Origin of the sequence: Phenylobacterium deserti (assembly GCF_003254705.1) — a bacterium.
Lineage (GTDB): Bacteria > Pseudomonadota > Alphaproteobacteria > Caulobacterales > Caulobacteraceae > Phenylobacterium > Phenylobacterium deserti.
Map to the genome: position 1 here is coordinate 51753 of NZ_QFYR01000003.1, position 435698 is coordinate 487450.

General features: G+C 67.8%; 409 protein-coding genes, 8 tRNA genes and 1 pseudogene (1 of these 418 only partly in view). 224 read left to right on the plus strand and 194 right to left on the minus strand.

The window, feature by feature from the left end; translation table 11 throughout:
- The 3 genes from argC to DJ018_RS12845 all read left to right on the plus strand — a co-directional run.
- On the plus strand, window positions 1–327 hold the 3' end of the coding sequence (argC, locus tag DJ018_RS12835; protein ID WP_111515364.1) for an N-acetyl-gamma-glutamyl-phosphate reductase. 651 nt of this gene lie to the left of the window's left edge; the window shows 327 of its 978 coding nt (coding positions 652–978); its start codon lies beyond the left edge, outside the window; it ends in the stop codon at window positions 325–327.
- 48 nt (window positions 328–375) lie between these two features.
- Window positions 376–873: a peptide-methionine (R)-S-oxide reductase MsrB gene (gene msrB, locus DJ018_RS12840; protein ID WP_111515365.1), complete on the plus strand. Its 498-nt coding sequence runs from the start codon at window positions 376–378 to the stop codon at window positions 871–873.
- 105 nt (window positions 874–978) lie between these two features.
- Window positions 979–2232, plus strand: coding sequence for a CAP domain-containing protein (locus DJ018_RS12845; RefSeq protein ID WP_111515366.1), 1254 nt, complete (start codon window positions 979–981; stop codon window positions 2230–2232).
- 3 nt (window positions 2233–2235) lie between these two features.
- Here DJ018_RS12845 and DJ018_RS12850 read toward each other — a convergent pair whose 3' ends face one another.
- The 5 genes from DJ018_RS12850 to DJ018_RS12870 all read right to left on the minus strand — a co-directional run bounded on the left by DJ018_RS12850 (window position 2236) and on the right by DJ018_RS12870 (window position 4705).
- Window positions 2236–3027, minus strand: coding sequence for a GIN domain-containing protein (locus DJ018_RS12850; protein WP_111515367.1), 792 nt, complete (start codon window positions 3025–3027; stop codon window positions 2236–2238).
- Between the two features lie 11 nt (window positions 3028–3038).
- Window positions 3039–3605 carry a DUF1700 domain-containing protein gene (locus DJ018_RS12855; RefSeq protein ID WP_111515368.1) on the minus strand — a complete coding sequence of 189 codons (567 nt, stop codon included), beginning with the start codon at window positions 3603–3605 and terminating at the stop codon, window positions 3039–3041.
- Window positions 3602–3928, minus strand: a complete 327-nt coding sequence (locus DJ018_RS12860) for a PadR family transcriptional regulator (protein WP_111515369.1) — start codon at window positions 3926–3928, stop codon at window positions 3602–3604. The genes DJ018_RS12855 and DJ018_RS12860 overlap by 4 nt, the downstream gene beginning before the upstream one ends.
- 115 nt (window positions 3929–4043) lie before the next feature.
- Window positions 4044–4394, minus strand: coding sequence for an antibiotic biosynthesis monooxygenase family protein (locus tag DJ018_RS12865; protein ID WP_111515370.1), 351 nt, complete (start codon window positions 4392–4394; stop codon window positions 4044–4046).
- Window positions 4391–4705 (minus strand): NIPSNAP family protein, encoded by a 315-nt coding sequence (locus tag DJ018_RS12870; RefSeq protein ID WP_111515371.1) that lies wholly within the window; start codon window positions 4703–4705, stop codon window positions 4391–4393. The genes DJ018_RS12865 and DJ018_RS12870 overlap by 4 nt, the downstream gene beginning before the upstream one ends.
- A gap of 100 nt (window positions 4706–4805) precedes the next feature.
- Between DJ018_RS12870 and DJ018_RS12875 the strand changes: the two genes are divergently transcribed.
- On the plus strand, window positions 4806–5498 hold the full coding sequence (locus DJ018_RS12875; protein ID WP_111515372.1) for an ArsR/SmtB family transcription factor: 693 nt from the start codon (window positions 4806–4808) through the stop codon (window positions 5496–5498).
- A gap of 11 nt (window positions 5499–5509) precedes the next feature.
- Here the strand turns inward: DJ018_RS12875 and DJ018_RS12880 are convergent, their stop codons facing one another.
- Window positions 5510–6238: an SDR family NAD(P)-dependent oxidoreductase gene (locus DJ018_RS12880; RefSeq protein WP_111515373.1), complete on the minus strand. Its 729-nt coding sequence runs from the start codon at window positions 6236–6238 to the stop codon at window positions 5510–5512.
- Between the two features lie 6 nt (window positions 6239–6244).
- Entirely contained in the window at window positions 6245–8248 is a 2004-nt protein-coding gene (gene phaC, locus DJ018_RS12885; protein ID WP_240609544.1) for a class I poly(R)-hydroxyalkanoic acid synthase, read from the minus strand.
- Between the two features lie 76 nt (window positions 8249–8324).
- On the opposite strand from phaC, the gene DJ018_RS12890 reads away from it, so the two are divergent.
- The 15 genes from DJ018_RS12890 to DJ018_RS12955 all read left to right on the plus strand — a co-directional run bounded on the left by DJ018_RS12890 (window position 8325) and on the right by DJ018_RS12955 (window position 18517).
- Window positions 8325–8783, plus strand: coding sequence for a hypothetical protein (locus tag DJ018_RS12890; RefSeq protein WP_111515374.1), 459 nt, complete (start codon window positions 8325–8327; stop codon window positions 8781–8783).
- Window positions 8784–8907: 124 nt separating this feature from the next.
- A complete protein-coding gene (locus DJ018_RS12895) occupies window positions 8908–10128 on the plus strand; it encodes an LL-diaminopimelate aminotransferase (RefSeq protein ID WP_111515375.1) in 1221 nt (406 codons plus the stop codon).
- Complete coding sequence (locus DJ018_RS12900) at window positions 10125–11414, plus strand: homoserine dehydrogenase (protein ID WP_111515376.1); 1290 nt, start codon at window positions 10125–10127, stop codon at window positions 11412–11414. The genes DJ018_RS12895 and DJ018_RS12900 overlap by 4 nt, the downstream gene beginning before the upstream one ends.
- Window positions 11415–11463: 49 nt before the next feature.
- A complete protein-coding gene (gene glpX / locus DJ018_RS12905; protein WP_111515377.1) occupies window positions 11464–12417 on the plus strand; it encodes a class II fructose-bisphosphatase in 954 nt (317 codons plus the stop codon).
- Between the two features lie 124 nt (window positions 12418–12541).
- Window positions 12542–14341, plus strand: coding sequence for a single-stranded-DNA-specific exonuclease RecJ (recJ, locus tag DJ018_RS12910; RefSeq protein ID WP_111515378.1), 1800 nt, complete (start codon window positions 12542–12544; stop codon window positions 14339–14341).
- A 62-nt stretch (window positions 14342–14403) separates the two neighbouring features.
- Window positions 14404–14478, plus strand: a tRNA-Glu gene (locus tag DJ018_RS12915).
- A 149-nt stretch (window positions 14479–14627) separates the two neighbouring features.
- Window positions 14628–15218, plus strand: a complete 591-nt coding sequence (locus tag DJ018_RS12920; RefSeq protein WP_111515379.1) for a cold-shock protein — start codon at window positions 14628–14630, stop codon at window positions 15216–15218.
- A gap of 26 nt (window positions 15219–15244) precedes the next feature.
- Window positions 15245–16078 carry a glutaminyl-peptide cyclotransferase gene (locus DJ018_RS12925; protein WP_240609545.1) on the plus strand — a complete coding sequence of 278 codons (834 nt, stop codon included), beginning with the start codon at window positions 15245–15247 and terminating at the stop codon, window positions 16076–16078.
- Complete coding sequence (locus DJ018_RS12930) at window positions 16075–16506, plus strand: PaaI family thioesterase (RefSeq protein ID WP_111515381.1); 432 nt, start codon at window positions 16075–16077, stop codon at window positions 16504–16506. Before DJ018_RS12925 ends, DJ018_RS12930 begins: the two co-directional genes overlap by 4 nt.
- Before the next feature lie 61 nt (window positions 16507–16567).
- A tRNA-Pro gene (locus DJ018_RS12935) sits at window positions 16568–16644 on the plus strand.
- A 29-nt stretch (window positions 16645–16673) separates the two neighbouring features.
- Window positions 16674–16982 carry an ETC complex I subunit gene (locus tag DJ018_RS12940; RefSeq protein ID WP_111515382.1) on the plus strand — a complete coding sequence of 103 codons (309 nt, stop codon included), beginning with the start codon at window positions 16674–16676 and terminating at the stop codon, window positions 16980–16982.
- A 10-nt stretch (window positions 16983–16992) separates the two neighbouring features.
- Window positions 16993–17069 (plus strand) — tRNA-Arg (locus tag DJ018_RS12945).
- Between the two features lie 223 nt (window positions 17070–17292).
- Window positions 17293–17538, plus strand: coding sequence for a hypothetical protein (locus tag DJ018_RS18975; RefSeq protein ID WP_133254284.1), 246 nt, complete (start codon window positions 17293–17295; stop codon window positions 17536–17538).
- A gap of 158 nt (window positions 17539–17696) precedes the next feature.
- Window positions 17697–17918, plus strand: coding sequence for a hypothetical protein (locus tag DJ018_RS12950; protein ID WP_133254285.1), 222 nt, complete (start codon window positions 17697–17699; stop codon window positions 17916–17918).
- Complete coding sequence (locus DJ018_RS12955) at window positions 17915–18517, plus strand: hypothetical protein (RefSeq protein ID WP_111515384.1); 603 nt, start codon at window positions 17915–17917, stop codon at window positions 18515–18517. The genes DJ018_RS12950 and DJ018_RS12955 overlap by 4 nt, the downstream gene beginning before the upstream one ends.
- 2 nt (window positions 18518–18519) lie before the next feature.
- Here DJ018_RS12955 and DJ018_RS12960 read toward each other — a convergent pair whose 3' ends face one another.
- Genes DJ018_RS12960 through metC form a run of 3 tightly spaced genes read right to left on the minus strand, consistent with a single transcriptional unit; the run spans window position 18520 to window position 21625 of the window.
- A complete protein-coding gene (locus tag DJ018_RS12960) occupies window positions 18520–19374 on the minus strand; it encodes a kinase (RefSeq protein ID WP_240609546.1) in 855 nt (284 codons plus the stop codon).
- Window positions 19375–19401: 27 nt separating this feature from the next.
- Complete coding sequence (locus tag DJ018_RS12965) at window positions 19402–20394, minus strand: SDR family oxidoreductase (RefSeq protein WP_111515385.1); 993 nt, start codon at window positions 20392–20394, stop codon at window positions 19402–19404.
- 58 nt (window positions 20395–20452) lie between these two features.
- Window positions 20453–21625, minus strand: coding sequence for a cystathionine beta-lyase (metC, locus tag DJ018_RS12970; protein WP_111515386.1), 1173 nt, complete (start codon window positions 21623–21625; stop codon window positions 20453–20455).
- An 83-nt stretch (window positions 21626–21708) separates the two neighbouring features.
- Between metC and DJ018_RS12975 the strand changes: the two genes are divergently transcribed.
- On the plus strand, window positions 21709–22809 hold the full coding sequence (locus tag DJ018_RS12975) for an amino acid ABC transporter substrate-binding protein (protein WP_111515387.1): 1101 nt from the start codon (window positions 21709–21711) through the stop codon (window positions 22807–22809).
- Here DJ018_RS12975 and sseA read toward each other — a convergent pair.
- Window positions 22806–23651 (minus strand): 3-mercaptopyruvate sulfurtransferase, encoded by an 846-nt coding sequence (gene sseA / locus DJ018_RS12980; protein ID WP_111515388.1) that lies wholly within the window; start codon window positions 23649–23651, stop codon window positions 22806–22808. The genes DJ018_RS12975 and sseA overlap by 4 nt on opposite strands.
- Window positions 23648–24652: a cysteine synthase A gene (locus tag DJ018_RS12985; protein ID WP_111515389.1), complete on the minus strand. Its 1005-nt coding sequence runs from the start codon at window positions 24650–24652 to the stop codon at window positions 23648–23650. The genes sseA and DJ018_RS12985 overlap by 4 nt, the downstream gene beginning before the upstream one ends.
- A 120-nt stretch (window positions 24653–24772) precedes the next feature.
- Between DJ018_RS12985 and kdsA the strand changes: the two genes are divergently transcribed.
- The 5 genes from kdsA to DJ018_RS19215 all read left to right on the plus strand — a co-directional run bounded on the left by kdsA (window position 24773) and on the right by DJ018_RS19215 (window position 29499).
- Complete coding sequence (kdsA, locus tag DJ018_RS12990; protein ID WP_111515390.1) at window positions 24773–25642, plus strand: 3-deoxy-8-phosphooctulonate synthase; 870 nt, start codon at window positions 24773–24775, stop codon at window positions 25640–25642.
- 33 nt (window positions 25643–25675) lie between these two features.
- The gene (gene rfaE2, locus DJ018_RS12995) at window positions 25676–27145 is read left to right on the plus strand and encodes a D-glycero-beta-D-manno-heptose 1-phosphate adenylyltransferase (protein WP_111515391.1); all 1470 of its coding nucleotides are present in this window, start codon (window positions 25676–25678) and stop codon (window positions 27143–27145) included.
- Window positions 27142–28143, plus strand: coding sequence for an ADP-glyceromanno-heptose 6-epimerase (gene rfaD, locus DJ018_RS13000; protein ID WP_111515392.1), 1002 nt, complete (start codon window positions 27142–27144; stop codon window positions 28141–28143). Before rfaE2 ends, rfaD begins: the two co-directional genes overlap by 4 nt.
- Before the next feature lie 3 nt (window positions 28144–28146).
- Window positions 28147–29256 (plus strand): DUF3089 domain-containing protein, encoded by a 1110-nt coding sequence (locus DJ018_RS13005; RefSeq protein ID WP_111515393.1) that lies wholly within the window; start codon window positions 28147–28149, stop codon window positions 29254–29256.
- 75 nt (window positions 29257–29331) lie between these two features.
- A complete protein-coding gene (locus tag DJ018_RS19215) occupies window positions 29332–29499 on the plus strand; it encodes a hypothetical protein (protein WP_165842916.1) in 168 nt (55 codons plus the stop codon).
- A gap of 47 nt (window positions 29500–29546) precedes the next feature.
- On the opposite strand, the gene recG is transcribed toward DJ018_RS19215, so the two are convergent.
- On the minus strand, window positions 29547–31625 hold the full coding sequence (recG, locus tag DJ018_RS13010; RefSeq protein ID WP_111515394.1) for an ATP-dependent DNA helicase RecG: 2079 nt from the start codon (window positions 31623–31625) through the stop codon (window positions 29547–29549).
- Window positions 31626–31699: 74 nt separating this feature from the next.
- Here recG and DJ018_RS13015 point away from each other — a divergent pair, with 74 nt between their 5' ends.
- Both DJ018_RS13015 and mfd read left to right on the plus strand, forming a co-directional pair.
- On the plus strand, window positions 31700–31990 hold the full coding sequence (locus DJ018_RS13015; protein WP_111515395.1) for an FAD assembly factor SdhE: 291 nt from the start codon (window positions 31700–31702) through the stop codon (window positions 31988–31990).
- Between the two features lie 28 nt (window positions 31991–32018).
- Window positions 32019–35468, plus strand: coding sequence for a transcription-repair coupling factor (gene mfd / locus DJ018_RS13020; protein WP_111515740.1), 3450 nt, complete (start codon window positions 32019–32021; stop codon window positions 35466–35468).
- Here mfd and DJ018_RS13025 read toward each other — a convergent pair.
- The 3 genes from DJ018_RS13025 to DJ018_RS13035 all read right to left on the minus strand — a co-directional run bounded on the left by DJ018_RS13025 (window position 35465) and on the right by DJ018_RS13035 (window position 38584).
- Complete coding sequence (locus DJ018_RS13025; protein WP_111515396.1) at window positions 35465–35989, minus strand: CcdC protein domain-containing protein; 525 nt, start codon at window positions 35987–35989, stop codon at window positions 35465–35467. The two genes, mfd and DJ018_RS13025, sit on opposite strands and share 4 nt — an antisense overlap.
- A complete protein-coding gene (locus DJ018_RS13030; protein WP_111515397.1) occupies window positions 35989–37317 on the minus strand; it encodes a diguanylate cyclase domain-containing protein in 1329 nt (442 codons plus the stop codon). Before DJ018_RS13030 ends, DJ018_RS13025 begins: the two co-directional genes overlap by 1 nt.
- A 124-nt stretch (window positions 37318–37441) precedes the next feature.
- Window positions 37442–38584 carry a hypothetical protein gene (locus tag DJ018_RS13035; protein WP_133254286.1) on the minus strand — a complete coding sequence of 381 codons (1143 nt, stop codon included), beginning with the start codon at window positions 38582–38584 and terminating at the stop codon, window positions 37442–37444.
- Between the two features lie 256 nt (window positions 38585–38840).
- Between DJ018_RS13035 and DJ018_RS13040 the strand changes: the two genes are divergently transcribed.
- Window positions 38841–39776, plus strand: coding sequence for a YihY/virulence factor BrkB family protein (locus tag DJ018_RS13040; RefSeq protein ID WP_240609547.1), 936 nt, complete (start codon window positions 38841–38843; stop codon window positions 39774–39776).
- Here the strand turns inward: DJ018_RS13040 and DJ018_RS13045 are convergent.
- Entirely contained in the window at window positions 39751–39981 is a 231-nt protein-coding gene (locus DJ018_RS13045; protein ID WP_111515399.1) for a sulfurtransferase TusA family protein, read from the minus strand. The genes DJ018_RS13040 and DJ018_RS13045 overlap by 26 nt on opposite strands.
- A 79-nt stretch (window positions 39982–40060) precedes the next feature.
- Here DJ018_RS13045 and DJ018_RS13050 point away from each other — a divergent pair, with 79 nt between their 5' ends.
- On the plus strand, window positions 40061–41500 hold the full coding sequence (locus DJ018_RS13050; protein WP_111515400.1) for an MFS transporter: 1440 nt from the start codon (window positions 40061–40063) through the stop codon (window positions 41498–41500).
- 63 nt (window positions 41501–41563) lie between these two features.
- Here the strand turns inward: DJ018_RS13050 and DJ018_RS13055 are convergent, their stop codons facing one another.
- The gene (locus DJ018_RS13055) at window positions 41564–42004 is read right to left on the minus strand and encodes a hypothetical protein (protein WP_111515401.1); all 441 of its coding nucleotides are present in this window, start codon (window positions 42002–42004) and stop codon (window positions 41564–41566) included.
- Between the two features lie 145 nt (window positions 42005–42149).
- Window positions 42150–42407, minus strand: coding sequence for a hypothetical protein (locus DJ018_RS13060; RefSeq protein ID WP_111515402.1), 258 nt, complete (start codon window positions 42405–42407; stop codon window positions 42150–42152).
- A 106-nt stretch (window positions 42408–42513) separates the two neighbouring features.
- On the opposite strand from DJ018_RS13060, the gene DJ018_RS13065 reads away from it, so the two are divergent.
- Both DJ018_RS13065 and fghA read left to right on the plus strand, forming a co-directional pair.
- The gene (locus tag DJ018_RS13065) at window positions 42514–43623 is read left to right on the plus strand and encodes an S-(hydroxymethyl)glutathione dehydrogenase/class III alcohol dehydrogenase (protein ID WP_111515403.1); all 1110 of its coding nucleotides are present in this window, start codon (window positions 42514–42516) and stop codon (window positions 43621–43623) included.
- The gene (gene fghA, locus DJ018_RS13070) at window positions 43623–44459 is read left to right on the plus strand and encodes an S-formylglutathione hydrolase (protein WP_111515404.1); all 837 of its coding nucleotides are present in this window, start codon (window positions 43623–43625) and stop codon (window positions 44457–44459) included. Before DJ018_RS13065 ends, fghA begins: the two co-directional genes overlap by 1 nt.
- On the opposite strand, the gene DJ018_RS13075 is transcribed toward fghA, so the two are convergent.
- A complete protein-coding gene (locus DJ018_RS13075) occupies window positions 44456–44863 on the minus strand; it encodes a group III truncated hemoglobin (RefSeq protein ID WP_111515405.1) in 408 nt (135 codons plus the stop codon). The genes fghA and DJ018_RS13075 overlap by 4 nt on opposite strands.
- Before the next feature lie 17 nt (window positions 44864–44880).
- Window positions 44881–46260, minus strand: a complete 1380-nt coding sequence (locus DJ018_RS13080) for a TonB-dependent receptor (protein WP_111515406.1) — start codon at window positions 46258–46260, stop codon at window positions 44881–44883.
- Window positions 46261–46529: 269 nt separating this feature from the next.
- Between DJ018_RS13080 and DJ018_RS13085 the strand changes: the two genes are divergently transcribed.
- From DJ018_RS13085 to DJ018_RS13095, 3 genes are all read left to right on the plus strand, one after another.
- Window positions 46530–47540, plus strand: a complete 1011-nt coding sequence (locus tag DJ018_RS13085; RefSeq protein WP_111515407.1) for a TIM44-like domain-containing protein — start codon at window positions 46530–46532, stop codon at window positions 47538–47540.
- Window positions 47541–47658: 118 nt separating this feature from the next.
- A complete protein-coding gene (locus tag DJ018_RS13090) occupies window positions 47659–49386 on the plus strand; it encodes a DEAD/DEAH box helicase (protein ID WP_111515408.1) in 1728 nt (575 codons plus the stop codon).
- 113 nt (window positions 49387–49499) lie between these two features.
- Entirely contained in the window at window positions 49500–50429 is a 930-nt protein-coding gene (locus tag DJ018_RS13095; protein WP_111515409.1) for a hypothetical protein, read from the plus strand.
- 4 nt (window positions 50430–50433) lie between these two features.
- On the opposite strand, the gene DJ018_RS19660 is transcribed toward DJ018_RS13095, so the two are convergent.
- Complete coding sequence (locus DJ018_RS19660) at window positions 50434–52245, minus strand: Ca2+-dependent phosphoinositide-specific phospholipase C (RefSeq protein WP_420849516.1); 1812 nt, start codon at window positions 52243–52245, stop codon at window positions 50434–50436.
- A gap of 198 nt (window positions 52246–52443) precedes the next feature.
- Between DJ018_RS19660 and DJ018_RS13105 the strand changes: the two genes are divergently transcribed.
- On the plus strand, window positions 52444–55131 hold the full coding sequence (locus tag DJ018_RS13105; RefSeq protein WP_111515411.1) for a TonB-dependent receptor: 2688 nt from the start codon (window positions 52444–52446) through the stop codon (window positions 55129–55131).
- A 64-nt stretch (window positions 55132–55195) separates the two neighbouring features.
- Here DJ018_RS13105 and DJ018_RS13110 read toward each other — a convergent pair whose 3' ends face one another.
- On the minus strand, window positions 55196–55420 hold the full coding sequence (locus DJ018_RS13110; protein WP_133254287.1) for a hypothetical protein: 225 nt from the start codon (window positions 55418–55420) through the stop codon (window positions 55196–55198).
- Window positions 55421–55570: 150 nt separating this feature from the next.
- On the opposite strand from DJ018_RS13110, the gene DJ018_RS13115 reads away from it, so the two are divergent.
- Both DJ018_RS13115 and DJ018_RS13120 read left to right on the plus strand, forming a co-directional pair.
- The gene (locus DJ018_RS13115; RefSeq protein ID WP_111515413.1) at window positions 55571–55903 is read left to right on the plus strand and encodes a hypothetical protein; all 333 of its coding nucleotides are present in this window, start codon (window positions 55571–55573) and stop codon (window positions 55901–55903) included.
- 169 nt (window positions 55904–56072) lie between these two features.
- On the plus strand, window positions 56073–57269 hold the full coding sequence (locus tag DJ018_RS13120; protein ID WP_111515414.1) for a tyrosine-type recombinase/integrase: 1197 nt from the start codon (window positions 56073–56075) through the stop codon (window positions 57267–57269).
- Here the strand turns inward: DJ018_RS13120 and DJ018_RS13125 are convergent.
- From DJ018_RS13125 to DJ018_RS19665, 16 genes and pseudogenes are all read right to left on the minus strand, one after another.
- On the minus strand, window positions 57252–57449 hold the full coding sequence (locus tag DJ018_RS13125; RefSeq protein WP_111515415.1) for a hypothetical protein: 198 nt from the start codon (window positions 57447–57449) through the stop codon (window positions 57252–57254). The two genes, DJ018_RS13120 and DJ018_RS13125, sit on opposite strands and share 18 nt — an antisense overlap.
- Window positions 57450–57838: 389 nt before the next feature.
- On the minus strand, window positions 57839–58825 hold the full coding sequence (locus DJ018_RS13135; RefSeq protein WP_111515417.1) for a DNA methyltransferase: 987 nt from the start codon (window positions 58823–58825) through the stop codon (window positions 57839–57841).
- Window positions 58822–59475: a hypothetical protein gene (locus DJ018_RS13140; RefSeq protein WP_111515418.1), complete on the minus strand. Its 654-nt coding sequence runs from the start codon at window positions 59473–59475 to the stop codon at window positions 58822–58824. The genes DJ018_RS13135 and DJ018_RS13140 overlap by 4 nt, the downstream gene beginning before the upstream one ends.
- 2 nt (window positions 59476–59477) lie before the next feature.
- Window positions 59478–59891 carry a hypothetical protein gene (locus DJ018_RS18980; protein ID WP_133254288.1) on the minus strand — a complete coding sequence of 138 codons (414 nt, stop codon included), beginning with the start codon at window positions 59889–59891 and terminating at the stop codon, window positions 59478–59480.
- A 220-nt stretch (window positions 59892–60111) separates the two neighbouring features.
- Entirely contained in the window at window positions 60112–60306 is a 195-nt protein-coding gene (locus DJ018_RS13150) for a hypothetical protein (protein ID WP_111515420.1), read from the minus strand.
- Window positions 60303–60701 (minus strand): HNH endonuclease, encoded by a 399-nt coding sequence (locus tag DJ018_RS13155; RefSeq protein ID WP_111515421.1) that lies wholly within the window; start codon window positions 60699–60701, stop codon window positions 60303–60305. The genes DJ018_RS13150 and DJ018_RS13155 overlap by 4 nt, the downstream gene beginning before the upstream one ends.
- Window positions 60701–61126, minus strand: a complete 426-nt coding sequence (locus tag DJ018_RS13160) for a recombination protein NinB (protein ID WP_111515422.1) — start codon at window positions 61124–61126, stop codon at window positions 60701–60703. Before DJ018_RS13160 ends, DJ018_RS13155 begins: the two co-directional genes overlap by 1 nt.
- Before the next feature lie 2 nt (window positions 61127–61128).
- Window positions 61129–62031, minus strand: coding sequence for a hypothetical protein (locus DJ018_RS13165; protein WP_111515423.1), 903 nt, complete (start codon window positions 62029–62031; stop codon window positions 61129–61131).
- Complete coding sequence (locus tag DJ018_RS13170) at window positions 62028–62276, minus strand: hypothetical protein (protein ID WP_111515424.1); 249 nt, start codon at window positions 62274–62276, stop codon at window positions 62028–62030. Before DJ018_RS13170 ends, DJ018_RS13165 begins: the two co-directional genes overlap by 4 nt.
- Entirely contained in the window at window positions 62273–62452 is a 180-nt protein-coding gene (locus tag DJ018_RS13175; RefSeq protein ID WP_111515425.1) for a hypothetical protein, read from the minus strand. Before DJ018_RS13175 ends, DJ018_RS13170 begins: the two co-directional genes overlap by 4 nt.
- Window positions 62449–62646 (minus strand): hypothetical protein, encoded by a 198-nt coding sequence (locus tag DJ018_RS13180; RefSeq protein ID WP_111515426.1) that lies wholly within the window; start codon window positions 62644–62646, stop codon window positions 62449–62451. Before DJ018_RS13180 ends, DJ018_RS13175 begins: the two co-directional genes overlap by 4 nt.
- Window positions 62643–62807: a hypothetical protein gene (locus tag DJ018_RS19220; RefSeq protein ID WP_165842917.1), complete on the minus strand. Its 165-nt coding sequence runs from the start codon at window positions 62805–62807 to the stop codon at window positions 62643–62645. The genes DJ018_RS13180 and DJ018_RS19220 overlap by 4 nt, the downstream gene beginning before the upstream one ends.
- Window positions 62807–63136, minus strand: a complete 330-nt coding sequence (locus DJ018_RS13185; RefSeq protein WP_111515427.1) for a hypothetical protein — start codon at window positions 63134–63136, stop codon at window positions 62807–62809. The genes DJ018_RS19220 and DJ018_RS13185 overlap by 1 nt, the downstream gene beginning before the upstream one ends.
- A complete protein-coding gene (locus DJ018_RS13190; protein WP_111515428.1) occupies window positions 63136–63423 on the minus strand; it encodes a hypothetical protein in 288 nt (95 codons plus the stop codon). The genes DJ018_RS13185 and DJ018_RS13190 overlap by 1 nt, the downstream gene beginning before the upstream one ends.
- A gap of 143 nt (window positions 63424–63566) precedes the next feature.
- Window positions 63567–64088: a LexA family protein gene (locus DJ018_RS13195; RefSeq protein ID WP_240609548.1), complete on the minus strand. Its 522-nt coding sequence runs from the start codon at window positions 64086–64088 to the stop codon at window positions 63567–63569.
- Window positions 64089–64136: 48 nt separating this feature from the next.
- Window positions 64137–64310 (minus strand): annotated as a pseudogene (locus DJ018_RS19665) (helix-turn-helix domain-containing protein); the annotation flags it as partial.
- Window positions 64311–64369: 59 nt separating this feature from the next.
- On the opposite strand from DJ018_RS19665, the gene DJ018_RS13200 reads away from it, so the two are divergent.
- From DJ018_RS13200 to DJ018_RS13385, 40 genes are all read left to right on the plus strand, one after another.
- Window positions 64370–64612 carry a hypothetical protein gene (locus DJ018_RS13200; RefSeq protein WP_111515430.1) on the plus strand — a complete coding sequence of 81 codons (243 nt, stop codon included), beginning with the start codon at window positions 64370–64372 and terminating at the stop codon, window positions 64610–64612.
- 2 nt (window positions 64613–64614) lie between these two features.
- On the plus strand, window positions 64615–65103 hold the full coding sequence (locus DJ018_RS13205) for an AP2/ERF family transcription factor (RefSeq protein WP_111515431.1): 489 nt from the start codon (window positions 64615–64617) through the stop codon (window positions 65101–65103).
- Between the two features lie 370 nt (window positions 65104–65473).
- Window positions 65474–65929 carry a hypothetical protein gene (locus tag DJ018_RS18985; protein WP_133254289.1) on the plus strand — a complete coding sequence of 152 codons (456 nt, stop codon included), beginning with the start codon at window positions 65474–65476 and terminating at the stop codon, window positions 65927–65929.
- 48 nt (window positions 65930–65977) lie between these two features.
- The gene (locus tag DJ018_RS13220) at window positions 65978–66169 is read left to right on the plus strand and encodes a hypothetical protein (RefSeq protein WP_111515434.1); all 192 of its coding nucleotides are present in this window, start codon (window positions 65978–65980) and stop codon (window positions 66167–66169) included.
- Window positions 66169–66519 (plus strand): RusA family crossover junction endodeoxyribonuclease, encoded by a 351-nt coding sequence (locus DJ018_RS13225; protein WP_111515435.1) that lies wholly within the window; start codon window positions 66169–66171, stop codon window positions 66517–66519. The genes DJ018_RS13220 and DJ018_RS13225 overlap by 1 nt, the downstream gene beginning before the upstream one ends.
- Window positions 66519–66914: a hypothetical protein gene (locus DJ018_RS13230; protein WP_111515436.1), complete on the plus strand. Its 396-nt coding sequence runs from the start codon at window positions 66519–66521 to the stop codon at window positions 66912–66914. The genes DJ018_RS13225 and DJ018_RS13230 overlap by 1 nt, the downstream gene beginning before the upstream one ends.
- Window positions 66911–67411 (plus strand): GcrA family cell cycle regulator, encoded by a 501-nt coding sequence (locus DJ018_RS13235; RefSeq protein ID WP_111515437.1) that lies wholly within the window; start codon window positions 66911–66913, stop codon window positions 67409–67411. Before DJ018_RS13230 ends, DJ018_RS13235 begins: the two co-directional genes overlap by 4 nt.
- Window positions 67408–67671, plus strand: coding sequence for a hypothetical protein (locus tag DJ018_RS18990; protein ID WP_133254290.1), 264 nt, complete (start codon window positions 67408–67410; stop codon window positions 67669–67671). The genes DJ018_RS13235 and DJ018_RS18990 overlap by 4 nt, the downstream gene beginning before the upstream one ends.
- The gene (locus tag DJ018_RS13240) at window positions 67668–69056 is read left to right on the plus strand and encodes a replicative DNA helicase (RefSeq protein WP_133254291.1); all 1389 of its coding nucleotides are present in this window, start codon (window positions 67668–67670) and stop codon (window positions 69054–69056) included. The genes DJ018_RS18990 and DJ018_RS13240 overlap by 4 nt, the downstream gene beginning before the upstream one ends.
- Before the next feature lie 329 nt (window positions 69057–69385).
- Entirely contained in the window at window positions 69386–69820 is a 435-nt protein-coding gene (locus tag DJ018_RS18995; protein ID WP_133254292.1) for a hypothetical protein, read from the plus strand.
- On the plus strand, window positions 69817–70098 hold the full coding sequence (locus DJ018_RS19000; RefSeq protein WP_133254293.1) for a hypothetical protein: 282 nt from the start codon (window positions 69817–69819) through the stop codon (window positions 70096–70098). The genes DJ018_RS18995 and DJ018_RS19000 overlap by 4 nt, the downstream gene beginning before the upstream one ends.
- Window positions 70091–70612, plus strand: a complete 522-nt coding sequence (nusG, locus tag DJ018_RS13250; RefSeq protein WP_165842919.1) for a transcription termination/antitermination protein NusG — start codon at window positions 70091–70093, stop codon at window positions 70610–70612. Before DJ018_RS19000 ends, nusG begins: the two co-directional genes overlap by 8 nt.
- Window positions 70613–71102: 490 nt before the next feature.
- Complete coding sequence (locus DJ018_RS13255) at window positions 71103–71297, plus strand: hypothetical protein (RefSeq protein WP_111515441.1); 195 nt, start codon at window positions 71103–71105, stop codon at window positions 71295–71297.
- A gap of 27 nt (window positions 71298–71324) precedes the next feature.
- Window positions 71325–71600 carry a hypothetical protein gene (locus tag DJ018_RS13260; protein ID WP_111515442.1) on the plus strand — a complete coding sequence of 92 codons (276 nt, stop codon included), beginning with the start codon at window positions 71325–71327 and terminating at the stop codon, window positions 71598–71600.
- Window positions 71601–71640: 40 nt separating this feature from the next.
- Entirely contained in the window at window positions 71641–71853 is a 213-nt protein-coding gene (locus DJ018_RS13265; protein WP_111515443.1) for a hypothetical protein, read from the plus strand.
- A gap of 230 nt (window positions 71854–72083) precedes the next feature.
- Window positions 72084–72434: a DUF5681 domain-containing protein gene (locus DJ018_RS19005; RefSeq protein ID WP_133254294.1), complete on the plus strand. Its 351-nt coding sequence runs from the start codon at window positions 72084–72086 to the stop codon at window positions 72432–72434.
- Window positions 72340–73083: a terminase large subunit domain-containing protein gene (locus tag DJ018_RS13270; protein WP_111515444.1), complete on the plus strand. Its 744-nt coding sequence runs from the start codon at window positions 72340–72342 to the stop codon at window positions 73081–73083. The genes DJ018_RS19005 and DJ018_RS13270 overlap by 95 nt, the downstream gene beginning before the upstream one ends.
- Complete coding sequence (locus DJ018_RS13275; protein ID WP_111515445.1) at window positions 73080–73805, plus strand: phage terminase large subunit family protein; 726 nt, start codon at window positions 73080–73082, stop codon at window positions 73803–73805. The genes DJ018_RS13270 and DJ018_RS13275 overlap by 4 nt, the downstream gene beginning before the upstream one ends.
- Window positions 73806–73818: 13 nt before the next feature.
- Window positions 73819–75852 (plus strand): hypothetical protein, encoded by a 2034-nt coding sequence (locus tag DJ018_RS13280; RefSeq protein ID WP_111515446.1) that lies wholly within the window; start codon window positions 73819–73821, stop codon window positions 75850–75852.
- 104 nt (window positions 75853–75956) lie between these two features.
- Window positions 75957–76310, plus strand: a complete 354-nt coding sequence (locus tag DJ018_RS13285; RefSeq protein WP_165842920.1) for a co-chaperone GroES — start codon at window positions 75957–75959, stop codon at window positions 76308–76310.
- Entirely contained in the window at window positions 76307–76573 is a 267-nt protein-coding gene (locus DJ018_RS13290) for a DUF2829 domain-containing protein (protein ID WP_111515448.1), read from the plus strand. The genes DJ018_RS13285 and DJ018_RS13290 overlap by 4 nt, the downstream gene beginning before the upstream one ends.
- Window positions 76574–76611: 38 nt before the next feature.
- Window positions 76612–77439: a hypothetical protein gene (locus DJ018_RS13295; protein ID WP_111515449.1), complete on the plus strand. Its 828-nt coding sequence runs from the start codon at window positions 76612–76614 to the stop codon at window positions 77437–77439.
- Window positions 77439–77891, plus strand: coding sequence for a hypothetical protein (locus tag DJ018_RS13300; RefSeq protein ID WP_111515450.1), 453 nt, complete (start codon window positions 77439–77441; stop codon window positions 77889–77891). Before DJ018_RS13295 ends, DJ018_RS13300 begins: the two co-directional genes overlap by 1 nt.
- A 12-nt stretch (window positions 77892–77903) precedes the next feature.
- Window positions 77904–78485 (plus strand): hypothetical protein, encoded by a 582-nt coding sequence (locus DJ018_RS13305; RefSeq protein WP_111515451.1) that lies wholly within the window; start codon window positions 77904–77906, stop codon window positions 78483–78485.
- A gap of 14 nt (window positions 78486–78499) precedes the next feature.
- Window positions 78500–79396, plus strand: a complete 897-nt coding sequence (locus tag DJ018_RS13310) for a hypothetical protein (protein ID WP_111515452.1) — start codon at window positions 78500–78502, stop codon at window positions 79394–79396.
- 70 nt (window positions 79397–79466) lie between these two features.
- Window positions 79467–79697 (plus strand): hypothetical protein, encoded by a 231-nt coding sequence (locus DJ018_RS13315; protein WP_111515453.1) that lies wholly within the window; start codon window positions 79467–79469, stop codon window positions 79695–79697.
- The gene (locus DJ018_RS13320) at window positions 79698–80375 is read left to right on the plus strand and encodes a phage adaptor protein (protein WP_111515454.1); all 678 of its coding nucleotides are present in this window, start codon (window positions 79698–79700) and stop codon (window positions 80373–80375) included.
- Between the two features lie 11 nt (window positions 80376–80386).
- Entirely contained in the window at window positions 80387–80695 is a 309-nt protein-coding gene (locus DJ018_RS13325) for a hypothetical protein (protein ID WP_133254295.1), read from the plus strand.
- On the plus strand, window positions 80692–81453 hold the full coding sequence (locus DJ018_RS13330; protein WP_111515456.1) for a hypothetical protein: 762 nt from the start codon (window positions 80692–80694) through the stop codon (window positions 81451–81453). The genes DJ018_RS13325 and DJ018_RS13330 overlap by 4 nt, the downstream gene beginning before the upstream one ends.
- Complete coding sequence (locus DJ018_RS13335) at window positions 81453–83162, plus strand: right-handed parallel beta-helix repeat-containing protein (protein WP_111515457.1); 1710 nt, start codon at window positions 81453–81455, stop codon at window positions 83160–83162. Before DJ018_RS13330 ends, DJ018_RS13335 begins: the two co-directional genes overlap by 1 nt.
- A 4-nt stretch (window positions 83163–83166) precedes the next feature.
- Window positions 83167–84279 carry an acyltransferase family protein gene (locus DJ018_RS13340; RefSeq protein WP_111515458.1) on the plus strand — a complete coding sequence of 371 codons (1113 nt, stop codon included), beginning with the start codon at window positions 83167–83169 and terminating at the stop codon, window positions 84277–84279.
- 201 nt (window positions 84280–84480) lie between these two features.
- Window positions 84481–84924 (plus strand): hypothetical protein, encoded by a 444-nt coding sequence (locus tag DJ018_RS13345; protein WP_111515459.1) that lies wholly within the window; start codon window positions 84481–84483, stop codon window positions 84922–84924.
- Window positions 84925–84960: 36 nt separating this feature from the next.
- The gene (locus DJ018_RS13350) at window positions 84961–85458 is read left to right on the plus strand and encodes a hypothetical protein (RefSeq protein WP_133254296.1); all 498 of its coding nucleotides are present in this window, start codon (window positions 84961–84963) and stop codon (window positions 85456–85458) included.
- Entirely contained in the window at window positions 85458–86864 is a 1407-nt protein-coding gene (locus DJ018_RS13355) for a hypothetical protein (protein WP_133254297.1), read from the plus strand. Before DJ018_RS13350 ends, DJ018_RS13355 begins: the two co-directional genes overlap by 1 nt.
- Window positions 86861–87112 (plus strand): hypothetical protein, encoded by a 252-nt coding sequence (locus DJ018_RS13360; protein ID WP_111515462.1) that lies wholly within the window; start codon window positions 86861–86863, stop codon window positions 87110–87112. The genes DJ018_RS13355 and DJ018_RS13360 overlap by 4 nt, the downstream gene beginning before the upstream one ends.
- A gap of 29 nt (window positions 87113–87141) precedes the next feature.
- Window positions 87142–88245, plus strand: coding sequence for a hypothetical protein (locus DJ018_RS13365; protein ID WP_111515463.1), 1104 nt, complete (start codon window positions 87142–87144; stop codon window positions 88243–88245).
- Window positions 88245–89057, plus strand: a complete 813-nt coding sequence (locus tag DJ018_RS13370) for a hypothetical protein (protein ID WP_111515464.1) — start codon at window positions 88245–88247, stop codon at window positions 89055–89057. The genes DJ018_RS13365 and DJ018_RS13370 overlap by 1 nt, the downstream gene beginning before the upstream one ends.
- Entirely contained in the window at window positions 89057–89722 is a 666-nt protein-coding gene (locus tag DJ018_RS13375; RefSeq protein WP_111515465.1) for a hypothetical protein, read from the plus strand. The genes DJ018_RS13370 and DJ018_RS13375 overlap by 1 nt, the downstream gene beginning before the upstream one ends.
- A complete protein-coding gene (locus DJ018_RS13380) occupies window positions 89723–91252 on the plus strand; it encodes a hypothetical protein (RefSeq protein WP_111515466.1) in 1530 nt (509 codons plus the stop codon).
- A gap of 120 nt (window positions 91253–91372) precedes the next feature.
- The gene (locus tag DJ018_RS13385) at window positions 91373–92440 is read left to right on the plus strand and encodes a hypothetical protein (protein WP_111515467.1); all 1068 of its coding nucleotides are present in this window, start codon (window positions 91373–91375) and stop codon (window positions 92438–92440) included.
- Here the strand turns inward: DJ018_RS13385 and DJ018_RS13390 are convergent.
- Complete coding sequence (locus tag DJ018_RS13390; protein ID WP_111515468.1) at window positions 92428–93171, minus strand: O-methyltransferase; 744 nt, start codon at window positions 93169–93171, stop codon at window positions 92428–92430. The two genes, DJ018_RS13385 and DJ018_RS13390, sit on opposite strands and share 13 nt — an antisense overlap.
- 54 nt (window positions 93172–93225) lie before the next feature.
- Between DJ018_RS13390 and DJ018_RS13395 the strand changes: the two genes are divergently transcribed.
- From DJ018_RS13395 to DJ018_RS13425, 8 genes are all read left to right on the plus strand, one after another.
- A complete protein-coding gene (locus tag DJ018_RS13395) occupies window positions 93226–93588 on the plus strand; it encodes a hypothetical protein (RefSeq protein WP_111515469.1) in 363 nt (120 codons plus the stop codon).
- Window positions 93585–93731 (plus strand): hypothetical protein, encoded by a 147-nt coding sequence (locus DJ018_RS19225; RefSeq protein WP_165842921.1) that lies wholly within the window; start codon window positions 93585–93587, stop codon window positions 93729–93731. The genes DJ018_RS13395 and DJ018_RS19225 overlap by 4 nt, the downstream gene beginning before the upstream one ends.
- The gene (locus tag DJ018_RS13400) at window positions 93731–94834 is read left to right on the plus strand and encodes a hypothetical protein (protein ID WP_111515470.1); all 1104 of its coding nucleotides are present in this window, start codon (window positions 93731–93733) and stop codon (window positions 94832–94834) included. Before DJ018_RS19225 ends, DJ018_RS13400 begins: the two co-directional genes overlap by 1 nt.
- Before the next feature lie 23 nt (window positions 94835–94857).
- Window positions 94858–95388, plus strand: coding sequence for a glycoside hydrolase family 108 protein (locus tag DJ018_RS13405; RefSeq protein ID WP_111515471.1), 531 nt, complete (start codon window positions 94858–94860; stop codon window positions 95386–95388).
- 94 nt (window positions 95389–95482) lie between these two features.
- The gene (locus tag DJ018_RS19010; RefSeq protein WP_133254298.1) at window positions 95483–95707 is read left to right on the plus strand and encodes a hypothetical protein; all 225 of its coding nucleotides are present in this window, start codon (window positions 95483–95485) and stop codon (window positions 95705–95707) included.
- Entirely contained in the window at window positions 95704–96222 is a 519-nt protein-coding gene (locus tag DJ018_RS13410) for a DUF1353 domain-containing protein (RefSeq protein ID WP_111515472.1), read from the plus strand. The genes DJ018_RS19010 and DJ018_RS13410 overlap by 4 nt, the downstream gene beginning before the upstream one ends.
- Before the next feature lie 80 nt (window positions 96223–96302).
- Window positions 96303–96554 carry a hypothetical protein gene (locus tag DJ018_RS13415; protein WP_133254299.1) on the plus strand — a complete coding sequence of 84 codons (252 nt, stop codon included), beginning with the start codon at window positions 96303–96305 and terminating at the stop codon, window positions 96552–96554.
- 677 nt (window positions 96555–97231) lie between these two features.
- Window positions 97232–97429 (plus strand): hypothetical protein, encoded by a 198-nt coding sequence (locus DJ018_RS13425; protein WP_111515475.1) that lies wholly within the window; start codon window positions 97232–97234, stop codon window positions 97427–97429.
- Between the two features lie 457 nt (window positions 97430–97886).
- On the opposite strand, the gene DJ018_RS19230 is transcribed toward DJ018_RS13425, so the two are convergent.
- The 3 genes from DJ018_RS19230 to DJ018_RS13435 all read right to left on the minus strand — a co-directional run bounded on the left by DJ018_RS19230 (window position 97887) and on the right by DJ018_RS13435 (window position 98480).
- Complete coding sequence (locus DJ018_RS19230; protein ID WP_165842922.1) at window positions 97887–98051, minus strand: hypothetical protein; 165 nt, start codon at window positions 98049–98051, stop codon at window positions 97887–97889.
- Window positions 98051–98299 (minus strand): hypothetical protein, encoded by a 249-nt coding sequence (locus DJ018_RS13430; RefSeq protein WP_133254300.1) that lies wholly within the window; start codon window positions 98297–98299, stop codon window positions 98051–98053. The genes DJ018_RS19230 and DJ018_RS13430 overlap by 1 nt, the downstream gene beginning before the upstream one ends.
- Window positions 98300–98390: 91 nt before the next feature.
- A tRNA-Ser gene (locus tag DJ018_RS13435) sits at window positions 98391–98480 on the minus strand.
- Between the two features lie 116 nt (window positions 98481–98596).
- On the opposite strand from DJ018_RS13435, the gene DJ018_RS19565 reads away from it, so the two are divergent.
- The 8 genes from DJ018_RS19565 to DJ018_RS13475 all read left to right on the plus strand — a co-directional run bounded on the left by DJ018_RS19565 (window position 98597) and on the right by DJ018_RS13475 (window position 105223).
- Window positions 98597–99718, plus strand: a complete 1122-nt coding sequence (locus tag DJ018_RS19565) for a septal ring lytic transglycosylase RlpA family protein (RefSeq protein ID WP_111515477.1) — start codon at window positions 98597–98599, stop codon at window positions 99716–99718.
- A 46-nt stretch (window positions 99719–99764) separates the two neighbouring features.
- Window positions 99765–100400 (plus strand): dTMP kinase, encoded by a 636-nt coding sequence (tmk, locus tag DJ018_RS13445; RefSeq protein ID WP_111515478.1) that lies wholly within the window; start codon window positions 99765–99767, stop codon window positions 100398–100400.
- Window positions 100393–101394, plus strand: coding sequence for a DNA polymerase III subunit delta' (locus tag DJ018_RS13450; RefSeq protein ID WP_111515479.1), 1002 nt, complete (start codon window positions 100393–100395; stop codon window positions 101392–101394). Before tmk ends, DJ018_RS13450 begins: the two co-directional genes overlap by 8 nt.
- A 23-nt stretch (window positions 101395–101417) precedes the next feature.
- Complete coding sequence (locus tag DJ018_RS13455; RefSeq protein ID WP_111515480.1) at window positions 101418–102194, plus strand: TatD family hydrolase; 777 nt, start codon at window positions 101418–101420, stop codon at window positions 102192–102194.
- Window positions 102191–103015, plus strand: a complete 825-nt coding sequence (locus DJ018_RS13460) for an MBL fold metallo-hydrolase (RefSeq protein ID WP_111515481.1) — start codon at window positions 102191–102193, stop codon at window positions 103013–103015. The genes DJ018_RS13455 and DJ018_RS13460 overlap by 4 nt, the downstream gene beginning before the upstream one ends.
- Window positions 103012–103629, plus strand: a complete 618-nt coding sequence (gene purN / locus DJ018_RS13465; protein WP_111515482.1) for a phosphoribosylglycinamide formyltransferase — start codon at window positions 103012–103014, stop codon at window positions 103627–103629. The genes DJ018_RS13460 and purN overlap by 4 nt, the downstream gene beginning before the upstream one ends.
- A 32-nt stretch (window positions 103630–103661) precedes the next feature.
- Entirely contained in the window at window positions 103662–104801 is a 1140-nt protein-coding gene (locus DJ018_RS13470; protein ID WP_111515483.1) for a patatin-like phospholipase family protein, read from the plus strand.
- 80 nt (window positions 104802–104881) lie between these two features.
- Window positions 104882–105223: a hypothetical protein gene (locus DJ018_RS13475; protein ID WP_111515484.1), complete on the plus strand. Its 342-nt coding sequence runs from the start codon at window positions 104882–104884 to the stop codon at window positions 105221–105223.
- Here the strand turns inward: DJ018_RS13475 and DJ018_RS13480 are convergent.
- Window positions 105220–106239: a cupin-like domain-containing protein gene (locus tag DJ018_RS13480; protein ID WP_111515485.1), complete on the minus strand. Its 1020-nt coding sequence runs from the start codon at window positions 106237–106239 to the stop codon at window positions 105220–105222. The two genes, DJ018_RS13475 and DJ018_RS13480, sit on opposite strands and share 4 nt — an antisense overlap.
- A 120-nt stretch (window positions 106240–106359) precedes the next feature.
- Here DJ018_RS13480 and DJ018_RS13485 point away from each other — a divergent pair, with 120 nt between their 5' ends.
- Complete coding sequence (locus DJ018_RS13485; protein WP_111515486.1) at window positions 106360–107082, plus strand: DUF6445 family protein; 723 nt, start codon at window positions 106360–106362, stop codon at window positions 107080–107082.
- Window positions 107083–107151: 69 nt separating this feature from the next.
- Here DJ018_RS13485 and DJ018_RS13490 read toward each other — a convergent pair whose 3' ends face one another.
- Entirely contained in the window at window positions 107152–110400 is a 3249-nt protein-coding gene (locus DJ018_RS13490) for a TonB-dependent receptor (protein ID WP_240609549.1), read from the minus strand.
- A 308-nt stretch (window positions 110401–110708) separates the two neighbouring features.
- Between DJ018_RS13490 and DJ018_RS13495 the strand changes: the two genes are divergently transcribed.
- The 4 genes from DJ018_RS13495 to DJ018_RS13510 are packed head-to-tail and all read left to right on the plus strand — an operon-like array spanning window position 110709 to window position 116762.
- The gene (locus DJ018_RS13495) at window positions 110709–112211 is read left to right on the plus strand and encodes a tryptophan halogenase family protein (RefSeq protein ID WP_111515487.1); all 1503 of its coding nucleotides are present in this window, start codon (window positions 110709–110711) and stop codon (window positions 112209–112211) included.
- A 2-nt stretch (window positions 112212–112213) separates the two neighbouring features.
- Window positions 112214–113713, plus strand: coding sequence for a tryptophan halogenase family protein (locus DJ018_RS13500; RefSeq protein ID WP_165842923.1), 1500 nt, complete (start codon window positions 112214–112216; stop codon window positions 113711–113713).
- The gene (locus DJ018_RS13505) at window positions 113710–115242 is read left to right on the plus strand and encodes a tryptophan halogenase family protein (RefSeq protein WP_111515489.1); all 1533 of its coding nucleotides are present in this window, start codon (window positions 113710–113712) and stop codon (window positions 115240–115242) included. Before DJ018_RS13500 ends, DJ018_RS13505 begins: the two co-directional genes overlap by 4 nt.
- An 8-nt stretch (window positions 115243–115250) precedes the next feature.
- Entirely contained in the window at window positions 115251–116762 is a 1512-nt protein-coding gene (locus DJ018_RS13510; protein ID WP_111515490.1) for a tryptophan halogenase family protein, read from the plus strand.
- Window positions 116763–116777: 15 nt separating this feature from the next.
- On the opposite strand, the gene DJ018_RS13515 is transcribed toward DJ018_RS13510, so the two are convergent.
- Both DJ018_RS13515 and DJ018_RS13520 read right to left on the minus strand, forming a co-directional pair.
- Complete coding sequence (locus DJ018_RS13515; RefSeq protein WP_111515491.1) at window positions 116778–117761, minus strand: poly(ethylene terephthalate) hydrolase family protein; 984 nt, start codon at window positions 117759–117761, stop codon at window positions 116778–116780.
- Window positions 117758–120460, minus strand: coding sequence for a glycoside hydrolase family 3 protein (locus DJ018_RS13520; RefSeq protein ID WP_205853770.1), 2703 nt, complete (start codon window positions 120458–120460; stop codon window positions 117758–117760). The genes DJ018_RS13515 and DJ018_RS13520 overlap by 4 nt, the downstream gene beginning before the upstream one ends.
- A gap of 229 nt (window positions 120461–120689) precedes the next feature.
- Here DJ018_RS13520 and DJ018_RS13525 point away from each other — a divergent pair, with 229 nt between their 5' ends.
- Complete coding sequence (locus DJ018_RS13525; protein ID WP_111515492.1) at window positions 120690–121661, plus strand: alpha/beta hydrolase; 972 nt, start codon at window positions 120690–120692, stop codon at window positions 121659–121661.
- A 133-nt stretch (window positions 121662–121794) separates the two neighbouring features.
- On the opposite strand, the gene DJ018_RS13530 is transcribed toward DJ018_RS13525, so the two are convergent.
- Window positions 121795–123342, minus strand: a complete 1548-nt coding sequence (locus DJ018_RS13530; protein ID WP_111515493.1) for a tryptophan halogenase family protein — start codon at window positions 123340–123342, stop codon at window positions 121795–121797.
- 63 nt (window positions 123343–123405) lie between these two features.
- Window positions 123406–126264 carry a TonB-dependent receptor gene (locus DJ018_RS13535; RefSeq protein ID WP_240609550.1) on the minus strand — a complete coding sequence of 953 codons (2859 nt, stop codon included), beginning with the start codon at window positions 126262–126264 and terminating at the stop codon, window positions 123406–123408.
- Between the two features lie 348 nt (window positions 126265–126612).
- Between DJ018_RS13535 and DJ018_RS13540 the strand changes: the two genes are divergently transcribed.
- From DJ018_RS13540 to virB11, 18 genes are all read left to right on the plus strand, one after another.
- Window positions 126613–127281 (plus strand): SapC family protein, encoded by a 669-nt coding sequence (locus DJ018_RS13540; RefSeq protein WP_111515495.1) that lies wholly within the window; start codon window positions 126613–126615, stop codon window positions 127279–127281.
- A 10-nt stretch (window positions 127282–127291) separates the two neighbouring features.
- Entirely contained in the window at window positions 127292–128299 is a 1008-nt protein-coding gene (locus DJ018_RS13545; protein ID WP_111515496.1) for a cupin-like domain-containing protein, read from the plus strand.
- Window positions 128300–128375: 76 nt separating this feature from the next.
- Complete coding sequence (locus DJ018_RS13550) at window positions 128376–129938, plus strand: alpha-N-arabinofuranosidase (protein ID WP_276309829.1); 1563 nt, start codon at window positions 128376–128378, stop codon at window positions 129936–129938.
- Window positions 129939–130032: 94 nt separating this feature from the next.
- Window positions 130033–132381: a glycoside hydrolase family 95 protein gene (locus DJ018_RS13555; RefSeq protein ID WP_111515498.1), complete on the plus strand. Its 2349-nt coding sequence runs from the start codon at window positions 130033–130035 to the stop codon at window positions 132379–132381.
- 85 nt (window positions 132382–132466) lie between these two features.
- Window positions 132467–133540 carry an alpha/beta hydrolase gene (locus tag DJ018_RS13560; RefSeq protein ID WP_111515499.1) on the plus strand — a complete coding sequence of 358 codons (1074 nt, stop codon included), beginning with the start codon at window positions 132467–132469 and terminating at the stop codon, window positions 133538–133540.
- A 14-nt stretch (window positions 133541–133554) separates the two neighbouring features.
- A complete protein-coding gene (locus DJ018_RS13565) occupies window positions 133555–135450 on the plus strand; it encodes an NPCBM/NEW2 domain-containing protein (RefSeq protein WP_111515500.1) in 1896 nt (631 codons plus the stop codon).
- Between the two features lie 252 nt (window positions 135451–135702).
- Complete coding sequence (locus DJ018_RS13570; RefSeq protein WP_111515501.1) at window positions 135703–137379, plus strand: carboxylesterase/lipase family protein; 1677 nt, start codon at window positions 135703–135705, stop codon at window positions 137377–137379.
- 42 nt (window positions 137380–137421) lie between these two features.
- On the plus strand, window positions 137422–138357 hold the full coding sequence (locus DJ018_RS13575) for an alpha/beta hydrolase (RefSeq protein ID WP_111515502.1): 936 nt from the start codon (window positions 137422–137424) through the stop codon (window positions 138355–138357).
- A 195-nt stretch (window positions 138358–138552) separates the two neighbouring features.
- Window positions 138553–140097 carry a hypothetical protein gene (locus DJ018_RS13580; RefSeq protein ID WP_111515503.1) on the plus strand — a complete coding sequence of 515 codons (1545 nt, stop codon included), beginning with the start codon at window positions 138553–138555 and terminating at the stop codon, window positions 140095–140097.
- Between the two features lie 83 nt (window positions 140098–140180).
- Complete coding sequence (locus DJ018_RS13585; protein WP_111515504.1) at window positions 140181–142868, plus strand: TonB-dependent receptor domain-containing protein; 2688 nt, start codon at window positions 140181–140183, stop codon at window positions 142866–142868.
- Between the two features lie 356 nt (window positions 142869–143224).
- Window positions 143225–143590, plus strand: coding sequence for a lytic transglycosylase domain-containing protein (locus tag DJ018_RS19330; RefSeq protein ID WP_205853771.1), 366 nt, complete (start codon window positions 143225–143227; stop codon window positions 143588–143590).
- 3 nt (window positions 143591–143593) lie between these two features.
- Window positions 143594–143905: a TrbC/VirB2 family protein gene (locus tag DJ018_RS13595; RefSeq protein ID WP_111515506.1), complete on the plus strand. Its 312-nt coding sequence runs from the start codon at window positions 143594–143596 to the stop codon at window positions 143903–143905.
- Window positions 143906–143912: 7 nt separating this feature from the next.
- Window positions 143913–144194, plus strand: a complete 282-nt coding sequence (locus tag DJ018_RS13600) for a VirB3 family type IV secretion system protein (protein WP_111515507.1) — start codon at window positions 143913–143915, stop codon at window positions 144192–144194.
- A 13-nt stretch (window positions 144195–144207) separates the two neighbouring features.
- Window positions 144208–146625, plus strand: a complete 2418-nt coding sequence (locus DJ018_RS13605; RefSeq protein WP_111515744.1) for a VirB4 family type IV secretion/conjugal transfer ATPase — start codon at window positions 144208–144210, stop codon at window positions 146623–146625.
- Window positions 146622–147788, plus strand: a complete 1167-nt coding sequence (locus DJ018_RS13610; protein ID WP_111515745.1) for a TrbL/VirB6 family protein — start codon at window positions 146622–146624, stop codon at window positions 147786–147788. The genes DJ018_RS13605 and DJ018_RS13610 overlap by 4 nt, the downstream gene beginning before the upstream one ends.
- Window positions 147785–148615, plus strand: a complete 831-nt coding sequence (locus tag DJ018_RS13615; protein ID WP_111515508.1) for a TrbG/VirB9 family P-type conjugative transfer protein — start codon at window positions 147785–147787, stop codon at window positions 148613–148615. Before DJ018_RS13610 ends, DJ018_RS13615 begins: the two co-directional genes overlap by 4 nt.
- A 1-nt stretch (window position 148616) precedes the next feature.
- Window positions 148617–149723, plus strand: coding sequence for a TrbI/VirB10 family protein (locus tag DJ018_RS13620; protein ID WP_111515509.1), 1107 nt, complete (start codon window positions 148617–148619; stop codon window positions 149721–149723).
- Complete coding sequence (gene virB11 / locus DJ018_RS13625; protein ID WP_111515510.1) at window positions 149720–150733, plus strand: P-type DNA transfer ATPase VirB11; 1014 nt, start codon at window positions 149720–149722, stop codon at window positions 150731–150733. The genes DJ018_RS13620 and virB11 overlap by 4 nt, the downstream gene beginning before the upstream one ends.
- 50 nt (window positions 150734–150783) lie before the next feature.
- Here the strand turns inward: virB11 and DJ018_RS13630 are convergent, their stop codons facing one another.
- Genes DJ018_RS13630 through DJ018_RS13645 form a run of 4 tightly spaced genes read right to left on the minus strand, consistent with a single transcriptional unit; the run spans window position 150784 to window position 154927 of the window.
- Window positions 150784–151092 (minus strand): hypothetical protein, encoded by a 309-nt coding sequence (locus DJ018_RS13630; protein ID WP_111515511.1) that lies wholly within the window; start codon window positions 151090–151092, stop codon window positions 150784–150786.
- 1 nt (window position 151093) lies between these two features.
- Window positions 151094–153631 carry a cytochrome c oxidase subunit I gene (locus DJ018_RS13635; RefSeq protein ID WP_111515512.1) on the minus strand — a complete coding sequence of 846 codons (2538 nt, stop codon included), beginning with the start codon at window positions 153629–153631 and terminating at the stop codon, window positions 151094–151096.
- Entirely contained in the window at window positions 153628–154608 is a 981-nt protein-coding gene (coxB, locus tag DJ018_RS13640) for a cytochrome c oxidase subunit II (protein ID WP_111515513.1), read from the minus strand. Before coxB ends, DJ018_RS13635 begins: the two co-directional genes overlap by 4 nt.
- On the minus strand, window positions 154571–154927 hold the full coding sequence (locus DJ018_RS13645; RefSeq protein ID WP_111515514.1) for a c-type cytochrome: 357 nt from the start codon (window positions 154925–154927) through the stop codon (window positions 154571–154573). Before DJ018_RS13645 ends, coxB begins: the two co-directional genes overlap by 38 nt.
- A gap of 166 nt (window positions 154928–155093) precedes the next feature.
- On the opposite strand from DJ018_RS13645, the gene DJ018_RS19670 reads away from it, so the two are divergent.
- Window positions 155094–155756, plus strand: a complete 663-nt coding sequence (locus tag DJ018_RS19670) for a c-type cytochrome (protein WP_420849519.1) — start codon at window positions 155094–155096, stop codon at window positions 155754–155756.
- Here the strand turns inward: DJ018_RS19670 and DJ018_RS13655 are convergent.
- From DJ018_RS13655 to DJ018_RS13675, 5 genes are all read right to left on the minus strand, one after another.
- On the minus strand, window positions 155650–156324 hold the full coding sequence (locus DJ018_RS13655) for a cytochrome b (protein WP_111515747.1): 675 nt from the start codon (window positions 156322–156324) through the stop codon (window positions 155650–155652). The two genes, DJ018_RS19670 and DJ018_RS13655, sit on opposite strands and share 107 nt — an antisense overlap.
- Before the next feature lie 357 nt (window positions 156325–156681).
- Window positions 156682–157407: an ABC transporter ATP-binding protein gene (locus tag DJ018_RS13660; RefSeq protein WP_111515515.1), complete on the minus strand. Its 726-nt coding sequence runs from the start codon at window positions 157405–157407 to the stop codon at window positions 156682–156684.
- Window positions 157408–157415: 8 nt separating this feature from the next.
- Window positions 157416–158783, minus strand: a complete 1368-nt coding sequence (locus DJ018_RS13665; protein ID WP_111515516.1) for a DUF3526 domain-containing protein — start codon at window positions 158781–158783, stop codon at window positions 157416–157418.
- Window positions 158784–158788: 5 nt separating this feature from the next.
- A complete protein-coding gene (locus DJ018_RS13670) occupies window positions 158789–160216 on the minus strand; it encodes a DUF3526 domain-containing protein (protein WP_111515517.1) in 1428 nt (475 codons plus the stop codon).
- Window positions 160216–162381 carry a TonB-dependent siderophore receptor gene (locus DJ018_RS13675; RefSeq protein WP_165842925.1) on the minus strand — a complete coding sequence of 722 codons (2166 nt, stop codon included), beginning with the start codon at window positions 162379–162381 and terminating at the stop codon, window positions 160216–160218. The genes DJ018_RS13670 and DJ018_RS13675 overlap by 1 nt, the downstream gene beginning before the upstream one ends.
- Window positions 162382–162669: 288 nt before the next feature.
- Here DJ018_RS13675 and DJ018_RS13680 point away from each other — a divergent pair, with 288 nt between their 5' ends.
- On the plus strand, window positions 162670–165174 hold the full coding sequence (locus tag DJ018_RS13680; RefSeq protein ID WP_111515519.1) for a TonB-dependent receptor: 2505 nt from the start codon (window positions 162670–162672) through the stop codon (window positions 165172–165174).
- Entirely contained in the window at window positions 165174–166691 is a 1518-nt protein-coding gene (locus DJ018_RS13685; protein WP_111515520.1) for a CehA/McbA family metallohydrolase, read from the plus strand. Before DJ018_RS13680 ends, DJ018_RS13685 begins: the two co-directional genes overlap by 1 nt.
- Before the next feature lie 513 nt (window positions 166692–167204).
- On the opposite strand, the gene DJ018_RS13690 is transcribed toward DJ018_RS13685, so the two are convergent.
- A complete protein-coding gene (locus DJ018_RS13690; protein ID WP_111515521.1) occupies window positions 167205–168371 on the minus strand; it encodes an MFS transporter in 1167 nt (388 codons plus the stop codon).
- A gap of 94 nt (window positions 168372–168465) precedes the next feature.
- Here DJ018_RS13690 and DJ018_RS13695 point away from each other — a divergent pair, with 94 nt between their 5' ends.
- Entirely contained in the window at window positions 168466–169401 is a 936-nt protein-coding gene (locus DJ018_RS13695) for a LysR family transcriptional regulator (RefSeq protein ID WP_111515522.1), read from the plus strand.
- 128 nt (window positions 169402–169529) lie between these two features.
- Here DJ018_RS13695 and DJ018_RS13700 read toward each other — a convergent pair whose 3' ends face one another.
- The 3 genes from DJ018_RS13700 to DJ018_RS13710 form a co-directional block, all read right to left on the minus strand.
- On the minus strand, window positions 169530–169940 hold the full coding sequence (locus tag DJ018_RS13700) for a CBS domain-containing protein (protein WP_111515523.1): 411 nt from the start codon (window positions 169938–169940) through the stop codon (window positions 169530–169532).
- A gap of 106 nt (window positions 169941–170046) precedes the next feature.
- The gene (locus tag DJ018_RS13705) at window positions 170047–170418 is read right to left on the minus strand and encodes a cupin domain-containing protein (RefSeq protein WP_111515524.1); all 372 of its coding nucleotides are present in this window, start codon (window positions 170416–170418) and stop codon (window positions 170047–170049) included.
- Between the two features lie 445 nt (window positions 170419–170863).
- Window positions 170864–171133 (minus strand): hypothetical protein, encoded by a 270-nt coding sequence (locus DJ018_RS13710; protein ID WP_111515525.1) that lies wholly within the window; start codon window positions 171131–171133, stop codon window positions 170864–170866.
- Window positions 171134–171546: 413 nt separating this feature from the next.
- On the opposite strand from DJ018_RS13710, the gene corA reads away from it, so the two are divergent.
- Together corA and DJ018_RS13720 are read left to right on the plus strand one after the other, a co-directional pair.
- Window positions 171547–172512 (plus strand): magnesium/cobalt transporter CorA, encoded by a 966-nt coding sequence (gene corA, locus DJ018_RS13715; protein ID WP_111515526.1) that lies wholly within the window; start codon window positions 171547–171549, stop codon window positions 172510–172512.
- 593 nt (window positions 172513–173105) lie between these two features.
- The gene (locus tag DJ018_RS13720; RefSeq protein WP_111515527.1) at window positions 173106–173966 is read left to right on the plus strand and encodes a dienelactone hydrolase family protein; all 861 of its coding nucleotides are present in this window, start codon (window positions 173106–173108) and stop codon (window positions 173964–173966) included.
- 395 nt (window positions 173967–174361) lie between these two features.
- Here DJ018_RS13720 and DJ018_RS13725 read toward each other — a convergent pair whose 3' ends face one another.
- The 4 genes from DJ018_RS13725 to DJ018_RS13740 all read right to left on the minus strand — a co-directional run bounded on the left by DJ018_RS13725 (window position 174362) and on the right by DJ018_RS13740 (window position 177889).
- Window positions 174362–175057 (minus strand): type 1 glutamine amidotransferase domain-containing protein, encoded by a 696-nt coding sequence (locus DJ018_RS13725; protein ID WP_111515528.1) that lies wholly within the window; start codon window positions 175055–175057, stop codon window positions 174362–174364.
- 78 nt (window positions 175058–175135) lie between these two features.
- Window positions 175136–175888 carry an SDR family NAD(P)-dependent oxidoreductase gene (locus tag DJ018_RS13730; protein WP_111515529.1) on the minus strand — a complete coding sequence of 251 codons (753 nt, stop codon included), beginning with the start codon at window positions 175886–175888 and terminating at the stop codon, window positions 175136–175138.
- Between the two features lie 30 nt (window positions 175889–175918).
- Window positions 175919–176422 (minus strand): DUF2721 domain-containing protein, encoded by a 504-nt coding sequence (locus DJ018_RS13735; protein ID WP_111515530.1) that lies wholly within the window; start codon window positions 176420–176422, stop codon window positions 175919–175921.
- Between the two features lie 39 nt (window positions 176423–176461).
- Complete coding sequence (locus tag DJ018_RS13740; protein WP_111515531.1) at window positions 176462–177889, minus strand: NAD-dependent succinate-semialdehyde dehydrogenase; 1428 nt, start codon at window positions 177887–177889, stop codon at window positions 176462–176464.
- A gap of 226 nt (window positions 177890–178115) precedes the next feature.
- On the opposite strand from DJ018_RS13740, the gene DJ018_RS13745 reads away from it, so the two are divergent.
- Entirely contained in the window at window positions 178116–179018 is a 903-nt protein-coding gene (locus DJ018_RS13745) for a LysR substrate-binding domain-containing protein (protein WP_111515532.1), read from the plus strand.
- Between the two features lie 357 nt (window positions 179019–179375).
- On the opposite strand, the gene DJ018_RS13750 is transcribed toward DJ018_RS13745, so the two are convergent.
- The 4 genes from DJ018_RS13750 to DJ018_RS13765 form a co-directional block, all read right to left on the minus strand.
- On the minus strand, window positions 179376–180128 hold the full coding sequence (locus DJ018_RS13750; protein WP_111515533.1) for an SDR family oxidoreductase: 753 nt from the start codon (window positions 180126–180128) through the stop codon (window positions 179376–179378).
- A gap of 98 nt (window positions 180129–180226) precedes the next feature.
- Complete coding sequence (locus tag DJ018_RS13755) at window positions 180227–180811, minus strand: DUF308 domain-containing protein (protein ID WP_111515534.1); 585 nt, start codon at window positions 180809–180811, stop codon at window positions 180227–180229.
- Window positions 180812–180938: 127 nt separating this feature from the next.
- Window positions 180939–181514, minus strand: coding sequence for a TetR/AcrR family transcriptional regulator (locus tag DJ018_RS13760; RefSeq protein ID WP_111515535.1), 576 nt, complete (start codon window positions 181512–181514; stop codon window positions 180939–180941).
- A 118-nt stretch (window positions 181515–181632) separates the two neighbouring features.
- The gene (locus DJ018_RS13765; RefSeq protein WP_111515536.1) at window positions 181633–182493 is read right to left on the minus strand and encodes a LysR family transcriptional regulator; all 861 of its coding nucleotides are present in this window, start codon (window positions 182491–182493) and stop codon (window positions 181633–181635) included.
- Between the two features lie 154 nt (window positions 182494–182647).
- Here DJ018_RS13765 and DJ018_RS13770 point away from each other — a divergent pair, with 154 nt between their 5' ends.
- The 4 genes from DJ018_RS13770 (at window position 182648) to DJ018_RS13785 (ending at window position 190965) form a co-directional block, all read left to right on the plus strand.
- Window positions 182648–183487, plus strand: coding sequence for an oxidoreductase (locus DJ018_RS13770; protein ID WP_111515537.1), 840 nt, complete (start codon window positions 182648–182650; stop codon window positions 183485–183487).
- 567 nt (window positions 183488–184054) lie between these two features.
- The gene (locus DJ018_RS13775) at window positions 184055–186397 is read left to right on the plus strand and encodes a TonB-dependent receptor plug domain-containing protein (RefSeq protein WP_240609551.1); all 2343 of its coding nucleotides are present in this window, start codon (window positions 184055–184057) and stop codon (window positions 186395–186397) included.
- A gap of 29 nt (window positions 186398–186426) precedes the next feature.
- On the plus strand, window positions 186427–189591 hold the full coding sequence (locus DJ018_RS13780) for an LpqB family beta-propeller domain-containing protein (protein ID WP_111515539.1): 3165 nt from the start codon (window positions 186427–186429) through the stop codon (window positions 189589–189591).
- A 1170-nt stretch (window positions 189592–190761) separates the two neighbouring features.
- Window positions 190762–190965 carry a hypothetical protein gene (locus tag DJ018_RS13785; RefSeq protein WP_111515540.1) on the plus strand — a complete coding sequence of 68 codons (204 nt, stop codon included), beginning with the start codon at window positions 190762–190764 and terminating at the stop codon, window positions 190963–190965.
- A gap of 30 nt (window positions 190966–190995) precedes the next feature.
- Here the strand turns inward: DJ018_RS13785 and DJ018_RS19465 are convergent, their stop codons facing one another.
- Complete coding sequence (locus DJ018_RS19465) at window positions 190996–191196, minus strand: SURF1 family cytochrome oxidase biogenesis protein (RefSeq protein WP_338066142.1); 201 nt, start codon at window positions 191194–191196, stop codon at window positions 190996–190998.
- 151 nt (window positions 191197–191347) lie between these two features.
- Here DJ018_RS19465 and DJ018_RS13795 point away from each other — a divergent pair, with 151 nt between their 5' ends.
- Window positions 191348–191626, plus strand: coding sequence for a hypothetical protein (locus DJ018_RS13795; RefSeq protein ID WP_111515541.1), 279 nt, complete (start codon window positions 191348–191350; stop codon window positions 191624–191626).
- A gap of 37 nt (window positions 191627–191663) precedes the next feature.
- On the opposite strand, the gene DJ018_RS13800 is transcribed toward DJ018_RS13795, so the two are convergent.
- The 3 genes from DJ018_RS13800 to araD1 form a co-directional block, all read right to left on the minus strand.
- Window positions 191664–192833 (minus strand): aldose epimerase family protein, encoded by a 1170-nt coding sequence (locus DJ018_RS13800; protein ID WP_240609552.1) that lies wholly within the window; start codon window positions 192831–192833, stop codon window positions 191664–191666.
- 11 nt (window positions 192834–192844) lie between these two features.
- Window positions 192845–194425 carry an alpha-N-arabinofuranosidase gene (locus tag DJ018_RS13805; RefSeq protein ID WP_338066143.1) on the minus strand — a complete coding sequence of 527 codons (1581 nt, stop codon included), beginning with the start codon at window positions 194423–194425 and terminating at the stop codon, window positions 192845–192847.
- Between the two features lie 103 nt (window positions 194426–194528).
- Entirely contained in the window at window positions 194529–195521 is a 993-nt protein-coding gene (araD1, locus tag DJ018_RS13810; RefSeq protein WP_111515544.1) for an AraD1 family protein, read from the minus strand.
- A 177-nt stretch (window positions 195522–195698) separates the two neighbouring features.
- Here araD1 and DJ018_RS13815 point away from each other — a divergent pair, with 177 nt between their 5' ends.
- The gene (locus tag DJ018_RS13815) at window positions 195699–196472 is read left to right on the plus strand and encodes a FadR/GntR family transcriptional regulator (RefSeq protein WP_111515545.1); all 774 of its coding nucleotides are present in this window, start codon (window positions 195699–195701) and stop codon (window positions 196470–196472) included.
- Here DJ018_RS13815 and DJ018_RS13820 read toward each other — a convergent pair.
- Window positions 196469–197788 carry a sugar MFS transporter gene (locus tag DJ018_RS13820; protein WP_111515546.1) on the minus strand — a complete coding sequence of 440 codons (1320 nt, stop codon included), beginning with the start codon at window positions 197786–197788 and terminating at the stop codon, window positions 196469–196471. The genes DJ018_RS13815 and DJ018_RS13820 overlap by 4 nt on opposite strands.
- Before the next feature lie 208 nt (window positions 197789–197996).
- Here DJ018_RS13820 and DJ018_RS13825 point away from each other — a divergent pair, with 208 nt between their 5' ends.
- Entirely contained in the window at window positions 197997–199799 is a 1803-nt protein-coding gene (locus DJ018_RS13825) for an IlvD/Edd family dehydratase (protein ID WP_111515547.1), read from the plus strand.
- A gap of 138 nt (window positions 199800–199937) precedes the next feature.
- Window positions 199938–201239 (plus strand): pyridoxal phosphate-dependent aminotransferase, encoded by a 1302-nt coding sequence (locus DJ018_RS13830; RefSeq protein ID WP_111515548.1) that lies wholly within the window; start codon window positions 199938–199940, stop codon window positions 201237–201239.
- Window positions 201240–201246: 7 nt separating this feature from the next.
- Here the strand turns inward: DJ018_RS13830 and DJ018_RS13835 are convergent, their stop codons facing one another.
- Entirely contained in the window at window positions 201247–201615 is a 369-nt protein-coding gene (locus tag DJ018_RS13835; protein ID WP_205853772.1) for a GIY-YIG nuclease family protein, read from the minus strand.
- 144 nt (window positions 201616–201759) lie between these two features.
- Complete coding sequence (gene glgA, locus DJ018_RS13840; protein ID WP_111515549.1) at window positions 201760–203412, minus strand: glycogen synthase GlgA; 1653 nt, start codon at window positions 203410–203412, stop codon at window positions 201760–201762.
- A 211-nt stretch (window positions 203413–203623) separates the two neighbouring features.
- On the opposite strand from glgA, the gene glgB reads away from it, so the two are divergent.
- The 9 genes from glgB to DJ018_RS13885 all read left to right on the plus strand — a co-directional run bounded on the left by glgB (window position 203624) and on the right by DJ018_RS13885 (window position 221178).
- A complete protein-coding gene (glgB, locus tag DJ018_RS13845) occupies window positions 203624–205777 on the plus strand; it encodes a 1,4-alpha-glucan branching protein GlgB (protein WP_205853773.1) in 2154 nt (717 codons plus the stop codon).
- Window positions 205774–207876: a glycogen debranching protein GlgX gene (gene glgX / locus DJ018_RS13850; RefSeq protein ID WP_111515551.1), complete on the plus strand. Its 2103-nt coding sequence runs from the start codon at window positions 205774–205776 to the stop codon at window positions 207874–207876. Before glgB ends, glgX begins: the two co-directional genes overlap by 4 nt.
- Window positions 207873–209615 (plus strand): malto-oligosyltrehalose trehalohydrolase, encoded by a 1743-nt coding sequence (gene treZ / locus DJ018_RS13855; protein WP_111515552.1) that lies wholly within the window; start codon window positions 207873–207875, stop codon window positions 209613–209615. The genes glgX and treZ overlap by 4 nt, the downstream gene beginning before the upstream one ends.
- Window positions 209612–211576 carry a 4-alpha-glucanotransferase gene (gene malQ, locus DJ018_RS13860; protein ID WP_111515553.1) on the plus strand — a complete coding sequence of 655 codons (1965 nt, stop codon included), beginning with the start codon at window positions 209612–209614 and terminating at the stop codon, window positions 211574–211576. Before treZ ends, malQ begins: the two co-directional genes overlap by 4 nt.
- A complete protein-coding gene (gene treY / locus DJ018_RS13865) occupies window positions 211573–214134 on the plus strand; it encodes a malto-oligosyltrehalose synthase (protein WP_111515554.1) in 2562 nt (853 codons plus the stop codon). The genes malQ and treY overlap by 4 nt, the downstream gene beginning before the upstream one ends.
- Window positions 214135–214675: 541 nt before the next feature.
- Window positions 214676–217777: a TonB-dependent receptor gene (locus DJ018_RS13870; RefSeq protein ID WP_111515555.1), complete on the plus strand. Its 3102-nt coding sequence runs from the start codon at window positions 214676–214678 to the stop codon at window positions 217775–217777.
- Window positions 217778–217882: 105 nt separating this feature from the next.
- Entirely contained in the window at window positions 217883–218602 is a 720-nt protein-coding gene (locus DJ018_RS13875; RefSeq protein ID WP_111515556.1) for a SapC family protein, read from the plus strand.
- Window positions 218603–218633: 31 nt separating this feature from the next.
- Window positions 218634–219665 carry a cupin-like domain-containing protein gene (locus tag DJ018_RS13880; protein ID WP_111515557.1) on the plus strand — a complete coding sequence of 344 codons (1032 nt, stop codon included), beginning with the start codon at window positions 218634–218636 and terminating at the stop codon, window positions 219663–219665.
- Between the two features lie 22 nt (window positions 219666–219687).
- Window positions 219688–221178 (plus strand): tryptophan halogenase family protein, encoded by a 1491-nt coding sequence (locus DJ018_RS13885; RefSeq protein WP_111515558.1) that lies wholly within the window; start codon window positions 219688–219690, stop codon window positions 221176–221178.
- On the opposite strand, the gene DJ018_RS13890 is transcribed toward DJ018_RS13885, so the two are convergent.
- On the minus strand, window positions 221175–222098 hold the full coding sequence (locus DJ018_RS13890) for a Gfo/Idh/MocA family protein (protein WP_111515559.1): 924 nt from the start codon (window positions 222096–222098) through the stop codon (window positions 221175–221177). The genes DJ018_RS13885 and DJ018_RS13890 overlap by 4 nt on opposite strands.
- Before the next feature lie 119 nt (window positions 222099–222217).
- On the opposite strand from DJ018_RS13890, the gene DJ018_RS13895 reads away from it, so the two are divergent.
- The 4 genes from DJ018_RS13895 to alr all read left to right on the plus strand — a co-directional run bounded on the left by DJ018_RS13895 (window position 222218) and on the right by alr (window position 228919).
- Complete coding sequence (locus tag DJ018_RS13895; RefSeq protein WP_111515749.1) at window positions 222218–223543, plus strand: NCS2 family permease; 1326 nt, start codon at window positions 222218–222220, stop codon at window positions 223541–223543.
- Window positions 223544–223676: 133 nt separating this feature from the next.
- Window positions 223677–226082 carry a TonB-dependent receptor plug domain-containing protein gene (locus tag DJ018_RS13900; RefSeq protein WP_111515560.1) on the plus strand — a complete coding sequence of 802 codons (2406 nt, stop codon included), beginning with the start codon at window positions 223677–223679 and terminating at the stop codon, window positions 226080–226082.
- A 173-nt stretch (window positions 226083–226255) separates the two neighbouring features.
- Complete coding sequence (locus tag DJ018_RS13905; RefSeq protein ID WP_111515561.1) at window positions 226256–227755, plus strand: replicative DNA helicase; 1500 nt, start codon at window positions 226256–226258, stop codon at window positions 227753–227755.
- Window positions 227756–227824: 69 nt separating this feature from the next.
- Window positions 227825–228919 carry an alanine racemase gene (gene alr / locus DJ018_RS13910; protein WP_111515562.1) on the plus strand — a complete coding sequence of 365 codons (1095 nt, stop codon included), beginning with the start codon at window positions 227825–227827 and terminating at the stop codon, window positions 228917–228919.
- Here the strand turns inward: alr and DJ018_RS13915 are convergent.
- On the minus strand, window positions 228901–229545 hold the full coding sequence (locus DJ018_RS13915; RefSeq protein WP_111515563.1) for a Yip1 family protein: 645 nt from the start codon (window positions 229543–229545) through the stop codon (window positions 228901–228903). The genes alr and DJ018_RS13915 overlap by 19 nt on opposite strands.
- A gap of 129 nt (window positions 229546–229674) precedes the next feature.
- Between DJ018_RS13915 and radA the strand changes: the two genes are divergently transcribed.
- The 5 genes from radA to DJ018_RS13940 are packed head-to-tail and all read left to right on the plus strand — an operon-like array spanning window position 229675 to window position 234912.
- On the plus strand, window positions 229675–231045 hold the full coding sequence (gene radA, locus DJ018_RS13920) for a DNA repair protein RadA (RefSeq protein WP_111515564.1): 1371 nt from the start codon (window positions 229675–229677) through the stop codon (window positions 231043–231045).
- 3 nt (window positions 231046–231048) lie between these two features.
- Complete coding sequence (locus DJ018_RS13925; protein ID WP_111515565.1) at window positions 231049–231657, plus strand: CvpA family protein; 609 nt, start codon at window positions 231049–231051, stop codon at window positions 231655–231657.
- Window positions 231654–233144 (plus strand): amidophosphoribosyltransferase, encoded by a 1491-nt coding sequence (purF, locus tag DJ018_RS13930; RefSeq protein ID WP_111515566.1) that lies wholly within the window; start codon window positions 231654–231656, stop codon window positions 233142–233144. The genes DJ018_RS13925 and purF overlap by 4 nt, the downstream gene beginning before the upstream one ends.
- Window positions 233141–234127 carry a bile acid:sodium symporter family protein gene (locus tag DJ018_RS13935; protein WP_111515567.1) on the plus strand — a complete coding sequence of 329 codons (987 nt, stop codon included), beginning with the start codon at window positions 233141–233143 and terminating at the stop codon, window positions 234125–234127. The genes purF and DJ018_RS13935 overlap by 4 nt, the downstream gene beginning before the upstream one ends.
- 32 nt (window positions 234128–234159) lie before the next feature.
- Complete coding sequence (locus DJ018_RS13940) at window positions 234160–234912, plus strand: SDR family NAD(P)-dependent oxidoreductase (RefSeq protein ID WP_111515568.1); 753 nt, start codon at window positions 234160–234162, stop codon at window positions 234910–234912.
- Here DJ018_RS13940 and der read toward each other — a convergent pair.
- The 8 genes from der to DJ018_RS13980 form a co-directional block, all read right to left on the minus strand.
- A complete protein-coding gene (der, locus tag DJ018_RS13945) occupies window positions 234857–236395 on the minus strand; it encodes a ribosome biogenesis GTPase Der (protein WP_111515569.1) in 1539 nt (512 codons plus the stop codon). The genes DJ018_RS13940 and der overlap by 56 nt on opposite strands.
- A 21-nt stretch (window positions 236396–236416) precedes the next feature.
- Window positions 236417–237805 (minus strand): PQQ-like beta-propeller repeat protein, encoded by a 1389-nt coding sequence (locus DJ018_RS13950; RefSeq protein WP_111515570.1) that lies wholly within the window; start codon window positions 237803–237805, stop codon window positions 236417–236419.
- Window positions 237802–238560 carry a tetratricopeptide repeat protein gene (locus tag DJ018_RS13955; protein ID WP_111515571.1) on the minus strand — a complete coding sequence of 253 codons (759 nt, stop codon included), beginning with the start codon at window positions 238558–238560 and terminating at the stop codon, window positions 237802–237804. Before DJ018_RS13955 ends, DJ018_RS13950 begins: the two co-directional genes overlap by 4 nt.
- A 94-nt stretch (window positions 238561–238654) precedes the next feature.
- Window positions 238655–239482, minus strand: a complete 828-nt coding sequence (panB, locus tag DJ018_RS13960; RefSeq protein ID WP_111515572.1) for a 3-methyl-2-oxobutanoate hydroxymethyltransferase — start codon at window positions 239480–239482, stop codon at window positions 238655–238657.
- A 5-nt stretch (window positions 239483–239487) separates the two neighbouring features.
- Window positions 239488–239865 carry a hypothetical protein gene (locus DJ018_RS13965; RefSeq protein ID WP_111515573.1) on the minus strand — a complete coding sequence of 126 codons (378 nt, stop codon included), beginning with the start codon at window positions 239863–239865 and terminating at the stop codon, window positions 239488–239490.
- A complete protein-coding gene (locus tag DJ018_RS13970; RefSeq protein WP_111515574.1) occupies window positions 239858–240439 on the minus strand; it encodes an RNA polymerase sigma factor in 582 nt (193 codons plus the stop codon). The genes DJ018_RS13965 and DJ018_RS13970 overlap by 8 nt, the downstream gene beginning before the upstream one ends.
- Window positions 240440–240469: 30 nt before the next feature.
- Window positions 240470–240844 carry a DUF6249 domain-containing protein gene (locus DJ018_RS13975; RefSeq protein WP_111515575.1) on the minus strand — a complete coding sequence of 125 codons (375 nt, stop codon included), beginning with the start codon at window positions 240842–240844 and terminating at the stop codon, window positions 240470–240472.
- A gap of 133 nt (window positions 240845–240977) precedes the next feature.
- On the minus strand, window positions 240978–241325 hold the full coding sequence (locus DJ018_RS13980) for an ArsC family reductase (RefSeq protein ID WP_111515576.1): 348 nt from the start codon (window positions 241323–241325) through the stop codon (window positions 240978–240980).
- 27 nt (window positions 241326–241352) lie between these two features.
- Here DJ018_RS13980 and DJ018_RS13985 point away from each other — a divergent pair, with 27 nt between their 5' ends.
- The gene (locus DJ018_RS13985) at window positions 241353–241601 is read left to right on the plus strand and encodes a DUF2164 domain-containing protein (protein ID WP_240609554.1); all 249 of its coding nucleotides are present in this window, start codon (window positions 241353–241355) and stop codon (window positions 241599–241601) included.
- On the opposite strand, the gene guaA is transcribed toward DJ018_RS13985, so the two are convergent.
- The 3 genes from guaA to guaB form a co-directional block, all read right to left on the minus strand.
- Window positions 241602–243173 (minus strand): glutamine-hydrolyzing GMP synthase, encoded by a 1572-nt coding sequence (guaA, locus tag DJ018_RS13990; RefSeq protein ID WP_111515578.1) that lies wholly within the window; start codon window positions 243171–243173, stop codon window positions 241602–241604. It abuts the gene before it with no gap.
- A 13-nt stretch (window positions 243174–243186) separates the two neighbouring features.
- Complete coding sequence (locus tag DJ018_RS13995) at window positions 243187–244470, minus strand: RsmB/NOP family class I SAM-dependent RNA methyltransferase (RefSeq protein ID WP_111515579.1); 1284 nt, start codon at window positions 244468–244470, stop codon at window positions 243187–243189.
- A gap of 94 nt (window positions 244471–244564) precedes the next feature.
- On the minus strand, window positions 244565–246022 hold the full coding sequence (gene guaB / locus DJ018_RS14000; RefSeq protein WP_111515580.1) for an IMP dehydrogenase: 1458 nt from the start codon (window positions 246020–246022) through the stop codon (window positions 244565–244567).
- Between the two features lie 195 nt (window positions 246023–246217).
- On the opposite strand from guaB, the gene DJ018_RS14005 reads away from it, so the two are divergent.
- Window positions 246218–246541 carry a hypothetical protein gene (locus DJ018_RS14005; RefSeq protein ID WP_111515581.1) on the plus strand — a complete coding sequence of 108 codons (324 nt, stop codon included), beginning with the start codon at window positions 246218–246220 and terminating at the stop codon, window positions 246539–246541.
- Window positions 246538–247497 (plus strand): surface-adhesin E family protein, encoded by a 960-nt coding sequence (locus DJ018_RS19335; protein ID WP_205853774.1) that lies wholly within the window; start codon window positions 246538–246540, stop codon window positions 247495–247497. The genes DJ018_RS14005 and DJ018_RS19335 overlap by 4 nt, the downstream gene beginning before the upstream one ends.
- A gap of 3 nt (window positions 247498–247500) precedes the next feature.
- On the opposite strand, the gene DJ018_RS14015 is transcribed toward DJ018_RS19335, so the two are convergent.
- Both DJ018_RS14015 and DJ018_RS14020 read right to left on the minus strand, forming a co-directional pair.
- Window positions 247501–248205 carry an RlmE family RNA methyltransferase gene (locus DJ018_RS14015; protein WP_240609555.1) on the minus strand — a complete coding sequence of 235 codons (705 nt, stop codon included), beginning with the start codon at window positions 248203–248205 and terminating at the stop codon, window positions 247501–247503.
- Window positions 248202–249287 carry a Ppx/GppA phosphatase family protein gene (locus DJ018_RS14020; RefSeq protein WP_111515582.1) on the minus strand — a complete coding sequence of 362 codons (1086 nt, stop codon included), beginning with the start codon at window positions 249285–249287 and terminating at the stop codon, window positions 248202–248204. The genes DJ018_RS14015 and DJ018_RS14020 overlap by 4 nt, the downstream gene beginning before the upstream one ends.
- A gap of 162 nt (window positions 249288–249449) precedes the next feature.
- Between DJ018_RS14020 and hspQ the strand changes: the two genes are divergently transcribed.
- Together hspQ and phhA are read left to right on the plus strand one after the other, a co-directional pair.
- A complete protein-coding gene (gene hspQ, locus DJ018_RS14025) occupies window positions 249450–249779 on the plus strand; it encodes a heat shock protein HspQ (RefSeq protein ID WP_111515583.1) in 330 nt (109 codons plus the stop codon).
- A gap of 112 nt (window positions 249780–249891) precedes the next feature.
- Window positions 249892–250770 carry a phenylalanine 4-monooxygenase gene (gene phhA, locus DJ018_RS14030; protein WP_111515584.1) on the plus strand — a complete coding sequence of 293 codons (879 nt, stop codon included), beginning with the start codon at window positions 249892–249894 and terminating at the stop codon, window positions 250768–250770.
- On the opposite strand, the gene DJ018_RS14035 is transcribed toward phhA, so the two are convergent.
- The 3 genes from DJ018_RS14035 to DJ018_RS14045 form a co-directional block, all read right to left on the minus strand.
- A complete protein-coding gene (locus DJ018_RS14035) occupies window positions 250764–254942 on the minus strand; it encodes a translocation/assembly module TamB domain-containing protein (RefSeq protein WP_240609556.1) in 4179 nt (1392 codons plus the stop codon). The two genes, phhA and DJ018_RS14035, sit on opposite strands and share 7 nt — an antisense overlap.
- The gene (locus tag DJ018_RS14040) at window positions 254939–256744 is read right to left on the minus strand and encodes an autotransporter assembly complex protein TamA (RefSeq protein WP_338066145.1); all 1806 of its coding nucleotides are present in this window, start codon (window positions 256742–256744) and stop codon (window positions 254939–254941) included. The genes DJ018_RS14035 and DJ018_RS14040 overlap by 4 nt, the downstream gene beginning before the upstream one ends.
- Window positions 256745–256910: 166 nt before the next feature.
- Window positions 256911–256985, minus strand: a tRNA-Lys gene (locus DJ018_RS14045).
- 126 nt (window positions 256986–257111) lie between these two features.
- On the opposite strand from DJ018_RS14045, the gene DJ018_RS14050 reads away from it, so the two are divergent.
- Complete coding sequence (locus DJ018_RS14050) at window positions 257112–257705, plus strand: hypothetical protein (protein WP_240609557.1); 594 nt, start codon at window positions 257112–257114, stop codon at window positions 257703–257705.
- Here DJ018_RS14050 and tgt read toward each other — a convergent pair.
- Both tgt and queA read right to left on the minus strand, forming a co-directional pair.
- The gene (gene tgt, locus DJ018_RS14055) at window positions 257687–258805 is read right to left on the minus strand and encodes a tRNA guanosine(34) transglycosylase Tgt (RefSeq protein WP_111515754.1); all 1119 of its coding nucleotides are present in this window, start codon (window positions 258803–258805) and stop codon (window positions 257687–257689) included. The genes DJ018_RS14050 and tgt overlap by 19 nt on opposite strands.
- Window positions 258805–259878, minus strand: coding sequence for a tRNA preQ1(34) S-adenosylmethionine ribosyltransferase-isomerase QueA (gene queA / locus DJ018_RS14060; protein ID WP_111515586.1), 1074 nt, complete (start codon window positions 259876–259878; stop codon window positions 258805–258807). Before queA ends, tgt begins: the two co-directional genes overlap by 1 nt.
- Before the next feature lie 65 nt (window positions 259879–259943).
- On the opposite strand from queA, the gene DJ018_RS14065 reads away from it, so the two are divergent.
- Complete coding sequence (locus DJ018_RS14065; protein ID WP_133254302.1) at window positions 259944–260903, plus strand: endonuclease/exonuclease/phosphatase family protein; 960 nt, start codon at window positions 259944–259946, stop codon at window positions 260901–260903.
- Here the strand turns inward: DJ018_RS14065 and DJ018_RS14070 are convergent.
- The 6 genes from DJ018_RS14070 to gyrA all read right to left on the minus strand — a co-directional run bounded on the left by DJ018_RS14070 (window position 260872) and on the right by gyrA (window position 266381).
- Window positions 260872–261336, minus strand: a complete 465-nt coding sequence (locus tag DJ018_RS14070; RefSeq protein ID WP_111515588.1) for a hypothetical protein — start codon at window positions 261334–261336, stop codon at window positions 260872–260874. The two genes, DJ018_RS14065 and DJ018_RS14070, sit on opposite strands and share 32 nt — an antisense overlap.
- 8 nt (window positions 261337–261344) lie before the next feature.
- Window positions 261345–261812, minus strand: coding sequence for a peptidylprolyl isomerase (locus DJ018_RS14075; RefSeq protein WP_111515589.1), 468 nt, complete (start codon window positions 261810–261812; stop codon window positions 261345–261347).
- The gene (locus DJ018_RS14080; protein ID WP_111515590.1) at window positions 261812–262687 is read right to left on the minus strand and encodes a peptidylprolyl isomerase; all 876 of its coding nucleotides are present in this window, start codon (window positions 262685–262687) and stop codon (window positions 261812–261814) included. The genes DJ018_RS14075 and DJ018_RS14080 overlap by 1 nt, the downstream gene beginning before the upstream one ends.
- A 4-nt stretch (window positions 262688–262691) precedes the next feature.
- The gene (locus tag DJ018_RS14085) at window positions 262692–263042 is read right to left on the minus strand and encodes a nuclear transport factor 2 family protein (RefSeq protein WP_111515591.1); all 351 of its coding nucleotides are present in this window, start codon (window positions 263040–263042) and stop codon (window positions 262692–262694) included.
- Window positions 263032–263532: a pantetheine-phosphate adenylyltransferase gene (gene coaD, locus DJ018_RS14090; protein WP_111515592.1), complete on the minus strand. Its 501-nt coding sequence runs from the start codon at window positions 263530–263532 to the stop codon at window positions 263032–263034. Before coaD ends, DJ018_RS14085 begins: the two co-directional genes overlap by 11 nt.
- A gap of 71 nt (window positions 263533–263603) precedes the next feature.
- Window positions 263604–266381, minus strand: coding sequence for a DNA gyrase subunit A (gene gyrA, locus DJ018_RS14095; protein WP_111515593.1), 2778 nt, complete (start codon window positions 266379–266381; stop codon window positions 263604–263606).
- Window positions 266382–266487: 106 nt separating this feature from the next.
- Here gyrA and DJ018_RS14100 point away from each other — a divergent pair, with 106 nt between their 5' ends.
- Window positions 266488–267549, plus strand: a complete 1062-nt coding sequence (locus DJ018_RS14100; protein ID WP_111515594.1) for a 2OG-Fe(II) oxygenase — start codon at window positions 266488–266490, stop codon at window positions 267547–267549.
- 78 nt (window positions 267550–267627) lie between these two features.
- Window positions 267628–268077, plus strand: coding sequence for a DUF3617 domain-containing protein (locus tag DJ018_RS14105; RefSeq protein WP_165842927.1), 450 nt, complete (start codon window positions 267628–267630; stop codon window positions 268075–268077).
- Window positions 268078–268084: 7 nt separating this feature from the next.
- Here the strand turns inward: DJ018_RS14105 and DJ018_RS14110 are convergent, their stop codons facing one another.
- Complete coding sequence (locus tag DJ018_RS14110; protein ID WP_111515596.1) at window positions 268085–268657, minus strand: TetR/AcrR family transcriptional regulator; 573 nt, start codon at window positions 268655–268657, stop codon at window positions 268085–268087.
- A 120-nt stretch (window positions 268658–268777) separates the two neighbouring features.
- Here DJ018_RS14110 and DJ018_RS14115 point away from each other — a divergent pair, with 120 nt between their 5' ends.
- Genes DJ018_RS14115 through DJ018_RS14130 form a run of 4 tightly spaced genes read left to right on the plus strand, consistent with a single transcriptional unit; the run spans window position 268778 to window position 275114 of the window.
- Window positions 268778–269920 (plus strand): efflux RND transporter periplasmic adaptor subunit, encoded by a 1143-nt coding sequence (locus DJ018_RS14115; protein ID WP_111515597.1) that lies wholly within the window; start codon window positions 268778–268780, stop codon window positions 269918–269920.
- Between the two features lie 7 nt (window positions 269921–269927).
- On the plus strand, window positions 269928–273143 hold the full coding sequence (locus DJ018_RS14120) for an efflux RND transporter permease subunit (RefSeq protein ID WP_111515598.1): 3216 nt from the start codon (window positions 269928–269930) through the stop codon (window positions 273141–273143).
- Window positions 273140–274570, plus strand: coding sequence for an efflux transporter outer membrane subunit (locus DJ018_RS14125; protein WP_240609558.1), 1431 nt, complete (start codon window positions 273140–273142; stop codon window positions 274568–274570). Before DJ018_RS14120 ends, DJ018_RS14125 begins: the two co-directional genes overlap by 4 nt.
- Window positions 274571–274628: 58 nt before the next feature.
- On the plus strand, window positions 274629–275114 hold the full coding sequence (locus tag DJ018_RS14130) for a hypothetical protein (RefSeq protein ID WP_111515599.1): 486 nt from the start codon (window positions 274629–274631) through the stop codon (window positions 275112–275114).
- A gap of 3 nt (window positions 275115–275117) precedes the next feature.
- Here DJ018_RS14130 and fdhD read toward each other — a convergent pair whose 3' ends face one another.
- Window positions 275118–275918 (minus strand): formate dehydrogenase accessory sulfurtransferase FdhD, encoded by an 801-nt coding sequence (gene fdhD / locus DJ018_RS14135; RefSeq protein ID WP_111515600.1) that lies wholly within the window; start codon window positions 275916–275918, stop codon window positions 275118–275120.
- 100 nt (window positions 275919–276018) lie between these two features.
- On the opposite strand from fdhD, the gene DJ018_RS14140 reads away from it, so the two are divergent.
- Entirely contained in the window at window positions 276019–278436 is a 2418-nt protein-coding gene (locus DJ018_RS14140) for an FdhF/YdeP family oxidoreductase (RefSeq protein ID WP_111515601.1), read from the plus strand.
- Window positions 278437–278439: 3 nt separating this feature from the next.
- Here the strand turns inward: DJ018_RS14140 and DJ018_RS14145 are convergent, their stop codons facing one another.
- The 10 genes from DJ018_RS14145 to flbT all read right to left on the minus strand — a co-directional run bounded on the left by DJ018_RS14145 (window position 278440) and on the right by flbT (window position 287524).
- Entirely contained in the window at window positions 278440–278931 is a 492-nt protein-coding gene (locus DJ018_RS14145; RefSeq protein WP_111515602.1) for a single-stranded DNA-binding protein, read from the minus strand.
- Between the two features lie 124 nt (window positions 278932–279055).
- Entirely contained in the window at window positions 279056–279433 is a 378-nt protein-coding gene (locus DJ018_RS14150) for a hypothetical protein (protein ID WP_111515603.1), read from the minus strand.
- A 32-nt stretch (window positions 279434–279465) separates the two neighbouring features.
- Window positions 279466–280128: a hypothetical protein gene (locus DJ018_RS14155; RefSeq protein WP_111515604.1), complete on the minus strand. Its 663-nt coding sequence runs from the start codon at window positions 280126–280128 to the stop codon at window positions 279466–279468.
- A gap of 51 nt (window positions 280129–280179) precedes the next feature.
- Entirely contained in the window at window positions 280180–282966 is a 2787-nt protein-coding gene (locus DJ018_RS14160; protein WP_111515605.1) for a PQQ-binding-like beta-propeller repeat protein, read from the minus strand.
- 122 nt (window positions 282967–283088) lie between these two features.
- On the minus strand, window positions 283089–283922 hold the full coding sequence (locus DJ018_RS14165) for a flagellin N-terminal helical domain-containing protein (protein ID WP_111515606.1): 834 nt from the start codon (window positions 283920–283922) through the stop codon (window positions 283089–283091).
- Window positions 283923–284101: 179 nt separating this feature from the next.
- Window positions 284102–284260 (minus strand): hypothetical protein, encoded by a 159-nt coding sequence (locus tag DJ018_RS19235; protein WP_165842909.1) that lies wholly within the window; start codon window positions 284258–284260, stop codon window positions 284102–284104.
- Between the two features lie 249 nt (window positions 284261–284509).
- Window positions 284510–285346 (minus strand): flagellin, encoded by an 837-nt coding sequence (locus tag DJ018_RS14175; protein ID WP_111515608.1) that lies wholly within the window; start codon window positions 285344–285346, stop codon window positions 284510–284512.
- Between the two features lie 288 nt (window positions 285347–285634).
- Window positions 285635–286474, minus strand: a complete 840-nt coding sequence (locus DJ018_RS14180) for a flagellin N-terminal helical domain-containing protein (protein WP_111515609.1) — start codon at window positions 286472–286474, stop codon at window positions 285635–285637.
- A gap of 296 nt (window positions 286475–286770) precedes the next feature.
- Window positions 286771–287139 carry a flagellar biosynthesis regulator FlaF gene (flaF, locus tag DJ018_RS14185; protein ID WP_111515610.1) on the minus strand — a complete coding sequence of 123 codons (369 nt, stop codon included), beginning with the start codon at window positions 287137–287139 and terminating at the stop codon, window positions 286771–286773.
- On the minus strand, window positions 287099–287524 hold the full coding sequence (flbT, locus tag DJ018_RS14190; RefSeq protein WP_111515611.1) for a flagellar biosynthesis repressor FlbT: 426 nt from the start codon (window positions 287522–287524) through the stop codon (window positions 287099–287101). The genes flaF and flbT overlap by 41 nt, the downstream gene beginning before the upstream one ends.
- 219 nt (window positions 287525–287743) lie before the next feature.
- On the opposite strand from flbT, the gene DJ018_RS14195 reads away from it, so the two are divergent.
- The 4 genes from DJ018_RS14195 (at window position 287744) to DJ018_RS14210 (ending at window position 291992) form a co-directional block, all read left to right on the plus strand.
- Window positions 287744–289534 (plus strand): tetratricopeptide repeat protein, encoded by a 1791-nt coding sequence (locus DJ018_RS14195; RefSeq protein WP_240609559.1) that lies wholly within the window; start codon window positions 287744–287746, stop codon window positions 289532–289534.
- A 47-nt stretch (window positions 289535–289581) separates the two neighbouring features.
- A complete protein-coding gene (locus DJ018_RS19340; protein WP_205853775.1) occupies window positions 289582–290127 on the plus strand; it encodes a hypothetical protein in 546 nt (181 codons plus the stop codon).
- Between the two features lie 100 nt (window positions 290128–290227).
- Window positions 290228–291097: an AAA family ATPase gene (locus DJ018_RS14205; RefSeq protein WP_111515613.1), complete on the plus strand. Its 870-nt coding sequence runs from the start codon at window positions 290228–290230 to the stop codon at window positions 291095–291097.
- 85 nt (window positions 291098–291182) lie between these two features.
- Window positions 291183–291992, plus strand: a complete 810-nt coding sequence (locus tag DJ018_RS14210; protein WP_111515614.1) for a hypothetical protein — start codon at window positions 291183–291185, stop codon at window positions 291990–291992.
- 4 nt (window positions 291993–291996) lie between these two features.
- Here DJ018_RS14210 and DJ018_RS14215 read toward each other — a convergent pair whose 3' ends face one another.
- Together DJ018_RS14215 and DJ018_RS14220 are read right to left on the minus strand one after the other, a co-directional pair.
- Window positions 291997–292371 carry a hypothetical protein gene (locus DJ018_RS14215; protein WP_111515615.1) on the minus strand — a complete coding sequence of 125 codons (375 nt, stop codon included), beginning with the start codon at window positions 292369–292371 and terminating at the stop codon, window positions 291997–291999.
- 18 nt (window positions 292372–292389) lie between these two features.
- Window positions 292390–293202: a universal stress protein gene (locus DJ018_RS14220; protein WP_111515616.1), complete on the minus strand. Its 813-nt coding sequence runs from the start codon at window positions 293200–293202 to the stop codon at window positions 292390–292392.
- A 165-nt stretch (window positions 293203–293367) separates the two neighbouring features.
- Between DJ018_RS14220 and DJ018_RS14225 the strand changes: the two genes are divergently transcribed.
- Both DJ018_RS14225 and DJ018_RS14230 read left to right on the plus strand, forming a co-directional pair.
- Window positions 293368–293961: an HD domain-containing protein gene (locus DJ018_RS14225; RefSeq protein ID WP_111515617.1), complete on the plus strand. Its 594-nt coding sequence runs from the start codon at window positions 293368–293370 to the stop codon at window positions 293959–293961.
- Window positions 293962–293966: 5 nt separating this feature from the next.
- The gene (locus tag DJ018_RS14230) at window positions 293967–294923 is read left to right on the plus strand and encodes an NUDIX hydrolase (RefSeq protein WP_111515618.1); all 957 of its coding nucleotides are present in this window, start codon (window positions 293967–293969) and stop codon (window positions 294921–294923) included.
- Here DJ018_RS14230 and DJ018_RS14235 read toward each other — a convergent pair.
- Window positions 294920–295324 (minus strand): hypothetical protein, encoded by a 405-nt coding sequence (locus DJ018_RS14235; protein ID WP_111515619.1) that lies wholly within the window; start codon window positions 295322–295324, stop codon window positions 294920–294922. The genes DJ018_RS14230 and DJ018_RS14235 overlap by 4 nt on opposite strands.
- Before the next feature lie 135 nt (window positions 295325–295459).
- Window positions 295460–296035, minus strand: a complete 576-nt coding sequence (locus tag DJ018_RS14240; RefSeq protein ID WP_111515620.1) for a porin family protein — start codon at window positions 296033–296035, stop codon at window positions 295460–295462.
- Window positions 296036–296223: 188 nt separating this feature from the next.
- On the opposite strand from DJ018_RS14240, the gene DJ018_RS14245 reads away from it, so the two are divergent.
- Window positions 296224–296820: an exopolysaccharide biosynthesis protein gene (locus DJ018_RS14245; RefSeq protein ID WP_111515621.1), complete on the plus strand. Its 597-nt coding sequence runs from the start codon at window positions 296224–296226 to the stop codon at window positions 296818–296820.
- Between the two features lie 41 nt (window positions 296821–296861).
- On the opposite strand, the gene ppdK is transcribed toward DJ018_RS14245, so the two are convergent.
- From ppdK to DJ018_RS14270, 5 genes are all read right to left on the minus strand, one after another.
- Entirely contained in the window at window positions 296862–299558 is a 2697-nt protein-coding gene (gene ppdK, locus DJ018_RS14250; protein ID WP_111515622.1) for a pyruvate, phosphate dikinase, read from the minus strand.
- A gap of 15 nt (window positions 299559–299573) precedes the next feature.
- Entirely contained in the window at window positions 299574–301583 is a 2010-nt protein-coding gene (gene glyS, locus DJ018_RS14255; RefSeq protein ID WP_111515623.1) for a glycine--tRNA ligase subunit beta, read from the minus strand.
- Window positions 301584–301588: 5 nt separating this feature from the next.
- Window positions 301589–302473 carry a glycine--tRNA ligase subunit alpha gene (locus DJ018_RS14260; protein WP_111515624.1) on the minus strand — a complete coding sequence of 295 codons (885 nt, stop codon included), beginning with the start codon at window positions 302471–302473 and terminating at the stop codon, window positions 301589–301591.
- Between the two features lie 97 nt (window positions 302474–302570).
- Window positions 302571–303026: a hypothetical protein gene (locus DJ018_RS14265; protein WP_111515625.1), complete on the minus strand. Its 456-nt coding sequence runs from the start codon at window positions 303024–303026 to the stop codon at window positions 302571–302573.
- Window positions 303027–303086: 60 nt separating this feature from the next.
- A complete protein-coding gene (locus tag DJ018_RS14270; protein WP_111515626.1) occupies window positions 303087–303794 on the minus strand; it encodes a fasciclin domain-containing protein in 708 nt (235 codons plus the stop codon).
- Window positions 303795–304162: 368 nt separating this feature from the next.
- Between DJ018_RS14270 and DJ018_RS14275 the strand changes: the two genes are divergently transcribed.
- The gene (locus DJ018_RS14275; protein ID WP_111515627.1) at window positions 304163–304501 is read left to right on the plus strand and encodes a P-II family nitrogen regulator; all 339 of its coding nucleotides are present in this window, start codon (window positions 304163–304165) and stop codon (window positions 304499–304501) included.
- A gap of 25 nt (window positions 304502–304526) precedes the next feature.
- A complete protein-coding gene (locus DJ018_RS14280; protein ID WP_111515628.1) occupies window positions 304527–306083 on the plus strand; it encodes an ammonium transporter in 1557 nt (518 codons plus the stop codon).
- A gap of 84 nt (window positions 306084–306167) precedes the next feature.
- On the opposite strand, the gene DJ018_RS14285 is transcribed toward DJ018_RS14280, so the two are convergent.
- The 3 genes from DJ018_RS14285 to DJ018_RS14295 form a co-directional block, all read right to left on the minus strand.
- Window positions 306168–307064 carry a 4-(cytidine 5'-diphospho)-2-C-methyl-D-erythritol kinase gene (locus DJ018_RS14285; protein ID WP_111515629.1) on the minus strand — a complete coding sequence of 299 codons (897 nt, stop codon included), beginning with the start codon at window positions 307062–307064 and terminating at the stop codon, window positions 306168–306170.
- A gap of 3 nt (window positions 307065–307067) precedes the next feature.
- Entirely contained in the window at window positions 307068–308765 is a 1698-nt protein-coding gene (locus DJ018_RS14290; protein ID WP_111515630.1) for a tetratricopeptide repeat protein, read from the minus strand.
- Window positions 308766–308942: 177 nt separating this feature from the next.
- Window positions 308943–310616, minus strand: coding sequence for an electron transfer flavoprotein-ubiquinone oxidoreductase (locus tag DJ018_RS14295; protein ID WP_111515631.1), 1674 nt, complete (start codon window positions 310614–310616; stop codon window positions 308943–308945).
- Window positions 310617–310923: 307 nt separating this feature from the next.
- On the opposite strand from DJ018_RS14295, the gene DJ018_RS14300 reads away from it, so the two are divergent.
- From DJ018_RS14300 to DJ018_RS14320, 5 genes are all read left to right on the plus strand, one after another.
- Window positions 310924–312516, plus strand: a complete 1593-nt coding sequence (locus tag DJ018_RS14300) for a flavin monoamine oxidase family protein (protein WP_111515632.1) — start codon at window positions 310924–310926, stop codon at window positions 312514–312516.
- A 22-nt stretch (window positions 312517–312538) separates the two neighbouring features.
- Window positions 312539–312943: a c-type cytochrome gene (locus DJ018_RS14305; RefSeq protein WP_420849525.1), complete on the plus strand. Its 405-nt coding sequence runs from the start codon at window positions 312539–312541 to the stop codon at window positions 312941–312943.
- 51 nt (window positions 312944–312994) lie between these two features.
- Complete coding sequence (locus tag DJ018_RS14310; RefSeq protein ID WP_111515634.1) at window positions 312995–313828, plus strand: uracil-DNA glycosylase; 834 nt, start codon at window positions 312995–312997, stop codon at window positions 313826–313828.
- 75 nt (window positions 313829–313903) lie between these two features.
- Window positions 313904–315517, plus strand: coding sequence for a lytic transglycosylase domain-containing protein (locus DJ018_RS14315; RefSeq protein WP_111515635.1), 1614 nt, complete (start codon window positions 313904–313906; stop codon window positions 315515–315517).
- Between the two features lie 450 nt (window positions 315518–315967).
- Entirely contained in the window at window positions 315968–317044 is a 1077-nt protein-coding gene (locus tag DJ018_RS14320; RefSeq protein WP_111515636.1) for a PA0069 family radical SAM protein, read from the plus strand.
- Here DJ018_RS14320 and DJ018_RS14325 read toward each other — a convergent pair.
- Both DJ018_RS14325 and DJ018_RS14330 read right to left on the minus strand, forming a co-directional pair.
- Entirely contained in the window at window positions 317041–318045 is a 1005-nt protein-coding gene (locus DJ018_RS14325) for an LLM class flavin-dependent oxidoreductase (RefSeq protein ID WP_111515756.1), read from the minus strand. The genes DJ018_RS14320 and DJ018_RS14325 overlap by 4 nt on opposite strands.
- A 19-nt stretch (window positions 318046–318064) precedes the next feature.
- Window positions 318065–319345 (minus strand): class I SAM-dependent RNA methyltransferase, encoded by a 1281-nt coding sequence (locus DJ018_RS14330; protein WP_111515757.1) that lies wholly within the window; start codon window positions 319343–319345, stop codon window positions 318065–318067.
- Window positions 319346–319509: 164 nt separating this feature from the next.
- On the opposite strand from DJ018_RS14330, the gene DJ018_RS14335 reads away from it, so the two are divergent.
- Complete coding sequence (locus DJ018_RS14335) at window positions 319510–320121, plus strand: hypothetical protein (RefSeq protein ID WP_240609560.1); 612 nt, start codon at window positions 319510–319512, stop codon at window positions 320119–320121.
- Window positions 320122–320229: 108 nt separating this feature from the next.
- On the opposite strand, the gene DJ018_RS14340 is transcribed toward DJ018_RS14335, so the two are convergent.
- The 6 genes from DJ018_RS14340 to DJ018_RS14365 form a co-directional block, all read right to left on the minus strand.
- Window positions 320230–320961, minus strand: a complete 732-nt coding sequence (locus DJ018_RS14340; protein ID WP_111515637.1) for a TlyA family RNA methyltransferase — start codon at window positions 320959–320961, stop codon at window positions 320230–320232.
- A 9-nt stretch (window positions 320962–320970) separates the two neighbouring features.
- A complete protein-coding gene (locus tag DJ018_RS14345; RefSeq protein WP_111515638.1) occupies window positions 320971–322731 on the minus strand; it encodes a class I adenylate-forming enzyme family protein in 1761 nt (586 codons plus the stop codon).
- 173 nt (window positions 322732–322904) lie between these two features.
- Complete coding sequence (locus DJ018_RS14350) at window positions 322905–325571, minus strand: valine--tRNA ligase (RefSeq protein WP_111515639.1); 2667 nt, start codon at window positions 325569–325571, stop codon at window positions 322905–322907.
- Window positions 325572–325671: 100 nt separating this feature from the next.
- Window positions 325672–326226, minus strand: coding sequence for a DUF2497 domain-containing protein (locus DJ018_RS14355; RefSeq protein ID WP_111515640.1), 555 nt, complete (start codon window positions 326224–326226; stop codon window positions 325672–325674).
- Between the two features lie 113 nt (window positions 326227–326339).
- The gene (locus DJ018_RS14360) at window positions 326340–327896 is read right to left on the minus strand and encodes a TolC family outer membrane protein (protein ID WP_111515641.1); all 1557 of its coding nucleotides are present in this window, start codon (window positions 327894–327896) and stop codon (window positions 326340–326342) included.
- A 119-nt stretch (window positions 327897–328015) separates the two neighbouring features.
- The gene (locus DJ018_RS14365; protein WP_111515642.1) at window positions 328016–328579 is read right to left on the minus strand and encodes a protein-L-isoaspartate O-methyltransferase family protein; all 564 of its coding nucleotides are present in this window, start codon (window positions 328577–328579) and stop codon (window positions 328016–328018) included.
- Window positions 328580–328712: 133 nt separating this feature from the next.
- Between DJ018_RS14365 and DJ018_RS14370 the strand changes: the two genes are divergently transcribed.
- The 4 genes from DJ018_RS14370 (at window position 328713) to DJ018_RS14385 (ending at window position 331529) form a co-directional block, all read left to right on the plus strand.
- Window positions 328713–328786: transfer RNA gene (locus DJ018_RS14370), tRNA-Cys, on the plus strand.
- Between the two features lie 162 nt (window positions 328787–328948).
- Window positions 328949–329935 carry an MDR/zinc-dependent alcohol dehydrogenase-like family protein gene (locus tag DJ018_RS14375; RefSeq protein ID WP_240609561.1) on the plus strand — a complete coding sequence of 329 codons (987 nt, stop codon included), beginning with the start codon at window positions 328949–328951 and terminating at the stop codon, window positions 329933–329935.
- On the plus strand, window positions 329932–330960 hold the full coding sequence (locus tag DJ018_RS14380; protein WP_165842928.1) for a Gfo/Idh/MocA family protein: 1029 nt from the start codon (window positions 329932–329934) through the stop codon (window positions 330958–330960). The genes DJ018_RS14375 and DJ018_RS14380 overlap by 4 nt, the downstream gene beginning before the upstream one ends.
- Window positions 330961–331097: 137 nt before the next feature.
- Window positions 331098–331529 carry a hypothetical protein gene (locus DJ018_RS14385; protein WP_111515643.1) on the plus strand — a complete coding sequence of 144 codons (432 nt, stop codon included), beginning with the start codon at window positions 331098–331100 and terminating at the stop codon, window positions 331527–331529.
- Window positions 331530–331592: 63 nt separating this feature from the next.
- On the opposite strand, the gene DJ018_RS14390 is transcribed toward DJ018_RS14385, so the two are convergent.
- The 3 genes from DJ018_RS14390 to DJ018_RS14395 form a co-directional block, all read right to left on the minus strand.
- Window positions 331593–333644, minus strand: a complete 2052-nt coding sequence (locus DJ018_RS14390) for a prolyl oligopeptidase family serine peptidase (RefSeq protein ID WP_240609562.1) — start codon at window positions 333642–333644, stop codon at window positions 331593–331595.
- Window positions 333645–333775: 131 nt separating this feature from the next.
- Window positions 333776–333937, minus strand: coding sequence for a hypothetical protein (locus tag DJ018_RS19240; RefSeq protein WP_165842929.1), 162 nt, complete (start codon window positions 333935–333937; stop codon window positions 333776–333778).
- A 41-nt stretch (window positions 333938–333978) separates the two neighbouring features.
- Window positions 333979–334968 (minus strand): helix-turn-helix transcriptional regulator, encoded by a 990-nt coding sequence (locus tag DJ018_RS14395; RefSeq protein WP_111515645.1) that lies wholly within the window; start codon window positions 334966–334968, stop codon window positions 333979–333981.
- 73 nt (window positions 334969–335041) lie between these two features.
- Between DJ018_RS14395 and DJ018_RS14400 the strand changes: the two genes are divergently transcribed.
- Together DJ018_RS14400 and DJ018_RS14405 are read left to right on the plus strand one after the other, a co-directional pair.
- Entirely contained in the window at window positions 335042–335374 is a 333-nt protein-coding gene (locus DJ018_RS14400; protein WP_111515646.1) for a hypothetical protein, read from the plus strand.
- Between the two features lie 35 nt (window positions 335375–335409).
- Window positions 335410–335808: a GFA family protein gene (locus DJ018_RS14405; protein ID WP_111515647.1), complete on the plus strand. Its 399-nt coding sequence runs from the start codon at window positions 335410–335412 to the stop codon at window positions 335806–335808.
- On the opposite strand, the gene DJ018_RS14410 is transcribed toward DJ018_RS14405, so the two are convergent.
- Complete coding sequence (locus DJ018_RS14410; protein ID WP_111515648.1) at window positions 335805–337217, minus strand: Mur ligase family protein; 1413 nt, start codon at window positions 337215–337217, stop codon at window positions 335805–335807. The genes DJ018_RS14405 and DJ018_RS14410 overlap by 4 nt on opposite strands.
- A gap of 303 nt (window positions 337218–337520) precedes the next feature.
- On the opposite strand from DJ018_RS14410, the gene DJ018_RS14415 reads away from it, so the two are divergent.
- Window positions 337521–337596 (plus strand) — tRNA-Asn (locus DJ018_RS14415).
- Window positions 337597–337698: 102 nt separating this feature from the next.
- The gene (locus DJ018_RS14420; RefSeq protein ID WP_111515649.1) at window positions 337699–338559 is read left to right on the plus strand and encodes a hypothetical protein; all 861 of its coding nucleotides are present in this window, start codon (window positions 337699–337701) and stop codon (window positions 338557–338559) included.
- On the opposite strand, the gene DJ018_RS14425 is transcribed toward DJ018_RS14420, so the two are convergent.
- Together DJ018_RS14425 and DJ018_RS14430 are read right to left on the minus strand one after the other, a co-directional pair.
- Window positions 338556–339380: an aldo/keto reductase gene (locus DJ018_RS14425; protein ID WP_205853776.1), complete on the minus strand. Its 825-nt coding sequence runs from the start codon at window positions 339378–339380 to the stop codon at window positions 338556–338558. The genes DJ018_RS14420 and DJ018_RS14425 overlap by 4 nt on opposite strands.
- Entirely contained in the window at window positions 339380–339820 is a 441-nt protein-coding gene (locus tag DJ018_RS14430) for a VOC family protein (RefSeq protein ID WP_111515650.1), read from the minus strand. Before DJ018_RS14430 ends, DJ018_RS14425 begins: the two co-directional genes overlap by 1 nt.
- A 154-nt stretch (window positions 339821–339974) precedes the next feature.
- Here DJ018_RS14430 and DJ018_RS14435 point away from each other — a divergent pair, with 154 nt between their 5' ends.
- A complete protein-coding gene (locus tag DJ018_RS14435) occupies window positions 339975–340541 on the plus strand; it encodes a GNAT family N-acetyltransferase (protein ID WP_420849522.1) in 567 nt (188 codons plus the stop codon).
- Here DJ018_RS14435 and DJ018_RS14440 read toward each other — a convergent pair.
- Window positions 340532–342370, minus strand: a complete 1839-nt coding sequence (locus tag DJ018_RS14440; protein WP_111515763.1) for an ABCB family ABC transporter ATP-binding protein/permease — start codon at window positions 342368–342370, stop codon at window positions 340532–340534. The genes DJ018_RS14435 and DJ018_RS14440 overlap by 10 nt on opposite strands.
- A gap of 20 nt (window positions 342371–342390) precedes the next feature.
- Entirely contained in the window at window positions 342391–343137 is a 747-nt protein-coding gene (locus tag DJ018_RS14445) for a hypothetical protein (protein WP_111515651.1), read from the minus strand.
- A gap of 90 nt (window positions 343138–343227) precedes the next feature.
- Between DJ018_RS14445 and DJ018_RS14450 the strand changes: the two genes are divergently transcribed.
- Window positions 343228–343827 carry an LOG family protein gene (locus tag DJ018_RS14450; protein ID WP_111515652.1) on the plus strand — a complete coding sequence of 200 codons (600 nt, stop codon included), beginning with the start codon at window positions 343228–343230 and terminating at the stop codon, window positions 343825–343827.
- Here the strand turns inward: DJ018_RS14450 and DJ018_RS14455 are convergent.
- Window positions 343824–344756: a LysR substrate-binding domain-containing protein gene (locus DJ018_RS14455; protein WP_111515653.1), complete on the minus strand. Its 933-nt coding sequence runs from the start codon at window positions 344754–344756 to the stop codon at window positions 343824–343826. The two genes, DJ018_RS14450 and DJ018_RS14455, sit on opposite strands and share 4 nt — an antisense overlap.
- 94 nt (window positions 344757–344850) lie before the next feature.
- On the opposite strand from DJ018_RS14455, the gene DJ018_RS19245 reads away from it, so the two are divergent.
- Window positions 344851–344994 (plus strand): hypothetical protein, encoded by a 144-nt coding sequence (locus DJ018_RS19245; RefSeq protein ID WP_165842930.1) that lies wholly within the window; start codon window positions 344851–344853, stop codon window positions 344992–344994.
- Here the strand turns inward: DJ018_RS19245 and DJ018_RS14460 are convergent.
- Window positions 344991–347039 carry an NAD(+) synthase gene (locus DJ018_RS14460; RefSeq protein ID WP_111515654.1) on the minus strand — a complete coding sequence of 683 codons (2049 nt, stop codon included), beginning with the start codon at window positions 347037–347039 and terminating at the stop codon, window positions 344991–344993. The two genes, DJ018_RS19245 and DJ018_RS14460, sit on opposite strands and share 4 nt — an antisense overlap.
- 165 nt (window positions 347040–347204) lie before the next feature.
- On the minus strand, window positions 347205–347756 hold the full coding sequence (locus tag DJ018_RS14465) for a hypothetical protein (RefSeq protein ID WP_165842931.1): 552 nt from the start codon (window positions 347754–347756) through the stop codon (window positions 347205–347207).
- Between the two features lie 128 nt (window positions 347757–347884).
- Here DJ018_RS14465 and DJ018_RS14470 point away from each other — a divergent pair, with 128 nt between their 5' ends.
- The 5 genes from DJ018_RS14470 (at window position 347885) to DJ018_RS14490 (ending at window position 352353) form a co-directional block, all read left to right on the plus strand.
- Window positions 347885–348298 carry a DoxX family protein gene (locus DJ018_RS14470; RefSeq protein ID WP_111515656.1) on the plus strand — a complete coding sequence of 138 codons (414 nt, stop codon included), beginning with the start codon at window positions 347885–347887 and terminating at the stop codon, window positions 348296–348298.
- Between the two features lie 144 nt (window positions 348299–348442).
- Window positions 348443–348859, plus strand: a complete 417-nt coding sequence (locus tag DJ018_RS14475) for a DUF2231 domain-containing protein (protein ID WP_205853777.1) — start codon at window positions 348443–348445, stop codon at window positions 348857–348859.
- Entirely contained in the window at window positions 348856–350157 is a 1302-nt protein-coding gene (locus DJ018_RS14480) for a PQQ-dependent sugar dehydrogenase (protein ID WP_111515658.1), read from the plus strand. The genes DJ018_RS14475 and DJ018_RS14480 overlap by 4 nt, the downstream gene beginning before the upstream one ends.
- A gap of 192 nt (window positions 350158–350349) precedes the next feature.
- A complete protein-coding gene (locus DJ018_RS14485) occupies window positions 350350–352071 on the plus strand; it encodes an alpha/beta fold hydrolase (RefSeq protein ID WP_165842932.1) in 1722 nt (573 codons plus the stop codon).
- A 99-nt stretch (window positions 352072–352170) separates the two neighbouring features.
- Window positions 352171–352353, plus strand: coding sequence for a hypothetical protein (locus DJ018_RS14490; protein WP_111515660.1), 183 nt, complete (start codon window positions 352171–352173; stop codon window positions 352351–352353).
- A gap of 36 nt (window positions 352354–352389) precedes the next feature.
- Here DJ018_RS14490 and dksA read toward each other — a convergent pair whose 3' ends face one another.
- Together dksA and fliX are read right to left on the minus strand one after the other, a co-directional pair.
- Window positions 352390–352818, minus strand: coding sequence for an RNA polymerase-binding protein DksA (gene dksA, locus DJ018_RS14495; RefSeq protein WP_111515661.1), 429 nt, complete (start codon window positions 352816–352818; stop codon window positions 352390–352392).
- Between the two features lie 92 nt (window positions 352819–352910).
- Window positions 352911–353345, minus strand: coding sequence for a flagellar assembly regulator FliX (gene fliX / locus DJ018_RS14500; protein ID WP_111515662.1), 435 nt, complete (start codon window positions 353343–353345; stop codon window positions 352911–352913).
- Window positions 353346–353553: 208 nt separating this feature from the next.
- Between fliX and DJ018_RS14505 the strand changes: the two genes are divergently transcribed.
- From DJ018_RS14505 to DJ018_RS14535, 7 genes are all read left to right on the plus strand, one after another.
- On the plus strand, window positions 353554–354663 hold the full coding sequence (locus tag DJ018_RS14505; RefSeq protein WP_111515663.1) for a flagellar basal body P-ring protein FlgI: 1110 nt from the start codon (window positions 353554–353556) through the stop codon (window positions 354661–354663).
- Window positions 354663–354980: a rod-binding protein gene (locus tag DJ018_RS14510; protein ID WP_111515664.1), complete on the plus strand. Its 318-nt coding sequence runs from the start codon at window positions 354663–354665 to the stop codon at window positions 354978–354980. Before DJ018_RS14505 ends, DJ018_RS14510 begins: the two co-directional genes overlap by 1 nt.
- A 1-nt stretch (window position 354981) precedes the next feature.
- Entirely contained in the window at window positions 354982–355431 is a 450-nt protein-coding gene (locus DJ018_RS14515; protein WP_111515665.1) for a flagellar basal body protein, read from the plus strand.
- A gap of 68 nt (window positions 355432–355499) precedes the next feature.
- Entirely contained in the window at window positions 355500–356165 is a 666-nt protein-coding gene (locus tag DJ018_RS14520) for a hypothetical protein (RefSeq protein WP_111515666.1), read from the plus strand.
- Window positions 356166–356248: 83 nt separating this feature from the next.
- On the plus strand, window positions 356249–358234 hold the full coding sequence (locus DJ018_RS14525; RefSeq protein ID WP_111515667.1) for an OPT family oligopeptide transporter: 1986 nt from the start codon (window positions 356249–356251) through the stop codon (window positions 358232–358234).
- Window positions 358235–358401: 167 nt separating this feature from the next.
- Window positions 358402–361302, plus strand: a complete 2901-nt coding sequence (uvrA, locus tag DJ018_RS14530; RefSeq protein WP_111515668.1) for an excinuclease ABC subunit UvrA — start codon at window positions 358402–358404, stop codon at window positions 361300–361302.
- 179 nt (window positions 361303–361481) lie between these two features.
- Window positions 361482–362687 carry a sensor histidine kinase gene (locus DJ018_RS14535; RefSeq protein WP_165842933.1) on the plus strand — a complete coding sequence of 402 codons (1206 nt, stop codon included), beginning with the start codon at window positions 361482–361484 and terminating at the stop codon, window positions 362685–362687.
- On the opposite strand, the gene DJ018_RS14540 is transcribed toward DJ018_RS14535, so the two are convergent.
- Together DJ018_RS14540 and DJ018_RS14545 are read right to left on the minus strand one after the other, a co-directional pair.
- Complete coding sequence (locus DJ018_RS14540; RefSeq protein ID WP_111515670.1) at window positions 362684–363523, minus strand: hypothetical protein; 840 nt, start codon at window positions 363521–363523, stop codon at window positions 362684–362686. The two genes, DJ018_RS14535 and DJ018_RS14540, sit on opposite strands and share 4 nt — an antisense overlap.
- A 39-nt stretch (window positions 363524–363562) precedes the next feature.
- Window positions 363563–364489 (minus strand): hypothetical protein, encoded by a 927-nt coding sequence (locus DJ018_RS14545; RefSeq protein ID WP_111515671.1) that lies wholly within the window; start codon window positions 364487–364489, stop codon window positions 363563–363565.
- A gap of 127 nt (window positions 364490–364616) precedes the next feature.
- Between DJ018_RS14545 and trmFO the strand changes: the two genes are divergently transcribed.
- On the plus strand, window positions 364617–366029 hold the full coding sequence (gene trmFO / locus DJ018_RS14550; RefSeq protein ID WP_111515672.1) for a methylenetetrahydrofolate--tRNA-(uracil(54)-C(5))-methyltransferase (FADH(2)-oxidizing) TrmFO: 1413 nt from the start codon (window positions 364617–364619) through the stop codon (window positions 366027–366029).
- A gap of 3 nt (window positions 366030–366032) precedes the next feature.
- On the opposite strand, the gene DJ018_RS14555 is transcribed toward trmFO, so the two are convergent.
- The 6 genes from DJ018_RS14555 to yajC all read right to left on the minus strand — a co-directional run bounded on the left by DJ018_RS14555 (window position 366033) and on the right by yajC (window position 370799).
- Complete coding sequence (locus DJ018_RS14555; RefSeq protein WP_111515673.1) at window positions 366033–366719, minus strand: squalene/phytoene synthase family protein; 687 nt, start codon at window positions 366717–366719, stop codon at window positions 366033–366035.
- A 67-nt stretch (window positions 366720–366786) separates the two neighbouring features.
- A complete protein-coding gene (locus DJ018_RS14560) occupies window positions 366787–367395 on the minus strand; it encodes a urate hydroxylase PuuD (RefSeq protein ID WP_111515764.1) in 609 nt (202 codons plus the stop codon).
- An 80-nt stretch (window positions 367396–367475) separates the two neighbouring features.
- Window positions 367476–367835 carry an Mth938-like domain-containing protein gene (locus tag DJ018_RS14565; RefSeq protein WP_111515674.1) on the minus strand — a complete coding sequence of 120 codons (360 nt, stop codon included), beginning with the start codon at window positions 367833–367835 and terminating at the stop codon, window positions 367476–367478.
- 23 nt (window positions 367836–367858) lie between these two features.
- Complete coding sequence (secF, locus tag DJ018_RS14570; RefSeq protein ID WP_111515675.1) at window positions 367859–368827, minus strand: protein translocase subunit SecF; 969 nt, start codon at window positions 368825–368827, stop codon at window positions 367859–367861.
- A 10-nt stretch (window positions 368828–368837) separates the two neighbouring features.
- On the minus strand, window positions 368838–370436 hold the full coding sequence (gene secD, locus DJ018_RS14575; RefSeq protein ID WP_111515676.1) for a protein translocase subunit SecD: 1599 nt from the start codon (window positions 370434–370436) through the stop codon (window positions 368838–368840).
- A gap of 15 nt (window positions 370437–370451) precedes the next feature.
- Window positions 370452–370799 (minus strand): preprotein translocase subunit YajC, encoded by a 348-nt coding sequence (gene yajC / locus DJ018_RS14580; protein WP_111515677.1) that lies wholly within the window; start codon window positions 370797–370799, stop codon window positions 370452–370454.
- Window positions 370800–370913: 114 nt separating this feature from the next.
- On the opposite strand from yajC, the gene DJ018_RS14585 reads away from it, so the two are divergent.
- Window positions 370914–371753: an ATP-binding protein gene (locus tag DJ018_RS14585; RefSeq protein ID WP_111515678.1), complete on the plus strand. Its 840-nt coding sequence runs from the start codon at window positions 370914–370916 to the stop codon at window positions 371751–371753.
- 39 nt (window positions 371754–371792) lie between these two features.
- Here the strand turns inward: DJ018_RS14585 and DJ018_RS14590 are convergent, their stop codons facing one another.
- The 13 genes from DJ018_RS14590 to DJ018_RS14650 all read right to left on the minus strand — a co-directional run bounded on the left by DJ018_RS14590 (window position 371793) and on the right by DJ018_RS14650 (window position 382954).
- Complete coding sequence (locus DJ018_RS14590) at window positions 371793–373760, minus strand: LysM peptidoglycan-binding domain-containing protein (protein ID WP_111515679.1); 1968 nt, start codon at window positions 373758–373760, stop codon at window positions 371793–371795.
- Between the two features lie 96 nt (window positions 373761–373856).
- Window positions 373857–374513, minus strand: coding sequence for a protein-L-isoaspartate(D-aspartate) O-methyltransferase (locus DJ018_RS14595; protein ID WP_111515680.1), 657 nt, complete (start codon window positions 374511–374513; stop codon window positions 373857–373859).
- Window position 374514: 1 nt separating this feature from the next.
- Window positions 374515–375291 (minus strand): 5'/3'-nucleotidase SurE, encoded by a 777-nt coding sequence (gene surE, locus DJ018_RS14600; protein WP_111515681.1) that lies wholly within the window; start codon window positions 375289–375291, stop codon window positions 374515–374517.
- Complete coding sequence (serS, locus tag DJ018_RS14605) at window positions 375291–376568, minus strand: serine--tRNA ligase (RefSeq protein ID WP_111515682.1); 1278 nt, start codon at window positions 376566–376568, stop codon at window positions 375291–375293. Before serS ends, surE begins: the two co-directional genes overlap by 1 nt.
- 81 nt (window positions 376569–376649) lie before the next feature.
- Complete coding sequence (gene tatC, locus DJ018_RS14610) at window positions 376650–377567, minus strand: twin-arginine translocase subunit TatC (protein WP_111515683.1); 918 nt, start codon at window positions 377565–377567, stop codon at window positions 376650–376652.
- Window positions 377568–377570: 3 nt separating this feature from the next.
- Window positions 377571–378128 carry a Sec-independent protein translocase protein TatB gene (gene tatB, locus DJ018_RS19610; protein WP_111515684.1) on the minus strand — a complete coding sequence of 186 codons (558 nt, stop codon included), beginning with the start codon at window positions 378126–378128 and terminating at the stop codon, window positions 377571–377573.
- A 72-nt stretch (window positions 378129–378200) separates the two neighbouring features.
- Window positions 378201–378410 (minus strand): twin-arginine translocase TatA/TatE family subunit, encoded by a 210-nt coding sequence (locus DJ018_RS14620; protein WP_111515685.1) that lies wholly within the window; start codon window positions 378408–378410, stop codon window positions 378201–378203.
- Window positions 378411–378519: 109 nt separating this feature from the next.
- Complete coding sequence (gene scpB / locus DJ018_RS14625) at window positions 378520–379173, minus strand: SMC-Scp complex subunit ScpB (protein WP_111515686.1); 654 nt, start codon at window positions 379171–379173, stop codon at window positions 378520–378522.
- Window positions 379170–379985 carry a segregation and condensation protein A gene (locus DJ018_RS14630; RefSeq protein WP_111515687.1) on the minus strand — a complete coding sequence of 272 codons (816 nt, stop codon included), beginning with the start codon at window positions 379983–379985 and terminating at the stop codon, window positions 379170–379172. The genes scpB and DJ018_RS14630 overlap by 4 nt, the downstream gene beginning before the upstream one ends.
- Window positions 379982–381019 (minus strand): beta-N-acetylhexosaminidase, encoded by a 1038-nt coding sequence (nagZ, locus tag DJ018_RS14635; RefSeq protein WP_476742286.1) that lies wholly within the window; start codon window positions 381017–381019, stop codon window positions 379982–379984. Before nagZ ends, DJ018_RS14630 begins: the two co-directional genes overlap by 4 nt.
- Window positions 381004–381807, minus strand: coding sequence for a cell division protein FtsN (gene ftsN, locus DJ018_RS14640; RefSeq protein ID WP_111515689.1), 804 nt, complete (start codon window positions 381805–381807; stop codon window positions 381004–381006). Before ftsN ends, nagZ begins: the two co-directional genes overlap by 16 nt.
- Before the next feature lie 128 nt (window positions 381808–381935).
- Window positions 381936–382460: a TadE/TadG family type IV pilus assembly protein gene (locus DJ018_RS14645; protein WP_111515690.1), complete on the minus strand. Its 525-nt coding sequence runs from the start codon at window positions 382458–382460 to the stop codon at window positions 381936–381938.
- Window positions 382457–382954: a TadE/TadG family type IV pilus assembly protein gene (locus DJ018_RS14650; protein WP_111515691.1), complete on the minus strand. Its 498-nt coding sequence runs from the start codon at window positions 382952–382954 to the stop codon at window positions 382457–382459. The genes DJ018_RS14645 and DJ018_RS14650 overlap by 4 nt, the downstream gene beginning before the upstream one ends.
- Before the next feature lie 116 nt (window positions 382955–383070).
- On the opposite strand from DJ018_RS14650, the gene DJ018_RS14655 reads away from it, so the two are divergent.
- A complete protein-coding gene (locus DJ018_RS14655; protein WP_111515692.1) occupies window positions 383071–384426 on the plus strand; it encodes a pilus assembly protein in 1356 nt (451 codons plus the stop codon).
- A gap of 3 nt (window positions 384427–384429) precedes the next feature.
- Here DJ018_RS14655 and DJ018_RS14660 read toward each other — a convergent pair whose 3' ends face one another.
- On the minus strand, window positions 384430–385608 hold the full coding sequence (locus DJ018_RS14660; RefSeq protein ID WP_111515693.1) for a deoxyguanosinetriphosphate triphosphohydrolase: 1179 nt from the start codon (window positions 385606–385608) through the stop codon (window positions 384430–384432).
- An 87-nt stretch (window positions 385609–385695) separates the two neighbouring features.
- Between DJ018_RS14660 and erpA the strand changes: the two genes are divergently transcribed.
- From erpA to DJ018_RS14680, 4 genes are all read left to right on the plus strand, one after another.
- Window positions 385696–386028 (plus strand): iron-sulfur cluster insertion protein ErpA, encoded by a 333-nt coding sequence (gene erpA / locus DJ018_RS14665; protein ID WP_111515694.1) that lies wholly within the window; start codon window positions 385696–385698, stop codon window positions 386026–386028.
- Window positions 386029–386107: 79 nt separating this feature from the next.
- Window positions 386108–386887 carry an exodeoxyribonuclease III gene (gene xth, locus DJ018_RS14670; RefSeq protein ID WP_111515695.1) on the plus strand — a complete coding sequence of 260 codons (780 nt, stop codon included), beginning with the start codon at window positions 386108–386110 and terminating at the stop codon, window positions 386885–386887.
- 43 nt (window positions 386888–386930) lie between these two features.
- Complete coding sequence (locus DJ018_RS14675; protein ID WP_111515696.1) at window positions 386931–387815, plus strand: hypothetical protein; 885 nt, start codon at window positions 386931–386933, stop codon at window positions 387813–387815.
- Window positions 387816–387870: 55 nt separating this feature from the next.
- On the plus strand, window positions 387871–388557 hold the full coding sequence (locus DJ018_RS14680; protein WP_111515697.1) for an NnrU family protein: 687 nt from the start codon (window positions 387871–387873) through the stop codon (window positions 388555–388557).
- On the opposite strand, the gene DJ018_RS14685 is transcribed toward DJ018_RS14680, so the two are convergent.
- Together DJ018_RS14685 and ilvD are read right to left on the minus strand one after the other, a co-directional pair.
- Window positions 388554–389243 carry an aspartate/glutamate racemase family protein gene (locus tag DJ018_RS14685; protein WP_111515698.1) on the minus strand — a complete coding sequence of 230 codons (690 nt, stop codon included), beginning with the start codon at window positions 389241–389243 and terminating at the stop codon, window positions 388554–388556. The genes DJ018_RS14680 and DJ018_RS14685 overlap by 4 nt on opposite strands.
- Entirely contained in the window at window positions 389243–390982 is a 1740-nt protein-coding gene (ilvD, locus tag DJ018_RS14690) for a dihydroxy-acid dehydratase (RefSeq protein WP_111515699.1), read from the minus strand. Before ilvD ends, DJ018_RS14685 begins: the two co-directional genes overlap by 1 nt.
- A gap of 200 nt (window positions 390983–391182) precedes the next feature.
- On the opposite strand from ilvD, the gene DJ018_RS14695 reads away from it, so the two are divergent.
- A complete protein-coding gene (locus DJ018_RS14695) occupies window positions 391183–393021 on the plus strand; it encodes a glycoside hydrolase family 9 protein (RefSeq protein WP_111515765.1) in 1839 nt (612 codons plus the stop codon).
- 3 nt (window positions 393022–393024) lie between these two features.
- Here DJ018_RS14695 and DJ018_RS14700 read toward each other — a convergent pair whose 3' ends face one another.
- Window positions 393025–393945, minus strand: a complete 921-nt coding sequence (locus DJ018_RS14700) for a Gfo/Idh/MocA family protein (RefSeq protein WP_111515700.1) — start codon at window positions 393943–393945, stop codon at window positions 393025–393027.
- Between the two features lie 108 nt (window positions 393946–394053).
- On the opposite strand from DJ018_RS14700, the gene DJ018_RS14705 reads away from it, so the two are divergent.
- Together DJ018_RS14705 and DJ018_RS14710 are read left to right on the plus strand one after the other, a co-directional pair.
- Entirely contained in the window at window positions 394054–395055 is a 1002-nt protein-coding gene (locus tag DJ018_RS14705; RefSeq protein WP_111515701.1) for an NADP-dependent oxidoreductase, read from the plus strand.
- Window positions 395056–395138: 83 nt separating this feature from the next.
- Window positions 395139–396041 (plus strand): cobalamin biosynthesis protein CbiG, encoded by a 903-nt coding sequence (locus DJ018_RS14710; RefSeq protein ID WP_111515702.1) that lies wholly within the window; start codon window positions 395139–395141, stop codon window positions 396039–396041.
- On the opposite strand, the gene DJ018_RS14715 is transcribed toward DJ018_RS14710, so the two are convergent.
- The 6 genes from DJ018_RS14715 to glmU form a co-directional block, all read right to left on the minus strand.
- On the minus strand, window positions 396038–397414 hold the full coding sequence (locus tag DJ018_RS14715) for an MATE family efflux transporter (RefSeq protein ID WP_111515703.1): 1377 nt from the start codon (window positions 397412–397414) through the stop codon (window positions 396038–396040). The genes DJ018_RS14710 and DJ018_RS14715 overlap by 4 nt on opposite strands.
- Before the next feature lie 125 nt (window positions 397415–397539).
- Window positions 397540–398919 carry a class II 3-deoxy-7-phosphoheptulonate synthase gene (locus DJ018_RS14720; RefSeq protein ID WP_111515704.1) on the minus strand — a complete coding sequence of 460 codons (1380 nt, stop codon included), beginning with the start codon at window positions 398917–398919 and terminating at the stop codon, window positions 397540–397542.
- 67 nt (window positions 398920–398986) lie between these two features.
- Window positions 398987–400201 carry an O-antigen ligase family protein gene (locus DJ018_RS14725; protein ID WP_111515705.1) on the minus strand — a complete coding sequence of 405 codons (1215 nt, stop codon included), beginning with the start codon at window positions 400199–400201 and terminating at the stop codon, window positions 398987–398989.
- Window positions 400198–401583, minus strand: a complete 1386-nt coding sequence (gene gor / locus DJ018_RS14730; RefSeq protein ID WP_111515766.1) for a glutathione-disulfide reductase — start codon at window positions 401581–401583, stop codon at window positions 400198–400200. The genes DJ018_RS14725 and gor overlap by 4 nt, the downstream gene beginning before the upstream one ends.
- 14 nt (window positions 401584–401597) lie before the next feature.
- A complete protein-coding gene (gene rpiA, locus DJ018_RS14735; protein WP_111515706.1) occupies window positions 401598–402284 on the minus strand; it encodes a ribose-5-phosphate isomerase RpiA in 687 nt (228 codons plus the stop codon).
- On the minus strand, window positions 402284–403642 hold the full coding sequence (gene glmU, locus DJ018_RS14740; protein ID WP_111515707.1) for a bifunctional UDP-N-acetylglucosamine diphosphorylase/glucosamine-1-phosphate N-acetyltransferase GlmU: 1359 nt from the start codon (window positions 403640–403642) through the stop codon (window positions 402284–402286). The genes rpiA and glmU overlap by 1 nt, the downstream gene beginning before the upstream one ends.
- 109 nt (window positions 403643–403751) lie before the next feature.
- Here glmU and gph point away from each other — a divergent pair, with 109 nt between their 5' ends.
- The 3 genes from gph (at window position 403752) to DJ018_RS14755 (ending at window position 405787) form a co-directional block, all read left to right on the plus strand.
- Complete coding sequence (gph, locus tag DJ018_RS14745; protein WP_111515708.1) at window positions 403752–404459, plus strand: phosphoglycolate phosphatase; 708 nt, start codon at window positions 403752–403754, stop codon at window positions 404457–404459.
- 55 nt (window positions 404460–404514) lie between these two features.
- Window positions 404515–404589 (plus strand) — tRNA-Val (locus tag DJ018_RS14750).
- A gap of 100 nt (window positions 404590–404689) precedes the next feature.
- Complete coding sequence (locus tag DJ018_RS14755; RefSeq protein WP_111515709.1) at window positions 404690–405787, plus strand: glycoside hydrolase family 43 protein; 1098 nt, start codon at window positions 404690–404692, stop codon at window positions 405785–405787.
- Between the two features lie 52 nt (window positions 405788–405839).
- On the opposite strand, the gene DJ018_RS14760 is transcribed toward DJ018_RS14755, so the two are convergent.
- Window positions 405840–407573: an alpha/beta fold hydrolase gene (locus DJ018_RS14760; protein ID WP_111515710.1), complete on the minus strand. Its 1734-nt coding sequence runs from the start codon at window positions 407571–407573 to the stop codon at window positions 405840–405842.
- 284 nt (window positions 407574–407857) lie between these two features.
- Between DJ018_RS14760 and DJ018_RS14765 the strand changes: the two genes are divergently transcribed.
- The 5 genes from DJ018_RS14765 to DJ018_RS14785 all read left to right on the plus strand — a co-directional run bounded on the left by DJ018_RS14765 (window position 407858) and on the right by DJ018_RS14785 (window position 412896).
- Window positions 407858–408550: a hypothetical protein gene (locus tag DJ018_RS14765; RefSeq protein WP_111515711.1), complete on the plus strand. Its 693-nt coding sequence runs from the start codon at window positions 407858–407860 to the stop codon at window positions 408548–408550.
- Window positions 408551–408613: 63 nt separating this feature from the next.
- The gene (locus tag DJ018_RS14770) at window positions 408614–408859 is read left to right on the plus strand and encodes an acyl carrier protein (RefSeq protein ID WP_165842935.1); all 246 of its coding nucleotides are present in this window, start codon (window positions 408614–408616) and stop codon (window positions 408857–408859) included.
- 32 nt (window positions 408860–408891) lie between these two features.
- Window positions 408892–410160 (plus strand): type III PLP-dependent enzyme domain-containing protein, encoded by a 1269-nt coding sequence (locus tag DJ018_RS14775; protein WP_111515713.1) that lies wholly within the window; start codon window positions 408892–408894, stop codon window positions 410158–410160.
- A gap of 1 nt (window position 410161) precedes the next feature.
- Window positions 410162–411685, plus strand: a complete 1524-nt coding sequence (locus DJ018_RS14780) for a class I adenylate-forming enzyme family protein (RefSeq protein WP_111515714.1) — start codon at window positions 410162–410164, stop codon at window positions 411683–411685.
- A complete protein-coding gene (locus tag DJ018_RS14785; RefSeq protein ID WP_111515715.1) occupies window positions 411682–412896 on the plus strand; it encodes an acyl-CoA dehydrogenase family protein in 1215 nt (404 codons plus the stop codon). The genes DJ018_RS14780 and DJ018_RS14785 overlap by 4 nt, the downstream gene beginning before the upstream one ends.
- Here DJ018_RS14785 and DJ018_RS14790 read toward each other — a convergent pair.
- Both DJ018_RS14790 and DJ018_RS14795 read right to left on the minus strand, forming a co-directional pair.
- A complete protein-coding gene (locus tag DJ018_RS14790; RefSeq protein ID WP_111515716.1) occupies window positions 412893–413411 on the minus strand; it encodes a GNAT family N-acetyltransferase in 519 nt (172 codons plus the stop codon). The genes DJ018_RS14785 and DJ018_RS14790 overlap by 4 nt on opposite strands.
- Window positions 413412–413425: 14 nt before the next feature.
- On the minus strand, window positions 413426–415114 hold the full coding sequence (locus tag DJ018_RS14795; protein WP_338066146.1) for a Na+/H+ antiporter: 1689 nt from the start codon (window positions 415112–415114) through the stop codon (window positions 413426–413428).
- A gap of 101 nt (window positions 415115–415215) precedes the next feature.
- On the opposite strand from DJ018_RS14795, the gene DJ018_RS14800 reads away from it, so the two are divergent.
- Together DJ018_RS14800 and DJ018_RS14805 are read left to right on the plus strand one after the other, a co-directional pair.
- A complete protein-coding gene (locus DJ018_RS14800; protein WP_111515717.1) occupies window positions 415216–416034 on the plus strand; it encodes a hypothetical protein in 819 nt (272 codons plus the stop codon).
- An 84-nt stretch (window positions 416035–416118) separates the two neighbouring features.
- On the plus strand, window positions 416119–416976 hold the full coding sequence (locus DJ018_RS14805) for a fumarylacetoacetate hydrolase family protein (RefSeq protein WP_111515718.1): 858 nt from the start codon (window positions 416119–416121) through the stop codon (window positions 416974–416976).
- A gap of 11 nt (window positions 416977–416987) precedes the next feature.
- Here the strand turns inward: DJ018_RS14805 and DJ018_RS14810 are convergent, their stop codons facing one another.
- The 7 genes from DJ018_RS14810 to DJ018_RS14840 form a co-directional block, all read right to left on the minus strand.
- Window positions 416988–417881, minus strand: a complete 894-nt coding sequence (locus tag DJ018_RS14810) for an SDR family NAD(P)-dependent oxidoreductase (RefSeq protein ID WP_111515719.1) — start codon at window positions 417879–417881, stop codon at window positions 416988–416990.
- 109 nt (window positions 417882–417990) lie between these two features.
- Window positions 417991–418677 (minus strand): TetR/AcrR family transcriptional regulator, encoded by a 687-nt coding sequence (locus tag DJ018_RS14815; RefSeq protein ID WP_111515720.1) that lies wholly within the window; start codon window positions 418675–418677, stop codon window positions 417991–417993.
- Window positions 418678–418709: 32 nt separating this feature from the next.
- Window positions 418710–420311: a long-chain-fatty-acid--CoA ligase gene (locus tag DJ018_RS14820; protein ID WP_111515721.1), complete on the minus strand. Its 1602-nt coding sequence runs from the start codon at window positions 420309–420311 to the stop codon at window positions 418710–418712.
- The gene (locus DJ018_RS14825; protein WP_111515722.1) at window positions 420308–421939 is read right to left on the minus strand and encodes a carboxylesterase/lipase family protein; all 1632 of its coding nucleotides are present in this window, start codon (window positions 421937–421939) and stop codon (window positions 420308–420310) included. The genes DJ018_RS14820 and DJ018_RS14825 overlap by 4 nt, the downstream gene beginning before the upstream one ends.
- On the minus strand, window positions 421936–423246 hold the full coding sequence (locus DJ018_RS14830) for a spinster family MFS transporter (protein ID WP_111515723.1): 1311 nt from the start codon (window positions 423244–423246) through the stop codon (window positions 421936–421938). Before DJ018_RS14830 ends, DJ018_RS14825 begins: the two co-directional genes overlap by 4 nt.
- Before the next feature lie 284 nt (window positions 423247–423530).
- On the minus strand, window positions 423531–426569 hold the full coding sequence (locus DJ018_RS14835; RefSeq protein WP_111515724.1) for a glycosyl hydrolase family 28-related protein: 3039 nt from the start codon (window positions 426567–426569) through the stop codon (window positions 423531–423533).
- 101 nt (window positions 426570–426670) lie between these two features.
- Complete coding sequence (locus tag DJ018_RS14840) at window positions 426671–429628, minus strand: TonB-dependent receptor plug domain-containing protein (protein ID WP_111515725.1); 2958 nt, start codon at window positions 429626–429628, stop codon at window positions 426671–426673.
- Window positions 429629–429866: 238 nt separating this feature from the next.
- Between DJ018_RS14840 and DJ018_RS14845 the strand changes: the two genes are divergently transcribed.
- The gene (locus tag DJ018_RS14845) at window positions 429867–430421 is read left to right on the plus strand and encodes a gluconokinase (RefSeq protein ID WP_240609564.1); all 555 of its coding nucleotides are present in this window, start codon (window positions 429867–429869) and stop codon (window positions 430419–430421) included.
- A gap of 1 nt (window position 430422) precedes the next feature.
- Here the strand turns inward: DJ018_RS14845 and DJ018_RS14850 are convergent, their stop codons facing one another.
- Window positions 430423–431109, minus strand: coding sequence for a FadR/GntR family transcriptional regulator (locus tag DJ018_RS14850; RefSeq protein WP_111515726.1), 687 nt, complete (start codon window positions 431107–431109; stop codon window positions 430423–430425).
- Window positions 431110–431435: 326 nt separating this feature from the next.
- Between DJ018_RS14850 and DJ018_RS19570 the strand changes: the two genes are divergently transcribed.
- Window positions 431436–431696, plus strand: coding sequence for a helix-turn-helix domain-containing protein (locus DJ018_RS19570; RefSeq protein ID WP_111515727.1), 261 nt, complete (start codon window positions 431436–431438; stop codon window positions 431694–431696).
- 23 nt (window positions 431697–431719) lie between these two features.
- On the opposite strand, the gene DJ018_RS14860 is transcribed toward DJ018_RS19570, so the two are convergent.
- From DJ018_RS14860 to DJ018_RS14875, 4 genes are all read right to left on the minus strand, one after another.
- The gene (locus DJ018_RS14860) at window positions 431720–432025 is read right to left on the minus strand and encodes a hypothetical protein (RefSeq protein WP_111515728.1); all 306 of its coding nucleotides are present in this window, start codon (window positions 432023–432025) and stop codon (window positions 431720–431722) included.
- Window positions 432026–432105: 80 nt separating this feature from the next.
- Window positions 432106–432930 carry a Nif3-like dinuclear metal center hexameric protein gene (locus tag DJ018_RS14865; protein WP_111515729.1) on the minus strand — a complete coding sequence of 275 codons (825 nt, stop codon included), beginning with the start codon at window positions 432928–432930 and terminating at the stop codon, window positions 432106–432108.
- Window positions 432927–433832 carry a Nif3-like dinuclear metal center hexameric protein gene (locus tag DJ018_RS14870; RefSeq protein WP_165842936.1) on the minus strand — a complete coding sequence of 302 codons (906 nt, stop codon included), beginning with the start codon at window positions 433830–433832 and terminating at the stop codon, window positions 432927–432929. The genes DJ018_RS14865 and DJ018_RS14870 overlap by 4 nt, the downstream gene beginning before the upstream one ends.
- A 197-nt stretch (window positions 433833–434029) precedes the next feature.
- On the minus strand, window positions 434030–435121 hold the full coding sequence (locus DJ018_RS14875; RefSeq protein WP_111515731.1) for a branched-chain amino acid aminotransferase: 1092 nt from the start codon (window positions 435119–435121) through the stop codon (window positions 434030–434032).
- Window positions 435122–435698: the final 577 nt, after the last annotated feature.

Here is a 435698-nt window from a genome sequence, read left to right on the forward strand (position 1 = left end):
TGGGCGCTGCCGGGCAAGCCCGGACCCGGCGACCTGCACGTGGCGCTGCAGGCGGCCTACGCGGGCGAGCGCTTCGTCGAGGTGGCCAGCGGCGCCGAGTGCGCCGAGTTGCAGACGGTGCGAGCTGGAGCCGCCGGCTATGTGGCGGGCCTTGATCCCGAAGCGCTGAACGGCACCAACCGCATGCGGCTGTTCGTGTTCGGCAATGCCGCCGGCACTCAGGCGCGCCTGGTGGCGCAGCTGGACAACCTGGGCAAAGGCGCCTCGGGCGCGGCGGTGCAGAACCTGAACCTGATGCTGGGGCTGGATGAAGCCGCCGGGCTCTGACGCCGCAGCGCGTTGCATCCGGCGAGGCGAGGGCCACGTATCTGGGACATGACCCAGCCCTCCCTCGATCGACGCCGTCTGCTGGCGCTTTCCGCTTTGGCTCTGGCTGCGCCCGTCCCGGCGCTAGCCGCAGTCGCCAAGGATCCTTACGCCGGCTCAGGCTGGCGCAAGCTGCCGGACCGGCAGTGGAAGCAGCGGCTGTCCCCCGGCGCCTACATCATCCTGCGAAAGGAAGGCACCGAGATCGCCGGCACGAGCCCGCTCCTGAACGAGCATCGCAAGGGCACCTTCCATTGCGCCGGCTGCAACCTGCCGCTGTTCAAGTCCGACTGGAAATTCGAGAGCGGCACCGGCTGGCCTAGCTTCTACACCGCGATCCCCGGCGCCTTGGGAAAGAAGACCGACTTCAAGATCGGCGTGCCCCGCACCGAGTACCATTGCGCCCAGTGCCTGGGCCACCAGGGCCACGTCTTCGATGACGGGCCACGGCCCACCGGGCTGCGCTATTGCAACAATGGGCAGGCGCTGAAGTTCATCCCCGCCTGACCACGGCGAGGTTGCGTCGGAACGCCGCTGCCAGGCCGACGCAATTTCGCCTCAGGCTCTCCCGATCCGTCGAGTTCACAACGACTTGGGACTTGAGGGACCGACATGGCCGCAGCCAGCGCCGAAGAGCAGTATCTGCTGGAACTGATCAACGCCGACCGCGCCAAGGCCGGCGTCCAGCCTCTGGCCGGCGACAGCCGCCTGAATGACGCCGCCGACCTCCACAGCCAGTGGATGATCGACACCGACACCTTCTCGCACACGGGGGCGAACGGCTCGACAGCGACCCAGCGCATGCAGGCGGCCGGCTTCCAGTTCACCGGCTCGTGGTCCAACGGCGAAAACATCGGGTGGGCCAGCCTGCGTGGGGCGCCAGGGTTCGCCGACGAAGTCGAACTCCTGCACACCAACCTGATGAACTCGCCCGGCCACCGCGCGAACCTGCTGAACGGTACGTTCCAGCAGGTGGGGCTGGGGTTCAAGACAGGGGAATATCAGGGCTGGCAGGCGGCCTTCGTGACGGAGGACTTCGCCAAGGTCGGAACCAACAAGTTCATCACCGGGGTGGCCTACAACGATCTCAGCCTCGATCGGAGCTATGACCTCGGCGAGGGACTGGGCGGGGTCACAGTCACGGCCACCAGTGCGTCGGGCGCGGTCTACTCGGCGACCACGGCGGCGGGCGGCGGCTATGATCTGGCGCTGCCCACGGGGACCTATAGCCTGAGCTTCTCCGGCGCCGGACTGACCGGCTCCACCCAGACGGTGTCGGTGGGCGCTTCCAACGTTAAGGTCGACCTGGTGGATCCGCAGGCCGGGGCCACGCCGGTCCCAACGCCCACACCGACCCCTGTCCCGCCGACCGGTCTCAGCCTCACCGGCACGAGCCGGGCGGACGTGCTCCAGGGCGGCGCAGGCGCGGACACCCTTCTGGGCGGCGGGGGATCGGACCGCCTGTTCGGGCTGGACGGCTCGGACAAACTCGACGGCGGCGCGGGCGCGGACACCCTGTTCGGAGGAGCTGGCGTCGACACCCTGACGGGCGGGGCCGGCAACGATCACTTCGCCTTCGACACCCTCGGCGGCGGCGCGGACGAGATCACCGACTTCAACGTCTACTACGACACGATCGACCTGGCGCAGGCGGCGTTCGGGGCCGCAGGCGCCAAGGGCGCTCTGGCTTCGACGGCGTTCTGGAAAGGGGCGGCCGCGCACGATGCGTCCGACCGGATCATCTACAACAGCCAGACCGGCGACCTGATCTACGATCCCGACGGGACCGGCGCGGCGCAGGGCCAGGTGTTCGCACACCTGACCCCGGGCCTGTCGCTGACCAGCAGCGACTTCCTGGTCTACTGAGTCTTAGGAGGCGCGCGGCGCGTTCGGCGCTCTCGGCGGAGCCGGGGGCTGGGGCGCGCCGCCCCCTTCGTGGTTGACGCTGCCCGAGCCCGACACGTTCGTCTCCAGGCGGCGCGGATTGGTGACGAGGTCGATCTCGCCCGAGCCTGAGATATCGAGTCTGGCGGACTCGCTGGGCGCGATGCGCGCTTCGCCCGATCCGGAGATCTGCACGGTGGCGTCCTGCACCACCAAGCCGCCCAGGTCGGCTTCGGCGGAGCCCGCGATGTCGAGATCCAGGGTCTTGGCCGCGCCACGCACCTCAGCTTCGCCGCTGCCGGACAGCTCCACGGAAATGCGGTCCTGGTTGTAGCCGTCGACGTAGAGCTCGCCCGCTCCGGACACGGCGAAGGCGTTGACGCCCGGAGCCGTCAGCGTGACCTGCAGGCTGCGCCGCATGGGCGGATGGCCCTGGCGGAAGCGGATCTCGCCGTCCACGACTTCGACGTTGTCCAGGGCGTTCGCGGGGTCTGAGATGGTCAGGCGCGGGGTTCCGTCAGCCTGCACGTAGCGGACCTCGGCGGGGATGGAGACCGCCAGGCGTTGGCCGTTCGTCCACGTGAAGTCGCGGGTTTCGGAGTTGCGGCCCGAATGGCCGGACTGCTCCCAAGGGGACTGGCCATCGTGGCGGTCCCAGTCCCAGCCCCAGGCGCCGCGCGCCACGGCGTCGGGGCCTGCGATTGCGATCGCTGCGGAGATGCAGACCACCGAGAGCAGGAAGCCGGTGACGGCGATCATGGAAAGAACGCGGATCATGTGAGCCTCCCTCACGCTTGCGGTTCAAGAGCCGGCTTGAGCAGCCGGTAGTGCAGGCGCCCGTACCAGACGAGGGCGTTGACGAGGCCGATGCAGATCAGGGTCAGCACCGCGCCGACCGAAGCCGCGCCGGCCATCATGCCGAGGCCGCCGAGCATGGCCGCGGCGATACCGCCCGGAAAGTCGGTGAAAGGTCCGGCGACGAAGACAGCGCCGCCGCCGAAGAAGACCGCAATGCAGCCGATGGCGATGCCGAACAGGGCGCCGCCGATGCCCATGAGGATCGGCAGCAGGATCAGGACGTCGATGGCGCCCAGGCCGAGCACCGCAAAGACAGCCCCAACGGCGCCCGACGGGCTGCGTTGCTCTTCCCAGCGCTTGAGGCTGTTCTCGGCGCGGATCTCGCGGGCCAGGCGGCTCGGATCACCAAGGGCGGTGGCGACTTCCGCCTCGCTGCGCCCAGCGGCTTCACCCTCGGCGAAGTGGGCCTCATAGTCCGCGCAGATGTCGTTGATGGTCTGCTGCGGCAGGCCGCGCAGGCCTTCCCGCAACCTGGCCATGAAAGCCTGACGGGTCATTTCGCCCCTCCGAGAATGTCCTGCACCGCGCCGGAGAACGAGCTCCAGGCGGCCTTCTGATTGGTGAAGCTGCTGCGGCCGGCCTCAGTGAGCCGGTAGTACTTGCGCGGCGGGCCGGCGCTGGATTCAACCAGATAGGTCTCTACCAGGCCGTCGTTCTGCAGGCGCCGCATCAGCGGATAGATGGTGCCTTCGCCCATTCCGATCGCGTCCGACAGGCGGCTGGCGATCTCGTAGGCGTAGCTGTCATGCTGGGAAAGCAGGGCCAGAACGCAGAGTTCGAGCGCCCCTTTCTTCAGCTGGATCTCAATGGACTCGGGCATGCGCCGATCTCCCTTCCTGACCAGCAGAGTGCCGCAAGGTAGTGAGTGGTGCAAGGTACCGTGCATTAAACCTTAGTAAGGTATCGCAAGGGAGCTGTGGCGCGCGCGAGGGGGGCTAGTCCGAGTGCGCCGATCGGCTGTCGACCGGCGCCTCGTCGCGGGCAGTCAGGCCGTAATCACGGATCACCTGGGCCACCCGCAGCCGGTAGCCGGCGAATACCCCGCTGCGACCGGCCGCCTGCGCAGTGCGGTGAGCGGGCAGGTTGCGCCAGGCCGCCACGGCCGCTTCGTCGCGGAAGAAGGAGAGCGAGAGGAGCTTGTCGGGGGCGCTGAGGCTCTGGAACCGCTCGACTCCCATGAAGCCGTCCACCTGCGCCAGCTGCTGCACTAGCTGACCTGCGATGTGCAGGTAGCGGGCCTTGGTGTCAGCCCCTGCCGGCTCAACTTCGAAGATGACGGCGATCACGGCGTCACCGGGGTGAGGGGCTTCAGAAAGAGGCGGTCCTCGTACCGGATGAAGCGGTGTTCGCGTGCAAAGGCGAAGGCTTCCCGTCCAACCGGATCATCCCGCAGGCGCATGCGGTAGGCCTGGTACGCGGCGAGGTCGGGAAGGCTGTAGACGCCGTAGGCGGTGCTGGCTGATCCCTCGTGCGGCCCGAAGTAGCCGACGAGGTTGGCGCCGGCCCGCGGGATCGCCTCGCCCCACATGCGGGCGTACTCGGCGAACAGGTCCGCGTCCGCGGGGGCGATGTCGTAGCGGATGAAGCAGGTGATCATGTGGGCCTTCCTGTTGAGAGCCCGGCCTAGCAGCGGGGGCGAGCCAGATGCTTCGACCGAGGTCGAACCATCGACGCCGGGCGCGTGCTATTGCACCAGCATGAGCAGTGTCGCCCGCTTGGCCGAGATCGGCGCCCTGATTGGCGATCCCACGCGTTGCGCCATGCTGGTCGCGCTGATGGACGGGCGGGCTCTGACCGCCTCCGAGTTGGCGCGGGCTGCCGGCGTGACGCCGCCGACCGCGAGCTCGCACCTGGCCCAACTCACCCAGGCCGATCTGCTGTCGGTGATCCGGCAGGGTCGCCATCGCTATCATCAGATCGCGTCGGCGGAAGTCGCGCGCATGCTGGAAGGGCTGATGGCTGTGGCGTCGCGAACGGCGGCGCCGCAACGCGTTGTCGCGACGGGGCCTCGCGACCAGAGCATGCGCGACTTGCGGACCTGCTATGACCATCTCGCCGGCCGGCACGCGGTGGCGATCGCCGATGGCATGGCGGCGCGCGGTCAGATCGTGCTGAGCCCTGACGGGGGACGGTTGACCGAAGCGGGGGAGGCTTTGCTGCGGACGCTGTCGATCGACGTGCCCGCCGAGCCGGGTCTACTCGTGCGCCCCTGCCTGGACTGGAGCGAACGGCGCTTCCACCTGGGCGGCGGACTGGGGGCGGCGCTGCAGCAGGCGTTTCTCACCCGGGGCTGGATCCGCCGGTCGGAAGGCTCGCGCGCGGTCTCGCTTTCGCCGGATGGGCGACGCGCCCTGGCGGATCTGTTCGATCTGGAGGCGCTGAGGGCCTAGGGCGCGAGGCCTTACCAGGCGATCGGCTGGCCATCCCAGGCGAAGAACCCCCCGCTGTCGGCAGGGCCAATGCGGTCGAGCACCGCAAGGAGGTGCGCGGCTGCCGTCTCCGGCGTGAAGATGCGTTCGTCAGCCTGGCGAGACACGAAAGGCGCGCTGAGCCCTGTGCGCACCGTTCCGGGGTGCAGCGCCACGACCGCAGCTTGCGGGTGCGTGCGGGCATGTTCGATCGCCGCGGTGCGGATCAGCATGTTCAGGGCGGCTTTCGAGGCGCGGTAGCCGTACCAGCCGCCGAGCCGGTTATCTCCAATGCTGCCCACCCGAGCCGAGAGGACGGCGAAGACGCTGGGGCGATCTCGAGGCGTGAGGGGCAGCAGGTGCTTGGCGCAGAGCGCCGGACCTATGGCGTTGATCCGGAACAGGGCCTCGAGCCCTTCAGGGGTCAGCGCCTTGAGGCTCTTCTCGGGCGTGAGGCCGTCCTGGTGCAATAGACCAGTGGCCACGATCACTCGGGTGAGATCGCCCGCGGCTCGCAGCTGCTCCGCGGCCGCTGAGAGGCTGACCTCATCAGCGATATCAGCGGCGATCCAGGTGAGCCGCGAATCGCCGCTCAGGCCGGCAGGCGGACGCCGGGATAGGGCCGCCACCCGATCGAAGCGCTCGTCGGCGAGCGAGGCGGCGAGCAGGGCGGCGCCCACGCCTCCGCTTGCGCCGACGATGACGGCGACGTCAGCGGCCATCGCGCCTCAGGATCGGACGCGCACGTACTCGCCGGGCGCATCGCCGAGCGGCTTCAAGGGACCTTTGGCGGGATCGCGCGCCGGGACCATCTTGCCCGACTTCGCCTTCAGCCAGGCGGCCCAGTGCGGCCACCAGGAGCCGGGGCTTTCCTTGGCCATCGCCTGCCACTCCTCGAGCGTGGCGGGCAGCTCGTCAGCGGTCCAGTGCTGGTACTTGTTGGCCGACGGAGCGTTGATGACGCCGGCGATATGGCCGGAGCCCGCCATGGTGAAGGTCACAGGGCCGCCGAACAGCTTGGCCCCCTTGTAGACCGAGCGGGCGGGGGCGATGTGGTCCTCCTTGGACGACTGGACGTAGATGGGGACCTTCACTTTCGCGAGGTCCAGCTTCAGGCCGTCCATCTCCAGCTCGCCCTTGGCCAGGGCGTTGTCGCCGTAGAAGCGCCGTAGATAGAAGAGGTGGAGGGTCTTGGGCATCCGCGTCTGGTCGGAGTTCCAGAACAGCAGATCGAAAGGCTTGGGCTCGCGCCCGAGCAGATAGTTGTTCACGAAGAACGACCAGATCAGGTCGTTGGAGCGCAGGGAGTTGAAGGTGTCCGCCATCGCCTGGCCGGACAGCACCCCGCCGCCTTCATCCATCCGGCGCTCCAGCTCCTTGAGCCAGTGCGGGTTGGTGAATAGGAGCAGGTCGCCCGCCTCGGAGAAGTCCTGCTGGGCGGCGAAGAAGGTGGCCGAGCCGATCGGGTTCACGCCCTTGGCCGCCATGTGCGCAAGGCTGGCCGACAGCAAGGTGCCGCCGATGCAGTAGCCGACGGCGTTCACGTGGTTGACCCCGCACTGCTCCATAGCCGCCGCGGAGCCGGCGTAGATGCCTTCGCGCATGTAGTCTTCGAAGGTCTTGGTGGAGAGGCTGGCGTCCGGGTTGACCCAGGAGGCGACGAACACCGTCAGGCCCTGGCTGGTGAGCCAGCGGATCATCGAGTTCTCGGCCCGCAGGTCGAGGATGTAGAACTTGTTGATCCACGGCGGGAAGATCACCAGCGGGATCTCGTGCACCTCGTCCGTGGTGGGGTCGAACTGCAGAAGCTCGATGATCTCGTTGCGGAAGACGACCTTGCCCGGGGCGGTGGCGACGTTCTCGCCGATCCTGAACTGCTCGAAGTCGGTCTGGGCGATGGCCAACTGGCCGCCGCCGCGCTGCAGGTCGGCGGCGAAGTTCTCCATGCCCCGCACCAGGCTTTCACCGCCGGTCGCCATGGCCTCCTTCAAGGCCGCCGGGTTGGAGGCCAGGAAGTTGGAGGGCGAGAAGGCGTCGGTGAGCATCTTGGTGAAGAACTCGACCCGGCGCTTGTCCATGGGATCGACGCCCTGCACCTCGGACACCAGGCCGTTCAGCCAGTTGGAGGTGAGCAGGTAAGACTGCTTGATCACGTCGAAGACGGGGTTCTCGCTCCAGTCGGGATCGTTGAAGCGCTTGTCGCCCTTGGCGGGGGCAGCCACCGGCTCGGCGCTTTCGCCGGCCGCGCGGCGGGCCGCCGACTGCCAAAGGTCCAGGTACTTGGAAAACAGCTCGGCCTGGGCGCGCATCATGCGGTCCGGCTGAGCGGCCAGGCGGCCCATGACCTCGGTCAAGGCGGGGGCCACGTTCATCGGATCGGGGTTCAGGGCGGCCGGGCGATCGGCCTGGCGCAGGGCCATCTCCGCGAAGACGCCCTGGGCGGTCATGGCCGCGCGGGCGAGGTTCAGCGACAGCTTCTCGATCTGCGCCCGCTGCTCGGCGGACATCAGGGCGGGATCGAAGGGCAGGGGCGGGGCCGCGGCGGCGCTTTGCGTGGCGGCTGCTTCAGCTTCGGCTTGGGGAGGGGCGGGCGCCGGCTCCGGCGTGGCCAGCTCCACCAACGGATCTTCGGGCAAGGGCGGCTTGGGCAGCTTGCCTGACATCTTCTTCTTCCGCGGCTCGGCCTCGGGCGTGGCGCTCGCGGCGGCCTGGTCGGAAGTTTGCTCGCTCATCAGACGCTTCCTCTCGCCCGGCATGCACGCGCGGGCCTTCCACCTTTTACGATCATCGCATAAGACCGTTGCGCAAATGAATGCGCCGCACCGCCTTTTTGTGAACGCCCGAGCCGCCCGCAAAGCGGTGCTCGTCTCGTTCTGCGCGGGCGCGGCCAGCCTGCTGGGCGGCTGCGTGGGCAATCCGTTGGCCGAGGCGCCGGTGGATCCGGCCTCGCCCATCGCGGCCGAAGTGACCCGAGCGGCGCGGATGAAGGCGCCGTACCCCAAGTTCACGGATATTCCGAAGGTCCCGACGGACGTGCGGCCGCTGCGCCAGTACGGCCAGGCCGCCGACGAGCTGGAGCGGGCGCGCAGCCAGATCGAACAGGCCACGGCGCCGCAGACCTGGACGCTGGAGAACACCGAGGGCTTCGCCAGCCAGGCGCGCCGCGCGGCCGGTCCTGAACTCGCCGCCCCCAATCAGGCGGACAGCGAAGCCTACGCAAACGAACTCCGGAGACGAGCTACACCGCCTCCGCCGCCCGCCAGATAGGGCTCGCGGAGGCCAAAAAAGTCTCGTCGCACGGCTTGGCGGACCCCTGCCCGGAGTCTATCCAAGCCCTGGCTTCAGCTCCCAATGGCCGCAACTGGGCAAGACGCGGCGCAAGAGCTCACAGATGACACCGGAATTCCACCGCATCCGCCGCCTCCCACCTTACGTGTTCGAGGAGGTGAATCGCATCAAGGCCCGCCTGCGCGGCCAAGGCGTGGACATCATCGATTTCGGCATGGGCAACCCCGACATGCCGACCCCCAAGCACATCGTCGACAAGCTGGTCGAAACCGCCACCGATCCCAAGGCCGGGCGCTATTCGGCCTCCAAGGGGATCGCCGGCCTGCGCAAGGCCATGGCGGGCTACTACGATCGCCGCTTCGGCGTGAAGCTGAACCCCGACACCGAGGTGATCGCGACCCTGGGCTCCAAGGAAGGGTTCGCCAATCTTGCGCAGGCCTTGACGGCGCCTGGCGACGTCATCGTCTGCCCGAACCCGGCCTATCCGATCCACGCCTACGGCTTCATCATGGCCGGCGGGGTGATCAAGCACGTGCCGGCGCCGTCCCCGGAAGAGTACCTGGCGGGCGTCAGCCGGGCGATCAAGCACTCGGCCCCGCCGCCATGCGTGCTGATCGTCAGCTACCCCTCCAACCCGACGGCCCAGTGGGTCGACGTGGACTTCTACAAGGACGTAGTGGCGCTGGCGAAGAAGCACGACATGCTGGTGCTGTCGGACATCGCCTATTCGGAAATCTACTTCGACGACAACCCGCCGCCGTCGATCCTGCAGGTCGATGGCGCCAAGGACATTGCGGTCGAGGTCAATTCGCTGTCCAAGACCTACGCCATGGCGGGCTGGCGCGTCGGCATGGTGGTCGGCAATGCGCGCATGTGCGCGGCGCTGGCCCGTGTTAAGTCGTACCTGGACTATGGCGCCTACACGCCGATCCAGGTGGCGGCGACGGCGGCGCTGAACGGGCCGCAGGACTGCGTCGGGGAGATCCGCGGCGTCTACAAGTCGCGCCGTGACTGCCTGGTGGCGTCCATGAAGCGGGCAGGCTGGGACATCCCGGCCCCGCCTGCGTCCATGTTCGCGTGGGCGCCGCTGCCCGAGCAGTACAAGGAGGCCGGCTCGATGCTGTTCTCCAAGCTGCTCATCGAGGAAGCCGGGGTGGCGGTCGCCCCGGGCATCGCGTTTGGCGAGTACGGAGAGGGTTACGTGCGCATCGGGCTTGTGGAGAACGAACACCGGATCCGCCAGGCGGCGCGCAACGTGAAGCGCTTCCTCGCGAACGCCGATGAGATCCTGGGCCGCGCCCACAACGCGATGGCCGCCCAATGAGCGGCCGGACCTATCGCATCGGCGTCGCGGGGCTTGGCACCGTCGGGGCCGGCCTTCTGAAGTTCCTCGGCGAGCGGCCGGACTTCGCGCCGGCCGGCGGCCGCGCCGTGGTGACGGGCGTCTCGGCGCGTTCGCGCTCGCGCAAGCGGCCTGTGGACATCTCGAACCTGCCCTGGTTCGACGATCCGGTGGCGCTGGCCACTTCGCCGGAAACCGACATCTTCGTCGAGCTGGTGGGCGGCTCGGACGGGCCGGCGAAGGCTGCGGTCGAGGCGGCGCTGAACGCCGGCAAGCCGGTGGTCACGGCCAACAAGGCGCTGATCGCCGAGCATGGCGCGGAGCTTGCCGCCTTGGCGGAGGCCAAGGGCGTGCCGCTGCTGTTCGAAGCCGCTGTCATGGGCGGGGTGCCGGCCGTGAAGATGGTCCGCGAGGCCCTGGTCGGCGACGACATCCGCTCCATCGCCGGGATCCTGAACGGCACCTGCAACTACATCCTGACGGAGATGGAGGCCACGGGCCGGGCCTTCTCCGAGGTGCTGTCGGATGCCCAGCGGCTGGGCTACGCCGAGGCGGACCCGACCATGGATGTCGGCGGCTTCGACGCGGCGCATAAGATCACCATTCTGGCGGCCCTGGCCTTCGGTTGCGCCCCCAGCTACGCGGCGGCGGAGATCGAGGGCATCGACCAGATCGAGCTGCTGGACATCAAGCTGGCGCGCGACCTGGGCTACCGGATCAAGCTGGTGGCCTCGGCGGACCGGTCGGAAGACGGCGTGCTGGTGCGCGTGCACCCCTCGCTGGCGCCCATGAGCCACCCGCTGGCGCAAGCGGGCGGGGCGCTCAACGCCCTGTTCATCGAGGGCGAGCGGATCGGCCGGATCTTCGTGCAGGGGCCGGGCGCGGGCGCAGGTCCCACCGCCGCGGCCGTGGCGGCGGACATCGCAGACGTGATGACCAACACGGTGCGCCCGGTGTTCCAGAAGCCGGCCGGGGCGCTTGCGCCGTTCACGCCGGTGGACCCGTCGCGCAGCATGGGTCGGGCCTATCTTCGGTTCCTGGTGAAGGACGAGCCGGGCGTGATCGCCGCGGTGTCCGAGACCCTGGCCGAAGCGGGCGTCTCTATCGAAAGCTTCCTTCAGAAGCCGGTGGAGAACGCAGACGGCGTTCCGATCGTTCTAACAACCCATGCTGTAGCGGAGTCGGTGCTGAACGCCGCTGTGGAGCGCATCGCGGGCTTGCCCGCCGTGCTCGACCGGCCGCGGCTGCTGCGCATCGCGCGCATTTAAGAGCAAACACAACGGCGCCGCCCGGCGTCGCTAGGGGAGACGCTGAGAGATGAGTTCCGAAGTTCTGGACCGCGGCCTGGTGCTCGACGCGGTCCGCGTCACCGAAGAAGCCGCTGTGGCCTCCTGGACCATGGTCGGCCGGGGCGACGAGAAGGCCGCCGACCAAGCGGCCGTGGACGCCATGCGGAACGCGCTCAACGAGCTCGAGATCGACGGCGAGATCGTGATCGGCGAGGGCGAGCGGGATGAAGCCCCGATGCTCTACATCGGCGAAAAGGTCGGCAAGGGCGGCAAGTCGGCCATCGACATCGCCCTGGACCCGCTGGAAGGCACAACCCTGACGGCCAAGGCCATGGCCAACGCCCTGGCGGTGATGGCCTGGGCGCCCAAGGGCACGCTGCTGAACGCGCCTGACACCTACATGGACAAGATCGCCTGTGGTCCGGGCTTCCCGGCCGGCGTGATCGACCTCGACAAGAGCCCGGCCGAGAACGTTCAGGCGCTGGCCCAGGCCAAGGGCGTCGACCCGTCCGAGATCACCGTCTGCGTTCTGGACCGTCCGCGTCACGCCGACATCATCGCCAGCGTCCGCTCGGTGGGCGCGCGCATCTACCTGATCACCGACGGCGACGTGGCCGGCGTGATCAACACCGCCGATCCGGAAACCGGCGTCGACCTCTACGTCGGCCAAGGCGGCGCGCCCGAGGGCGTGCTGGCCTGCGCGGGCCTGAAGTGCGTCGGCGGCCAGTTCCAGGGTCGCCTGGTGTTCCGCAACGCCGATGAGAAGGCCCGCGCCGAGCGCGTCGGCATCACCGACTTCGACAAGAAGTACGACCTGCACGAGATCGTCCGCGCCGACGCCATCTTCGCCGCGACCGGCGTGACCAGCGGCGCACTGCTGGACGGCGTGAAGGTGAAGGACGGCTTCGTCGAGACCCACAGCCTGGTCATGAACTCCGCCACCCGGACGGTGCGCCAGGTGCGGATGCGCCGACCGGTCTGACTTACGTCCGCAGCTGACGCAGGCTGCGGCTATTCGACTCGCGACGGCCCCGGGTGGCGACTCAGCGCTCCGGGGCCGATAGTCCAAGGTCGTAAGCTGCGACCTTGAGGAGGCGAGCCCCAGCATGGCGGACGGCGATTTCCCCATCGGCTATCTCGGTGTCACCCGCTCGTTGTCCGGGCGGCTGTGGCGCGAGCGGGCGGCCGATGCGGACCTGGTGCGCCGCCACCAACTGAGCCTGGGCCTTTCCGAGCCTCTCGCCCGCGCCCTGGCGGCGCGCGGCGTGGCCCACGAGCACGGGCCCCACTACCTCAATCCGACCCTAAAGGCGCTGTTTCCCGACCCGTCCACCTTCACGGATATGGACCGGGCCGCGCAGGTGCTGGTGGACGCCCTAGAGCGCAAGCGGCCGATGGTCGTGTTCGCCGACTATGACGTCGACGGCGCCTCTTCCGCGGCCCAGTTGGTGCGCTGGTTCCGGGCTATGGGCCACGAGCTGCCGATCTATGTGCCCGACCGCATCGTGGAGGGTTATGGACCATCGCCCGCCGCCTTTCGCCGCCTTCGCGAAGAGGGCGCCGAGCTCGTCATTACAGTCGACTGCGGGGCGGCGGCGCACGACGCGCTGAGCTGCGCCGCCGAAATCGGGCTGGATGTGGTCGTTGTGGACCATCACCTGATGCGCGGAGATGAGATCCCCAGGGTCGCCGCCCTGGTCAATCCTAACCGTCCGGACTGCGTGTCCGGCCAAGGGCACCTGGCGGCGGCCGGCGTCGCCTTCGTGCTGCTGGCGGCCCTGAACCGCGAAGCGCGCCGGCGGGGGCTGTTCGGCGAGTGCGCCGAGCCGGACCTGCGCCAGTGGCTGGATCTGGCCGCCATGGGCGCCATCTGCGACGTCACCCAACTGACCGGCTTCAACCGCGCCCTGGCCGCTCAGGGGCTGAAGGTGATGTCGAGCTGGAAGAATCCGGGCCTGAAGGCGCTGATGGAAATCGCCAAGGGGCAGGGGCCGGCTTCGGTCTTCCATGTGGGCTTCCTGCTGGGGCCGCGAATCAACGCCGGAGGCCGGATCGGTCGCTCGGACCTGGGCGCGCGCCTGCTCTCCACGGACGATCCTGAGGAGGCGAGGGCCCTTGCGGAGGAGCTCGACGCCCTGAACGCCTCCCGCAAGGAGGTGGAGAAGGAAGTCACGGACGCGGCCATCCTTCAGATCGAGCGGCAGAGCAACTTCGGCGACGATCCCATGCTTCTAGCGGCGGCTGACGGCTGGCACCCGGGCGTCATCGGGATCGTTGCGGGCCGACTGCGTGAACGTTACCGCAAGCCGGTGATCGTGGTCGGGATCGACCGGGCCGCCAACGTGGGCAAAGGGTCTGGCCGCTCGCAGCCGGGCGTAAACCTTGGGCGAGCCGTGCAGGCGGCGTACGAGGAGGGCCTGCTGCTGGCCGGCGGCGGCCATGCCATGGCGGCTGGACTTTCGGTGCGGCCCGACACCCTTCCGGAACTGCGCGCCTTCCTTTGCGAGCGCCTGGCGGCCGAAGCCGAGATCGCGGCCGCAGAGGATGGGCTGGAGATCGACGCTCTGGTGACCACCCGCGGGTGCGACCGGGCCCTGTGGCAGGAGTTTCAGCGCCTGTCGCCGTTCGGTCCTGGCAATCCGGAGCCGGTGTTCGCCGCCGCCAACGTTCGGGTCGAGCGGCCCATGGCCCTGAAGGGCGGCCACGTGCGCTGCACCCTGGTGGACAGCTCGGGCGGCAAGCTGAAGGCGGTGGCCTGGCGCAGCGCAGAAACTGAGGCTGGGCGGCGGCTGCTGGCCGAGGGCTCCTCCGTGCACGTCGTCGGGCGTCTTAAGCCGGACGACTGGCAGGGCCGCGAAAGCGTGGAATTCGAGATCGAAGACGTGGCGGACCCCCGCCGCGTGTAAGATTGAAAGAGGGGGCTTGCACCCCCACATCAGTCTGGCTATAGAGCCGCCCTCCGCGACGCGGTCCCTTCGTCTATCGGTTAGGACGTCAGGTTTTCAACCTGAAGAGAGGGGTTCGACTCCCCTAGGGACTGCCACGCGATCTCCCCCGAAATTATGGTTTCATTTCGCGCAAGCGCGCGACTGGAAACGACATTTTCCCCATTGACGCGCGGCGGCTTCCGCGAACAGTGTTATAGTCGGCTCGCATCCAGAAGTAGCTCAGGGGTGCGGCGCCGAGGGGCAAATGGCTGGTTTGGATTTCGAACAGGTGGACGCGCAGGAAGCTCTGCGGATCACCGGCCGCGTGAAGTGGTTCGACGCGGGTAAGGGCTATGGCTTCATCGTCCCGGACGATCCCAGCCAGACAGATCTGAAGGACGTGCTGCTTCACGTCACCTCCCTCCGAAGTTCCGGGCGTGAAAGCTGCCTCGAAGGCTCGCAAATCACCTGCGAGGTGGTTCGCCGCCCCAAGGGCTGGCAGGTCGCCGAGGTGCTGGACCTGGACGAAAGCTCGGCGCCTCCGCCGGCCGAGCGCCGCACGCGCGACGACGGCTTGCGCCGTGACCGACCTGACGGCGGCCTTGGGCTGCGCCAGAAGCGTCCGTTGCACGCCACCGGTCCCCTCGAGCGGGCCAAGGTGAAGTGGTTCAACCGCACCAAGGGCTATGGCTTCGTGGTGCGCGACAGCGAGCCCGGCGACATCTTCATTCATATCGAAACCCTGCGGCGAGCGGGTATGGAAGACCTGCAGCCGGGCGACGACGTGATGGTCCGGTTCGCCGAAGGGCCGAAGGGCCTTGTGGTCGCCGAGATCGCGTCGTCTGCTATGGCCTGAGAGTTCGGCCTCCCGGAGCAGCGTCCTTGTTTGCGAGTCTGACCGTCCGGCGTGCGATGCGCGCGCCGGACCTGCGGCGCGTCCGCCAAGCCCTTGCCGCCACCTGGATGGCGGTCACCAGCCTGGCGCTGGCCGCCTGCAGCCAGCCAGCGGCGGCGCTGCCGTTCTATGGCTACGAGGTGAAGGCCAGCTATCCCCATGACAGCCGCGCCTACACCCAGGGCCTGCTTTATCTGAACGGCGACCTCTACGAGAGCACCGGGCAGGTCGGTCGATCCAGCATCCGACGCGTGCGCCTGAAGGACGGGGCCGTGTTGCAGATGCAGCCGCTGCCGCCCGGCGTGTTCGGCGAAGGGCTGGTGAACTGGGGCGACGAGCTGATCAGCTTCACCTGGCGTGACCAGGTCGGTTACCGCTGGGACCTGAAGACCCTCAAGCAGCGGTCCACCTTCACCTACCCGGGCGAGGGCTGGGGCCTGACCCAGAACGGCAAGGAGCTCATCATGAGCGACGGCACGCCGTTCCTGCGGGTGCTGGAGCCGAAGACATTCAAGGAGCTCCGCCGCATTCCGGTGACCGCCAACGGCAAGCCGGTGTTCAATCTGAACGAGATCGAGTGGGTGAAAGGCGAGGTCTGGGCCAACGTCTGGCAGACGCCGCTGATCGTCCGGATCAATCCGGCCGACGGAAAGGTCACGGGGGTGATCGACCTGTCCGGTCTGCCCGAGGCGAAGGCGCAGGACCACGACTCGGTGCTGAACGGCATCGCCTATGACGCCAAGGGCGACCGGCTGTTCGTGACAGGCAAGAACTGGCCGCGGCTCTACGAGATCAAGCTGACGGGCCCCGTCGCCCGATGAACGAGGCCGAATCGGAGATCTCAACGCCGCCCGACGGCTTCGAGCCGCTTATCCGCAAGGGCGCGTTCTCGGTCCACAACGGGCCGTTTTTCTTTCGGCCGGGCGATGGCGAGGTGGTCGAGCAAGCCTTTTACGCCTTGCCGCGGCACGCCAACGGGCTTGGGCTGGTTCACGGCGGAATGCTGTCGGCCTTCATGGACGGTCTTCTCGCCGCCGCCGTGATCCGCCAAGCGCGCCGGCCCGCCGTCACCATTCATCTTTCGGTGGATTATCTGCACATGGCCCGCCTTGGCGAATGGGTTATGGGCGAGGCGCGCCTGACGCGGGCCGGCAAGGATGTGGCGTTCGCTGAAGGACGCGCTCACGTGGGCGGGCGCGACGTGGTTCGGGCTTCGGCCATCTTCAAACTGATGAACCGGGAGCGCTAGCGCCGCCTTTGCGTTGCTCCGCAGCGAAAACCCTTATATCGCAGAGGCCTTCCGGCGCTTTCGGGGTGTAGCGCAGTCTGGTAGCGCATCTGCTTTGGGAGCAGAGGGTCGCAGGTTCGAATCCTGCCGCCCCGACCAGGCGCCGGGTGATTATTCGAGGTTCGTCCATGCTCGCGCGTATCTACCGCCCGTCCAAGACCGCCATGCAGTCCGGCAAGGCCAAGACCCGCGACTGGGTCCTGGATTTCGAACCCAAGGCGGCGCGTCGTCCGGACCCTCTGATGGGCTGGACGCATACGAGCGACACCGAATCGAGCCAGGTGCGCCTGACCTTCGACACCAAGGAAGACGCGATCCGCTACGCCGAACAGCACGGGATTGCGTTCCAGCTGATCGACGACAAGCCGCAAAAGCACATCATCAAGGCCTACGCGGACAACTTCGCCTGGGGCCGCAAGGTGCCCTGGACCCACTGACCCCTGACGGGCGCCCTTAGCTCAGTTGGATAGAGCATCCGCCTTCTAAGCGGACGGTCGCAGGTTCGAATCCTGCAGGGCGCGCCAGGTGGGGGTTGGTGTCGTGGACCCTCGTCGCACTCCTCGAACGCGCGCGCACCATCGAGACCCGGTGAGGGGCGACGGACACACCGCATGTCGCGTCTTCGGCATGGCTGCCCCGCGACGTCTTAGAAACGCATGCGAGATCTCGGAACCACCGTCAGGAGCGCCGGTTAGCCAGAGCGGTCCGGCGCAGACCCTCGGCGCCGGCCAGTTCGAGGAGACTTCCATGACCTGCCAGATCGCGCCTTCGGGCAAGGCTGCTGCAGCCCTAGCGCTAGCCGCGGCTGCTCTGCTCGCCGCCTGTAGTCCGGGCGGCGGCGGTGTCAGCGCTGGAGCAGGCGATACGGCGGCCACCAACGCTGCAGCCAACGAAACGACGACGACGGGCCCTGGTCCTGGCGGCGGCACCAACACACCGGCGTCGACGGCCTCCGCGAACGGATCCGGGGCGACGGGCGGCGCCGCCCACTAGGCCGTCGAGCTCCCGTAGCGGCTGTCTGTCCGACACGAGCGAAAACTGTGGGGCAACAATTGTTTGCTTCGCAGCGCCTCCAGCCGGACGCTCCGGGCCCGGAGGGAACCCCGCAGGTTTGTTGCTGTTGATCAGCGACCTGAACCGGAGTGATCTTAGTGCGGATCGAAGTGGACGGCGCCACGCCGCGTCGTCGAGCGTCTCTTGGTGCGAAGGTCGGCCTCGCGCTCTTGGCGGCGGTTGTGGTGATCGTGGGCGCAGCCTTGTTCTTCAACTCACCCCGCTCAGGTCCAGAAGATAAGGCCAAGGACGCAGCCACCAATGCGGTGGAAGCGGTCGTCGACGGGATGGACACTCGAGCGGACGTGGTCCGCAAGTGAGCGAGTCTGCTCTGGAGCAGGAGCGCTCCGTCGGTCCGACCGAGACTGAAAAGGCGCTCGGGCCGATCCGCGTCTCCTTGCACAGCTCAACCCAGCTCTTCAGCTCGATCGACCCGTCGCCGTTTGTGGAGAGGAACCTGGACCACGCGGCAGAGCGGTTCATCGTCAATTGGGCCAGGACACTGCCCCGCCGGAGCCCTTTCGAGCTCGAGCTCCGATTGTTCGAGGCGCCGACGTCGCACGATGCCTGCGAACGCGAGATCCACGAAGCGGTGCACCTGCATTTCACGCGGCGAGCCGACTACATGACGCGCGAGTTGCACGAGCTGCTGCGGCGTGGACGGCGCAGCCTGGTGATCGGTGTCGTCTTCATCACGGCCTGCCTGCTCTCATCGAACGCCGCAACGCGCCTGTTTCCGGGCGCGGTCGGTGCGGTGATCAGCGAAGGGCTGAAGGTGGCCGGCTGGGTGGCCATGTGGCAGCCCGTGAACGTCTTCCTCTATGGATGGTGGCCGATCACGGGCGAGCGACGCCTTTTCCGGCGGCTGAGCAAGATGAAGGTCCACGTCCGCGCACCTGGCCAGGGCGCTGCCCGCTGAGGTCAGTCGTCGGGGTGCGGGTTGCGGTCGGCGTCGAGGCGGACGGTCCAGTTGGCGCGACCGGGCATCTCGGTCAGGATCCAGCGGGTCAGGCGCTCATAATGGGCGATGAAGCGGGCGAGCTCGGCGTCGCTCATGCCGCCGCCGGTCCGTTCGCGCAGCTTGCGCTCCTGCTCGGTGCGCCAGGCCAGCACCACCTCGAAGCTCGGCGCTTCCAGGAGCACCAGCTCGTGCAGGCGCTCGAACAAGGTCTGGTAGGGACCGTCCAGCTGGGCGTTGACGTAAGCCCGCCAGCGGCCCTGCGCGTCCTCGTCGCGTTCTAGGTCGTTCACCGGCTCGGCGAGGGCGCTGCCGCCCTGGGCGCGGGCGCCCACGCACCAGCCTTCGAAGATGACGACGTCGACGGGGGTGGCGACCGTCTCCCACTGAGCGCGCGGCTTGCGGTTGTCGGCAGCCTTGTCGAAGGCGGGCAGGGCGATGCGGCCGGCGCTGCGCAGCTGGTCTAGGCTGGCGCCGGCCAGCGCCACGTCGTGGGTGCCGGGCGGGCCACGGGTGGCGAGCAGGGGGTGAACCTTGGCGGCCAGGGTCTCGCGCGCCGCCTTGGGCAGGTAGAAGTCGTCCAGCGAAAGGGCGACCGCCGAAAGCCCGCGATCTCGCAGCAGGCGCACGGTGGCGGCCGCAATCGTCGATTTTCCCGAGCCTTGCGCGCCGCACAGGCCGATCAGCACCGTCTTGCGCTTGACCTGCCGAAGCCGGGCGGCGCGGGACGCCAGGGGCTCGCAAACCCGATCCAGCGTGGTGCGGAAGCTCTCGGGGAGGGCTTCCGCCGCCAGGAATTCGCCAAGCCAGTCCGACACGCAACGCCTCCGTCAGGAGGCTGGACGTCAGCCCCCGCTGTAGCCGCCCAGGATGGGCAGAATCTCGCCCGTGATGAAGCTCGACATCTGCGGCGAGGCCAGGAACACGTAGGCCGGCGCGCATTCCTCCGGCTGGGCCGGGCGCTTCATCTGGGTGCCGGCGCCGAACTGGGAGGTCTTCTCCGCGTCCTTGTCGGCCGGGTTGAGGGGCGTCCACACCGGACCGGGCGCCACCACGTTCACCCGGATGCCCTTGGGGATCAGGCTGGTGGACAGCGACCGGGCGAAGGCATGGATGCCGCCCTTGGTCATGGAATAGTCCAACAGGTCCTTGTTGCCCATGATCCCGGTGACGGAACCGGTCATGATGATCGCCGAACCCGGCGCCATGTGCGGCACCGCCGCCTTGGCCATGTGGAAGTAGCCGTAGAGGTTGGTCTTCAGCGTCCGGTCGAAGTGCTCTTCGGTGAGCTCCTCCAGATCGTTCACATGCTCCTGGAACGCGGCGTTGTTGACCAGGATGTCGAGCTTGCCGAGTTCGCGGACGGTGCGCTGGACGGCGTCTTTGGCGAAGGCGGGGTCGGCCACGTCGCCGGGCAGCAGGATGGCCCGCCGGCCCTCCTTCTCAACCGCCTGCTTGGTGACCTCGGCGTCCTCGTGCTCGTTGAGATAGGCGATGGCGACGTCCGCGCCTTCGCGGGCGAACAGAGCGGCCACGGAGCGGCCGATGCCGGAGTCGGCGCCGGTGATCAGCGCGACCTTGCCTTCGAGCTTGCCTGAGCCCTTGTAGAAGGGCGCGTCCCACATGGGCTGCAGCTCCAGGTCCTTCTCGTCGCCGGGCTTCAGCAGGTGCTGCTTGGGGAACGGCGGGGCGGGGTATTCGCGCGCGCCCGCCTGCATCGGCTTGTCTTCATCTTCCTGAGGCTGGAACGAGCGCTGCTCAGCCGCGTCGATTTCGCTCTGGATCTTGCGTTCCTGCTCGGCGGCGCGCTCGGCGCCGGCTTCGAAGTTCTCGCTCATGGCCGTCCTCATGGCTGTTGTCGGCCAGCCAATCCGCAGCGGCGATGCAGGTTCCCACCTAGAATAGAATACCGACGTAGGCGTCGAGGCCGCGCTTGAGGTCAGCGATCAGGTCCTCCGGATCCTCCAGCCCCACGTGAAGGCGGATCAGCGGGCCCGCGTAGGTCTTGCGGAACTTGCGGTCCTTCAACTGCGGATCGCACGAGATGGCCAGGCTCTCGAACCCCCCCCAGGAGAAGCCAAGGCCGAAGAGCTTCAGGCTGTTCAGAAAGGCGTGCACGGCCCGCTCGGAGCCGGGCGGCGCCAGGGCGAAGGTGAACAGACCGCAGGCGCCGGTGAAATCGCGAGCCCAAAGCTCGTGTCCCGGGCAGCCGGGCAGGGCCGGGTGGTAGATCTGCGCCACTTCCGGCTGCGCCTGGAGCCAGCGCGCCACGCGGAGGGCGTTTTCGTCGTGGGCGGCGAGCCGGGTCGGCAGCGTCCGCAGCCCGCGCAGCATCTGGTAGGCGTCCTCGGGCGAGACGGCCCAGCCCAGGTGGAGGATGCCGTCGTTCAGGGCGCGCACAACTTTCGGGTCACGGGCCGCGACGCTGCCCATGAAGACGTCGGAGTGGCCGCCCACGTACTTGGTGAGAGCCTGGATCGAGACATCGACGCCGTGTTCCAGCGGCTTGAACAGCAGGCCTGCCCCCCAGGTGTTGTCGGCGGCGGTCAGGATGCCTCGCGCGCGGGCCAGGTGCGCCACCCGGGCCATGTCCTGCATCTCGAAGGTCAGGGAGCCAGGCGACTCCATGAGGATCAGCCGCACCTTGTCCGATGCGCCGGCCACAAGGTCCTCGGGCGAGGTCGCCGGGTCGAAGTAGGTGGTGGCGACGCCGTAGCGCGCCAGGACCTTGTCGCAGAAGCGCCGGGTCGGCTTGTAGATGGTGTCGGTGACCAGCACCTCGTCGCCCGTCTTCAGCAGGGCCAGAAGGGCCCCGGTGATGGCCGCCAGGCCGGAGGGATAAAGGGTGACGCCACCCGGCCCTTCCGCGCCCTCCATCTCGGCCAGGGCGGTGCAGAGCGCCTGATGGGCGGCCAGGCCCTGGCGGCCGTAGGTGACGTTGCGCTCGTCATAGAGCGACTCGGCGTCCGGCAGCAGGACGGTGGAGCCCTTCTGGATGGGTGGTCCCACCGTCTTGACCAGCGACTTGGGTGCGCCGCCGGCGCGGATCAGGCGGGTACGGTCGTCCATGCGGGGTTGCGGCCTCGTCCGAGGTGGGGCGAAAGTGCGGGGGCACTTAGAGCCTCACCGTTGGGCCCAATCAAGGAGCAGGGATGATCTGGCGCCTCGCGGCGGCGATTGTGGTCATTGGCCTCGCAGGCTGCAGCCGGGGCGCGCCTGCCGCAAAAGCCCCCGAGCCCAGCGCCCCCGTGGCCCAGGCGCCGACCACGCCCACCGCCTACAGCCCGGCGGTCAGCCCGACCCTGAAGGCGGTGCGCCAGCGAGGCTATGTGGCCTGCGGGGTTCACCCGGGACTGCCCGGCTTCGCCTTTCCTGACGCGCGAGGCCGCTGGCGTGGGTTCGACGTGGACATCTGCCGGGCCATCGCGGCGGCGGTGCTGGGTGATGCGGAGAAGGTGCGGTTCACGACAACGGACGCCCAGGACCGGTTCAGCGCGCTTCGGGATGGTCGGATCGACGTGCTGTCGCGCAACACCTCCTGGACCTTCGCCAGAGACGCAGGCCTGGGGCTCGACTTCGCGGCGGTGACCTATTTCGACGGCCAGGGGTTCCTGGCGCCCAAGTCATTGCAGCTGACCAGCGCCGAGGAGCTGTCGGGCGCGCGGATCTGCGTCCAGAGCGGCACCAGCAGCGAGGAGAACCTGGCCGAGTTCTTCCGGGCCCGCGGCCTGCGCTACCGTGCCGTGGTCGCGCCGACCGAGGACGAGGTTCGCCAGCTCTATGAAAGCCAGGCCTGCGACGCCTTCACCGCCGACATATCGGCCCTGGCCGCGGCGCGCTCCACCATGGGCAGCCCGAACGCGCAGGTGATCCTGCCGGACGTGATCTCCAAGGAGCCGCTCGGCCCGGTCGTGCGCCAGGGCGACCCGACCTGGACCGACATCGTGCGTTGGACGGTCTACGCCACCATCCTGGCGGAGGAGCTGGGGCTGAACGCCAAGACCGTTGAGCAGGCGAGGGAGACCGCCTCCGATCCCGAAACCCGCCGGTTCCTGGGCCTGGAGGGCGAGCTTGGGCCGTTGCTAGGGCTGTCCAACGACTGGGCGTACCAGGTCGTTCGTCAGGTGGGCGCGTATCACGAGATCTTCCAGCGCGGCGTCGGCCAGGACTCGCCGCTGAAGCTGGAGCGCGGGCTGAACGCGCTGTGGACCGCGCCCAAGCCCGGGCTGATGTACGCCCCGCCGATGCGCTAGGCCGGGCCGGTGACCACGGGCGTGTCGGCGCGACCGCCCCATTCTGTCCACGAGCCGTCGTAGACCGCCACGTCGAAGCGGCCGAGCCGCGCCAGACCCAGCGCCAGCGTGCCCGCGCTGACGCCCGAGCCGCAGGTGGTGACGATCGCCGCGCCGAGATCAACGCCGGCGGTTTCGAAAGCCGTCTTGAGCGCGTCGGCCGGCAGCAGGGTGCCGTCCGCTCTCACCAGATTCGACCACGGCACGTTGCGGGCGCCGGGCATGTGACCGCTCCGAAGGCCGGCGCGAGGTTCGGGAACCTCGCCGGTGAAGCGTCCGGCGGCCCGGGCGTCCACGAGCTGCGTGCCGCCTTCGTCGATCGCGGCGCGAACATCGTCGACGCTGCGGACCAGCGACGGCTCGAAGCGTGGCTCCAGCCGGCTGGCGGCGGGCTGAACGTCCCCGGTCTCGACCGGCCGGCCCTCTTCGCGCCACTTCTTGAGCCCGCCATCGAGGACGTAGACCTCGGGCCAGCCCATGACGCGCAGGTTCCACCACACGCGGGGCGCGGAGAAGATGCCTCGCGCGTCGTACACGACCGTAACCTGGTCCCGCCGGAGACCCAGCGCGCCCGCGGCTTCGGCGAAGGCCTCCGCGCTGAGCAGCATGTGCGGCAGGTCGGAGCGCTGGTCGGCGATCTTGTCGATGTCGAAGAACAGCGCGCCGGGGATGTGGCCCGCCAGGTGCTCGGCGCGGCCGTCGCCGTCCTCGTTCGGCATGTACCAGGTGGCGTCGACCACCTGCACCGCACCTGCTTCGATGCGCTGGGCCAGCCAGTGCGTGGAAACCAGAGGATCGGTCATGCGGCCATCCAGGGCGGGGCGGGCAGGCCCTTTTCGGCCAGGAACGCCGGATTGAAGATCTTCGACTGATAGCGCGCGCCGTGGTCGCACAGCACCGTCACGATGGTGTGGCCGGGGCCGAGCTCCTTGGCCATGCGGATGGCGCCGGCGACGTTCACGCCGGTGGAGCCGCCCATCACCAGGCCGTCGTGCTCCAGCAGGTCGTAGATGGTCAGCAGCATCTCCTCGTCGGAGATCCGATAGGCGTGGTCGACCTTGAGGCCTTCCAGGTTCGCCGTGATCCGGCCCTGGCCGATGCCTTCGCTGATCGAGCTGCCTTCGCTCTTCAGCTCGCCGTCCGTGTAGTAGGAGAACAGCGCTGCGCCGTGCGGGTCGGCCAAGCCGATGCGGACGTCGGACTTACGTTCACGCAAAGCCTGGGCGACCCCCGCCAGCGTTCCGCCAGAGCCCACGGCGCAGATGAAGCCGTCCACCTTACCGCCGGTCTGCTCCCAGATCTCCGGACCCGTGCCGTGCACGTGGGCTTCACGGTTGGCGACGTTGTCGAACTGGTTGGCCCAGACCACGCCTTTGGGCTCCGTCTTGGCAAGTTCCTCGGCCAAGCGCCCGGAATATCTCACATAGTTGTTGGGATTGGCGTAGGGGACCGCGTCCACTTCCACCAACTCGGCCCCGTAGAGCCGGATGGCGTCCTTCTTCTCCTGGCTCTGAGTGCGCGGGATGACGATGGTTGCGTTGTAGCCGAGCGCCTTGCCGACCATGGCGAGGCCGATGCCGGTGTTGCCGGCGGTGCCCTCGACGATGCGCCCCCCGTCCCGGAGCAGGCCCTTCTGCACCGCATCGCGGATGATGTAGAGCGCAGCCCGGTCCTTCACGGACTGACCGGGATTCATGAACTCGGCCTTGCCGAGGATTTCGCAGCCGGTGAGCTCGCTGGCCCGGCGCAGACGAAGGAGCGGCGTATTGCCGATGGCGTCGATGACGCTGCTGGCGATGGTCATGACTGGCTACTTAAGCCTAGCGCGGGGCTAGGAACAGGGGCGCCCGCGCTGACTTGCCGCTTGTGAAGCGGCCCGGCGCAGGTCACTTACGCGCGCAAAGTCAGACAGCAGAGGTCCGCCATGGCCGCCTTGAAGCTCGATCGCTGGAACGTCGCCATCGGCGAGGGCCAGCCGCTGGCCGTGATCGCCGGCCTAAACGTCCTGGAGGACGCCGATCTTGCGCTGCGCGTCGGCCGCGAGCTGAAGACGATCTGCGCCGACCTGGGCCTGCCCTATGTGTTCAAGGCCAGCTTCGACAAGGCGAACCGCTCGTCCATCAAGAGCTATCGTGGGCCCGGCCTTGAAGTCGGGCTGGAGATCCTGCGGCAGGTGAAGACCGAACTGAACGTGCCGATCTGCAGCGACATCCACGAGGTGGAGCAGGCCGCGCCGCTCGCCACCGTGGTCGACGTCCTCCAGATTCCCGCCTTCCTGTGCCGCCAGACGGACCTGGTAGTGGCCTCTGCTCGCGCGATCCACAAGGCGGGCGGCTGGCTGCACGTGAAGAAGGGCCAGTTCCTGGCGCCTTGGGACGCCAAGAACATCGTCTCCAAGATCAAGGAAGCCACCGACGACGCCGAGTTCACCATCCTGTGCGAGCGCGGGGTGTCTTTCGGCTACAACAACCTGATCGTCGACATGCTGGGCTTCGCCGAGATGAAGAAGCTGGGCGTGCCGGTGACGATCGACGCCACCCACGCCGTCCAGCTGCCGGGCGCCGACCCGCGCACCGGCGGCGCCTCCACGGGCGGTCGGCGCGAAGGCGTGGCTGTGATCGCCAAATCGGCCGTGGCCGCCGGGGCGGACGGCGTGTTCCTGGAGTTCCACCCCGATCCGGACAAGGCGCTGTGCGATGCACCCAGCTGTCTGCCCCTGGACGGCGCGCGTGAGCTGCTGACCACGCTGAAAGCGCTGCATCAGGTGGTGAACGGCCAGACGGCCGCGGCTTGACCTCGCATCCAGCGCGCCGCAGAGGCTAGGGCCATGGATCTGAACGCCCTCCAGCACATCCTTGGCCTGGTTCCTGGCCGACGGGTGGCCTGCGTCGGCGACCTGATGGTCGACCGGTTCGTCTACGGCGACGTGACCCGCGTCTCGCCCGAAGCGCCCATTCCGGTGCTGGCGCGCTCGCGCGAGCTGCAGATGCTGGGCGCTGCGGGCAACGTGGCCCGCAACGTCGCGGCCCTGGGCGGCTCGGTGGCGCTGGTCGGGCTGATCGGCGGGGACGCCGAAGGCAAGGAAGCTTTGAGGCTCGTCGGCGAGGAGCCCGGCGTCGAGGGCTATCTGGTCACCGACACCCAGCGCCCGACGACGCTGAAGACGCGCTTCGTGTCCGGCGGCCAGCAACTGCTGCGCGTCGACACCGAGATGTCCCGTCCGGTCGGCGGCGACGTCGAGCAGCGCCTGGTGCGTACGATCCTGGACGCGGCCCAGGGCGCAGGCACGATCCTGTTGTCCGACTACGGCAAGGGCGTCGTGACCGAGGCGGTGATCGCCGCCTGTCGCCAGGCGGCGGAAGCGGCCGGCGCCAAGCTGGTGGTGGACTCAAAGGCCCGCTCCTTCGGCCGCTACGGCGCGGTGGACCTGATCAAGCCGAACGCCGCCGAGCTGGCCAACGCCACCGACATGCCCACGTCCACCGACCCCGAGATCGAGGCGGCGCTGGCCCGGGCCATGGAGCTTTGGCAGGCCAAGGCGATCCTGGTGACCCGCGCCGCCAAAGGCATGAGCCTGGCCGTGCGAGGGGAAGCCGTGCGGCATTTCCCGACCGCGCCCGTCGAAGTGTTCGACGTTTCCGGAGCCGGGGACACGACTCTGGCCGCCCTCGGGCTGGCGCTCGCCGCCGAGGCCGACTTCGAGAGCGCCATCGGCTTCTCCCAGCTCGCGGCGCACGTCGCGGTCGGCAAGGTGGGCACCGCCACGGTGAGCCCTGAAGAGCTGATCGAAGCGGCCATCACCGCCCACATGGCGCCTGCCGAAGCCAAGGTGGCGACGGCCCAGCGCATGGCGGACGAAGTCGCGCGGTGGCGCGCCAAGGGCCTGCGGGTCGGCTTCACCAACGGTTGCTTCGACATCCTGCACAAGGGCCACGTGGCCTACCTGACCCAGGCCCGCGCCTGGTGCGATCGGCTCATCGTCGGGCTGAACTCCGACGAAAGCGTCCGCGCGCTGAAAGGCGAGGGGCGGCCGGTGAACGACCTGGAAAGCCGCGCCCTGGTGCTGGCTGGGCTGGGCTGCGTCGATCTCGTGGTGCCGTTCGAAGACAGCACGCCCATCAAGCTGATTGAGGGTGCGCGACCCGACGTGCTTGTAAAGGGCGCCGACTATTCCGAGGAGCAGGTGGTCGGCGGCGATCTGGTGAAGTCCTGGGGCGGCGAGGTGAAGCTCGCCGAGCTGGTCAACGGCTACTCGACCACGGCGGCCATCGCCCGCATGCAAAAGGAACAGGCATGACCCGGCGTATCGCCTTCGTCACCGGCGGAGCCGGCTTCATTGGTTCCAACATCGTCGCCAAGCTGGCGGAGGACCGCAGCCTCGACGTGGTGGTCTGCGACCGGCTGCGTGAGGCCGATCGGGGCAAGTGGCGCAACATCGCCAAGCATCCGATCGGCGACTTCGTAGCGCCGGACGACATGCTCGAGTGGCTGGAGAAGCGCTGGCGTGACGTGGACGTGGTGATTCACATGGCCGCGGTCTCCTCGACCACCGAGCCCGACGCCGACAAGATCATCCACTCCAACTTTACGCTCAGCCGGGACCTGTTCCGCTGGTGCACCGACCGGCAGCGGCGCTTCATCTACGCCTCGTCCGCCGCCACCTACGGTGCGGGCGACCACGGCTTCGTGGATGACAATGACTACGAAGCCTTGGCGGCCCTGCGGCCTCTGAACACCTACGGCTGGTCCAAGGCGCTGTTCGACGTGTTCGCGGTGCGTCAGGCCAACCGGGGCTACGCGCCGCCGCAATGGGCGGGCCTGAAGTTCTTCAACGTCTACGGGCCGAATGAAGAGCACAAGAACTCGATGAAGTCGGTCGCCGCCCAGATCTGGCCGAAGGTGGCGGCGGGGCAGTCGGTGCAGCTGTTCAAGAGCTACCGCGACGGCGTGCCGGACGGCGGCCAACAGCGCGACTTCGTCTATGTGCGTGACGCGGCCGACGTGGTCGAGTGGCTGACCCACACGCCCACCGTCAACGGCGTCTTCAACCTGGGGAGCGGCAAGGCCCGTTCGTTCGCCGACATGGCGCAGGCGGTGTTCCGCGCTGCTGGCCGCGAGCCGCAGATCGAGTACACGCCCATGCCGCCAGCGATCCGGGACAAGTACCAGTACTTCACCGAGGCCAAGATGGACCGGCTGTTCGACGCCGGTTACCCCAAGCCCATGACGGCGCTGGAAGACGGCATCGCCGATTACGTCGGCCGCTACCTGTCCCAGTCCGACCCCTACCGCTGACGTATGGCCAAGGTCGCGCCGCGCTCCCGCCGTTGGCTGGCCGTGGCCGCGATCGGCGTGCTCCTGCTGCTGGGTGTCGGCACGGGGCTCTACTGGGGCGATCTGGTGCGCAATGCGCTGGATCCCAAGGAGCCGTTCCAGACCTACGAGCCGCCGCCCGCGCCGGACTATGACGCGCGGGCCGGCTGGGCGCTGCTGCCCACCGAGCCTGCGACCATTACGGAAGCGACGCCGCGCGCGGACGTCTTCTTCATCGCGCCCACCATGTACGACGGCGGCGACGAGTGGAATGCGCCGGCGGGCGATCCCAAGACCGAGCGTCTGTTCCGCGAGGTGATGGCGCCCAACTACGCCGGGCCTTTCGTGCGCGTCGGCCGGATCTTCACGCCGCGCTATCGGCAGGCCAGCCTCTACAGCCTTCTGACCCTGCGCGAGGACGCCCGTGAAGCGCGCAAGTTCGCCTACGGGGACGTCCAGCGGTCATTCCGCGAATATGTCGGCCGCTACAACATGGGCCGGCCTTTCATCCTGGTGGGGGTGGAGCAGGGCGGCACGCTGGGCGCCCGGCTGCTGGAAGAGATCGCCGCCGATCCCCAGCTTCGCAGCCGCCTGGTGGCCGCCTATCTGATCGAGACGGTGACGCCGGCTGACAGCCTTCCGCTGCCGCCCTGTGTGCGTAAGGGCCAGGCGGGCTGTGTGGCTGCGTGGGCCAGCGTCTTCGACGGCCAGATCGAGGGCGCAAGCGCCCTGCTCAACCGCGCCCTGGTCTGGTCGCCGGCAGGAGACCTGGTGAACCTCAACGGACGGTCGGCCCTTTGCTTCAACCCGATCCTGGGCGCCGTCACTGACGCGCCCGCGCCGGCTCGCCTGCACATGGGCGCCGCCAACGCCACGGGCCTCGAGTGGGACGCGCGGCCGGCGTTCATGGCTCGCCAGGTCTCCGCCCGCTGCCAGCGAGGGCTTCTGCATGTGACCGCGCCCAAATCGGCCTCATTGAAGCGGACCGGCGGCTGGGCCGATCGCCGAAAAGTCCCTGGCTACAACCTGTTCTACGCCGACCTTGAGGCGGACGCCCGGGCCCGGCTGGCGAGCCTAGCGACCCCTGCGCCCTGACAGCGCACGCGAGCGGCGCTGGATTGTGGAATAGTGGGGCCGTCGCGGGGAGTCGCGACGCCTGGAGAGATCCACATGAAGCCGCCCCCCAAGAGGCTCTCGGACCTGAAGCCCGCCGCCGAGCCTGGAGTCTACGCCCGCCCGACGCCCAAGGTGGCGCGGCGCAAGACGGCAAAGGTGCTCAGCCCCGCTGAACGCGCCGCCTTTCTGGCCTCGCGGCCCGACCTGAACGGTAAGACCTGAACGGGGCGGGCGCGAAGCCCGCCAGGAGCTAAGCTCCACCTCGATAGTCAGCCGGCGTCCTTGAGCGCCATGCCGGCTTTCCAGTCGAACAGCTCCTGAAGCACGCGCAGCGCCAGGCCGCGTTCCGAGGCGAGTTCGGGGTCCCTTCCGATGATCAGCCGCGCGTCATCGCCCGCCGCCGCGATGAGGTCCCGGTGCGCGATCGGATCGGTGAAGACGTAGTCTGGGAAGCCGGACTGGCGCAGGCCCAGGGCGTCGCCGCCGCCACGCAGTTCCAGGTCCGTCTCGGCGATCAGGAAGCCGTCGTCCGTGCGGCGGAGGATGTCGAGACGCTTCTGGGCCGTTTCCGATAGCGGCGGATCGTAGAGAAGAACGCAGGCGCTCTCCCGGCGCCCGCGCCCAACGCGTCCGCGCAGCTGGTGCAGTTGGGCCAGCCCGAAACGCTCCGCCTGCTCGATGACCATGATGGTGGCGTTGGGGACATTGACGCCGACTTCCACGACCGTGGTGGCGACCAGCACGGACAGACGGCCTTCGGCGAACTCGGCCATCACCGCGTCCTTCGCGGCAGGCGTCATCTTGCCGTGCACCAGCCCGACGCTGGGGCCGATGGTGCTCTTCAGCTCCCCGGCGCGCTTCTCGGCCGCCTTCAGGTCGCTGACCTCGGACTCCGAAACCAGCGGGCAGATCCAGAAGGCCTGGGCGCCGCTGGCCACCGCTTCGCGCAGACGCGTCTCCACTTCGGCGACCCTGGGCATGGGCATGGCGCGCGTGGCGACAGGCGTGCGGCCCGGCGGCTTTTCGTCGATGCGGCTGACGTCGAGATCGCCGTAGACCGTCAGCTCCAGCGTGCGCGGGATCGGGGTGGCCGACATGGCCAGGAAGTGCACGGCCTCGCCCTTGGCCTGCAGCCGCTGGCGCTCGGCGACGCCGAAGCGATGCTGCTCGTCCACCACGGCCATCTCCAGGCGGTGGAAGGCCACGTCGTCCTGGAACAGGGCATGGGTGCCCACCGCGACCTGCACGGCGCCTGACGCCAGCGCCCGCAGCTTCTCAGCTCGCGCCGCCCCCTTGTCACGGCCGGTGAGCAGGATCACGCCGACGCCATGAGCGGCGAGTGGGGCTGCGATCGTCTCGTAGTGTTGCCGCGCCAGGATCTCCGTGGGGGCCATCAGGGCCGTTTGGCCGCCTGCCGCTGCGACGTCGGCCATGGCGCACATCGCGACCACCGTCTTGCCGGAGCCGACATCGCCCTGCACCAGGCGGCTCATCCGCTCGCCAGCGCCTAGGTCGCGGCGGATGTCCGTCAGCGCGCGCTCCTGCGCCCCGGTGAAGGCGAAGGGCAGGTCGGCGCGAATCTTCTCGGCGAGCTCGCTTGGTCCGATACGCGCGGCCGGCTCGCGCCGACGTTCCGCCTTGCGCTGCGCCATGGCGAGCTGGTGGGCCAGCAGCTCATCGAAGGCCAGCCGCCGCGCGTGCGGCGACTGCAGCCCCAGGTCCGCCTCACCCTGCGGTCCATGAAGGCGCTCCAGGGCTTCGCGCCAACTCGGGAAGCGCTCGCGCTCCAACCAGGCGCGGTCCTGCCATTCCGGCATCTCCGGCGCGCGGGACAGGGCCTCAACGACGAACTTGCGCACGGTGCGCGGCGGCAGGCCGGCGGTCGCCGGATAGACGGGCTCCACCTCGGGGATGTCGCCGGCCTTGCCGGGCTCGACCATGTAGTCCGGGTGGACCATCTGCCAGCCGAACGAGCCCTGGTTCTCGACCTTTCCCGAGATGATGCGCTGGCTGTTCACCGGATGGCGCTGCTCCAGCTGCGAGCCGAAGCTTCCGAAGAACACCAGGGTCATGAAGCCGGTCTGGTCGAACACCCGCATCCGCCAGGGCTGGGTGTGGACGCGGGGCTTCTGGAAACTCTCCACGGTGACTTCGAAGGTCATCACCTCGCCGTCGAGTGCGGTGGAGATGGTGGCGGGCGTGCGCCGGATCACCGTGTGCGGCTTCAGGAACAGCACGTCGCGCACGACGGGGCCCGCCAGTTTCTCCAGCAGGGGCGCCACACGCGGTCCCACCCCCTTCAGCGAGGTCACCGGCGCGAAGAGCGGGAATAGAATCTCGGGCCGCATGGCCGGAACATAGCAAGATCGCGCGGGAGCTCACTGGCGCATCGCAGCCCCGCGCTCTATATCCGCGCCTCTCCATGAGCACCAACGACGCACGGCTAAAGAAGCTGAAGTTCCGCGCCTGGCGCCGGGGCTTCCGGGAAGCGGACCTGATCCTCGGGCCGTTCGCGGATCAACATGTGGCGAGTTTCAGCGAAGAGGAGCTCGACACCTTCGAGCACCTGCTGGAGGTCCCCGACCAGGATCTCTACGCCTGGATCATCGGCCGCGAGCCGACCCCGCCCGAGCACGATCATGAGATCATGAACCGCATCAAGCAGTTCCGCTGGGATGCTCATGAAGCCCGGGGCGACAACAATGGCGGCTGACGGCTCGCGTCCGGTCACGCCCGCCCAGATGCGGCGGGTGGCCGAAGATCCCGGCCGGCTGGATCTGGTTGGCGCGCCGGAGGGGTTCGACGCCCTGGTCATGGCCGACATCGTCCGCGCCCGCAAAGGCGTGTCGGTGTTTGTGGCCCGTGACGGGACGCGCCTTTCGGCCTTCGCCGACGCCTTCCGCTTCTTCGCGAGCCAGGTCGAGGTGGTGGTGTTCCCGGCCTGGGACTGCCTGCCGTACGACCGCATCGGGCCGTCGGCGGGGGTCGCCGCTCAGCGGATGACCACCCTGTCGCGCCTGTGCCAAGGCTTCGATCCGAAAAAGCCGGTGCTGATCGTGACCTCGGTGCCGGCGATGCTCCAGCGCGTGCCGCCCAAGAGCGCCATCGCCGACGCCACCTATTCGGCGCGCGTGGGCAACGTGGTCGAGATCGCCGACCTCGAGCGCTACTTCGCGGTCAACGGCTATCAGCGGGCGTCGACCGTGTCGGAGCGCGGCGAATTCGCGATCCGCGGCGGCGTCATCGACGTCTTCCCGCCCAGCGCCGACGAGCCAGTCCGCCTGGACCTCTTCGGCGACACCTTGGAGTCCATTCGCGCCTTTGATCCCGAGACACAGCGCTCCACCAAGCAGCTGAAGGACGTGACCCTGCTGCCGGTCAGCGAGGCGCTGCTGGACAAGGACGCCATCTCGCGCTTCCGCACCGGGTATCTGGAGACCTTCGGCGCTCCGGGCGACGATCCGCTCTATGCCACGGTGTCCGAAGGCGGCCGCCGGGCGGGCATGGAGCACTGGCTGCCGCTGTTTTACCCGCAGATGGCGACCTTGTTCGACTACCTGCCGGCCGACGCCCTGGTGGCGCTCGACCACCTGGCGCCGAAAGCGCGGGAAGAGCGCCTGGCGATGATCGAAGACGCCTTCGACAGCCGCGACCAGGCGGATCGCAAGGCCCAGTACCGGCCGCTTCCCCCCGAGCGCCTCTATCTCACCCCCGCGGAGCAGGACCGCCTGCTCGCCAGTCGTCCGACCCGCTGGTTCTCAGGCTTCAAGGAGGCGGAGACCGGCGTCTCTATCGACATGGGCGCCAGCCAGGGCCGCAACTTCGCGCCGGAGCGCCAGCGCGACAGCATCAACCTGTTTGAGGCCACTGCCGACCATGCCAAGGCGCTGGCGGCGAGCGGCAAACGCGTGCTGTTCGCCTCCTGGTCGGAGGGCTCGTCCGACCGCCTGGGCTCGATGCTGGCCGATCACGGCCTCAAGAACATCCCGTTCGCCCCCTACTGGGACGCCGCCAAGGCCGCGGACCCGAAGGTCCCGCAGCGGGTGGTCCTGCCGCTCGACAACGGGTTCGAGACCGAGAACCTGGCGGTCATTTCCGAGACCGACATCCTGGGCGATCGCCTGGCGCGCCCGAAGAAGCGCCGCCGCGCGTCCAACTTCCTGGCCGAGGCGTCCTCGCTGACCCCTGGCGACCTGGTGGTCCACATCGATCACGGCATCGGTCGCTACGACGGCCTCAAGACGCTTGAGGTCCAGGGCGCCCCGCACGACACGCTCGAGCTGCAGTACGGCGGCGAGGCCAAGCTCTACCTGCCGGTCGAGAACATCGACCTTTTGACCCGCTACGGCGCGGACAACGAGGGCGTTCAGCTCGACAAGCTCGGCGGGGCCGCTTGGCAGTCGCGCAAGGCCCGGGCCAAGCAGCGCCTGCGCGAGATGGCCGAAGGCCTAATCCGCATCGCGGCCGAGCGGATGATGAAGTCCACGGACTCCGTCACGCCGCCGCATGGGGTGTTCGAAGAGTTCTGCGCCCGCTTCCCGTACGAGGAGACGGACGACCAGCTCAACGCCATCGGCGACGTGCTGGAGGACCTGGGCGCCGGCAAGCCGATGGACCGCCTGATCTGCGGCGACGTCGGCTTCGGCAAGACCGAAGTCGCCCTGCGCGCAGCCTTCGTGGTCGCCATGAGCGGTCAGCAGGTGGTGGTGGCCGCCCCGACCACCTTGCTCGCCCGTCAGCACTACAAGACCTTCAAGGAGCGCTTCGAGGGCTGGCCGGTGAAGGTCCGCCGTCTGTCGCGCCTGGTGCCCGCCAAGGAAGCCGCCGAGACCCGCGAGGGGCTCAAGAAGGGCGAGTTCGAGATCGTGGTCGGCACTCACGCGGTGCTTTCCAGCCAGGTGCAGTTCAGCAACCTTGGCCTCGTCATCGTCGACGAGGAGCAGCACTTCGGGGTCAAGCACAAGGAGAAGCTCAAGGAGCTTCGCGCCGACGTGCACATGCTGACCCTGACTGCGACGCCGATCCCGCGCACCCTGCAGATGTCGCTGTCGGGCATCCGCGAGATGTCGATCATCGCCACCCCGCCGGTCGATCGCCTGGCGGTGCGGACCTACATCACGCCGTACGATCCGGTAGTCATCCGCGAGGCCCTGCTGCGCGAAAAGTACCGCGGCGGTCAGGCCTACTACGTGGCGCCGCGCCTCAGCGACCTGCCGGACTTGGAGCGTTTCCTTAGGGAGCAGGTGCCGGAGATCAAGTTCGTGGTCGGCCACGGCCAGATGTCGGCGACCCAGCTCGAGGAGGTCATGACGGCCTTCTACGACGGCCAGTACGACGTGCTTCTATCGACCACGATCGTGGAGAGCGGCCTCGATATCCCAAGCGCCAACACCATGATCATCCACCGCGCCGACATGTTCGGCCTGGCCCAGCTCTATCAGCTGCGCGGGCGGGTGGGGCGCTCCAAGGCGCGCGCCTACGCCTACCTGACCACGCCGGCCGAGAAGCAGATCACCCTGTCGGCCGAAAAGCGCCTGAAGGTGCTGCAGTCCCTCGACAGCCTGGGCGCCGGCTTCCAGCTGGCCAGCCACGACCTGGACATCCGCGGCGGCGGCAACCTGCTTGGGGACGAGCAGTCCGGCCACATCAAGGAGATCGGGGTCGAGCTTTACCAGCAGATGCTGGAGGACGCGGTCAACGAGCTGAAGACCCGCACCGGCGGCTCGGCCTTCGACGACCGCGGCTGGTCTCCGCAGATCAACACCGGCGCCGCCGTGCTGATCCCCGAAGAGTACGTGCCGGACCTCAACGTGCGCCTGGCGCTCTATCGCCGCCTGTCGGAAGCCGAGAAGGTGCAGGACCGCGAAGCCCTGGCCGCCGAACTGATCGACCGGTTCGGGCCGCTGCCGCCGGAGGCGGGCCAGCTGCTGAAGGTCGTCGCCATCAAGGGCCTGTGCCGCCAGGCGAACGTCGCCAAGATCGACGTGGGGCCCAAGGGCGCCGTCGTCACCTTCCGGGGCGACGAGTTCAAGAATCCGATGGGGCTCGTCCAGTTCGTGGGCAAGAACCAGGTGGCCTGGAAACTGCGGCCCGACCACAAGGTCGTGGTAAAGGGCGAGTGGGACACACCGGAACAGCGTCTCAACGCCGCCGAGAAGGTCCTGAACGAGCTGGCGAAGCTGGCGGCTTAGGCGGCGCTGCGGGCGGCGCGCGCTTCCTTCAGGAGACGCGTGGCCCGCAGGGCGATCTCCAGCCGATGGGTGCAGACCACCCCCACGGCGAACAGCAGGAACCCGTCGGAGATTTCCGCGAGGCTGACGTGCAGGCTGGCGGCGTTGTCTGCCAGGGCGCCGCGAAGCAGCGCGCGGATCGCGAACACCGCGAGGATCAGCAGCAATCCGAGCGGCGAGGTTCGGCTCGTCAGGGCGTGCGTTTCGGCGTCGACGGTGATGTGCGTAAAGCGTCCGCGCCACCAGCCGAGCGCCGAGCCTGCGATGAACGCCAGGCTCCAGGCGGTGAAGGTGACGAACCCGGGCGAAGGCGTGTGGGTGATCGCCAGCGCGGCGGCCAGCAGGATCAGCACCGGACCGACCCACAGCCGCTCTACCCGCAGGCGCCGGGACCGGGCGTTCCGCAGGAGGGCCAGGGCGATGATGACCAGTGGGATCAGGTAGGGCCAAGGCCCCGCGGCCGAACCGTAGGTCTGGTCCATCAGCTGGCCTTCTTCCTCTGCGCCTCCGAAGCGGCGGCTTCCAGCGCGCGGCCCGCCGCCTCCGCGGAAGGCACTTCCGCCACGCCGATGTCGAACTCCACAACGAAGGGTGTCTTGCCTTCGCCGGCGTCGAACGCCGTGCAGCCGATCACCGCCGCGATCCGCTCGCCGGCCGCGCGGGCGGCGCCCACGGGCGTGGCAGGCAGGGCGAGGGCGAACACTTCCGGACCCAAGCGTGCGGCGGTGTCTTCCACTCGCACCAGACGCCCGATCATCGATCCGATCTGCGGGATCGCTCGGTCGAGCCATCCGCCGGCCCGCGCCGCCGTCACCGCCGGACGTTCCGAGACCTTGAGGACGCACACGGACAGCGGCCGATTGCGGACGCGGGAAGCCTGGGCCAGCCGCGCCAGATGCAACGCGAAGAGATCCCGTGTGAAGAGGCCGGTGGCCGCGTCCATCAGGCCCGAACTGCGCGCCTTCTCCAGCGCCTGGCGCACGGCGCTCTGGCGGCGGAAGTTGCGGGCCAGCTCCAGAACCCGGCCGGCCGTCTCGGTCTCCGGCACGTCCAGCGACGCCACGTCCGACACGCCCCGGTTATAGGCTTCCGCCGTCGTCACGTAGGAGCCCTGCGCCATGTAGAGCAGCGCAGGCGTATGGTAGAGGCGCGTGTTGCGCCGCAGGCCGGATGCGATCGACAGCGCTTCCTGCGGGTTCTCGCCAGCCCACAGCACAACGGCGTCGAACGTCCGCTCGTGCAGGTAGTCGAAAGCGGTGTAGGCGGTGAAGGCGCCCACCACCTCGGCGCCATTCCGCGCCAGAGCGTTGGAGAAGGCCAGGAACTGGGGCGCGGGCTCGCCGATCGCCAGAACGCGCAGCGGGCTGGTGTCCGCCTCCGGCAGATCGAGTCGGCGACCGCGATCCGCGAAGGTCTCAAGCCGAAGTTCGAACTCTTCCTCGGAGACGGCGAGACGAACCAGGCTTTCCAGCCGCATCACCGCCTGGGACGGATGCAGCGGCGGCGCCATCGTCAGATCGAAGTCCTGCGCACCGGCGGAGGCGTCGGGCTGGCCGATCGCGACCACAGGCAGACGACGCGGCGCGCAGGCTTCCTTCAGCCGGCGCGCTAGAGCGGCCATCTCCTCGCCGCCCGACAGGTCGACGATAGCCGCTTCGATCCCAAGGTCCGCAAGAGCCGCCATAGCGGCGTAGGGGCCGCGCGCCGTCACGGTGCGCCAGCCGAGCCGGTCGAGCCCTTCGGCGAGCGGACCCGCGAGGACGTCGTCGCGCGCAACGATCAAGACCCGCGCCTGGACGCCTGCCGCCATCAACCCCATCCCAAAAGCCCCGAAGTCCTAAGCACGGAATCACGCGCGGGCGAAGGGTGAGATTAGCTGGGCCGCCTTGTGGTTGCGACAGAGACGCAGCGCCGCGGCAGAGTTTGCCCAGCTGTCAGCGATCCTGTTCGAAGAGCGGGAAGGCGGATGCGGGGATCTCCACCGTATGCAGGCCATTGGTGATCCACGCGGACTGCATGCCGGTGTCCTCCGCAAAGCGGCTGTTGAATTGGGCGTCAGGCAGACTGGGCGCCAGCGGGCCGTTCAAGGCCGGGCGGCCCGGATGGAACGCATGGTTATGTAACCCGGCCAACACCTCCCAACCTTCTTTGCGGGCGGCAATCACTGGGTCGGTCAGCGGGTCCATCCGGCCGATGCCGTCCTGGTTCACCGTATAGGCGTAGATCCGCAGCTGGCCCTTGTCCGGCGAGCGGAGGATGAACGCCGCGAATTCCGTCGGGGCGGTGAAGGTGTCGATGCGCTCGTGCTGAGAGAGCTGCAGCAGCTTCTGAAGGCAGCGGGCGGGGCGGATCCACTCGACCGCCGAGGCCGCGACCCTGGCGTTGTTCGCCCTGTGCTGCGCATCACCGCCCGCTTCCGCCAGGCGGCGCAGAGGGTCAGGGTCATCCACGTGGCGCGCCACGGCCGCCCGGAACGCCTGGTATCCGTCAGGATCGGCTTGCGACCAGAGCACTGGCGTGTCGGGGACCTCCCAAACCTGAAGCCATCGGCTGCCCGGCTGGTGTGGATCTCCCTCCTCGAGCAGGACCATAGGCGGGCGGCTGAAGGCGCAACGCTCCGAAGGTCTCGCCAGGAGTTCCGCCGACAGCTGCGCAACCGCAGGCCCAGCTTCGTAGCCAGCCGGCTGCTTCACGATGCGAGCGAAAATGGGATCGGCGGCGGCGGCGCTGCAAAGCTCGCCCTGGCTGGCGAGCAGCGCCGCGAGCGCGGCAGAAGACTCGGCCTGCGCCTGCGCCAACCGGCGGGGCAGGGCGTCTGCATGCCGCTGGACGGCTTTGTCGAACCCCCGCTCGGCCGTGGCGAAGTACATGCCGCTGCGGACGGCTTCGCGCTTGAAGCCGCTGTCGAACAGCGGCTCTGGATGAGGCTCGACCTGGAAACCCAAGCGCGCGCAGAATGGGGTCTCGACCGCGTAGCGAGCCAGTTGATCCAACCGCGCAGCTTGGGCCGCGGTCTGCGCCTGAGCGGCTCCGGACACGGCTGCCGCCAAGGCTGCAAGGCCGCTCAGGACAGCCATGACTTTCCTGAAAGCCTTGTTCAGCATCGGTTCAGCCGCAGAATCCCAAATTGCATCGAGGTTGGACGTCGCGCTCTCCCGTCCCTCGAAGCGGCGGCCAATCTGATGGAACGACACGCCCATCGGCGGCGCGCCACCCTCCCAGGTGGCGCGCCGTTTCCATTTGGGCCTGCGCCATTGGCCCTTGCAAGGGCGGTTCGCCTTCCGCACCTTCCGCCCGATGAGATTCCGGCCACGCACGGAGCGGCTGCGCGAGGTGGATTGGGATCCCCTCCACTGGCTGCGCATCGGTCTGCAGATCCTCGGGCGCTCGCTGACGCGCCTGTGGGGACGGGACGTGATGCTCTACACCGGCGGGGCGTCCTTCTTCGTGATGCTCGCCATCTTCCCCGCGCTGGCGATCCTGATCGCCGTCTACAGCCTGGTGGCTGATCCCGCTCGCGCGACCCTGGAAGGCGAGGCGCTCGCCCGCCTGATGCCGGTGGGTGCGCGTGAGATCTTCCGCAACGAACTGCTGCGGCTGGCCGAGACGCCTTACCGGGCCCTGTCGACCCAGAGTGGCCTTGCCGCCGTGATTGGGATGTACGCCGCCCATCGCGGGTTCAAGGCGCTGCTCGCGGGCCTGTCCTTCATCCACGACGAGGACGAGCCCCGAGGCTTCCTCGGCTTCAACCTGATGGCGCTGGGCGTGCTGATCGCCACCTTCGCAGGACTGGCCCTGGTTTCGACAGCCTTCTTCAGCCTGCGGGTCATGGGCGAAGCGTTCAACCTGCGCCCGCTGCGGGGCGCATCCTGGCTCTACAGTGAATGGACCTGGGCCAGCGCGAGCATGGTCCTGGGCTTGGCCTGCATCTACCGCTTCGCCATGTCGAGCCGGCCGGTGATCTGGCGCGCTTCGTTGATTGGCGGCATGGCCGGGGCGCTCCTGTGCCTGTCAGCCTCCTGGGCGATCGCCTTCTACGTCCAGCAGATCGCGCACTTGGGCGCCACCTACGGCTCCATCGCCACGGTCGTGATCTTTTTGATCTGGCTGTCTTGGAACGTGAACGCCATCTTCTTCGGCGGCGCCCTGGCGACGGAAGTCGAGCTCGCACTGGGCTATCTGCCGGTCCGCAGCAGCTTCCGCCGGACCTCGCGCGCCGGGCCCAGGTCCGCCGGTCGGCGGCCTAGGGTTTCCTCACCACGAAGGTGAGCGCGCCGTCCGCTTCATGCCGCTCGACGATCTCCGCCCCGACGCTGGCGGCGAAGTGGGGCACGTCGATCCGAGCCAGCGGATCGTCCGCCATCAGCCGCACGCACGCGCCGGCCGGAGCGTCCTCCAGCGCACGGCGCAGGCGCAGGGTTGGGACGGGGCAGCGGTGCCCGCGGGCGTCGACCAGGATCTCTTCAGCGGCCATGCGGCGCCATACGACAGGCAGGCTGGGAACCCAAGCTTGGCATTGCAGGTTCTGGCCCAGCTAGGGAAGGGAAGGGTGCATGGCTCAGCCGGGGGAGGCTTTCACGACCGATGTTCCGGCCAGGCTCGATCGCCTGCCGTTCAGCCGCTTCCACTGGCTCGTCGTCGCCGCCCTCGGCGTGACCTGGATCCTCGACGGACTGGAAGTCACCCTTGTCGGCAGCCTCGCGCCGGCGATCTCCGGCACGGCGGGCTTGCGGCTCACTGAGGCGCAGATCGGCCTTGCCGGCAGCGCCTATGTGCTGGGCGCCGTGGTGGGCGCGCTGCTGTTCGGGCGGCTGACAGACCGGTTCGGTCGGCGCAAGCTCTTCACCATCACCGTGCTGGTCTATGGCGCCGCCACGGTGGCGTCCGGCTTCTCCTGGGATCTTTGGTCCTTTCTGCTGTTCCGCTTCCTGACGGGCGCCGGAATCGGCGGCGAGTACGGGGCGATCAACTCGGCGATCCAGGAGCTCGTGCCGGCGCGCCGGCGCGGCTACACGGACCTGGCGGTCAACGGCACCTTCTGGGTGGGCGCGGCGCTCGGCGCTCTGGGCTCCGTGGTGGTGCTCGATCCTAACATCATTCCACAGGCCTGGGGCTGGCGGCTGGCTTTCGTAGTCGGCGGCCTGCTGGCCATCATCGTGGTGTTCCTGCGCCGCTTCGTTCCGGAGAGCCCCCGCTGGCTGATGACCCACGGGCGGCCGGAGGAAGCCGAGCGCGTGGTGCGCGAAATCGAACGCGGCATCGAACGTCACTGCGCCTTGCCTGCCCTGTTCGAACCCTTGCCGAAGGTGAAGCTGATCAGCCGCCGCGGCGCGTCGTGGTCGGAGGTGTTCGTCAGCCTGGCCCTGACGCATCCAAAGCGGACGACGCTGGGACTGGTCCTGATGGCGGCGCAGGCTTTCTGCTACAACGCCATCTTCTTCACCTACGCCCTGATGCTGACGCGCTTCTACGGGATCGCGCCGCAGAACGTCGGCTGGTTCATCCTGCCGTTCGCCCTTGGCAACTTCGCCGGCCCGCTCGTGCTTGGCCGCTTCTTCGACAGCATCGGCCGCAAGCGGATGATCGCCGCCACCTATGCGGCCTCCGGCATTCTGCTCTGCCTGACGGGCTGGCTGTTCGCCCAGAACCTGCTGACCGCCCAGACCCAGACGCTGGCCTGGACCGTGATCTTCTTCTTCGCCTCGGCGGCGGCCAGCGCGGCCTACCTGACCGTCGGGGAGCTCTTCCCGCTGGAGACGCGGGCGGTGACCATCTCGCTGTTCTACGCCATCGGTACCCTGCTGGGCGGGGTGGCCGGTCCGGCGCTTTTCGGAGCCCTGGTGCAATCGGGAGAGCGGAGCCAGATCTTCGCCGGCTACCTGCTGGGGGGCGGCCTGATGCTGGCCGCTGCGGGGGTGGCGCTTGTGTTTGGCGTCAAGGCCGAGCGGCGCCCGCTGGAGATGGTGGCCCGGCCGCTGTCCATGGCTGACTAGCCAGAAACGAAAACGGGCCGGTCTTGCGACCGGCCCGCCATTCCTGTCAGCGTCTGAGACGGCTTAGCCGCCCGCGCCACCGCCCGCGCCGCCAGCTCCGCCCGAGGTGCCTGCGCCGCCGGTCGTGCCGGTCGCGCCCGTAGAGCCGGTGGTGCCAGTCGTGCCGGTGGTCCCCGTCGAGCCCGTGGTTCCGGTCGTACCGCCCGTGCCCATGGTGCCGGTGGAGCCGCCGGTGCCGGCCGCGCCGGTGCCGGACATGTCGCCGGTGGTGCCGGTCGCGCCCGTGGAGCCCATGGTGCCGGCCGCGCCGGTGCCCGTGGCGTCAGCGCCGGTGCCGGTCATGGCGCCGCCCGCGGTGCCCGTGGTGTCGGTCGCCGCGCCCGTGGTGGCCGCGGTGTCGGTGGCGGTCGTGTCAGCGCCGCGGTTGCAGGCGACGAGCAGGCTGGATGCAGCCAGGGCGGATGCGCTGACGAGCAGCGCAGAGCGCCAGGTCTTGGTGATCATGAAGGTCTCCCTCGAGGTCTGTCTTCGCGCCTGCGTTGCGTCAGGCGTCGGATCGCTAACCGGTGCGGGAGATCGCGGTTCCGAAAATGTGATCGGCTGAAACAGAGCAGCCGCCAGACCGATCAAAGGATCGGATTTCGGCCGCTTAGCCGGCGCGCCGGACCGGCGCGTGCCGCCGCTCGGCCTTCAGGTACGCCCAACCTTCGCGGGTCAGCACGAAGGCGTGCGGCGAACCATGCCAGCCATTGGCCTGCGCGGCCATGCCGGCCCGCTGCAGAAGCCTTCGTCCGCAGAGCCGCAGGCACAGGGCGACAGTTGTGGGATCGCGATCCACGAGCGGGGCTTCCAGCGCCGCCTGCAGGATGCTGCGTTCTTCGGGGCCGATGTCGTGTGGATCGTACATGTCATCTCAACGCCGGACCCGGCCGCCCGTTGCGGATGTCAAGCCCTTTCTTTCAGGCCGCGCATGGGGAATGGTCCGCGACTCGTAAATCCCCAAGGAGCGTCCCATGAAGACCCGCGCCGCCGTCGCCTTCGAGGCCAAGAAGCCGCTGGAGATTGTCGAGGTGGACCTTGAGGGACCCCGCGCCGGCGAGGTGCTCGTGGAGATCAAGGCGACGGGGATCTGCCACACCGACGCCTACACCCTGGAAGGCTTCGACAGCGAAGGGATCTTCCCTTCGATCCTCGGGCACGAAGGCGCGGGCGTGGTGGTGGAAGTGGGGCCGGGCGTGACCAGCGTCGCCGTGGGCGATCACGTCATCCCGCTCTACACGCCCGAGTGCCGGCAGTGCAAAAGCTGCCTTTCGCGCAAGACCAACCTCTGCACGGCGATCCGGGCCACCCAGGGCAAGGGCCTGATGCCGGACGGCACCAGCCGCTTCAGCTACAAGGGCCAGCCCATCTACCACTACATGGGCTGCTCGACCTTTTCGAACTACACGGTTCTGCCCGAGATTGCGGTGGCCAAGATCCGAAAGGACGCGCCCTTCGACACCGCCTGCTACGTGGGTTGCGGCGTCACCACGGGCGTCGGCGCCGTGGTCAACACGGCGCATGTGGAGCCGGGCGCCAACTGCATTGTCTTCGGCCTGGGCGGGATCGGCCTGAACGTCATCCAAGGCCTGAAGCTTGTGGGCGCGAACATGATCGTCGGCGTCGACATTAACCCGGACCGCGAAGAGTGGGGCCGCCGCTTCGGCATGACTCACTTCGTCAACCCCAAGGCCATCGATGGCGACATCGTCCAGCACCTGGTCGCCCTGACGGACGGCGGCGCGGACTACACCTTCGACGCCACCGGCAACACGACGGTGATGCGCCAAGCGCTGGAGGCCTGCCATCGGGGCTGGGGCGAAAGCGTCATCATTGGGGTGGCCGAGGCGGGCAAGGAGATCGCCACGCGGCCCTTCCAGCTGGTCACCGGTCGAGTGTGGCGCGGCACGGCTTTCGGCGGCGCCCGCGGACGCACCGACACGCCCAAGATCGTCGACTGGTACATGGACGGGAAGATCGAGATCGACCCGATGATCACCCACCGCCTGCCTCTGGAGCGCATCAACGAAGCGTTCGACCTGATGCACAAGGGCGAGAGCATCCGCTCAGTGGTCATCTACTGATGGAGACCCTCTCCACCACCAAGGCCTTCGGCGGGACGCAAGGCGTCTATCGCCACGCCAGCCGCGAGACCGGCACGGACATGGTCTTCAGCGTGTTCGTGCCGCCGCAGGCGGAGCAGGGGCCTCGTCCCGTGATCTGGTACCTGTCCGGGCTGACCTGCACCCATGCCAATGTCACGGAAAAAGGACAGTTCCAGCGCGTCTGCGCAGAGCTCGGCCTGATCTTTGTCGCCCCCGACACCAGCCCGCGTGGCCCTGGCGTGCCGGACGATCCCGAGGGCGCCTATGACTTTGGCCTGGGCGCTGGCTTCTACTTGGACGCCACCCAGCCCCCCTTCGCCGCCAACTACCGGATGGAGAGCTATGTCACCGAGGAGCTGCCGGCGCTGGTTGCCGAGCAATTTCCCGCCGACATGACGCGCCAGGCGATCACCGGGCACTCCATGGGCGGACATGGCGCTCTTACTCTGGCGCTCAAGAACCCTGGCCGCTGGAGCAGCGTGTCGGCCTTTGCGCCTATCGCCTCCGCCACCCGTTGCGTGTGGGGGGAGAAGGCGCTGTCGGGCTATCTAGGCGCCGACTATCAGGCGTGGCGCCGCCACGACGCCACCACCCTCCTGGAAGACGGGGCGCGGGTGGATGAGATCTTGGTGGACCAGGGCGACGCCGACCAGTTCATGGCGGGCCAGCTGAAGCCGGAGCTGCTCCGAGAGGCGTGCGAGAAGGCGGGCGTGCCGCTCACCTTGCGCCTGCAGCCGGGCTACGATCACAGCTACTACTTCGTCTCGACCTTCATGGAAGATCACCTGCGCTGGCACGCCGAGCGTCTGGGCTAAGGCTGGGGCGCCTCGTCCTCCGGGCGGAAGAACAGGCCGAGCTTGAAGCTCTCGGCGATCCGTTCCGCCCGGCGGATGAACTCGTCGGCGACGGCGGGCGCGAACACCTCGCGCGCGCTCTGCCGCCAAAGGCCCAGCCAGGTGTCGAACATCTCCGGCCGGATCGGCTGGCGCGCGTGGGCGGCCATGGGACTGCCGCGAAAGCGGCCGTCACGCAGCACCACCATGCTCCAGAAGTCGGTCAGATGTTCGAGGTGGTGCTCCCAGTCGTCCACCGCCGCCTCGAACACCGGGCCGATGTGCGGATCCAACCGCGCCTTCCCGTAGAAGGTGCGGACCAGCTGCCCGATGCTTTCACGGCTTAAGCCTTCGGCGGGCTGGGCGATCAGGTTCGCGGAGCGCATGACCGCAATATAGGCGATCAGAGCCGGCGCTTTAGAGCGATCCGCACCGCGCGCGCTTCGTCCTTGCGCCGGTTCACGCCCGTGGGCGCGCCGTCCGCCCGAGAGCCGGCGAACTGCACCTCGGTGACCGTGCGAGCGCCGCCCAACATGTTGTCCAGCTCCAGGCTCACCCGCACGGGGCCTGCGCCATAGGTGAGGGCGCCGCCCAGGCCCGCCGTCGAGGACAAGGTGGTCACCTGAGCCATCTGGAAGATGCTCTGCGGGCCGCTCGCCTGGGCAGTCAGCCGCCAGCTGAGATCCCGCCCATAGACGTCTCCCGCCAGCTTCAGCTGCGCCTGGTAGGGCGACTCGCCAGAAACTGACCGCTGAAGGCCAGTGAAGGGATCGGCCACCTCGCTCCATTGCCAGACGAACTGGCCCGACAGGCTCGCGCCTTGCAGGCCCATCGGCTCCAGGGGCGTGGAAAGATTGATGTCGAGCTTGCGCTTCTCGGCTTCGCCAGCGCTCACCGGCGCCTCGCCGCCGCCGACCGGCCCGAGCTCGGTGATGCTGTTCAGGCGCCAGTTCAGGAGCCCAGCCGCCACGCTCATGCCTAGAGGCAGCTTCTGCTCGTAGCGCACCGCGTACCGCCAGCCTTGATCTGGCTCAAGCGTCGGCCCGGCGGCCGAGCCGCCCAACTGCGCATAGCTGGCGAACTGGGACGGGTTCAGCGGCGAGACGGCTTCCTCGGCGGCCAGCCGCCACTTGCCGTTGGTCCAGGGCGTGATGGTGACCGCCACCTGCGGCGTCACATAGGCGTTCTCCGCCTCGGCCTCGCCGGCGCCCCGCCACGCCACCCCCAGGCTCTGAACCGATTGGCCGGCTTCCACCGTCACTTTCGGTGCGGGCTTCCAGGTGAAGCCGGCGAACAGCCGGCGAACCTCGGTCCAGAGCGCCGTCGCCGGGGCGTCCGAAGCGTCGACGCTCTGGCTTTCCAGCAAGGTCTTGGTCGCTTCGCCGCCGACGCGAACTTCCAAGTTCTGGGCCGGCTTGGTCGCCGCATTCAAACGGACGAACTGAGCCTGGTCGGTGACCATCCGGTCGTCGGCGCCGTTAGCCAGCGGGCTTCCATAATGCAGGGTCTGGCGGGCACGATCGCCCGCATCCAGAGTGACCTTCGCGTCCGGCCTGGGCGCCCAGACCGCGCCCAGCTCAACCTCGTCGCCAGTCCACTCCGCCGGGCGGTTCACCGCCGACCACGCTTCAGCGGCCGGGACCAGTCCGCCGCCGCCGCGCTCCATGGCCGCCTTGAGCGAGGCATCCACGGGGCCGAGCTTCAGGCCTACCTGAGCCCGACCACCCAGGGTCGCCGGCGCCGTGTAGGCGTCCACGGCCACCTGGGCGAGCTCGTTGTGCATGAGAACCTGCTGGGCGTCGGCAGCGCTCGACGCGAGCGCCAGCGCCCCGCCCCAGCCTAAAGCCGCGGCGGTCAGTCCAGATCGCGATGATCCGCGGCTGATCCCCATCGTCCCCAACTGTCGCCGGCTCGAAAGCCCGCTTTGTCCTAGCACAGTTCACCCGGAGGGCGAGGGCATTGGCCCGTCGAGGGTTACCGAAAGATGAAGTTGCCACATGGGGGAGCAATCCGGACGGCGGCGCACTACATGGTGGGGCAGGGAGTGACTCGATGAACCAACCTTTCAAGAAAGCCGCCTTGCTGACCGCCGCCATGGCGGTGTTTTCCTTTGGCGCTCTGGACGCGGCCGATGCGCGTCCGCGCGGCGGTTTCGGCAGCCGCGGCGCGCGCACCTGGCAGGCTCCGCCGGCGACCCGAACGGCGCCGACGCAAGCTGCGCCGATCGAACGGTCCATGGCCGCGCGGCCTCCCGGCGCGCAGCAGCCTGGCGCGCAACAGCCCGGCGCACGGGCGCAGACCGCCGGCCAGCCCGGCGCGGTTCAGCCTCAGCGCCGCGGCGGCATGATGGGCGGCATCCTGGGCGGCCTGCTTGTGGGCGGCCTCCTGGGCGCGATGCTCGGGAACGGTTTCGGCGCAGGCGCAGGCGCCTTGTTCGCCACCCTGATCCAGATCGGCGTCGTGGTGCTGGGCGTGATGTTGCTGATGCGGCTGTTCCGTCGCCGCCAGCAGCAGCAGCCCGCCATGGCCGGTCAGGGCGCGTCTCCCTTCGCCAATCGCTTTGAGGCTCCCGACAGCCACTCGGGTGCGCGCCCCGCCAGCACCGGCGGCTTCGGCGGATTTGGCGGCGCGAGCACGGCCGTGCCCCCCAGCCCGGTGGAGATCGCCGTCACCAACACCGACCGCGACGCCTTCGAGCGCCTGTTGAACGAGGTGCAGACCGCCTACGGCCGGGCCGACTTCGGCGCCCTGCGCGAACGGACCACGCCTGAAGTCATGGGCTACTTGGCCGAACAGCTGAGCGAGAACGCCACCAAAGGGCGTCGCAACGAGCTCTCCGGCATCCGTCTGGTGCAGGCCGACGTGGCCGAAGCCTGGCGCGAAGGCGAGGTGGAGTACGCCAGCGCGGCCCTTCAGTATGAGATTATCGACGTGACCCGCGACATCCAGACGGGCACGGTGGTCGAAGGCGACGCCTATAACCCGCAGCTGGTCACCGAGATCTGGACCTTCACCCGTCGCCCGGGCGAGGACTGGAAGCTCTCGGCGCTGCAGGACGCTTGAGGCTTTTTCTGTTAGGATCAGTGATCGATGAGCCCGGCCGCGAGGCCGGGCTCGCTTTTATGGGGCGGCCTTAGATCCAAGGCGCCCCGCCCGCGTTTCGGGCGAACAAGGACCTTTGATGCCGTTTCCGACGACCCACCCCGCGCTGGCCCGCGCTCTCGAGACCCAGGGCTATCGCGAACCTACCCCCGTTCAGGCCGCCGTTCTCGAGGCGGGCGACGGGCACGACCTGCTTGTTTCCGCCCAGACTGGGTCGGGCAAGACTGTTGCCTTCGGCCTAGCTGCGGCCGGCGCCTTGCTGGGCGAGGCCGAACGGTTCGGCCACGCTGAAACTCCGCTGGCCTTGGTGATCGCGCCGACACGCGAACTGGCCCTGCAGGTCGCCCGCGAGTTCGGCTGGCTCTATGCCGACTCCGGCGCACGTATCGTCACCTGCGTGGGCGGCATGGACGCCCGCCGCGAGCAGCGGGCTCTGGCCTCCGGCGCCCACATCGTGGTCGGCACCCCCGGCCGCCTGCGTGACCACCTGGAGCGCGGCAACCTCGATCTGTCCGCCCTGCGCGTTGTCGTTCTGGACGAGGCGGACGAGATGCTCGACCTCGGCTTCCGTGAGGACCTCGAGGGGATCCTCGACACCACGCCTGACAGCCGCCGCACCTTCCTGTTCTCGGCCACTATCGCCAAGGACATCGCGACCCTGGCGAAGCGCTACCAGCGTGACGCCGTGCGCATCGACACCATCCGGCGCGACACCCCGCACGGCGACATCGAATATCGCGCCGTTCGGGTCGCCCCGAACGAGATCGAGAACGCCGTCGTCAACATCCTGCGCTACTTCGAAGCGCCGGGCGCCCTGATCTTCTGCTCGACCCGTGAAAGCGTGCGCCACCTTTACGGCGCGCTGCGTGAGCGCGGCTTCTCGGCCGTCCAGCTCTCAGGCGAGTTGTCCCAGAAGGAACGCTCGGACGCCCTTCAGGCCCTGCGCGATGGTCATGCCCGCGCCTGCGTGGCCACGGACGTCGCCGCCCGCGGCATCGACCTGCCTGACCTGGGCCTCGTCATCCACGCCGAGCTGCCCGTGAACAAGGCGACCTTGCTTCACCGATCCGGCCGGACCGGCCGTGCGGGCAAGAAGGGGGTCTCCTGCCTGCTGGTGCCGTACACGCGTCGCCGTAAGGCTGAGCAGCTGCTGGCTTCAGCCGGCGTGCAGGCCGAATGGTCGGGTCCGCCCACCGCCGACGAGATCCGGCAGCAGGACCAGCAGCGCATGCTCGCCGACCCGCTGTTCGCCGAAACGCCGACGCCCGAGGATCTCGTGCTGGCTGAGCGGCTACTGGAAGGCCGCACGCCCGAGCAGGTCGCCGCCGCCCTGGTCCGCCTCTACCGCGCCCGGCTGCCCGAGCCGGAAGAGCTGCTGGACGACGGTCGCGGCGCGCGTCCCGAACGGCCGGAACGTCGCGAGCGCACGCGTGAGGCGTACCAGCGTCCCGAAGGTGAAGCTGAAGGCATCTGGTTCCGGCTGCCCGTCGGCCGCGGCCAGAACGCCGATCCCAAGTGGCTGGTCCCGCTTATTTGCCGCCTGGGCCACGTGACCAAGAAGGACATCGGCGAAATCCGAATCTTCGACCGCGAGACCAAGTTCGAGATCCATCCGGACGTCGAGCCGCGCTTCCGCAAGGCGATCGCCTCCGCGAGCGAAGGCGATGTGCGGATCGAAGCGGCCGGCGCGCCCGGTCCTCGTCCCGCGGCCGCCCCGCGTGGGCGTCCGGGCGGGCGTCCTAGCGGTCCGCCGCGTCGTGGTCCGCCGAAGGGCGCCAAGCCGCGAGGGCCGCGCGCTCCACGTTAAGGTGAGGGGCTCGTTGTGAGCCGCGCCAGGGTTGCGGCCGGCTCATCTCGCCTATAAGCCGCGGTTCTCGTGCCGAGTGCAACCGGCGCGAGAGTCGATGAGTAGGCGTACCCGTGTCCCCGAACCAGCCATCAGCCACGCCGGAGGCGCGCGGCCCACATCCGTCCGGCGACCTGCGCCTGGACGGCCTCGTGCCCCCAGAGACCCGCGGCATCGGGCGCCGTCAGCCGTCCGGCCATGGCGCCGCCTCGCGGCGGGCGCTTCCGGCTGCGCGCGAGCGCACGGTCTGGGTGCTGAGCTACAGCAATGTCGGCAATTTCGGCGATCGGCTGGGCATGCACGTGCTCAGCCACGTCCTGCCGCCCAATGCCCGCATCACCCGCATCTACCATCGCCCCTGGACTTTGCCTGAGGGCGAGCCCGACCTGCTGGTCCTCGGTATCGGCAACAGCCTGTTTCGGCCGCTGCTGACCGACGACCTGCTGTCCCTGCTGGACCGCGTTCCGGCCGCCGTCGGGATCTTCGGCACTCAGTATCGCGAGACCATCGACTCCGACCGCTTCGGTGCGGTGTTGGATCGCCTCGACACCTGGTGGGCGCGCTACGAGACCGACCAGCAGCTCTATGGCCAGGGACGCGCCAACGTCCGCCATCTCGGCGACTGGCTTATCGACGCCTTTCCGTTGGCGACCCCGCACAAGGACAAGCGGCTTGTTGTGGGCGCCGAGGTCCAGAAGGAGCTGCCGTTGGACCGCGTGATCGAGCGCATCCAATCCTACACCACGGTTCTGTCGAGCCGCCTGCATCCGCTGCTGTGCGCGCTCACCTCCGCCCGTCAGGTCGCCTATCGCGAGCAGCGCGAGATGCCGAACCTGGACATCGCGTCCGGCAAGTTCGGCTCCATGCTGCGCGACGTGTTCGGCCGCACCTATCCGGAGAACACCCTGTTCGACGTCGATCCGGACGCTGTCGCGGCCTACAAGGCTCGCGTGCGAGGCAACGTCGCAGCCCTTCGCGAGGACTTGCGTCGCCTGCTGGCCTGAGCCCTCAGGGCAAGGTGGCCTTCAACGCCGCTTCCACCTCGGCGCGCGCCATATCCATGTCGCGCCGGAACGTCTCCGAGAGATGCTCCGCCGCGTAGATCACCGCCCCGGCCTGCAATCCACCCTCAGCCGCGCTGAGACTGTGCGAGCCGCAGATCCAGCGGCTGTCGGCGTACTCGCGGCCTCGCTCGTACAGCGCCGTGGCGCGGCTGGGAGCCAGCTCGGCCAGGATCATCGCCACATGCTCACCATGCGCCGCATGGCCTGAGGGATAGTCGCCATTGCCCGCCAGATGGTCCGTCTTGGCCTCGCAGATGGGCGCATCCTTGCCCAGGTACGGCCGGCGGCTCTGCCAATGACGCTTCGCGTCGCTCACCACGCTGCGATCCTCGCCGGCGCGCTCCAGCAGCGCGTTCAGCACCGGCGCACTCTGCGGCGTGAGGCGGACACCCAGCGCCCCGCCGAAGTGATCGAACATGTGACCGCGAACGTCGCTGGTCGCCAGGCTCCAGCGCGGGGAGCCTTGCAGATGGCGTGAGCCGTCGAACACACCCGCGTCCGCCACGGACCGCGGCGAGCCAGGGGCGGGCGGCCCGGGGAGGATCTTGGTCAGGTCCGGCCGCGCCTCGGGCGTCAGGTAGCCGCGGGCAGGAGCTCCGGCCACCGCGTCGATCGACATCCCGCTGCAGCGCTCAGGTGAACGCAGAGGGTTGCAGGCGGCCGCTTCGCCACCCGTCAGCCGCACCGTGTATCCACCCCCGAACCGCGCGTCCGGCCACAGGTAGTCGGTGGAGATGTACTGCGCGCCGCTGCTGAGGGCGGCTGTGCGGGCTGTGACGTCGTTGCGGCGCGCCGGCCAGGTTTCCGCGTCGGCCCGCGTGCGGACGATGAAGCCGGCCTTCACGGCCGCGGCGATCCGATCACGCTGGCGGATCGGATCGTTCAGCGTCAGGTAGGCGGCCGCGGGCGACGCCTCGTCGGTGTTCACGAACATCGCACGCCCCTCCAGCGAGCGGCGCGCCCCCCGATAGACCGCCACCTTCTGCGGCCCTTCGTCGAGCGCGAAGAACACCTTGCCTCGCGCAGCGCCCAGGGTCGGCCAACCGCCCGCCAGCACAGCTTCGCGCAAGGTCGCCCGCCGGCCCTGAACCTTATCAGGCGTGATCAGCTGGTCGTCGCCGAACACCGAGCGGATCTCCGCGTCGAGGGCGTCGAAGGCCGCGGCGTCGTAGGGCAGGGGCGTGACCCCGCCCGGCACGTTGGCGGAGCCCTCCTTGGCGTTGATCAGGATGAGGATCGGCGCGTGGTCGGGGTGAGCCTTGGACCAGGCTTTCACCTGCTCCAGGCAGGCTAGGAAGGTCGTGCAGGACGAGCGGAAGTCCACGTCCGACATGTGGATCACCTTGAAGCCGGGCTTGCTCAGCGCTTCGGCCGTTTCCGGCGAAAGGACAGCCCCGCGGCCAAGCGCGGTCAGCGGCTTGGCGTAGAGCCCGCCCTGCGGATCGTAGTGGACGTCAATCTCCAGCTGGCGCGCCCCGGCGTCCAACTGCTCGGCCAAAGGGCGATGGGCATAGTCGACGCCCAGAGCAGCTTCGCCACGGGCGGCGACCATCGCGGCCAGCTCGTCCGCTGGGATGGCCAGCTTGTAGCTGTTGTGCGTCCCGACCGCGGTCAGGTCGTTCATCCGCAGCCGGCTGTCCATCCAAGCCTGCGCGCAGCCGCCCGGTCCCGCCGCGCCGGCGTCAGGCGCCCTCAGGTCGCACGCGCCCGTCGCCGCGGCGGCCGACAACATCAGTGACAGCAGGATACTGGCCATAGCGCTCCCCATCGCGAAGCGGCGCTACTAGCTGCGTCGCATGACGGTTCCGCGTCGGCCATGCGCAGCCACCCGCCAACAAGCTTCACAAAGCCGTCGTTGAAGCTTCAAGCACGGGTCACCGAGCCGCCCTAACGCCGCGCCGCATGCGCCGGGACGCCCAATCTGGGGCGGCATCCGGGGCAGGGGATAAGAAACATGTCGTCATCGAGAACTCGGCTCGTCGCCAGCGCGGCGGGCGGCATCATCGCTTTTGCACTGCTCACCGGCGCCGCCCGCGCAGAAGAGGCCATCGTCACCGCCGACGCGCCCGCGGAAGTCGACGAGGTCGTCGTCCAGGGCTTCCGTCAGTCGCTCGCCGCCGCGCGCGAGCAGAAGAAGACCGCCAACATCACCTCGGACGTCATCGTCGCCGAGGACATGGCGAAGTTCCCCGACCTGAACCTGGCTGAATCGCTCCAGCGCCTCCCCGGGCTGGCGATCAACCGGGAAGGCGGCGAAGGGCGCCGGGTCAGCCTGCGCGGCCTGGGCCCCGACTTCACCCGCGTTCAGCTGAACGGAATGGAAGTGCTGGGCAACGTCGACTCGCCGATGGACAGCCGCGGCCAGACCTCGCGCGACCGGGCTTTCGACTTCAACATCTTCGCCTCGGAGCTCTTCAACAAGGTCGAGGTCCGCAAGTCCTTCTCCGCCGAGCAGGACGAAGGCGGCATGGCCGGCACAGTCGGCCTCTATACCGCCAAGCCCTTCGCCTACGACGGCCGCCGGGCGGCCCTGTCGCTGCAGGCCGGCACCAATTCGGCCACGGACGACTTCCAGCCTCGCCTGGCCGGCATGTTCAGCCAGAACTGGAACGACACCTTCGGCGTCCTGGTCTCAGCCGCCTACTCCAAGCGCAAGACGCAGGAGCAGGGCTACAACACCTACGCGCCCAGCCGCGTGGTCTCCGGCGGCACGAACATCTCAAAGCTCTCGCCGACCGACCAGGCGTTGATCAACGCCGGTACCCTGGTGTTCCAGCGCGGCAACCGCTTGTCGGTGTGGAACTCGGACCAGGAGCGTCTCGGCCTTACCGCCGCCGTCCAGTGGCGGCCGATGGAGAACCTGACCTTCACCCTCGATGCGCTGCACGGGGAGTTCACCAACGATCGCAGCGAGCTCCACCTCGCCACCCGCGCCTCGCAGGCGTCGACCGTCCTGGGCGGCACTGTGCGCCACTCGGGCATCACCCAGGCGGCGCCGACGCTGAACGCCATCCAGTATGACCGCTTCAACTCGGTCATCTACGCCGACGTCGACAACACGGTGTTCGCCACCGAGACCCGTCGTCAGAACACCGAGAACAAGTTTGACCAGCTCGTCCTCACCGGCGAATGGCAGCTCACCGACCGCCTGAAGATCGACGGGCACATCGGCAAGGAGACCTCGGACTACGACATCCCGATCTCCGACAAGTTCTACACCGAGGCGTTCGGCGGCCTGATCACCGACTACACCATGGGCGGAAACAGCGCCCGCAACACCTACAAGTGGGACACCACGGACCCGAACAACTACCGCGCCCACGAGATCGACTTCTCGGCCACCTACCAGTCGACGGAACTGGAGAACGCCGAGCTGAACGGCGCCTTCACTTTCAGCGACGCCCTGACATTCAAGGCCGGCGTGTCGTTCCGCGGCTTCAAGAACTCCGGGTACCAACAAGCCACCGACGACCTGCTGCGCACGCAGTGGGAAAACGGCACGGTCGACGACCGGGTGAACAACTATGCCAAGGTGTTCGACGAGCACGACGATCAGTCCTGGATCATCGTCGACTGGGACAAGGCCCTGGCCAACTACGGCGTGACCCGCACCCTGGGCGCCCCGCGCTCGATCTACGAGGTGCAGGAAGACACCACGGCGGGCTACGTCCAGCTCGACTGGAACACCGGCTTCCTGGGGCGCACACTGCGCGGCAACGTCGGCCTTCGCGCCTATGAGACGGAGCTCACCTCCAACGGGGTGGCCAATGTGGGGCCCATCTCGGTAAGCAACACCTACTCGGGCGTCCTGCCGGCGTTCAACGCAGTGCTCGAACTGACGCCGAGCCTGCAGATCCGCGCTGCCGCGGCTCAGAACATCAACCGCCCGGCCCTGGCCTCCTACGCCATGAACGGCACGGTCAGCTTCGACAACGCCACCGGCTTCGTCACCGTGAACGTCGGCAATCCGAACCTCGAGCCCTACACCTCGGACGAGTTCGACCTGGCCGCCGAATGGTACTTCGGCGAGGTCGGCATGCTGGCCGCCGGCGTCTTCCACAAGAAGATCGACGGCTTCGTGGTCAGCCAGCGGGTCACCAACGTGCCCTATTCGACAACCGGCCTGCCGGACAATCTGATCGCCGGCGTCGGCGGCTCGCGCAATGTCAACGAGTTCACCCGCCCCGTGAACCTCAACGACGCCGAGTTGACCGGCCTGGAGCTCAGCGCCCAGACCGACTTCTTCTTCCTGCCGGGCCTGCTGAAGAACGCCGGCGTGGTCGCCAACGCCACCTTCATCGACTCCAAGACGACCTACCCCAACGGGCAGACCGGCGAAATCTGGGGGATGAGCGACCTCAACTACAACGTGACGGTCTACTACGAGACCGCCCGCTACGGCGCGCGGGTATCGGCGAACTACCGCTCCGACTATCCGATCGACCTCGGCGGCTTCAACGAGACGACCTACGTCGACGCGGCGGCCTTCTATCAGCTGACGCCGGCCATCCGTCTGACGCTGGATGCGGTGAACCTCACCGACGAGCGTGAAGAGCAGTACAACGATCCGCAGGCTCGCCGCCTGTGGAACACCACGCAGAGCGGCCGCACGATCTTCGTCGGCGCAAACCTGCAATTCTAGACGGAAAGCGGGGTCGCCCCGGCGGCCCCGCACACCGGCCGGTTTGAGCTTTCAGGACACAGGCTCAGTTACGAAGGGCCGCGCTTACGCCAACCCAGATCAGCGCCCAGAACCCCGCCGCGCTTCCGAGGATGATCAGAATACGCAGCAGCGCCGGGAAGCGTTTGACGCTGGAGAGGACCTCATCGGTGTTGGCCGGGGCGGTCTCGACAAGACCGCCTGCAAGCCGGGACTCCTTCTTACGCCAAGCTCGTGATCGACGAGGCGCATCCAATACTCTGGTGCCCATCGGGGTTGTTCCCATCCACTACACAACTCAACAAAAGCGTGTACCTGTAGGCGAGTTCCCCTCTTAACGGCTCAGTCTGGGTGGGGGGATTTCGCCCGTGAGATGAGTTTAGCCGCCAGACGGGGCGGTTTGTTGCGCGAGGTGCAACTCATGGCTGAAGCGTCGATCGCCGTTATTGGCGTCCTTCTGCTGACGCTCGCCTCCTTCTGGGCGGACCGGCGCTTCCGTGGCTACGACCGTCTTCCAATGCAATGGTCGATGACCGGCGCGGTGAACTGGACCGCGCCCCGCAGGCTCGCCCTTGCCTTCACGCCAGCCCTGGGAGCTCTTGTTCTGGGAGCAACGGCGGGGGCTGCCCTGCTCGGCGTACCGCCGCGTCCGGGTCAGGAGGCGCTGGTGGTGCCGGTCTTGATCATGATGGCTGCCGGGCTGCTCGCTGCCCACGGCCTGCACCTGTGGCTCATCCAGCGGAGCCTGCGCTAGGCGCGTCGAGGGCTTTTGGCGGATGGGGTGTCTATCGAACTCCCTTCCGCTTGCGACCGCTCGCGACCGTTTTTCCCCTTGAGAAGCCTACCCATTTCGACGCAGTGTTTCCGTGCGTGGCCGCTCGTTTCCGCCCGCTACCGTGTCGAAATGTGGGGTAACTTTTAGGATGGCGCGCCGGCCGATCAACCGACTGACCGACCGGATGGTCCGATCCATCAAGCAGCCCGGCCGGCACGCGGACGGAAACGGCCTCTACCTTCAGGTCGATGACAGCCTCGCCAAGCGCTGGGTCTTCGTCTTCCAGTGGGAGGGCAAGCGCAAGGAGATGGGCCTAGGGCCGATCGACTTGGTGGGCTTGGGCGAAGCCCGCGAGGCGAGGGACCGGGCGCGCAAGCTGGTCTTCAAGGGCGTGAACCCCATCGAAGAGCGCAAGCGGACCAAGGGCGTTGCACCGACCTTCGGCGAGCTGGCGGACGAAGTCGTGGCCGCGCTCACCTCCAAGAACCCCAAGCACAAAGACCAGTGGAAGATGACCCTCACCGAGTACGCGGGGAGTCTTCGCCCGCTGCCGGTGGACGCGATCACCACGGACCACATCCTCGAGGCGCTTAAGCCGATCTGGAACACCAAGCACGAGACGGCCTCCAGAACCCGGGGGCGCATTGAGCGGGTGCTGGACGCGGCCAAGGCGCGGGGCTTCCGCGAGGGCGAGAACCCGGCCCGCTGGAAGGGACACCTTGCCCTGCTGCTCACCCGCCCGCGGCAGGCGGTGAAGCACCACGCCGCTCTGCCTTACCGGGATCTGCCGGCCTTCATGGTGCAGCTGCGGGAGCGGGTCGGCATCAGCGCGCGGGCGCTGGAGTTCACGATCCTGACCGCGGCGCGGACCGGGGAGACAATCGGCTCCACCGCGCAGGAGTTCGACCGCGAGCGGCGCCTATGGATCGTGCCGGCCGATCGGATGAAGGGAGGTCGGGAGCACCGCGTGCCGCTGACCGACGCCGCGATGGCGGTTCTGGAGGCGATGAACGTCTGGGACCTGAAGCCCGGCGCGTTTCTCTTCCCAGGAGCCAAGGCCGGAAAGCCCATATCCAACATGAGCATGGACAAGGTTCTTCGCACGATGGAGCTGGACGTGACGGTCCATGGCTTCCGGTCGGCGTTCAAGGACTGGGCGGAGGATACGACCAACTTCCCGAGCGGGATCATCGAAGCGGCTCTCGCTCACCTGGTCGGGGATGAAACGGAGCGGGCCTACCGGCGGGGCGATGCCTTGGAGAAGCGGCGGGCCCTGATGGAGGCGTGGGCCGGCTACTGCGCCAAGCCCACCGCCCAGGTGGTTTCTCTAAGCCGCCCGGTTTGACTCCACGCCGACAGGGGCGCGGAGGAGGGCGGCCATCAGGTCGTCATGCATCACGTAGCGGTGGCCGTGCTGCGAGCGCCAGGGCAGCTCGCCAGAGGCCATCATCTCGTAGATCTTGGTCTTCTTCCAAGGTGTGCGGGCGACCACTTCGGCGACCGTGTACGCTAGCTTGTCACTCATCCACGGTCCTCCTCATCTGAGCCTTGGTGACGGCGGGCTTGTTCATTTTGGTCTCCCGCACGAGTCGTGCGCGGACGTGGGGCCCTGCCCACGCTCGCTCGTCTCGCTCTGCCCTGTGGCCCGGAGCGCGCGCAGCATCGCCCTGGCGTGAAGGTGGGCGCTGTCTATGGATGCGATACCGTTGAAGTGGGCATTGTCATGCCAGTCGCCAAACGGCTCAGCCAGTGCGTAGAGCGCTACGGTGCTGTCATGAAAAAGCCAGTGGGTGAGCTGGCGCGCGTAGGCAGGGTCTCCATCAGCTCGTTCAAGCATACGCCCGAACAGCACTCGACCGCGCGTACCTAGCGTCTGGTAGAAGGCCGCTTCTGCCGACCTGCTTCGCTTGGTGGTCACGCGGCCTCTCCATCGAAGATGGACGCTTGAACCGGCTTAGGTGGGGGATCCTCGAAGAGCCGGGGCTGGCGGTGCGCCTCTTCGAGCCACCGGCAGGCCATCTCGAAGTAGGTCGGGTTGCGCTCGATGCCGATGTAACGGCGCCCTGACTGGATGCAGGCGACGCCGGTCGTTCCGGATCCATTGAACGGATCAAGGATCATGTTGCCGCGCTCACTTACGACGTCCAAAAGGGCAGCCATCAGTGAGACAGGTTTTTCGGTTGGGTGCCGCCCAGGGCCGCCCGCTGTGGGCGCAACCGGGAACACGTCAAGGCGTCGTGCCGCGTTCCGTGACGCTTGTTCGCGCGCCAAGCTGACCGTCTGGTCTTTGGCCTTAACAGCCGCGGCGTAGCTCGCCAGAAACTCCTGATCTGGCTGGAGCACTACCTGCAGAACAGCCATCTGCTCGGGCGTGGGCAGGCAAGCAGCCTCCTCCCAGCGGTAGCAGAGGCCGGTTTTCTTACCGCGCACGGCGATATCCACGGCTCCCTTAGACAGGCCAGCGGCCTCACGCAGGGATCGCAGCCGCGCGGCGAACGCCAGCGCCTTAGGCTCGCATACGCTCCAGATCTTCGTGGGGTGGCAGTAGTAAATTGGCTCGTACGAGTAGAACATGCCGTCTTCGGACACGCGCCCGCCGAGCTTGTTCCACACCAACTGCCGGACCTCATCGAAGAGCGCGCCGAGCAACGGGTCCAAGACCTGCCGTTTCTCTTGGGCGAAGAACGTGAGCAGAGTGTCCGATTTCTCTGCGACCAGAGGCAGCCAGGACATCGTGAACCGCGCAAGTTCCCGCGTAGTCATGTCGTCCCATTCCTCGCCGAGAACACCGTAGGGTGGGTCCGTCACGACGGCGTCGACCTTGCCGATCGTCGGCAGGATCTCCCGGCAGTCGCCCAGGTACAGCGTGGCGTCGCCGATCTTCTCAACGCGAGGGCTCATCGTCCGCCCTCCGCGTTGGAAGAGGTGGGGGCTCTTCCCTCTGCTGCCGATCCATTGACCGGTTGAGGTGGAAGAGCGGCGAGGGCGCAGTCCGCGAGTTGGTCGGCCTCCAGGCTGCTGAGAAAATACCCCATGTGTTCGAGCTGGTGGTAAAGCTCGTAAGCGAGCCCGTTCCTCAGCGCTTCCCTGGCTTGCGCCAGAACCGGGTCACTCGACGGGCGTGTGGGCGAGCGCTCTTGGGCGTCCGCGCACGGCTCGCTCCGGGAGGAACCCCCTCTTCCTTCCTCTCCCGATCCAGTGACGGGTTGGGGTAGAGAGGAGAGGTGTTTGTCGAGCGTCGTGCTGTTGGCCCACGCCTCGTTCGGATAGACGGGGTCGCACTTCGCCCAGACGTCTTCCTCTGGCCTCTGTCCCTGCGGATCTAGCGCGTCCACGAAGCCGCAGCGGTAGCCCTCGTGGAAAGATGCCTTCAGCGCTTCCCTGGCTTGCTCTACCCCAGCGTTCGTAGGGGCGGGGGAATGGAGGGCGGCGAGGACTTCGCGCAGAGCCGATTGCACAGCTGCTTGCCCTTGAGCGTCGAACCGCCACGGACGTTGCTGGAGCAGGTTCTGCTCAACGATGGCGACCGACAGGCTGAGGTTGCCCAGCATGCTCAACCCTCCCAGTAGTTGATGTCCGCGAGCGCGCAGGCCTCCGGGCCTTCCTCGCGTTGCCAGGGCTCTTCCCAGTAGGTCGGAGCGGCCTGGGCGGCGTACTCGCAGACGCTCTCGCCATCGGCGAACGTCTCGCCAGCGACCGCCACCATCTTCTCGATGAAGCGGCGCTCGAACTCTTCCCGCCCTACCGCTTCTCTCAGGGGTTGTGAGGGGGGAGGATTGTCTCTCCCAGGGTCGCATCCAGCGCCCTGCGGCGCGCGGGAGCCCATATCCCGCGCTGCCTCCAACGGCGTGACGACCTGTTGGGCTTGGCTTTCGACGGTCTGCGGCTGGTCGCCCCAGAAGAACTCACCGCTGCTTGCGATGTACGCCTCGATGGCTCCGCCCGCCGTTCGGTACTCGGTCTTCAAGCAGACCTCACCGCTGGCCGACATGAATAGGCCAACCGGGCACTCCGCCAGCGAGACACGGCGACGATAGCCAGGCGCAACCCTCAAGGCCGCAACCGGGTCAGGTGACGGGCCTTCGGGCGAGCGCGGGATATGGGTTCCCGCGTCCGCGCACGGCACGCTCTGGGCGCGCTCATTCTCTTCTCCCAAGCGCTCGCTGGAGGGGTTGGGGGTCATTGACTCAGCCATGCTCGGCTTCCTGTTGAGCTTCGCGGAACTGGCGTGCCGCTTCATGGGTGATCAGCAGATCGAGGCCTGAGCGGAGACGGATGCAGAGACCGTCAGGCGCAATCTGGACCTCATGGGGCGGGAGGCGCTTACGGACGGAGCTGTAGGCGCTCAGGAAGTCCGTGGCGGCTTGGGCGAGGGGGTTCATGCGCCCTCCTTGCGGACGACCTGCCCGCTCAGCTTCTTGCGGAGGTCGGTCGGGAATGGGCGACCCACCAGGCGGCTGTTGCTCTTGATCGGGCGCTTGGAAGCCACTGGCTCCTCGATGAGCTTCCGCTGCCGCTTCGCCTTGGAGATCTGCCAGATGTCCTGGCGGGTCTTATCCTTGTGGTGCGCGTAGCAAAGCACGATCAGATTGCCGTCTTCCTCCGAGCCACCGAGGGCCAGAGGGATGTCGTGGTCGATCTCTAGCCGCATGGTCTCAGTGCAGCCTTCGCGGGCGCACTGGTGGTCGTGTGCGTCTAGGATGCGCTTGCGACGGGCCGGGGTCATGGCCTTGCGGGGCGTGCCGTCCAGCAGCTCGCGGGCGATGAAGAGCTTCATCAGGCGGCCTCCGAGGAGACGTTGTTGGCGTCTCCCCGGCCCTGGTCGCTGTCGTGAAACTGTACGCCGTGCTGCGCGCCGAAAGCGGCGATCAGCTCCAGCAGGTCGGAAAGCTCCTCCTTGGTCATGTCGGAGGTGCGCATGCCGAGGGGCACGTAGGTGCCAGCGTCGAGGCCAGGGACCACGCGCGCCTTCCGCAGGCTCGCCGTGAACACGTCCTTCCAGTCCTCGGGCGTCAGCTTCGCTCCGTACCACTCGACCTGTTGAGCCACGTCCGTCAGGCGGGCCCAGAGCGCGGAGTTCTGCTCGGTCGTGCGCCGATCGCGCTTGAACTCCACCAGTGCGCCGTCAGGGGCGTGCGTCAGGAAGTGCATCGCCCTCTGACGCTCCCGCCGATTGATCAGCCTGAAGAGGACGCGGCTCATGGTCAGGCGGCCTTCGACGCTTGACGATCCGCAAGCTCGCGCCCGGAAATAAGCGAAGCGCCTGCCTCACCCAGGGAAGCGCGAAAGGCCTCGTCCAGGCCGGCTTCCTCCTCGGCTACAGCGGCAGCGCCAAGCAGCTCCTCGCGGCGCGAGTGGATCATGTCGCGAATGGCGTCGAGCCAGCTCAGCGGCAGGTGCGCCGTGCGCTGGTCGAACTCCGCCTCCCACTCAGTCAGGCGCGTGATGTCGAGGCTGTTCAGCTCCTTGCGGATCTGCTCGTCGTCGCCGTCGCGCTTGGCTTGGGCGGCCTTCTTGCGCTCCACGATGGGCGCGAACTCCAGGGCCGGGGCTTCGCTGAACTCGGCATCCTGCGCGGGCTCCTGCTGTTGCGGGGCGGCGCGCTGGGGCTGCTCCTGAACGATGTCGTGAACTTCCTCGGGCACGTACATGCCGGAGGTGGCGCCGGGGCACACCGTGCGGACGCCCTCGCTCACCGTGCGGGCGCGGAGCATCTGCCGCGGGTACTTGGTGTACATCGCGTTGTTGGAGAGACCGGCCTTTTTGGCGCGATCCAGCGTCCAGTCGATGCGGGCAGAGCCGCCGGCCGGGTGACTGAAGGTGGCGTCCGCCTTGGCGTCGCTCAGCTCGTGCCACTCGACCTTGCCGCCGCTGGCCAGGAAGTCGCGCAGCATGGCGTCGGCCTTCTTGGAGGGGCGGTTCTGGATGATCGAATAGTCCTGCGCCGCGGTCGCCGGGTGGCGGCCTTCAGCCTGGGCCACGAGGCACAGGGCCAGCGCCTGGTCGGCGTTCTTGACCCCGAAGAGCTGGGAGGCGGCGAAGGCCTTGGCCATGCGCTCAAGGTCGGAGACGGCGTAGGTCGCCGTGGTGGTGGTCAGAGCGTTCATTGCGGGTGCGCCTCGATGCAGGTGGGGCAGACGACCAGGCTCACGGCCTCGCAGAAGTCGTCTGCAGTCGCGGGCTGGCCGCACAGGTCGCAGAAGGGGGAACTGGACGGCTCGACACTACAAAGCTCGAACACCGCCGCTTCTGCGGGCGTGAAGGGAGGGGTGAGGGCCAGAGCGTGCTCGGGGAGCCGCTGACCTGACTGGTAGGCGGTCCACCAGTCGCCGGCCTTCGTGAGCGCGCTCATGACAGCACCGCCCGTTCGATGCCGATCAGCAGAGCCGCCGCAAGGACGCCCACAGCAGCCGCGATCATGTGAGGGATCACCACAGCCTTGCGCCGGGTCAGGGTCTGGACGCAGCGAGCGCCGAGCTTTTCAGCGGGGGAGAGGAAGGCCTCGCTGGTGAGGATGACGGTTTTCACGTGTCCCTCCCTTGGGTGCGGAGTTCGTTGGCGTGAAGGAAGGCCAGCACGGCGCTAGCGGCGCGGGTGGCGACCTCGACCTTCGTTTCCAGGGTCAGCGGGCTATCGGGGTGGCTGAGGCTGCCGATCAGCTCGATGGCCGATCGCATCGCCTTGTGCTCGCCAAGCAGCTCACTCAGCGTGAGTTCGCTCATTGCGCCCTCGTGTTCTGTTCAAGGATGGCTTCGATGTCGGCCGTAGAGAGGGAGGCGATCTCTTGCGCGAGGGCGAAGAAGCCTCCGTCTGGGCGGGCATCCGGCCAGGGTTCGCGGTTGTCGTTCGTCGCGCAGGGCGGCTGGGTGGTCACGGCGTCCATCACTCGCCCTCGGCTTGCTGACCGACCTCGGCCATCTCCAGCCGCGCCCGCTCCGTCAGCACGGCGATCTGAGCCCGCTGTTGCGCCACGTGCGCCTCAATGATCGGGATCGCGAGCGACCACGGCACGTCAAACAGCCGTTGTGAGTTGTGACCGCTCGGAACGCCGAGTTGCAGGCCAGCTTGCCGCCGCCCGAAGGCGTCCCGAACGTCGGGGGCTTCGCGCCGATCCTTCGCCTCGCGCAGCTCCTTCAGGAGCCCCTCGGCGGTCTCGACCTCGCGGTAAGCGAGAGCGATGTCCATTGCGGTCTGTTTGGTGATCGCAGCCATCACGCCGCCCTCGCTTGCTCAGCCGCCCGAGCCCAGGCCTCAGCCTTCAGGCAGGCGTTGGAGAGGGCGCGGATAGCGTCAGCCCCGGTGAACGAGACTTCGCCGTCAGAGCCGGTGATGGTGAGGACGGGCCAGGGGCCGCGGTCGTCGTAGGTGACCTGCAGGCCTTCGCTGTCCTCGCGGTAGTCGCGCGGACCCGGCAGGCCCAGGTCGTAGGCGTCGCCCTTGCAGGTGCTGTCGATCAGCGTGCGGGTGCGGGGGGCGATGTATCCGGTGCAGTCGGGCATGGATCAGCTCCGTCGTTCGATGGAGCTAGAATATCGGGCGGTCCGATAATGTCAATCGGGAAAGGCGATATTTTCCGATACGCCGATGCGCACGCCACCCTCAGGAGGGGCGCGTTCGATAAGGCTGAGCGATATTTTGGCGGTTAGCGGCGAGCGCGGGGCAGGCGTATCGGCGGCGCCGGCCGGTCAACGGGCTTGTACGCTCCGATCACCACGTAGGCGATCTCCGGAGCGTCTTGGTCGTCATCGTTCAGATAGATGGGCGCCTGGTGTTGTGGGTCAGTAGACCGGGGCCACAGCGCGATGCGGCCTTCTGCCTCAACCATGATCTGCTTGATGGTGGCCTCGCGCAGCTCGCCTTGTCGGGCGTAGACCACCACGAAGTCGCCGGAGCGCACGTCTGTGTCCGCCGCCGAAACGACGCACACATAGGTTCCGTCAGGAAACTCAAGGTTCACGGAGTCGCCGATCACCTTCAGGTAGCGGCGCGGCACTCGGTCGTATCCAGGCGTGGCGATAGCGGGCAGCACGTATCGGTCCTCCGGAGAGTACTCAACCGCCAGACGGAAGGTCCCGCCCTGAACCTCGCCGACGACCTCAAGCTCCTGCGCAAGTAAGGGGCCACGTTGAGCGCTTGTCCCTGCGGCAAAGTAACCGTGGGTCACGCTTAGCACCCTAGACAACTGGTCCGTGTAATCGCGCCAGCTCTCTAGCGCTCCGCGTTCCCAGTCTGAGACGACCGACTGCACCACGCCAAGGCGGTCAGCCAGTTCTTTCTGGGTGAGCCCCGCGCGCTTCCGCGCCTCGCGTATGCGCTGTCCGGTTTCCACGTGGGCGCTCTGAGTCGCTGCGTTCGCCATAGGGCGCGCAGTAAGCACAGCGCTCATCGACGCTCGCCCGATATTTCGGGGCTTGCGATAATCGATAGACGCGATATTATCGGATCATGTCCGATACAAACGTGGTCCTCCACCTGAAAGCGCGGTTCGGCACGCAAACGCGTGTGGCGGAGGCCGCTGGCATCAGACCGCACACCCTTTCGGAGCGCAAGGAGCGCAACACGCTCACTCATGAGCAGATGCGGCGCATCCTGCGCGCGGCTCCTGAGATGGGCGTGGAGATCTCGCCTGCGGACTTCTTCCCTGAGTTTGCGCAGGAACCGGCCAAGCCGAAGCGTTCGCGGGGCTGATCGTGGCCCGCGAGATCCCGCTCACCAAGGGCAAGGTCGCCATCGTTGATGATGCGGACTTCGACTGGCTCAGTCAGTGGAAGTGGATGTGCAGCAACGGCGGTCGCGCTGTTCGCGGCCCGCGCGGCGAAGAGCGATACCCCAAGCGGCATCGCCTGATCATGATGCACCGGCAGCTGCTGCAGGCGCCGGACGGTCTTGAGGTCGATCACATCGACGGCGACCCGCTCAACAATCAACGCAGCAATCTGCGCCTGTGTACGCACCAGCAGAACATGAAGAACCGGTCCGGCTATCGGTCCGATAAGCTCAAGGGCGCGTTCTTCAATCGGTCGATCGGCCGCTGGCAGGCTGTGATCGTCTGTGACGGGCGGCGCCATTACCTGGGAACCTTCGGCGCGGAGTTGGATGCCGCCCTGGCTTACGACAAGGCTGCTCGTGAGCTTCACGGCGCATTTGCCCGTTTGAACTTCCCGGACGAGGCCGCCTGATGCGCCTGGGTCCGCTCTTCATCTTCAGCTTCTGCACCAGCTTCTGGTCTGCAGTCGCTTTGGGGGTGCGCCATGTCCTTGGCTAGCACCTCACTCAGCATTCCCGGTCGCACGAGCCCAACCAGTCTGGCCGGGGCCGGCGAGAGCCTGCGCGTTTCCTCCCGCGTGCAGGCTCTCCCGGTGCTTTCGATTGAACCGCGCTGCCGCTCGCCAAAGCGACACGCGTTCAAAGACATCTTCGCTCTGGGACATCGCCGTCAGAAGCCGGTCCCGAGCAATCAACGCATCACACTGAGTTCCCACCTCCATCGCTGCCAACCCGTCCCTGTGACTCGTCGTCCTGCGGCCCTGCGCCGCAAGCGAGGCATTCATGGCTGACGGGATGGCGGATTTCATGGGGTACGACCCGCAACCTTTGCGGTTGACTGCAAGCCTAGGTGAAGCAGTCAGCCAGTGGCTGAAGCAGGAGCATCCGACGAACACGGCAAAGACCGTGGCGCGGATGATCGACTGCGACACCCGCACGGCCGAGAACATCGTGGCTGGGCACCTCTCATCGGTGACCCTGACCAAGCTCCTCAAGGCCTACGGGTGGTCTCTCCTTTCTGCGGCGGGGGCTGCAGTCATTGGCGAGACTTACGAAACAAGCATCGCCCGAGAAATTGAGGACATCGCCAATGAGAGGCGAAAACTGGATGCGCTCGAAACGCATCTTAGGGGCCGTTACGCGCGCCTGCGCGCTCGTCCCACTGTGGGCTCTGGTGGCCTTCGCGTGGCTTCTTCGGAAGACCCTGACGCCGGCCGCTCGGATCGCCGGTACGGTTGAGGACTTCGCCCTCACCCTGATCGAGCGGCTGCGGGGGGAGGGTTAACCATGTTGACCCGCTTTCCCAAGCTGCACGCCTTGCTGACCGGCGAGCCCAAGCCCCTGACGCTGGAAGATGATCCGATCGTCAAGCGCCTGCGCAAGCGCATGGCTGAAGCCCGCGCGGCTCACCGCTCCTGCAAGCCCTTCCAGGAAGAGCTGAGCGCCTACGTCCACTCCCTGCTGCGGCGGGGTGGCTGATGACGCTCACGCTTCCCTGGCCGCCTGCGGTCAACAACCTTTTCCTCAACGTGCGCGGCAAGGGCCGGGTGCAGTCGCCTCGCTATCGCGGCTGGCTCGCCGAAGCGCTTGCAGCTGTGCGAGCACAACAACCGACGCGCATCGTTGGTTCCTTCCACGTGCGCGTTTTGCTGGATCGCCCCGACCGTCGCCGCCGGGATCTGGATGGGCTTCTCAAAGCCCCGCTGGACTGCTTGGTGAAGGCCGGCGTGGTGGAAGACGATAGCCTCGCCCAGTCCATCGCCATCGCCTGGTCTGACGCTGAGCCCAAGAAGCCGGGCGCCGTCCGCATCTGCGTGGAGGGCGTCTGATGGCGAAGCCTTTCCGCAAGCCCGATCGCAACACGGTCGTCCAGATCATCAAGGAAGAGGCGCGGGCGCATCACGTCTCGCCGGCCGCGGTGACCAACGCCAGCACGCGCCGCAAGGCCGTCGCCGCTCGTCAGAGCGCTATCGCCCGCATCATCCAGGAGACCGGCTGCTCAGAGCGCGGCCTGTCCATGGTGTGGGGTCTCGATAAGTCGGTGATCCGGCGCGTGATGGAGGAGGTCGGGCGCACGACCCCGGCGTGCGACCAAGACACACTCTCCCGGCTGGCCTGGCAGTACGGCTGGGCTCGCGCCCGCCTGATCGCCGCCGGCCAAGATCCCAAAACCCAAACAGACCTGAGCGCCTGGGCGCGGCTCGGTCAGAGGAGCGCAGCATGAGCTGGACGCCTGAACGTTTTGACGAGATGGCCCGCCTGTGGGCGAACGGCTGGTCTGCCTCTCGGATCGCTAATGAGTTGGGCGGCGTCACCCGCAACGCGGTGATCGGCAAGCTTCATCGCGCGGGCATGAAGCGAGCGGCGCCATCCAAGCCTGCGAAGCCGAAGGCTCCGCGCCCGTCGCGTGCTGTGGCCCCGAGGCTGGTGATTGCTGGGCGTGGCGCCGTCGTGGTTGTCCCGCCGGCTGGTCCGCCGCGCAAAGAGCTTCTGGCCCACGCCTGGCAGCCGCTGAAGGTCTCCACGCCCAAGGTCTGGACCGAGCGCCAATTCGGCGAGTGCTGCTGGCCGGTCGGCGGGGAGGGCGCGGAGACGCTGTCCTGCTGCGCGCCGGTCCACAAGCAAGGCTGGTGCGCAGATCACTTCCGCCTGGGGACCAATCCCCAGCCGAAGAAGAAGGCCCGTTCCCTGGAGCGCATGGCTCTGCGAGCTGCGGCATGAAGCGGCCCACAAGATCGCAGATTGTTGTGGACGGTGAGGGCGTTAGCGACAAGTTAACGCTTCGTAAAACGAGCGAAGCAGTAAACAATGTTCGCATGATCTTCCCTCGCTTCATCTCCATTGCTTTGCGCAAATACAGCGCTCAGCCGGAGTCGCGAGACGCCGCTTGCCGCATGTTGCTGATGAACGCCGTGCGGCTGTGTGTGGCGCATCTCGGTCGCAAGAAAGCGGCTGAGCTTGTGCTGGAGGCGCTGAAGTGACTGTCGCCACCTTGCCGATGAGCGCGCCGACGCCGCTCGCCAACATTGACGCCGAACTGTCGCTCGTTGGCTCGCTGCTGTACGAGAACAAGCTTGGCGAGCAGCTGGCCTATGTTTCGGCTGAATACTTCTATGACGGCTTCCTGTCTCGCGTCTGGGAAGCCTCCATGGACCTCATCAGCCGCGGAGACGTGGCTGACCCGGTCTCCGTGGTGGAGGCTCTGGGCGAGGGCGGCGAGGAGCGGGGCATTCTGGCTCGCCTGGTGGCCGACGCTACGCCGGGCTCTGCCAAGACGCACGCCGACATCGTGGTCAACGCCGCGCGTCTGCGTCAGGTGGCCGGCATTGCCGACGATCTGCGCCAGGCGGCCCGCAGCGGGGCTGACGCCTTTAACCTGATCGCCAACGCTGAGCGCGACTTCGCCCGGCTCGTGCAAGAGGCCGCGCCGGCTTCCACCAACCTGATCGACGCCCGCTCGTCCGTCCACATGACGCTGGACGAGATCGACCGGGAAGCCGTCCAGGGGCGCGCTCGTGGCGCCATGACCGGTCTCCGGTGCTTTGACCGCCGCCTGCGTGGTCTGCGCCCCGGCTGGCTCGTGGTGGTCGCTGGTCGCCCTTCGATGGGGAAGACGGCCCTGGCCCGTGCAGCGGCCTTCGGCTGCGCCCAGCGGACCAAGCATCAGGTCGTGTTCTTCGCCCTGGAAATGGCTCGCCGGGAGCTGGACGAGCGGACGTTGTCCCAGATGAGCCACATGGCCGGGGACGGCATCGCCTACAAGGATATGAACGGCGACACGCTGGACGCGTCCGATCGGGCTCGCCTCCGGGATCTGGCCCACAAGGTCCCGACCAACTTCATCATCGACGACAGCCCGATCCTGTCGGTGGACTATGTCCGTCGCCGGGTGCTGGCCCTGAAGCAGCGCGGGCCGGTCGCCGCGGTCTTCATCGACTACCTGCAGATCATGGACCGGCCGGACGCCAAGGGCCGCAACGAGGCCTCCGTCATCGGTGAGATGACCAAGGGCCTCAAGCAGCTCGCCCGCGAGGCTGAGACCTGCGTGGTTCTGCTGAGCCAGATCAATCGGGGCGTCGAGAGCCGGGACGACAAGCGCCCGCAGCTGTCAGACCTGCGGGAGAGCGGCGCCATCGAGCAGGACGCCAACGCGGTGCTCTTCCCCTACCGCGAGGTCTACTACCTCGAACGTTCCGAGCCCACCGAGCGCGGCAAGCGTGCGGCTTGGGAGGAGCAATGCGCCCTCATGCATCGCCGCATGGACGTGCTCGCCGCCAAGGTCCGCCAGGGCTCGGTCGGCAAGGACGAGCAGGTCTACTACGCCGAGTACGACCACATCGAGGATGCGCCGGAGGACGGTCAATGACTCCGGTCGCCTTCCTGAAGCAGATGCTGGCGGCCGGCGTGGATCTGGATACGGCCATGGCTGCGGCCGAAGCGTTCGAGCGGAACGCCCAGGCTGAGCACGACAAGCTCGTGGCGAGCCTTCTGGACCGCCTGTCTGTGGACGTTCGGGCTGAGCAGCGCCGAGCCAAAGACCGTGCTCGGAAGGCGGCTGGAAAGTCTGGAATTCCGCGGAATTCCGCAGAAACCGTGGAAGCGGCGGAGCCCAAAGAAAGGTCCCCCGAACCCCCTAAAGAAAATACCCCCATCCCCCCCCTAAAGGGGGGTACTTCCCCCGCTGAAGCTGGGGATTTGGCCGGAGAGGTTGGTTCTAACCGACACCCCGAAAAGCAAATCACTGACTGGGCCTCGGAGATTTGGGACTTCTGTCCCTCAATCGCGCGCCGCCGCAGCAGCAAGGCCGACCTCGAGCGCGCCCTGCGATCGGCCCTGAAGCGGGGGCAAGACCTCGCTGCGGTCACCGAGGGGCTTCGGGCCTACTACGCCTCGCCGGACGCCCGGAAGGACAACTGCCAGTTCGCCAAGGGGCCGCACGTCATGGTCCGCAACGAGCGGTGGGAGGCCTACGAGGCTGAGCCCGACCCGGTGTCCCAGCTGGTCGAGGAAGATCCTTGGCCGCGCCGTCTGCTGCAGTGGGAGCGCGCCGCCTACTGGAACTCCGAGTGGGGCCCGAAGCCCGGCAAGCCCGGGTACCGCGGCCCGCCGCTTGCGGAGCTGGCCGCATGAGCCTCGCCCACGCCAACGACGCGGTGGGCGAAGCCGCCAGCAAAGCCGCCCTCTGGGCCATGTTCCTGCGGGACAACCTGTTGGTTGCCTCGGCGAGCAGCGCCAGCCGCGAAGCCCGGTTGGAGGCCATGGTCAAGGTCGCCACGGACTGGAACCGGATGGTTCGGGCAATGACCGATCTGCTGGATGCCGCGCCCAACTCGGCGCAAGCCGGCAACGAGTACGACGCCAAGCTTAGGGACTTCATCGAGACCAGACTGGGGGCTGAGCATGAGTGAAAGTGCCTGGTACGCCGTGAGGACTGCGACGCGGAGGGAGCGCAAGGCTCTCCAGTCGCTGAACGAGTTCGGCTTCACCGCCTTCCTGCCGTGCGAGACGCGCTGGACCCATGACCGGAACGGCAAGGACGTGGCCTATAGCCCGCTCTTCCCCGGCTATCTCTTCGTGCTGATCCGCCCCAGCGAGATCCACGACGTGCTGGAGATCGACGGCGTCCACGACTTCGTCCGCTGCATCGACGGAAGCGGGGAGGCGGCGCCCATGCCGATCCCGGCCAAAGCCATCCTCACCATCCAGGCGGAGGAACGGGCAGGGGCCTACGACCGCACGAAGAGCAAGCGCCGCGTCTACCGCCCCCGCAAGGGCGACCGCGTCATGGTTGAGGCGGGCACGTGGCTGGGCTTTATCGGCAAGGTGCTGGCGACGCCTAGGGGCGAGCGCGCGCATGTGATGCTTGAGGGGCCGTTCGGCCGGGGCGTGACACTCAACTCCGACCAGCTGAGGGCGGCGTGAGCCCGACGCTTCAGGAGGAGTACATTCGCGCAGCCATTGCGCTTCGTTTCGGCCGGAGCGGAACGTACCTGTGCATGATCCCGACTGGATCTGGAAGGGATGCCTGGTCCTTCATCCGCAAGGTGGCGCAGCTAGCCGAGCGACACACCACATCTAGCGCCGCGACAACCTGACTCACCCAATTAGTTGTTGCAAAGCTTGCGCGCGCGAGGCATAGTCCAGGCTAACTACCGAAGCAGGTAGCGGGACGCCGGCTGGACCGCAACGCGCGGAACGAAACACTCCCTCAGCGAGGGTGGCCGATCCCCGAGGTACCGGGCACGACGCCGGGCCTCATCTGCGAAGCGGTGACCAGACTCCAACCGCGAGTGGGATAGCTAGCGCTCCCTAGCCCAACAGGCCGCGGTTGGCCCAAGACGCCCGCCCGACACACACGCTTCAGCGCTTTGACCAAAGAGGTCGGAAGCGGGCTCCCTACAGTGAGGACGCAGTGAGCTTCCTGACCGATAACCCGGACATCATGATTGCAGCGCTCGCCATTCTCGTGCGCCGCGCGGGTGGGTCGGTGACCATCACGGAAAGCGAAGTCCCCGGCGAGTTCAACCTGATGAGCAAGTGGGGCGAGGGCGTCCTGCACCTGGCGCTCGATGAAGGCGCTGAACTCAATCAGATCGGCACCGCCTAGCGGGCGAACCCATACCGAGAGGCCAGCATGAGCCTAGAAGCCCACCTTCGCCGGATGAAGGTTGGCCCAGCGGTGGCTGAGCGAGTGCTAAGGCTCAACCCGGACCCGCAGGAAGGCGAGCGCCTCCGGGGGCTGCACTACAAGCGAGCAGACGACCCGCGCTTCTGGTTCTTCATGATCTCAAAGGGGCAGTTCATCCGAGAGCGCGGAAGGGCGGCCTACGCGGCGTTACCACGGCAAGCGATTTACAAGCAGGGCCGGCGCGAGTTCGTCCGCAGCGTCTACGCCTACCAGCCAGCTTAGCGCCTAACCCGGAGCGTCCCATGACAGACGCCCAAGCCTGATGGCTCTCCGCGACTTTCACGGATTGATCCAGAAGGCCTTCCTAGACGCCTCATCCATTCCCTGGCGCACCTACGAACGAGACTGCTTCTGGATTGTAGAGAAGTGGGTCCGCCAACCCCACAAGCGCGGTGAATGGCTCCACGTCTGCAAGTGCGAGAGCCAGGACGAAGCCGAAGACTTCCTGGTGGGGAAGCTGACGCAGGAAGACTGAGCGCTGTAGCCCCATAAGTGGGGTTCAATCCACACGGCCCGGTACGGCTCCATCATGAGCCACATGACCGGTAAGCCGCAGCCCACTGAGACGCGTTCCGCCCGCCGCACAATCGGGCGCATGAACGACGACCTGAAGAGCTTCCTCCTCCAGCTGGCATCGACTGTCGTTGGAGGCCTAATCGTTTGGCTCGTCACCGTGATGGCGAGCGGATGACAAAGAGAGGCCGGATGGCCGACCAACCTGAAAATACAGGGCGCAAACAGGCAACCCAGTTCAAGCCCGGCCAGAGCGGCAACCCCAACGGTCGCCCCAAAGGCTCGCGCAACAAGCTCAACGAGGACTTCGTCCGGGCGCTGTCCGATGACTTCGCTGAGCACGGGGATGCGGTCATCGCGGCCGTCCGCTCCGAGAAGCCTGACGTGTACCTGAAGGTCGTCGCCTCCCTCTCACCGAAGCACGTCGAGGTGAAGGACGAGAGGCTCGATGATCTCGAACGAGATGAACTTGCTGCTTTCCTCGATGCCGTCCGAGAAGCTCGACGCGCTCGAGAGGCAGATAGCGAAGGCGCTGTCCACTAAGGATGAGGGCCGCAAGCTATGGACCTACTACCCGGCGACGGGGCCGCTTCGGCGCGACCTCTACGCCAAGCACATGGCATTCTTCGCCGCGGGTAAGGTCCACCGGGAGCGCGCCGCGATGGCTGCGAACCGGGTAGGGAAGACCGAAGGCATCGGAGCCTATGAGGTGACCCTTCACCTCACGGGTCTCTACCACACCGACGACTTCGCGTGGTGGCCTGGCCGGACCTGGGATCGCCCGATCAACTGCCTCTGTGGCGGAGATACTGGGACGACGACCCGGGACATCGTGGTCGCCAAGCTGCTCGGACCGGCGAGCGCGCGTGGCACGGGGATGATCCCCCGGGACATGATCAAGCGCATCAAGCCGGCGGCTGGCATCCCGGACGGGGTGGACTACGCGGAGATCGAGCACGTCAACGGCGGGCTCAGCATCATTCAGTTCCGCTCCTACGATCAGGGGCGGGAAGCCTGGCAAGGCACCGAACGGGATCTCGGCTGGTGTGACGAGGAGCCGCCAGAGAGCGTCTACACCGAGCTTCTGCTGCGGACGATGACCACCAAGGGCTCGGTAATCTCGACGTTCACGCCGCTGAACGGCCTCACCAACGTGGCGCTGAGCTTCATGCCGGAGCTGGCGCCGCAATGAGCAAGTGGGCGATCGGCATCACGTGGGACGACGTCCCGCACCTGGACGACGCGACCAAGAAGGAGCTGTGGGAGTCGATCCCGCCGCACCAACGGGACGCGCGGGCCAAGGGCATTCCGGCGCTGGGCTCTGGCGTCATCTACCCGGTGAGCGAGGAGCTTTGGACGGTCGATCCGTTCCAGATCCCTGCGCACTGGCCGCGAGCCTTCGCCCTAGACGTGGGCTGGAACCGCACGGCTGCTGTCTGGGGCGCTTGGAACCGGGATAGCGACACGGTCTACGTCTACGACGAGTACTACGTCAGCGAGGCGCCGCCGCAGGTTCACGCCGACGCCATCCGGGCGCGGGGCGACTGGATACCTGGGGTGATCGACCCGGCGGCTCGTGGGCGACAGCAGCGCGACGGCACGGCGCTCATGACCGAGTACGTGTCGCTGGGCCTGGATCTGCTGCCGGCGAACAACGAGGTCGAGGCGGGCCTGTTCACGGTCTACCGGCGGCTCGTGTCGGGTCGGCTGAAGGTCTTCAAGACCTGCACGAACCTGATTGGCGAACGCCGCCTCTACCGCCGCGACGACAAGGGCAAGGTCGTCAAGGAACGCGACCACCTGATGGACGCCGAACGCTACCTGATCATGTCGGGCATGGCGCGCGGCTGCACCCAGCCCGAACGGCACTGGGAAGAAGACCGGCGCGGCTACTCGCCAACGACGGGCTACTGACTGAGGAGCTTCGATGGAAGACGACGAACTCCTCGACGCCCAGCCGATGGAAGGCGAGGGCGAGGACAACCTGTTCGCGGAGGAGCCCGCGACGGCTGACCCGCTCGCCAAGCTCTACGAGATCGCCAAGACCCAAGGCGACATCTCGCATCTGCTGGACTCGACCCAACTCGCCAACCTCGGCGCGCGTGTGGTCGAGGACTACGAGCTGGACGACCGCTCCCGGGCTTCCTGGAAAACCAAGGCGCAGCGCGCCCTTGATCGCGCCGCTCAGGAAGAAGAGCAGATCAAGAACTACCCGTGGGACAACGCGTCCAACGTGAGCTACCCGCTGCTCACGGTCGCGGCCCTGCAGTTCGCCGCACGCGCCTATCCGGCCATCATCAAGAACGATGAGGCGGTGAAGGTGAAGGTGTTCGGCACCCCGCCCGAGAGCGCCCCGCCGGAAGTCCAGCAAGCCGCGTCGCAGGGCGACCGGCGCGCCCAGATGGCCGTGCAAGCCGCCACCGAGGCCCTGCAGAAGCGCCAAGCCAAGATCGCCCGCGCCAAGCGCGTCGGCGACTACATGAACTACAAGCTGTTCTACGAGATCGAGGACTGGGAAGGGGACACCGACGTCCTGCTGCACCAGCTGCCGATCATCGGGCTCGGCTACCGCAAGGAATGGCACGACCTGGACAGCGGTCGCTGCAACGCGGCCTACGTCTCGGCGATGCGCCTGGTGGTGAACCAGGACGTCAAGAACCTGAAGACCGCGCCACGCGTCACGGAAGAGATCCCGGACGTCTACCCGTACCAGATCGAGGGCCGCATCCGCGCGGGCCGGTACCGTCAGGTGAGCCTGCCGGCCACGGCTGAAGACGACCAGGCCCCGCGCATGCTGCTCGAACAGCACCGCATGCACGACCTGGATGGCGACGGACTGGAAGAGCCCTACGTCGTTACGGTGGACAAGGAGACCCGTCAGGTTCTCCGCATCGAGGCTGCCTACACCCTGGAAGGCGCTCGCATGGGCGGCGTCGAGGGCGAGGAGCGGGTGGTCGGCTTCGACCGCTGGATGCCGTACACGAAATACGAGTTCCTGCCGGACCTGAAGGGCCGCTTCCACTCGATCGGCTTCGGCCATCTGCTCGACCAGCTGACTGAGGTGGTCAACACCTCGATCAACCAGATGATCGACGCGGGCCATGCGGCTATCGCGGGCGGCGGCTTCATCGCCTCGAGCCTGCGTCTGCAAGGCGGTCCGGGCAAGACGAACACGATCCGTTTCCGGCCCAACGAGTACAAGACGGTCACCGTGGCCGGCTCGATCCGGGACGCGATCTACGAGCGCAACGTCCCGCAACCGTCGCCGGTCATGTTCCAAGTCCTGGACCTGATGCTGGGCGCGGCCAAGGACATCACCTCGACCAAGGATGTGCTGACCGGCGAGGCCAACTCCACGGCCCCGGTGGGAACGACCCTGGCGCTTATCGAGCAGGGCCTGCAGGTCTTCTCGTCCATCTACAAGCGGGTGTACCGCGGCCTGAAGGCCGAGTTCATCATGCTGTACCACCTGATCGGCGCGTACGGCGACCCGAACGACTACCTCGAGGTGCTGGACGATCCTGAGGCGGACTTTGCCGCGGACTTCTCCGGCGAGGGCAAGGACGTGCTGCCGGTCTCTGACCCGTCCGTCGCGACCAAGATGCAGGCGATGGGTAAGGCGCAGCTCCTCATGGGGCTGATCGGCAAGGGCGGCAACGACCGCGCCATCATGAAGCGCGCCTTCGAAGCCTTTGAGATCGACGACCCTGAAGAGCTGCTTCCCGTCCCGATGCCGCCGAACCCGGCCGTCGAGGCGAAGGCGCAGCGTGATCAGGCCGCGGCGGAGAAGGACGTCGCCGCTGGCCGGAAGCTAACCGCGGAGGCGGCTGAGATTGTCGCGAGAAACACTGCCGGCGCCAACCCTCGAGGAGTTCCAGGCATGGCGGGACCATCCCCTGACGAAATGGGCCTTGGCGGCGCTCCAGAAGCGCTCGGAGGACCAGAAGGCGGGATGGCTTGAGCACTCATGGGAGAGCGGCCAGGCCGACCCCCTGATGCTCGTTGAGCTGCGAACCCGGGCGGACGCCTACCAAGCTATCGCTGAGACAACCTACGAGAGGTTCTGTGAACTCCACGGCCAAGATCCCCGCACTGACTGAGTGCGACCCGGGCCTCGCGCCCACGGAATACAACATCCTGATCATTCCGGAGGTGATCGAGGAGAAGACCAAGGGCGGCCTGTTCCTGCCGGAGCAGGTGAAGGAGACGGACGAGCTGGCGCAGACGCGCGGCCGAATCGTCGCCGCTTCGCCGCTGGCCTTCAACTACGACAACTGGCCCGAGACCGCCCGTAAGCCGCAGGTCGGCGACGTGGTCTGGTACGGGCGCTACGCCGGCACTCTCATCGAGGGCCGCGACGGCAAGACGTACCGCCTGTGCAAGGACAAGGACGTCGGCGCCGTGGTGCTCGACGCATGAAGACGCCCTTCAGCTTCGGAACCGCCATCGCCCTGCTGAAGGAAGGCCGGAAGGTCAGCCGCGAGGGTTGGAACGGCAAGGGCATGTGGATCTACTACGTGCCGGAGAACAGCTACGCCGCCCAAACGCCGGCTGCTCGTGGTCGCTTCGGCGAGATGGTCCCGTATCGCGCCTACATCGCCATGGTGACCGCACAGGCCGACGTCGTGCCGTGGGTCGCCTCGCAGACTGACATCCTGGCCGACGACTGGGTCCTGGCCTGACGAACCCGGCCTGAGGGCCACACATCCACGAGGATTGCATGGCTGATGAAGCCGAAGACAACCTCCCGCCGGAAGGCGCGGAGGCAGAAGAGCTTGCGCCCGTAGAGAGCGGCGCTGAACAGCACGTCGAAGGCGCAGTCACCCCGCCTGAAAGTGCGCAAACGCCTTCCGAGGTCGAAGAGCTTGCCCGCGAGATGGGCTGGGCTCCGAAGGACCACTGGCGCGGCGACCCGGAGCAATGGAAGGACGCCAAGACCTTCCTGAAGACGACGGTCGAGATTAACCGCACCCTGTCGAAAGACGTTCGCGGACTGAAGGACACGGTCGATCGCCTGTCCCGCACCTCGGCGAGGATCGCTGAGCGGGCCATCGCCGAAGAGCGCGCTGCGCTGGAACAACAGTTCCGAGACGCTGTGGCGGCCGGGGACGAGGAGGGCGCGTACGAGGCGTCCCAGGCGCTGCAGCGCGCCACTTCGGTCGAACCCGCTGACGACCCGCTGGCCGACTTCAAGACCCGCAACAGCTGGTTCGGGGCGGACGAGGAAGCCACCGCCTACGCCGCCAGCCTAGGCGAGATCCACAAGGGCAAGCCGATTGACGAGCAGTGCCGCCTCATCGAGGCCGCGGTTCGCAAGCGCTTCCCGGAACACTTTGCGAGCGCGGAGCCGAAGCCCGAGCCGCGCCCGCAACCCCGCGCCCCGCTGGTCAGCGCTCCGCAGACCCGCTCCGCACGGCCCACCCCGAAAGAGAAGGGTGTCGCCGACCTTCCCCCCGAAGCCCGCAAGGCGGGGGAGGACTTCGTTCGCCGAGGCCGGATCGGAAGCCTCGCCGACTACGCGAAGATCTATTTCGAGGAGAACGCCTGATGGCGAACGAACAGCGCGCCCGTGTGAGCCGGGCAGAAGAGAACCAGGCCCAGCGCCGCCGTCGTCAGCCCGGCACCATCGACCGCATGGACGAGTTCGCCCTGACGATCCCGGATGAAGTGCAGGCCGCCAATCCCGACCACGTGTTCCGCTGGGTGCTCGATCGGCCGAAGCGCATGCACCAGCTCACCGTGCGGGATGACTGGGACCGGGTGGATGGCGTCGAGCCCATCCCGGACCACGCCGACAAAGCCGGCAATCAACTCAATCTCGTTCTCGTCAAGAAGCGCAAAGAGTTCTGGGAAGAAGACCAGAGAGCCAAGGGCCAAGCCCTGCGTGAGCAGGAGCAGGCGATGGTGCGCAAGGCGTCGAACGACCCGCAAGACGACCGTCCGGCCGACGTCTCGTACGTCCCCGACGGCAACTCCATCACATCGGGCTTCACGCCCTAGGGACCCATTCACATGGCGAACACCAACATCGCCACCGGCTTCAAGCCGGTCGGCGCTCGTGGGGGCTCGTACTCGGGTCAGATCAACCGGTACTATGTGCCGGCTTCTGACGCCACGGCCCTCTTCATCGGCGACCCGGTCGTCATCGCTGGCGACGGCGACACCACTGGCGTTGCTTCCGTCACCCGCGCCACCGCTGGCACTGCCGGCCGCGTGACCGGCGTGGTGGTTGGCTTCGACCCCGATCCGACCATCCGCACGAACGGCTACCGCGCCGCTTCGACCGCCGCCTACGTGCTGGTGGCCGACGACCCGGACCTGATCTGCGAAGTCCAGGAAGATGCCGTCGGTGGCGCTCTCGCCGCTGTGGACATCGGCCTGAACGCCGACATGATCGCCGGCTCGGGCTCGACCGCAACCAAGCTCTCGGGCTTCCAGCTCGACACCTCCACCAAGGCCACGACCGCCACCCTGCAGCTGCGCATCCTTGGCTTCGTCCAGCGCGCGGACAACGAGGTGGGCGCCAACGCCAAGGTGCTGGTTCGCTTCAACACCCCGACTGAGACCGGCGCTGCCGGCTCCACTGGCGTCTAAGGGGGCCGGACAACATGAGCACGATCACGCGTTCCGCCCACCCGTCGGCGCTTTGGCCCGGCGTGAAGGCATGGTTCGGCAAGTCCTACGACGAGCTGCCGGCCGAATGGTCCCAGGTGTTCGAACAAGACACCTCGGACAAGGCCTACGAAGAGCTGGTCGAAACGACCGGCTTTGGCCTCGCCCCGCAGAAGTCGGAAGGTGGCTCCATCAGCTACGACACCGACGGCGAGGGCTACAAGTCGCGCCTGACGCACGTCGTCTACGGCCTCGGCTACATCGTTACCGAGGAAGAGCTTGAAGACAACCTGTACAAGGAAGTCTCCGAGCGCCGTGCGCGCGGCCTGGCCTTCTCCATGCGCTCGACCGCCGAAGTCGTTCACGCGAACTACCTGAACACGGGTTTCGCGGCGAACGGCGGCGATGGCGTGCCGCTCTTCTCGGCTTCGCACCCGACCCGCTCGGGCACTCAGTCCAACCTCCTGTCGGCGGCCGACGTGTCGGAAACCGCCCTGGAAGATGGCCTGAAGACCGTGCGTCGCGCGAAGAACAGCCGTGGCCTGGCTATCAGCCTGCAGGTGAAGCGTCTCGTCGTTCACCCCGACGAGATCTACAACGTCACCCGCATCCTGGAGTCCCAGCTGCGCGTCGGCACCAACAACAACGACATCAACGCGATCAAGGCCCTCGGCAAGATCCCGGAAGTCGTTGAGATGACGCGCCTGACGGACACCGACGCCTGGTTCCTGCAGACCAACGCCCCCGAAGGTCTGAAGTCCATGTGGCGCCGCAAGGTGACCCTGGAGAAGGACAAGGACTTCGACACGTCCAACGCCAAGGCGAAGGCCACCATGCGCTTCGCCGTCGGCTCGGGTGACTGGCGCGCCATCTTCGGCAACGCCGGCGCCTAACAAGCTCCCCTGAGCGAACTCGGAGGGCGCGGCTTCGGCTGCGTCCTCCACTCTTTCCGCGGAGGCGCTGATGTCCCGTGACGCCAACGCAATCTGCGACCGCTGCGGCTTCCAGCGCAAACACCACCAGCTCCGCAAGGAGTGGGACGGGCTCATGGTCTGCGCCGAGTGCTACGACCCGCGCCCTGTCCACCTCGACCCGCCTCGCATCTACCCGGAAGGCATGCCGGTGCGCGACGCGCGCCCAGAGCCCGCGCCGGTTTTCGTGGGCGACAACGATTTGCAGCCGGAGGATCTCTGAATGGCGACGTCCGGCACGACCAGCAGCACGCTTACCGTCCGCGAGGTGATCGACCTCGCCTGCGAAGAGCTTGGCATCCTCGCCATGGGCGACACGCTGGACGCGACCGTTGCTGAGCGCGCGATGACGCGCCTCAACTGGATGCTGAAGACCTGGCAGGCGGACGGCCTGACGAACGGGTGGCGCATCGAGGACGTCTCGATCACCTGGCCGGCTGACACGGCCACGGCCACCCTGGACACCAACTACCTCGACCTCGAAAATGTCCGCCGCAGCATCTCGGGCATTGAGACGCCCCTGGAGCGGTTCGACGCTGACGAGTACGCGCAGCTGCCGAACAAGGCCGCGACGGGCGTGCCGAACAGCTACGTGGTCAAGAAGACCCGCGACACGCTCTCGGTGAGCCTCTGGCCTGTGCCGACCGCGGAGACCACGATCCTCGCCGACGGCGCGCGCATCATCGAAGACGTCACGGACCTCGGCCAGAACATCGACGTGCCGCAGGAGTGGCTTGAGACCGTCTACATGTGCCTCGCCGCGCGCCTGATCACGCCCTTCAAGTCGCTCATGACCGACCCGGCTTCGGCCAAGGCGGTCGAGGAGCGCGCCGCCACTCTTTACGCCCGCCTCAAGACCTTCGGGGACGAGAGCGGCTCCATCTACTTCCAGACCGCCTAGGAGCCCTGTCTATGGCTACGCCTGTCACCGGGTCGTTTACCGCGACCGGGCAATCCGCGACGTTCCAACCTGTGGTCCGCCGCATGGGGGAGGGGCGTTTCAACGTCGCCCTTTACGGCACCTTCATTGCGACGGTGAAGCTAGAGCGCAGCTTCGATGGCGGCCAGAACTGGGTCGTCTGCTCGAAGCCGGACCTCAGCGATGCCAGCTTCACAGCGCCCACCTCCTTCATTGTGGATGAGCCCAGCGCTGGCGTTCTCTACCGACTGAATTGCAGCGCCTACACCTCTGGCACCGCGAGCTATCGGATCAGCCAGTGACGGATCTCCGCGGCGGCATCACCGGGAGCGTTCGTGGCAGCCTGTCGGCTGACGCGCTGTGGACACCTGCCGCGCTCGGCTCGTCCCTGCTTGCCATGTGGGACGCTGAGCGGAGCGACCTGATCACGCAGTCAGGCGGGGCGGTGTCCTCGTGGCGGGACGTGGTGGCCGGCTACGAGATGGCACAGACCACGCCTGCCGCTCGCCCGACATACAGCGCCACGAGCTTCAACAATCGGCCGGGCATCACCTTCGACGGCGTTCAGCAGTTCTTGGAAGCGGGCGCGATCCCCCTTCCTGCCGGCGCTGCGCCTTGCGAGGTGTGGGCGCTTGTTGACCAGACTGCGCCGGGGTCTGACGCGACCGGCCGGCGGATATTCTCTTATGGTTCGGGCACCAACGACACGCGCGAAATCTACCGGATCACGCCGAGCGGCCTGAACCGACTTACGGCGGCAATCGGTAATGGGGCCACGCGCGTGTTCCCCGACTCCCCGATCGTGGATTTTAGCGGCCGTCGTATTGCGCGCATGGTGATCACCAGCACGGAGTGTCGCCTTGAGGTCGATGGAACTTCAGCAGCGGCTGCGGCTGTTGTTCCCGCAACTGTGGTTGCGCGGGCACGCATCGGCGCAAGCGCAAACGCCGCCACGGCGGCCAACTTCTACCAGGGCGGTCTGAGCATTGCCCTCATGACGGGTGCGCTCACGACTGAGCAAGCTGCGATGCTGTACGCCTATCTTGGTGCGAGGCGCTGATGGTCGATGTTGTGGTCACCGGAACGGGTGGGCCCGTCGTTGTCAGCGCGAGCGCCGCAGCCCGGCGCGATCTGAGCAACGTAAGCGATGAGGTGTTCGCCGAGAAGGCCGCTCAAGCCGGCATCGGGGTGGCGCTTTGGCCGACGAGCGTCAGAGCGGACGGCTCGACCAACGATCGCGCCGCCTGGACAGCGTTCCTCGCTGACGCCGCCAATACGACGCGTGATCTGCCCGCGGGGACGACGAGGATCGTTCTTGGGTCGGGTCAAGCCTTGTCTTTGCCAGCCGGGCTGACGCTTCGGGGGCAGGGGGCCGGGAAGACGATCCTGCGTCTGGAGACCACCACGAACGGGCAGTCGGCCCTGCTCCAAACGGGAGTGGGCGTACGCTTCGAAGACCTGACGCTGCATCTTGTGCCGGCAAGCGGGACCACAGGCGTCCTGATCGACTGGCGCCTGGACGAGCTGTCATTCCATCGCTGCACCCTGAGCGGCCAGACGACGTTGGCGGGCGATGGGGTCAACTTCACGCGCAGCGCCCAAGGCATCAAGTTCCGCGAAACCGGATCGCAAGCGGGGCTCAGCGTCACCGAATGCGATCTGACCGGCTTCAAGTTCCCGTTCCTGAAGAGCAACGCCGCGACTGGCGCACAATCCAGGATCAGGATTGCCGGCTGCCACGCCTACGCAAACTGGTCGGAAGACATCAGCATCAACAGCCCCGCGGGCCTGCTCGATGATGTCTTGATTGACGGCAACACGGTGGACTCACCGCTGCGCGTGCCTGGCGCGGCGCGCCTCGGCATCGCCATCGCCACGGGCTCTAACTGCAAGATCGTCCACAACACGATCAACGGCGACTTCCAGGACGCTATCCACATCGAAGAAGCGATCGATGGGCTGTTGATCCAGGGCAACAGCGGCACGGTGTCGGGCAACGGCATCTTCGTCTTGGAGAACAACATTGGTGGGGCTCACCACACCCCCAAGCGCGCCCTCATATGCGACAACACTTTTAAGTACACCGGCCTGGGCACAACCCACATCGGTCTCCAAGTGGTCTGGTCCGCCATCACGTCATCCCTCGACAAGAGCGTTATCCGAGGCAACCTCCTGGAGGGCTTCCCGGTCGGGATGGAAGATGGCGTTACGCCGGAGGCTTATGTCGAGCGGTCGGGAAACCAGGCCGTGAATTGCACGACCGGCTTTCGCCTCGTCTACGGCGGGCGCAGTTTCCGGGACAACACGAGCGTCTCGTGCTCAGTCGGCTTGCTTGGAGAGCGCGCCACGTCGCTGCGCCACACCTTTGTGGACTGCGCCACCTCCGTAAGTAAGTCGGCGTCGGGATCGCCAGTCGTGACCTACGACCCAACGTTCGTGTACCGGGGGGTCATCCCCACAGCGGGCGGGGTGGTGGCCGGGGCTATGATGCGGCTGTTCGGCAGCGATCGGGCCGACTTCACTGAGGCCCGTGCTGTAATCAGGCAACAGGGCTCGAGCGTCGATGTGGCGGAGCGTCGGTTCTCAGAAGTCAGCTGGGACGGCACGACGCTAAATGTCACGAGCGCATTCAACTACATCGCCGGCTCCGTGAATGTAGGTCTGCAGAACCCGGGCGGGATCCTCTCGCCGGTCACGAGCGACACAGACAACTCTGGCGCGCTTGCTACGGTAGAGGTAGAATTGCGGGGGTGTTACATTCGGGGGTAGCGAATTGTCCGCGCGCGAGGTCGATCTCGATGTTGTGAGGGGTTTTGCCATCCTGCTCGCGGTCGGTTGGCACTTCAACGAAGTGACGGGCTCACTGCCCATTGATGTGCTTCTCGCACCGGGTCGCATGTTCGGCTGGGCAGGCGTCGATCTTTTCTTCGTGCTCAGCGGGTTCCTGGTCGGGCGCCTCATCCTGGCCGAGAGCCTCGCAACGGGCCGGTTCTCCGCAGGGAGGTTCTTCATTCGCCGCGCCTTCAAGCTATGGCCGGTGCTCTACACGTTCCTGCTTGCGATGCTTGTCCTATCGGACCGTTCGTGGGCGGAGCTGCTTCCTGCGGCCCTCCACGTCCGCAACTACGCCCCCGAAGGCGCTGTCAACCAGCTTTGGTCGCTCTCGGTTGAGGAGCACTTCTACCTCGCGGTTGGCCTGCTTCTGCCGATCCTGGCAGCGCGCCTTCGTGGTGACTTGCGGATCATGGCGTGGGCGCTGATCGGTATCTGTGTCGCGTCCCCTGTCTTGAGGGTTATCGGCGCAGCGCTTGGCGCGGGCGCGCATGCGCTTCAGTGGCAGACGCAATATCGGCTGGACGGACTTTCTCTGGGCGTGCTGCTGGCCGTGGTGGCGGTGCGTTGGCCAGCGACCTTCGATCGCCTTGTTTCCAAGAAGAGGGTCCACGCTGCGCTCGCAGCCGCTGGAACGGCCTTCCTGATCGCGTGGCCCAAGAGCAGCGTTGTCGGATCGACCATCGGCTATTCCGTCACTGCGATCTGGGCCGCCGCCATCCTGCTTCTGACCTATCGCTCCGGCGTGGAGCGTTGGGCGCGGTGGCCTGCCCGGGGTTTGGCGTTCCTGGGCGTCTACAGCTATGCCCTCTACGTTTGGCATATCGCGGCCAAAGGCGTCGTCGATAAGCTAGCTGCGGCGACGCATATTGCGATCCCCGCGCCGGCCCTGGTCTGCGTCCGGTATGCCGCTGCTGTGGGGGTTGCTTACGCCGTGACCCGGCTCGTTGAGCGCCCCTCGCTATGGCTTCGTGACCGGGTAGCGCCGCGTGTGAACAGCCAGCGACCCGCGCCGACTAGCGCAGCTGTGACGACCGCGCCCGCAGGGGTGTAGTAGAGACAACTTAGAGGTCGCCCGCCTTGCGAGCGCCGCAGCGCACGCAGACCTTCACGCCTGGCCAGCTTGTACTGGCCCGGAACCGGTGGCGGCAAAGCAAGCGGATCAGTGGTCTAAGCGGCTTCAGCATCCGTGACCCCCATCGCTGATGCGCCGTAGCCGATTGGTCGGGCTGGTACAAGAGTGGTGGGAGGCCCGATGCCTGCGACCATGAAGCGGCATGCGCTTGGCTTGGACCGGATCGCGGCTCTCCCGCCGGAGCCGTATGCGACCGGCCCGACAATCACCGGCAAGACGCAGGTCAAGCTGGTCCCGCCTGAACAGATCGACGCCCTCTGCCGCGCGGCCTTCGCCAACGCGAGCACGGCGCTGGGATTGAAGCTCACCGTCAGCGCCGATGGCCGCTACCGGGAGTGCTACGACATCGTCAACGACGTGGTGCTGGTGCCGAAGTACCCGTCCAAGGCTGAGCAGAAGCGCCTGTTCGAGCACGGCATGGGCCACGCCCGCGGCGGCACGCACGAGCCGGGGCTAGGGCATGGGCTCTGGTGGGACGCGCCCTGGAAGACGCGGAACATCTTCGCGCAAGGTCCGGTCAACCCGCCGGCCGTGCAGACTGAGAACATCTTCCGCAAGCGCTAGGCGGCTCGCCCGCAAGAAGCTTGCGGAGGTTCCGCGATGACCTCTGTCCTCGACCACCACCCCGACTGCGACTGGCACTTCGACCAGTTCCCCAGAGACTGCTGGTGCGGAGCCATAACCATGCCGCAGCCCTTCGAAGCCTTCCGCCGGCGCAAGCTGGCGGAGGTCAACGCCGCATACGCCGAGTACCTGGCCAAGGGCTTTCCCACGGCTCCGTTTGAGGGCGAGCCGGAACCGGAGACGCTCCAGTGCCGCCACGACACGGACCGCACGAACTGGATCAGCCTGCAGATCGCGTGCTTCGCGACGCGGGACGCAGGGCTTGAGGGGGAGTTGATCCCGGCCCCGGGCATCCGCTGCACCTCCAACCGCATGTACCGGATCACCTACGGGGACGCTCTCGCGCGGCTGTGGGTGCTCTTCGACCAGGCCAACGCGGCTCAGGCCAACTTCTGGCGGCTCAAGGACGCGGTGCGGGACTGCCCCACGCGCCAGGCGCTGAACGACATCGACCTTTCCGAGGGGTGGCCCTGATGCCGGAACTCAGCATCGTTCTGGGCGCCTACGAGCGCACGGGCGATCCGACCCTTGTGGCCCGCAACCTCTACACCGAGCAGGTCGCCACGCCGGCCGGCGCGAAGAACCAGCTGCGGGTGCGTCCGGGCCTCTCGCCGCTGGCCAAGATCGGCCAAGGCCCACTGCGGGGGATCGCCCAGAAGGACGGGCTCTTCGACGGCTCGGCGGTTCTGCTCTCGCGCCGCACGCTGCTGACGGTCACGGCCGAAGGGCAGGCGACCCCGTTCACGGGCGCGGCGATCCCCGGCGACAGCTTGGTGGACATCGCGTTGGGGCAGGACGCGGATCTGAACTCCGTGGCCTACATCGCCACCGGTACCGCGCTCTACAAGGCGGTGAGCGGGGCTGTCACGCTGGACAGCAGCTTCCCGGCCGGGGGCGCGTCTTCGGTGGACTACATCGCCGGGTACTTCGTCGCCGTGCAGGCCGGCACGGACATGTTCTACTACCTCGTGCCGGGTGGCGCGACGTGGGAGCCGCTGGACTTCGCCTCCGCCGAGTACGCCCCCGACCCGCTGGTTGCGGTGCGAGCCCGCGGCGAGCAGATCGCCATGCTGGGCACCACCACGTTCCAGGTGTTCGCCCTCTCGGGTGACGGCGCGAACCCGATCACGCCCTATGGCGGGCTCAACTTCGACTTCGGTTGCCGCTCGCGGACCAGCGCCGTGAACTGCGCAGGCGCGCTGATCTGGGTGGACAACCAGAGCAACGTCCGTCGCTGGGACGGCGGCGGGGTCAAGATCATCTCCACGCCGGGGTTAGCCGAGCTGATCGCCAGCGTGCCGTCCGACGAGCTGGTGGCCTGGAGCTTCGCGATCCCGGGCCATCGGTTCTACGTGCTCCGCATCGGCAACGCGGCCACGTGGGTCTACGACCTTCAGGAGCTGGGCGACCGCTGGGTGACCTTCGACAGCCTGGGCCTGCCGTACTGGCGCGCTCAGCTCGGCTGCAACGTCGGCAGCGACGTGTTGGCCTGCGATGCGACCACGGCTCAGATGTACCACCTCGAGGACGGTCGGCGCATGGACGGAGCGGACGCCGTTCCGATGGGCTGGTCCGCCCTGGTGGTCGGGGCCGATGAGCCGCAGGCGATGGCCAACCTCGTGCTGGTCTGCGACCTGGGCGATGCGCCGCGGACCGGGCAGGGCTCCGAGCCGATCGTGCAGATGCGCTGGTCGGACAACGAGGGCAAGAGCTTCAGCGGCTGGCGTGAGCGGCCTTTGGGCGCCACGGGCGTCAACAAGCCGATGCCGAAGTGGAACGCACTCGGCACCGTCCCGGCGCACATCGGCCGCATCCTGGAGTTCCGCATCTCGGACCCCGTGGGCCGGGTGATCCGGGCGATCAAGGCGAACGTGCCGTGAGCGACGCGCTCTCCGAGATGTTCACGCCTGACGGCTTCGCAACGCCGCTGCTGTTCGCCCGCTGGAGAGCCAAGGGCGCGACGCAGCCGCTTCAGCCCGCGCTTCGCTGCCATGAGGCGGGGCAGGCGACCGATGAGTTCCGCCGGCTTTGGCCGCGCGCCTTTCCGACCAAGCAGCCGCTCCCGCAAGGCCGCATCGCCGCGCCGGACGGCCGCTTCACGCTTGAGATGTTCAAAGTCTGGGCTTGAGGCCCAACCCCGATCACCGAGGAGTCTCCATGCCCTTTCCCTTGATCGCGGCGGCTATCGCCGGTGTGGCGGGCCTTGGCTCAGCCGCCATCAGCAGCCGGGCGACCAGCAAGGCGGCTGACGCTGCGCGTGACGCGGCGGATCGCAACGCCCAGGTGAGCCGCGAGGCCTATCAGCAGACGCGCGCGGATCTGCAGCCGTATGCCCAGGCGGGCTACGCGGCTCTGCCCGAGCTGCAGCGTGCCCTTGGGCTCGGTGGCGGGCAGGGTGGTGGCGCTACGGTCTCCGCTGCGCCCCAGGCCCCTTACGCTTCCTACGTGGATGCGAACCCGGACCTCGCCCAGGCCTACGCCTCCGACCATCGCGCTCAGGGCATGAGCAAGGAAGAGTTTGGCCAGTTCCACTACCAGACCTATGGTCAGAACGAGGGCCGCCAACTGCCGTCTGCGCAGGCTCAGCCGACCGCCCAGCCGGCGGGCGCGCCCAGCGCTGCCCCGGCCGCCCAGACGCCCACCGACCTGATCACTGCCGAGCGGCCCGACCAACCGGTGTGGCAGGATCCCGGCACGGTTGACCCGTTCCAGTTCGACGCCAGCCGGATCGCCGAAGATCCGGGCTACAAGTTCCGCTACGACGAGGCGCTGCGTGCGGCGAACACGGGCTATGCGGCGCGCGGCCTGCTGAAGTCCGGCGGGGCCGTGAAGGGCATCATGGACCGCGCTTCCGGGCTCGCCTCCCAGGAGACGCAGAACGCCTTCCAGCGGCAGTTTGCGACCTGGCAGGGCAACGCCAACCAGTCCAACGCCAACCGGGCCTTCCAGTACAACGTGTTCGCTGGCGACCGCGCGAACCTGAACAGCAACTTCAACACCGACCGCGGCTTCCAGGCGGACCAGAAGCAGCAGGGTATCGCCAACCTCTTCAACCTCACGAACATGGGGCAGAGCGCGGCGGCGGGGCAGGCGAACGCGGGCAACATCTTCGCCAACAACACCATGTCGAACAACAACCAGGCGGCGGCCAACATCGGCAACGCCGCCATCGCCAACGCGAACAACCTCAACAACCTCTTCGGCGCGGGGCTGCAAGCCTACGGCATGTACCAGGGCTCGAAGGCTGGAGGCCTCTTCTGATGGCTGAGATCAACTGGGGCGCGCTCAACCAAACCAACCCCTTCGCGCAGTACGTCGAGGGCCGGGAAGTCGGCGCGGCCATGCGCCAGAAGGGGATGCGGGACAAGGCCTACAACATCTTCGCGACCGATCCCGCGCAGGCCGAACAGATCCTAATGCAGGCGGGCGACATCCGGGGCGCAAACGCCATCCATGAGCGTCGCGAACTGGAGCGCCAGCGCGCGGTGCAGGCCGACGTGGCGGGTCGCATCGGGCAGAACGATTACGCCGGCGCCCAGCAAGTCGCGGTGGCGGGCGGCGAGTACGACCTAGCCTCCACCATCCGGCAGATGGGCAAGGAGCAGCGCGAGCAGGTCAAAGAGCAGATGGGCGTCCTTGCCGCCGCCCTCTACCCGCTGCGGGACCTCCCGCCCGACCAGGCTGCGCAGCGCTGGGCGCAGATCGCCCCCTCCCTCTCGCAGCGCTATGGCTACAAGCCGGAGGACCTGAACCTCGACTTCAGCCAGCCCGGCGTCATCGACCAGCACGTCGCTGAAGCGCTTGGGGTCAAGGAGATGGTCGAGCAGGGCAACGAAGACCGGAACTTCGGCCTGAAGCAGGATCAGTTCGGCCTGGAGCGCGAGCGGTTCGGTGAGACCCGGCGCCACAACCGCGCCACTGAGGCCGTCTCGCGCGGCCAACTCGGGGTCGCCCAATCCAACGCTCAGCGGGGCTGGGCCGCCCACAACGCCCGCGCTGCTGCCGGCGGCTACGGCACGCCCGGTGTGGGCTCGACTGTCATCGCTGACGACGACGTGGAGATCGACCCGTAATGGACCCGTTGGAAGGCAAAACCGGCACAGACAAGCGGACCGGCCAGCGCGTTGTCCGCCAAGGCGGGCGCTGGGTGCCGCTCGGCAAGCAGCAGCCGATGGAAGCCTCCATGCGCAGCCGCATGGACATCGGCATGGCGCCCATGATGCAGGCGCAGCAGGACATGGCGTCGGCGGAGAAGGGTGGCGTGAACCCCCTGAATCGGGACTGGGGCGCGGCGGTCCTCGACAGCGTGGACATCCCGATCCCGTTCACGTCGGGCGCTGGCGGGCAGTCCGTCCGCTGGTCGCCCTTTGATCCAGCGGCCAAGGCGGTGGGCGGCCAGGACTACCAGGACTACACGCAGGCCTCGAAAGCCTTCGAGGCGCAGTTGATGCCAATCATGAGCGGCGCGGCGGTTTCGCCGAGTGAAGCTCAGCGGCAGATCAAGGCGGCGCTGCCTGAGCTGGGCGACAGTCCGGCCACCCTTCAGAAGAAAGCCCGCACACGCGCCATGATGCTCAACGGCGCTGCAAAGGCGCGCGGGCTGCCGCTGCCGTACCCCGACGTTCCGACGTGGGGGGTCAACACCACTCAACGCCCCGCTAGCTCCCCTGGTGCGCCGGAAGCTGGCGGCCAAGGCCGCGTCCGCACCTACAACCCCAAGACGGGAGGGTTCGACTAGATGCCTCAGGATATCCGCGCCCCTGACGGCTCAATCGTCCGCTTTCCTGATGGGATGTCGGACGAGCAGATTATCGCCGTGATGCGCCGGGAGTACGGCGGTCCCGACAACCGCAAGGCTTCGTTCGGCCTCGGCGTCTACAAGGGCGCCACGAAGCCGCTGGACAACGCCGCCATGGCGCTGGAGGCCGGGGCCAAGCGCGTCGGCATCCCGACAGATAAGATCAACAACCTCTTCGGCATGCCCTCTGCGGCTCAGGCCACGGATCAGCGCGCCCAGGCCTTCGCCAACGCGCCCCGCAAGCCCGGCTTTGCCGGTCAGGTGGTCGGAGAGATCATCGGAACGGCGCCAGTCATGATGGCGACCCGCAACCCCTTCGCCGTTGGCGCGGGGCAGGGCGCGCTGCTGACGGACAGCCGTACTCCGGGCGGCGTCGCGGCTGATGCGGCCATGGGCGCAGGCCTGAACTATCTGGGCGGCAAAGCCATGGACGCTGTGGCGGACGTGATCCGCCCGAAGGTGGCTCCCGCCGTCCGCCGCCTACAGCAGGCGGGCGTCGAACTTACGCCCGGCATGATCAAAGGCGGCAAGGCCATGGTCCGCGAGGACAAGGCCATGAGCCGTCCCGGCGTTGGCGACCGCATCGCCGCCGGCCGTCAGCGGACCCACGAGACGGTCAACACCGCCTGGGTGAACGAGGCCCTGAAGCCACTGGGCGTGAAGCTGCCTGCCAGCACCAAGCCCGGGTTTGACGCCATCAGTTACGCCAAGGGCGAGATCCAACGCGCCTACGACCGCGTCATTCCGAACCTGGCGGTGCAACTCAACGGGCAGCAGTTCGCGCAGAACATCGCGGGCGCAGCGCGCAACCTGAAGCCAGCCGAGCAGAAACAACTCCGGCAGATCGTCAGCAACGAACTTGGCAACGGCCAACTCGCCGGACAGAACCTGAAGCGCGCCCAAGGCGAGATCCGCCGCCTGGCGGGCAAGTTCTCCCGCTCTCAGAACACGAACGAGCAGATGCTTGGCGAGGCGCTGAAGGCCGTCGATGACGAGCTGACCGGCGCGATGGTGGCGCAGAACCCGAAGTACGCTCCCGAACTTCAGCGGGTGAACAGCGCCTACCGCGGCTACCGCATCGCTGCGGACGCGGCAGGACGGACGGACGAGGGCTTGGCCACGACCGCCCAGATGCGTCAGGCGACGCGACGCGGGGACTTCTCCAAGAACAAGGACGCCTCGGCGCGCGGGGAAGCCTTCATGCAGCGGTTCACGCGTGACGCCAGGGCGGTTGTGCCAGCGCGTGCGCCGAACGGCTCAGGCACGGCGGCTCACCTGCAGTCCGGCAACCTCTTCGCCAACATCAAGGGGGCGGTCGAGGGGTGGGGCTATGAGGTGGATCGCGCCGCGCAGAACCTAAAGATCGCGCCGCGTCCCAAGCAGGCCCGCAAGGCCGCTCGTTTTGCCCGGCGCCTGAAGGGCCCGGCGGGCGCGGCGGCGGTTGCGTCGGCGAACAGCGGAAACGACTGAAGGCCACGCCTCGCGCAGCGCTCCGCTGATGAAGATGGCTAAGGCCGTCGAGAGCGTCATCGAACATCGATCTTAGCACACCCAAGCTCGAAAGGCTTGGGCTTTTCGCATGAGGCAAGCATGGGCCTGTTCTACAACCCCCGCTTCCGAGCCCTGGACAGCAACGGCCAACCGCTGAGCGGCGCCACCCTGACCTTCTACCGGGCGGGGACCACCACGCCGGCCAACATCTACCGGGACGCGGACCTGGCTATCCCCGCCAGCAACCCGACCACGGGCACGGACGCCTCGGATGCGTCGGGCTGGTTCCGCCAGTTCTTCGCCGACGAGAACACGCTTTGCGACGTGACCCTGAAGGACGCGGACGGTGTGACGATCCAGACCTTCGTCGATGTGCCGTTCGTCGGGGCCTCGCCGAACACCCGCGAGCGTCTGACTGCGAACCGCACCTACTACGTCGCCACCACGGGCTCGGACGTGTCCAACGACGGCCTGACGGATGGCTCACCGTTCCTCACGGTTCAGCGCGCGCTGGACGCCACAGAACGCCTGGATTTCAACGGCTTCACGGTGACTGTTCAGATCGCGGACGGCACCTACGCCGACCGCTTCATCATCCCAATCTGCACGGGCCAGAAGGACCCGCAGAACCTGATGATCCGCGGCAACGTCTCGACGCCCGCCAACGTGGTGATGTCCTTCGCTGGCGCTGGGCTGGCCACCATCGCCACGTTCTCGGGCTCGCGGGCGCGGGTCAGCGGGATGAAGCTGACGGGCGGGGCGACCTCCTTCGGCATCAGCTCGCGCGGCTACATCGAGTTCAGCGACCTCGACTTCGGCACCCACAACGCGCACTTGCTGTGCCAGTACGGCGGCACCATCGCTGCGGTCGGCAACTACAGCATCAGCGGCGGCGGACAGTCTCATATCCGCGCCGACGCCAACGGACTGATCCGGGTGGACGAGCGGACCGTCACCATCACCGGAACGCCGGCCTTTGGGACGGCCTTCGCCAATGCCACGCAGACCGGCGTGATCACCTGCCGCCTGATGACCTTCGTAGGCTCGGCGACGGGGCCGCGCTACACGGCGACCCTGAACGGCGTGATCTACACGGAAGGCGCGTCGGCCACGTACCTGCCGGGCAACGCGGCCGGCTCCACCGCGACGGGTGGTCAGTACGGCTGACGCTCGTATCCAGTCCAGCGGAAGGGCTGGTTCGTGTGGACGATCTCGCTGAAGGGCGGCAGGTCATCCAGCTTCTCGACGATGGCCTGCGCGCCTCGGATCTGTTTCATGAAGTGCTTGCCCGGAAGCGAGGCCGTGGCGAGCACCAGTTCCACGATCATCGCGGATAGAGGCTTGTCGTCCGACGCCAGGGGCTCCGGGACCGTGTAGCCTGGCCAATGCGCCCAACCCCAGTCCTCGATCACGTAGTGGCCGCCCTTGGCGAGCCGCGGATAGAGGATGTCGAAGGCGCGGGTGGTGAAGCCGTACTGGTGCGAGGCGTCGTCAATCACGAGGTCAATGGTCTCGTCCCCGAACGCCTCCCGGAGGATGCGGGGCAGGGCCTCGGCGTCATCCTGCGAGACGCCCCAGTGCAGATGGACGCGGTCGGATAGGCCCAGCCGCTCGATGTGCTGGGCGATGGCCGGGTTTCCGTCCTGCAGCCAGTCGATCGCGACGATCTCGGCGTCTGGATACATGTCGGCGAACAGGATCGCTGAGCCGCCTTCGAAGATGCCGAGTTCCACGATCCGCTTCGGCGCCGGGAACATGTCCCGGTAGCGGTCCACGAACACCTTGGGCTTGAGCGCGATGATCTCCGCCGGGCTCGTCTTCTCTGCGTAGTCGGTCGTGAAGCGGAACGGCACTCCGCCGATCACGCCCTCGTGGTTGCTCGTCCAAACCTGCCTCATCCGGCGAGTCTAGCAACGCCTAGAGCGCGCCTCCAGCCTGAAAGACAACTCTGAATGGCCGACGAACGCCCCGACCTTGGGCGCGCGCCCGCTTGGGCTCGCCACCTCCACGACTGCATGCACGCCATGCAGGTTCAGCAGCAGTCCGATCGGCACTCAGCCGCGAACCGCGACATGGCGATCGAGGCCTCGCTTCGGCTGATCAGCGAGAAGCTGGGCGCGGAGAGTGACGATGGCAAGTCGGGTACGGGCATCGTTGGCGAGTTGCGCCGCACGAGCGCGAACGTCGCCTCCCTGATGGCTGAGCGGAACATGATGCGCGGGGCTCTCGCGGCGATCACCGCGGCCGGCACGCTGATCCTCCTCGGGCTCAAGTCCTGGATACTGCAGATCACCGGGCAGGGGCCGAACACGTGACCCTAGAAGAAGCCGACAAGCTCCAGCGCGCCTACGTGCGCAAGCGCCGCGCCTGGAACCGCAAGATCAACCGACCCTACGCCGGCCATGAGGCCGAACCCGATCCCGCCGTGTTCGACGGCGCTGACGCAGAGGAGGGCTGATGCCCACACCCGCGAGGACCGACGCGCAAAAGCTGGCAGTCAAGCAGCGCATCGAGGCGAAGCTGGCGCAGGGCTTCCGGCCGCCCGGCACGGCCGGCAAGGACTTGGGCGCCATCCGCACCGCAGCGGCTGAAGCTGTCGCCGCCGGTGAGTTCAGGACGGAGCAGGCGTTCGTCTCCTGCGCCAACAGCCTCGCGGGCGACTTCGAGCCGGACTGGGGGCTGTGGACCCCGCCGCGCTACCAGCAGCCCCACGCCACCTACAAGCTGATCCCGGCCCCGCCTCCAGTGGAGATGGCCCGCGCAGGCCAGCTCCGGCACATCGTGGCGATCCCAGACCGTCACCGCTGCCCCCGTCACCCGCACCGGCTGGAGTGGGACACCATCATCTGGCGCTTCCTGTCGGACGTGCGGCCGGACGATGTCGTGGACCTGGGCGACGACCTGACGCTGGACAGCTGCTCCCGCTGGGACCGCAACGACACGATCGCCGGCAAGGTGAAGCCCACCATCCGCGCCGACTTGGACCATCAGATCGAGATGTGTCAGGCGGAGGAGCGGGGCAGGGCGAAGGACTACAAGCCGCGCAAACACAAGCTGCGGGGCAACCACAACCATCGCCTCTGGCTCTACGAGAACAACAACCCCGAGACCCAAGGCGCGCTGACCCAGCAGTACCTCGAGACCCTGGCCCAGTTCGGCTGGCGCGAGTACGGGTTCGGCGAGATCCTGACGCTGTCGGGCGTCGGCTTCACCCACGCGCCGTTCAACGGCATGGGCAAGCCGATGGGGGGAAAGACCGCCACGCACCGCGCGGGAGCCCTTCTAACAGCTCCGCTGGTCCACGGCCACACCCACTCGTTCGAAGTCCACAACGCGGCCAAGCTGGGGCTCATCGACAAGATCACCGTCGTGCAGGCCGGCTGCGCTCTGCCCCCGGGCGAGGTGGAGCACTACGCCCAGCACTCGCCCACCGGCTGGAGCTACGGCGTGGTCGATATGTGGGTGCAGGACGGCGAGATCCTGGACCTGTCCTTCCGCTCGCTGGAGCGCCTGCGGGCGATCTACTCCGACGACGGCGCTGACATTAAGCGCGTCGCCTAACCCACTCACATTGCGAGGCTACAATGGCCGCAGCGAACTTCGACCGCTGCCTGGGCGCAGTGCTGCGCCATGAGGGCGGTTATGTGGACGATCCCCGAGACAACGGCGGAGCCACCAACAAAGGCGTCACCCTCGCCACGCTGAAAGAGGCGAAGGTGGATCTCGACGGCGATGGGGACACCGACAAGGCGGACCTGAAGCGCCTGACCGACAAGGACGCGGGCAAGATCTACAAGGCCCGCTACTGGAACACGGTCCACGGCGACGAGCTGCCGTCCGGCCTCGACTACATGCTGTTCGACGCCTCGGTGAACCATGGCCCCGCCAGAGCCCGCAGATGGCTTCAGCAGGCCCTTGGCGTGTCGGTTGATGGGGTTCTGGGTCCGAAGACCTTTGCGGCCCTCCGCGCGGCTTCTGCGGCTGCTCTGCTGGCCAAGATCGCCGGCTATCGGGAAGCCCTCTACCGCAACCACGAAGACTTCGACCGGTTCGGGCGCGGCTGGATGCGCCGGCTCACGGACGTGTCCCGTGTCGCCTCGCAGATGCTGGCGTAACCGCCTCCTGTCCGCCCGCTACGCCGGGTCGATCCTCCTCCTGGCTGGGCTGATCGGCCTGGCAATCCTCCTCCCTAAGATCGGAGCCTATCTGATGCGTAGACTGCCTCTTCTGGCGGCTGTGGCCGCTTGCGTGCTGGTTTCCGGGTGTGCGTCCAGCTCTCAGCTGGGCGAACGTGCTCTCGGGAATTTGGAGTTCTGCGAGCGCTCCTACACCGCCATGATCGGCGGGTTCGGAAACAACTCCGGGTCGCTGAACATCCGCTGCCCCGCAAAGCCCTTCGCTCCTGCCGTTCCGATGGTGGCGGAAGCGGAATGACCTGCGAGGTGCTGCCGGTCGTCGTCAACGGCAAGGCCCCCGGCGTCCTCCCAGCTTGCCCGCTGCCGGGCCAGGCGAGGGACGGTCGCCCGCTTTACGTCCTGACGCGGCCCATCCGCTACCATACCCGCTTCGGGGTGGTGACGGTTCCCCGGGGCTATGTGACCGACTGCGCCAGCGTGCCGCGTGTGGCGGCTTGGCGGATCGGGCCCCTCGACAAGCACGCTTGGGCCGCTGTCCTTCACGATTGGCTCTACGCCATCGGCGAGCCCGGCAAGAAGGAGATGGCGGACACCGCGTTCGAGGACCAGATGCGGGCGGACGGGGTGTTCTCCCTGCGCCGGGAGCTGATGCACTCGGCCGTCGTCGTTGGCGGGGGCGGGGGCTACAAGAAGGCTCCGACGTGGTGGAAGACCGAGAACTTCGCGGACCCGGAGACCGGTGAGCGCGTGGCCCCGCCGTTTAAGCGGGAGGCGGCGTTTGTGGGTCAGCCGTTCGGGATGATCGCCGCGTAGCACTCGCTTTGATCAGCGCCGCATCAATCAGGAGCCCGCGTCCCCGGTGCAGGGGGCGCGGGCTTTTGCTATTTCCGGCCATGGACGAAACGGAACTGCGCCTAGCCGCGCTTGAACTGCTGATGATGGAACTCCTCGCCATCATCCCACCGGATAGACTGGCGGCTCTGGAGGAGAACACCCGCCAAGGCTTGCCTCAGAAGGGCGAGCCCGGCGACGGCGGAGACGAGCAGACGATCCGGCTTCAGGCCTTGCAGATCGTAGCTGACGCGAAGCTCCGCGGTGTCCTGTTCACTCCGACGTCTCTTGGCGCTCCGAAGGGCTCGGCATAACCAGTTCCTCCAGCTCCAGAAACGCCACGTTCATCACCAGCCTATGGTTCAGCTCATCCTTGAACTCGGAGAGCCTGATCTGCTGGACAAGGTGTCTCGCGGCCATGGCTAAGGCGTCGTCTCTCATCTGGACCGCCATTCCTTCACCAGCTCGGTAAGGACGCGCTGAGCCAGGTTCTCGGGCTTGGATCTGCCTAGGGGGACGAGACGGCTGCCATAAGCACCCCCGACGCACAGCTTCCCATCAGGCCGAAGCTGCCAGTCGCCGGTCCACCTCTTGCCGGCCATCTCGATTGAGACTTGGTGGAAGCGTTCTGCGTCCATGGCCGAGTCAACGACTCTGGCGGGCAGGGGTTCAGCGAGCCGGAGGAGAGGACGACCGAGTTTGGCGACCCAGGACCGTCCCCTCTCTCCCCATCAACGACGCTTCCACGTGCGCTGACCGCCGGTTGCGAGCTGCTGGGCTCCGGCATTCCCCTTCGTACTGGCTCGCTCAGTAGGCGCGGTTCAACGGATAGATATCCGCGCCCGGCACGTCTCAACCACCCCGTGGGGTGGAAGCGCCGTCGTGCAACGTCAGAACACTACCCCAACCGGAGCCGTTCAGCAACACGAAACCGCCGCCTCGTAACACGGAATTGGTTGCGGAGTCGAGGCCCCAATGGCATAGTGTTGGTATGGAAAAGCAAGCCGCCTACACCAAACCCGCGCCGGTCTATCCGGGGTACGTGAACGTGACCCGCGATGCCGCCGACAACTTCACGATCACCGTTCGGGGCGACGCCCGTGAAAGCGGCCCCGGTGCACTGGCGAGCCTTACGCTGTCGGAGAGCGAGTGGCGCGACTTTCGCGCTGAGCTTGCGGGCCGCCTGTGAGCCATTCCCACGACCACTTCTGCGCCAAGGGGCGGTTCTGGTCGGCTGAGTGCACTTGCGGCGCAGACGAGACGCGGCAGATCGTGCGTGAGGTATCCGATGGATTTCGGCGCGATCTCAGTCAGGCCCGCGAGTGGTTTGAGCGGCGTGTCGCGCTAGAAGGTGACTGCGAGATTGGCGCGGGCTGGTCGCCGCTCCCCGAGCCTCCGAAGGCCTAATCCCTGGCGAGCAAATCCGGCAACCTCGCCACGTTCACCGCAACCCGCCTAGCCTCTTCCTTCGTCAGCTGGACGGCTGCACCAAGCCTTGGCTCAGCTGTGAAGTAGTGCCAGCTAACAGCGATCCCATTCGCATCCTTCACGACAAAGCACTCTTCCAGCTCTTCAACCGTCCAGGGCTTTGGTAGGCGTCTGACTTCCATCCCCGCCAGAAAGCAGGAGCGGGACGGGATGGCGAGTCAGGGTTGGAGCTTCTGTCTTCGCGTGGCGTCCCCGGCCTCATAGGGGCGTGCGAAGCGGCCCGCCAGGAAGTGGCAGTAGGGCTCCGGCACACCGTAGAAGAACCAGCGCGGCGGCTGGGGCCTAAACCGGTCCAGGCGCTTCCAATCCACTTCCTCACGCATCAGCAGGGCTCCTCATCGTTCAGGGTGGCGGGCTCCACCAGGCCGCCGAAGTCCCACTCCATGATGAGGTAGTTGATTGCGCTGATGTCGCGCTCGGTCGGTTGGCGACCCGGCGGAGGTATCCACTCCCAGCCCCGCGTCAGCGTGTAGCCGGCCGCCTTGAGATGCGCCTGGGCGTTGAAGTCGCCGCCGTCATCCGGCCCGGCATCGCACCATTCGGCGTGAAGTTCAGGCGGTCCGCTCGGCATCAGCTGCAATCCCGATTGATGATAAAATCGAGGATAGCACAGCTGCGGGAAAAGGAATATACAAGAGAAACAAGCCGCTGCGGAGCAGCCCTGGCGGATGGGGTGGGATTCGAACCCACGGTGAGCGTAAACCCACGGCGGTTTTCAAGACCGCTGCCTTAAACCACTCGGCCACCCATCCGGAGCGGGGGCTATAGCAGCGGACGCGCGGCATCTCCACCGCAACGGTCGGTTAACCCTGCCGCAAACTTCCGCAGGCAAGCTCGACGGCCGAGGGAAGCTGTCGAGAACACCATCATGCCCGTCCTGTCAGCCAAGGCCCTGCGCCTGGTCCGTCTGGCCACCGTGCTCTGCGCCGGCGCCTCGCTCGCCGCCTGCGCCAGCGTTCAGCCGAAGTACGCCACCAACCAGACCGGCGGCGCGGGCGCGCCGCGGCCCAGCGGGCAGGGCGTCTACAAGGTCGGAAAGCCCTATCAGATCAACGGCGTGTGGTATTATCCCAGCGAGCAGCCGAACTATAACGAGACGGGCGTCGCGTCTTGGTACGGCGACGCCTTCCATCTGAAGGCGACGGCCAACGGCGAGCTGTTCGACATGAACGCCTTCACCGCCGCCCACAAGACCCTGCCGCTGCCCTCCATCGTCGAGGTCACCAACCTCGACAACGGCAAGAAGATGAAAGTGCGGGTGAACGATCGCGGCCCGTTCGTCGGCGACCGCATCATCGACATGAGCTACGCCGCGGCCCAGGAGCTCGGCTTCGACCGTAAAGGCCTGGCCCGCGTGCGGGTGAAGTACGTCGGCCCGGCCCCTGTGGGCGGTCCTGACCCGTTCCTGACCTACGCCAAGGCAGACGCCCAGCGCCGCTATCAGCCGGCGCCGCTCAACGTGACGCCAGCCGCGCCGCCGGCGGCGGCTCCCGCGCCCTATCGCAACGACAGTTTCCAGGTGGCCAGCGCCGCGCCCGTCACAGCATCCAAGCCAGTGCCGCTCGACGCGGCGGTCGCCACCTCGCTGAAGGCGCAGGTTCCCGAATACCGCCGACCGTCGTCCCACGCGCCGCTCACCGGCGAGGCCTTGCCGGACATCCGACCGACGGCGCGAGCGGAGGGCCCGGTCGCCCCCTCGTCGCAACCCGACGTCTACGCGCCTGCGCCCGCCGCGGTGGCCAGCTCCGGCAGCGACTCGGGCTTCCGCATCCAGGCGGGCGCCTTCGCGGAGCGGGCCAACGCCGAACGCGCGGTCGCCCAGCTCTCCGGGGCCGGCGAGGCGGTGATCGAGTCGCTCGCCCTGCGCGATGGCGGCTCGCTGTGGCGTGTGGTGCTGCCGGGGCCGGCCGACGAAGCCGAAGCCTACGCCCTGCGCGATCGCGTGGCGGAGATCGGCTTCGCCGACGCCCGCGTGGTCCGCGCCTTCTAAGGGGCGGGCGCTAGACTTCCGCGCCGAACTGCCCTTTCTGGAGGGCGTGACGCGCGGACAGTTCATCACCTTCGAAGGCGGCGAAGGCGCCGGCAAATCCACCCAGGTGAAGCGCCTGGTTGCGCGCCTGCAGGGGCAGGGGCGGGAGGTCGTCGCCACTCGCGAGCCCGGCGGCTCGCCGGGCGCGGAGAGCATCCGGGATCTGGTGCTGAACGGCGCCGCCGACCGCTGGAGTCCGGTGACCGAGACCCTGCTGATGTACGCCTCCCGGCGTGACCACATCGAGCGAGTGATCCGCCCGGCGTTGGAGCGGGGCGCATGGGTGGTCTGCGATCGCTTCGCCGACTCGACCCGCGCCTACCAGGGCGCCGGCGGCGGCACGGCGCCCGAGCTGATCTCAGCGCTCGAGACCCACATCCTGGAAGGCACGCGCCCGGACCTGACCTTGGTCTTCGACCTGCCCACCGAAGTGGGGCTGGAGCGCGCCCACGCCCGCGCCAGCGGCGAGATGCGCTTCGAGTCCAAAGGGCTGGCTTTCCACCAGCGCCTGCGAGACGGCTTCCTGGCCATCGCTCGAGCGGAGCCCGATCGCTGCGCCCTGATCGACGCTTCGCCCACCATGGACGATGTGGAGGCGGCCGTTTGGTCGGCCGTGTCCCAGCGCCTTTCCATCGATGCCTAGCCTGGACGTCCCGCACCCGCGCGAAGTCTTCGAGCTGCAGGGCCAGGCAGGCCCGGAAGAAGCCTTCGAGGATGCCCGCGCACGCGGGCGCCTGCACCACGCATGGCTGCTGACCGGCCCTGAAGGCGTCGGCAAGGCGACGTTCGCTTACCGCGCCGCCCGCCGGCTGCTAGGCGCGCCCCCCGACCGCGCTCACGGCGTACTGGGGGCCTCGCCGGAGCATCCCGTCAGCCGCCAGATCATCGCCCGCGCCCATCCCGATCTGCTGGTGCTGGAGCGGGTTGGTGAGGACGGCAAGCCGCGCAAGGTGATCCCGGTCGACGACGCGCGGAAGCTCTCCGAGTTCTTCTCCAAATCGCCAGCCAGCGCGCCGCATCGGGTGGCGATCATCGACGCGGCTGACGACCTGAACGTCAATGCCGCCAATGCTTTGCTGAAGACTCTTGAGGAGCCGCCGCCGCGGGGCGTGCTGCTGATGGTCTCCCATTCGCCCGGCCGCCTGCTCGCCACCATCCGCTCGCGCTGCCGCCGGCTGGCGTTCGGCGCTCTGGGCCTGGAGGAGGCCGCCGCCTTCGTCCGCGCCCGGGGCGACTTCAACATGGAAGAGTCGCTGCGCCTGTCGCGCATGGCAGGCGGCCCGCCCGGCAAGGCGCTCCAGCTTGCCGCGGCGGACGCCCTGGCCATGGACGACGCCGCCCGCGCCTTGTTGGAACACCTGCCCCGCGTGGATGAGGCGTTCACCCTATCGCTCGCTGACCGATTCAAGGGCGGTGAAGGCCAGGCGCAGTTCAACCTGCTGTTCGACCGGTTGGCCGAGCGCGTCCACGGCCTTGCCGCCAACGCCGCGGCCCAGAGGATGGGCGCGCTTGATCGCTGGGCCCAGGCGTGGGAGACGCTGCAGCGCCTGCCCAGGGAGGTCGAGGGGCTGAACCTCGACCGAACCGACGCCCTGTTCGCGGCGCTGAACGAACTGCGCCAGGCGGCTCGCGCCTGACGGCGCGCCACAAGACAGAGCCGATGCTGATCGACAGCCACGTCAACCTGCACGCCCCTCAGTTCGACGAGGATCGGGAGGCCGTGATCAGCCGCGCCCTGGCGTCCGGCGTGCGCCTGATGGTCAATATCAGCGACAAGGTCTCCAACTTCGACAAGGTCCGTCTGGTCGCGCAGCACCCGGACATCTGGTGCACCGTCGGCACCCACCCGCACGAGGCCAAGGAAGATCCGGACCTTGCCCCGGAGACCCTCATCAAGCTGGCCGGCGACCCGCGTGTGGTCGGCATCGGCGAGTGCGGCCTCGACTTCCACTACGACCTCAGCCCACGTGACGTGCAGGCCAAGGTGTTCCGCGCCCATGTCGCCGCGGCGCGCGCCACGGGCCTGCCCCTGGTCGTTCACACCCGTGAGGCGGACGAGGTCATGACGCAGATCCTGGAGGAGGAGTACGCCGTCGGTCCCTTCCGCCTCCTGATGCACTGCTACACCTCGGGCGCTGAGTTGGCCCGCCGGGCCGCAGCCCTTGGCGCCTGGTTCTCGGTGTCCGGCATCGCCACCTTCAAGGCGGCGGAAGACGTGCGCGAGGTGATCCGCGAGATGCCCGCCGACCGGATCATCGTGGAGACCGATTGCCCGTACCTGGCGCCCGTGCCCTACCGCGGCCGCCGCAACGAGCCCGCCTTCTTGCCCCACGTGCTGGCGAAGCTGGCCGAGATTCGCGGCTGGGATCTGGCCGAGGCTGAGCGTCGGACCGAAGACGCCTTCTTCGCCCTGTTCGATCGGATCCCCCGCCCATGAGCATCCGGCTGGAGGTGACGATCCTCGGCTGCGGCTCCTCCGGCGGCGTGCCGCGCGCCGATGGGGAATGGGGCGCGTGCGACCCCGCCAACCCGAAGAACCTTCGCAATCGCTGCTCCATGATGGTCCGCCGGCTTGGAGACACGCCGCTGACCTCCACGACGGTCGTGGTCGACACCTCGCCGGACTTCCGCATCCAGACCGCCATGGCCGGCGCCAAGCGCCTGGACGGCGTTCTGCTGACCCATGATCACGCCGACCAGGTGCATGGCCTGGACGACATCCGCGCCTTCTTCATCCGGCAGGGCGCCCGCATCCCGGTCTGGATGGACCCGCCCACGTCGCGGACCCTGTTGGGCCGCTTCGACTATGTCTTCGAAGGGCAGGGCGGCTATCCCGCCATCGCCCAGCCGCACCTGATCCCGCCGCACGGGCAGGCCTGGACCGTCGACGGGCCGTCAGGCGCCATCCCCGTCGTCACCTTCGACCAGGACCATGGCGAGATCCGCTCGGTCGGTTACCGCTTTGGCGACGTGGCCTATTCCAGCGACGTGGTGGATCTGGACGACGCCGCGTTCGAGGCCCTCGCAGGCCTGGATGTCTGGATTGTGGACGCGCTGCGCCGGCGCCCCCACCCGACACATGCCCACCTCGACCGCACCCTGCAGTGGATCGAACGGGCGAAGCCGCGGCGCGCCATCCTCACCAACATGCACGTCGATCTCGACTACGAAGCTCTTCGCGCCGAACTCCCGACAGGCGTCGAGCCGGCCTACGACGGCCTTCGCTTTGTACATGAGGTAAGCGAGGCAACCGCATGAAACGATTGCAGATCGGCTTTCTTGCTTCTGGCAACGGCTCCAGCGCCTGCGCCATCATGGACGCCATGGCGGCCGGTGATCTGGCTGCCGATCCGCGCCTGATGGTCAGCAACATGAAGACGGCCGGCGCTCTGGAAGCGGCCCGGGCGCGCGGCGTGCCCGCTCTTTGCATTCCGACCCAGAAAGACCCGCAGGCCGCCGACGCCCGGATCGTCTCCGAGATGGAGGCCCACGCCGTCGATCTGATCGTCATGAGCGGCTACCTGCGCCGCCTCGGCCCCAAGACCCTGGCGCGCTACGCCGGCCGCATTATCAACATCCACCCCGGCCCGCTGCCCCGGTTCGGCGGGGAAGGGATGTACGGCCGCCGAGTCCATGAGGCGGTGCTGGCCGCCGGCGTGCCGGAAAGCGGCGTCGTCATCCATGTGGTCGACGAGGAGTATGACCACGGTCCTCAACTGGCGACCCGCGCCGTGCCCGTGCTGCCGGGCGACAGCGCCGAGGACCTCGAAGCTCGGGTGAAGGCGGCCGAGCCGCCGTTCTTCGTCGAGACCCTCCGCCGCATTGCCGAGGGCGCCCTGCAACTGCCCCAGCCGGCGAGCTCGCAGCCCTAGGCGCCCGCCCGCGGAAGGCTCATGCTGAAGCCATGAAGGGGCTTAACGACATCCTCCAGAAGACCCGCGCGGCCTCCCAGAGCCGCACGGGTCCGTCCTGGCCGCGTCGGCGTGTTCCGCCGCCGCCCAGCGGCTCCCAAGCCGAACCTGCGGGCTTTGCCCATGTGCGGCTGGCTGTTGAAGACGATAGCGAAGCAGTGGCCCGCTTCTTCGGCGAAATGCCTGCCAGCGCCGCGGGCCGCGGCTGTGAACGCCTGAGGATCCTCGCGCTCTCCGGTGGCGGGGCGGGCGGTGCGTTCGGCGCCGGCGCGCTCGTGGGCCTGACCCGCGCCGGGGCGCGCCCGGACTTCGACATGGTCACCGGCGTCAGCACCGGCGCCCTGATCGCGCCCTTCGCCTTTGTGGGCTCCGCCTGGGACGAACGCCTGGAGGACGCCTACACCGGAGGGCTCGCCGCCGAGCTGCTGGCCATCACCGCCGTGCGTCCTGGCGCTAGCCTCTACCCCAGCGATCGGCTGACCGCCCTGGTTCGCAGTCACATCGACGCCGCGCTGCTGGAATCCGTGGCAGAGGCGCACGCCGCCGGCCGCCGCCTCTTCATCGCCACCGCTAACCTCGACGCCCAGACCACCTCCATCTGGGACATGGGCGCGATCGCCTCCGTCGGCGGGCCCGAGGCCCTGCAGCTGTTCGAGGATGTGCTGGTGGCCTCGGCGAGCCTGCCGGGCGTGTTCCCGCCCAAGATGATCAAGGTGGTCAGCGGCGAGGACGCCTTCGAGGAAATGCACGTCGATGGCGGCGCCATCAGCCCGCTGTTCGTGGTGCCCGAGCCCATGATCCTGCGCCGCGCCCGGGACTGGGCCGTGGGGGGCGTCGAGGTCTACGCCCTGGTGAACACCACCTTGCACCCCAGCCCCAAGACCACGCCCGTGGGCGCGCTGCCGGTGCTGGTCCGCAGCTTCGAGCTGATGCTCCGCTCGTCCTACCGCAGCGCCGTCCGGTCGGTGGCGGCCTTCTGCGAGATCAACGGCTTCGAGTTCCGCTCCGCCTGCATTCCCACGGACTTCACCGGCATGAGCATGCTGCGGTTCGACCGCAGCCTGATGTCGCGCATGTTCGCGGAAGGCGCCGCCCTGGCCGAAGCCGGCCGGCTCTGGACCCGCCTCGAGTAGCGAACGGCGGCGCTTTTCAGCCTGGGATAGGGAAACGCCGGACGCTGCCGACGTTGTCTTGAGACAAGCGAGAGGTCCCGATGGCGAAGAAGCGCAAGAAGAACTCCGTGCCCAAGCGGCTGGCCGGCGTGAAGATCCCCAAGCCGCTGCGCAAGGGCCTCAAGCGCCTGGCCGCCAGCCAGGACGGCCGAACGGTGCTCACCGAAGCGCTGGCTGCGGCCGGCGCCGCCTTGATCGCGACCCAGGTCCTGCCCGGTTCGGCGGCCCGCCGCGCAGCCAGCAAGCACGCCCCGGCCGCCAAGGCCGCCGCCAACAAGGCGGGCGCGCGTGTCGGCGGCGCGTTCGAGGAAGCCGCTCGTGTCTTCGCCGAGGCGCTGCGCGCTCGGACGAGCCCCGCGATCGCGAGCGACTCGACGCACTAGCCCGGGCGGCCGCCCAGCCCGCGGATCAGGAAATGGCGGAAGGCGCCATCGAGCTCCGGACTGGGCGGCCCCAGGACCCCCCGACGGGTCGGCGGCAGATGAGCCGCCGGGTCGCCGTCTGCGCGGAACACGTAGTGCTCGAAGAAGGCGCGCCAGGCTTCGCGACGCTCGGGCGGCAGGTTTCCGATCGTCCAGATGGCATGCGCCAAGGCCTCGAACGGCGAGCCTGAGGTCGCGGGGCGCGGATCCCACCAGTAGTTCACCAGAACGTTCAGCGGCCCCTTGGACTGCACGCTGTGCCACCACAGCGGCGGGATGTAGATGGCGTCGCCCGGCTCGAGCTCGGCCGTGTAGGCGTTCGCCAGCGCTTCGGCGTAGCGAGGGAAGGCCTCCAGATCGGGCGCGATGGGCGAGACCATGCTGGTGGGCTGCCCAGCCACGGTGTTCTCCAGCGGTCCCACATAGAGGTTCGCGACCTGGTCCGGCGGGAAGAGGGTGAAGGTCCGCCGCCCGCTCGCGACGCAAGCAATGTTGTCGGACATGTCGTAGTGCGCGGCCACCACGCTGGCGGTGCCCAGCCAGATGCGCGGCGCCACCGTCTCCGGCAGCAGGGGCATCGGCAGCTGCGCTTCCAGCCCCGGCAGGTGCTGCGGAACCGGGGTGGAGCCCAGGTACACCGAATAGGGCGCGTCCTCTTCCGGCAGGTCGACCAGCCGATCCAGCGTCGCGCCGATCTGGGCTGCGTGGCGCTGGAAGTTGAAGCCGGAAAGATCCTCTCGGTAGAAGAACCGCCCCTGCAAGCCCGCCGGCTGGACGAAGGCCTCGGTCGGGCGGCCGTTGTCGAACGGCTTCAGATAATCCCGCACCGCCTGGGGCGACGTCCGGCCCGCCGTCACCAGCGGCCAGTCGGCCACCAGCCCGCGGAACACCGCCGGCTCGTAGCGGGCCTGAACCTCGTCGCGGAAGCGCTCCGCATCCAGGTTCGAGACCTGCCGAACCCTAAGCTCCGCACTCATTTCTGCCGCCACAGGTTGTTTAAGCCACTGGTTGCGACAGGCCAGACACACGCCTGTCGCGGCGCTTCAGTATCACGGAATGGCTCCAAGTCCGGGGCTAGTTCGCGCGTAGAGTTTCCAATGGCGTCCCCCACCTTCGGCCTCAACACCCGCCCCGCTTTCGACCTGCAGTTGTTGGGCGAGGAACGTGAGCCGGTGCTGGTGGTGGACAGGGTGCTGCAGGAGCCGCAGCGTCTGGTCGACTACGCCGCTGAGACCGCGAGCTTCGATCCCGTAATCCCGGGGCGGAACGGCTATCCGGGCGTTCGCTCGCCGGCGCCCCTTGGCTATGTGCGCGATGTGGTCACCGCCCTGCGTCCTGCGATCGATCAGGTGTTCGGGCTTGAGGGCGTCGCTGCGCCGGCGCGGGCCGAATGCTCCCTGTCCATCGTGACCCTGCCGCCGGACCAACTGCTTCCCGCCCAGCGGATGCCGCACGTTGACACCGTCGACCCGCTGCAGTTTGCGGTGCTGCACTACCTCTGCTCGGACGCCTTCGACGGCACCGCCTTCTACCGCCATCGCTCGACGGGCTTCGAGACCATCACCCCGGAGCGCGAAGCGCCGTTCCACGCCCGACTGGACAGCGAGGTGGCCGCCTGTCCGCCGCCGCCCGCCTATGTGTCCGGCGACACCGAGCTGTTCGCCCAGACGGGCAGGGTGGAGGCCCGCTTCGACCGCCTGGTGGTCTATCGCAGCCGCCTGCTGCACTCCGGCCAGATCGATCCCCAGGCTCAGCTCAGCCCCGATCCGCGCAAGGGCCGGCTCACGGCCAACATCTTCCTGAACTACCGCGCCCTCTGACGCGCAAAAGAAAAGCGCGCCGTCCCGGAGGACGGCGCGCCAGTCAGACAGCCTTCTTCAGGCCGCGGCTTACCAGGTGCCGCGGATGCTGAAGGTGTAGCGACGATCGTACAGGTGCCACGAACGGGCGCCCGTCAGCAGTTCGTCGTTCAGCACCGAGCTGGTGCGCAGCGTGTTCGCCAGCAGGTTCACGCCTTGCACGCCCACCTTGATGTGGTCGTTGACGGTGTAGAAGACCGACGCGTCGAGCGTGCCGTAGTCTTCCTGCATGATCGGCGCGTAAGGCACGATCACGTCGCGCACCGTCAGCAGGTACTTCGAACGCCAGTTGTAAGCCGCGCGCACCGACAGCGGACCCTTCTCGTAGAAGGGTGTGATGTTGAAGGTGTGCTTGGACAGGCCTTGCAGCGGCAGAACGGCGATGTCGACGTTCGTCCGGTTGCCGCTCGTCACCAGCGGGTCGGTGTTCGACAGGGCGCTTTGGTTCACCCCTTCGGACTCGACGTAGGTGTAGTTGGCGTTCAGGCCCAGACCGCTGAACAGACCCGGCAGGAAGTCGTAGGTCTGCTGGTAGGCCAGTTCGAAGCCCTTCACCTTGCCGGTGCCTTCGGAGTTCACCGGTTGGGTGATGATGCCTTCGAAGGTCGCGCCGTTGTTCGTGAAGCTCGAACGCGACAGGCCGCTGATGACCACGTCCTTCAGGCTCTTGTGGAACAGCGACAGGGTGAGCTGACCCACCTTGGAGAAGTACCACTCGAACGAAGCATCGAGGTTCAGCGCCTGCATCGGCTTCAGCTGCGGGTTGCCCGCTTGCCAGTTAAGCCCTTGCAGGGTGCCGTTGACGATGTCCTGCGCGTTACCGCCCAGGTTGATGTTGTAGTAGTTGCGCAGCAGGCCGACGTCCGGCGGCGTGATCGACTTCGACACGCCCAGACGAACCAGCTTACCGCCGCCGAAGTCGACCCTCATGTTGAAGCTCGGCAGGACGAAGTCGTAGCTGGTGGACTGGCTGTTCTCCACCACGGCGCCGTTGGCGAACGCGCGGGCCTGGTTACGAACCGCCGCCGGCAGCTCGCAGAACGGGGTCAGGGTCTGGCCCGGATCCAGCACGCGGGTGCAGTCGGCTTCGCTGGCGAAGTTCGAAAGGCCGAACGACTGGAAGCCGCGCGATTCACGTTCGTACTTGGTGTAGCGGACGCCGATGTTGCCGGTGATGTTGATGCCGTTCTCGAACCGGTGGCCGTAACGCAGCATGGCGTAGGCGGCCTTGTTCGTTTCCTGCATCGGGTTGACTTCACCCGGCAGGAACGGCGTCCCAGCAATCACGCCCGGACGTTGGGCAAGCGGCAGCCAGTAAGCGTTTTCGGAGTACGGACGCCACTCGTTGGCGAGCAGGGTGCCGAGTTCGCGATAAAGGCCGTGGTAAACCTCGACCGGGTTCGCCGCGAAGTGCAGGCGAGGCTGGCCGTTGATCGCCGACGGAACTTCGCCGCGCATGAAGTTATCGAACGCCCAGGGCTCGAAGTACTGCGTGACGGGCGCGCCGCCGCCCACCGGGCTGCCTTGCGGGTTCGGCACGCCGTCCACGGGATCGGACAGCCACACCGGGCCGCCGCCGCCCCACTGCTCGCTGATACGGCCCCAGTTGTAGGTGGTGAACTGGGTGTTCAGCTCGCGATCGGCCCACCGCACGCCCGTGCGGACGGAGCGGAGGAAGCCGTCTTCGTCCGGGAACTTGTATTCCACGTCGAAGCGGACCGCGTCTTGCTCGGCCGAGCTTTCCTCATAGTGGTCCATGAGGGCGCGCGGGAAGTTGTTGTACGGCGAGGTGAAGCTGTTGTTGGGCGGGTTGAAATAGGTTGGGCAGGTGTCCGTACCCGGCGGGGGGCAGGTGGGAACCACGCCGTTGTTGGACGGGGGCAGGAAGGTGATGAGCGGGATGTCGTTGCCGCGCATCTCGATTTGGGCGTTCTGGTAGGTGGAATTCCACCAAGCCGCGTCGAGGTTCCGAACCTTGGCCTTCACGTGCTGCAGGTCGAGGTTGAACGACCAGGCCTCCGTCGGCGTCCACTTGAAGTTGAAGCCGATGTCGGTGTTGCCCGTACGCTGGTCAACGCCACGCGTGGTGTTGTTGCTTTGCAAGCCGTAGATCGGCGTGCGCGCATCGACGCCTTGGTTCTGGTCGTCACGCCAGCCGGTGTTGCCCGAGATGACGCCGTTGGTGAACAGGCCATCGTCGCCGAATTCCAGGGTCGTGCCCGCCACGCCGAACGAGTCGCCGTTGGACGTCACGTTGTCCGTCGTGATTTCGAGCGCGTGCTCCGTCCAAGCCTGCCGGGCTTCCGAGCGGAGGAACTGCAGGGTGGCGACCATGGTCCGGTCATTGTTGCGCCATTGCGCGGCCGCGCCGTAGCCCTGACGGGTGCGGTTGAACTCTTGCTGCTGGTTCACAGCGCCCCGCGGCAGATAAACCTGGCGGGTGCCGGGCGGCAGCGGAGCATCAGTGCGCGGGATCAACTGCCCTTGGGCGTCCAGGCCGCGCAGGGCCCAGTCGGAGATCTTCTGGCCGTCCGAACGGGTAGCCAGTTCGGAGTGGACATAGTTCAGCAGCAGGCCGAACTCGCCGGCGCTGGAGTCCCAACGGTTGGAATAGAGCAGCGACCCGGTCGGCTTACCCTTCTTGCGGAAGTCGCCGTAGCTGTACTCGAGCGAGCCGGCGATCAGTTGGCCGGCTTGGTCGAACGGAACCCGCGTGCGCAGGTTCACGGTGCCGGCCGTACCGCCTTCGATCATGTCGGCGGACTGGTTCTTGAACACGTCGACGCCGCCCATCAGCTCGGACGGGACGTCCTGGAAGCTGAGGCCTTGGCCGCTGGTGGCGCTGAACGCGTCGCGGCCGTTGAACTCGCCGCGAACGAAGGTCAGGCCGCGGATCACGACGCCGGAGCCTTCGACCGAGAAGTGGTCCGGGTCGTTGCCGGCGGCGAAGCGGTCGATGGACACGCCAGGCACGCGCGACAGCGCTTCGGTCACGGAGCGGTCGGGCAGGGCGCCGATGTCGTCGGCGGTGATGGAGTCGACGAAGACTTCCGCGTTCTGCTTGATCGACTGGGCGTTCTGCAGGCTGGCGCGGATGCCGGTGACGACGACTTCTTCGACTTCGCCTTCAGGAGCCTGCGTCGCGTTGACGTTGGCCGTTTGAGCGAAAGCCGCGCCGCCGGTCATGGCGGCTAGAACAATGGCGGAGGCGCCGCAGCGCAGCGCATACGCCAGCTGGCCCCGCGAATACTCGCGAGGCGAATCAAAACCTTTGGACACTCTTCCTCCCCTTTTTCAGTGACGCTAAACCGTCATGGACGGAATGACATCGCTGTCATTCTGCACGTTCCGTTTATCGTCGCCAGGATGGTTGCGCTACCATCGTTGAAGTTCAAGCGGTTAGAAGAGGGTCGCCCCACAAAAGCCGAGGACAGTGCGACATTGCTGCAACGGGTCCGCAACGCAGGCGCGTAGACCGGCAGCCGAAATCTACTTTCGAGGGAAAACCAATGTTCCGTCGTCTTTAGCGGGTGCGGTAGTCTAAGGCCACGCCTGAAAAGCATCAAAAAGTAATAGGTTTCGAGGGAATGCCTGATTCTACTGTGAGAACAGTCGTTATCGTCGGCGGCGGCACCGCCGGCTGGATGACGGCTGCGGCCATTGCTCAAGCCCTCGGGCCGCACGTCGCGATCCGGCTCGTTGAGTCATCCGAGATCGGCACTGTCGGTGTGGGCGAGGCCACCATTCCCCACATCCGCGCCTTCAACGCCAAGCTAGGGCTCGACGAAGCCGAGTTCATGCGCAGCACCCAGGCGACCTTTAAGCTGGGGATCGAGTTCCGCGACTGGGGACGTCCGGGCGACTCCTACATCCACCCTTTCGGAGCTTTCGGCCCGGATCTCGGCGAGATCGGCTTCCATCAGCACTGGCTGCGCCTGCGCGCCGAAGGCTTGGAGACCTCCATCGAGGCCTTCTCCGCGCCGATCGTCATCTCGCGGCTCGGGCGCTTCGCCCATCCGTCCGCCGACCCGCGCGCCCTGCTGTCGACCTTCTCCTACGCTTATCACTTTGACGCGGGTCTCTACGCGGCCTTCCTGCGCCGCTACGCCGAAGAGCGCGGCGTGCAGCGAACCGATGCGCGGGTCGCAGACGTCCGCTTGCGCGGCGCTGACGGCTTCATCGATGCGATCGTCCTGGACACTGGCGAGCAGGTCAGCGGCGACCTCTTCGTCGATTGCAGCGGCTTTCGTGGCCTGTTGATCGAACAGGCGCTCAAGGCGGGCTACGAGTCCTGGGCCCACTGGCTTCCTTGTGATCGCGCCGTCGCGGCGCCGTGCCATGCCCAGGAGCCGGCGACGCCGCTCACCCGCTCCACAGCGCTGGACGCCGGCTGGGCCTGGCGCATCCCGCTGCAGCACCGCGTCGGCAACGGCTATGTCTACTGCAGCGATTTCATCTCCGACGAAGAGGCCGAAGCCACCCTGCTGTCGCGGCTCGAATCCGAGCCGCTCGCCGACCCGCGCCGCCTGCGCTTTCAGGCGGGCCGTCGACGCAAGCAGTGGAGCCGCAACTGCGTAGCCATCGGCCTGTCCAGCGGGTTCTTGGAGCCACTGGAGTCCACCAGCATCTACTTGATCCAGGCCGCTATTGGTCACCTGATCAGCCTGTTTCCTGATGGCTCCTGGGACCCGGTCGACGAGACCGAGTTCAACCGGCTGATGGAGCTGGAGTTGGAGCGTGTCCGCGACTTCCTGATCCTCCACTACCGGGCGACCCAGAGACCCGGCGCCTTCTGGGACGCGCGTCGCCAGATGGCGATCCCCGACTCGTTGGCCTACAAGCTCGCCCTCTTCGAGGAGCGCGGGGCCGTGGTTCGGTACAAGGATGGACTGTTTCAGGAGCCCAGCTGGCTCGCCGTCTATTTTGGCCAACACGTCAGCCCAACCGGCTTCAACCCCTTGAGCGCCGGCCTTCCCGCCGAAGCCCTCCGCCGCGAGTTCGCCGGCATCGAGCAGGCGATCCGACGGCAGGCCGAGGCCCTGCAGCCGCACGAAAGCTATGTGGCCCAGCTCTGTGCGGTCGGCGCCTGATCGTGACGCAGTCGCCAGCAGAGATCCGCCGCATCCTTGTGGTCGGCGGCGGGATCGCCGGGTGGTCCGCCGCCACGGCCCTCGCCCGCACGGTGCGCGGCCGGGCGAGCATTGGCGTCGTCGAGACCGATGAGGATCTCGGCGAGCCGCTCGCCATAGCTTGCCGTCCCGACGCCGCCGAGTTCCATGCGATGCTGGGGCTGGACGAGGCGAGTATTCTGCGCGGCGCGCAGGGCGCCTACAGCCTCGGCGAGCGCATGATCGGGTTCGGCGGGGAGGGCGCGGCCTACTTCCGTCCTTTCGCGGACTTGGGCGCACCGCTGGACGGCGCGTCCTTCCACCAGCTGCTGTTGCGTCGACGCAGGCAGGGACGGCCGGAGGTCGCCGACGCCTACAGCCTGAACGCCGTGGCCGCCGAACTCGGCCGCTTCGCCAAGCCGGGGCCAAACGAGCGATCTGTGCTGTCCACCCTGCGCTACGGGTTCAATCTGGACGGCCGCCGATACGCTGCAGGCCTGCGTGCTTTTGCCGAAAGCCTGGGGGTGACGCCCCTGCGCGGCGCCTTGGCCAAGGCGGAAGCGACCGCGACCGGCATCGCCGCCGTCGTGCTTGAAGGGGGCGAGCGCCTGGAGGCGGATCTCTTCCTCGACTGCACCGGCCCTGCGTCACGCCTGTTGGGCGAGGCGCTCGCGGTGCCCGTCGAAAGCTGGGCCGCGGATCTTCCTTTCGACAGCCAGGCCGAAACACTGGTCCCTGAGGCCGCATCCAGCCGTGCGTTCAATGTGAGCGAGGCGGCCGCGTGGGGCTGGCGGCGGGACACGCCGCTGCAGGGCGCCGTCGCACGGCGGATCGTCTACGCCTCCGCTCACCTGGACGACGCGCAGGTCCTGCAGGCTCTGCCCGCTAGCGGCGCGGTGCGCAGGTCCAAGCTCGCGTTCGGGCGACGCCGTCTGGCTTGGGCCCGCAACTGCGTCGCCATCGGGCCGTCGGCTGGATCTGCCGGGCCGCTGGATCTTGGCCTGACGCTGACGCACAAGGCGATCCGGCGACTTCTGGAGCTCTTCCCGACGCTTGGCGGGTATGAGGCCGCACGAGCGGAGTTCAACAGGCGAGCGGACGAAGAGATGGCGCGAGTGCGTGACGCCGCCCTGCTGCCGCTGGTGCTCAATGGACGGGGCGGTGAACCCGCCTGGGCCGCCGCGCGCGAGACGCCTCAGCCGGAGACGCTGGCCTACCGCCTCTCGCTGTGGAACAGCCGTGGCGGCGTGATCAGCTTCGACGAAGAACCCGTGCCCGAGTCCGACTGGATCGCCGTGCTGCTGGGGCAAGGCCCTGCGCCGCGCCGGGGTGACGTGCTCGCGGAATCCGCGATGGACGACGCAGCCCTGGCTGATCGGCTGGGCGCGATGCGTCGGGCGATCCGCCAGGGCGCCGAACAGATGCCAACCCATGACGTGTTCCTGACCAGGAGCGGCGCCGCGGCAGGTGGAGCGGGACGATGAACCCCCAGACCTCTCTGCGCCGGGTCGTGATCGTCGGCGGCGGAACAGCCGGCTGGATGGCGGCGGCGGCGCTGTCCCGCCTGCGCCGCAACGGCCAGACCGAGATCACCCTGATCGAGTCCGACGAGATCGGCACGGTGGGGGTGGGCGAGGCGACCATACCGCCCATCCAAACCTTCAACGCGCTGATCGGGCTGGACGAAGCCGACTTCCTGCGCCGCACCCAGGGCACCTTCAAGGTCGGCATCGAGTTCCGGGATTTCACCCGCCTCGGCCACAGCTACATCCATCCGTTCGGCGAGTTCGGCGCCGACATGGAAGCCATAAAATTCCATCAGTTCTGGCTGAAACTTCAGAAACTCGGCCGCACGCCCGGCATCGATGCTTACAACCTTTGCGCCATGGCCGCGGCCCTGGGTCGGTTCGAGAAGCCCCGCAGCGATCGTCCGCCGGGCCCGCTCTCGTCCCTGACCTACGCCTACCACTTCGACGCGGGGCTCTACGCCCGCTACCTCCGCGATCTGTCGGAGCCGCGGGGGGTCGTGCGGCGGGAAGGCCGGGTGGTGGACGTCTCCCTTCGCGGCGAAGACGGCCACATTGAGAGCGTCACGCTTGAGGGCGGGCTGAAGGTCGAGGGTGACCTCTTCATTGACTGCTCCGGCTTCCGCGGCTTGCTGATGGAGCAGGCGCTCGGAACGGGCTACGAGGACTGGACTCACTGGCTGCCCTGCGACCGCGCGGTCGCGGTGCCGTGCGAGGGCGCGGCCGCCCCGACCCCATACACCCGCGCCACCGCGCGCATCGCTGGCTGGCAGTGGCGCATCCCCCTGCAGCACCGGATTGGCAACGGCTACGTCTACTCCAGCGCCCACATCAGCGATGATGAGGCCGCCGCCACTCTCCTCGCGAACCTGGACGGCAAGCCGCTGGCCGACCCGCGGCCGCTGCGCTTCACCACGGGCGTCCGGAAGAAGGCCTGGAACCGCAACTGCGTCGCCCTGGGGCTCGCCTCGGGCTTCATGGAGCCCCTCGAGTCCACCTCGATCCACCTGATCCAGAATGGGGTGGCTCGCCTTCTGTCGTTGTTCCCGGATGGGGGCGGCGTCGATCCGGTGGAAATCGAGGAGTACAACCGCGTCAGCTACGGCCAGTGGTGCGCCATCCGCGACTTCATCATCCTGCACTACCACGCCACCCAGCGGGACGATTCCGAGTTCTGGCGTCACTGCGGCACGATGCCGATCCCCGACAGCCTGCAGCGCAAGCTCGACCTTTGGCGGGGCAAGGGGCGTGTGTTCCGCTACGACGACGAGCTGTTCGGTGAGTCGAGCTGGATCGCCGTGCTGCTGGGCCAGGTCGGCTTGCCGCAGGGCTATGATCCTCTCGCCGACACCCTTCCGGTGGAAGAGGTCGACTACAACCTGCAGCGGATGCGCCAGTACGTGCGTCGCGTGGCCGAGGCCATGCCGACGCACGAGGCCTTCATCCGCAGCTATTGCCCCGCCCAGCCCATCGCGGCCCGGCCCTGAGGAACACCATGGACGAGCGTATCCGCAGCATCTGCATCGTTGGCGGCGGCACGGCCGGCTGGATGACCGCCGCGGCCCTCACCAAGGTGCTGGGCCCCGAGTACGCCCGCATCACCCTGGTGGAGTCCGACGAGATCGGCACCGTCGGGGTGGGGGAGGCGACCATCCCCCAGATCGGCATCTTCAACCGGCTGCTGGGCATCGAGGAGGACGAGTTCGTCCGCCGGGTGAACGGCACCTATAAGCTGGGCATCCAGTTCGTGGACTGGGGCCGCAAGGGCCACACCTACTTCCACCCGTTCGGCCCGTTCGGCGTGGACATGGAGGGCGTCTCCTTCCACGCCTTCTGGCTGCGTCTGATGCAGGGCGGAGATCCGCGCCCGATCACCGACTTCTCCATCCAGTCGGCGGCGGCGGACGCCGGCAAGTTCATGCGCGCGATCACCAGTGATCCGCGCTCCATGCTGTCCAAGATCGCCTACGCCTTCCACTTCGACGCCGGTCTCTACGCCCGCTTCCTGCGCGAGCTGGCCGAGGCGCGCGGCGCCGTGCGCCAGGAGGGCCGCATCGTCGAGGTGGCCAAGCGCGGCTCCGACGGCTTCATCGAGGCCGTGGTCCTGCAGGACGGCACGCGCATCGAGGCCGACCTCTTCGTCGACTGCTCCGGCTTCCGCGGCCTGCTGATCGACGGAGCCATGGGCGCCGAGTTCGAGGACTGGTCGCACTGGCTGCCCTGCGATCGCGCCGTCGCCGTGCCCTGCGAGCGGGTCAGCGAGACCACCCCCTACACCCGCTCCACCGCCCGCGAGGCGGGCTGGCAGTGGCGCATCCCGCTGCAGCACCGCACGGGGAACGGCTACGTCTTCTCAAGCGCCCACATCAGCGAGGACGAGGCGACCGCCGTGCTCCTCAAGAACCTCGACGGCGCCCCCACGGCCGATCCCCGGGTGCTCCGCTTCAAGGGCGGCGTGCGCAAGACCTCCTGGATCAAGAACTGCGTGGCGCTCGGGCTGGCGGCCGGCTTCATCGAGCCCCTGGAGTCCACCTCGATCCACCTGGTCCAGAGCGGCATCGCCAAGCTGCTGACCATGTTCCCGAGCCGCAGCTTCCACCAGGCCGATATCGACCGCTACAACCGCATCACCGCCCAGGAATGGGAGCAGGTCCGCGACTTCATCATCCTGCACTACAAGGTGACGGAGCGGTCCGACACGCCGTTCTGGGACCACGTGCGGACCATGGACGTGCCCGAGGCGTTGGCCGAGAAGCTGCGCGTCTTCCAGACCCACGGCCGCGTGTTCCGCGAGAACGAGGAGCTGTTCAATGACACCAGCTGGTTCGCCGTGCTGATCGGCCAGCTGATGACGCCGAACTCCTATGACCCGGTCGCGGACGTGCTCAGCCTCGAGGAGACCCGCCGCCGGCTGGACCAGATCCAGTCGGCCATCGCCACCTCCGTCGACTACATGCCGAAGCACGACCGCTTCATCGCCGACAACTGCGCGGCGGCCCGCGTCTGAGGGCGGCGGGCGGCCTCAGCTGCCGCCCAATCCCTTCTGCCGCACGGTCCAGCCCGCGCGGGTGCAGAGCCCGCAGTCGGCGCCGCGGAACATCCGGGCCGCCGTGCTGTCGCCCTTGAGCTGCCAGGCCATCCAGCTGGCCGCCACCTGCGCATAGTCGCCGCCGTTCGGCACGCTCCAGAACGTGCCGTCGTGACCGACGCCGTTCTCGCCGAAGAACACCGGCACGTGCTGGATGCGGCCAACATCGTCCACGCCGTTCTTGTAGGCGATGTCCGTCGGCCCGCCGTTGATGTAGGCCACCGGCCCATGCAGCCGCTCCAGGGCGGACTTGGGCGTGGCCAGCACGCCTTGCGCGGCCGGCGGGGCGTCCGTGAACACGCCGCTGTTGAACAGGATCGCCGTCTTCACCCGCGGGTCGGCCGCCACGGACAGGGCCTGCAGCCCGCCGCAGCTGTGGCCCATCACCCCGATCCGCTGCAGGTCGATCCGCCGGTGCAGCGGGCTGGCCGCATCCGCGTTCTGCCGCGCCGCCCAGTCGATGGCCTCGACCAGCTGCTGTGGCTGGGTCTGCTCCGACAGTCGGGCGGGCGCGGGAGCCGGCGCCCCCGCGGCCGGCGCAGGCGCGGCCGGCGGCTCAGGCTCGACGCTGCGGTCGCGCCGGGGATGGCCCGCGGCGATCACGATGAAGCCGTGCGAGGCCACCTCGCGCAGGAAGGCGGCGTGGCTCAGCCCGTCGTCCACGCAGGCGCCGTTGCCCCAAAGGACGAGCGGCAAAGGCCCAGGCGCAGGCTTGGCCGGACGGTACACCGTGTTCCCGCGCATGGAGCCGAACGCTTCGGCCACCGCGGGGTAGGGCCCCGTGCCGCCCGGCGCGCCGATCACCCCCACCGGCTTCACGGGCGGCGGCGCCTGTTGCGCCGCGGCGCTCCCCGCAAGAGCCAAGCCCAACACCATGCTGCAAACCGCCGAGCGGCGCATGCGGACGAGAGAGGTCATTTCGGCAGCTCCACGGCCTGTTCGATGCGGAAGACGCCAGACGCGGCTTTGGCCCCGGCGACCGGCTGGCCGCCCCCAACGCTCACCTGATAGTCGCCAACCAGCACCGTGCGCCGGCCGTCTACCCGAACCGAACTCAGGTCCCGCGCCGCCAGCTCGAAGCTGACCTTCTTGGCCTCGCCAGGCTTCAGGCTCACCCGCTCGAAGCCGCGCAGCGCCAGGTTCGGCGCGCCGGGATCGGCCGGGAACCGCAGGTACAGCTGAGCGATCTCGTCGCCGGCCCGCTGGCCCACGTTGCGCAGGGTGGTGCTCACCCGCACCTTGGGCGTCTTGCCGCCCGATACCCGCTCCACCAGCAGCGGACCGTAGTCGAACTGCGTGTAGCTCAGGCCGTGACCGAAGGCGTAGACCGGCTCGCCTTCGAAGTAGCGGTAGGTCCGCCCCTTCATGTCGTAGTCGCCGAACGGCGGCAGCTGGTCGAGGCTGCGGTAGAACGTCAGCGGCAGCCGCCCGCTCGGATTGGTCCGCCCCGACAGCACATTGGCCACCGCCAGGCCGCCGGACTGGCCCGGGTACCAGGCCTCCAGGATCGCCGCAGCGTTGTCCTTGGCCCACGACAGGTTCAGCGGGCTGCCGTTCATGGTCACCACCACCACAGGCTTGCCCGTGGCCTTGGCCATCTTGAGCAGGGCCTGCTGTTCGGCGGGGATCTCCAGGTTCGTCTTGTCCCCGCCCTTGAAGCCGGGGATCTCGACGGGCGATTCTTCGGCTTCCAGGTCGGAGGTCAGGCCCACCACGGCCACGATCACGTCGGCGCTGGCCGCCGCGCGCTTCATGTCGCCTTCCGGATCCGTGGAGATCCGCTTCCACATCAGATCCACTCCGGCCAGGCCATGCGCCTCGGAGGTGATCTCGATCGGATAGCGCCGGCCCTTCTCCAGCTTCAGCGTCTTCATGGTCGGCAGGCTGTTCCAGCTCGCCTTGGTGAGATCCACGAAGTGCTCGCCGTTCAGCTTCATCGCGCCGTTGAAGCCGCTCAGGCCGAGGCGATAGGTCCCGCTTTCCGGGGGAACCAGGAACCCGGTCCAGACGACCCGGTGATGGTCCGACACCTGCGCCAGGTCCAGGCTGCGCGCCGCGACATCCGCTTCCCGGCGCGTGACGACCGCCGTGGGCGAATAGCGCATCTTGGCCACCGCATCGCCGAACGTGCCGGGCGCGAACGCCTTGGGCGCGGGCTCGACGGTGTTGAAGTAGCGCGCCGTCAGGCCGGGCTGGCCGTCCGCCGTACGAAGCGCCGAAGTCGGCACCCTGTCCCCGTCGGTGAAGGTCGCGCCGAACGGCGCATGCACCACCTGGGCGGCCGGGAACGCCTGACGCAGCCCTTCCAGCACCGAGATCGGGGTCCCGGACAGGGCGGAGGAATAGTTGCCGCGCAGCACCCGCGTGCCGTCGGCCAACGGGCCGATCACCGCAATGCGCGAGCCGGCGCGTAGGGGCAGGACGCCGTCGTTCTTCAGCAGCACCAGGCTCTTCTCGGCGGCTTCCAGCGCGAGGCGCCCGTGCTGGGGCGCGCCCACCACGGCGGGATTGCTGCGCGCGTCCCGCTGGCGCACGCCCGAAAGGTCTCCGGTGCGGAACCGCGCCGAGAACAGCCGGACCAGCGCCTGGTCGATGTCCGCCTCGCTGAGCAGGCCCCGCTTCAGCGCCTCGCGGTAGCGGTCGGTCAGGCCGTCCGTATAGGTCAGGGTCGCGCCGTTGCACTCGTTGTCGACCCCCGCCCGCAGGGAGGCGGCCGCGGCCGTCGCGGCGTCCGGCGCGTACTTGTGGTGGTCGCTGATGTCCTTCACCGCGTCGCAGTCGGACACGACATAGCCGTCGAACTTCCATGCCTCGCGCAGGTGGTCCTTCAGCAGCAGCTCGCTGGCGCAGGCCGGTTGGCCGTCGACGCGGTTGTAGGCGCACATGATCGACCCGGCCCGGGCGTCGACCACGGCCGCGCGGAACGCCGGCAGATAGGTGTCTTCCAGGTCGTGCGGCGAGACGAAGACGTTGGCGCCGTGGCGGGTGGACTCCGGTCCGCTGTGAACCGCGAAGTGCTTCGGCGTGGCCACCACGTTGGGCAGGTCGGGGTTCGGCCCCTGGATCCCCCGGACATAGGCCACGCCCATGCCGGCCGCCAGGAACGGGTCCTCCCCATAGGTCTCCTGCCCACGGCCCCAGCGCGGATCGCGGAAGATGTTGATGTTGGGAGACCAGGTGTTCAGCGCGCTGCCCATCCGTCCCATGCGGCCGGTCTGACGGGCCAGAGCGTGCAGCCCCTGGACCTCTGCGCCAATGGTGCCGGCCACGTTCTGCACCAGCGGGGTGTCGAAGGTGGCCGCCAGGCCGATGGGTTCGGGGAAGTTGGTCGTCGGCAGGGCGCCCAGCGCCCCGTGCAGCGACTCGGTCCACCAGTTGTAGGCGGGCACGCCCAGGCGCGGGATCGCCGGCGCGGTGTTGAGCAGCTGGTCGAGCTTCTCGTCCAGCGTCAGCTTCGCCACCAATTCGCTCGCCAGCCGATCCGCCTTCTCGCGCGCCGGCGATGGGCGCGCCGCCGCCGGCTCAGCCGCCATCGACATGGCGGGCAGGGGCGACAGGGCCGACGTGGCCAGCGCTAGCAGGCTGAGGCCGCAGGTTCGCGCCGTCTTGGCGATCATGGCTGGATCCTTCCTGGGGCTTGGCTGGTCTGCGGGCTCTCGTCCCACGCCTCGCCGCCCTCCCGTATCTTTGTTGTTCTTGCGAGCTCGCGGACGCTAGCCAACGCCGCTTCCGCTGCCAAGCTATTAGTCGGTGTAATACGTGCCGCTGTCGGGTCGCTGGCGTCGCCCGTGTTCAGCCGCTAGCGTCGCCGGAATAGTCGGACACAAGAAGGCGAAGCGCCCGCTCATGCTCGAAGCTCCTTTTCCCCGTCGGACCCTGCTCGGATCGGCCTTGGCTGTGGCGGCGACGCCGTCCCTGGCGAAGGCGGCGGCTCCGGCGCGCCGCGCCGACGCCATGGACCTGTGGCCCGCCGGGCGGAGCGGTTTCTTCAACCCGGCGCTGCGTCTGGCGTTCGAGGAGCATGGCTCCGGCCAGCCCCCGGACCGCAGCCTCACCGGCGTCGGAACGGCGCTGATCCAGCCGGTGATTCCGGCCCAGCCCAACGGCGCGGCCCTGCTGATCATTCCCGGCGGCAGCTACCTTGGCGAATGGTTCGATCGCGAAGGCTTCGACGTGGCGGAGCGGCTCGCACTGGCCGGCGTCACCAGCTTCATCCTCCGCTACCGCCTGCCGGGCGAGGGATGGGCGAACCGCTCGGAGGTCTCGCTGCAGGACGCGCAACGCGCCATTCGGCTGATCCGGGCCCGTGCGGACCAGTGGCGCCTGGACCCCACCAAAGTAGGCGTGATGGGCTTTTCCGCCGGCGGGCACCTTGCCGCCAACCTCTCGGTCCGAACCACGCCCGCCTACGACGCGATCGACGCCACGGACCGGCTGCCCCACAGGCCGGATCTGGCCGCGCTCATGTATCCGGTGATCGAACTGACGGGGCCCGCCGCCCACAAGGGATCGGCCGAGGCGCTGCTCGGACCCGCCCCGAGCGCGGACCTCGTGCGGCGTCATACGCCGTCGCTCCAGGTGTCGACCCGAACCCCGCCGACCTTCGTCGTCCACGCGATGGATGACGACCTGGTCCCGGTCGAGAACGCGTTTCGGCAGCTCTCCGCCCTGCGCACGGTCGGCGTGGCCGGCGAGGGGCACATTTTCCAGCAGGGCGGCCACGGGTTCGCGGTGCGGGGCTCGGCGGGCAAGCCGGTCGCCGCCTGGCCAGATCTTTTCCTGCGCTGGACGGCGTCGCATGGCTGGCCGACGTCCTAACCCGGACGGAGAGTTGCGGCGGCCGGCCAAGGGAAGGAGAGGCCGACCGCCGCGTCTCGCGAAAAGGTGGCAGTGTCCAGCGCCGCCCCCTCGCAAAGCGTGCCGGCGCCGATCGCGCCGGCGATGGATCCCCTCACACGGGCTGGAGGCCTCGCTCGGCGATTTTGCGGATCAGATCGCGGTGGCGGGGCAGGGCGGCGCGCAGCCGCTCGGTCTGCTGCTGGTTCTCGCGCCAGGCACGCCGCGCCAGGGTCGCTTCGCCCTCCAGGGCGTCAGGCTCGACCTCCGTCCGGAAGCCCATGCCGTACAGCACGTACTGGTAGCTGGCGGGCGGGAAGACCTCGTCGATGCGGTCGAACTCGTCGAACGCCCATGGCGACTGGTGCCGCCACAGCTGCAGAAGCTCCTGCAGCCGCTCGGGGACGCTCTCCTCCAGCAGGTTGTCGCGCCAGAAGGCGCTGTCGCGCCGCTGGGTCAGCACATAGTGCAGCTTCAGGAAGTCGATGATCCGGCCCCAGCGGTAATGCGTGGTGGCGTTGAAGCGCGAGGCGACCACGTCCATCACCTCCCGGCAGGCCGGCATGCGCTCGGCGATCAGCTTGGCCGACAGCTCGATCAGCACGATCGCCGACGCTTCGAGCGGCTCCAGGAACCCGGCGGCCAACCCCACCGCCACGCAGTTGCGCTTCCAAAAGGTTTCCCGGTGCCCGGCCCGGATGCTCAGCTTGCGCACCGGCAGGTTCTTGGCCGCGGGACCGAGATAGGCCCGTAACTCCTGCTCGGCCGCCTCGTCCGAGATGTGCGCGCTGGAGAAGACGTGCCCGACGCCGCGCCGGGTCGGCAGGCCGATGTCCCAGATCCAGCCGGAAGACTGCGCCGTGGAAATGGTGTGCGAGGCGATCGGGCTGGCTTCGCTCTCGTAGGGGACCTGCACCGCCAGCGCGGTGTCGCAAAACAGGATGTGGCTGCAATCCCGGAACGGCACGCCCAGGGCCTCGCCCAGCAACAGCGACCGAAAACCGGTGCAGTCGACGAACAGGTCGCCCTCGATGGCGCCCGCCTGTTCGGTGACGATCGCGCGGATGTCGCCGTCTTCCGCCATCTCCACGCGCTGCACGTCGGCCAGCACGTGGCGCACGCCGAGCGTGTCGCAGCAATGCCGCTGCAGAAACGGCGCGAACTTGCCTGCGTCCAGGTGGTAGGCGTAGTTCGCCGCGCCTTCGAATTCCGGGGTCGCGATGGTCTTGGGGGCAAGGCCCTCGTCGCAGATCTGCCCTTGCGGACAGACGGCGTCGCAGAAGCTCTGGCCGTCCTCGCGCGCCAACCAGTGGGGCGCAAGGTTCACCTGCGAAAAGCCCTGCGGCAGCATCAGGGGATGGTAGTAGGCGTCGTCTTCCGCGCCCGTGGTCCAGCGGGCGAACTTCGCGCCCTGTTTGAAGGACGCATCGCACTCGCGGATGAAGTCGGTTTCCGAGACGCCCATCTTGGCGAGCGTCGTACGCAGCGTCGGCCAGGTGCCTTCGCCGACTCCGATGATCGGTGTGTTGGGCGACTCCACCAGCGTGACGCTGAAGGTGTTGCGCACGATCCGGCTGCGATGCTTGGCGGCGATCACACCCGCCGTCAGCCACCCGGCGGTCCCGCCGCCGACGATCACGATATTTCGGATGGGTCGAACCATACGCTTGCCCGGCAGCGAAAATAACTGGGGGCGCCGTCGCCGGCGCCCCCAGCCAAGGGGGGTTTAGTAGCGGAAGCGGGCTCCCGCCGTGAACCGCCGACCATAGGCGAAGACGTCGAGCAGCTGGTTGTCGAAACGACCATGCGTGCTCTGGACTTCGTTCGTCAGGTTCAGCGCTTCGAAGAAGACGTTCAGCTGCTCATTGATCTGATAGCTGGTGCTGAAGTCGATCTGCAGGTTCGGGTTTTCGAACGTCGGCTCGGAGCCGAAGGCGCCGGTGTTCTGGTTCTGACCGAAGCCCCGCAGGTACTCCTCGCGGTAGTTGACCGCGATCCGCGCCTCGAACCCGTACTTGTCGTAGAAGCCGACGAAGTTGGCCGAGTTGGCGAGGCCCGTGATCGCGAAACCGCTCTGCGAGATATCGCTCGGATCGTACGGCTTGTCGGTGTCGACGATGGTGGCGTTGGCGTTGAAGCCCCAGCCGCTGTCGCCGAACACGTGCTGCCACGCCAGCTCCAGACCGTGAACCGTGGCTTCCGGCCCGTTGACCTGCTGCGTCACGCTGAACTGCGCGGGCTGGTTGGTCGTGGGGTCGATGACGCCGTTGATCGTCTGCCGCTGGGTGCCGCCGACGATGAAGTTGGTCACGTGCTTGATGAAGACGTTGGCCGCCGCATAGGAGTTCGGCGCGTAGTACCATTCGACCGCAGCGTCGTAGTTGTCCGACAGGTACGGGCGAAGGCCGGGCGCGCCGCCGCTGGCCGTCAGGGCGCCCACCCGCTGTCCGACGCCCACGTTGGTCACGGGGGTCAGCAGGGTGAGACCCGGGCGGGTCAGGGTCCGCGAGGCGTCAAGCCGCAGGTGCAGCTCCTCAGTCAGCTCCAGCTTCATGTCCAGGCTGGGCAGCAGGTAGGAGTAGCTGGTCTTGGTGGACACCGGCTGGGCCGGGCTCAGCGTCACGGTCAGCAGGGTCGGGTCACCCGCGCTGCGCGCGATGCTCAGCGGCACCTGACCATAGCCCTGGGACGTCACGTCCGTGTGCTCTTGGCGCACGCCGGCGTTGAAGTGGAAGGGCATGCCCGCCACGTCGACGTCGAAGTTGGCCCGCACGAACAGCGCCCAGGTCTTTTCCTGGATGTCCCGGCGGCTGCCGTTGTCCAAAGCCAGGTCCAGGGTCCCGGTGTAGCCGTTGACGCCGCCGTAGTTGAAGCCGGGGATGTTCTTGGCTTGCGGGTTGCCCAGGCTTTCCAGGTACTGCTGGTACGCACGAGCGTCGTACTTCAGCAGAACCGGGGGCAGGGAACCCGAGAAACCCGGAATCCAGTTGTCGGTGCTCACCACGTCGGTGAACAGGCTGGGCGGAATCGGAACGCCGCCGCTGCCGCCGGAGGCCGGGCCGTAACCCGAATAGGCCTGCCAGAAGTTGTTGGCGAAGGTGTTCCGCTGCTCGAACCGGTAGTGGTCTTCGAGGTAGTTACCACCCGCCTTGATCGAGAAGTCGTCCTGCGCCCACGTACCGGCGAAGCGGAATTGCTTCACGGTGTCCGTGTTCTTCTGCGCCGTCCGCACGGTGACGTGCGAGCCGATGACGGACGTGTCCGCAAAGCGGGCCGGGTCACCGCGCACGCCGTAGTCGTGCAGCACGGGGATGTTGCCGTCGCTGCTGCCGTCGATGCGGATGCCCAGCGACGGGCCGATGCCGGCGAAGCCGTAGCCCACGTCCGCGCCTTCGCTGCTGACGTGGCCATCCGGGTTCAGCCAGCTCTTGGCGAGGCTCGCGTCGGCCTCGAAGCTCAGGTTCTCCGAGAGCGTCCACTTCAGGTTCAGGCCCGTTTGGTTGGTCACGATCTCAGACCGATCGGTGCCAGCCGTGAAGTCGGTCTGCGAGCCGGCCTGAGTGAAGTCGACCGTGGTGCCGTTCTGGTCGAGCTTCACATTGCGCAGGTCGCCCTGGTTGAACCAGATGCCGAAGCCGAAGTTGTCCGCGCGGATCTTCTGGCGCGAGTAGTTGTCGTCCAGCGTGACCAGCAGGCTCTCGGTCGGACGCCATTGCAGCGCGATCCGGCCGTCGATGCGTTCGTCCTCGGTGTAGATCTGGCTCGCGCCGTACTGCTGCTCGAACCAGCCCACGATGGTCTTGTCGGCCAGCTGGGCCGGGGTGCAGGTCGGGGTCAGCTGGCAAGGGGCGTAGCGACCGCCCGGCCAACCGCTCACGAAGACCCGGTTCGTCTGGGTCTCGCGCTTGGTGTACATGGCGTCCGCCAGCACGCCGATGGTGTCGTTGGCGAAGGTGTCGCTGAACAGCACGCCGCCAGACGGCACCACCTTGCCCGCCTCGTCCTGCATCGAGCCGGACGCGGAGACCACGAACCTGCGGCCCGGCTGGTCGAAGGGCTTGGGATACTCGACGTTGACTGTAGCCCCGATGGAGCTGCTCGACAGGGTGACGTCCGGCGTCTTCAGGACGCTGAGGCGGCCCACGAAGTCGGCGCCGACGGTGCTGAAGTCCACCGCACGACCGCCCGAAGCGGTCGAGATGCGGCGGCCGTCATAGAGCGTTTCATTGAAGTCGCCGCCGAAGCCACGGACCGTGATGCCCTGCGGCTCGCCGCGAGCGCCGGAGCGCTGGATCGACACGCCGGGCAGGCGCTGCAGCGAGGCCGCGACGTTGGAGTCGGGGAACTTGCCGATGTCTTCGGCCGAGATGGAGTCCACGACGCCGGGCGATTCGCGCTTCACATCCAGGTTGCGCTGGAGCGAACCGCGCAGGCCCGTGACCACCACTTCCTGAACTTCCGAAGGCGCGCCGCTGGCCGCCTGCAGCAGCACGGCGCCCGTGGCGATCGGCCCCTCGTCGTCGGCGGTTTCCGCCACCGCCGGCGCGGCGATGGACAAGGCCAGCAGGCTCGAAGCGCCGGCCAAAGCCGTCCTTCGACCAAGTCGCCTCCAGCCCCCTATTGTATGACTAGAATGTCCCTTCATGGCATTCCCCTCCCAGTTGTATGTGTCTCTACACACACCCGGCCGACCGGCCGGGGCTCCACAGGAAACGGACGTAAGTGTCCGTTTTCACGAGAGATTGGTTGGGGTTTGTGAGCGCTCTGAACGGCGCATCCTATCCTCCCCCAGACTCTTTTTTTGACGTATTGACGATACGCTACTGCCGCGATTTAGCGCTATCAACAGCAAATTGTCGGCGTAATCGAGAATGTTTGGCAGCCTGTCCGGAAGCGGTTATCGCTAGGCGGCACCGGACCAGGGGAGGGGAAAATGGCCGAGAGCCCACAGCCGCTTAGCGCGGTTCAGCACAGCCGCCTGCGGCTGCGCCGCCTGCCCGAAGGCGCGCCCTATTTCGTGCAGATCGTCGCCGGCGAGTTTGCGACCGCCGCCGCCACCTGTCCGATCTTCATCACCAAGGCTGGGGACACGGGCGAATTCTACGCCGGCGCCATGTTCGGCTTCGAGCCGGGCGAGTACCTGCTGCATCCCGGCGACGCCTTTCGCCCGCTGGACCTCGAGCGGCAGGGCTTTTTCATCGACGGCGACAAAATCGCCATCGACCCGTCGAACCCGCGCTTCAGCGAACAGGACGGCGAGCCGCTGTTCGAGGCCGGCGAGCCCGGCGAGTCGCTGCGCCGCATGCAGCGCCTGCTGGGCCACCTGAAGGCCGGCGTGGACCAGACGCAGGCCTTCATCCAGGCCCTGCTCCGCCACAAGCTTCTCGCGCCCATGGACATCGAGCTGGCCTTCGACGACGGCCGTAACCTGAACCTCCAGGGCCTCTACACCGTCAGCCTCGACGCCCTGCAGGACCTGGACGACGCGGCGGTGGTCGAGCTCTTCCGCAGCGGCCACCTACAGCTCGCCCACGTCATGGCCGCCTCGCTCAAGCAGGTGCCGGTGCTGGCGCGCAGACGCAACGCCCGACTGGCCGCCTAGGGGCGGCGGCGTGCCCGTCCGCGAACTTTCCGTCGAGACCGTCGCCGAGCCGGACGTCTTCCGCCGCGAGGTGGCCGAACTGTGCCAGCCCGTGGTCCTGCGCGGCGCCTGCGCCGGCTGGCCCGCCGCCGCGGCCGCCCGCCAGGGTCCCGAGGCGCTGTTCGCCTACCTGCGCCAGTTCGACGGCGGCGCCAGCGCCCAGGCCTTCGTGGGCGAGGCCGCGATCACCGGCCGCTACTTCTATGGGGCGAACGCCGACGGCTTCAATTTTCGCCGCGAGCAGCTGGGGCTGTCCGAAGCCCTGAACCGCATCGCCCGCAACGCCGCGCCAGCCAGCCCCGAGACCCTCTACCTCGGCTCCATTCCCGCCGACGCGCACCTGCCGGGGTTCAGCGCCGCCAATCGCGCGCCTTCCATCCCGCCGGGCGTCGAGCCGCGCATCTGGGTCGGCAACGCCTCCCACGTCGCCTGCCACTACGACACCTTCGACAACCTGGCCTGCGTGGTCGCCGGCCAGCGCCGCTTCACCCTTTACCCGCCGCAGGCTGTCGCCGACCTCTATGTCGGCCCCATCGACCACACCATGGCCGGCCAGCCCGTCAGCCTCGCCGCCGCGGCCGAGCCGGGCGATCCTCGCTATCCCCGCTTTGAGGCCGTCCGCGATCAGGCGGAGGTCGTGGTGCTGGAAGCCGGCGACGCCCTCTACCTGCCCAAGCTCTGGTGGCACCAGGTGGAGGCGACCCAGCCGGTGAACCTGCTGGTCAACTACTGGTGGGACGGCTTCAGCGCCGGCCCCGACGCGCCGTACCTCGCCATGATGCTGGCCATGATCGCCATCGGGGAGCGGCCCGCGCCCGAGCGCGACGCCTGGCGCGCCTTTTTCGACCACTACGTCTTCCGGCCCGACCGCCACCCGGCCGAGCACCTGCCCGAGGGCCAGCGCGGGGTTCTCGGCCCGCTCGCCGCCGGCAACTACGGCCGACTGCGGGCCATGATCATGCGCGCCCTGCGCCTCTGATCGGGGCCGATACCGATCACCTTGCCGCCCGCACGTAGCTTGGCTACTTGTCGGACAAATAATGTGGGAGGTCTTCGTGAAGTCATACCTAGCCGGCGCGGCGCTCGCCGCCGCGTGCCTGTTCGCCTCGCCCGTGCTGGCGCAGGCGCCCAGCGCCAGCCTCGCCATCCAGGCGGATCGCCCAGGCCCCAAGATCGACCGCCGCATCTTCGGTCAGTTCGCCGAGCACCTCGGCACCGGCATCTACGACGGCGTCTGGGTCGGCCCCAAGTCGAAGATCCCCAACACCCGCGGCTACCGCAACGACGTCGTCGCCGCGCTCAAGGAGCTGAAGGTCCCCGTGGTCCGCTGGCCCGGCGGCTGCTTCGCCGACGAGTACCACTGGCGCGAAGGCATCGGCCCCCGCAACAAGCGCCCGGTGAAAATCAACACCAACTGGGGCGGCGTGACCGAGGACAACGCCTTCGGCACCCACGAATTCATGGACTTCGCCGAGATGATCGGGGCGGAAGCCTACATCTCCGGCAACGTCGGCAACGGCACCCCGGCCGAGATGGCCGAGTGGATCGAGTACATCACCGCCCCGGCCGGCAGCCTTGCGGACCTGCGTGCCAAAAACGGCCGCAAGCAGCCGTGGAAGCTCGAATGGTTCGGCATCGGCAACGAGCTGTGGGGCTGCGGCGGCAACATGCGGCCCGAGTACGCCGCCGACGTGACCAAGCGCTACAGCACCTTCATCAAGGTGCCCGCCGGCACCAAGACCATGCGCATCGCCAGCGGCGCCAGCCACAACATGTGGCCCTGGGCCGAGTACAACTGGACCGAGGTGATGATGCGCGAAGCCGCCGACCAGATCGATGGCACCGGCGTGCACTACTACACCTTCCCGGGCGGCATGGAGACCAAGGGCTCGGCCACCGAGTTCGACGAGGAGGCCTGGGCGCGGACCATCGCCAAGACCATTCGCATGGACGAGTACATCACCGGCCATGAGAAGATCATGGACAAGTACGACCCGCAGAAGAAGAAGATCATCGCGGTCGACGAATGGGGCGCCTGGCACGATCCCGCGCCGGGCAGCAATCCGGGCTTCCTGCAGCAGCAGAACACCCTGCGCGACGCCATGGTGGCCGCGCTCAACATCAACATCTTCACCCGTCACGCCGAGCGCGTGAAGCTCGCCAACATCGCCCAGATGATCAACGTCCTGCAGGCGATGATCCTGACGGACGGGCCGAAGATGACCCTGACGCCCACCTACCACGTGTTCGAGATGTACAAGCCGTTCCAGGACGCGGTGCTGCTGCCCGTCGACCTGAAGTCCAGCTGGTACCACAAGGACCAGTGGGCGATCCGCGCGGTGGACGCCACCGCCGCCCGCGGCGTCGACGGCAAGACCTACGTCGCCCTCGTCAACGTGGACCCGAACCAGCCGGCCAGCGTGACCGCCAACCTCGCGGGCCTGACGGCGACGCGGGTCAGCGGCCGGGTGCTTTCGGCTCCGACCATGCAGGCGCACAACACCTTCGACCAGCCGAACGCGGTCCGGCCCGCCGCCTTCAATGGCGCGCAGCTGAGCGGCGGCGCGCTGAACGTGACCCTGCCGGCCAAGTCGGTCGTCGTTCTGACGCTCGAGTAGATCGGGGAGGCGACCCTTCGGCTTCGGCCGCGGGGTCGCCGCCCTCTGTGCGCGTGTGCGGGCCGGCGCCGTCCGGCGATCGGTGGAGGCGCGGATGTCGTCCGAGAACAAGATCACCCGGCGGACCTTGATGGAGGCGGCCGGCGGCCTCGTGGCTGTCGCAGCTCCAGCCGCCAGCCTTGCTCAGACCTCGGCGCCTCATCCCTGGCGGCTCTGGTACCGACAGCCGGCGGACAAGTGGGTGGAGGCCCTGCCGGTCGGCAACGGGCGCCTCGGCGCCATGGTCTTCGGCGGCGTGGCGCGCGAGCGGCTGCAGCTCAACGAGGACACTCTCTGGGGCGGCGGGCCCTACAATCCCGTCAATCCGCAGGCGCGCGAAGCCCTGCCGCAGGTCCGCCGCCTGATCGACGAGGCTCGCTTCGCAGAGGCTCAGTCGCTGGCCAACGAGCGGCTGATGGCCCGGCCCCTCAGCCAGATGTCCTACCAGACCGTCGGCGACCTGCTGCTGGAAACGCCCGGTCTAGACCCGGCGACCGCCCGCGACTACCGCCGCGAACTCGACCTCGACACTGCCATGGCCGTCACCAGCTTTAGCATGGGCGGAACGCGCTTCCGGCGCCGCGTCGTGGCCTCGCCGACCCGCCAGGTGATCGCGGTCCAGGTCGACGCCGATCGCCCCGGCCGCATCGATCTCGACCTCGGCGTAACCACCCCGCAGCGGGCTAGCGCGACGGTTCAGGAGCGCGACCTCGTCCTGGCCGGGCGTAACCTGGACGAGCACGGCGTCGCCGGCGCCCTGCGCTTCGAAGCGCGCGTGCGGGTGCTGGCCGAAGGCGGCGCAGTGGAGGGGCAGGGCGACCGCGTTCGCGTGCGCGGCGCCGACCGCGTGACCCTGCTGATCGCCGTGGCCACCAGCTACCGCCGCTTCGACGACGTCGGCGGCGATCCCGCCAGTCTCGTGCGGGCAAGGATCGACCAGGCCGCCGGCGCCGCCTTCGACCAGATCGCCGCGGAAACGGCGCGCGAGCACCAGCGCCTGTTTCGCGCCGTCAGCCTCGACCTTGGCCAGACGCCCGCCGCCCAGCGTCCGACGGACGAGCGCATCCGTGACAGCGAACGCTCCGAAGATCCCCAGCTCGCCGCCCTCTACTTCCAGTATGGGCGCTACCTGCTGATCTCCTCGTCACGCCCGGGCAGCCAGCCGGCCAACCTCCAGGGCATCTGGAACGACAGCGTCAAACCGCCGTGGGGGTCGAAGTACACGATCAACATCAACACCGAGATGAACTACTGGCCGGCCGAACTGACAGGGCTGGCCGAATGCACCCAGCCGCTGATCGCCATGGTCCGCGACCTCGCCCAGACCGGCGCCCGCACGGCGCGGGAGATGTACGGCGCGCGCGGCTGGGTCGCCCACCACAACACCGACCTTTGGCGGGCGACCGCGCCGATCGACGGCGCCCAGTGGGGCCTGTGGCCCACCGGCGGGGCTTGGCTCTGCACCCACTTATGGGACCGCTACGACTATGGTCGCGACCGGGCCTTCCTGGCTGAGGCCTATCCGCTGATGCGTGGCGCGGCCGAGTTCTTCCTGGATGTCCTGCACACCGATCCGAAGACCGGCGAACTGGTGACCAGCCCATCCCTGTCGCCGGAGAACGCCCATCCGTTCGGCGCCTCGGTCTGCGCCGGTCCGGCCATGGATTCGCAGATCCTCCGCGACCTGTTCGACCAGACGGCGGCCGCCGCGGGGATCCTGAACATCGACGCGGAGTTCGTCGCCAGGGTGCGGGCCGCGCGCGCCCGCCTGCCGGCGGACCGCATCGGCGCTCAGGGCCAGCTGCAGGAATGGCGGCAAGATTGGGACGCGGCGGCGCCGGAGCCGAACCATCGGCACGTCTCCCACCTCTACGGCCTCTTCCCCAGCCACCAGATCAATCCCGACGACACGCCGGCCCTCGCGGCTGCGGCGCGCCGGTCGCTGGAGATCCGCGGCGACGAGTCCACCGGCTGGGCCACCGCCTGGCGCGCCAACCTTTGGGCGCGCCTGCGGGACGGTGAACACGCCCACCAGATCCTGCGCTTCCTGCTGGGGCCGGAGCGGACCTATCCCAACATGTTCGACGCCCACCCGCCGTTCCAGATCGACGGCAACTTCGGCGGCGCCGCCGCCATCGCCGAGATGCTGATGCAGAGCCGAGGCAACGAAATCCTGCTGTTGCCCGCCTTGCCGGCCGCATGGCCCACGGGATCGATCACCGGGCTGCGGGCCCGTGGCGCGTGCCGCGTGGATCTCGCCTGGCGCGGCGCGCGCCTGCAGTCGGCGACGCTCCGCTCCGACATCGCCATTCGCAAGCGCGTGCGGCTGGGGCAGGGCGCGCTGACGGTGGACTTGCGGCCGGGCGTCCCCCGGCGTCTGACCGCCGGCGCCTTCCGCGCCTGACGGGCAGGTCGAGGGAGCCATTGACCTCACGATATAGTCCGACAAATGTGCCCCTCTGAAGAATCCAGGAGTCGGGGGAAAGCGGATGCTGAAGACCACGTTGGCCGGGTGCGCGGCCCTGATGCTGTGCATGACCGCGGCAGGCTCCGCACAGGCTCAGATGGGCACCAAGGCGCCGCCCGTGGTCGCCGGCGCCAAGGCCGTGTCGGTCCAGCGGCTCAAGGTCCATTCCAGGGCGCTTGAAGGCAGCCTAGAAGGCGACAGCGCCGACCGCGAGGTCCTGGTGGTTCTGCCGCCCAGCTATGCGGCCAACCCCAAGCGGCGCTACCCCGTGGTCTACGCCCTTCACGGCTACTCCATCGGGGCGGAAGAGTGGATCAAGGAGATCCACGTACCGCAGACCATCGAGGGCGCCTTCGCCCAAGGGGCGGGCGAGGTCATCGTCGTCCTGCCCGACAGCAAGACCGCCCACAACGGCTCCATGTACTCGAGCTCGGTGACCACCGGCGACTTCGAGGCCTTCATCTCGCGCGATCTGGTGGCCTACGTGGACGCCAACTACCGCACGCTGGCGCGCCGCGAGAGCCGCGGGCTGGTCGGCCACTCCATGGGCGGCTACGGCGCAACCCGCATCGGCATGCGCCACGCTGATGTCTTCGGCGCGCTGTATCTGATGAGCCCCTGCTGTCTGTCGCCGCGTCCCGCCGGCGGCTTCCCGGGCGAGAACCCGCCGCAGCTGCCTGAGCTGAAGTCCGTCGCCGATGCGCAGAAGCTGCCCTGGGCGCTGCGCGCCCAGCTGGCCAGCGCCGCCGCCTGGTCGCCCAACCCCAAGAACCCGCCGCTCTACCTCGACCTGCCGTTCAAGGACGGCGCGGTTCAGCCCGACATCCTCGCCAAGTGGACCGCCAATGCGCCTTTGGCCTTCGTCGACCAGTACATCGGCGATCTGCGCCGCTACCGCGCCATCGCCATCGACGTCGGCGACCGCGACGGCCTGCGCCACGATGCGGCCAAGCTGCACGACGTCCTCGACCGCTACGAGATCGCCAACACCTTCGAAGTCTATCCGGGCGACCACACCAGCGATGTGGCCTTCCGCTTCCAGAACCAGGTGATGCCGTTCTTCAGCAAGAACCTGAATTTCGGCCCCGCCCGCTGAAAGGCACGCCTCCCATGATGAAGCCCCTGGCAAGCCTTCTCGCCCTTGCGCTGGCGACCGCTCCCGTCCCCGCCGCAGCGGCCGACGCCCTGGCGCCGGCCGGGCGCTGGACCGCCTATGCCAAGGGCGCGGCCAAGCTGCCGCCCATGGGCTGGAACAGCTGGAACGCCTTCACCAGCGACATCGACGAGGAAAAGGTGCTGGCCTCGGCGCAGGTGATCGTCGACTCCGGCCTGGCGGCGAAGGGCTACCGCTACATCGACATCGATGACGGCTGGTGGCTGCGACGTCGTCAGACCGACGGGCGCATGGTGATCCGCGCCGATCGCTTCCCGTCCGCCAAGCTCCCCAACGGCGAGACGAGCTTCAAGCCGCTCACCGACCGCCTGCACCGCATGGGCCTGAAGGCTGGCATCTATTCGGACATAGGCCGCAACAGCTGCGGCCAGGTGTTCACCTCCACCTTCCCGAACCAACCCGAAGGCAGCGTCGCCGAGCGGGAGGTTGGTCTCTACGGCCACGTGGACCAGGACATCCGGCTCTACTTCGCCGACTGGGGCTTCGACCTGATCAAGGTCGACGGCTGCGGCATCCGCGGCTTGCCGTCCACCGACCCCAAGGTCCGCTCCGGCCAGTACCGCGCCTTCGAGCCGCTGGTGGACGTGGACTCCCTCGGCCGCACCGATGTCGCGGCCGTGCGGGCGCTGTACGAGGAGGTCGGCCGCGCGCTGGAGCGGCACAATCCCGACGGCGACTACATCTACTCGATCTGCATCTGGGGCGCGGCCAACGTGCGCGCCTGGGCCAAGGACGTCGGCAACATGTCCCGCACCAGCGAGGACATCTCGCCCACCTGGAGCCGGATGCTTCACAACCTCGACAGCGCGGCGCGACGGCCGCTCTACGCTCATCCGGGCTCGTGGAACGACCCGGACATGCTGTTCGTCGGCTCGGGCGAGTTCGACGCCAATCACCTGATCGAGGCGCGCTCCCACTTCAGCCTTTGGGCCATGCTCAACGCGCCCCTGATCATCGGGTACGACCTGCGCAAGGCGACCAAGGCGCAGATGGACATCCTGGGCGCAGAGAAGATCATCGCCCTGAACCAGGATCCGGCCGGCAATCAGGCGGTGCTCGCCTTCGACTCCGACGACGTCAGCATCTTCGTGAAGACCCTGGCGTCAGGCGAAAAGGCGGTCGCGATCCTCAACCGAACCTCGGCGCCAATCGAGGCCATCCTGACCGCGGCTCAGCTGAAGTTCCTCGACAAGGCTGACATCCGCCTCGTGGACGCCTGGACCGGAGAGGCCATCTCCTTCCAGGGCGAGCGCAAGTTCAGCCTCGCGGCGCGCGAGACACGGGTCTTCACCGCCAGCGGCCCGCGCAAACTGGCCGACGGCGCCTATCTGTCCGAGCAGCCGGGGCTGGTGAACCCCGCCGAAGATGGCGTGACCGTGCCGGAGGCCGAGCCCCTGATCCATCGCGCCCTGCTGCCCTGGCGCGGCTCGCGCGGCTCCGGCGAGCCGCCCCGCTACGGCGGTTGGGGTGGGGCTCAGCCCGATCGCACGCCCTACGGCGAGGATCTCGCCATCGGACGCAAGCGCTTCGACACCGGCATCGGCGTGCTCGCCAACTCGCGCCTGGAAGTTCGCAACAATGGGGCAGGGCGCTTCACCGCCAGCGTCGGCATCGACGACTCGGCGCGTGACCGCAGCCAGCCCGTGACCTTCGAAGTCTATGGCGACGGTCGGCTGCTCACCCGCACCGATCCGCTGCGTTATGGGGCGGCGCCCGTCGCCATCTCGGCCGATGTGAAGGGCGTGCGGGTGGTCGAGCTGGTGGCGCGAACCTCGCCGGACGTGCGTTTCCCGGACCCGGTTGTCTGGGCTGAGGCCGCGCTTCATCGCTAGGGGCCTCGGCGCCTGCTGAATAGTCAGGCTAACCGCTCGCAACTATGCGTCTGGAAGAAGGCCCTTCGCGGCCGCGTCGTCTCGCGACGTGGCTCTGTGACTGCTGTTCGTCTTTCGCCGAAAGGCTTGAGCGGGAGCGCTTGAACCCCGCTAATTTGTCTGACAACTAATTCGCTCTGCGTGCTCAAACAGTCACGCCTGGCGGGGGTCATGAGCTCTCCCAGACAAACAGAACATAGGGGAGGGCCCGCCATGGCGGAGCAAGATCGGACCGGCGTCAGCCGTCGTGCAGCCTTTGGATTGGCCGCTGCCGCGGGCGCCGGCCTTGCCGCAGCGGGTTCGGCCAGCGCCTATCCGGCGCAGAACGGCGAGCGCAGCGGACCGCGCGGCGCTTCGACCCCGCGTTCCGCGGTGGCTCGCACGCAGTATGGCCTAGTGCGCGGCTACGTCGCTGGCGACGTCTACCAGTTCAAGGGCGTGCCATACGGCGCCGACACAGGCGGCGCGAACCGCTGGCTGCCGGCCAAGCCGCCCGCCCGTTGGCAAGGCGAGCTGAACGCGCTCGCCTACGGCCCCAACAGCCCTCAGGACCCGCACAACTTTCGCGCGGTCGAGCACACCTTTCTCCAGCAGTGGACCGACGGCTACTGGGGCGAGGACATGCTCAAGCTGAACATCTGGACGCCCTCGCTCCAGGGCAACCGGCCCGTCATGGTCTACTTCCATGGCGGCGGCTTCAGCTTCGGCTCGGCTTATGAGCTGGCCTCGCACGACGGCGCTCAGATGGCCCGCAACCACGACGTGGTGCAGATCTCGGTCAATCACCGGCTCAATGTGCTGGGCTTCCTGGATCTCACCGAGGCGGGCGGTTCGGCCTACGAGGAGTCCGTCAACGTCAGCATGACCGACGCGGTCGCGGCGCTGCGGTGGATCCGCGAGAACATCCAGAACTTCGGCGGCAACCCCGACCGCATCACTATCTACGGCCAGTCCGGCGGCGGCTCCAAGGTGACCACCCTGCTGGGCATGCCGTCGGCCAAGGGCATGATCCATCGCGCCATCGCCATGTCGGGCGGCGGCGGCAACAGCCCCAGCCTCGAGCAGTCGCGCGAGTTCTCCCGCCGGGTGCGAGCCGAGCTTGGCGTCGGCAATGACGTGAGCGCCCTTCAGAAGATGGAATGGGCCAAGCTGTTCGCGGCCGGCAACAAGGTGGCCGCCGAGATCAACGGCCCGCCGCGTCCGAACCTGGGCGGCGGCCCGGCGACCACGGGCACGCCCCGGGTGGGCTGGGGCCCCACCGTGGACGGCCGGGTCATCAACGTCCGCTCCTTCCATGACGTGGCGCCCGCCGTTTCCAAGGACGTGCCGGTGATCTTCGGCAACACCAGCGAGGAGGGGATGCGCTGGGGCTCGAACCCCACCGAAGCCGAGTGGCGCGCCCAGCTCGCGGAAAGCCTCGGCCCCGCCAAGGCCGACGCCCTGATCGCCTCCATGAAGGCCGCCCATCCTGAGAAAGCCATCCGGACCCTGTCCTACGGCGTCAGCAGCATGGCCTACCGCAACCGCATCCAGAACATGGTGAAGCTCAAGTACGAGCAGCGCGGCGCGCCGGTCTACCAGTACCTCTTCCAGTGGCAGACCCCCATGCTCGACGGCCTGCCGGGCGCCTGGCACACGGCCGAGCTCGCCTTCGCCTTCGACAACGTCCAGCGCTGCGAACAGGCCACCGGCGACACGCCCGAAGCCCGCGCCCTGGCGTCCAAGATGGCCGGCGCCTGGGCCGCCTTCGCTCGCACCGGCGATCCCAGCCTGCCGAACCTGAAGTGGACCGCCAGCGATCCGGTCCGCTGCCAGACCATGGTCTTCGACAACCGCTGCCGCATGGAAAACGACCCGGAAGGCGCCTCGCGCCGCATCCTACTCACCTGATTTCATTCGGCAATTTACGATACATCTGTCCGGGAGGACTGTATGACGCAAACAGCTATCGGTAAGCTTCTCCGCACCATCAGCTTCGTCGCCGCCATCGCCGTCGCCGCCCCGGCGCTGGCCCAGTCGGACAAGATGACCCCCATCGCGATCCCGGCCCAGCCGAACGCGATCGTGCTCGGCACCGGCCCCCTGCCGGGCGCCAAGGCGCCCGAGTCATGGCACAGCCAGTACGGCAGCGTCTTCGCCCGCAACGTCACCGTCGCCACCCTGACGCCGTTCCTGCCGGATCCGGCCAAGGCCACCGGCGCGGCCGTCGTCGTCGCCCCCGGCGGCGGCTTCCGCACCCTGTCCATGGAGAACGAAGGCTGGGACGTCGCCCGCGCCCTGGCCGACCGCGGCGTCGCCGCCTTCGTGCTGAAGTACCGCCTCAACCAGACCCCGGCCGACATGGCCGGCTTCGAACGCTCGATGACCGAGATGTTCAGCGCCGCGGCCCGCCCGCCGCGCGCCAGCCCAGAAGCCGCCATGGCGGGTCTCGCGCCGCAGATCGCCGACGCCCGCGCCGCTTTCGCGCTGATCCGCAAGCGCTCCGCCGAATGGCGGGTGGACCCTGACCGGGTCGGCATGATCGGCTTCTCCGCGGGGGCCATGCTCACCATGGCCACGACCCTGGCGGGCGAGGACGCCAAGCCGGCCTTCATCGGCAACATCTACGGCCCGCTGACCGCTATGCCGGCCCCGGCCGACGCCCCGCCGATGTTCGTCGCGCTGGCCGCAGACGACCCGCTGTTCGGCAGCCCGCAGTACGGCCTGATCGACGCCTGGCGCACCGCCAAGCGTCCGGTGGAGTTCCACCTCTACGAACAGGGCGGCCACGGCTTCGGCATGTACCCGAAGGAGACCACCAGCACCGGGTGGTTCGAAGCCTACGTCCGCTGGCTGGGCATGCACGGCCTTTTGAAGCGCAAGGCCTAGCCTCCACCGAACAAGCCGCTCGATAGCAGCCCCCGCGCGCCAGCCGTGCGGGGGCGTTTTCATGTCTGCGACGCGCCGGCCCCGTCGTCGAGCCCCCCGGGCCCACCATTAAGATTGTGTCACACAGCGCCACTATGAGGGCGGCGGGCCGCGTGGTGCTTGCTTCGCGGCGGCTGGAAAAAAGAGGGGCCACCCGTGAAGCTGTCAAAGAACCTGCTTGTCGTTGGTTGTGCTGCGCTGGCGCTCGCCGGGTGCGGAGCCGATGACATCTCCTCGCCGGGCACGGGGGGCAACGTCACCATCAACAATCCCGCCCCGACTACGCCGACCACGCCGACAACGCCCTCGAACGGCAACGTCACGCCGGCTTCTGGTTGCCCCACCATCGCCGACCCGCAAGGCCTGACGGACGCGGGTACCATCACGGGCCCTACCGGCACCTGGCGCGTCTGCAGCCTGCCGAGCCGGATCAACCGCTCGATCACCCTGACGAAAGTTCCTGGCCTGCTGTACCAGCTGCCGGGCCGCGTGGACGTGGGCACGGACGGCGGCTTCACCGCGACCTCCGCCGACAGCAACGTCACGCTGACGATCGAGCCGGGCGTCATCCTCTTCGGCGGCTCGGGCGTGTCCTGGCTGGCCGTCAACCGTGGCAACAAGATCAACGCGGTGGGCACCGCAACCCGTCCGATCATTTTCACCAGCCGTGACAACGTGCTTGGCCTCAACACCGACACCTCGCAAGGCCAGTGGGGCGGCGTGGTGCTGATGGGCCGCGCCCGCATCACCGACTGCACCACCGGTTCCGTGGCTGCCGGCACCTGCGAGCGTCAGACGGAAGGCGCGGCTGATCCGGCACGCTTCGGCGGCGCCAACGACGCCGACAGCAGCGGCCGCATGTCCTACGTGCAGATCCGCTACTCGGGCTACGTGCTCGGCGCCAACGTCGAGCTCCAGTCGCTCACCACCGAAGGCGTTGGCTCGGGCACCGTGCTCGACCACATCATGAGCTTCAACAGCTCGGACGACGGCTCCGAACACTTCGGCGGCTCGCCCAACATGAAGTACTACGTCGCGGTTGGCTCCGACGACGACAGCCTCGACGTCGACACTGGCGCCCAAGGCAACTTCCAGTACGGCCTGATCGTCCAGCGCCCCGGCGCCGGCGACGCCCTCCTGGAAATCGACAGCAACGGCTTCGAGGGCGACACCCCGCGCACCAAGCTGCAGATCTCGAACTTCACGATGGTTCAGCCGCAGGTGAGCAGCAACAACGAGGCCAACGACCAGGCTTCGATCCTGCTGCGCGGCAACTCCGACACTACCCTGGTCAACAGCATCGTGGTCTCGCCGAACAACGAGTGCCTGCGCATGAACGGTTCGGGCGCCACGCCCGCGACCCTGACTGCCCGCTCGGTGGTCCTGAGCTGCAACGCGACGCGCTACCTCGGCACGGGAAGCTACACCGCCGCCCAGGTGGCCACGCAATTCGGCGGCACGGCCAACAACAACAACGAAGCCTTCATGGCGACCCTGACCAACGTGTTCGTCAACGGCGCCAACGAGTCGGCCGTGCCCGCCTTCTCGGTGGCCGGCCTCGGCGCCGCCTTCACCGCCACGACCTACATCGGTGCGGTCCAGGGCAGCGGCGACACCTGGTACGCCGGTTGGACCTGCAACAGCGCCACGGCGAACTTCGGCTCCAGCAGCACCGCCTGCACCTCGCTGCCGACCAACTAAGCGGCCGTCAGGCTCTAATTCGAAGGAGGGGGCGGCCGGGTACGGCGGCCCCCTTTTTACCAGCTAATATTTGGGGATCGACGATGATCACGCGGCGGCTCGCTTCGGTTTTGCTGCTTTCAACGGCGCTGTCTGCGCCGGCTTTTGCTCATGCGGCCGCCCTGCAGAGCGACTCGGTGACGCCGCAGGGCGCTGCGTCGACAGGCTCCCTGGCTTCGAATGTGAGCGCCGATGCGCCGGCCACGGCGACGGACCAGGAACAGGCTGAAGTCTCCATTCCCGGGGTCTCGGAACTGGTGGTCACCGGCCGTCGCAACATCGAACAATCGGCGTCGCAGGTCGTGTCGGTGCTCTCGACCGAGCAGATCGCCCGCAGCGGTGAGGGCAACATCGCCGGCGCGCTGACGCGGGTGACCGGTCTGAGCCTCGTGGGCAGCGGATATGTCTATGTCCGTGGCCTCGGCGACCGCTACTCGCTCGCCCTTCTGAACGGCTCGCCGCTGCCGAGCCCCGAGCCTCTGCGCCGCGTGGTGCCGCTCGACCTGTTCCCCACGAGCATCGTCTCATCCGCTCTCGTGCAGAAGAGCTATTCCGTGAACTTCCCCGGCGAGTTCGGCGGCGGCGTGATCAACCTGACCACCCGGTCAGCGCCCCAGGAGGGCTTCCTCACGCTTGGCGCTTCGATCTCCGGCGACAGCGAAACCACCCTCGGGACGGGCTATTCCTACTATGGCAGCCGCACCGACTGGACCGGCTATGACAACGGCCAGCGCGACATTCCAGCGGCGCTCAGCAACTTCCTGAGCAGCGGCGAGCGGATCAGCTCTGGCCAGGTGAACACGGGCGCGATCGCCAGCGAGCTGGTCAACGCGCGCAACAGTCTGGTGCAACGCATCGGCGACGTCCAAGCGAACTTCTCGACCAACCTCGCCGCCGGCAAGTCGTTTGAACTGGGCGACTACACGCTGGGCCTTATCGCTGGTGGCGGCTACAGCAATCGTTGGGTTACCCGCGACGCGACCAACCAGACCTCGCTGCAGGGCGATCTGTCGGACCTGGAGTCCAACTTCCGCCGCGTCACGACCCAGAACCGCCTCGTCACCAATGGGCTTCTCGGCTTGGCGCTGCAATTCGGCGACAACACGGTGCGGTGGACCAACGTCTACATCCACGACACCATCAAGCACACGCGCCTGAGCCTCGGTAACCGCAACGGCACTCAGGTCGACTACATGGAGCAGGACACCGCCTGGTACGAGCGTCAGCTCATCGACACCCAGGTGGTGGGCGAGTTCCGTCCTGCGGAGAACCTCAGCGTCGACGTCCGCGGCAGCTACGCGGAAACCAAGCGGGAGTCGCCCTTCGAGCTCGCGCTCGAATACGTGCGGACCAACGTCGCCGCCGATCCCTATGGCCAGTATTTCGTCAACCGCCTCAACGCCAATGCCGGCGACGCGACCATTAGCTTCTCGGACCTGAACGAGCGGCTTTGGTCCGGCGGCCTTGACGCCACCTACCGCATCTTCTCAGAGCTGTCGGTAACAGCCGGCTACGCTTACTCCGACACGCGACGGACGAGTTCGCGGCGCGACTTCCAGTTCCAGGCGCCCAGCACGTTCCCACGCGGCGTGGATATGTTCCGCCCCGACTACCTCCTGCAGCCTTCGGTGATCAGCGCCTACGGCGTCTCGCTGGTGGAGACCAACGAAGGCAACCCGGCGTTCCTGGCGACCCTGAAGAACCACGCAGGCTACCTGAAAGCTAACGGCCAGATCACCGACGACCTGAACTTCGACATCGGGGTGCGATACGAGAGCGCACAGCAGCAGGTCTCCCCGATCCGGGTGTTCAACACGCCGGGCGCCTCGCTCGCCGAGACTGACCTGGACAACGACTACGTCCTCCCGGCGGCGACCCTGACGTGGGACTTCCACCAGGACATGCAGCTGCGGCTGAACGGCTCCAAAACGCTGGCTCGTCCCCAGTTCCGCGAGCTGATCTACCAGTTCTACTTCGACCCGGACAGCAACCGCATGTACCGCGGCAACCCGCTGCTCGTGGACAGCGAGCTGACGAACGCGGAGGCGCGCTGGGAGTGGTACTTTGGCGCGAACCAGCACCTTTCGGCCGCCGCCTTCTACAAGAAGATTGAAAACCCGATCGAAGCCTTCGTTTCGGGTGAAAGCCTCACCACCAGCTTCGCCAACGCACCGCAGGCCGAACTCTACGGCTTCGAAGTAGAGGCCGAGAAGCGCTTCGATCTCTCGGGGTGGAGCAATCCGTTCATGGCCAGCCGCCGACTCGTCCTGCGCGGCAACTACACCTTCTCCGACTCCAGCCTGAAGGTCTCGGAAGGCGATCAGGTCGCGGTGTTCGCCTCGAGCTCGACCCGCGCGGCCGACTACTTCCGGGATGGCGCCCCGATGACGGGGCAGTCCGACCACCTGGTCAACCTGGAGATCGGCCTCGAGAACCCCGAGAGGCTGTCGCAACAGACGCTTCTGATCAACTACGCCAGCGAGCGGGTGACCAGCCGAGGCCTCGCCAACAGCGGCCAGCCGGACGTGTTCGAAAAGCCGGGCGTGCGCATCGACTTCGTAGCTCGCGAAGGCGTTCAGGTAGGCAACCACGAGGTCGAGCTGAAGCTCGAAGCCCGCAACCTGACCGGCCGCAAGTACGAGGAATTCCAGCAGTCCGGCGATAACCGCGTGGACATCAATACGTACACGCTGGGTCGCTTCGTCGCGCTGTCGGCGTCGATCCGGTTCTAAGTCGCGTAAGGGGAGGGCGGGCCCTTTGCCCGTCCTCCGCCCCAGCTTGACTGTTCGTAGGCTGAGCGATTTTCCGAGCTTCAGCACAAAAGTGTCACGCAAAATGCGTATGCATCGCCCCCAAGGAGTGGGGGATGTTCTGCAGGTCCAAGACGGCGATCACGACGCTCGGCGCATGCCTCCTGCTGTCGCCCGGCCTCGCCTGCGCCGACGTCATTCAGACCGGTTCGAACGGCTTTAGCTGGGTCGCCGGAGGTCCCGCTGAGCCTTCCGCTGAGCCCGCTCAGTCGCCGACGGCGGAGCCAGCGTACACTCAAGCGGCGAGCGAGGCTGGCCCTGCCGTATGGCGGGCTCAAGTGAGCGCTCTTGCCGCCAAGTACGACATCAGTCCTGCGCTGCTAGAAGCTGTCGTCTGGCAGGAGAGCCGCTGGCGGCAGGCCGCCACCTCACGGGCCGGCGCGCACGGGTTGGCGCAACTGATGCCGGGCACCGCGCGCGACCTTGGCGTCGACCGTGCGGATCCGATGGCCAACCTGGAGGGCGGCGCCCGCTACCTCCGCATGCAACTCGATCTCTTCGGCGGCGACGTAGAGAAGGCGCTGGCCGCCTACAACGCCGGTCCCGCCCGGGTTCGCCGCGCCGGCGGCGTGCCGCAGATCCCCGAAACCCAAGCCTACGTCGCCGCGATCATGGCGCGCCTGACCGACCGCGTCCGGAGATAGTGAATGTTCAAGACCCGTAGCACCCTCTTCGCAGCCCTGTTCGCGGTCCTTCCGCAGGTGGTCCACGCTCAGGCCCAAGTGGCCGCCAACCCGCAGGGCTCAGGCCCCATCGTCGCGGCGCTGAGCTGGCTGCAAGGCACCATGATGGGCAACGTCGCCACCGCCGTCGCGGTGATGGCTGTGGCGGCGGTGGGATTCATGATGCTCACCGGCCGGATGAACTGGCGCTTCGGCGCGACGGTGATCTTCGGCTGTTTCATCCTGTTCGGCGCCGGAGCCATCGTGTCCGGCATCCAATCCGTCGCCGTGAGCTGAGGCGGCCATGGATCTCGCCCGCTTTCCGGTCCACCGGGCGCTGACCCGGCCGCAGATGTTCGCAGGCGTGACCTACAGCTTCTTCATCATCAACGCTGCGGTGACCACCGAAGCCTTCCTCATCACGAAGAGCTTCCTGGCGCTGCCGCTCGCGCTGCTCATCCACGCCGTTGGATACCTGGCGTGCCTTCGCGAGCCGCGCATTTTCGACCTCTGGCTCGCCAAGGTCAGCCGCTGCCCCCGCGTGCGCAACTGGAAGCGCTGGGGCTGCAACAGCTACGCCGCTTGAAAGGCTGGTGATCATGGGTCGTCTCACGATGAGCGGCTGGGCCAAAACTGAGGCGCTGGCCGGCGACCGCCTGCCGTATCGCGAGTTGATCGACGAGAACGTCGTCCTGCTCCGCGATGGGTCGGTGATGGTCACCCTGCTGGTGCCGGGCGTCAGCTTCGAGACCGCCGACACGGTCGAGCTCAATGCCCACACGGCCACACGCGAGGTGCTCCTGCGAAGCTCGCTCGACGCTCGCTTCATCCTCTACCACCACGTGATCCGGCGGCGCGTGCAGGTGGAACTGGACGGCGCCTTCACCGATCCGGTCGCCGCCCATCTGGACGCCCGGTGGCGCGAAAAGCTCTCGAGCGGCGCGCTGTTCGTGAACGACCAGTTCGTGACGCTGGTCCGGCGGCCGGCCCGCGGCAAGACCGGCTGGGTGGAGCGCATCGGGCGCAAGCTGCGGAAAAACGCTGGTGACGAAGGCGCGCCTAGCCTGCAAGACCTGCGCGAGCTCCGGGCGGCGGCGAGCGCCATGGTGGCCACGCTCGGTAGCTACGGCGCCCGCCTTCTCGGCGACTACAAAGGCGCGTCCGGCGCCTGCTCGGAAGTGCTGGAGTTCCTTTCGGCGCTGTACAACGGGGAGATGCGACCGGTCCGAAAGCCGGGGCCGCACACCGACGTCGGGCGCATGTTGCCCTACAAGCGAGTGAACTTCGGCCTGGACGCCCTTGAGCTAAAGGGTGCGGGAGGCGCCAGCTTCGCGTCCTTGCTTTCGCTCAAGGATTACCCCGACACCACGGCGCCCGGGATCACCGACAACCTGCTGCGCATCCCGTGCGAGATGGTGCTGACCGAGAGCTATGCACCCTGTGATCGGCAGATCGCCCGCGAGCGTATCGACCTGTCCATCCGCCGCCTTCGCTCGGCTGATGAGGAAGCGATGGCCGAACGAGCCGAACTGCATGCCGCGCGCGATGCGCTCGGCGTGGGCTCGGTCGGCTTCGGCGACCACCACCTGTCGGTGCTGGTCCGCACTGATAGCCTCGAGGTCCTCGACGAAGTCACGGCTGCCTGCGCCTCCGCTCTCGGGGACGCAGGCGCGGTGGCGGTTCGAGAAGAAGTGAACCTCGAGCCCGCCTTTTGGGGCCAGATTCCCGGCAACGAAGCCTTTCTGGTGCGGCGCGCGCTGATCTCGTCGGCCAACATGGCCTGTTTCGGCTCGTTGCATGGCTTCTCCATGGGCCAGGCCGACGGCGCTCACTGGGGTGAACCGGTCGCCATTCTGGAGACCACCAGCGCAACGCCCTTCTTCTTCAACTTTCACAACGGCGACCTGGGCAACTTCACGGTCATCGGCCCGTCGGGCTCGGGCAAGACCGTGGTCATGAACTTCCTGGCCGCCCAGGCGCAGCGGTTCGCCCCGCGCACGGTGCTGTTCGACAAGGATCGCGGCGCTGAGGTGTTCGTCCGCGGCATCGGCGGCCGCTACAACCGCATCGCGGCGGGCGAGCCCACCGGTTTCAACCCGCTGGCGCTTCCGGATCGACCCGCTAATCGCGCCTTCCTCCGCGAGTGGCTGGGCGTGCTGCTGCAAGCCGGCGGCGCGGAGGAGCACGCCACGATCGCCGCCGCCGTGGATGCGGCCTATGCCAACGATCCGTCGCTGCGACGACTGTCGCACTTCCGCGAGCTGCTCGCTGGCACGCGCCGTCCTCAGCCGGGCGACCTGGCCCATCGGCTGGACGCCTGGATCGGTGGCGGTGAACACGGCTGGTTGTTCGACAACGCCGAGGACGAGCTCGATCTGTCGGCCCGCACGCTCGGCTTCGACATGACGGCGTTGCTGGAGACTCCGCGCCTGCGCACTCCGGTGATGATGTACCTGTTCCACCGCATCGAAGAGCGGCTGGACGGCACGCCCACGATGATCCTGATCGACGAGGGGTGGAAGGCGCTGGACGACGAGGTGTTCGCCGCCCGCATCCGCGACTGGCTCAAGACCTTGCGCAAGCGCAACGCTCTGGTCGGCTTCGCGACCCAGTCGGCGCGCGACGCGCTGGACAGCCGGATCTCCACCGCGCTGGTCGAGCAGACCGCCACGATGATCTTCACGCCCAACGCCAAAGCGCGGGCCGAGGACTATTGCGGCGGCTTCGGCCTGTCCGAACACGAGCTGGAGGTGATCCGCACGCTGCCGGCTCAAAGCCGCTGCTTCCTGGTCCGGCAACCTGACGCCTCAGCCGTCGTGCGGCTGGATCTTGCCGGCATGCCAGACGTGCTGACCCTGCTCTCCGGCCGGGAGGCCACTGTTCGGAAACTCGACCGGCTTCGCGCCGCCTACGGCGACGAGCCAGCGGCCTGGTACTCCGCGCTGACCGGCGCCCCCTGGCCGGGCGAAGAGCTGGGCGAACCCAGCACCCCGGTGTGGAAGGAAGCGGCGGCGTGAGCACCTGCGACGCGCTTGTTCGTGACGCTTCGACGGGCGTGGCGGCTTCGCTGCGTGCTGTCGACTGCGTGAGCAACGAGGCGACAGCCGGCGCCTTCACCCGGCTTTTCGGAGCGCACGGAGCGCTTCTGCCTGCGTTGACCGTACTGCTGACCCTCTATGTCGGCCTGTTCGCCGTGCTGCTGCTCACCGGCCGAGCGCGCCTCAGCATCGGTTCTCTGACGCCGCGCATGGTGATGCTCGGCCTGGTGCTGACCTTTGTGACGAGCTCGGTCGCTTACCAGGGCGTGGTCTGGAACCTTGCGGTGGGTGCTCCCGACCAGATTGCGGGCACGCTGCTGGGCGCCAAGGGGTCGGCGACGCAGCTGTTCGCGGATCGTATCGACATCCTGTTCAACGCCATCGCCGACACGGCCTCCACCGCGGTCCAGCCGGGCGCACCCAGGGCAGGGAGCGGCTTCAACGCCGAAAGTCTCATGTGGCTCGGCGCGCTGCTGCTGATGCTGGGGACGGTCGGCGTGCTGGTGACGGCCCGCATCGCGCTCGCAGTGCTGCTAGCCGTTGGGCCGGTCTTCATCGTCATGGTTCTGTTCAACGGATCTCGCGGTCTGTTCGCCGGGTGGGTGAGGGCGGTGACCCTGACTGCGCTGACGCCGCTGTTCGCGGTGTTGTGCGGAGCCCTCATGACCGAACTCGCGGCGCCGGTCGTCCTCGCCCTGCGGGGAGAGGAGGGGATCGACGGCCGAGCCGCCATGGCGCTGTTCGTGATCGCGGCGGTGCACTGCGCCCTGATGAGCCTCGCCCTTCGGGTTGCTGCCACCATGGTGTCCGGCTGGCAGGTCTTCGGCCTGGCTGGCGATCGCGAAAGGAGCGGAGCTTCGACAGCCGCGCTCGCTCCCATGAACTCCAGCGCGCCGGCGTTCAGCACAAGCGCGTCTGCCTCGCCACGCGTACGCTCGATGGTGTCCAGCCTCTCGCCAGGTGCAACGGCGGCCTCAAGCAGCGCGAGCCCGGCGTCGGCGTCCGCCCACATGCCTCGCAACATCCTGCTTCCCCCGACGGCTCCAAGTGGCGGCTCCCGCGCCTCGGAACGCCCTCGGACCCGCGGCATCGGCAGCCGCTTCTCATCTCCCGCGAGCAGCGCGAGGAAACGACTGGTATGACCCTGCGAAACATCCTCCTGGCGAGCGGCTTGTGCAGCCTGGCCGCTGCAACCGCGCACGCCGCCGACGGGCGCATCAAGACCCGTCTCTACAACCCGGACGAGATCGTCGTCGTGGAAGGTCGCGCCGGAGTCCAGGCGACCATCGCCTTTGGCGAACAGGAGCAGATCGAGAACGTCGCGATCGGCGACTCCACCAGCTGGCAGGTCACGCCCAACAAACGCGCCGACCTCCTGTTCGTGAAGCCGCTCGGCGCCAAGAGCCGGACCAACATGACCGTGGTTACGGACAAACACACCTATCTGTTCGACCTCGTGGCGGGCTCAGCGGCCACCCCGCTGTACGTCTTGCGCTTCAGCTATCCGGTCGAGGCGAAGCCGGTGCGTCAGCTAGCAGGCGCCATGTCGACGGAGGAGGCGGCCGCGGCCGCCACGCCGCCCCGTGATCTGGCGGTCGCCGACCCGGCCGACCTGAACTTCGCCTGGCGCACAAAGGGCGAGCGCCGGATCCTGCCGTCCAGGATCTACGACGATGGCGACGCCACCTATCTCAGCTGGCCAGCTCGCACTGCCATCCCGGCGATCCTCACTCGCAACGAGAAGGGCGAGGAAGGGGCGGTGAACTATGCGGTCCGCGGCGACGTGCTCGTGCTCGACAGCGTGCCCAAGACGATCGTGCTGCGAGCCGGCAGGGACATGGCCATCCTCGAGAACGACCGTCCCGCTACGCCGCCCGTCGCTCCGCCTGCGAGCTCGGCGGAAGCGCCGAAGTCCGCATCTACGGCGACCGCCCTGGCGTCGGTCACCCCCCAAGCGGGAGGACGCTGACATGCGTGAGAACCTGCGCCGCTACGAACGCCTCGCGCCTGACGCCGAGACCGACCCCCGCCAAACCCAAGGGGCGGAGGTCATCAGCTTGGCTACCCGCAGCGTCATGCCGGCAGTCACCCAGCGCAAGGGCGGCTCGGACGCCCTCGGTGTTGCGGCGGGAGTTGCCGTGGTCGGCATGCTGGGCGCTGTGACCTTGTTGGGTCTCAACCACTCCAGGCAAAACGGAGCGCCGCCTCAGCCGGCTGCCGCGCAGCCTGGTGTTCCGCAGCCGGAGCCGCTGCAGCAAGCGCCTGCCGTGCCGCCCCAGGCGATCACCATCCCCGCGCCCGCCGCACCCGCGCCTCAACCCGTGCTGGCGGCGCCGCCGAACACCCAACTTGCGACGGCCCCCGCCAGCAATCCATTGGCGACGCCCACTGTGATCTTCGACGCCAGCGCCCTGCCGGCGCCGACTGCGGCAGCCGCAACCGCGGGCGCTACCCCATCCGCAGGCTCCAATGACGAGTTCGCCGCCCGCGTGGGAGGGGTAGGCGGCACGACCGCGGTGGCCACCGCCGGGATCAACCCGCAGACCACGGTCACCCAGGGTACGCTGATCCCCGCAGTGCTCGAAACCGCCATCGACACCGACGTACCGGGCTACGTGCGCGCCGTGGTGTCCGCGGACGTTCGCAGCTTCGACGGCAGCCGCGTGCTGATCCCCCGTTCGTCGCGCCTGATTGGTCAGTATAAGAGCGGGCTCCAGGCCGGCCAGAAGCGCGCCTACGTGATCTGGTCGCGTGTGATCCGCCCAGACGGCGTGTCGGTGAACATCGCCTCGCCGGCGACGTCATACGCTGGGGAGACTGGGCTCAGCGGCCGCGTCGACAATCACTTCTTCCAGCGTTTTGGCTCCGCCATGCTGCTTTCGGTCGTGGGCGGTCTCGCCACCCTGGGCAACAGCGGCGGCACGGCGGTCGTGATCGGCAGTCAGGGCCAGTCCGCCGCCGCGGCCGCGGTGGGGCAGAGCGGGCAGATCGGCCCGACCGTGCGGGTCCGACAAGGTGAGCCCATCCGGGTCTTCACCGCCCGCGACCTCGACTTCTCCCGGGTCGCCGCCGAATGAGCGAAGCCTCTACACTCGTGCCTTTTGCAGCCGGAGCTCAGCTTGAGCCGCGCCGCAGCGTCTATCTGGACGCCTATCTTGCGCCGTTTCGGCCTTGGCTGGACCGGGAATCGGTCACCGAGATCCTGGTCAATCGGCCCGGCGAGCTGTGGATCGAAGATGCCGGCAGGCCGAGCATGGAGCGCATCGAACTCCCGGCTGTGGACGATGTTCTGCTGCAGCGACTGGCCGAACAGGTCGCCCGTGCGAGCCACCAGGGCGTCAATCGCGAACATCCGCTGCTCGCGGCCACCCTGCCCGGCGGGGAGCGCATCCAACTGTGCGGACCTCCGGCCACACGCGCCCATTGGGCGCTTGCGATCCGACGTCATCGGCTGCTCGACGTATCGCTTGACGCCTATGACACGCCGCCCCGGCGGGAGTTCGAGGAAGCGGCGCCGCCCGACCCAGCGGTCGAGCCCATCGCGTATCTGCGCACCGCCATCGCCCGTCGCCGCACCATCCTGATATGCGGCGGGACCTCCACCGGCAAGACCACCTTCCTCAACGCGATGCTCCGAGAGGTTCCTGTCGACGAGCGGGTGGTGTTGGTGGAGGACACGCCCGAGCTCAAGTTGCCTGGGGCCAACGGCGTGGGGCTGGTCGCGGTGAAGGGCGAGCTCGGCGAAGCCCGAGTCTCGACCGACGACCTCGTACAGGCTGCACTCCGCCTCCGCCCTGATCGGATCGTGCTGGGTGAACTGCGTGGCAGGGAAACGGTCAGCTTCTTGCGGGCCATCAACACGGGCCACCCGGGTTCCTTCTCCACCGTCCACGCCAACAGTCCGCGCGGCGCCCTTGAGCAGATCGCGTTGATGACCATGCAAGCCGGGATCGGGCTCAGCCGCGCTGAAACTATCGAGTACGCCGCCTCTGTCATCGACGTGGTGGTGCACCTCGAGCGGCGGCAGGGCGGTCGCGGAATCGGCTCCGTTGTCGCCGCCGCTGATCTCCTGGGCAGGAACAGCTAGATCGAAAGGCGCTCGATCGCGCCTCGCGTGAGGGCTGTGCCGGAAGTCGCCTAGTGGCCGATCAGCGCAGGAAGGCCCTGCCAGATCACGGCGAGAAGCGAAAAGCCTGCGCCCAGGCCGGCGATTGAGGCTTGAAACGGCGCCAGATCGCCAGTGACACGCCGGCCGCGCCGCCATGCCTTCAAGAGCAGGGCTACATCCAATCCTGCGCAGAGGACCGTGAGCGCCGTCACGGTGTAAAGGCTGCCGGCAGCGTCTGCGCGACCGGCGACTTCCGCGATGCTGGCGATCCCGTAGACGCCCATGAAGTGGATCGCCCAGACAATCAGGCCGCCCAACATGAATGCCCAGGCCCGCACCCTAAGCCGCTCCGGGGAACAAACGCACGACGGCTGATCCAATCGCCCCCTGCGTCGCTACATAGGTGATGAAAAGCACGACGACGTCCACGGTGCTGGTTCGCTCTCGCTTCAGATGGCCGTACGCCGCGCGAGCGGCCACGTAGCCCGCCATCAGGAGCGTCACCGAAAGCATGAAACCCTGCCAGCTCACGATGGCGAAAACCGTAGCGCCCTGGCCGCTGGCGTCAGGTCGTAAGCCGGCAGCCCACCAGCTCCAGATGTCGAGGCCCCACGCAAGCACGACTGCGACTGCGGCGAGACCGATCAGCAATGTGGTCGCAACAGCAGCGCCGCGTGGCGCGCGCGCGGTACGGCCCGCGGCAAGGGCCGCGAGCCCAGCGACGACATAGGCCGCGAGCAGACCGCCCAACCAACCGAGCGCCGGCGGCGCTATCCAGAGATCCGGTCGGCGACTCCAGAGGAAGACGTAGCTGAACAGCGCCATGATGAAGATCATCCCGGCGACCGTCAGCAGCACCGCCATCGCCCACCAGCCGTGGCTCATTGGACCCGTGACATAGGTGGGCACACGCACCCCAGCGCCGATGTCGATGCTCTCCAGCGGCATGGGTCGGTCGGTCTCCCACACCCAACGGAGCACGCAGACCACAGCCAGGACACCGCTCACCACAGCCGGTGCGTTCGCCTTGACGGTCAGCAGGAGGAAAAAGCCTGCCGTAAACACCGCCGCCAGCACGTGCCAGGCGGAAGGCCCAGGCATTCGCTGCACATACTGCGGATCTGCGCGAAGCGGACTGGTGATGATGGTCTCGCGCAGGCCGCTGGCTGTACGCGGGAGGAAATAGCGGCCTTCCTCCACGTCCTTCGAGATGTTCTGGTCGTCCCAGAGCGGATAGCGGCTCCGCACCAGCGGGATGGAACGGGTGGAGTAGAGCCCGGTCGGCAGCCACTCGAGGGTGCCCGCCCCGTAGACGTTGCCGGCGTCGTCCTCGGCCGTGAACCGGAAGTTACGGACAAGATCGATCAGGAACAGCAGCACGCCGATGGCAATCAGGAAGGCGCCCACTGTCGAGATCATGTTGGTCAGGTCCCAGCCCCGGCCAGGCAGGTAGGTGTAGACCCGCCGCGGCATGCCCATGAGGCCCGTCAGGTGCATGGGCAGGAAGGTGACATGCATTCCGGTGAAGGTGAGGGCGAACACCCACTTGCCCAACCGCTCGGACAGAGCCCGGCGGCTCATCATCGGCGTCCAATAGTAGAATGCCGCGAACAGCGGGAAGACCATGCCGCCGATCAGCACGTAGTGCAGGTGGGCGACGATGAAGTAGGTGTCGTGCGCCTGCCAGTCGAAGGGTACGAGCGCCACCATGACGCCCGTCAAGCCGCCCATCGTGAAGGTGATGATGGCGCCTACAACGAAGAGGGCGGGCGTGGTCCAGCGAACCCGGCCTGACGCCAGGGTCGCGAGCCAGGAGAAGACCTGCACGCCGGCCGGAACGCTCACCGCCATGCTGGCTGCCGAAAAGAAGCTCACCGAGATAGTCGGCATGCCGGTCGCGAACATGTGGTGCGACCAGACGCCGAAGCTGATGAAGCCCGTCGCAAGCAGCGCAAGAACGATCAGCCGATAGCCGACCAGCGGACTGCTGGCGATCGTCGGGACCATCATCGACATCAGCCCCGCCGCGGGCAGGAAGATGATGTAGACCTCAGGATGGCCGAAGAACCAGAACAGGTGCTGCCACAGCATCGGGTCGCCGCCGCGCGCTGCGTCGAAGAAGGGCCAGTTCAAGGCCCGCTCCATCTCCAGGAGCAGCGTGCCGAGGATCACCGCCGGGAAGCCAATGATGATCATCGCGGCGAAGACCAACATGGCCCAGGCGAAAATGGGCATCTTGTCGAGCGTCATGCCCGGCGCACGGGTCTTGAGCACGCCCACGACAATCTCCACCGCCCCTGCGATGGCGCTGATCTCGATGAAGCCGATCCCGAGCAGCCAGAAATCGGCGTTGATGCCGGGTGAGAATGTCTTGCTGGTCAGCGGCGGATACATGAACCAGCCGCCGTCCGGCGCCAGCCCGAAGAAGATCGAAGCGAAGAAGCACAGCCCGCCCACCAGATAGGCCCAGAACGCATAGGCTGACAGGCGAGGGAAGGGCAGGTCACGCGCCGCCAGCATCTGGGGCAGCAGCAGGACGCCCAAGGCTTCCATCGCCGGCACGGCGAACAGGAACATCATCACCGTGCCGTGCATGGTGAAGACCTGATTGTAGGTCTCCTGCGGCAGGATCCCATTGAGCGGGAGCGCCAGCTGCACGCGCATCACCAGCGCGAGGGCGCCTGCGAGCAGGAAGAACAGAAAGGCGGCGCCGACGTAATACAGGCCGACATAGTTGTTGTTGACCACGGCCAGGTAGCCCCAGCCCTTGGGCGCGCACCAGACCCGCTGGAGCTCCTCGAGTTCGCCTGCCGGACGAGCCTCTTGCGTCGGGAAGCGTCCGTAAAGCTCCGGATCGAAACCGGTCTCCGAGCTCATCGCCGGCTCTCGAGATAGGCGGCCAAAGCGCGCAGCTCTGCACCCGAAAGCATCTTGTAGGGCGGCATCCGGTTGCCCGGCTTTATGTCCTGGTTGCCGGCGATCCAACCGGCCAAGGTGCCTTGGTTGTTGGCCAGGATGCCGGCGCCGATCGAACGACGCGCCCCTACGAAAGTGAGGTCGGGGCCAGCGAGGCCGTTGGCCGCCGTACCTGCTATCCGGTGACAGGCGCCGCACCCGGCGGCCGCGAACACCTGCTCGCCCTGCTGGGCAAGGCCGGTCGGCATCGGGCGTGCTGGAGCCAGCCGGGAGGCGCGCCATTGCTGAAAGGCGGTCGGCTCATGGGCGACTACGACGAACCCCATCAAGGCGTGGGGGCCGCCACAGTATTCCGCGCACTGGCCAGCGAACACGCCGGCCTGGTCGGCCTGGAGGCGCAGGATGTTCCGGCGGCCCGGGATCATGTCGAGCTTGCCGCCAAGTCTCGGCACCCAGAAGCTGTGGATCACGTCCGCCGCTTCGAGCTCAAACGTCACCGGCTGGCCCACCGGGATGTGCACCTCGTTGGCGTCGTGGGAAACCTCCTGGCCCGCCGCGTCGAGGTAGGCCACTCGCCACCACCACATCTCGCCGGTGACGCGGACCCTCATCTCACCCGGCTGCGGATCCTTGGTGAGCGTCTGCGTGCTCGCCAAACCGAAGATCAACAGCCCCGTGAGTACGACGACGGGGAAGGCCAAGCCGCCGATCCAGATAGCGCGTTCCTGTGCGAGCCGTGCGCGCCAACGCTGGGGCCCAAACAGCGCCAGAAGGAGCGCCGCGAACACCACGAGCAACACGACGGTCGCCATGGCAAGGAGCACCCAGGTGAGGACGGCGACCAGACTGCCGTGTGGGCCAGCTGGGTCCAGCACGGGCGGCGGCCAGCCGCTCAGCGCGTCAGCGAGCGTCGAGCGTGTAGAGGTAGGCTGCCACATCACGCGCCTCCTGCTCGGTGAGCGGCATGGGCGGCATTCCCGTACCGGGTGAGAGGGCGGGCGCGTTGCGCACCCAGAGCGCAAGCACCTCAGGCTGGTTTGGGAAACGGCCGGCGATCAAAGCCTGCTGGCCGAAACCATCCAAAGATGGACCGACGCGGCCTGCAGGCCAGCGGACGCCGGGGATGACATGGCATGAGCCGCAGCCCACCCGTTCGACCACCACGCGGCCGTGGCCTGCATCTGCGCCGGCGATGCTGGGACGCTGCACGCGCACGTCCTCGCAGGCCGTCAGGAGCGGCGCCAGCAAAAGGCCCATAGTCGTACGCGCGCGGATCGCAGCCCCTCCAGCTCCGCTTCATCAACCCAAAGCCCAGGTGACGGTTCCCGGAACCAGCTTCGCAGGCGCGGGTTGGGCCGAGATGGTGCGTCAGGGCGAAGCTAGGGGAGGGCGGAACCGGCGGGCGCCGCTTCTCGCCGTTCTCATGCTCCTGGCGGGCTGCACGAGGACGGAGGAGGCGCGGCGGGATCCGTTCACCGCGACGGGCGAGCTCGTGGCGCTGAGCGGCGGAGGCGCCGGCGCAAAGCGCGCATGCATCACCTGTCACGGCCTGCAAGGGCAAGGAGACGGAGAGGCCACGCCCTGGCTCGCCGGCCTGCCCGAAGGCTATATGCAGAAGCAGATGCAGGACTATGCGTCGGGTCTGCGTGAGAACGAGGTGATGGGCCCGATCGCCAAGGCGCTGAGTCACCCGGACCGACTTGCGGTGTCGACGTACTATGCCCGTCTGCCAAGACAGGTCGAGCGAGGGGGCGGGGCGCCATCGGCCCTTACGTCCAGCACGGCAGGCCTGCTCTACCAGCAAGGGGATCCGGGCCGTGGGCTCGCCTCCTGCGCATCATGCCATGGCGCGCGCGGAGAGGGCGTTGGGGCGGCTAACCCGCCCATCGCAGGCCAACCGGCTGGTTATATCCAGACCCAGCTCGACCTCTGGAAGAAAGCCAAGCGCCGAAACGACCCGCAGGGGCAGATGCTAAGGATCAGTCAGCGCTTGACTGACACCGAGGTCTCAGCTCTTGGCGAATACGTCGAGGCGCTCGGCCGACCAGCCGCTCCACCCGCTCAAGCCCAGGCAGCATCCCCTTGAGCACGTCGTCGCGATCGACGAGCTCATGCTTGATCGCCGCTCCGATGTGGAGCGGCAGCATGAGCAGCAGCGCGACCACGAACAGCCAGTGCATCTGCTCAGCCCAGGCCTCAATGGTCCAGAGCAGGGGAGGCGCAAGCTCTTCGAACGGCAGATGCGGCCACGGGGCCACCCCTGCCACGGACAGGTCCTGCTCCCGGGCGGTCGCCGACCACATGGCCCAGCCGCTTAATGGAAGGCCCAGGAGGCAAGCATAGAAGGCAAAATGGGTGAGGTGGGCGGCCACGCTTTGCCAACCTGGCTTGTCGGCGTCGTTGATCGGTCCCGGCACAAGCGCGCGCCAGAACATGCGGGCCAAAGTGAGCACCAGAATCAGCAAGCCAACCTGGCTGTGCACCTCATAGGCCTGCAACTTGTCGGCGCCGACAGGCAGGTGGCCGGTGCGCCAGCCCCACCAGAGCTGAAACAGGATCAGCGCCGCCATGGTCCAGTGAAACGCCACGCCGACCGGCGAGTAGCGACCCTCGCGCGTATGGCTATGCGCCCAGCGTCTCAGGCTCTTCAGCATCGAGTCCTCGGACGCCTGGATCCAGACGCCCGCTTCAGTGGCGCGAAGCTGCAACTTGCGGACGGCATCAGGTCCTCGGCTCGACGCAGGGCTCGTGCTGCGCGCTGAACAGAACAACAGACCGCCGTGGTGACGGTTCCGCTGACGACGAGACTGCACTCGTCACAGCAGCCTGAGCTCCGGCGTTCCCAAGATCCTGCGTCTGCAGATGGACGCATGTTCATGGGAGAGCCGGTTGGTTGAAGCTGACACGTCGCCATGAAGCGAGAACTGCGTGGTTCGCCGATGCGTAACGTACTTAGACGCAACGTCGGATCGGAAGATCAGCCGTGCGGGCGCAAATTCGCCCCAGAGGCGTCAGCTCCGCAGTGGAGCCGGCTCCGCGACCATGGCCTGCAGGTACACGGCTTCCAGGTCCTGGGCGCTGAGCTCCTGCGCGTCGAAGCTGAGGCGCAGCTTTCCACCGCGCATCACGCCGACTCGGTCGGCGATCTGGCGGGCGCGGAAGAGATCATGGGTCGCCATGAGGACGGCCGCTCCGGCGTCTCTCTGCCGCGCTACGAGGTCGTGGAAGTCCGCGGAAGCTTGGGGGTCGAGTCCCGAGGTCGGTTCGTCGAGCAGGAGCGCCTTGGCGCCCTTGGCGATCGCCAGGGCGACGCCGACCTTCTGGCGCATGCCCTTGGAATAGCCGGACACACGGCGGTGGACCGCTGTAGGCGCTAGGCCCGCCTCTTCCAGGCAGGCGGTCAGCCGCCGGGGCGAGGCGTCCGGGACCGCGCCGAGGCGTGCGAAGTAGACGAGGTTCTCGAGGCCGGTGAGCTCTTCGTGCAGCGCGACCTGCTCTGGGATGTACAGCAGGCGGCTGCGGGCGCGAATCGGATCGGCCGCCACCTCGACGCCGTCCACCAGGGCGCGGCCAGCGGTCGGGGCCAGGAAGCCCAGGAACAGCTTGATGGTGGTGCTCTTGCCGGCTCCGTTGGCGCCGAGCAGGCAGAACACCTCCCCTGGCGCGATGTGGAGGTCGAGGCCGTCCAGCGCCAGGTGGTCGCCGAACCGCTTGGTCAGGGCTTGTGCTGTCAGCATGGTGAGCCTCAGGTCTCCAGGAGAGGTCGGCGGCGAACGCGCCGCAGGGCGAAGAGGGCGAGCCCCGCCGCGCCGGCGGCGACAACCAGCCAATCCAGGGCCAGCGCCGTCTGCAGGTCCGGCTCGCGGAAGCGGAAGACGGGCAGGGCGCGGTAGTCGGCCTCGGTCATCGGGGCGTCGGCGGCGAACCGGTCGGCCAGCCAGCGTCGCGTTTGGCCGCGGAAGGCGAGCGTCTGATGCTGGAAGGCGATCGCCCGGTCGGCGTCGGCGCCGGCTATGCGGTCCAGGGCGTCCTGGACGGCGACGGACGGCAGCACGAGGCGGGCCGCATCGAGCCACTTGCGACGCTCCGCGACAGCCGCGTCGTACTTCGCCAGCACCGGGGCCTTGCGCTCCTCCAGGCGCACGATGTCGGTCATGAACACCCGCAGCCGATCGGGAATGCGCGGGGCCGGGATGCGCTCAGCCATCGGCGGACGGGCGCGGACCTCGGCCCGATGCTGCAGGTAGATGGCCCGCAAGGCGTTGGTCCTGGCGATGGCGGACGGCGGCGGGCGGGCCACGTCCACCGCGGCCAGCGCGAGGGCGGGGCCCAGCGCCACGACGACCAGCCACAGGGCGCCGCAGGCTACCGCGGCGGTGGTGGCGCGCCGGGCGACGACGTTCACCGCCACGGCGAGCCCTATCCAGAACAGCCCATAGAGAAACACCGTCACGGCCGTGGCGATCAGCCCGGGCAGGTGCGGCTGTGCAAACGCCGCCAGGGCGCCTGCGCTGATCAGCACCATGGGAAGCAGCACCAGCAGGATGCGCGACAGCGCCTTGGTCGCCAGAACCGCCGCTGGCGGGATCGGCTGCGACAGCGTCAGAGCGGCGATGCCCCGCTCGCGCTCACGCACCCAGATGTCGTAGGTCGCGGCCAGCAGCAGGATGGGCATCAGCAGGACGATAACCAAGGCAAGGTCGAAGCGCCCGGAGGCCCGGACCGCCGGGTTGTCCACATGCAGCCGAAAGGCGTCGAACAGGGTCTCGTCGCTGAGCGGCAGCATGCGGGCGGCGTAGGGATAAGCTTCCGCCTGGCCGATCGAGAGCGCCGCCAGAGGCCCCGGCTCCAGCACAGGCCGGAACGGCGTCACCTGCGGCATGGCGGCAAAGGGGATCTCGCCCGGCGCGGCGTTGGCGAACTGCTCGCGCTTGGCCGCCATGACCTCCTCCACCTCGGCGGCGACGGTTGCGATCGCGGCCGCCCGCTCCACGCGCCAGCGCGCTCCGGTCCAGGCGCCGTAGACGGCCATCATGGCGAAGCCGAGCACCAGCCAGACCAGCACGCGGTCGCGGCCGGCGAGCCTGATCTCCAGGCCAAGCAGGGTCCACATCCGGCTCACTGGGGACGCTCCAGGCGAAGGCCGGCGAAGCCTGCGAGGGCGAAGGCGAGGGCGGCCCAGCCTGCCAGCACCAGGGCGTTCGCCCTCTGCCGGGTCCAGACTTCGCCAAGCGCCGCCGGCCGGGGCGCGAAGCGCAGGTGGCGGGTGAGGGCGCCGACGTCGGCGAGATAGGGTCCGTCGGCCGGCGGCTTGTGCTGTGCCACGTCGGCGTTCAGCGTCTGGATGAGCCGGTAGCGGAAGGCTTCCGCCTGCTTCAGGAAGCGCAGGTGTGCGTCGAGGTCCGAGCGGGCGAAGGCCATGGAAAGGGGCCCGACAGCCAGCTCCGGCGCCGCCAAGGCGACCCAGCGCTGGACGCGGGCCTGGCCCTCATAGGCGTCGAACAGGCGGGCGTAGTGACGGTTGTAGGTCTGCGTCGAGTTGCGCTCGCCGAACGCAAGCGCAAGGCCGGCGAAGTTGACGGGCAGGTCCTCTTCCCGGGTGACGCCGTAATGGCGAAGGGTTTCGGCCTTGAAGGCGGCAAGCCGCTTGTCGGCCGGGTCGTGGCCGTTGGCGCCGTTCTTGGCCTCTTCCGTAACCGCCTTTTCGAAGACGGGAGCGGCGGGGGTGGGATGGAGCTGCTCGGCCAAGGCCGGGACGAGGCGGGGCGCGGCCAGGGTGGACAAGGCCCAGAAGCAGAGCAGGGCGACGAGTGCGGCGCGCGCGGTGCGGAACGAGGCGGACGCCGCCAGGGTGAGGCCCACGAATACCGCCAGGTACAGGAAGAAGGCCGCGCCCATCGCCAGCGCCGCAAGCATGTCCGCCGCGGCTGCGCCATTGGCCAACACAAGCGCCAGGCCGGCTGCGGTGAAGGCGGCGACGAGGCCGAACGCCCAGGTCGAGAGAGCGAGTAGCTGTCCGCCCATCAAGGTGAAGGAGGACGCGCCGGCCGCCCGCTCCTGAGACAGCAGCTCGCGGGAGCGCTCCCCGGCGAAGGTCGAGAAGCCGGCGAGGATGATCATCAAGGGCGCGAGCACCTTCAGCGCCCAGGCCGCGCTGAACCCGCCGAACCGGGACAGGGCCGCGCCGCCTTCCACCGGCCGCTCGCGCGCTGGGTTCTGGGAGTGGCCCTCCAGCCGGACCGCGACGCCGAGGTGGTCCGAAAGGCCGGGATCCAGCGCGGCGAGCGGCGAGACCGGCGCGTAGACGTCCTGCCCGAAGTGGGCGGCGCCATGCGGGTTGGTCGGACCCTGGCTGCGCCAGACCTCCTGCGCTTCGGCCGCCGCGGCGCGCCGGTCAGCCTGGAGCTGGGCGTTGCGGGATTGGCCGACCGCGGCGCTGGCCAGCATGACGAGAGCAAGCAGACCCGTCAGCCAGGCCAGCCTGCGGTCACGAGACATCAGGCGCAGCTGCGTCGCGGCCACCGTCCAGACTCGAGGCGCAGACATCAGAAGCGCGCCCGAAGGACGGCCGTACCGTTCCGCGGATCTCCGAAGGTGTTGTAGGTGTTCGGGCCGCCGACCCGCGCGTAGTAGACCTTGTCGAACAGGTTGTTGATGGACGCCGAGACGGACACCCGTGAGGTCAAGGCGTACCCGCCGTGCAGGCTGAGGAGGGCGTAGGGCTTCTGTTCGCGCAGGCCCGCGACGCCGCCGCCGACGAGGGTGCTCTGCGCCTGCAGACCGGCGGCGATCCAGGCCCGGTCCCAGCCTTGGGCCTTCGGCGTGTACTTGGCGAACGCCTTGACAGTGTGCTTCGGCTCCCAGGTGTCGAAGGCGGCGCCGACGAGACTGGCGTTGGAGTTCGCCAGGTGCTCGGTCTCAAGGAACGAGTAGCCGAAGGAGAGGTCGAGGCCGTCGAAAGGCCGGCCGTTGACCTCGAAGTCGGCGCCGCGAACCTCGACCTCCCCCAGTTGCAGGAAGAAGCCCGGGTTGGCGGTGTCGGCGAAGGACCGGTTCACGTCGCGGGTGCGGAAGATCGCCAGCGAGCCGACGAGACCATCGTCGAAGAAGCTGCCCTTGACGCCCGCCTCGACCTGCTTGCCGACGCGCGGGTCAAGCGGCGTGCCCGAGCCGCCGTCCCACTTCAGGGCGGTCTGCGGGATGAAGATGTCGGAGTAGCTGCCGTAGAGGTTGATGTTCGGACGCAGCTTGTAGACCAGCCCGCCGAAGGGCGTGACCACGCCGCTCTCCTTGCCCTGGCTGGTGAAGTTCGTGGGCCGCGGGTTCGGCGCGATGTTGCGGAACTTGGACTCGAAGTCGCTGACCCGCGCGCCGAGCACGAGTGTCAGACCGTCGATGATCTCGAAGCGGCCCTGGCCGTAGAAGCCGGTCTGTTCCGTCCGGGTGTGGCCGCCGTTGTTGTAGACGAAGTCCGGCCGGGGGACGGAGGCCGCCTCCGACAGGGGAATGCCTGATCCCGCCGGCGTGCCGGTGTAGGGCACGTTGCTGATGCCGCGGTTGATGTTCTCGTAGAGCTCGTAGCTGTAGCCGAGGGTCAGCTCGTGCTCGCGGCCGAGCAGCCGCAGCGGCCCTGAGGCGTAGAGATCGACGCCGGTGCGTTCGGTCGTACCGTCGTTGGTGCGACGGTTGTAGCTGGAGAACCGGTTCGTGATCGGGTTCAGGCCGATCCCGGGGGTCGGATAGCCGTCCGTGAAGATCTTGCGCTGATCGCGATAGACGGCCTTGGACCGCAGCACCCAGCCGTTTGCCATCTGGTGGCGCAGGTCGGCGGCGTACTCCAGGGTCTCGTAAACGTTAAGGTTCCAGTCAGGGTACTGGTTGGTCGACCGGGACGTCGGGATGAACTGGTTGTGCAGCGGGTGGCCGGGAAGGAAGTAGTTGGCCAGCCCCATGCTCATCGCATCGCCCTGGTCGTCCTGGTAGGTGACCATGGCCGAGGCGGTGGTGCGATCGGTGATGTCGAAGTCGGCCACCCCGTAGGCGACGGTCTTCTCCTCGTGCGAGCGGTCGGTGAAGAAGTCCCGCTGCAGGTAAGAGCCCGCCAAACGCCCGCGCAGTCGCCCGTCCAACGCCAGGGGGCCGCCGACGTCGCCCTCCACCCGATAGTTGTTCCACGTGCCGACCGAAGCGAGGATGGAGCCGCCGAACGCCTTGGGCGCGCGCTTGCGGACGAAGTTGGCCGTGCCGCTGGGCTGGCCGGAGCCCTTGAAGATGCCGGCGGGACCCCGCAGCACTTCGATCTGCTCATAGACGACGAGGTCGAATTCCTGCGCCTGGCCGCTGTTCCAGGCCGGGATGCCGTCATACGAGACGTCCAGCAGGTAGCCGCGGGAGCGGATCTGCCCGATCAGCCCGTCCCAGGTGGTGACATAGACGCCCGGCGTCTGGGCCAGGGCGTCGACCATGGTGACCAGGTTCTGGTCCTCGATACGCTGGCGGGTGATGACGCTGACGGTGTTCGGCACGTCGAGGATCGACACCGGCTCCTTGCCGCCGATGGTGACCTGGTTGGGCGCATAGCTGCCGCGGGCGCCGACCACCGTCACGGAGCTTACCGAGGCGGTCGTCTGCTCGACGGCAGTCTCAGCCCAGGCGCTTGCTGGCAGGAGGCTCGCTGCGATGAGCGGAGCGGCGCCCAACGCGCTCCGCACCAGGCGTGCATCGCTCGGTTTCCTGAAGCCCTTCCGAGCCAGCCACAAATCGCACCACGCAGCCATAGCGAACGCCCCATCTGAGTTCCTACAGCGCCGCTATGCAATGTTATATCATAACATGCAACGGGCGATTGCGCCTTGGACGCGCAGTCGGAAGGGGGAGTGCTGATCCGACGACGCTGTGCGGTCTCGCTGTCTTGAAACCGCCACGCGTGCGTCGCGCATCCTTTGCGCACGGCCTCTAAGGCGCGCCCAAGCCGCACATCGGCTGGGGGAGTTAGCCTGATGAGAACGAAGCTTTTCGCCGCGTCGGCGGTCGCCGCCTTGCTGCTGTCGCAACCCGCCTTGGCTCAGGCGTCTGACGCCACCGACATACAGGAGGTCATCGTCACGGCGCGAGCGGGCACCGAAGCTCAGCGCAAGGTCGAAGCCAGCTACGCGATCACCACTGTGTCCGAGGAGCGCCTGCGGCTGCAGTCGCCCGTCAGCGTGGCGGAAGTTCTGCGCAACGTCCCTGGCTTCTGGGTGGAAGCGTCAGGCGGCGTCGGCGGCGCCAACATCCGCGCTCGTGGCATTCCTATCGAGGGCTATGCCGCCGTGGGCCTGCAGGAAGACGGCCTGCCGGTGCAGCATGACGGCGGCCTGGGCTTTTTGAACAGCGACTTTTCCTTCCGAATGGACGAGACGGTTCAGCGGGTAGAGGTGGTGCGCGGCGGCCCGTCATCGATCTTCGCCAGCTATGCGCCGGCTGGCGTCGTCAACTTCATCACTCGCAAGCCGGGCGACAGCTTCGAGGGCGTCGCCAAGGCCGAAGTGGGCGACTACGGCCTCTATCGGGGCGACCTGTGGCTGGGAGGGCCGGTGGCCGGCTTCCGCGTCGGGCTCGGCGGCTTCTACAGAGAGGATGACGGGGTGCGGAACCCCGGCTGGACCGGCAACAAGGGGGGGCAGGTCCGTTTCTCGATTGGCCGCGACTTCCAGCACGGTTCGCTCGATTTCAATGTGAAGCACACAGACGACAACAACATCTTCTACCTGGCGGTCCCGCTGACGTTCGACAGCAACGGCGACACGGCGGAGATCCCTGGCTTCAACGCCAACTACGGCACGCTCGCGGGCCCCGAGACGGCGCGGGTGGCCCTGCGCACCAACCGCGGCACGCGCGAGTTCGACCAGACCCGCGGCTCGGACCTGCAGTTGACGCAGTACACCCTCACGGGGCGCCTGGACTTGGGCGGCTGGCGACTGACAAACGGCCTGCGTTTCCGGACCAGCGATCTCGTCCGCACCGGCTTCTACCCAAACACCCCGGCCTCCGCCGCTTCGCGCATCAGCCAGGACGTCGCCCGGGTGGCAGGCGGCGTCTCCGGCCGGCTCACCTATCTGAACGGCGGGGCGGCCTTCGATGTGGCCAACCAGAACGGTACGGGGCTCGTTATGGACGCCTTCCTGCGCGAGCAGGACATCACCCTCGACGAGTGGGTCGATGACCTGCGCATCCAGCGCCGGTTCGACGTGGGTTCGCAGTCGCATGACGTTGCATTTGGAGTGTACTTCGCCCGCGACGAAGAAACCTTCTATCAGCAGGGCGCGGCGGTGCTGACAGACGTGCGTGAAAACGCACGCCTGCTGACGCTGCAGGTTCTGAACGCCTCTGGCCAGGTGATCGCCACCACCACCGAGAACGGCGTGTCGCGCTACGGCAGCCAGTTCAACAACGCCGAGGGCGAGTCCCAGACCTGGGCCCTATATGCCTCCGACGAGTGGCGGATCACGGACGAGCTGCGCATTGATCTCGGCGCCCGTTGGGAGCGGATCGAGATGAGCGGCCGCAACGAGCGGAGTTCGACCATCAACCTCGGCCAGAGCGCCTCTCTGGCTGATGATCAGGCAATCAGCGGCGCCGGCGTTTACGATGCGCTGGATCGCGAGTTCGACGGCTGGGCTGCCACCGTTGGCGTCAACTACCAGTTCCAGCCGGACGTGGGCGCCTTCGCCCGCTACACCCGCGCCTTCCGGCTTCCTTCGTTGGGCGACTTCATCACGAACCCGACGAACACCGCGCCGCGCACGCAGCAATTCGACCTCGCGGAAGCGGGCTTCAAGGTCAGCAAGCCGGCGTTCGACTTCTACGCCACCGCCTTCTACAGCGGCTTCGACAGTCAGGGCTTCACGGAGACCCGCTTCGATCAGGCGACCAACAGCTTCGTCAGCCGAACCGAGTTCGCAGCGACGCGTGCTTGGGGCTTGGAGCTCGAGGGGCAGGCGCGCCCGACGAGCTGGTTCGATCTGGGCTTCAACGCCACGCTTCAGGATCCGCGGCTGGGCGACTTCATCTTCAACGAGCGTGTAGCCCGGGTGGGCGGCGCCTGCCCGCTGCCGAGCGACACACCGACCGCGGTCGGCGACTGCCTGCGCTCGCGCGACTTCAGCAACAATTTGCTGATCCGCACGCCCAAGGTCAGCACCCGCATCCGTCCGGCCGTGAACCTGCTGGACGGCCGTCTGCGGCTGGAAGCCGAATGGCAGTGGTACGGCAAGCGTTACTCGGACCTGGCGAACACCACAGTGATCCCGGAGTATCAGCTGATCAACGCGCAGGTGCGCTACAACATCAGCGAGAGCTTGGCCGCCTACGCTTACGGCACGAACCTCACCAACGAAATCGGTCTGACCGAAGGCAATCCGCGAGCCGGCCAGTTCGTCTCGGGGGAGGCGGGGGCGCGCTACTACCTGGCCCGGCCGGAGCTGGGGCGAACCTTCCGCGCCGCGCTCCTGTACCGTTTCTGATGCGCTTGGCGCGCAAGGCGGTCCTCCGCGGCGCGGCGGCCCTGGCCGTCGCTCTCGCTGTCCAGCCGGCGGTAGGCGAGGAGCTGACGCTCGTCGGTGCGATCACTGGCCCTGATCACCAGACGTACCGCGAACTGGCCTTCGACGTGCCACCGGGGGTGCGCCGCCTGACCGTCGCATTCGAGTACGACGGCAAGGCGGAGCGTTCCGTGATCGACCTCGGCCTGCGGGACCCCCGCGGGTTCCGCGGCTGGAGCGGTGGGTCGAAAGCTGGATTCGTGGTGTCGGAGACCGACGCCACGCCCGGCTACCTGCCGGGTCCACTGCCGGCGGGCCGGTGGGCGCTGCTTCTAGGCGTTCCAAACATCCGCAGCGGCGTGCGGGCGGGTTACACCGCTAAGATCAACCTTGAGCGCGACGAGCGGTTCAGCGGCTTCGCCACCCAGCCGCTTAAGGGTGGCCCAGGCTGGTATCGGGGCGATCTGCACCTGCACACCGGCCATAGCGACGCCTTCTGCCCTGCGCAATCAGGTGTGCGGGCGCCTTGCCCCACGTTCCGGACGCTGGAGGCAGCCCGGGCGCGCGGGTTGGATTTCGTCGCGGTGACAGACCACAACACGACCAGCCAAGCTCAGGATCTGAGGGCGCTGTCGGCGGCCTACGACCAGTTGCTGGTGATCCCAGGGCGCGAGGTGACCACCTTCTTCGGCCACGCCAACGTGTTCGGGCCGACCGCCGAGATCGATTTCCAGCTCGGCTCCTCACGGGCGCCCGGGTTGGACCCGATCCTCGATCAGGTTGAGCGGGCAGGCGGCCTGTTCTCCATCAACCATCCCGGCCTGCCGTCAGGCGAGGCCTGCATGGGTTGCGGCTGGAGCGTCCCGGACACGGACTACCGCCGCGTCCAGGCCATCGAGGTGCTGAACGGCGGCGTCCTTTCGCAGTTTAAGGGCGACGACCGACCGCTGTCGGGCGTACCCTTTTGGGAGTCCCGGCTGAACGAAGGACTGCGGATCACCGCGATCGGCGGCTCGGACAACCACGACGCTACGCTCGCTTCAGACCAACCCTCCGCCGTCGGGTATCCGACGACGGTGGTGAGGGCGCGCGAGCTATCTCAGGCGGCCATCCTGGACGGTCTCCGGGCCGGACACGTCTTCATCGACGCAGCGGGAAGCGGAAGCCGCTGGATGGACATGCAAGCCTCATCGGACGGACGAACGGCGGAGATGGGCGACACGCTGCTCGTCAAGCCCGGCCATCGGGTGCGCCTCGACGTAAGACTCCGCGGTGTCGCGGGCGGGACCTTGAGTCTTGCCGGATCAACCCCCGTCGTCTTGCCGACCGAATGCCGGACTGTGGCGTCCGATGACACGGCCTGCACGCTTGAGCTCACGCTCCCGCCCGGTCGGCGGTGGCTACGCGCCGAGGTGCGGGGACCGGACGGCCGGCTTTGGCTGTTCGGGAATCCCGTCTACTTGGCGGGCGACAACGCGGGTGCTGGACGGGGACGATGAACTCGCGCGTCAGTACGGTGATGTCGCTGACTCCAAAAGCTGTGACCGACACTGCGTGGGAATGCTGACTCTTTACTCGAGCAGTCGATCGCAACGAGCGGCAGACCCGACGCGACCTTTGTCGCCAAGCTGCAGGCTGGATCCTGCAGGCAGAGGACCTCGTGACCCTCGAACGGGGCAAGTACGTCATCGATGAGCTGAACTGCGACCTGGACAGGACCGTGGCGACTTCCACGCAGAGCGCGCTGCGGGATCACAGGGGGGGGGCGCTGTCCGCTAGGCCGGTCAGCTGAGCCTGTAGGCTCTGCCAAATGGATAAGCGCGTTTGCGGCCTGTTCCGGCTCTGCCACCGATCCGCTTCCCGGATGTCCTCTCGACATCGACGACCGGAAAGCCGCCGAGGCCGAGCGTAACCGCGTCGTCCGGATGCTGGAGAACGGGTGACGGCGGACAACTCCGGTCCTGCGGGGGTGAAAGCGAACGCCCGCTCCTGGCGTGGAGCGGGCGCGCGCCCTACTCGGCCGCAACGGCGACGGCCGTTCGCCGGTGGGACATCGTCAGGACCAGCAGCAGGCCCAGGCCCGACGCCGCGGCGCCGGCCAGCGCGACTGCAGGATAGCCCAGCCCGCTGGCGATCACGGCTCCGCCCACGGCCGCTCCGATGGCGTTGCCGAGGTTGAAGGCGCCGATGTTGACCGCCGAGGCGAGGTTCGGCGCTTCGCCGGCCGCGGCCATGACCCGGACCTGAAGCGGCGGGACAAGGGCGAAGCTGGCGATCCCCCAGAGGAAGATCAGCACGGCGGTCGGGCCGGCGAACGGCATGGCTGCGGCGAAGGCTGCGAGCACGAGGCACAGGCCGACGAGGGTGACGATCAGCGTGCGGTCGACCGACCGGTCCGCGAACTTCCCGCCAAGCCAGTTGCCCGCCGTCAGCCCGAGCCCGTAGGTGACCAGCATGGCCGTCACGAAGCCGAGGGAGGCCTGGGTCTGCTCGCGCAGGATTGGAGCGATGTAGGTGAAGACGGTGAACATGGCGCTGGAGCCGATCACCGTCAGGCCGAGGGCCGCCAGAACCGGGCCGCGCCTGAGGACGCGCAGTTCGGCCAGCATGCTCCCGGCTGCGGGCGCGGGCGTCTTCGGCAGCGTCAGCGCGAGGGCCGCCATCACCGCGACGCCGATTCCGGCGATGCCCCAGAAGCTGGCCCGCCAGCCCATCACTTCCCCTGCCCAGGTCGCGAGCGGGACCCCCACGACGTTAGCGATGGTCAGCCCCATGAACATGGCCGCCACGGCCCCTGCCTTGCGGTTGGGCGGCACAAGCCCGGCGGCCACGATCGCGCCGACGCCGAAGAAGGCCCCGTGGTTCAGCGACGTGACGACCCGCGCGATCATCAGCATCCCGTAAGTCCCCGCAATGGCGGACAGGGCGTTGCCGACCGTGAAGATCGCGGCGAGCCCGATGAGCAGAGTGCGGCGGGGCACGCGAGCAGTGGTCAACGTCATCAGCGGTGCGCCCAGCATCACCCCGAGCGCATAGGCGCTGATCAGCAGGCCGGCTGTCGGAATGGAGACGCCGAGATCCGCGGCCATGATGGGCAGAAGGCCCATCGGCGCGAACTCGGTCACGCCGATGCCGAAGGCGCCGGCTGCGAGCGCCAGCAGTGGAGGGTTGAGTTTCATCGAAGGAAGATCCCCGAGCCACGAGTGAACTGACGCACAGATGGACGCCCGGGCTGTCCGCAGTTAGAGCCGCTGCAGGCCAAGGATTTTTGATGTGGACGCAAAGATGCTGAGCGGCGGTGTGGATCGCGCCCGTGAGATGGAGGTGTTCGCCGCCGTGGCCGCGCGCGGCAGCTTTTCGGCGGCGGGTCGCGTGCTGGGCCTTACCCCGTCGGCGGTCAGCAGAACGATAGATCGCATCGAGGCGCGGCTGGGCGTCCGCCTGATGCTGCGGACCACGCGCGTCTTGACCTTGACGGCCGAAGGGCAGGCCTATCTGAGCGCGGCGCGGCGGATCCTCGCCGATCTCGACGAGGCGGAGCAGGCTATCGCCGACCAGGGGGCTCCACGCGGGCGCCTGCGGGTCAGCGCGGCGCTGGCGCATGGGCGCCAGGTGGTGGTGCCCCTAATCGGGGCATTCGTGGCGCGCCACCCGCACATCCTGGTCGACATCAACCTGACCGATGTTGTGGTGGATGTGGCGGCCGGGCAGGCCGACGTCGCCATCCGCTTCGGTCCCTTGCCGGACAGCCCCCTGACCGCACGCCGGCTGGGCGACACGGGGAGAACCATCGTTGCGTCGCCGGAATACCTCGCGCGCCGGGGCGCGCCGCGCGTGCCGGAGGATCTCCACGACCACGACTGCCTGAACTTCAACTTCCGGCGGCTGGAGCCGGTCTGGCCGTTCCGTCGGGCCGGCCGGGACTACGCCCTGACGGTTCGGGGGCCGGTCGAGGCCAACAACGGCGAGACCTTGACCCAGCTGGCGCTGGCCGGCGTTGGGATCACGCGCGTCGGCAACTTCAGCGTCGCCGACGCCATTGCCGAGGGCGCTCTCGTCCCCATCCTGGAGGAGTTCAATCCGGGCGACCGCGAACCCATTCATGCGGTGTTCGTGGGCGGCGCCAACACCCCCGCACGGGTGCGGGTGTTCGTCGATTTCCTGACGGACCGGCTGCGGTCGGCGGGCGGTCCCGAAGGTGGGCCCTGAAGCTCTTGAGCTGACGCCGCCCCCGATGCGATCGCCTCCGATCCGGCTCACCTTTGGGAGGCGGGTTCCCCAAGTGCGACGCTGGTGAGCCTCCTCCGCCTAGCCTCCCGTGCGGTCACCGTTGACCACTAATCTTCGGAGATCTCTTCCAGCGTCTCGCCGACCGCTCGCGCAGAATGCTCGCGGGCCACATCGCCGAGCGAAAGGACGCCCGCGAGCCGGCCTTGATCGTCGACCACGAGCAGGCGCCGGATCTGGAGGTCGGCCATCCGCGCGGCGGCCTCCTTCAGCTTGTCATCGGCGCGACACGTCTCGACGCTGGTGGTCATCACCTCGCTGACCGGGATCTCGCTGTCGCGGTTCTCGCCGACCACGCGGATGACGATGTCGCGGTCGGTGATCAGGCCCAAGATCCTGTCGCCTTCAACCACCGGCATCACGCCGGAGTCGATCTCCGACATCCGCCGCGCGACCTGCGCGACGGTGTCGGAAGGGTTGGCCGCCTGAACCTCGGCGGTCATCACGTCGGCCACTCTCATCGGACACCTCTTCTTGCGAACGGCTCCGCAACGTGCCGCGGCCGCACGGGTTGCTGAGGGTCCGACAAAGGGGAAGGCGACATCCCATGGCCGGACCCGAGCGCCCCTATTCGCCCTCGGCCTCTTCGGCCTCTTCCTTGGTCTTGTGCGAGATGCCCGGCTCTTCCGCAGGCGGAGCGTAGATGGTGAAGAGCTTCAGCGGCTCCTCGCCCTTGTTGATGATGTTGTGCTTGGTTCCCTTGGGGATGATCACCAGGTGATTGGCTGTGCACTTGGTGCGGTGGCCGTCCAACACCGCCTGGCCTTCGCCGGCGACGAAGAAGGTGGTCTGATCAGCGTCGTGCACCTCTTCGCCGATGTCGTCCCCCGGCTCGATGCTCATCATCACGATCTGAACCTGCTCATCCAGATAGACCTCCTTCTGGTAAAACTTGTTCTCCGTAGCGAGCTTGATGATGTCCTTGTTGAAGATGGCCATGGTCGTCCTTCTGGATGGAGAGACGGCCTAACTCGCGAAAGCGCCACCGGTTCGACCCGGAGCGAGCGCGCCGCCCTTTCCTCAGCCGCGTGCTGAAGTCTGCAGCGCAAGAGACTCCTCGCCGCGTCATCCGGGATGATGATGTCTGGGGGATGGCCCGGGTCGCCCACGCGCAGGTTCTGTGCGGACTGCGACGGGCGCGAAGGCGGGGATGAAGGGGATGGGCGGCCCCGTCTCAATGCACGCAGAGCCAGGGCCGCCGGGCGCTGCAGGCGAACAGCCGAGCGCAGAGGGCTTATTTAGAGGCCCGACGCGCCTGTCCAAGCGTCCGGGCCTGCGGCAAGCGGCCGCGGCGCGTCAGGCCGCTCGGCCACCTGCGACGCTGCTCGTCGCCGAAATCTCGGACCTCCGGCCTTTGGGTACGCGCTCGGCGCCGCAGGCTGGATCAGCGATCAGCTGAAGGCGCGGCGAGCCCCCGGGTCTTGCGCCCTTGAGCCCGCCCGATCCAGAGCGGCAATACCGCAGCCGACACCCCTGCGACGTCGGCCAGCATGTCGCCCCATTGCGCGTCCCCGGCGAAGAAGCCGAAGCCCTGGAAGCCCTCGAGGGCGGCGCCTGTCGTCAGGACGAGCGCCGCCGCCGCACCCGGCGGCGCGCGGCGGAACGAGGAGAGCATCAGCAACGTCAGCGCATAGGACAGGGCGGCATGGTTCACCCAGTCGGCCCGAGGCGGCCGCCACGTGAACCGCTCATCGGCGTCCAGCGGCCCCGATCAGGGCCAGGGCGATCACGACCGCCAGCGCCGTGCGTGAGGTCCAGATCAGGGTCTTTGGCATGGGCAGAACGTAGCGTGCTCTCCGGCTTGCTGCGAGGCAAGCGGCGCTCAGCTTGTCGCACGGCAACGTGACGCTTCCCCCTTTTTGAGCCGTCTGGTGATCGCAGCGGGGGAGGGCGGAGGCGCCAATCGTCTGCGGAAGGCCCGGACCAGAGGAGCGGCCTGCCGGCGAGATCCTGGCCGATCTGATCGCTCATCCAGCGGACTTCCGGACGGGGGGCTCGACCGCTGTCGGGCTCACAAGGACGGCCCAGTTCTGAGATCATCTCGTCGATTCGCCTGGAGCCTCGTGGATGAGCACCATCGCCGCCTATGTCTATCGCCACGGCAGGCGGGTTCGGGAGGCGTCACTCACCGAGGACGGGCTCGCACTGGAGCCCGGCGAGTTCGTCTGGATCGGGCTGTTCGAGCCTGAGGAGCACGAGCTGCGCACCCTGCAGAAGCGGTTCGGCCTGCACCCGCTCGCTGTTGAGGACGCCCTGTCGGCGCACCAGCTGCCGAAGGTGGAGGTGTATGGCGACGAGCTGTTCGTCGTCGCACGCACGGCGCAACTCGATGAGGGACAGATCCGCTACGGGGAGACCCACATCTTCCTCGGTCCCAGCCACATCGTGACGGTTCGCCACGGCTCGGCCAGAGCGCACACCAATCTGCGGGCGCATCTGGAGGCCTCGCCCGCGCTCCTGAAGCACGGCGCGGATTATGTGCTGCACGGCATCCTAGATTTCGTCGTCGACGGGTACCTGCCGATCACCGACCAGATCGAGGAGGCGGTGCTCGCGATGGAACACAAGGCGCTCGACGCGTTCCTGAGCCGCGACGAGATCCGCGCCCTTTTCCAGCTGCGTCGCGAGCTGCTTCGGTTTGATCGCCTGCTCGGCCCGATGGAGGAGGTTGCAAGCCGGCTCGAGCGGCTGGACTTCCCCTGCGTCGATGCCGAGGTGCGGCCCTACTTCCGGGACATCCGTGACCACGTGCGGCGGGTGGGACTGCGGGTCGGCGCGCTTCGGGAGACCCTCGCGTCCGTCTTCGAGGTCAGCAATCTGCTCGAGCAGCAGCGGCAGGGGGCGATCACGCGCCGTCTGGCCTCCTGGGCCGCCATCCTGGCGGTGCCGACCGCCGTCGCCGGCATCTACGGCATGAACTTCGACTATCTTCCGGAGCTGCACTGGAAGTACGGTTACTACGCTGTGCTGGGGGCGATCGCCGTCGCCTGCCTGGTGCTCTACCTGGCGTTCAAGCGCTCCAAGTGGCTGTAGGGTGCAGCGGCGCCGACCGGCTCTAAGTGAGCTGACGGCGCAGGCCTCGCGCCCGTTCCGGCGTCGTTCCGGCGATGTTGGACGCTGCTGGACACCGATCTGCAGCGCGATCGGCGCGCCACGCATGAACCGGCGGCTTCCCGGCAAACGCGGATGATCGCGGGTGACGACCTGCGCCGCTAGACCGGCGTTCCCATGGGGCTGAGCTCAGGGCGCGCGGGCCCGGACGTCGATGCTTCTGAAAGCGACGGCTTAGCGTCAGGCAACGCGACGGCACTGGAACCGAAATCCAATGCGTCCGCATCTGGCGCAGAGGCGACCGCCGCCAGCAGGTCTACCTAAACGTCTGCAGGGGGGCGAAAACCGACGTGGTCGTGTTTAGACCTTTCGCCCTTGATGGGATGCGGGTCGTCGGGGCGAGATCACCCACCCCGGCGGTGGCCGGCGCGCTGGGGAAGAAATCCAGCGACCCCTACAAGGGGTAGGCCTTGTAGCGACCGTTCCCGGCTTGATTGCTAGCCTCTTCCCCCTCCGCAATATCGCCGCAACATTGTCAGCGACGCTTAGCGGCGAAAAGTCAGGGAAAAGCAGCCATGTGCGATGACGAGATCAACCCGTGGAACCCCAAGGACCCCGCCGTGTCGCGCCGAAGCTTCGGCATCGGGGTTGCGGCAGCCGTGGGCCTGACCGCCGCTGAGGCGCGGGCCCAGGGGCAGGTCGTGGAGAAGGACGTGGTGGTCAAAACCGCCGACGGCGAGTCCGAGGCAGTGCTGTTCCACCCCTCCGGCCGCGGGACTTGGCCCGGCGTGCTGGTGTGGCCCGACATCGGCGGCCTGCGCCCGGTGTTCCGCGAGATGGGCCGCCGGCTCGCCGCCCAAGGTCACGTGGTGCTGGTGGTCAATCCGTTCTACCGCTCGGCCAAGGCGGCCGAGACCCAGGCGCTCAACTTCGGCCAGCCCGAAGGCCGCCAGAAGCTGGGCTCGTTCCGGGCCGCCCTTGTCGCCGGCGAGGGGCCATTCAACGACGCCAAGGCCTACATCGCCTTCATCGACGCCCAGCCGCAGACCAACAAGCGCAAGCGGGTCGGCGTCCAGGGTTATTGCATGGGCGGCCCGCTCTCGTTCCAGACGGCCGGCGCCGTGCCCGGCCGGATCGGGGCGGTGGCGTCCTTCCACGGCGGCGGCCTGACCACGAAGGAGCCCTCCAGCCCCCACCTGCTGGTTGCCAAGACCAAGGCCTCCTACCTGGTGGCCGTCGCCAAGAACGATGACGCTCGCGATCCCGAGTCCAAGGAGATCCTCAAGCAGACCTTCGCCGAGACTAAGCGTCCGGCGACCGTCGAGGTCTACCAGGGCGACCACGGTTGGTGCGTGCGTGGCAGCCAGGTCTACAACGAGGCTGAAGCCGAGCGCGCGTGGGCCGCGCTGTCGGCGATGTACAAGAAGGCGCTCTAGCCCAGCACGCAGCCGGCCAGGCCCTCGCGACGGACCTGGCCGGCGTTGCGATTCACCGCCGCGGAACGCCGCGTCACATATTCCTTGCACATGTCGCCAGCCTAGCGCCGGGAGGCCGACGGCTGGAATCCTGCGTTTGGATCGTTCGCCAAGGGTGGTGCGCGGACGTTGAAGGGCAGCGTGCGTGAAGGTCCTGTTTCAGGCCCTGAGCTAATGTCCGCTTGTGACGCATTGCGGACCCTTCGAGACGCCGCTTCCCCGCACAGTGCGGTCCCGGGAACGGGAGGCGCTTGGCGCGCGGCGCCTGCCAGTTCCGCCAATGCCCCGGAGTACATCGGAAGGCCTCGCGGGTCAGCTACGGCCGACCCGCGTTTGCCCGTCTCAGGAAGCTGAGGTCAGCGAAGCGCGGCGATCACCGCCTCGGCCAGGGGCGCCGTGGATGCGGGGTTCTGACCCGTGAGCAGGTTGCCGTCGCGCACGACGAAAGCGCCCCAGTTCGGTCCCTGGTTGACTATCGCTCCCCGCTCACGAAGGGTCTTGGCCAGCAGCCACGGCGCGTTGGCCGCGGTGCCGAACTCGATCTCCTCCTCGTCGCTGAGCGAGGTCATCTTGCGCCCGGCGAACGGCCAGGAGCCATCGTCCTCGCGCGCGGCGAGGAACGCGGCGGGGCCGTGGCAGACCGCGCCGATCACCTTGCTGCTGCGATTGGCCCGCACCAGGATCCGGCCCATGTCGGGATCCTTGTAGAGGTCCTCGACGGGGCCGTGGCCGCCGGGGACCACGATCGCGTCGTAGTCGTCAGGATTGACGTCGGCGAGCACCAGGGGGTGCTTCAGGCGGTCTTCGACCTTGGCCAAGTAGGCGTTGTAGTGGTTCGCCTTGTCCTGGCCGATGATCTTCGGCTGCAGGCTCAGCGCGTCGATCGTCGGCGCGAGCCCGCCGGGACTGGCGAGGTCAACCTGGTAGCCTTCTGCGCGAAAAGCCTCGTCGAGCGCTATGAACTCTTCGGCCCAGACGCCGCTCGGATAGATCGAGCCGTCGGCCCGCGTCCACTTGTCGGCTGCGGACATCACGATGAGGATCTTGGTCATCTCCAATTCTCCGTTCGGTTAGGCCCGCGGCGGCGCCTGGATGCGGCGGGCCGCGGGAGGTTGCGACGTTGTTCGAGGTCAGATGTTCTGGCCGCCCGAGACCTCGATGCGCTGGGCGGTGATCCAGCGGTTGTCGGGACCCAACAGGCCGGCGACCGCCGGTCCGATGTCGTCGGGCACCCCGACGCGACCGAGCGCGATCATCGAGGCGAAGGCCTCGTTGTACTCAGGGGTGTCGCGCACCGCGCCGCCGAGGAAGTCGGTCTCGATGGCGCCGGGCGCTATGGCGTTGGCGGTGATCCCGCGCGCGCCGAGCTCCTTGGCCATGTACAGGGTCAGGATCTCCACCGCGCCCTTCGCCGCCGAATAGGCGGAGAAGCCGGGGTAGGACACGCGGGTCAGGCCCGACGAGAAGTTCACGATCCGACCGCCGTCCGCCATTAGCGGCAGCAGCGACTGGGTCAGGAAGAACACGCCCTTCACGTGGACGTTGAAGATGAGATCGAACTGCTCTTCGGTCGTCTCGCCGAAGCTCGCCATTTCCCCGTGGCCGGCGTTGTTCACCAGATGGTCGAAGCTCTCCCGACCCCAGCTCTTTAGCGCGGCGCGGACCTGGTCGACGAAGGCGGGGAACCTTGAGACATCGCCGGTGTCCAGTTGCAGCGCCACGGCCCGACGGCCCAGGCGCTCGATCTCCCGCAGGACCGCTTGCGCCTCGTCGGCGCGGCTGCGGTAGGTGATGATCACGTCTCCGCCGTGGCGGGCGATGCTGATGGCGGTGTTGCGGCCCAGGCCGCGGCTGCCGCCGGTCACAATGGAAATCGTCGTCATGGTAAGTCTCCTGTGTTTGGGGTGGAGAGGTCAGACCGCCGCCGTCGGACGGCCCGGGTTCGTGGCGGCGTCGCCGCCGAACTCGCGGTGGAGGCGGAGCAGGGCTCCGCCGCATGAGCTTTCGAGGAAGAAGGTCGTGGTCCCGCCTAGGAGGACGACCAATCCGGCGCTTCCCAGGAGCAGGATGGCCAAGCTGACCGCTGCGGCCGAAACCAATCCCCCCTGGGCCAGGAAGGCGCCGGTGAGACCGAGCACCGTGGTTCCTGCGAACAGGGCCATCGCGCCATTGAGCAGGCCCAGGCTCCGCAGCAGCAGGCGGACGCGGCGCCCAGCAAGCTTCACCGCCTCTTCAGGCGAGGTGTATTGCAGGGCGACCCGGCCGTCCCCGGCGGCCATCGAGGCGCGAAAGTCGCGCCATTGGGAGATCGCCAGGGAGTAGCGCGTCGTCGCGCCGTTCTGCAGAACCGCGCAGGCGTTGGTCAGGATCGCCGGGCCGGCGATGAACGAGAGCGATGAGAAGGGATCTTCGAGCATTTTGGAGGGCTCCGCTTTCGGAGGCGCGTTGGATTGGCGCTATGCGAGGCTGACGTGCTTGGTCCGCTGGTACGGCCGCAGGATCTCGACGCCGCCTTCGGTATCGACGCCGCTTTCCTTCCAGCCGCCCAGGGCCGCCTCCGGGTAGTGAGTGAGCGGTCCGTTCACGCCGACGACGCCGTACTCGAGGGCGTCGATCAGCCGACGCTGCCGCCGGCCGTCGTGGGTGACCACGTAGGAGGCCAGGCCGAAGTCCGGTCGGTTGGCGCGCTCCAGCATCTGCGCTTCGTTCTCGAAGGGCAGGATGGGAGCCAGCGGGCCGAACGGCTCCTCGCGCAGGATCTCGGCATCGTCCGGCACATCTGCGAGCACGGTCGGCGCGTAGAAAAAGCCCCGGTTCCCGACCCGCTTGCCGCCGGCCAGCACCTTTGCGCCGCGTGAGCGCGCGTCGTCGACCAAGCCCTCAACCGCCGCGAGGCGGCGGGCGCTGGCCAAAGGGCCCATCTCGCTTGTGAGATCGGTCCCAGGTCCCACCCGCAGGGCCGTCGCCCGGGCTATGAACCGGGCGCTGAACCTTGCCGCGATCCCGGCCTCGACGAAGAACCGTGAAGGGCTCAGGCAGATCTGTCCGGCGTTGGCGAACTTCGCCTCCGCCAGCATGTCGGCCGCCCATTCGGGGTCGACGTCACTGCAGACGATCACCGGCGCGTGGCCGCCCAGTTCCATCGTCACCGGCTTGATCGCCGCCCCGGCGGCGGCGGCCAGGCGCTTGCCGATCGGGATCGAGCCCGTAAACGTGACCTTGGCGACATCCGGCGCCGAGATGAGGTGGTCCGAGACCTGGTCGGCCCGGCCGAACAGCACGGCCAGGGCCGCTGGGGCGACGCCCGCCTCCAGCAGCGCGCGAGCCATGACCAGCATCGAGCCGGGGGTCTCCTGCGAGGGCTTGCAGATGATCGAGCAGCCCGCCCCCAGCGCGCCGGCGAATTTCTTGGCCGCCAGCGCCATCGGGAAGTTCCACGGCGTAAAGGCCGCCACCACCCCGATCGGATGGCTCTGGATTTCGATCCGGGGGCCGCGTGTGCGACCCGCCACGACGCGGTCGGAGATGCGCCGCGCCTCCTCGCCGCCCCACTCCAGGAAGTCGGCCGACCGTTGAACCTCCGTCCGGGCTTGGGCGAGAGGCTTGCCCTGTTCGCGCGTGATGGTGAGCGCCGCGCCTTCCACGTCGGTGCGCAGGATCTCGGCGGCGCGCTTCAGGATGGCGCCGCGCTCCCACGGCGAGATCGCCGACCACTGGCGGAAGCCCTGGACGGCGGTCGCGACCGCATCGCGCAGATCCTCGGCGGAGGCGTAGGCGACCTTACCGATCACCTTGCCGGTGGCGGGATCGACCACCTCGCCGGTCTCTCCGGTGGAGCCGGCGCGCTCGGCGCCGCCGATGAGAAGGTGGAATTCGTGGGTCATGACGGGGCTCCTGGCGCGGCGAGGCGCCTTGGCCCGACGGTCAGCGCCGGGGCATGGGTTTGGGAAAAAGGGGTGCAATCGGCCGTCTGCGCAGACGGCGCGGTACTCGCCCGGGGCTATGCCTAGGTGGCAGACGTTCCCGTCCACGAGCTATGAATACCAGCTGATTTTACGAGAAGAACGACTTCGTTTATGTGTCAGCCATACCTCGGAGGCATGACCCGGCTTGGAGCTCCGCCACCTCAGATACTTCGTCGCCGTGGCGGAGGAGGGCAGCCTCACCGTGGCCGCCGAACGCCGCCTGCACACGGCCCAGCCATCGCTCAGCCGGCAACTGCGCGACCTTGAGCTGGAGGTGGGCGCACAGCTCTTCCTGCGCGGAGCGCGCGGCGTGGAGCTGACACCTGCAGGACGCGCGTTCCTGGAGCACGCGCGACTGACGCTGCAGGCGGCCGCCGAGGCGGTGGCCGCCGCCCGGCGCGCCGCCCGGCCGCCCAAGCCCAGCTTCTCCGTCGGATTCCTCACGGGTCAGGAGGTGGAGTGGCTGTCGCACGTCACCCATGTGCTGCGCGGCCAGCTCAAGGACATCGACTTCCGGGTGTCGAGCGACTTCTCCCCGGAAATCGGCGAGGCCATCCAGCGTGGCGACATCGACCTCGGCTTCTGCCGCCTCGAACCGCAGCCGGACGTGACCTACAAGGTCATCGCCCATGAGCCGATCCTGGTCTTCATGCCCAGGAACCATCCGCTGGCGGCCTGCTCGGCCATCGACGCGCGCGACATCGATCCGGACACGTTCATCGGCTACACCGACACGCCGCACGTCCTGCGCGGTATCGTTGACCGCTACTTCCGGGACCGGGGCGTGACCATGTCGCCCACCCATCACCTGGACGGCATCGCCACCGGGATTTCGCTGGTCGCTTCGACCGGCGGCGTCACCTTGCTGCCGGCCTATGTGGAGCCGTTGCTCCCGCGATCGGTCGTGAGCCGACCGCTGACCGGCAACGCCCCCGTGATCGAAATCGCCGCCGGCTATCGAGCGGACAACCCATCGCCGGTGTTGCGCTTCTTCATCGACAACATCGAACAGGTTATCGCTTCACGCGCCGGCGACGTTCGGGGCTGACGCCCGGCGGCTTGTCACAAGCGGTCGACCGGCAGAACTGATGCGGAGGGAACACGGTGTTGTCAGGGCGCGGCGGCGTGGAGCGGGCGCGCGCCCTACTCGGCAGCAACGGCGACGGCCGTTCGCCGGTGGGACATCGCCAGGACCAGCAGCAGGCCCAGGCCCGACGCCGGCGCCGGCCAGCGCGACTGCAGGATAGCCTAGCCCGCCGGCGATCTGCCGGCGCAGCTCGGACCGACCCGCACCGAGGCCTTATCGGAGCGAGGGGCGCCGCCGCCGGGCGCCATGACCAGCTGCTCGCCGGCCCGGGCCCGGGCTCGCGCTCACGAGGGGACCCCGCCTCCTTGTGGGGTTCGATCAGGCGCTGATCCCGCCGTCCACCAGGATGCCGTTGCCCGTGACGTAGGCGGCGCCCGGGCCGGCGAGGAAGGCCACCGCCTCGGCGACTTCCCAGGGCTCGCCGTAGCGGCCGATGGAGAGGGCCGGCAGCACGGAAGGGGCGATCGGACCGTCGGCTGGATTCATGTCGGTGCCGATCGGGCCGGGACGGACAAGATTGACGGTGATCCCGCGCGGTCCGAGTTCGCGGGCGAGGCCGCGGGTGAAGCTCTCCAGGGCTGACTTGGTGGCGGCGTACACGCTGAGCCCCGCGAACGGGACCGACAGGCCCGCATTGCTGCCGATGCTGATGATGCGGCCGCCATCCGGGATATGTTTCAGCGCGCTCTGGGTGGTCACCAAGACGCCGCGCAGATTGACGTTCAGCTGCAGGTCGATCTCGTCCAGCGGCTGTTCGGCGAAGGCGCCCGTGCGCAGGACGCCTGCGTTGTTGACCAGGATGTCGAGGCCGCCCAGCTCGGCGACGGCGCCGTCGACCGCAGCCTGCACGGCTCCGGGGCTCGCCGCATCGGCCTGCATGGCGACGCCCTTGCGCCCGCGCCCGCGGATCTCGGCGGCGAGCGCTTCGGCCTGGGCGGCGGATTTCTCGTAAGTGATGGCGACGTCGGCGCCCTCTTCGGCCAGCTTCAGGGCGATGGCGGCGCCGATGCCGCGTGCGGCGCCGGTGACAAGGGCGCGCTTGCCCAGGAGACGGGCGGTGGAAGTGCTCATGATTGATCCCGGTTGACCTGATCCATCGGCCGTCCGGCCCCCTACGCCAGCTGACGCCGGCGAGGGGGCGGCGAAGGGAAGGGGCGGTGGGGCGGGGGCTATCCCGCCACCGGGGCGGGGCTGCGGGGCGCTGCCCGGACCGTCAGCCAGATGGCCGAGACGAGGAAGTAGAAGGCGCCGAAGGCGGCGTAGGGCGCCACGGCGGTGACATCCAGGGGAACGCCTGCGGCGACCCGCTTGAAGAAGAAAGCGCCGGCCAGGACGGACTGAGCGCCGCTCAGCACCATCACCCACTGGGCGCCCGCCACCTTCCAGCGACGGATCGCGGTGGCGAGCTGAAGCAGGCCCGAGAGGATCGCCCAGGCGCCGAACACCTGGATCACGGCCGGCATGCCGATGGTGAGGGCGACGGCGACGCCGGCTGCCGTGATGACGCTGATGGCGAGATTGACGGCCTGGGTGGGGTTGGCTCGCAGACCGCCGCTCCGGCGCGCGTCGATCAGGTTCGCCAGCGCATCCCAGGTCGGATAAGCGACGAACAGCACGGCCCCGAGCAGGGGCGAGCGGCCGCCGACGGCGACGGCCGAGGCGATCCAGCCGATCGAGACGATGGCGCGCATGAAATAGTAGCGCCGCAGCCACTGGCTCGGCGGGGTGGCGGGTGAGGACGAACGGGACGGCATGGCAGGTCTCCTGTGGCAACTACCTACTAGAAGGTAGGCGTCTACCAACTAGTAAGTAGACCGGGGACTTGCAATGGCCCCGCTGTCATCCGCGTTTCAGAATTCGGGGCGCTCGCGCGCAGTCGCCTCAGCTCCGGTCGGTGCGCATCCGCGCCAGGAAGGCGTCGACCACGAAGTTGAACTTGCCGGGATCGTCGTAGGCGCGGGCCATCACCATCGCACCGTAAATGGCGGTCTGGAAGAACTGGGCTGAGGTTTCGGGCTCGAGTTCCAGCTGGATCGCGCCCTGCCGGACGCCCAGGGCCATGACGCGCTTGAGCCACTCGCCGAGGTCGTTGAAGTGTCCGCGCACGGCGACGCCGACGTCCTCGGGCAGGGCGGGCAGCTCGACCGCCAGGACGCCGGCCAGGCAGAACGGCTCCGACTGGTCCTCGATGCAACGCTTCCAGTAGTCCACATAGGCGAGCAGCTGGGCCATCGCGTCGGGCTCGTCGTTCTCGAGCGCTGCGATCTGCTGGCGGATCACCGTGCGCTGCTGTTCAACGACCGCGACCACCAGATCCACCTTGGAAGGGAAGTGGTGGTGGATGCTCGCCTTGCGGATGCCGAGCCGCTCCGCCAGGTGGGCGTAGCTGAACCCGTTATACCCGGCGTTCACGATGAGCCGACCGGCTTCACCGATCAGCTTGTCTGCAGTGCTCATTCGTAGATCTACCTTCTGGTAGGTCGATATAGCCCGGTCGTTCGCGGCGGCAAGCCGCGGCGTCGCCTGCCGGGGATTGTCGAAGTGCGGCGGTCCTGCCCGGGTCTTCCGCTTGGGATCAGAGCGACGGTGTGGACAGGCGATCAGTCACGGTCGCGATGAAGGCGCGAAGGCGTCGCAGTCGCCTGAGGTCCCGGTGATAGCCCATCCAGATGTCGCGGCCGGGCGGGTCCGAGGGCAGACGCAGGCGTCGCAGCCCCGGCGCCTGGTCGCCCACGACCTGCGGCAGGACAGCGATCCCGACGCCCTGCCGGCACAGCCACGCCTGTACGTTGCGATTGTTGGACGCCAGAACCGGGCGTGCGTTCGGAAAGGTTTCCCGCAGCCAGGCGATGTCGGGAAACTGTCCCGTCGAGGTGTCCATAGTGATGAGGCTGAAGCCGGTCCCGTCCGCGAAGACGGGCTCTGGGAGGTCCGTCGCCACGTAGGCGGCGTAGGACAGACGGATCAGGCGGCGCTGGACGACGTCCGGTGCGTCGAACGGAACGATCCGGAAAGCGATGTCGGCCTCGCGCTGCGCCAGGCTGAACAGCCGCGTCCCGGTGAGCAGCTCGAGTTCGACGTGAGGGTAGGTCTTGACGAACTCTCCGATGATCGGGGGAAGAACATAGGCCCCGAACCAGTCGGCCGATGAGATCCGCAGGCGACCCCGGAGGTTCTGTTCGCCGCCCGCCAGCCGCCGCGCGATGGCCAGGGCGCCCTCCTCCATCTGCTCGGCCAGAGCGATGATGGCCGCGCCTTCCTCGGTCAGCACCAGGCCGTCGGCGGTTCTCTGGAACAGCGTCTGGCCGGTGGCCTGTTCCAGCGCGCGAAGCCGGCGGCCGACCGTCGGATGGCTCAGACCGAGCGTCTTGGCCGCGCCCGCCAGCGTTCCCGCCCGGGAGACGGCAAGGAAGATCCTGACATCGCTCCATTCCACCTGGCCACCTGTACAGAAATGAACGCCGATCGAACATCACTGTCTCTTCGCGAACAGAACCAATCGCCTAAATTCCCTCCGCATTCTCGAACTGCACGACCAGACGACGTGCTGTCGAACCCGCGCCCATGCAAGACGTGCGAAGACGGAGGGGATGGTGAAAACCTGGCTGATCACAGGCTGTTCGACCGGGCTGGGTCGCGCGCTCGCCGAAGCCGTCGCCCGCCGGGGCGATTGTCTCGTGGCGACCGCGCGATCCACCGGCGCCCTCGAGGCGCTGCGCGAGCGCTATCCTGACACGGTGCGCTGCACGCGCCTGGACGTCACCCGTCCCGGCGAGGCGGCCGCCGCGGTCGCGCTGGCGGAAAGCGCCTTCGGCGGGCTGGATGTGCTGGTCAACAACGCCGGCTTCGGCTTCCTCGGGGCGATCGAGGAGGCCGAGCCGGACGAATACAGGCCGCTGTTCGAAGCCAATCTGTTCGGTCTCATCGAGACGACCCGCGCGGCGCTGCCGGCGCTGCGCCGGCGTCCGGGCTCGCGCATCGTCAACCTGTCTTCTCGCGCCGGCCTCTCCGGTTCGGCGGGGTTTGGCTACTACAACGCCACGAAGTTCGCCGTGGAGGGCCTGTCCGAAGCCCTAGCGGACGAGCTCCGCCCGCTGGACGTCAGGGTCATCATCGTCGAGCCCGGCCCATTCCGCACCGAGTTCCTCGGCCGCTCGATGGCCGCCGCCGCGCGCAGGATCGACGCTTACGCCAGTACAGCGCAGGGGCGACGGCGATATCGCGAAACCAACGACGGGCGGCAGGCGGGCGACCCGGCTAAGGCCGTGGCTGTCATGCTGCGCGCGGTGGATACGGAGAACCCGCCGCTCCACCTCCCGCTCGGCCCTGCGGCCCATGGAACCGTGGAACGCAAGTTCGCGGCCTTCCGCGCCGATGTGGCGGCCTGGCGCGACATCTCGATCGCCACCGATTTCGACGACCCGGCCTGAGCGGTCCCTGATGGCGGGGCGGCGGCTTGTCGCCGGACAACGGCGGCCTGTCAGGCCCTCAAGCTGCAGCAAGCCTCGAAACACCCTGTCGGATGTGCCGACACGCTGCCAGCGAAGACTGTCATGTCCGCCTCTGGGCAGAGCCAATCCGCGTCTGGCCATTTTCGGCTCGCCGGGGCTCAGTGACCGAGCACCGGCAGCGCGGCCGCATCAGTCATCCACTCCCGCACCTGACGAGCCTGGGAGGGCCTCGCTGCGTGAAAATAACGCGTTATCCGCCTTTAGAAAAAGCATAGCGACGGCCGGGATCAAGATATCAGCGGCGGATTGATCGGCTGCGTTGCGCATAGGTCGAGTCATCCAAGATTGTCCGACGCAACGGACTGGCGGAAACAAGATGCACTCCGTCGAAGATCCGGCGCCCGGAGGAAGCGCGACAGAAGGAGTCTTTTGAAACGATCTTAAGCGGGGGTTCAGTTGCGACGCTGTTTGCGAGTCGGCCTTCTTTATGGCCTTTGTGCTTCGTCTATGCTTTCGGCTTTTGACGCCTATGCTCAAGATTCCGCCGTGGACGAGGTCATCGTCACCGGCACGCGCTCGACGGCGCGGACGGTGACAACCAGCCTGGCGCCGATCGACGTGCTGTCGGCCGAAGAACTCCAGAAGAGCGGCAAGCAGTCCACGCGGGACCTGATCGCCACCTTCGTGCCGTCCGCCAACGTCTCGAACTCGGGGGCCGGCGCCAGCTTCGCGTTCAAGACGGTGTCGCTGCGCGGCCTGTCCGGCGACCAGACGCTGCTGCTAGTGAACGGCAAGCGCCGCCACAACACCGCGGTGCTGTTCGTCAACGGCACGACCCAGAACGGCCAGTCGCCGCCGGACCTCGACCTCATCCCCTCGGCCGCGATCGAGCGGATCGAGGTGCTTCGCGACGGCGCCTCCGCCCAATACGGCTCCGACGCGCTGGCCGGGGTGATCAACATCATCCTGAAGGAGGGGGCCGAAGGCGGCGCCCTGACCGCGCTGGCCGGGCTGACGGGCAAGGGCGACGGCGAGACGGCCCAGGCCTCGGCCAATGCGGGCTTCGGATTCGGCGACACCGGCTACCTGAACCTGACGCTGGACGCGCGGACCACCAATCATACCGACCGCGGCTACAAGACGCCGAACCAGACGCAGCTCTACTTCCCGGTGAACGGCCAGCCCGACCCGCGGGAGGCGTCCGCAAACCGCGAGACCAGTCACCCCGGACAGCCGCAGGTGCAGCTCTATTCGCTGGGCTTCAACACCGGCGCGGACGTAGGCGACCTGAGTTTCTACGCCTTCGGGACGGTCTCCAGCCGCAACTCGGCGGCCTATCTGACCTTCCGCAACCCCAACTCCCTGAACAACAACGTCAGCGTCTACCCGGACGGCTACACCCCGCGGCTGTTCCTGAAGGATCGCGACTACCAGGTGGCGGCCGGCGTGCGGGGCCGCGACCTGCTGTCCTTCAACTGGGACCTGTCGACCACCTACGGCAGCAACGAGGTGGGCTACTACGAGAACTCGCTGAACGCCTCGCTGGGCCCGCAAAGCCCGACCTACTTCTATCTGGGCACCCTGACGTTCGACGAGTGGACCACCAACTTCGACCTTAACCGCGAGTTCGAGGTGGGGCTGGCCAAGCCGCTGTTCCTGGCCATGGGTCTCGAGTACCGGGACGACACCTTTGCCATCGAGGCCGGCGAGCTGGCATCCTACGTCAACGGCGGCTACCGCGCGCCGGTGGGCGCGCCGCTGGCCGGGCAGGTGACGCAGGGCGGCTCGCAGGGGGTGACGGGCTTCCCGCCCTTCGCTGCTGGCGAGTTCTCGCGTGACAACAAGAGCGCCTACATCAACGTCGAGCAGGCGATCACCGACAACTTCGAAGTCTCGCTGGCCGGCCGCTACGAGAGCTATTCGGACTTCGGCGAGACCACCACCGGCAAGGTCTCGGCCCGCTGGGAGCCGATCCGCAACTTCGCGGTGCGCGGCACCGTCTCCTCGGGGTTCCGCGCCCCGTCGCTGCAGCAGCAGCACTACGGCTCGTCCAGCACCATCGGGGTCTCGTTCCCCACCGGCACGGTGCTCTATCCGGTGCAGCTGCTGCCGCCGGACAACCCGGCGGCCATCGCCCTGGGCGCCAAGCCGCTCGAGCCGGAAAGCTCGACCAGCTATTCGCTGGGCTTCGTGTCGCGCCCGCTGCCGGGCCTGAGCCTGACCCTCGACGTCTACCAGATCGAGATCAAGGACCGGATCATGCAGAGCGCCACGCTGGGGCCGAACACGGTCGTCAGCAACGCGCTGGCCAGCCAGGGCCTGAACCCGCAACAGGCGGTGTTCTACTACGCCAACGCGGCCGACACGACGACGCAAGGCGTCGACTTCGTGGGCGACTACGCCATGACTGTTGGGGACGGCCGGCTGCGCTTCACCTTCACGGCCAACTACACCAAGAACGAGTTCGACCGCATCACCGCCCCACCACCCGAGCTGGCCGCCGCCGGCCTGGTGCTGGTCGACCGCATCAAGATCGGCGACTTCACCGTCGGCACGCCGCGGGACAAGGAGATCCTGTCGGTGAATTGGGTGCAAGACCGGCTGGACGTCACCGCACGCTTCACCCGCTTCGGCGAGATCACACAGCGGGTGGCCAACCCGCTGAACGACGAGACGGTCTCGCCGACCTTGATCGTTGATCTGGACGCCAGCGTCGACCTGACGGAGCGCCTGAGGCTGACGGTGGGCGCCAACAACCTGTTCGACGTCTATCCGGACACCATCCGGCCCGCGAACCGGGGCAACCCGCCGTTCTCCTTCTGGAACCAGTACGCCCCGTGGGGGATCAGCGGCGGCTTCTACTACACGCGCCTCGCCTGGACCTTCTGACCCTGCGCCCCCGTTCCCGGAGTATCCCGATGTCCAACTTGTCCAAGCGCGGCGTCGATCGGCGCCGCGTGATTTCGGCCGCGGGCGCCGGCCTGGCGGCTGGTGCGCTGACGCCCCAGACGCAGGCCCAGCCGCAGCTTCCGGCCGGCGCGGTGACGATCCGCGAAGGCACCAACATCGCCGTGGCCCCGTCGCCGGACGGCCGAACCCTGGCCTTCGACCTGCTGGGGGTGATCTGGACCCTGCCGATCGACGGCGGCGCAGCCCGGCGCGTCACCGACGACCTTGCGGACGCGGCTCAGCCGGACTGGACGCCGGACAGCCGGCGGCTGGTCTTCCAGGCCTATCGCGACGGGGTGTTCCAAGTCTGCTCGGTGGGGGCGGACGGCTCGGGATTCGTCCAGCACACCCGCGGGCCGTTCGATTGCCGGGAGCCGCGGGTCTCGCCGGACGGCCGGCGGGTGGCCTACGCCTCCGACCAGTCGGGCAGCTATGCGATTCATGTTCTGGACCTGGCCAGCGGCCAGAGCCGGCTGTGGGCCCGGCCGGACGGCCAGGCGGCCGAGCCGGCCTGGTCGCCGGACGGCCGCAGGATCGCCTACGCCGTCGACCGCACGCGCATCGAGGTGGCGGACGAGGCGGGGGCGGTGAGCCCCGGCCCCAAGGTCACGCCGTCGGCCGACCGGTTCAACCCGGCGGAACTCCGTAGCCCGGCCTTCACGCCGGACGGCGGCGACATCGTCTACTGGACCCTGCGCAACGGCCGAACCGAGCTGCGGGGTGCGACCGGACCCGTAGCGAGCGGCGGGGACATCTTCCCTTTTCGGGCCACGTGGCTGGCGGGGGGCGAGCTGATCTACGCCGCCGACGGCAAGATCCTGCGCCGGGGCCGGTCGGGTGAGGCGCGATCCATCCCGTTCTCCGCCGCCGTGCCGGTGAAGACGGCAGACTATCGCAAGCCGCTGCGCGACTACGACGGCGCCGGGCGGCGGCCGGTGGTCGGCATCGGCAGCCCCGCCCTGTCGCCGGACGGGCGGCAGGTGGTGTTCCGGGCGCTGAACGGCCTCTATCTGCTGGACATCGGCGACAAGGCCCGGCCGCTGGTGAACGACGGGTTCTGGACCTGCGATCCGGCCTGGTCGCCGGATGGGCGGAGTCTCGCCTATTCGACCGACCGGGGCGGCAAGCTGGACATCTGGGTCCGCGACATGGCCAGCGGCGCCGAACGCCAGCTGACCCGCCACAAGGACGCGGCGGTGTCCGGCGCCTGGTCGCGGGACGGCCGCGCCATCGCCTTCCTGGACCAGAACGGATCGCTGCACGTGGTCGAAGTCGCGAGCGGGCAGGTCCGGCAGGTGTTCGGCGCCTTGTGGGAGCCGGGGCGCCCCAGCTGGAGCGCCGACGGCAAGACCATCGCCATGGCGGCGTTCAAACCCTACGCGGCACGCTATCGGGAGGGCCTGAGCGAGATTCTGACGGTGGACGTGGCGAGCGGGCAGGGGACGTACGAGCCCGTGCTGCCGCACCGCTCCCTGGTGACGCGGGGGGACGACGGGCCGGCGTTCTCGCCCGACGGCGCCCGCCTCGCCTTCGTGTTCGCCAGCCGCCTCTACGTCGCGCCGGTGGACGCACGCGGCAAGCTGGCCGGAACGCCCGTAGCCCTGAACAACGAGGTCACCGACGCGCCGAGCTGGAGCGGCGACGGGCGGCAGATCCTCTACCTGTCGAACGGCGCCCTGCGGCTGATCCCGGCGGCGGGCGGGGCGCCGCGGACCGTGCCGCACGGTCTAACCTGGGCCGCGGCCAGGCCAAGGGAGCGCAAGGTGGTCCGGGGCGGCCGCGTGTGGGACGGCAAGGGAGCGCAGGTCCGCTCCGGCGTCGATGTGGTGATCGAAGGAAACCGGATCGCCGACCTGCTGCCGGCCGGCTCGGCCGTGGCCGGCGCGCAGGTGGTGGACGCCTCGGGCGCTACGGTGATCCCGGGCCTGATGGACATGCACACCCATCGACAGATGCAGGGCTACGCCTATGGCGACCGGGAGGGCCGGCTGTGGCTGTCGCTGGGGGTGACCACCACCCGCTCGCCCGGCTCGCCAGCTTACCACATGGTGGAGGACCGGGAGGCGCTCGACGCCGGAACCCGGGTGGGGCCGCGCTACTTCGCCACCGGCGAGGCGGTGGACGGCGGGCGGATCTTCTACAACTTCATGCGGCCGGTCACCGAGCCGGGGCAGCTGGAGCTGGAGCTCGCCCGCGCGAAGGCGCTCGGCTACGACCTGATCAAGACGTATGTGCGCCTGCCGTTCGAGAGCCAGCGGCGGGTGATCGAGTGGGCGCACAGCGAGGGGATGCCGGTGACCTCGCACTACCACTATCCGTCGCTGGCCTTCGGGCAGGACGGGATGGAGCACATCGGCGCCACCACCCGCCTGGGCTATCCAAGGACGGTGAGCGCCACCGGCGCGTCCTACGAGGACGTGACCGCCCTGTTCAACGCCGCGGGCGCGCGGCGCACGCCGACGCTGTTCCAGAGCTCGGCCCTGTATGGGACGGACCGCTCCCTGGTGGATGATCCGCGCACGCGGGCGCTTTATCCGCCCTGGGAATATGCGCGGCTGGTGCAGCGCGCCGACCAGCTGAAAGGCGCGGACGCCAGCGCGGCGCTGGCGGTGCTGGAGCGCAACGTGGCGCACCTGCGGGCCCTGATGGCCGGCGGGGCGCAGGTGATCGCCGGCACGGACTCGCCCATCGACTTCAACGGCCTGTCCCTGCACATGAACCTGCGGGGGATGGTCCGCTACGGCGTGGCGCCCCATGAGGCGCTGATGTGCGCCACCTCCATCCCGGGCGAGTACCTGGGCCAGCCCCTGGGGGTGATCGCCAAGGGCATGCTAGCCGACCTTGTCGTCTGCGAGGGGGATCCGCTGCAGCGGATCGAGGATGCGGCCGCCGTCCGCCGAGTGATCAAGAACGGCGAGGTCTTCGACATGGCGAGGATCCTCGGGCCGTTCGGCGGGGCCGCCAACGCTCAGGCCGAACCGCCGACGCCGGCGATCCAGCTGGCGGCGCAGTCCGGGCCGACGCCCTTCTGGCACGAGGCCGAATGGGTGGCGGACAGCCGCGCCGCCTGCTGCGTGGACGCGGTGTGTCGCCAGCCGCACGGCCGGCGCATCTACCGGGCTGTCGAGGTCTGACGGATAGTGACAGGCACGCCGTGCTTGAGGAGAGCCCATGTCTCGCCCCGCTGCCACTCAGCAGGGCAGGCCGACTATATGACGGCTTGCCTGAATGTCCGCCCTGAGCAGAACGGCCATGGCTGCTCCTGACGAATGGCAGGGCTGCCTTAACGGAGGTGACGCGAGTGCGGCTTCGCTGAAGCCGCACCTTCTATCAGTTGCGACGTTCAGCAGGGCAGGCCCGTTTGCGTCAGCTGGCCGATGAGCGCGACATGGTCATCAGCGACATCGTTTATACCGCGATCCTGCTTCACATGGGCGAGGCTCCGCATCTCGCCCGAGCCGCCTGAAAACAGCACAACACCTCAACTTCTTTGAGCGCCAGGGGCGCTGAGGGGCTTCGACTGAAGAAGGTGGGCGAGGCGCCGGCCGCTGCCTGAAACCGATCATTCGCCTTTGGCGGGCTCCTCGGCGCAAGAGCTAAGACGTGCTCTACCTCCTGCAAGGGAATGAGCACGAGGCGGTCGCGGCGCTCCGCGTGCGGTCGCCACCTAACGCGTACCTTTCAAGGAAGCGGGGTCGGGGACAGACGCAGCACCGCTCGCAACGCACGTCGCAGATAAAGAGTCAGAAGCGCGAAGTTGGTCCGCCCGCATAAACCCGTGCGAATGGCCCGTTCGCTCTGGAGTCAGCGAAAAGGCGATCCTCGCATATTCGGCAATTTACCTCGCCTAAGGTATATTATCGGAAGTTCCAATATGCTGCCGTATGCAGATCGTGTGCGTCGGGCTCTCAACACAGTCCCAGCTGTTTGAGCTGTGCGTCTGATGGCTGGATTCAGCTGGTCTGACGTGTCCAGCGGTCCGCCGTGTAGGTTGGTCAGCAGTTCGGGGGCGAGTTCAGCCACCCGCGCTGGATCCTCAATCTGGCCTTGCGTCTATAGCACAGCCATCGCGGGACCCCGTGCTCGGCTGCGCGCCGGCTCCGGGCTGCAGCGGCCCGCGCATGACCACGTCGGCAAACAGCTGGTCGATTGGCACGCCGGGATTCCTGAACGCTCGGCACGAATGAGAAATTCCTCTGTTCTCTGAATGCGCTGGCGTTTGAACGCGTCGTCAAAATCGGCCGGATGGGCTCCAAATGGCCTCCCATATGCAGCGCCGCCCCACATCGAGATTGGGGTGAGCCATGACGGAACAGAACCAGCCACTGCGGGGGGCCTCCCGAGAAGAGAAAGCCGCGCTTTACCGCGCGAATGCGGCTCGCTTGCTCAAGCAGGCCGCCAACTCTCAACTGCCGCAGGAGCGCGCCAAACTCGAGGCGGCCGCCGCGCAGTGGTTGTCCCTGGCCGAGGGGGAAGATCCGGATTCCGGCGCGCTGACTCAGCGCTGACTGCGCCGCGGCCGGCCAGGACACAGCGCGTTAGACTTCCTTCCGCCTCAAGACGATGACCATGCCTGCGAGATTGAGCGTCGCCATAGCGAACCAGGTGAGTGCATAGACCAAGTGGGCGTTTCGGAATGACACGACGGTTAGCCCGCCGACCGGATACCCGCCTGGGTTAGGCGTGGTGTCCGCATCTATGAAGATTGGCGGAAGGCCATGAAGCCCCTCGCCCTGCAATCGTCGTTTCGGGGATCATCGGCGACCGGGTCGGGCGACGTCCGCTGCCCGGCATTTCGGCCGTGCTGATCGGCGCCTACAGCGGCTTGCCCCGCAGCTGCTGAACGCCGGTGGCGTCGGCGAGACCTTCTACCTGATCGTAGGCTTCGCCTTGCTCCGCCTGGCGTTCGGCCAGTCCTCGGGCGTGGTCAACAACAGCTTCCCGCCGCATCACCGCTACACGGGCGCGGCCATCGTGGCGAACTCCGCGTGGCTGATCGGCGCTGGGTTTGCGCCGCTTGCCGCGCTGTTCCTCGTCAGGACGTTCGGGCTGTGGTCCGTCGGCGCATACCTGCTGTTGGGCGCGGTTTGCACCCTCACCGCGCTGGCCATCAACAAGGGGTGGGGCAACCGCGCCGCGGAAGCAGACGCCGGTCCCGCCAACGCTTGATCGGCGGGACCTGTTTGAAAAGAGGTGCGGCGGGGCCTTACCGGCCCGCGCTTACCCGGAACACCATGGTGTTCGTATAGGTCTGGCCCGGCGCAAGCCGCGCGGAGCCGAACGCCGGCTTGTTCGGGGTATCGGGGAAGATCTGCGGCTCCAGCGCGATGCCGTCGCCTTGGCGGTAGGCTCGGCCCGATTTGCCGACCAGCGTGCCATCCAGGAAGTTGCCCGCGTAGAACTGCACGCCTGGCTGATCGCTGAGCACCTCCAGGGTGCGTCCGCTGGCCGGGTCAGCCAGACGAGCGATCAGCCGCGGCTTGGCGGTCTTGCCGCCGTTCAGCACGTAGTTGTGGTCATAGCCGCGGCCCAGGACGATCTGAGGATCGCTTGCTTCCCGGATCCGCTCGGCCACCACGCGCGGCCGGCGGAAATCGAAGGGCGTGCCGGCGACGGGCGTAAGTTCGCCCGTGGGGATCAGCGCCGCATCCACTGGGGTGTAGCGATCACCCTCGATCGTCAAGACATTGCCGAGCGCACCCCCGGGCGCCCCCTCCCCGGCCATGTTGAACAAGGCGTGGTTGGTCATGCTGATGATCGTCGGCCGATCGGTTGTCGCACCGTAGGTGATGGTGAGCTCGCCTGCTTCGCTAAGCGCATACGTCGCGGTCGCCGTCACCTTCCCCGGATAGCCTTCCTCGCCGTCGGGGCTGACATAGCTCATGCGCACGGAGGCGACGGGACCGGCGCTGGCGTCGGTCACCTGCCAGACCACCTTGTCCCAGCCCTTCTTGCCGCCGTGCAGGGCGGCCAGGTCATGGTCGTTGCGGGCCAGCTGGTAGCTCTTGCCGTCCAGGCTGAAGCGCCCGCCGCCGATGCGGTTGGCGTAGCGGCCGATGGTGGCGCCGAAGTAGCTGGCGGCCTTGGCGTAGCCCTCCGCATCCGAGAAGCCGAGCACCACGTCAGCCGGCTTGCCTGCCCGGTCGGGCACGACAAGTGCCTGCAGCGTAGCGCCGTAGGTGATCACTGTGGCGCTCACACCGTTGCGAGCTGTCAGGGTGATGGCTTCTACGGCCGCGCCGTCTGGCGTGCGTCCGAACGGCTTGCGGGCCAGCTCCACCGCACCAGCGGAGACCGGAGCCGCCGCAAGGACCGCCACGCTGGCCAGGGCCGCAGCCCGCAGACCGAGAGACATTCCCGTCATTTCGCTTTTCATGACCCGATCCCTCAGAAGTCCAGCCGAACCACAGTGACAGATTTCGGCGGCAGCCGCAGAGTTAGCCGGCCGCCGCGAGCCTGAGCCGAGATCGCCTTTGGCGCGACCGTGTTCGGCGCGTCGAACGTGTTATGCGAGTTGACGTTGGGCGCGGTGAGGACCTCGCCACTCGCGGCTCGGGCGCGGCGGCCCGCCACCTCGGGTACGATCTCGGCCGGCTTGTGCGGATCGAGGTTGGTGAGCGCCAGCCAGATCTGCCCGTCTTTCGCCTTCACCGCCGCCGCGTCGATACGCGGAAGGGTGACGTCGCCGGCGCGGTAGACGCCTGCTTCGAAGGTGGCCGGCAGCAGGGTGGCGTCCTGGAAAGGCGTGTACATCCGGAACACGTGGTAGGTCGGGGTCAGCAACATCTTCGGCCCGTCCGTCAGGATCATGGCCTGCAGAACGTTCACCATCTGCGCGATGTTGGCCAAGCGCACCCGGTCCGCGTGACGCGCGAAGATGTTGATGTTCAGCGCCGCGATCACCGCGTCGCGCATCGTGTTCTGCTGGATCAGGAAGCCCGGATTGGTGCCAGGCGCGGGCGCGAGCCAGGCGCCCCACTCATCCACCGCCAGGTTGATCTTCTTCTCCGGGTCGTACTTGTCCATGATCGCCGAATGGGTGGCGATCAGGTTGTCCATCCCCAGGGTTTCCTTGACCAGGGTGGCGTAGTCCGCCTCCCCGAACCCGGTGGACGGCAGGTGCGGCGGCCAGCCGCCCACCGTGTAGTTGTGCAGCGAGATGCCCTCGAGGTCCCAGGCCCAGGTCTTCTCCTTCCAGGCCTTCATCACCGTTTCGGTGTATTCGGTCTTGGCGCCGTCCGGGCCGACCGCGATCCGCTGCATCGCGTTCGGGCCCTTTTGGGCCGGATTGAAGTTCCGCACGTAGCGCGCGTAGAGCTTCATCTGGTCCGCGTAAAACTCGGGCCGCATGGACCCGCCGCAGCCCCAGCTCTCGTTCCCGAGCCCGAGGTACTTGACCTTGTACGGCTCGGGGTGGCCGTTCGCCGCCCGCTCCTTACCGAGCGCGGTGGTCGTCGGCCCGGTCATGTAGCCGAGCCAGTCGGAGGCTTCCTTGACGGTGCCGGACCCGACGTTGATCGAGAGATAGGCCTCCGTCCCGAGCTGGTCGACGAAGTCCATGAACTCGTGAGTGCCGAAGGTGTTCGGCTCCACCGCGTCGCCCCAGTTGGCGTTGATGCCCGGCGCCCGCTGCGCGGCTGGCCCAATGCCGTCGCGCCAGTGGTATTCGTCGGCGAAGCACCCGCCCGGCCAACGCACGTTCGGCACCTTCAGCGCCTTCAGCGCCGTGACCACGTCGGTACGGATGCCGCGCACATTGGGGATCGGCGAATCAGGACCCACCCAGACGCCGCCATAGATCCCGTAGCCGAGATGCTCGGCGAACTGACCGAAGATGTCCCGGTTCACCACGGGGCCAGGACGGTTGGCGTCGATGGCGACGGGCACCGCCTGCGCCTGCGCCGCCATCGGCGCGCTGCTCAAGGCCAGCAGAGCCGCGGCCGCCAGCAGGAAGGTCTTGGTGCTCACAGGTGTTCCTCCAGGCGCAGCGCTCATAAGCGACGCCGCTTGGCCTCGGTATTGTCAGACTAATGTTGAGCGTTCAAGCGGGCCACGTGCTGCAGAGTGCGGGTCAGAGCGGCCGCACGTCCACAGCCGTCGGCGCCGCCTGTTGCACCCGATTGCGCACGGGCAAGCGGAAGGGGGGCGCTGCAATCTCGAACTCGTCGCCATTCTGCACCGTCACGCCGTCCGAGAACGACAAGGTCGCGGTGCCGAAGAAGTGCACGTGCAGATCGCCGGGCCGGCGGAAGATCTCGTACTTGAAGTGGTGCGCCTCCAGGTTCGACAGGTAGTGGCTCATGTTGGCCTCGCCGGTCAGGAACGGCTTTTCCCAGATCAGCTCGCCATCACGGCGGATGCGGCTCACGCCGCGCAGGTCCGCCGGCAGTTCGCCAGCCAGCAGTTCGCCGCCCAACGCCGCGGGCCGCAGCTTCGAGTGCGCGAGCCAGAGGTAATTGCCGCGCTCGGTGACATGATCGGAGAACTCGTTGCCGAGGCAGAAGCCCAGGCGGCGCGGCTGTCCCTCCGCATCGATGATGTAGACGCCTGCGATCTCCGGCTCTTCGCCTGCATCGAGAGCAAAGGCGGGGGACACGAGATCCTGACCCGGTCCGGCCAGGATGGAGCCGTCACCCTTGTAGAACCACTCCGGCTGCACGCCCGCCTGCCCTGCAGCCGGCTTGCCGCCCTCGAGGCCCATGAGGAACATGCGCATGGAGTCGGTTTGGGTCTCCTTCGCCTGCGCCTCGCGGTGCATCTTGTCCCGCCCTTCGGCCGAGCCGAGGTGCGTGAGGCCGGTTCCGCTGACGATCAGGTGCGCCGCATCGGGATGGTCGATGGGCGCCATCACCCGTCCGGCTTCGAACTCCGCCTCGATGTCGATCTCTGCGCCCAAGCCGAGGCGCGCTGCGGCATCCTCAAGGCTGACGCGTTCGGCGAGCGCCGCCATCGCTAGGTCGTAGAGCGTCGAGACGCCCTGCACCTCGCGCCCGGCGCCCGCGTCTTGCGCGATCGCCAACCGACGGCGTCCTTGCTGATCCTGCAGTTGGATGAACCGGGGCATGCACGACCTCTTACAGATGCTGAGCCCGCCTCTTGCCCCAGATATCTGGATTTTGAAATACTCCTATAAATCAGATCGCCGCGCGCGCTCTGTTGCAGGCCTGTCGCACGCGCCTCTTGAGTTCCGGTCCGATGTGACGCTCATAGGACTGTGTGAGCTGAAGGAGCTGGACCGGGGATGTCATTGGATGAGCCGGGCGCGCCTGCGCCGGCTGAACTAGCGGCGTTGATCGGGCGCTCTTCGAAGGGATCGGGCCGACGCCTTCGTGGCGCGGTGGCGCATTATCTTGGCACGGCCATTGTTTCCGGCCGCATCCGTCCTGGCGAGCGCCTGACGGGCGAGGTCGAGAACGCCGAAGCCCTGGACGTCTCCCGCAGCGCTTACCGTGAGGCGGTGCAGGTCCTGACGGCGAAGGGCTTGGTGGAAAGCCGCCCGCGGGCCGGAACGCGCGTCCTGCCTCGCAGCCGCTGGAACATGCTGGACCCGCAAGTCCTCGCCTGGGCGTTCTCAGGTGAGCCGGACGTGCAGTTCGTCCGCGATCTTTTCGAACTGCGGGCGATGGTTGAGCCGGGCGCCGCGGCCTTGGCCGCACAGCGTCGGACCAAGGCTGATGTGAAGGCGATGAAGGATGCTCTCGCCGAGATGCGTCGCCACACCCTGGCCACCGAAGCGGGCCGGGCCGCAGACCGCGATTTCCATGACGCCCTGCTGAACGCCACTCAGAACAACGCGGTCATCTCCCTCGCTGCCGGCATTGGGGCCGCAGTTAACTGGACGACGCAATTCAAGCAGCGGGCGCGCGCCCTGCCCCGCGATCCCCTGCCCGACCACGTGCGTGTGTTCGATGCGATTGCGGCCGGCGATCCCGAGGCGGCCAGCGCGGCGATGCGGGTGCTCGTCGAACTCGCGCTCGACGACACCCGCTCGTCCATGGCTCCTGAAGCGACCTAGGGCCGCGGATCCGCTTCGACCGGCGGCAGCGCCCCCGTCGGGCGCGCGCCCCACAGAGCGTAGAACAGCACGTAGAGCTCGCACGCCACGGTCAGCAGGAACGAAGCCTGCAGACCAAAGGCGTCGGCGAGACGGCCCTGCACCACCACCAGGGCGCCGCCGGCGATCGCCATGATCAGCAGCCCCGAACCTTCCTCCGTCAGCGGGCCAAGACCGCGGATCCCGAGCGTGAAGATCGTCGGGAACATGATCGAGTGAAACAGGCCCACCGAGATGATCGCCCACATGGCGACCGATCCGCTGGTGTAGGTCGCCACCAGCATCACCGCAGCCGCGGCGATTGAGGCGAAGGCGAGCACCCGTTCCGGCGCCACACGCTGCATGATCACAGCGCCCGCGAAACGGCCGACCATCATCCCGCCCCACAGCAGGAACAGGTAGTTGGAGGCTTGTGCGTGGGTCAGACCGCCGATGTCCGGCGCCGAAACGAAGTTGATGAACAGGTTCGACACCCCGATCTCGGCGATCAGGTAGATGAAGATGGCCGGCACGCCGAACACCAGGTTGCGGTGCTTCCAAAGCGAATGCTTGCGCCGTTCCTCGCGGGCGATGCGACTGGTCGCGACGCCCATTGCCGGCAGCCGAAAGCGCGCGATCACCACGGCTAGCGCCAGCAGCACGACTGCCACGATGAGGTAGGGCAACTGCACGGACTGAGCGTCAGCCAAGCGTTCCGCGGCGGTGAGGCCTGCGGCCCCGGTTTCAGACGTACCCGAGCGCGAACGCGACAGGATCAGGTAGCCGCCGAACAGCGGCGCGAGCGTAGTGCCCAGAGAGTTGAACGCCTGCACGAGGTTGAGGCGGGCCGACGCGGTCTCGGGCGAGCCGACCACCGCCACATAGGGGTTGGCGGCGACCTGCAGCAGGGTGATGCCGCTGGCGATCACGAACAGGGCGACCAGGGTCACTTCATAGGACGGGATGCGAGCGGCCGGGATCATGCCCAGCGCGCCGACGGCCATGATCACCAACCCGACCACCATCGCCTTCTGGTAGCCGATCCGCTCGATCAGCTTCGCGGCCGGGATCGACGCGACGAAGTAGGCGATGAACCAGACGCTCTCCACCAGGGTGGTCTGGGTGTAGGTGAGGTCGAACACCGAGCGCAGGTGCGGCAGCAGGGTGTTGTTGATGACCGTGATGAAGCCCCACATGAAGAACAGCGTCGCCAGCAGGCGAAGCGCGGGACGGTACTCCGTTCCGGTCCCGGTCTGGGCGGCTTCACCTGAAGCTGTGATGGACGGTGGGGCGGCCATGATTCCTTATCCTCCGAGCCCGCCTGCTCATGGCGGATTGTTCTTTTCTGTCTAGTCGGAGTATTTAACCCCGACACACCCGTCAACCGCGGGTTTGCATAGGGCCAAGCGGCTGACGGAAAGGGCTTTGACTAAGGCGTTCCGTCGGTGCTCGTCCCACCGAAGCGAATAACATCGCCTTGGTCGATTCCCTCCGACAGGTTTCTTGATGACCGACAGCCCCTCCTCGCCCCCGAAGCTGCGCAGTCGCGCCTGGTTCGACAATCCGGACAACATCGACATGACGGCGCTCTATCTCGAGCGCTATCTGAATTTCGGCTTGAGCCTGGAGGAACTGCGTTCGGGCAAGCCGGTGATCGGCATTGCGCAGACCGGCTCCGATCTCAGCCCCTGCAACAGGCACCACCTGGTGCTGGCCGAGCGCGTGCGCGAAGGCATCCGCGAGGCTGGCGGCATCGCTCTCGAGTTCCCGGTCCACCCGATCCAGGAGACGGGCAAGCGTCCCACAGCCGGCCTGGACCGCAACCTGGCCTATCTGGGCTTGGTGGAGCTGCTCTACGGCTATCCGCTGGACGCCGTCGTGCTGATGACGGGCTGCGACAAGACCACGCCCGCCTGCCTGATGGCCGCCGCCACGGTGAACATCCCGGCGATCGCCCTGTCGGTCGGGCCGATGCTGAACGGCTGGCATAAGGGGGAGCGCACCGGATCCGGCACCATTGTTTGGAAGGCCCGCGAAATGCTCGCGGCCGGCCAGATCGACGACGAGGGCTTCATCCGCCTGGTCAGCTCGTCGGCTCCGTCGACTGGCTACTGCAACACCATGGGCACCGCCACCACGATGAACTCGTTGGCCGAGGCGCTCGGGATGATGCTGCCGGGCTCGGCCGCCATCCCGGCGCCCTATCGGGACCGGCAGGAAGTCGCCTACCACACCGGCAAGCGGATCGTGGAGATGGTGGCCGAGGACCTGAAGCCCTCCGACATCATGACGCGTGAGGCCTTCCTCAACGCGATCGTCGTGAATTCCGCCATCGGCGGCTCCACCAACGCTCCGATCCACCTGGCGGCGATCGCGCGCCACGTCGGCGCCGAGCTGCACCTTAGCGACTGGCAGGAACATGGCCACGACGTCCCGCTGCTGGTGAATCTGCAGCCCGCCGGCGAGTATCTCGGCGAGGACTACTACCGGGCCGGCGGCGTGCCGGCGGTGGTCGCCCAACTGATGGGCCAGGGCCTGATCCACGAGGACGCCAAGACGGTCAACGGCCGCACGATCGGCGAGAACTGCCGCAAGGCGCAGATCGAGGACGACCGCGTCATCCGCCCGTTCGGGCAGCCGCTCGTCCCGGCGGCCGGCTTCCTGGTGCTGAAGGGCAACCTGTTCGACGGCGCGGTGATGAAGACCAGCGTCATCAGCCCCGAGTTCCGCCAACGCTATCTGTCCAACCCCGACAGCCCGAACGCCTTCGAAGGTCCGGTCGCGGTATTCGACGGTCCCGAGGATTATCACGCCCGGATCGACGATCCGGCTCTCGGGATCACGCCCGACACGCTGCTGGTGATGCGCGGCGCGGGTCCGATCGGCTACCCCGGCGCGGCCGAGGTGGTGAACATGCGGCCGCCCGCTTACCTGATCCGTGAAGGCGTCAGCGCCATGCCTTGCATCGGCGATGGCCGGCAGTCCGGAACCTCCGGCTCGCCTTCGATCCTGAACGCGTCCCCTGAAGCGGCGGCCCTTGGCGGCTTGGCCCTTTTGCGCACTGGCGACCGCGTGCGGATCGATTTAGGGAAAGGCACGGCGGATGTCCTCATCTCCGACGCCGAACTGGAAGAGCGCCGCCAAGCCCTGAAGGCTGCCGGGGGCTATGCCTATCCGGCTTCTCAGACGCCGTGGCAGCAGATCCAGCGCGCCCTGGTCGGCCAACTCGACACTGGCGCGATCCTGGAAGGCTCCGAGCAGTTCCAGCGGATCGCACAGGTTCGCGGGCTTCCGCGCGACAACCACTGACGGTGCTGGGCGCCGCCGCGGGCGGGGAAGATCGTGATCATGCGTTCCTTCTCCACAGCGGCGGCGCAATGGACTAGGTAGCTTGTCCTAGACTCACCCGCCGGCCTTGCCCGGCCAGCCAGCGTAGAGATCCCGCACTTGCGTACGGACATCGTCCACCCCGGCGCGGACAACCTGCGCTACGAGATCCGCCAGATCGTCGAAGTCGCCCGCGCCATCGAGGCCACAGGCGCGCCAATCCGCTGGGAGAACATCGGCGATCCGGTCGCCAAGGGCGAGCGGGTTCCCGACTGGATCAAGGAGATCGTAACCCAGGCCGCTGGCGAAGACCTCAGCTTCGCCTACTCGCCAACCAAGGGGTTGGACGAAGCGCGCCGCTACATCGCGCACGAGCGCAACATCGAAGGCGGGATTCAGATCACGCCGGATGACATCCTGTTTTTCAACGGCCTCGGCGACGCGATTTCCACTCTCTACGGCGCGCTGCATCCGGGCGCCCGGGTGATCGGGCCCAATCCCGCCTACCCGACCCACTCGTCGGCGGAAGCGGCGCACGCCGGCGCGCCGCACATGACCTATCGGCTGGACCCGGAGAATGGCTGGACGCCCGACCTGGCGGACCTTGAGGCGAAGATCATCGCCAATCCCCAGATCGCTGCGATCATCATCATCAACCCCGATAACCCGACGGGCTTCGTCTATCCGGAGGCGACGCTGGCCGCGATCGTCGACGTCGCCGCCCGCCACGGCCTGTTCGTGATCTCGGATGAGATCTATTCCAACCTCGCTTATGTCGACAGCGGCATGAGGAAGCTGGCGTCCGTCGTCGGCAAGACGCCGGCCATCGCCATGCGCGGCATCTCCAAGGAATTCCCCTGGCCTGGCGCGCGGTGCGGCTGGATCGAGATCTACAATCGCGACCAGGACCCGGCCTTCGACCGCTTCGCGCGCTCGCTGCTCGAAGCCAAGATGCTGGAGGTCTGCGCGACCACCTTGCCGCAGAAAGTGCTGCCGCGGGTGATGGGCGATCCGCGCTATTACCCGTACCTCGAGACCCGGGTCGCGGCCTACGATCGGCGCAGCCGCCGCGCGGTCGAGGTGCTCGGCGACCTAGCCGAGCTGATCCTGCACCCCGCTCGCGGCGCATTCTACATGACGGCCGTGTTCCGCAAGGGCGCGCTCAAGGCCGGGCAGCGCCTGCCCCTCACCCCGCAGGTCGAAGCCATCCTCGAGCCCCACCTGCATGGGTCGCTTGACGCCCGCTTCGTCTACCAGCTGCTGGGCTCCACCGGCATCTGCGTGGTGCCGCTCTCCACGGGCTTCAATTCGGACCTGGAGGGCTTCCGCTTCACTCTTTTGGAGCCGGATGAAGCTCGCTTCGAGACCATTCTCCAGGACCTGCGTGGGGCGCTCGCCAGCTACTTGAGCAGCGGCGACTGACACCGGCCTAGTGGCCGCCCTCCACCCACGGCACGCCGGCCTCCCGCAGCACCTCAGCCAGCGCCGCTTCCAGCTCGAGGGCTTCCCAGGCGCGCATCGGATTGAGGTGTTCGACCAAGTCGGGAAGCAGCCGCACGCCGAACCGCTTGGCCGCGCCGCTCGCCTTGTAGCCGGCCTTGTGCTGGTCGAACCTCAGGTCGGGGTCGCGCGAGGTTTGCCCGATATACAGACCCCAAGGCTCGCTGCGCCGCCCGTCGTGCAGCAGCACCGCGTAGACCGAATGCCCTGCTCCCCGGGCATGGCGGGTCGTTGCGGTCAGCGTCCGCGCGGCGCGGTGCGCTTGCGCCAGCCATGCGGGACCAGCGGGGTGGAACATCCGCCACATCTAAGCCGCCGCCGCCCATGACGCCACGGACTAACGAGGACGCCGCTCCACCTTCTAGCGTTCGTAAGCGGCGGCCACCTTCGCCGGGGCGCTGGATATCTCAGCCTTGAACAGCCGCGGCGCGGCCGCCAAGAATCAGGAAGCGCGGGCCTGAGCGGCGGGCGCAGTCCGGCGTCGCAAGCGGCGGGGAGCGGCAGGCTTGCGGAGCTCCTGCTCCACCGGCTCTTCCGTCGCAGGCTCGAAGCTGCGAGGCTCGGCCAGTTCAGCCGCCGTGCCCGCGGTCTTGGCTTGGCTGGCCGCTTCCTCGGCGATCGCTTCTGCGGACGGCGCCGGCATGCCCGCCAGATTGCGGAACAGGTCCGCATAGATCGCGGCCGAGAAGCGCCAAGAGCTGTCCGCCGCCATGGCGTTGAGCTGGATGTTCCGCCAGATCTTCGGGTGGCGGTACAGGGCGCAGGTGCGCCGGATGGCTTCTTCGAGGTTGTGCTCGTTGGCCGGCCAGAACTGCACGCCAGTGGCGGCGGAGCGGGCCATGGCGGCCGAGTTGGCGTCGATGATGGTGTCGGACAGCCCGCCCGTGCGCGAAACGACCGGGAGGGCGCCATAGCGCATGGCGCACAACTGGGTCAGGCCGCAGGGCTCGAAGCGCGACGGCGCCAGAATGGCGTCCGCTCCGCCCTGGGTCAGGTGGGTCAGCTCTTCGGAGTAGCCAAAGAATTCGCCCATGCAGCCCGGGTACTGTTCCTCGGCGCGGCGAAACGCCTCTTCGAAAGAGGGGTCGCCCATCCCGACCACCACCAGCTGAGCGCCTTCGGCGAACAGTTGCGGCAGGACCGACAGCAACAGGTCGACGCCCTTCTGCGTGGTCAGGCGGCTGACGATGCCGAACAGCGGTTTGCGCGGATCCTGCTTCAGGCCGAACCGACGCTGCAGCTCGGCCTTGTTGATGGCGCGGCGATCCAGGCAGGTGGCGTCGTATTGCGCCGGCAGATCCGGATCCGTCGCGGGGTTCCACACATCGATGTCGATGCCGTTCAGGATCCCGACCAGGTCACGGCTGCGGGTCTTCAGCAAGCCGCCCAGGCCCATTCCGCCGGCCTCGGTGGTGATCTCGTTGGCGTAGCTCGGCGAGACGGTGGTGATCTGGTCCGCGAACCGGATCCCGGCTTTCAGGAAGCCGATGTCTCCGTAGTATTCGACGCCGTCGACCCCCATCGCGCTCTCCGGCAGGCCGAGCTTGCCGAGCTTGCCGAGCAGATGCGCCGGGAAGCGGCCCTGGAAGGCCAAGTTATGGATCGACAGGACCACGGGCGGCGCGGCCTTGCCGCTGTAGTGCAGGTAGGCCGGCAAAAGGCCCGCATGCCAGTCGTGAGCCTGGATGACATCCGGGCGGTAATCGTCGAGCAGGCCGGTGCCGATCTCGGCCCCCACCAGCGCCAACGCGGCGAAGCGCACGCCGTTATCCGCCCACTCCACATTGGGTTTCTGGAGGTAAGGGTTGCCGGGACGGTCGTAGAGATGCGGTGCGTCGAGGACGAACAGATCCAGACCCTTGGCCCGCGCGCGAAGCAGATCAGCTTCGCCGCCCATCAAGTCCGGGAACTTGTGCACCACTTGGCTGGTTTCCAGGGCCGACATCACCGCCGGGTAGCCGGGGACGAGGGTCTGGACGCGTACGCCCTCCTTCTCCAGCGCATGCGGAAGGGCGCCGACGACGTCGGCCAGCCCGCCCGTCTTGATCAGAGGGAAAACCTCTGCAGCGACGGAGAGTACGACCGGGCCGGTCATTGACCACCCGCGCGCAAAACGCCCGCGAAGCGCATGCACGCCTCGCCTTGAATGATTTTCGTTTTCATCATGACACGCCCCGTGGGGGGTTTTGCCCCACTTCCATCGGAAACAAAGTTGCCCCCTTGGTGGTTCCGCACCGCAGCAAACTTTTTGCGGCACGGAACGGAAGCTCAGGCGTTCCTCCCTTGCGGCAACAGAGGGGGCGTGCGTGCAGCGAAGCGGCGTGGGCGATTGGGCGCGGGATCCGTTTGGGTTTCTTGGGCGTCACGCGGGTGAATTCCGCGTCTTCATGCCGGGCGCCGCCGGCGTCGAAATCATCAGCCGGGGCAACCGCCGCAAGGTCGTGAGCCTGGAGGAGATCGCCTCCGGCCTGTTCATCGGCCGAGCGAATAGCAAGTCGCCTTACCTGCTGCGCATCTTCTGGCCGGACGGCCCGCAGGAGGTGGAGGATCCCTACAGCTTCGGGCCGGTGCTCGACGAAGGGGCGCTGCAGCAATTTGCATCAGGCTCGCTCTGGGACTTGGCGGATCGCATGGGCGCCCTGCCCTGCACGCATGAAGGCGTGGACGGGGTGGCCTTCTCCGTCTGGGCTCCCAACGCCCGGTGGGTCAGCGTGATCGGCGACTTCAACGGCTGGGACGGCGGCCGTCATCCCATGCGCCTGCGCCACGCCGCCGGCGTGTGGGAGATCTTCCTGCCGCGCCTCGGCCCAGGCGAGCGCTACAAGTTCGAGATCGAAGGCGCGGACGGCGTCGTCCGGCAAAAAGCCGACCCCCTCGCCCGCGCCACCGAGGCGCCGCCGGCCACCGCCTCCATCGTCGCGCCACAGCTGGAGCACGCCTGGTCGGATGACGAATGGATGGCCCGGCGCGGTGAGAACCGCCACCCTGGCGCGCCGATCTCCGTCTATGAACTCCACCCAGGATCTTGGCGGCGTCCTTGGGACGAGCGCCCGACGCACAACTGGGACGAACTGGCGGATCAGCTGATCCCCTACATCCAGGACCTTGGCTTCACGCACATCGAGCTGCTCCCGATCATGGAGCATCCGTTCGGCGGCTCATGGGGCTACCAGCCCTTGTCGCTCTTTGCGCCCAGCGCCCGCTACGGCTCGCCGGACGGTTTCGCCCGGTTCGTCGACCGCTGCCACCAGGCCGGCATCGGCGTGATCCTGGACTGGGTGCCGGCGCACTTCCCCAGTGACGCGCACGGGCTGGAGCAGTTCGACGGCACCGCCCTCTACGAGCATGCCGATCCCAAGGAAGGCTACCACCCCGACTGGAACACCCTGATCTACAACCTCGGCCGCACGGAGGTGCAGGGCTTCCTGATCGCCTCCGCCCTCTGGTGGCTGGAGCGGTTCCACATCGACGGCGTGCGTGTCGACGCTGTCGCCTCCATGCTTTACCGGGACTACAGCCGCGCTCACGGCGAATGGACGCCGAACATCTATGGCGGCCGTGAGAACCTCGAATCCGTGGCCTTCCTGCGCCGCATGAACGAAGTGGTGGCCGCCCGCTGTCCGACAGCCGTCACCATCGCTGAAGAGTCCACGGCCTGGCCGGGCGTCACCGCAGCCGTGGAACACGGCGGCCTCGGCTTCACCTACAAGTGGAACATGGGGTGGATGAACGACACCCTACGCTACTTCGAGCGCGATCCGATCCACCGCGGCTGGCACGGCGGCGACATCGGGTTTGGCCTCAGCTACGCCTTCAGCGAACGGTACATCCTGCCGCTCAGCCACGATGAGGTGGTGCACGGCAAGGGCTCGCTGATCGAAAAGATGCCGGGCGACCGCTGGCAGAAGTTCGCCAACCTGCGGGCCCTATTCGGTCTGATGTGGGCCCACCCGGGCAAGAAGCTGCTGTTCATGGGCGGCGAGCTCGCCCAGTGGGCCGAGTGGAACCACGACCGAGAACTGGACTGGGGGCTGCTTCAGCAGCCTGAGCACCATGGGATCCAGCGGCTGGTGGCCGACCTGAACCGCCTTTATCGGACCGAAGGCGCCCTGCACCACACCGATGCCGACCCCCGCGGCTTCAGCTGGCTAATCGAGAACGACCACGGCATGGGCCTGTTCGCGTTTGTCCGGCGCTCGTTCCACGGCGGCGCGCCGATCCTTGTTCTCCTGAACACCACGCCCGTGCCGCGAACCGGGGTTCGCGTGGGCGTGCCGGAATCCGGCCAGTGGCGCCAGATCCTGAACAGCGACGCCGAAATCTATGGGGGCGGGAACTTCGGCTCCGGCGGGACCGTTCGGACCGCCGCCGAACCCGATCACGGCCACGCCCAAAGCCTTGAGCTCAGTTTCCCGCCGCTGGCCGCTGTTTTCCTCCGCTACGAAGGACCCGTTGTTTGAACATTCTGCCTGAGCGCCTCGAGGCCGGCTCTCCCTACCCCCTCGGCGCCACGTTCGACGGTTTGGGCGTGAACTTTGCGGTCTTCTCGGCGAACGCCGAGCGGATCGATCTTTGTCTCTTCGACCCCTCCGGCCGTCGCGAGCTGAAGCGCTATTCCTTGCCCGAATGCACCGACGAGGTCTGGCACGGCTATCTGCCCGACGCCCGCCCGGGTCAGCTCTATGGCTACCGCGCCTACGGTCCTTATCGGCCGGAGCAAGGCCACCGCTTCAACCCAAACAAGCTGCTGATCGACCCCTACGCGCGTCGTCTTGCGGGTAAGCTGCGCTGGACGGACGCCCTGCACGGCTATCGCGTCGGCTCGCACAGGGCCGATCTCAGCTTCGATCGCCGCGACAGCGCTCCGGCCATGCCGAAGTCGGTTGTCACGGCCGAGGCCTTCGACTGGACGGGCGACCAGCGCCCCAACACCCCCTGGTCCGAGACGGTGATCTACGAGGCTCACGTCAAAGGCCTCACCGCGCTCCTGGAAGAGGTCAGCCCCCCGGAACGCGGCACCTTCGCCGCCTTGTCTCATCCCAAGGTGATCGACCACCTGCGGCGGCTCGGCGTCACGGCGCTCGAGCTGCTGCCGGTCCACGGCTTCGTTCAGGACCGCTTCCTGCAGGAACGCGGGCTGACGAACTACTGGGGCTACAACACCCTCACCTTCTTCGCGCCGGAAGCTCGCTATCTCGCCAGCGGCAGTCACGACGAGTTCCGTCTGGCGGTGCGGCGCCTGCACGCCAGCGGGATCGAGGTGATCCTCGACGTGGTCTACAACCACACGGCCGAGGGCAGCGAGATGGGCCCGACCCTCAGCTTCCGCGGCCTGGACAACGCCACCTACTATCGCCTGGTTCAGGACGCCCCGCGCCACTGCATCAACGACACCGGCACGGGCAACACCCTGGACCTCTCCAAGGCGCGCGTGCTGCAGATGGTCACCGACAGCCTGCGGTACTGGGCCCAGTCGTTCCGGGTGGACGGCTTCCGCTTCGACCTCGGCGTCACGCTCGGCCGTGAAGGCAACGACGGGTTCAGCCCCAGCGCGGCCTTCTTCCAGGCCCTGCGTCAGGATCCGGTGCTCGGGCGCCTGAAGCTGATTTCCGAGCCGTGGGACATCGGCCCGGGCGGATACCAGCTCGGCAATCACCCCCCGGGCTTCGCCGAGTGGAACGACAAGTTTCGCGACACGGTGCGCAAGTTCTGGCGGGGCGATGCGGAGATGCGCCCCGACCTCGCCGCTCGACTGGCCGGCTCCGGCGACCTCTTCGACCGGCGGGCGCGCCGCCCCTGGGCCAGCGTCAACCTCCTCACCGCCCACGACGGCATGACCCTGAACGACGTGGTCAGCTACGAGGGTAAGCACAACGAGGCGAACGGCGAAGACAACCGCGACGGCCACAGCGAGAACTATTCCCGCAATTGGGGCGCCGAGGGCTCCACCGACGATGCCGATATTCAGGCGCAGCGCGACCGGGCCCGACGTTCCATGCTGGTGACGCTGTTCGCCTCGTTAGGCACTCCCATGCTGCTGGGTGGGGACGAGTTCGGTCGCAGCCAGAACGGCAACAACAACGCCTACTGCCAGGACAACGAGCTGAGCTGGTTCGACTGGGACCAGCTGCAAGGCGAAGCCGCCCAGCCGCTGATCGACTTCACGGCTCGACTGATCGCCTTGCGGAAGGCGCACCCGCTGCTGCGCTCGACGCATTTTCTTTATGGCCAGCAGAAGGTCGCCCCAGGCGTTCTCGACATCGACTGGTTCGATGAGCGCGGCATGAACCTCACTCAGGACGACTGGCGAAATCCGGAAGGCCGCGCCCTGGTCATGCGCCGGGCTCGCCTGTTGGATGACGGCGCCATGGAAACGCTCACCCTGCTGCTCAACGGCAGCCATGAGGCGATCACCTTCACCCTCCCGAAGCCTGCGACCAACCCCGAAGTGCTCGTCGACAGCGCAAACCCCACCGGCGAGCTCGCCTTCCGGGATGAGGGTTACGAGGTGGGCGCCGGCGCCGCGGTGCTGGTCCGCTGCCTGGAGCCCGCACAATGAGCTCGTCTGGGTCCGACTGGGGCGCGACTTGGCTTGGAGACGGCCGAACCCGTTTTCGCCTTTGGGCGCCGGGGCAGACCCGCCTTAGCCTGGAGATCGAAGGCCGTGACGCCCTGGCGCTCGAGACCGGCGCGGACGGCTGGTTCGAAACGATAGTGCAGGCCTCACCCGGTGCGCGCTACCGGTACCGGCTGGAGAACGGCCTCGCCGTTCCGGATCCGGCGTCCCGAGCGCAGGCGGGCGACGTCCATGGCTGGAGCTTGGTCACCGATCCGACCGCCTACAGCTGGCGGCAATCGGAATGGCTGGGCCGGCCCTGGCGCGAGACGGTGGTTCAGGAAGTTCACGCTGGCGTGCTGGGCGGCTTCGCCGGCGTGGCCGCCCGTCTGCCGTCGCTGGCGGAACTTGGCGTCACGGCGGTCCAGCTGATGCCGGTCGCGGCTGTCTCAGGGCAACGCAACTGGGGCTATGACGGCGTTCTCCCTTACGCCCCCGCAGCGGCCTATGGATCGCCCGACGAGCTGAAGGCCCTCGTGGACGAGGCCCACCGCCTCGGCCTGATGATCTTCCTGGACGTCGTCTACAACCACTTCGGACCGGACGGGAATTACCTGCCCGCCTACGCGCCGGAGTTCTTTGACGAGAGCCGGCAGACTCCTTGGGGCGCGGCGATCGCCTTCGGACGCGAGCCGGTGGCCCGCTTCTTCATCGACAATGCGATCTACTGGCTAAGCGAGTTCCGCCTCGACGGCCTGCGGTTCGACGCGGTGCACGCCATCGCGGACGAGACCTTCCTCGACCGCATGGCCGCGGAAGTCAGCTCGGCGGTTCCGGACCGCGAGGTCCACCTGATCCTCGAGAACGAGAGCAACGACGCGGCGCGGCTGACGCGCGGCTACACCGCCCAGTGGAACGATGACTTCCACAATGTCCTGCACGTCCTGCTCACCGACGAGACGCAGGCCTACTATCAGGACTTTGCGGAACAGCCGGCTGAGAAGCTGGCGCGATGCCTGGCGGAGGGCTTCATCTACCAGGGTGAAGGCTCGCCCAACCATGATGGCGCGCCGCGCGGGACGGCTAGCGGTCACCTGTCGCCGACCGCCTTCGTCACCTTCCTCCAGAACCACGACCAGGTCGGCAATCGGGCCCTGGGCGAGCGCCTGACGGCTCTGGTCGCCCCAGAGCGGCTGCAGGCGGCCATGGGCTTGCTGCTGCTTTGCCCGCAGATCCCCCTGCTGTTCATGGGTGAGGAGGACGGCTCCCAGACGCCGTTCCTCTTCTTCACCGACTTCCACGACGAGCTGGCGGACGCGGTGCGCGAGGGGCGGCGCAAGGAATTCGCCAAGTTCCCGGCCTTTGCCGATCCAGAGGCCCGGCAGAAAATCCCGGATCCGAATGCGGCGAGCACCTTCGAGAGCTCGAGACCAGAGCCCGGCCCTGATGCCGAAAGCTGGCGCGCCTTGGTGGGCAGTCTCCTCGCCCTCCGCCGCGATCACATAGTTCCATACCTGGACGAGGCGCGCAGCCTGGGCGGCGTGGCGCTCGGGCCAAAGGCCGTGCAGGCCGCCTGGAGCCTCGGTGACCAACGGCTCACGGTGGCGCTCAACCTCGGTGATGAAGCGGTGACCCTGAAAGATCCGCCGCAGGATGCGCCCGTGTTCGATCTTGGCCTTGCCGCAGAAGACGACCAACTCGCCCCCGCAGCGTTCATCGCCTGGCTGGAGCCGCAAGCATGAGCCAGGACGCCCTATCCGATCTCGCGGAAGCTGCGGGTCTGATCCTCGATTGGGAGGATACCCAGAGCGTCCCGCAGAGGGTCGCGCCTGACGCTGTTCGCGCGATCCTCACGGCCCTTGGCTATGCTTGCGACACCGAGGCCGCTTGCCGGGAGAGCCTGTCACGCCTGAAGGCCGCGCCAGCGCCGGACTTCCTCGCGGTCGATGTTGGGCAGCCGATCCTTATCGCCGCCGCCGATGGCGCCGGGAAACTCCGGCTAGAATCTGGGGAGGTCCGTGACGTCCGGATCAAGGGCGGCGTGCTGCCTGCGATCGCTGAGCCCGGCTACCATTCCCTGGAACTCGCGGACCGCCAGCTCACCCTGGCGGTCTGCCCGGATCGCTGCGTCACGCCCACCGATCTTCTTGAGCGGCGCAGCTGGGGGCTGACCACCCAAATCTACAGCCTGGCGGGGCCTGGCGGTTTCGGCGACTTCGGCGACCTTGCCGCCTTCGCCGCGAAGGCGGGCCAGGCCGGAGCGGACGCGCTAGCCATCAGCCCGGTCCACGCGCTGTTTGCAGCCGATCCCAATCACTACAGTCCCTATTCACCCTCAAGCCGTGACTGGCTGAACGGCCTCTTCGCCGACCCTGCCGTCCTGGGCGTCACCCGCACAGCGCAGCCGCCGGCAGATCTGATCGACTGGCCCGAGGCTTCGCCAGCCAAGCTGACCGAGTTGCGGGCTCTGGTGGGAGCCGCCAATCAGGATGCCCGCTACCGATCGTTCGTCCAGAACGGGGGCGAGGACCTGCGCCGTCACGCCCTGTTCGAAGCCCTTCACGGCCATTTCCGCCGAACCCAGCAGATCCATGACTGGCGCGCCTGGCCCGCGCCCTTCCAGGACACCCACGCAGCCGAGGCCGCCGCGGCCGAGCTCGGCCTGAACGACGAGATCGCCTTCCACCTCACCCTGCAGTGGCTTGCGGACCTGAGCCTTGGCCAAGCGCACGCGGCGGCTCGCGCCGCCGGCATGGGCATCGGCCTGATCACCGACCTGGCGGTCGGGCTCGACCCCGCAGGCGCCCATGCTTGGTCGCGACGTGAGGACCTTCTCACCGGCCTGACCCTCGGTGCGCCGCCGGACGCCTTCCAAGCGAACGGCCAGGGCTGGGGCATCACCAGCTTCGCGCCCGACGCGCTGATCCGCGGCGGCTTCGCGCCCTTCCTGAAGACGCTGCGGTCGGCCCTACGCCACGCGGGCGGGGTGCGGATCGACCATGCGCTGGGCCTGAAGCGAATCTGGGTGCTGCCGGAAGGCGCCAGCCCGCTGGAAGGCGCTTACCTGAAGTACCCGTTCGAAGATCTGCTGCGGCTGATCGCGCTTGAATCGCAACGCGCACAGGCGGTGGTGATCGGCGAGGATCTCGGCGTCGTGCCGCCAGGTCTGCGGGACATGCTGGAAGGTCGCGGCCTGCTCGGCATGCGCGTCCTGGCGTTCGAACGCACCAAGGACGGCGGCTTCAAGCGCCCCGAAGACTACGACGCCGGCGCCGCGGCCATGACCAGCACCCACGACCTGCCGCCCGTCGCCGGCTGGTGGGCCGGGCGGGACATCGAATGGCGTGATCGCCTGGGCGACGCCAAGGACCGCGTCGCGGACGACGCCGAACGGGCGGAACACCGCCACCTGCTCTGGCAGGCGCTAAGCGAAGCTGGCGCTGCGGACGGCCCCGAGCCGCCGCCGTCCGAAACCCAACCCGTCGTAGACGCGGCCATCGCGATGACCGCCGCCACCGCCTGCGAGCTGCTGCTCGTTCCCGTCGAGGACCTGCTCGGGGTCGAGGAACAGGTGAACCTGCCCGGCATCGTCGAGCGGCATCCGAATTGGCGCCGGCGCCTGCCGCTGGCGGCCGACGCCTTCTTCGAAGAGCCCGCCGTGCGGCGGCGCCTCGACAGCCTCAACACCGAACGGCCCCGATGATCCCTCGCGCCACCTACCGCGTACAGTTCCACGCCGGCTTCACCTTCGCAGACGCCGCCCCGCTGGCGGACTATTGGGCGGATCTGGGCATAAGCCATCTCTACGCCTCGCCCATCGCGACCGCCCGCAAGGGCTCAACCCACGGCTACGATGTGGTGGATCCCTCCACCATCAATCCGCACCTCGGGGGGGAGCAGGCCTTCCGCGACATGGCCGCCGCCCTGCGCGCCCGGGGCCTCGGCATCATCCTCGACATCGTGCCGAACCACGTCGCCGTCGGCGGCGAGGAAAACGGCTGGTGGCTGGACGTCCTCGAGAACGGTCCCGCCAGCCGGTACGCCCGCTTCTTCGACATCGATTGGGAGCCGGAGGATGCGAGCCTGAGGGGCAAGGTGCTCGCTCCGTTCCTTGGCGCGCCCTACGCCGAGGTGCTCCGTTCGGGCGATCTGCAGCTGGAAGCCGAGCCGGACCTGGGCCGCATCTCCCTGGTGGCCTACGGCGCGCACCGCTTCCCCATTCGACCCGAAGACCACGCGGAGGTGCTCGCTCGGACCGGAGCCGCCGACCTGCGCTCGCTCTCACGCGACAAAATCGACGCGCACTACGACGGGGCCAACGACGCAGCTCGTGAACGCCTGCACGCCTTGATCGAGAAGCAGCACTGGCGGCTGGCCTGGTGGCGCAGCGCGGGAGACGCCATCAATTGGCGGCGCTTCTTCGACATCACCGAACTGGCCGGCCTGCGGATCGAGGAGCCGGAGGTGTTCGACGCCGTTCACGCCCTGCCCCTGCGCCTCTATGCCGAGGGCCTCATCGATGGGGTGCGCGTGGACCATGTGGACGGCCTCGCCGATCCCGCAGGCTACTGCCGCCGACTGCGCGCAGCGCTGGAAGAGCGCCGGGCCGAGCGGCCGGCGGACCGCCAGAACCGCGCCTATCTCATCGTCGAGAAGATCCTCGGCGCAGGCGAGGCCCTCTCGTCCGACTGGGAGGTCGACGGGACAACGGGCTACGAGTTTATGAACGAGGTCTCAGCCGTGCTCCATGCACCGGAGGGCGCCGAGCCGCTGGCTGACTTCTGGGCGCGCATCAGCGGCCGCCCCGCAGATTTCCAAAGCGAAGAGCACATCGCCCGCCAGGAAATCCTGCATCGCGGCTTTGCCGGGCAGCTGGACACCGTCGCGGCCACCCTGCACCGGGCCGGCCAGAGCGCGCTCGAAACCCGCGACTTCGGCTTGGCCGCGTTCCGTCGCGCCGCCGCGGCGCTGGTCGAGTCCTTCTCGGTGTACCGCACCTACGGCACGGGCCAGACGGCGCCCACGGCAGACGCCCCTCTGCTCCAGATCGCTGTCGACAAGGCCATTGCAGCCGCCCCGCTCGACGAGGCTGTGATCCGCCTGATCGCCGCCTGGCTGGCGGGCCAAGGTCCGGGCGACACGGCGTTGCGGGCCGACGCCGTACGCCGCTTCCAGCAGCTCAGCGCGCCCATCGCGGCCAAGTCGGTGGAAGACACCGCCTTCTACCGCTACGGCCGCCTGCTCTCGCGCAACGACGTGGGCTTCGATCCGGCTAGGTTCTCCGAAACGCCGCGCGCATTCCTGACCCTGTGCCGCGAGCGTGGCGAGTGCTTCCCCGGCGCCATGCTGACGACCGCCACGCACGACCACAAACGCGGCGAGGACGTTCGAGCGCGGCTCTCCGTCCTCAGCGAGATAGCTCCAGACTGGATCGACCGCGCCGAGCCTTGGGTCCACGAGGCGGCAGCCGCCGGCGTCGATCCTGCCGACGCCCTGTTCGTGCTGCAGATGATCGTGGGCGCCTGGCCGCTGGATCTCACGGCTGACGATGCCGAAGGCCTGAGCCAGTTCGCCGAGCGTGTGGCCGCCTGGCAGATCAAAGCTCTGCGAGAGGGCAAGCTGCGCTCGTCCTGGGCGGTTCCCGACGAGACCTACGAAGGTGTTTGCACGACCCACCTGCACGGGCTTCTGACGGAGCCGCAGGGCGCCGCGACCCGCGAACAGATCGCAGCCTTCGTCCAAGACATCGCTCCCGCCGGCGCAGCCAAGGGTTTGGTGCAAGCCGGCCTTCGGCTCACCCTTCCGGGCGTGCCCGATCTCTACCAGGGCTGCGAGTTCTGGGACTTCAGCCTCGTTGACCCGGACAATCGGCGTCCCGTGGACTACCCGGCCCGGCCTCGTAGTTTGGGGTCTTCAGGTCTCGACTGGCGGTCCGGCGGTCCAAAGCAGGCGCTGATCGCTGAGCTGCTTTCCATGCGTGCTCGCGATCCCGACCTGTTCGCCAGCGCTGATCTTTCGCCGCTCGAAGTGGTCGGCGCCCGTGCAGGCTCGGTGCTCGCTTTCCGCCGTCGCCATGGCGGCCGGGTTCTCACTGTCGCGGCGCTGCTTCGCACCGCGGACGCAAGCGGCCTCACAGGCGCCCCGGCCGTAGCACCAGAATGGTGGGGCGACACCCAGCTGCGTCTGGAGGGCGCACAGTCCCTCCGTCTGGCGGAGTTCGCCGCTGACCGCGTGTTCGCCGCTCAGTTGGACGCCTTGTGAGCGGCAAGCACAATCTGAGATAGCAGTTTGCCGACGTCGACGGTGGCGCGGCGCTGACCGTGCTGAAGACAGGACATGGCTGCAGGGTGGGAATCGGCCGGACCCGTCCGCGCCAGCAGCCGGTCTCTGAGTCGCCGCAAGCCAGCCCGGCGGGCATTCGTGAGCCGCCGCGCTGCAGGATTCGCCCCGGAAAATGCATGCATCGGCGCCACACCCGCTGCATTTCAGTTCGGCTTGTTTTCAGGAGATGTTCGAGGCGCAGCGTTCGGACAAACCTGGAATGGCAAATAGACGCATTTAGTCAGTGGCTTAGAAGGTCTTGCGCCGCAAGATGCAGGCGCAATGTCAGCGCTGTCAAAAAGTTTGTGATGACGCTGCGGAAACCTTGACCCGCGTCAAATAGCGATGATACCGCTAACGCAACTGTACCGCGGAGTTGTTCGTGCGTAACCGCTTGGCGCCGCCGTTTTGGTGGACCGGGCAAATTCGAACGACGTCGCAATAACAAGACTCATAGGGCTCACCAAAGGGGGGACATGCCTTGAAGCGGCACCGCCGACTGCAAACTTCTGCGTCTTTCATCGCCATTTCGGCTGCACTTTTTGCAACCGGAGCGGCACATGCTCAGACGGATCAGGCTTCCGAAGTCGAGGAAGTCGTCGTCACCGGGATTCGCGCCTCGATCGAGGCGGCGCTTGAAATCAAGCGCAGCAACAGCGGCGTCGTGGACGCCATTGCGGCCGAAGATATCGGTAAGTTCCCGGACACCAACCTCGCTGAATCGCTGCAGCGCATCACCGGCGTGGCCATCGACCGTTCCAACGGCGAAGGCTCTCAGGTCACGGTCCGCGGCTTCGGCGGCGGCTTCAACCTGGTCACGCTGAACGGCCGCACCATGCCGACCGCCAACGTGGCGACCGTCGGCGGCGACCAGTCGGCCGACTTCGCCGGCGGCACCAGCCGTTCGTTCGACTTCTCCAACCTGGCGTCGGAAGGCGTCAGCACCCTGGAAGTCTACAAGACCGGCCGCGCGGCCATCCCGTCGGGCGGCATCGGCGCTACCATCAACGTCCGCACCCGTCGTCCGCTGGACGCCGAGCCGGGCCTGAGCGGTTCGATCGGCGCCAAGGCGCTGTACGACACCAGCGTCGATCAAAGCCTGGAAGACGCCGACAAGATCACGCCGGAAGTTTCCGGCCTGCTGAACTGGACCGATGGCAGCGAGCGCTTCGGCGTGTCGGTGTTCGGTAGCTACCAGAAGCGGAACTTCACCAGCCGGAGCGTCACCTCCAACGACTGGAACGTCCGCCGCTACCGTGACTTCATCAACCCGGCCAACGGGTTCGTCCGGAACAACAACGGCACGACCATCACCAACGCGCCGGGCCTCGATACCCTGGTCGCCATCCCGAACGACAGCCGCTACCACTTCTCCGAAGGCGAGCGTGAGCGCGTCAACGGCCAGGTGACGGTGCAATTCCGTCCGATCGACACCATCACGCTGACGGCGGACGCATTCTACGCCCGCAACGAAGCCTATGAGCGCCGGAACGACACCACCAACTGGTTCAACCGTCCGTTCGACCGCGTGACGTTCGATGACAACCCGACCGTCGCCACGGCCGTGTTCCTCCAGGAAAACCTGGCGGGGACCAAGGACATCGGCTTCGAGCAGCAGTACCGCGCGAACAACGACGAGTTGCAGTCCTTCGCCCTGAACGGCACCTGGCAGATGACCGACCGCTTCAGCATCGCGCTGGACGGCCACATCTCGGAAGCTTCGTCCAAGCCGGGCGCCCCGAACGGCACCAGCATGACCTCGCTCTCCATGGGCGCGCCGATCGTCAACTCGCACTCGGTTGACTACAGCGGCGAAGTGCCGGTCCAGGCTTTCACGATCAACGACGCCCTGCCCCGCGGCAACGCCAACGGCCGCATGGACGTGGGCGACCTGGGCAGCCAGGTGGCGCGGACCTCCTCGCAGTTCCAGAACCAGCTGGTGAAGGAATTCCGTGCGGACGCGGCCTGGGAACTGGACGACAACGGCAGCCGGTTCGACTTCGGCCTGAACTACCGCACGTCGGACATGCGTCAGGGCAACGTGAACACCCAGCAGGACCTCGGTTCCTGGGGCATCTCGAACCCGCGCGACGTTGCGCAGTATGCTGGCGGCCTCGTCAGCGAATACTGCATGGCTTGTAAGTTCCAGTCCTTCGACCTGAACCAGTCCGGTCCGGGCCTGACCTCCTTCCGCGCCGACGCCATCCAGCTGTTCGACGCTCTGTCGCCGGTCTACGCCGCTCGCGGTAACGCTCTGGCGGTTACCGGCCAGAACGACAACCGCGTGAAGGAAGACATCCTGGCCGCCTACTTCCAGATGACCTGGAAGGGCGAATTGGCGGGCCACGAAGCCAGCCTGGTCGCCGGCGCCCGGTATGAGCGCACCAAGGTGGACTCGACCTCGTCGATCCGCACGCCGCGCGCCATCATCTGGACCGCCGACAACGACTTCACCGTCGCGACGGGCACCACCTACCAGCCGGTCTCCGGCTCGGGCGAATACAACAACCTGCTGCCGGCCATGGACTTCCAGGTCGAGCTGATCGAGAACATGCTTGCTCGCTTCAGCTTCAGCCGCACGATCGCCCGTCCTGACTACGGCAACCTCTTCGCCGCGGTCACGGCCGGCGCTCCGAACCGTCCGGTCGCCAACGGGGCCATCCCGCTCGGCACCTCGGGCAACCCGGACCTCGATCCGCTGATCTCCGACAACTTCGACCTGTCGTGGGAATGGTACTACAAGCCGGGCAGCTTCGTTTCGGTCGGCTTCTTCGAGAAGCGCGTCCAGAACTTCGTCGGCACTGGCACCTTCCAGCGTCAGCTGTTCGGCCTGCGTGACCCGAGCTCCGGCGCCGCCGGCTCTCGTTCGGGCGCTGCGCGCACGATCCTGAGCAACCTGGGCATGGACCAGACGGACGTGAACCTGTTCACGGCCACGGCCCTCTACATCCAGAACGGCAACAACCTCGCCGCGGCTCAGTCGGCCTTCAACGGCCTGCGTGACGCCAACGGCCAGCTCCGTCAAAGCGAAGCTGACCGGATCCTCGCGGCGGTGGATATCGAAGCGGACGCCAACGACCCGTTCTTCACCTTCCAGGTGTCGCAGCCGGTCAACAACCGTCAGGCCAAGATCTACGGCTTCGAAATCGCCGGTACGCACTTCTTCGGTGAAACGGGCTTCGGCGTCGCCGGCGCTTACACCTACGTGAAGGGCGATGTCGGGTTCGACATCAGCGTCGATCCGAGCCAGGACCAGTTCGCCCTGCTCGGCCTCAGCGACACCGCGAACGCCACGCTTATCTTCGATAAGTACGGCGTCTCGGCTCGCCTGGCCTACAACTGGCGCGACCGCTTCCTGTCGGCCACGAACCGCGGTGGTTCGCGTAACCCCGTCTTCGTGGCTCCGTTTGGTCAGCTGGACTTCAACGTCAGCTACGACCTCACCGACAACCTGGCGATCTCGTTCGAAGGCATCAACCTGACCGGCGAAAGCCTCCGGACCTATGCCCGCGACGAGAACCAGCTGTGGTTCGCTCAGGAGCTGGACACCCGCTATCTGGTGGGCGCCCGCTACCGCTTCTAAGCACGGACCAACATCCGGACTTAAGGGGAAGGCCGCTGTTCGCAGCGGCCTTTTTCTTAGGAAGACATAGAGTTGGCCCGCGTACCCGGGCCCCGAGGAAATCACATGACCAAGCTGGCGCTGCTCAACAACGTCGATCATGCCGACCTTCGCGTGATTGCCGGTCACGGGGCCGAGTTCGGCGACAACATCAATCAGGTGCTGATCTTCCCGACCGAGTTCGAGGAGATCCAGCGCGAGTACCCCATCTTCTTCCGCCGCGACGCCGAAGGTCAGCTTCAGTCCGTGGCCCTGCTGGGCCTGGACCGCGACGAGAACCTGTTCCTGTCCCCCAATGGCTGGACGGCGCGCTACGTACCCGCCCTGCAGCAGCGCGGCCCGTTCTCCATCGCCCTCAGCAGCGGGGCGCAGGCGGATGCCGAGCCACAGATCCACGTCGATCTCGACCATCCGCGCATCAGCCGTACGGAAGGTGAGCCGCTGTTCCTCAAGGCGGGCGGCAATTCGCCCTACCTCCAGCATGTCGCCCGCGTGCTTGGCTCGATCTACAACGGCCTGGAGGTGAGCAAACCGATGTTCGCCGCTTTCGAGGAACTGCAGTTGATCGAAGCGATCGACGTGGAGATCGCGCTGGACGATCGAGTCCAGTACGACGTGCCCGGCCTCTTTACGATCGCGCAGGACAGGTTGGCGGAGCTCGCGGGCGAGGACCTCGAGCGGCTGCACAAGTCCGGCTTCCTGCAGGTCGCCTACTGGGTGATCTCCTCGCTGGGCAACGTGAGCCGGTTGATCGATCTCAAGACGCAGAAGCTGGCGGCCGCCTAAGGTCCGTCGGCGGCGGAGCCGGACGCAGGTGATGGTCGAGATTTCGGGAAAGGTAGATGTCCGGCCGGCGACGCGCCCGCAGGACATCCCGTTCGAAGAGATCCTGCAGAGCCAGCACCCCATGGTCTTCAAAGGCCTTGCGGGTGACTGGCCCCTGGTGCGCGAAGGGCTCGCCTCGCCCGCTCGCGCGGCCGCTTACCTCAAAGCGCTGTATAGCGGACAGCCGGTCGTAGGCTACATTGCCGCGCCGGAGATCGGCGGACGCTTTTTCTACAACGACGCCGGCACGGGTCTGAACTTCCAGACCGAACGAACGCGCCTCGACAGTTTCCTGGATCGCATTCTCGATCAATCGGCCTCGTCCGACGCGCCGGCCCTCTACATCGGCTCCACGGATGTGGACGCTTACCTGCCCGGTCTGCGGGCGGAGAACGATCTGGGCTTGGACAGTAAGGTGTTCGGCGAAGAGCCGCCGCTGGTCAGCATCTGGATCGGCAATCGTACGATCGCTTCGGCGCACTATGACATGTCGAACAACATCGCCTGCTGCGTGGCCGGCCGCCGTCGCTTCACCCTCTTCCCGCCCGAGCAGATCGAGAACCTTTATCCTGGCCCGCTGGAGCCGACACCGGGCGGCCAAGTCGTCAGCATGGTCGACTTCCGCAATCCCGACTTCGGACGCTTCCCACGTTTTCGTCAGGCGCTTGAGGCGGCGCAGGTCGCTGACCTCGAACCGGGCGACGTGCTCGTCTACCCCGCCATGTGGTGGCATCAGGTCGAGGCGCTGGATGCCTTCAACATCCTCGTGAACTACTGGTGGAACAGCACGCCCGGCTTCATGGACACGCCCATGAACACCCTGCTGCATGGCCTGATCAGCCTGCGCGACCGGCCCGAGCACGAGAAGCGGGCCTGGCGCGCGCTGTTCGACTATTATGTCTTCGGCCCGCCGGCGCGACCCGCCGCGCACCTGCCGGAAAGGGCGCGCGGGGCGCTTGGCCCCATGGACGATCTCAAGGCGCGGCGTTTGCGGGCGCAGCTGCTCAATCGCCTCAACCGCTAACCAGAAGATCCGGGGGGATCACGTGCAAGGACAAGTGGTGAAGAAGGTGGTGGTGGCAGGTGGCGGCACCGCCGGCTGGATGGCGGCGGCGGCGCTTTCTCGTCACCTCGGCTCGCTTCTGGAAATCACACTGATCGAGTCGGACGACATCGGCACTGTGGGTGTGGGCGAGTCCACCATCCCCACGGCCCGGACCTTCAACGCGCTCCTCGGGATCGACGAGCGCGAGTTCATGCGGACCACCCAGTCGACCTTCAAGCTCGGCATCTCGTTCGAGAATTGGGGTCAGGTCGGCGATCGCTACATCCACTCCTTCGGGCAAGTGGGCAAATCAACCTGGATGGGCGGATTCCATCACTTCTGGCTGCAGGCCAAGGCGGAAGGCTTCGCCGGCGATCTCGGCGACTACTGCTTCGAGCTACAGGCCGCTGAGGCCGGCAAGTTCGCGACCAGCGAGAACGCCAACATCAACTACGCCTACCACCTGGACGCCACGCTCTACGGCCGGTTCCTGCGAAAGATGAGCGAGGGGAAAGGGGTCAGGCGCGTCGAGGGCAAGATCCGCAGCGTTCGCCAGAACGCTCAAACCGGCTTCATCGAGGCCCTGGTCATGGAGAGCGGCGAAGAGGTCGAGGGCGACCTGTTCATCGACTGCACCGGGTTCCGTGGCCTGCTGATCGAACAGACCCTGAAGGCCGGTTACGAAGATTGGAGTCACTGGCTTCCGACCAACAGCGCCCTGCCCCTGCAAACACGTTCTGTGGGTCCCGCCATGCCCTACACGCGGGCCATGGCCCATGGCGCCGGCTGGCAATGGCGCATTCCCCTGCAGCACCGCGTGGGCAACGGCTTCGTCTATTGCAGCGACTACATGTCCGACGACGAGGCGCAGGCTCAGCTCCTGGCCAACGTTGAGGGCGAGGTGCTCACCGAGCCGCGCGTGATCCGCTACAAGACTGGCAAGCGGCGCAAGACCTGGGACAAGAACTGCGTGGCCCTGGGCCTGGCCAGCGGGTTCGTCGAACCGCTGGAATCCACCTCGATCCACATGATCATGATCGGGATCCTGCGCCTGATGCAGCTGTTCCCGTTCAGCGGCTGCAGCGAGGCGCTGATGGACCGCTACAACGAGCAGGCGGACGCCGAGCTGGAGAAGATCCGCGACTTCATCATCCTGCACTACAAGGTCACGGAGCGCAGCGACACGCCGTTCTGGGACCGCGTGCGTACCATGGAAGTGCCGGAGCCCCTCGCCCACCGCATCGCGCTCTTCCGCGACAGCGGTCAGGTCTACCAATCGCCGGGAGAGCTCTTCCAGGTCGACTCTTGGCTGCAGGTGATGCTCGGCCAGCGGCTGGAGCCGAAGGGCTACCACCACATGGGTCGGCTGATGCCGCCGGCGCAGCTGCGGCAATCGCTGGTGGACCTGAAGGGCAACATTGACCGGGCGGTCAACAGCCTCCCGACCCACCAGGCGTTCCTGGAGCAGTATTGCCCGGCGGACGCCACCTAGTAGTCGAACGCCGGCGCCGCCGTGTGCCGGCCGAGCAGGAAGGCGTCGGCCACGTGGCGTAGCGGGCTGACGTCCACGTCCGACTCCCCGTTCGCGATCAACTCGGCGAAGTGGGCGTAAAGGCCGGGATACTCGCGATCCGGTCCCTCGTGGGTGAGCGCGCCGTCCACGAACATCTTGGCGCCGCCGTGGGTCAGCTTCAGCGCGCCGCGGTCGGTCTCCACGTCGATGTCCCAGCTCTGCGGCCCGGTCTGCAGGAAATCGAACTCGGCGGTGACCGGATTGCCGGCGGCGTCCTTGAATGCAAGTTCGGCGGCGATTGGCGCTTGCCGGTTCTCCGGTACGTGGAGCTCGGCGCTCGTCAGGAAGAAGGGCTGCGGCAGGATGCGCGTGACGATGGACAGCGCGTTGATGCCAGGATCGAAGACCCCCAGGCCACCAGCTTCGAAGATCCACTCCTGACCCGGGTGCCAGACGCGAACGTCTTCCTTCCAGGTGATCTTGGCCGACCGCACCTTGCGCTCGGCCAGCCAGGCGCGGGCCGGCTCCACGGCCGGCGCAAAGCGCGAGTGCCAAGTGGCGTGCAGGGTCAGGCCCTTGTCGGCGGCGAGCCCCCGCAGATGCTCCACCTCGCTCAGGGTCGCGCCCGGCGGCTTCTCCAGCATCACGTGCTTGCCGGCCTCCAGCGCGGCGGCGGCGAGCTCGTGACGAACCTGCGGCGGCGTGCATAGCGACACCGCGTCCACCTCCACAGCCTTTAGCAGCTCGCTGATGTCCTGGAAGGCGGTCACGCCCTCTATGGAGCCGTGGCGGCTGGCGGTGGCGACCAGCTCGAACCGCGGATCGGCGGAAAGCGCCGGCAGGTGCTGGTCGCGGGCGATCTTGCCGATGCCCACCAGTGCGATCTTGATCACATCCATAGCGCCGCTCCCTTGAAGATTTGTCCGGGTTTAGGCGGAAAGCCGTGCGGCAGGAAACGCCCAATGTGGGCCTTACGGTCCATGTTGAACTTGCCGCCCGCCAAGCCGAAGCTGGCTGGATGACCTTTCTGGATCGCACCTTCCAGCTCAGCGCCCACGGCACGAGCGTCCGGACCGAAGCTCTCGCTGGGCTGACGACCTTTCTCACCATGGCCTACATCGTGGTGGTGAACCCCGCGATCCTGGGACAGGCGGGCATGCCCGCGTCCGCAGTTGCGGCGGCCACCTGCCTGTCGGCTGCGGTGGGATGCTTCCTGATGGGCTTCCTGGCCAACTATCCCATCGCCCTCGCTCCCGGCATGGGTCTGAACGCCTACTTCAGCTTCACTGTGGTCCAGGCCATGGGCGTGCCCTGGCCCACGGCCTTGGGCCTGGTCTTCCTTTCGGGCTGCCTTTTCCTCGTCCTGACCCTGACCGGCGTGCGCCAGCTGATCATCAGCGCCATTCCGCGCGCCCTGTTCTCGGCCATCGCCGCCGGCATCGGCCTGTTCATCGCCCTGGTCGGCCTGCGCAGCGCGGGCCTGGTCACCGCCAATCCGGGAACGATCATCGGCTTGGGCCATCTCCACAGCCCAGGCGCCCGCCTGGCGCTGATCGGGCTCGCGCTGATCGCGGTCCTGCAGGCGCTCAAGGTTCGCGCCGGACTGCTGATCGGCATCCTGCTGACCACGGCGCTGGGCTGGCTGCTCGGCCTGGCCAGCTGGACGCCTCAGCCTTACAGCCTGACCGAAATGACGGCGACCGCCTTTCGCCTGGACGTTCCCGCGGCCCTGGGCCTCGAAGGCCGCACGGTCGGCTTGGCCCTGGTTGAGATCCTGCTCGTGTTCCTGTTCGTCGACTTGTTCGACAACCTCGGCACCCTGGTGGCGGTCAGCAAACGGGCCGGGCTGGTTCAGCCCGACGGGACCATTCCGCGGCTGAACCGCATCCTCCTGGCCGACGCCGGCGCGACCATCGTTGGATCGGTGGCCGGCACCAGCACGGTGGTCAGCTATGTGGAGAGCGCCTCGGGCGTGGCGGCGGGCGGGAAGACCGGCCTCACCGCAATTGTGGTCGGCCTGCTGTTCCTGGCGACCCTGTTCGTCGCACCGTGGGCCCAGGCGATCCCGGCGGCGGCAACCGCGCCTGTTCTGGTTCTGGTCGGCGCGCTGATGATCTCTCCGCTGACGGAGATCGACTGGGAGGACCCGGTGGTGGCGATCCCGGCCTTCCTGACCCTCGTCACCATTCCCTTCACCTTCTCCATCGCCAACGGCTTGGCGGCGGGCGTGATCGCCTACGCCCTGCTCAAGCTGGCGACCCGCCGCCTCGAGACGTCGGATTGGCTGCTGTTCGTGCTCGCCGGCCTGTTCATCCTCCGCTTTGCGGTGATGGTCGCCCAGTGATCGAGGCGGGATCTGGGCGTTTCCTTGACGCTGTTGCCGAAATGTCATTCCGGCCCCTCCCAACGCACCCTAGCTAGAGCCCCGAAGGGCTTTGAACGGCGTCGCGCGCGGCGCCGGTGTGAGGGATATCTTGATGCGTTACCGCGTACTTCTGTTCGCCGCCGCTTCGGCTGCGAACCTGCTGGCGACTGCCGCCGTCGCCCAGACCCAACCCGCCGACACCGCGGACGTCGAAGAGGTGGTGGTTACCGGCACCCGCGCCCAGGCCCGCTCTCGTCTTGAGTCCCTGTCTCCCGTCGACGTGGTGAGCGCCCGCTCGCTTGAGCAGCAGGGCCGCACCGAGTTGGCCGCCCAGCTACAGGCGACGGTTCCCTCCATCACCTTCCCGCGCCCCTCCGGCACCGACGCCACCGACGCCGTGCGGCCGCTGACCCTGCGCGGCCAAGGCCCCGACCAGACCCTGGTCCTGATCAACGGCTCGCGGGCGCACAGCTCGGCCGTGCTCAACACCAACGGCTCGGTGGGCCGCGGCTCGGCCGCCGTCGACCTGAACACCATCCCGTCCACCGCCATCAGCCACATCGAAGTGCTGCGTGACGGCGCCTCGGCGCTCTACGGCTCGGACGCCATCGCCGGGGTGATCAACATCCTGCTGCGTGAGGCGGACCACGGCGGCGGCGCTTCCGTGACCTACGGCCAGTACGTTTCGGGCTACAAGGGCTTCTACGGCGGCGACCGTGACTTCCGCGACGGCCAGACCGTCACCGTCAACGGCTGGCAGGGCCTGAAGCTCGGCTCCGACGGCTTCCTGACCGTGTCGGCCGAATACCGCGACCGCGATCACACCAACCGGGCCGACGTGGACCCGCGCTTCGGCGTGGTGACCGGCCGCTCGGGCGACGGCGACGTCAAGGACGGCAGCATCTACCTCAACGCCGGCAAGCCGCTGGCCGCCGGCTTCGAAGCGCGCGGCTGGGCCGGCTATCAGCATCGCGACGGGCAGAACGCCGCCCTCTACCGCACGCCGACCGAGGCGCGGAACATCCCGTCGATCTACCCCAACGGCTTCGTGCCGCTGATCAATGTCACCTCGGACGACGCCAACTTCGGCCTCGGCCTGCGCGGCGACATCGCCGGCTGGCGCAGCGACTTCACCATCAGCTACGGCTGGAACGAGGTGGAGTACGGCGTCGAGAACACCCTCAACGCCTCCTTCGGCCCGACCTCGCCCCGCAGCTTCTACGCGGGCACGACGAAGTACGATCAGCTCGTCGGCAACGCCGACTTCAGCCGTGACTTCGACCTGGGTCTGGCGGGTCCGCTGAACATCGCCTTCGGGATCGAAGCCCGCAAGGAGACCTACACCATTGAGGCCGGCGAGCCGGGCTCCTACCTTCGCGGTCCGGTCAGCACGGCCGCGCCGGGCTCGCAGGGCTTCACCGGCTTCCAGCCGTCCAACGAAGTGGATGAAGACCGCACCAACGTCGGCGGCTACCTGGCGCTCGAAGCCGAGGTCCTGCCGGACGTGACCGTGGCCGCCGCCGTGCGTCAGGAGCACTACTCCGACTTCGGCGACAACACATCGGGCCGCGTCTCCGCGCGTTGGGACCTCAGCCCGAACCTGGCGTTCCGCGGCTCTTACGAGACCGGCTTCCGCGCCCCCAGCCTGCAGCAGCAGTACTACACGAACACCGCCATCCTGTTCGTGAACAACGTGGCGTTTGAGACGGGGACCTACCCCTCGATCAGCCCCGTGGGCCAGGCGCTGGGCGGCCAACCGCTTGAGCCGGAAACCTCGCAGAACGTCTCGCTGGGCTTCGTCTTCCGGGCGGGCGGCTTCGAGCTCACGGCCGACGCCTATCAGATCGAGGTCGAGGACCGCATCGTGCTGTCCGAAACCCTGCAGGCCAGCCCGCCGGCCGCCGCCAACCCGAACAGCCTGGCGCTGAGCGGCATCCTCAGCCCGCTGGGCGCCACCGCCGCGCGCTTCTTCCTGAACGGCGTCGACACCCGCACCCGCGGTCTGGACGTGGTGGCGCACTACCGGATCATCGACGAGCAGGCCGGCACATTCGACCTGACCGCCGCCGGCAATATCAACGACTTCGACGTCACCCGCCGGCCCCAGACGCGCCAGACCCTGCTGCCGACCCCGGTCCTGCTGTTCGGTCGTCAGGCCACCCTGCGCTTCGAGGAAGGCACCCCGCCCTGGAAGCTCAGCCTGCAAGGTGATTGGTCGCGCCAGAACTGGGGCGCCACCGTGCGCACCACCTTCTACGGCGACGTGAACAATGCCGGCGCGGCGGCGGACGCCAGCGGCGACGTGCACACGGGCGACCGTGGCGTGGTCGATGCGGAGCTGCGCTACACCCTGCCCCGTCAGGTCACCCTGGCGCTGGGTGCGGATAACCTGTTCGACACCTATCCGCGCCAGATCCGTCCGGCCAACAACACGACCGGCGCCTTCCCGTTCACCTCGTTCTCGCCGTTCGGCTTCAACGGCCGCTTTGTCTACGGCCGCGTTGCCCTGAACTGGTAGATCTGACGACCTTACTTCGGTGACGGCGCGGGCGGCTCACCAAGCTCCCGCGCCGTTTCCATGTTCCCATGGTGGAGCTTCAATCCACAGGCAGCGATTTGTGTGTGGACAGGTAGCCGCAGGCCCGGCGTGTCGCAGTGTCTGGAGCCCGCGCGTTAGGCTATCGGTAAGGGATGGCAATCGTACCGGCGCTTGATCTTCGCCCCGTCTCGAACGACGTGGCGATCCAAAACGTGCCCTCCAACATCGAGGCTGAGCAGGCCCTGCTGGGCGCCCTGCTCTATGACAACGCGGCCTTCGAACGGCTGGGCGACAACCTGCAGGCCAGGCACTTCTACGAGCCGTTCCACCAGCGGCTGTTCCAGGCCATCGAGACCCACATCCGCAAGGGTCAGCTCGCCGAGCCGATCCTGCTGGCCGAAGAGTTCTCCCGCGACCCGGCGTTCCAGGAGCTGGGCGGCGTCCGCTATCTCGCCGATCTCGTCGACCGCGCGCCGCCGGCCGCCAACGCGCCGGACTATGCCCGCGCTGTCTATGACCTCGCTCTGCGCCGTGACCTGATTCGCATCGGCGGAGAGATCGCCCTGCGCGCCAACCAGGGCGACGCCGAGCTGGGCGCCCAGGAACAGATCGAACAGGCCGAACAGGAGCTCTACGCCCTCGCCGAGACGGGCGGCGTTTCCCAGGGCTTCGTCAGCTTCGCCGACGCCCTGCACGGCGCCGTCACCATGGCGGCTGAGGCGCACGCTCGCGACGGCGGCCTCGCCGGCATCTCCACCGGCTTGCTGGACCTCGACCAGAAGATCGGCGGCCTGCACCCATCCGACTTGATGATTCTCGCCGCCCGACCGTCGATGGGTAAGACCTCGCTGGCCTGTAACATCGCGTTCGACGTTGCGCGCAACTATGCCTGGGAGCCTCAGCCGGACGGCAGCCGCAAGACGGTGCGCGGCGGCGTGGTGGCCTTCTACTCCCTCGAAATGAGCGCCGAACAGCTGGCCCTGCGCCTGCTGGCTGAAGCTTCCGGCGTTTCGGGCGACCGCCTCCGCAAGGGCGAGATCGACGCGGTCGAGTTCGGCAAGATCCGGGACGCTGCGCTCGAGATCCAGGAAGCGCCGCTCTACATCGACGCCACCGGCGGCATCACCTTGGCCAAGCTGACTGCGCGGGCTCGCCGACTGAAGCGGATGGTGGGCCTGGACCTGATCATCATCGACTACCTCCAGCTGGTGACGACCGGGGCCGGCGGCCCCGACAACCGGGTGCAGGAGGTCTCCATGATCACGCAGGGCATGAAGGCCCTCGCCAAGGAGCTGAACGTTCCGGTGATCGCCCTGTCCCAGCTCTCGCGTCAGGTCGAAAACCGCGAAGACAAGAAGCCCCAGCTGTCCGACCTTCGTGAATCCGGTTCGATCGAACAGGACGCCGACATGGTCATGTTCGTGTACCGCGAGGAGTATTACCTCAGCCGCCTGGAGCCGCGCGAAGGCACCGAGGAGCACTTCCGCTGGCAGGAGCAGATGGACCAGGTGAAGGGTCTCGCTGAACTGATCATCGGCAAGCAGCGTCACGGTCCGATCGGGACGGTGAAGCTGTCGTTCGACTCCGACACCACCAAGTTCGGCAACCTTGCACGCGACCACCACGCTCGGTTCTCCTCGCACGACGACTAGCCGCGCGCTTGCAATCCCGGTCGAAGCCGGCGAAGTCCGGGCCTCGATCGTTATGCCTTGCGACAGGACATGCCCGAGCCGGCTCTCGCCCACCTGACCATCGACCTCGACGCGCTCGCCCACAACTACGGCGTGATCCGCGCCGAGGCCGTGGGCGCGGAGGTGGCTCCTGTCGTCAAAGCGAACGGCTATGGCCTGGGAGCCGTCGAGCTCGCCCGTCGGCTCTGGGCGGAAGGCGCACGCAGCTTCTTCGTTGCTCGCACGGCCGAAGGCACGGCGCTGCGTGCGGGCCTGGGACCGGAGCGCCCGGCGACCATCTATGTGCTGGATGGGCTTACGGTGGGCGCCGGTCCCGTGCTGCTGGCGGACAATCTGACGCCGGTCCTCACGAGCCTTCCTCAGGTGACGGAGGCGAGCGCGCTGGCGCGCGCCCTTGGCCGAGCCTTGCCCGTCGGGCTGCACGTCGACACCGGCATGAACCGGCAGGGCGTGACGCCGGACGAGGCGCGGGCGCTCGCGCAATCGGTCGATCGGCTTCGCGGCCTCGACCTGCAGCTGGTCATGAGCCATCTCGGCTCCGCACCCGAGCCGGACAACCCGCGCAACCGCCAGCAGCTCGAGCGCTTCGTCGACATTCGCGGGCTGTTTCCTGATGCTCGCGCAAGTCTCGCCGCCTCCGCGGGCAGCTTCCTGGGACCGGACTTCCGCTTCGATCTCGTCCGGCCGGGCGTCAGCCTCTACGGCGGCGGCCCCCTCGAGACGCCCGATCCTAGGCTGCGGGCCGTCGCCATTTTCACCGCGCCCATTCTCGACATCCGCAACGTTCAGGCAGGCGAGCTCATCGGCTATGGCGGGAACGTCCGCGTCGATAGGCCGACACGCGTGGCCATGGTGGCGGCCGGCTATGCGGACGGCGTGATCCGCGCCGGCCGGGGCGAGGGCTACGCCTGGTACGCCGGCGCGCGGCGCACCCTGCTGATCTCCAACATGGATCTTCTGGCGATCGACATCGGAGACGCCCCGGCGCACGTCGGCGATGCGGTCGAGTTGCTCGGCCCTAACGCGCCTCTCGACGACTTCGCCACGGCTGCGGGAACGGTCGCGCACGAAGTGCTCGTGCGCCTGAGCCCGCGCGCTGGCCGGACCTACGTCGGCAAGGCCTGAAGCGCCGCCGCCATTCGAAGCGGACCGCCCAGGTCCCGGATCCGCGTGGTCACCGTGCCTAGCACCGCGGACAGCACCAGGATGGCCAGCAACACGACCGCGAAATAGCTGAGCCGCCGTTGTGGAACGACGCTCATCATCCGCGGCAGTCCGACATAGAGGATGTAGAGGCTGTAGAGGCCGCCCAGCAGGCCCAGCAGCTCGCCCACGGGCGGATAGAGCAGGAACACGCCAGACACCCAGAGCGCCGTGCCCGAATAGGCCGCCAGCTTGAAAGCCTGCAGCCGACTGCGAACGCCTCCGAAGCTGGGCGCGAGAACATCGATGATGAGGGCGAGGACGTATACCTCGACCAGGGCGAGCACATAGGCCGCAAGCATCTCCGCCAAGGCGACGCCCAGCGGCGGCCGCATGCCGACGTCGAAGACGCCAACTCCGAAAAGCAGCAGGCCGACGAACCCGCAGATCGCCGGGATAGCGGCTAGGGGGGCGACGAGGCGCAGATAGAGGTTCGGAACGCTGGAGGGCTCCGCCTCGATGACGTCCCAGGCCCGCGTGGGCGCCGTCAGCACCGCCAGCGCTCGGCCAACTATGGACGGAACCCGGTCGGGCGCCGCACCCCTCATTGCAAACTCCAGCCCTTGTGATCCGCCAGCCCGATCCGACCGTATCCCATAGAAGGTCCGCGGCAAGCCGCCCAAGCGCCGAGCACCGCCGAGGTGGGCTAAAGTGGCCGCTTCGAATCAGGAGACCTCATGGCCCGCGACGGCGCCGTCTACGTTTGCCAGTCCTGCGGCGCGGTCCAGACCAAGTGGTCCGGGCAGTGCGCCGGCTGCGGCGCCTGGAACACCTTGGTCGAGGAGCTGCAAAGCCGGCCGCCCGGCGCGCTCGCTCCAAGCCGAAACGCCAGGACCCGCGGCCTTGCCTTCCAGGGGCTCGAGGACGCGGTGCCGACGCCCGCGCGGATGATCACCGGCGTTGACGAGTTCGACCGGGTCTGCGGCGGCGGCGTGGTGCCTGGGTCGGCCATTCTGCTGGGCGGCGACCCCGGTGTCGGCAAGTCCACCCTGTTGATGCAGGTCGTCGCCAGCGCGGCGCGCCGCGGCATCTCCTGCGCCTACATCTCGGGCGAAGAAGCGGTGGAGCAGGTCCGCGGCCGGGCTCAACGGATGGGGCTCGCGGACGCGCCCGTGAAACTGGCCGCGGAAACGGCGCTCAGGGACATCATGGAGGCTCTGAAGAAGGAGCCCTTCGACCTCGTGATCATCGACTCCATCCAGACCATGTGGAGCGATGCCCACGAGGCGGCCCCAGGCTCGGTCACCCAGGTCCGCGCCGCGGCCGGAGAGCTGGTGCGGCTCGCCAAGAAGCGCGGCGTCGCGGTGATCCTCGTCGGCCACGTTACCAAGGAAGGCGCCATCGCCGGCCCTCGAGTTGTGGAGCACATGGTGGATGCGGTGTTCGCCTTTGAAGGGGAGCGTGGCTACCCGTTCCGCATCCTGCGAGGCGCCAAGAACCGTTTCGGCGCCACCGACGAGATCGGTGTCTACGAGATGGGTGACGCAGGCCTTGCCGAGGTGAAAAACCCCTCGGCCCTGTTCCTCAACACCGCAGGCGAGCGCGCGGCCGGCGCGGCCGTCTTCGCCGGCATCGAGGGCTCCCGCCCCGTGCTCGTCGAGTTCCAGGCCCTTGTGGCGCCATCCGCCTACGGCACCCCGCGTCGGGCGGTGGTCGGCTGGGATTCAGGCCGCCTGGCCATGGTCCTGGCCGTGCTGGAGGCCCGCTGCGGGCTTGGTTTCGGCGACAAGGATGTCTATCTGAACGTCGCCGGGGGGCTGCGCATCTCAGAACCGGCCGCGGACCTCGCCGCGGCGGCGGCCCTCGCCTCATCCGCCTTTGATCAGGCGCTGCCGCAGGACTGCGTCGTGTTCGGAGAGATCAGCCTTTCGGGCGAGATCCGGCCCGTGAGCCGCATGGACTCGCGCTTGAAGGAAGCCGCCAAGCTCGGCTTCGGCAGGGCGCTGGCCCCGTCGGTCGCCGAGAACGGCTCGCCACCTATGGGCCTGATCGCGGCCGGCCGGCTCGCAGACACCATCCGTCGCATTCATGACGGGTCTTGGGATTAGGTTGTGACCAAGTTCGACGCCATCGTCCTGGGCTTGTTGCTGATCTCAGCGCTGGTGGGCTTCGCCCGCGGGGCGGCGCGGGAGATCGCGGCCATGGTCGCCCTGGTGGGCGCCGCCGCCCTGGCGATCTTCGGACTGCCGTACAGCGCCGCAATCTTTCGAGGCTTCATAAGCTCGCCCTGGCTGGCCGCCGCCGCCGCGCTGCTGGTGGTCTTCGGCGTGACCTATCTTGGCATGCGGCTGTTGGGCGCAGTCCTTGCGCGGCGCATCCAGCAAACCGATGTGCTGGGCGCCCTGGATCGCACTGTCGGCCTCGCTATCGGCTTGATCCGGGGGCTCGTCGTACTCGGAGCCCTCAACCTGATGTTCACCGCCGCGACGCCTGCGGATCTCCAGCCCAAGTGGATCGTGGAGTCCGGGACATGGCCGCTGGCGCAGAACATGGGGCGGGCTCTGAAGGCCCTCGCCCCGGGCGGCCTGGACATCGCCGGGCGCCTCCGACCCGCTTTTGAGCGCGCGGTCGGCGACGCATCAGGTGACAGAAACGCGACGGACGGGTACGAGGCGCGCCAAAGCGGCGAGACCGACGATCTGGTGGAGAAATCCCGATGACGCAGAGCACTGACCGATGGTCCCCTCCCGTCCGCGATCCGGATGACGATACGCCCCGGCTGGAGTGCGGCGTTTTCGGGATCTTCGACGTGGAGGACGCCGCGGGCATGACCGCCCTGGGCCTCCATGCTCTGCAGCATCGTGGGCAGGAAGCCTGCGGCATCGCCGCGTTCGACGGACAGCGCTTCCACACCGAACGGCACATGGGCCACGTGGGCGACGCCTTTGGCGGCGGCGGCCTTTCAGACCGTCTGCCCGGCCGCTTCGCAATTGGCCACACCCGCTATTCCACGGCCGGCGGCTCCTTCATCCGCAACGTGCAGCCGATGTTCGCCGATCTTGAGTCGGGCGGCGTGGCTCTGGCGCACAACGGCAACCTGACCAACTTCCTCACCCTGCGCGAGCAGCTGGTGGCCGAAGGCGCCATCTTCCAGTCGACCTCGGACTCGGAAGTCATCCTCCACCTCATCGCCCGCAGCCGTAAGGCCAACCTCGTCGAGCGCTTCACCGACGCGCTGGCCCGCATCGAAGGCGGCTATGCGCTGGTGGCCCTGACCAACAAGAAGATGATCGGGGTCCGCGATCCGCTGGGCATCCGGCCGCTCGTGCTCGGCGATCTGGACGGCAAGGCCGTGCTGGCGTCCGAGACCTGCGCCCTCGACATGATCGGCGCCCGGTTCGTGCGCGACATCGAGCATGGCGAGATGGTGGTGATCGACCAGAACGGCGTGCGCAGCCTGCGTCCGTTCCCGGCCGCTCAGGCCCGGCCCTGCATCTTCGAATACGTCTACTTCGCCCGTCCCGATTCCGTGGTGAACGGCCGCTCCGTATACGACGTGCGCAAGCGCATGGGCCGGCGCCTGGCCATGGAAACCCCCGCCGACGTCGACGTGGTGGTGCCCGTTCCCGACAGTGGCGTTCCGGCCGCCCTGGGCTTTGCGCAGGAAGCCGGCCTGCCCTTCGAGATGGGCATCATCCGCAACCACTACGTCGGGCGCACCTTCATCCAGCCCACCCAGGGCCAGCGCGAGCTCGGCGTGCGCATGAAGCTGTCGCCGAACCGGTCGGTTCTGGCTGGCAAGCGCGTCATGCTGATCGACGACTCCATCGTCCGCGGCACCAATTCGGTTCGCGTGGTCCGCATGGTCCGTGAAGCCGGCGCCAAGGAAGTGCACCTGCGCTCGGCCTCGCCGCCGATCATGTGGCCGGACTACTACGGCATCGACATGCCGGATCGCGACAAGCTGCTGGCGGCCAACAACTCCGTCGCGGAGATCGCCAAGATCCTCAACGTCGACTCCATGGGCTACCTGTCGGTGGACGGGCTCTATTGGGCGATGGAAGCGGGCTCGCGTGACGCCGAGAACCCGCAGTTCACCGACCACTACTTCACCGGCGACTACCCCACGCGCCTGCTGGACCGCGAAATCGCCGAGGGCCGCAACGAAGCCGTGGAGCGTCAGCTGTCCTTCCTGGTCGACGCGTGAGCACACCCAAGGGCGGGCTCCTCGCCCGCCTGAAGATCGACTGGTACCTTGTCCTGATCGTCGGGATGGTGGTGGCCGCATCGCTCGCCCCCGCCCGGGGCGCGGCTGGTCCGGTGTTCGAGTGGGCCACGAAGATCGGCATCGCCATGGTCTTCTTCCTGCACGGCGCACGGCTGTCGCGGGATGCGGTGATGGCGGGGCTGACCCACTGGCGGCTGCACCTGACGGTGCTGGCCTGCACCTTCGTCCTGTTCCCGATCCTGTGCCTGGGCCTGGCCGCCCTGCCGAACTGGATCGTGCCCGATCCCCTGGTCACCGGGATCATCTTCCTGGGCTGCCTGCCCTCCACCATCCAGTCTTCCATCGGCTTCACCGCTATCGGGCGCGGGAACGTGCCGGCGGCGGTGGCTTCGGCCTCGGCGTCCAACCTCCTGGGCATCGCCCTCACCCCGCTGCTGGTTAGCCTGACGCTGCACCAGCAGGGCGGCATCTCCCTGAGCTCGGTCGAAGGCATCGTCCTGCAGCTGCTGGTCCCGTTCATCGCCGGCCAGCTGATGCGGCGGTGGATCGGCAATTGGGTGAAGGACCGCGCCAAGCTGCTGTCCTACGCCGACCGGGGAGCCATTCTGCTGATCGTCTACACGGCCTTCTCGGGCGCGGTGGTCGGCGGCGTCTGGGCGCAGGTCGACGCCTTCGAGATCGCCCGCCTGCTGGTGATCTGCGCCGTGCTTCTAGCCGTGGTGCTCGCCGCCACCGCCTACGGCTCCCGCGCCCTGGGCTTTTCCAAGGAAGACGAGATCGCCATCGTCTTCTGCGGCTCCAAGAAGAGCCTGGCCAGCGGCGTGCCCATGGCGGGCGTGCTCTTCCCGGCCGCCACGGCCGGCCTCGCCATCCTGCCGCTGATGGTCTTCCACCAGATCCAGCTGATGGCCTGCGCCGTCATCGCCCAGCGCTACGCCGCTCGGGCGAAAGAGGCGGACTGACAGGGCGCCGCTGACAGTCTAGGAAGCGGGCCATGTCCGAGTCCCTGCCTCTCTCCGAGAAGATCGCCCTCGTCACCGGGGCCAGCCGCGGCATCGGCCGTGCGGCCGCCATCGCCCTGGCCAAGGCCGGCGCGCATGTGATCGCCGTCGCCCGAACCCAGGGCGGCCTCGAGGAGCTCGACGACGAGATCCGCACCGCAACCGGCAAGTCGGCGACCCTGATCCCGCTGGACCTCACGGACGGCGACGCCGTGGATCAGATGGGCTACGCCGTCTTCCAGCGGTTCGGCCGCCTGGACATCCTGGTCCACGCCGCCGCCACGCTCGGGCCCATGACGCCCGTAGCCCACATCGAGCCCAAGCACTGGGACCGGGTGCTCAGCGTCAATCTCACCGCCACCTACCGCCTGATCCGCACCAGCGAGCCGTTGCTGCGCGCCGCCCAGGGCGGCCGCGCCATCGTGCTCACCTCCGGCCGCGCCGGGCAGCCAAAGGCGTTCTGGGGCCCGTACGGAGCCACCAAGGCCGCCGTCGAGAACCTGGTGCGCACCTGGGCCGACGAGCTGGAGCAGACCTCCATCCGCGCCGTGTTGCTGGACCCCGGCCGCATGCGCACCAAGATGCGCGCCGAGGCCTATCCTGGCGAAGATCCCGCCACCCTGCCCGATCCCTCGGAGATCGGGCCGCTGATCGTGGAACTGGCCCAGGCCGACCGCGGCCTGCCCAACGCTAACGTGGTCTTCGCGGACTGGAAGACGTCGCGCGGGTCGCCCGCTTCGGCTTGACGCCCGGGCGGCTGAGCTTCTGGGTGCGCCCACGCGGCGTGCCCGCCTTCGGCTTGGCCTTCGGCTTCGGCTTGGCGGCAGGCTTGGGTCCGGTGGAAGCGGCCGGAGCCTTGGCGCGCGGCGCAGAACGCTTCTCCGCCGGCGCCTCGTCGCCATCGACGAACGGGTTGCGGCTCGACCTGATCGTGACCCGCAGCGGCACGCCCGGCAGGTCGAAGCTCTCGCGCAGCGAATTGATCAGGTACCGGCGATAGCTCTCGGGCAGTTGGTCGGCCCGGCTGGCGAACATGACGAACGTCGGCGGCCGCGCCTTGGTCTGCGCCATGTACTTCGGCTTGATCCGGCGGCCGTTCACCGACGGCGGCGGGTGGCGCTGGATGGCCATCTGCAGCCAGTCGTTCAGATCGCGGGTCTTCACCTTGGTCGACCAGTCGCCATAGGTCTTGAACACAGCCGGCATCAGCCGATCCAGGCCACGGCCGGTTTCCGCGGAAAGTGCGATGATGGGCGCGCCACGCACCTGCGGGAGCTGGCGCTGAGCCTCGTCGATCAGCTCGGCGAGACGCGTCTGGGGATCTTCGATCAGGTCCCACTTGGTCAGCACGAACACCAGGCCGCGCCCTTCCCGCTCGACCAAGTCGGCGATCTGCAGGTCCTGGATCTCGAATGGGTGGGTGGCGTCCATCACCAGCAGAACCACCTCGGCGAAGGTGATCGCGCGGATGGTGTCCTGCGTGGAAAGCTTCTCCAGCTTCTCCTGCACCTTCGCCTTGCGGCGCAGGCCGGCGGTGTCCACCAGGCGCACCCGGCGGCCGTCATGCTCCCAATCCACGGGGATCGAGTCACGCGTGATGCCGGCTTCGGGGCCCGTCAGCAGACGGTCCTCGCCGATCAGCCGGTTCACCAGCGTCGACTTGCCGGCGTTCGGGCGCCCCACGATGGCGATGCGCACCGGCTTGTCGGCCTCATCCGCCTCGTCCTCGTCTTCCTCCGGCGCAACGGCCAGCAGGGCGGCGTAGAGGTCCGCCATGCCTTCGCCGTGCTCGGCGGAGATCGCGACCGGCTCGCCCAGCCCAAGGCGGAAGGCTTCCATCACGCCCGTACCGCTCTCGCGGCTTTCGGCCTTGTTGGCGGCCAGCACCACAGGCCGGTCGTGTCGGCGCAGGACCTCGGCGAACACCTCGTCCATGTGGGTCACGCCCTCGCGGGCGTCGACCACGAACAGGGCGACATCGGCTTCCTCGATGGCACGCTCCGTCTGGGCGCGCATCCGCGCTTCGAGGCTTTCGTCGCTGACGTTCTCGAACCCGGCGGTGTCGATCAGTTCGAGGTCGAGGTCACCCAGGCGCCCGGCCGCGAACTTGCGGTCGCGGGTGACGCCGGGCTGATCGTCCACGATGGCGAGCTTCTTGCCCGCCAGGCGGTTGAACAGGGTCGATTTGCCGACGTTGGGTCGGCCGACGATCGCAAGTTTGAGCGGCATGGGTGCAGTTTAGCCCGCCGATCAGCGCAGCGCGATCAGTTCCGCCTCGTCGGTCACCACATAGATGGTGTTACCCACCGCGATCGGGGTGATCAGAGCCGGAGAACCCAAGCCGATGCGCTTCTGGACTTCGCCCGTCTGGGCGTCCAGCGAGGCCAGTTCACCCGACGAGCCGACCACGATCAGGCGGTTGTTGGCCAGCAGCGGGCCCGACCAGATCGGACGCACCGGCCGCTTGCCGCCGATGCCGAAGAGGCCGCCGCGCTTCTTGGTGCTGAAGCCCTCGTTCAGGTCGCGGATCCAGTAGATCTGCCCGCTCTCGCGGGAGGCGCAGATCACCTGCCCGTCGCGGGACACGACATAGACCACGTCGCCAGCTGGCAGCGGCGTCGAGATGCCGACGACCGGCAGGCTCCAGCGGGACTGGCCGGTGCGCAGGTCCGTCGCCGAGAAGACGCCGGAGTGGCTCACCGCATAGACGTCGCCTTGATAGATCACCGGACGGCCAGGGATGTCGCGGATCTCCGACAGCGCGCTGGTGCGGCTGGCGCGCGACAGGGCCTCGTTCCACAGGTCGTTGCCGTTGGCGGCGCGCAGGGCGATGAGCTCGCCCGAGCCGAAGGCGGTGATCACCGTGTCGCCGAAGATGGCCGGGCTCGAAGCGGCCAGGATGCGGGCCGGCTCCGAAAGCGCCTGGTAGGTCCAGCCGAGCGCGCCCGTGGCGGCGTCGAACGTCAGCAGGGTGTTGTCCAGCGCCACCACGAACACGCGGCCGGCCGAGACCGTCGGCGCGGCGTGGATCGGCTGGTCCGTGCGGGTGCGCCAGCCGAGCGCGCCGGTGGCCGCGTCGAGTTGGACCACTTCGCGATAGCCGGACGAGACGTAGAGCTTGCCGTCGGCGAAGGCGATGCCGCCGCCGAACGCCTCACGGTCCCGCCGGTTGTCGTCCGGACGGATGTTGGTGCGCCAGACTTCGGCGCCCGACTGGGCGTCGCGAGCGGAGACATTGGCCTCGGCGTCCATCACATAGACACGGCCAGCGGCCGAGATCGGCGGGGCGGTCACATGGTAGCCGCCCTTCGAACCGCGGCCGAAGCCGCGGCGCCAGGCGACTTCCAGGCCAGGCGCGGCGTCCACATTGCCCACCCACTGCTCGGGCGTGCCGCCCGGCAGAGGCCATTCCGACACCACGCTGGGCGACGGCAAAGCGAAGCCCACGCCGGCCAGGGCCTCAGCAGGCTCCAGCCGCTGGTCGGCGGGAACGATCGAAATCCGCTCGCCTTCGCCGGCGATCTCCTGCGGGCCCTTGTCACGGTCGAAGGGGTTCAGGCGCCCGAGAGTGGAGCAGCCGCTCGCGCCCAGGGAGGCGACCAGGAGGACGGCGAGAAGACTGTTGCGGCGCGACGTCATTGAGGACCGTTGGCTTGCGGTTGTTGCGGACCGGCGATCAGGCCGGGCGGCGTCGGAAGGGTCGGCGGCAGCGCCGCGGCAGCCTTAACGGCGCCGGGGATGGCCTTGGCCGAGCCCGTGTCGATCAGATCCATGGCGGCCTTCGCGCGGGTGCGAGCGCCGTCCGGAGCGTCCAGCGAATTGCTGATCACCAGGAAGTCGCCACGCGCGCCGGCGGTGTCCCCGGCCATCAGCCGAGCGAACGCCAGTGCTTCCCGGGCCTGAACCCGGTACGGCCGGCCTTCCTCGGTCAGCGGGGTCAATCGCGCCTCCACGTCCTTGAAGGGCGCGGTGTCCAGCAAAGCGAAGGCAGATTTGAGGCGCGCGGCGTCGGCGAACAGGTTGTCAGGAGCGGCGTCCGCCGCCTGATCAAAGAAGGTGACCGCCTGCGCGGGCTGGTTGTCCCGCATGCGCATGCCGCCGAGCTGCATCAGCGCGAGCGACTTGTACGCCTTGGACGGGGACTTGCTGGCTTCCGTCCAGAGCTGCACCGCCTGAGCCTCGCGGCCCTCGGCGAAGGCCTCGATCGCCTGGTGGTACTGCTCCGACGCCTTGGCGGCGGAACGATCCTGATAGGCGCGCCAGCCCCATAGGCCCAGGAAGGCGACCAGCACGACGGCCGCCAGACCAAGGACGACGGGCAGCACGCGCACGACGAGCTTCCGGTAGCGGTCGGAGCGAAGCTGCTCCTCCACCTCTTCAAACAGATCGGTCACGAAAAGGGACTCCGGACGTTCGTCTCAACAGGGCGCAATAGCGGCCGGGAACCTATAGCGCGCCGCCTTCCGCCGCAACGCTCCGGCTTTGTGGCTAGCCCGCCTTGGCGAAGTAGATTTCGGCCGGCCCCGGGAAACGCCGGGCGCGGACGTCTTCGGCATAGCCTTGCGCCGCCCGCGTGATCTCGCCACGCAGGTCGGCGTAGCGGCGGACGAATTTCGGCGTCCAGTCGAACAGGCCCAGCATGTCGTCGGTCACGAGGATCTGCCCGTCACAGCCGGCCGACGCCCCGATTCCGATCGTCGGCACGCTCACCTGTTCGGTGATCTCCCGCGCCAGGCCCTCGGCGACGCCTTCGACGACGATCGCGAAAGCGCCGGCGTCGGCCGTCATCCTGGCCTCTTCCAGAATGCGTTCGCGCTCGTCCCTGGCCTTGCCCTTGGCCTTGAACGCGCCGTCCACCAGCACCGCCTGCGGCCGCAGGCCCACGTGGCCCATCACCGGAATGCCGCGCTTGACCATATAGGCCACGGTTTCGGCGACGGTTGGGCCCGACTCGACTTTAACCGCCTGCGCGCCCGTCTCCTTCATGATCCGCGCCGCGTTGGCATAGGCCTCTTCGGGCGCGCCTTCGTAGGAGCCGAAGGGCATGTCGACCACCACCATGGCCTTTTTGGACCCGCGCATGACGGCCTGACCGTGCAGGATCATCATCTCCAGGGTCACGCCCACCGTGTTGGGCAGCCCGTGCACCACCATCCCCACCGAGTCGCCCACCAGCAGCAGGTCGCAGGCATCGTCCAGCATCTCCGCCACCGGCGCGGTGTAGGCGGTCAGGCAGACAATGGGAGTCCCGCCCTTGCGGCCGGTGATGTCCGGCGCGGCAAGGCGGCGAACGGCGTCTTGGCGGTGGGAGGACATTGGCCTCAGATCTCCTCGATCACGCGGGTCAGGACAAAGCCCATCATCACGATGGCGACGCCCATCGCCGCCCACACAATGCCGGATCCGGCCGACAGGTCGGGGATCAAGCTTGCCTGAGGCGCAACCTGGCTGAGGCTCGACGATAGAAGACGCGCCGAGCCTTCGGCGCTTTCGACCCGCTGGAACACGTTGGACATGATGAGCTGGCTGGCGCCTAGAACGCCCCCGACGACGCCTGCCGCCCCAATCAACCAGCGGCGGGTCGCCCAGCCTCGATCAAGACGGCGTTCGATTCTCTCCGCAAACTCGCCGGCATCCGGAAATGCCGGGATATCCTGGAACATCCGCTCAAGGCGGCGCTCGAAATCGACCTCAGCCATTCCCGCGCCTCCCTTGTGAAGCGGCGCCCTGCGGCGTCGCCAGTCGCGTTCTGAGTTTATCCAGACCACGTTTGACATGCGATTTGACCGTTCCGAGCGGCAGGTTCAAGGCTTCCGCCGCTTCCCCGTGCGAAAGACCCGCCGCGAAGCAAAGCGACACGCAAATGCGCTCGCCCGGCGACAGCGTCTTGAGCGCCTCGTCCAGGTCGATCGCCGCATCGGCATCGCCTCCCTGGATCTCCTCCTCGATGCCGCTCTCGTCGGCGAAAAGGTGGAGCTTCCGGTCACGCTGAAGCTTTCGCAGGTAGAGTCGAGCGGCGATCCGCTTCATCCATCCTGCGAAGCTGCCCTCGCCGCGATACTCGGCGATCCGCTCGAAGGCGGTTAGGAATGCATCCTGCGCCACGTCGTCGGCTTCGGCAGGCTGCGCGCCCATCCGGCGCAGCAAGCCTCGTACGGAGGAGCCGTGCCGACGCACCAGCTCTCCGAAAGCTCGCCTCTCCCCTACAGCGGCGTGGGTGCAGAGCTCCACGTCGTGCAGGCTGGCGAACCTGATTGTTTTCGAGCCCGGCATGGGCTGGTCCCCCGGCTGTCCAGCCCTGTCCTAACGGCGGTCCTTGGCGACCAAGGACATCACGATGAAGGCCAGGCCGATGAAGCCGGGGAAGCAGGCGACGCCGATCATGGGCATGGTCGCGTCAGGTTCTTCGAAACCGATCGCCACGCCCATGGCCGCAAAGCCGACGGCCACGCCCAGCCAAATAATGCCGGTGCGCAGGTCGCGCTGGGGCGACGGCGGGGTCTTCACGTCCTTGGACATGGCGTCCACGACTTCGGGGGGCAGCGGTTGGCCGCGTTCGATTGCGGCGCGCAGGGTGTCGGCCATTTTTTGCCGCTCCTGACTCTTGAGGTACCGGGGGGCTATGACGATCGCCGCAATCATCGCGAAAAGCGCGATCGGGACCAGGACGTCTTCCATGTCTTTTCTCCTCGATGCACGGGTCCGTGCTGGCCCGTCTTCTGATGGAGAGAGACATGGCCGCGTGGCTACAGATGCAGCCTAAGCCATGAAATGTTCGCAATGATTCCCAAAGCGAAGCTTTGCCGCGGCTTCAGGCGAGCGCGGTCTCGTACTGCTCCGGCTTGAAGCCGACCAGCAGCCGGCCATTCGCCTCGAGCACCGGGCGCTTGATCATGGACGGCTGGGCGACCATCAGCGCGATCGCCCGCGCCTCGTCCACGCCCTGCTTGTCGGCGTCAGGAAGCTTCTTGAAGGTCGTGCCCGCCCGATTCAGCAGGACCTCCCATCCCACCTGCCCGGCCCACTCCTGCAGCTTCTCCGGCGTCACCCCCTCCTTCTTGTAGTCATGGAAGACGTAGGCGACCCCATGGGTCTCCAGCCAGGTCCAGGCCTTCTTCATGGTGTCGCAGTTGCGGATGCCATACAGCGCAACGGTCATCGGAAATCCTCAGAAGGGCGGACGGAAGTGGCGAAGATCGAACTCAGCAAGACCACGCGCGACGCCATGGCCGACCAGCTTCGACGCTATCTGCGAACCGAGCTGGAGGTGGAGGTCGAGGCGTTCGACGCCGTGTTCCTGGTCGACTTCATCACCGAGAAGCTTGGCCCCCAGTTCTACAACCAGGGGCTCCACGACGCGCAGGCGGTGCTCCAGGCCAGGTTGGAGACGCTGACCGAAGCCATCGCCGACCTGGAGCAGCCGGTCAGGACCTGACTATTCCCACTCGATCGTGCCGGGTGGCTTGGAGGTCACGTCGTAGACAACGCGGTTGATGCCCTTCACCTCGTTGATGATCCGGGTGGCGGCGCGGCCGAGCACTTCCCAGGGAAACTCGAAGAAGTCCGCCGTCATCCCGTCCGTGGATGTCACGGCGCGCAGGGCGCAAACCTCGTCATAGGTCCGCGCGTCGCCCATCACGCCCACGGTGCGCACCGGCAGCAGCACCGCAAAGGCCTGCCAGATGGAGTCGTAGAGCCCGGCCTTGCGGATCTCTTCCAGATAGATCGCGTCGGCCTTCTGCAGAACCGCCACGCGCTCCGGCGACACCTCGCCCGGAATGCGGATCGCCAGGCCCGGACCGGGGAACGGATGCCGCCCCACGAAGGCTGGCGGCAGGCCGAGTTCGACGCCCAGCTTGCGGACCTCGTCCTTGAACAGCTCGCGCAGCGGCTCGACCAGCTTCAGCTTCATGTAGTCGGGCAGGCCGCCCACGTTGTGGTGGCTCTTGATGACGGCCGACGGGCCGCCGGACGCCGAGACGCTCTCGATAACGTCCGGGTAAAGCGTGCCCTGCGCCAGGAACGCCGCGCCTTCGATCTTGGCCGCCTCGCGGTCGAACACCTCGACGAACAGGCGACCGATGGTCTTGCGCTTGGTTTCCGGGTCGGTGACGCCGGCCAGAGCGCCCAGGAAATCCTTCGACGCATCAACGTGCACCAGCGGGATGTTGTAGTGGTCCCGGAACATGGTGACGACCTGTTCGGCCTCGTTGTGTCGTAGCAGGCCGGTGTCCACGAACACGCAGGTCAGCTGGTCGCCGATCGCCTCGTGGATCAGCACGGCGGCCACCGACGAGTCGACGCCGCCGGACAGCCCGCAGATCACCTTGCCTTCGCCGACCTGCTCGCGAATGCGGGCGATCGCCTCGTCGCGGAAGGCCTTCATGGTCCAGTCGCCCTTCAGCCCGGCGATCCGGTGGGTGAAGTTGCGCAGGATCAGCGCACCGCGCGGGGTGTGCGCCACTTCCGGGTGGAACTGGATGCCATAGAAGCGGCGCCCCTCGTCAGCGATCACGGCAAAGGGCGAGCCCTCCGAAACCGCCACCGCCTCGAAGCCGGCCGGCAGGGCCGTGACCTTGTCGCCGTGGCTCATCCACACCGTTTCGGAGTGGCCCAGAGCGCCCAGGCCTTCGAGCAGCGGGCTTTCTTTGACGATCTCGATCTCCGCCCGGCCGAACTCACGCGTCGTGCCCGGCTCCACCTTGCCGCCCAGCTCGGCGCACATGGTCTGCTCGCCGTAGCAGATGCCCAGGACCGGCACGTCCAGCTCGAACAGGCGCTTGGGCGCGGCGGGGCTGGCCGCCTCGTGCACGCTGGCCGGACCGCCGGACAGGATGATCGCCTTGGGGGCGAACTCGTCCAGGATGGTCTCGACCTTGTCGTAGGGGTGGATCTCGCAGAACACCCCGCTTTCGCGCAGGCGCCGCGCGATCAGCTGCGTCACCTGGCTGCCGAAATCAACGATCAGGACCCGTTCGTGGCCGGTTTCGTGGAAGGTCTCGGTCATGGCGGGCTCCTCTTCAGCTGGCGGGCGGACGCTCGAGCACCGCGACGAAGAAGCCGTCGGTGTCGGACGATCGGGGGGTCAGGCGCAGGTAGCCCTGCGGCGTCAGGTGCTTGGCGAGTTGCGCATCGGCGCTCACAGGGCGCACCCGGTATTCCGGATGCCGCTGCAGGAAAGCCTCGACCCGGTCCTCATCCTCTTCCGGGAGGATCGAGCAGGTCACGTAGACCAGCCGACCGCCGGGCTTGGCAAAGGTCGCGCCGGCGTCCAGCACGGCGTCCTGGTCCGCCTGGCGCTTGGCCAGCGCTTCGGGCGTCAGCCGCCACTTGGTGTCCGGATGCCGGCGCCAGGAGCCCGTGCCAGTGCAGGGCGCATCGATGAACACCACGTCCATCTTGCCCTCCAGGCCCTTCAAGGGGTCGCGGTTCACCGGCGACCGGACCTGAAGGTTGCGCACCCCTGCCCGCTCGCCGCGCCGAATGGTGTCGGTCAGGCGCCGCGCGTCGCTGTCGTAGGCGTAGATCTGGCCGGTGTTGTTCATCTCGCCAGCCAGGGCGAGCGTCTTGCCCCCGCCGCCGGCGCAAAGGTCGAGAACCTGCTTGCCTTTGACCTCGCCGGCCGCCGCGGCCGCCAGCTGCGAGCCCAGGTCCTGCACCTCGAACCAGCCCTTGGAGAACTGCGGAATGGCCTCCACCGCCCCGCTCCGCGCGCTCGGATCCGGAGCCGCGACCCGCAAGGCCGTGGGCAGGACGCCTGTCGGCCGCGCCTCTACCGAAGCCAGCGCCTTCAGCGCCCGCTCGGGATCGGTCTTCAGCAGGTTGACCCGCAAGTCCACGGGCGCCCGCTGCGCCAACGCCTCGCCCTCCTGCGCCCGCGCCTCGCCGAACGCACGAGCCAGCGAGCCGTCCAGCCAGTCCGGATAGTCGCCGCGCACCGCATCCGGCGCGTCGGCCAGGTCTCGCGGCTGCTCCAGCGCCGCCCGCTCGGCTTCCGTCAGCGCGCCAGGGCCATGCGGGGCCTCCGCCGCGCACTCGGCCACTCGCTCGGCGGGCCAGCCCCACAGGAACCGGACCGCCGCCAGAACCGCCGCCCGCGGGCTGTCGTCGCCCATGCGCCAGGCCAAGGAACGCTTGCGCCGCAGGACGTCCAGCACCAGCCCCGACACCCAGGCGCGGTCCTTCGCCCCGGCGTAGCGCGCGCTGTCGCCCCACGCCTTCAGCGCCAGCCGGACGGGCCGGTGGCGCTGCTCGATCTCGGTCAGGACTTCGATAGCCGCCGCAAGGCGTCCGGCGTCACGCAAGGGAGCTACTCGACGGTTGAAAGACAGCGGCCGGCGTCGCGAGGACGCCGGCCGCCGGAAGAAGGACCAGGTCGGAGGCGACCGACGTCCGCACTCAGACCGGGCTCGGATAGTTGGGCGCTTCCCGGGTGATCATCACGTCGTGGACGTGGCTTTCACGCAGGCCCGCGCCAGTGATGCGGATGAACCGCGCCCGCTCCCGGAATTCCTGGAGGGTGCCCGCGCCCACATAGCCCATGGCCGCCCGCAGCCCGCCGACCATTTGGTGCAGCAGCGGCGCGATCGGACCCTTGTACGGCACCTGCCCCTCGATGCCTTCCGGGACCAGCTTCAGCGCTGACACTTCCTTCTGGAAGTAGCGGTCGGCCGACCCTTGAGACATCGCGCCCAGCGAGCCCATGCCGCGGTAGGCCTTGTAGGAGCGTCCCTGGTAGAGGAACACCTCGCCCGGCGCCTCGTCCACGCCGGCGAAGAACGAGCCCATCATGGCCGCCGAAGCGCCCATGGCCAGCGCCTTGGCCAGGTCGCCCGAGTACTTGATCCCGCCATCGGCGATGATCGGCACGTCCGAGCCGCGGGCGGCGCGGACCGCGTCCATGATCGCCGTCAGTTGCGGCACGCCCACGCCCGCCACGATCCGGGTGGTGCAGATGGAGCCGGGGCCGATGCCGACCTTCACCGCGTCCGCGCCCGCGTCGATCAGCGCCTTGGCGCCGTCGTGCGTGGCGACGTTGCCGGCGACGATCTGGACGCGGTTGGTTTCGCGCTTGATGCGGTCCACCGCCTTGGCGACGTCGGCGTTGTGGCCGTGGGCGGTGTCGATCACCACCACGTCCACGCCCGCGTCCACCAGCGCCATGGAGCGCTCGTAGCCGTTGTCGCCCACCGTGGAGGCAGCGCCCACCAGCAGCCGGCCCTGCGCGTCCTTGGCCGCGTTCGGGTGCTGCTGGGCCTTTTCCATGTCCTTGACGGTGATCAGGCCGACGGCGCGGTTGTCGTCGTCCACAACGATCAGCCGCTCGATCTTGTGCCGCCGCAGCAGCTCGCGGGCCTCGGCCTGGGCCACGCCCTCGCGCACCGTGACCAGGTTGTCCTTGGTCATCAGCGCCTTGGCCGGCGCGTCGTCGCTGCCCTCGAACCGCATGTCGCGATTGGTGAGGATGCCGCACAGCTTGCCGTCCGCATCCACCACCGGGAAGCCGGAGATCTTCTTGCGCGCCTTGATCTCGCGGATCTCGCGCAGCGTCGTCTCAGGCCCGATGGTCAGCGGGTTGATGACCATCCCGCTTTCGTAGCGCTTCACCTCGCGCACCTGGTCGGCCTGCTCCTCGGCGGTCAGGTTCCGGTGCAGGATGCCGATGCCGCCGCTCTGGGCCATGGCGATGGCCAGCCGGCTTTCGGTCACCGTGTCCATGGCGGAGGACACGAGCGGAATGTTCAGTTTGATCTCTCGCGTGAACCTGGTGGCGACATCCACCTGGGTCGGCATCACATCGGATGGACCCGGTTCGAGCAAAACATCGTCGAAGGTGAGCCCTTCGCGAATCTCCATGGAGACACCTCGTTTTGCGGCGCTCGTATAAGCGGAAGGCTCCAACCCCGGCAAGGGCTTGCCCAAGATTCATTTCAAGCGCTGCTGTCCCGGCCGCAACTTCTGGGACCCCGGCGTCGTTTTGGCCTCTGCGCCCAAGCTTGCGGGCGCTGCTGGGCAAATGGGGGGCCACGCCCCTCGGGCAAGGGGCTGGGGATGAAGACTCCAAACGGCGCGGCGTCGCAGCCGCGGTATATCGATCGTCCGGAGATCACCGAGGTGTTCGCCGACCGGCTTGAGCACGTGTTCTTCGACGGCGTGACCTTGCGCATGGAATTCACCGTGGTGCGGACCGAGGCCGAAAGCGGCGCGACCCGCTCGGTGGAAGCGCCCAAGCAGTGGGCCTACACCGCCTCGCGCGTGGTGATGTCCGGTCGCTCGGTGGTCCAGCTCCTCAACAAGATGCACGAGCTGCAGGCCCTCATGACCCGGCAAGGGTTGATCGAGGCGCGGCCGAATCCAGATAGCCAAGCTTCATGACGCGCAAGCTTGCGGCTCCACTCGCCCTTCTGGGCGCCTGCCTCGTCGCGCCTGAAGCGCTGGCGCAGCAGTCCCTCACCTATCCCACCGCCATGGATCGCGACGGGCTCGCCACTTGGCTGCGCAGGGAGACCGACATCACCCCCGAGCAGGTGATCGCCGTCAGCCCGTCGGCCATCACCAGCGTCGTGTCGACCTATCCGCTGTTCAGCCCCCCGGGCCAACGCGTCTCGGTGCGGGCGGAGGCGATCACGCCAGATCACGCCGCCCGCCGCGGCGCGGTGTCGTGGCAGACCACGGCCGACCTCGATTGCGCCGGCCGCCGCATCCGGGTGGGCGCCACCACCGGCTACACCACGCGCAACCTGCTCGGCCAACCGATCGCCGTCTCGCCGGGCGACAACGACTGGCGCACGCCGCCTCCGGGGACCCAGCTGGAGAGCATCTGGCGGGCCTTCTGCGACAAGAGCTTCCAGCGTCCGCTGGCCGCCGGCGTGGTCGTGCGGACCACGGACGTCATCGCCCCGCCGACGCCCGCCGCTCCCGCGCCACAAGCGCCGCCCCCCGCGCCGGCCCGCGCAGCGGCCACGCCCGCACCGGTCGCCACTCAGGTCCGCCCCTCGACGCAGGCGGCGCCGCCAGCCGCCGCTCCGCAGCCCGCACAGCGCGCCACGCCCGCGCCCCGCGCCCAGGCCGCTTCGCCGACGCCGGTCCGTCCTGCGGTGGTCGCCAATGTCGCCGTCCAAGTGGTCGGCTCGCCGGATGAGGCGGAAGCTAGGCGCGTGGCCAGCCGCGCCGCCGCACGTCGGCCGGGGCTGACGTCTGAAGCGGTCCGGGCGACGGTGAACGGACGAATTGTCTTTCGCGGCCTCGTTCGCGGCTTCGCCAGCCGCGCGGCGGCGGGCGCCTTTTGCGAGCAGCTCAAGGCGGCCGGCCAGGCCTGCTTCCTGCGTTGAGGCCTACCGGCCCTTGAAGCCGGTGGCGACCAGATAGACCTCTGACGAGTCGGCGCGGCTCGCCTTCGGCTTGACGTTGCGCACGTCCGTGAAGTGCCGCTTCAGCTCGCCGATCAGGCTCGCCGTCTCGCCGCCCTGGAACGCCTTGGCGACGAAGGTGCCGCCAGGCTTCAGCACGTCGATGGCGAACACCATGGCCGCTTCGATCAGGCCCATGATCCGCAGGTGGTCGGTCTTGCGGTGCCCCACGGTGTTGGGCGCCATGTCGCTCATCACCAGATCCGGCGCGCCGCCCAGCAGCTCGATCAGCCGCGGCCCGCACTCGGGATCGGTGAAATCCATCTGGATCAGGTGGGCCGGCGGCAAGGGATCGATGGGCAGCAGGTCGACGCCCACCACGTCCTTCACGCCCCGCTCGATGGCCACCTGCGTCCACCCGCCGGGGGCGGCGCCCAAGTCGATCACCTTCGCGCCCGGCTTCAACAGCCGAAGCTTGTCGTCGATTTCCGTCAGCTTGAACGCTGCGCGGCTGCGATAACCCAGCGCGCGGGCCTTGGCCGAGAACGGGTCGTTGATCTGGCGCTCGAGCCAGCGCTGCTGAGAGGGCGTCCGCTCCTTGGCGGTCTTCAGGCGCGCCGGCTTGCCGCGGCCCCCTTCGGTGCCGCCGGTCGGCGGCTTCACCATGCGTTTGCGAGGCGGTTCGGTCATGCGGCGGTCGCCTGTCTTGCGGGGCCTCGATTGCGGCGGCGCCGTTTCCGGCGCACGCCGCGTTCGGCCATCAGGGATAGCAGGATGCCCTCGCGAAGGCCCCTGTCGGCGACGCGTACTCGGTTGCAGGGCCACAGCTCCTGCACAGCCTGCAGGATCGCGGCTCCGGCCAAAACCAGGTCGGCGCGGTCCGGCCCGATGCACGGCTCGTCGGCGCGCCCCTGCGGCGTCAGGGCCAGCAGCCGATTGGCCGCGGCCTCGCACTGCCCCCGGGTCATCCAGATGCCGTCCACCCGGTTGCGGTCATAACGCGGCAGGTCGAGGTGCAAGCCCGCCAGGCTGGTGATCGCGCCCGACGTTCCAACGAGGTGGGCGCGGTCGGCTTCGAAAATCGGACGCATGCCGTCGGCGCGCTCGAAGGCGGCGATTTCGGTCTTCACCGTGTCGACCATCCGACGGAACCAGGCTTCGGTCGGCTCGTCACCTTCGGGGAAGCGCTCGGCCAGGGTGACCACCCCGATCGGCACCGACAGCCAGGCCCGCACCGGCGGGGTCCCCGTTTCCGGCGCGCCCTTCAGCTCCACCCAGGACAGCTCGGTAGACCCGCCCCCGACATCCACCACCAAAGCGGCGTCCTGGCTGCGGTCCAGCAGGTTCAGGCAACCGGCGACGGACAGCCGCGCCTCTTCCCGCGGGCTGATGATCTGCAGCTTGAGGCCGGTTTCCTCTGCCACCCTGTCGATGAACGCCTGGCCGTTCTCCGCCATCCGGCAGGCCTGTGTGGCGATGGCGCGCAGCCGCACCACGCGGCGGCGGCGCACCTTCTCGGCGCTGACCTTCAGCGCAGCCAGCGCCCGCTCCATGGCCACGTCCGACAGCCGACCGCTCTGGGTCAGCCCTTCGCCGAGACGCACAATGCGGGAATAGGCCTCGACCACCCGGAAGCTCGCCCCATGCGGTGTGGCGATGAGCAGCCGGCAGTTGTTCGTTCCGAGGTCCAGGGCGGCATAGCACGGCGGCTCGCCTGATGACCTGACCCGGGCGCGCATGCGGGCGCCGCGCGCCCTCGGCGCTTCGTCCATGGACCGCCTTCTTGTCCTACGCAGACGCAGCCCCCCGGGGCGCGCCTGATTTCCCGACGACTGTAGCAAGGCGGAAGCGTCGCTGGGAAGCGCGGCCTTGAAAGGCGCTTCGACGCACGACGTTCACCTCCCGGTCAGGAGAAGCCTGCTATATTCCCGGTCATGCACTCGCGACTCGCCAAATTTGCCATCGGCCAGGTCGTCCGCCACCGGATCTACCCCTTCCGGGGCGTGATCTTCGACGTCGATCCGCAGTTCTCGAACACGGACGACTACTGGTTCTCGATCCCCGAGCACATCCGGCCCAGCAAGGACCAGCCGTTCTACCACCTGTTGGCCGAGAACGATGAGAGCTCCTACGTCGCCTATGTGTCGGAGCAGAATCTCGTGGAAGACGAGACGGGCGAGCCTGTGACTCACCCGCAGGCCCAGCTCATCTTCGAATCCTTCGGGTCCGGTCAGTACAAGCTGCGTCCGCGCATCAGCCACTAAGGGCAGACTTGCTCTGGGCCGGCGAGGCCCTGCGCAACTTTCTTCCGCGACAGGCTTGCGGGCCGCCACTCTTCGAACGGAACTTCCGCTACAGCGGGTCCATTCTGGCTGCATGAGCGCGGATGGATTTGCAAACGGACCGCCTCCTGGGGCGCGACCGGACTGGACGATCGACCAAGGCTGGGACAGCTACAGCCAGGCCGAGCACGACGTCTGGATCACTCTGTACGAGCGGCAAGCCAGCCTGCTTCCAGGGCGTGCCTGCGACCCCTTCCTGCGTGGCCTTGAGGCGCTCGACCTGCATCGTACCGGCATTCCGGACTTCAACCGCATCAACGAGGAGCTCCAGCGGCTGACCGGCTGGAGCGTGGTGGCGGTCCCCGGGCTCGTGCCTGACGAGGTCTTCTTCGACCACCTGGCCAATCGACGTTTCCCCGCCGGCCAGTTCATCCGCCGCGCCGACCAGCTCGACTATCTGCAGGAGCCGGACGTCTTCCACGACGTATTCGGCCATGTGCCGATGCTCACCGATCCGGTGTTCGCCGACTACATGCAGGCCTATGGCAAGGGCGGCCAGCGGGCGCTCGGCTACGGCCACCTGCATAACTTGGCCCGCCTCTACTGGTACACGGTCGAGTTCGGACTGCTTCAGACGCCCCGAGGCTTGCGGATCTATGGCGCGGGCATCGTCTCCAGCCTGGCGGAGTCGATTTTCGCCCTGGACGATCCGTCGCCGAACCGGCTCGGCTTCGATCTGGAGCGGGTGATGCGCACCCCCTACCGGATCGACGACTTCCAGCAGGTCTACTTCGTGATCCCGTCACTGCAGTCGCTGCTGGACGCCACCACCCAGACCGACTTCGCACCGATCTACAGCCGGCTGGAAACCGCTGCGGACGTGCCCATCGCCGAGGTCCTGTCCCAGGACCAGGTGTTCACGCGCGGCACGCAGGCCTATGCCGCCGCGGGCGGCCGACTGGCGGATCAGTAATCCCGCCGCCAGCGAACGGCGAGCCGCGCACTGCCCTGCCCCTGCAAGCGCGACAGGATCGACAGATTGCGGCGCACGCGCCACTCGACCTGGGCTGACGGTCCTTCGCGGCCGCCGCCGGTAAGCTCCAGATAGACGTCGTCGGTCAGGTACTTGCCGCCGGAGACGGTCATGGCCGTGTCGCCGCCGCCGCCAAACGCCAGGCGGTCGAGCCCGGCGAAGCTCCTCAGGTTGCCGATCACGTCGAAACCGCCGCCGCGGCTCAACGCGGAAAGCGCGGACGCGAGCTGGGCGGCCTCAATGGGAGAGAGCTGCGAGGCTGAGCGGCCGAACAGCACCTGGCTCAGAACCTCGTCGCTCGGCAGGCTTGGGCTGGAGGTGAAGGTGATCTCCGGCCGCTCGGCGGTGCCGCGGATCCGCGTCACCGCCGTCAGAGACGGGTCGTCGCGGGTCGCCGTCAGGTCGAGCCGGATGTCGGCGGGATCGGTGGACAGGTAGACCACGCCTGATTGGTCGAACTCGAAGCGGCGCCCGGCGAACTCGTAGTCCCCGCGCACCACCCGGGCCGCGCCCGACAACTCCGGCTCGTTCGTGGTGCCCCGGACTCGGGCTTCAAGCGACAGCTCCATGTCCAGCCCATGTCCGCGCAGGAAGATCCGGCGAGGCGCCCGAAGCGTCACGTCCAGGTTCCAGCCGAAGCCGCGCAGATTGGCGGGCGGCAGCGAGACCTGCATTTCGTCGGGCCGGTTGCGCTCCACCACGTCCATCATCACCACCCCGGACGGAGTCGGCAGTTCGGCCGCGATGTCGGCGCGGTCAATGGTCAGGTCGCCTGACAGCCGCACCCGCCCATTGGCGTCACGGGCGATGGTGGCCGGTCCGCTCGCCGAGGCGGTGGCCTGCTCGTTGTCGATTAGGCGGAAGCTGCGCAGGTCGAGCCGGAAGCTCGAGACGCCGGCGCGCTCCAGGCTGATGCGGCCCGAGCCGCTGACCGAACCGCCGCGCCCGTCCACGCCGGAGGCCTGGGTGACATCCACCTCGTCGTCGTCGAACACCGCCCGCAGCGCCACCTGGCGCAGCGACAGGCCCGTGTTGCCGTCGTCGAAGCGCCCATTCTCCACGGTGATCCGGCCCAGCGCAGTGGGGTCCGCCAAGGTGCCGCCAAGGGTGCCTTCGGACCTCACCTGGCCAGAAAGGCTGCGTTCGCCGCCCACCAGCAGGTCGAACAGCGGCCGCACCTCTCCCTCGGCGAAGAAGCGGCCCTGCATGGGGCGGCGGCGTGCGATGGCCACGCGGAACGGCGCGGCGGACGCTTCGGTGGGCAGCACCAGGCTGGCGTTGGCCCGCAATCCTTGACCATTGGCGGCGATCGCCTCCAGCGACAGGGTGTTGTCCGCCAACCGACCGCGAACCACGCCGTCCACGCCGGAAGCGGCCGGCGCGCCGCGACTGCGTGCGCCCTTCAGGTCGGCCATGAACGTGCCATCCAGCCGGCCTTCACGCCCTTGCAGGCTCAAGGTCCCGTTGACGCCGCCGGCGAGGTCTTCGTTCAGCAGGGAAAGTGCGACGCCGCTGAGCTGGGCGCGCAGATCCGCTTCCGCCGCCGTGAACCGTCCGTCGACCACCACGCGACCGCCTTCGGAGGAAGCCAGCCGCAGACGTCCGGTTCGCTCGTTCTCGTTGAAGGTGATCACGGCGGTTTCGGTTGTCCGCAGGTCGCGCTCTCCCAAGGAGCCGCCGCCGTCGAAGGCCACCGTGTAGCTGGTGCGAACCTGCGAAAGCGCCCCGCGCCCGGCCAGTCGCCAGGCGCCGGCCCCTGACGCGCCTCGGGCCTCTACCGTGTAGGGCAAGCGCGCCATCGGCCCGTCCGCCGACAACTTCAAACTCCGGATGGTGAAGTTCGCACCGGGCAGGCGCATGCCGTCGCCAGCCAGATCCAGGTCGCCGCGTGGACCGCCGGGCGCGTCCACGATGCGGACAGTCCCGCCCACGCGGCCAGCGTCCAGCAGCGCGCCCTTTCCGACATTCACCCTCAGGTCGGCCGCTGAGGGCTCGTCGCTGCGCAGCGACAGGGATCCACTTGCCTGAACCCCGCCGCCTTCCGCCGAGATGTTGAAGAGATCGACCCCGGCGCTGTTCTCCAGCAGCCGCATGTCCGAACGCCACCTCGCCGGGCCATAGGCGCTGTCGGCGGTCAGGGACACCGCGCCGCCGGTGCCGTAAGGCTCCTTGGTGAAGGTCATGAGGATGTGAGCGTTGCGCAGCGGTAGGCGCGGCACGTCCACCTCCGGCACGTCGGCGATCAGATCGGCCCGTGGGCGCTCAACCGTTCCCGTGACCGTGCCCGTGCCCGCGCCTCGTCCGGTGATCTCGACGGGGCCGACGCGGAACGGGCCGCTGGCGCTCCAGTCGCCTTTGAAGTCGAGCGAGAAGTTGGGCCCCATCACGCCCCTGGCGTTCACCGTCGCAGCGGCCCCGTCGAACCGGATGCCGGTGAAGGTCATGTGCTCGTCGAGATAACTGGCCTTGAACCGGAGCTTGGGACTACGCCCGGCCATGCGGTCGAACTCGACATAGCCCATCGCGAAGTTCTGGCCGTCCGCCTTGACGTCGAAGTCCCACGGCTGGCGGTCGCGGCGCTGCAGGGCCGACCATGTGGCCACCGCCCCGCCCATGCCGCCGAAGTTCGCCTGCTCGAGCTTGGACAGCACGGCCTTGCCCTTGAAGGTCAGCCCGCCGAACAGGGTGCGTCCGCCCTCGGCGTCCAGCTTCAGACCATTGCCGAGGATGTGTACGTCGCGCCCGAGGATCCGGCCGTCGGGCAACCGCTGGATTTCGTACACGCCTCGCGGCGCCGCCCCCATGAACACCGCGAACAGGCTGTCGCCCCGCCCGTCACGCGACGTCAGCGAGCCTTTCGCGGTCAGCAGCCGGTTCTTCAGGACTCCCTCGATCGGCCCGCTCGCTTGCGGCAGGTAGTAGCCCCACAGGTCGAGGCCTCCCGCGGTGAAGGTGCCCTTGTAGCGCCAGGTGTCGCGGGACTTGGTCAGGACGCCGGCGCTGCGCGACGCGCCCACCGTCGGACCGCCGGTCAGCCGCGACAGCTGCCTGGTGCTGGCGACGATGCTCAAGCCTCCTGGGCCGAGCTCCCGTTCGCCAATATCGCCAAAGCCTTGGGCGGAGAAGTTCAGGTTCTCGGCGCGAACTTCGCCGCGCAGGGCGAAGTACTCGGGCCCCGACTTGGCGCCCGAGATCTGGAACTCCGCCGAGGGACCGAACCTGCGGGCGTAGTCACGCAGCAGGGTCGAAGATGTCAGGAGCACGCGGCCGCTGGCTTGGCCGCCCTGCCGGGTCCAGGCGCCTTGGGCGTTCAGCGGCTCGACGGCGCCCGAACGGGCCACGGCCGTGAACCGCCCTTCCGCCAGGCGCCCGCCCGCCACCGCCTTCAGCGAGAACGGCTGGTTCGCCGGCAGCCCCAGGGCGCCCGCGATGGCCCCGCCCTGCACTTCCTCGCCATCGGCGACCAGGACCAACGGCCGGGTCTTGGCGATGTCGAACTCGACGTTCAGGTGGTCGCCCGCGTGCAGGATCGACGCCGCCTTCAGGCTGCCGCGCTGCCCGCCGCCGCGCTGCACCGCCAGCTCGAGATCGACGTCGTAGACGCCTCTCCGGTAGCTGAACGCCGGCAGCATCTCGACCCGCGCATGGGCCTCGTCGATGAAAAAAGATACAGGCAGGCCGCGGTCCTTGCCCTTGGGCGTCAGCATCGGCCGACGCAGCACTTTCAGCGACTGTATCTCTATACGATCGGCGTGAAAGCGACGCCTTAGAAGTTCGGCGTAACGCCATGTCATATGGACGTTATTGGCTTCCAGCCAGACACCCTGTTCGTCGCGAATAGTGAGCCGGCGGACTGTAAAGTCGCGCCACACATCGCCGGCCAGTCCCTCGACCTTCAGCCGCCCGAACCGCCCGATCTTCAGCCCGTCCGTCCGCGCCTCGATCAGCAGCCGCGTCTGCGGGATCAGCACCCCGTACCGGGTGCCCAGGAACACGCCCCCGAACAGGATCAGCGCGCCCAGGAAGACCGACAGGAGCGCGCGCCGGATGCTTCGCCGCGCCGGCTCCTGCGGCGGCGCTTCCGCCTCGGGCATGTCGTCGGCGTCGGTCAAAAGCTCTGCCCGATGCTCACATAGACCTGGAAGGGAGCCTCGCGACGCCGCTTCTTCACCGGCGTGGCGAAGTCGACCCGGATCGGCCCGAAGCTCAGGTTGTACCGGATGCCCACGCCCGCGCCGATGCTGAGGTCGTCGAAGCCGGGCAGCTGGTCGGTGCCAATGGCCCCGCCGTCCACGAAGGCCGCCACGCCCCAGGGTCCGAGCACATCATGCCGAACCTCGGCGGAGGCTTCGAGCAGCGAAGCGCCGCCTTGCGGCGTGTTGTCAGCCAGCCGCGGCCCCACCGCCTGATACGGGAACCCCCGCACGGAGCCGCCGCCGCCCGCGAAGAACCGGCGCGAGGCCGGGATCTGGGGGATCGTGCCGTTCACGATGCTCCCTACCCTCAAGCGCCCGGCCAGCACGGTCCGCGCCCGGGCCCCGATCGGCAGATAGCCGCTGCCCTGAGCTTGCAGCCGTAGATAAGGGACCGTCACCTCCCCCGTCAGCAGCGTCGGCTCGGCCCGCGCGCTCACCCGCCAGCCCCGTCGTGGATCCAGCGGATCGTCGGAACGGTCGAGGGCAAGATCCAACAGCCCGGCCGCCGTGACGATATCCCGCCCAAGCGGCGTCAGGGTGCCGACCCGCAACTCATTCGTCCGGCTGAGATCCAACGAGGCGCCAACCGTGAGGTATGAGCCGCCGATGAAGGAGAACAGGCTTCGGCCGAACCGGCGCTGAACGTCCGCCCGGATGCCAACGCCCGTCTCGTCGAAGGCGTCGGTGCGCGTGCGGTATGCGCCTGCCGTGGCGGTCAGGGTCTGGGTGGGTCGCATCCAATGCGGCAAGGCCACGCTGGCTTCCGCGCGGCTGTCCACGTTCGAGGCGCGGCCCATGAGGCTCACCGTGTCGGCCCGCCTCAGGAGGTTGTACCGCGTCCAACGTGCTTCCAGGCCCGCGCCTTCAGCCGTCGCATAGCTGCCACCGAGTTCAAGCGTGCGCGGCCGGCGCTCCGCCAGGCTGACCACGATTGGGCGAAGCCCGTCAGGTGTCTCCTCCCCAACGGGAGCTAGCGCCACCGTGACGGACTCGTAGACGTTGGCGTCCAGGAGGCGCCGCTCGAGCTCCGCCACGTCGTCTGGATCGTACGTCTGACCGCTTCGCCAGGGCGCCAGCCGCTGCACCCACCCAGTGCGTGTCCGCCCACGCGTAACCAGGCGGATGCCATCCAGACGCACCAAGGGACCGGAGGCGATGCGGAAGGTCGGACGCACGGTGGTGTCAGCGTGATCGACAACCACCTCACGAGGCTGGGCCGCCGCATCGGCGTAGCCCAGCTGCTGAACCGCCGCGACAGCGCGCCCTTCAGCAGCGATGACGTCGGGTGCGCGGCCAGGGCGTCCGGGCGCAAGCCCCAAGGCCCGCGTCGCGGCCTCCGCAGCCTGCGGCTCCGGCGGCTCACCTACCCATCGCAACGCCGGATCGGCGAACACGAAGCGCGCTCCGGGCGTAACATGGACTGTGGCTGGCGGCGCGTCCCCCTCCCCAATCTCCGGCTCCACCACATAGGCGTAGTAGCCCTCCGATCGAAGCACGGCGATGGCATCCTCCGCCGCGGCCCGAGCCCGGCGGCGAGCTTCGAAGCGGTTCTCGATAGGACGTTCGCTTTCGCCGATCGCCTGGGCGATCGCCGCCCTGAGGTCGTCCGGCAGGTCGCCGGTAATCTGAGCGTTAGGCTCATCCGCACGCGCGGGTGCAGCCGCCAAAGGCGTGCAGAAGGCCGCCGAGGCGGCGACGGCGTACACCAGTCGACCCAACCCGAGATTCCCTAGAGCGCCCCCGCGCCGGATGTAGCTTTGGCCGTGGTCTGTGTCACCCAGAAGGACGCCCTCTCGGAGACGCGTCGGGTGGATGCGTCTAAGGGCCACGCGCGCGCCCACCAGCGGGAACGACGAGCGGAACATCCATTTGGGATCAGGGAGTTGGTAGGCCGGCTGGGATTCGAACCCAGGACCATTCGATTAAAAGTCGAATGCTCTACCACTGAGCTACCGGCCCGCTGTGTCCGGGACTCATGGGTGCGAACCCCCGGGCTAAGCGGCGCGGACCATAGGCGCCGCGGCCGAGCCGCGCAAGACCGGCGACGCCTTAACAGGGCCAAGGTCTTAGCTAGACTCACAACTAATGCGTCGACTCACCTCAACAGTCCTGCCTCTCGCCTGTCTCGCCTTGGCGAGCTGCACCACCCCACGCGCCGATGGCTCGCCGCGGATTCAGACCACGAACGAAGCTAACCGGGAGAATCTGACCGGCGCGGTACGGGCGCCGCTGCGCGACATCAACGTCCTCCGGACCAAGATCCCGCCCGTTCTCCTGGCCGCAATCGCCGATCCCTACGCCCGGCCTGAAAAAGCCAGCTGCCAAGCTCTGATCGAGTTGATCCGGCCGCTCAACGACGCCCTAGGCGCTGATCTGGACACCCCTTCCCAGGATGAGGATGACCTTCTCGACAAGGGCCGCGGCACGGCCCTGAGCGCCGTCGCTGGCGTCACCACCGAGGCGATCCCGTTCCGGGGCTGGGTCCGCAAGCTTTCCGGCGCCGAGCGGCACGACAACCTGGTGCAAGCCGCAATTATGGCTGGCGGCGTCCGTCGGGCTTACCTGAAGGGCTTGGGCGAATCGCGCGGCTGCTCGCCTCCCGCGACCCCCTCGCACGAGCTTGCTGGGTCGACGCCGCCGACCCAAGGCTGGAAGCCCCGCTACCCCATCCGGCGCTGACGGTCCGCAAACGTCCGGCGGAAAGCTTCGAGCCGTCCTTCAGCGATGGCGGCCCGCAGCTGCGACATCAGATCCTGGAAGAAGGCGATGTTGTGCCAGGACAGCAGCACCTGGCCGAGGATCTCGTCGGCTCGGACTAGGTGGTGCAGATAGGCCTTCGAATAGTCGCAGCTGGGCGACACCGAGCTGTTCGAATCGAGCGGGTTTTCGTCTTCGGCGAAGCGCGCGTTCTTCAGGTTGATCGGACCGTCCCAGGTCCAGGCCTGGCCGTGGCGACCGGAGCGGGTCGGCAGGACGCAATCGAACATATCGACGCCGCGGGCGACCGCTTCAACGATGTCGATGGGCTTGCCCACACCCATCAGATAGCGGGGACGTTCGGCCGGCAGCATCTCAGGGGCATAGTCCAGCACCTCGACCATGCCCTCGTGCCCTTCCCCGACGGCCAAGCCGCCGATCGCATAGCCATCGAAGCCGATCTCGCGCAGCCGGTCGGCTGACTCCTGGCGAAGACTAGCGAAGGTCCCGCCCTGCTGAATGCCAAACAAGGCCTGGGCGTCGCGCGTGCCGAACGCATCCTTGCACCTTTGGGCCCACCGAGCCGAACGGCGCATCGCGTCGGCCGCCTTGTCTTCGGTGGTCGGCAGCGAAACCAGCTCGTCGAGCTGCATCACGATGTCGGAGCCAAGCAGGTCGGCCTGGATCTCCATGGATCGTTCCGGCGACAGCACGTGCCGCGAGCCGTCGAGGTGACTTTGGAACGTCACCGCCTCTTCCTTGACCTTGCAGATCTTGGAGAGGGACATGACCTGGAAGCCGCCGCTGTCCGTCAGGATGGGCTTGTCCCAGCGCATGAACTTGTGGAGCCCGCCAAGCCGCGCGACCCGCTCGGCCGTGGGACGCAGCATCAGGTGGTAGGTGTTGCCGAGGATAATGTCGGCGCTGGTGGACTTCACCTGGTCCACCGTCATCGCCTTCACCGTGCCGACCGTGCCCACCGGCATGAAGGCCGGCGTGCGGATGTCGCCGCGCGGCGTAGCCAGGATCCCTGTCCGGGCACGGCCGTCCGTGGCGTCGATTTTGAACGGGAACGCTGCCATCAGGCCCGCCACAGCAGGCTGGAGTCGCCATAGGAATAGAAGCGGTAGCCGCTCTCGATGGCGTGGGCGTAGGCCGCGCGCATGGTCTCATATCCCGCAAAGGCCGAGACCAGCATGAACAGGGTCGATTTCGGCAGGTGGAAGTTGGTCATCAGCCCGTCGGCGGCCCGGAACCGGTAGCCCGGGGTGATGAAGATCGAGGTCTCGTCCATGAACGGCCGGATCACACCGTCCTCGCCCGCTGCGCTCTCCAGCAGCCGCAAGGAGGTTGTCCCAACGCAGATGATGCGTCCGCCCGCCGCCCGCACCGCGTTCAGCCGGTCAGCGGTCGCCTCGTCCACCTCGCCCCACTCGGCGTGCATCCGGTGCTCCGACAGGTCTTCGGACTTCACAGGAAGAAAAGTGCCGGCGCCCACATGGAGGGTCACGAAGGCGGTCTGAACCCCGGCAGCTTCCAGCCCCGCGAAGAGTTGCGGCGTGAAATGCAGGCCCGCCGTCGGAGCGGCGACCGAGCCGTCCTCCTGCGCATAGACAGTCTGGTAGTCGGCGCGGTCCTTCTCGTCTTCCCCGCGTTTGGCGGCGATATAGGGCGGCAGGGGCATGGCGCCCCGCTCCGAGATCGCCACGTCGAGGTCGGGTCCGGACAGATCGAAGGCGAGGGTGACCTCTCCACCCTCACCTTTCTCCTTCACCGTCGCGTCGAGCGCCGACAGCAGGCAGGCTGCGTCGCTGGTGGCGCCGAACGCGATCCGGTCGCCAGGGCTGAGCTTCTTTCCAGGACGCATGAACGCCGTCCAGACGTGGGCGGACAGGCGCTTATGGAGGGTCGCCTCGCACGCCACTCGGCTCTCGCCACGCAGGCGAACGCCCTTCAGGCGCGCCGGGATGACCCTGGTGTCGTTCAGAACCAGGATGTCGCCGGAGCGCAGCAGGCCCGGCAGATCGTAGACGCGTAGGTCCTGCAGCGGCGCACCGGGCTCAACCAACAGCAGTCGCGCGGAATCCCGAGGGTTCGCGGGGCGAAGAGCGATGCTCTCCTCGGGCAGAATGAAGTCGAAATCAGCAAGACGCATAGGACGGGCGTCAAGGCCACGCGGCCGCAGGCGCGTCAAGCGTCGCCTCGTGCTAGACGCGCGACGTGCATCGCTTGCGAATCTTTCTCGCCGACCTTCTGGGCGTAGCGATCCTCACCGGGACGTTCCTGTCCGCAGCCGCGGGAATGGGCGCGCACCTGGGTCGGATCAGCCTCGACTGGGACGTGCTGGCCCACTTCGCGCCCATCTGGCTCGCGGGAGCCGCGCTCGGCCTTGTTCTGGGTCTTCTGTTTCGCGGCAGGCTCCGCTTGTTCATCGTGGGCATCGGCCTGTTGGGCGTGGTCGCGGGCGCATGGCTGGTTGCGCCCGAGTACCTGCGCGATACCGGTCCGAAAGCCGCAGCCGGCGGCTCCGGCGAGCTGAAGATCGTCTCGCTCAACGTCTATGTGAGCAACCCTGCGCCGGAAGCGACGGCCGACTGGATCCTCGCCCAGGATCCTGACGTGGTGATCCTCGCGGAATATCGCCCCGAGGTCCGCCAGCGCATCCTTGAACGCGGCGGCTGGAACGCAACCTGCATCAGATGCGATTCCACGGTGCTAACCCGCCTGCCAATCGTGGCGACCTCCCGGGCCAAGGGCGACGGACCCCTGGTGACGGCGACGCTCCGTGACGCGCGTGGCGAGTTCACTGTGGTGGGAATGCACAACGCCTGGCCGACGGACGTGGCTGACCAACAGCGTCAGGAGGAACGCATCCGGCGCACGCTTCGCCGCTTCCCCGGCGAACGCACGATCCTTGCCGGCGACTTCAACTCCGCACCCTGGTCCTTCTCGCGGCAGCGGTGGGACCGGACGTTCGGCCTGTTCCGCCGCGACCGGGCTATCTTCAGTTGGCCGGCTCAGCCCTACAAACAACTGAAGTGGACGGCCGTTCCCTTTCTGCCAATCGATCACGTCTACGCAGGATCGGGGTGGGCGACGGTGAGCATCAAACGCGGCCCGCGCCTGACCTCCGACCACTACCCGTTAATCACGGTTCTAGCGCCGCTCGAGCCCCGCTGAGCGCAGCCTCCAGCTTCTCGCGGCGAGCGTGGTAATCGTGCACGAGTTCGCCGGCGCGGCGCTCCAGCGTTGCGCGCTGTTCTTCGATCTCGGCGAGAGCCTCCTCGTGCGAGGCTTCGAGATCAGCCAACTTCGCTTCGAGATCGGCGACCTTTTTCAGCGCGGCCGGCGACGTGCCCTTTGGCTTAGCCTTCGAAGGGGGCTTCAGCTTGGCAAGACTGTCCCGCGTACCAGCGGGTCGGCGCAGAACCTGGTCCGGCTGCGCGGTGGCCGCGGCGACGAGATCGGGATCGTCCGTCTCGTGCGCGCGGCCTTCCTTGAACACATCTTGGCGCAAGCCCCAGGCGGCCAGCGCCTTGGCTCTAGAGGTGGTCGCGACGATGTAGTCGGTGAACCCGTCGCTCGTCACGAACACCTTGAGCCGAGGCGCCACGGCGGGCCTCAGGCGTCCGCCGCCACCTTCATGGAGACGATCTTGCCGGGCGCGCGGGGCGGCTCGCCCTTCGGCAGGGCGTCCACGTGCTCCATGCCTTCCGTCACCTCGCCCCAGACGGTGTACTGGCCGTCCAGGAAGGTGGCGTCGTCGAAGCAGATGAAGAACTGGCTGTTGGCCGAGTTCGGGTTCGGCGTGCGTGCCATGGAGCAGACGCCACGGACGTGGGGCTCACGGCTGAATTCCGCCTGAAGGTTCGGCTTGTCCGAGCCGCCTGAGCCGGTCCCGGTCGGATCGCCGCCTTGAGCCATGAAGCCCGGGATCACACGGTGGAACACGACGCCGTCGTAGAAGCCCTCGCGGGCCAGTTCCTTGATCCGCTCCACGTGGCCCGGCGCCAGATCGGGACGCAGCTTGATGGTCACCGGACCCGACTCCAGCGTCATGATCAGGGTGTTCTCGGGATCGTTGGCCATCACTTCACCTCAGCAGGAATGTTCACGTCACAGGCCGAGAAGTCGGCCCCTTTGGTTGCTCGAACGCGGTCAATCTCGCCCTTGAACCAGGCGCTTTTCGGATCGATCACCCGCACCTTGGGCCGCTCCGCCGCCGGTATATCGGCCAGCACGCGGACCCGTTCCATGCGGTCTTGCGGATCAGCGACGGGTTCTCCGACCTTGATGGCCCGCACCACGTCCTGACCCGAGATCACCCGGCCCCAGGCGGCATAACGCTTCTCCAGGGAAGGATAGCCCGCCCGCATCAGGAAGAACTGGCTGTTCGCCGAGTCAGGGCTCTCGGCGCGCGCCGCGCCGGCGACGCCAGGGCAGAACAGCCCCCAGGCCGAGACCTTCCCGTCCCGGGTCATCGGGGCGAGCATCATGCTCTGGCTCATGACCGGGAGCGACTTGATGAAGCCCACTTCCGCGATGCTCTGATCAGCCGCCGTCACGAAGGCCGTCTCTGGACCACGGCGGAACGTGAACTCGCCGGGCACGTCCGGTCGGGTCGAGCCGCCCTCGCCCGTGTTCAAGGGGTCGCCGGTCTGATCCATGAAGTCTTCAATGACCCGGAAGAAGGTGTGGCCATCGTAAAAGTGCTCGAGAGCCAACTCGCGCACGCGCTGCACGAACAGCGGCGCCGCCTCCGGGATCATCTCGAGGACGATCCGACCCTTGTTGGTGTCGATCACCAGCACGTCGTTGGCGTCCGGCGTGCGCCAATCAGCTGCAACCGGTCCCGGCCGCTTCGGCACGTCGGTGATGGAGGGTTTGGCGCGAGACTGCGCTGTCGCGGCAGCAGGCAGGCAAAGGGCCGCGAACGCCGCGGCGAGCAATAGCTTGGCTCTCATGATCCTACTCGTAATAGGCGGCGGACTCGTGGACCAGTCCGTCTTCGCCGAAGCGGGCGACTTCCACCACTTCGGCGTCTGTCCGCGAGCTGTGGTAGCGGATCGCCACGCCGTCGGGCCCGCTCAACACCGCGCGAAGGGTGAAAGTTAGGCCTCCGCTCTGCAGGGCGCGGCTCCAGTAGTCCCGGAGATCCGTCTTGCCGACCACCCGGCCCGTGGGATCACCGGTGAAGCGCACGGCGTTCGGCGTCGTGAAAACGATGTCCTCGGCGTAATGGCTAAGCACGGCCTCGACATCCAGCGCGTTCCAGGCGGCGATCCAGGCTTCGGCGAAGGCGCGCGGATCAGGTCGCATTGCTGACCTTCTCCAGCAAGCGGTCCCGGACAGGCGGACTGACGAACTTGGAAACGTCACCGCCCAGCATGGCGATCTCCTTCACCAGCTTGGACGCGATCGCCTGATGGCGTGGATCCGCCATCAGGAACACGGTCTCGATCTCACGTTCCAGCTGCTGGTTCATGGCCGTCATCTGGAACTCGAACTCGAAATCGGCGACGGCTCGCAGGCCCCGCACGATGATCCCCGCACCGATGTCGCGGGCGAACTGCATGGTAAGCCCCTGGAACGGACGCACCTCGATCTCGACCCGGCTGCGAAGGGGCTCGACGGCCTCTTCGACGATCGCCACCCGCTCCTCAAGGCTGAACATCGGCCCCTTGCCGGTGTTCATGGCCACTCCGAGCACCAGCTTGTCCACCAGCTTGATGGCGCGGCCGATGATGTCGGTGTGACCGTTGTGGATCGGGTCGAAGGTGCCCGGGTAGAGGCCGACGCGCGTCACCATGAGGCTTGGTCCCCCAACTGCCCGTCTCGCGTTTCGCTAAGGCGCGGGCTTCTGGCAAGCCCTAACTTGACTTAGGCCTCGCCGCCCTCGGGAGCCTCGGGGGTCCCGTCCTCGACCTGGTCGACCTCTTCCTCGCCCGTGTCCGCCAGGCGCTCCACCGAGACCACGTGCTCATCCTTCGCCGTGCGGAAGATGATCACGCCGGAGGTGTTGCGGCCCACCATGCGAACCTGGCTCACCGGCGTGCGGATCAGTTGCCCCTGATCGGTGACCAGCAGGATCTGGTCGCTGTCCTCCACCGGGAACGAGGCTGTCAGCCGCCCGCCCCGCTTGGTGAGGTCCTGAGCAAGCAGACCCTGACCGCCACGACCGGTGCGACGGAACTCGTAGGCGGACGTGCGCTTGCCGTAGCCTTCGGTCGACACGGTGAGGATGATCTCCTCGGCCGCGCCCAGCTGGGCGAAGCGCTCCACCGACAGGGCGGCGTCGCCCGCGGCGTCATCCTCGTCGTCGGCCGCGACGGCGTCCTCCACCTCATCGCCTTCGCCGTTGGCGGCTCTGCGGTTGGCGTTCGACTGCTTGACGTAGGCGGCGCGCTCTTCGGCGCTGGCTTCGACAGAGCGAAGGATCGCCATGGAGATGACGCTGTCGCCATCGGCCAGGCGGATACCGCGAACCCCAGTGGAGTCGCGGCCGGCGAAGACACGCACCTCGTCCACCGCGAAGCGGATGCAGCGGCCCAGGGCTGTGGTGAGCAGGATGTCGTTCTGGTCGGCGTTGCAGACGCCCACGCCCACGATGGAGTCGCCCTCGTCGAGCTTCATCGCGATCTTGCCGTTTCGCTTGATGCCGATGAAGTCGCTGAGCTTGTTGCGGCGGACGTTCCCCGAGCGGGTGGCGAACATCACGTCGTACTGATCCCAGGTCGCCTCGTCTTCGGGCAGCGGCAGAATGGACGTGATGCTTTCGCCAGGCTCGATCGGCAGCAAGTTGACGAACGCCTTGCCGCGGGACGTCGGCGTGCCGACCGGCAGGCGCCACACCTTCAGCTGATAAGCCTTGCCGCCCGACGAGAAGAACAGCATCGGCGTGTGCGTGTTCGCGGAGAAGACACGGGTCACCGCATCCTCGTCCTTGGTCGCCATGCCGGAGCGGCCTTTGCCGCCGCGATGCTGGGTCCGGTAGGTCGCCAGCGGCGTGCGCTTCACATAGCCGGAGTGGGTGACCGTGATCACCATCTCCTCGCGCGCGATCAGGTCCTCGTCTTCGACGTCGGAGTCGCCGTCGACGATGTCCGTCCGGCGGGGAACGGCGAAGTTCTCGCGCACCTCGACCAGTTCTTCTCGGACGATCGCCATGACCTTCTCGCGAGAGGCCAGGATCTCGAGGAAGCCACGAATGGCCTCGGCCAGCGTGCGGGCCTCCCCGAAGATTTCGTCACGACCGAGGCCGGTAAGGCGCGACAGCGTCAGGGCGAGGATCGCCCGGGCCTGTTCGTCGGTGAGGCGGATACGGTCTCCGCCGATCACCACGGTGCGCGGATCTGCGATCAGCTCGACCAACGGCAGCATGTCGCCCGCCGGCCAATCGCGCGCCACCAGGCGCTCGCGAGCTTCCGACGGGTCCTTAGACGAGCGGATGATCTGGATGAAGTCGTCGATGTTGGCCACGGCGATCGCCAGGCCCACCAAGACGTGACCGCGATCGCGCGCCTTGGACAGCTCGTACTTGGTCCGGCGGACAACCACCTCTTCGCGGAAATCCACGAAGGCGGTGATCATCTCGCGCAGCCCCATCTGCTGGGGCCGGCCGCGGTTAAGCGCCAGCATGTTGACCCCGAACGAGGTCTGCAGCGGCGTGTAGCGATAAAGCTGGTTCAGCAGCACGTCGCCCGAAGCGTCGCGCTTCATTTCGACGACGACGCGCATGCCGTCGCGGTCGCTTTCGTCGCGCAGGTCCGCGACGCCTTCAATCCGCTTTTCACGGACGAGTTCGGCGATGCGTTCGACCAGCGCGGCCTTGTTCACCTGATAAGGGATCGCCGTGATGACGATCGCTTCACGATCCTTGCGGATCTCCTCAACGGTGGCCTTGCCGCGCATGACGACCGAACCGCGGCCTGTCATCAGCGCTTGGCGCGCACCCGAGCGGCCGATGATCTCACCGCCCGTCGGGAAATCCGGACCGGGCACGATGTCCAGCAGCTGCTCGAGGCTGACTTCCGGATCGTCGATGTAGGTGAGGCAGGCGTCGATAACCTCGCCAAGATTGTGCGGCGGGATGTTGGTGGCCATGCCGACGGCGATGCCGCCGGCGCCATTCACCAGCAGGTTCGGAATACGCGACGGCAGAACGGCCGGCTCCTGTTCGGAACCGTCGTAGTTGTCCTTGAAGTCGACCGTGTCCTTGTCGAGATCCGCAAGGATCGACATGGAAGCGCGCGTCAGACGGCATTCCGTGTAGCGCATGGCCGCGGGCGGATCATTGTCCACCGAGCCGAAGTTGCCCTGACCGTCGATCAGCAGCAGGCCCATGGAGAAGGGCTGCGCCATACGGACGAGCGTGTCGTAGATCGCGACGTCGCCGTGCGGGTGATACTTACCCATCACGTCACCGACCACGCGGGCCGACTTCACGTATGATCGATCCGGCGTGTTGCCCTGCTCGTTCATCGAGAACAGGATCCGCCGGTGCACCGGCTTCAGACCGTCCCGAACGTCAGGCAGCGCTCGGCTGACGATGACGCTCATGGCGTAGTCGAGATACGAGCGCTTCAGCTCGTCTTCGATGGCGATAGGGGCGATGCCCCCGCGCCGGTCGTCCGGAGGGGTGGTGGTCTCGTCGGTCACGGAGGGATTTTGCCGTTAGAATCGGACTGCTTATGTAGGCATCGTTGTTAGCATTCTGAAGGCGGCTGCGCCAACTCCACGCGGGTGGCGCGACCCGGAGTCCCATATGTCCATCGCTGTCGGCGAGCCTGTTCCCTGGTTTCGGGCCGCGACCCCGTCCCAGCCCGAGTTCAGTTTCGACACCGTGGCGGGACGCTATGTGCTGATGGTCTTCCTGCCCCGGGACGCCGACCGGCGGGGGGAGGTCCTGGCGGCTCTGTCCGAGAACCTGGCGACGTTCGACAACCGTCGGCTCACCGCGCTCGCCGTTGTCCGGGATGCCGCGACAGCCGTGGGGGTGAAGGATCTCAAGGCGCTCCACTGGATCCTCGACCTTGATGACCGCATCAGCCGCAAATTCGACGTAGCGGCTGACGATGGCGTAGACCGGCCCGCCTGGCTCCTGCTTGACCCCACCCTGCGCCTGCTGCGGCGCTGGAACGTGGGCGAAGAGCAGGCTCTCTTCGCCGCCTTGCCCAAGCTGCCGCCGCCGGAGCGTCATGCCGGCCCGATCATCCCTGCGCCCGTTCTGATCGCCCCCAGAATTTTCGAACCCGCTTTCTGTCAGCAGTTGATCGACCTGCTCGAAAGCGACGGCGGCGGCGCTTTCAGCGGCGTCATGCGCGATCGAGGTCAGCGCACCGTGGTGGTGATGGACGATCTGAAGAAGCGGCGTGATGTCCTGATTACTGACCCGGACCTGCAGACGGCGATCCGCCGTCGGCTCAAGGCGCGTCTTTTCCCGATGATCAACCGAGCGTTCGGCTTCAAGGTCACGCGTATCGAGCGCTACCTTGTGAGCTGCTACGCGGCGGAGGACGGCGGCGTCTTCCACGCCCACAGGGACAACACCACCCAGGGAACGGCACACCGCAAGTTCGCCGGGTCCATCAATCTGAACGACAGCTTCGAAGGCGGCGACCTGCGCTTTCCGGAATTCGGCCCCGCCACCTACCGACCGCCGGTGGGCGGCAGCTGCGTGTTCGGTTGCGGACTGCTGCATGAAGCCACGCCCGTAACCTCCGGCCGCCGCTACGCTTTCCTGCCATTCTTCTATGACGAAGCCGGCCAGTCGCTGCTCGATGCCTACCGCGAACGGATTGCCGAGACCGCTGTCGAAGCGAACTGAACACGGTGGAGCCTATGTGCTCATGATCGGTTCAGGTCGGATGCACCAAGGCTGCGCGGAATGCTAAGACGGAACGCAATGAAGAACCTGACCGCCCTCCTCCTCGCCGCAGCCGCCATCGCGACCCCGGCGGCCGCCGCTCAGAAGACCGAGACCATCAAGCCCGGCTACTGGGAGTCCACGAACCGCCTTCTCTCCCCGATCCGCGACAGCTCCACGGAGAAGCGCTGCATCACGCCCGCAGACGTGGAGAAGTTCATGAACGGGCCCAGCAACAGGCACTACGCCTGCACCTACCCGACTAAGGTGATCGATGACGGCAAGATCACCCTCAAGGGCACCTGCGTCAGCAAGAAGGGCCGGAAGGTGGCTGTGGAAGGCGAAGGCAGCTACACGCCGACCAGCTTCCAGATCAACGCCCGGATCGCTTCTGAGCTGTTCGGGATCCCGCTTTCCGGCCGCGCCTCCACCGAAGCCCGTCGGATCTCCGACACCTGCCCGCCGACCACCGCCAGCTCCGGCAAGTAAATGAGCGCTAGCCGATGGCCGTCCTGAGAAGGTCGGCCACCTTGCGGCACAGCTGCTGTCGCTCGCCGTCCTGAAGCATGGCGTCGTCATCGATCGCGCGAGCGACCGCAAACCCCATGATGATCCCTGCGACGGCTCGGGCTCGAACGGCGGCGTCCGGCGCGCCGAGCCATTCCTCCAGCGGACCGTAAAAGGTCTCGCGATTGTTCCGCCGGATGATCTCCGCCGCTTTTGTCGACGCGGCGGAGCGCAGCACCATCAGCAGGTGCTCCAGCTTCCCCTCCGGCTTCGGCTCGACGACCAGCATCTGAGCCACCCGCTCCGGGAAACTCTTAGGATCGCCGCCGAACAGGTCAGGCGGCGAAGCGCAGTTCTTCAGCGCCTCGGCGAACAGGTCTTCTTTGGATCCGAAATAACGGCAGATCAGGGCTGGATCGACGCCCGCATCGGACGCAAGGTCGCGAAGACTCGCGCCGTCATAACCCTCACGTGAGAATCGGCCACAAGCCGCTTTCAGGATGGCTGCCCGGGTTGCGGCCGCATTGCGGCTGCGTGCAGGTGTGGCCTCGACGCAACTCATCCGGGCAAACTCCTGATCTTGTCAACGCGCGTTGACTTGTATAGTTCCGCTCCACGCCTATGTCACCGCCTGTTGACTTAAGTCCGACGATCGGACGGGCGTAAGCCTTGGGGATAGGGCATGCGAAATCAAACCACGCTTGCGCTCGTTGCGTTGGCGAGCCTCACCGTCACTGCTTGCGGCAAGCCCGCGGGTCCGCCGCAGATGCCGCCGCCGGCGGTCTCGGTGGCCACGCCGCTGACGCAGAACGTCGTCGACTGGGACGACTTCACCGGCCGCTTCGAAGCGCCCGAACAGGTTCAAGTGCGCGCCCGCACCGGCGGGTACCTGCAGCAGGTGCACTTCAAGGACGGTCAGTTCGTCCGCAAGGGCCAGCTTCTCTTCACCCTAGACCCGCGTCCGGCGCAGGCTGCTCTCGCTGCCGCCCAGGCTCAAGCCCAGTCGGCACGCTCGGAGCTCCGGCGCGCCCAGTCCCTGCTGGAAGCGCAAGCCTTCTCCCGTGAGGAGTTCGAAGCCCGCCGCGCCGCCTCCCTGGTGGCGGAAGCGACCCTGCGGGCCCGCCAGCTCGACTTGGAGTTCACTCGAGTGACGGCGCCGATCTCCGGTGTGGTGTCCGACCGCCGGGTCGACCCCGGCAACGTGATCTCCGGCGGCACGTCGAACGGCGACATCCTGACGACGGTGGTCTCCACCAACCCGATCCACTTCGTCTTCGACGCCTCCGAAGCGCAGTACCTCCGCTACCAGCGTGAGGCCACCAGCCGCTCAGGCGCCCCCGTGCGGATTCGCCTGCAAGACGAAGCCGAGCCGCGCTGGAACGCCCGTCTGGAGTTCTCGGACAACGCTCTCGACCCGAACTCGGGCGCGGTGCGCCTGCGTGCGGCGGTCAACAATCCGAACGGCTTCCTCAAGCCCGGCATGTTCGGTTCCGCCCGAATGGCGGCCACCGGCGCCTACCCTGCCCTGCTGGTCCCCGAAGCGGCCGTCGTGTCCGATGGTCCGCGCAAGGTGGTCTACGTGGCGCAAGCCAACGGCGACGTGCTGATCAAGCCGGTGCAGACCGGCCCGACGACCGGCGGCCTGCGCGTCATCCGCTCCGGGATCCGTCCCGACGACCGGGTGATCGTGAACGGTCTCCAGCGCGTGCGCCCGGGCCAAAAGGTGCAAGCCAAGCTGACCGCCATCAGCCGCACCGAGCAGGCCGCAGCGACCAGCTTCACGCCGGCGCTGTCGCCGGCCGCCACCGCCACGCCGGCCAACTGAGGCCCCCATGCGTTTCTCGCATTTCTTCATCGACCGGCCGATTTTCGCGGCCGTCATCTCGGTGTTCATCGCGCTGCTGGGGATCTTCGCCTATCCGGCGCTGCCCCTCTCGCAGTACCCCGAGATCGCTCCGCCTAGCGTATCCGTCGTGGCCGCCTATCCGGGCGCCTCGGCCGAGACACTCGCAGAAGCGGTGGCCGCGCCTCTCGAGCAAGAGGTGAACGGCGTCGAGGGCATGCTCTACATGACCTCGTCTTCCGCGAACGGCGCGGTGACCCTCACCGTCACCTTCCGTCCGGGCACCGACCTCGATCAGGCCCAGGTGCTTGTCCAGAACCGTGTGGCCCTGGCTGAGCCGCGCCTGCCCGAGCAGGTCCGCCAGATCGGCGTCACCGTGAACAAGGAAGCCACCGGCTTCCTGCTGCTGGTCGCCCTGACGTCCAAGGACCCGAACGTCACCACGGACTACATCGGCAACTACGCCCAATCGGAGCTGCGTGACCGCCTCCTCCGCATCCCGGGCGTCGGCGGCGTGCAGGTCTTCGGCGGCGGCTTCTACTCGATGCGCGTCTGGATCGACCCCAACCGAGCGGCTGCGCGCAATCTGACCGCCTCGGAAATCGTGGGAGCCCTGCGCAACCAGAACCTCCAGGTCGCTGGCGGCGCGCTCGGCCAATCGCCCTCGGGGCCCGGCGTCGCCACCGAGTTGCCGATCCAGGTCCAGGGCCGCTTGTCCGATCCCGAACAGTTCGGCGACGTAGTCATCCGCACTGATGCGGAGGGTCGCATCGTCCGCGTCCGCGACGTCGCTCGCGTGGAAGTCGGCTCGCAGGACTACAACATCCGCGGCTACTTCGACGGCCAGCGCGGCATCGGTATCGCCGTCATCCAGCAGCCCGGGTCCAACGCCCTGGAAACCGCTGAAGCCGTGCTGCGCACGGTCGAAGAGGCCAAGCCGTCGTTCCCGCAGGGCGTCGAGTACTCGATCCCCTACAACCCGACCATCTACGTCGAAGAGTCCGTGAAGGCGGTTCAGCACACCCTGCTGGAAGCCGTCGTGCTGGTGACCATCGTGGTCATCGTGTTCCTGCAGACCTGGCGCGCCGCGATCATTCCGATCATCGCCATGCCGGTGTCCCTGCTGGGCAGCTTCGCCGTCCTGCTGGCGCTCGGCTACTCGATCAACTCCTTGTCCCTGTTCGCCCTCGTGCTGGCGGTGGGCATTGTGGTCGACGACGCCATCGTCGTCGTGGAGAACGTCGAGCGAAACATACGCCTGGGGATGACCCCTCGGGAGGCCGCCTACCGGACCATGGATGAGGTGACCGGCGCGCTGATCGCCATCGGCCTGGTGCTGCTGGCGGTGTTCGTGCCCACCGCCTTCGTCTCGGGCATTCCGGGCAAGTTCTATCGTGAGTTCGCGGTGACCATCTCGGCGGCCACCCTGATCTCGCTGCTGGTTTCCTTGACCCTGTCGCCCGCGCTGGCCGCGCTGCTGCTGAAGCCACACAAGGAAGGCGCTCACCACCCAGCGTGGATGCGGCCTGTTGTCGTCGCCGGCGAGAAGTTCAACAGCGGCTTCAATTGGCTCAGCGACCGTTATGGCCGCCTGACCGCCCGGCTGGTGCGCGCCAGCATCCTGATGCTGGTCCTCTACGCCGGCCTGCTCGCCCTCACCGGCTGGCGCCTGGCCGCCACGCCCAGCGGCTTCATCCCGCCGCAGGACCAGGGCTATCTGATCGGCGTTGTCCAGCTTCCCCCGGGCGCCAGCCTCGACCGCACGGACGCCGTGCTGAAGAAGGCGGTCACAGAGATCCAGTCCATGCCCGGCGTGCTCGGCTCCGCGGCCTTCTCAGGCTTGGATGGCGCAAGCTTCTCCATGCAGTCCAACGCCGCGACCGTCTTCGTCCGCCTCAAGGACTGGGACGAGCGTGGTAAGGACCTGAACGCGGACGCCATCGCCGGCGCGGTAATGGGCAAGCTCAGCGCCATTGAGGACGCCAACATCTTCGTGCTGTCGCCGCCCCCCGTTCAGGGCCTCGGCAACGCAGGCGGCTTCAAGATGATGGTGCAAGACCGTTCGGGCGCCGGCTATCAGGCGCTTGAACAGGCGGCCAACGGAATCATGGGCGCCTCTATGACCAACCAGAACGTGCTGGGCGTCTTCAACCAGTTCAACACGGGCTCGCCGCGCATCTCGGCGGAAGTCGATCGCGATCGAGCGCTGTTGATGGGCGTGCAGCCGGCGGATGTCTACGCGACCCTCGGCACTTACCTTGGCTCCACCTATGTCAACGACTTCAGCCTGGGCGGCCGCACCTTCCGGGTGACGGCGCAGGCCGAGCCTTCGGGGCGCAACAACGTCTCCGACGTCGCCAACCTGCGCGTCCGTTCGGCGGCCGGTTCGATGGTGCCGCTCGGCTCGGTCACTCAGCTGAACGACGACACGGGGCCGGTGCGCGTGGTCCGCTTCAATGGGTTCCCGGCCGCGGAAATCCAGGGTGCGGCGGCGCCGGGCGTTTCGTCCGGTCAGGCGCTGACCACCATGGAGCAGATCGCCACGCAGGTGCTGCCTCCGGGCATGAGCTACGAGTGGACCGAACTCGCCTACCAGCAGAAGACCGCCGGCAACACGGCGGGCCTCGTGTTCGGCATGGCCGTGATCCTGGTCTTCCTGGTGTTGGCGGCCCAATACGAAGCCCTGACGCTTCCGTTGGCGGTCATCCTCATCGTGCCGATGTGTATCCTTGCGGCGCTGCTGGGGGTGAATCTCCGGGGTCAGGACAACAACATCCTGACGCAGATCGGGCTGGTGGTGCTGGTCGCCCTGGCGGCGAAGAACGCGATCCTGATCGTGGAATTCGCCAAGCAAGCCGAGGATCATGAGGGCAAGAACCGGTTCGAAGCGGCCGTCACCGCCGCCCGGACCCGCCTGCGCCCCATCCTGATGACCTCCTTCGCCTTCATCTTCGGCGTCGTGCCGCTGATGCTGGCCACGGGCCCCGGCGCGGAGATGCGTCAGGCGCTTGGCACGGCAGTGTTCTTCGGGATGCTCGGGGTGACCCTGTTCGGCCTGGTCTTCACGCCGGTGTTCTACGTCGTCAGCCGCTGGCTCGGTCAGCGGATGCCCAAGCCTCCGCAGAAGGAGCGCGTCTACCCCACGACCGGCGGCGGGACTCCGCATGACCCGCTGAGCGGCGAGCCGGAAGGAGCCCGTTCGTGAAGTCCCTCTTCGTGAAGCCTCTTCCCGTGAAGCCCTGGCGCTCCGCCTTGGCCCTTAGCGCAGCCGCTCTCCTGAGCGCCTGCGCAGTGGGACCGGACTATCGGGCGCCGGCGAACACGCCCGGCCAGGGGGCCTTCGTGGCCGCCGCCCAGGGTCCCTTCTCCGCTGAGCAGCCGCCGGGCGACTGGTGGCGCCTGTACCAGGATCCCACTCTGGATGGTCTGGTCGCCGACGCCCTGGCCAACAACCGGGACATCGCGGTCGCGACGGCCAACCTCGCTCAGGTCCGCGCTATTCTGTCGGAGGCTCGGACCGCCCGCCTGCCTGGCACCCAGGTGACCGGGTCGGCGGCGCGTGTGCGCCAGCCGAACCCGCTGACGGGCCAGGCGATGGAGATCGACACGAGCTCCCTGGGCCTGGATGTCTCCTACGAGGTCGACCTGTTCGGTCGGGTCGGTAGGTCCATCGAGGCAGCGCGTGCGGAAACGCAAGCGGCCGAGGCGGCGCTGGAAGTGGTGCGCGTCTCCGTCGCAGCGGAAACCGCCCGCGCCTATGCCGACGCATGCGGCGCCAACGCTCAGCTCGCCGTGGCTCAGCGCACGGTGGGCGTGCAGCAGGAAAGCGCTCAGCTGACCCAGACCATCTTGCGAGCCGGCCGCGGAACGGGGCTGGATGTGGCGAGTGCGAACGCTCAGCTGGAGTCGACGCGCGCCAGCATCCCGCCGCTGGAAGCCGCCCGGGATGCGGCGCTCTTCCGGCTTGCGGTGCTGACCGGCCGTCCGCCCGCCGAGGCTTCGACCGCGGCGCGCGCCTGCCTGCGGCCCCCGCAGATTGTCAGCCCGATCCCGGTGGGTGACGGCGCGGCCCTGCTGCGTCGCCGTCCGGATGTCCGCCAGGCCGAGCGTCGCCTCGCGGCTTCCACGGCCCGGATCGGCGTCGCCACGGCGTCGCTTTACCCGAGCATCTCGCTTGGGGGCTCGATCGCCACCGCCGGGGGCATGTTCCAGGAGTTCGGCGACGACTATCAGTTCAGCGTCGGCCCGCTGATCAGCTGGACTTTCCCCAACATCCTCGCGGCGCGAGCGCGGATCGCCCAGGCGGGCGCGGCGGCCGAAGGCGCTTTGGCGACCTTCGAGCAGACCAACCTCGTCGCCCTGCAGGAGACCGAGACGGCTCTGAGCGCCTACGCTCGCGAGCTCGACCGGCGCAATGCGCTGCGGCGGGCGCGGGACCAGGGCGCGCGCGCCGTGGAGCTGTCGCGACTGCGCTATCGTGAGGGGGCCGACAGCTTCCTCTCCGTCCTAGACGCGGAGCGCACCTTGGCAAACCTCGAAGCCCAGCTCGCCCAGTCCGAGACGGCTGTGACCTCGACCCAGATCACCTTGTTCAAGGCTCTGGGCGGCGGCTGGTCGCAGACCGCGAGCTGACCTCTTCCGTGACGGCGATCCGGCTCTACACTAGCTGGATCGCCGTTCGGAGTTTGCAGTGTCCCTCCGCCTCCTTCTCGCCTTCACCGCTCTCGCCGCCCCAGCAACCGCCCTTTCGCAGGACCGGGCGACGGCTTGGCGTCTGATCCGCACGCCGGCGGGCCAGGTCTGGGCGGCGCAAGCCGACATCACGGCGGCGCCTGAGAAGCCTGGCGGGCCAAAGGAGGTCCGACAGCTCACGCGCGGCCCGTGGCTGCAGCCGCGGCTGCCTTCGGACTGGACCATCACCCGCGTCCGATATGAGTGCGGCAAGGACCGCTTCCGCACTCTGCAAGCCGAGCAGTTCACCCTCGCCGGACAACGCAAGTCACGGCGCGGCGGCCCCTCCGGCCCGATCGAGCCCGAGACCCTGGCCGCTACGATCTACGGCATGGCCTGCAACGGCGCTTCGCTCGGCGATGCGCCGCGGGCCGATGATCTGGCCGCGGTGTTCCGTGCCGAGTACCTGTCCGACCCCGCGCCTCCCGCAACGCCCGCTCCGTAGCTGTCAGGCGAGGTCGACCCGCGCCCCGTGGGTGAAGACCTCAAAGCCGTCAGCGCGGCATACAGCAATCAAGGTCACGCCCGCCTCATCGGCGGTTCGCACGGCCAGCGTGGTCGGGGCGGAGACGGCGCAGATCACCGGCGCGCCGAAGGCCGCGACCTTCTGCACCATCTCAACGGACACACGGCTGGTCAGGAGCACGGCTCCCACACTCGACGCGCCCTTCCGCGCCAGAGCGCCCACGAGCTTGTCCAAAGCGTTGTGCCGCCCGACGTCCTCACGCACGGCGACTAGCGTCTCGTCCTGCCAGAAGCCCGCAGCGTGCGCCGCCCTCGTGCTGTGGCCGAGCGTCTGACGGTCGGTCATAGCCGACATGCCGCGCAGCAGGGACTCCGGCGTGATGCTGAACCCTTGCGCCTCGACGCGTGACGTAGATCGCTTGGACGCCGCCAGGCTCTCGACGCCGCAAAGCCCGCAGCCGGTGGGGCCCGCGAGCTTGCGGCGGCGCATGGCGATCTTCGCCGCCGTCGCGGCGTCGAGCCACACGCGCGCCTCGATACCTTCGGCCTGACGAACGGCTTCCACATCGCGGATTTGATCAAGGGCGCTGACCAGCCCCTCGGTCAGGCTGAAGCCGATGGCGAAGTCCTCCAGATCGGCGGGCGTCGCCATCATCACGGCCGTGGTCGAGCCGTTATGCACCAGGGCGACCGGCGCTTCCTCGGCCACCATCCGCTCGCCGATGGCCGGTCCACCGGCTGTCCAGCTCAGCCGGGGCAGAAGACTGGTGGTCGTGACGTTCATCTCCGCCCCTTGGAAGCGGACGTGGATGATCCCTCCCCCGCCGCCGCAACGTAACGCTTCGTCCGGCATTGAAGTTCAGCAAGCTTCGCAGGGGGTCCGCATGACCAAGGCTTCGGACACGCCGCGCATCAAGCCTTACGATGGCCCGTCCGGCGGCTATGGCTCTGTGAAGTCGGTTGCGGAAATCCTGACCCGCGAAGGTGTCCTGCTGGAGGGTGGCGAGGCGCTGCTCCACCAGAACAAGCCGGGCGGCTACATGTGCGTGAGCTGCGCCTGGGCCAAGCCTGCCAAGCCGCACCCGCTGGAAATTTGCGAGAACGGGGTGAAGGCGACCGCCTGGGAGATCACCGGCAAGAAGGTCGATCCCGAATTCTTCCAGGCGCACACGCTGACGGAGCTGGAGGACTGGCTCGACTACCGCCTGGAAGAGGCCGGTCGGCTCACCCAGCCCATGCGCTGGAACCCGCAGACCGACAAGTACGAGCCGGTGGCCTGGGAAGCGGCGTTCGAGGAGATCGGCCGCGAGCTGAAGGCGCTAAGCGCTGATCCCGATCAGGTGGTCTTCTACGCCAGCGGGCGGGCGAGCCTTGAGACCAGCTACATGTATCAGCTGCTGGCGCGGGCCTATGGGACCAACAACCTCCCGGACAGCTCCAACATGTGCCACGAGAGCACCTCGGTGGCGCTCCCGCAGAGCATCGGGGTATCGGTAGGCACCGTCACCCTGCAGGACTTCGAGCAGGCCGACCTGATCCTTTACGTCGGCCACAATCCCGGTACGTCTTCGCCCCGCATCCTCCACCAGTTGCAGGAAGCGGTGAAGCGCGGGGCCACGGTGATCGGCTTCAACCCATTGCGCGAGCGTGGCCTGGAGCGCTTCAAGAATCCGCAGTCCCCCCGCGAAATGGTGGTCCAGCAGGAGACCCAGATCGCCTCTGCGATCCACCAAGTCCGCAACGGGGGCGACATCGCGGCGCTGACCGGGATCTGCAAGGCGCTGATCGCCGCCGATGACGAAGCCATAGCCCGAGGCGAGGCCCACGGCACGGACCGACCCGACCTGCTGGCCAAGACAGAGAACGATGCCGGGTTCTCCATGGAAGCTGCCGCGGCCAGCGCCGCCAATCGCCGGGTGCTGGATCACGACTTCATCGCGGAGCACACGGCCGGATTCGTGGAGTTCGCGGAGTACTGCCGCCGCGCGGACTGGGGGGAGATCGAACAGGTCTCGGGCCTCACGCGTGCGGCGCTGCAAGAAGTGGCGCATCGCTACGCCACGGCCGACCGCGTAATGGCTATTTACGGCATGGGCCTAACTCAGCACGTCGCGGGCGTCGAGAACGTGCAGATGCTGGTCAACCTGCTGCTGCTGCGCGGCAACATTGGCAAGGCGGGGGCCGGGATATGCGCCGTTCGGGGCCACTCGAACGTGCAAGGCCAGCGCACCGTCGGCATCACCGAAAAGCCGGAACTCGCGCCGCTCGATCAGCTCAAGGCGATGTACGGCTTCGAGCCGCCGCGACACGAGGGGGTCACCACAGTCACGGCCTGCGAGAAGATGATCAGCGGCGAAGTGAAGGCCTTCGTCGCCCTGGGCGGCAACTTCGTCCGCGCCGCTCCCGACCTGCCTCGAGTGGAGGCCGCCTGGCGCAGGCTGCGCCTCAGCGTCGCCATCGCCACCAAGCTCAATCGCAGCCACGTGGTGCACGGCGAGGTCGCCTATCTTCTCCCTTGCCTGGGCCGGATCGAGATCGATGAACAGGCGACGGGTCCCCAGATCGTTTCCATGGAGAGCAGCCTGGCTCATTTCCACGGCTCGGTCGGACGGGTCCGCCCGGCGAGCCCTCACCTGCGGTCCGAACCGGCCATCGTGGCCGCCATCGCAAAGGCGGCGCTGCCGCCCAACCCGCTGATCCCATGGGACGCTTGGGTGGCGGATTACAGCCGTGTCCGCACGGCCATCGAGGAGACCTGGCCCGCCACCTTCAAGGGGCTGAACGAGAAGATGATGCAGCCGGGCGGCCTGACCCGGCCGCTGGCTGCGCGCGAGCGCAAATGGAACACTCGAAGCGGCAAGGCCAACTTCATCACGCCCACACAGATGTTCGCCGGGCGGCCGGAGAGCTTGGGCGAAGCGGGCGTGCTGCAGTTGCTGACCTTGCGCAGCAACGACCAGTTCAACACCACGGTCTACGGCTACCATGACCGCTTCCGCGGCGTGAAAGGCACTCGGCTGGTGGTGTTCATGAACGCCGCCGACATCGCCGATCTCGGCTTGGCGGCGGACATGTTCGTTGATCTGGAGACCGTGATCGAGGACGGGGTTTCGCGCACCGTGCAGGGTCTCAGGATCGTGCCCTACGACATCCCCAAGGGCTGCATCGGCGCCTACTATCCCGAAACGAACCCGCTGGTGCCCCTCGGTCATCACGACAAGCAAGCCCACACCCCGGCCTACAAGGCCGTGCCGGTGCGGGTGACGCGGGCCGAGCGGCAATCGCCGGCCCGCGCCGGATAGGTCTTAGAACGGGATTTCGTCGTCCAGGTCGGCCGAGAAGTCCTCGCGCGGGCCGGAGCCCTGCTGGCGCGGACCGGAAGACGACGAGAAGCCGCCGCCGTAGCCCCCGCCCTGGTCGCGATCGCCGGCGCCGCCGCCTTCGCCACGCCCGTCGAGCATGGTCAGCTCGCCGCGGTACTTCTGCAGCACGATCTCGGTGGAGAACTTCTCCTGGCCCGACTGATCGGTCCACTTGCGCGTCTGGATCGCGCCTTCGAGATAAACCTTGGAGCCCTTGCGCAGGTAGTTCTCACAGACCTTCACCAGGCCATCGTTGAACACCACCACCCGGTGCCACTCGGTGCGCTCCTTGCGCTCGCCCGAGGCGCGGTCGCGCCAGGTTTCCGAGGTGGCGATGCGCAGATTGGCGACGCGGTCACCGGAATTGAGAGTGCGGATCTCGGGATCGGCTCCGAGATTGCCGATCAGGATGACCTTGTTGACGCTGCCCGCCATGCGAATGTCCTAGCTTCCGTGGTTCCGGGCATTTCTCAGCCCCCGGGCGCAAGCTAACGACCCGTTAACAGGCTGGCAACCAGATGTTCCGCTTCCGTTCCGCGCCATCCACAGGCGATTGGAACTACTGCTGCGGCATAGCGCCCGGAATGGCGAGGCGTCCGTCTCCTGTCCGGACCAGCGCGACGTATCGCGGCCCTTCGAGGCTGGTGCCGGTGAAGATCCCTTCCCGCATCAGGAAGATGAAGTTGGCCTGGTAGGCGCCCATGATCTCGGTCTGGTTGCCGCCCATCAGCAGGAACTTCAGACGCATGGCCTCCAGGTTGGCGGCGCAGGTCTCCAGGTTCGGCGTGTTGACCAGCTTGTTGTAGCGGAGCTCGCCCTCCTTGCCGGCCACCACGTGGTAGCAGACGCCCGGCGTACCCGGAGGCTTGGTGCGCTTGGCGCAGCCGGACAGCGCGGCCGCGACGGCCAGGGACAGGATCAGGAGGGTGCGTTGCATGGTGCGAGCCTACACAACGCGATCACGCCACTCTAGCTCCCTTGCAGAACCGGCAGGCTGCAGCCGGCGGCCTGTTCGGCCAACGTCCGGAAGCTCTGGTTGTCGCTGCTGATCTCCACCTTGCCGGGCACCAGACGCAGGGTCTGCTGCATCCAGCGCCCATAGCTCGCCGCCCCGGCCTTCTCGCATCGACCCGCATAGAGGGTCTGGACGCAGGCGTTCAACGTCATCTCGCCCGGAAGCCGCCGCCACTGGCTGTCGGCGTAGCGCCAGCAAGCTCCCGCGGGCGGTCCTGCCGGCTGGACGGGCGTTGGCTGCAATGGGGTCGGCGCCTGTTCGCTCGGCGGCAAAGGCGTCAGCACGGTGCCCGCCTGCCCAGCCGCGGCCAACGCCCCCGATGCATCGACACCGACATCGAGGGCGGCTGTGGCGACGCCGTTGCGCTGGGCGCAGCGGGCCAGGCTCATCTCGCCCACGAACTGGCCGGCCACGAAGCAGCGGAGCGCCTTGGACGCATCCACGCCCTGGTCCGGCTGGCCTTCCTCGATGATGAGGCCGGCGCGCGACGCAGGCGGCGGCGGCGGGGCCTCGTCCTTGTGAGGTGCGATCATGCCGATCGCCACCAGGCCGCCCGCCAGCACGGCGACGGCGGCGCCGCCTAGCGCGATGCGAATGCGGCGATCGGACAGGTCCATGCCTCTGGCTAGACCGGCCCGCCGCCGCTTTCAAGGCGGCTAAGAGCCGGTTCAGCCGCCGCCGGTCAGGCGCTGAAGCGCCGCCTGATAGCTGGAGATCTGGTTCTGGAGATATGTCGGGACCTTGCCGCTGGCGGCGGCCGCCGCGATCTCTTCCTGCCGGCGCTGGCTCTCTGGCGTCGCGGCCGTCTTCAAGTCCTTGTAGGCGTTCCGGATGATGCCTTGCGCCGCCACGATCTCAGCCAGCGCGTGCCGGATTTGCTCGGCGTTCGAAAGGTTCAGGTCATTCGGCAGCCCGAGGCCATAGAGCATGCCCTTTCCGTCCGTCGGAACGCTCTTGCCAGCCTTGTTCATCTCCGTCGCGCGCACCACGCCTTCCGGGATGCCGAGCAACTCCAGTGCGTCCTTATCCACCTTCCCTGCCACGATCTCGACGATGCTCCGGGTGTTGATCGGCTCGATCTTCAGGGTGCGCGCGCCCTGGGCGGTGGACACCGTCACCTTGGCATTGAACCCGGACGCCCGGCGGATTTTGGTCGCCAGCGTGTCCAAGGTATCCTTGTCCTCGATGGTCACCGTGCGCGTCGTCTGACCGATCCGGATAGAGAACTGGTCGCCCGCCCGGATCGCGCTGACCGCCGTCAAACGCTGCGACGGTGTGGTGTCGATCATTCCGGTGGGCAGGCCCATGCGATCCAGGACGCTCGCGCCCTTGGTGTCCACGGCGATCGCGGTCGGTGCGGCGAAACCATCCTTGCCGGTGAAGCGGCGGGACCAACCCACCTCACCACTCGCCACATCCAGGCTCGCCAGGAAGCCGTCCTGCTTTCCGACCGGAGCGAGATCCGGCAGGTCGCCACCGGCCGAGCCGCCGATGAACACCTTGCCGTCGGCCACCGCTAAGGAGGTCGCCTTATCGTTGCCGATCCCGCCGTAGTAGGCGATCCCGTCACCGGCTGCGAACTCCAGGTTGGCGCCCATGCGCGCCGCGAACGCGTCGGAGCCGCCGTTGTGAGCTCGCGTCACCGTGCCGGCCGCCAACGCCCCATTGTAGGTCGTACCCACCAGGACGACATCGCCGCCGTCCAGCGCCAGTCCAGCGATGTCGCCGCCTTGCAGGTCGCCCAGATCACGGGTGGCCACCAGTTCAGGCGCCCCGCTCGACAGGTCGAAGCGACGCAGCACAGCTCGTCCCTCCTCCACGCTCGCCGTGACCAGCGCATCGCCGTCAACCACCAGCCCCTTGGTCCGATCGACGCCTGCGGATCCGAAGCTCTGCGTAAACAGCGTCTGGACCTTGCCGGCAGCGTCGGCCTTGAAGCCTTGAACGTAGTTGTCCCAGCCCCCGATCGCCTCGCCGCCGGGCATGGTCGACTTGGACCGGCCCGAGACATAGACAGTTCCGTCCGCGCCGAAGGCCACGTTTGAGGCTTCGTCGTCCTGCTTGGCGCCCCGACGCTGGGTCCACAGCTCCTCGCCGTCTGCATTGAAGACGGTGACGAAGCTGTCCGTGAGCCCGGCATAGGTTCCGGTCGTGCCGGAGTTCAGCGCCCCCTCGGTAGCGCCATGCAGTGCGCCTTTCACGGCGCCGGCGATTGCGACCTTGCCGTCGGCCGACACAGCAAGTCCGAGGCCCGTGGCGTTCTCCGCCGCGCCCAACGTGCGTGCGTAGACGAGCTTGCCGGCGGAGTCGTACTTCAGCAGGGCGACGTCCTGGCTGCCCTTGATCGTCTGTCCTTCGACCTCGCCATTGACGTCGGCCAGCATGTAGACCGAGCCGTCTGGGCCAACGGTCTGGGCGCGGACCGTTTTCACCTGCGCGTCCAGGTTCTCCGCGAACACCCGGCCTTCCACCCAGTTGGACTGGCCGGGTGTCTGGCTCGGCGCGCCCACGACTGAGGTGTCGGTCTGGAACTTCAGCAACTGGTTCTGGATGACGCCATCATCGGTGGTCGACTTGCCATCTGGATTGGGATCGCCCACGCCTTGCGCCACATACACTGCAGGAGCCTGGGCCGGGGCCGAGAAGGACACCTTCTCCCCGATACCTACCGTCACCTTCATGGCCCACTGGTCGGGACCGGCCGGCAGCTTGACTGTCTTGGAGCCGACCTTCACCTCCCGCTCCTGGGCAGGGATGCGCTCGGTTTTCAGGCGCGAGTCGACGCCGGCGGCGTCCAACTGGCCGTTCACATAGTTGATGACGTTGGCCAGGGTGCGAGGCGTCCCGCCCATGCCTGCCAGGTCGATCTCCACGTCGTGGACGACGTTGACGCGCTCCACCGACATGGTGAAGCGCACGTCGCCTTCAAACGCGGGCACGGCCTCGGTGGATGAGCTGGTCAGCGGCCCGGTGACATAAGTGGTCTGAGACTTCGGGACCGTAAGCTTGGCTTTGGCGACCGTGTTGGTCTCGCCCTGCGTCATCCGCAGCTGCTCGAAGTCCGAACTCTTGATGTAGGTGGAGATCTCAGCCAGCCCTTTCGCGAAGGTGCTGCTGATCCGCGACTTCTCGAGGGCCGTCAGGTTCTTGGCGTTCATCTGGTTCGCAAGACCAGTGAGCGTCTCCAGACCGTTGAAGAGCGCGAAAAGCTTCTTGTAGTCCGCGCTTGCGCCCGGAAGGTCGAGCTGAGCTGCGTTTTCGTCGACCAGCTTCTTGCCGGCGAGCGCCGCCTTGACCGTTTCGCTTATCTGGGCCGGGGTGGCCGTCTTCGACCAGGGCGCCGTCGGCGCGACCTTGGTGCTCGTCCCTGTCGCTCCGGCCACGCCGGCGCCACCCACGCCCGAACGGGCCTGATAGTAGCTCAGCAGGATGTTCGGATCGAAGGTTACAGCCATGTGGCCCCATGCGCAGGCGCAGCCCCGCAGGACGACGCTACAGCAGGTACGGCTGACGCCCGGTTAAGAGGCGGCAAGAATTTTTGGGGCGTCACGGCGAGGCTCCTGCGCGCCGCGCCTCATTAGCCCTTGAACAGCGACAGGATGATCTGCGGCGACTGGTTGGCGATCGACAGCGCCTGGGCGCCGAGCTGCTGCTGAACCTGAAGGGCCTGAAGCTTGGCGCTCTCCTTGGCCAGGTCCGCGTCCACCAGGTTGCCGACACCGGCTTCCAGGGTGTCCGTGAGCTTGGAAACGAACTCCGTGTGCGCAGAGATCTGCTTGGCCTGTGAGCCGAGGTTTCCGAGAGACTGGTTCACGTTGCTGATCGACGAGTTCAGCGCCGTCAGAACGTCGGTGGCGAGGCTTACCGTGGCCAGCGAAGCCGTCGCCGGGATGGTGATGATCCCGCCGCCAAGCGTCAGGTCCTGCGCCGAAAGCGTGATGAAGGAGTTGGCGTCCGCGTTCGCCAGGAACTGGATGTCAGGGTTAATCGAACCATTCAGCAGATTGGCGCCGTCGAAGGACGCGTTGTCCGTGACCTGCTTGATCTGACGAAGGATCGCCTTGAATTCGGAGTCGAGGGCGGTGCGCGACTCGTTGTCGATGGACGTATCCATCGCCGCGGTCACCTTCTCCTTCAGCTGCACGAGCAGGTCGGAGACGGACTCGCCGGCGGTCATGGAGACTTCGGCGATGGAGTTGGCCCGGTCGAGGCTCATCTTCACGGCGCCGAACGCGCCGATGTCAGCCCGCTGGTTCTGGGCGATCGACCAGATGGCCGCGTTGTCCTTAGCGTTCGAGATCTTCAGGCCGGTGTTCACCCGGTTCTGAGTCTCGCCCAGCTGGTCATTCGTGCGATTCAGATTCTGAAGCGCAGTCAGCGCGGACTTGTTCGTATGCACGCTGATCGACATACGGATTCTCCTTAGTCGCCTTCCAACGTCTCATGCCCTGAGTCGCCGGGTTATTCGAAGGCAGGCTAGGAATTTATGGTGTCCAGAAGGTTAACGGTTAACCATGATCGCCGCCTCCGGCATGCCGGGGCGGTTAACGAATACCTTGACCAAAGCTCCTGCTGGAGCGCTGGCGGACCTCAGGCCTTGGCGCGGATTACAGATCCCGCGACGTACTCGGTCTCCTCGCCCAGTTTCTCGATCTCTTCTCTGGGCATTTGCAGGACGACCTCGCCGGTGCGGCGGTTGATCGTCTTGTAAACCAGGGTTCCGGCGGCCTCGTCCTCTTCGATGATCAATCGCAGGTCAGCCTGCTCCTCATTCTGGACCTCCGCCCTGCGCGTCCGGCTCCTGGGAGCTTTGCGAGGCGGTGGGTTCTGGCTGAACGGGGAGTCGGTCGTCGCTGCGAAAGGGGCGACCTTGCTTTCCATCTCTCCTCATCGCCGACGCCTTGCGGGCCAGCGCTCCGGAAAAAGCGAACAGCGGCGGGGAGGTCTCCCTCCCCGCCGCCGCGCCGGCGCGCGCCTTGCGGCCCGCGCCAAGTCGACTTAGCGGAAGAGGCTCAGGAGCGAACCGGAAGACTGGTTCGCGATCGACAGCGCCTGGATGCCAAGCTGTTGCTTGGTCTGCAGGGCCTGCAGCTTCGCGCTTTCCTTCGCCAGGTCGGCGTCGACGAGGTTGCCCACGCCGGCGTCGATCGAGTCCTGGAGCTTGCCAATGAAGTCGGCATGCGAGCCCAGCGACTTGGAGCCGGTGCCGAGAGCCGACAGGGCGCTCGAGACGTTGGCGATGGCGGTGTCGAGGTTGGTGACCATGTCGGACGCGATGGTCTGCGTGCCGATCGAGGCCGTCTCATCGACGCCCGAGTTGCCAATGCCGTTGCTCAGCGACAGGTCTTGCGCGGCGACCGAGATCACCGAGCTGCCCTTGGCGTTCGCCAGGGCCTGCACCTGCACGCCGTCAGCCTTGATCATATTGGCGCCGTTGAACTCGGCGTTGGCGATCGCCTTGCCGATCTGATCACGCAGCGCCTTGAAGTCGTCGTTCAGGGCGACGCGGCTGTTGGTGTCGAGGGTGGTGTCCGTGGCCGCCAGGGCCTTCTCCTTCATCTGCACGAGCAGATCGGAGATCGTCTCGCCGGCGGAGATCGCCACGTCCACGGTCGATTGGCCGCGGGACAGGGATTCCTTGACGGCGTTCAGCGAGTTGGAGGTCGAGCGTTGGTTCTGAGCGATAGCCCAGATGGCGCCGTTGTCCTTCGCCGAACCGACCTTCTTGCCCGTGTTGATGCGGGCCTGGGTCGTCATCAGGTCGGTGTTGGTCTTGTTCAGATTTTGGAGCGCCACCATGGCGCCCAGGTTCGTATTGACGCTGTTCATCGGCATACGACTGTTCCTTCATTCAAAGGGGTCGGCCGTCGTTTTGACAGCCGAGGACTTTTTGCCCGGCAGTCTTTGCAGCAAGTCGCAGGCCACTGATTCGCCCGTCGCAAGCGCGCGCAAGCTGTTGTCAAGTCTAGGTTATATGTCTGTTAGCCACGTCCCAACTCGGCACTTATTGCCCAGCACAAAGCAGCGCCCGGCAGAAACTGCCGACCGCACACGGCAATAGTTGCCGCCTTTCAGAGCGAAAAGGGCACCGCCGGACGGAAGCTACCCGCCCGGCGGTCGCGATTACCCACGGAACAGGGACATGATCGTCTGCGGCGACTGGTTGGCGATGTTCAGCGCCTGAACCCCGAGTTGCTGCTTGGTCTGCAGCGCCTGGAGCTTTGCACTTTCCTTCGCCAGGTCGGCGTCGACGAGGTTGCCCACCCCGGCGTCGATCGCGTCCTGCAGCTTGCTGATGAAGCTGAGGTGCGAGGCCAGCGACTTGGATCCCGTACCCAGGGTCGAGAGAACGCTCGAAACCTTGGTGATAGCCAAGTCCACTGCGGTGACCATGTCTGTAGCCAGGGAGATCGTGCTGATCGACGCGGTGGTCGACACGCCCGTGTTCCCGAGGCCGTTGGTCAGCGAGAGATCCTGCGCAGCAACCGAAATCACCGAGGTCCCATTCGCGTTCGCCAAAGACTGGATCTGGACGCCGCCTGCTTTCAGCATATTGGCGCCGTTGAATTCCGCGTTGGCGATCGCTTTGCCGATCTGGTCTCGCAGCGCGACGAAGTCGTCGTTGAGCGCAGTGCGGCTGTTGGTGTCCAAGGTGGTGTCGGTCGCGGCTAGCGCCTTCTCCTTCATCTGGAGGAGGAGGTCCGAGATGGTCTCGCCCGCGGAGATCGCAACGTCGACGGTCGATTGACCACGAGAAAGCGACTCCTTCACCGCATTCAACGCCCCGGACGTCGCGCGCTGGTTCTGAGCGATGGCCCAGATAGCGCCGTTGTCCTTGGCATTGGCGACCTTTTTGCCGGTATTGATACGTGTCTGGGTGTTGGCCAGCTCCGTGTTGGTCGCGTTGAGGTTCTGGAGCGCAACCATGGCGCCCACGTTCGTATTCACCGAATTGAACGGCATCTCGTAGTCCTTCCATTCTGGAGGTAGGCGCGGCTTTTGCCGCCAAGCGATTTTTCGCTGACCTCCACATCGCAAGGCCCGGGCCAGGCATGGTTAACCGGCGCCAACCACGCCGCACACTGTATTTGCTGGATTATTTGCGCTTGCCCGGCCATCGGGCTGGTCCGCGAATCCGGATCCTTGCTGCCGCCCGGCAGCCTCTGCCGGGTCGGCGCGGCGCCATGCCGCAAGCTGCGCGCATGAAGAAGGCCGCGGGAGCGCCGCGGCCTTGATGGCTTTTGTCCTGGAGAGAGCGGTCAGGCGGCCGCGGCCGCGCCTCCGCCGCTCAAGCCCTGCATGATCATGCGGTTCACTTCGATAAGAGGTTCGATGGCCTCTTGCCGGCGGATCACCGCACTCGTGTGCTTGCCGACCCAGATGCTCAGCGAAATGATCGATGCCCGCAACGGCGGCGGCAACTTGTTATCGGGATGCGAGCAGTCGTCGCCCAGGACCCGCCACATGCGTCGGTTCCAGTCGAGCGCGTCGATTCGGCCGCGCAGATCCGCGGGGTCGCACTTGGCGGCCTCCATCAGCGCAAGCGTGACCTGCGCAAACAGCCGGTATTCCGTTTCCCGCGGGGCCTCAGCCCGGGTCGCGGCCTGCTGATACGCCTTTAGGGACATTCCCCAACCTCTCGTCTTCGTACTCGATAAGCTTCCGACAGAGCATCAACGCCTTGTAGTACTCGCGCGCCATGCAGTGCTTCGAGATCGTGACGCAGTCCGCCAAGACCTCTGGGTTGCTGATCGCCCCCATAAACTCGCTGAGACGCCGGACGAACTCGTCGTAAAACTGAGACGCCCCTGCCTCGTCGAGGTACATCATCATGACCGGGAAATAGATGCGGCGGGCGGGGGTGTTCACCTCCTCCACCTGCATGATGTCCTTCTCTCGAAGGACCGAAGCCTTGTTCTGGAGGACAAGCACGCCCCGGCGGTCGCCATTCTGGACGACGGCGCCATTGAGGACGAACTTCTCCCCCGGCTTCAGCGACAGTTTTAGCGGCAAAGTCCGCCTCCCGATCTCACGCTACCAACCGACTTTTCGAATCGGTCCAACCCATTGTCGCCTTCCGTTGGGCCAAGCGCACGTTAAGGGTTACCGGCCACCCGTTAACGGGGCCTTGCCGCAGTTGCGCCCACAGGGTTAATCCGGAATTAAGCATAAAATGGCGATCTCGACCCGTTCCCTGCGGAGTCGCCAACCATGCGTGCGGATCGGTCTTCCGTGTCCCCCAATGTCCTCGCCGCCGTGGCCGCGCCAGCCGCCAGCCAGACGCGCCTGGCGAGCGGTCTCTTGGGCGACTCTGGATCCAAGGAAGCTCTCTCGCGGCTGAACGCCGCGATGGAGGATCTCAAGCAGGCCACCGTTCGAGCCATGCTGGAAGAGTCGCTGGCAGCCCTTCGGAAAGAGGACCAACGCCGGGCCAGCGAGTATGCGATCAAGGCGCTGGAATACGACGAGCGGAACGGCTTGGGCTGGTATCTGCTAGGCATCGCCTGCGAGCGGTCGGGCGATTTCGCCTCTTCGATCCGCGCCTTTGAATCGGCGCTGAAGCTGCTCCCGGACCACGCCGAGATCGCCAACAACCTCGGTCGCCTGGCCATGCGAATGGGCATGAAGTCGCAGGCCGAGAAGTTCTTCCGCCATTACGCAGCGCGCTTTCCGGGCAACGTCGAGGCGGCGAACAACATGGCCGTCGCTATCCGGGATCAGAACCGGCACGAGGAGGCCATCGAGATCCTCCGCGAGGCGATCCTCGCAAACCCCGAGCAGCCGATGCTCTGGAGCACCATGGGCACCGTCGTCGCCGAGCAGGGCGACTACACCACCGCCCGGGTGTTCTTCGAAGAGTCGGTGCGCCTCAACCCGAATTACCCAAAGGCGCGCTACAATCTCGGCAACAGCCAGCTGGCTCTCGGCGACGCGGCCGCCGCCCTGGAGTCCTGTGACACCGCCATGCGGGGAGTCATCAGCGAGGACGAGCGCCAGATGATGCGGATGGCGCGCTCCAGCATCCTGATCGCGCTCGGGCGCATCAAGGATGGCTGGGAAGAATACGAGTGCCGACTGCACCCGCAGTTCGCCGAGCTCACCCGCTTCCTGATCGATCGCCCGCTCTGGGAACCTGGCGCGGATCTCGCGGGCAAGAGCTTCCTGGTGGTCGGCGAACAGGGCCTCGGTGACGAGGTGCTATTCTCCAACATCCTGCCTGACGTGCTCGAGCGGCTCGGTCCCGATGGCAAGCTGGTCCTGGCTGTCGAGGCGAGGCTCGTCGATCTCTTCGCTCGATCGTTTCCCCAGGCGACCGTCACCTCGCACGCGACCTACAAGTACCTTGAACGCCCTGCCCGCGCCGTTCCGCTCCTGGAGCAGGGCGTTGAGGTGGACCTGTGGGCGCCGATCGCCTCCCTTCTGCGCGAGTTCCGGCCGACGGTGGCCTCGTTCCCGGACCGGTTCGGGTTCCTCGAGGCTGACCCGGAGCGGGTCGCCTACTGGCGCGATCAGCTCCGCTCGGCGCCGCCTGGCGCGAAGATCGGGCTGCTGTGGAAGAGCGGCATCTTCACCACCGCCCGTCGCCGCTTCTTTTCGGCGTTCGAGCAGTGGGCTCCCGTGCTGAAGCAGCCAGGGGTCACCTTCGTGAACCTGCAGTACGGCGACTGCTCGCAAGAGCTCGGATACGCCCGCGAGCAGCTGGGCGTGGACATCTGGACGCCGCCAGGCATCGACCTCAAACAGGATCTCGACGACGTCACTGCCCTGTGCGCCGCCATGGACCTGACGATCGGCTTCTCGAACGCCACCTTCAACCTCGCCGCGGCCATCGGATCTCCGGCCTGGCTGATCACCTCGCCAGGCGCCTGGCCGCGCCTGGGCACGCGCGATCAGTACCCCTGGTACCCGCAGGTGCGGGTGTTCGCGCCCGAAACCTACGCCGACTGGGAACCAACCATGGTTCAGGTCGCCGAAGCCCTGGCTGCCTTCACCGCGGAACGTCGCGACAGTCCAGGGGTTTGATCCTCCGACACGGCGCCGCCTCGGCGCCCTTTGCGAGGAGTTTCCCCATGCCCGGAACGAGCTTCGACAGCGAAGCGGATTTCGACCCGCAGGATCAGGCCGAAGCCTTTGACGAGAGCATGACCGTCGGCGGCGAGGGCAGCGTCTCCCTCGGCGGCGACTCCCCCATGGAAGTCGGCGAGGAGATGCGGACGTTCGAGGAACTGCCGGACGTCTATGACGTGACGCAGATGGCCGGCGACCGTGACCGCGACGAAGAGCTGGCCCTGGACGCCGACGAGTTCGACGAGGACGCCATGGACGACGGCGACTTCGAAGACGACAACGAACTGGCCTACTCCGCCACGGATGCCGATCGCGAGGACGATCTCGACGGTCTCGGGCCCGAGGACAGCTTCAACGAGGACGCCCTCGACATGGCCGAGGAGATCGAGGGTCTCGACGAGGTGGTGGCCGACGCTGGGGAAGTGACGGGCGGCGAGGACGATTTCACGGACTTCCAGGCTCGTAACGTGTCGGACGAGGACCTCATCCGGATGGGCTACTCGGAAGAGAAGGACGGCGAAGTCGTCGCCAAACCCAAGGAAGACTGATCTTGCGCGCGGCGCCGGCTTGCAAGCCGCGCCGCGCCCTTTAGTCTGGCGCTCCAAACAGTTGTTCGAACGCAGGCGCCCTCGCCTGCCCGGAGCTTGGATGAGCCAGCGTTTCGAAGGCACCGAAGACTACGTCGCCACCGAGGACCTCGAGGTGGCTGTCAACGCCGCTATCACCTTGGAGCGGCCCCTCCTCATCAAGGGCGAGCCTGGCACCGGCAAGACCGTTCTCGCCTATGAGATCGCAAAGGCGCTCGATGCACCGCTGATCACCTGGCACATCAAGTCGACCACCAAGGCTCAGCAGGGGCTTTACGAGTACGACGCTGTCAGCCGCCTGCGCGACAGCCAGCTTGGCGACGAGCGCGTCAAGGACGTGCGCAACTACATCAAGCGCGGCAAGCTCTGGGAAGCGTTCGACAGCCCTCAACGCCCCGTGCTGCTGATCGACGAGATCGACAAAGCCGACATCGAGTTTCCGAACGACCTCCTTCAGGAGCTCGATCGGATGGAGTTCTACGTCTACGAGACGAACGAGACGATCACGGCCCGCGTCAGGCCGGTGGTGATCATCACGTCGAACAACGAGAAGGAGTTGCCGGACGCGTTCCTGCGCCGCTGCTTCTTCCACTACATCCGCTTCCCTGACGAGCAGACGATGCAGGAGATCGTCGAGGTCCACTATCCGGGGATCAAGCAGAAGCTCGTCGGCGAGGCCCTGCGCATCTTCTATGACATGCGCAAGGTTCCGGGCCTGAAGAAGAAGCCGTCGACGTCGGAGCTGCTGGACTGGCTGAAGCTCCTCATGGTGGAGGACATCGGCCCCGATGTGCTGCGTGAGAAGGATCCGACGAAGCTGATTCCGCCGCTGCATGGCGCACTGCTGAAGAATGAGCAGGACGTCCACCTCTTCGAGCGCCTTGCTTTCCTCGCGCGTCGGGAGGGCTCCGGCTCGCGCCCGGGCCAGTAACAGCGGTAACGCGACTTACCGCGAATTCACTCGCCTTCGTGGCCGCGTGGCGGCACCGTTCAGCCAACGAGAACGGGAGCGCCAGATGAAGACCCTGCTGATCATGACCGCCTGCACGCTGGCCTTGGGGGCCGCTGCGTGTACGCCGAACGAGCGGCCGGTCGCACGAGCCGCCCTCGACTGCCCAGAGAAGCACGAGGGCCTCACCCGCGTTAGCGTGGCCGGTGATCGCAAGAGCTGCACCTATCGCAGCAACCGTGGCGATGAGGTCGTCCTGCAACTGCTGCCCACGCAAGGCGATCCCCGCGCGGCGCTACAGGGTCTGGAAGCGCAGCTTGTGCCTGCCTCGACCACAGCTCCGCTCGCCTCGCCCGACGAGAACGCCCAGGCCGCTTCGGAAGACGCGCGCAAAGCCGCTGAGGAAGCCTCCGCAGACGCAGCCGCAGCCGTTGATGCTGGCGACGGCCCGGAAGAGGTCCACGTTGGCGTCGGCGGCATCGGCGTGCACGTAAAGGAGGGTGCGGACGGGGCGCAGGACAAGGCCGATATTCGCCTTCCCGGCATCCACATCAACGCACAAGGCGACCGCGCCGACATCAACGTCGCAGGCGTGCAGATCAACGCAGACGGGGAAGACGCGACTGTCCGGATGTTCCGCAACGTTCGCCTGAAGGGCGAGGCGTTCTCGCGCGAAAAGCGAGGCGTCCGCGCCACCTACGTGCGCACCGGCGAGAACCTGCCGGGCGGTGCGCGCACCATCGGCTATGAGGCCGGCGGCCCGGCGACCGGGCCGCTCACAGTCGCAGTGATCCGCGCGCGCGAGGGCGAGCACGACGGCGGCGACGACCTGTTCAAGGCTGTCCAGGACCTCGTCCGCCGCAACGGCGGCGTTTGAATCCTCAGCCGACCGGCTGCACTTCCATCACCTTGTACGTCAGTGGTCGGCCATCTTCGTCCGTCACCGTGACGTACTCACCGACGGCGAACCTGTGCTCACCGAGACGGTGCACCGGCTCGTCGTCGGCCTGATCTCCGTCGTCGTAGTCGAAAAACCAGCGCTGCCCATGGCGGTTCAGCCGACCATCGGCCGGGTCCTCGTCAGGCGAGAACCGGCGCACGGCGCACGCGTCACGGTGCTTGCTGAAGGCCGCTTCGTCGAGCATGCCGTCATCCGTCAGCGGAGCCGTGAGCGCATAGCCGCGGTGATCATCTCCCCCGCTGAACTCAGTGCCAGGATTGCGGGCAAGCCGCATGACGATGCGCGACAGGGTCATGTTTCCACCTCTAGAACCTTAGTGAGACAAGAACAGCGAAGGCTGGTCGGAGTTCAACAGCGTCCGCGTCGTTCCACCGAAGATGAATTCCTGCAGACGCGGATGACCGAAGGCGCCGGCGACCAGGATCTCTGCGCTGACGCCGCGTGCAGCGGCCAGAAGGGCGGGAGCCGCGTCTCCGGTCTCCTTCAGAACCTCGAGCCGGGCGTTCACGCCGCGCGCCGCGTAGTAGGCCTGCAGGCGCGCTGGGTCGAAGCTGCGGGCGCTGGCCTTGGGCGCGGCAAGGATGACGACGTCTCGCGCCTTCTCCAGCAAGGGTAGCGCCAGCCGAGCAGCGCGCGACGCCTCCTTGCCGCCGTCCCACGCCACTGCGATCGTGCCGCGCGGCTGAAAGCCGTCTCTGGCGACCAGCACGGGCCGCTGCTCGTCCGCCAACATCTGCTGAAAGGCTTCCGCCAGGGGACCACGACCGCGCGCAGCTTCGGAGCCGAAAACGACCACATCAGACAGGCGGCTTTCGGCCGAAAGGGCCGCCCAGACCGGCGTGCTCAGCACGATGAAGCGAGCTTTATCGTAGGCGCAGCCGCTCATGGCTTCGCGCGCGCGCGTCTCGCCAGCGGCCGCAGCTTCGCGCAGCGACTCCAACGCGGAGGTCTGGACGCCACCCAGAAACCCCTCGCCCATCCAGGGCATGACGTCGGCGATGTCGGCCGGTGTGTAGACGCAGGCAAGCTCGGCCCCGAACGGCTCGGCCAGCTGAGCTGCGGCGGCGATGGTCTCGGCGTCACCGCGACCACCTGAAAGCGGAGCCAGAATGCGAGCCCAACTCATGGTTTGCGCCCTTCCCTTCTCCTGTGAACGGTTGGACCTATGGACCCACGGCCGCATTGATCTTTGTCAGGTCCTGGGTCAGGTCACGACCTTGACTGTGAAAGGAATGCGCGGGTGAGAAAAGCGCTCCGCCGAGCGAAAGCAGAGCCGAGAGCTTGGCAGCGGATGCTGTCCGGGCGTCGGCTGGACCTGCTCGATCCTTCGCCGATGGACATTGAGATCGAGGACATCGCCCATGGGCTTGCGCGCGTGGCGCGCTGGAACGGGCAGACCTTGGGCGAGCACGGGTTTTCGGTCGCCCAGCACTCGATCATCGTCGAGGAGATCGTCGCTCACATCCAGCCGGATATCGAGCCTCGCTGGCGGCTGGCGGCCCTGCTGCACGATGCGTCTGAGTACGTGATCGGCGACATGATCTCACCGTTCAAGGCGGCCCTCGGCGTCAACTATCGGGTGTTCGAAGATCGGCTGGAAAACGCCATCCACATCCGCTTCGGCCTGCCCGCAAAGACGCCGCTGGCGATCAAGAAACTCATCAAGCGCGCTGACCACGCCTGCGCCTTCTTCGAAGCCACCCAGCTCGCCGGCTTCACCCGGGACGAAAGCCTCGCGTTCTTCGGGGAACCGCCGGAAGGCTACAGCCTGACAATTGAGCCCTGGCCCGCCGCCATGGCTCAGGTCCGCTACGTGGAGCGCTTCAACGTGTTGTCCGAGGCCGCCGGCTACAAGCCGGGCCCGGCAGCCTTCGACACCGAGTGAGCGCCATGACGCCCGTGGTGATCGGACTGTCCGCCGTGGTGGTCGCCATCCGCGACGGCGAAGCGGTCGTGCTTACGGTGCGTCCAAAAGGCCAATCGGAGTCAGGCCTGCCGTTCGGCCCCTTCGATCCGGAGGGGCACCGGACCTTCGAGCTCGCCCTCCGCGCCTTCGTGACGGAGCAGACCCGGTTCGACCTCGGCTATGTGGAGCAGCTCTACACCTTCGGAGACAAGGGACGCGACGCCCCGTTGGCGGACATGGGCGCGGGCGCCGCTCGCATCATATCCGTCGGCTATCTCGCCTTGGCGCCGGCCGCCCTGGATACCCACACGCCCGGGTCACAGTGGGACGCCTGGTCGCGCTTCTTCCCTTGGGAGGACTGGCGCGACGGACGCCCGGCAGCCATTGCCCCTATCGAGAGCGCGCTACGGGCTTGGGCTTTGGCTAGCGAAGACGCCTCGGGGCAGCGACTCGCACGCGCAAGGCTGCTGTTTGCGCTGGATGGGGCTCCCTGGAACGAGGAGCGTGTGCTCGAACGCTATGAGCTTCTTTACGAAGCTGGACTCGCGCCGGAGGCTGCCCGGGATCGCGGAGAAGCCTTCGAGGCAGACTCGGCTCTGGAAAGCGCTGTGGGCCAATCGATGATCTCCGACCATCGACGCATCCTCGCCACCGCCCTCTCGCGGCTGCGCGGCAAACTGAAGTACCGGCCCGTGGTCTTCGAGCTCATGCCCGACGCATTCACTCTTTCGGCTCTGCAACGAGCTGTCGAAGCGATTGCAGGTGTGCCCCTGCACAAGCAGAACTTCAGGCGCGCGCTCGAGCGCGCCGAACTGGTTGAGGGACTGGGGCGGCTGGAAACCGAGACGGGCGGCCGTCCCGCTGAACTTCATCGGTTCCGCCGCGAGATTCTCGCCGCACGACCTGTGTCGGGGCTTTCCCTGCCCCTGCTGCGCGACTAGGCGGCCAGTCTGCGGGTCAGCTGCTCTGGCGGCCAGCCCTGCAGCGCCAGAACCACCTTCGGCGACGCCACGTCCGCGAGATCGATGCAGATCTGTCCCCGCTGCACGCCTTGGCACAGAGCCTGCGCCCAAGGCAGTTTGCGAGCGGTCCAACCGTCAGCCAGCCGGCAAAGCACGAGAGCGGCAGCGCCCGACTTGCCGACAGCGCCTTTACCGTCCCGCGTCACCCACACCGCTTCGATGACGCGCCCGGGAAACTCATATTCCAGCAGGGCCTTGGCTTGCGCTTCGTTGAGCGGGCTCTGCGGCTTGGCGAGCTTGGCCCAGACGGCGAAGCCTACAAGCACCGCAACAGCGGCGACCGTGGTCGAAAGCTGAGTCAGAAGCGCCGCGTCCGCCATCGGTCCTCCCAGGATGCGCAGCGTTAACGGCCCGCCTCCTCCGGTCAAGCAAAAGCCCTCCCTCGGCGACCGAGGGAGGGCCAGGCGTCGGCGCGGACGTTTGGGGACGGGTTAGCCCGCGCGGATCAGAACCGCTTAGAAGCGGCGGTTATAGGCGATCGACCAGACGTCAGCGTGGCCCGCGTCATCGTCACGGAACTCATGACGGGTGTAGTCCACGCGCACGCCGTTCTGGGCGTCCCAGTGGTACTGCGCGCCAACACCGAAGTTCCAGGAGTCGCCATCCGCGGTTTCGGACACGGTCACCGGACCGCCGACGCCGACCGCCGTGGCCGAGGCTTTGGCCTTGGTGTTGCCGTAGCCGACCCGAGCAAGCAGGTCCGCTTGCGGGGTGATCGGGGCGAAGCCGACGGCATAGATCGCTTCCTGGTGCTTAAGCTCGACCCGGGTTTCTACGGGCGTGCCGGCCACGACCTGCCGCGACTTGTCATCCTTCACGCCAACAGCGAGCTCACCCTCAACGCCCAGCCAGTTGTTGGCGCGGTAGCCGATGCGGCCTTGAATGGCGCCCAGGTTGAGGTCATCCGCCTTGGCGCTGGAATAGCCAAGGTTGCCATAGACGCCCATCGGCGCCGTTTGCGCCTGGGCGAGCGCCGGCGTGATGGCGATCAGGGTCGTAACCGATGCGGCGGCGATGAGAGCTTTTTTCATTGTCGGTACTCCACTAAGTGAACAGCTGCCCCCAGCCGTGTTGGTCCGTCCCAAACGCGACCCTCCGCGGTGGGTTCGGCGCCCATCCCATGTCGGCTGCCCGACTGTGTCGATTGCGCAACACCTTCTTGCGGCGGCGCCGGCAGCTTCCTTCAGGCGTTACAGCCAAGGACTGGAGGAGACACGGCATGGCGGCGAAGGCCGAAGCGCAAGACCTGGAAGACCTGCTCGATCAGCTGGATGATCTGTGTCAGCGGCAGGATCCGAAGATCACCGTGGGAGAGATCCAGGAGGCGATCGGCGTGCGCTCCTTCGGCCCGCTGCTGCTGCTGGCGGGCCTTCTGGGAATGACGCCAGTGTCAGCCGTTCCTGGCGTTCCCAGCCTCATCGCGCTGATCACGATCTTGATCGCCGGGCAGCTGCTGATCGGCCGCAAGTCATTCTGGCTGCCGAAGAAGCTGCTTGGGCTGTCCGTGAAAAACGAGAAGCTTGGCAAGAGCGTGAAGGTGGCTCGTAAGCCGGCCAAGTTCGTGGACCGCCTCGTGCGCCCACGCCTCACCTACCTCACCAAGGGGCCGGCACACTGGATTGTGGCGCTGGCGTGCTTCCTTGTAGCGGTGTGCGTCCCGCCGTTGGAGCTGCTGCCGCTGGCGGCCATTCTGCCGAGTTTCGCGATCGCGACCTTCGGCCTGGGCCTGATCGCACGTGATGGCGTGTTGGTGGTGATAGCCGCCGCGGTGACCGCCACAGCGCTCGGCTTCGTCGCCAAGGCCCTGTTCTTCTAAGGCGCGGGGCGGAGCTGCAGGCGCAGCGCCGCCCCTGCCTCTTACCGATCTTTCTCGCGCTCTCCGACGGCGGCCTGCGCGGCCGCCAGGCGGGCGATCGGCACGCGGTAGGGAGAGCAGCTGACGTAGTCGAGCCCGATGCTCTCGCAGAACTGTATAGAAGCAGGATCGCCGCCGTGCTCACCGCAGATGCCCAGCTTCACGTTGGGACGCTGGGCGCGACCGCGTTCGGCCGCAATGCGGATCAGGTCGCCCACGCCCGCTTGGTCGAGGCTGACGAAGGGATCCTTTTCGAAGATGCCCTTGTCCACATAGGCGCCCAGGAACTTGCCAGCGTCGTCACGGCTGATCCCGAAGGTCGTCTGCGTCAGGTCGTTGGTGCCGAACGAGAAGAACTCGGCCTGCTCGGCCAGATCCCCGGCGCGGATGGCGGCGCGGGGCAGCTCGATCATCGTGCCGACCTTGAACTCGATCTCACGCCCCTTTTCGGCGATCACCTCACGCGCCGTGCGGTCGGTGAGCTCGCGCAGGAACTTCATCTCTTCGCGCGTTGCCACCAGCGGGTGCATGATCTCTGGGATCGGCGCAGGGCGGCCGGATGCGGCGACCTCGCAGGCCGCCTCAATGATCGCCCGGACCTGCATCTCGTAGATCTCAGGGTATGACACACCCAGTCGGCAGCCGCGGTGACCCAGCATCGGGTTCACCTCGTGCAGCTCCTGAGCGCGGCGCAGCAGCTTGGCGGCGTCCAGGCCGGTCGCCTGCGAAACAGCCGCGACATCCTCTTCGGTGTGCGGCAGGAACTCGTGCAGCGGCGGATCGAGCAGCCGGATGGTGACCGGCAGCCCTTCCATGATCGTGAACAGGTCGACGAAGTCCTGCCGCTGCATCGGCAGGATCTTGGCCAGAGCTGCGCGACGCCCGGCCACGTCATCCGCCAGGATCATCTCGCGCACAGCCGCGATCCGGTCCGGATCGAAGAACATGTGCTCGGTGCGGCAAAGGCCGATGCCTTCGGCTCCGAACTGTCGGGCCATCTTTGCGTCCTGCCCCGTCTCCGCGTTGGCCCGCACTTTCAGACGGCGGACCCCGTCGGCCCAGCCCATCAGGGTTGCGAAGTCACCCGACAGCTCCGGCTCGACCATCTTCACCGTGCCAAGCAGCACTTCGCCGGTGGAGCCGTCGATGGTGATGACATCGCCCGCCCGGATCGTCTTGCCGCGGGAATGGAATTCCTGCGCCCTGCCGTCGATGTGGACTTCGCCGGCGCCGGAGACGCAGGGTCGCCCCATGCCGCGTGCGACCACCGCCGCGTGGCTGGTCATGCCGCCGCGAGCGGTGACCACGCCGCGCGCGGCGTCCATCCCACGGATGTCCTCCGGGCTCGTCTCTTCCCGAACCAGGATCACCGCTTCGCCCGCGCCGCCCAGGCGCTCGGCTTCCTCGGCCGTGAAGACCACCTTGCCGGTCGCAGCGCCCGGCGACGCCGGCAGGCCGACGGCGACCACGTCCCGAGGGCTGCTGGGATCGATGGTCGGATGCAGGAGTTGGTCGAGGCTCGCCGGCTCTACGCGCATGACGGCTTCTTCACGCGTGATCAGGCCTTCGCTGGCCAAGTCCACAGCAACCTTCAGCGCCGCCTTGGCGGTGCGTTTCCCGTTGCGCGTCTGCAGCATGTACAGACGGCCCTTCTCCACCGTGAACTCGATGTCCTGCATGTCGCGGTAGTGCTTCTCGAGCTTTTCCACGACGGACTTGAACTGGGTGAAGACGTCCGGGAGCGCCTCTTCCATGGACGGGTTCTTCTCACCCATCTCTTCACGGGCGATCTTGGTCAGGGCTTGCGGCGTGCGGATGCCCGCCACCACGTCCTCGCCCTGGGCGTTGATCAGAAACTCGCCGTAAAGCCGGTTCTCGCCGGTCGACGGGTTGCGGGTGAAGGCCACGCCCGTGGCGCTGGTCTCCCCCATGTTGCCGAACACCATCGACTGCACGTTCACGGCCGTGCCCCAGCTCTCCGGGATATCGTGCATACGGCGATAGAACTTGGCCCGGTCGTTCATCCAGCTGGCGAACACCGCGCCCACGGCGCCCCACAGCTGCTCGTGCGCATCCTGCGGGAACGGTCGGCCGAGCTCGCGCTGCACGGCAGCCTTGTAGTCGGCGACGACCGCTTCCCAGTCTTCGGCGCTCAGCGCCGTGTCCACGGTGACGTAGAGGCGGTCCTTATGCTCGTCGAGGATCTCCTCGAACATGTGGTGATCGAGGCCCAGCACCACGTTCGAGTACATCTGGATGAAGCGACGATAGCTGTCGAAAGCGAAGCGCCGATCGCCGGACAACTTGGCCAAGCCGTCGACGGTCTTGTCGCTGAGGCCGAGGTTCAGCACCGTGTCCATCATGCCCGGCATGGACGCGCGAGCGCCCGAGCGCACGGACACCAGCAGGGGGTTGGCGGGATCGCCGAAGGTCTTGCCGGTCAGCTCCTCGACCCGCTGCAGGCCGGCCGCGACCTGCTCTTTCAGATCCGCCGGATACTGCCGCTGGTTCGCGTAATAGTGGACGCAAGCTTCCGTGGTGATGGTGAAGCCCGGCGGCACCGGGAGGCCGAGCGCGCTCATCTCCGCGAGATTGGCGCCCTTGCCGCCCAGAAGGTTCTTCATGGAGGCGTCGCCATCCGCGCTCCCGCCGCCGAAGGCATAGACCCAGCGCGTCTTCACCATCGTGTCGGCCACCATCGCAGGTCCCCTTGTCTAGCCAGTCACTTGTGAGAAGTCCGCCACGCGCCCCATGGCGTCACGAACCTTCACCAGAAGCCGCAAACGGTTGTCCCGTTCCGCGGAAACGTCGGAATTCACGAGAACTTTGTCGAAGAAGGCGTCCACCGAGGCACGAAGCGCCGCCAGCTCCCGCATGGCCGCTTCGAAATCCTCGCGATCGAGCGCTTTGCCAAGTTCGATCTCCGCATGGCCCACGGCGTTGATGAGGCCGCTCTCTTCAGGCGGCGCGCCCGCCATGTCGGTGGGCTCACCCGCCGGTAGCGGCCCCTTCTTCTCCTCGGCGCGCAGAATGTTCACGGCCCGCTTGTAGCCGGCCAACAGGTTCTTCCCGTCTTCCGTGGCCAGGAAGCGATCGAGGTGATCCACCCGGCTGACGATCCGCACCAGATCGTCGTCGCCCAGCGCGAACACCGCATCCACCAGATCATGCCGCTGCCCCTGCTCGCGCAGCAGAACCTTCAACCGGTCTGCGAAGAAGGCCAGCAGGTCGTCCGAGGCGAACTTGCGTAGCGGAAGGCGCGTCCGCGTTTGCAGCAGGATCCGGATGACGCCGAGCGCCGAGCGGCGAAGGGCGAAGGGATCCTTCGAGCCGGTGGGCTTCTCGCCGATGTTGAAGAAGCTGACCAGCGTGTCGAGCTTGTCCGCGAGCGCCACGGTGGCCGCAACGGAGCTTACCGGCACCGCGTCGCTTGGGCCCTGAGGCCGGTAATGCAGACGGATGGCGTCGACGACCTCCGGATCGAGGCCTTCCTTCTCGGCATAGTAGCCGCCCATGATCCCCTGAAGTTCGGGGAACTCGCCGACCATGCCGCTGACCAGGTCCGCCTTGGCCAAGCGCGCGGCCTGCTCGGCCTTCTGTGTGGTGATGCCGTCAGGACGCACGAACGGCGCCAGATCACGCGCCAAAGCGGTGATGCGCTCCACCCGGTCGAACATAGTTCCGAGCTTGGCGTGGAAGGTCACGCCCTTCAGCTTCTCGAGCCGGCTCTCGAGAGTCTTCGAAAGGTCCTCGTTCCAGAAGAACCGCGCATCGTTCAAACGGGCCGAAAGCACCTTGGCGTTGCCCTTGGCGATCGTGGCCCCGCCGTCCTTCGCCTCGATGTTCGCCACCGTGACGAAGTGCGGGACCAGAAAGCCGGTCGCGGGGTCCCGAACCGCGAAATAGCGCTGGTGAACACGCATCGAGGTGCGGATCACTTCCGGCGGCAGGTCCAGGAACGCGGGATCCATGTCGCCCATGACCGGCGTCGGCCATTCGGCGAGGCCGGCGACTTCGTCCAGCAACCCCTCATCCTCGACAAGCTCGAAGTTACGGGCGAAGCAGAGCGTGCGGGCGGCGTCCATGATCCGCTCCTTGCGCTCCTCGGCGTCGAGAACCACGAAGGTGCGGGCAAGCCCGTCCTGATACTCGTCGAAGTCGCGGGCTTGGAACGGCTGCCCCGAACCCATGAAGCGGTGACCCTCGGTGACGTCGCCGCTCCGAATGCCTTCGATCTCGAAGGGCACGACTTCACGGTCGAAGACGCAAAGGATCCGCTTCAGCGGACGCACCCAGCGAAGCTTGCTCGTCCCGCTCACCATGGACTTGGGCCACGGGAAGGTGCGCACGATGCTCTCGACAATCTCCGCCACGATCTGCGGCGTCGCGCGACCGTGCCTGTGAAGATGGGCGAAGTAGACGCCGTCGCGCTCGATCAGCTGCTCGCGCGCAAGGCCGTTCTTGCGCAGGAAGCCTTCCAGCGCCTGTTCCGGCGCGCCAACCTTCGGGCCCTTCACCTCTTCATGGCGGTCGGCCTGGGCGACCGGCACCCCCTCGGCCACCAAGGTCAGCCGGCGCGGCCCGGCGAAGGTCTTCAGCGCTTCGGGCAGGAAGCCTTCGGCCGCCAGCTTGTCGCGCGCCATCCGCTCCAGGTCGCGCGCGGCCTGGGCCTGCATGCGCGCGGGGATTTCTTCGGAGAACAGTTCCAGAAGGAGTTGGGGCATGGGTCTTACGCCGCCTCGGTTTGTTGGGCGACGTAGGCTTCGGCGCACTTCTTACAGAGGTCGCGGATGCGGCCGATGTAGCTCTGCCGTTCAGCCACGGCGATCGCGCCGCGGGCATCCATGATGTTGAACAGGTGGGAGGCCTTCAGCACGTGGTCGTAGGCCGGCAGCACCAGCTGCTGGCCCTGCCGCCCGCGGCTGTTGAGGATCTCGGGCACCATGCGCTCCATGTCCTCGAACTGACGCTTGAAGGTGGCCACGTCCGCCACGTCGAGCTCGAAGGCCGAGAACTGCTGCTCGTTGGCCAGGAACACGTCGCCGTAGGTGAAGTCGTCGTTGAACTGCAGGTCGTAGACGCTGTCCTTGTCTTGAAGATACAGACTCAGGCGCTCGAGACCGATGGTCAGTTCGCCGGCGACCGGGGAGACGTCCAGGCCGCCCACCTGCTGGAAGTAGGTGTACTGGGTGATCTCCATCCCGTCGCACCAGACCTCCCAGCCCAGACCCCAGGCGCCCACAGTCGGGTTCTCCCAGTCGTCCTCGACGAACCGGATGTCGTGCAGCATCGGGTCGATGCCGATCGCCTTTAGGGAGCCGAGATACAGCTCCTGCAGGTTCTCCGGATTGGGTTTGAGAATGATCTGGTACTGATGGTGCTGGTGCAGCCGGTTGGGGTTCTCGCCATAGCGGCCGTCGGCCGGCCGGCGGGAAGGCTGTACATAAGCGACACGCCAGGGCTTGGGTCCGAGCGCGCGGAGCACGGTCGCCGGGTTCAACGTCCCGGCCCCGACCTCGACGTCATAAGGCTGCAGAATCACGCAGCCTTGCTGGCTCCAATACTCGTGGAGTTTCAGGATCAGTCCCTGAAACGTAAGCGGCTTGTCGGTCATGAAAACGGGCGTTTCGCAGGCGCAAAAAAAGTCGGCGGACCATAGGGCCCGCCGACCTTCGCTTCAAGCCGCCGACGGCGGCTTGTCCGCTGCTGACTTAGTTGCCGGCCGCTTGGGTGCGCTTGCCGGCGCGCGACATCGGCTGACCGTACTTCGAACGGTTCTCGGCGGTGTCGGGCACCGGGCCATTGGTCGTGGTGCTGGTGGTCACGCTCGCGCCCGTGCCAAAGCTCGTGGCGGACGATGCGGTCGCGTCGGTGGAGGTCGTGCCGCTCATCGACGACGCGCCCATGGACGCCGAACCCGTCGTGTCCGTCGACATGCCGGTCGAGGTCGAGCCGGTCATGCTGCTGCCGGTGCTGGTGGAGCCGGCCATGCCCGTGGTGGACGTGGCGCCGGTGTCCGTACCCGGGGTTTGCGGGTAGCTGGTCACGGCGGGGCTGCCGCCAGCCGGGCCTTGGCCCGTGGCCGCGCCTTGACCCAGTTGGGCGTGAGCAGCGCCGGCCATCAGGGCGGAGGCCGCGACGGCCCCAATCAGGTGTTGCAGTTTCATGGTCTGGGACTCCTCGGTTGTCTCAGTATCGCTTGCTGAAAGCGCCACCCCGAATTCGGTTCACTGATTGCTGGTCGAGGCCGACGCGCCGGCGGAGCCGGCCGGCTGCCCCGCCTGAGCCGAAGCGTTGCTCGAAGCGCCCGCCGCGCTCGCACTGTCCGTGGCGCCGGCCGCACCTGGGCTCAGCACCGCGTCGACGACGTGGAGGATGCCGTTGGAGGCCATCACGTCGGACTGCACGATGGTCGCGTTGTCGACCTTGAGCGCATCGCCGCTGCCATCCAGAAGAACCTGGTCGCCGGCCACGGACGGCACCGGACCCTTCGCGCCCTTGATCTTCGACGAGTCCACGCGCGTGTTGATGATGTGGTGGGTGATCAGCTTCTGCAGGGCGGCGCGATCCGTCTGCAGGCGCTGAGCTTCGGCGGGCGGCATGGCGGCGAACGCAGCGTCCGTGGGCGCGAACACCGTCAGGTTCGGCGCGGTCTTCAGCACCTGGGTCAGGTTGGTGTCGTTCACCGCCTTGACGAAGGTGTTGAACTGGCCGGACGCACGAGCTGTCTCAAGGATGTCACCGGCCGGCTTCACCTGCCCCGTGGCGGAAGCAGCGGGCGCGGCTGGCGTGCTCGCGGCAGGAGCCTGCGCGGTCGAAGCGGCGCCGGCGGGAGCGGCGGCCGGAGCGGCTGCGGTCTGGGCGAATGCAGTCGGGGCGGCGCCCATTCCTGCGATGACAGCCAAGGCGGCGGCAGCGGTCAGCAAGCGGTTCAACGGCGGTTCTCCTAAAACTCGAGCAGCGTCCCCCGACGCGGCGCGCCAGCGCCTTCCCCGCGCCCACTACGCGCGGCCGAGCTTCTGGGTTGCGGTTCTCACGGCTTCGTGAATGCCGCCGGAGGCGGAGCACGCGTTCGACGCCTGCTCCGGGAGCAGGGTTCGCCCAAAATCCATGCAGCCGCCGCACACGGCGCCCGGAAAACAGGCGGCGGGGCCGTTCTTGCCGGAACCACAGGCACAGCCGCCGCGGAATCCAGCGCACGCCGATAGCGTCAGCACACGCCGCACATGGGTTGGGGACGTCCGCGGCGGCACAGGACGCAACATGAGGGGCCGGCCTCCCCAAGGTCGCGCGGGAGCGAGCGATGAAACTGATCAAGGCGATCGTCAAACCCTTCAAGCTGGACGACGTGCGTGAAGCGCTCGTCGCGGCTGGTGTGGAGGGCCTGACGGTCTCGGAAGTGAAGGGTTACGGCCGGCAGAAGGGCCAGACCGAGATCTACCGGGGCGCGGAGTACCAAGTGAACTTCCTGCCGAAGGTGATGCTGGAGGCCGTCGTGGACGACGCCGCCGCCGCCAAGGCCGTGGAAGCGATCAAGGCTGCGGCCGCCACCGGCAAGATCGGGGACGGCAAGATCTTCGTCCTCAACGTCGAGGACGCCGTCCGCATCCGCACCGGCGAGACCGGCGCCGCAGCGCTCTAGGGGACAGGGATAAGGGGACAGAAGAATGAAGCTCATCGGATCACACCGGCTGGCGGGGCTTGCGCTCGCCGTCGCCTTGGCGGGAGGCTCCATTGCAGCCCCTGCCCTAGCTCAAGACCCCGCTGCGGCGACGGCTCCTGCAGCTGCAGCCGCGCCTGCAGCTCCCGGTGGCGTAGCCGCAGCTGCACCTGCCGCTGAAGCGCCCGCCGCTGAAGCGCCCGCCGCTGCGGCGGAAGCTCCGGCTCCGACGCCCGACAAGGGCGACGTCTCCTGGATGCTGCTTTCCACCCTTCTGGTCCTGCTGATGATCCTGCCGGGCCTGGCGCTGTTCTACGGCGGCCTGGTTCGCCAGAAGAACATGCTGTCCATGCTCATGCAGGTGTCCACGGTGACCGTCATCGGCATGATGGCCTGGCTTCTGTGGGGCTACAGCCTGGCCTTCACCGACGGCGGCGGTCTGGACACCTTCGTCGGCGGCTTCGGGCGCCTGTTCTTCAAGGACGTGACGACCAGCAGCAACGTTGCGACGTTCTCCACCGGCGTGGTGATCCCGGAGCTCGCTTTTGCGGCCTTCCAGATGACCTTCGCCGCCATCACCGCCGCCCTGGTGCTGGGCGGTGTGGCCGAACGCATGAAGTTCGGCGCCGTGGTCGTGTTCGCTCTGCTGTGGCCGCTGCTGTCCTACTATCCGATGGCCCACATGGTCTGGTGGTGGCCGGGTCCCGACGCGATCGCGGCGGCTCCGACTGACCCGATCAAGTCCGGCCTGATCTGGGGCTTCGGCGCTCTCGACTTCGCCGGCGGCACCGTCGTCCACATCAACGCGGGCATCGCCGCTCTGGTGGGCGCTCTCATCCTCGGCGCTCGGAAGGGCTACCGCACCGAGCCGATGCCGCCCCACTCGCTGACCCTGACCTTTGTCGGCGCCGGCCTGCTGTGGGTGGGCTGGTTCGGCTTCAACGCCGGCTCCAACCTGGAAGCGAACAGCTATGCCGCCCTGGCCATGATGAACACCTTCATCGCCACGGCCGCCGCGGGCTTCTCCTGGACCGTGACCGAATGGGTCACCCGTAAGAAGGCTTCGATGCTCGGCATGGCCTCGGGTCTGGTCGCCGGTCTGGTGGCGATCACCCCGGCCGCCGGCTTCGCCGGTCCGGTGGGCTCGCTGTTCCTCGGCCTGATCGTCTCGCCCATCTGCGTGATCTTCTGCTCGACCATCAAGAACGCCCTCAAGTACGACGACAGCCTGGACGCCTTCGGCATCCACGGGGTTGGCGGCATCGTCGGCGCTCTGGCGACCGGCCTGCTGGTGAACCCGGCCTGGGGCGGCGCGGGCGTGGTCGACTACACGACCTGTGCGGCCGACGGCGACATCTCCACCTGCGACACCGCCACCTACGTGATGTCCACCCAGGTCCTGGCGCAGTTCAAGGCCGTGCTGGTGGCTTGCGTCTGGTCGGCCGTGGCCAGCGCGATCGTCTTCTTCATCATCAAGTACACGCTGGGCCTGCGGGCGAGCGCGGACGCCGAGGAAGAAGGTCTCGACATCGTCGAACACGGCGAGCGCGCCTACCACTCGTAAGCGCTTCGGAGAGCCGGATCGGCCGCTGGGGGCGGCCGGTCCTGGGAACGGGGGTCCTTCGGGGCCCCCGTTTTCGTTTTCGGGCTAGGCGCGAAGATCGTCTGGCCAAGGTCCGCCAAGACGACAGCTTCGAACCCACCAGCCTGGGCGCATGCCGCCCAGCCGCGCCGCGAGGCTCTCGGCCGCCATCTCACCTTCACAGATGGCGAAACAGGTGCCGCCTGACCCGGAGACCCGGGCGATCAAGGCCTCCGGCTCGTCACGGAGCGTCGCGAGCACCTCGCCGACGACAGGCTCCACCTCGATCGCAGGCGCTTCGAGATCATTCCGCAGCGTGGCCAGCCAGGCCGCGGTCTCTTCGGAGCTTTCCAGCTCGGCAGGCATCGGCGGAGGCTCGACCTCACCGAACGCGCCTGACCGGTCGAGTTCGCGGTACACCGCGGGCGTCGAGACCGGCGCGCCGGCGTTGACCAGAACGGCATGCAGCGGCGGAAGCGTCGGCGCGCCCGACAGGCGTTCTCCGTAGCCTTGGGCAAGCACCGGACGCGCCCACAGGCAGGCTGGACCATCGGCGCCGAGTCGCGCCGCCAGCGCTTCGAGCCGCTGGTCAGACACGTCCAGCTGCAGCGCCTCACGAAAAAGCCGCAGAGCGGCGCCGGCGTCGCTCGAGCCGCCGCCAAGGCCCGCGGCCACGGGCAACTGCTTGTCCAATATCAGAGCCAGGCCCGGCGCGGCCGTTCCAGCCTCCTCCAAGAGGGCCAGGGCCGCTCGCGTGACTAGATTGTCCCCTGCACCTTCGAGCCCCGCAGCGAAGGGGCCGCCGACCCGCAGGCCGAAGCCCTCGCCCGGAACACCGGACAGCACGTCGCCCACATCGGCGAAGACCATCAGGCTGCAAAGCGGATGGTAGCCGTTCGCCTCCGGCGCACCGACGTGCAGGAACAGGTTGACCTTGGCCGGCGCAAACGCGCGGAACGTCATGGCTTACTGCCCGGCGATCCTGGCCGGCTTTCCGCCCGGACCGGCGCCGGATGCGAGCTTGCCTTCCACCTCGGCGCGGATCTTGGCGTCCGGATCGAGCGTCAGCACCCGGCGCCACTGGAACACGGCTTCGTCACGACGACCGACCTTCCAGTAGGCGTCGCCCAGGTGGTTGTTGATCTCGGGGTCCCCCGCCTCGAGCTCGACCGCCTGCTCCAGCTTTTCAACCGCGCGCTTGTAGTCCCCCAGCTTGAAGTAGGCCCAGCCGAGGGAGTCCACCATCGGTCCGGACCGCGGGTTCTGGGCGACGGCTTGCTCAACCATCTTCAAGGCTTCGGGCAGGCGCTCGCCGCGGTCGATCCAGGAATAGCCGAGGAAGTTCAGAAGCTCGGCTTCGTCCGGTTCGGCCTCAAGGGCCGTGCGCAGGTCCTTCTCCGCGTCGGGCCAGCGGCCCATGCGTTCATACACCACCGCACGCGCATAGAGGATCCGCCAGTCGGGCGTCTTCGCCTCGTTGATCAGCCCGGTCAGCAGCTCGGCCGCCTCCGGATAGCGTTCGTTGGCGCGCAGCAGATCCGCCAAGGTCAGCCGCGCCTCGGCGCCGCCGCCAACAGCCGCGGCCCGGGCGATACGGATCGCGGACTCCGGCTCCTCCGCCTGCTGATAGGTCCAGGCGAGCTTGGCCTGACCCGTCGCGTAGTAGGCCGAGCCGGGCTTCGGCTTCGCATAGGCCAGGCGAGCGGCCTCGGTGTCACCGCTGGCCTGCAGCGCGTCCCCCGTCATGACCCAGGCGTCGTCACGTGTCGGGTCGAGGCGAAGCGCAAGGCGAAGGTAGGCCAGCGCGATCTGCCCTTGGCGGGCGGCCATCATGGTCGCCGCCGGTCCCAAGAGCGCCTGGGCGGCGCCCGCCTTGAGGGTGGGCAGCTCAGGCGCCGACTTGCCGGCCGCCGCACGGGCACGAGCGATAAGCAGCTCAGAGGACGACGGATCTGCCGCCAAGCCACGGTCGTACAGAGCCACCGCGTCAGCCCTGCGGCCGCGACGTTCCAGGAAGGCGCCGTAGGCTACAAGCGAGATGACGCTGGGACGGTCACCCGTGGTGGCCGCCTTGAATTCGGTTTCAGCCTCGTCATAGCGGCGAGCGCGCTCGAACAGCTGCCCGCGGCCAAGCTGGCCGAAGTATTCGACCAGGCGATCACCTTTCACCTCTGGACGGACGAGCGCGCCCTCCGCATCGCCGGCCATGGCGGCGGCCCAGGGCGCGAGCAGCACCGCGGCGCTCTTGTGCGGGAAACCGAGGTCTTCGGAGGCGAGCTGAACCTGGGCCGCCTTGCCCTTGCCCTGCGCCATGGATTCCACGGCGACCACCAGAGCGCCGAGCCGCTTGCCGGCTTCCGACGCATCATCACCTGAGGGTGCGATGGTCGCCGCTTTCTGGACGTCGCCGGCGAGAAGCGCGGCCTGGAACGCGCGTTCACTCAGGAGCTGGGAGGCGGCGGGATCGCCCCGCGCCATGTCGAACAGGCGCGCCGCCTCACGGTTCTGGCCGTCGTTGAGCGCAGCTTCGCCCGCAAGATAGAGCCCGTAAGGCGAGTAGCCGGAGTCCTGCACCTCCGCCCGTTCGGTCTCCAAGCTGGGACCGGCGCTGGCGCACGCCGTCAGAAGCACAAGGGGCGCGGCAAACAGCAGGAGAGAACGCATAGGTCGATCTTCGGCCCTTCGAGGGCGTGGCGGAAGCAAAAAGCTGACCGCCAGCCGATCGAGCAAGGCCGCCCTTTCAGGCCGATGAGGCTCGGGTTGATACTCCTGAGCCGCGCTGGACGCCCGGAAAATCTGCAACGCAGATCAGGCGACCCAGCGGCCGGCCGGCGCGCCGCCTTACATGTTCGGGTAGTTGGGCCCGTCGCCGCCCTGGGGCGTGGTCCAGTCGATGTTCTGCGATGGATCCTTGATGTCGCACGTCTTGCAGTGGACGCAGTTCTGGAAGTTGATCTGGAACTTCGGGTTCTGCCCCGCCTCGTCGTACAGCACCTCGTACACCCCGGCCGGGCAATAGAGCCGCGCCGGCTCGCCGTACTTGGGCAGGTTGACGTTGATCGGGATCGAAGGGTCCCGCAGCTTGAGGTGCGCCGGCTGGTTTTCGTCGTGGTTGGTGTTCGAGATGAACACGCTCGAGAGCTTGTCGAAGCTCAGCACCCCATCGGGTTTCGGATAGACGATCGGCTTGTGATCCTTGGCGAGGCCCGTGGACTCCGCATCGCCCTTCCCGTGGTGCATGGTGCCGAAGATGGACGCCCCGCCCAGCAGGTTGGCGATGTTCATGTCCAGCAGCCCCAGCGCGCCGCCCACCGTCGTACCGAACTTGCTCAGCAAGGGCTTGGCGTTGCGGACGACCTTGAGCTCCTTCTTGACCCAGGAGGTCTGGAAGGCGGTGTCGTAGGCCACCAGCTCGTCGCCCGAGCGGCCTGCCACGATGGCGTCGTACGCCGCCTCGGCCGCCATCATCCCGCTCTTCATGGCGTTGTGGCTGCCCTTGATGCGCGGGACGTTCACGAAGCCGGCCGAATCGCCAAGCAGCACGCCTCCGGGGAAATAGAGGCGGGGAATCGACTGCAGTCCGCCCTCGGCGATCGCACGGGCGCCATAGGCGATGCGCCGGCCGCCCTGCAGGTGCTTGGCCACGTCAGGATGATGCTTGAACCGCTGGAACTCGTCGAAGGGCGAGAGCCAGGGGTTCTTGTAGTTGAGGTGAACCACGAAGCCGACGGACACGTAGTTGTCGCCGAAGTGGTAGAGCCAGCTGCCGCCGCCGGTCTTATCGTCCAGCGGCCACCCGGTGGTGTGCTGCACCAAGCCCGGCCGGAACACCTCGTCGGGCACCTGCCAGAGTTCCTTGAGGCCGATGCCGTACTTTTCGGGATCGCTCTGGGCGCACAGGCCGTACTTGTGTTTCAGAACCTTGGCCAGCGAGCCTCGGACGCCCTCGCCGATGAAGACGTACTTGCCCAGCACATCGACGCCCGGCTGGTAGTCGGGACCCGGCTCGCCGTCCTTGCCGATGCCGAACACGCCGGCCACCACGCCCTTCAGCTCGCCGTTCGGCCCGAACACCGGCTCAGAGGCGGCCATGCCGGGGTAGACCTCGACGCCCAGCGCTTCGGCCTGCTGCGCGAGCCAGCGGCACAGGTTGCCGAGCGAGCCGATGTAGTTGCCCTGGTTGTGCATGAAGCTCGGCATGGCGAACATCGGCAGGGAGACCGAACCCTGAGCGCCGAGCATCAGGAACTTGTCCTCGGTGACCGCCGTCTCGAGCGGTGCGCCGAGTTCCTTCCAGTTCTGGAACAGCTCGTTCATGGCGATCGGGTCGATCACCGCGCCGGACAGAATGTGCGCGCCGACCTCCGAGCCCTTCTCCAGCACAGCGACGGACACGTCCGTCCCACGTTCGGCCGCGAGCTGCTTCAGGCGGATGGCGGCGGCAAGGCCGGACGGGCCCGCGCCGACGATCACGACGTCGTATTCCATCGCTTCGCGTTCGACGGCTTCGCTCATGCCCTGCTCCCTCTTCCCCGGCCACTGACGCCGTCAGCCAACGCCTGCCGAGCCTTGTAAGTTCGCCGCTTATCCGAAGGTGACGCTGCGGCGGTCAAGAAGTAGCGCCGCTGCGGCCAGGAAATCAAACATGCGTTTGAGTTCGAGGCGCGGCCGGTGCACAGCCGCTGCGCACCGGCCGCGCCGCGGCGCCCGCATTTCAGCTGGCTGGCGCTTCTTTGTTTCGGGCGCGGCCGATCGGTCTCCCACTGCGGGCGAGGCTTGCTAGCCAGGATCCGTACCGCGTCAGCGTTGGGGGATCGTTCAGATGCAATCGGGCTCCGGCCGCACCACGCGGCGACAGCTCCTGTCGGCCATAGGGATGGTTGGCGGGACCGCCGCGCTTTACCAGGCGATGACCACCTTGGGTCACGCGTCCGAGACCCAGTTCACAGGACCGCCCAAGCTGCAGGGCGCCCGCGCGGGCGCTTCGGTGGTCGTGCTGGGAGCCGGCCTCGCAGGTCTTCTCGCCGCCTACGAGCTGCAGAAGGCGGGCTACAAGGTCACCATCCTCGAATACCAGAACCGCGCCGGCGGCCGGAACTGGTCGCTGCGCGGCGGCGACACCTACACCGAGCTCGGCGGGGCGACGCAGAAGATCGGCTTCCAGAAGGGCAACTACCTCAACCCGGGTCCCTGGCGGATCCCGCATCACCACCGGACCTTGCTCCACTACTGCAAGCAGTTCGGCGTGGCGCTGGAGCCCTTCATCCAGTTCAACCACAACACCTGGGTCCACTCCTCCACCGCATTCGGCGGCAAGCCGGTCCGCTTCAAGGCGGCGGCGGCGGACTTCGAAGGCAACGTGGCCGAGCTCCTGGCCAAGTCGGTGAACCAGAAGGCGCTCGACCAGGAAGTCAGCGCCGAGGATCGCGAACGCCTGCTCGAAGCCCTGCGCGGCTGGGGGATGCTGGACGCGGACTACAAGTACGCATCGAACCTGCGGTCCGCGGCGCACCGGGGCTATGACCGTCCGCCGGGCGGCGGGGTGAACGGCGCTCCCATTCCGTCCGCGCTCTACGATCTGCACGACGTGCTTGATCCGCAGGTCTGGACGTCCATGGGCTTCTTCATGGGCCATGAGATGCAGACCACCATGTTCCAGCCGACCGGCGGCATGGACATGATCGGCAAGGCCTTCGCCAAGCAGGTCAGCGACCTGATCACCTACAACGCCAAGGTCACCAAGATCGCGCAGGACGACCGCGGCGTCGGCGTCACCTGGACGGACACCGCCACGGGCCAGACCAAGACGACCAACGCCGACTGGTGCGTCTGCACCATCCCGCTCGGCATCCTGGCGCAGATCGACACCCAGGTGACCGACGAGATGTCCGCCGCCATCCGCGCGGTGCCCTACTCCGGCCAGGTGAAGATCGGCCTGGAGATGCGGCGCAGGTTCTGGGAGGAGGACGAGGCCATCTACGGCGGCCACTCCTTCACCGACCAGGAGATCGGCCTGATCTCCTATCCCAACCACAACCTCTTCGGCGATGGTCCGGCCGTGCTGCTGGGAGCCTTTGCGCGGGATATTGGCGCTTTCCGCCTGGCCGGCATGACGCCGGAGGAACGCATTCAGGTCGCGCTGCAGCAGGGCGCGGTCATTCACCCCGAGCAGTACCGCAAGGAGTTCCTCTCCGGCGCGTCCGTCGCCTGGAGCCGCGTGCCGTGGAGCCTGGGCTGCTGCGCACGCTGGAACGAGCAGACCCGCAAGGACCACTACCAGACGCTGGTCGCCATGGACCGCCGCATCGTCCTGGCCGGCGAGCACGCCTCCTACATCGGCTGCTGGATGGAAGGCGCCCTGCTCTCCTCGCTCGACGCCATCACCCGCCTGCACAAGCGCGCCCTGGAGGCCTGAACTGATGCTCCCCAAACACCTGATGGCGCTTCTCTCGCTGCTGGCGACGCCTGCGCTCGCGCAAGCCGTGCAGGGCGGAGACACCGGCGGCGGCGTGGTTCGCGTGCCCAAGCCGGTCACCGGCGAACAGGTCTACCGGCAGGTCTGCCAGGCCTGTCACATGGCCGACGCGAAGGGCGCGGCCGGCGCCGGCGTCATCCCGGCTCTGGCGAGCAATCCTCGCGTCAGCGTGCCGGTCTACCCCGTGCAGGTGGTGGCGCAGGGCAAGGGCGCGATGCCTGGCTTCGCGGGCAGCCTGAGCAACGCCCAGATCGCCGAGGTGGTGACCTACGTGCGGACCCACTTCGGCAACGCCTACGCCAAGCCGGTGACCGAGGCCGACGTCGCGCGGATGGCTGGTCCCCCGCCGCCGCGCGGGGGCCACTAGCCGCAGCAGCGGCCCTTTCGCGGACCGCAGCGAGGGCTTAGGAAGGTGGGCATGGCCGCCGCCCTCGGACATGCCCCGCTCGATCCCGCCATGGAGAGCCTGCTGGCGTTCTGGGCCGACAGCGGCGTCGACGCCCTGCTGCTGGACGAGGCTGTCGACCGCATCGAAGCGGGCAAGTTCGTGCCCCCTCCCCCGCCCGCGCCGCGCGTGCCGCCTGTGGCGGCGACGGTTCAGTCGCTGCGCCCGGGACAGCCGGATGTGGCCTCCTCGATCGCCCAGGCCCGCATGCTGGCCGCCCAGGCTCAGGATCTCGCCGCCTTGGGCGAGGCGATCGCAAGCTTCGACGGCTGTGCGCTTCGGTTTGAAGGCGCGGCTCGCCAAGCGGTCTTCTACCGCGGCCAGGAGAACGCCCCGGTCATGGTGATCGGCGAAGGTCCAGGCGCCGAGGAAGACCTGCAGGGCAAGCCGTTCGTCGGCCGAGCTGGCCAGCTGCTCGACCGGATGCTGGGCGCAGCCGGGCTCGCCGATCGCACCTTCATCACCAACACCGTGTTCTGGCGCCCGCCAGGCAATCGGACGCCCACGCCGCAGGAACAGGCGGTCTGCGCGCCGTTCCTCGAGCGCGCCATAAGCCTTGTGAAGCCGAAGATGCTGCTGCTGGTCGGCGGCGCATCGGCCAAGGCGCTGCTGAAGAAGGACGAAGGGATCCTCTCCCTCCGCGGCCGCTGGTTCGAGTGGCGCAGCGAGGATGCAAGCCAGGAACTCCCGGCCATGCCGACCCTGCATCCCGCCTTTCTTCTGCGGCAACCTGCGGCGAAGAAGCGCGCCTGGAACGACCTGTTAACACTTACTGAGCGACTTGATCGTCCTGAGCGGCCCGCCTAGCCTCGCCGCTTCTGGTTTTTCGGGAAAAGGGCCGCGCCAGCCCGCTCAAGATGGGTCGCGCGGATACAAGACGGCATGACGCTGAAGAAGCGCCTGCAGGTCGGTGCGTCCGTCCTGATCAGTTTCGCGGTCCTGGCACAGGCCGCCGTGGCGGCTCCCATGGCGCTGTCCCCTGATGACGCCCAGCGGTACGCCGCGGCGTTCGAAGCCTCGGATCGCGGCGACTTCATCGACGCGCAGATGCAGGCGGTGGAGATTCAGGACAAGTCGTTGCTGGGCTACCTCAGCTTCAGTCAGCTGATGCACCCCACGAATCACAAGGCCAGCTTCGACGAGCTTGCGGGCTGGATGGCGAAGTTCCGGGACCTGCCGCTGGCAGAACGCATCTTCACGCTTGCCGCCAAGCGAAAGCCGGCTGACGCCCAGCTGCCCGCACCCGCGCTCTCGACCGCCGAGCTCGCGAAAGCCGCTCCGGCGAGCGCTGCAAAGGCGTCGGATCGTGGCCGCCAGGCGCGAGAGGCTTACTACTCGGGCGACGCGAAAAAGGCGCTGCAGCTTGCCTCCAGCTCGGGTGAGCGCTGGATCGCCGGCCTCGCCGCCTACCGGCTGAAATCCTACGACAAGGCGCTCGACTTCTTCGGGCAAATCTCCCGCGACGGCGACCAAGACGACTGGATGCGCTCGGCGGGGGCTTACTGGGCCGCACGCGCCGCGACGGCCCTGGGAGATTCCAGTCGCGCCACCCTCGAGCTCAAGGTGGCGGCCAAGGCGGCCGACACCTTCTACGGCATGATCGCCGCCCGTCAGCTCCAGCTGCAGGGACCGACGCTGGCCTCCGCGACGGCTGGCGAAGCGAAGCTCTTCAAGGCGGCCTACAGCGCCCCTTCGGACGAGACGAGCCGCTTCATCAAGAGCGAACCGCGCGCCCACCGCGCCGCCGCCCTCGCCCAGCTTGGGCGGCTGCAGGACGCTGGCCAGGAAATCCGCGCCGGGATGGCCCTGGCTCGCACCGACGCGGAGCGCAGCCGTTGGGAGGCGTTCGCAGGCGAGATCGGCGCGCCGCTGAGCGACGGACCCACAGCCGTGCGGCGTCGCAGCTCGTCCGAGGACTACCCGATCCCGGCGCTCGAGCCGAAGTCGGGCTTCACGCTCGACAAGGCGCTGGTCTACGCGATCGTTCGGCAGGAAAGCCGCTTCAACCCCATGGCGGTGTCTCCCGTGGGCGCGGTCGGCCTGATGCAGTTGATGCCGGAAGCGGCCGCCCGGGCCGCCGGCGACGACAAGCTCAAGGCGGACATGAGCCCGCTGTTCGATCCCGCGTTCAATCTGCGGGTCGGCCAGGATTATGTGACGTGGCTGATGGAGCGGGGCGTCGGCTACGACCTGCTGCGCACGGTGGCGGCCTACAACGGTGGTCCGGGCACGATCCAGAAGACCGCCCAGATGCTCGGCTCCGATGGAAACGACACGCTGCTTCTCATCGAAAGCCTGCCGTCGCTCGAGACGCGCAACTACGTCGAGAAGGTCGTTGCGGCCTATTGGACCTACAAGAAGATGTTCGGCGACGAGACGCGCACCTTGGACGCTCTCGCTGGCGGCGCCGGCGTCATCGACGCTCGTCTTGATCTAAAGCAGGCGACGAGCCCGGGCACCAAGTACTCGGCGCAAGGCGGCCACCTCGGTCTTTGAGGCTGCATCGGCGCGCCCGATCAGCAGGGCCTCGGGTCCACGCCTGAACAGACGCCCGCCCAGGCCTAGAAGCACAGCTTCGCGCCCGCCCTCGCGCAGGTGATCAGACAGCCGCTCCGCCCATCCCTCAGTGGGGCGGAACTCCGGGGGCGCGACGAGCAGCAGCTCCGATTTCGCCCTGCCGATAGCTGACGGTAGGTCAGCCGCGAGCTCGGCTCCCGTCTCGTCGCACACCGCCTCCAGGAGCGCTTTTGGTCCCTTACAAGCGATCAGCACCTCGCGCACGAGCCCCTCGACGGCCGCTGTCGTAAGCACGGCCAGCAAGCCCGCCAAGCGTTCCGAATCTCCAGGCGACACGATCACCGTCAGCATGGGCGGACAGAGCCCGCGCCCTGCTGCTAGGTCAATAGAGTTCTTGTTTCGTTCTCCGCGCAGCGCTAACCTCCACGCGTGACCACCTTCACGCAACAGATCCGGGGCCGAGGCGCCCGCTCGAACGCCAGCGGGCGCTACGAGGCCCAGGTGCGCGAAGCGTTCGAGGATGGCTGGACGGTCGAGGACCCGCAGCCTTTGCAGATCCGCACCGAGGTCGCTCCCGAAAAGGCGAAGGTGATCATCACCCGCAACGACAGCCCGGACGTCGGCTTCAGCGCTTCAATCAACCCGTACCGTGGATGTGAACACGGCTGCACCTACTGCTACGCCAGGCCGGCTCACGCTTACATGGGCCTGTCGCCCGGACTGGATTTCGAGACCAAGCTCTTCTTCAAGCCTGACGCCGACGTGCTGCTCGAACGGGAGCTCTCCAATCCTCGATACAGGCCCGAGATCATCCACGTCGGCGGCAACACCGATCCTTACCAGCCACAGGAGCGCAACCTGCGGGTCACCCGCTCGATCATCGAGGTGCTGAGCCGCTTCAACCAGCCGTTCTCGATCATCACCAAGTCCGCGCTGATCCTGCGCGACCTGGATCTCTTGGCGTCCATGGCGGACCGGAACCTGGTGCGGGTCGCCATCTCCATCACCTCGACCGATCGCAAGCTGTCCCGTTCCATGGAGCCGCGGGCGGCCACCCCCGAGAAGCGGTTCGACGCCGTGCGCCGCCTCACCGAAGCGGGCGTGCCCACCATGGTGATGTTCGCGCCGGTGATTCCAGGGCTCAACGATCACGAACTTGAAGCGGTGCTGGAGCGGTCCGCGGACGCCGGAGCCCGCGGCGCAGGCTATGTGGCCCTGCGGCTGCCGCTGGAGATCAAGGACCTCTTCCGGGAGTGGCTGGAAACGGATCATCCGGACCGCGCCGGCCGCGTCATGTCGCTGGTGCGTCAGATGCGAGGCGGCCGCGAGTACGACGCGCAATGGGGCTCACGCATGGTGGGCCAAGGTCCGATCGCAGACCTGTTGTCCAAACGGTTCGCCGCCGCCCGCCGCCGGTACGGGCTGGCGGACAGGCAGGAGCCGTTGGACATGACCCTGTTCCAGGTTCCTCCGAAAGCGGGCGACCAGATCGATCTGTTCGGTTAGGCCGCCGCCGCCAGGGCGTCACGCGCGTCGGCGACGATCTCGAAGGAGCGCACTCGCGCGGCGTGATCATAGATTTGCGCCGTGACGATGATCTCGTCCGGCTGATGCTGGCGGGCGAAGTTCTCCAGTCCACGGCGCACGGTGTCGGGCGACCCCACCACCGCTGCGGCCAGGGCGCCCTGCATTCCCGGGGCGACGCCGGCCTGCAGGAAGCGGCTTTCGATGTCGTCCACCGGCGGCGGCAGCTTGCTCGGCCGACCGGTTCGCAGGTTCAGGAAGGCCTGCTGCAGCGAGGTGAACAGCCGCTTGGCCTCGGCATCGCTGTCGGCGGCCACCACGTTCAGGCCCAGCATGACATAAGGCTTGTCCAGCTGGGCAGACGGTTCGAACCGCTGCCGATAGACCTCGATCGCCTCCTCCATCTGGTGGGGCGCGAAGTGGGACGCGAAGGCGTAGGGCAGCCCCAGCGCTGCGGCGAGCTGAGCGCCGAAGAGGCTGGAGCCGAGGATCCAGAGCGGCACGTTCAGGCCCGCTCCGGGCACGGCGCGGATCATCTGACCAGGCTGCTCCGGCTGGAAGTAGGCCTGGAGCTCCACAACGTCTTGCGGGAAGCGATCGACGTCGCCCGCCAGGGTCCGCCGCAAAGCGCGCGCGGTGATCTGATCCGTGCCTGGCGCGCGGCCCAGTCCGAGGTCAATACGCCCCGGGAACATGGCCTCCAGGGTGCCGAACTGTTCGGCGATCACCAGGGGCGCGTGGTTCGGCAGCATGATGCCCCCAGCGCCCACCCTGATCGTCTGCGTGGCTGCAGCGACCTGACCGATCACGACCGCCGTCGCCGCGCTGGCGACGCCCGGCATGTTGTGGTGCTCCGCCAGCCAGAAGCGATTGAACCCCAATCGTTCGGCGCGCTGCGCCAGGTCGACGGTGTTGCGGAAGGACTGGGCGGCGTCGCCGCCTTCCAGGATGGGCGAGAGGTCGAGAACGGACAAAGGAACCATGTCCGCCATATGGGAAGCCTCAGCGCGAAAACACGCCCACCAATTCTATGTGCGGGGACCAGAGGAACTGATCCACCGGCATGACGCGCTCCAGCCGGAAGCCGGCGTCCACCAGCACCCGCGCGTCCCTGGCGAAGGTCGCCGGATTGCAGGAGACCCCGATCACCCGCGAAACGGCCGACCTGGCAAGTTCCGCGGTCTGTTCGGCGGCGCCTGCGCGCGGCGGGTCGAACACAGCGACATCCGTCTTCTTGAGTTCCTCGGCCAGCACCGGACGACGGACGAGATCACGAGCCTCGGCGGCGACGCCTTTCAGGCCGGGTGCGGTCGCCGACGCGCTGGTCAGCGCCTGGATGGCGGCCGGTGCGAAATCGGTCGCATAGACCGGCGCGATCTCCGCGAGGCGGAACGTGAAGGTGCCCACACCGCAGTAGAGGTCCGCGATCCGCGAGGCTCCAGCTGCTTGGCTCAGAACGAAGTCGGCCATGGCAGCCTCGGCGCCTGGCGTCGCCTGCAGAAAGGCGCCGGCCGGCAGAGCCACCCTCGCCTGCCCCAACCTAACCTGCGGTTGTCGCGCCATGTAGGCCACCTCGCCGTTCAGGGTGACACGGGCGAAATCCGCTGCGGCCGCTTGCTCCGCGAGCTGCATGCGCCCGTCCGCCGAGAGCCCGCCGCTCTTCTCCTCGACGCCCGAGATGTCGATGTCGAGACCGGTGTCTGTCAGCGTCACGTGCAGCGTGGGCGCGGACTTCGGATGCTCGAACAGCGGGGCGGCCAGGCGTTTCATGGCGGGGATCGCCGCCTGGATCCCCGGGTCGGAAATCGGACACACGGAGATGTCCACCAGGTCCCAGGACTTGCGGACCTTGTAGCCGAGGCGGGCTGCGTCGCGGCTGCCCTTGCGGGCGTGAAGCGCGACGCGCCGCCGGGTCTCGGGTCCCGCCGCATAGGCCGGGACGAACTCGGCTTCCAGGTGCTGGCGGGCCAGGGTGGTGCGCAGACGCTCCACCTTCCAGTCGAGGTAGGCAGGGTGTTCCCAATGCTGAAGCGCGCAGCCGCCGCACACGAAGAAATGCGGGCACGGGGGCGTGACCCGCTGCGGGCTGGCTTCCAACACCTCGACAAAGTCCCGCCGTTCGCCGGACCCGGAAGCCAGAACGCGCTCGCCCGGCAGGCTGAAGGGCACGAACACAGGGCCGTTGGCCACACCGTCGCCCTCTCCGCCCACGGCTTGGATGGTGAGTTCGACCGGCGGACCGGCGGGCTTTGCGGGACGAGGAGCAGGACGCGGACGACGCATGGCCGGCGTCATAGCTGAAAACGCCTCGCGTGCGTGTGGAAACCAAGATGAACGAAGATGAACGGCCCGCTCAACAGCCGTTCAGCTTGGAAAAGCCACATTGCTCCCCGAAGCGGCCAGTACGGCTCAAGCCGCGGCCCGATACGTCTGGAGAGGGGTTCACAATGTCCATGTTCAAGCGCTTCGCGAAAGGCGCCCTGGCCGCTGCGGCCGGTGTCACCGCCCTGACCGGCGCGTTCGCTGTTCCGTCGGTCGCCTCGGCGCAGCCCTATGGCTACGGCTATGATCCGTGCCAACGCTCGGCCAACAACCGTGGCGTTGTCGGCGCCCTGATCGGCGGCGCGCTGGGCGCGTCCATCGGCGCCAACGCCGCGGCCCGCAACGCCCGCCAGGACGGCGCTCTGCTGGGTGGCGCGGTCGGCGCCATCGGCGGCGCCATGGTCGGCAAGAACGGCGCGGCCTGTAACGGCGACTACCGCGGCTATAACGCCCCTCCGCCCCCGCCGCCGGTCAGCTACTACGACAACGGCTACTATGATCGCGGCGCCTACGCCGATCGGGGCTACGGCCGTGGCGACTACTACGGCAGCCGCTATGACGACGACAGCTGGGCCTACGGCCGCCGGGGCGAGCGCTTCCGCATCGCCGAGCGTCCGGTCGGTCGCGACGGCTGCACCCTGGCGGAAAGCCCGATCTACCTGCCCGATGGCCGCGTCCAGAAGCGCTTCGTGCGCGTCTGCCAAGACAGCTCGGGCCGCTATCAGGTCGTCGACTAAGCACGACCGCGCCGCCGGGCCGGCGTTGGCGAGGCCCGGGCTGCATCTGTCTTCCGTGTGCCAACTTGCGGCCGTCGCTCCCCTGGGAGCGACGGCCTTTTCTTTGGTTTAGGCGCGGCGCGCCCACAGCAGGAACTCGCGGTTCCCGTCGCCGCCGGTGATCGGACTGTCCGCCGTTTCCAGAACGCGCCAGCCGCTGGCTTCCAGAAAGGCGCGCACGGCTTCCAGCGCCCCCATCTGCGCCGCCTCGTCCTTGACCACCCCGCCCTTGCCTACGCCGTCGGGCCCCACCTCGAACTGAGGCTTCACCAGGGCGACCAGTTCACCGCCTGACCGTGCAAGACGGAGGGCGGCTGGCAGCGCCTTTTCCAGGCTGATGAAGCTGACGTCGGTGACGATCAGGCCAGGCGGCTCGGGAATCAGAGCCGGCGTGAGATCGCGAGCGTCAGTGCCCTCAAGGCTCGTGACCCGAGGATCCCCGGCCAGCTTCGGATGCAATTGCCCCCGCCCGACGTCCACCGCGTAGACCCGCCGCGCGCCGGCTGAGAGCGCCACTTCGGTGAACCCGCCCGTTGAGGCGCCGACGTCGAGCACCGCCTGGTCTCGCACCGTCACCGACCACAGCGCGAGGGCGTGCGCCAGCTTCAGGGCGCCGCGCCCGACCCACGGGTGAGCGGCGACCGCCTCCAGGACGACATCTTCGTCCAGGCTGTCCGACGGCTTGGCGACCGTGCGACCGCCGGCGACCACGCCGCCGGCCTCGATGGCGGCGCGAGCCTTGGCGCGGCTCTCGAAGAGGCCGCGCTCCACCAGCAGGATGTCCGCCCGTTTCTTCCCCACGGCGGCTGTTTAGGCCGTAGCGGGCTCCTGGGCGAACAGCTTCTTCAGCTCGCTCTTGAGGATCTTGCCGTTGGCGTTGCGCGGCAGGGTCTCGGGCCAGAAGCGCACCTCGACCGGCACCTTGAACGCCGCCAGGCGCTCGGCGACCCAGGCCCGGAGCTCCGCCTCGTCGGCGTCCCCGCCGGGCTTCAGCGTGACGACCGCCACCGGCTCTTCGCCCAGGGTGCGATGGGGCCGGCCCACAATGGCGGCGTCCATGATCGCCGGATGGTCATAGAGGCAGTTCTCGACCTCGACGCAGTAGATGTTCTCGCCGCCCCGGATCAGCATGTCCTTGGCGCGGTCGATGATGAAGCAGAAGCCTTCCTCGTCCAGCCGCGCCAAGTCGCCGGTGCGCACCCAGCCGTCCACAAAGGTCTCGGCGCTCGCTTCGGGCTTGTTCCAATAGCACTTGGCGTTCATCGGCCCCTTGGACCACAGCTCTCCGACCTCGCCGGCTGGGAGCACCGTGACGCCGTCTGCGGGATCGCGGATCTGCAGTTCGGCGACGGCTGCCGCCGGGCCACAGCTGTCCGGTCGGTTGATGTAGTCCTCCCCGCCGTTTGAGGTGACGGTGGCGCAGGTCTCGGTCATGCCCCAACCCTGGCCAGGGATGGAGTTCGGGAACGCTTCCCGGATGCGCCGCACAAGCTCCGGCGCCGCGGGCGCGCCGCCGAACGAGACGCCTTCCAGCGAGGACAGGTCGTAGTTCACCCGCGCCGGGTGCTCGATCAGCTGCCAGGCGATGGTCGGCACCCCGCCGGCCAGCGTGACCCGCTCGCGCTCGATCAGCTCGAAAGCGCGGATCGGGTCCCACTTGCGCATCATGACGATCTTGCCGCCGTTGAAGAACGTCGGGTTCAGAGAGGCGAAGCAGCCCGTCACGTGGAAGAGCGGAATCGAAAGCAGGCCCGTCCGCTGGGGCGCGGCCGGATCGGGCGCCGGCGGCATCTCTCCACGGCGGAGGAAGACGCGCGCCCCGGCCGCCATGGCCGTGAAGATGTTGGAGTTCACCGCCCGCTGGGTGGCCAGGGCGCCCTTCGGCTTTCCGGTCGTGCCGGAGGTGTAGAAGATCGTGGCGTCGTCGTCGGGGCCGATGTCGGCCGGCGGCAGCGGTTGATCCGGCAAGGCGCCCCAGGCGGCAGGTTCGCCCACCACCTGCTCCAGCTTGGCGATCAGGGGATGAGCGATCTCGTCCTCTTCCCGGCTCACGTAGATCCGCTGCAGATCAGGGCAGTTGTGGAGGTGCTCGACGATCCGCTCGTAGCGCTCGGCGTCGACGACAGCGATCTTCGCGCCCGAGTCGACCAGGCCGTACTCGAGCTCCGGGCCGGTCCACCAGGCGTTCAGGGGCGTGACCACGGCTCCGATGGATGCGGCGGCATAGAAGGCCAGCACCCACTCCGGCAGGTTGCGCATGATGATCGCGACGCGATCACCCTTCTGCACGCCCTGCGCCTGCAGCTCGCGACCGAAGGCGGACACGGCGCGATAGAAGGCTTCGAACGAGACCCGCTCGTCTTCGTAGACCAGGAAGATCTTCTCGCCCTGCGCCCGGGACATCTCCACGACGGCGCGCAGTGAGGGCGGCAGGTTCTTCCAGACCTTGGACGGCACGCCGCGGATATCCGCGTCAGCGATCTCCAGGGGACTGCCGGGACCGCCGATCAGGGCGTGCGCCTGGGCGATCGACATCGCCGGCCAACCGGGAGGCAGCGTCGCCTCGTTCATGGGCGTCTCTCCTTGGGCTTGCGCGCAGGTCTCGATGGCCCGCGCGTCGTTCCCAAGTGAACAAGCATAACCCACGGCCGGAGGCAAACGACTGTTTGAAGTCAGCCGCCCAACAAGGCTTCACGCCCTGAAGGGAGGCAGGGGCTGACGCCGCCGCTTCCCTCTAGGTCACGCTAGGCGAGGCCGCCGAGGCGCGACAGCGCGCTTTCGAGCTTGGCCTTCGCCGCCTGGGCGTCTGCGAGCCGCTCGCGGTTCTCCTCCACCACCTCTTCCGGCGCGCGGGCCACGAAGTCGGGATTGCCGAGCTTCTTGGAGATCTTCTCGATCTCGCCTGAAAGGCCGCCCACCTCCTTGGCCAGCCGCGCCCGTTCCGCGGCGAGGTCGATGAACTCCGCGACGGGCAGCGCCAGGGTCGCGCCCGCGACCACGTAAGGGATCGATCCCTCCGGGGCGGCGTCCACGAAGCTCACGTCCGCCACGCGAAGCAGCTGGGCGATGAGCGGTGCGTTGGTCCGAAGCACCTCGCCCTGCCCTTCGGTCGCCTCGACGACCAGAAGGCTCGGACGCGCGGACGGCGGCACGTTCAGCTCCTGACGCACCGAACGCCCTTCGGAAATGGCGTCGATGATCAGGCCGATCTCGGCGTCCGCTGCGGCGTCAACCAGGCTCTCCGGCAGATCCGGCCAGGGCGCGGTCATCAGGAAGCCCTTGTGCGCACGCGGCGCGCCAAGGTCCGCGGTCTGGCGCCACAGCTCTTCCGTCAGGAACGGCATCACCGGGTGCAGCAGCTTGAAGATGACGTCCAGCACCCACGCCGCGGTGGCGCGCGTCTCGTCACGGGCCGCCTCGTCCGCGCCGTTAAGCACTGGCTTGGACAGCTCCACATACCAGTCGCAGAACACGTTCCAGATGAAGCGATAGAGCGCGGTGGCCGCCTCGTCGAAGCCGCAGTCCGCCAGCGCCTTGGTCACGGTCTGGGCGGTGCGCACCGTCTCGCCGATCACCCAGCGATTCAGAGCGCTCTTGGCCTGAGCCGGCTCAAAGCCTTCGGCTCGGGCGCAGCCGTTCATCAGGGCGAAGCGCGTGGCGTTCCAAAGCTTGGTGCCGAAGTTGCGGTAGCCCTCGATCCGCTGCTTAGACAGCTTGATGTCGCGGGCCTGGCCCGACATCGCCGTCAGGGTGAAGCGCAGGGCGTCCGCGCCGAACTCGTCCACAAGTTCGAGCGGGTCCATGACGTTGCCCTTGGACTTGGACATCTTCGCGCCGGACGCGTCGCGCACCAGGGCGTTGATGAACACGCGCTTGAACGGCACCTCGCCCTGGAAGTGCAGCCCCTGCATCATCATCCGGGCGACCCAGAAGAAGATGATGTCGAAGCCTGTGATCAGGGTGTGCGTGGGGTAGAACCGGGCCAGATCGGACGTCTGCTCCGGCCAGCCCATGGTGGAGAACGGCCACAGCGCGGAGGAGAACCAGGTGTCCAGAACATCCTCGTCCTGACGCAGCGGCTCATCACGGCCGTAGTGCTCGCGCGCCTTGGCCTTGGCTTCCTCTTCCGTCTCCTCGACGAACACGGCGCCATCGGGGCCGAACCACGCCGGGATCCGGTGCCCCCACCACAGCTGGCGGGAGATGGTCCACGGCTGGATGTTCCGCATCCACTCGAAGTAAGTCTTCTCCCAGTGCTTGGGCACGAAGACGGTGTCGCCCTCTTCCACCGCCTTGATGGCCGGCTGGGCGAGCACCTCGGCGTTCACGAACCACTGGTCGGTCAGGTACGGCTCGACGACCACGCTGGACCGGTCGCCGTGCGGGACCATGTGGCGGGTCTTCTCGATGCCGCGCAGCAGCTCGAGCGCCTCGAACTGCTCGATCACCTTCTTGCGGGCGACGAACCGATCGAGGCCGCGGAAGTCCTCCGGCGCCTCGTCATTGATGCGGCCAAAGTCATCCAGGATGTTGATCATCGGCAGCCCGTGCCGCTTGCCGACCTGGAAGTCGTTGAAGTCGTGCGCCGGCGTGATCTTCACCGCGCCGGAGCCCTTCTCGGGATCGGCGTACTCGTCCGCCACGATCGGGATCAGGCGGCCGACGATCGGCAGCCGCACGTTCTTGCCGATCAGGCCCGCGTAGCGCTCGTCATCGGGATGCACGGCGACGGCCGTGTCGCCCAGCATGGTCTCTGGCCGCGTGGTCGCCACGACGATCTCGCCCGAGCCGTCTTCCAGCGGATAGGCGAAATGCCAGTAGTGGCCGTCGACTTCCTTCTGCTCGACTTCGAGATCGGAAATGGCGGTCTGGAAGTGGGGGTCCCAGTTCACCAGCCGCTTGTCGCGGTAGATCAGGCCTTCGCGGTGCAGCTGGACGAACACCTTGCGGACGGCCGCCGACAGCCCTTCGTCCAGGGTAAAGCGCTCGCGGCTCCAGTCGCAGGAGGCGCCAAGGCGGCGCAGCTGATTGACGATCTGGCCGCCGCTCTCAGCCTTCCATTCCCAGATCTTCTCCACGAACGCTTCGCGGCCAAGATCCCGGCGGCCCACGTTGCCCTCCTGCGCGAGCTTGCGCTCGACCACCATCTGCGTGGCGATGCCCGCGTGGTCGGTGCCGGGCAGCCACAGGGCCGCCTTGCCGCGCATCCGCTCGAAGCGGATCAGCACGTCCTGCAGGGTGTTGTTCAGCGCGTGGCCGATGTGCAGCGAGCCCGTCACATTCGGCGGCGGGATCACAATGCTGAACGGTTCAGCGTTCGGATCATCCGTCGGCGCAAAGGCGCCGGACGCCTCCCACTCTTGGTACAGGCGCGGTTCGGCGGTCTTGGGATCGAAGGTCTTGTCGAGCATGGCGTTTTGCGGCGGGCGCGGATGCGCGCCGCCGGCGTCTTACAGGGGTTGGCGCTGATAGCGAAGCAGAAGGCGCAGCCGAGGGGCCGCGCCGTGCGTCCTAGCGTACTCGGCCGCGCGCGATGCGCTCGACCTCGGCGGTCACCGCCTGCTGGACGATGGCCGGCAGATTGTCGTCAAGCCATTGTTGCAGCAGAGGCCGCAGAAGCTCGCGCACCACGTCTTCCAGCGTGCGGCCCTCGGCGGGCATGAGCACGGCCGCGGACAGCTGGCCGAAGGCCGAGGCCGCGGCCTCAGCCGCGCGGTCGCTCACCAGGGGCATGATCGGCTCGACGGGCGGCGGCGCAGCGAAGCCGAAGTCCGGCTCTGGCGAGCCCGGCGTGTAGACGTCCAGATCGCCGTGGGTCTCGACCTTTTCGGTGAGCTCCAGCGCGTCTTCGTCTTCTTCCGGAGCGCCCATGACAGGTTGCGGCGCGGGCGGCGGCACAGGCGTTTCGGGCTCGGGCTCGGGAGCGGCGGCCGCAGGCGCGGGCGGCTCTTCGACCGGCGCCGCCGCGGCCGGCTCGGCCGCCGGCGCGTCATCCTCGGAAATGATCCGGCGGATGGAGGCCAGGATCTCCTCCATCGTCGGTTCTTGCGAGGACTGTTCCGACATTTGCGACCGCCAGGCTGAAGAGAGAATCCGAAGCCGCTAGCCTATGCGCGGTGCGGCAATCCTGCAATTTCCGCTTTTCGCCAGTGCGCTCACCTGAGAGGCGAGCGCAAGGCTCAGCGAGCTGCCGTGGCCGCCTGCGACGGCGGCGGCTGCAGGCCCGGCGGGATCGGCACCTCGGTCGGACGCGCGTTCACCGCCGGAGCCGGCGCGATGGTCAGCAGCCGGTCGATCACGCCGATCGGCTCCTCCCACGGGACCCAGCCCCAGGTCATACGCAGACGACGGAAGTTGGCGCGCGGATCGTACTGCGCTTGCGACGGCGTCAGGTTCTTGGCTTCCAGCCGGCCCATGGTGCTGAGCACGCTGGCGGCGGCGACATATTCGTCACGGCGCGCGTTCACCTGATTGAGCTGGGCCGACCGGAGTTCCTGTTCGGCGTTCAGCACATCGAGGGTCGTGCGCAGGCCGACCTGCTGCTCCTGGCGCGTACCTTCAGCCGCGATGCGCGCCGCGCGAACCTGCTCGTCGGTGGACGCGATGTTCGCCCGCGACGCCAGCAACTGATTCCAGAACTGGCTGATGCTCTGCAGCACGCTGCGGCGCTGGGTCTCGATGGTGATCCGGTCAGCGTTGTTGCGCTCGACGGCCTGGCGAACACGCGAGGAGACGAGCCCGCCGCTGAACAAGGGAACTTGCACCGTGACGCTGGTGGTCGTGTTGCGGCTATAGAGTTCCCGCTCGAAAGGGGTCAGGCTGCCGCCAGCGAAGCTGAGCGTGCTGTTGAGGGAGACGTTTGGCATCCGCTCGGCACGGGCGCCGGCCACTCGAGCGCGGCTAGCCATTTCGGCGAATTGTTGGGCTCGCAGCAGCGGGCTATTCGCCTCCGCGATATTGAACGCGTCGTCCACATTCCCGGGCAACAGGTAAGCGAGCGAAGGCTCCGGTTCGAGCTCAGTTGGGTTGTGACCCACCAACGCCGCGTAAGAAGCGCGGCTGATAGCCAGCTGCGCCTGGGTGCTCTGTAGCTGGGCTTGCGATTGGGCAAGGCGCGCCTGCGACTGCGCAACGTCAGTGCGCGTAACTTCACCGACGTCGAAGCGCGCCTGTGATTCCTGCAGCTGGCGCTGCAGGACTGCGACGTTTTCCTGCTGAATGCGCAGCGCTTCCGTATCGCGCCGCACATCGACATAGGCCTGGATCACAGCGCCAAGCACCTGAGCTTCAACACGCCGCAGGTTCTCTCGCCCCTGCAGCACGTCGGCGTTCGCAGCCGTGACCGCGGCGCTGACGCGCCCCCCAGTCCAGATCGGCTGGCTGAAGGTCAACTGCACCCGGGACGAGCCGAAATCGCTGATGCCATCGGATTGGCGCGGATCTGGGATGCCATCCCCGTTCTGGTCCACCACCGCCACGGCCGCCGACGGCGTACGAGATTCCGAGTAGCCCCACTGACCGCTCAGACTCAGCGTCGGACGCCAACCGGTCCGGGCTTGCACGTAGTTCTCGTCGAGCGCGCGCTGGGTGGCGCGTTGGGCCTGAAGCGTGGGGTTGTTCGCGTAGGCTTGTGCGATGGCGTCCGCGAGCGTCTCGGCCGATGCTGGCGTCACAGCCGCAGCAGCTCCCACGCTGAAAACCGCGGCCAGCAACCGTGCGCGAAGGCGCTTCGACATTCTAGTTATTCCCCGCTCAGGCGTCCTGATGCCCTATAGGCCGACCTTGGCGTGCATACCAAGAGGCCGTCAGCTTAAGCTTTTTTCACCAAAACGTTTCGGGGGTGTTTCTGGGCGCCCTAAAGGGCGAAACCGTGTTCCACTTCGAAGCCGGCGAGCACCGGCGCGAAGGAATCGAACAGCTCGCGACGGCCGAGCCCATCTTCCGTGCGAACGTAGAGGCAGGCTTTGCCGACCGCGCCGTCCCGCTCCACGACCGCCAGGCGGCCATTCGGCGCGACAGCCTGCAGCCAGGCCTCAGGCGCACGACCAACCGCGCCCTCCACAACGATGACGTCATACTGGCCATCCACGGCGGTCAGATCCTCGCCGTCCAGGCGCGTGACCGGGACGCCCATGTGCTCGATCACCGCCGCGGCGTAGGGCGCGGCGATGGCCAGGGCGCGCTCGCCCGGCATGGGCCGCACGGCCTGAAGCAGCTTGGCCACGTCGCGCGGCTGCATCAAGCAGCGGCCCGGGGCGTACTCCACCGAGGCGTCGGCATAGGCCAGGTACGCCTTGCCTTCCGGCATGAAGCTCTCGCGCGACAGCTCCCGCATGGCGTCGTGGATGCGCACGTCGGTGACGTCCTGGGTGCGCACCTGGCTTTCCACCATGTTCAGGCGGGCGGCGGCGAAGTCCATGAAGGTCCTCTGGGCAATAGAACTGCGTCGGCGGCTTATAGGTCTGCGGTGGCGCCTTGCGCAATCGATTGAGACTGATGCGGAGAGAGATTGCCGCGGCCATGCGGTTCCGATAGACAAGCCGCTCTCCGGCGGCCTGATGGCGGAGTGGTGACGCACCGGACTGCAAATCCGTGAACCCGGGTTCGATTCCCGGTCAGGCCTCCAACTTCTTTCCCCACCACAGAACGATCCACAGGTCCCCGCCGTCGGCTGGAACCAAGCTTGGCCGCGTGGGTTCTTTGTTGATGATGTGAGGACCGCCGCGCACGCGGCCGCGTGCGCGCGCCCCCTCGCCTCGCCTGAAGTTCTTCGTTGGGGACAAGCTAGATGGATGGATCCTTCGCCGGCGCCGACACCATGCGCGCCGCGGTCGTCTCCGCGCCCGGTCAGGTGCGGATGGAAGAGGTCGCCAAGCCGTCCCCGGGCCCAGGCCAGGTGCGTGTGAAGCTGGAAGGCTGCGGCGTCTGCGCCTCCAACCTGACGCCCTGGGAGGGTCCCGAGTGGATGAACTTCCCGCTGGAAGCCGGGGCCTTGGGTCATGAAGGCTGGGGCGTGATCGATGCGGTGGGAGACGGCGTGACCGATCTTGCGGTCGGCGATCGGGTGGCCGCCCTCTCCTACAAGTCCTACGCCGAGTACGACGTCGCCGAGGCCGAAGCCTGCATCAAGCTTCCCGAATCGCTGGCCGGCCAGCCCTTCCCTGGCGAGCCGCTGGGCTGCGCGATGAACATCTTCAAGCGCGCGGACATCCAGGCCGGACAGACGGTGGCGATCGTCGGCATCGGCTTCCTGGGCGCCATCCTCACCCGCCTCGCGACAGACGCAGGCGCCCGGGTGATCGCCATTTCCCGCCGCCCCTTCTCGCTGGACCTGGCCAAGCAGTACGGCGCCGCGGAAGTCATCCCGATGGACGACCACTACGCCATTATCGAGAAGGTGAAGGCGCTCACCGACGGTCAGTTCTGCGATCGGGTGATCGAGGCGGTCGGCAAGCAGTGGCCGCTGGACCTGTCGGCCGAACTCACCCGTGAGCGTGGCAAGCTGATCATCGCCGGCTACCATCAGGACGGTCCGCGTCAGGTGAACATGTGGCTGTGGAACTGGCGCGGCTTGGACGTCATCAACGCGCACGAACGCGACCCCAAGGTCTACGCAGACGGAATCCGCGAGGCTGTCGAGGCGATCGCCTCCGGTCGCCTGGACCCTGCGCCGCTGTACACCCACACCTATCGCCTCGATCAGCTGGACGAGGCGCTGAACGCGACGCGCGATCGTCCGGACGGCTTCCTCAAGGCCCTGGTGGTTCCCCAATGAGCGAGACCCTGATGGAAAAGCCGGCGACCGCGCAGGCCACGACTCGCCCCCGCCTGGGCTTCCTCGGAGTCGGCTGGATCGGCCGGCATCGGATGGAGGCCATTGTCGAGACCGGGGCTGTCGAAGTCGCCGCCATCGCCGACACCTCGTCCGAGATGATCGCCGAAGCCGTTAAGCTCGCTCCGGACGCCGAGGTGGTCTCCAATCTCGATCAGTTGCTGGCCAGCGGCGTCGATGGCGTGGTGATCGCCACCCCCAGCGCCCAGCATGCCGAGCAGTCCATCCGCGCCCTGGCTGCCGGCGCCGCTGTGTTCTGCCAGAAGCCGCTCGGCCGCACCGCCGGCGAGGTGGAGGCCGTGGTCGACGCCGCGCGCGCCGCCGATCGCCTGCTGGCAGTGGACCTGTCCTACCGCTTCACCGAGGGCATGCGGCAGATCCGGGATCTGGTGCGATCGGGAGAGCTTGGCGACATCTACGCCGTCGACCTGGTGTTTCATAACGCCTACGGCCCGGACAAGCCGTGGTTCTACGACCCGCAGCTGTCCGGCGGCGGCTGCGTCATGGACCTGGGCGTGCACCTCGTGGACCTCGCCCTCTGGGCCATGGACTTTCCGCAGGTCGCCGACGTCTCGGGCAAGCTCTTCTCCGGGGGCGCGCCGCTTGGAAACGCCAAGGACAAGGTGGAAGACTACGCCGTGGCGACCGTCGGGCTCGACACGGGCGCCGCGGTTCAGCTCGCCTGCTCCTGGCGGCTGCAGGCCGGCTGCGACGCGATTATCTCGGCCTCGTTCTACGGCACGAACGGCGGGGCCGCCCTGAAGAACGTCGACGGCTCCTTCTACGACTTCACGGCCGAGCGCTATCGCGGCACCGCTCGCGAAACGCTGGCGACGCCTCCGGACGCGTGGGGCGGCCGCGCCGCGGCGGACTGGGCCCAGCGCCTGGCCGCCGGCCAGCGTTTCGATCCGGCCGCCGCGAAGCTGATCGACGTGGCCCGCGTCCTGGACCGCATCTACGGCCGCTGACGCCCGACCTCGTCGGCTCGGATCAAGCTGTTCGCTGAACGCCAGACAACGGGCCGCTCACAAGCCTGTCAGCCGGAGTCTGGCTTTCTCCTCTCATGGCGCTCGCCTTGGGCGACCGCACCTTGAGGAGACTGACGATGAAGACGCTTCTGCTGTCGATGGCCGCGACTGTCGCCCTGGCGGCAGGTGTCACGCCGGCCGCCGCCCAACCCTGGAATGGCGGCAACGATTACGGCCGTCACCAGAACTACGGCGGCAACTACCGGCTGACCACGCCTTATGTGGACAGCCTCGACTACAAGATCACCACCGCCGCGCGCGAAGGCCGCATCTCCTGGGGCGAGGCCCGCGCCCTGCGCGACCAGGTCCGCTCCGTGCACGACATCGCCTGGCGCGTGCAGACTGGCGAGGCTCGTCGGGGCGAGGTCGCCCGCCTGGACGCCGTGGTGACGCGCGTGGAGCAGGCGGTGAACGGCGGTCGCTACGCCCGCGGCTACGGTGACCGTCGCTATGACGGCGATCGCTACGACGATGGCCGCCGCTACGACGATGGCCGCTGGCGGCGCTAGGCCGCCGGTCTTGGGCTCCTAAGCCGACGGGGCGCTCCGCAAGGAGCGCCCCGTCTTGTTTCATCAGTCCATCAGCTGCTGGGCGAGATAGGTGAACTCCAGAGCCTGCCGCATGGCCCGTTCATTGAGGTTCGCCGCCGCAGCGTGCCCGCCGTCGAGGTTCTCGTAATAGAGGTAGTCGTACCCGAGCTCCTTCAGTCGGGCGGCCGCCTTGCGGGCGTGCGCCGGATGGACGCGGTCGTCCTTGGTCGAGGTCTCGAGGAACGCCCGCGGATACTTCTGGCCGGCCTTCAGGTTCTGATAGGGCGAGTAGCTCTCGATTACCGCCCGCTCCTGCGGGTTGGCGGGATCGCCATACTCGCCGACCCAGGACGCGCCCGCGCCGATGTGCGTGTAGCCGATCATGTCGAACAGCGGCACCTGGATCACCACGGCGTTGTAGAGCTCCGGCCGCTGGGTCAAGGCGACGCCCATCAGCAGGCCGCCGTTCGAGCCGCCCATGATCCCAAGCCGCCGCGGGCTGGTGATCTTCCGGGCGATCAGGTCCTCGCTGACGGCGAAGAAGTCTTCATAGACCCGCATCCGGTTCAGCTTGAGCCCGGCGTTGTGCCAGCGCGGCCCGAACTCCCCGCCGCCGCGGATATTGGCGATGACGTATACGCCGCCCTTCTCCAGCCACAGCTTGCCCACCGTGGAGGCGTAGGACGGCGTCTGGCTCACCAGAAAGCCGCCGTAGGCATAGAGCAGCGTCGGCGCCTGGCCGTCGAACTTCAGGTCCTTGGGGCGAACGACGAAGTACGGAACCTTGGTCCCGTCCTTGGAGGTGGCCCAAAGCTGCTCGACTACCTGCTTGGAGGCGTCGAAGCGCGGCGGCAGGCTCCGCAGACGCTCAGGCTTGCCGGAAGCAGCGTCCGCCAACCACTGGCTTGAAGGCGTCAGGAAGCTGGTCACGCTGACCAGCATCCGGTCGTCCTTGTCCGAGGTGGAGGTGATCGCCACCGTCGAGTCGGCGGGCAGGTCGAGACGCGTCTGAGTCCAGCCCTTCGGGCCGCGGGTCAGGCTGACCACCTGCCCTTTCACATTGTCCAGCAGCGCCAGCACGAGCCGGTTGCGAGTGGTCGCCACCTGCTCCACCGCCTGGCTCGAGGTCGGCCGCAGCACCAGGGCGCCGTTCAGCGCCGCAGGCTTCGCCTTCACCTGATCCAGGTCGAAGTCGACCAGATCGCCTTCCTTGAAGCCCTTGGCCGCCCAGTCCTGCTCGAGGCTGACGATCATCCGGCCGGAGACATATCCCTGGACGCTCGACTTCGTCGGCAGGTCGAGCTTGGCCGCGCCATTGGGCGTGATCAGGTGATACTCGGCGTTAAAGGTGTCGAGCGGGCGCTTCACCAGCATGGCGCGGACAGCGCCGTCCGGCTCGCGCAGGACGATCGGGTTGACCCCGTAGCCGCCGTCGTCGGCGCGGCCCCGGAAGACCTCCTGCGCGGCGGAAAGCGCCTGACCGCGCTTCACCAGCTTGACCACGAACGGATAGCCCGAGGTCGTGACCTCGCCCCGCGTCCAGTCGGTGGCGACGATCAGGGTGTCCTTGTCGACCCACTCGAACCGGTGCTTGCCTTCGGGAAGTTGGAAGCCGTTCGGGATGAACTGGCCGGTCTGGGTGTCGAACTCGCGCACCACCACCGCATCCTTGCCGCCGTTGGACAGCGACACGAGGCAGTAGCGCTCGTCAGGCTTCAGGCAGTCGGCGCCCTTGAACACCCAGTTGGCGTTCTCAGCCTTGGACATCGCATCCACATCGATCAGCGTGCGGAACTGCGGCTTGCCGGCGCGGTAGCTCTCCAGGCTCGTGGTGCGCCACAGCCCTCGGACGTGCTGGGCGTCCTGCCAGAAGTCGCGCAGCGAGCCGTCGCCGGCGAAGTAGACGCCGGGAATGCGATCGGTGGCCGTAGCGATCTTCAAAGCGTCGGCATACAGGCCAGCGTAGCGGGGATCGTTCTGCAGCTGCGGCAACGAGCGGGCGTTCTCGTCGTTGGCGAACTGCATCGCCCGCGCCCCCTCGATCTCTTCCATGTAGGCGTAGGGGTCGTTGGTGGGGGCAGGCGCCGCCGCCATGAGGAACACTCCCGAAACAAGAGTCGCAAGAACCGCTGCACGCATAGCCGATAATCCCCGACTTGGCCGGACCATAGGTCCCGTCACATGTTACGCCATAGAGGCGATCGGAGGGCGCGGCTCAAGCGCTTTCAGCTGCGTTCGCGCCAGATCTCCAGCGCCAGCTTCGGCTGGATCACGAAGAGACCCGCCCAGACCAGCAAGGCCAGCATGCGACGGGCGCGTCCGCCGAGGGTGCGGCGGCGGCGGACTTCCAGTTCAAAGGCGGGGGCGAAGTCGTAGGCGAGGCTCATGGGTCATCTCCGTTGCTGACCCTCTGAGCTCTAAAGCCAAGCTACGTCAGTTCCGGACGCAGAGCTTGGCTGGCGATTTCGATCTGCTCCGCCAGCGTCCGGCGCAGGATCTCCGGCTGAACGATCCTCACCTTGTCGCCCCAGGTGAACAGGTGCCAGGCGAGCTCCAGCATGCCGCTGGCGCGAAAGCGCACCACCACCCCGCCGTCCGCCTGCGGCTCCACCTCCTGGTTGGCGTGGAAGCGCCAGCGAAGAGCATCCTCTGCGCCCTCCGGAGAGACCTGCAGGACCACGTCCTGCACCTCGTCGTGGTAGATGCCGAAGCTCTCGTCCGCATAGTCCTGCAGCGAGAAGTCGGCGGGACGAAGCGCCGGCTGCGGCAGCACCTCAGGATCGCGAACGCGATCCAGCCGCCAGTTCAGCGGACCCCGCGCGGGGTCCTCCACGGCCACCAGATAGTTCGAGCGTCCGAAGAGGATGCCCAGCGGAGAGACCTCCCGCACCCGCCCCGGCGTCGAGCCCCCCTCGTAGCGGAAGCGCAGCATGGCGAGCGACTTGATCGCCTCGCGCACGGCTGAGAGCACCGCTTCGTCCTCGAACGGTCGCGCTCCTGCTTGCACGGCGATGGTTTCCGCCTGGAGCAGCGCTTCCAGGTCGGGAGCCAGACGGCGACGCGCCTGCGCCCGGGTGGCGGAAAGCACCTTCTGCTCCAGCGACTGCAGCGCCGCGGCGCGGGCCGTGCCGCCGGCCGCCCTCAGGATTTCCGCGGCGCTCCGCAAGGCGGCGAGCTCATCGGCGGTCGGCGCCTGGAACAGCCCGTCCAGACCGGCGGGAATGCGGAACCTGCGCGTGGGCGGATCTTCCACCTCTTCGAGTTGAGGGAAGATCTCGCGAACGGCGTCTCTCATCCGCTCGGCCGTTCGCCGGCCAACGCCGAGGCCGTCGGCCATCTCGTCCAGGGTCAGCCCCTCGGCCGTGCTCGCCAGCATTCGCGCCAGCTCCAGCAGCCGTCCCGCCTTTTCGTGCCTCAAAGCTCTACGTCCGATTCTGTCGCACCGAGGGATCAAAACCGAAACAGACAAGACCTGCAACGGAGATCGCCAGATGGCCTCCCAGTTCCGCTCGAGCCGCAGCCGCAGCTTCGCTCCCAAGATCGGTCGCAAGCCCGGCCGCGCCCTGCCCTCCCGCACCCTCGCTCCGTCGCCGCTGCCGGGCGCGGTGGTCGACGCCGTGCTGCGCTTCCACGACGAAGTTCAGGACCAGGGTGGCGGCCGCTCGCTTCTGCGGCTGTCCGACGAGCGCCTGCACGACGCTGAGGTCGAAGCCGCCCTCGGCGACCTCGCCCCCCGCGCCGCCCGCGTGTCCATCCTCTGGAATGAGCGCGAGGGCGAGATCATCCGGGTCCTGGAAGACGCCGCCAACCGCCTGGCGGCTTGAGCGAACCGCGTTCCCTCCCTTGCGTTGATGGCTCCATGACCAGAGCCGAGCCGAAACGATCCGGGGGCTGCGCCTGTGGCGCGGTGCGCTTCAAGACCTTCGGAGAACCGGTGCGCGGCGGCCTGTGCCACTGCATGACCTGCCGCAAGGCGCATGCTGCGGCGTTCAACCCGTTCCTGGTCTTCACGAGCGAGCAGGTCGAGATCCAAGGCGAGATGAAGGCTTGGGAAAGCTCGCCGGGCTACGTCCGCTGGTTCTGCCCGCAATGTGGCTCGCGCGTGGTCGGCGGCGCAGAAGGCGACCAGGAGATCTCGCTGGGCAGCTTCGACGAGCCTGGCCAGTTCGCGCCGCAGTACGAGAGCTGGGTCATCCGCAAGGAGCCCTGGATGCCGCAGGTGGCGGACATTCAGTTCGAGCAGAACCGGGTCCCTTAGGCCGCAAACCGTGGGGCGTAGAGTTCCTCAAACACCGGCGGGAGACTGTCGGGCAACCCGAGCAGCGGGCCCGACGACAGCAGCAGCACGGCCTCGGCGCCCGTCAGGGCGCTCAACGCACCGATCGCCTCTTGCGCCGAACGCACGCCCTGCACGGCAGCGCCCGTCGCAGCGGCGCGAGCCAAGATTTCCTCGTAGGTAGCTTGCTGGTGACTTGCAGCCCCGTGGGTCGGCGGCGGCGCGATCAACACCTTAGCCACGCCGGCGAACACCGTGTCGTACCAGCTCAATGCTTCGCGGCTGCGCCAGGAGAAGGTGTGGGGCTCGAAAACCACCGTGAGCGGGCGCTCAGGGTAGTGCAGCAGCATGGCGTCGATCGCCGACCGCGCCTTCTCGTAGGACGAGCCGAAGCCTTCGACCACCGGCACCACCGACGTGCGGGTCAGGCGATCCAGGCGCCGACGGATCCCACCGAAGCTTGCGACCGCATCCACCAACTGCGCCTCGCTGACCAGGCTGCGCTCCAGCAGATAGGCCGACACGCCTACGATGTTCTCGATGTTGTGCTCGCCCAGCAGGCTGGTCGCCATGGCGATGCGTCGTCCACCGGGGCCGATCAGGGTGAAGCGCGTCGTCTCGCCGAACACCACGCCTTCCGACCACCAACCGGCGCAGGGCTCGGTGTCGTACCAGACGATCCGGCTGCCCGCTTCGCCAGCGATCGCGCGGATCGCCGGATGGTCCCGCGCCACCAGCAGGCCGTCCGCAGGGATCAGGCGCAGCAGCTGGCGGAACGGCGCCTCGTAGTCCTCGAACGTCGGGAACACGTTGACGTGGTCATGCACCAGCGAGGTCAGCAGCACGTCGCGCGGATGGTACAGAACGAACTTCGAGCGCTTGTCGGCCGGCCCGACGATGTACTCGTCGCCTTCCAGCACCACCTCGGGCGCCGCGCCCCAATGGCCGGTCGCCGGCAAGGATGGAGAGATCGCGCCGATCATCCATCCAGCGTCGCGACCCGCTTCCTTCAGGACATGTGCGAGAAGGGCTGTGCAGGTGGACTTGCCGAAGGAGCCCGCCACCACCGTGTTCTGTCGGCTGGACGTCGCCTCGCCGACCAGCTCCGGGAAGGTGGTGATCCGAACGCCGCGCCGGCGCGCCTCGAGCACCTCCGGGTTGGCGTCGCCGCCGAGTTTCGCGCTGGCGCCCAGCACCAGCATATCGAGGCCGTCCGGCAAGTTCGCGGCGTCGAAGCTGCGGTGGAACGGGAAACCCAGGCCTTCCACATAGGTGGACATCGGCGGGAACACGTCCTCGTCGGAGCCCGAGACCTCGTGGCCGGCGTCACGCATCATCAAGGCGGCCGCGCTCATGCCCGCGCCGGCAATACCGGTGAAGTGGATGCGCATGGGGACCTCCGGCGAGTCGCGAAACCTCGTGAGTAGCCGATCGGTCAGTCTCGTCCAGCCCGGCGCGACAATGCGCCCGATCGGTAGCCTTAAGGGTTCGTTGGAACCGTTTACCGGCGTTAACCCCGCGTTTACCGACGCAAACGAGTCTGCCGTCGTCTTCCTTGAAGACACCCACCATCACAGACTTTTCCAAGCCCGGCGCTCGCGCCGGGCTCTTTTTTTCGTCCACAGCTTTTGACCCCTCGGGACGCTTGCATGCCCCGCACCGCTGGCGTATAGCCCCGCCCCTCGACGGCCTGATCCTCGGTAGCTCAGTTGGTAGAGCAGGCGGCTGTTAACCGCCGGGTCGCAGGTTCGAGTCCTGCCCGGGGAGCCATCGGCTCTCACCCGACCGTCGAAACCCCTCGCCTCAGCGAACTGTCTCCACGCCCTTCGGGGTGGGTGATAGGCTGCGCGCCTAGCCGTTCCGGAGAGCGCCATGGCCGAGCCGATCCGCATCCTTCTGCAGACGACCATCACCCCGACGGAAGACGACTGGCACATCGGTCGCTTCTCGATCTTGCGCGACTTCCTGAGCTCGCTTGATGGCGTCGAGGTGACAGCGCGCGATCGTGGGGCCGCGCCGGGGGAGACCGATCCGATTCTGGGCGCGATCGACGAGTCGAACTTCGATCAGCTCTGGCTGTTCGCCGTAGATGTCGGCGATGGGCTGAACAGCGACGAGTGCGCCGCCATCAGCCGTTTTCGCCGCAACGGACGCGGGCTGATGGTCACCCGTGACCACATGGATCTGGGCAGTTCGGTCTGCACCTTGGGCGGCGTCGGCGCGGCCCACTACTTCCACACCAAGAACCTCGACCCGGACGAGACCCGCCACGCGATCGACGATCCCTACACGACCTACATTTCCTGGCCGAACTACCACTCCGGCGCCAATGGCGACGCTCAAGTGGTAGAGGTGGTCGGCGAGCCCCACCCGCTGCTGCGACGGAACGGCCAGGTGATCACGCGCCTGCCGGCTCATCCGCACGAGGGGGCGGTGGATGCGCCCTCCGATGATCCCAGCGCCCGGGTGATCGCCACCGGGTGCAGCAAGGTCACGGGCCGCCCCTTCAACATCGCCGTCGCCTTCGAGGCGAGCGAAGCCGGCGGAAGGGCCGTGGCGCAGAGCACCTTCCACCATTTCGCCGACTACAACCTGGACCCGGACATGGGCTGCCCCAGCTTCGTCAGCGAGCCGCCGGGCGGCAGCTTGAAGCGCGACGAGGCTGCTATGGCGGACGTGCGCGCCTACCACAGCAACCTCGCCTATTGGCTGGCTGGCCGCCTCGCTCCCTAGCCGAAGGCCAGGGGATCAGGTCCCAACCGCCCGCTCGTGCTGTCGAGCTTGCGGATCGCCTGCATGTCCTCGTCGTCCAGGCTGAAGTCGAACACGTCGATGTTCTGGGCGATGCGTTCAGGGTTCACCGACTTGGGGATGACCACCAGCCCCTGATCGATGTGCCAGCGGATGATCACCTGGGCCGGCGTCTTGCCGTGCTTGGCTGCGATGGCCTCGAGCGTCTCATTCTCCAGCAGCGATCCCTGGCCAAGCGGGCTCCAGGACTCGGTGACGATCCCCATGCCCACGTGGATGGCGCGCTGGTCCGTCTGCTGGAAACGCGGGTGTAGCTCGATCTGGTTGAGAACGGGGGACACGCCAGTCTCGGCCACGATGCGCCGCAGGTGCTCGGGCATGAAGTTGGAGACGCCGATGGACCGGGCGCGCCCCTCCTCCTGCAGGCGGATCAGGGCGCGCCAGCTGTCTAGGTACTTGCCCTGCTTCGGAGCAGGCCAGTGGATGAGGTAGAGGTCCACATAGTCCATCTCCAGGCGCTTCAGGCTGGCTTCGAACGCCCAGAGCGCCTGGTCATAGCCCTGGTCGTCGTTCCACAGCTTAGTGGTGATGAACAGGTCCTCGCGTGGCACGTCCGCGCTGCGCACGCCCTCCCCCACAGCCGCCTCGTTCCGATAGATCATGGCGGTGTCGATCGAGCGGTAACCCGCCTGGATCGCGGTGCGCACCACCTGAGCGGTGAGGTCGGCGGGCGATTGCCAGACGCCCAGCCCAAGCTGCGGGATCGTGCGCCCATCACTCAGTGCAATCGAGGAAACCGACATCACCACACTCCTACGTTCGGCATAGAGGCCCAGGGCTCCTGCGGCGGCTGAGCGCCGTCCTTCTGCAGGAGCTCGATCGAGATGTTGTCCGGCGAGCGGATGAAAGCCATGCGCCCGTCCCGCGGGGGGCGGTTGATGATCACGCCCGCATCCTTGAGTCGCTGGCAGGTGGCGTAGATGTCATCGACCTCATAGGCCAGGTGCCCGAAGTTGCGGCCGCCCTGGTAGTCCTCGGGATCCCAGTTGTAGGTCAGCTCGACCAGGGGCGCCTTGTTCTGACGGGCTCGTTCCTCGTCACCCGGCGCGCAGAGAAAGACGAGCGTAAATCGCCCGCCGGGGTTCTCCGTCCGGGAGACCTCCGCAAGTCCGAGCTTGTTCACGTAGAAGTCGATCGACTGATCCAGGTCGCTCACCCGGACCATGGTGTGCAGGTATCTCACGAGCGATGGCGTCCCTTCTCTCTGGATTGATGTTCGGCAGGGCCGAACGGCGCTGCCTCAGCTCAGGGCAGGCGATGGGGCATAAACCGCCTGAAGGCCCCAACGGTCGCAATCTCATTTTGCCGTCTCGACCCTGAAAGGCGAAGATCGCCAGGTGATCCAGGACACCACCCCGCCTGCGAGCGAGCTGACCCACCGGCTGGCGCTGGAGGCCGACCTTCCAGAGCTTCAGGCGGTGATGGACGCCGCCATCGGCGAGCTGCAGCATGGCTTCCTTTCGCCCGAGCAGATCGAATCCAGCCGCGCGATCATGGGTCTCGACCGGCAACTCGTGGCCGACCGCACCTACTTCGTCGTCGAGGCGCAGGGGCGGATCGCCGGCTGCGGCGGCTGGAGCCGGCGCGCCACGCTGTACGGCGGCGATCACACGCCCGGGCGCGACGCGGCGCTTCTTGACCCTGCCCGCGAGCCGGCCCGGGTTCGGGCGATGTACACCCATCCCGACTTCGCCCGCCGCGGGGTCGGCCGGCTGATCCTGCGCCTGTGCGAACAGGCCGCCGCGGCCGAAGGATTCAGCCGGCTGGAGCTGATGGGCACGCTTTCCGGCGCACCGCTCTATGAGAGCTATGGCTTCCAGGCGATCGAGCGGATCGTCGACGCCCGCGGCGGCGCGCCGGTGCCGCTGCTGCGCATGGGCAAGCAGATCATCCGTCACGCCTGACGCGTCTGGCGGCGCCAGAGCGCGGCGTACTCGCCGCCCTTGGCCAGGAGCTCGGCGTGGGCGCCGCGCTCAACGATCCGTCCACGGCGCAGCACCAGGATCTGATCGGCGTCGACGATGGTCGATAGGCGGTGCGCGATGACCAGTGTCGTGCGCCCGGCCCGCGCCTTGCGAAGCGTCTCCTGGATCGCCGCCTCCGTCGGGCCATCGAGCGCGCTGGTGGCTTCGTCGAGGATCAGCACCCGAGGATCTGCCAGCAGGGCCCGGGCGATGCCGACGCGCTGGCGCTCGCCGCCGGACAGCTTCAGCCCCCGCTCGCCCACCAGGGTTTCCATGCCGTTCGGCAGGCTGTCGATGAAGCTCCCGAGTTCGGCGGCTTCGGCTGCGGCGCGAACCTGTTCGGGCGTGGCCTGCGGCCGGGCGAAGGCGATGTTCGCTTCCAGGGTGTCGTTGAAGAGCGCCACGTCCTGCGGGACGAGGGCGACGGCGCGGCGCAGCGCGTCCTGGCGCACCTCGCGCATGTCGACCCCATCGATCAGCACTCGACCCAACTGCGGGTCCAGCAGTCGCATGGCCAGGCGTACGGCCGTTGTCTTGCCGGCTCCAGACGGGCCGACCAACGCCACCGTGTGGCCGGGCGCGGCCTCGAAGCTGACGTCCTTGAGCCCGTTGGCGCGCGCGTCGTGCTGGAAGCTCACGTGATCGAAGGCGATGGACGCCCCCTGCCCGCTGGCCGGAGGAAGCTCGCGCGGACGCTCCGCCTCTACGATCTCCGGGCGGATTTCCGTGAGCCCGACCATCTGCTCCATGTCGATGAAGGCCTGACGGATCTCGCGATACTGGAAGCCCAGCATCCCCAAGGGGGCATAAAGGCCGCTCAGCAGGAAGATGGCGGTGGTGATGTCGCCGATCCGCAGCTCGCCCTGGCTGACCTGCACGCCCGCGAGCACCGTAAGGGCGGCCAGACCGACGTTGAGGATCAGGGCCTGAGCGCCGTTCAGCAGGTTGAGCGAGGTGTTGGCCCGCGAGCCGGCGTCCACATACTCGGCCATCGCCTCTTCGTAGTCGCGGACCATCCTGTCCTCGGCGCCGAAGGCCTTCAAGGTCTCGTAGTTCATGAGGGCCTCGACCGAGAGCCCGGCCACGCGGCTGTCGGCGGCGTTCAGCTCGCGCCGGTGAGACAACCGCCAGTCCGTGATCCGGAAGGTGACCACGGCGTAGATCACCAGGGTGGCGAAGCTCATCAGCGCGAACCGCCAGTCGAGGCGCAGCACCATGACCGCCATGGCCAGCAGGAGCTCGACCAGCGTCGGCCCCAGGCTGAAGATGAAGGAGCGGATCAGGAAGTCGGTGGAGCGCGCTCCGCGGTCGATGATCCGCGAGAGGGTTCCGCTCTGCTTGCCCTGGTGGAAATCGAGAGAGAGGTTCAGCGCGTGGGCGAAGCTCTCCACGGCCGCCCGGGCCATGGTGGATTGCGAGACGCGGGTGAAGATCGCGTCACGCGCGTAGGGCGCGCAGGCCGACAATAGGCGCAGGGCGGCAAAGCCGACCGCCAGGCCGACGAAGCCGGCGCCCAGCACCACGCCGCCTTGCGCGACAGGCGTCAGGGTGTTGATCGCGTCGCCGAGCAGGACGGGCGCGATCACGCCAGCCAACTTGCCGATGAACACCAGGATCAGGGCCGCGCCGATCCGCAGGCGGAGCTGCGGCGCACCCGACCTCATAACTAGCCGGCTCAGGTCGGCCAGCGAACTCCAGAGGTCGAACTTGGCGTCCTTGGGCGTCGCCGAACCTCCAGGCGGGAAGCGCCGCCCGGCGTGAGCGTGCATGTAGCTCAATCAGATCTCCGTCAGCCGGGCAGGATCGTCGACTGCACACCCCCGCCCGGGGTGAGCCAGTCCAGTTGCAGCCCGCTGGGGCTGAACTGGCTACGCAGGGGGCCTTCGGCAAGAGGCGGGGCCCGTGCAAGGTCCACCTCCAGGGTCTGGGCGACCCCGTCGCTCACCACCTCGAACCGGCGGCGGCCGGCGGGGGTCGGCAAGGCGATGCTGTAGCGGCCCTCCTCATCGGCGCGGCCGTCGGTGGCGTGGCGGCCGTCCACGCGCACGGCCAGCAAGGCGTTGGGCGGCGCGCGTCCGGACAGCACGGTTGCGCCCTGGCCGTCGAAGTCCACCGCCCCGATGCGCAGCCGGCTGGGTTGATCGAGCCGCTGCGCCCCGACGCCTGCGCGCAGAAGCGCCGCCTGCCCGTTTGGCGCCACGACCACATAGCCCGGCGCCTGCGTGCGACGCTCGCCCACCCGCATGGACAGGCCGAAGATGCGCGGGCGGCCGGCGGGGGGAAGCACGATCCGCCAACGCCCTTCGGCATCGGCCTTGACCTGCAGCGCCTCGCCGGTGGGGCTTGCGAGCCGGACCTCCGCGCGAGGCGCAGCCTCCCCGGCCAGCTGCGCCTGGCCGCCTTCCAGCCGCGCCTCGGCGACCACCGGCGGCGCCAGATAGCCGCTGGCGTCCCCCTCACTCGCCCCGTCGCCTCCGCGGCACGCCGCCGTCGCAAGCAGCAGGACGAGGGCCAGATGAACTCTCGAGCGCTGCACCGGTCGGTTGAAACTCCTTGATCCTGGTGTAGCTAATCGGCCCTGCCCGCTGCGCCGGCAAGCGGCCGCGGGCGCACTGGAGCTTCCCACATGGCGCCTTCCTTCTCGCATCTGGATTCGGTCTGCGTCTTCTGCGGCTCGTCCGATGCGACCGATCCCGCCTTCCTCAGCGCCGCGGGCGAGTTCGGGGCCGCCCTGGCGAGTGAGGGGCTGCGACTGGTCTACGGCGGGGGCGGCGTGGGACTGATGGGCGCCTGCGCCCGCGCCGCGCATGAAGCCGGAGGCGAGGTGCTGGGGATCATCCCCGAGTTCCTGGTCAGCCGCGAGCGCGCCTATGACGCCGTGGAGACGGTGGTCGTCGGCAACATGCACGAGCGCAAGATGATGATGTACGAGCGCTCCGACGCCTTCGTGATCCTGCCGGGGGGCGTCGGCACCCTGGAGGAAGTGGTCGAACTGCTCTCCTGGCGCCGGCTCGACCTGCACGCCAAACCGGTGGTCTTCTACAGCCCCGACGGCTTCTGGGAGCCGCTGTTCGCCCTGTTCCGCCACACGGTGGAGGCGAAGCTGACCCCGCCCGAGTTCATGGACTACTGGCATGCCGTCTCCCGCGTGGAGGACATCGTGCCGGCGCTTCGCGCGATGCCGGCCGCAAGCGACGAAGCGCCCTCCATCATCGACCTCGTCTAGACCGCCGTCTCGGCGAGCGGCGCGTAGCGTGCGATCGCCGGATCTTCGGCCACGCAGGCAACAAGCCAATCCCGGAATTCGGCGATCTTGCGGGTGCGCCGGCGCTCCTTCGGGTAGGCCAGCCAGTAGCCGCCACGGAAGGTGACGCAGGTTTCGAAGGGCTGCACCAGACGTCCGGCGGCCAGCTCGCGGGCGAACAGGATGGGCGATCCCAGCGCGACACCGCCGTCAGCCAAGGCGGCGGCCACCTCCAGCGCCTGGAAGTCGGCCTGCATCACGAGGCGCGCTTCGGTCTCGGGCGGCGGCACGCCGGCGGCCTTGAACCAGGCGTTCCATTCCACCGCTTCGCCGATGCGGGTGGCTTCCAGCAGCACCTCAGGCGCGGGCGCCCCGCTGAGCTGGGCTGCGACCTCGGGCGTGCATAGGGGGGTCAGGATGGATGGGAACAGGCGGATGCTCTCCAGCCCGTCCCACTCACCAGAGCCGAGACGCAGAGCGACGTCGGCCTCACCGCGAACGAGGTCCAGGGTCTTCACCGCGGTGTCGAGCCGGACGGCGATGTCCGGGTGCTTGAGCTGGAAAGCGCCCAGGCGCGGGGCCAGCCACTGGGTCGCGAGGGTGGCGACGCTGGTCACCGCGAGGACGCCGCCGGTGGAGGTGCTGAGGTCCTCGAGGGCGGTGCGCAGGACGCTCATCGCCTCGGAGGCCGCGCGGGCCAGCCGCTCGCCGGCGGGCGTGAGCGCCACCTCCCGGGGCAAGCGGCGGAACAGGTGCTGATCGAGCCGCTTCTCCAGCGCCTTCACCTGCCAGCTGACGGCGGCCTGGGTCATGCCGAGCTCCTGCGCGGCGCGGGTGAAGCTGCCCAGACGGGCGGCGGCTTCGAACACCCGGATGGCGCTCAGCGGAATGGCGGACAACAGCCCCGACATAAGTGCAGCTTATCCATCCAGCAGGAGAACACGTTTGAGCGATCGTCGGTATGCGGCGAAACCCTCTAGCAGAAGCTTAGCACGGGAGCTCGCGATGGAAGAGCCGCACCGGATCGATTCAAATCCGCCTTATGGCTGGGTGCTGGTGGCGGGCGCCGCATGGCGGATGCTGGCGCGCTGGCTGGACGCGCGCCGGGCGGCGCGCACCAAGCCCGGACGCTGGATGGCGTTCCGCTAGGGGACGTTGGCCTCCAGCTCTTCGAGCCACACCTTGGCCGTGCCGTCGGAGGGCGCCCGCCAGTCGCCCCGCGGCGACAGGTTGCCGCCGGACACCACCTTTGGCCCGTTGGGCATGGCCGAGCGCTTGAACTGGCTGATCTCGAAGAAGCGGAAGAGGAACAGCTTCAGCCACGTCTTGATCTGCGCCAAGTCGTAGGCGTTGCGGATCTCGTCTGGGAAGTGGGGCGGCCACTCGCCCTCCTCCACGTCGCGCCAGGCGTGCCAGGCCAGGAAGGCCACCTTGGAGGGCCGCAGCCCGTAGCGAGTGATGTAGTAGAGGTTAAAGTCCTGCAGCTCGTAGGGGCCGATCTTCGCCTGAGTGCTCTGGATCTGGCCGGTCGAGTCGGCGGGCACCAGCTCGGGCGAGATCTCCGTGCCGAGCACGCCCAGCAGGGTCTGCGACGCGGTCTGGTCGAACTGACCGGTGTTGGCCACCCAGCGGATCAAGTGCTGGATCAAGGTCTTCGGCACCGAGCCGTTGACGTTGTAGTGGCTCATCTGATCGCCGACGCCGTAGGTGCACCAGCCCAGGGCCAGTTCTGACAGATCGCCGGTGCCGAGCACAAAGCCGTGGTTCTGGTTGGCCAGCCGGAAGAGGTAGTCGGTGCGAAGGCCGGCCTGCACGTTCTCGAACGTAACGTCGTAGACGGGCTCGCCGCCGGCGAAGGGGTGACCGATGTCGGCCAGCATCTGCCGGGCGGTCGGCTTGATGTCGATCTCGCGGCCGGTGATCCCCAGGGCGTTCATCAGGGCCCAAGCGTTCGACTTGGTGCCCTCGCTGGTGGCGAAGCCCGGCATGGTGAAGCCGAGGATGTCCGAACGCGGCTTGCCGAGCAGATCGAACGCCTTGGCGGCGACGATCAGGGCATGGGTGGAGTCGAGGCCGCCGGACACGCCGATGACGATGTGCTGGCTCCTGGTGAACTGAAGCCGCTTCACCAGGCCCTGAACCTGGATGTTGAAGGCCTCGTAGCAGTCCCGATCCAGGCGGGCCGGATCGTCCGGCACGTAGGGGAAGCGATCGATCGCCCGCAGAAGGCCCACATCCTGGAAGTGCGGTCGATGCTCGAAGAAGATGCGGCGATAGCGCCGCTCGGGCCGATCGGCGGCGACGGCGGCGTTGTTGAAAGTCGGCGTGCGCAGGCGCTCCAGGCGCAGCCGCTCGACGTCGATGTCGGCAAGGGCCATCTGCGCCTGGGTGGGGAAGCGATCGGTCTGGGCGAGCCTGCGGCCCATCTCGTGAATGCTGGCCTGTCCGTCCCAAGCCAGGTCCGTCGTGCTCTCGCCCGGGCCGGCCGCGGAATAGAGGTAGGCCGCCGAGCAGCGCGACGACTGGGAGGCGCACAACAGCTCGCGCTCGTCGGCCTTGCCGATCACGATGTTGGACGCCGACAGGTTGCAAAGGATCAGCGCGCCGGCCAGGGCGGCCATCGAAGACGGCGGGGTCGCCGTCCAGAAGTCCTCGCAGATCTCGGTGTGGAAAATGAAGTCGGACAGGTCCGAGGCTTCGTAGATCAGGTCCGTGCCAAACGGCACGACCTGGCCCGCGTAGCGTGTTTCAAGGCCAGTGACGCCGAAGCCGGGTGTGAACCAGCGGTTCTCGTAATACTCGCGGTAGTTCGGCAGAAAGCTCTTGGGCGTGATGCCGAGGATGCGCCCCTTGGAAATGACCACCGCGCAATTGTAGAGCGCCCCGTTATGCGGCACCGGCGCGCCGACGATCAGCACCGGGTTGAGATCGCGGCTGGCCTCGACCAGCCCCGCGATCTCCGTTTCCACCCGGCGCAGAAGCGCGTCCTGGAGGAAGAGGTCGTCGATGGCGTAGGCGGAGATGCCGAGCTCTGGGAACAGCATCAGGTCGACGCCGCGGGCGTGGCCTTCACGCGCCAGGGCCAGGGTCTCGGCGGCGTTGAAGCCCGGATCGCCAGGAAGGACCTTGGGGGTGCAGGCCGCCACCCGCACGAAGCCGTGGGTGTGGATCGCGTGGAACGAGGTCGCGGTCATAGGGCTCATGTAGCGTGGCCGGGGCTTGGGAGCAAAAGCCAACGGTCCGAACGCGGGGGTGTTCCGACATGATGAGCCGCCGCTCGCCCGGTCGGGCGAGACGGTCGGCAGGCGCAGAGAGCTGAAAAGGTGATGTGGACGCCAGGGCGAGAGCGCGCACCAGCTTCAGGCTGGCGCAGCCCGCTCCGCCCGCTGCGGCCGCGCCAACGGCTTCAGCTTGGAAGGCGCCGCCGAGTGGAAGCGGCTCAGGAAGTGAGTGACCTGGGTCTCGACCGGCGTGGCGAGGAAGCTCTTTGGATCGGCCGCAGCGGCGTTCTCCAACTCCTGCTCCAGGTGCTCGCAAAGAAGCTCTTCGGCGCAATCGTCTTCGCCCGCCAGATCGACGTCCAGCGGCTCGCTTTCTCGCCAGGCCAGGGCCCGAAGCTGGTCGGCCAGCAGGCGCTTGCGGGCGTCCACCGCCTGGGGATCCACCTCCCCGCTCTCCCGCGCCTGACGCTGGGCGCGCGCCGCGTCGCGCTCCAGCCTCTGCTCGAGCGCGATAGCCTGGCGCAAGGAGCGTCCAACCGTGTGGAAGGCGCGGGCGAGATCGGCCGCCTCGGCGGCGTCGTCCGCCGCCAGGGCGCGATCAGCCAGGTTCTCAGCCAGCCGCGCAGCACGTTCCGCGAAGGCGGCGAGCAGCCGGCCGTGGCGTTCGGTCATGGCGAGGTTCGCGGACATGAACACAACAAGAACATGGCTGCGGAAGATGGGCAATTTTTTCAGACCCCGATCCCGCCGCAGAACCCGGAACATTGTTATCTCTGACCGCGTGTGTTCAGCTGAAGCTCCAGAACGGGAGGCCGGCTATGGCGATCGCAACCACCCTCAACGAATGGCGCCCCCAGATGCTGAGCATCCTGCGGATCATGACCGGCCTGCTGTTCCTGGAGCACGGGACGCAGAAGCTGCTCGGCTTTCCGCCGGGCGGCCAGGGCGGCGCGGAGCCGTTCAGCCTGATCTGGTGGTCGGGGCCGATCGAGCTGGTCGCCGGCGCGCTGATCACGTTGGGCCTGCTGACCCGCGCGGCGGCGTTCCTCGCCTCGGGCATGTGCGCGTTCGCCTACTTCATCGCCCACGCGCCGCAGGACCCCTTCCCCGTGAACAATTCCGGCGATGGGGCGATCCTCTACTGCTTCGTGTTCCTCTACCTGGTGTTCGCGGGCCCTGGCCCCTGGAGCCTCGATGCGCTGAGAGGGCGGCCTCGCCGAACGGCGGGCTAACCGGATCGGAACCCACACCGTAGGCCAGAGTTTCGACGTGGCGCGTCACCCGCCAAGGGTATGGGCGGCGCGTCGTTGCGGCCTGCGGCGACTGCCGGGCGGTCGGACTCGTGGGTTGAGGAGGGACATGGGTTGCGAGCGATCTTGAGCCAGAGGGCCACAACAGGGCTCCACCTTCTCTACGTGGTGCTGGTCTCCTGCGCGGCGCCCCTGTTTCTGGGCGGGCTGCTGAGCGACATCGCCTATGCGCGCACTTACGAGATCCAGTGGCTGAACTTCGCAGACTGGCTGATCGCCGGCGCCATGGTGTTCACCGGCGTGGCGTTGGCCTGGTCCTTGGTGGAGGTCGTGCTGGACCGCGGGCGCAGCCGCGCCGGCCTGATCGGCCTCGGCATCCTGGTCGCAACCTTCTTGGTCGGGCTGCTGAACTCCCTCACCCACGCCCGTGACGCCTGGGGCACGATGCCCGCTGGGCTGATCCTGTCGCTTGTCACCACTGCGCTGGCGATCGCGGCGATCTGGTTCGCCGTAGCACAGGCCCGCACGGGAGCGGTGCAATGAGGAACCTTCGCCTGCTTCCGCTCGTCGCGACCGCCGCCCTGCTCACCGCTTGCGGCGGGGGTGAAGAGGCGCAGCACTACGGCCCGAACCCCACTCTGCCGGAACCGGAGCGTGGGCTCCTGCCCAGCATGAAGATCTCCGAGCCGGGCCCGTGGGGCCAGCAGCGCCCCCTCGTGCCGGCCGGCTACACGGTCACGGCGATCGCCACCAACCTGGCGATCCCGCGGCAGACCCTGGTGCTGCCCAACGGCGACATCCTGGTGGCGGAAGGCCGGGGCGGACACGCTCCAAAGCTGCGCCCGAAGGACATCATCGCCGGGATGATCAAGTCCAAGGGCACCACGTCCGTGAAGAGCGGCAACCGGCTGACCCTGCTGCGCGACGCCAACGGCGACGGGGTCTATGAGCTGCGCACCGTGTTCGCCGACAAGCTGGACGCGCCCTACGGGCTCGCGCTGGTGGGCGACCAGCTCTACGTGGCCAACCAGGGCGCGCTGGTCCGGTTCGCCTATACGCCGGGCCAGACCCAGGCAGGCGCCCCGCCGGTCAAAGTCACGGACCTGCCCAGCCACATCAACCACCACTGGACCAAGTCGCTGGCGGCCAGCCCTGACGGCCGGTTCCTGTATGTGGGCATCGGCTCCAACAGCAACATCACTGAGCGCGGCATGCCGGCCGAGGCCGACCGGGCGATGGTCTGGCAGATCGACGCGGCCAGCGGAGCGCACCGCCCGTTCGCAACCGGCCTGCGCAACCCGACGGCTCTGGCGATCCAGCCGGGCACCGGGCAGCTGTGGGCGGTGGTCAACGAGCGGGACGAGTTGGGCCCGAACCTGGTGCCCGACTACCTGACCTTTGTCCGCGATGGCGGCTTCTACGGCTGGCCCTACAGCTACTGGGGCCAGAACGTGGACAACCGGGTGCGGCCGCAGGATCCGCAAAAGGTCGCCACCGCCATCCGGCCCGACTACAGCCTGGGGGCGCATGTCGCCGCCCTGGGCGTGGCGTTCTCCAACCCGGCCATGGGCGCAGCCTTCGCCGACGGGGTCTTCGTCGGCGAGCACGGCAGCTGGAACCGCTCGCAGCCGTCCGGCTACAAGGTGGTGTTCGTGCCGTTCCAGAACGGCCGCCCCGCCGGGCCGCCCAGGGATGTGGTCACCGGGTTTCTGGGCGCCGACGGGAAGGCACGGGGCCGGCCGGTTGGCGTGACCGTCGATCCGCGCGGCGCCCTTATCGTCGCGGACGACCTGTCCAACACCATCTGGCGCGTGACGCCGCCGAGGCCGGCAGGCGCCTGACGGGCGCGCCGCAGCGACCTTTCGGAGGCTGCGCACAAGCCTCCGAAAGGGCTCCGAACAACTCTGCATCCGGCGGGAACCTTGGCCATGCACCCAAGGTTGACCTTGGCTGTTCGAAGCTTGGCTGGGAGGTGTGCGTTGCTGGAAGACCCACAAAGACAGGCGGCCGTGCGGGCTGCTCCGGGCGCGTCGATGCGATCGGTGATTTTCGATGGCTGCTTCGGCGCCCTGCACCGACCGGCGCCGCACCTGGATCGGGGAGTCGTTGTGGTGCTGTGCCCGCCGGTTGGCGGTGAAGCGCGGCGGGCCTACCGGCCGCTGTGGCTGCTGGCCGGGATGCTGGTGCGCCAGGGCGTGTCGGTGCTGCGCTACGACCATCCGGGAACAGGCGATTCCGCGCCGCTCCCACCGGACGCCGACCAGTGGAGCCATTGGCTGGCGGGCGTGAAGAGCGCGGCCGCCTTTGCGCGCACCGCGACGGGGGCGGCCAACCTGGTGCTGGGCGGCCTGCGCCTGGGGGCCAGCCTGGCGGCCGCCGCAGCAGCGGAGGTCCGGCCAGAAGGGCTGTTGCTGCTGGCCCCGATCGTCACGGGACGGGGCTGGGTCCGTGAGCTGCAGCTGGCGATCCGGGTGACCGGCGGCGAGCCCACCGAACGCCCCGGGCTGGAGCTGGACGGCCTGCACCTGACGGAGGCCTCGATCCGCAGCCTGCAGAACATGGACCTGCGGGGGCTCAAAGCTCTGGCGCCCCAGGCGCTGGTGGCGACACGGGATGCCGGTGTCGGGCCGCTGGCCGGGATCGCCGCCAATGTGGAGCACGCCGCGTTCGAAGGCTACGAGGCGCTGTTCCGGGAAGCCCACGTCAACGAGACGCCCGAGGCCCTGTTCGCGCAGGCGGCCGAATGGGCCGGCGAGAGCTTCCCTCGCCTGCGGCCGGCGCCGGTAGCCCGGGAGACATCCTTGGCAGCCCTGACGGGAGCCGGATGGTGCGAGCAGCCGGTCGCCTTCGGCCGCGGCCTGCGAGGCGTGCTGTGCCGCCCGACGGGCGAAGCGCGGCAGACGGCGGTGGTGTTCTGCAACACGGGCGCGGATCCGCGCGCCGGCATTGGCGACTTCGGCACGGAAGCGGCGCGGCGGCTGGCGGCCAGCGGGGTCACCAGCTTGCGGTTCGACTTCGCGGGGCTGGGCGAAAGCGACAGTGCGGGTCCGACGTGGCGGAGCCACGTGTTCGAGGACAGCCGGGTCGGTGATCTGCAGGCCGCCGCGGACCTCCTGCGCAGCTGCGGCCACCCGGAGGTGATGCTGAGCGGCGTCTGCTCGGGCGCCTACCATGCGCTGCAGGCGGCGATGGCGGACAGCCGGCTGGGCAAGGTGCTGCTGGTCAATCCGCGGCTGGTCTGGCGGGAGGGCTACCGGCTGACCAGCGCCGGACAGACCACGGTGGAGCCGCGGCGCATGCGCCTGCGGAGCCTGGCGAGCTCCAGCGCCTGGCGCAAACTGCTGAGCGGCCAGGTGGCGGCCGGCAGCGCGGTTCGCCTGCTGACAACCCGCATCACCACCGCCCTAGGTCTCTACCGGCCGACGCCGGAAGGGCGGCTGGTGCGCGACGGCGTGCGCCGTCTGTCGAGGGCCGGCGGTCAGGTGCAGATCCTGGTGGGCGTGCACGACGAGTACCTGGACGAACTGGAAGGCAACTTCGGCCGGGCGGGCCGCTGGCTGTCGCGGCGCAAGGGCGTGACGGTCACCTTCCGCGAGGACGTCGACCACGCGCTGTTCTCCCCGCAGAGCCGTTCGGTGGTGGTCGAGACCATGTTGCGGCTGCTGGGCGCCGGGACGGAGACGCCGCGTCGGCCGGAGCCTGCGATTCGGCCGGCCAGCCTGTCGCCGCAGCCCGCCGCGGCGCTGGCGACCTAACGCCCCTGCCCTGGCGAGCCGAGCCCAGGCTGGACTTGGGCCGGCTTGCTGAGGCAGGACCTGCGCCCCAGACCTGAGGCAAGCGCGAGGACAACCGCCATGAGCATCGAGGATCAACCCGGCTACGCGCGCTGGCAGGCCGCGAACGAGGCGCTGCAAAAGGCCGCCGAGCGCCGGGACAAGGCGTCCGAAGCCGAAAAGGCGGCTGCGCTGCAGAACTACTACCGGGCGCAGGAAGAGTACGACGCCGCCGTCGACGCCCTGGGCCTCGACGGCGCCTGACGCGCAAAAGAAAAGGCCCCGCGAGGGGCCTTGCACTCAGTCGTCGCGGTGAACGCGTTCGCGGCGCTCGTGCCGCTCCTGGGCTTCCAGGCTCAGGGTGGCGATCGGACGGGCCTCGAGCCGGGCGACGCCGATCGGCTCGCCGGTCTCTTCGCAGTAGCCGTAGGAGCCATCCTCGATGCGCCGCAGCGCCTCGTCGATCTTGGAAATCAGCTTGCGCTGCCGATCACGGGTGCGCAGCTCAAGTGCCCGATCCGTTTCCGAAGAGGCCCGGTCGGCCAAGTCCGGATGATTCTCGGTTTCGCTTTGCAGGTGGGTCAGAGTCTGCTGCGACTCGCGCAGGATCTCTTCTTTCCAGTTCAGGAGCTTCTGCTTGAAATACTCAAGCTGACGCTCGTTCATGAATTCCTCGTCCTCCGTAGGACGATATTCAGGCTTCTCAGCCAAGACTGTGGCTGCGTTCATGAAAACCTCACGCCCCCTGGGATCCCTGAGACACGCGACGGGCTTATAGCAAAGAGAACACTGCTTTCAATGCAGCCGCCGCGGACGGGCGATTACGCCGCACGCGCTCCGTGTTCAAGCTTCGCGATCTCCACTGCCGCGCGAACTTCGATTTCGTCGAGCACCGCCTCGAGCCTCGGATCGTCCGTGTTCGTGCGTTCTTCGCGGATGGCCCGTTGCAGGCGGTCGAGCTCGGCGCCCGACAGATCGCCGCCAAGCAGCGCCACCTTCACTTCGTCGAGCACGTCGAGGATGCGGTCGGCGCGCCGCACGGCGCGACGGCGCCGCTCCAGAGGCCCGCCCACGTCCTGCAGTGCCAGCAGCGCCTCGACGCCCATGACGCCCGCCACCGAGCCGACGCCGCTCGCCTGGGCTGGCCCCGCAGCCCCGCTTACGGAGGGCAGCTTGAAGCCGCCGCCGGCCGCGCCGGGACGGGCGCCGCGCGCCGCGCCGGCTGCATTCGGACCGCCTGTGCCGCTGACCTTCATGGCTGAGACTCAACTCCTCTCCCAAGCCTAGCCGCAAACTGGCCCGGGCGCGCTTGCGGTATGGTTAATGCCGGGCAATTTCTGCCGAGGCCGCTTGGCGCCGACACCCCATTGCGCCGCGTGAGTTGAATCTACTCGGCTTTTTGGACGCGGGCCAATTGGCACGGCTGTCGCATGGGGCGTGGCGAAAACAGCTGTGCGGTTAACCATGCTTCGCGCTCTTCGCCTCTTCTCCGTTGCCCTCGTGGCCGCAAGCCTTGCGGCGGCGCCGGCGTTCGCCAAGTCGCGCATCAAGGACATCGTCGAGTTCGAAGGCGTTCGCGACAACATGCTGGTCGGCTACGGCATCGTGGTCGGGCTGAACGGCACGGGCGATGCGCTGCGCAACGCGCCCATGACCAAGCAGAGCTTGGAAGCCATGCTGGAGCGCCTGGGCGTCAACACCCGCGACGCGCAGCTGAACACCAAGAACGTGGCGGCGGTGATGGTCACCGCCCGGCTGCCGGCCTTTGCGGCTTCGGGCTCGTCGGTGGACGTCAGCGTCTCGGCGCTGGGCGATGCCAAGAGCCTGCTGGGCGGCACCCTGCTGGTGACGCCGCTGCTGGGCGCCGACGGCCAGGCCTATGCGGTGGCCCAGGGCACGGTGCAGACCGGCTCGGTCAGCGCCTCGGGCGCATCGGGCTCCAGCGTCTCCAAGGGCGTGCCGACGGCTGGCCGCATCGCCAGCGGGGCCCTGGTGGAGCGGGAGATCGGCTTCCAGCTGGCCGCCATGAACCAGCTGCGCATGACCCTGCGCAATCCCGACTTCACCACCGCGCGTCGCATCGCCGAGGTGATCAACGGCAAGTTCCCCGGCTCGGCCGCCGCCGACAACCCGACCATCGTCAGCATCCGCCCGCCGGCCGGCATGGACATGATCAGCTTCGTCTCCACGGTGGAGAACCTGAGCGTCGAGCCCGACGCGCCGGCCAAGGTGGTGATCGACGAAGTCGCCGGGGTGATCGTGATGGGCGAGGCCGTGCGGGTCTCCACCGTCGCCATCCAGCAGGGCAACCTGACCATCACGGTCCAGGAAAGCCCGGCGGTAAGCCAGCCCGCCCCCTTCGCCCGCGCCGGCCAGACGGCCGTGGTGCCGCAAAGCGACGTGCAGGTGGACGAGGAGACCGGCCGCCAGTTCGTGACGGTGAGAAACGGGGCCTCGCTGTCGACCCTGGTCTCCGGCCTGAACGCGTTGGGCGTCACGCCGCGGGACATGATCTCGATCCTGCAGACCATCAAGGCCGCCGGCGCCCTGCAAGCCGACATCGAGGTGATGTGATGGACGTCGCGCTGACCCCCATCGCCGTTCAGCCGAACCTGCTGAACCCGCCGGCCAAGACGGATGCGGCCGAGCTCGCCAAGCGCGGCAAGATTCGCGAGACGGCGCAGAACTTCGAGAGCTCGTTCCTCTCGATCATGATCCAGCAGATGTTCGAGGGCGTGAAGACCTCCGCCCCGTTCGGCGGCGGGCCCGGCGAGGACATGTTCAAGTCCTTCATGGCCGAGGCCATGGCCAAGCAGATGACCCGGGCCGGCGGCGTCGGCCTGACCGACACCGTCAACCGTGAAATGCTCAAACTCCAGGGGCTGAAGTAAGATGGCTCTCGTCGTCAACGACGCCGCCGATCGCGTCGATCAGATGATCCTGCTCACCGAGCGGCTCACCGAACTGGTGGCCGCGGGCGCCCGCTGCTTCGAAGAGCGCCGGCCGCAGGACGCCATGGCCTTTCACGAGGAAACGGCGCGGCTGGCCAACATCTACCGGCACGAGTCCACGCGGGTGCGGGCCAACCCCGGCCTGGTGTCGAGCGCGCCGTCCGACCAGCGCCAGAAGCTCATCCGGGCGACCGAGGCCTTCCACGCGGTGCTGGACCGCCAGGGCCGGGCCATCGATGCGGCCCGCACCGTCACCGAAGGCTTGGTGAAAACCATCGCCGAGGAAGTGGCCAATCAGCGCGAGCAGCGCAGCGGCTACGGGCCGGGCGCCCTGCCCCCGGCGTCGGCGGCCCGTGGCGCCACTGCCATCACCCTGAACCAGCGGGCCTGAGGCCACAGCTACGGGTGAACCTCCCGCGTCCTGCCGAGTTCTGGCCGGACACGCGATGGAGGAAGAGAATGCGCGCACTGGTGGTGCTTGCGGCGGCGGCCGCTGTGTTCGGGACGGCTCCGGCCCTGGCCCAGACCTCACCCTTCGCCGCCGGCGTAAACCTGGGCACCCCGGGCGTCGGCGCGGAGCTGCAGTATCAGGCGGCGCCAGGACTGGTGCTGCGCGGCGGCGGCGACTGGCTGAGCTACAGCCGTGACGAGACCTACTCCGACATCCCCTATGACGGGAAGCTGAAGTCCCGCACCGCGGGCCTGTTCGCCGACTGGCATCCAGGCGGCGGCGCTTTCCTGGTGTCGGCCGGCGCCTACTTCGGAAAGCGCGAGCTGGAGCTCCGCTCCGAGCCGACCGGCAACGTGACGGTGGGCGGGCAGACCTTCACGCCTGCGCAGATCGGCCGGCTTGAAGGGGAGGCCAAGCTGTCGGACGTGCAGCCGTTCGTGGGCCTGGGCTTCGACAACACCTTCACGAGCGGCGGCGCCTGGGGCTTCAAGGCGCTTGTGGGCGTCTCGTTCAGCGACGACCCGGAAGTCGATCTGCGCGCGGTCGGCGGCGCCTTCTCAGACCAGCCGGCGGTGCAGGCCGCGGTGGCTCAGGAAGCGGCGGACATTCGCGAGGACGCCAGCGACTACAAATACTACCCGGTTGTGCAGATCGGGGTGACCCGCCGCTTCTGAACACATCCCCGCGGCTTGAGCATCGGCCCGCTTCGGCTCTAACTGGCCGGGTGGGCCGAAGAGCCTATGGGGGAGAGCTTAAGATGGCGGCAGTGGAGACGGCGGACCGCGGACGCGTGGAGCTGACGGTCCGGGGGATCGTGCTGGGGGTGCTGATCACCCTCGTGTTCACGGCGGCCAACGTCTACCTCGGCCTGCGGGTCGGCCTGACCTTCGCCTCCTCGATCCCGGCCGCGGTGATCTCCATGGCCCTGCTGCGGGCCTTCAAGAACTCGTCCATCTACGAGAACAACATCGTCCAGACGGTGGCCTCGGCCGCCGGCGCCATGGCCTCGGTGATCTTCGTGCTGCCGGGCCTGGTGATGATCGGCGCCTGGACGGGCTTTCCGTTCTGGACCTCGTTCGGCATCTGCGCGATCGGCGGGGTGCTCGGTGTGATGTACACCATCCCCCTGCGCCGGGCGCTGGTGACCCAGTCCGACCTGCCCTACCCCGAAGGCGTCGCCGCCGCGGAGGTGCTGAAGGTGGGCTCGGGGTCGCGGGCCGACACGCCGGAAGCCGCGGCCGAGGGCAAGCAGGGGCTGATCGGCATTCTCCTGGGCTCGGTGGCCTCGGCGCTCTACGCCGCGCTGACCGCCTCGCGCGTGTTCGCCGCCGAGATCGCCGCCTACTTCCGCATTCCGACCGGCGGTGTCACGGGCCTGGGCGGGTCGGCGTCGCTGGCGCTGTTCGGCGCCGGCCACCTGATGGGCATGGCGGTGGGCATGGCCATGCTCACCGGCCTGATCATCGCCTGGGGTTTCGCCGTCCCGATCCTCAGCACCCTGACGCCTGCCGCCGGCCCCGCCGCGGATGTGGCGGGCGAGGTCTGGAGCACCAAGGTGCGCTTCATCGGCGCCGGCGCCATCGGGGTGGCGGCGATCTGGACCCTGGCCAAGCTGATCGGGCCGGTGGGCGCGGGCCTGACCTCGGCCGTGGCGGCGCAGCGTCAGCGGCGCTCGGGCGGCGGCGCGCTGCTGGGGCGGACCGAGCAGGACATGCCGATCGGCATCGTCGGCCTGATCGCCCTGCTCTGCCTCGTGCCCATGGCGATCCTGATCATGCGGTTCCTGGCAGGCGGTCCGCTGGCCTCGGTGATCGGGCCGCTGACCCTTTCGGCCATGCTCTATGTGGTGATCGCCGGCTTCGCCGTGGCGGCGGTTTGCGGCTACATGGCCGGCCTGATCGGCTCGTCCAACAGCCCGGTGAGCGGCATGGCGATCCTGGCGGTGCTGGGCGCCGCGGTGCTGACCGCCGTGATCGGGCGGGCCGCCCTGCCGGACGCCGACACGCGGCCGCTGGTGGCCTTCGCCCTGCTGGTCACGGGGGTGCTGCTGGCCGTGGCCGTGGCCGCCAACGACAACCTGCAGGACCTGAAGACCGGCCAACTGGTGGACGCCACGCCGTGGCGCCAGCAGGCCGCGCTGGTGGTCGGCGTGGTCGCCGGCTCGGCGATGATCCCGCCGATCTTGGAGCTGCTGAATAAGGCCTATGGCTTCGCCGGCGCGCCCAACAGCCAGGCGATCGCGGCGGACCCGCTGCCCGCCCCGCAAGCGACGCTGATCTCCACCCTGGCCAAGGGCGTGATCGACGGCCAGCTCGACTGGGGCCTGATCGGCGTCGGCGGGCTGATTGGCGTGGTGCTGGTGGCGACGGACGCCTTCCTGCGCCGTGGCGGCAAGTACAGCCTGCCGCCCCTGGGCGTCGGCATGGCGATCTACCTGCCGGTGACGGTGACCGCCCCGGTGGTGATCGGCGCGGTGTCCGGCTGGATCTTTGACCGGACCGTGGAGAAGCGGGCCGGCGGCGAAGTGGCCAAGCGCCTGGGCGTGCTGGTGGTCTCCGGCTTCATCGTAGGCGAGAGCCTGTTCAACGTGGCCCTGGCCGGGCTGATCGTCGGAACCGGCAACGGCGCGCCGTTGGCCCTGGCGCCGGAAGGCTTCGGCCCCGGCGTGCTGCTGGCGCTGGTCGGCTACATCGCGGTGGCCGCCGGCGTCTACGCCTGGGCCGGGAAGCGCCGAGCCGCTTGACCGAAGGCCTCGCCGCGGACTTGTTGCCACCGTGGTGTCAGCAGGACGCGGCGGGGCGCCGCAGCCGCTTCGTTCACCTTGCGTTCGCTGGTATGAGTGACTCGGCGAACTACATTAGGCAATCCCCGCCGGGACCGCCTGGCGGGCTTTGAACGTTCCGGGACAATATGGCCGACCAGCACAACCAGATCCGCGTGCGCGGTGCGCGCGAGCACAATCTCAAAGACGTCAGCGTGGACATCCCGCGCGGCGAGTTGGTGGTGCTCACCGGCCTGTCGGGATCGGGCAAGAGCTCCCTCGCCTTCGACACCATCTACGCCGAAGGCCAGCGGCGCTACGTCGAAAGCCTGTCAGCCTATGCGCGCCAGTTCCTGGAGCTGATGGGCAAACCGGACGTGGACCTGATCGAGGGCCTGTCGCCGGCCATCTCGATCGAGCAGAAGACCACCAGCCGGAACCCGCGCTCCACCGTCGGCACTGTGACCGAGATCCACGACTACATGCGCCTGCTGTGGGCGCGGGTCGGAGTTCCGTACTCGCCGGCCACCGGACTGCCGATCGAGAGCCAGACGATCAGCCAGATGGTCGACAAGCTGTCGGCCATCGAGGAAGGCACCCGCCTCTATCTGCTGGCGCCCGTGGTGCGCGGCCGCAAGGGCGAGTACCGCAAGGAGATCGCCGAGTGGCAGAAGGCCGGCTTCCAGCGGCTGAAGATCGACGGCGAGTTCTACCCGATCGAGGACGCCCCGGCGCTCGACAAGAAGTTCAAGCACGACATCGACGTGGTGGTGGACCGGCTGGTGGTGAAGCCCGGCCTGGAGACCCGCTACGCCGACAGCCTCGAGACCGCGCTGCGGCTGGCCGACGGCATCGCCGTGGCCGAATGGGCGGATGCGGTGGAAGGTCAGGAGCCCAAGCGGCTGATCTTCTCCGAGAAGTTCGCCTGCCCAGTGTCCGGCTTCACGATCAGCGAGATCGAGCCGCGGCTGTTCTCGTTCAACAACCCGTACGGTGCGTGCCCGGTCTGTGACGGCCTGGGCGCGAAGCTGGCGTTCGACGCCGACCTGATCGTGCCGGACAAGGACAAGACCCTGCACAAGGGCGCCATCGCGCCCTGGGCCAAGGGTCCCTCGCCGCTCTACACCCAGACACTGCAGGCGCTGAGCCAGCACTACGGCTTTTCCATGGACAAGCCGTGGCACAAGCTGGAGGACGCCGCGAAGAAGGTGATCCTGCACGGTTCCGGCGGCGAGAAGATCCGCTTCGTCTACGACGACAACGCGCGCAAGTACGAGGTCAACAAGACCTTCGAAGGCGTGCTGCCGAACCTGGAGCGCCGCTGGCGCGAGACCGACAGCGCCTGGGTTCGCGAGGAGCTGGGCCGCTACCAGTCCGAGACGCCGTGCGAGGCCTGCAACGGCTATCGCCTGAAGCCGGAAGCGCTGGCCGTGAAGGTGGGCGCGCAGCACATCGGCGAGATCTCGAACCTGCCGATCCGCAAGGCGCGGGAGTGGTTCGACGGCCTGGCGGGTCAGCTGACCGACAAGCAGATGGAGATCGCCCGCCGCATCCTGAAGGAGATCAACGATCGCCTCCGGTTCCTGGTGGACGTGGGCCTAGACTATCTGAACCTTTCGCGCGGATCCGGCACCCTGTCCGGCGGCGAAAGCCAGCGGATCCGCCTCGCCAGCCAGATCGGCTCCGGCCTGACGGGCGTGCTCTATGTGCTCGACGAGCCGTCCATCGGCCTGCACCAGCGGGACAACACGCGGCTGCTGAACAGCCTGCGCGGTCTGCGCGACCTGGGCAACTCGGTGCTGGTGGTGGAGCACGACGAGGAAGCGATCCTCACCGCCGACTACGTCATCGACATGGGTCCGGCGGCGGGCGTGCATGGCGGGGAGATCATCGCCGAGGGCAAGCCGGCCGACATCATGGCGAGCCCCAAGAGCCTGACAGGTCAGTACCTGTCCGGCGCGCGAGAGATCGAGGTGCCCGAACAGCGCCGCCCCTGGTCCAAGAAGAAGATGCTGCGGGTCGTCGGCGCCACCGGCAACAACCTGAAGAACATCACCGGCGAGATCCCGGTAGGCACCTTCACCTGCATTACCGGGGTGTCGGGCGGCGGCAAGTCGACCTTCACCATCGAGACGCTCTACAAGGCGGCGGCTCGGCGGCTGCACAACGCGTCGGACGCGCCTGCGCCCCACGACCGGATCGAGGGCCTGGAGAACTTCGACAAGATCATCGACATCGACCAGAGCCCGATCGGGCGCACGCCGCGGTCGAACCCCGCCACCTACACCGGCGCCTTCCAGCCGATCCGCGACTGGTTCGCGGGCCTGCCGGAGTCCAAGGCTCGCGGCTATGGCCCGGGCCGGTTCTCCTTCAACGTGAAGGGCGGTCGGTGCGAGGCCTGCCAGGGCGACGGCGTCATCAAGATCGAGATGCACTTCCTGCCGGACGTGTACGTCACCTGCGATGTCTGCCACGGCAAGCGCTACAACCGCGAAACCCTGGAAATCATGTTCAAAGGCAAGAGCATCGCCGATGTTCTTGATATGACCGTCGAGGAAGCCGCCGACTTCTTCAAGGCCGTGCCGGTCATCCGGGACAAGATGGACACGCTGAAGCGCGTCGGCCTCGGCTACGTGAAGGTCGGTCAGCAGGCGACCACCCTTTCGGGCGGTGAAGCCCAGCGGGTGAAGCTGTCCAAGGAACTGTCGCGCCGGGCGACGGGCAAGACGCTCTACATCCTCGACGAGCCGACCACCGGCCTGCACTTCGAAGACGTGAAGAAACTGCTGGAAGTGCTTCACGAGCTTGTGGAACAGGGCAACACGGTGGTGGTGATCGAGCACAATCTCGATGTCATCAAGACGGCCGACTGGCTGGTCGATTTCGGCCCTGAAGGGGGAGATGGCGGCGGTGAGATCGTGGCGGCCGGCACCCCGGAACAGGTCGCCAAGATCCCGGCCAGCTGGACGGGGCGCTATCTCGCCGAACTGCTGGAGCGACACGAAGCGCGTCGGCGCGAGCGCCGGGACGCCCTGCGCAAGAGCGCCTAGGGATCGTAACGGCGGCGGGCCTGGCGCCCGTCAGCCGTGCAGCCGGTTCCGAGGTTCTCGCGTGGAGTGTCGTAAACCCGACCGACTGTGACTCTTCCCGGGCGTAGTCTGCCGCCAGCATGCCGGTCCGCGTGACGTAGCGCGGCATGCTCACACCCCTCAGTGAGCCAGTGCAGCGTATGACACCGTCGCGGTACCTTGCCTTCGCGCGGGCCGTCCAGGCCCTGGGCCGCGCCCAGGATCGCGCGGCGGTGGTGGACGCCGTGCGGCAGGCGGCGCGGGAGGTGTCCGGCGCCAGCGGGATCTCCATGTCCCTGCGTGACGGCGAAGAGTGCGTCTATGTCGCCGAAGACGCCGACTTCGAGCTTTGGACGGGTCAACGCTTCGCGCTGGAGGACTGCATTTCCGGCTGGAGCATCATGTCCGGCCAGCAGGCGATCATCCCCGACATCTACGCGGACATGCGCGTGCCGCATGCGGCCTATGAGAAGACGCCGATCCGCAGCTTGGTGATGACGCCGATCGGCGAGCCCAATCCGTTCGGGGCGCTGGGCGCCTACTGGGACGAGCTGGACGGCCCGCAGCCCGGCGATGCGGAGATGCTCACCGCGCTGGCCGCAGTGGTGGGCTCCACCTTGCGGGCCATCGATCTGGCCGAGGTCCTGCGGCTGGACCGCGAACGGGCCGAGCGGCTGTACCGGGAAAGCAAGGAGCTGCTGCGCAGCCAGGCCGAGGCCGAGCGGCACCAGACGCTGCTGATCAACGAGCTCAATCACCGGGTCAAGAACACCCTGACGATCATCCAGGGCGTGGCGCGCCAGACGCTGCGCGGGGCGACCAGCCTGGACGACGCCCACGACTCTTTCGAAGCGCGTCTGCATACGCTGGCGGCGGCGCACACCCTGCTGACCAGCCTGGGATGGCGCCCGGTGATGGTGCGCGATCTGCTGGCCAGCGCCACGGCCGCCTTTGAGCCGGCCACGCACCAAGCCTTCAGCCTGGACGGCCCGGATCTTCGCCTGAGCCCGAGCACGGCGGTGGCCATGGCCTTGGCGCTGCATGAGCTCGGGACCAATGCGGCCAAGTACGGCGCGCTGTCGTCAGAGAGCGGCCAGGTCGACATCCGATGGTGGCTGGCGCGCAGCCCGGATGGGCCGCGGTTGCGGCTGATGTGGCGCGAGAGCGGAGGACCGCCCGTCGTGCCGCCGTCACGGCGGGGGTTCGGCTCGCGCCTGCTGGAAAGCGGGCTGGCCCGGGAGCTTCAGGGCGCGGTGCGGCTGGAGTTCCCCAGCACGGGCGTGATCTGCCACATCGACGCGCCTGCGCCGCTGCCCGGCGAGCTGAACGGCGGCCCCTCGCCAGAGATGGGCCGGGTCGGGGCTTAAGCCTCCGCCGCCACTTCCTGCGGCGCCGGTCCCACCAGGGCTTTGTAGGTGGCGACCAGGGGCGCCTGGCTGAGCACCCAGAGCACGGGGGCGAAGAGCACCTGCAGCAGCAGCTGGAGCAGGAAGCGGCCGGGATGCCGCTCCAGGGTAGCCTGACCGACGAGGCTGGCGAGATCGTCGAAGCCGGTCAGGGCGCCGGTGAGGACGAGCTGAAGGATCCAGGCGCCGATCCACACGACGCCCAGCAGGCAGGCGGTGATCACGCACATGCCGAGGACAGCCCAGGTGCGACCATGCGTCAGCCGCCAGGAGCGGGCGAAATCGATGCGACGCTCGGCGAAGCTGATCACGCCCGCGAGGCTGAAGCGCACGCCGAGCCAGATCGCCAGGGCCACAGGCACCAGCGCAAAGGCCACGCCGCCCGCCAGGCCGCCCTGCCCCTGCAGCGCGCGCCCGACCAGCGCGATGCACGCCGCCAGGATGCCCCACGCGACGATGCCGATCAGCCAGACGACCACCAGGCGCGCCTCTTCCTTGCCGACGCGCAGGAACAGATAGGCCGGCTCCTCCGGGCGCAGCATCAGGCGGAAGACGCCGCAGACCAGGATCGCGCCGGCCAGAAGGGTCGCCAGGAGGCCGATGGCCCCGGCGATCACCGCCGCCACCGGGCTGGCGCCTGCCGCCGCGCCGATGGCCACGACGATGACGCTGGCCACAATGGCCGTGGCGATCACGATCAGCAGATTGGCCATCGACCAGCCGACGATCACGCGCCAGCGCTGTCCGATCAGGCGAAAGCCGGCGATGGCCGCATCGCTGGCGGAAAACTCGCTCATCCAAACCCCTTCAGGGACGATACGCGTCCCGCCCGCACCTTAGCCGTGGTCGGCAGGCCGGCTCAACGGGGCGGCCGGCGCATCACCGTGCAGCCGCTGGTAGACCCAGGCCCCCGGCGCGGCGATCACCGCGTAGTAAAGGGCGGTGATCAGGCTGCCGACCAGCATGTAGGCCAGCATCAGCGGGTTGAAGTAGGCCGCGAGCGAGGTCTGGTCCGGATCGAACATCCGGCTGACGTCCTCCATCTGGCCGCCGGCCAGGAGCACCACGATGCCGGCCACGGCGGTGAACAGCACCAAGGTGACGATGGTCACCACGATCATGCAGAACAGGGCCAGCACATAAGCTCCCAACAGCCGCCAGAAGGCGCCGCGGGTGAGCGGCCAGGAATCGAAGATGGCGAAGCGGCGCTCGGCGAAGGTGATCACCGGCGCGAGCGACAGCCGGATCGCGACATAAATGACGAGGCCGATGGCGAACAGCTCGGCGGCGACGCCGACGAAGGCGCCGACGCCCTGGCCGCCCATGCCGGCGATCGCCGCCAGCAGCGCCGCGGCGATGGTGACGCCCACCAGGCCGGCGATGGCCAGGCCGAGGTAGATCAAGGTCAAACCCATCAGCCGCAGCTCGTCACGGCCCAGACGCAGGTAGCCCCAGCGGGTGTCGTCGTGGCGCAGGATGATGCGGTAGACCGCCGCCGCCATCACGCACTGGATGGCGAGCCCGAAGACGAGCAGCGGAGCCATGGCGATCATGGCGTGCAGGAAGGTGCTGGCGTCCGGGGTGGTGTCCGACTGCAGCGTCTCCATGGCCGTGCGCACCTCGGCCGGCATGCTGACGGTGACCAGCGCGCCCAGCAGGCTCACGGCGAAAGAAAACAGCACCCACAGGCCAAACGCCCGGCGATTCTCCCGCGCGACCCGAAAGCCTTCCAGGCCGGCTTCGCTCGGCGAAAACTGGTTCATTCTCGTCCCTTGGACCGACGCCTTCATGCGAACGAGTCGGACTTGCTTTGGCTGCAAACTAGGGCCGCGCAAGCGCGACGCAAGGCCCCGCTCGCGATGGCGACCGATCGTTGCTAGTTAGCCGCGCATGACGACATCTTCCCACAAGCCCGTGCACGTGATCGGCGGCGGATTGGCCGGCTCGGAAGCGGCCTGGCAGATCGCCAGCGCCGGCGTTCCGGTGGTGCTGCACGAGATGCGGCCAGTGCGCGGCACCGACGCCCACCACACCGACAAGCTGGCCGAACTGGTCTGCTCCAACTCCTTCCGGGCCGATGACTGGGCCGGCAATGCGGTGGGCCTGCTGCATGCCGAGATGCGCAAGCTGGACTCCATCATCATGGGCTGCGGCGACGCGCACCAGGTGCCGGCCGGCGGCGCGCTGGCGGTGGACCGGGACGGGTTCTCCGGCGCGGTGACCGAGCGCCTGGAAGCGCACCCCCTGGTGACCATCAGCCGCGAGGAAGTGGCCGGCCTGCCGCCGGAGGAGTGGGACAGCGTGGTGGTGGCCACCGGCCCCCTCACCTCGCCCGACTTGGCGGACGCGATCCTGGACCTGACGGGCGAAGGCCAGCTGTCGTTCTTCGACGCCATCGCGCCGATCGTGAACTTCGAGTCCATCGACATGGACGTGGCCTGGCGGCAGTCGCGCTACGACAAGGAAGGCCCCGGCGGAGACGCGGCGGCCTACATCAACTGCCCAATGGACAAGGACCAGTACGAGGCGTTCATCGACGCCCTGCTGGCGGGCCCCAAGGCCGAGTTCAAGGACTGGGAGCACGTGCCCTACTTCGACGGCTGCCTGCCGATCGAAGTGATGGCCGAGCGGGGACGCGAGACCCTGCGCCACGGGCCGATGAAGCCGGTGGGCCTGACGAACGCCCACAAGCCGGACCAGAAGCCCTGGGCGGTCGTCCAGCTGCGGCAGGACAATGCGCTGGGCACGCTGTGGAACATGGTCGGCTTCCAGACCAAGCTGAAGCACGGGGCGCAGTCGGAGATCTTCCGGATGATCCCGGGGCTGGAGAAGGCCGTGTTCGCGCGGCTGGGCGGCCTGCACCGCAACACCTTCCTGAACAGCCCGCGCCTGCTGGACCGTCAGCTGCGCCTGAAGGCCGCCCCTCGGCTGCGGTTCGCAGGCCAGGTCACCGGCGTCGAAGGCTATGTGGAAAGCGCCGCCATCGGCTTGATCGCCGGACGGCTGGCCGCCGCCGAGAGGCTGGGCCGCACGCTGGAGGCGCCGCCCGCCACGACCGCGCTGGGCGCCCTGGTGAACCACATCACCGGCGGGCACCTGGAAGGCGGGGCCGGCTCGTTCCAGCCGATGAACATCAACTACGGCCTGCTGCCGCCGCTGGAAGCGCCCAAGCGCGACGCCGAAGGCAAGCGGCTGCCGAACAAGGAGCGCGGTCGGGCCAAGAAGCGGCTGATGGGCGAGCGCGCCCTGGCCGACCTGGCCGCCTGGACGACCGGGGCTCCGGTGCTGGAAGCGGCTGAATAGGCGCTAGAGCCGGCCCCGCGCCACCGCCAGGGTGAGCCGCAGCCGGCTGCGCAAGCCCGACGGCGTATGCCCCGCCGCCCGCTCCGCCGCGAAGGTGGCGTGGGCGACCGCCGGAAAGGCGGCCACGCCGAGGCTGCGGACGCTGCGCCGGGCCTCGGTGAGCAGCCGATCGAAGACGGGCCGCAGGTGCGGCTGGTCAGGCACGCGTCGCGCCAGGGCCCAAGCCGCGCCAGGAGTTCCCGCCGGGCCGGTGTGCGCGTCAGGATCGAGAATGCGGGCCGCCAGCTCGGCGGCGACGCCGCCGGTCTCGCGCGCCCAGTCGAGCGCCTCCGTCTCGTCCATGGCCGCGGGATCGAGCTCGCGGTAGCGCGTGTCGATCATCGCCTGCAGGGCCGCGCGGGGCAGCTCGCGACGTCGCACGGCCAGCGCCAGCGCCTGGGCGGTGGGATGGCGGCGGACTTCCCTGCCCTCGAACACCTCGTCCAGCACCTCGCCCCACCACGTCAGGCGGATCTCACCGAGGATCGGGTTCGACGCCACGCGGGGCGCGCGGGCGACCTCGTGGTCGAATGCGTAGAGGGCCAGGACATCGGCTCGCTTGTCGGCATCGGCGATGAAGCGGCTCGACGCCCAACGATCGGGGTCCACGCGGCGCACCAGGGCGTCGAGGTCGGTGGGATCTTCGCTCATCACGCTCACACACAAGCAAAAGGCCCGCCGGTGAGGCGGGCCTTCCGATCCTAGATCGCTTCGGCTGCTAGCCGAAGATGGTCTGGGTCATGGTCATGGTCACCAGCATCGGCACCGACAGCAGGGTGTTGATGCGGGAGAACAGCATCGCCTTGCGGGCGGCGGCCGCCTTTTGCTCTGGCGTGCCTTCCTTGATGCCCAGGGCGATCTTCTGCGCCGGCCAGATGAAGTGCCAGACGTTGAAGAACATCACCGTGGCCAGCCACATGCCGAGACCGATGAAGGTGTGCTGCGGGACCTGGAAACCTTCGGTGGCGCCCAGGGTGATCGCCTCGACCAGATAGCCGCGGGTGTAGGCCAAGATCACGCCGGCGACCCAGGTCAGCAGAGCCGCCCAGCGGAACCAGAACAGCGCCTCGGGCGCGATGTACTTGGAGACCGCCGGCTTCAGCTCGGCGGGGATCTCCGGCATTTTCCGGATCTGGACGAAGTTGAAGTAGTACAGCAGGCCAATCCACATGATGCCGAACAGCGTGTGGAGCCAGCGGAACACGGCCTGCCAGAAGATCGCGTCCGGCGAAGCCTCGTGATGCATCAGGTACCCAACCACGATGACCAGCGCCAGCAGGAAGCTGACGATCATCGTGTTGCGCAGATTTGAAAGCAGTCCGGCCATCATGAGCCCCTCGATTCCCTACCCTGATACTCAGGTATAGGTTGTTTCGCAGCGGCCTGGAAGCTGAGCGCGACTAGGGCTCAGACGGCGATCAGGGCGGCGGCGAGACGGCGGCCCTCGGCGGTCAGGACGTTGTAGAGCCGGGCGGCGGCGGGCGTGTCCATGAACTCCAGCCCGATGCCGGCCTGCTGGAGCGCTTCGCGGACGGGACGCGGCGGCATGGCGTTGCGGGCGCCGACGCCCAGCAGCACGAACTCCACCTCCACCCGGCCGGCGGCGAGCACCGGCTCAAGGCTTTCGGGCGTGAGCTCGGCCAGGGAGGTCACCGACCAGCTGCGCGGCTCGTCGGCGACGATCAGCACCGAGCCGTCGTGCCGCGCCCCGTCCAGGCGAAAGCCGCCGTCGCCATAGGCGTCGATGGACGGGGCGTTGCGCGCCATGAAGCCGCTCCCTTACGTCTGGGTCAGCCGCGGGCGTCCGCCGGCTTCAGAGGCTGGGCCTCCTCGTCCGAACGCTTGACGCCCCACAGCAGGATCACCGGCGCCGCCACATAGATCGACGAGTAGGTGCCGATGGCGATGCCGAACATCAGGATCAGCGACATGCCGAACAGCGTCGGCCCGCCGAAGATCGCCAGCCCGCCCAGCGCCAGAACGGCGGTCAGGCCGGTGATGATGGTCCGCGACAGGGTCTCATTGATCGACAGGTCGATGACTTCCTTGAGCGGCATGCGCTTGTACTTGCGCAGGTTCTCGCGAAGGCGGTCAAACACCACGACGGTGTCGTTCATTGAGTAGCCGATGATCGTCAGGATCGCCGCAACCGTGGTCAGATTGAACTCGAAGTTGAACAGCGCGATGATCCCGAAGGTCAGGATCACGTCGTGGAACAGGGCCACGACCGCGCCGATGCCGAACTGCAGCTCGAAGCGGAACCAGATGTAGACCAGCATGAGGCCGATCGCGAGGCCGAGAGCCATGAGGCCGGCCTGGAAGAGCTCGCCGGACACCTTGGGGCCGACGACGTCCGCGCGCTGGAAGGTGACCTGGCCAAGGGCGCGGGTGAGCGCAGCCTTGACGTTGTCGACCGTCGCCGAAGCGCTTGCGCCTTCCGGTGTCTGGAACCGCACCGCCGCCGAGCTGGGCGAACCCACCGTCTGCAGCTGCACGTCGCCCAGGTTCATCGCCTCGAGCGTGGCGCGGGCCTTGGCGATGTCCACAGCCTGCGGGGCGGTGGACATCTCGAGCACGGTGCCGCCCTGGAAGTCGATGCCGCAGTGCAGGCCGCCGCACGGCGGCTTCAGCGGATAAAGCGCCGCGAACAACGACCCCAGCACCGCGACCACCGAAAGGATGGCGGCGTACCGAGCGAAGGCGACGAAGCGGAAGTTGGTCTTCTCTGGGAGAAGCTTGATCAGGGGCCAGAACTTCAAGGCGCCCTCCTTAAACGATCGGCAGGGTCTTCGGGCGGGTGGCGCGGAACCACCAGGCCAGAAGGACCTGCGTAACGAGGACGGCAGAGAAGACCGAGGTCACCACGCCGATCGACAGCGTCCAGGCGAAGCCCTTCACCGGGCCCGCGCCGAACTGGAACATGATCAGCGCCGCGAGGATCGTCGTGACGTTGGCGTCGATGATGGTGCTCATGGCGCGGGAGAAGCCCGCATCCATAGAGGCCAGCACCGAGCGGCCCGCCCGAAGCTCGTCACGCATGCGCTCGTAGATCAGCACGTTGGCGTCGACCGCCACGGCGAGCGTGAGGATCAGGCCGGCGATGCCCGGAAGGGTCAGCGTCGCCTGGGTCATGCTCATGGTGGCGATGATCAGCAGCCCGTTGATGATCAGGGCGATGATCGAGATGCCGCCGAACAGGAAGCCATAGGCGACCAGCATGAACAGCAGGATCGCCACGAAGCCCACGGCCGTGGAGAGCTGACCCGCCTTGACGGCGTCGGCGCCAAGTTCGGCGCCAACGGTCTTCTGCTCCTCGACCTTCAGCTGGGCCGGAAGGGCGCCAGCGCGCAGCAGAACTGCGAGCTCCTCGGCGCTTTCGGTGGTGAAGTTGCCGGTGATCTGGCCATTGCCAGAGGGGATCACGCCCTGGATCACGGGCGCGGAGATCACCCTCTTATCGAGCACGATTGCGAAGCGCTTGCCGATGTTCTGGCTGGTGATCGCCGCAAACCTGCGCGCCCCCTGCCCGTTCATGCGGAAGCTGACGGCCGGCCGGTTGGTTTGCGAATCGAACACCGCCTGAGCGGTGACGAGCATCTCGCCGGTAACTTCCGCACGCTTGCGGACCAGCAGAACCGGCGTCAGGCCGTCTTCGCTGGGCAGCAGTTCGGAGCCGGGCGGAATGCGGCCGTTGGCGGCGTCCTGCAGCGGCACGCTCTCGTCGACCATTTGGAAGGTCAACTTGGCGGTCTGGCCGACGATGCTCTTGAGCTTCTCCGGATCGCTCTCGCCGGCCGCCTGGATCGAAATCCGGTTGCGGCCCTGCCGGACGATGTTGGGTTCGCGCGTGCCCAGCTGGTCGATCCGGCGACGGATCACCTCGATGGACTGGTCGACGGCGCTGGAGGCGGCGGCCTCGAAAGCCTGTTCGACGAGCGCGATGCGGATGCGCCCGCCATCGGCGGTGGTGACCGCCACGTCCCGGGCGCCAGACGGCGTCGTGCCGCCGATGTTCTCGCGCAGGACCCGCTGGGCCTTGTCGAACTGCGCCGGGTCGGTGATCCGCACCACGATGGCGCCGTTCACCTGGCCGAGGTCGGCGAAAGGCACCTGTTCGTCCGTCAGGGTCTTGCGGACGTCCTCGATGAGGTTGGTCAGGCGCTCGGCGCGCAGAGCGACGAGGTCGACCTCATAGAGCAGGCTGGAGCCGCCCTGCAGGTCGAGGCCGAGGTTCAGGGTCTTCTTGGGCATGAAGCCCGGAAGCTGGGCGCGGGTCGCCTCGGGCAGCAGGTTCGGCAGCGTGAACAGCACGCCGAACACCACCGACAGGATGACGAGGATGACCTTCCAGCGCGAAAGGTTGAGCATGGAGCGCTAGACGCCTCAGACCTTGGCGTCGTTGGCCGGGGCCGGCTCGCCGCGCGTGGTCACTTCGGCGATGGAGCCCTTGCGGACCTTCACCGTGACGCCCGTGGCGATCTCGACGCCGACTTCCTTGTCCTCCACCCGGACAACCTTGCCCAGGACGCCCGAGGACAGGACCACCGTGTCGCCGCGCTTAATAGCGGCCAGCATGGCCTGGTGCTGCTTCAGCCGGCGCTGCTGCGGGCGGATCATCAGGAAGTAGAACAGGACGACCAGCGCGATCAGCGGCAGGAACTGGATCAGCATGGCTTCCGGTCCGCCAGCGGCGGCGCCGGCGGTTTGGGCGTAGGCGGGGGTGGCGAACATGGCCTCTCCGAAAAGTCAGCGACGGGCGGAACTCGTCCCCGTCGAAAGTCGGCGGAAGCTATGCGCTGCGCGGGCCTTTTGCAATGGAACCGCCAGGAGGCTAAGCGTCCCGGCATGGACGCCGACCTGCAACCTCTGCTGCTTCGCATCGCAGAGGCCCTCGAACGCCTCGCGCCGCCTGCGCCCGCCCCACCGGATTTCAGCGGCGCCCGCCTGTTCCGGCACGAGCCGCAAACGGGCGACTTCCACCCTGCCCCGGACTACCCGCTGGCGCTGGAAAGCCTGGTGGGCGTGGATCGGCAGAAGGGTCGATTCGTCGAGAACCTCGAGCGGTTCGCACGGGGGCGGCCGTACAACCACGCCTTGCTTTGGGGCGTTCGCGGGACGGGCAAGAGCTCCATGGCCAAGGCCGCCTTCATGGCAGTGGCCGCGCAAGCTGCGGAGCTGAAGCTGGTGGAGGTCGACCGCGATCAGGTCACGTCGCTGCCGGCGTTGTTCGATCAGCTGCGGGCCCGGCCCGAAAAGTTCGTGGTGCTGTGCGACGATCTGTCTTTCGAGGAAGGCGCCGCGGCGGCCAAGGCGCTGAAGTCGGCGCTGGAGGGCGGCGTTTCGGGGCCGCCAGCCAATGTGCTGTTCGTCGCAACCTCGAACCGGCGGCACCTGATGCCCCGTGCGCACTTGGAGGACCGCGGCCATCTGGCCGCCGCCGAGGACGCGGAAGAAGAGATCAGCGCCTCGGACCGGTTCGGCCTGTGGATCGGCTTCCCCCCTATGGACCAGGCGACTTACCTCGCCGCGGTACAGGGCTATGCGGCGCAGTTCGGGCTGGAGACGCCTGGGCTCGACCGCCGTGCGCTGCAGTGGGCACAGCTGCGCGGCGGCCGCTCCGGGCGCGTGGCCTGGCAGTTCATCCGCGACCTGGCAGGCGAGCTGGACCGCCCGCTCCCGCTCTGAGCTGATCGCAGGCTCCTCCTCCGCGGAGGAGCCCTGTCGTCAGCGAGGCAGGACGAGCTTCGGGTCGATGGGACGCGCGCGTTCCAGCGGGCTAGAGGCGTAGCGGATCTCGAAGTGCAGCTGGGTGGTCGGAACGCCGCCCGATGAGCCGGCCTGGCCGATCTGCTGCCCCTGGGCGATCTTCTGCTGCATCTTCACATCGACCCGGTCGAGGTGGCCGTACGCCGTGACCCAGCCGTCGGCATGCTTGATCAGCACCAGATTGCCAAAGCCCGGAACCTGGTCCCCGGCATAGACCACGTCGCCGGCTGCGGCGGCCCGCACGGGCGCGCCAGCCGTGGCGGCGATGTTGATTCCGTCGTTGCGCTGGCCGCCGCCCTTCGGGCCGTAGTCGGAGACGATTTGGCCCTGCAGCGGCCAGACGAAGCGGCCACGACCCAATTCGGAGATCTGGGCGTCGCCCGCGGTAGGCGCCGCAACGGGCGCCTGAGGGGGCCCGCTGGACGACGGCGCGGGGGTGGTCGGACGGCTTTGCGGCGGAGGCGTATAAGGCCGAGGGGCGGTTTGGGCCGGCGGCTGCGTTGCGGGCGTCGCCGGACGCGGCTGAGCCTGCGGCTGGGTGACCGGCGCACTGGGACGCGGTTGAGCCTGCGCAGGCGCCGAGACGCCTGGCCCCGGCGTGTAGGGCCGCGGCGTGGACGGCAGAACCGGAGCGGGCTCCTGCACGGGAACGCGAGCCGGTTCAGGCGTGGGGGCGATGGGCGTCGGCGCAGGTTCCACCGGCCGGGCGATGGGGGTGCGGACCGTCTCCGTCAGAGCGCCGCGGTCGCGGTAGCCGCTGGGCAGGCGGATGCGCTGCCCTCCGCGGACGGTCGCGTTGCGCGACAGGCCATTCTCGGTGCGCAGGGCCGCTTCCGTCACGCCGAAGCGCCGGGCGATCTGGGCCAGCGTGTCCGGACCATTGGCCACATAGGCCTTGGCGGTTGAGGTCGGGCCCTTCAGTTCGTCTCCCGGCTGGATGACGGCGTTGCGCTTGAGGTCGTTGTCCTCGCGCAGCTGGGCGACCGTGGTGCCCAGGCGATCGGCGATCTTCTCGAGGTTGTCGCCCTTTTTCACCGTGTAGGTGACCGGCTTGCCTTCGACGTCGACGACCCGGCCGGTGACCAGGCGACGGGTGGAGGTAGTGTAGGTCGGCTCCGGATCCGAGGCGCGCGTCGGCGTGGCGGCCGGCCGGGTCGGCGCCGGCGTCTCGCGAACAGGAATGGGCTCGGCGTCAGGCGCCTGCGAGGGCGTCACCGCAACGCGGGTCGTGGTGGTGATCGGGCCCTTGTCGCGGAACCCTTCCGGCAGGCGCAGGCGCTGGCCCACGCGCAGCGAAGTGGCCCTGCCGATGCGGTTCTCCTCGGCGATGGCTTCGGGCGTGACGGTGAAACGGCGGGCGATGGCGAACAGAGTGTCGCCCTGCCCCACCACATAGGCCTTGGCGCTGGAGGTGGGTCCCTTCAGCTCGTCGCCTGGATGGATGGCGGCGCCCTTTTTGAGGTCGTTGTCGGCGCGCAGCTGGTCGACGGTGGTGCCGAGCTTCTTGGCGATCTTCTCGAGGTTGTCGCCGCTCTTGACCTCGTAGGTCACGGCAGGACCGTCGACATCGACCACACGGCCGGTGACGGTGCGGGCGGTGACGGTGCGATAGGTGGGCTGGGCCGGCGCGGCTGGGCGCTGTGCCGGCGCCTGTGCTTGGGGCGCGGGAGTCAGCGGTTGGAGCGGGCGCGCATCCACCGGCGGCGGCGGCGCGGTCTGAGCCAGCGGCGCTTCCTCCACGGTGGGAACAGGGGCTTGGCTAGCCGCAGCCGGCGGCGGCGCGGGGGTGCGCACGGGAGGCTGGCCTGGCGCGGGCGCCGTCCGGTCGATCGGGAAGTTCGGGCGCAGAGGCTCCGCGGTGGTGCAGGCGCCAAGGGCGCCGGTCATCAGCGCGATCAGGCTCGTCCGCTGCAGGAAATGCGTCATCGCCGCTCCGCAAAATGGGCAACAAGGAATCAGTCGGGGCGTCGCAGGAGAATGGGCGAGGCCCGACGCCGAGGCCAACCCGCAAACCGCCGCAGCTCAGGGCTCTTTGGCGACGCCTTCGAGAAGGGGGACGAAACGGACGTCGATCAGGTCTTCGACGGTGAAGCCGCCCTGCCCGTCACCGGTGTAGCGGCGAAGCGTCTGGACCGGCCCCCTGCCGATCGGCGCAACCAGGACGCCCGAGGGCTTCAGCTGCTCCAGCAGAGCCTTCGGCTCTCCCGGCGCCGCCGCCGTGACCATAATGCGGTCGAAAGGCGCCTGCTCCGGCCAGCCTTCGCCGCCATCACCGAAGCGGGTGATGATGTTGGTGAGGCCCAGGGTTTTGAAGCGCGCCTCGGCGTCCTGCATCAGTGTGCGGTAGCGCTCGACGGAATAGACCAGCCGCGCCACCCGCGAGAGGATCGCCGACTGATACCCGGAGCCGGTGCCGATCTCGAGCACGCGGTCGCGCTTTTCGATCTTCAGCGCCTGGGTCATCAATCCGACGATGAACGGCTGGCTGATGGTCTGGCCGCAGGCGATCGGCAGGGCGCTGTCCTCGAAGGCGCGCTCCTTGAACAGATCCGGGGTGAACAGCTCACGCGGGGTGGCTTCGATGGCGGCCAGCACCTTGGCGTCGCTCACGCCCTGCGAGCGCAGGGCGAGGATCAGCCGGGCCATCCGGGTTTCGGGAGTGTCTTCCGCTTGGGCCATCTCAGGCTTTCGGGACCGCGCCGCCCAGCACCCCTTTCAGGTCGTGCACGGTCGGCTGATGCGTCAGGTCGATATGCAGGGGCGTGACCGAGATCCGCCCTTCGTAGACGGCGCGCAGGTCGGTGCCGTCCGCGGGCTCGGATTTCTCGTGCCGGAAGCCCATCCAGTAATACTCGCGGCCGCGCAGGTCGGTGCGCTTTTCCGAATGGCGGATGTGGGCGTCGCGGAAGCCCTGACGCGTCACCTCGACCTCGGTCACCTGGTCAGCGGGCGCCTGGGGGAAGTTGATGTTGATGACCACGTCCCTGGGCCAGCCGATCTCGACGAGGCGGCGGATCACCCCCGGGGCGTGCGCCTCGGCCGCATCGAAGAAGCGGTCCTCGACCGCGTAGCCGCCAGTCTGCGAGAGGGCGATGCCGGGCACGCCCAGGGCCATCGCCTCGATCGCGCCGGCCACCGTGCCGGACATGGTGACGTCCTCGGCGAGGTTCGCGCCGCGGTTGACGCCGGAGAGCACGAGGTCCGGGCGCGCGCCCTCCACCAGCTCGTTCAGTCCGAGCATCACGCAGTCGGTGGGCGTTCCGGTGGTGGCGAAGCGGCGCTCGCCCACCTTTCGCACGCGGATCGGGTCGGCCAGGGTCAGGGCGCGGCTGGCGCCGGACTGCTCGTACTCCGGCGCGCAGATCCAGACGTCGTCGGTCAGCGCCAGCGCGATCCGCTCCAGGGCCGCGAGCCCAGGCGCGTGGATGCCGTCGTCGTTGGTGAGCAGGATCCGCATCAGCCGATGTGGCTCAGGCCGCCCATGTAGGGCTGCAGCACGTCCGGGATGGCGATCTTACCGCCCTCGTCCTGGTAGTTCTCGAGCACGGCGACCAGGGTGCGGCCCACCGCCAAGCCCGAGCCGTTCAGGGTGTGGACGAAGCGGGTGCCCTTTTCGCCGGCCGCCTTGGTGCGGGCGTCCATGCGGCGGGCCTGGAAGTCGCCGCAGTTGGAGCAGGAGCTGATCTCGCGATAGCGGCCTTCCGACGGAATCCAGACCTCCAGGTCGTAGGTCTTGCGGGCCGAGAAGCCCATGTCGCCGGCGCACAGCAACATCGTGCGGAACGGCAGGCCCAGGCGCTTGAGCACCTCCTCGGCGCAGCCGGTCATCCGCTCGTGTTCGGCGTCCGATTCATCTGGCGTGGTGATCGAGACCAGCTCGACCTTGCTGAACTGGTGCTGGCGGATCATGCCGCGCGTGTCACGCCCCGATGCGCCGGCCTCCGAGCGGAAGCAAGGCGTGAGCGCGGTCAGGCGAAGCGGAAGCTCTTCCTGCGGGGTGATCTGCTCGCGGACCAGGTTGGTCAGCGACACCTCGGCGGTGGGGATCAGCCAGCGCCCGTCGGTTGTGCGGAACAGGTCCTCGGCGAACTTGGGCAGCTGGCCCGTGCCGAAGGCCGCGTCGTCGCGCACCAGCAGCGGCGGCGAGACCTCTAGGTAGCCGTGCTCGCTGGTCTGCAGGTCGAGCATGTACTGGGCGATGGCACGCTCCAGGCGCGCCAGCTGCCCCTTGAGCACGACAAAGCGCGAGCCGCTCATCCGAGCGGCGGCCTCGAAGTCGAGCAGGCCCATGGCCTCCCCAAGATCGACGTGGTCTTTGGGCTCCGCGATGGCGCGCGGCTCGCCCCAGCGGCGGGTCTCGACGTTGTCGTTCTCGTCGGCGCCTGGCGGCACGTCCGCGGCGGGGATGTTCGGCAGGGCCGCGAGAATGCCGCGCAGCTCCTCGGCCGCGCTGCGCTCGAGTTCCGCCTGCTCTTCCAGGGTCTTCTTGAGCGTCTCCACGTGCGCCATCAGGCGCGTGGCTTCGGCCTCGTCCTTCTGAGCCTTGGCCTGGCCGATCTTCTTGGAGGAGTCGTTCCGCTCGGCCTGAGCCGACTGCAAGGCGGTTTGCGCCGCGCGGACGCGCGCATCCAGGTCGACGATCCGCGCCACGGTCTCGCCGCCAGACATACCCTTCGCGTCCCAATGCTTCTGATACAGCTCGGGGTTTTCGCGAATGGCTCGGATGTCGTGCATGGGCGGCCCACGTTGCGGTGAGCGGTCTCTCTAGAGCGCGTCGGCGGACGGGCCAAGCCCTCGCGGTTAACCTCGCCCGCCTCAGACGGCGACGAGGTCGCGTCCGTCCTCTTCCCGCTTGCGCCGCACCTCGATCAGACGCACGCACCAGATCGAAATCTCGTAGAGAAGGATGATCGGCAGGGCGAGCAGCGTCTGGCTGATTGGGTCCGGCGGGGTGATGATCGCCGCCACCACGAAGACGCCGACGATGGCGTAGCGGCGCCCGTCCCGCAGCATCTTCGAGCTGATCAGGCCGGCCAGGCCCAGCAGGGTGAGGACGACCGGCAGCTGAAAACAAAGACCGAAGCCCAGCAGCAGCGTGGTCACCAGGCTGAGGTAGTCGGAGACCTTCGGCAGCATCTGAACCGAGACCGGCCCGACGCCGACAATCTGCTGGCTCAGCGAGAACCACAGCACGAAGGGCAGGATCACGAAGTAGACCAGGGCCGCGCCCATCAGGAACAGGGCCGGCGCCGCCAGCAGGAACGGGATGAAGGCCCGCCGCTCGCGCTTGTAGAGGCCCGGTGCGACAAAGGCGTAGACCTGCCAGGCCAGCACGGGGAAGCAGAGGACGATCGCTCCGAAGCCGGCGAGCTTCAGCTTGGTGAAGAAGAACTCCAGGGGCGCGGTGAAGACCAGCGAAAGGCTCTTGGCCCCTTCGACGGGCGGCGCCTCGCGAAGGCCGACCAGGGTGAGGAACAGGTCCTTCGCGCCCGTCAGCATCCCCATCATGCCGCCGGCGTGCGCCTCATGCCGAACCGCCAGCAGTTGGGCGGCGATGGCGAAGGGGTGCAACAGCAGCAGGTAGATGGGCGTGGAGTAGTAGAAGCAGACCACGAAGCCGAGGAACACCGCAGCCACGCAGATGATCAGCCGCTTGCGCAGCTCCACGAGGTGATCCAGCAGCGGGGCGCGGCTGGCCTCGATTTCGGCTTCATCGGGATCGTAGTCGCTCACGCCCTACTCCGCCGTGTTCTTGGGCTTGCGCGGCGCCGCAGCGCGCTTGGCGCGAGGCTTGGGGGCCGCTTTCGGGGTGGCTTGGGCTTCCGGCGTCACCGGCGGGTCGACCTGCTCGACCGTGGCCTTCCGGGCGCGCGGCTTGCGAGCGGGCTTCGGCGCAGCCGCCTCTTCCGCTTCGATCTGCGCCTGGGCGGCGGCCGCCTCTTCCGGCGTCGGCTCGTAGCGGTAGTTCACCGGCGCATCGAGGTCGACACCGACCTCGGTGAGACCGTGCTGGATGTCGCTGAAGGTCTGGGTGACCTGCGAAGCCGTCTCCGAGACCGTGGGATCGGTCCACTGGCCGCGGCGCATGGCGTCCACTTCCTTGCGCAGCTCGTCCAGCTCCGACTGGCGCGCCATCTCATCGAAGCTGGAGCGGAATTCCGCCGCCATGCCGCGCAGCTTGGCCATGAACTGGCCGAGCTTGCGAAGCAGAACAGGCAGATCCTTGGGCCCGACCACGATCAACGCCACAATGGCGATGAGCAGGATCTCCGTGCCGCCGATCTCTTGAAACATGGCGAGCGCCTAGACGAGAACGCCCGCGCCGATCAAGACCGGCGCGGGCCAATTGGAAGAATATTGCGACGCTTAGGCGCCGGTCTTCTCGTTCTCGCGGTCCTTGGGCAGCGGCTTGGCCGAGGCTTCCTGCGTCTCGTCCTCACCCTTCAGCCCGTCACGGAAGGCGCGAATGCCTTTGGCGGCGTCGCCCATCAGGCCCGAAAGCTTGCCGCGCCCGCCAAACAGCAGGGCGACGATGACCAGGACGATGACCCAGTGCCAGATGGAAAAAGAGCCCATAGCGGCGAAACTCCTCTGCGCGCGCGGCCCTACCGGCCGCGCCCCCGCGACTTCTCGCGAGCTATATAATCCGTCCCGGCGAGGTGCGCCATGGACACGAGATGCGTCCTTAGCGCTCCGACTCGTCCTCGTCGCCCAGGAAGTCGATATGGAACTCCGGCTGTTCGGCGAGGTCCAGCGGGTCTTCGTCGGCGCCGATGGCTTCGGGATTCGGAACAGTGAAGTCGGCCGGCAGGTCCAGCGACAGAAGTCCCGCCGCCTTCATCTCGGCGATGCCGGGAAGATCGGACAGGCTGGCCAGGCCGTAGTGCTCCAGGAAGGCGTCGGTCGTGCCGTACGTCACCGGCCGGCCCGGCGTGCGGCGGCGACCGCGCATGCGCACGAGGCCGAGCTCCAGGAGGACGTCCAGGGTGCCCTTGCTGGCCTGCACGCCGCGAACCGATTCAATCTCGGCGCGGGTCACCGGCTGGTGATAGGCGATAATCGCCAGGGTTTCCTGCGCGGCTTTGGAAAGGCGGCGGGGCTCCTCCCGCTCCTCGGTCATCAGCCAGGCGAGATCCTCTGCGGTCTGGAAGCGCCAGCGGCCGGCGACCTGCACCAGTTCGACGCCACGACCGGCGTAGCGAGCCTGCAAGGCGGCGAGCCCGCCGGCAACGTCGGCGCCCTCCGGCAAACGCGCGGCGATGTCGGCGACGCTGAGGGGACCCGCGGCCGCGAACAGCAGCGCCTCGATTTCGCGCTCAGTGTGGATGGCGTCGCTCACGCCAGCACCTCAGATGCCGCACGGGTGCGCAGATAGATGTCGGCGAAGGCTTCCAGCTGTCGGACGTCGAGCGCGCCTTCCTTCACGAGCTCAAGGCTCGCCGAGAGGGTGGAGGCGACATAGGAGGCGCGGCTGGGGCCGGGCTCTTCCCCCCTGCGCATCGGCGCGACGCCGGCAAGCGGGGTCCAGACGGCCAGCTCCGGCAACAGCTTGCGCAGCCGCTCGCGCGCCTCTTCCAGCGGGAAGGCGGCGGGCGGACGCGGCGCGTAGTGGCGCGAGGCTTCCTTCTTCCGCTGGCCGATGTAGGCGCTCATCAAGCTGTATAGGTCGCCCTCGATGCGTCCCGACGGGACCACCTTGATGGCGTCCGGGTCGCCGCGAACGAAGACGTCGCGGCCCACCTGCGGGCGCGCCTTGAGAGCCTCGACGGCGGTTCGCATCGCGTCCAGCTTGGCCAGACGATAAGCCAGACGGGCGGCCACTTCCTCGGCGGGCGCCTCGTCCGGCTTGGCCTTCTCAGGCTTCGGCAGCAGCAGACGGGATTTCAGATAGGCCAGCCAGGCGGCCATCACGAGATAGTCGGCCGCCAGCGAGAAGCGCATCCGCCGCGCCTGCTGAACAAAGGCCAGATACTGCTCCGCCAGCTTGAGCACCGAGATCCGGGTCAGGTCGACCTTTTGGCTGCGCGCCAAGGCGAGCAGGACATGCAGCGGGCCTTCATAGCCGTCCACGTCCACGATCAGCGCCTCGCCGTCCTCCGCGGCGCTGGCGGCAGCGGTGAAGTCGAGGTTCGGCTGAAAGGGCGCGTTCACTTCAGCGCGGCGCCTTCGAAGGCGGCGGCGAAGCGCGCCCGCCCCTGCTCCACATCGAACGGCTCGGGGCTACGGGCCAGCCGAGCCAGGGCTGCTTCGGCACGGCGCGCGGACCGCCCCTTGAGCGGCCGGGCGCCTTTCACGACGCCCTTCATTTCGTCCATGTCGCCATTGCAGTGCAGGAGCACGTCGCAGCCGGCGTCCAGCGCGGCCTGCGCCCGATCCGAGAAGTCGCCGGACAGCGCCTTCATGGACAAGTCGTCGCTCATCAGCAGGCCATCGAAGCCGATCTCGCCGCGGATCACCTTGGAGATCGCCTTGCGCGACGTGGTCGCCGGCCGCTTCTTGTCGATGGCCGTGTAGATGACGTGGGCGGTCATCGCCATCGGCATGTCCGACAGCACCCTGAACGGCGCGAAGTCCCGCTGGAGAAGGTCGTCGTAGGACGCCTCGACCACTGGAAGCTCCAGGTGGCTGTCGGCCTTGGCCCGGCCGTGACCGGGAATGTGCTTGATGATCGGCAGGACGCCGCCGGCGATCAGGCCTTCCGCCGCCGCACGACCGAGGAAGGCGACGTCTTCCGGGGTCTGTCCATAGGCCCGGTCGCCGATGATCTCGTGGCCGTCTGGAGCCGGTACGTCGAGCACCGGGACGCAGTCCACGTTGATCCCGACTTCGGCAAGATCGTGCGCCATCAGGCGAGCGCCCAGGCGGGTGATCTCACGCTTCAGCAGCGGGTCATTGCCTGCCAGCTGGCCATAGGCCCTGCCCGGCGGGTACTTCGGCCAGTGTGGCGGTCCCATGCGTTGAACCCGGCCGCCTTCCTGGTCGATCAGGATCGGCGCGTCTGGGCGATCGACCGTCTCGCGCAAGGCGGCGGTCAGCGCGCGCACCTGGTCGGGGCTGTCGATGTTCCGCTTGAACAGAATGAAGCCCCAGGGCCGCACGTCGCGGAAGAAGGCGACCTCTTCCTTGGACAGCGTCAGGCCCTGGCAGCCCAGGATGGCGGCGGTGGTGCTCACCGGACGAAGCAGGCCTTGCCGGCCGCCTTCAGCTTGGCGCAGTAGGCGGCCGCTTCGGTGCGGCTCGAAAAGCCGGTGACGGCGGTGCGGAAGAGCGTCGATCCACCCTTCTCGATCCGCTCCACGCTTTTCCCGTGTCCGCCGCCCGCGATGGCGACGGCGTCGCTGAAACCTTTGTCGGCAAGCGCCTTGGACGAATAGGCGCCGATTTGCACGGCGGCGGCGCCGGCGGCCTTTGGCACGGGCGCAGCGGCGGCAGGTTGCGGCGCCGCCTTAGGCGCGGCGGGAGCAGGCGCGGCCTTGGGCTGGGCCGCGACCGGTGGCGCGGCCGGCGCTTGGGCGGTCTGCACAGGAGCAGCCGGAAGGGCCGGACGCAGCGCCGGGCCCGCAGTTACGGGCGTCGTCGGTGCAGCGACTGGCGGGGTCACCACCACGGCGGGGGCCTGAGGGCGCGGTTGGGGCTGTTCCGGCGGCGCCGTGAATTGCGGCGAGGCCGGCGTGGTCTCGCCCGGCTCGGCGTAGATCTGCAGGCCGGCGGCCGGATCCTGCGGCTGCGCTTCCTGAGGCGCGGCGGCGGCGATCTCGCCCACGGGCTGCCCCACGGTTTGCGGCGCCTCGCCCGCCTGGCGTACGCCCGAGCGGTAGAAGAGGATGATGGCCACCACCAGCCCGACCAGCACCAGGGCGCTGATCACCAGGGTGAACGGAAACGGACGCGCGCCGCGAACCGGCTGGCGGGCGTCAAAGGACAGCGGCTCGTCCGTGGGCGGCGTATAGGCCCCGCGCTCGTGCTCGGACATTGGGTCTCCCGGGAAACTGCGCGATCAAGACTCGACGCGAATCGCGGCTTCAAAGCGGCAGTCTAGCGAAGGCGCACACGCGCCAAACCGCTTCCGGGCGTTTTCTTGTGGGCGGTGAGTCGCAGGCGTTAGCGGCGAGTGACCTGCTGAGCGGTGCGAGGCATGAGCACGGCCCGCTTCTGCAGTCTGAACCCGTCCGGCATCACAGCCTTCACGCCGGGATGGAAGGTGTAGCTGACATCAGCGACGATTGCGGTGACACCGGGCGGCAGCGTGCCATACGGAACCGTGGCAGGCTGCGTTCCCGCATAGGCGCCCTGCGGGGCTTGGCTTACCCAGTCTGTGGTGATCTGTCCGTTCTGGTCCGCCGTCACGCTGATGATCCGCTGCCCCAAGGTTGCAGCTGGCAAAGGCTCCATCAGCAGCGTTCCACCCGTAAAGATTACGCGTAGATCGTTGTCTGTCACCCGCGCGCTCTGGGTGACCACGTCTGCGATGGCGTAGGCCACGTGCGACGTCCGTCGTTGCGCTTCTGCGGCTTGGACGAGTTCGACCGTCGCCAGGAGGACGAGGAGCATGATGGGCAAGATCAGAGCGAACTCAACGACTGCCCCTCCCCGCTCATCCATCCGGAAGCGTCGAAGACGGCTCATCCGATCCACCAGGGCTCGTTCTTGAACATGGTGCGGGCCACGATCTCGACGTGCAGACCGTCGGCAGCGCGCGGGAAGCTGTCGGCGGCAAAGGGCATGAGCATCGGCCAACTGTAAGTCGCCGTGACGAGCACGATCTGCTCGGCTCTGCCGCTATCGAAGGGCTCCCCGACGATCTTGGGCGGCTTCACCGCTTCGTCGAAATTGCTGAAGCTCTGGACCGCGATCTTCACCTTCTGGAGGCACGTGTCCCGGCCGGCCATCTCGTTGCAGATCGCTTGTCTGAACTGCGCGGCGGTGGTCGCCGGTCCATTGTTCGTGCGGATCGCTCGCGAGGCTTCAAGGACCGCATTGTTGAAGTTTACCGACATCACCTCGAGGATGGCGATCTGGATGGTGCCGATCAGCAGCGCGAGGAATATGGGCAGCACGAGGGCGAGCTCTACGAGGCTCGCGCCGCTTTGATCCGCGGCAAGGCGCCTGATCCGGCTCATCTTTCCCCAACCCAGCCCCGTCTCCAGCCACGCAGAAAAAGTCGCGCAACGCTGGAGCTTGTTCGCAGTCTGAACGCTTAAGCTTCGAACGGGTTGCTGCCGAGGTGGCTGGGGACATGCGGATATTGAAGGCGCGGCTGCGCACGCTGGCGTTCGACCAGAAAGGGGCCATGGCGGTGACCCTGGCCCTGTCCATGCTGCCCATGAGCCTGGCGGCCATCGGGTCCATTGACCTGATCCGCGGCCTGGGCACGCGCAACCATCTGCAGGATGCGCTCGACGCCGCAGCCCTGGCCGCGGCGCGCAGCACGGCCACGGACTCCATTGAGATCCAACGCATCGGACGGGCCGCCCTGGCGCTGAACATGGGCGCGGACGCGGCCGTGAACTCCACCTTCACCCTGACGAAGGAAGGCGTGGTGATCGCCAACGCGAGCACGGTGTCGCCCACCTGGCTCTATGCGTCCATCGCCGGCTCGGACCTCACCGTTGACGCCCACTCCGAAGTCACCCGCGCCTCCAGCAACGTCGAACTCGCCATCGTGGTGGACGTCACCGGTTCGATGGCTGGCAGCAAGATCGTCGACCTGAAGGCGGCCGCCACCAACCTCGTGGACCTGGTGGTGAAAGATCAGCAGGAGCCGTTCTTCTCGAAGGCTTCGCTGGTGCCCTACTCGGCTGCTGTGAACGTTGGTAGCTACGCCGAGCTCGTACGCAACAAGGTAGCCCCGGGAACGGACACGAACCCAGGCAGCCAATATTTCACCTTCACGAACGCGCGAGGGGCAACGAAAACGTTCCCGTCCAGCACGTGCGTGACGGAGCGAACGAGCCCCACAAGCAGGCGCTACACGGACGTTGCCCCCGCACGAGTAAACGGCCGCATACGGAATCCAGCGGGCTGGCATTACGCGGGAAGCGAGAACGGCTGCCTAACCAGCCAGATCGTGCCGCTGACCAGCAACAAGACGAGCCTCAAAGCTCAGATCGGCGCTCTAAGAGCTGAAGGCTCTACGGCGGGCCACATCGGCCTAGCCTGGGGCTGGTATACGATCTCTCCCAACTGGAAAGCCATCTGGCCGGGAGAAAGCGATCCCCACGCCTATGGGGAGCGGAAGCTCGTCAAGGCGCTTGTTCTAATGACCGATGGCGAGTTCAACACCGCCTACCGCGACGGCGTGATCGCCGCTAACTCCGGCTCCGGCAGTGGGTCGGCTGAGAACCACATCGGTGGCGACCCCACAAACGGGGATCCGTTCGCGCAGGCCACCAAACTATGCAACGCCATCAAGACGCAAGGCGTGGTGATCTACACCGTAGGCTTCGCCCTGAAGGATCCGGCCGCCACGACACTGATGAACACCTGCGCCACCGACGCCGACCACGTGTACCTGCCCAACAGCGGTGTCGCCCTGAAGGACGCCTTCCGCTCGATCGGTCAGGACATCAACAAGCTGCGGATCTCGAAGTAGCGCTCAGCTCAGCACGTCGAGGTGGAAGAGCTTGCGGTGTTCTTCGATGGCGTAGCGGTCGGTCATGCCGGCGATGTAGTCGCAGACGACGCGGGCGCGGCCGGCCTGATCGCGGGAACGGGCGCGCTCGAACCACTCGCTGGGCAGGACGTCAGGCTCGGCCATGAACAGCTGGAACATCTCGGCGAGCATCCGCCGGGCCTGGCTGCGGGTCCGGTTGACCTTCCAGTGGCGATACATCCGCTCCATCAGGAAGGCGCGCAGGACGCCCAGGTCTTCCACCATCTCGCGTGAGAAGCTGACGAGCGCGTGTCCGAGGTCGCGAACGTCCTCGGCGCTTTTCACATGGCCGACCTCGGCGCGGCGGCGCGTCTCCACCAGGACGTCATCGACCATGGCCCCGATCATCCGGCGAACCGCCTCGAGCCGCAGGATGCGCTGGTCGCAATCCGGATAGTCGCGCTCGGCGCTGATCACGTGCGGTCCGATCAGGGGCACGTCGCGTAGCTCCTTCAGGAAGAAGAGGCCAGCTTCGACGCCATCGTCGACGTCATGATTGTTGTAGGCGATATCGTCCGCGAGCGCGGCGACCTGCGCCTCGGCGGACGCCCAGGTGCCCAGGCCGAGATCGTACTGCGCATCGAACTCGGCGATGGCGCTCCAGGAGGGCTTCTCCAGCTTCTCGACCACCGGGCCGTTGTGCTTGATGACGCCTTCCAGGGTTTCCCAGGTGAGGTTCAGCCCCTCGAATTGCGGATAGCGCCGCTCCAGCCGGGTCACCACCCGGAAGGTCTGGACGTTGTGGTCGAACCCGCCGAAGCCCTGCATCTGGATTTGCAGCTCGTCTTCGCCCGCGTGCCCGAACGGGGGATGGCCAAGGTCGTGCGCCAGGGCGATGGTCTCCGCCAGATCCGCATCGAGCCCCAGGGCGGTCGCGATCGAGCGGGCGATCTGGGCGACTTCCAGGCTGTGGGTCAGGCGGGTGCGGAAATGGTCACCTTCGTGCGCCACGAAGACCTGGGTCTTCTCCTTCAGACGGCGAAAGGCGGTGGAGTGGATGATGCGGTCGCGATCCCGGGCGAACGGGGTGCGGGTGCGGCTCTCCGGCTCGGCCACCTTTCGGCCGCGCGACGTGGCGGGATCTTCAGCGTAGGGCGCGCGGGGCGGGATCGTGGCGGCCATCGGACCTTTTCGAAACTCTAAGAGGCCTCTTGGTCGAAGCCGCGGGGGACCTCATATAGGCTAAGCCACCAGTTCCTTTAACAGGCCATGACCACCACCGACGTCACCCTCTCCCTGAACGCCGCCCAGCGGATCCGCGCCATCGGTCAAGCCGAGGGGCGGCCGGTCATGCTGCGCATTGCGGTGGAAGGCGGCGGCTGCTCCGGCTTCCAGTACCAGTTCGACCTGGTGGAGCAGTCGGAAGCCGACGACATCCGGATCGAGCGCGACGGCGCAGCGGCCCTGGTGGACGCGGTGTCCATCCCGTTCCTGAAAGGATCGGAGATCGACTTCGTGGAGGAACTTGCCGGGGCGGAGTTCCGCATCCGCAACCCCAACGCCAAATCCAGCTGCGGCTGCGGCGTCAGCTTCTCGATCTGAGGCTTCGGCCACCCAGGCCATTGAGCCGGCGCGCGGGCGCCACTAGCTTCGCCGGCCAACACGAGGCCGGAGCTTCCGCATGCGCATCGCCACCTGGAACGTGAACTCGGTCAACGCGCGCCTGGAGACGGTGACGCGCTGGTTCGAGGAGGCGCAGCCGGACGTCGCCTGCCTGCAGGAGATCAAGTGCGTCAACGAGAAGTTTCCGGCCGAAGCCTTTGAACGGCTTGGCTATAACCTCGCCGTTCACGGTCAGAAGTCCTACAACGGCGTGGCTATCCTGTCGAAGACGCCGCTGGAAGACGTGCGGCGCGGGTTGCCGGGCGACGACACGGACGAGCAGGCCCGTTACCTCGAAGCGGTAGTGTCCGGACCGCAGCCGGTGCGGGTCGCCTCCATCTACCTGCCCAACGGCAATCCGACCGGTACCGAGAAGTTCGCCTACAAGCTCGCCTGGATGGAGCGCCTGCGCCGGCATGCCGAGGAGTTGCTCGGCTACGAAGAGCCCCTGGCGCTGGTGGGCGATTACAACGTGATCCCCGAAGATCGTGACGCCGAGTTCCCGAAGAACTGGGTGGAAGACGCGCTCTATCAGCCGGAAAGCCGGGCCGCGTTCCGGTCGCTGAAGTGGCTTGGCCTGACGGAAGCCTATCTGCAGGCGGACGGCGCGCCGGGCGCCTACACCTTCTGGGACTATCAGGCGGGCGCCTGGCAGCGGAACAACGGCATCCGCATCGACCACGCCCTGCTCTCGCCCCAAGCCGCAGACAAGCTGCGCGGCGTCAGCATCCACCGCGATGTGCGCAGTTGGGACAAGCCGTCCGACCACGTGCCGCTCGTGGTCGAGCTGGACCTCTAGGCCGCACTTTCGCGAAAGGCCCGAACGGGCTTAGCCTGGGGCCATGGACGAGATCGCGCGTCTTCTGGTGATGATCGTGCTCGCCGGGGTGGGCCTGACCCTGCTTGGCGGGGCTGCGGTCTGGTACTCGGAGGAGAGCCGGCGGATTCGCCGAGGCCTGAAGCACGTGCTGGGCGGCAAGCCCGAGGCGATGCTCGTGGCGGCGGGCCGCGGACGTGGCGCAGGCTTCAGCTTCCCAAGCGGACGTCTGGCGGTCGCCTGGGACGCCGGGACCTGGTGCCTGGTTTATCGGCTCGAGGAAGTGGTCGGGGCGGAGCTGATCGTTGACGGTCAGGTGGCCGGCCGCGTGTATCGAGGCGAGCCGCGCCGCGCGGTGGACCTGTTCGGCGGGGCCGAGAAGCTGGTGCGGCTGCGCCTGATCTTCGACGATCCGGCCCATCCCGATTTCGACCTCGACCTGTGGGTGGCGGGCGACGAGGCGCGTCGGAAGTCGGCCACCGCCTCCGAGGCCATGCAGGAAGCGAACCGCTGGTTGGCCCGCACGGAATCGATCCTGAAGCGGCAGGCGCCGGAAGGCCGGGCCGGCCCGTTGCCGATCTCCAACGCCGCCCTGGCGACCGAAGCTGTGCGGGAACGGGCCCTGGAAGCGCCGCCACGCAAGCCGCGCGCCTTCCCGAAGAAGCCCGAGCCGCAGGTGGCCACGCCGGCCATGGCGGGCGCTGGCCAACTGCCGTTCGATTTTGAACCGGAGCCGGATCTCGGGCCCGAACCCGCGCACCTCGACCTCGATCCGGAGCTGGAGCGCGAACCGCTCTCCACGCTGGGCGCTGCTCCCTCTCCCGCAGCCCCCTCGCCTAGCGCCAAGCCGCCGGCGCGCACGCAGCGAGACGATGAGGATGACGAGCCCGACGACGGTCCTCCCTGGTAGTTGACGGTTTGCGGCGTGGCGCGCAGCTTGGCCGCAAAGCTCGGAGCCTGCGCCGATGACCAGTCTGCTTGCGGCCGCCGCCTTCTTCGTCCTGATCCACCTCCTGGTTTCCGGCACACGGGTTCGCGACGCCCTGGTCGGCCGGATCGGCGAGGGTCCCTACATGGGCCTGTTCTCGCTGGCGTCCTTGGCGGGCATTGTTTGGCTGAGCCTAGCTTTCGGCCGGGCGCGGAGCGCGCCGGGAAACGAGCTGATCTGGGGCGCGGCTTCCGTGCTGCGTTGGGTGCAGGTGGGGCTGCAACTGGGGGCGGTCAGCCTCGTGGTGCTCGGCCTCAGCACGCCCAATCCGACCAGCGTCCGTCAGGAGGCGGCGCTCGATCGACCGGTTCAGGGCGTCCTGCGGATCACCCGTCATCCGTTCCTCTGCGGCGTTGCGATCTGGGCCATCGGACATCTGCTGGTGAACGGTGATGTCGCTAGCATGGTGCTGTTCGCCTCCATGCTGCTGCTGACGCTGTTCGGGACGGTTAGCATCGACGCCAAGCGGCGGCGAGCGCTCGGCTCCAAGTGGGACGCCTTCGCGGCCCAGACCTCGATCATCCCGTTCCTGGCCATCGCGCAAGGACGGCAACGCTTGAACATCGGGGAGATCGGCGCCTGGCGGCTGCTGCTCGCCGTGGGCGTCTGGGCGGCCTTGCTGCTCGGTCACCCGCACCTCGTGGGCGTGCCGGCTCTGCCCTAGGCCAAGGCGAACGCCACCGCGGCCTCGCAATGCGCGAGGGTCGTGTCCACCACGGGCAAATCCAGCTCAGTCGGGTCAAGCAGCAGGCCGATCTCGGTGCAGCCGAAGATCACGCCGTCCGCGCCGACCGCCTTGCCGCGCGCGATCATGTCCAGAGCCGCCGCTTTGGATGCCGGTTCGACGCGACCCTGGCAAAGTTCTTCGAAGATGATGCGGTGGAGTTCGGCGCGCTCGGCCTCATCTGGGATGAGCGGGTCCATCCCGGCCGCTTCCAACCGCTCGCGATAGAAGGCCTTCTCCATCGTGAAGCGCGTCGCCAGCAGCAGGGGGCGGCGCACGCCGCGAACCTTGAGGGCCTCGGCCGTCACGTCTCCGATGTGCAGGAAGGGCACGCCCACCGCCGCCGCGATCTGCGGGGCGTTCAGGTGCATGGTGTTGGTGCAAAGCAAAATCGCTTCAGCGCCGCCGCGCTCAAGAGCCTGAGCGGCCTCGGCCAACAGGCGGCCGGTGGCATCCCAATCACCCTTGGCCTGCAGCTCTGCGATCGGCGCGAAGTCCGCCGACCAGAGCAGCAGCTGGGCGGAGTGGAGGCCGCCCAGTTGCTCTCGTACCAAACGGTTGAGCTCCCGGTAGTAGACCGCCGTGCTTTCGGCGCTCATCCCGCCCAGGAGCCCAAGGGTTTTCATCAGATGTCCGCGTAGACGTGGGTTTCGGCGGCGGCGCCCGGGTTGGTCACCGCGCCGGCATAAGCCGGGCCGACCAGCTGGACATACTTCCAGATGGCGCCGGAGTTGTAGTTGTGCTTGCGGGGCGGCTCGAGCGACAGCTCGTGGGCGCGGTGCTCCAGCTCGATGGGATCGACTTCCAGGTCGATCGTGCCGGCGTCGGCGTCGATGGAGATGATGTCGCCGTCCTTGACCAGGGCGATCGGCCCGCCGGCAGCCGCTTCCGGTCCCACGTGGCCGATGCACAGGCCCCGCGTGGCGCCGGAGAAGCGACCGTCGGTGATCAGGGCGATGTTCTCCACGCCCTGGCCGTAGAGGGCCGCGGTCGTGGCCAGCATCTCGCGCATGCCGGGGCCGCCCTTGGGACCCTCGTAGCGGATCACCAGCACGTCGCCTTCCTTGTACTCGCGACGCTCAACCGCCTCGAAGCAGGCCTGCTCGCCGTCGAAGACCCGGGCCGGGCCACGGTGCTTGGTGTGCTTCAGGCCGGCCACCTTGACGATGGCGCCGTCGGGGGCAAGCGAGCCCCACAGGCCGACCACGCCGCCGGTGGGCGACAGCGGGTTGGACGCCGGACGGATCACGTCCTGGTCGTCGCGCCAAACGACGCCTTCGAGGTTCTCGCGCAGGGTCTTGCCGGTCACCGTCATGACGTCGCCGTGGATCAGGCCGGCGTCCAGCAGAGTCCGCAGCAGCATGGGAACGCCGCCCGCTTCGCCCATCTTCTTGGCAGGGTACCGGCCGCCCGGCATCAAATCGGCCAGGTAGGGCGTGCGCCGCATGATCTCGGCCACGTCGCGCAGGGTGAAGTCGATGCCCGCCTCGTGCGCCATGGCCGGCAGGTGCAGGGCGCCGTTGGTGGAGCCGCCGGTCGCGGCGACAACGACGGCGGCGTTCTCGAAGGCTTCGCGGGTGCAGATGTCGCGCGGACGGATGTTGCGCTCGATCAGCGCCATCACCGCCTCGCCCGTCGCCTTGGCGTACTCGTCCCGGGCGAGATAGGGCGCCGGCAGGGCCGAAGAGAGCGGCAGAGCCAGGCCGATGGCTTCCGATACGCAGGCCATGGTGTTGGCGGTGTACTGGCCCCCGCAAGCCCCGTCGCTCGGGCAGGCGTGCTGCTCGAGATCGCAGAGGTCCTCCAGGCTCATCTTGCCGGAGGAGTACTTGCCGACGCCTTCGAAGACGTCCTGCACCGTGACTTCGCGGCCTTGCCACGAACCCGGCAGGATGGAGCCGCCGTAGATGAAGGCGCTGGGCACGTTCAGGCGCAGCATGGCCATCATCATGCCCGGCAGGGACTTGTCGCAGCCGGCGATGCCCACGAGCGCGTCATACGAGTGGCCGCGCATGGTCAGCTCGACCGAGTCGGCGATGACGTCGCGGCTGACCAGCGAGGAGTGCATCCCCTCATGGCCCATGGCGATGCCGTCCGTCACGGTGATGGTGACGAACTCGCGCGGGGTGCCGCCGGCGGCCTTAACGCCTTCCGACGCGGCGTGCGCCTGGCGCAGCAAAGCGGTGTTGCAGGGCGCCGCTTCGTTCCAGCAGGAGGCGACGCCTACGAACGGCTGAGCGATCTCACGGCTGCCGAGGCCCATGGCGTAGTAGTAGGACCTGTGCGGAGCCCGCGCGGGCCCCTCGGTGACGTGGCGGCTGGGCAGCTTGGTTTTGTCCCAGGACCCGTCCGGCTTGCGATGCATGATGACGCTCCCGACTAAGAGGCGCCTTCCATAAAGGGCGGATTGTGCCGTTGGAAGGGGCCGCGGCCGATTAGCTGCGCAAGATCTTGCCTCTGGGTTGGCGCTGAACGGCTGAGCTTAGCTGCTTCGACCCCGAAGGAGCCTCGCGGCAGGAGACTGTCCGCTTGATCGGGCGCTGGGAATCCGCCTGTGTGCCAGCCATGTCTCGCTTGCTCCCTCGCCTGCTCGCCGCAGCCTCCGTCCTCGCCGCCTCGAGCGCGCTGGCCGCGGAACCTGCCGCCTCCCCCATTCGGTTCAACCAGCTCGGCTTTGCACCTGACGCGCCGAAGCTTGCGGTGGTCGCCGACAGCGCATCTGCTCCGCTGTCGTGGAGGCTGGTGGACGGGCGCGGCCGCACGCAAGCCAGCGGGCGCACCGAAGTGGTTGGTGCGGACTCCGCATCGGGCGAGCACCTTCATCGCATCGACTTCAGCGGCGTGCGCACCGCTGGCGATGGCTTCAAGCTGGTGGTCGGACAGACGCAGAGCCGGCCCTTTGCGATCCAGCCCGCCCGTTACGAGCGGCTGAAGTTCGACGCGCTCGGATACTTCTACGAGAACCGGGCTGCGGTCCCGATCGAGCCGCGGTTCGTCAGCCGGCCGGATCTGGCGCGGCCGGCCGGCCATCCATCGGAGAAGCTCACCTGCTTTTCGGGCAAGGACAATGCGGGCAACACCTGGCCCGGATGCGACTACACCCTGGATGTCACGGGCGGCTGGTACGACGCGGGCGACCACGGCAAGTACGTGGTCAATGCGGGCGTTTCCGTCTGGACCCTGCTGAACGCCTACGAGCGGCTGGCGCCGAAAGGCTCTCCGTTCGCGGACGGGCGCGGGCGGATCCCTGAGGCGGGCAACGGGGTCGACGACCTGCTGGACGAAACCCGCGTCGAACTCGAGTTCCTGCTGCGCATGCAGGTCCCGCAGGGCAAGCGCCTGAGCGTCCCGGTCGGCGCGCAGGGACGCGGCAAACCTCTGGTGTTCAGCCCGATAGACGCTGGCGGCATGGCGCACCTGAAGGCGCATGATCAGCGCTGGACCGGCCTGCCCATGCGGCCGGACAAGGACCCCGAGACCCGCTTCCTCTACGGCCCGACCACCAGCGCGACGCTGAACCTGGCCGCAGCGGCGGCCCAATGCGGGCGCATTTGGCGGACGATCGATCCTGCCTTCGCGGAACGCTGCCTCGGCGCCGCGCGCAGCGCCTACGCAGCGGCCAAGCGCAATCCGGAAGTCTACGCCTTGGGCGACTTCGCGGGCGGCGGCGGCTACGGCGACAGCAAGCTCGCCGACGAGTTCTTCTGGGCCGCGAGCGAGCTCTACGCCACGACGGGCGAGGCCGCCTTCCTGGCCGACCTGAAGGGCTCCAGCGTCTGGACCGGCCTGCCGCAGACTGCGGACGACATCGCTTGGCCGGCGGTCGCCACCGCAGGCCTGGTCACCCTGGCGGCTCGGCCAGGCGGGCTGGACGCCGCCGACCAGGCAAAGGTGCGCAGCGCGCTGGTGGCGAATGCGGACCGGGCTCTGGCGGATGGGGCGCGGCAGGGCTACCGGCTGCCCTACGCGCCGGAGGGTTATCCCTGGGGTTCGAACTCCACGGTGCTGAACCGGGCGTTGGTGCTGGCCGTGGTCGCGGACCTGACGGGCGAGGCCCGGTACAAGGCCGGCGTGGTGGACGCCATGGACTATGTGCTCGGGCGCAACCCGCTCGATCGCTCGTTCGTCAGCGGCCACGGCGCGCGGCCAATGCGCAATCCGCACCACCGCTTTTGGGCCCACCAGATGGACCCGGCGTTCCCGCTGCCGCCTCCGGGGGCGCTGTCGGGCGGGCCGAACAGCACCAGCATGGGCGATCCGGTAGCGCTGGAGCTGAAGGGGAAGTGCGCGCCGCTCAAGTGCTGGGCGGACGACACCCGCGCCTACGCGCTGAACGAGGTGGCGATCAACTGGAACGCGCCCCTTGTCTGGGTCGCCGCCTGGCTGGATCGGAACGGGGGCTGACGCTCAGCCCTGTTCCAGCGCGCGCTCGACGGCCAAGCCGAGGTCGAGCGCGCGGATCGCCTCTTCGGCGTTGACCACCGGCCGGGGCGCCTCGCCGCGCACGGCCTGCAGGAAGCCTTCGACGCTCGCGCCAAGCGGGTCTTTGGCCGCCGGCGTGTCGGCGAAGTCCGGGTTGAGCTCGAACGGCGTGGTGTTGCGGAAGGTCCGGGCTAGGAAGTCGATCTCCACCTCGCCGGAGGGATAGACCACCTTCATCGTGCGCTTGCGCTCCTGCGCCATCCGGGAGCAGTCGAACACCGCCACGAAGCCGTCCTCGAAGCTCACCTCCGAGCGGATCTGGTCGTAGACGCCGCCTGGGCCACGCGCGCCTTCCGCCTCCGCCGTCGTCGGCTCGGCCGTTGAGATTGAAAGGGCGAGGTCGATGTCGTGGATCATCAGGTCGAGCACGGCCGAGACGTCCTGGCTGCGCGGCGATGGCGTGCCATGGCGCAGAGCCTCCAGGCGCAGCGGCTGTTCCGGCACATCCAGCAAGCCCATGGCGCGGAAGACCACCCGCTCCTGGTGCCCGCAGGCGACCACCAGGCCTTGAGCCTGGGCCGCCGCGCGGACCTTTTCAGCGTCGGCCAGCGTCACTGCGATCGGCTTTTCCACATAGACCGGCTTGCCTGCGGCGAGCACCGCCAGCGCCTGTTCGGCGTGCAGGGTTGCCGGCGAGGCGATGGTGACGACGTCCACGGCTTCCAGAAACTCGGCCATCTCATGGAACGCGCGTCCGCCGAGCGGCACCGCCACGGTGGCGGCGCGATCCGGGTGCGGGTCGAGCACCGCCGACAGAACCACGCCGTCCAGCCGGGCGTACTGGCGGGCGTGATAGCCCCCAAAAACCCCTGCCCCGATGACGCCGCCGCGCAGTGACTCGATCATGCCAAGCTCCGGATTGGGCCGTGCGGGTAGCAGGTCGCCGCCCTCGACGCCACCCGCCGAGGCGAGCTAAACAAGCGTTTGACGCATCGGACGCAGAGGATCCCGCCCATGACCACCTCCCGCGAAATTCGCCTGATCAGCCGGCCCACGGGCATGCCCGCTCCCGAGAACTTCGAACTGGCCACTGTCGACGTCCCCGAGCCCGGCGCGGGCGAGGTCCTGGTCCGGAACCTCTGGATGACGGTGGATCCGTACATGCGCGGGCGGATGAACGACGTGAAGAGCTATGTCCCGCCGTTCCGTCTGGGCGAGGCGATGGAGGGCGGCGCGGTCGGACGGGTCGAGGCCTCCAATGACCCGGCCTTCCAGCAAGGCGACCTGGTGCTCAGCATGAAGGGCTGGCGCGAGGCGTTCGTGGCGCCCGGCGGGCAACTGGAGAAACTCGACACGCAAGGACTTCCGCCGCAGGCGTTTCTGGGCGTGGCCGGCATGCCGGGGCTGACGGCCTATGTGGGCCTGCTACGGATTGCGGCGCTGAAGGAAGGCGACGTGGTGTTCGTGTCGGGCGCGGCCGGCGCTGTGGGCTCGGTGGTCTGCCAAATCGCCAAGGCCAAAGGGCACAAGGTGGTGGGCTCAGCTGGCGGCGCCGAGAAGGTCGCCTTCCTGAAGGAGATCGGGGTCGATCACGCGGTCGACTACAAGGCCGAGCCGAACCTCGCCAAGGCCGTGCTGGCCGGCGCGCCCGATGGGATCGACGTCTACTTCGACAATGTCGGCGGCGAGCACCTGGAGGCGGCGCTGACGGCGGCGCGGTTCAAGGCCCGCTTCGCGATCTGCGGTATGATCAGTCAGTACAACGCCACTGAGCCGCCGGCTGGCCCCCGGAACCTCGCACTGATGATCGGCAAGAACATCCGGATGGAAGGCTTCATCGTGTCTTTCAACGCGGACATGAAGGCCGACTTCGTACGCGACCTGTCCCAGTGGGTCTCAGAAGGCAAAGTCACCTGGCGCGAAACCGTCAAGGAAGGCATCGAGCAGGCGCCAGACGCCTTCCTCGGCCTCTTTTCGGGCGAGAACCTGGGGAAGATGTTGGTCAAGCTCGCTTGAGCCGGGTGAACGCCGGAAGCACTGGACCGTTCTGGCCAAGGGGCTAAAAGCCCCGCACCCCTTTCCGGTCCCAGGAGCTCTCCGTGCCGCGCCTGTTCAGCGCCTATGTGATCGTCGACTGGAGCGCGGCCGCCAAGCCGTCCACCGGCGCGGACTCCATCTGGATCGGCGTGCTCAAGCGCGACGTGCGCTTCCGGCTGGCTTTCGAGAGCTTCAACCCGCCGACCCGAGCGGAAGCCGAGAAGAAGCTCGCGGCCATCCTGGACGACTTCAAGAAGCGGGGCGAGCGGGCTCTGGTGGGCTTCGACTTCCCGCTCGGCTTCCCGCGTGGCTTTGCGGCGGCGCTCAATCTCACGGGCGAGCAGCCTTGGCGCGCGGTCTGGGACCAGCTGGACAAGATGGTCAAGGACAAGGCCGACAACACCAACAACCGCTTCGGCGTCGGCTCGGAGATCAACCGGCGGATGACCGGCGGTCCATTCCCGTTCTGGGGGTGCCCTCCGAAGGACGCGCTGACCACCCTTCAGCCGAAGCGCAGCCGGCCGCATGGGCCCGGCGACCTGCCGGAATTCCGGCACACGGACCTCGCCGCCAAGGGCGCGGCGTCGATCTGGAAGCTCTACTACAACGGTTCGGTGGGCGGTCAGGCGATCCTGGGCATTCCGGCGGCCCGCCGCCTGAAGCTCGCCCGCGGGGAAGCGGTGAAGGTCTGGCCGTTCGAGACCGGCTTCCGGACGCTGAACGAACAGGACCTCGACGGTGTCGAGGTGGTGGTGGCCGAGGTCTACCCGTCGCTGTTCAAACCGCAGGGCTCGCCCGGCGAGGTCAAGGACCTGGTGCAGGTTCGGACCACCGCCGAGCACTTCGCGCGGCTGGATGAGGCGGGCAAGCTGGGCACGGCCTTTGCCGCACCGACCGGAACGGCGGCGGACGTGATCCTCGACGCGGAGCGCGAGGAAGGCTGGATCCTAGGGGCCGGCGCCTAAGCGTCGCGCCCTGCCAGCATCCACCAGCGGCCGATCAGCAGCAGGCAGGATACGAAGCTGGCGACCACCACCGCCCACGAGATGCCGACCACCCCCATCCCGCGCGGGATGGCCAGCCACCAGGCGAGCGGCATCATCACGCCGATGTAGCTGGCCAGGTGCGTCACGGTGGGCATCCACACGTCGCCTCGAGCCCGCAAGGACTGGGCGGTGACAACCTGGGCCGCGTCGGGCGCGAACATCCAGCAGGCGACGATCAGCGCCGGCACGGCCAGAGCCACAGCCGCGGCGTCATAGGTATAGGCGCGGGAGATCAACGCCGCCGTCGGCCAGACCACGACGGCGACGAGGACGCCGAACACGGCAGCCACGGCGAATGCGATCCACCCCGCCCGGTTCACCGCCGCGGGATCACGCGCACCATAAGCGCCGCCGACCCGAACGGCCGCTCCGGTGGCCAGGCCCAACGGGACCATGAAGATGATCGCCGCCACATTGAGCACGATGGCCCAGGCCGCGGTGGCGTAGCCGCCGACCCATCCGGCGATGATCGTCATGCTCGCGAAGGCCGAGACTTCGAAGAAGTTGGAGATCCCGGCGCCGAAGCCGATGCGCCGCTGCTCGGCCTCGGCTGCACGGTCTCGTTCGGGCTTGGTGAACACGCCCAGGGCTCGCGCTTCCGGCATGCGGGCGATGTAGATCAGCATGAAAGCGGCGAGCGTCAGGCGCGCCCCGAACGTCGACCAGGCGCTGCCCACCGCTCCCATGGCCGGCAGGCCGAAGGCGCCCGGCACCAGCACCAGGTTCAGACCGAGATTGATCAGGTTCGCCGCCCACATCGCCCACACCGCAGGGCCGGGCCGCGACAGCCCCTCCATCCAGAAGCTGGCCGACGCGCTGACGGCGTAGCAGGGCAAGGACAGGCAGAAGACCAGCAGCGGCAAGGTCGCCCCGTCCGCCAGATCCTTGGGCAGCCCGAGGACGTGCAGGAACGCAGGGCCCGCCAGCATCAGGAAGAGCGCTGAAGCCAGGCCGATCCACAGGGCATAGGAAAGTCCGCGGCGCAGGACCGCGCCTGCCGCCTCCCGCCGCCCCTGCCCGACCGCGCGCGCGGTCATCACCTGGATGCCGGTGAGCAGGCCGACGGTCATCGTCAGGATGACGCTGGTCGGCGCCCAAGCCTGCGCGTGATAGCCGAGCTGGGCCGCGGAATAGTGACCGACCACCACCGCGTCCGTCAGGCCCATCACCATGATGCCCAGGCGTGCGAGCACCACCGGGCCGGACAGCTTCAGCAGCTGGGCCAATTCGACGCGAACGGGATGGGTGCGCCCGCCAGCGACGGCGGACGCCTGGGCCGCAGGGCGGTCCATGGCAGGCCTCGATTGTCAAAGAGGCGCGGACACTGGCGTCGCAGGGACGCCAGTGCAAGCACCGTCACCTTGAGGTGACGCTTCCGGTTACGTGCGTGACCTCAGGGGCACACGCCGCGTCTGGCTCAGTTGGAGCCGACGGCCTTCTTCGGCGCGTCGGCTTCCTGGCGCAGCTTCTCAGCCACGAGGAAGGCCAGCTCCAGCGCCTGCTCGCCGTTCAGACGCGGGTCGCAGTGCGTGTGATAGCGGTCGGCCAGGTCGCCTTCGGTCAGCGCGCGGGCGCCGCCCAGGCACTCGGTGACGTTCTGGCCGGTCATCTCCAGGTGCACGCCGCCCGGATGGACGCCCTCGGCCTCGCAGATCTCCACGAAGCTCTTCACCTCGGACAGGATCCGGTCGAACGGCCGGGTCTTGTAGCCGTTGGCCGCCGTCAGGGTGTTGCCGTGCATCGGGTCGATAGCCCAGACCACCTTGCGCCCGGACGCCTTAGTAGCGCGCAGCAGGCGCGGCAGGCGCTCGGCGATCTTCTCGTGGCCGAAGCGGCCGTAGAGGGTCAGGCGGCCGGCTTCATCCTTCGGGTTCAGGGCGTCCATCAGGCGGGCGAGATCGTCGTCTTCCATGGTCGGGCCGCACTTCATGCCGATCGGGTTGCGGATGCCACGGCAGAACTCGATATGCGCGCCGTCCAGATCCCGAGTGCGCTCACCGATCCACACCAGGTGGGCCGACGTGTCGTACCACTCGCCCGAGGTGCTATCGACGCGGGTCATGGCTTCCTCGAAGCCCAGCAGCAGGGCTTCGTGGCTGGTGAAGAACTCCACCTGATGCAGGCTGGGCTGGTTCTCCGGCGTGACGCCGATCGCCTGCATGAACGCGAGCGTCTCGCTGATCTTGTCGGAGAGCTCCTTGTAGCGGGCGCCCTGCGGACTGCCGGCCACGAAGCCGAGGGTCCAGCGGTGGATGTTGTGCAGGTCGGCGTAGCCGCCGGTCGCGAAGGCGCGCAGCAGGTTCAGCGTCGCCGCCGACTGGGTGTAGGCCTGCAGCAGGCGTTGCGGGTCGGGCAGACGCGCCTCGGCCGTGAACTCCATGCCGTTGATGTTGTCGCCGCGGTACGACGGCAGGGTGACGTCGCCCTTGGTCTCGATCGGCGCCGAGCGCGGCTTGGCGAACTGACCGGCCATGCGGCCGACCTTCACCACCGGCTTGCCGCCGGCGAAGGTCAGCACCACCGCCATCTGCAGGATCAGCCGGAAGGTGTCGCGGATGTTGTCTGCGTGGAATTCCTTGAAGCTTTCGGCGCAGTCGCCGCCCTGCAGCAGGAAGGCGCGGCCCTCGGCCACGTCGCCCAGCAGGCTCTTCAGACGGCGGGCCTCACCTGCAAACACGAGCGGCGGCATGCCCCGGAGCGTCTGCTCCACAGCGGCGACGGCCGACAGGTCCGGATAGTCCGTCGGCATGTGCTTGGCGGGCTTCGATCTCCAGGAAGCGGGGGTCCACTGCGTCATCGTCTTCTAAGCTCCACGCCGGCGACCGGGCCGGCGGCAAGGGCGCCCTATACCCCGACATGGGGTCTCAGGTCGATGTCCGTGGCGTCACACGTGCGGAAACCATGCCGGACAGGGCAATAATTAGCGCACCGAGGCCCATCCACCACTCCTGCCACACGCCGAAGTTCAGACAGGCGAACAACAGGTAGACGGCGACGGACGCCAGGGTCGCGGCCGCCGGAAGGCTGGGCGACGGGCGCGACAGCCGCACCAGGCATAGGCTCCAGAAAGCAGCGGCGGCTACGGCCCCAATCAGGCCGAGCTCCAGCCAAACCTGCAGCGGGCCGTTGTGTGGGTGCAACTGAATGCCGGGACCCATCGCCCGGCTAGAATCGAGACCCCAACCCCGCGCAGGCGCGTCCAGGATCCAATCGATCGCATGGCTCCAGTAGCCCATCCGCCAGCTCCAGGAGAGCGGCACGGCCTCTTCGATCGCGGTGTAGTCCGCCAGCTCGCGCACGCTCCAGACAATCAGCGGCATGGCGAGGAACAGGGCGGCCACGGACATGGCCGCCGCGATCGGCAGGCCCCGAGGCCAGCGCGAGGCCAGCAGGGCGACCAGGGCGGCCAGCAGCACGGCGATCACCGGCGCATCACCCTTGAAAGCCAGGCCCGCCATGATCGTCCCGGCGGCGATCGGCGCGATTAGCCAGGCGTCCCGCCAGCTGCGCACGCGCCCCAGCACCGCCACCGGCCAAAGCAGAGCCAGCACGAACGAGGTCTGGGCGATCTTCACCTGCGCGAGGTCGATGCGGATCGGCTGATAGAACCGGGTGTGAAGGGCGTAGAAGATCCGGCCGCCGGTGAGGCTCTCGACCGCCAGGAGCACGCCCAGGGCGACAAGGCCCCAGGCCAGCACCGACAGGGCTAGCCGCTGCAGGTGCGGGCTCGCCCGTCGCGCGCCGCAGATGGCGCTGAAGTAGAGGGGCAGTTCAGCCGCGAGCTTCACGGCTTGGCCATCCTGCGGATGCTTGGGCTGATACGGGCTCCAGGTGGTCGAGACCGCAGCCCAGATCAGCGCCCCCAGCAGGACGATCAGCGCCGGACGATCCTCGTCGGACAGCCGCAGCGCGGGAAGGCACAGCAGGCCCGCCAGCGCCATCAGGGGCGCAAAGCCTAGCGGCCCCAGCCAGGCGAACAGCGGCGTCAGCACCGCCACGCCTACCATGACCCAACCGCACCAGGCGCCGAGACGGTCGCGCGCGTCCGCGGCCGTCCGCGGCGCTTGGGCTGGCGTCATGCCGCCTGGCCCAGGCTCGGCGGCACGTACTTGTCGCGCATGGTGACCAGCTCTTCAGCCAGCGTGGGATGAACCGCGCAGGTGGAGTCCCATTGCTGCTTGGTCACGCCCATTTTCATGGCGATGGCGGCCATCTGGATCATCTCGGGCGCGTCGGGACCGACCACGTGGCAGCCGACCACCTTCTGGCCTTCCTGTTCGACCACCAGCTTCACGAGACAACGCTCGTCGTCGCCGGCGAAACCAGTCTTCATGGGCCGGAAGCGCTGCTGGTAGATGTCGACCTTGCCGTGGAACCTGCGGCGGGCGTCAGCCTCCGACAGGCCCACCGACCCGACCGGCGGCTGCGAGAACACCGCAGACGCGACCATGTCGTGATCGAAGGTCGTTGGGTTGTCGTAGAACTCGGTCTGCGCAAAGGCCGCGCCCTCGCGGATCGCCACCGGCGTCAGGTTGATGCGGTCGGTCACGTCGCCCACCGCCCAGATGCTGTCGACGTTGGTGCGCGAGTACTCGTCCACCAGGATCTGCCCGGCAGGACCAAGCTTCACGCCCGCCTTCTCGAGGCTGAGGCCGTCGGTGTAGGGCGCGCGACCGGTGGCGAACATCACCAGGTCGGTTTCGCAGTGATGGCCGTTGGTGAACTGGCTCAGGTACCCGGCGTCCGTCTTTTCGATGGAGGTGTGCTGCGCGCCGAGGATCACCTTGACGCCGCGCTTGCCGATCTCCTCGGCCACATGGGAGCGCACGTCGTCGTCGAAGCCGCGCAGAAGGTTGGGACCGCGATGGACCAGCGTGGTCTCCACGCCTAGGCCGTTGAAGATGCAGGCGAACTCCACGGCGATATAGCCGCCGCCAGCGATCACGATGCTTTTCGGCAGCTCGGGAAGGTGCAGTGCCTCGTTGGAGGTGATGGCGTGTTCTATGCCGGGCAGGTCGGTCGGGAGCCACGGCTTGCCGCCGGTGGCGATCAGGATCTTCTCGGCCGTCGCCGTGCCCCGGCCTTCCACCTCGACGGTGTGGGCGTCCACCAGCCGCGCCTTGCCATGCACCAGCTCTGCGCCGGCGTTCTGCAGGTTGCGGACATAGATCCCCGACAGCCGGGCGATCTCCTTGTCCTTCTCCGCGATCAGCCGCGGCCAGTCGAAGGTTCGCTCGCCGACGGTCCAACCGTAACGCTCGGCCAGGTCGAAGCCGTGGGCGAACTCGGAGGCGTAGACCAGCAGCTTCTTGGGCACACAGCCGCGGATCACGCAGGTGCCGCCGACCCGGAACTCCTCCGCAACCGCCACCTTGGCTCCCGAGAGGGCCGCCAGGCGCGCGGCGCGAACGCCGCCCGAACCCGCGCCGATTACGAAGAGATCAAAGTCGTAGTTCGCCACCATACGCTCCTTCTTTACGGCTCCAGGACATGCACGCCGTCCGGCGCGCCGATCAGGGCCTGGTCGGCAAGGTCGAGGAAGAGGCCATGGTCGACCACGCCGGTCACGCTCTTCAGCGCGTCCGCCAGGGCCGCCGGCTCCTCGATCCGGCCGCAGGCTGCGTCATAGATGAGGTTTCCACCGTCGGTTCGCACGGGCTGGCCGTCTTTCATGCGCAGACGCGGCGCAATCCCGAGGTCGCATTCGGACAGCGCGTCGCAGATCCGCAGCGCCGTGGTCTTATGCCCGAAGGCCACCACCTCGATCGGCAAGGCGAACTTGCCGAGGGTGGGCACCACCTTGGCTGCGTCCGCGATGACGACGCAGCGCTTGGAGGCTTCCCAGACCAGCTTCTCGCGCAAAAGGGCCGCGCCGCCGCCCTTGATCAGCGACAGGCCAGGGCCGACTTCGTCCGCGCCGTCGACGGTAAGGTCGATCTCGCGGGTCTCACCGAGCTCCGCCAGCTTCATGCCCAGAGAGGCCGCGAGCTGCGCCGTCGCCTCGGAGGTGCAGACGCAGGTGACGTCGAGCTGGCGCGCGCCCAGCGCCTTCACAAACCAGGCCGCGGTGGAGCCGGTGCCCAGGCCCACCACCATGCCGCTTTCGACCAGAGCCGCGGCGGCTTCGCCGGCGGCCCTCTTCTGCGCGTCCGCGTCGCTCATCACGATCCCTTCTTCGCCGCCTTCTCAGCGGCTCTTCGTTGGCGGAAAGCCTTGGCCCAGCCTTCCTTCACGGCCATCGGCCCGCGCGCGACGGCCAAGGCGTCGGCCGGCACGTCCCGGGTGATCACCGAGCCGGAGCCGGTCATGGCGCCGGCGCCGACGGTCACCGGAGCGACCAGGGCGCTGTTGGAGCCCACGAAAGCGCCTTCGCCCACGACCGTCTGGGCTTTGAAGTAGCCGTCGTAGTTACAGAAGATGGTCCCTGCCCCGATGTTGGCTTTCGCCCCCACCTGGCCGTCGCCGAGATAGCTCAGGTGGTTCGCCTTGGCGCCTTGGCCAACCTTGACGTTCTTCACCTCGACGAAATTCCCGATGTGGGCTTCGGGGCCGATGTCAGCGCCAGGGCGTAGACGAGCATAGGGGCCGACCTGGGCGCCGGCGCGCACCGTAGCGCCTTCCAGGTGGCTGAAGGCGCGGATCTGGGCGCCGGTCTCCACCGTGACGCCCGGCGCAAACACCACGAACTGCTCCACCGTCACGCCCGCGGCGATCTGAGTGTCCCAGGAAAAGTGGACCGTCTCAGGCGCTAGCATCACGACGCCTTCGGCCAGGAACCGCTGGCGCTGACGTTGCTGGAACACCGCTTCCGCCTGCGACAGCTGGAGGGGGGTGTCGCAGCCCATGACCGCGCTTTCGGGCGCCATGTGGGCGCGGACGGTTCCACCGTCGCCGACCGCCAGGCCCACCACGTCGGTGAGGTAGTATTCCTGCTTGGCGTTGGCGTTTCCGACACGGCCAAGCCAGCCGAACAGCCGAGCGCGGTCGGCGACCATCATGCCGGCGTTGCAGGTGCGCACAGCGCGTTCGGCGTCATTGGCGTCCCGCGCTTCGACGATCCGCAAGACCTCGCCGGTCGGTGCGGTGATGATCCGGCCGTAAAGCAGCGGATCGACGGGCTCGAACCCCATCAACGCCAGGTCCGCGCCGTCCGCCCGCAATGCGAACAGCGGCTCGAGGTCTTCCGTCCGCAGCAAGGGGGCGTCGGCATAGGTGATCAGCACGTCGCCGTCGAAATCGGCCAGCGCCTTCTCGGCGGCCAGCACGGCGTGAGCGGTGCCCAGGGGCGGATATTGAACAGCGATGGCCGCAGAGCCGAGCCGCTTCTCGGCCGTTTCGCGAACGCTCGGACTGTGATCGCCGACCACGATCACCACCCGTTCGCAGCCCGCCGCCTGGACGGTGTCGATGGCTCGGTCGAGATGGGTGCGGCCACCCACCTTGTGCAGAACCTTGGGGGTCGCGGATTTCATGCGTGTCCCCTGCCCGGCGGCTAGGATCACGGCGGCGCGGGCGGTCATGAGCAAGACTCCGGCGGACTCAGAACAGGCGTGTCGCGGCGAGGCTTAGCAAGCCTTGTGGCCGGGCGCGAGAAGCGGCTAAGCGGATCGGTCAGCCAGGAGACCTCACGTGCCGCAAGCCGCCGATCTGACCGCTCTCGCGGGCGCCACCATCGCGTTCGATCTGGATGGCACGCTGGTGGACACCGCACCCGACCTGATCGGCACGCTGAACGTCCTGCTCGGCGAGGAAGGCTTGCCGGCGCTGCCTCTGGAGGAGGCCAGGCCCTTCATCGGGCGGGGTGCGCGATGGATGATCGGCCGCGGGTTCGAGGCGGCGGGCGCGCCGCTGGAGCCGGAGCAGCTGAAGGACCTCTTCAACCGCTTCATCGCCCACTACGAGGCGCATATCGCCGACACCAGCCGGCCGTTCCCCGGCGTGGAGACGGCGCTGACCGAGCTGAAAGACGCGGGCGCGAAGCTCGCCGTCTGCACCAACAAGCTGACCGGCCTGTCGCTGCGGCTGCTCGACGCCCTCGACCTCACCCGCCACTTCGACGCGGTGGTCGGGGCCGATGCGGCGCAAGCGCAGAAGCCGGATCCCCGTCATCTGATCGCCGCTGTGACCGAGGCCGGCGGCTCCATGGACACGGCGATCCTGGTGGGCGACGCCGCCACCGACGCCGGCGCGGCGCGGTCCGCCAGCGCGGGTCTGATCCTGGTGAGCTTCGGCTACACCGAGACCCCGGCCGCCGATCTCTCGCCGGACATTCTCATCCACAGCTTTGATGAGCTGCCCCAGGCGTGCGTCCGGCTTTTGGGCGCTTGCGGCGCGTAAGTCTTACGGCTATACGCCTCGACCTTCCCGGACGGCCCTGGCCGTCACGACCGGCGGATGCGTAGCTCAGCGGGAGAGCACCTCGTTCACACCGAGGGGGTCACAGGTTCAATCCCTGTCGCATCCACCATTTCCTCCAAACACATGCCCTTCCCGATGGCACAGCGCTCGCGCGCTGGACGCATTGGCTTGGTCTGCCTAAGTGGTCTGACCCTTGGAGGAGACAACACATGCCGATGATCAAGAGCGCCGTGGTGGCCGCCGCCTTCACCTCTCTGGGCCTGGCTGCCTGCGCGACCGATAGCGCGTCCGGTGGCGCTGCGAGCGGCTCCGCCACGAGCCCCGCGAGCGCGTCGCGCTACCTGTCCCAACCGATCATCCCAGGCATGTACACCGCCGACCCGTCGGCGCACGTGTTCAACAACCGCATCTACCTCTACCCCTCGCATGACATCGACGCAGGCGTGCCGGACGACGACCAGGGCAGCCACTTCGCGATGCGCGACTACCGCGTTTTCTCCATGGACCGGGTCGGCGCGCCGATCACCGACCACGGCGTCGCTCTGGACCTGAAGGACGTGCCCTGGGCGGCGCGCCAGCTGTGGGCGCCGGACGCGGCGGAGAAGAACGGCAAGTACTTCCTCTACTTCCCGGCCAAGGACCGCCAGGACATCTTCCGCATCGGCGTGGCGGTCTCGGACCGTCCCGAGGGGCCGTTCAAGGCCGAGCCCACGCCGATCCCCGGCAGCTTCAGCATCGATCCGGCCATCTTCCGCGACGGGAACGAGCACTACATGGTGTTCGGCGGCATCTGGGGCGGCCAGCTGCAGCGCTGGGCCACTGGCCAGTGGAACCCCAACGGGTCCAACAGCGACCTCGGCCAACCTGACCGTCCGGCCCTGACGCCCAAGTTCGCCAAGATGAGCGCGGACATGCTGACGTTCGCCGAAACACCGCGCGACCTGGTGATCGTGGATGAAGCCGGCCAGCCGCTGAAGGGCGGCGACACCAGCCGTCGGTTCTTCGAAGGGGCCTGGATGCACAAGCACAACGGCCTGTACTACCTCAGCTACTCCACCGGCGAGACGCACCGGATTGTCTATGCGACCAGCCAGACGCCCTATGGGCCGTTCACCTACCGCGGCGTCGTGCTGGAGCCGGTGCAGGGCTGGACCACCCACCACTCGATCGTGCAGCACGAAGGGAAGTGGTGGCTGTTCTACCACGACACCCAGATGTCCGGGAAAACCCACCTGCGGAACGTCAAGGTGACCGAGCTGCGCTACAACTCGGACGGCACGATCCAGACGATCAACCCGATGCGCTAAGCGGGTCGGGCGTTCACCGGGTCCGTAGATCAGACCCGGTGATCCGCCGAGATCAAGCGCTCTTGGGCAGGCGATGCGCGGCGGGCGCGAGCTCCAGCGCCCGGAGAATGTCGCCCATGGCGTTTCGCTGGCTCTGAGGCGAGAACAACGCGTGGTCGATGTCGCGACGCATCGAGACGGTGAATCCGCGTTGGCGGGCGATCCACCCGCACTCCAGGCCGAACTCCGCTTCCAGGCTGCGCGTCGAAGCGTCGCCACGGCCAAGGATCAAGTGAACGCGCACGCCGCGCCGGGCCGCCGCCTGGAGCCGGGCCCGAACCTTTCGGCACGGCGCATCGGGAATCGTCGAGGAGACCAGCCCCTGGAGCTTGCGCGCCACCCTTGGCGTCAGCCCGTCCTTCGCCGGCGGCGGCGCCGGCGGCTTGAGCGGGTCGGCTCCGTTCAGCGCCATCTCCGACCGCATCTGGAGCGGCATCCGCTCGGGCCGCCAGACCAGCCAGCTGTTGATGGCGATCGCCCGATCGAACTGCGGGTCATCCAGAACCGCCTGGATCGCGTGATAGCCGCCCGTGCAGACGCCGAGCAGGGTGATTTCGCTGTAGCCGTGCGCACGGACGAGCTCAGCCGCCGCCCGGAAGTCTGGCAGACGCGGGGTGTCGTAGGGATGGCTGCGCCAGGCCTCGCCCGATGCGCTTTCGCCAACACCCCGGAAATCGAAGCGCAACGCGGCGACGCCGGCCTTGGCGAGCGTGCGGCAGGCCTGGGCGGCGAACCCGCCAATGCCGGCGCGCGGATCGCCCGCGGTGTTGCCGATAAGAACGGCGCGGGCGCCGCCGCCGTTAGACGGCAGGCAGAGCACCCCGCGCAAACCGTCGCCGAACGCCACCGGCCGCTCGCGCCACCCGCCCTGCTCCAGGACTGCCGGGGCCAGCGCCGGCGCCTTCTTGGGGCGGGGCGCGCCAGCCGCGAAATACTCCAGCCACTCGGCAGCTTCCTCAAGCACACGCGTCGGCTGCTCGTTGACGTGAGGCTCCTTGAAGAAAGCAGCGTGTCCTTCGAAGGGCCGCACCGTCGCGTCGGGGCCAAGGGTCGCGGCCAGCGCCGCGCCGGAGGGCGGCGCGGCCATGAAGGCGTCGCGCCAGACGCGCGGCGTCTTAGTCACGTCCACGGACTGGAGACTTTGGATCGTCGCCGCGGAAAGCCGCACGCCGTCGACTTCGATGGAGCCATCGGTTGTGGCGGGCGCACGCTGGATCGCTGCGGCGAAGCGCAGGTCACGCAACCAGGCCGCTCCGCTGGGCGTCGGCGACAGCAGCATGACCCCGTCAGGCTTGACACTTTCGGCCGCCGCGAGGGCGAGTGCGCCGCCGGCGCGAACACCGCACAGCACCAACTGCTGGGCGCCCGTGTAGGCGCGGGCGAAAGCCGCAGCCGCGTGCACGCCGCCGAGCCAAGCGTCCCATTGATCCGCCTCCGGCTCAAGGCCGAGGGAGTCCCCCTCCCCCAGGTTATCGTAGCGCAGGACCTGGAAGCCGCGACGCGCCAGATCTTCTGCCCACAGAAACATCGGCCGGTAGGCGCAACGCGCATCGCGCCCGGCTGGCGGGCAAATGACCACCGTAACGCCCAGACGCGGCTTGCTCGTCGGCCGGTGCAACACGCCGGCATGGCCCTCGAAACTGACGGGGATGAACTCGGTGGAAAGGGGGTGTTCGACGTCGATGTCGCCCAGCTGAATAGACGGCTCGAGCACGAAGCGCTTTTCCCCTGCCGCCAAAAAGCCCATCTTCAAGGCGCCCCCTAAAGTTGCGCTCGCCGGCGCGGGTTGTCCACAAGCTATTGGATAGATTGCGCTCTGTGGCTTGAGCGCACTGTGCAACGCAGCACCGCGCCTTTCTGATCCTCCCCGGCGCCGAAATTCCGCCACGAAACTGCCGAGCTCGCGGCAACCGCTGCCGTTGAGCGGCGTTAATCGTACAGTCAAGCCTGTGAGGGAGGCGTCCTTGACCTGCCGCTGCGCCAGATTCTGCGCTCGCCCGACCCGCAACCCGGGCTCGTGAGCGCCTAGTCATGCCTGAACCGCTGGTTGAGCCTGAAGCCGTGGATACGAATCCTGGCGTTCGTCGCGCCCACGCGGCGGATATCCCGTTCCTCGCCTGGGCGATGTACGAATCCATGCTGCCCGGCGTGGGCTATGGGATCTTCGACGCGGCGCTTGAAGGCTCGGGCACGGACCCCATCGCCTTTCATGAAGCGCTGCTGGAAGTCGGCGCCAACAACTGGGGACAGCTGGACAGCTTCTTCATCATAGACGCGCCCGATGGAACGCCGGGTGCGGCGATGGCTTATTTCATATCTTCGATGTCCGACCGCCGTCCGCTGACGGCGCAGGGCTTCAAAGCCGTGTCGGCTCATCTGGGCTGGAGCCCGGAGGTCGCACGCGAATTTTGGCGCAAGTACACCAGCTTCTTCGGCCTGTTCGGCAACGCTCCGCAGCTCGAGCATCCGACGGATTACGTGCTGGAGTACGCCGCGGTGCGGCCCGACTTGCGCCGCCAGGGTCTCTACGGCCGGCTGATCGAAGCCCATGCCAGACAGGCGCGGGCCCTCGGACACACGGCTCTCGGCAATACGGCGATCCTCGGCAACGACAAGGTGCTGGGGGCGATGGCGAAGTGGGGGTTTGAAGAACATGCCCGGTTCGGGCCCGAGCATTACCGGGGTCAGTTCCCCGGAATGATCCGCGTTGTGAAGGCGCTCTAGCCCTCACCGTTTCCCAATTCCAAGACGATGGACGTGACTATGGCAGTGACGAAAGAAAACCTGATGCGGTTCCTCCAGGAGGAGCTGACGGTCAAGGAAGCCGATCTCGCACCCGATGCGCCGCTGTTCAGCTCCGGGCTGATCGACAGCTTCTCGCTGGTGAGCCTTCTGTCGTTCCTGGAAACCGAGGGCGGGTTCATGATCGACCCCGTCGATGTCAACCTCGAGAACTTCGACACCATCGAGCGCATCCTGGCCTATGCTGCGGGCCAGTCGGCGGCGCTCGGGCAAGAGGCGGCTGCATCCTGAACAACTTGGCGAAAGGCGCGCGCACGAGCGAGATGCGCGCCCGCCTCCTCCAGGTGGCGGCGCAGACGGGCACGCCCGTCTATGTCTACGACCTGGACGAGGCGGTGCGGCGTTGCCAGGCGCTCACCGAAACATTCCAGGGCCGCTTCGGCCTGAGCTACGCGGTCAAGGCGAACCCGAACCTCCAGCTGCTGGCGGGGCTGCTGCCTTACGTCGACACGCTGGACGTCTCCTCCTACCGGGAGGTGGAGCGCGCCTTGCTGGTCGGCTGTCCGGCGGAGCGGATCACCTTTTCCGGGCCCGCCAAACGAGCCGGAGAGGTCCGCGGCGCCGTGGAGCAGCAGATCGGCGAGCTGGTGCTCGAGTCCGTCGCCGAAGCCGAGCTGGCCGACTCCGCCGCGCGGGAGCGCGGAGTGCGCCAGCCGGTGCTGATCCGCATCAATCCCGCCAACGGGCCGAAGAAGTTCGGCGTCAGCTTCTCCGGCAAGGCGAGCCAGTTCGGCGTCGACGAGGAGGTGCTGGACGAGGCCATCGACCGCATCCAGCAGCTGCCCGGCCTCGATTTGGTGGGCTTCCACATCTACTCGGGCACCAACAGCCTGGACCCCGAGGCAATCACCCAGAACTTCGCGATCTTCATCGAGCTGTTCCGCCGGGCGGCCGCCCGGTCCGGCATCGCACCGCGCAAGCTGGTGTTCGGCTCCGGGTTCGGCGTGCCGTACGGCGCGGGCGAGCAGCCGCTGGACATCGAAGCGGTGGCGGCGACGGCCGTTCCGATGATCGACGAGTTGAAGCGCGACCCCACCTTCGCCAACGCCCGCTGCGTGCTGGAGCTCGGCCGGTGGCTGGTGGCGCCCGCCGGATGGCTGCTGACGGGCGTCATCGCCCAGAAGCACAGCCGGGGCACAGAGCTTCGCGCCTGCGACGCTGGCTTCAACAACCATCTGGCGGCCTGCGGCATGATGGGGACGGTGATCCGCCGCAACTGGCGGTTCGACAACATCTCCAATCCGCAGGGTGCGCCGGCCGAGTACACGCTGGTGGGCCCGCTCTGCACGAGCATCGACGTGCTGGCCTCCAAGCTGACCTTGCCGGAGGTCCGCCTCGGCGATGTCATCGCGGTGGAGAACTCCGGCGCCTATGGCCTGACCGCCAGCCCGACCCGCTTCATCAGCCATCCCGAACCTGCAGAGGTCCTGCTGGTGGGGGACGAGATCCGCGACGCCACGGAAAGTGCGCTGAACACCTGGACGACCGTGGACGCCCAGGGCCAGCCGCGCAGCGGAACAGGAGCTGGCTGAAATGGCCGCCGCCCTGTGGCGCATGTTCGAAGCCACCGTGGAAAGACGCGGTGGCGAACCTGCCATCGTGCAGGGCGACCGAAGCGTCAGCTTCTCCGAGTTGCACCTGTGGGCGGCGCGCTATGGCGCCGAGCTGCGGCGCCACGGCCTGCAGCCAGGCGAGCGCTGCCTCATCTGGTCGGGGAATTCCCCCGAGCTGGCGGCGGCGATCCTCGGCGTTTGGATGTGCGGCGGCATCCTAGCCCTGGTGAACGACGAAGCCCCGCTCTCGCACCTGCGACACGCCGCCAACGTCACCGAGCCGCGGCTGATCCTTGCCGACGAGGCGCATGCCCATGCGGCCGCGGAGACGGTGGACGAAGTCCCCGTGATCAGCCTGGGTCCGGCCCGCGGCGAGCCCCTGGAAGGTCTTGGGCGCCTCGGTGTCCATGACCATGAGCCGGCCTCGATCTTCTTCACATCCGGCTCGACCGGCGCACCCAAGGGCGTGACCCAATCGCACGCGAACCTGGCGGCGGGCTGCCTGGGCGTGGCGCACCACCTGGGTCTACGCGGCGAGGATCGCATCCTCTGCCCGATCCCGTGGTCCTTCGACTACGGCTATGGCCAGTTGCTCTCCACAGTGCTGCTGGGCGTCACGCAGGTTCTGCCGACGGCGCGCAACTCCTTCGCCTTGTGCGAGGCGATCGAGGCGCACCGTCCGACGATCTTGGCCGGGCTGCCCTCCATCTTCGCGCTGCTGCTGCGGGGCGTCTCGCCGCTGCGCCAGACCGATGTCAGCTCCATCCGGCTCGTCACCAACACCGGCGGGCTGATCGCGCCGGCGATCTTCGCCGACGTGCTGAAGGTCTTCGATCACTGCGACCTGTCGCTCAACTACGGGATGACCGAAACCTACCGGAGCGCGGGCCTGCCGGTGGAGCTTGCCCGGGAGCGGCCGGAGTCAGTCGGGTTCGCCTATCCGGGGGTCAGCCTCGACGTGCTGCGGGAGAACGGCGAGACGGCCGAACCCGGCGAGATCGGCGAAATCGTGCACCGCGGCGTGGGCGCCTTCCTGGGCTACTGGGGCCAGGAAGAGGCGACCGCACGGGTTCGCCGGCCCGACCCGCGCTGGAACTATGGCGGCCTTGCCCCTCCCCCCGCGGTGTTCACCGGCGACCTTGGCTGGAAGGACGAAGACGGCTTCCTGATGATCAAGGGCCGGCGCGACCGGCTCATCAAGTCCATGGGCGTGCGGGTCAGCCCGGATGAGGTCGAGACCGCCATTCGGCAGGCGCAGCTGGTGCGTGACGTCGCCGTGGTGGGAGTGCCGCATGAGCTCATGGGCGAGATGGTCGCCGCGGCGGTCATCGCTGCGGAGGACGGTCCGGACCCTGTGCCGGAACTCAAGGCCTTCGCGCGACGCGAGCTGTCGCCGCACATGCAGCCCCGGGAATACCGGGTCATCGAAGCCTTTCCGCTTACACCCAACGGCAAGCCGGACTTCGCCGCAGTCCGGGCGATGTTTCAGGGACGCGCCACATGATCATGACCTCGGAAGCTCCTGCCGAACGGCAAGCCGCCGCCCCGCCGCCCGCTTCAGCGGTTTCCGATCCCGTTGAGCTGTCCCGGACCCTAGGCGCGAGGCTCGGCGTAGAGCCTGCCGGCCTGGACGAGAAGGCGTTCTCGGACGCGGTGCTGGCGCAGCTGAGGACCGACCGTCTGCTGTGGGCGCCAGCGCCTGCCGCGCTGGGCGGCCTCGGCGCTTCAATGCTGGAGACGGCGCGGATCGCGGCGAACGTCGGCCGCCTGAGCGGCTCGGCGGGTCTGACCTACGCGATGCATATGTCCCAGGTGCTGACCCTTCTGCGCCACGGAACCACGCCGTTCCTGCAGGACGTGACCGCGCGCCTGGCGGGCGAGCAGCGCCTGGTGGCCAGCGGCACATCGGAAAAGGGGATCGGCGGCGACGTGCTGACCTCGATCTGCACGATCGAGGAGGAGGCGTCGGGCGACCTGCTGGTCACCAAGCAGAGCCCCAACATCTCCTACATGGACCACGCCGGCGCCGTTCTGGTCACGGCAATGCGGGTGCTGCCGGATGGCCGCAAATCGCAGGTCCTGATCGCTGCCGAAACCGCCCGCATGGAGCTGCGGCCCGGTCCGGACGTGGGCTTCATCGGCATGCGCGGGATCCTGAACCGGCCCTATGGCTTCGACGCCCGCTTCGAGGAAGGGGCCATCTTCCCGGAGGGCTATCCGATCATCGCTCGCGAGACGATGACGCCGTCCGTTCACATCCTTTGGGCGGCCCTCTGGAGCGGCATCGCCAAGCGCGCGCTGGACACGACCAAGCGCTACCTCGGCAAGGAGCTGAAGGACGGCGAGGAAGCCGCTCTCGCCCGCATCGAGCTCAGCCGCCTGGTCGACAAGCACCACACCATGTTGGCGCTGATCCGCGACTCCATCGCCGACTGGTCGGCCGCCGAAGCCGAACGCGCCAGCGGAGCGGCCGGCGGCCTCGGCCTTGAGCGAACGGCGCGGGTGAAGCGGCTGAAGATCGTTTGCTCGGAGCTGCTTCAGGAGATCTGCCACGGCGCGTTGGGCCTGATCGGCCTGCGGGCTTATGCGGAACGCGGTCCCTACAGCCTCTCGGAGCCGCTGCGGGACGCCATGAGCGCCCGGGTGATGATCTCCAACTTCCGGCTGACGGACGCCAACGCCAAGATCGAGCGGTTCCTGGACGTCGGGCTCTAGCCCGGGGTTGGGTCCGGCGGCTCCCAGGTCATCTCGATCATGGTCTGCCGGAACTGCAGGCTCTCGAACAGCCGCCGGGCCTCGTGATTGCGCTCGGCGGTGGATAGCACCACACGCGGCGCGCCGCGGACCACCAGCTCGCGCATGGCGGTCTCAAGGAGGCGACGGCCGACGCCCTGCCGCCGCTGCGCCGGCTCCACCATCAAGTCGTAGACGACCCCCGCCGGCCCGCGCAGCGCCATGTAGTCGACGCCCTCCAGCGCTGCGTAGACGTAGCCGCAAACGCGTCCCGCCCGCTCGGCCACCAGCATGACGACCTCGGACCGGGTCAGCTCGCTGCGCAGGAAGGCGCCGTAGCCCTGCTCGGTTTGCGGCGTCCGCTTGAGGAAGCGCTGCGCATCAAAACCGTGGTGGAGTTCGACGAGAGCGGCGCCCAGCCGGCCCAGAGCCTCCGTGTCCCCGCCTCTTGCGGGACGGACCAGGAGGTCGCCATCGTCGGGGCTGGTCACAGGCATCGCACCTTCTCCGCCTACTGGTGGGCCGATCCCGCGCTGTAGCGGGCCTCGAGAAGATCGATCTCACGCACGAGGCGCCGAACAGAGTCCTCGGGCAGCTCACCGCTTCTCCCCGCTTCAAAGAGACGGGCGCGCTCCCCGCCGAGGCCCGCCACCCGGAGACGGCGCTCCACTTCCTCGATGCGCCGCCGCTGCACGCGGCTCTCAGGGTCCAGACCGCGCCGGTCGATGCGCAGGCGGTAGAGCTCCATCACCCGCCCGGCGGCCTCGGCATAGAGATCGGCGTCGGGACGACCTTCCGCCAGGCGGTGCTGCTCGGCCTCGATCGCCTGGATCGCTGCTTCGGCCGCGGCGACGCGGATCGCATCCTCCCGCGCCTGCACGGACGGATGGGGCGGCAGCTCAAGCCCCCGCAGGATCGGCGGCAGGGCGAACGTTGCGATCAGCAAGGTCACCACAATCACGCCTGCGGCCAGGAAGATGGCGAGGTCCCGGGCCGGAAAGGGCGTGCCGTCGTTCAGGGTCAGCGGCAGGGTCAGGATGCCGGCCAGAGTGATCGCGCCGCGAACGCCGGCCAACGACATCGCAAGCAGCAGCCGACGGCTGCCATTCCGCCGAGGCTCCCCACGCAGGCCAGCGCGGAACCAGGTCAGGCGCAGCGAGGTCCAGACCCAGGCGAAGCGCAGCGCAGCCAGGGCCGCCACGATGGCGAGCACATAGACCGCGAGCCACCAGGGCTCGGCGTGGCCGGTCAAGCGGACGGTCTGAGCCGCGCCCGCCACAATGTTCGGCATCTGCTCGCCGAGCAGAACAAAGATCGCGCCGTTGGCCGCGAACTGGACGGTGTCCCAAACCGCCGTGCGCCGCACCCGCGTCACTGCCATCGCCGCCCCCGTCTCAGCGAAGCTCATGGTGATGCCGGCCGCCACAGCCGCCAGGATGCCCGAGCAGTGGAAGTGCTCCGCTGAGAGGTAGGCGGCAAAGGGGATCAGAAGGCTGACGATGATCTGCGAGCCGCTGTCCTCACCCAGGCGCGCCGAGGCCCAGGTCTTCAACCGCGTGATGACGAAAGCGGTGGCGACCCCGATGGCCACGCCGCCGACCGCCAGCCAGGCGAAGGTCTGAACCGCATCGACCAGCGAGAACGCGCCGGTCAGCATCGCCGCCACGGCGAAGCGCATGCAAACCAGGCCCGAAGCGTCGTTCAGCAGGCTTTCGCCTTCCAGAATGTGCATCATCCGACGGGGGATCGGCGCGCGCGCCGCCACGGCGGAGACCGCGATCGGATCGGTGGGCGAGACGATCGCCGCCAGGGCGAACGCCACCGGCAACGGCATGGCCGGGATCATCCAGTGGATCAGCATCCCGAGCCCGGCCACCGTCAGCACGACGAGGCCGAGCGCCAGTTCGACGATCACCGCCCTGTCGCGGAACAGGTCGCCCTTGGGGATCCGCCAGCCATCGAGGAACAGAAGCGGCGGAAGGAACAGGACGAAGAACAGCTCTGGGTCCAGCACCACCGTTTCGATCGGCGACAGGGCGATCGCCGCGCCCATCATGATCTGCACGAGCGGCAGCGCGATGCGCGTGGCGCGCGCCAACGCACCGCTGAGCACGACCGCGGCCAGCAGGATGAGAACGACGACGAGTTCTTCCAGGACGGCCTCCGAAGCCGCGTGAACGAGGGTAGCTCCTGTTTCTATGGCAAGACCGCAGCCATGTCCCGGCGCGGCAACGGACGTTGAAACGCAGCGTTTCGCTCCCGACCTTGAGCGTCGGAGGCGCAAGCCCAGGAGGACCGCAGGTGACCGATCACATCCACAGAGGAGCTCATGCCGGCTCGTGGGGCGCGAGCCGTGGCGATGGTCCGGGATGGCTTCGCCTTGCGGTTTGGTTCGGGATTGCAGTCGCGCTCGGCGCTCCGGCGTTCCAGGCGCTGACGAACTGGGGCCTTACGGCCAGCGAGTTCTCCCAGAGCGGAGATCAGACGCTGCGGGTCGCCGGCTACGCCTTCTCCATCTGGGGCGTGATCTACACGGGGCTGGCGGCCTACGCGGTGCGCCGTCTCCTCCGGCCGGGCGGCGCGCGCGAGAGGGCGCTCGACGGTCCGCTGGCGCTTGCCAGCCTCTGCTGCGGGCTGTGGATCCTCGCGGCGGGCGCCGATCAGCGCTGGCTGACGGTAGCCATCATCTTTGCGGGCCTTGTCGCCGCCTTGGTCGGGCTAAGCCGCCTCGCCCGCACCGGCCGCGACTTCACCTGGCCGGAGCGGCTGACGGTGCTTTGGCCCATTGCGCTTCTGGCCGGGTGGCTCACGGCCGCCAGCATCGTCAACGTGCTCACGGTCGCCACAGCCGAAGGGCTGATCGAGCCGAGCCTGCGGACGCCCGCCGCTATCGTCGGCGTCTTGGCCGCCGGCGCCATCGCCATTGCAACCCTGCTCGCGACCCGCTTCGCGAGCTATGCGGCGCCCGTGGCTTGGGGCTTGGTGGGCGCCTTCGTCGCGGAACGAAGCGACCAGCCGCTGGTGGCCTACGCCGCTCTGGGCTGCGCCGCCTTGCTCCTCGCGGTGGCGGCCGTGGCTTGTCGCCCCCGGCGCGCGAGCGCTCCTGGCCGCGCCGGCTAGACGCCCGCACATCACCTGGGCAGGTTGGCCGAACCGCCTGTAGGTGAGCGGTGCGTCCTGGCGACGTCGAGGGGGAGTTGAACGATGAAGTTGCTGCGCTACGGCCCGAAGGGCGGCGAAAAGCCTGGCCTGCTGGACGACGAAGGCCGCATCCGCGACCTGTCCGGCGTGATCGCCGATCTCGGCCCGGCCGAGATCTCTCCCGAGGGCCTTGCGCGGCTGGCGAGCCTAGACATCGGCGAGCTGCCGGTAATCGATGGCGAACCGCGGCTCGGTGTTCCGGTGGCCGGCACGCGCAAGTTCATCGCCGTCGGCCTCAACTTCGCTGACCACGCGGCCGAGTCCGGCCTGCCGCTTCCGGCCGAGCCTGTCCTCTTCACCAAGGCGGTAAGCTGCCTGCAGGGCCCCAACGACCCGGTGATGCTGCCCAAAGGTTCAACGAAGACCGACTGGGAAGTCGAACTCGGCGTGGTGATCGGTCGGACCGCCCGCTACGTCGAAGAGGCCGACGCCCTCTCCCACGTCGCCGGCTACGTCTGCGTGAACGACGTGTCCGAGCGCGAATACCAGCTCGAACGCGGTGGCACCTGGGACAAGGGCAAGGGCTGCGACACCTTCGGCCCTGTGGGTCCGTGGCTGGTCACGGCGGACGAGGTCGGCGATCCGCAGTCGCTGGACATGTGGCTCGAGGTGAACGGCCAGCGGATGCAGTCCGGCTCGTCCCAGACCATGGTGTTCGGGATCGCTACCCTGATCAGCTACATCAGCCGCTTCATGACCCTGGAACCCGGCGACATCGTCACCACCGGCACTCCGCCGGGCGTCGGCATGGGCCGCAAGCCGCAGGTGTTCCTGAAGGCCGGCGACGTCATGCGGCTGGGCGTCGAGAAGCTGGGCGAGCAGCAGCAGACCGTGCTCGCGTGGGACCAGGGCGGCGCCTGAGCTTCCGGGGATCAGCGGGCGGCCACCGCCGCCCGCAGGGGCAGCCCCGCGCTCGCCAGCTCCCGCTCGGCTTGGACGAAGCCGTAGGCGGGTACGATGTCGCCGCTGCGGTCGGCGACCGCCGGCCACTGCTCGGCCACCATCTGGCCCGCCGCGTCGCCGGCCCCGATATACAGTCCTTCCGACAACGTGACGTGCGCCGTGGCGAAGTGGCCGGCGCCCGCGCAAAGGATGGCGCGGGTGGGCGCGTCCTCGCCGACCAGGGCCAGCAGGCCGGGGCTCACGAGCGTGGGGTCCAGCCGCTCCAGGCTTTCCTCCGAAAGCACGCCGTGGGTCATCTGGGTCGCGGCGGTGGGGGCCAGGCAGTTCACCCGCACCCCATAGCGCTCGCCCTCGATGGCGAGGGTCTGCATCAGGCCCACCAGCGCCATCTTGGCGGCGCCGTAGTTGGCCTGGCCGAAGTTGCCGAAGAGCCCCGACGATGAGGTGGTCATCACCACCCGACCGTAGCGCTGCTCGCGCATGATCTCCCAAACCGCCTTGGTGCAGATCGCGGCGCCCATGAGGTGCACGTCGACCACCAGCCGGAAGTCGTCGAGGCTCATCTTGGCGAAGCTCTTGTCGCGCAAGATGCCGGCGTTGTTGACCAGGATGTCGACGCGGCCCCACGCCGCCATCACCCGCTCCACCATGGCCGCGACGGCCGCCTCGTTGGTGACGGATCCAGACGCCGCCAGAGCCTGGCCGCCAGCGCGTTCGATCTCGGCGACGACGCGCTCGGCCGCCTCGTGCGAGATGTCGTTGATGACGACCTTGGCGCCCTGGCGCGCCAGGAACAGGGCATGGGCCCGTCCAAGCCCCCCGCCAGAGCCGGTGACGATGGCGACCCGACCTTGAAGACTCATGTTGAAGCTCCCTTCCCCACCGCAGCTGCGGCTCAATATTCACTCACGCGCTAGCTAGTATCAAGAACGTGCCGGACGTCGCGCAGGGCGAACTTGCGTCAGAGGCCGCTTACGACGCCGTCTTGGGCTTGCAGATGCTCAGGAAGCCGGCGGCCATGAACGAGGCCATCCGCTTCTTCACCGCGACAAAGTCTTCCGAGCGGCACAGGCCGTTGGACAGCTTGTCGATACGCCCCGTGCGCGCGAGCGTCAGAAGCAGCGCGCCAGTGACGAAGTGGTAGCCCCAGAAGATGTCCTCTTCGGCGCAGTCCGGGAGCGCTTTCTTCAGCAGCCCGATCAGCCGCAGCACCACCGGATCGAAGTGCTGGTCCATCAGTTCGGCGCCCCATTCGGGCGTGTTGGCTACCTGCGCGCCGAGCGCGCCGTAGTTCTTCCAGCTCTCGCCGCCTTCGATGTAGAGGTCGAGGTCGGTGTCCAGGAACGCATGCAGCGCCCCCTCCACCGTGGGTTTTCCGCCCGTCGCGGCGTCGTACTCGTCCAGCGCCTTCATCCGACGCTCGCTGGTGACCACCGCACGCCGTGCGAACACGGCGTCGAATAGCTTCTTCTTGTCCTCGAAGTAGTAGTTCAGCAGCGTGTGGTGCACGCCCACCCGCTGGGCGACGTCCTTCAGGGTGACTCCATAGAGCCCGTGCTTGGAGAACAGGTGCTCCGCCGCGTCCAGGATCTGCTCCATGGTCTCGGCGCGTTGCTCGGCCTTGCTGGAGCCTCGCCGGGTTTTCGCAGTTTCGGACACGGCGTACTCTTTCCGTATTGCTGCGGCGAGCGTCAAGCTGATCGCTCCTGGGGCTGAGCGGGCGCTCGGCGCTCTCCGTATTCCCGGCGCAGCCGAAGCTTGTCGATCTTGCCGGTCGCGGCGAGCGGCATGCTTTCCAGACGCACCACCTCGTCCGGCACCCACCAGGGAGCGACGCGACCTGCCAGAGGCGCCAGCAGCGCATCGTCGCTCAGGGCGGCGGTGTCGCGCATCTCCACCAGCAGGATCGGGCGCTCGCCCCATTTGTCATCAGATCGGCCGATCACCGCCGCCTGCGAGACTTCCGGCAAGGCGCCCACCACAGCCTCGATCTCCGCCGGGTTGATCCACTCGCCCCCGGACTTGATCAGATCCTTGGCGCGGCCGGTGATCATCAGGTTGCCGTCGTCATCGATCCGCGCGAGGTCGCCGGTGGCGAACCAGCCGCCGGGCCCGGCCGCCGGCTCCTGCTGCCCGAAGTAGCGCTCCACCACCGCGGCGCCGCGCACGCGCAGATGCCCCTCCGCGCCCCTCTGCTCGGGCAGCGGCATGCCGTTGGCGTCGGTGATCAACAGGTCCACGCCGATAGCCGGACGACCGGCCAGCGCCGCCGAACGCACAGGCAGGTTGGGCGGCGAAACCGTGCCGGAGGGCGACAGCTCGGTCATCCCCCAGCTGGTCTGCACCTTCACCTGCAGGCGAGCCTCGATCCGCTCCATCAGCGCAGGCGCCAGCGGCGCGCCGCCCATGATGATCCGCTCCAGGCTGGGGGTCTCGCCGCCCACCGTCTCCAGGTGCTCCAGCAGGCCCAGCCAGACGGTCGGCACGCCCACCGCCACGGTGACCGCCTCAGACCGGATCAGCTCGGCGAGGCTTGCCCCGTCCGCCTGGCGGCCAGGCAGCACCAGCTTCGCCCCCACCGCCGGAGCGGCGAACGGCAGCCCCCACGCGTTGGCGTGGAACATCGGCACCACGGTGAGGATGCTGTCCCGGTGCGACAGCGCCATCACGTCCGCCTGCAGCAGGCGAAGCGCGTGCAGGAAGCTGGACCGATGAGTGTAGGTGACGCCTTTGGGCGCTCCTGTCGTTCCGGACGTGAAGCAGAGGCCCGAAGGCGAGGTCTCGTCGAAACCGCCCCAGGCGAGAGCGCCGGGCGCCGCCTCGATCAGCGGCTCCAGCTCACGCGTTCCAACCGACGCGTCACCGTCGATGGCCAACAGGATCTCAAGATCGGGCGCTTGGCCGGCGATCTGCTGGGCGAGCTGCGCCAGGTCTGCGCTGAACACCAGCACGCGCGCGCCGGACTGTTGGATCATGGCCGCCAACTGCTCGGCAGTCAGGCGCGGGTTCAGGGTGTGGCAGACCGCCCCCATCCCCATGACCGCATACCACGCCTCCACGTGGGCCTGGGTGTTCCAGGCCAAGGTCGCAACCTTGTCGCCCTGCCGCACGCCCATTCCATGCAGCACGGCAGAGACCCGCTGGCTGCGATCGAGGAGTTCGGCGTACCCCACCCGGTCGACGCGACCCTCGCCGCGGGCGGTGACGACCTCCGCACGAGGGTGCCACTTGGCGGCGTGCTCCAGGAACTTGTCGAGGGTAAGCGGATAGGACTGCATCGCCCCGTCGATCATCGGCACTCCGAACTCTGAGGCGGCAGCGGCGGCGAAGCCAAACCAACGTTCCAATTCCAAGGCGTGCCGCCCTGCATGCGCCGGCGGCACACCACAGCCTCGTGCAGCTCGAACATGCCGGGGTGCAGCGCGTGCTTCACACGCGGCCCATCCTCAAACGCGACATAGGCTTTCCCCAGCCCGTAAGCCGGCCAGGGCGAGCCCGAGGTTTTCGGCGTTCCGGTGCGAACGAACGCGGCCCAATGATCGCCCATGACCCGGGTCAGCGCGGCTTCCTGCGCGGTGGCCGGCGGCTTGGGCCAGAGCGGCGGCGTGCGGGCGGCCGTGTCGAAAACGTACGGCAGCTCGCTGGCGTGGAAGGCGTGAAGGTTGGCCGCCTCCGCGGCCGGATAGCCATGGTCGAACAGATAAAGGAAGGCGGGCCGGCCCAGGGCGGTCTGCTTCCGCACGAGACGTTCCGCCGTCCAGCCGTAGAGGGCGTCTCGCGTCGTCGCCAGAATGCTCTCGGCCATGTCGGCGGCGGGGTACAGGCGCAGGAACGCCTCGGCGAGTTCGCCATACTGCTTGCGGATGGTCGCCTGGTAGTCGGCCGGGCTCGGCGGCGCAGGCGGCGCCAGCACACGCAGCGAGCGGATCTCCCCGCTGTTGAAGCCGGCCAGAACCGGAACCGGCGCCTGCTCACCGCGGTCGAAGACCTCCACCAGTTGGCGCGGAAGCACCTTGCCGTCGACCACGCCTGAGGAACGGAAACGCGCGCCCGCCGCCGCCTTGGTGAGTTCGAGCGGCACCATCGCGCGAAGGTCGGCGAGACTGGCGGCCTTGAGCTCGGCCTGCAGCTGAAGGCCCCGCGCCTCGGCCGCGGGCTCACCGAAGCGGGCTTCGCGCAACTCCGGCATCGAGATCATGTAGGCGCTCTGGAGGATCGCCCCGCGGAACAGGTCACGGGCGGCGGGCGCGGCCATGAGGTACATGACGCTGAGCGCGCCGGCCGACTCCCCGGCCACCGTCACCTTGGCGGGATCACCGCCAAAGGCTGCGATGTTGCGCTGGACCCAGCGCAGAGCCTCGATCTGGTCGAGCAGACCGTAGTTGCCGGAGACGCGGTCCGGCGACTCGGCGCTCAGCTCCGGGTGCGCCAGATAGCCGAGCACGCCCAGCCGGTAATTGATCGACACCACGACGATGCCGCGTCGCGCCAGGGCCGCGCCGTCGTACATGGCCTCACGGCTGGAGCCGCCCACCAGGGAGCCGCCATGGATCCACACCATGACCGGCGCGCCGCGCGCGTCGGCAGGCGTCCAGACGTTGAGCGACAGGCAGTCCTCGCTCGTGGCGCCCAGGTCGCTGGAATAGATGCTGGTCGGCGCGCCGGCCGGCTGCACGCAGGCGGGGCCGAACTCGGCGGCGTCGAGCACCTTGGTCCAGGCGGCCGCAGTCGTCGGCGCCCGCCAACGTTGGGCGCCGACGGGCGGAGCGGCGTACGGAATGCCTTTGAAGGCGCGCACGCCCGCCTCCAGGCGTCCTTGGACCGGGCCTGCAGGCGCACGGACCATTGGGCTGGTCTGGGCCTGCGCCGGGCTCGCCAAGAGAGCGGCCGCGGCCGCAAGAAGAAGGCGTCGCCGGATCATGCCGCCACGGCTTCCTTGCGCAGCACGCGCGCCAGCCACAGGAACAGGCCGATGGCGAGCAAGTAGAACGGCGTCAGCGTGAAAAAGGCGAGTTGCAGCGAGTTGGTCGGATGAGCCTCCCGCAGGAAGTCGCTGGCGGCGCCGACATATGTGGGTCCGAGCCCCAGGCCGATCAGGTTCATCACCAGAAGCAGGATGGCGCCCGACAACACCCGCTGGTTCGGCGCGACCTCTTCCTGAACCAGGGCCACGGTGGACGACAGGTAGAAGTAGTTCAGGAAGGTCGGCCCCAGCAGCAGGGCGAGCGCCAGCGGCCAGGTCGGCGCCCAGATGAAGCCCAGGAAAAACGGCACGGCGAGCGCCAGCGACGCGGCCGGCACCAGGGCGTAGGCCGCCTTGGACTTGCGGGTGAACCGGTCGATGACCCGTCCGGAGACGAAGATCCCGCCGCCCATGCCGACGAGCACCACCAGGGCGAACCAGACGGCGATCTCCTCCAGCGTCATCCCCTTCTCCCGGATCAGGAATAGGGTCGTGAAGTTGCCGACGCCATAGGTGATGAACTGGGTCGCGCCGCCCCCCAGCGCCGCCAGCAGCAGCGCCGGCCGGCTGAAGAACATGCCCAGCGTGCCCCAGAAGCTGGCGGCCGGGCCCGCAGCGGCCTTTGGCGCTGTGTCCAGGCCGCCGCGCGGCGGCTCGCGCACGGTCAGGAAGACGACCACGGCGGTGACGATGCCGATCACGCCGACCGCTAGAAAGGCGCTGCGCCAGCTGTAGGCCGCGGCCACGGAGGCGCCGAACGCGACGCCCAGCGCCTGCCCGATCGGCGGCCCGAGATTGAAGATGCCGAGCGCCGTTCCCCGACGGCCAGGCGGGAAGTAGTCCGAGATGATGGCGTAGGACGGCGGCACGCCGCCGGCTTCCCCGACGCCCACCGCCATGCGGGCGGCCACCAGCTGCGGATAGGTGCGCGACAGGCCGCACGCCACGGTCGCCGCGCTCCACAAGGCGCAGGCGAAGGACAACACTCGAACTCGATTGGTGCGGTCGGCCAGCCAGCCGACCGGCAGCGAGATCAGGCAGTAGAACAGCGCGAAATAGAGGCCGCTGATCCGGCCGAGCTGGCCATCCGTGACGCCAAGCTCGTCCTGGATCGGCTTGGCTAGGATCGACAGAAGCTGCCGATCAAGGAAGTTCAGCACATAGACGAAGCAGAGCGCGCCCAGCACGAACCAGGCGCGCGGACCCGGCTTTGCGCCTGACATGGCGGCGGCCGGCGGCTCTTCGGAAACAGACGCGACGGCCATGGCTCAGATCGCAGTCGCGTCGCAAGCCGTCGCGAATTGCTCAAGCGCCATGCAGGGCGTTGGGCCTAAGATGCAGGCGCGAGCCGGCGAGCTTGCGAGTGCCTTCAAGGTCGTCTCTCCCGAGCGGCTCCGATCTTGTGCCGGGCCTTGGGACAGACGATGCGCCCGCACCGCCCACGCTGTCAACGCTCACTCTCTTGCGCGTGAATATCAGCGTGGATGCGAGCAGCAAAAAGCCCGCGCACCGAAGCACGCGGGCTTGAAGCTCGGTGAAGCTCAGCCGTTCAGTTCGGCTGCACCGCATACAGGGTGTGGTGGGTCAGGATGTAGAGCGTTCGGCGCCCCGGGCCGCCGAAGACCAGCTGCAGCGGACGTTCCGGAACGTCGATCCGGCCGAGCTCCTGTCCGTCGGCGCCGTAGACGAAGACCTGGCCGTTGGCGACGTACACGCGCCCGTCCGGACCGGTGGCGACGCCCTCCCCGCCTCGATTTGCGAACACCTTAAGGTCCGTGAGCGCGCCGCCGCGGCCGAGCCGCCCGCTATAGGTCTTGTTCTCCGAGCTGTTGGTGACCAGCACCCGCTCGCCTGGCCGGCCGGTAATGAAGCCGTAGGTGTCCAGGGCGTCCGAGAACTTGAGCGAGCGCCAATCCGGCGGGCCCTGCTGGAAGGTGCGGAAGGCCGGCATGACCAGGCTGCCATCCGGGGAGACGTATTCCTGCGCCTTGGGCACAGCCATGTCGCGGGCGAACATCTCGGCCAGGGTGGTGAACTGATAGGTCTTGAGGTCGAGCTGATCCTTGAACTCGCCATTGTTCCACCAGTTGACCGGCAGGGCAGTCAGGGCGCCGCTCCGCTCCGCCACGGGCGTGGGCTGGATCACCGTGAGCTCGGTGTCCGGGCTGCCCGGCTTGAAGCTGTAGACGGTCCCGTTGCGGCCATCCGAAGACAGCACCATCAGGTTGCCGGACCGGTCGACGGCGAGGTTCACCGGATCCAGCGGCTGGTCGCGCACGATCGACAGCTTGCGCTCGGGCGACCAGCTGTAGATGCGGTGCGCCGGCCGCCGGTCAGCGAAGTAGAGCGTGCCAGCTTGGTCCACGGCCGCGCCGGCCACGGACGTGAAGCCGTCAGCCAGCTTTTCGACCCGCGCGCCGGCCGGGAAGCTCGACGGGGCCACAGGCGGCGGGTTGGCCGGGATGTCCAGCACGGCGAACTGGCGCTCGCGCACTTCCAGCCCGCTGGTCATGTCCTGGATGGCGTTGCTGAACGGGTACTTGTTGATGCGCAGGAAGGTCGCGCAGCCGTTCTCGTCGCAGGTCCCAAGGCCGCTCTCGCCGTTCACAGCCACGTTGCGGAAGCGGATATCGTGCGAGTTGTAGAGGCGGATCGCCGCCGGCGCGGCCTTGCGGGTGCGCGTGACGCGATAGCCGTGGAAGTTGGCGATCAGGATGTTGCGGGAGTCGCGGATCTCGAGCGGGATGGTGTTCTCGCCCTCCCCCGCTTCCTCTTCGCCCTGCGGCGCAAGCAGCTCCCAGTTGGCCACGCGGTTCAGGCTGATCTCGGTGCGCACGTGGTGCTCCACCGAGGTCTGGTAGATGCGGCCCGGCGTTTCGGTGTCCGAGATGTAGATCGCCGACTGGGCGTAGGTGCTGGGGCTCCAGATGTTGGCGAAGGTGCCGCCGCCGCCATTGGTGATCCACAGGCTCGGGTACTGGCCGTCCCAGCGCTTGGCCGGATCGGGGTCGCCAGAAGCGGTGGCGTTGTAGGGGTTGAAGCGACTGCCGTCGAAGAGGTTGGTCCCGTGGCCGCCCTGGAACTTGACGTCGTTCACGAGCGAGCGCTCGCCGGCCATCCACAGCAGCGCGGTGGCCCGCGGGTTGATGCCGCCGGTGTAGAGGCCAAGGCCCGAGACGATGTTGTCCCCGCCGCGCGGGGCCTCGACCAGCGCCTTGGGCGCGCCGACGCCCTGGAAGGCGGGCGTCCGGTCCGGCAGCGTGATCTGGGTCAGGCTCGGGTGCAGCGCGACCAGTATGGTGTCCGGCTTCAGGCGCAGGGTGTCCGTGACGCGGTAGAAGCCGGCCGGGAAGTAGACGACCTTGTGGGTGTCGATGGCGCGCTGGATCACCGCCGTGTCATCGGTGCTGTCGTCGCCCTTGGCGCCTAGCGACTTGACGCTCACCCAGTCGCGGGTGGGCGGCAACGGCCGGATGGCGAGTTCGCGGCGCGCTGGCATGGCAGACAGCGGCTCGGCGTCGGCCAAGGTCTTGTATTCGCCCACCTGGGCGAGGCCCGGCACCGTCAGGCCATAGGTGAAGGACTTCATCCGATAGGCCCGGCCTTGCCCCGGCACCGTCCGGCCGCTGTCGCGGAAGCGCGCGAACACCGGCGTATTGGACGCCACGGCGTTTTCGAAGCCTACCTGGGTGTAGACGTTGTTCTCGTTGGAGATGATGACGCCGGCGCGCGAGACGTTCTCGAACCGCACGTCCTTGCCCCACAGCCACTCGCCGTAGCCGCGGTCGATCTCGATGCCGACAGGCGTGTCGCGCATGGCGACGTTCACCAGGACGAGGCCCGCCTCATGCTCGCGGATCGCGGCGTCGCGCTGACCCTCGAAGGTGGAGTCGATCAGCACGAAGCCCCAGGCGGGGGACGGCTTCTCGGCCAGGATGCCGTAGCGGCCACCCTTAAAGTGCAGGTCCTCGGCCTCGTTGGCCACGTGATACAGCCCCGCCAGGCCCGAGCCGATGTCGAACTCGGCATGGCTGACAAAGGTGTGCTGGGCGGCGTGGAAGCGAATGGCGGTGGCGGCCGGATTTCCCTTGCCGATCTTGAAGTCGATGTTGCTGAGCGCCGAGTAGAAGGTGCCCGGATTGGCGTCCGGAATGTCCTTGTTAAACGGCACGCTGCCCGGCGGCGGGAACGGCACCTTGCGGGCCGGATCCGGTTTGCCGCCGGCGAAGATCAGCATGTTGGCCAGGCCACGCTGGAATCCGGGGGTGCGGTCGCCCAACTCGATGACCGGGCGGGTGGCCCCCACGCCGAAGATGCGGACGCCGGGCCAAAGGAACAGGGTCTTGCTGATCCGGTAGCGGCCCGAGGGAAGGAAGACGAGGCCGCCGCCTGGCTTGGCCGCCGCCTGATCCAGCGCGCTCTGGATGGCGGCGCTGTCGTCGGTCCGACCATCCCCTGCCCCCCTGACGACGATCGCCGAAGGGTCGTCGGGCTGGGTGACGAACACCGAGGTGGAGGCCGCGGCTGGTTGAACAGCTGCGAACAGGATGATCAGGGCCGCGAGCCAACTGCTGGTCCAGGCTTTCATCTTCCACACTCCAACAAAGAGGCGTCCCGGGCGAAGCCGGGACGCAAGGCAGATCATAGGGGAGGTCGACTGAGAGGGGCGGCCGCAGCGGCCCCCGCTTTTTAGAAGTTGTACCGCAGGCCCACGCGGTAGACGCGGCCCAGCAGGTCATAGAGCGCCGGGTTCACGTCCAGGCCGGTGTTGGTCTGGGGCGACGGCTCCGGATCGCGATCGAACAGGTTGTTGATCTTGAAGTAGCCGGTGAACTTCTCGGTGAAGTCGAAGGACCCGCCGAGGTCGACGTAGAAGGCGCCCTTCATCGTGTTCTGGTCGATGGTCGGGTTGTTCACGGTCGAGACCGGGCAGCCCGTTTGGCAGACGATGTACTGGTTCCCGTAGGTGCCGTCGCTGAACCAACGCTCCTGCAGGTTGATGTTCCAGCGACCGCCGTCCCAGTTCTGGATCGCCAGGAACTTCCAGTCCGGCGTGGCGCCCGTGTTCTGACCAGCGGTGTCGGTCACGATCGTGCCGGGGATGCCAGGATCGGTCTTGTATTCCCGAACGTGCGTGGCCAGACCGCGCAGCGTCAGCTCACCCGGGAGACCAAAGCGCTCCAGGCTGACCTGATAGCTGCCTTCGATGTCGAAGCCGCTGGTCTTGATCGACGCGAGGTTGAACACCTGGGCGTTGATGAACGGGGTCGCGCCATTCGGCGGGCTGAAGTTGAAGGCGCTGCAGAACTCGGTCAGGCCCGAGAAGCAGAAGTTCACGATCTGCTGGGCGCCCAGGCTGTTGATCACGTCTTCGACTTCGATGTTGTAGTAGTCGAAGGACAGGCTTAGGCCCGGCAGCCAGTCCGGACGCGACAGCACAATCCCCGCCTCGGTGTTGCGGGCGATTTCCGGCGTCAGGTTGGTGTTGCCGATGGTGTTCACCAGGACGTTCACGCCCGTCCCGGTGAAGGGGTTCGTGAAGTTCGGGTTGGTGGTGGTGGTCGGGGCGGCGAACAGCTCCGACAGGTTCGGAGCGCGGACGTCGCGCGAGGTGACCGCCCGCAGGCGCACGCCGGACAGCGGGGTTTCCCAGGTGCCGCCGACCTTCCAGGTGTAGACGGTGCCGGAGGTGCTGTAGTCGGTCCAACGGCCGGCGACGTTCAGGTTCGCCTTGCCGATCGCCTCGTTGTCCACCAGCGGAACGTTGAACTCGAGGAAGGCCTCGGTCACGTCGTACTTGCCGCGGCCGCTGTGATAGTTGCCGGCGTACCAGTTGCTGCCGTTCGGATCGAGGATCGGGTCAACCGGATAGTCCGCCGTGGGCGGGCTGTCGGTGAAGCCGTCGCCGTAGGAGTCGCCGCGGACGCGGTACCACTCGCGGCGATGTTCAGCGCCGAACGCGGTGGCCACAGGGCCAGCCCACAGCGAGAAGATCTCGCCGCTGAAGCTCACGCTCACGACGTCCTGCTTCTGGAGGCTGTCCTGGAACGGACCGTTCTCCGGCTGGATGTAGGCGAGCGCCTCACGGCTCGGCAGGAAGCCCCCCAGCACGTTGATCGGAACGCAGCCCAGGGCCCGGGCGCGCGGATCGCGGCACACGACCTGGCCATTCACCACCGTCGCGTCGATGGCGGCGCGGTAGCGCGGGTTCAGCAGGATGTCCTGGACGTGCAGGTCCGTGCTGCTTTCGCCGTGCGTGTAATAGGCATCGTAGCGCCAGTTCTTGCCGAACACGTCGAAGTCGCCGGTCGCGCCGACCACAGCCCGGAACTGGGTGCGGGTCGGGTGCACGGAGATGTTGTTGGGCAGGAAGGCGCCGCTCGCGCCCAGCCGGAAGCTGGTTATGTTGTTGGCGGCGCAGGCGGCGGAGATCGAAGCCGGCACGAACGGGTTCGCGCACTGGATGGTCAGGTTGTTGAACTGCGAACCGGGGTTCGGCTGGTTCATTGATTCCACCCGAGCCCAGTTCAGGGTCGTGTAGATCTCGTTGTGATCGTTCAGGTCGAAGGCGATCCGGGTGTAGCCGTTCACGCGCTTCAGCTTGGACTGAAGCGAGGTGCCGGCGCCCACGTTGCCGCTGAGGTCGCCGCCGACGCAGAAGCCGCCGTTCGAGTAGCAGCCGATCACGTCGCCGGCGGCGTTACGCGCCGGAACGCCGTTGGAGCCGTACTGGAACTGGAACGGATTGCCGTTCTGGTCGAAGGCGATGCCCTGCAGCGGGCCCGCGTTGATCAGGCCGTACTTGGTGTACTGGTAGGCTTGGGCGTGTTCGCGGAAGAGGTACTGGGGTCCTCCGTCCGTGGTGTTGACGCCGCGGTTGACCAGGGTCGCCGTGGTGTACCAGTCGCGCGAGCCGGACAGTTCTTCACCGAAGCCGCCAGCCGGAACGCCCGCCTCGTCATCGTACTCGCCGCTGACCTGCACCCGCAGGCGCCCGTCGAGGAAGGACTTACCGCCCGCCGCCTGAACCAGATAGGTCTGGCCGTCGCCGTAGGTGGTGGCGCCAGTCGAGACGTTGGCCTTGAAGCCCTCGAAGGTCTTGTCGGTGATGAAGTTCACCACGCCGCCGACCGCGTCAGAGCCGTAGGAAGCCGAGGCGCCGCCGGTGACCACGTCCACGCGCTGGAGCAGCAGCTGCGGGAACAGGCTGACGTCGGCGATGCCGGTGACGTTGGACGGCACGACCCGCTGTCCGTCCAGCAGGGTCAGGGTGCGGATGGTGCCCAGGCCGCGCAGCGAGAACGCGCTCAGGCCCTGCTGACCGCTCGAGGTCGAGAAGGTGTTGACCGAGGCGCCGGAAGAGCCCTGCAGCGAGGGCAGCTGGGTGATGGTGGTGAAGACGTTCGGTTCGGCGTTGCGCGCGATGTCCTCGGCCCCGACGACCTGCGTCGGCGTCGGCGCGGTGAAGCCGCTGGTGGTGATCCGCGACCCGGTCACGACCACTTCCTGCAGTTCCTGCGACTGCTGCGCGAAGGCAGGCGTCGCCAGCCCAGCAGCCGCCAGGGCGACAAGACTCGCGGTGGCGAGCAGGAGACGATTGGCGCCCTGCACGGGAGCGCAGGAGCTGTCGGCTGAAACGTGTCTCATCCAGTATCCCTCACCTAGATCTTGTTTTTGACAGGCGCGTTCGCGCGCGGCTCTCCAGAGCGCACGAAGCGTCTAGTTGTATACAAGGGGTAGCAGCCAGACTCGCGCATGCCGAGTACGATCATAGTCGTAGTGGTCACCTGGTCGCAGGGGCGGGATACAGGCTGCACCGCCTCCGTCGGGGCTGGCGGGATGCCAGTCACGCACTGGCGATGCACACAAGTTGGCAAGAACTTCAGTGCCCAACCCGGTCGACCTCGTTTCTCAGGAACCCCGCGCAGTCGTCGTGATGGGCGTTTGCGCTAGCGGGAAGTCGACCTTCGGCGCGCAGCTGGCTTCGCGCCTTGGATGCATTTTCCACGAAGGCGACAGTTTTCACAGCGACGCCAATATCGAGAAGATGCGGGGCGGCACGCCTCTCACGGACGACGACCGTTGGCCTTGGTTGGACCATCTGGCTGCGGCGCTCGGCGCCTCCGCGCGCTCCGGCGGCGTGGCTGTGGCCGCCTGCTCCGCCCTCAAGCGCAGCTACCGTCAACGCTTATCGGCCAGCGCCGGCGTTCCCTTGCGCTTCCTGATGCTGAAGGCGCCCGCCGAAGAGCTCACGAGACGGCTCGCGAGTCGCCAGGGCCACTACATGCCCCCTACCCTGCTCGCCAGCCAACTCGCAGCGCTGGAGGAACCCTGCGCGGGCGAGCCGGCCCTGATCATGGATGCCTGCCGTCCCGCGGACGAGTTGCTGGACGAGGCCTGCCGATGGCTGACGTGTCAGCCGAGCATCGCGGCCCTCTAAGCTACAGGCCGTCCGGCATCAGGCGCTTGCGCCCCTGCGAGAGATGCCAGCGCATCGCGAGCGCCGCAGCGTCCGGATCCTGAACCCGGATCGCATCCACGATCATCTCGTGTTCCTGCAGCATGGCCCGGATCACCTCGGGGGGACGGGAGCGGGAGATCTCGACGCCGGCCTTAAGGATACGCTCCACCTGATCATGCATGTGGTCGAAGGTGGTGATGAAAGCCGCGTTTGCGGTGCTCAGCGCGATAGCGCGGTGCAACTGCCAGTCTTCGTCATGAGCCGGGTTGCTGGACAGCAGCGCCGCCGCCAGTCGGGAGAGCGCCGTGTCGATCTCGGCCATCTGCTCGCTCGAGCGTCGCATGGCGGCCAGGCGCGCCGCCTCGGCCTCCAGCACGAAACGCACCTCATAGGTGCCAAGCGTGGCGGCGATGGTGTCGATCGGCACGTGGGCCGCCAGGCGTTCGGATGGGCGACGCTTGACGAACGAGCCCGCGCCGCGCCGCGCTTCGGTGATGCCGTCCGAGGCGAGGCGAACAAGCGCTTCGCGCACGATGCCCCGCGACATTCCGAACATCTCGGCAAGGCGCGCTTCCGACGGCAGGCGCTCTCCCGGCACAAGCTTTTGTTCCCGGATGATGCCGACGATGTTGGTGTAGGCGCGATCCGCCAACCGGCCTTCGTTCATCGACGCCTCCCCCGAGGACCTCGTCGCTCTTCCCTAGCGGCAGGACCGAAGCCGTCGAGCCCGCGGGCACTCGCCCGCCCGCCTCGGAACAGCCGCTTGAGTCGGGAGGCTGTAGGACAGATTTCGACGTGACAACTAAAAACCTTGGTATGTTGACGCTGTTATGGCGCAGTCCTAGTCTCAAGTTGTCCAACTGCTCAGAAGGCCGAAACATGGCCACGGCAGGGGAAGGGAATGCGAACAGGAGTTGCCGTAGGAGCCCGTCCTGTCGGGAAGTGGTCCGGCAGTCGCGCCCCCACGGCTCTAGGGGAAACGACGAGGCATTCATGGACTACGCGCCGCAGGCCGCGACTACCGATTCGACTCTCGAACCGGTCGACACCACTGTTTTCGCACAACTGACGCCCACCCAAGTGAAGGTGATGCGTGGCGTCCACTCCGGACTACTGAACAAGCAGATCGCCTTCGACCTCGGCATCGCCGAGGCGACGGTCAAGGTGCACATGACGGCCCTGATGCGGAAGCTGAACGTCCGCAACCGGACTCAAGTCGCCTTGGTGGCTCAACGGTTCAGCTGGGAAGTCTGACCTGAAAGGGCCGGCGGCGCCTGTCAGCCGCCGCGCCGGCTCTTCAGCAGCGTCTTGCAGGTATCGAAGCCAACGCCGATCACTGAGGCGTTGGTGATCTGTCCGGACGCGTCGACGTCCACGGCGAGCTTGCAGGCGCCGCTCAGGCGACCATGGCTCCAGCTGTAAGACCGGACGCCTTCCCTCACCGGCTGGTCCGGCGGACCATAACGCTCGACCGCGTCGGACAAGGGGCGGCCCGTGAGGTCCTTCGCCTGCCGGAAAGCCGAAACCGTCATGCAGCCGCCCAGCATCGACGCCAGGGCCAGCACCAGAGCCACCTTCTTCATATCCCCGCCGCCTCTTCTCGCGTGCGCTGAACCGCCGCCTCTGAAATGGAGCGGAGCTTTAACGGTTCCGGATCTCGCCTTTACAGAGGCGCGCCGAACGGCTCGCCCGCAGGAAGGTACTGGACGGGAATCTCGGGCGCGAAGCTCCTGATCCAGTCGGCGACGACCTGCATCCCGATGTCCTCGGTGCCCATGTGGCCGAGCAGGACCAGGCCCCGCGGCTGACCCAGCGCGGTGCTGTCGACGGCGAATGCCGCGAGATCATAGGTGGGCAGTTGGCTGTCCGAGCCTTCCGCCGCTTCGCCCCCGACGATCACGTCGATGTCCGGAGCCACCTGGAAGCTCGGCATGGCGTAGCCAACGCCCACAGCCACCCGCCGCACCTGCATCTTGGGATCGCCCGCCACGCGATAGGACGTCACGCCCGTCTTCTCGACCACGTGACGCACGATGCGCTCGAGACTCATAGGTTTGGGCAGCGTCACGACCGGCATCCGCTGCTCGGGTGGTGCGGCGTCGGCGGTCCAGCCGAGCAGCTTCAGTTGTCCCTCGAACATCTGGTCCGGCCGCATGCGGTGCGTGAGGTCGTGATCGCGCCAGATGACCACGCCGTGCTCGCGCGCAAAGGCGACCTTCGCGGCGTAGATCGGATCGCCTTCCAGAAAGTCCGGAATGTCGTCGTCACGGAAGAAGGTCGCCTCATGGGTGATCACCATATTGGCGCCTGCTGCGACAGTGCGACGGAGGACGTCGAGCGTGCTCATGCCCGTGGTCACGACGCCGGTGATCTGCACGTCCGGATCGCCGACCTTGAAGGTGTCGCGGCGGGAAGGTTGCGCCGGCGCGGGCGCGCCTTCCGCCTCGGCCCGCGCCATGATGCGGGCGACGAGTTCGCGAGGGGTCATGCGAGCCTCCAGAACGGATCAGCGTTGCGGACAGCCGTGACGGGAACGCCAGGCAGAACGGGCTTCAGCCACTCGGCGATCGCGTCCACATACGGCTGCTGCGAGACGGTGCGGCCGAGCGCGATCAAGGCTCTCGGGCGCCCGGCAGGCGCGCTGTCGGCCACGTACTCGACGATCTCCCACTCACGCAGATCGCCGGTGAGCAGAAGATCGGCTTTCTGCAGCCCTTGCACCGACGGAACTACATCGGCCTTGCCGGGGACCACCAGCACGGACCGGATCATCATGTCCTTCGCCCCGACGTGACGCAGCCCGCCGCGGTCTGCGAGGCGCGAAGCCTGCCGCAGCAAGGCGCTGAGCGGCGCGGGTTTGATGGCGTACATGCGCCCCTGCCCTGCCGTCTCGCCCCCGCTCCAGCCGAAGCGCGCCGCCAGCGTGTCCGCGGCCAACGAAGGACGGCTGGCCTGAAGCGACTCGTTCAGTCGGACCACGGAAACGCCGAGCCGCGCGGCCAAAGCCGCCTTGCCCCGGTAAACGGGCTCGGCCTTCAGCGCCGCCGCGGCGCGGGCGCCCGAGCCTGGGGGATAGCCGGATCCAGCTTCGCCCGGACGGGCGTAGAGCGGCGACTCCAGCGCAAAGATCAGATTGCAGCCGCGCTTCGCCGCCGCCTGGAGCACCGCGGCCGTAGGCACGGCGGCGACAGCGACCCCGCGCACGGGCTGGTCGGCTGCGCCCAGCAGCAGCCCTTCGGCGCCAGCGTCCGCAGAAGCGCCTATCGCCTGCCGAACCTTCGCCAACGCCTCTCCGACGGTAAGCTTGCCCTGCGCCGCAACAGGTGAGGCCAAAGAAGCAGCGCCGCCGGCAAAAGCGAGCTGGCGCCGCGTCAGAAAGAACTCGCTCAACCCGCGGCCCTCCGATCGGTGAACTGGTCTGATGGCTGCGCTTCGTACGAGCGGAAAGCAACACCGCCGCCGGAATGGACAAGCCCGGCGCCGGCGCATCGTGGTCCCCGCCAGCTCGCCCGGTCTGCAGGGCGCAAGCGTGACGCTGCAAGCCGCGTCCTGAGCCGAAGCCCTGGACGCGGCGCAACTTGGAAGAGTCAGGCTGCGGCTGCTTCGACGCTCACGCGGCGGACCCAGCCGTGGCTATCCGCAACGACGCCCCGCTGGATGCCGACCAACTGGTCGCGCAGCTTGCCCGTCACCGGGCCCTCCACGCCGCCGCTGATCTGGAAGGCGCCCGCGGGGGAGCGCACCTCGCCAATCGCGGCGATCACCGCGGCGGTGCCGCAGGCGAAGGCCTCACGCAGCCGGCCGCTCGCCGCGTCAGCCTGCCATTCGGCGAAGCTGTAGGGGCGCTCCTGCACATCGAGCCCCGACTCGCGGCCAAGCGTGAGCACGCAGTCGCGGGTGATCCCCGGAAGGATGGTGCCGCTCAGCGGCGGGGTCACCAGCGTGCCGTCTTCCATCACGAAGAAGACGTTCATGCCGCCGAGTTCTTCCACGAAGCGGTGCTGAGCGGCGTCCAGAAACACCACCTGATCGCAGCCGTTGCGGATCGCCTCGGCCTGGGCGAGCAGGCTGGCGGCGTAGTTGCCGCCGCACTTGGCCGCGCCCGTGCCGCCGGGGGCGGCCCGGCTGAACTCGTCCGTCGCCCAAACGGTGACCGGCTTGGCCCCGCCCTTGAAGTAGGCGCCCACCGGGCAGGCGATCACGCAGAAGACGTACTCCTGCGCGGGACGCACGCCGAGGAACGCCTCGGTCGCCATCATGAAGGGACGCAGATACAGGCTGCCCTCGCTGGACGGGATCCAGTCGGCGTCGATCCGGACCAGGGCTTCCACCGCGGCCAGGAACACCTCTTCCGGGAGAGCCGGCATGGCCATCCGTTCGGCCGAAGATACGAACCGGCGCGCGTTGGCGTCGGGGCGGAACAGCACGACCTCGCCCGAGGCGGTGCGGTAGGCCTTCATGCCTTCGAAGATCTCCTGGGCGTAGTGGAAGACCGCGGCGGCGGGATCGAGCGCGAACGGCTCGCGCGCCCGGACCTGGCCGTCGTGCCAGCCGCGGTCGGCGGTCCAGCGCACGGTCACCATGTGATCGGTGAATACCTTCCCGAAGCCCGGGTTCTCCAGAAGCGTGGCGCGCGTATCCGCCGGCGTCGGTGAAGCGTGGGGCTTGAACTGAAGCATGGTGACATCCGTCAGGTTCGGGATTTCGGCTCCGGAAAGGGAACCTGGGTACGCGCCTACATTCCTATGGTCTGTCCGTTCAAGAGCCGATTGCAGACGACTGGCGCCGGGGAGGCTCGAAAGGGTGCGTCAAAACGGACATGCATTTCCCGCTTGCGGCGCGCCGCGGACAGGACTAGTTACCCGCCCCTCGCCGCTGGGCAGCGGAGACGCAGGTTCAGCGGCGGCGGGGAAGCTCTTCAAAGCCTTGGCTTTTTCGAACTTTTCCGTCTCTTCCGAGAGGCCGAAAATTTTCGGTTTGGCGGTCTTGCGGTTCGGAAACGAATTCGCATATAAGCCGCCTCCCGCCGGACGGACCTACGGTTCGCCCCCGGGGCTCTCAAAGAAGAGCGGGCTGGCATGCCAGCTTGTCGCACTTGAAGTTCGGATTTCGGTCCTTATATCAAGTGGATACCAAACAAGGCGCTCTGATTGAGCGGGGTCGGTTTTCCCCGACCTGGGTCTTTGACATCGTTGGAATGGAAAGAGAAGCGCAGGCGGTGGCGTTCTGGCGATAGGCTTTAAGGTCTATCTCGAC

Bases quoted from the DNA above. Each gene is read 5' to 3' on its own strand.
- msrB (WP_111515365.1), top strand. From the start codon at position 376: ATGACCCAGCCCTCCCTCGATCGACGCCGTCTGCTGGCGCTTTCCGCT.
- DJ018_RS12845 (WP_111515366.1), top strand. From the start codon at position 979: ATGGCCGCAGCCAGCGCCGAAGAGCAGTATCTGCTGGAACTGATCAAC.
- DJ018_RS12850 (WP_111515367.1), bottom strand. From the start codon at position 3,027: ATGATCCGCGTTCTTTCCATGATCGCCGTCACCGGCTTCCTGCTCTCG.
- DJ018_RS12855 (WP_111515368.1), bottom strand. From the start codon at position 3,605: ATGACCCGTCAGGCTTTCATGGCCAGGTTGCGGGAAGGCCTGCGCGGC.
- DJ018_RS12860 (WP_111515369.1), bottom strand. From the start codon at position 3,928: ATGCCCGAGTCCATTGAGATCCAGCTGAAGAAAGGGGCGCTCGAACTC.
- DJ018_RS12870 (WP_111515371.1), bottom strand. From the start codon at position 4,705: ATGATCACCTGCTTCATCCGCTACGACATCGCCCCCGCGGACGCGGAC.
- DJ018_RS12875 (WP_111515372.1), top strand. From the start codon at position 4,806: ATGAGCAGTGTCGCCCGCTTGGCCGAGATCGGCGCCCTGATTGGCGAT.
- DJ018_RS12880 (WP_111515373.1), bottom strand. From the start codon at position 6,238: ATGGCCGCTGACGTCGCCGTCATCGTCGGCGCAAGCGGAGGCGTGGGC.
- phaC (WP_240609544.1), bottom strand. From the start codon at position 8,248: ATGAGCGAGCAAACTTCCGACCAGGCCGCCGCGAGCGCCACGCCCGAG.
- DJ018_RS12890 (WP_111515374.1), top strand. From the start codon at position 8,325: ATGAATGCGCCGCACCGCCTTTTTGTGAACGCCCGAGCCGCCCGCAAA.
- DJ018_RS12895 (WP_111515375.1), top strand. From the start codon at position 8,908: ATGACACCGGAATTCCACCGCATCCGCCGCCTCCCACCTTACGTGTTC.
- DJ018_RS12900 (WP_111515376.1), top strand. From the start codon at position 10,125: ATGAGCGGCCGGACCTATCGCATCGGCGTCGCGGGGCTTGGCACCGTC.
- glpX (WP_111515377.1), top strand. From the start codon at position 11,464: ATGAGTTCCGAAGTTCTGGACCGCGGCCTGGTGCTCGACGCGGTCCGC.
- recJ (WP_111515378.1), top strand. From the start codon at position 12,542: ATGGCGGACGGCGATTTCCCCATCGGCTATCTCGGTGTCACCCGCTCG.
- DJ018_RS12920 (WP_111515379.1), top strand. From the start codon at position 14,628: ATGGCTGGTTTGGATTTCGAACAGGTGGACGCGCAGGAAGCTCTGCGG.
- DJ018_RS12930 (WP_111515381.1), top strand. From the start codon at position 16,075: ATGAACGAGGCCGAATCGGAGATCTCAACGCCGCCCGACGGCTTCGAG.
- DJ018_RS12940 (WP_111515382.1), top strand. From the start codon at position 16,674: ATGCTCGCGCGTATCTACCGCCCGTCCAAGACCGCCATGCAGTCCGGC.
- DJ018_RS18975 (WP_133254284.1), top strand. From the start codon at position 17,293: ATGACCTGCCAGATCGCGCCTTCGGGCAAGGCTGCTGCAGCCCTAGCG.
- DJ018_RS12965 (WP_111515385.1), bottom strand. From the start codon at position 20,394: ATGAGCGAGAACTTCGAAGCCGGCGCCGAGCGCGCCGCCGAGCAGGAA.
- metC (WP_111515386.1), bottom strand. From the start codon at position 21,625: ATGGACGACCGTACCCGCCTGATCCGCGCCGGCGGCGCACCCAAGTCG.
- DJ018_RS12975 (WP_111515387.1), top strand. From the start codon at position 21,709: ATGATCTGGCGCCTCGCGGCGGCGATTGTGGTCATTGGCCTCGCAGGC.
- sseA (WP_111515388.1), bottom strand. From the start codon at position 23,651: ATGACCGATCCTCTGGTTTCCACGCACTGGCTGGCCCAGCGCATCGAA.
- DJ018_RS12985 (WP_111515389.1), bottom strand. From the start codon at position 24,652: ATGACCATCGCCAGCAGCGTCATCGACGCCATCGGCAATACGCCGCTC.
- kdsA (WP_111515390.1), top strand. From the start codon at position 24,773: ATGGCCGCCTTGAAGCTCGATCGCTGGAACGTCGCCATCGGCGAGGGC.
- rfaE2 (WP_111515391.1), top strand. From the start codon at position 25,676: ATGGATCTGAACGCCCTCCAGCACATCCTTGGCCTGGTTCCTGGCCGA.
- rfaD (WP_111515392.1), top strand. From the start codon at position 27,142: ATGACCCGGCGTATCGCCTTCGTCACCGGCGGAGCCGGCTTCATTGGT.
- DJ018_RS13005 (WP_111515393.1), top strand. From the start codon at position 28,147: ATGGCCAAGGTCGCGCCGCGCTCCCGCCGTTGGCTGGCCGTGGCCGCG.
- DJ018_RS19215 (WP_165842916.1), top strand. From the start codon at position 29,332: ATGAAGCCGCCCCCCAAGAGGCTCTCGGACCTGAAGCCCGCCGCCGAG.
- recG (WP_111515394.1), bottom strand. From the start codon at position 31,625: ATGCGGCCCGAGATTCTATTCCCGCTCTTCGCGCCGGTGACCTCGCTG.
- DJ018_RS13015 (WP_111515395.1), top strand. From the start codon at position 31,700: ATGAGCACCAACGACGCACGGCTAAAGAAGCTGAAGTTCCGCGCCTGG.
- mfd (WP_111515740.1), top strand. From the start codon at position 32,019: ATGCGGCGGGTGGCCGAAGATCCCGGCCGGCTGGATCTGGTTGGCGCG.
- DJ018_RS13025 (WP_111515396.1), bottom strand. From the start codon at position 35,989: ATGGACCAGACCTACGGTTCGGCCGCGGGGCCTTGGCCCTACCTGATC.
- DJ018_RS13030 (WP_111515397.1), bottom strand. From the start codon at position 37,317: ATGGCGGCAGGCGTCCAGGCGCGGGTCTTGATCGTTGCGCGCGACGAC.
- DJ018_RS13035 (WP_133254286.1), bottom strand. From the start codon at position 38,584: ATGGCTGTCCTGAGCGGCCTTGCAGCCTTGGCGGCAGCCGTGTCCGGA.
- DJ018_RS13045 (WP_111515399.1), bottom strand. From the start codon at position 39,981: ATGGCCGCTGAAGAGATCCTGGTCGACGCCCGCGGGCACCGCTGCCCC.
- DJ018_RS13050 (WP_111515400.1), top strand. From the start codon at position 40,061: ATGGCTCAGCCGGGGGAGGCTTTCACGACCGATGTTCCGGCCAGGCTC.
- DJ018_RS13055 (WP_111515401.1), bottom strand. From the start codon at position 42,004: ATGATCACCAAGACCTGGCGCTCTGCGCTGCTCGTCAGCGCATCCGCC.
- DJ018_RS13060 (WP_111515402.1), bottom strand. From the start codon at position 42,407: ATGTACGATCCACACGACATCGGCCCCGAAGAACGCAGCATCCTGCAG.
- DJ018_RS13065 (WP_111515403.1), top strand. From the start codon at position 42,514: ATGAAGACCCGCGCCGCCGTCGCCTTCGAGGCCAAGAAGCCGCTGGAG.
- fghA (WP_111515404.1), top strand. From the start codon at position 43,623: ATGGAGACCCTCTCCACCACCAAGGCCTTCGGCGGGACGCAAGGCGTC.
- DJ018_RS13075 (WP_111515405.1), bottom strand. From the start codon at position 44,863: ATGCGCTCCGCGAACCTGATCGCCCAGCCCGCCGAAGGCTTAAGCCGT.
- DJ018_RS13080 (WP_111515406.1), bottom strand. From the start codon at position 46,260: ATGCACAACGAGCTCGCCCAGGTGGCCGTGGACGCCTACACGGCGCCG.
- DJ018_RS13085 (WP_111515407.1), top strand. From the start codon at position 46,530: ATGAACCAACCTTTCAAGAAAGCCGCCTTGCTGACCGCCGCCATGGCG.
- DJ018_RS13090 (WP_111515408.1), top strand. From the start codon at position 47,659: ATGCCGTTTCCGACGACCCACCCCGCGCTGGCCCGCGCTCTCGAGACC.
- DJ018_RS19660 (WP_420849516.1), bottom strand. From the start codon at position 52,245: ATGGCCAGTATCCTGCTGTCACTGATGTTGTCGGCCGCCGCGGCGACG.
- DJ018_RS13105 (WP_111515411.1), top strand. From the start codon at position 52,444: ATGTCGTCATCGAGAACTCGGCTCGTCGCCAGCGCGGCGGGCGGCATC.
- DJ018_RS13110 (WP_133254287.1), bottom strand. From the start codon at position 55,420: ATGGGCACCAGAGTATTGGATGCGCCTCGTCGATCACGAGCTTGGCGT.
- DJ018_RS13115 (WP_111515413.1), top strand. From the start codon at position 55,571: ATGGCTGAAGCGTCGATCGCCGTTATTGGCGTCCTTCTGCTGACGCTC.
- DJ018_RS13120 (WP_111515414.1), top strand. From the start codon at position 56,073: ATGGCGCGCCGGCCGATCAACCGACTGACCGACCGGATGGTCCGATCC.
- DJ018_RS13125 (WP_111515415.1), bottom strand. From the start codon at position 57,449: ATGAGTGACAAGCTAGCGTACACGGTCGCCGAAGTGGTCGCCCGCACA.
- DJ018_RS13135 (WP_111515417.1), bottom strand. From the start codon at position 58,825: ATGAGCCCTCGCGTTGAGAAGATCGGCGACGCCACGCTGTACCTGGGC.
- DJ018_RS13140 (WP_111515418.1), bottom strand. From the start codon at position 59,475: ATGCTGGGCAACCTCAGCCTGTCGGTCGCCATCGTTGAGCAGAACCTG.
- DJ018_RS13150 (WP_111515420.1), bottom strand. From the start codon at position 60,306: ATGAACCCCCTCGCCCAAGCCGCCACGGACTTCCTGAGCGCCTACAGC.
- DJ018_RS13155 (WP_111515421.1), bottom strand. From the start codon at position 60,701: ATGAAGCTCTTCATCGCCCGCGAGCTGCTGGACGGCACGCCCCGCAAG.
- DJ018_RS13160 (WP_111515422.1), bottom strand. From the start codon at position 61,126: ATGAGCCGCGTCCTCTTCAGGCTGATCAATCGGCGGGAGCGTCAGAGG.
- DJ018_RS13165 (WP_111515423.1), bottom strand. From the start codon at position 62,031: ATGAACGCTCTGACCACCACCACGGCGACCTACGCCGTCTCCGACCTT.
- DJ018_RS13170 (WP_111515424.1), bottom strand. From the start codon at position 62,276: ATGAGCGCGCTCACGAAGGCCGGCGACTGGTGGACCGCCTACCAGTCA.
- DJ018_RS13180 (WP_111515426.1), bottom strand. From the start codon at position 62,646: ATGAGCGAACTCACGCTGAGTGAGCTGCTTGGCGAGCACAAGGCGATG.
- DJ018_RS19220 (WP_165842917.1), bottom strand. From the start codon at position 62,807: ATGGACGCCGTGACCACCCAGCCGCCCTGCGCGACGAACGACAACCGC.
- DJ018_RS13185 (WP_111515427.1), bottom strand. From the start codon at position 63,136: ATGGCTGCGATCACCAAACAGACCGCAATGGACATCGCTCTCGCTTAC.
- DJ018_RS13190 (WP_111515428.1), bottom strand. From the start codon at position 63,423: ATGCCCGACTGCACCGGATACATCGCCCCCCGCACCCGCACGCTGATC.
- DJ018_RS13200 (WP_111515430.1), top strand. From the start codon at position 64,370: ATGTCCGATACAAACGTGGTCCTCCACCTGAAAGCGCGGTTCGGCACG.
- DJ018_RS18985 (WP_133254289.1), top strand. From the start codon at position 65,474: ATGGCTGACGGGATGGCGGATTTCATGGGGTACGACCCGCAACCTTTG.
- DJ018_RS13220 (WP_111515434.1), top strand. From the start codon at position 65,978: ATGTTGACCCGCTTTCCCAAGCTGCACGCCTTGCTGACCGGCGAGCCC.
- DJ018_RS13225 (WP_111515435.1), top strand. From the start codon at position 66,169: ATGACGCTCACGCTTCCCTGGCCGCCTGCGGTCAACAACCTTTTCCTC.
- DJ018_RS13230 (WP_111515436.1), top strand. From the start codon at position 66,519: ATGGCGAAGCCTTTCCGCAAGCCCGATCGCAACACGGTCGTCCAGATC.
- DJ018_RS13235 (WP_111515437.1), top strand. From the start codon at position 66,911: ATGAGCTGGACGCCTGAACGTTTTGACGAGATGGCCCGCCTGTGGGCG.
- DJ018_RS18990 (WP_133254290.1), top strand. From the start codon at position 67,408: ATGAAGCGGCCCACAAGATCGCAGATTGTTGTGGACGGTGAGGGCGTT.
- DJ018_RS19000 (WP_133254293.1), top strand. From the start codon at position 69,817: ATGAGCCTCGCCCACGCCAACGACGCGGTGGGCGAAGCCGCCAGCAAA.
- nusG (WP_165842919.1), top strand. From the start codon at position 70,091: ATGAGTGAAAGTGCCTGGTACGCCGTGAGGACTGCGACGCGGAGGGAG.
- DJ018_RS13260 (WP_111515442.1), top strand. From the start codon at position 71,325: ATGAGCCTAGAAGCCCACCTTCGCCGGATGAAGGTTGGCCCAGCGGTG.
- DJ018_RS13265 (WP_111515443.1), top strand. From the start codon at position 71,641: ATGGCTCTCCGCGACTTTCACGGATTGATCCAGAAGGCCTTCCTAGAC.
- DJ018_RS19005 (WP_133254294.1), top strand. From the start codon at position 72,084: ATGGCCGACCAACCTGAAAATACAGGGCGCAAACAGGCAACCCAGTTC.
- DJ018_RS13270 (WP_111515444.1), top strand. From the start codon at position 72,340: ATGATCTCGAACGAGATGAACTTGCTGCTTTCCTCGATGCCGTCCGAG.
- DJ018_RS13275 (WP_111515445.1), top strand. From the start codon at position 73,080: ATGAGCAAGTGGGCGATCGGCATCACGTGGGACGACGTCCCGCACCTG.
- DJ018_RS13280 (WP_111515446.1), top strand. From the start codon at position 73,819: ATGGAAGACGACGAACTCCTCGACGCCCAGCCGATGGAAGGCGAGGGC.
- DJ018_RS13290 (WP_111515448.1), top strand. From the start codon at position 76,307: ATGAAGACGCCCTTCAGCTTCGGAACCGCCATCGCCCTGCTGAAGGAA.
- DJ018_RS13295 (WP_111515449.1), top strand. From the start codon at position 76,612: ATGGCTGATGAAGCCGAAGACAACCTCCCGCCGGAAGGCGCGGAGGCA.
- DJ018_RS13300 (WP_111515450.1), top strand. From the start codon at position 77,439: ATGGCGAACGAACAGCGCGCCCGTGTGAGCCGGGCAGAAGAGAACCAG.
- DJ018_RS13305 (WP_111515451.1), top strand. From the start codon at position 77,904: ATGGCGAACACCAACATCGCCACCGGCTTCAAGCCGGTCGGCGCTCGT.
- DJ018_RS13310 (WP_111515452.1), top strand. From the start codon at position 78,500: ATGAGCACGATCACGCGTTCCGCCCACCCGTCGGCGCTTTGGCCCGGC.
- DJ018_RS13315 (WP_111515453.1), top strand. From the start codon at position 79,467: ATGTCCCGTGACGCCAACGCAATCTGCGACCGCTGCGGCTTCCAGCGC.
- DJ018_RS13320 (WP_111515454.1), top strand. From the start codon at position 79,698: ATGGCGACGTCCGGCACGACCAGCAGCACGCTTACCGTCCGCGAGGTG.
- DJ018_RS13325 (WP_133254295.1), top strand. From the start codon at position 80,387: ATGGCTACGCCTGTCACCGGGTCGTTTACCGCGACCGGGCAATCCGCG.
- DJ018_RS13335 (WP_111515457.1), top strand. From the start codon at position 81,453: ATGGTCGATGTTGTGGTCACCGGAACGGGTGGGCCCGTCGTTGTCAGC.
- DJ018_RS13345 (WP_111515459.1), top strand. From the start codon at position 84,481: ATGCCTGCGACCATGAAGCGGCATGCGCTTGGCTTGGACCGGATCGCG.
- DJ018_RS13350 (WP_133254296.1), top strand. From the start codon at position 84,961: ATGACCTCTGTCCTCGACCACCACCCCGACTGCGACTGGCACTTCGAC.
- DJ018_RS13355 (WP_133254297.1), top strand. From the start codon at position 85,458: ATGCCGGAACTCAGCATCGTTCTGGGCGCCTACGAGCGCACGGGCGAT.
- DJ018_RS13365 (WP_111515463.1), top strand. From the start codon at position 87,142: ATGCCCTTTCCCTTGATCGCGGCGGCTATCGCCGGTGTGGCGGGCCTT.
- DJ018_RS13370 (WP_111515464.1), top strand. From the start codon at position 88,245: ATGGCTGAGATCAACTGGGGCGCGCTCAACCAAACCAACCCCTTCGCG.
- DJ018_RS13375 (WP_111515465.1), top strand. From the start codon at position 89,057: ATGGACCCGTTGGAAGGCAAAACCGGCACAGACAAGCGGACCGGCCAG.
- DJ018_RS13380 (WP_111515466.1), top strand. From the start codon at position 89,723: ATGCCTCAGGATATCCGCGCCCCTGACGGCTCAATCGTCCGCTTTCCT.
- DJ018_RS13385 (WP_111515467.1), top strand. From the start codon at position 91,373: ATGGGCCTGTTCTACAACCCCCGCTTCCGAGCCCTGGACAGCAACGGC.
- DJ018_RS13390 (WP_111515468.1), bottom strand. From the start codon at position 93,171: ATGAGGCAGGTTTGGACGAGCAACCACGAGGGCGTGATCGGCGGAGTG.
- DJ018_RS13395 (WP_111515469.1), top strand. From the start codon at position 93,226: ATGGCCGACGAACGCCCCGACCTTGGGCGCGCGCCCGCTTGGGCTCGC.
- DJ018_RS13400 (WP_111515470.1), top strand. From the start codon at position 93,731: ATGCCCACACCCGCGAGGACCGACGCGCAAAAGCTGGCAGTCAAGCAG.
- DJ018_RS13405 (WP_111515471.1), top strand. From the start codon at position 94,858: ATGGCCGCAGCGAACTTCGACCGCTGCCTGGGCGCAGTGCTGCGCCAT.
- DJ018_RS19010 (WP_133254298.1), top strand. From the start codon at position 95,483: ATGCGTAGACTGCCTCTTCTGGCGGCTGTGGCCGCTTGCGTGCTGGTT.
- DJ018_RS13410 (WP_111515472.1), top strand. From the start codon at position 95,704: ATGACCTGCGAGGTGCTGCCGGTCGTCGTCAACGGCAAGGCCCCCGGC.
- DJ018_RS13415 (WP_133254299.1), top strand. From the start codon at position 96,303: ATGGACGAAACGGAACTGCGCCTAGCCGCGCTTGAACTGCTGATGATG.
- DJ018_RS13425 (WP_111515475.1), top strand. From the start codon at position 97,232: ATGGAAAAGCAAGCCGCCTACACCAAACCCGCGCCGGTCTATCCGGGG.
- DJ018_RS19230 (WP_165842922.1), bottom strand. From the start codon at position 98,051: ATGCGTGAGGAAGTGGATTGGAAGCGCCTGGACCGGTTTAGGCCCCAG.
- DJ018_RS13430 (WP_133254300.1), bottom strand. From the start codon at position 98,299: ATGCCGAGCGGACCGCCTGAACTTCACGCCGAATGGTGCGATGCCGGG.
- DJ018_RS19565 (WP_111515477.1), top strand. From the start codon at position 98,597: ATGCCCGTCCTGTCAGCCAAGGCCCTGCGCCTGGTCCGTCTGGCCACC.
- DJ018_RS13450 (WP_111515479.1), top strand. From the start codon at position 100,393: ATGCCTAGCCTGGACGTCCCGCACCCGCGCGAAGTCTTCGAGCTGCAG.
- DJ018_RS13455 (WP_111515480.1), top strand. From the start codon at position 101,418: ATGCTGATCGACAGCCACGTCAACCTGCACGCCCCTCAGTTCGACGAG.
- DJ018_RS13460 (WP_111515481.1), top strand. From the start codon at position 102,191: ATGAGCATCCGGCTGGAGGTGACGATCCTCGGCTGCGGCTCCTCCGGC.
- purN (WP_111515482.1), top strand. From the start codon at position 103,012: ATGAAACGATTGCAGATCGGCTTTCTTGCTTCTGGCAACGGCTCCAGC.
- DJ018_RS13470 (WP_111515483.1), top strand. From the start codon at position 103,662: ATGAAGGGGCTTAACGACATCCTCCAGAAGACCCGCGCGGCCTCCCAG.
- DJ018_RS13475 (WP_111515484.1), top strand. From the start codon at position 104,882: ATGGCGAAGAAGCGCAAGAAGAACTCCGTGCCCAAGCGGCTGGCCGGC.
- DJ018_RS13480 (WP_111515485.1), bottom strand. From the start codon at position 106,239: ATGAGTGCGGAGCTTAGGGTTCGGCAGGTCTCGAACCTGGATGCGGAG.
- DJ018_RS13485 (WP_111515486.1), top strand. From the start codon at position 106,360: ATGGCGTCCCCCACCTTCGGCCTCAACACCCGCCCCGCTTTCGACCTG.
- DJ018_RS13495 (WP_111515487.1), top strand. From the start codon at position 110,709: ATGCCTGATTCTACTGTGAGAACAGTCGTTATCGTCGGCGGCGGCACC.
- DJ018_RS13505 (WP_111515489.1), top strand. From the start codon at position 113,710: ATGAACCCCCAGACCTCTCTGCGCCGGGTCGTGATCGTCGGCGGCGGA.
- DJ018_RS13510 (WP_111515490.1), top strand. From the start codon at position 115,251: ATGGACGAGCGTATCCGCAGCATCTGCATCGTTGGCGGCGGCACGGCC.
- DJ018_RS13515 (WP_111515491.1), bottom strand. From the start codon at position 117,761: ATGACCTCTCTCGTCCGCATGCGCCGCTCGGCGGTTTGCAGCATGGTG.
- DJ018_RS13520 (WP_205853770.1), bottom strand. From the start codon at position 120,460: ATGATCGCCAAGACGGCGCGAACCTGCGGCCTCAGCCTGCTAGCGCTG.
- DJ018_RS13525 (WP_111515492.1), top strand. From the start codon at position 120,690: ATGCTCGAAGCTCCTTTTCCCCGTCGGACCCTGCTCGGATCGGCCTTG.
- DJ018_RS13530 (WP_111515493.1), bottom strand. From the start codon at position 123,342: ATGGTTCGACCCATCCGAAATATCGTGATCGTCGGCGGCGGGACCGCC.
- DJ018_RS13540 (WP_111515495.1), top strand. From the start codon at position 126,613: ATGGCCGAGAGCCCACAGCCGCTTAGCGCGGTTCAGCACAGCCGCCTG.
- DJ018_RS13555 (WP_111515498.1), top strand. From the start codon at position 130,033: ATGTCGTCCGAGAACAAGATCACCCGGCGGACCTTGATGGAGGCGGCC.
- DJ018_RS13560 (WP_111515499.1), top strand. From the start codon at position 132,467: ATGCTGAAGACCACGTTGGCCGGGTGCGCGGCCCTGATGCTGTGCATG.
- DJ018_RS13565 (WP_111515500.1), top strand. From the start codon at position 133,555: ATGATGAAGCCCCTGGCAAGCCTTCTCGCCCTTGCGCTGGCGACCGCT.
- DJ018_RS13570 (WP_111515501.1), top strand. From the start codon at position 135,703: ATGGCGGAGCAAGATCGGACCGGCGTCAGCCGTCGTGCAGCCTTTGGA.
- DJ018_RS13575 (WP_111515502.1), top strand. From the start codon at position 137,422: ATGACGCAAACAGCTATCGGTAAGCTTCTCCGCACCATCAGCTTCGTC.
- DJ018_RS13585 (WP_111515504.1), top strand. From the start codon at position 140,181: ATGATCACGCGGCGGCTCGCTTCGGTTTTGCTGCTTTCAACGGCGCTG.
- DJ018_RS13595 (WP_111515506.1), top strand. From the start codon at position 143,594: ATGTTCAAGACCCGTAGCACCCTCTTCGCAGCCCTGTTCGCGGTCCTT.
- DJ018_RS13600 (WP_111515507.1), top strand. From the start codon at position 143,913: ATGGATCTCGCCCGCTTTCCGGTCCACCGGGCGCTGACCCGGCCGCAG.
- DJ018_RS13605 (WP_111515744.1), top strand. From the start codon at position 144,208: ATGGGTCGTCTCACGATGAGCGGCTGGGCCAAAACTGAGGCGCTGGCC.
- DJ018_RS13615 (WP_111515508.1), top strand. From the start codon at position 147,785: ATGACCCTGCGAAACATCCTCCTGGCGAGCGGCTTGTGCAGCCTGGCC.
- DJ018_RS13620 (WP_111515509.1), top strand. From the start codon at position 148,617: ATGCGTGAGAACCTGCGCCGCTACGAACGCCTCGCGCCTGACGCCGAG.
- virB11 (WP_111515510.1), top strand. From the start codon at position 149,720: ATGAGCGAAGCCTCTACACTCGTGCCTTTTGCAGCCGGAGCTCAGCTT.
- DJ018_RS13635 (WP_111515512.1), bottom strand. From the start codon at position 153,631: ATGAGCTCGGAGACCGGTTTCGATCCGGAGCTTTACGGACGCTTCCCG.
- coxB (WP_111515513.1), bottom strand. From the start codon at position 154,608: ATGTGGCAGCCTACCTCTACACGCTCGACGCTCGCTGACGCGCTGAGC.
- DJ018_RS13645 (WP_111515514.1), bottom strand. From the start codon at position 154,927: ATGGGCCTTTTGCTGGCGCCGCTCCTGACGGCCTGCGAGGACGTGCGC.
- DJ018_RS19670 (WP_420849519.1), top strand. From the start codon at position 155,094: ATGCTCCTGGCGGGCTGCACGAGGACGGAGGAGGCGCGGCGGGATCCG.
- DJ018_RS13655 (WP_111515747.1), bottom strand. From the start codon at position 156,324: ATGCTGAAGAGCCTGAGACGCTGGGCGCATAGCCATACGCGCGAGGGT.
- DJ018_RS13660 (WP_111515515.1), bottom strand. From the start codon at position 157,407: ATGCTGACAGCACAAGCCCTGACCAAGCGGTTCGGCGACCACCTGGCG.
- DJ018_RS13665 (WP_111515516.1), bottom strand. From the start codon at position 158,783: ATGTGGACCCTGCTTGGCCTGGAGATCAGGCTCGCCGGCCGCGACCGC.
- DJ018_RS13670 (WP_111515517.1), bottom strand. From the start codon at position 160,216: ATGTCTGCGCCTCGAGTCTGGACGGTGGCCGCGACGCAGCTGCGCCTG.
- DJ018_RS13680 (WP_111515519.1), top strand. From the start codon at position 162,670: ATGAGAACGAAGCTTTTCGCCGCGTCGGCGGTCGCCGCCTTGCTGCTG.
- DJ018_RS13685 (WP_111515520.1), top strand. From the start codon at position 165,174: ATGCGCTTGGCGCGCAAGGCGGTCCTCCGCGGCGCGGCGGCCCTGGCC.
- DJ018_RS13690 (WP_111515521.1), bottom strand. From the start codon at position 168,371: ATGAAACTCAACCCTCCACTGCTGGCGCTCGCAGCCGGCGCCTTCGGC.
- DJ018_RS13700 (WP_111515523.1), bottom strand. From the start codon at position 169,940: ATGAGAGTGGCCGACGTGATGACCGCCGAGGTTCAGGCGGCCAACCCT.
- DJ018_RS13705 (WP_111515524.1), bottom strand. From the start codon at position 170,418: ATGGCCATCTTCAACAAGGACATCATCAAGCTCGCTACGGAGAACAAG.
- corA (WP_111515526.1), top strand. From the start codon at position 171,547: ATGAGCACCATCGCCGCCTATGTCTATCGCCACGGCAGGCGGGTTCGG.
- DJ018_RS13720 (WP_111515527.1), top strand. From the start codon at position 173,106: ATGTGCGATGACGAGATCAACCCGTGGAACCCCAAGGACCCCGCCGTG.
- DJ018_RS13725 (WP_111515528.1), bottom strand. From the start codon at position 175,057: ATGACCAAGATCCTCATCGTGATGTCCGCAGCCGACAAGTGGACGCGG.
- DJ018_RS13730 (WP_111515529.1), bottom strand. From the start codon at position 175,888: ATGACGACGATTTCCATTGTGACCGGCGGCAGCCGCGGCCTGGGCCGC.
- DJ018_RS13735 (WP_111515530.1), bottom strand. From the start codon at position 176,422: ATGCTCGAAGATCCCTTCTCATCGCTCTCGTTCATCGCCGGCCCGGCG.
- DJ018_RS13740 (WP_111515531.1), bottom strand. From the start codon at position 177,889: ATGACCCACGAATTCCACCTTCTCATCGGCGGCGCCGAGCGCGCCGGC.
- DJ018_RS13750 (WP_111515533.1), bottom strand. From the start codon at position 180,128: ATGAGCACTTCCACCGCCCGTCTCCTGGGCAAGCGCGCCCTTGTCACC.
- DJ018_RS13755 (WP_111515534.1), bottom strand. From the start codon at position 180,811: ATGCCGTCCCGTTCGTCCTCACCCGCCACCCCGCCGAGCCAGTGGCTG.
- DJ018_RS13760 (WP_111515535.1), bottom strand. From the start codon at position 181,514: ATGAGCACTGCAGACAAGCTGATCGGTGAAGCCGGTCGGCTCATCGTG.
- DJ018_RS13770 (WP_111515537.1), top strand. From the start codon at position 182,648: ATGGTGAAAACCTGGCTGATCACAGGCTGTTCGACCGGGCTGGGTCGC.
- DJ018_RS13780 (WP_111515539.1), top strand. From the start codon at position 186,427: ATGTCCAACTTGTCCAAGCGCGGCGTCGATCGGCGCCGCGTGATTTCG.
- DJ018_RS13785 (WP_111515540.1), top strand. From the start codon at position 190,762: ATGACGGAACAGAACCAGCCACTGCGGGGGGCCTCCCGAGAAGAGAAA.
- DJ018_RS13800 (WP_240609552.1), bottom strand. From the start codon at position 192,833: ATGAAAAGCGAAATGACGGGAATGTCTCTCGGTCTGCGGGCTGCGGCC.
- araD1 (WP_111515544.1), bottom strand. From the start codon at position 195,521: ATGCCCCGGTTCATCCAACTGCAGGATCAGCAAGGACGCCGTCGGTTG.
- DJ018_RS13815 (WP_111515545.1), top strand. From the start codon at position 195,699: ATGTCATTGGATGAGCCGGGCGCGCCTGCGCCGGCTGAACTAGCGGCG.
- DJ018_RS13820 (WP_111515546.1), bottom strand. From the start codon at position 197,788: ATGGCCGCCCCACCGTCCATCACAGCTTCAGGTGAAGCCGCCCAGACC.
- DJ018_RS13825 (WP_111515547.1), top strand. From the start codon at position 197,997: ATGACCGACAGCCCCTCCTCGCCCCCGAAGCTGCGCAGTCGCGCCTGG.
- DJ018_RS13835 (WP_205853772.1), bottom strand. From the start codon at position 201,615: ATGTTCCACCCCGCTGGTCCCGCATGGCTGGCGCAAGCGCACCGCGCC.
- glgA (WP_111515549.1), bottom strand. From the start codon at position 203,412: ATGACCGGCCCGGTCGTACTCTCCGTCGCTGCAGAGGTTTTCCCTCTG.
- treZ (WP_111515552.1), top strand. From the start codon at position 207,873: ATGAGCTCGTCTGGGTCCGACTGGGGCGCGACTTGGCTTGGAGACGGC.
- malQ (WP_111515553.1), top strand. From the start codon at position 209,612: ATGAGCCAGGACGCCCTATCCGATCTCGCGGAAGCTGCGGGTCTGATC.
- treY (WP_111515554.1), top strand. From the start codon at position 211,573: ATGATCCCTCGCGCCACCTACCGCGTACAGTTCCACGCCGGCTTCACC.
- DJ018_RS13875 (WP_111515556.1), top strand. From the start codon at position 217,883: ATGACCAAGCTGGCGCTGCTCAACAACGTCGATCATGCCGACCTTCGC.
- DJ018_RS13880 (WP_111515557.1), top strand. From the start codon at position 218,634: ATGGTCGAGATTTCGGGAAAGGTAGATGTCCGGCCGGCGACGCGCCCG.
- DJ018_RS13890 (WP_111515559.1), bottom strand. From the start codon at position 222,098: ATGGATGTGATCAAGATCGCACTGGTGGGCATCGGCAAGATCGCCCGC.
- DJ018_RS13895 (WP_111515749.1), top strand. From the start codon at position 222,218: ATGACCTTTCTGGATCGCACCTTCCAGCTCAGCGCCCACGGCACGAGC.
- DJ018_RS13900 (WP_111515560.1), top strand. From the start codon at position 223,677: ATGCGTTACCGCGTACTTCTGTTCGCCGCCGCTTCGGCTGCGAACCTG.
- DJ018_RS13905 (WP_111515561.1), top strand. From the start codon at position 226,256: ATGGCAATCGTACCGGCGCTTGATCTTCGCCCCGTCTCGAACGACGTG.
- alr (WP_111515562.1), top strand. From the start codon at position 227,825: ATGCCCGAGCCGGCTCTCGCCCACCTGACCATCGACCTCGACGCGCTC.
- DJ018_RS13915 (WP_111515563.1), bottom strand. From the start codon at position 229,545: ATGAGGGGTGCGGCGCCCGACCGGGTTCCGTCCATAGTTGGCCGAGCG.
- radA (WP_111515564.1), top strand. From the start codon at position 229,675: ATGGCCCGCGACGGCGCCGTCTACGTTTGCCAGTCCTGCGGCGCGGTC.
- purF (WP_111515566.1), top strand. From the start codon at position 231,654: ATGACGCAGAGCACTGACCGATGGTCCCCTCCCGTCCGCGATCCGGAT.
- DJ018_RS13940 (WP_111515568.1), top strand. From the start codon at position 234,160: ATGTCCGAGTCCCTGCCTCTCTCCGAGAAGATCGCCCTCGTCACCGGG.
- der (WP_111515569.1), bottom strand. From the start codon at position 236,395: ATGCCGCTCAAACTTGCGATCGTCGGCCGACCCAACGTCGGCAAATCG.
- DJ018_RS13950 (WP_111515570.1), bottom strand. From the start codon at position 237,805: ATGACGTCGCGCCGCAACAGTCTTCTCGCCGTCCTCCTGGTCGCCTCC.
- panB (WP_111515572.1), bottom strand. From the start codon at position 239,482: ATGTCCTCCCACCGCCAAGACGCCGTTCGCCGCCTTGCCGCGCCGGAC.
- DJ018_RS13965 (WP_111515573.1), bottom strand. From the start codon at position 239,865: ATGGCTGAGGTCGATTTCGAGCGCCGCCTTGAGCGGATGTTCCAGGAT.
- DJ018_RS13970 (WP_111515574.1), bottom strand. From the start codon at position 240,439: ATGCCGGGCTCGAAAACAATCAGGTTCGCCAGCCTGCACGACGTGGAG.
- DJ018_RS13975 (WP_111515575.1), bottom strand. From the start codon at position 240,844: ATGGAAGACGTCCTGGTCCCGATCGCGCTTTTCGCGATGATTGCGGCG.
- DJ018_RS13980 (WP_111515576.1), bottom strand. From the start codon at position 241,325: ATGACCGTTGCGCTGTATGGCATCCGCAACTGCGACACCATGAAGAAG.
- guaA (WP_111515578.1), bottom strand. From the start codon at position 243,173: ATGACCGAGACCTTCCACGAAACCGGCCACGAACGGGTCCTGATCGTT.
- guaB (WP_111515580.1), bottom strand. From the start codon at position 246,022: ATGGAGATTCGCGAAGGGCTCACCTTCGACGATGTTTTGCTCGAACCG.
- DJ018_RS14005 (WP_111515581.1), top strand. From the start codon at position 246,218: ATGAAGACTCCAAACGGCGCGGCGTCGCAGCCGCGGTATATCGATCGT.
- DJ018_RS19335 (WP_205853774.1), top strand. From the start codon at position 246,538: ATGACGCGCAAGCTTGCGGCTCCACTCGCCCTTCTGGGCGCCTGCCTC.
- DJ018_RS14015 (WP_240609555.1), bottom strand. From the start codon at position 248,205: ATGACCGAACCGCCTCGCAAACGCATGGTGAAGCCGCCGACCGGCGGC.
- DJ018_RS14020 (WP_111515582.1), bottom strand. From the start codon at position 249,287: ATGGACGAAGCGCCGAGGGCGCGCGGCGCCCGCATGCGCGCCCGGGTC.
- hspQ (WP_111515583.1), top strand. From the start codon at position 249,450: ATGCACTCGCGACTCGCCAAATTTGCCATCGGCCAGGTCGTCCGCCAC.
- phhA (WP_111515584.1), top strand. From the start codon at position 249,892: ATGAGCGCGGATGGATTTGCAAACGGACCGCCTCCTGGGGCGCGACCG.
- DJ018_RS14050 (WP_240609557.1), top strand. From the start codon at position 257,112: ATGCGTCGACTCACCTCAACAGTCCTGCCTCTCGCCTGTCTCGCCTTG.
- tgt (WP_111515754.1), bottom strand. From the start codon at position 258,805: ATGGCAGCGTTCCCGTTCAAAATCGACGCCACGGACGGCCGTGCCCGG.
- queA (WP_111515586.1), bottom strand. From the start codon at position 259,878: ATGCGTCTTGCTGATTTCGACTTCATTCTGCCCGAGGAGAGCATCGCT.
- DJ018_RS14075 (WP_111515589.1), bottom strand. From the start codon at position 261,812: ATGGCCAACGATCCCGAGAACACCCTGATCATGACGCTGGAGTCGGGT.
- DJ018_RS14080 (WP_111515590.1), bottom strand. From the start codon at position 262,687: ATGAGAGCCAAGCTATTGCTCGCCGCGGCGTTCGCGGCCCTTTGCCTG.
- DJ018_RS14085 (WP_111515591.1), bottom strand. From the start codon at position 263,042: ATGCGACCTGATCCGCGCGCCTTCGCCGAAGCCTGGATCGCCGCCTGG.
- coaD (WP_111515592.1), bottom strand. From the start codon at position 263,532: ATGGTGACGCGCGTCGGCCTCTACCCGGGCACCTTCGACCCGATCCAC.
- DJ018_RS14100 (WP_111515594.1), top strand. From the start codon at position 266,488: ATGTCCATCGCTGTCGGCGAGCCTGTTCCCTGGTTTCGGGCCGCGACC.
- DJ018_RS14105 (WP_165842927.1), top strand. From the start codon at position 267,628: ATGAAGAACCTGACCGCCCTCCTCCTCGCCGCAGCCGCCATCGCGACC.
- DJ018_RS14110 (WP_111515596.1), bottom strand. From the start codon at position 268,657: ATGAGTTGCGTCGAGGCCACACCTGCACGCAGCCGCAATGCGGCCGCA.
- DJ018_RS14115 (WP_111515597.1), top strand. From the start codon at position 268,778: ATGCGAAATCAAACCACGCTTGCGCTCGTTGCGTTGGCGAGCCTCACC.
- DJ018_RS14120 (WP_111515598.1), top strand. From the start codon at position 269,928: ATGCGTTTCTCGCATTTCTTCATCGACCGGCCGATTTTCGCGGCCGTC.
- fdhD (WP_111515600.1), bottom strand. From the start codon at position 275,918: ATGAACGTCACGACCACCAGTCTTCTGCCCCGGCTGAGCTGGACAGCC.
- DJ018_RS14140 (WP_111515601.1), top strand. From the start codon at position 276,019: ATGACCAAGGCTTCGGACACGCCGCGCATCAAGCCTTACGATGGCCCG.
- DJ018_RS14145 (WP_111515602.1), bottom strand. From the start codon at position 278,931: ATGGCGGGCAGCGTCAACAAGGTCATCCTGATCGGCAATCTCGGAGCC.
- DJ018_RS14150 (WP_111515603.1), bottom strand. From the start codon at position 279,433: ATGCAACGCACCCTCCTGATCCTGTCCCTGGCCGTCGCGGCCGCGCTG.
- DJ018_RS14155 (WP_111515604.1), bottom strand. From the start codon at position 280,128: ATGGACCTGTCCGATCGCCGCATTCGCATCGCGCTAGGCGGCGCCGCC.
- DJ018_RS14160 (WP_111515605.1), bottom strand. From the start codon at position 282,966: ATGGCTGTAACCTTCGATCCGAACATCCTGCTGAGCTACTATCAGGCC.
- DJ018_RS14165 (WP_111515606.1), bottom strand. From the start codon at position 283,922: ATGTCGATCAGCGTGCATACGAACAAGTCCGCGCTGACTGCGCTTCAG.
- DJ018_RS14175 (WP_111515608.1), bottom strand. From the start codon at position 285,346: ATGCCGATGAACAGCGTCAATACGAACCTGGGCGCCATGGTGGCGCTC.
- DJ018_RS14180 (WP_111515609.1), bottom strand. From the start codon at position 286,474: ATGCCGTTCAATTCGGTGAATACGAACGTGGGCGCCATGGTTGCGCTC.
- flaF (WP_111515610.1), bottom strand. From the start codon at position 287,139: ATGTCCCTAAAGGCGTATCAGCAGGCCGCGACCCGGGCTGAGGCCCCG.
- DJ018_RS19340 (WP_205853775.1), top strand. From the start codon at position 289,582: ATGCCCGGAACGAGCTTCGACAGCGAAGCGGATTTCGACCCGCAGGAT.
- DJ018_RS14205 (WP_111515613.1), top strand. From the start codon at position 290,228: ATGAGCCAGCGTTTCGAAGGCACCGAAGACTACGTCGCCACCGAGGAC.
- DJ018_RS14210 (WP_111515614.1), top strand. From the start codon at position 291,183: ATGAAGACCCTGCTGATCATGACCGCCTGCACGCTGGCCTTGGGGGCC.
- DJ018_RS14215 (WP_111515615.1), bottom strand. From the start codon at position 292,371: ATGACCCTGTCGCGCATCGTCATGCGGCTTGCCCGCAATCCTGGCACT.
- DJ018_RS14220 (WP_111515616.1), bottom strand. From the start codon at position 293,202: ATGAGTTGGGCTCGCATTCTGGCTCCGCTTTCAGGTGGTCGCGGTGAC.
- DJ018_RS14225 (WP_111515617.1), top strand. From the start codon at position 293,368: ATGCTGTCCGGGCGTCGGCTGGACCTGCTCGATCCTTCGCCGATGGAC.
- DJ018_RS14230 (WP_111515618.1), top strand. From the start codon at position 293,967: ATGACGCCCGTGGTGATCGGACTGTCCGCCGTGGTGGTCGCCATCCGC.
- DJ018_RS14235 (WP_111515619.1), bottom strand. From the start codon at position 295,324: ATGGCGGACGCGGCGCTTCTGACTCAGCTTTCGACCACGGTCGCCGCT.
- DJ018_RS14240 (WP_111515620.1), bottom strand. From the start codon at position 296,035: ATGAAAAAAGCTCTCATCGCCGCCGCATCGGTTACGACCCTGATCGCC.
- DJ018_RS14245 (WP_111515621.1), top strand. From the start codon at position 296,224: ATGGCGGCGAAGGCCGAAGCGCAAGACCTGGAAGACCTGCTCGATCAG.
- ppdK (WP_111515622.1), bottom strand. From the start codon at position 299,558: ATGGTGGCCGACACGATGGTGAAGACGCGCTGGGTCTATGCCTTCGGC.
- glyS (WP_111515623.1), bottom strand. From the start codon at position 301,583: ATGCCCCAACTCCTTCTGGAACTGTTCTCCGAAGAAATCCCCGCGCGC.
- DJ018_RS14260 (WP_111515624.1), bottom strand. From the start codon at position 302,473: ATGACCGACAAGCCGCTTACGTTTCAGGGACTGATCCTGAAACTCCAC.
- DJ018_RS14265 (WP_111515625.1), bottom strand. From the start codon at position 303,026: ATGAAACTGCAACACCTGATTGGGGCCGTCGCGGCCTCCGCCCTGATG.
- DJ018_RS14275 (WP_111515627.1), top strand. From the start codon at position 304,163: ATGAAACTGATCAAGGCGATCGTCAAACCCTTCAAGCTGGACGACGTG.
- DJ018_RS14280 (WP_111515628.1), top strand. From the start codon at position 304,527: ATGAAGCTCATCGGATCACACCGGCTGGCGGGGCTTGCGCTCGCCGTC.
- DJ018_RS14285 (WP_111515629.1), bottom strand. From the start codon at position 307,064: ATGACGTTCCGCGCGTTTGCGCCGGCCAAGGTCAACCTGTTCCTGCAC.
- DJ018_RS14290 (WP_111515630.1), bottom strand. From the start codon at position 308,765: ATGCGTTCTCTCCTGCTGTTTGCCGCGCCCCTTGTGCTTCTGACGGCG.
- DJ018_RS14295 (WP_111515631.1), bottom strand. From the start codon at position 310,616: ATGAGCGAAGCCGTCGAACGCGAAGCGATGGAATACGACGTCGTGATC.
- DJ018_RS14300 (WP_111515632.1), top strand. From the start codon at position 310,924: ATGCAATCGGGCTCCGGCCGCACCACGCGGCGACAGCTCCTGTCGGCC.
- DJ018_RS14305 (WP_420849525.1), top strand. From the start codon at position 312,539: ATGGCGCTTCTCTCGCTGCTGGCGACGCCTGCGCTCGCGCAAGCCGTG.
- DJ018_RS14310 (WP_111515634.1), top strand. From the start codon at position 312,995: ATGGCCGCCGCCCTCGGACATGCCCCGCTCGATCCCGCCATGGAGAGC.
- DJ018_RS14315 (WP_111515635.1), top strand. From the start codon at position 313,904: ATGACGCTGAAGAAGCGCCTGCAGGTCGGTGCGTCCGTCCTGATCAGT.
- DJ018_RS14325 (WP_111515756.1), bottom strand. From the start codon at position 318,045: ATGGTTCCTTTGTCCGTTCTCGACCTCTCGCCCATCCTGGAAGGCGGC.
- DJ018_RS14330 (WP_111515757.1), bottom strand. From the start codon at position 319,345: ATGCGTCGTCCGCGTCCTGCTCCTCGTCCCGCAAAGCCCGCCGGTCCG.
- DJ018_RS14335 (WP_240609560.1), top strand. From the start codon at position 319,510: ATGTCCATGTTCAAGCGCTTCGCGAAAGGCGCCCTGGCCGCTGCGGCC.
- DJ018_RS14345 (WP_111515638.1), bottom strand. From the start codon at position 322,731: ATGAACGAGGCGACGCTGCCTCCCGGTTGGCCGGCGATGTCGATCGCC.
- DJ018_RS14350 (WP_111515639.1), bottom strand. From the start codon at position 325,571: ATGCTCGACAAGACCTTCGATCCCAAGACCGCCGAACCGCGCCTGTAC.
- DJ018_RS14355 (WP_111515640.1), bottom strand. From the start codon at position 326,226: ATGTCGGAACAGTCCTCGCAAGAACCGACGATGGAGGAGATCCTGGCC.
- DJ018_RS14360 (WP_111515641.1), bottom strand. From the start codon at position 327,896: ATGTCGAAGCGCCTTCGCGCACGGTTGCTGGCCGCGGTTTTCAGCGTG.
- DJ018_RS14365 (WP_111515642.1), bottom strand. From the start codon at position 328,579: ATGGACTTCGCCGCCGCCCGCCTGAACATGGTGGAAAGCCAGGTGCGC.
- DJ018_RS14375 (WP_240609561.1), top strand. From the start codon at position 328,949: ATGGATGGATCCTTCGCCGGCGCCGACACCATGCGCGCCGCGGTCGTC.
- DJ018_RS14380 (WP_165842928.1), top strand. From the start codon at position 329,932: ATGAGCGAGACCCTGATGGAAAAGCCGGCGACCGCGCAGGCCACGACT.
- DJ018_RS14385 (WP_111515643.1), top strand. From the start codon at position 331,098: ATGAAGACGCTTCTGCTGTCGATGGCCGCGACTGTCGCCCTGGCGGCA.
- DJ018_RS14390 (WP_240609562.1), bottom strand. From the start codon at position 333,644: ATGGCGGCGGCGCCTGCCCCCACCAACGACCCCTACGCCTACATGGAA.
- DJ018_RS19240 (WP_165842929.1), bottom strand. From the start codon at position 333,937: ATGAGCCTCGCCTACGACTTCGCCCCCGCCTTTGAACTGGAAGTCCGC.
- DJ018_RS14400 (WP_111515646.1), top strand. From the start codon at position 335,042: ATGGCCTCCCAGTTCCGCTCGAGCCGCAGCCGCAGCTTCGCTCCCAAG.
- DJ018_RS14405 (WP_111515647.1), top strand. From the start codon at position 335,410: ATGACCAGAGCCGAGCCGAAACGATCCGGGGGCTGCGCCTGTGGCGCG.
- DJ018_RS14410 (WP_111515648.1), bottom strand. From the start codon at position 337,217: ATGCGCATCCACTTCACCGGTATTGCCGGCGCGGGCATGAGCGCGGCC.
- DJ018_RS14420 (WP_111515649.1), top strand. From the start codon at position 337,699: ATGGCCGAGCCGATCCGCATCCTTCTGCAGACGACCATCACCCCGACG.
- DJ018_RS14425 (WP_205853776.1), bottom strand. From the start codon at position 339,380: ATGTCGGTTTCCTCGATTGCACTGAGTGATGGGCGCACGATCCCGCAG.
- DJ018_RS14440 (WP_111515763.1), bottom strand. From the start codon at position 342,370: ATGCACGCTCACGCCGGGCGGCGCTTCCCGCCTGGAGGTTCGGCGACG.
- DJ018_RS14450 (WP_111515652.1), top strand. From the start codon at position 343,228: ATGGCGCCTTCCTTCTCGCATCTGGATTCGGTCTGCGTCTTCTGCGGC.
- DJ018_RS14455 (WP_111515653.1), bottom strand. From the start codon at position 344,756: ATGTCGGGGCTGTTGTCCGCCATTCCGCTGAGCGCCATCCGGGTGTTC.
- DJ018_RS19245 (WP_165842930.1), top strand. From the start codon at position 344,851: ATGGAAGAGCCGCACCGGATCGATTCAAATCCGCCTTATGGCTGGGTG.
- DJ018_RS14460 (WP_111515654.1), bottom strand. From the start codon at position 347,039: ATGACCGCGACCTCGTTCCACGCGATCCACACCCACGGCTTCGTGCGG.
- DJ018_RS14465 (WP_165842931.1), bottom strand. From the start codon at position 347,756: ATGTCCGCGAACCTCGCCATGACCGAACGCCACGGCCGGCTGCTCGCC.
- DJ018_RS14470 (WP_111515656.1), top strand. From the start codon at position 347,885: ATGGCGATCGCAACCACCCTCAACGAATGGCGCCCCCAGATGCTGAGC.
- DJ018_RS14480 (WP_111515658.1), top strand. From the start codon at position 348,856: ATGAGGAACCTTCGCCTGCTTCCGCTCGTCGCGACCGCCGCCCTGCTC.
- DJ018_RS14485 (WP_165842932.1), top strand. From the start codon at position 350,350: ATGCGATCGGTGATTTTCGATGGCTGCTTCGGCGCCCTGCACCGACCG.
- DJ018_RS14490 (WP_111515660.1), top strand. From the start codon at position 352,171: ATGAGCATCGAGGATCAACCCGGCTACGCGCGCTGGCAGGCCGCGAAC.
- dksA (WP_111515661.1), bottom strand. From the start codon at position 352,818: ATGAACGCAGCCACAGTCTTGGCTGAGAAGCCTGAATATCGTCCTACG.
- fliX (WP_111515662.1), bottom strand. From the start codon at position 353,345: ATGAAGGTCAGCGGCACAGGCGGTCCGAATGCAGCCGGCGCGGCGCGC.
- DJ018_RS14505 (WP_111515663.1), top strand. From the start codon at position 353,554: ATGCTTCGCGCTCTTCGCCTCTTCTCCGTTGCCCTCGTGGCCGCAAGC.
- DJ018_RS14510 (WP_111515664.1), top strand. From the start codon at position 354,663: ATGGACGTCGCGCTGACCCCCATCGCCGTTCAGCCGAACCTGCTGAAC.
- DJ018_RS14515 (WP_111515665.1), top strand. From the start codon at position 354,982: ATGGCTCTCGTCGTCAACGACGCCGCCGATCGCGTCGATCAGATGATC.
- DJ018_RS14520 (WP_111515666.1), top strand. From the start codon at position 355,500: ATGCGCGCACTGGTGGTGCTTGCGGCGGCGGCCGCTGTGTTCGGGACG.
- DJ018_RS14525 (WP_111515667.1), top strand. From the start codon at position 356,249: ATGGCGGCAGTGGAGACGGCGGACCGCGGACGCGTGGAGCTGACGGTC.
- uvrA (WP_111515668.1), top strand. From the start codon at position 358,402: ATGGCCGACCAGCACAACCAGATCCGCGTGCGCGGTGCGCGCGAGCAC.
- DJ018_RS14535 (WP_165842933.1), top strand. From the start codon at position 361,482: ATGACACCGTCGCGGTACCTTGCCTTCGCGCGGGCCGTCCAGGCCCTG.
- DJ018_RS14540 (WP_111515670.1), bottom strand. From the start codon at position 363,523: ATGAGCGAGTTTTCCGCCAGCGATGCGGCCATCGCCGGCTTTCGCCTG.
- DJ018_RS14545 (WP_111515671.1), bottom strand. From the start codon at position 364,489: ATGAACCAGTTTTCGCCGAGCGAAGCCGGCCTGGAAGGCTTTCGGGTC.
- trmFO (WP_111515672.1), top strand. From the start codon at position 364,617: ATGACGACATCTTCCCACAAGCCCGTGCACGTGATCGGCGGCGGATTG.
- DJ018_RS14555 (WP_111515673.1), bottom strand. From the start codon at position 366,719: ATGAGCGAAGATCCCACCGACCTCGACGCCCTGGTGCGCCGCGTGGAC.
- DJ018_RS14560 (WP_111515764.1), bottom strand. From the start codon at position 367,395: ATGGCCGGACTGCTTTCAAATCTGCGCAACACGATGATCGTCAGCTTC.
- DJ018_RS14565 (WP_111515674.1), bottom strand. From the start codon at position 367,835: ATGGCGCGCAACGCCCCGTCCATCGACGCCTATGGCGACGGCGGCTTT.
- secD (WP_111515676.1), bottom strand. From the start codon at position 370,436: ATGCTCAACCTTTCGCGCTGGAAGGTCATCCTCGTCATCCTGTCGGTG.
- yajC (WP_111515677.1), bottom strand. From the start codon at position 370,799: ATGTTCGCCACCCCCGCCTACGCCCAAACCGCCGGCGCCGCCGCTGGC.
- DJ018_RS14585 (WP_111515678.1), top strand. From the start codon at position 370,914: ATGGACGCCGACCTGCAACCTCTGCTGCTTCGCATCGCAGAGGCCCTC.
- DJ018_RS14590 (WP_111515679.1), bottom strand. From the start codon at position 373,760: ATGACGCATTTCCTGCAGCGGACGAGCCTGATCGCGCTGATGACCGGC.
- DJ018_RS14595 (WP_111515680.1), bottom strand. From the start codon at position 374,513: ATGGCCCAAGCGGAAGACACTCCCGAAACCCGGATGGCCCGGCTGATC.
- surE (WP_111515681.1), bottom strand. From the start codon at position 375,291: ATGCGGATCCTGCTCACCAACGACGACGGCATCCACGCGCCTGGGCTC.
- serS (WP_111515682.1), bottom strand. From the start codon at position 376,568: ATGCACGACATCCGAGCCATTCGCGAAAACCCCGAGCTGTATCAGAAG.
- tatB (WP_111515684.1), bottom strand. From the start codon at position 378,128: ATGTTTCAAGAGATCGGCGGCACGGAGATCCTGCTCATCGCCATTGTG.
- DJ018_RS14620 (WP_111515685.1), bottom strand. From the start codon at position 378,410: ATGGGCTCTTTTTCCATCTGGCACTGGGTCATCGTCCTGGTCATCGTC.
- ftsN (WP_111515689.1), bottom strand. From the start codon at position 381,807: ATGTCCGAGCACGAGCGCGGGGCCTATACGCCGCCCACGGACGAGCCG.
- DJ018_RS14645 (WP_111515690.1), bottom strand. From the start codon at position 382,460: ATGAGCCGTCTTCGACGCTTCCGGATGGATGAGCGGGGAGGGGCAGTC.
- DJ018_RS14650 (WP_111515691.1), bottom strand. From the start codon at position 382,954: ATGAGCCGGATCAGGCGCCTTGCCGCGGATCAAAGCGGCGCGAGCCTC.
- DJ018_RS14655 (WP_111515692.1), top strand. From the start codon at position 383,071: ATGCGGATATTGAAGGCGCGGCTGCGCACGCTGGCGTTCGACCAGAAA.
- DJ018_RS14660 (WP_111515693.1), bottom strand. From the start codon at position 385,608: ATGGCCGCCACGATCCCGCCCCGCGCGCCCTACGCTGAAGATCCCGCC.
- erpA (WP_111515694.1), top strand. From the start codon at position 385,696: ATGACCACCACCGACGTCACCCTCTCCCTGAACGCCGCCCAGCGGATC.
- xth (WP_111515695.1), top strand. From the start codon at position 386,108: ATGCGCATCGCCACCTGGAACGTGAACTCGGTCAACGCGCGCCTGGAG.
- DJ018_RS14675 (WP_111515696.1), top strand. From the start codon at position 386,931: ATGGACGAGATCGCGCGTCTTCTGGTGATGATCGTGCTCGCCGGGGTG.
- DJ018_RS14680 (WP_111515697.1), top strand. From the start codon at position 387,871: ATGACCAGTCTGCTTGCGGCCGCCGCCTTCTTCGTCCTGATCCACCTC.
- DJ018_RS14685 (WP_111515698.1), bottom strand. From the start codon at position 389,243: ATGAAAACCCTTGGGCTCCTGGGCGGGATGAGCGCCGAAAGCACGGCG.
- ilvD (WP_111515699.1), bottom strand. From the start codon at position 390,982: ATGCATCGCAAGCCGGACGGGTCCTGGGACAAAACCAAGCTGCCCAGC.
- DJ018_RS14695 (WP_111515765.1), top strand. From the start codon at position 391,183: ATGTCTCGCTTGCTCCCTCGCCTGCTCGCCGCAGCCTCCGTCCTCGCC.
- DJ018_RS14700 (WP_111515700.1), bottom strand. From the start codon at position 393,945: ATGATCGAGTCACTGCGCGGCGGCGTCATCGGGGCAGGGGTTTTTGGG.
- DJ018_RS14705 (WP_111515701.1), top strand. From the start codon at position 394,054: ATGACCACCTCCCGCGAAATTCGCCTGATCAGCCGGCCCACGGGCATG.
- DJ018_RS14715 (WP_111515703.1), bottom strand. From the start codon at position 397,414: ATGGACCGCCCTGCGGCCCAGGCGTCCGCCGTCGCTGGCGGGCGCACC.
- DJ018_RS14720 (WP_111515704.1), bottom strand. From the start codon at position 398,919: ATGACGCAGTGGACCCCCGCTTCCTGGAGATCGAAGCCCGCCAAGCAC.
- DJ018_RS14725 (WP_111515705.1), bottom strand. From the start codon at position 400,201: ATGACGCCAGCCCAAGCGCCGCGGACGGCCGCGGACGCGCGCGACCGT.
- rpiA (WP_111515706.1), bottom strand. From the start codon at position 402,284: ATGAGCGACGCGGACGCGCAGAAGAGGGCCGCCGGCGAAGCCGCCGCG.
- glmU (WP_111515707.1), bottom strand. From the start codon at position 403,642: ATGACCGCCCGCGCCGCCGTGATCCTAGCCGCCGGGCAGGGGACACGC.
- DJ018_RS14755 (WP_111515709.1), top strand. From the start codon at position 404,690: ATGCCGATGATCAAGAGCGCCGTGGTGGCCGCCGCCTTCACCTCTCTG.
- DJ018_RS14760 (WP_111515710.1), bottom strand. From the start codon at position 407,573: ATGGGCTTTTTGGCGGCAGGGGAAAAGCGCTTCGTGCTCGAGCCGTCT.
- DJ018_RS14765 (WP_111515711.1), top strand. From the start codon at position 407,858: ATGCCTGAACCGCTGGTTGAGCCTGAAGCCGTGGATACGAATCCTGGC.
- DJ018_RS14770 (WP_165842935.1), top strand. From the start codon at position 408,614: ATGCGGTTCCTCCAGGAGGAGCTGACGGTCAAGGAAGCCGATCTCGCA.
- DJ018_RS14775 (WP_111515713.1), top strand. From the start codon at position 408,892: ATGCGCGCCCGCCTCCTCCAGGTGGCGGCGCAGACGGGCACGCCCGTC.
- DJ018_RS14780 (WP_111515714.1), top strand. From the start codon at position 410,162: ATGGCCGCCGCCCTGTGGCGCATGTTCGAAGCCACCGTGGAAAGACGC.
- DJ018_RS14785 (WP_111515715.1), top strand. From the start codon at position 411,682: ATGATCATGACCTCGGAAGCTCCTGCCGAACGGCAAGCCGCCGCCCCG.
- DJ018_RS14790 (WP_111515716.1), bottom strand. From the start codon at position 413,411: ATGCCTGTGACCAGCCCCGACGATGGCGACCTCCTGGTCCGTCCCGCA.
- DJ018_RS14805 (WP_111515718.1), top strand. From the start codon at position 416,119: ATGAAGTTGCTGCGCTACGGCCCGAAGGGCGGCGAAAAGCCTGGCCTG.
- DJ018_RS14810 (WP_111515719.1), bottom strand. From the start codon at position 417,881: ATGAGTCTTCAAGGTCGGGTCGCCATCGTCACCGGCTCTGGCGGGGGG.
- DJ018_RS14820 (WP_111515721.1), bottom strand. From the start codon at position 420,311: ATGATCGACGGGGCGATGCAGTCCTATCCGCTTACCCTCGACAAGTTC.
- DJ018_RS14825 (WP_111515722.1), bottom strand. From the start codon at position 421,939: ATGATCCGGCGACGCCTTCTTCTTGCGGCCGCGGCCGCTCTCTTGGCG.
- DJ018_RS14830 (WP_111515723.1), bottom strand. From the start codon at position 423,246: ATGGCCGTCGCGTCTGTTTCCGAAGAGCCGCCGGCCGCCGCCATGTCA.
- DJ018_RS14835 (WP_111515724.1), bottom strand. From the start codon at position 426,569: ATGAAAGCCTGGACCAGCAGTTGGCTCGCGGCCCTGATCATCCTGTTC.
- DJ018_RS14840 (WP_111515725.1), bottom strand. From the start codon at position 429,628: ATGAGACACGTTTCAGCCGACAGCTCCTGCGCTCCCGTGCAGGGCGCC.
- DJ018_RS14850 (WP_111515726.1), bottom strand. From the start codon at position 431,109: ATGAACGAAGGCCGGTTGGCGGATCGCGCCTACACCAACATCGTCGGC.
- DJ018_RS19570 (WP_111515727.1), top strand. From the start codon at position 431,436: ATGGACTACGCGCCGCAGGCCGCGACTACCGATTCGACTCTCGAACCG.
- DJ018_RS14860 (WP_111515728.1), bottom strand. From the start codon at position 432,025: ATGAAGAAGGTGGCTCTGGTGCTGGCCCTGGCGTCGATGCTGGGCGGC.
- DJ018_RS14865 (WP_111515729.1), bottom strand. From the start codon at position 432,930: ATGACCCCTCGCGAACTCGTCGCCCGCATCATGGCGCGGGCCGAGGCG.
- DJ018_RS14875 (WP_111515731.1), bottom strand. From the start codon at position 435,121: ATGCTTCAGTTCAAGCCCCACGCTTCACCGACGCCGGCGGATACGCGC.